This window comes from Bacillus sp. FSL K6-2865 (genome assembly GCF_040311405.1).
Classification (GTDB): Bacteria; Bacillota; Bacilli; order Bacillales; family Bacillaceae; genus Bacillus; species Bacillus velezensis.
The window spans coordinates 1,176,653-1,638,025 of record NZ_CP152036.1; the positions used below are offsets into that span (position 1 = coordinate 1,176,653).

Genomic DNA, 461,373 nt, shown 5'->3' on the forward strand with positions numbered 1-461,373 from the left:
TATCCGGATCAGTGGCCGCGCGCCGTCCGCAAAGTCATGAAAAGATATCAGGACATCAGCATTGTCGTTCCGGGGCATGGCAGTCCGGGGGATGACCGTCTGCTGCCGCATACGATAAGCCTTCTGAAAGAAACGTAATAAAGAAGACCGGCGCTCCCATTACGGAGTGCCGGCTTTTTTTATCTCTTCCTGATTTTCATAAAACTGAGGAAAGCAAGTGCAAGCGCCAAAACGGTATATCCCGCTATCGGCCAAATATGCTGATGAAAGGAAGAATAATCTCCGGATATGACTTCCTGGGCCAGCTCGATCGAGTGAATAAACGGTAAGGCATAAGCGATATGTTTGAATGTGTCACCGAGCAGGCTCACCTCCATCCAAGCCCCGCCCAGAAATTGCACGAGTGTAATATAAATCGTTCCGATACCTGAAATTTGTTTGTCCGTAAACACAGCCCCTAAACATAAACCGAAGAAAACGGACATCATCGCAATCGGCAGCAAGACAGCGATACCTGCGAGAAGATTCATCCACTCGGCGGATAAACCGACAGCAGCAGCTGCGATAAAACAAATGACGATTTGTAAAATGGCTAACGGCAGCATCGGCATTGCATAACCGATAACATAATCGGCTGTTTTTAAAGGGGAAGCAAACAAACGGGTCAAAAGGGCGGTCTGTTTGTCTTTTGCGATCAGCAATGCAGAGAACATCGTAAGGAAAGCGAAACCGAAAACAATGAGTCCGGGTGCTAAATGCTGAATTTTAAAGGTATCAAGCGGCGCATTTTTTTCAATCGCCGTAAACAGAAACAATAGAATAACAGGCAGTGCGATTCCAAGGATAATAGACAGGGGGTCACGAAAAATTTCTTTGCGGTTGCGAATGGCGAAATCAAGCATAAAGACCCGCCTCCCCGTCACAAATCGCTAAAAAGGCATCTTCAAATGTAGCTGAATGAGTTTGCTTTTTCAGAGCCTCCGCCGTACCCAGTGCTTTTAAAGTCCCATTTTCTAAAATGCAAATACGATCTGCCAGGGCTTCAGCCTCTTCTAAATAGTGTGTCGTTAAAATAATCGTCATGTCACCCTTTAATGCCTCAAGATTTTTCCACAACTCGCGGCGTGAACGGACGTCAAGCCCTAATGTCGGCTCATCTAAGAAATAAATATCCGGCTTGGTGATCATTCCCATTGCGATGCTGAGGCGGCGCTGCATTCCTCCTGATAATGTTTTGGTTTTTGCTCTTTCTTTCTCTTTTAATTGAAACAATTCGAGCATCTCATCTGTTCTTTTTTTTGCTTCTTTTTTCGGAATTCCGTAGACTCCGGCTATAAACTCTAAGTTTTCCCGTACGGTTAGATGAGGAGCGATGGCTGTTTCCTGCGGGGACATATTCAATTTCGGTTTTATTTTATCCAAATCAGTCAAAATACTGTGTCCAAGCACTGATGCATCACCGTCATCCGGAGAAAGGAGTCCGCAAAGCATACTGATTAATGTCGTTTTTCCGGCTCCGTTCTCACCGAGTAAAGCGAAAAATTCCCCTTTCTCAACTGAGAACTCAAGACGGTCAACGGCGGCGGTTTCTTTATAATGTTTCGTTAATTGCTTCAGCTCAATCGCGTGCATTTACTCATCCTCGCTATCTTCATCGATTTGCTTAGCGTTTAAAATATCTTTTGCAAACTCGAAAAAGAGTTCTTGTTTAACAAGTGCGATACCTTGCTGGTCATCCCCGAGCATAAGCAGTGAATCCCCCGGATTTATATCGAAAACATCTCTTGCTTCTTTAGGAATGACAATCTGTCCTTTTGTGCCCACTTTAACAGTCCCGAATATGTGTTTTCCTTTTGGTGCCGTCATGTTTATCCCTCCGAAATATGAATTGTATTTTTTGTATGAATTGTAATACTTCGTACACTAAACATACATTAACTTTCCATAAAATGCAATAAAATTCATGTAATAGTATTATTTTCATAAAAAAAGCACTCCTGCCATATAACAGGAGTGCTTTTGATTTTATCGTTTGTGTTCCTTTATCATTTCCAGATGGGGGATGCCCGCATCGAGAAATTCTTCGCCGGATGTGACGCGGTATCCTTGTTTTTCGTAAAACGGAACGGCCTGCGTCTGCGCATGTAAGATAAAGCTGTCGGCGCCCTTGGCTGCCGCCGCTTTTTCAAGCGCCTGCATAATGATGGCTCCGACGCCTAAAGAACGATGGCTTTTCATCACGCAGATGCGCTCTAATTTTCCATGCCCGTTTTTCAAGCGCCATCTGCCGGCTCCGACCGGCTGGCCGCCGTCATATATGACTATATGCTCTGACGTGTCTTCGAATTGATCAATCTCTTCTTCTTCCGGAACGTGCTGTTCTTTAACAAAGACCACTTTTCTGACGAAAAAAGCGTCGTTTAGCTGTTTTTCAGTTTTTGCGATGATGGATTCCAAGCAGTTATTCTCCTCCGCCTAATAAAAATGTTTCGTACACAGTCCATGAGCCGTTATCCAGCTGATAGAGCAAGTGAAAACGGTCGATGACTTCTTCGTGGGAAATGTCCAGCATTTTCAGCTGTCCGAGTACGTCGGAATGTTCATCTGACGACAGCTTCTGGCCGACCGTGACATGCGGAACGAAGCTGTATTCCGGCTCGCCGGATAATGCTCCTGAGTAGCATTTCTCACTCAGAGATTTTAATTCCTCCGTCGGCTCTGCTTTCATATATATCACATTATTCACAGGAGAAAACGAGCTGTATTTTGTGATTTTCAGAACGAGCGGATGCGACTCTTTCGCCGTCTGTCTCAGCTGTGATACGACCTGCTCGATTTCCTGTTCTGTCGCTTCAAACGGATCTCTTAGCGTCAGGTGCGGAGGAATGAGCGCGTAGCTCGGGTCGTAGCGTTTCCGGTACGAATTTGCGAGATCCTGTAATTTTTTTGATGGAAATAAAACAATACCGTATTTCATGAAAGTTCCCTCCTTAAATGAATGGTTACAGCATTTTTTTCAGCGCCGGCGTGATGAGCGGCTGCCAGTAGGTCCATTTATGATCCCCGTCGAAGGTTTCATACGTGTATTCAGACTGTTTGCTTTCCAGCAGCTGTTTGAGCTCTTCGTTCGGCGCGGTGAAATCAAGAACCTGGCCGTCTGTCGTGTGAACGCCGGTTTCTTTTTCTCCGATTTGATGATAAACGGAAATCTGTTTGAGATCCTCCGACTGCCGGACGGCATCCAGCACGTGCCCGTCAACATACGGAGACTGCATGATGACGTTTCCAAACATGTTCGGATAGTCAATCGCCGTCATAAGCGAAACGGTTCCGCCGAGGGAATCCCCGATCATGGTGCGGCCGTATCCGACTTGATAAGTCGGGTATTCTTTGTCGATAAAAGGAACGAGCTCATTTGCGATGAACCGCTTATATGAGGCGAATTTAGAGCCTTCTGGATGGTATGTGTTTCTTCGCTCCCGCACATTTTTATAAGGGACACCGATAATGATGCAGCGGTCAATTTCCCCTTTTGACATAAGCTCTTCCGCCTGCCGCCCGATTCTCCCTAATCTGAAATAATCATGGCCGTCCTGAGCGATGACCGTATGATATTTATACAGAGGGGAGAAGGTGGCGGGCAGGTAGACCAAAACGGTCATTTCCTCTTCAAGCTCATGGGAGAAAAGTTTTTTCTCATGAATGATTCCGTTTTTTGATGCCACTTCGCATTCCTCCAGGCCGCTTCTTGTCTTGATGGTTTTTTCCTATTGTACCATGAATTATTAGAAATTTCTTTCTTCAGATGCACTTCTTGCGAGAGTTCAGATAAATAAAAAGTTATTGAAATTCATTTTATAGTGCGTTAATATAGAACAATCAGAAAATACAAAACAATATTCTTATCACGAGAGGTGGAGGGACTGGCCCTTTGAAACCTCAGCAACCGGTTTGCTTTGCCGCGGGAAGGCAAAGTGCCAAGGTGCTAAATCCAGCAAGCGATTCACATGCTTGGAAGATAAGAGGAAGAGAAAAGCTCCTTCTTCTTATGAAGAGGGGGCTTTTTTATTTTTGAAAAAGGATGGTGCTTACTGATGACGCAGCATGTTGATACAAAATTAGCCCAAATCGGAAATAGAAGCGAAGAAGCAACGGGAACGGTCAGTCCGCCGATTTATCTGTCCACCGCTTACCGACATAGAGGAATTGGAGAATCTACAGGCTTTGATTATGTGCGTACGAAAAACCCGACACGCCAGCTCGTTGAAGACGCTATCGCCGTGTTGGAAAACGGTGCGAGAGGCTTTGCTTTCAGCTCGGGAATGGCAGCCATTCAAACGATTATGGCTTTATTTAAAAGCGGAGATGAATTGATTGTATCCTCCGATTTATACGGAGGCACGTACCGTTTGTTTGAAAACGAATGGAGAAAATACGGCTTAAGCTTTATTTACGATGATTTCAGCGATGAAGACTGTTTACGCTCCAAAATAACGGAAAAAACGAAAGCGGTATTTGTTGAAACGCCGACAAACCCGTTAATGCAGGAGGCGGACATTGAAAAAATCGCCCGGATTACGAAAGAAGCCGGCCTGCTTTTGATTGTGGATAATACGTTTTATACCCCGGTGCTCCAGCGTCCGCTTGAACTGGGAGCTGATATCGTCATTCACAGCGCCACAAAATATTTAGGCGGGCACAATGATCTCCTTGCTGGTCTGGCTGTCGTAAAGGATGAAGAGCTCGGCGAGATCATGTTTAATCACCAAAATGCGATCGGCGCGGTTCTTTCGCCGTTTGATTCGTGGCTTTTAATGAGAGGGATGAAAACACTCGGACTCAGAATGCGCCGTCATGAAGAAAACGCCCGTGAACTTGCAGAATTTTTAGAACAGGAAGAAGAAATCGCCGATGTGTTATATCCCGGAAAAGGCGGGATGCTGTCTTTCCGGCTGCAAAAAGAGGAATGGGTCAATCCGTTTTTAAAGGCGCTGAAAACGATCTGTTTCGCAGAAAGTCTCGGCGGGGTGGAAAGCTTTATTACGTACCCCGCGACACAGACGCACATGGATATTCCAGAAGACATCCGTATCGCAAACGGCGTCTGCAACCGTCTGCTGAGATTTTCAGTGGGCATTGAACATGCAGAAGATTTGAAGCGGGATGTAAAGCAGGCATTACAGCAAGTAAAAGAGGGGGGGCGTGTCATATGAGTAATCACAATTGGACGCTGGAAACCCAGCTCGTGCACAATCCATTTAAAACAGACGGAGCCACCGGAGCCGTCAGCGTCCCGATCCAGCATGCTTCCACATTCCATCAGTCTTCATTTGAAGAATTCGGGACATATGACTACAGCCGCTCAGGCACACCGACAAGAACAGCGCTTGAAGAAACGATCGCAGGTCTTGAAGGCGGAACGAGAGGCTTTGCTTTCAGCTCGGGAATGGCGGCGATTTCGACGGCGTTTCTGCTCTTATCCCAAGGCGACCATGTCCTCGTCACGGAGGATGTGTACGGCGGAACATTCCGCATGGTGACTGAGGTTCTGTCCCGTTTCGGAATCGAACATACCTTTGTCGATATGACGGACACAGAAGCTGTCGCCCGCGCCACCCGGCCGAACACGAAAGCCATTTATATGGAAACACCGTCAAACCCGACGCTCGGCATCACGGATATTAAGGGCGTCGTCAAACTGGCAAAGGATCACGGCTGTCTGACATACCTTGACAATACTTTTATGACGCCTGCTCTGCAGCGTCCGCTTGATCTCGGTGTAGATATCGTGCTCCACAGTGCGACGAAATTTTTAAGCGGACACAGTGACGTGCTGTCAGGCCTTGCCGCCGTAAAAGATGAAGAGCTCGGCAATCAGCTGTATAAGCTGCAAAATTCATTTGGAGCGGTGCTCGGCGTTCAGGACTGCTGGCTCGTATTGAGAGGCTTAAAAACATTGCAGGTCAGACTAGAAAAAGCGAGCCGGACAGCTGAGCGGCTGGCTGCCTATTTTGACGGACATCCCGCCATCAAAAACGTTTACTATCCCGGCCTTGCCGGACACCCGGGAGCCGATACCCATAAACGGCAAGCGAGCGGAGCGGGCGCCGTCCTGTCCTTTGAATTGGAAAGCAAAGAAGCCGTCAAAAAGCTGGTCGAAAACGTATCGCTTCCGGTATTTGCCGTCAGCCTCGGCGCCGTCGAATCCATTCTCTCATACCCTGCAGCCATGTCGCATGCCGCCATGCCGAAAGCAGAGAGGGAGAAACGCGGCATCACAGACGGCCTTCTGCGCCTGAGCGTCGGAGTCGAAAACGCCGAAGATTTAGAGCGGGACTTCGAACAGGCATTGAAAAAAATAACCCCTGCCCAAGTGAGATCATAAACGAAAAGGGCGCCGTCAATTTTGTGACGCGCCCTTTTTTTATTTTAGATAAAAAAAGTGTTGACGAATGAGAAATCAGGATATATAATTGTAAATGTCAGAGAGACAACAACATACCCAGCAACACATACATATCATGATTCCGTAGCTCAGCTGGGAGAGCGCTACCTTGACAGGGTAGAGGTCGCTGGTTCGAGCCCAGTCGGAATCATCAAGGGTTTCAGCGTGTTGGACACTTACTCGTGTCACACTGGAGTCAAAAAAAGAGGAGTCACAATTTAATGTGATTCCTCTTTTTGTTTGCCTTGTAAGATACCACTGATAAATGTGGAAGCATCCTTTTGCATGTTTGGCATTAAATGCGAATAGGTGTTAAGCGTAACCTGGATGTCCTTATGCCCTAACCTTTCTTGGACGACTTTAGGATGAAACTTTGTTAACAGTAAGGATGCATGAGAGTGTCTAAGGTTATGGAATGGGATATCAGGTAAATCAAGCTGCTTTAAATAAGCTTTGAACTGTCTTAAAAGGTTTCTTGGATTGATTGCATTCCCTGTATCTGTACATACAACTAAATCTCGGTCTGTATAGAGTCCTCCGCATAAACTCTTCTCTTTCAGTACACGACTTCTTTGTTTCTTCAGTATATGGATATCATGTTCTGATAAGTCGATGGTGCGTGTGCTTGTCGATGATTTTCCACCGTATTTTGTTTGGCCACCAGAGTGTTCTAGTGTTTGAACAATTCTCAAAACGCCATTATTGAAGTCTATATCCTTGAAACGCAAGCCTAAAATTTCACCTTGTCTAAGCCCGAAAGAAATCGCTAACCAAAATGCGATATAGTAACGACTGTTTTTAGTGTGATCCAGGAATAAAGACATCTGTTCCGCTGACCAAACTTCAACTTCTTTACGCTTAACTGATGGCTTCCTAACTTTTTCAACTGGGTTCTTTTTAATAAACTCATCTTGGACAGCTGTTTTCATTACATTGTTGAGTACGTGATATATCTTCTTTATTGTGGCAGCCGATAAGCCAGCATTAACTAACCTTGTTATAAATGCTTGTACCTTTTGAGTTGTTATATCGCTTAGTTTCATGCTTCCAAAGGCGGGGAGTATATGATTTTTCAAATTATAATGATAAACCTTTAGAGTTTGGTTGCTTACATCTGGAGTTTTGATGTTAAGCCAATACTCAACCAATTCCTTGAAGGTTGAATCATTATCTTTAAGAAGATCCCCAGAGTGATATAACTGGAGATCTTCTCTTAATGCTTCTTCTGCATCTTTCTTTAACTTGAACCCACTTCGTTTACGCTGCTTCCGTCTGCCGTTCTCATCTTTCCCTATATCAAACACATAGTACCAATTGCCGTTTCTCTTATCTTTTTTTACTGATGCCATTAATCGTTCTCCTTTTTATTTTTACCAGCTAGGGCGCTCTCCCCATCCGGTATTGCTTTTTTCGTAACCTTCTTTTAATGCACTGATAACATGTTCCTTAGCATCTTTATTGAACTAATTTCACCTGTTACTTGAACAGCAAAAACAAGTCGAAGAAAAGAAAACAATGCTTAAAAATGAACAGTACACACTGGAACTAGAAAAACAAAAGATATTAGACCATATTGAAGTAGCTAAAAAAGCAGGGGATGACACTAAAGAATTAAAAGCCCAATTACAAATGAAAATTCAGGAACTTGATGCCAAGATTAATCAGATCGCTATCTTAGATAAAGATAAGGAAACAATCCAAAATTCCATTTCTGAGCTTAAAGAAACGCTTAAATTTGAAAAATATATTACAGACGATCTTAAAGAAGAACTTTCAGTTTTTATTCTGGAAGGAGAATGGTCGAATGATAGCCTATTTGATGAAACTGAACTTTATGAAAAGAGCATAGAGGAGATGGAAAAGAGAAATGCGCCACCAATTAACATTACCTTAGATGTAGTTAACTTTTTCAATTGTCTTTCTGAATCTCATAACTGGGATAGGTGTTCACTTGGCGATACTGTTAGAATCAGATCAGAAGAACTGAAGACTGATGTGAAAGCTCGACTTGTTACATTTAATTTTGATTTTGCTCAAAAGACAATGGATGTAACAATATCAAATGGAAAGAAGATTAAAAGCGATTTTGAAACCATCAGTAATATGATGTATACATCTATAAAAACAAACACGGATTATAACAAAAGAAAAATTGACTGGGAGAATGCAACTGAAAATTTCAATATTAGGAATGACAGAATAGCTGTAAAACCTAACCCTCCAATTATTAAAAGAGACGGCACAGCTATATCTCATACAAACAATGATGATGGATCAGTAGATATCACAATAGAATGGGATTATCCAACTTCTAATGAAGACAAGTATAATATTGATGGATTTGAATTGTATCTATATTCTAGCAACGATAAGGATGAATATGTTTTCGGTTCAAAGATGGCCAGTGAAGACCTGAAGAATGTAAAGTATGACAAACGAGCTGCAGCGTTCACAGGGTTGCCCTCTAATAAATACTACACCATTGGTATTCAAGCCTATCGAAGAGTTGATGCAGATATAGAGATAACTCAATTCATTGGATCTGACATCGTAAAATCCCTTCACCCAAACGAAAACCCCTACCTCCCTTCTTCTACTGTAGAGGTGAGTGGAAACCTTAATGGAAAAGTAAACAATTTGTATACTATATCATCAGTAGCGAAGCCTGAAACTCCAGAAGCGGCAACGATTTGGATCGATCCAAAGACTAATAAACAAGAGCTTTTCAATGGTGAAGAGTGGATTGTGTCTTCTGCGGGCTCGGCTGATTCATTAAATGGTTACACGGCTTCAACACTGTCCACGCCTAATTCAATACCTGTACGTAATGACCAAGGAATCATTACAGGTTCTATAGATGGGAACGCTGAGTTTCTTGGTGGTAAACCATACTCAGAATACGCGCTATCCTCGGATGTTCCTCAGTTGGCTAGAGGGACATATGTTGGTGATGGAACAATTAGTAAGCAAATATCACTGCCTTTTACTCCAACACATGTGAAAGTGTGGCCAGTGTCTTCTAATGATTCCATGTTATTAATTGATGAGACAGGAGGTTATACGTATCAGGTAAATGAAATGGGAATATACCTGATTGGAGGAAACTCTACATATGGAATTATAAACGAACTTGGGTTTATAACAGGCTCAGACGGCAATCAAAGAGGGAATAAATTAAATACAAAGTACATCTGGGAAGCATATAGGCATGTACAAAAAACAGGCGTATCCTTATTGGATACGTCTGTTTTTTGTTGGAATAGTGAGTGAAATAACCGATAATAAGTAAAGATGGGAAGGGGAGGTTAATTTGTCAAAAAAGAAAATCATACTTCTAATATCAACACTTAGTGTTGTGGCAGTTGGTATTATTCTAGCTATAACAATTCCGATGTACATAAACAGATTAGACACCAGTAATTTAGACTCAATTGCCGAGAAAGTGGGAAATGATAAGGGAGTCAAGAAAAACTTTAATCAAGTGTGGATGTCTAAAACCGATAAATCCAATGATAAAGTATACGACTTATCTTTAGCAGCTAAACCATCTTTTACATCGCTATCAGATAAAGAAAAGTTGCTTACAGTGGGTGAAGCAATGGAAGTAGCTCAAAAAAACTCTAATTTTAATAAAATAAACTGTGGAAAAGATAAGGTTTGCTCAATCAGTCGTATCTATATTTTGCCGGATAAAAATGATAAAGCAGTCAGTTATGAAGTTGCTTATGATCCATTAAATACCCCTGAAGAAAACACTTTACTAATAAAAGATCGTGTAGATGATAATCCTGAATCAACTGGTTTCCAAAGAAGAGAAGTTACATACAGCGAAAATGATGAACAACAGTCTGAAGATGAAGAATATCAAGAAAAGAAAATTGCTATTGGCATGACCAAGCAGGAAGTTATCCAACTTAAAGATTGGGGCAGACCTATGTCTATTAATAAGACAACGACAGCATCAGGAATAAACGAACAATGGGTTTACGGCAGCAGATACCTATATTTCGATAATGGAGTATTAACAACAATACAAGAATAAAACAGCTCTATCCTTAACCGGATAGGGCTTTTTCTTTCGGACATTTGAGTCTAATCTGAAAATAGACCACACAATAAATAGACCCCTCACAAATAACTGTGAGGGGGTCTTTTTTGATTTACAAACTATTTTAAAGGAAGTATATATTAGTGTAATAATTTAAAGGTTAATAAAAAAGAGCAGGATTAATTAATCTGCTCTTTTTGTGTGATTAAATTATTTTTTATAGGGACGTCGATTTAAAATAAAATTCAAAACTGATGCTATAATAAGTACAATTGCACTGACAAAGATCAACATTATCCCCTTATCTTTATCAAGTGCTATTCTCCCTACTAGAATAGCAATTATAAATATCAGAACGAAAAATATATTTAAACCCTTATACAGATTCATACGAATCGCCCCTTTAAAGTTAATTAATTTTCATCTCTAACTCTGACAGTTTGCTTCCCTTTATAGTTCGTTCGTTCATAATAAACTGTTTTAATTCTGAATTTCTTGTTGGATTTCGGGCTTCTTTTGATGTATGTTTTGAACGACAGATTTCCATGATACATCTCCCTATAACTATATGCAGCTCCACCTAAAAAAGATGCTACAGCTCCTGGTGTCCCACCAAAGAAACCTACCCCAGCAATTACAATACCTCCTGCATAAGAACCAGCTCGTCTGTCCGGATTTTTATAATACAGTTTGTAGTTTTTGGGAAGAGTAGATTTCGACATACATTTATAAGCTGGATAACAAGCTTCAGCCTTTTTTGTTTCGGTAAATGTCCCAGAAACCAATAGAGTTAGCACAAAACCTAAAGCAATGATTACCTTGACAACTTTTTTCATTTTTACCATTCCCCCTTTATTTTTACAATTGAATACTAACATTAAAAAAGAGGGGATTAAAGTCCTACAACCTTAAAATAACATTAAATTAAGCACATAATAAATAGGAATATATATTATCAGATGAGAATTATTAACTGTTCCTCTCTTCTTATTCTCATCCATTACAATTTCGATGACTAATCTAAAGTGTGACCTATTTTAAATCAGTTTTTTAATCGACTTTCAACATCAAATAATCGCTTATTCAATAGCTCTGTCTTATTATCTACGTTCTGTATATGTTTAAGGTGAGCCGCAATATCTTTTGGCTGATTCTCTTCCAGGCGGTCTAACTTAACGTTAATCTGATTAAATTCCTTCTTTGTTTCTTCTCTAAAATCATTTAGCTCAGACTTAATGCTTTTCACTTCTCTTGAAAGTTCGTATATTGCTTGTAAAATTTTATCTTCCATCCCGTTCACCTCTCCGTACAGTATAACAGCAATTGCAATACTTTTGATTGTCCGAAATTTGTTACCAACGAATATTTCAATGGTTTTGTTTAACGAATTTTAAAAAAATAAAAGCAATACTTTTGCTTAAGACTCTTTAGGGTCATCCTCTACAAACTCTACAACTTCCTGAATTGGACAATCAAGGTACTCGCAGATCTTGTGAATTACAGAAAGCGCTACATACTCATCTTTGTTTAATTTGGCCATTGTTCCAGGAGCTAGACTCAAGTCCTGTTTTAAATCCAAATTCGTTTTGTCCTTCAATATCAATGTCACCTTTAATGGTTTATAACTTAATTTTAATGGTTTCATATTTCAAGATCACCTGTTTATAATTCAATTTCTTGAAGTAATTATAACACATATTGAACGTGAAGAATAAAAAGTCTTAATAAAATTGCAAGAAAGTGTTGACTTAAAATCGCATAAGTTGTAATCTTAATTCAAGAAGTTGAAGTGATGATAAAGCAAATTGGACGGAAGGAGCAACAATTTGAAATCAACAGCTGAAAAAGAAACTAAGCCCTCAGGGCAAGTTGTAATCAAAAAGAGAACCTTTTTAGGTGAATTCAAGCTTGAAGATTACATTGACCAACAATTCAAAATTGCACTGAGACAATGAGGAGGCCTTGAATTGAAGCGAATAACCTAACGTACAATCAATGTAAATAAACCGGCAAGTATTATAATTGCTCCACAAACTGTAATAAATGTTCCATTTTTTCGTTGTTCTGATTTAGCTGTTATTATCCCTCTGATTAGATAATAAAGGCCGACTAATATTAGAGTCCAATAAAAGAAAGCGCCATTTAAGGTAAACCCTAATATGAGAAATAAAAGAACCAATGCTAGCGATGTGTAATGGAAAAGTCTGAATGTAAGATTAGTCATTATAAACCTCCTAGTTTAAATTATCCTTAAAATACAAATAATGGGTTGTTGTTCAAGCTGCATCACATATTCCACCTGAGCGGGTTCAAGGTTTTCATAGCCGATCTTCTTCGCGATTTCCAAATACTCATCCGGATCGGTGACACCATCGGCCAGCTTTTTCTTTAGATCCTTGATTTCCCGCTCTTTCGCTTCTTCCTTTTTAATCGTCAAATAAGCATCCGAATGTCTTGCGATATCGCCTTTTTTATTATGGATGTCGCTTTCACGGTACGCTTTGGCGTTGTAGTGAAGCGGCGTGGCGCTTTTTCCTTTGCCTGTTGCGTTTTGAAGCTGCTGAAAGTCGGCTTGGATGAACTGTTCGTTCGCTTCGGTTTCTGCGTATTCTTTCGTTAGATCGTGATCAAGCTTGCCGAGCTTATGTATCGTTTCGCTTCTTTTTTTGTCAGCTGAAGAAAGCTTCTGATCTGTGCTTTCCGTTGAAAATAGATCAAGCGAGATGATGTCATCGATCTCACCGAGGATGGAGCGCATGTCCTTTTTCTGCTCTTCCATAATTGCCTTTGATTTACTGAGGGCGTGGGTGAGCTCGTGCTCCAGAAATGATTCTTCTACATGAGATCCGGAAAGACCTGCGTCTTCGATTTTGCCGGGAAGGCTTGTGAGAAATGCGATTTTCATGTCGATCAGATCAAGCCAGCTGTCTGTGACGCCGGCGTGGTCTTGGAAAAAGGCTTTGATATTGTCAGCGCCCCGGCCTGAAAAGTCGCTGTCACCGAGGTCAGCCATACCTTGAAACGATTTTTTTAGATTGACCATCTGACCGCGCAGTTTTTTATATTCACCCGCGCGCTGTTTGTCAGCGGCCAGCAGGGTGGTTGCTTCAAAAACTTTCATGACCATATCCTTTCATACGAAATACTTTAACAAGATATTACCATGTAGGAATGAAGAAACAGAACAATGTGTGATCAAGGAGAAGAAAATGAATAATTTGACCTGAGTCTTTGTCCTAAATCTTGTGTGGTTAAGAATTTGAGAAGAGAGGCTATGGGTGAGAAACCGGAGTGCAGGGAATTACTTGGCAGTGTTCGAATTAATTGAATTGGAAAGATTAAGCGGGTTAAAAAGGTTGGAACGTATTATTAGATAATGAATTATGGTGTGTGATAGATGAAGATGCAAGATGATGGTGAGGTATTAACCGGAATTGATAGATTAACGGAAAATAATGTATAATGTACCAGGCAGCTTTGAACTCATTGAAGGTGATGAACATGAAGAAATGGAAAGTTTTTATAAGGTGAAATAATTCTGAATTAAATGAAGAGATTAAATTTGTATAAGTCTTTTTGTTCTGTCTTTATTACTGACGCCCCTTTTACTTTGCTATAATGCAACTCTAAGGTTGCAGATCGCAAATGATCGAGTGCGGTGTATGAACGGGGGCAATGATTATGGTAAACAAAATATTACGCAAAATAAATGGAGCAACAATCTTCTTTGTATTGGTTTTAGCATTTGATTTAACTGTTTTCTTAATGTCTCATGATGGTTATTACTTAAGCTTTGTAGTGGAAACAAATTATATTTTCCCTGTACTGCTTACTTTAGTCGGTTTTTTTGTGTTAGCTCGTAGATATAAAATACGGCAATTATATGTAATTTGCTTAACAATTCCAGTAGTACTTATAGTTGCATTGTTGGCGGCAACTGGTGATTCATATGGGACCATTTCTTCGCCAGCTAAAAATGTAACAGTAACCATAGAATATAGAAACGCCACCTTAGGGGAAACGAATCACTTTTACGATTTTTATGTGCATGTTCCTAGTTTATACCCTGGTTTAATGAGAAAAGTGAATAAGGACACCGTATATATTATGACCCGAAATACCGAGGGTGAAGACGACCTTGATGTGTTAGGAGTAGGTAATGCCGAATGGAAAGATAACAAAATAATTTTCCATTCAGCATATGAAAAGGCGATTGAGGTTGATTTATAGTTTTAGTCTAAATTGACGCATTTCAATGAAACAGATCGGGGGATCGCAATGAAAATTTTAAAATTTAAATTTGACGATTGGTTCTTTGAGTTACATGCAGCATTTAAAGTTAATTTGGATATCCAAACAGATTATGATATCCAGAAGGATATGCTCATGATGAGTAAAGCGATACTCAAAACAACCGGCTATACAAAGTTCTTAACCCAAGATACATATATTAGATATGAAGAAAGCAACTCAGTTTATTGTCATTATTATTTTGAAGAAACTAAGTAAATATGCATCATAAGGAACTCTCGTCTTTTTTAGGAGGAAGGTATGTCAATTTTAACAATAATTGAAATCGTGTTAGTGGCAACTGTATTAGGTTTATTTGCATGGACTTTTAAAAAAGAGAAAAATACTGATGAAGATGTATTAAATTATGCTAGATATATGATTTATTTGCTTGTAGCTGAAGTTGCATTGTATGTCGTATTTCAAATTGTTTAAGTTTATTCTAGGCAAAGAGAGATGTGAATCATGATAGATGTCTTAACTCATATCTTAAAAAATGACAGACTGGATGAATACCCATTATTTAAAAAGTTTTGCTCTCTCAAAGATAAAGGGTTACGTAAGGAATCCTTTAAAGCACTATCTTCCTTTATTGATGTAGCCAAGACGTGGGATAATCATGCACAACAGAATTTTGCTTGTTGGCTATTTGCTTTATTAGAAACATCTGATGATATTCACCATATACTTGTTCACCCTTTAGAAACGGATCTTTTAAAGCCTCTGCTTGAAGCATGGATGAAGAGTAACCCCGAAGATCCAAGACCATACAGGTGGTATGGTGTGTTTTTAAATACTGAAAACCGTATCGATTACTTAAATAATGCACTTAGACTGGGCGGCAGTAATGAACAATTATCTTTATTAACGTTAATCGATATTCATTTGAACGCCTTGTGGTATTCATTTCATCACATATCCGAAGATTTATATCTAGGCGATATTAAAGAAGATCAAGCACTTCTTACCAAGTCCCGGCAGTTGAACAACAAGATAGAATGTCAACAAACAAGAAAAAGCAATAACGAACAGCTTAACTATTATCAAGATTTGTTGAATGACTGGTTGTTGTTTAAAGAAGAACAATCAAAGGGATTTGTTGAATGGTGTGAAAATAAGGGCAGAAGCTATCCTTGGGTCAAATCTTATTATTACGAAAAATAGCAATTGCAAGCATTTTTGTTTTTTAATCGTAAGGGGGGAGATAGATTTGATGGTAGTAAGATACCTAGCTGTCCTTATTTTGTCGGCCATATGTTCTACACTGGTATATGTGATCACCCTGCATCAAGCTGAATATGTTCCTTATCTTATAATTAGCGGGATCATGTTGACATGTTATTCAATTTTTTTATTGCCATTGCAGTTTATCTTAAACCGAAAACCTAGAATGTTCAATTTTAAATATCTCTTACTATACACAGTGTTTTCATTTATTGCATGGCTAATCATGTCGGTTCTCTTTGAACTTTATAACCCATTAGGGTCTATACTAGCGAGTTATGAGATATATTTATTCAGCGTATTATTTTCTCTGATCTTTTGGCTTTGGGACTCTATTCTTGTACAAAAAGTTGTGGTTAAGTAGCTGAGCTCTAAGTAAAAACACTTTCGGAAGGGTGAGTAACTTTGAAGTGAACGGATTTAGGATGGAGAGAAAAAAGCATTGTTGCGGAAGGCTGAGGTAAATGGGCATCAATCCTGGAAGACCTTCATCAGCAGCGATTTAAGTATGTTGAATGGAAGCGGCTTGTTTAAATTCTAAACATTTATATGTTAGTACATAAATTGTAAGATTTACTTATATCAACACGGCATGATAAAGAAAAGGGTTGTTTATGTTGAACTGGAAAAGAAATGAAAAATTTATGTTTGCAGGAACTTTAATTGCAATTTTCTTGATTTTAATATTTAGCGTTATATTTATTAAAGGAGCGAGCCATACTCCCGGTAAGGATGATGTTGCTGTTTTTGGGAAATTTGCAATCAGCAGACCGCCAGTCAACTATGATCTATATAATAAAGACAATTCCAAGACGGTTTTAGAAAACGTTACGGGTTACTATGAATCATCTGACTTCCAAGTTTATGTGCAAAATAATACTGATTTTGTTGTGATTAATAAAGGAACATTATATGAGAAAAGATCGCTGAAGAAAGCTTCGAAAAACGATAGGAGAATGTTAAGCAGAATAAATAAATTTGAGGAAGAATAAAGAATTTATTAATCAGAAAAAAACACAAAATGTGATGTATTGAAATTATTTCTCAGAGGAGAAGTTTATGGATTTACTTAATTGGACTTACATTATATCTACAATTATAGGAGCTGCTGGGTTCATAAGTTTATTGTGGTTCTCTTATCTTAATAACAAAAGTGAAAAATAAAGCAGAGCATTGGGTTAATTTGTATATTGATTATGATGATCAAAGCTAAAGAGTAAGGGGATTAATGATGACAGAAGACTTTTATTGCGATGAAGTATTAAGCGGAAAAACAAAAGTAAATAAAGTTTTAGAAACCGAGAATGTATTGGCGTATCATCATACAAGACCTTTTTGGCCGGTGCATATTGTTGCTATTCCTAAAAAACATATCTCTTCTTTAATCACTTTGGAAGAAGACGACAATGAACTTTTACTCGAGTTGCTGGGTGTGATTAAAAAGGTTGCGGCGAAGGTGACAAAAGAAAGTGGTTCTTGCAGGGTGCTTACAAACTTAGGAGATTATCAGGATTCAAAGCATCTGCATTGGCATATAGCTTCAGGAGATCCATTGAGATAAAAGAATCCTTTTAAAGTGAAAATTATAAAATTGACCTACAGGATTTATGAAATTCCAAAGAAACTCCAAGTAGCAGTTGATTCTAAATGGCCAAAAATTGGGGATATAAAGATGAAATTGTATAATGAATTTATAAATATAGCTAAAACTCTTAATAAAGAGTTAGACATTATTCCATTATTATATGGATCTTTAGGTCTTGAGAAGGTAACTGGGTTGAACTTTTCACCAGAAGACATTGATATCCTTATTCCTGTAATATTTTTAGAGGAAAAGTGGGAAAAGCTAAAAAAAAGTATGGAACTGCAAGGATATAAATTGGTTGATTTACATGAGCATGAATTGAGGAAAACGAATACTAAAATAGGCATTGCTTGCATTGAGGATTTAAAACCATTTGCAGACGTAGACTATAATAACCTAGGGGTTTTTGAAGATGACGGAGCCAAATATCATTTGCTGACTATTGATGATTACCTCAAGGTTTATAATAAGTCTTTATTAGATGGATATAGAAGAACAAAGAAGAGTAATAAAGATCAAAGTAAAATTAACATATTGAATAAACTAATACAGTATTAATTAAATATTTGTACATTATCATGGCGGCAAAATCATAAAACACTTTACTGCTCAACACCTCATCACTCCATTTTTGCATAATCTTCGTTTATTTCAGTTGTTATCCTTATACATGCTTAAAATATTCCAATCTAGAGAAAGTATATCTGTAGACGGTATTGGAATGCAGACATTTGGATTCAAAAAAGAAATATCGGCCGTATACTCAATAACCCCCTTACCATTAACTGTGAGGGGGTCTATTTTTATTTATCTTATTAATTTGGAAAATGCGTTGACTTACAATCCATATTCAAAAAGATCAATTGCTTTTAGATTCACCGTTCTTTTTGCTCCTGACAATCTTTTTGTCGACTAAATCACTTTGTTTAAGTTGAATTGGTTGTTAGAACATCATGTGATGCACCTCCTTTAAAAAGCATACACACATATGAGAGGGCTGAAAATTACCCGTATGAATTGGGATACGGCGGTCCACATGGCTTTTCGCATGGAGCCAACATGCGGCAACTGGTCAACAGCTTTAGAAACTTCATCCTAACAGGGAAATGCGGCGAGCATTGGGAATATAAAGAAATATAGGCTTTACAGCTATGCAGGATGTATGAATATCCGTCAGCCGGCGAAGGAAAGACAATCTCCATGTGTCGTGACAGTTCGGATGCGGGTGAATGGAACTTCCCATTCATCCGCTGTTATGTCAGGGGACGAAAAGACTTTTTTTGAGGAGGAAGCGGAATGATTAAATTTACACGGCCATCGCCTATGAAGAAAACATGCACGATGCACCCGGAAAAGGAATCTGTCAGATCGGTTTCGTTTACTGATTTTAACGGCAATTCTGTAACAGTAACCCTTTGTCAAATGTGTCTGGCTGAATTAAAAATGAAAGCCGCGACTGAATACAGGAGCATGACCGAGGAGCGGGCCAAACTGAATCGTTTCAAGATTGGTGATCATGTGTATTTAGAGCATTTGGGAGTCGTCAGCGAGATAAAAAACATGGAAGGCGTTCAAGTGGCAAACAGGACAGACGCAGACGGAGTGCGAAAGGCTACCCCTAAGGAAATCGCAGAATACAAAAAGCAGGAGAAGCAATAACAAGGAAATTCTATCAGCGGTATTACTTACGGGAGCGGCGGCCGTTGCGCTGTCTGCCGAAGAGATAGCGCAGTTATTAGGGGTTAAAAAAGGAATTATGTAGAAGAATATTGAGCGTTCCCGCATGAAAATGAAAATAGAGCAGATCACAGCCTATTCTGTTTAGCGTGAATAGGTTGTTTATTTATTGAAACATAAGAAAGGTTTTCAAAAAAATCTTTAAAGAATACTATTGTTATAGGTATAATGGTGTTGTTTATTGTAACAATTTAGGGGATTTAAAGAGGGTGATGTTAATGTACAATCTTAAAGAACGTGATGCAATTAAACGGTTCTTAAATGAGGAAACCGTTAATACAAGCGAAGCAATTAAAATATTGGGCTTCACTCGTCAATACCTAAACCAGTTAGTTAAAGTGGGGAATTAGAGCCGATGAAAGAAATGCCTCGGGACAGGCTTTTTCTGAAAGAGGATATTTTGGATTTTTAAAAATATAGAAGGAAATGAGCAAATATGAAAAAATTAATCGATGGTTCAACGATCTTATTCTTTATTCTGTTTGTGATATTGTTCACTAATTTTAATTATGGTTTTCTTAGCGCTATCGACATCATTACTATGATTTTGGCTTTGATCTGGTTGATATTGACGATAATTAATATAACCCTAAAATGGAGAAACCTTCGAAAAGGCTAAGTTTATTTTTGAGAGTATAGACGAGCTGAGAGATTTTATGGATAAAGAATCATAACGACATCTGAAGCCATTGAAATAATCGGATGCAGCCGGCAGAACCTCAAGCAGCTGGTGGATTATAAAACATTGGTTCCGATTAAAACTACGAACAGAGATCGCCTATTCTTGAGAAAAGATATTGAAGGCTATAAAAAGAAACGTTGATTGCACCCTGTCAAAAGGGTGTTTTTTCGTCTTATGGTTGCTACTTATTTATGAAGGGTGCTTTCGTTCGACAAATTTTGCGAATGGTTCCTTTCTCCTACTCCTTAACCGATAATAAGATGAGAGGGGGCAGAAGAGTTGAAAAAAATATTTATAATCATTCCTATACTGATTTTTGTTCTATCAGGTTGTGGCGTGGATACAAAAGAGGCTGAAAAGTTTTTAAAAGAGCTGTCTAAAAATAAAACGGTATCACAATATCTTAGTGAAGCGCCAACTTTAGATTACACTAATCCTATAAAGAAGTATTATGATTTTAAAATCAACCTGTCCATGAATAAGAAATTCACGCAACTTTCTAACAAGGAAAAATATAAAATTCTTTACAAAGTTTATGAGTTAATTGAGGATAAAGGTTTTTCTAAGGTAATCAGCTGTGGAGATAAGTATACTTGTTCAGTAGATGAAGTACATGCAAAGTATAAAAACGATGATTATACAATCGATTTTAAACACGGGGATTCTTTGTACCAGTTAGAAAAAAATGATGAAGTAATTTTTGATTTAGAGGATGAAAAAGAGAAAAGAAATGAAAATTCATCAGAAGAAGAGGCACAATCAGCTGATGACCAAACCATATATAATTACATGGAAAACGAATTTAATAGAATTACAAATTACGGGGAAAATTACACCCCAGAGATCCATGATTCAATGGTTACTGAGCTAGCAAGCGAAAAGTTTGGTATAACTGTTGATGAAGCAAATGAAATATACGTGAGCATGTCTATGAATAAATATAAATAAATATAACAGGCGTAAATCCTAGAATAAGATTCATAATTCTAAAGCACCTCATTCCGAAAGGTGCTTTTTTATATTCTCTGTAAACTGATTCTGGTAAATCTCAGGAAAACTATTGGTGGTTAACGGTCTGAGTGCGGCGTCGGTTTAGAGGGAATATCTTTTCAAAAATAAACACGAATCAGAAGGGGGCGGGGGTGAATGAAGATGGCCGAAAAGCATATTCAGGCGTATAAGGATTACGTCAAAGGCATGAAATACAAAGGCCTTGCCGAGAAATACGGGGTGACAGTGAACACCATTAAATCGTAAAAACAGCGGCGGGGCGGCTCCGGCAAGAAATCAAACGCTGTATCACACGGGTTCTTCTCGAAATATCTGCCGGAAGAAACACTATCCATTGAAGAGATTCAGGGGTGTTTTCAATTAAATTTTCAGCTGATTTCCTAACTGTCACGGAAAACATCTCACAGGAAATATATTGACTTTCATCTTGTTTGTAATGTTAATTAGAAGATGTATACAAAATCATTATAATGAGGAGGTCTGGATGTGAAAAATAAAGCGAGAATACAAGTTGGAATATGCATTGGACTTTTATGTTTAAGCTTTACTGGTTTCAATCCTTTATTTGGCTCAGCGCATGCTGAAGCGAAATCTATAGAGGACGCAAAAATGACAAGCTGTATAACGAATCAGAAATTTGTTCAGCTTGAGAAAAAATTTGATGCCAGGCTCGGCGTTTATGCGATTGATACAGGTTCAAACAAGACAATTGCCTATCGGCCGAATGAACGGTTTGCTTACGCATCAACCTATAAAGTTCTGGCTGCAGCTGCTGTTCTGAAGAAAAGCTCAAATGAAAAACTTAATGCCATCATCCGCTACAGCAAAGACGATTTAGTTACATATTCTCCAATCACAGAAAAACACCTGGATACAGGCATGAGCCTGAAAGAAATCTCAGAAGCCGCTGTCCGTTACAGCGATAATACCGCCGGGAACCTATTGCTGCAGCAGCTTGGCGGTCCCAAAGGTTTTGAAAAATCATTGAAACAGATCGGGGATCATGTAACGAAAGCTGATCGATTCGAGACGGATCTAAACTCTGCGATTCCCGGGGATCGTCGTGACACAAGCACCGCAAAAGCACTGGCAACTGACCTTAAGACTTTCGCTTTGGGTAACACTCTCACGGCTGACAAGCGCACGATTTTAACAGATTGGATGCGGGGCAACGCTACCGGCGACGAACTGATTCGGGCAGGCGCTCCTGCAGGATGGGAAGTCGGCGATAAATCCGGAGCCGGAAGCTACGGCACACGAAACGACATTGCGATCGTTTGGCCGCCTGACAGAGCCCCAATTGTTTTGGCAATCCTGTCAAACCGGTTTACGGAAGATGCCAATTATAATAATGCTCTTATCGCTGAGGCTGCAAAAGTCGCTCTAAATGCTCTTAAATAAACATTGCCGTTCATTTTTATGGACGGTTTTTTATATGTTGAGAATGCGGTATGCCGGTTTCGATGTTATAATGTAAAGCCATAAAATGATGGGAAGAGGGGGAATTTCGATGCATTACATAACGGCATGCTTAAAAATCATCAGTGATAAAGACCTTAATGAAATAATGAAAGAGTTCAAAAAACTTGAGGAAGAAACGAACAAAGAAGAAGGCTGTATTCAGTTCCATGCTTATCCGCTCGAACCATCAGAACGCAAAATCATGCTTTGGGAGATTTGGGAAAACGAAGAAGCTGTTAAAGTCCATTTTACGAAAAAACATACAAAAGACGTTCAAAAACAAGAATTAACGGAAGTAGAATGGTTAATGAAAAGCAATGTGAATGAGTAAAAGGCTTTGTCTGTTGTTGGCTGACTTTGCCGGCAACCATCATCAGTTTTATTCACTAAAACCCTTGCTGTGCAAGGGTTTTTTACTTTAAAAAGTTCTTTATATGGCAGTCTTTTTATGGGTAAGGAACAGACTTGGAATGAAGATGGCCGCAAGGATGATGACGGATACTAAGAATCCGGCATGGTAGCCTTTTAAACTGTTCGAAATCGTCGGCTGCAATCCTTGTATGACAGTTGCGGTAACGGTTGCGATCACAGCTGAGCCAAAGCTGGAACCGAGGTTTTCAATCATATGAATACCGACACCCGCTTCCGGAAGCTGTTTGCTGTCAAGACCTGTATAAGCGTCACTCATCAATGGGAGCATAATTCCTCCAAAACTGGTGCCGCGGATAAATAATACGACGGAAATCCAAACCATACTTGTGTTATCGGTGATAAAAATAAGCGGGATAGATCCGATCAGCGAAAGAACAAGACTGACCGTAACCACGTATTTCGCACCGATCTTATCAATCATTTTTCCGATCAGCGGACGAGTCACGAGCATTCCGACTCCTTGAGGGATTAAAGCGAGTGCTGCTCCGGCTGCCGTGAACTGACGAATGTTTTGAAAAAACAGCGGAAGTATTAACATCGGCCCCATGATGGCAACATTCGCTAAGAACAACCCGATCGAAGATGATAAGAAGCTTTTGTTTGCAAACAAATTCATAGGCAGCACGGTTTGGTTTTTCTTGATCTGATTATATACAAGATAAATGGCTGCTGAAACAAGACCGATGCCCGCCCATAAAATGGTGTCGCTATTGTTAAATGATGCATGATCCGCCGCTTTTGTAATACCGTACATCAATGCCGCGCTCATTAATGACAAATTGATAATCCCGAAAATATCGAGTTTACGATCTTTGTTGAATGGTTCAAAGTCTGGAATGGTTTTCATCATAAGCGGTGCAGCAATCAAAACGATGAACACGTTGATGTAAAAAATCCAATGCCATGAAGCGCCTTGGACGATGAAGCCTCCGATGACAGGTCCTAAGATCGGGCCGAAGATCATAGGGGTGCTGACGATTGCCATCACTTTTCCCAGGTTTTCCGGACCTGCCGTTTTAACCAAGAGTGTTGACATAAGCGGAGTCATAATGCCGGCGCTGAATCCTTGAAGCAAACGGAAGAAGATGAAGCTGGAAACGTCACGGCTCATCCCCGCAAAAACAGAAATGACACCAAAGGCGATGACTGAGCCGATGAAGATTTTCTTACCGTTATATTTATTCATAAGCCAGCCGGATACGGGTACTGCAATCGCAAGTGCTAACATATAGCCTGTAACGGACCACTGAATGGTATCCAATGTCGTGTTGAAGTCTTTGGTCAGTTTGCCGATGGCGATGTTTACCATCGTAGAGTCAAGCATTGGAGCGATTGCTCCCAGTGCAATAGCCCAGGCGGCTGTGAGAACTTCTTTTGGCATCCGAAGTTCCTTTCTTTTATGTGTTGACATATTACTCTCCTCTCAAAATTGCTGTCTTTGTTTCCTTGTCAACAAAATAATAGAGTGATTTTGTTTCTTTGTCAACAATAAGAGGGATATAAAAAGGCAGCCCGTTTTCATGGAGCAGGGCTGCCTATGGTTTTATTCATATTTATTCCGATTTCATGTCTGCACCAAGTTTCTTTATTTCTGAATCCAAATGCCTGCTGTATGTTTCCACGAAGTTCAGCATCGTGTCAAATTGTTCATCAGTTACTTGTTCAAACACGATTTTGTCCCGTTCTTGAAACTCTTTGTGCAATTCCTCGTGAATTTTATAAATGACTTTTCCTTGCTCGGTAAGCCTGAAATAGATTTCTTTCTTGTTAAGCGGCTTCTGATAGCTTTCGATAAGGCCTTTATTGATAAGCTTCTTCGTTAATTTACTTATGGCGCCTCTTGTCATATAAAGGGACTCCGCAAGTTTTGTCACATTGGCGTCTTCAATTTTTTCGATGAATTCGATGCAATGCACTTCAGAAGGTTTATGCCCCTTAAGGCTTTCTTCCATCTTCAGCCTATTCAGCCACACCATCTTGTTAAAAAAGTCCCTGAAATCCGTGAGGAGCTGTTCTTTTTTGTCCATGTCCCGTCCTCCTGCTCGGTGGTGCTTACACAATATTATAAAATGTTTGTTTCTTTTTCAACAATCGTAAAGTTATGATTTAGGAACTGAGAGATAGTGCGCAGAAATAAGAAGGAGGGAGAACAGAAGAAGTATTCTATTTAAAAAGCGGTTTTTTAACCGAAACGCGGGTTTTCGGGTATTTTTCTTTCCGTATTCGTTACTTGCTCTGTTTCATAACAGGCCAACACTACAGCCTTATAAAAAAGCAGGCTGCACAATGAGCCTGCTTGAGATTCGCATCAATCATTTTCCTGTTGCGGCATCATGAAAAGCGTCGATTGCGGTTGTGTATTTCAAGACGTTTTTAGACACTTTGGCGGTTGCGCCTAATGGATACGCGTCTGACAGAACGCTGGAGTGAGCTTCGGGTTCCCAGTAAAATACGCCGATTCCTTTGCCGTTCGGAACGGCTTTCACCAGTTTTATGGTGTCTTTTATGGTCCAGTAGGAATCTTTCGGATTATTTTCATCTCCGCCCAGTTCAACCACCATAACTTCCTTGTTGTAGCGTGAGGCGATGTCATTCAAATTAGATGATAAATGGCTGGTGAGCTCCCAGTACGGCTTGCCTTCCCAATAGGGATAGAACGAAACGCCGATGATGTCGGTTTTTCCTCCGTTTTTAAAGAATTGATCAAACCACCATCTGAATAGGCTGTTGTCCGTGCCGTGTGCCAAATGGCTGATGACCTTGGTGGCCGGGCTGACGAATTTCACGGCGTCATAGCCTTTGTTCAGTAAGGCGGTCAATTTGCTGAAATCGTTCGTGCTGCCGTCGGGCAGTAAAATTCCTGAATTCATTTCATTCCCTACTTGCACCCAATCAGGGGAGATGCCGTGATTTTTAAGTTCTTTCATGACATCGTACGTATGGTTATACACGGCTGCCTGCAGCTGGCTGTTTGAATAACCGTTCCATTGGTTCGGCTTGATCTGGTGTCCTGGATCAGCGAACACATCACTGTAATGGAAGTCAACCATTACCTTCATTCCTAACGCTTTTGCCCTTTTGGCCGCCGCAAGTACGCCCGCTTTGTCACTATAGCCGAGCATGGTCCATGTTGTACCGTCTTTCAGCCAATAATAGCTGCTTGGCGGATTCACAAACACTCTCAGTCTCACGGCATTTATTCCGTGATCTTTAAGAATCTGCAAGGCATCTTTCTGTTTTCCGCCGTCATCCAGCCAGCGCACACCTTCGTCCTCCATTTGTTTCAGCCAACCTATATCAGCGCCATAGGCAAACGGGGCTTCCGCTTTTGCTTTAGGAGACTTCTCAATGAATGTAAAAGCAGTGAAAATGAGAGAAAGACAGATTGCGTTTACAAATACACGTTTCAATCGGTTTTTGAACATCACAATACCTCCTGATAAAAAAGATTGTTGATTGATTTCACTCTGAATGTTTCAGCTGCCATTCTCCAATAACGTCGTGAAACGCTGAAACGCCTGAATTCCTTCGGGTGTCATTTTAAAAACGCCTGCATCGGTCAGCGCGCGTAAAAATACATTCGCGGTTTCTTTTTGTAAAACAGCGCCTGCATTCTCCGGTGTCACGTCTTTATCCGCTTTGATGTTTTCAGCCCACGGAAGATGAATATCTTTGATGTCATGAGGTTCATTCAGTAAATACTTTTTCACTTCTGCCAGCTCATCTTTCAGGCGGGGAGGTAAAACGGCGAGTCCCATCACTTCAATCAGACCGATATTTTCTTTTTTGATGTGATGGACATCTTGATGCGGGTGAAAAATGCCATCCGGATAATCTTCGGAGGTGCGGTTGTTTCTGAGAGCGAGATCGATTTCAAAATCCGTTCCCCTGCGTCTGGCAATTGGAGTGACGGTATTATGGGGTTCATTCGTTTTTGCGATGATGCTGACGGTTTCGTCTGAATATTCCCGCCACTTTTCAAAAACATACGCAGCGGCATCTGTCAGCAAATCCGGATCTTTTGCGCGAAGGCGGATCACTGATACCGGCCACTTCACGGCTTCGGCCTGAACGTCTGGAAAATGACGCATATGAAAAGGATAGAGGGAACCCGCTTTTGCCATCGGAAACTCATGGGCGCCGCCTTGATAATGATCGTGAGAAAGAATGGAGCCTCCTACGATCGGCAAGTCTGCGTTTGATCCCGCGAAATAATGCGGGAAAATTTCCGTAATGGCCAGAAGCCTTCTGAAGCTGTCACGGCTGATGTTCATCGGCTTGTGCACGCTTGATAGAAAGATGGCATGCTCGCTGTAATACGCATAAGGAGAGTATTGAAAACCCCATTGTTCTCCCGCTAAGTCAAGCCTGATGATGCGGTGGTTTGAACGGGCGGAGTGGTGCGGTGTACCGGCATACCCCTCGTTTTCCATACAGAGCAGACATGTCGGATACCGGTTTTCCGGACTGTTTTTTACCGCGGCGATGTCTTTAGGGTCTTTTTCCGGTTTTGATAAATTAATGGTGATGTCCAATTCTCCAAAAGGTGTTGATGAGCGGTACACGATATTTTTTCGAATGGCCCGCGTCTTAATATAGTCGTTGTTTTGGCTCAGTCGGTAAAAGTAATCTGTTGCTTTTCTCGGGCAATCTGATAACAATTCGCTGAACGCGGCATTGATGAGAGAAGGGGCCGGTGTGATCACGTCCATGATTCTGCTTCCCAGCATGTCTCTTTCAGCCGGTGTATCGTTTATGATTGACCGTTTTACCGCGTCTTTCACCATTTCGTCCAAATAGTGGAGCCTGTTTTGTTTCTTGATATGTTTCGGTTCTGCATAATCCGTCAGTCCGAGCAGATCGAGAAGTCTGTTTCTTGTATAAATCACATCTGTTTCATTTATGTCGCCTAAGACAGTGCTTTCTTTCAGAAACCCTGTCACTGATTCAAAAACTTCAATGACCGCCGCCTCCATTTCATTTGTCCTTGTATCCGTTTGGATGTTGCCGATGCCAATTCCATGCTGACGCAATGATTTCCGATATGTCCGTTTGTTTCGGATTCCAGCCCAGAATGTTCCGCGCTTTATCGCTGGAAGCGATGAGGGTGCTTGGATCACCGGGTCTTCTTGCGGCCGCTCTTACTTTTATGTCTCTTTCGGTCACTTGCCGGGCCGCTTCCGCCATTTCTGATACGGAAAACCCGCTGCTTGATCCTAAATTGAAAATGCCGCTGTCTCCGCCGTTTTGCAAATATTCCAGAGCGAGAATATGGGCATCGATTAAATCGGAAACATGGACATAATCGCGGATGCACGTGCCGTCTTTTGTATCATAGTCAGTGCCGAATATCAAAACCTCCTCGCGCTGACCGAGCGCGGTTTGTAAAAGGATAGGGATTAGGTGGGTTTCCGGATGATGATCTTCTCCGATGGAACCGTCCGTTTTCGCGCCGGCAACGTTAAAATACCGAAGCGAGACATATTTTATGCCGCAGGCGGTTTCACACCACTTCAGCAATTTTTCTGCCATGAGTTTTGATTCGCCATATGCGCTTTCCGGCTTTTCCGGCATGTCTTCCGTGATGGGCACTTTTTCAGGTTCGCCGTATACAGCGGTGGATGAAGAAAACACAATGTGTTTCACCCCGAATTCCTGCATGACCTCCAGTGTAATTTGCGTACCGTACACATTATTATTGAAATATGAAAGAGGGTCTTTCATTGATTCGCCGACAAGGGATTGAGCGGCAAAATGGAGAACGCCTGTTACGTTCTCCTTCGCAAACACAGAGTGAAGAAACGGTTTGTCACGGATATCTCCATGGTAAAAAACTGCTTTTTCATGAACAGCTTTCCGGTGGCCTGTCTGCAGATGATCCACAGCTATCGTTTTAAATCCTTTGTTTAATAATTGATCAACCGCATGAGAACCGATATAGCCGGCTCCGCCGAGAACGAGAATCGCCATGATTTATTTTTCCCTCCATTCAGCCGCGCCATCGCTTATATCCGCGATGTAGAAAGAAGCTTCAAGACCTGTCCTGCTGCGGTAGTGAGATGAAACGGCTCGGATAAAGCCGGTGGTTTCTTCATTTTCCACAATGGCTATGGCGCAGCCGCCGAACCCCGCGCCCGTCATCCGCGCTCCGAGTGCTCCTTCTTTCCTGGCTGCTTCAGCGAGCGCGTCTAATTCGTCACCGGTCACTTCATAATCATCGCGTAACGAACGGTGGGACGCATTCATCAGCTCGCCGAACGTTTTCAAATCATTTGATTTGAGAGCTTCCGCGGCTGAGAGGGTCCGCTCGTTTTCGTTGACCGCGTGCCGGGCTCTTTTACGCAAAGTTTCACAGGAGAGAAGGGATTCGAGTTCGTTGAATTCTTCTGCCGTCAATTCCGCAAGTGATGCGATATTCCGATATTGCCGCAGTTCTGAAAGAGCCTCGTCACATTCGCTGCGGCGTTCATTATATTTTGAAGCCGCCAGCTCCCGGCGCTTGTTCGTATTCATAATGACGATTTTATATCCGTTAAAAGCAGCCGGAATCATTTCGTGCTCAAGCTTATCGCAGTTTAACAGAATGGCCATGTTCTTTTTGCCTTTTTGCACTGCGAATTGATCCATAATGCCTGAATTCACGCCGATAAATTCATTTTCGACTCTTTTTCCGATAAGCGCCAGTTCAGTATCGGAAACATCCAGGCTGAATAACTTTCTTAAAATGGAACCGGTTAACATTTCAATGGAAGCGGAGGAGCTTAAACCGGCTCCGTTTGGAATCGTACCGTGAAAAAGAATATCCATTCCGCTGTCTATTTGGCCGCCGGCTTTAAGAAGGTAATGGATCATCCCCTTCGGATAATTGGCCCAGCCGTCTTCTTTTTTGTATGCTGTGGCGGAAAGATCAAGGCAGACAATGCCGCTGTCAGGAAAGTTTTCTGAGTATAACCGGATCTGGTGATCTCCGCGTTTTGCGCATACGGCATAAGTTCCGATCGTGATCGCGCATGGAAGAACGTGGCCGCCTATATAATCCGTATGTTCCCCGATCAGGTTGATTCGGCCGGGTGCGAAAAACAGTTCTCCGTTACTTCTCTTGAAAATGTCTTCGAATCTTGATTTTAAAAGTTTGGCATCCATGATAAACCCCCGATTCTATTTTGAGGTATGCTCCAGTATGAACTGAATGGCTTTTTGTGAATTTCTGGTGAGGCTGATATATTCTGCTCCTTTCGTTGCGATGAGTTTCACTTGCAGGCGGTCCGCATCTTCTTTAATGTCATCATAATAAGAGCCGACTTGCGGAGCTAAAATGATCATATCGAAGTCTTTCATGATGTCGTAATGGGATCCGTAGGCGCCTGCTGAGGCGGTAATCGGCACGTTATATACTTCGGCTCCTTCTGTCAGTGCGTTCGCAAGCATGGCGCTCGTTCCCGCTCCGGCGCACAGCACTAACACATTGGTGCCGTGTTCCAAGGCGGATGAGGATTCCTGAAGATTTGTGCTGATGACGGAGGACGCGTCTTCGGAGGCGCCGGCCATGGCGGGCTGTAATGTTTGCGGCGCGGTTTCAGGCTCGGTGTGTTGGGCTTCTTTCGCCGCTAATACTTTGTCATAAGCTTTGCAGAATGGCAGGTATATCAGGAAATCGACAATGATTAATACAGCCGTCAGCACAAAAGCCGAGAGCCCCATGCCGGTTCCGAGAATCAAGCCGGCGGGCGCCGGGGTGGCCCACGGAAGAACATACATAAAACTGTTCATTCCGATGACATCCACGAAAAATTTAAACAAACAGACATTCACCATCGGCGTTACAACAAACGGAATGAAAAAATAAGGATTTAAAATGATCGGCGCAGCAAAGAGCAGAGGTTCGTTTACTGCGAAAGACACCGGAACCGCGGATGCTTTTCCGACTGCTTTCAATTGCTTGGATTTCGCGAAAAGAAGAAAGATAAACGGAACCACAAGGGTTGCGCCGGTTCCTCCCATTGTGCCGACAAAGTTCCCGAGTCCGACGGTCAGCACGTTGGACGCCTGCTCACCGGCATTATGAAGCTGCAGGTTCGCCTCCACATTTGCGTAAATAATAGCTGCGATGGCCGGTTCCACAATAGAAGGCCCGTGAACGCCGACAAACCAGAACAGCGCCATCATTCCCCAAATGACACAAATCCCCAGATAACCGTCTGCGGCGGTAAAAAACGGCGATAAGAGAGAGGAGAGAGCCTCTGCAAACGATACGTTCAGCGTGTTCCTGATCAATAAATCAACGATCACCATGGCCAAAACGGAAAAAGCGAACGGAAAAACATCTTTAAATGTTTGTGAAATGGTACCCGGTACTTCTTTAGGCATTTTAATCGTAATATTTTTCAGCACGCAGAATCTGTAAACGTTCACTGTTATGAAAGCGGATACAAAAGCAGCTAAAAGACCTTTTGTGCCGAGGTATTCCGTGGAGAATCCGCCATCAATTTGAGTGACGCTTAAAATGAGAAACCCGACGACTGAAGCAAGCATCGCTGAAACGGGGTTGATCCCTTTGTTTTTCGGCATTTTTCGGTTCATTGATTCACTCAGGCATTTCGCACTTGTTGCCGCAACGATCAGACCGAGGGCGCCCATTGAATAGTTATAAACTTTCCAAAGCCATTCAGAAACACTTTTAGGCCAAGTGAAACCCAACACTTCCGGCACAGCGGCGGTGAGGATGAAAATGCTGGCGAATAAAATAACAGGCATGGCCGTTAAGAAGCCGTCGCGGATCGCGCCTAAATAAATGTTTCTTGAGATTTTTTCGAAAAACGGTTTTCCCTTTTCGATTTGCTTGATGATACCATTCATTTTTCCACTCCTTATCGGCGGCTTCGGTAGAGTTCTATAAAATCCTGAATAAGATCACGGAGCAAAAGGGTTGTCATCAAGTGGTCCTGACCGTGAACGAAAATAAATCCTAATTCCATGTCCTTGCCTTCAGCTTCTTCAGCTAACATTTTCGTTTGCGCATTGTGGGCGAGGGTTAAATTTTCATCGGCGCTTTTCAATGCTGCTTCCGTGTTTTCGAAGTTTCCGGCACGGACTTCTTTCAGGACTTTCAATAAAGTGCTTCTGGCGTCGCCGGCATAGGCGACGATTTCAAAACCGAGCATCTGCAATTCTTCCTTTGTCATGAAAAAAACCTCCTAAAGACGGCACACATGATGAAAAGAGACTCTTTTCACCATGTATGATCGTTAAATGATTGTTTTTGTTTCACTTACAAGTTTGTACCAGTAGGCCGATTCTTTCGGATACCGTTTTTGGGTGTCAAAGTCGACGTAAAAAAGACCGTAACGTTTGTTGTAGCCGTTGGTCCATGAAAATAAATCCATTAAGGACCATAAGAAGTACCCCTTTACATTGACTCCGTCGGTAATCGCTTTACTGACGGCTTCTAAATAGACTTTTAAATAGTCGATTCTTGCCTTATCCATAATGATGCCGTCTTCAAACTCATCTTTATAGCCCATGCCGTTTTCGGTAATGTACATTTTGTTATATTGCGGATAGTCCCGTTTGATGCGCATCAGCATGTCATACATGCCTTCAGGATAAATGAGCCAGTCCCAATCAGTCCGCTTCAGGCCTTCTTTGTAAATTCTTTCGCCGATTCCTTTTACTTTATAGACCGAAGTGCCCTTATCGCCCGTTCCGTTATGATGAATAACGGTTTCTCCGTCGTACGCTTTGACGAAATGGCATTGATAATGATTGATGCCGAGATAATCATTGCGCGTTGAAGCTTTTTTCATCACGTCAAAGTCACTGTCTGAAAACTCGTATGAAGCGCCGTTTGCCTCACAGATTTCATCCAGAGCCCGCATGGTTTCCTCAGAATAATAGCCGAGGTAGGTGGCGTCGAGGAGGAGTCTCACTGATAACGCGTCATCCAGAAAACAGGCGTGACGGTCTTCTTCTGAGTCGCTGGCGGGATATTTTGTTTCCAATGAGTGGACGACACCGATTTCTCCCGGATAGCCGCCGTCTTTAAAAAGATTGACGGTCATCGCATGCGCTACCATCATGTGATGGAGGCATTGAATGACTTTTGTGATATCACTTTTAACAGATGGCGGGAAAACCCCGAGTAAATACTGGTTGGTGGCTGTGGGATAAATTTCGTTAAACGTGCTCCAATATCTGATTTCGCTGAATTCTTTAAAGCAAAACTCCGCATAGCTGACGAACGCTTCTATTGCAGCGCGGTTGAGGAAATCTCCCTGATCAAATAATCTTTTCGGTGTATCGAAATGATGCAGCGTGACAAAAGGGGTGACGTTGCGTTTATGGCATTCTGAGAAAATACGATGATAGTAATCAACACCTTCCTGATTGATTTTGCCCGTGCCGTCAGGGAAAATTCTCGTCCAGGCTATAGAAAGGCGGATGCCGTTTATTCCGAATTTTTCACATAGTTTAATATCTTCCGGAAACTGGCGGTAAAAATCACTTGCCGGATCAGGGCTGAATCTTCCCTGTTTTTCAAGAAATTCATCCCAGGCCACAGGCCCTTTGCCGCCTTCTTTTGTGGCGCCTTCCGCTTGATATGCCGCAGTCGCCCCGCCGAAAATAAAGTCATAAGGTAATTTGAGCATTACTGAATCCTCCTTCGCCAATGTGTGAATTGAAGTTTGTTAATGTTTGTAATTGTTATCTTTTGTTTAATAGTAAACGCATACATTTTTGTTGTCAATAGCTTCATAAAGAAATAACATCTGTGTTCATAGGGATTATATAAGTTTTTCGTTGTTTTATATGTTGATTATGTTGTTTGTTAGTGTTTGTTTTTGTTGACCGGAGTGCCGCGGTGTGTTAGATTGTGTGTAAAGTTGAGGGGATGATTGAACATGTTAAAAAAAGAGCGTCTTTTAAAAATCATCGATATCGTAAACTCGCGGGGATTTATTACGGTGAGTGATATTATCGATGAACTGGATGTTTCTGATATGACAGTGAGAAGAGATCTGGACGAGCTGGATAAGGCCGGAAAAATCGTACGTATTCACGGAGGCGCACAGAGCATATCTTATTCCATTGATCACGAATTATCGCATAATGAAAAACTGGGTGTTCAAATGGAGGAGAAGGGGAAGATCGCGGAACTCGCAGCTTCATATGTAAATGACGGCGATACCGTTTTTTTAGGGCCCGGCACGACGATTGAACTTTTAGCCAAACACCTGCTGCATAAGCGAATCAGGATTATCACAAACAACTATCCCGTATTTGATATTTTAAAGCATGGTGACACTGCCGATACCATCCTGATTGGCGGCGATTTCCGAAAAAATACCGGTGCCTTCGTCGGGCCCATCGTGAACGGCAATCTGCAGAAATTCAATTTTACGAAAGCCTTCATCAGCGCCAACGGCATACATAATGATGAGATTTCTTCTTACAGCATTGAAGAAGGGGAAGCTCATCAAATCGCGCTGAATAATTCGCGGACGAAATTTTTGCTGGCGGATAATAAAAAATTCAACCGGGAAGATTTTTACGTATTCTATAACTTGCACGATATGGACTATCTGATTACGGATGATAAAGTGATGAAAGATGTTCAAATTCATTACGAGCAATATGTAGATGTCAAAATCGCAAAAAAATAAAAAAGGCGGGCGGTTCGATGAAAGGGGTTATTTTTGATTTCAACGGCACGATGTTTCAAGATTCGCATCTGCACGAAAAAGCATGGTTTTTCATGGTGAAAAAATACGCGCCGAAAACCATTTCTGATGAAGACATTTTCGTTAACATTCACGGGAGAACAAACAGTGAAATCCTGACGTATTTTATTTCCGGCGATTTAACAAATGAAGAAATCAAGAAGCTGTCTTTTGAAAAAGAAGCCTACTACAGAGAATTATGCCTTGAAAACAAAGATGAGTTAAAGCTGACGAAGGGACTGACCGGCGTATTGAACCATCTGAAAAAATCAGAAACGCCGATGACCATTGCCACGGCTACGGTAAAGGAAAATGTCGAGTTTTACTTTGACGTCTTTCAGTTGGATCGGTGGTTTAATTTTGACAAAGTCACGTTTGATGACGGGAGCTTCCCCGGAAAACCGGCGCCGGATATTTTTCTCATCGCATCGGAAAAGTTAGGCCTCAGACCTGAAGATTGCTTAGTCATTGAAGATGCCTTTTCGGGGCTCACAGCGGCGAAAAAAGCAGGTGCAGGCAAGATTATGGCCATTGATCCGCTCGGAAAAAACCGCGCGTTATTTGAAGAAAAACAGCTGGCGGGTGACGGGATACTGACAGACTTCACCTCGTTTTTTGAGGTTGCCGGACATTCTGTTTGAGAGATGCAGTTGGGAGGAACCACCAAATAAACAGCCCGCCAGTAATCGGGCAATTCTTCTTGTTACAATGACCACAGGTCTTGAGAAAGAATTTGATCTTTCAATGGAAGAGATTAAAGATTTTATCAGATGGTATGATCAAAAAAGTTCTGGAATAGGCTTATCTAGATATGTTATCGAGAAGCACTATAATAATATAGGGCCTTTTCAAAATAGAAGGGACCATATTGTTTTTGGGAACATTCTTACTTTTAATGTGAATGAATACACTTTAGATAAATAAATAATTACCTGTTTCCTTCTGCAGCCCTCTTTTTAAAAAGAGGGCTTTTTTTATGAGGTGCTTATTCTTTTTCAGTTGCGCTTTTGTTTTTGTATAATGATTTTCTCATTGAAGGCGGCATTTTTTGGATCAGAAAGGTGTTCGCCTTAATTGAGATATTGGCTGAATTTATAGATTCGCAGAGATAAAGGAAGTCGTAAAAGATATGCCGTTTGCGGATTTCAGCCTGTCTTTTGAGAAGGATCATTCTTCAATGACGCTTATTTCCCCCGTACCGAAAAAAAGTGAAACACGTTCTCCTCGCTTTTCATAGGTTTTGATAAGTCCTTCCTGCCCTATAAGTTTCCAGCCTTTTTCGGCTATTTCCAATTGGTATAAACCGCTCGGACCTTCTTCTTCTTTTGCGAAACGGTATGTATAGTTTGAAACGTATTTTCCTTTTTCATATTCCTTTGTTTTGCTGTGCACAGCAAATAATGGAACCGGGAAATCCGGGTGAGAAACAGATGCTTTATATCCTCCCAAAATAAATAAGCTAAATAACAATAATATAAAAAACCACAGAATATATTTCATAAAACCTCCTTATGTCAATTAGTCGGTGCATTTTAAAAAAAGATACACCGCATGATTGGGGTGTAAAAGCGGGTAAGAAGATAAGGAAAGGAGAGAGACGGATGGAACTTGATTTTGTGATTCGTCTGGCAGTTGCGGGTCTGCTCGGGGCTCTTATTGGATTGGAGAGAGAATTCAGGGCGAAGGAAGCCGGTTTGAGGACGCATTTTTTAGTGGCCGTCGGCAGCGCCTTGATGATGATCGTTTCCAAATACGGCTTTTTTGATTTGTTATCCAACAGCCATACGTCCTTTGATCCGAGCCGGGTGGCGGCGCAGGTCGTCAGCGGCGTCGGGTTTTTAGGAGCCGGCACGATTATTTTGCAGCGGCATGTCGTGCGGGGGCTTACGACGGCCGCGGGGATTTGGGCTACGTCAGGGATCGGGCTGACAATCGGGGCAGGTATGTATGTCATCGGCATCAGCGGCACGATTTTGGCGTTAATCGGGCTTGAACTGTTAAATTTTCTGTTTAAACCGGCGGCGCATTCTTTGTCTGTCAGTTTCAGGATTGAGGAGAAAGCCGTCATGCATGATATTTTAACTTCTCTTGAGGAAAAAGGAATTCTTATTACGTCCTATGAATTGAATAAGGCGGTGCTTGAAGTGAAGGGAAGGGTGAAAAGCAAAAGCGGGAAAGCGGCGGTAATGGAAAAAGTTCAAGCCCTCCCGTATATCCTGTCGGTCAAAGTTGAATAGCAGACAGGGGAAGCCTCCTGTCTGCAGTCATTTCTTTTCAAACATTAATACCAAGGATAGAACGGGATATACGGCCGCGGATAGTATGGATATGGTCTAGGATAATAATAAGGCGGCCGCGGATAGTAGGGATATGGTCTGGGGAAATAATAAGGCGGCCGCGGATAATGATATGGCACCCGTTCGTGGCTCTCGGCTGTGTATTCATGATAGAAAGGATCGTACAAGAGGAAAACCTCCTTTTCAAATGTTTGGTTCCGTTTACCTTATTCCTGTATGCCCGGTATGGTGTACGTACAACGGGCAAAAAAAAGACGCCGGTTATCATCCGGCATCTTTTTTTACACTTTCACATCAATTGAATGTCCGGCAGTCGGGTGCTGGGACGGCAGCATTTTCACTGTTTCTTCCGCCGCAGCCTGTGCTTGCTGCATGACCGTTTTTGTTAAAGCGATATTTACATTCTGCGCCAGAGATGCCTGATGCATTGCGATTGATAACGCAGGGATATCCATAGCTTCCACCTCCTTATCCCTTCATATCGGCGGCATGCTCTGATTATGAAGGAGACTGGCGGTTTCTTTTTACGGCCCATTCTAAAAATGCGGCAGCGCATACCCCGAGGGTATAGGCGAAAATGTCACTCCAGACAAATTGCCAGCCGAGGATCAGCCCGCCGAGCGTGCTGCTTCTGATTGCGTCAATCCAAGGCGCGTGATACAGCTGGCTGCATTCAATCAGACAGCAAAACGAGAGGCTCAAAAATGCGGCTGTTTCCGTCCGTATGTGCCGAAACAAAAGCCCGAATCCTGTAAAAATCATTGCCGCCCACAAGGCATCTCCTAAATAAGCGTTTATGATGCCGGGCAATAGGGCGGTGATGTATGCGGTTCTGGACAGCAAACCGAGGGCGATGATAAAAACGGTACATATTCCGTATGTCAATGGATGTCTATTCACTTCACACTGTTCCCCTTTTTTTGTACTCCCATGTATTGTAAGGAACGACGGAGAAGCTGTCTATGAAAAAAACGGCCCGGGAGGCCGCTTTTTTTGCGTTATCTGGCTTTTAGGTTGACATGGTCTGCTTTTTGGTCACTGCCGATGACGAAGCGGAGCTCATACTGCCCCGTATGGTAGACGTAATCTGTTTCGCCCGTTTTTGGCACTGTCAGGATTTTGTCAGCGCTGCCGATTTGTTTGCTTAAGACGTCAGGTGTGACGCTCCCGAGGTTTAAGCGCCGCTCGACCCCTGTTCCGAAATAGCGTATTTCCGAGATTTTTCCGTTTTTATGATAGGAAAATCCATAACCGGGGTTTCCCATGTTCCAGCTGTATAAATCAAATGGATTGCGGCTGTCTGCTTTTTGTTCCGGCTCGCCGATTTTATCGTAAACGTCCTGTCTTGTGCTTTGGTTGATTTTCAGGCCTTTCACATTTTGCGGCATTTCCCCTTTAAACGCCGATTGGTAAAGGCTGTTCACCAGTTCTTGTGCACGTTGGTTTTCCGTTTTTGAAGCGGCTGCAGCGTGGACGGGCTGTGTAACCGAAAATGCTTCTGCGCCGAATGCGCATCCCGTGAGCATCACTGCCGATAATCCCGTGGCGAGTGTTTTTTTCTTCAACATATGTGAACGCCTCCTTTTTACCGCTCATACCCGTATGTTTCCTGAGATAAACGAGATGTTTTAGTGAAAGGCCGGCTGGGAATCATAGAGGATGTATAGAGGGGTACAGAAAGGGGAAAAGAAAATGGCTGGGACAAAGAAAGTTACAATCAATGGGGTTGAAATGGAAGCGCCGGACGGCCAAACCGTTTTGCAGCTTTTGAACAATAGTTCAATTGACGTGCCGCACGTGTGTTATCACCCGAGTCTCGGGCCGATTGAAACGTGCGATACCTGTATCGTCAATGTTAACGGGGAACTGGTGCGTTCGTGTTCCGCGCAAATAAAGGACGGAGATGTCATCGATACGCTTTCGTCCGATGTAAAAAAAGCGCAGATTATCGGCATGGACAACATTTTGCACAACCATGAATTGTACTGCACGGTCTGTGATTACAACAATGGGAGCTGCGAAGTACATAATACCGTAAAGGAAATGAAAATCAATCATCAAAGCATTCCGTTCGATCAAAAACCGTATCCTAAAGATGAATCAAATCCGTTTTACCGATATGATCCCGACCAGTGCATTTTGTGCGGACGCTGCGTCGAAGCCTGTCAGGACGTACAGGTAACCGAAACCTTAAGCATTGATTGGGAGCGGAAACGCCCGCGGGTCATTTGGGATCAGGATGTGCCGATCAATGAATCATCATGTGTTTCCTGCGGACATTGTTCGACGGTATGTCCGTGTAATGCCATGATGGAAAAAGGCATGGAAGGCGAAGCGGGGTATTTAACAGGCATTAACCAAGAGACGCTTCGTCCGATGATTGACATCACAAAAGGCGTCGAAACCGGATACGGATCGATTTTGGCCATATCGGACATGGAATCGGCCATGCGGGATGAAAGAATCAAAAAAACGAAAACCGTATGCACATACTGCGGTGTCGGCTGCAGTTTTGATATATGGACGAAAGGAAGAGACATTTTAAAGGTCGAGCCTCAGGCCGAGGCCCCAGCAAATGGCATTTCGACGTGTGTGAAAGGGAAATTCGGCTGGGATTTCGTCAATAGTGAAAAGCGCCTTACCAAACCGCTTATCCGGGAAGGAGACTCGTTTCGGGAGGCGGAATGGGATGAAGCGCTGCAGCTGATCGCTGATAAATTTACCGATATAAAAGAACATTTCGGCCCTGACGCACTTGCCTTTATCACATCTTCCAAATGCACGAATGAAGAATCATACGTGATGCAGAAGCTTGCAAGAGCCGTCATCGGCACAAATAATGTCGACAACTGCTCACGCTACTGCCAGTCTCCCGCCACGGCCGGATTGTTCAGAACGGTCGGATACGGCGGTGATTCAGGGTCGATTACAGATATAGAAAAAGCTGAGCTCGTGCTGATAATCGGTTCAAATACGTCTGAGTCTCACCCCGTTCTGTCCACACGCATTAAACGTTCTCATAAACTGCACGGACAGAAGCTCGTCGTCGCTGACTTGCGAAAACATGAAATGGCCGAGCGCTCCGATGTGTTTTTCCAGCCGCGTGCCGGATCAGATATTGTCTGGCTGAATGCCGTATCGAAATATCTGCTTGATCACGATTTGGCGGATACTGCATTTCTGAAGGAGAGAGTGAACGGATTAGATGAATTCGTGAAAAGCCTTGAACCTTATACAATGGAATATGCGGAAAAACATACCGGTGTGGACAAGGATACCTTAATCAAAGTGGCCCGGATGATTCATGAAGCCGGCAGCGTGTGCGCACTGTGGGCGATGGGTGTCACCCAGCATATCGGAGGAAGTGATACGAGCACGGCCATTTCCAATATGCTTCTTGTGACCGGAAATTACGGAAAGCCCGGCGCAGGCTCATATCCGCTTCGGGGCCATAATAACGTGCAGGGAGCCAGTGATTTCGGCAGTATGCCTGACAGCTTCCCCGGCTATGAAAAAGTAACGGATGAAAAAGCCCGTAAAAAGTATGAACAGGGCTGGGGAACAGACCTGCCGAAAGAAATCGGAATGACAAATCATGAAATGATCGAAGGCATCCACTCAGGAAAACTGAAGTCCATGTACTTAAAAGGAGAAGAAATGGGGCTTGTCGACTCCAATATTAACCATGTTCATGCCGCATTCGAAAAACTTGATTTCTTCGTTGTGCAGGATATCTTTCTTTCGCGTACGGCCGAGTTCGCCGATGTCGTGCTTCCGGCAAGCCCGAGCCTTGAAAAAGAAGGGACGTTTACAAATACGGAACGGAGGGTGCAGCGCCTTTACGAAGTGTTTGAACCGCTGGGCGATTCAAAGCCTGATTGGCAGATCATTACGGACATCGCCAACCGTCTGGGCGCTGATTGGCACTATGAACATCCGGCAGACATTATGGAAGAAGCGACGATGCTTTCGCCGCTCTACGCAGGCGTCACTTACGAACGTCTCGAAGGCTACAATTCACTGCAATGGCCGGTTGCAGCGGACGGAACCGATTCACCGCTTTTATTTACGGACAAGTTCCCGTTTTCAGACGGCAAAGCGATTCTATATCCCGTTCAGTGGACCGAGCCGAAAGAATTTGATGAAGAATATGATATCCATGTGAATAACGGGCGGCTGCTCGAGCATTTTCACGAAGGGAATCTGACTTACCGATCAAAAGGAATATCCGAAAAAACACCGAGTGTGTTCCTTGAGGTCTCGCCCGAACTCGCCGAAGAAAGAGGGCTGGAAGACGGAACGCTTGTCCGTCTGACATCACCGTACGGAAATGTGAAAGTCAAATGCGTCATCACAGACAGGGTAAAAGGCAAACAAGTCTATCTCCCGATGAACGATTCAAAAGACGCTGCCATTAACCTTTTGACAAGCAGCTATGCCGATAAGGATACCGATACACCGGCTTATAAAGAAACATCAGCGAAGATGGAGATTTTGAAAAAAGAAGGCGTTAATCCGCTTCCGAAAATCAATTTCCGTTACGGAAACCCGCAGCCGCAGATCGGTGTCCGGGTTGATCGGAAATGGGCGCGTAAAGATTATGTATTTCCGGGAGACGCCGTAAAAAGGGGGAAACAGCAAAATGGCTAAAGCAATCAGCGGCATCCGAAAACAGACCGTCACAGAAGACGACAAACGAAAAAAGGACTTAGAAGAGATCGAGACGGCTCTTTTACGAAATAAAGACGCGATTTTGGAATCTCTGCACATTCTTCAGCACATGAACGAGCGCGGCGTTTTGGCGCTTCTGCGCGGGCTCTTCGGCCAGGGAGACAAAGTGATGGATATCCTCGTGAAGAAGGCGAATACTCCGGAAACGGCCAATATGCTGAAAAATCTCCTGCTGTTAAGCGGCGTTCTCGGCATGCTCGATGTAAAACAGCTTGAGCCATTTATCGTTAAAATCAATGCGGGGGTCACAAAGGCCGTCGAGGAAAAAGACAGCGGCAGGAAGACCGGGTATTTTGATATCGTCCGCGCTTTAAAAGACCCGGAAATCAACAAGGCCGTCACTCTGCTGTTTTCTTTCCTGAAAGGCATGGGCGCTGATACGGACGATATGGAAAGAAATACGCAGCCTCCTGAAAACCAAAAGCAGCACCAGAAACCGCAGCCGAATGAGTGAACATATCTCCCGAGCCTGGCCGAAGGCTCGGGTTTTTTGTGCGCTTCTCCTGTTTTCTTGGGAGAAATTTCACCTCCGGATTCATGACTTTTGTTGTGTTATGTTAATAGTTAAGGTTATGAATAGAAAAAAATTGAAAATATGTGCTAGGATAAAATTCAAGGTACGTCAACTATTCAAATATGAAACAATCAGGAGTGATGAAACATGAGTAAGCTGAGGAGCACGAGACAAGCCATCCAAAGAACCCTGATGAAAGGAAAAAACGGCCTGGACGTATACAACCCTTTTCCTTGGTACGAAAAAATGAGACGGGAAAGCCCTATACACTTTGATGAAGAAACGAAGGTTTGGAGTGTGTTTTTATACGATGATGTCAAAAAAGTCATCAGTGATAAAGAGACGTTCTCAAGCCTCATGACTGATGTGAAAAGCTCGATTGCAAAGTCCATGCTGAATATGGACCCGCCGAAGCATACCCAAATCAGATCCGCCGTCAATCGCGCTTTCACTCCCCGCGTCTTGAAGGAATGGGAGCCGAGAATTAAAGACATTACCGATCATCTCCTAAAACAGGCAAAGAACAAAGGGCGGATTGATATCGTTAAAGATCTCTCTTACCCTTTGCCGGTCATGGTGATTTCAGAATTATTAGGCGTTCCGTCCGAACGTATGGATCAGTTTAAAAAATGGTCGGACATTCTCGTCAGCATGCCGAAAGATGCGAGTCCTGAAGCGGCGGAGAAAAATCAGCAGGAACGTGACCAATGTGAGGCGGAGCTGGCGGCGTTTTTTGCGGAAATAATAGAAAGCAAACGAAAACAGCCCGGCCAAGACATTATTTCTATTTTGATAAAAGAGGAAGAAGAGGGAGAGAAGCTCACGGCAGAAGATCTGATTCCGTTTTGCAACCTGCTTTTAGTGGCGGGAAATGAAACAACGACTAATCTCATTTCAAATGCGGTTTACAGCATATTAGAGACGCCCGGCCTTTATGACGAACTGAGACAGGACCCTTCTCTCATCGCGCAAACGGTGGAAGAAACGCTGCGTTTTCGCGCTCCCGCTCCGTTTGTCAGAAGGACGGTCCGGCACGACATTGAACTGCGCGGACGCCGCTTGAAAAGCGGGGAGATCGTTCTCTGCTACGTTGCATCTGCCAACCGTGATGAAAACAAATTTGAGAAGGCGGGCGTATTTGATATTCATCGCCAATCGAATCCGCACCTTTCCTTCGGATTCGGCGTACACTTCTGCTTAGGCGCTCCGCTTGCCAGACTTGAAGCGGAAGTCGCGCTGAAAGGAATTGTAAAAGCCTTTTCACACCTTGAGCCCGTTCGGATTGAGCCGATCCGAAACAGTGTCATGTACGGGCTGGAGTCTTTAGAAGCGGAGATAAACGAAAATGAGGGAGAAGAAAAATGATGAGAAAAACACACATCGCCATTATTAATGTGGCCGCTCACGGTCATGTCAATCCCACGCTGCCCGTAGCCGAGGAACTTGTCAATCGCGGGTATAAAGTGACATTCGCTACGACTGAGGAATTCGAAGCTTCCGTTGCCAAAACGGGCGCCATTCCCGTTTTATACCGCACAAGCATAAAGGCGGACCCGGAGACGATAAAAGAACGGGTAAATAAAAATGATGCGTTTGTGATGTTTCTGGAAGAAGCGGTTGAAGTGCTTCCGCAGCTGGAAGAGCTGTACAAAGACGACCTTCCTGACATCGTCCTGTTTGATTTTTTAGCTCTTGCCGGAAAATTGTTTGCGGATAATGGCGGCATCCCGGCCGTAAAGTTCTGCCCGAGCTATGCAATGAATGAGTATTTTCAATTAGGAAGAGACGAAGAAACACTGGAAGCGGCCAAACAGGCGATAGAAGAATACCAGGAGCAGATTGAAAATGAACAATTGAAACGGATGACAATGGAAGAATTTTTTATGCCTGAAAAACTGAATATTGTCTTTATGCCAAGGGCCTTTCAGCCGAAACAGGAAACCTTTGATGAACGTTTCTGTTTTGTGGGTCCGTCTCTTGGAGAACGCACAAATACGGGAAGTCTGGAAATTGATGCAGCCGATGACCGTCCGCTTATGCTCATCTCACTGGGAACGGCGTTTAACGCCTGGCCTGAATTTTACCAGATGTGTATTGACGCGTTTCGGGACTCGGACTGGCGGGTTATTATGTCAGTCGGCACAACAATTGATCCGGAAAGTTTTTCGGATGTCCCCGATCACTTTATCATCCGCCAGCACGTTCCTCAGCTTGATGTGCTGGAGAAAGCAAAGCTGTTCGTATCTCACGGCGGGATGAACAGTACAATGGAAGCGATGAATGCGGGTGTCCCGCTCGTTGTCGTTCCGCAAATGCACGAACAAGAGGTTACCGCAAAGCGTGTGGATGAATTGGGGCTTGGCGTGCATCTGCCGCCGAAAGAAGTCACTGTGGCCCGTTTGCAAAAAGACGTTCAGAACGTATACGGCGATAAAAACATCCTCAGCCGCGTGAAAAGCATGCAGCAGAAAATAGAAGAAACCGGCGGTCCAAAACAGGCTGTTTGCGCCATTGAAGAATTTTTGAAAACGGCGGCCGTCGAAAATTGATTGAGAAACAGGCAGCGCACCGGAAGACGGCTGCCTGTTTTGTTATATGTTTTTCTTCATGCCGCATCTCCGGCATTCCCTCAAAAATTTTCCGCCCTTCACTGAGCTTTTAAACAGCGTGTAGTCGCAATTGTCACATCGACCGCTGTGAACATCAGGATATTCATTGAACTCATAAATGACCGAAGTATCGTATCCTTTTGTCTCGAACTCTTTTTTTGTTTCCATAATTGAAAGTCCCTCCGCGAATCAAATCATTCTGCCCGGTTAATGATACAGCAACTGCACGGGGGATTCAACGGGAGCATAGCTTGATTTTCCCGGCTGATTGCGTAACAATAATAGAAATAAATGACGGCCTGCCATAGGGCGCCCGGCATCTGAAGGGAAGAAGAAAACAGCGATGGGAAAAGGATTGAACGGGAAACGGATTGCCATCGGCGGTTCGCGGAAAACAGAAGAGATCACAAGATTAATAGAAAAGCAGGGCGGAACGGCGGTCGTCCGTTCCCTCCAAGGAACCGTATACCTGGCGGAGGATCAAATTGAACCCGACGTAAGAACATTTGCCGGGCAAAAAGCCGACTGGGTGATATTCACCACAGGCATCGGTACGGAAACGTTATTGTCGGTATCGGAAAAAATCGGTCTGAAAGAAGAATTTTTAGCGGCCGTTCATGAAGCGAAAATCGGCTGCAGAGGCTATAAAACATATGCGGCCTTAAAAAAGCTCGGCATCACGCCGCATGCCTCAGATGAAGACGGTACAACAAGAGGGCTGATCCGCTCCTTGGAACGATTTGACTTTAAAGATAAAAAAGTCATGATACAGCTTCATGGCGAAAAAGCGCCGGTCTTAACGGAGTTCCTTGAGAAAAACGGAGCGGAGGTATTCCCTGTTCTGCCGTATCAGCATATTCCGCCTGAAAGAAAGACGGTCGATAAACTGCTGGGAGAGCTGTTAAACGGAGAGGTCGATGCCGTATGTTTTACGACAGCCATTCAAGTGCGTTCTCTCTTTGATTATGCAAAAGAAAAAGGGTTCACAAAAGAATTGCAGCAGGCATTCGAAAAACAAGTGCTTGCCGCCGCAGTCGGCAAAGTGACGGCTGAAGCGATCCGGGATGAAGGGGTAAAGAGGGTCCTTGCTCCGGACATTGAGCGGATGGGAGCGATGATTATTGAATTATCCCGTTACTATGAATCTCTGACCTTGTCATAAACCATCATTCAGCAGGGAAAAAAGCCTACGCTTCCCTGCTGAATTTTTTTAATTGCCAATGTTCCGTGAAAAGGGAAGGATATGTCAAGGCGCTGAGTATGATACATGTAAGAAGAGCGGAGGCCATCGTTGTAAAAACGATCAGCAGCTGAAAGCGCACCGCCTGTATCGGATCAGCCCCCGCTAAAATCTGCCCCGTCATCATGCCGGGAAGCTGAACGAGACCCAATGTTTTCTGGCTTTCAAGCGTCGGGATCATACTGAGCTTCATGCTGGACGTCAATATCTGCCGGACGGCCTGCTTAGGCGTTCCTCCGAGAGAGAGAATCAGTTGGATCTCTTCTTTCCGCAGATCCGCTTCCGAACTGAGCTTGTTTAAAAACAGGCTTGAGAGCACCATGGAGTTTCCGATGACCATGCCGCTTATCGGAATGACATATCTTGAAGTGAACGGAATGATGTGAAGGGTCAGTAAAAGTCCCTGCGTCACAACTTCCACGATCGCCAGTGTCAGAAAAACGCGCCAAAATGAGCCGATCCGCATTTTTTTCCGTTTGGCGACATTGTGCGAAGCGGCCGTGAGCATGAGAAGCACCATTAATATGATAAATATCGGGTGATCACCGCGAAAAATCAGCGACAGCACATAGCCGATGATGAGAAGCTGAATGACGGCCCTGACGGTTGCGACGATCATATCCTTTTCGACGCCGGCTTTAAAAGATTTAGACAGGAATAAAGCAATAATGACAAATATACTTGTCAATAATAGAGAAAGATCATTCATATCAGCACCCGCTCCCTTGTAAAAGCGCCCGGGCCTTTTCGTGTTTCGGTTCCTTAAAGAACGTTTTCGTTTCCGCGGTCTCTAAAAGCCGACCCTCAGCCATAAACCATACCGTATCGGATAATCGTTCCGCTTGTTCAAGGTTATGGGTGATCCACAGGACCGTCAGCTGTTTTTGCCGATGGAGTTTCGTAATCAGTTTCTCAATGATGAGAACAGATGACGGGTCCAGCGCCGAGGTGATTTCATCCAGCAGCAGGATGGACGGCAGTCCGGCGAGAGTTCGCGCTAATGAGAGCTTCTGCCGCTGCCCTCCGGATAATTCTTTTGCATTTCGATCCAGAAGCCCGCGCGGAAGGTCTGTAAAATCTGCGAGCTCTTCAGGCGTATAGTGCTGTGCTCCGTGGAGTTTTTCTGCGAGCAGAAGGTTGTCCCGCACCGTTCCCTCGAGGGCGGGAGCTGATTGAAATGCAAGGCCCGCGGTTTTTCTGAGCTCCCTGATATCCCAGCGCCTTATTTCTTTTCCGAATACAAGCACTTCCCCTTCATCAGGTGTATTCATCAGATTGCACAGTGACAGCAATGTGCTTTTTCCCGCGCCGGAAGGGCCTATCAACGCCGTGATAGAACCTTTTTGAATATGTCCGGTTACACGGCTTAGGACATCAAAGGACGTATTGTTTTGTTCAAAGCGTTTGCCGGCTGACAGAAAAGATATTGCCGGAATTTCTTCTTTCATACAGGAGGACACCTTTCGTAAAAAAATCAGGAACCGGTGAGATTGGCTGACGTTTGCTCAGCCGTTTTCTGGTCTGTCTGCCGGGAAGCGAATGTATGCATGACCATTCCCGCAATAATAATGAACAGTCCGGCAAATGAAAGAAGTGACGGAAACGCCGCGGATAAAAAGACGATTTCGCCGATCAGTGCAAAAAGAACCTCTCCGGACTGCGTCGCTTCAACAGCAGCGAGCTTCTGCGGCTCATTCCTCACCATATCGGTGGCGCGGAAAAATAATACTGTTGCGATAACGCCAGAGCTGAGTGCGACGATAAAGGATTGGAATGTCTGTCCCATTGACGGAAGCCCGTCTCTATGCCAGCCGAAAGCGGCGATCAAAAGCCAAAACGGAAGGCTTGCGAGAGTCATGCCGAGCACCCGCTGAAACGTATCGAGTTTTCCGCCGTATTGTTCCAGCATTTTGCGGTTGCCTAGCGGATAGGCAAATGCGGCGATGACGACCGGCACCACGCTGAATAGTATCGTGCGGCCGGACAGAGAACCCGCATGCTGAAGCTGAATCAGACCGGCTCCGATCAGGATGATGACGGAAGTAACCAGCGAAATGAGCGGGATCTTTTGTCTGGCGGAAACCGGGCCCGCCGGTGAATTTTTTGTTTCGTAAAAAAACGGCGACAGAAGCACACCCGCGACAATTGTAATCTGCCACGTGCCGGCGATCAGCCAGCCCGGCCCATATGCCGCCGCAAACGTAATCGGGGCATAAAAAAGCACGAACCCGGTAAAACTCCACTTCAGCCAAAAAAACGGTTTTTTTCGGATTTCATGCCAGAGCGGCGCCCATTTTCCTTTCACATAAACGATCAAAAATAAAAACGGAACCATAAAAAGAAAACGCAGGGAAGAGCTCCACATCCAGCTTCCGCCGGAAAGCTCCATCGCCCTGTTTAAAATAAATGTGACTGCAAAAAACAGAGATGCCAATATTCCGATCACGATGGCTTTCATTAAATCCCTCATTTTGACACATATTTTTTTATACTATACTATTCACCGGCAGGCTTCGCAATGGAATATGAGAAAATAGCGTTTTAACAAATGATGAATGGGAAACAGACATATACGGAGGTGAAAACAATGCAGAAAGAGGATATTCAAGTGCTTTATTTTGAAGATGACGGCCGCATTCCGAATAACCCGAATCTTCCGCTTGTTATTTATAAAGCGGTATTTAATGAAGAAACGGTGCAGAAAGCAGAGTCCGTCCTCCGCCGGCACGATTGGTCGAACAGCTGGACGGGCGGAGTATTTCCGTATCACCATTTTCACAGCACCACGCACGAAGTTCTTGTCGCGGTAAAAGGAACTGCGGTTTTGAGGTTCGGCGGGGAACAAGGAGCGGACGCCGTTCTTCAAACGGGAGACGCAGCGGTCATTCCGGCCGGCACCGGACATAAAAAACTGTCGGGCAGTTCTGATTTTACCGTGATCGGGGCTTATCCGGGCGGCCGGCAGTACGATACAAAAACGGAGAAAAATGATAGAACTCCAGAAGTAATCAGCCGTGTCCCGCTCCCGGAATGCGACCCCTTTACGGGAAAAACGGGCCCGCTATTAAAATTGTGGGAAAAATGACAGGGGAAAAGCGGATGGTCTGTAAAAAAATAGCCTAAAAGAAACGTTATTACACCCCCGCCATATAAATAATTTCATAAACGAAACAATTCACGTTCAAATTTTGTTCAAAAAGTGTTATTATATAAGAGTAAATCAAATTGGGGTTTTTTATGTTTGCTATTTTCAGAGAGGAAAAAGAAATTTTGACTTATTCAATTGTTTTTGTTGATATAAAAATAATACTGGATATGGCAAAGTGAAAAACTGGGTAGTAAACATTTATTTTTGTAAATGATTGTGCATGAATTCACAATCTTGCTTTTTCATGCTTTTCTGCATGAAGGGGGAAAGGCTACCCTTTCCAAAAAAATCAGCATACTGCTTATAGTAAAGGAGAATCGGATATGCCAGAAACAATCGATCAAACAAATGCATCTGTCAGCCAAGGCCAACGCGATCTTATTGATCAGCTGCTAAAACCTGAAGTTCAAGAATCACTGACTGTTTTAGTGGATCAGCTTCCAAAACTGACTGAGTTAGTAAATATTTTAACGAAGTCTTATGATTTTGCACAGTCTGTAGCGACAGACGAAGTATTGAAGAGCGATACAGTGGGTGCGCTTACAGAAATTCTTGAGCCGGTGAAAGAAACAGCGAAAGAAGTTGCGGCTACTGCGATCGAAGCAAAAGACCGCGCGGATGCAAGCAATGAAACGATCGGACTTTTCGGCCTGCTGCGCATGCTGAAAGATCCTCAAGCTCAAAAGCTGTTCCGTTTTGCTAACAGCTATCTTGAAATCATGAACGAAAAACAAAAATAATCTCAGATTCAAATTGATATAAAGGACGGAGGATATACGATGTCAAAACATATTGTCATTTTAGGCGCTGGTTACGGCGGAGTTCTTTCTGCTTTAACCGTTCGCAAACATTACAGTAAAGATGAAGCACGCGTAACCGTTGTGAACAAATACCCGACTCACCAAATCATTACGGAACTGCACCGCCTTGCAGCGGGCAACGTGTCTGAACAGGCTGTTGCTATGCCGCTTGAAAAACTTCTGAAAGGAAAAGACGTCGACATTAAAATCGCAGAAGTCAATTCTTTCTCAGTTGATAAGAAAGAAGTTGCCCTTTCTGACGGTTCTAAGCTGACTTATGACGCGCTTGTTGTCGGACTTGGTTCTGTTACGGCTTATTTCGGCATTCCTGGACTCGAAGAAAACAGCATGGTGCTGAAATCTGCTGCTGATGCCAACAAAGTATACAAACACGTGGAAGACCGTGTGCGTGAATACGCTAAAACGAAAAACGAAGCTGATGCAACGATCCTTATCGGCGGCGGCGGCTTAACAGGCGTCGAGCTTGTCGGTGAGCTTGCTGACATCATGCCGAACCTTACGAAAAAATACGGCGTAGATCCGAAAGCAATCAAACTGAAATTAGTAGAAGCAGGTCCGAAAATTCTTCCTGTTCTTCCTGATGACCTTATCGAACGCGCGACAAAAAGTCTTGAAAAACGCGGCGTTGAGTTCTTAACAGGTCTTCCTGTTACAAATGTTGAAGGAAACGTTATTGATCTGAAAGACGGTTCAAAAGTCGTTGCCAACACATTTGTATGGACAGGCGGCGTACAAGGCAACCCGTTAGTCGGCGAATCCGGCCTTGAAGTGAACCGCGGACGTGCGACGGTTAACGATTTCTTACAATCTACTTCTCACGAAGATGTATTCGTTGTCGGTGACAGCGCTGTATACTTTGCGCCGGACGGCCGTCCGTACCCGCCGACAGCGCAAATCGCTTGGCAGATGGGTGAACTTGTGGGTTACAACCTGTTCGCTTACTTAGAAGGAAAAACGCTTGAAACATTCAAGCCTGTAAACTCTGGTACGCTTGCAAGCCTCGGACGTAAAGACGCGGTTGCCATCATCGGAGCGAACTCTACTCCGCTGAAAGGTCTTCCGGCATCTTTAATGAAAGAAGCAAGTAACGTACGTTATTTAACACATATCAAAGGATTATTCAGCCTCGCTTACTAATCCTTAAGATCACACAGAAGACATTGCCGGACTTTCTCGGCAGTGTCTTTTTTTTTGTATGAAAATGTTAACGGATACAATTTTCTGAAAAATAAAATAAAAATGATTGATATGTGAGAAAGAGGAAGCTAAAATAAAAAAGAATCATTTTGTTAACGTTAACATTTTTAAGAGGGAGGATGAAAATGTGAAAGCTTTTATGGGTGATGATTTTTTACTGGATAGTAAAACGGCCGTAAAGCTGTACAGGGAATACGCCGAAAACATGCCGATCATTGATTATCACTGTCACTTAAGCCCAAAGGAAATCTATGAAAATAAAACCTTCGCAACGATTACGGAGGCATGGCTTTACGGTGACCACTACAAGTGGCGGATCATGAGGGCCAACGGCATTGAAGAGCGCTGCATTACCGGAAACGCTTCAGATGAAGAGAAGTTTTTCGCCTGGGCAAAAACGGTGCCGATGGCGATAGGCAATCCGCTGTACAGCTGGACGCATTTAGAGCTGCAGCGCTGGTTCGGCATTTATGACGTATTGAATGAAAAAACGGCCGCGGCAATTTGGAAAAAAACGAATGAGCTCCTGCAGGGAGACGGGTTTGGCGCAAGGGATCTCATTCTGAAATCAAAAGTCAAAGTCATTTGCACAACCGACGATCCTGCCGATGCGCTGACATACCACGAACTGTTGAAAGAAAGTGATTTTCCGGTTCAAGTGCTGCCCGGATTTCGGCCTGACAAAGGACTGGACATCAGCAGCCCGGGTTTTGCCGATTGGGTCCGTTCGCTGGAGAGCGCTTCCGGAATGGCTGTCACCACCTACCAATCGTATTTAGATGCGTTAGAATCCCGCGTCCGCTTTTTTCACAATGCCGGAGGAAGAGTGTCGGATCATGCGTTAGATCAAATGGTTTATGCCGAGACGACCGAAGAGGAAGCGGCCCGGATTTTTGCAGCCGGATTAAGCGGAGAGCATGTGTCTTTTGAAGATGAAAAGAAATTCAGAACACGGACGCTGCAATATCTTTGCGGTCTTTACGCCGAACTGGACTGGGCGATGCAGTTCCATATTAACGCGTTAAGAAATACCAATACAAATAAGTTCAGCAGCCTCGGTCCTGATACGGGATATGACTCAATTAATGATGAACGTATCGCAAAACCGCTTGCCCGGCTGTTAGATTCCGCCGAAAAAAAGCGGCAATTGCCTAAAACGATTTTGTATTCTTTGAATCCGAATGACAACTATATTATCGCCAGCATGATCAACAGCTTTCAGGATGGGAAAACACCGGGGAAAATTCAATTCGGCACAGCCTGGTGGTTCAATGACACGAAAGATGGAATGCTCCAGCAAATGAAAGCGTTATCAAACATGGGCCTGTTCAGCCGTTTTATCGGGATGCTGACGGATTCAAGAAGTTTCCTGTCCTATCCCCGCCATGAATACTTCAGGCGGCTTGTCTGCACGCTGATCGGCGGCTGGGCGGAACAAGGCGAAGCGCCTTACGATATGGAGCTTTTAGGAAAGATTGTCGAGGGGATTTGTTACCGGAATGCTGAGGAATATTTCCGCTTTTAAAAAATGGAATGAAAGAGGTGGCCTATGAGTAATGTGCCTGTCGTGACAGCACCTGCCGCAAAAGTGAAGGAGCATAAGCTGAGTCTGAAAGAAAAAGTATCCTATGGTTTTGGAGATTTTGGGAACGGATTTATGTTTGATCTCGGGCAGATCTATTTGCTGAAGTTTTTCACAGATGTCGCAGGCATTCCGGCAGCGTTCGCCGGCAGTATTTTTTTGGTCAGCAAGCTGTTTGCGGCTTTGACTGATCCGATTGTCGGCTCGGCCATTGACTACAGAAAAAAGATCGGACCCCGGGGGAAATTCAGGCCGTACTTATTATTCGGAAGTATTATTCTTGCGGTCATGACCGTATTGATTTTTGTGTCACCGGACGTGAGCGTCACCTGGAAGCTTGTGTACGCCTATGCTTCTTACATGCTGTGGGGGATCGCTTATTCTTTCGTCAATATTCCGTACGGCTCCCTCGGCGCGGCCATTACACAGGATGCGGAGGACAGAACGGCGCTTTCCGCATTCCGCCAGATAGGCTCCCTCGGCGCGCTGCTCATTACAAGTGTCATCGTCATCCCGATTCTTGTTCATTTTGATAACGTTCACATCGGCTACCCGGCAGTCATGGGAATGATGGCCGTAATCGGAATCGCGGGATTTATGATCTGCTACCGAAACTGCAAAGAAAGAATTATCGTCCGTGAAGCGCCGAAAGAAAAGCTGTCCGTCATGTCGGTTTTCAAATGCTTTATCGGCAACAAACCGCTTCTGACCGTCGTTTTCATGACGATTTTCTCAATATCGGCATATAACATTAAATCCGCTATGCTTGTTTACTTCGCCCAGTATAATCTCAACAATGCGGAGCTGATGTCCTACATGAGTTTTATCATCATCGGTTCTTCATTTTTAGGTGTTTTGTTTATGCCGAAACTCGTCAAACGCTTCGGAAAAAAGCAAACGGTGATGATCGGTTTTGCCGTTAGCGCCGCGGCTGATGCGCTGAATTTCTGTCTCCCGTCAAATGTATATATCTTTACGGCGTTAGCGAGCATTGCTTTTATCGGGATCAGCATACCAAACGGCATTACGTGGGCGCTTGTGTCGGACATTATTGATTACGGAGAATGGAAGACGGGTGAACGGAAGGAGGCGACGACATATTCGCTTTTCAACTTTTCCAGAAAACTCGCCCAATCTTTATCAGGTTTTCTTTCAGGCATCGGGCTGAGCGTTATCGGCTATATCCCGAATGCATCTCAGACAAAAGGCACGTTAATCGGGATTAAAGGGCTTCTGCTGCTGTACCCGGCTTTCGCTTTAGCGTTCGCCATGCTGATTATCGGTTTAATGTATAAACTGACGGACCGGCAGCATGCCGAGCTCGTTCAGGACTTACATCATGCAAAACCTTAACTTTAGTGATTTTATGGACTGTCCGTTAAGGTACAATAGAAATAAATGACAGCATACAGAAAGAAAGGAAAAACGATGGTAACCATAAAAGATATCGCAAAACTCGCCAACGTATCCCACACAACCGTATCCCGGGCACTTAACGGCAGCCCCTACATTAAAGAGCATACAAAACAGAAAATATTAGAGCTCGCTTCACAGCTGAATTACACACCGAATGTAAATGCAAAAAGCCTTGCCATGCAAAAGTCCCATACGATCGGGCTGTTTTTTACAAGCATCACAAACGGAACCTCACACAGCTTTTTTTCCGATACCATCAAAGGTGTAAACCGCACAATCAGTGAGGAATACAATTTGTTCGTCCGCGCGATTGACGACCTGAAAAGCTTTGAAACCATTACGCCCATGAGATATGACGGAATCATTTTAATGAGCCAAAGCGACAGTGATAATTCATTTATTTATCATATCCGCGAGAAAAACATCCCGCTTGTCGTGCTGAACCGGGACATTGATGACCGGAGCATCACGAATATCCTGTCAAACGATAAAGAAGGCTCCAGACAGGCGGTCGACTGCCTGATCGCAAACGGACACAGAGATATCGCGATCATTGAGGGAAAGGAAGGATTCAGGTCAACTTCTCAGCGGAAAGAAGGCTATTTGACATCTTTAATTGATCATTCTATCCCGATTAAGCATGAATACAGTGTAAAAGGCCGCTATGATATGGAAAGCGGCAGTCAGGCGATGGAAAAACTCTTGGCGCTTCAATCACCGCCTACGGCTGTTTTTTGTTCAAACGATGATATGGCGATCGGGGCGATGAATGCCATTTTCGCCAAAGGCCTGAACGTTCCGGAAGATATATCCGTTATCGGGTTTGATGACATCGGCATTTCCCAATACATGACGCCGAGGCTTTCGACAGTAAAACGCCCGGTTGAAAACATCAGCATACTCGGCGCAGAGAAGATTTTGGCGCTAATCGCCGACCCGGATACGGCGGCGGAAAAAATATATGAAAACACCGAGGTGATGATAAGAGATTCCATTAAAAAACTCACATAACGGCCCGTCTGAATATCCGGGTTTTCACACGGAGAAATGTTAACGTGTGCATAAATACAGAAGGAGGCGGACAGCTTGCAGCAGCTGAATAAAAAGATGTGCGGCGAATACATTCAATATCCTGAAAAAGTCCTTCAGTTCGGTGAAGGCAACTTTTTGCGGGCTTTCGCTGACTGGCAGATCGATCAATTGAATCAATTGACGGATTTTAACGGAAGCGTTGTCGCCGTACAGCCGAGAGGCTCTGAGAAAATAAAACGTTTAAACGAGCAGGACGGTTTATTTACGCTTTTTTTGCAGGGGATAAAGGACGGAAAACCGGCTGAAGAACACATGATCGTCAAATCCATCAGCCGCGGCATTGATCTTTTTTCTGACTATGATTCCTTTAAACGGCTGGCAGCACAAGAGGAGCTTCGTTTTATCATTTCCAATACGACAGAAGCGGGAATTACGTTTGAGAAAGGCGACCGGCTTGAGGATAGACCTCAAAAAACATTCCCCGGGAAATTAGCGGCGTTCCTTTATTTCCGCTATAAGGCATTTGCGGGTGACGCCGAGAAAGGGTGTATTGTGCTTCCATGTGAACTGGTCGAAGAAAACGGACGGAAACTGAAGGCGGCCGTGCTTCAATATGCCGGGCTGTGGGAGCTGGAACCTGGTTTTACTCAATGGATTCATGACGCGAACATCTTCTGCAATACCCTCGTGGATCGGATTGTTCCCGGATTTCCTGTTGATACCGCGGAAGAACTTACCGATTTTCTCGGATACGAAGACCGTCTGCTTGTGGTTGGTGAGCATTATTATTTGTGGGTGATAGAAGGGCCGGAACAGCTTCAGAATGAGCTTCCTTTTGCTGAGGCCGGGCTGAACGCACTGATCACGTCTGACCTTACGTCTTACAGGACAAAAAAGGTGAGAATCTTAAACGGCGCTCACACGGCATTGGCGCCAGTGGCTTTACTATACGGACTGCAAACCGTCCGGGAAGCGGCTGAGCACGAGGTGACGGGCAGATTCATTGAAGAGCTGATCAATGAAGAAATCCTCCCTGTGCTGCAAATAGAGGGTGTCACCCAATACGCGGCAGATGTGTTACAGCGGTTTAAAAACCCTTATATCCACCATTATCTGCAAAGCATTACCCTTAACGCCGCCGCGAAATTCAAAACAAGAAACCTGCCGACGCTGAAGGCTTATATCGAACAGGAGGGCCGGCTACCTGAGAAGCTGGTATTTTCGTTCAGCGCCATGATCTATTCATACTGGAACGGACCGAACAAACCGGCTGACTGCGAGGAGGTTCTTAACCGTTTTCAAATGGCGCGGTCCCGTTGCAAAGATGATATGTTTCAAGCGGCATCTGCCATATTAGGAGAAGAGCGATTGTGGGGGAAGAATCTGAATCATCTTCCGGGGCTGACTGAACGAACGGCTTTTTTTCTGTCTGTCATTCATGAGCTGGGTATGAAGCAGGCGATACATGAATGCTGCGGCAAAAAGGGGGAAGTGAAATGAAAGAGGTCATAAAAATCCATAAAAACGATAACGTGCTTCTCGCCATGCGCCATTTTAACAAAGGGGAGCGGCTGCATACAGACGGACTGACGATTGAAGTGAAGGACCCTGTAAAGCGGGGGCATAAAATCGCGCTGCAAACCATTGAAGAAAACGGCAGCATCATTAAATACGGTTTTTCAATCGGGCGTGCGACAAGGCGGATTTCGGCCGGCGAGCATATTCATACCCATAATCTGCAAACGAATTTATCCGATGTGCAAGAATACACGTATTCACCGCGCTTCGAGGACAATCCTTTTACAAATGAGAACCGGACATTTAAAGGCTACAGAAGAGAAAACGGTACATCCGGCGTCCGGAATGAACTGTGGATCGTGCCTACAGTCGGCTGCGTTAACGGCGTCGCTGAGAAAATCCTGCAGCGCTTCGTAAAAGAGGCGAAAGACATTGCGCCCTTTGACAATGTGCTGGTTTTAAAGCACCAATACGGCTGCTCCCAGCTTGGCGATGATCATGAGAATACGAAACAAATGCTGATGAACGCCATCCGTCATCCAAATGCGGGCGGTGTGCTGGTTTTAGGGCTCGGCTGTGAAAATAATGAGCTGGCGGCGATTAGGGAAACGCTTTCTGAAGTGAATGGAGATCGGGTGAAATTTCTCGAATCACAAGCTGTCACAGATGAAATTGAAGCGGGTACTGCGCTTCTTAAAGAGATACACCTTGCGGCAAAGGGAGATAAACGTGAGGAGATTCCGCTGTCAGAATTGAGCATCGGATTGAAATGCGGCGGGTCGGACGGTTTTTCCGGCATCACCGCAAACCCTTTATTAGGGAGATTTTCAGATTACTTGATTGCACAGGGAGGGAGCACGGTCTTAACGGAGGTGCCTGAGATGTTCGGCGCTGAGACGATTCTCATGCAGCGTGCGGCGAGTGAAGAAGTGTTTCATAAAACAGTCCGATTGATCAATGATTTCAAGCAATATTTTATGAAGCACGAGCAGCCGATTTATGAAAACCCGTCACCAGGGAATAAGGAAGGCGGCATTTCAACGCTCGAAGACAAGTCGCTCGGCTGCACCCAAAAAGCCGGTCTTGCACCGGTTTCTGATGTGCTGACATACGGTGAAACACTGAAAACAAAGGGATTGACACTGCTCAGTGCGCCCGGCAATGATTTAATCGCTTCTTCAGCGCTCGCCGCGGCGGGCTGTCACATCGTTTTGTTTACAACCGGAAGAGGCACGCCGTTCGGCACATTTGTCCCGACTGTGAAAGTATCAACAAATACCGATTTATTTCAATCAAAGCCTCATTGGATTGATTACAACGCGGGCAGATTGGCGGAAGACCAAACAACAGAAGATCACATTGTAAGAGATTTTATTCAATACATTATTAAAGTTGCAAGCGGAGAATTCGTCAATAACGAAAAAAACGATTTTCGGGAGCTTGCAATCTTTAAGTCCGGTGTGACGTTATAAGGGAAAAGGCGATCTGACAACAGACCGCCTTTTTTATATTAGTTTTATTCCGCTGATTAAAATAATCGCCGCCATCACAAACTGCAGGGGGCGCGGTGAGAATTTCGGCGAAAAGAAGCTGCCGAGAAGCACACCCGGCACAGAGCCGATCAACAGATTCAATACAAGCAGGTAATCGACGCTTCCGAAGCTTGCGTTTAACAGACCGGCAGCAGTTACGAGCAGAAAGGCATGTGCGATATCCGTTCCCACCACTTCTGCCGTTTTCATTCTGAACAGGTATAACATGGCGATTGCAAATAATGAGCCGGATCCAATAGATGTCAGGCCGACGATGAAGCCGAAAATGACGCCGATCAGTATCATGAGTGTCCGCTTTTCTTCAAGCGTTTTTTGCTGCCAGCGGTTCGGCCGCAGTCTTTTATCGAAAAAAAGGCGGGCGATAATGGAAATGGCGACAAGGGTCAGTACGTAGCCGAGCGCCTGTTTGATAATCTGCTCCTGATGCTGGTGAAAAGCGGGAAACAAGTGAAGAACACCGATGGCGGCTGTTGCGCTGGGAATGCTTCCGAGCGCCAAGTAGCCGACAAGTTTAAATTGAACGGTGCGCTGCTTCCAATGAGAAACGACACCGAACAGTTTGGTGATGGAGTTATATAAAAGGTCAGTGCCGACGGCGATTGAGGGGTTGATCCCCAAAACGATCAGTAAAGGAGTCAAAAGCGCTGCTCCTCCCACACCCGTCAATCCGACAAGCGTTCCGACAAAGAAACCCATAAACACAATGCTTACAGTCATCTGTGTGCCTCCTGAATAATCCTACTATTTTTATCAGATTATATATGATTAAGAGGCGGTAATCAATTAAATTTTCGGAAAATTTTATACAGAACAAAAAATCCGCCAGCCTGCTGTTATGTCGCAGACCGGCGGATGGCCGGATTATGATTTTTGCTGATAAAACGGAAGTTCCGTGTGGCCCATTTCTCTGACATACACGAAAAGATTGCCTTTATGATGAATTTCATGCTCCATGGCAAGCTGAAGGAGAGCCGCGCCGGTCACTTTTCTGCCGAAAGAGGCGGTCAGGTCAATTTCGCGGTTCAGCTGATCTTCTGTCAGCTGTGACAGGATGTCTGTCGTTTTTTCAGTACACGTTTCAGCCAGTTTGACGAGGTCTGTTTCTGCTTCTTCTTTCGGTTTGTTCTGGATGGCTGATCCGTTTCCGTCGTTAATGACGTTTGCAAACATAAGAAAAGAATAAACCATGTGTTTTACAAGTTCCTGAGCGGACATTGATGTCTCTGCCGGCTTGTAATCGTAATGTTCGCGGCTGATTTTTTCCGCCAGCTCAATCGTCACGTTTCGATGTGACAGAAAGTGGCTGACCAATTGATTTTGTGCTGTCATGTGAAAACCCCCATTTAATACAGAATAAAAAGCCGCAAGGATATGCTATATCAACGGCACGGAAGAAACAAGCAATAAGCTTGTGACGGAGATAAATCGTTGCGGATATCCGAAATTCGACAATTGCGGTCTTTTTGCGTTCTTCTTTTTCTAGCAAATATGATAAAATATGACATATCTCGGTCATTCCAAAAGGGGGGATTTATTGAGGATGAAGCAGACTATTCCGTCCTCTTTTGTCGGGCTCAAAATTAATGAATGGTATACCCATATCCGGCAGTTTCACGTTCTTGAGGCGGAGCGCGTCAAACGTGAAGTAGAGAGAGAGATCGAGGATATGGAAGAAGATCAGGATCTGCTGCTGTATTATTCATTAATGGAATTCAGACACCGTGTCATGCTGGATTACATCAAGCCCTTAAAAGAGGACCCTTCTCAGCCTGAGTTTTCAGAATTATTGGAAGACATTGAAGGCAACCAGTATAAACTGACAGGACTGCTTGATTACTACTTTAATTTTTTTCGAGGAATGTACGAATTTAAACAGAAAATGTTCCTAAACGCCATGATGTATTACAAACGGGCTGAAAAAAACCTTGCACTCGTTTCTGATGACATCGAGAAAGCTGAGTTTGCTTTTAAAATGGCCGAGATATTTTACAACCTGAAACAAACCTACGTCTCCATGAGTTATGCCGTTCAAGCCCTTGAAACGTACCAATCGTATGAGACGTACAACGTCCGCAGAATCCAATGTGAATTCGTTATTGCAGGGAATTATGATGACATGCAGTATCCAGAAAGAGCATTGCCCCACTTAGAACTTGCTTTAGATCTTGCAAAACAAGAAGGCAATCCCCGTCTTATCAGTTCAGCCTTATATAATCTCGGAAACTGTTACGAAAAAATGGGAGACCTCTCTAAAGCAGCCGAATATTTTGAGACATCCGTTTCCATTTGCAGGTCAGAAAAGTTCGATAATCTTCCGCATTCTATTTACTCATTAACACAGGTTCTTTATAAACAGAACACTACAGCCGAAGCAGAGAAGCAATACCGTCTCGGGCTCAGTATCGCCCGCGAATACAATGATGAATTGTTTGTGAATCTGTTCCAATTTTTACATGCGTTATACGGCAAGGAAATGGATAACGCATCCGTCAGGCACACGTTTGATTTTCTGGAAGAACACATGCTGTATCCGTATGTGGAAGAATTGGCGCATGACGCTGCCAAATTTTACATGAAACACGGACAGCCTGAAAAAGCGCTCACGTTTTATGAAAAAATGGTGCACGCCCAAAAACAAATCCAGAGAGGAGATTGTCTATATGAAATCTAAACTGTTGTCAGGATTGCTGCTTGTTGCTGTCGGGTTCAGCTTTACACAGGTGATCGGCCATGAAAGCCATTTGGAAAACCAAGCGGACGGCACATTCCATATTGCCGCGCGCAACCAAACATAACATAAAGACCCTTCTTTGGAAGGGTCTTATTTTTTGCATGCGTATCCATTCCATTTTTATCCGAATGCAGGGTCTATATGCTCAAGTTATCTGTCCTACGAATGCCACCTATTGATGAAAAAGGCATAAGGAGAGATGAAGAGTGGGGATTGAAGTGAAAAAACGGCTCGTATCGGCTGATAAATATGCGTTAAAATGTCCGAATCCGATGACGCCGGAGTATATTACCATTCATAACACGGCAAACGACGCATCCGCCGCTAATGAAATCAGCTATATGACGGGAAACAGCGAATCAACGAGCTATCATTTTGCGGTTGATGACAAAGAAGTGATCCAGGGAATTCCGTTGGACCGGAATGCCTGGCATTCGGGAGACGGCACGAACGGTACCGGAAACCGAAAGTCGATTGCTATAGAAATCTGTTACAGCAAGTCAGGCGGCGAACGGTACAGAGCCGCAGAAGAACTGGCGATTGCGTTTGCGGCGCAGCTTTTGAAAGAACGGGGCTGGGGGATTGACAGAATCAGAAAGCATCAGGACTGGAACGGAAAGTACTGCCCGCACCGCATATTGTCTGAAGGCCGCTGGGATGAAGTGAAGGCGAAGATTGAAAAGAAATTAAGCGGAAGTATGCCGGCGAAAAAAGCCTCTATTTCTTCTTCCGCGTCTGAATACCATGTGAAAAAAGGCGACACCTTATCGGAAATCGCCGCATCGCACGGTGTCAGCGTAAAATCGCTGCAAAGCATCAACCATATCACAGATCCGAATCACATTACAGTCGGACAAGTGATCAAGCTCGCTCAGACGGGTTCTTCTTCAAAAAGTCAGGCTGTGTCTTCCTATCCGCTTCCATCAGGTGTGATCAAAGTGACGAAACCGCTGACGAAAGGGACAAACGTAAAACAAGTGCAAAACGCTTTATCCGCTCTTTATTTTTATCCCGATAAAGGAGCAAAAAATCATGGGGCGGACGGCGTTTACGGTCCGAAAACGGCAAATGCCGTAAAACGTTTTCAATCCGTCAGCGGATTAACGGCAGACGGAATTTACGGCCCGAAAACGAAGGCGAAAATTGAAGAAAAACTGTAATCCATAAAACGGAAGCTCCCCGGGCTTCCGTTTCTTCTTACATACAAACTGCTGCAAGGGCCTTTTGAATATCATAAATGCTTTCATCTTTTTTAAACTGCTTTGAGACAGCGGGAAGTTCCGCGCCTGAAATCCAAATTTTCAGCTCTGAATCAAGGTCAAAGCGGCCGGCGGTTTCTACGCTGAATCTGGAAATGCTCTTGTACGGAATGGATTGAATCTCCGTTTTCTTCCCCGTGAGTCCCTGTTTATCAACAAGAATAAGACGCTTATCCGTAAAGACAATGATATCTCGGACAAGCTTAAATGCGGCGTTGACATTCTCACCTTCCAGCAGAATACGAGCCAGTTCTGCTTTTGCTTCAGCCGTCGATATTGTCGACGCATTGCCCAGCAATCCATTGATGAACCCCATGATATATCCCCCCTGATACGTATTCTATCAAATCATACTATAAAAAGGTTTCCAATTCCCAGATGAGTAGAGTAAACTGGTGCTGACTGGAAAAGGAGAGCATGTTACACATGAAAGATAGATATGATAATTTCGCAGCCCTTTCTGCTGCTGAATCGGAATACAGAATTATTTATGAAGAAAAAGAGGGAAGTAAATGTATCGTCCTCGCTCCCCACGGCGGCAGGATTGAGCCGGGTGTCAGTGAGCTGGTGCGGGCATTTTCTGACCAAAGCTCAATTTATTTATTTGAAGGAACGAAGCGGTGCGATAACCGTTCTCTCCATTTGACAAGCACACGCTTTGACGAACCCCTGGCTTTAGAAAAAGTGACCGCCCATCATTACGGATTGGCTTTTCATGGGTATCATGATCTGAAAAAGGCAAATACACTCGTCGGGGGCGCGGATCTGGAAAAAGCAAGACTGATTTGTGATCTGCTGTGTGAAGCGGGATTTGATGCCGAGCTGACAGAGAAGAATGATCGGCTGGCAGGTGTAAATCCCGGCAACATTGTCAATCGGACAAAAAGGAAAATGGGGCTGCAATTGGAAGTGAGCACGGCGCAGAGACACGCGCTGTTCAGCAATTTTGGCTGCCGGGGAGAAAAATATACGCCAACCGATCTGTTTTTTCGGTATGTAGAAGCCGTGAAGGCCGGTTTTTATGATAAATGAACAGGGGGCCCGTTCTTACATTTACTGGAGCTGCTATGCGGCGCAAGAAGTGCTTGGCGGGCAGCACGGTGAGAACAGCGTCATGATGCAAAAACCTTTCCTCCGATGTGAAAATGATGACATTCTGCCAGCGGAGTATCGCTAATTTTCAATAAAATACGGCGTTTTTTCTTCAGCGGCATGTAAGTGTGTCTGTCCGCTTTCATAATACACATTCGGCCGCTTGTCGGATAACAGACAAGCGAGCCGCTTCTGAAATTGAATACCTGCTTTACGCCGTTCAAACAGCTCCAGCCTTTTTTCCGCAAATGATGCCGTCACCCGGAAAGCGGCTGCGATTAAAATAACGGCGTGGCTCCTTCGCTGGGGAAGCTCCATGTTTAACAGCATAAAGGTCGGCACACAGAAGTGGTACATAAAATGGTTGGCCTGAAATTCCTGCAGTTCTCTGAACAGCTTGTTCATATGAAAATGGTTGCCGGTATGCTTCAGCACATGGCACAGTTCGTGCGCAAAATCCTGCCATTGCTCTTCGGGTGACTTTTTTTGATTCAGGACGATGCTGTACATGCCGTCCCGCTTCAGCATCATACTGTGCGTATCTTCAAAATGAATCCAAATGTCAAGCTCCTTGGCAATCATCTGCATATCAATATGGAGAGGGGCGGTCATTCCCATGCGGCAATATAAGTTTTTGACGTATTCCTCAAGATGTGTTAAAAAATCGCCCAATTGAATACACCCTTTCGAACATAAGTTCTTTTTTAAGCGAGAAAGAAAAGCCCTGATCGGACTTTGAATCAATTCCCTTTTCTTTTAAAAATAAACATTCAGCTTTTATATCGGCTGAACGTTAAGCAGTTTAAAGGAAAAGAGCGGATTATTTATGTTTCGGCCTGCGGTTTTTCTCTTTTTCTTTTAAATAATTAATGAATTCAATGGCCTGCTGCTTGCTTTCCGGAGAAAAGTCCTGCATGTCCCGATATGCGATCTGCAGGTCGGGATCGGCAAACATGTCTTCATCTGAAGGTTCTTTTCCGGTTAACAAATAATCAGTCGACACTTTGAAATAATCCGCAAGCTTTTGCAGCGTGTCGTAATCGGGTTCAGATCGGCCGTTTTCATAATGAGAATATCTGGCGCGCGAGACACCGATATGATTTGCGACTTCTTCCTGCGTTTTCTTTCCTCTGAGACTCTTTAATCTTCCGCCTATCATCCGAATGACCTCTCTTTTTTCAACACCCTAAGTTACTTATGATTATAGATACAAAATGTATCAAAATAAAGAGATGATAAAAAAAGTATCAAAAAGGTCTTGATGATACGAAAAGTATCGTATATAATCAACATCATAGAGATACGAAATGTATCAAAATACGATAAGAAATTGATCAGGAGGGTGAGAGATGAAGCCGATAATCATCCGTTTCAGCAGCAATCCGGCTGACCAGAGATGTTTAGGAAAAGCAGGCGGTTCGATATCTTTTACCGCTTGCGGACTTCCGGTATTCCGATTTGATAACCGATTGCAGTATGAACGCTATATAGGTCTGAAGAAAAACGGAGACGTCCCTTATGAATCGTAAAAGCTACCCGTTTTTCATCTATTCCGGATTACTGAATTCAGAACATTATGACAAAATAGGATCCGCCATTTGGCTGTTTTTATGGTTCATCAGCTCAACGACAAAGGAACACGTAAAAGACGGTGTAAAGTGGGGGATCGTCCTTGGTCATAAGCCCATAAAAGCAAGAGAGATGGCCGATGTATTTGCCGTCAGCGAAAAAACCGTCAGACGGTGGCTTGAGGTTTTGGAACAGCATGAATATATCAAAACCGTCCGCGCCCCTTACGGACTCATCGTCTCCGTAAAGCACTCGAAAAGATTCACGCCGAAAAAGACATTGACCCGCCCGGAAGCAACTGACCGGACAATATCGGCGGATCACCGGGACAAAAATGTCCGGAGAGAAATAGATATAACAAAAAATCATACTGCTGAAGAAGCGATTAACGACATTGCCGCCCATTTTATCAGATTAAGGTCTGTACAGGAGGGGCGGAGCGTATACCCGTCGCCCCGGGATTATCAGGCCATCGCCCGTATTGTTTCCCTCGGTGCGTCAGCACAAGAAGCAATCAAATGGCTCGGCGAATGCTTTACCGCTTTTGAACAGCGGCGCACCTCTTCAGCTGAAACGATCAAGGCTTTCAGCTATTGCGCCAAGTATATGGAAGACCGCTTGAATGCACGAATTGCGGGAAGGACAATCACAACAAAAAAAGAGAGGAATACGATACATGACAAAACGAACGATCGAGCAGATACTGGCCGACCTGAAAAACGGAAAACGTCCATTACTGGCGGACAGACCGGAAGAATCAGACGAAAGCCGCTTTGACTGTCCGCTCTGTAAAGATCAGGGCGGTTATCTCAAAAACCAGCTGGGAATGGATGTGTGGGTGAAGTGCCGCTGCGCCGCCGAACGAAAAGCAGAGCGCATCCTCAGCGCAAGTGAGATTACAGGCGCCTTTCGAAAGCTGGATTTCAAAGGATTTATCACGCGGGGCAAGCCTCAGGCAGTCGTCGACGCATATGAGTGCGCCCTTGAATATGTTGAAAACTTCGACAAGATTAAAAACTGCCGGAAAAACAGCATTGCCCTTTTAGGGCGTCCGGGGTCGGGAAAAACCCATCTTTTGACCGCTCTCAGCAATTATGTCATGAGACAGATGCAGACACCCGTGCTGTATTTTCCTTTTGTGGAGGGCTTTACGGATTTAAAAAATGATTTTGATCTGCTTGATGCAAAGCTTGGCCGTATGAAACAGGCGGATGTGCTTTTTATTGACGATCTGTTCAAACCGCTGAACGGAAAACCCCGGGCGACCGATTGGCAGATTGAACAAATGTACGCCGTCGTGAATTACCGCTATTTAAATCATAAGCCGGTTCTTATCTCGAGCGAGCTGGCCTGTGACGGGCTGGTGCAGGTTGATGAAGCCTTGGGCACAAGAATTTATGAGATGTGCAGCGATTATTTAGTCATCATTAATGGCAATTCATTTGACGTAAACCACAGATTAGAGGGGGCGAGATAATGTGTAAGCTGTGCGGGCCGAAGAAGGTCATTGTGACGGAAACGGGTTTCGGCGCTGTCTTTCACCCTTGCCCGAACTGCAAAACAGGCACTGATTTAACGCCGGTCATTAAACGTCTTGAGCGAATGGTTCAAGACGCAAAAGCGAGGCTTGATCTACGTGTATAAATATATTAAATGGCTTTTTTGCCTGCTGTTCAGGGCGAAACGGATAGAAAAGCAAATTGAAGCATGGCATGAGGCTGATGGAAAGTGAGGATAACCATTGCAAGAAAAACACAGCCCCGCTCCATGGCGGGCCGTACACAGCGGAAAAGAAAAACCCATTTACATTTATTCCGCTTACAGCGAAGCGGATAAAGAGAAGTTCCCTTATTCAAACGGAAGGCTCATCGCGGCCGTTTTCAACTTAAGTTCATACTCTCAGCAGATCAACGCGGCATTGATGGCAAAAGCCCCGGAACTTTTGGAGGCGGCCGAAACGGCTCTCCGCCTGCTCCGGGGAGAAAGTTCTGAAGAAAAAGAAGCGTTCATAAATGAGCTCGGAAGCCTCATACATGAAGTAAACATCCTGAAAAAGACGGAGGACGTAAAACATGAATCCTAAAAAACTGACCGACATTGAACATACAACATTACAAAGCCAGCTGGAAGAAGGCAAGGTGCGGGTCATCATTGTAGACGGACTGAAGAAGGAAGCATGGCTCGCCGAAGCGCCGGAGCACGGCAAAACGCTTGTCGAAACGCGAAAAGGGGATCTGGCCCGGGTCGAATATGAAATCGGCTTTAAATTGAATTAATCGAAAAAAACAGAATACGTCCAAGACGGAAAGCCTGCGGACACTGATCAATCGCGTATATGCTGCGCATTGGTTGGTGTCCTTTTTTTGTTCCGAAAAAGAGGAGGATCTGCATGGAAGACTTACTATTTGAATATAAACGCACGCTGAAAGAGACGAAAAAGTGGTACAAGCAGCTGGAGGAAGCCGATGAAACGGTGCTTACTTCAGAAGAACTGAAAGATAAAAAAATCATCAGAACGATCATTACAGATGTGGAATATGTCATCGAATGGCTTGAAAAAGGCCGGCAGCCCGGCATAAGAAGAGCGATAGACCGAAGAGACGCTTATCAGAGAATGCTGATTAAAGATCCGAGAATCATAGAAACCTATTCGCAGGCGCTGATGTTTGAACCGTCCGCAAATGTGACTGAAGAAGACAGAATCAGACTGCGGGACGCATTAGCCGTTTTAACGGATAGAGAAAAAGAAATGCTGCTGCTCCACAAAGCGGAATGCTTTTCATATGAACGGATCGCCGCCTTGCTGAACGTAAAGAAATCAACCGTACAGACGACGGTCAAACGGGCGCTTCTGAAAATTCAAAAACAGCAGGAACAAAGAAATCAATCGCCTGCTTCATAAGTTGTCATACGTTTGCCACCTAGAAGTGAACAGACGATCACAAAAAGCGGCCCGATTAGAAGCCGCTTTTTATTATAGACAATCATGTCGGAGGTGGCGGTGATGCCGTAGCATGAAAAACGCAAAAAGAAAACAGGCATTTACAATCTATCAGTCTCATAAAGGCCGCATCACAAATCGCGCCCTTGCCGGCAAATCAGGCGTATCCGCAAGAACGATCGGCAGATGGAAAAAAGAAGGGCGCTGGGACGAGGCGCTTCATAAGAATGCGGAAAGCGGCGGAAAAAACAACCCGGGCGAAGGTGATGAGTTAAACGAACGCCAGCGGCTGTTTTGTCTTTATTATGTGAAAAGCTTTAACGCCACCCAATCTGCGATAAAAGCCGGGTATTCACCGGAAAGCGCGCATGTGACGGGAAGCAGGCTGTTAAAAAACGAAAAAGTCGCCAAAGAAATCAGCCGCATGAAAAAGGAAATGGTCAATAAAGTGTTTGTCGAAGCGATGGACGTTCTTCAAGTCTATGTGAAAATCGCTTTCGCCGACATTACCGATTATGTAACCTTCGGAAAAAAAGAGGTTCAGGCCTTCGGAAAATCAGGGCCGCTCTTTGACGAAAATGATAAGCCGATTATGCAGGAAATCAGCTACGTTGACGTTAAAGATTCGCACCTTCTGGACGGAACCATCGTCACAGAAGCAAAACTCGGAAAAGAGGGCATTGCAATCAAGCTTGCCGACAAGATGAAAGCTCTTGAAAAGCTGTCCTTGTACTTTGACCTTTTCCCCGATCAATTTAAACAAAAAATCGAAAATGAAAAATTAAAGCTGGCACAGCAGAAGATGGAAAAAACAGAAGACAGCCAAAAGCCGATTGACATTGTCATTACGCGGAAAGAGGAACGGTCATGATTGAAAAAGCGGTCAACCCGCGCTTTGAAGATTATTTGTTCAATTGGAATGAAACGTACCAATTTCTCGTCGGAGGCTACGGCTCGTCAAAAAGCTATCATACCGCGCTGAAAATCATCCTCAAGCTGCTTCGTGAAAAGCGGACGGCACTTGTCGTGCGGGAGGTTTTCGATACGCACAGAGATTCTACTTTCGCCTTGTTTGAAGACATTATCGGGGAGCTTGAGCTGGGACATGCCGTAAAGGCCGTATCTTCGCCGATGCAGCTGAGATTTTCAAACGGAAGCCGGATTATGTTTAAAGGGATGGACAACCCGGCCAAATTGAAATCCATTCATCATATTTCACTGATATGGATTGAAGAATGCTCTGAAGTGAAGTATGAAGGCTTTAAGGAGCTGATCGGGCGTCTGCGCCATCCTGAGCTTTCGCTTCATATGATATGCACCACAAATCCAGTGGGCACCTCCAATTGGACGTATCGGCATTTTTTTCGTGATGACCAAAAAAAACGGTTTGTATTGGATGATCAGACGCTGTATGAAAAAGGCACCGTCGTTAAGGGAGATACGTATTACCACCATTCCACAGCGTGCGATAATCTGTTTTTGCCGAAAAGCTATATTAAGCAGCTGGACAGCTTACGGCATTACGATCCTGATTTGTACCGGATCGCCCGCAAAGGACAGTTCGGCGTCAATGGCATCCGCGTGTTTCCGCAGTTTCAGGTCATGGAGCACAACGAAGTAACGGAGCGGATTGCTTCCATCAGGCGCCCCCTGTTTCGGACCGGCATGGATTTCGGTTTTGAAGAGTCATACAATGCGGTCATCCGGCTTGCCGTCGATCCGGATCAAAAAGAGCTTTATATTTTCTGGGAGTATTACAAAAACAAAATGACCGATGATCAGACAGCTGAGGAGCTTCAGGAATTGGCGGATCAAAAAGAGCTGATCAAAGCGGATTCGGCTGAGCCGAAAAGCATCCAATATTTTCGCAGGCAGGGCTTTTGCATGGTTGCGGCCAAAAAGTTTCCGGGCTCAAGACTTCAGTATACAAAAAAACTGAAACGGTTCAAACACATCTATTGCTCAGACAGCTGTCAACATACGATCCGCGAATTGCAGAACTTAACGTACGCAAAAAACAAAAACGGCGTTCTGTCGGAAGATGAGTTTTCAATTGATCCCCACACACTTTCAGCCATTTGGTATGCGCTGGATGACTATGACGCGGCGGATTTGAAAGATGCATCACAAAAACGGAGACGTCCGAATCGGGAAAGGAGGAGGTAGGCGTTGCCGAACTATCAAAACGTTAGAGCCACCGTCTTTAAATCAAAAATGGCCGCGCCGCAGGCAAGGCAGATGAACGAAGATCAATTTGCCGATCTGTACGGCGAAGACATCATTTCACCGCCCTATAATCTCATTGAACTGAAAACAATCGCCGAATACTCGACGATTCTTCAGCAGTGCATTGACGCGTATCGGGTCAATATTACGGGTTTTGGGTTTGATGTGGAATATACCTTTGATGTAAATAGCCCGGATTGCTCCCCGTCAAAAAAGGCCCGGGCCGAAAAAAACTGGATGAAGCTGGAGAGCTTTTACAAATGTCTTCATTTTGATGAATCGGCCGAGACGATCCTCGGATATGCGATAGAAGACCGTGAAAAAACGGGCAACGGTTTTCTCGAAGTGCTTCGGGACGGGGCGGGAAAACCGGCGGGGGTTGAATATCTGGATGTGAAACATATGCGCGTCTGCGGTGTGACTGATCCCGTTGAAGTTACATTTTCTTATGAAGAAAACGGCGCATCCAAAACGATTAAAAGGCAAAAACGGTTCCGTAAATATGTTCAGATGCTGAACGGTCGGAAAGTGTTTTTTAAGGAATACGGCGACCCCCGCATGATGGACATGAGAACCGGCGAATACGTAAAGACCCTGTCTGAGGAATACCGGGCAAATGAAGCCATTCATTTAAAAATCGGCAGCGGCACTTACGGAATTCCGCGCTGGGTCGGCAATATCGTCAATCTGTACGGCGCCCGGAAAGCGGAAGAACTGAATTTTATGTATTTCAAGCAGGGCCGTCACGTGCCGGCCGCCATTACGGTTGAAAACGGCATGCTGTCAGAAACCTCGTACAAAGAGCTTCAGGATTATATGAATGACCTGGAAGGGGTGGAAAACGCCCACAAATTTCTGCTGATTGAGGCGGAAGGCATTGCGAAGGAAAAAGACCTTCACGGAGGCGAAGACATTACGCCCGTGTCTGTGGAAATTAAATCACTTGCGGAAATTCTGCAGGATGATGCGCTGTTTCTTGAATATGACGACAAAAGCAGAAATAAACTCCGTTCCGCTTTCCGTCTCCCGCCGCTTTATACGGGCGAGGCGCAGGAATACAACAAAGCCACCGCCGATACGGCACGGAAAATAACGGAGGAGCAGGTGTTTCAGCCGGAGCGGAAAACGCTGATTAATAAGCTCAACACGTTATTTTTGCCTGAACTGGGTCTCCACGATGTACAGCTCACATTAAAAGGGCCTGATTTTCGCGATCCGCTTGAAATTGCGAAGGTGCTTACGCCATTTATTTCCGCCGGTGCGGTCTCTCCTAATGACCTCCGTGATCTGGCCGGAAGAGTGCTCGGCAAGACGCTTGAGGAATGGCCTGAAGAGTACTACAGCCGGCCGGTGCTGAAAGGGAAAAAGGAGCAATCCTGAAAGGGGGTGAAAACATCTCGTGCCGAGAGAATTGAGAAATGCCGTCATCAGTTTTGTGAGCTATGTCGATAAGGCGGCGAACCAAACGGAATTCTTTTTTACAAAATCAGCCGGAGGCCTTCCGTCATTTGAAAAAAAGGTGCAGGTGTTTACAAAAAGCGAGTCGGATGAGCAGAAGCTTGTTTACGGCATCGTTTACGAGCCGGATGTCCCGGATGCCCATGGCGATTATATGACGGCTGAAGAGATTGAAAAGGCCGCTCACGGTTTTTTGGCGGACGCCCGCAACATCGATACAAATCATAATTTTGAAGGCGGGACCGGCGAGGTGGTGGAGTCGTACGTCGCCCCGGATGACTTTGAAATCGGGAATGCTGTGATCCGGAAAGGATCTTGGGTGCTTGTCACCAAAGCTTCCGATGAAGTATGGGATCAGATTAAAGCCGGTATCATTACGGGCTACAGCATGGCGGGAACCGCTGACGTTTACGAAGAGCCGGCAGAAAAGCAAGCCGGCTTATTCGGCGCGGTCAAGCAATTTCTCGACCGTGACCGCAAATCAAGAAACCGCAAGGGAGAGGACTTGAACAAGATGAGAAAAGAAGACGTTAGAGAATCGATTGAGCACGCGTTGCACCCGCTTTTAAAGCGGCTTGACAGCTTGGACCAAAACACGGAAGACAAAGACGGGGCGGCTGCGCCGTCTGATGAAGAAAAGCTGAAAACGCTTGTTGAGGACATGCTCGCGCCGATTATTAAACGCATTGAAGCGCTTGAAAAAGTAAGAGGCGCATCAAAGCAGCCGGAAGAAGAGACGGGCGGCCAAGAGCCTGTTAAAAAATCCATTTGGAGCGGACTGCTTTAAGCCCAGTCAGAAGGAGGAACTGTAGAGTGAGAAATCAAGATATCATCAGAAAGGCGGAAATGTCACTTTCCGCTTTAAAAAGCGGCGGTTTAATGAACCCCGCACAAGCTTCAGCATTTATCCGCATGGTGCAGAACACGCCGACCATTTTCAGCGAATCGCGTGTGATTCAAATGGAAAATGACTCGCAGAAATTTGAAAAAATCGGTTTCGGCCAGCGGATTCTGCGTGCCGCTGAGGAAGGAAAAGCCTTAACTGACGATCAGCTGACCGTCCCGGCAACAAGTACGGTGCAGCTGAATACGAAAGAAGTCATTGCGGAAATTAATATCACCTATGACACGCTTGAAAATAATATTGAAAAAGACGGCCTGCAGCAGACGATCATGCAGATTTTGGCGGAGCGGGCGGCAGTCGATATTGAGGAGCTTGTCGTAAACGGCGATACATCTTCTTCTGATCCGTACTTGGCACAGCTTGACGGAATCCGTAAGCAGACTGTATCTCACGTCATTGACGGAAACGGGGAAGAGCTGTCCAGAGCCACATTTAAAAAAGGCTTAAAAGCCATTCCGGCAAAATATTTGCGCCTGCCTCAGGAATTCAGATTTTACACATCTCAAGGCATGGAGATTGAATGGAAAGACCGTGTGGCTGACCGTCAGACCAATCTGGGGGATCTTGCGGTGCAGGGCGGTTTGTCTTCAGCATTCGGCGTTCCGGTCAAAGGAGTGTCCAATCTGCAGCCGTACTCGGTCGGAGAAGGTGACTCCCAGTACGATGCGTCTGACATCATTTTGACTCACCCGAAAAATATCATTCTCGGTTTTTCACGGAATATCCGAATCGAAGTAGATAAAGATATTCGCAGCCGCAAATTTATTATCGTACTGACGGCTAAACTTGACAGCAAATTTGAAGAAGAAGATGCAAGCGCCAAAATCGTAAACGTTAAAGAATAAGACGGGGGTGGCAGTTATGTTAATTCAGCCGTCTGACGTTGTTTCATATTCAGTTTATGATCAAGTCAAAAACAGGCCGGAGCCGCTTCTTATACAGGACATTCTGGAGGCGGAGGCGGAAGCGGCCAGAATGGCGGGGCATTCGTTCACTGACCCTATTTACTCACCGCTTCCCGAAAAGATTAAGCTTGCGTTATTAAAGCTTTCTCAATATTTTGCGCTGATCAACCAGAATGAAGCAGCCGCTTCCGCCTATCAATCTGAAAAGATAGGTGACTATTCCTATACGGTGGCAGATGAAGGCGGAATCAGAAAACCGGCGGTGCACCATCTGCTCTGTGAATATATCGCGCCGGGTTATTCCCCGGTTTCTGCAAACGCAAAGGTGAGACCTTTATGAGCTACGAACGGCTGCTCACTGACAGATGCGATATTTATCATGAGACGGTGTCAGTTCCGAAGGCCGGACGCTTCGGGATTCCCGCCGAAAAGCTCCAGCCTGCCTTTTCTTATCCGGAAGTGCCCGATGCTGAAGACGTGCCGTGTCTGTTTGTTGAAAAACAGCAGCAGCTTATTCAGCTTGCGCCTGATCATAAGGTATATCAGCGGTTTCTCGTTCATTTTCCGAAAGAGGCCGTTGTGCGTGTCAATGACAAAATCATTTGGGAAGGACAGGCGTATATTCTGGAAATGCCGAAGAAAGCAAGACAGCACCATTGGGAGGTTATCGCTGTGAGAGATGACAGACTATGAACATAAAAAACCTTGAACAATGGAATCGGTCGCTGCAAAAGGCATCATCCGGAGAATTTGCCCGTCAGGCAGGCGAATGGCTGGAACAGTCAGGAGAGGATTTTCTCGACATGGTACGGGAGGAGCTTATTCATTCGGGAGGAATTGATACAGAAAACCTGCTGTCTTCTTTCCGAAAAGGAGCGCAGGATCATGTATGGATCATTGAAAACGGGGGACTGACCCTTGAAATCGGCACCAATATAGAGTATGCCTCATTCATAAATGACGGACATTGGACCGTCTCAGATGAAAATGTCAGATGGGTGCCCGGGTATTTTCAAGGCTCCCGGTTCATCTATGATCCGTCAGCTTCAACGGGAATGGCGCTCAAAAAACAGTGGATCAGCGGGAATGGGTTTTGGGACAAAGCCCTTCTTTTGTATGAAACACTCTTCGCCGAATCGCTGGACAAGCGTTTCAATCAGTGGCTTAACACGTTGGGGGGAGATATCGGATGAATCGCGAAACCGGTTCAATCGCCGCTTTTTTGTATCAGCAGTGCGGCGTGCCCGTATATGAAAATGAACTGCCTGAACAATTTCAGGTGCCGTCACTATACATTCCGCCCCCATTTGTTTTTGACGAAAATGATACAGTCTCCACTTATAAGAAAACGTACAGTCTGAATGTGAAGCTGTTCCATGCCGACTCGGTGCAGGCGCTCTATACAGCCGACCGGATCGCCGATGCGGTGAGAGAATCAAGACAGCTGATTCCGCTGCTTACGGAATCAGGGGAGGATACCGGTGATTTCGTCCGCATCAGCCGTATCGAAACAAGAGTCGGAGACAAAGGCGAGGCAGTGATCACAATCCGCTGGACGAGCCGCTACTACTATCAGAAACAAACATCTCCCGCACTGCGGGATGTGGACATTAACAGCGGGGTGAAAGAAAAGTGAAACAACATAAAAAGAAAAACGCCGCAACGGCGGAACGAGCGGTTCTTTATGACACGGCGGATTTAACAAAGCACGCGAAGGAGCTTTTCGGCGTAAAACCTGAGATTCTCCAGGGGGCTTTATTCGGCGTGAAGCAAAAACAAATGACAAAAGCGCAAGCCAAGTCTTACATTGAAGCATTTTTAACCAAGGAGGTCATGCAATAATGAACGGCGGAACATTTACGCAAGGAAAAGAAAAAGAACGTGCCGGAATCTATTTTAACTTTAAAACAACCGCCCAGGAGCGGGTATCGATCGGTGAACGCGGGATTGTCGCCCTTCCCGTCGCATCCGGCTGGGGGGAAGCGAAAACATTCGTTTCCATTTCAAGCATTGAAGATTTGAATAAAAAAGTGGGGCTCAATATTGAAGATCCGTCACTGATTCTGCTTCGTGAGGCGAAAAAGAAAGCAAAAACCGTTTTGATGTACCGTCTGACAGAGGGAATCAGAGCGAGTGCCGATCTTTCGCAAGGTGTTAAAGCAACCGCTTTGTACGGCGGTTCAAAAGGAAATGACATCATCATCCGCATCAGTGAAAACGTCCTTGATCAGACCGCTTTCGATGTGACCACTTACATGGATGAAGCGGAAGTTGACAAACAAACGGTGAAAAAAGCCGAAGAATTAAAAGCAAACGGCTATGTCACATTTACGGGAACGGGCGAACTGTCGGCTTCCATCCCGCTGACAGGCACTGAGGAAGAGTCCGGGGAAACGTTAAACCCGCAGGCAGGCATCCGTCTCGCGGGCGGAACTGATAAAGCACCGGTCAACTCAGACTACACGGATTTTTTAGCTGCTGCTGAAACGGAGAATTTCGATGTCATCGCTCTTCCTGTCGCGGAAAACGATCAGCTGAAAGCGACATTTGCCGCATTCATTAAACGCCTTCGCGATGCGCAGGGACAGAAAGTGCAAGGGGTGACCGCCCATTACAGCGGCGATTATGAAGGCATTATCAATGTTACTGAAGGTGTGCTGCTGGAAGACGGAACCGAGATTAAAGCTGAAGATGCGACCGCCTGGGTGGCAGGCGCAAGTGCCAGCGCCGCATTTAATCAATCCTTAACATTCGTTGAATACGAAGGCGCCGTCGATGTGCTGCACCGCCTGACTCATGATGAAGTGATCGAACGTCTTTCCAAAGGTGAATTCCTTTTCTCTTATGATGCCCGTGATAAGTCAGTCAGCGTTGAAAAAGATATCAACTCATTGGTGACATTTACGGCAGAGAAAAACAAAAAGTTCGCGAAAAACAAAATCGTCCGTGTGCTTGATGCGGTGAATAACGATTTGACACGTGAACTGAAAGCCTTAATTAAATCGAAAAAAGGCACGGGCAGCGATCTTCCTGCGACAAATGACGGCCTTCAATTCGTTAAAACGATGATCATTCAATATTTGACTACGCTTCAGGATGCGGGCGGCATCGCCAACTTTGATTCAGACAAAGACATTACAATCGGGCTGAATGAAGACCGCGACGGCTTTTTAATCGATCTCGCCGTACAGCCTGTGGATGCGGCAGAAAAATTCTACTTTAACGTGGAGGTAAACTAAGATGGCATTAAAAGCGCAAAACACGATTTCAGGAAAAGAAGGCCGTTTATTTCTCGACGGAGAAGAGATGGCGCATATTAAAACGTTTGAAGCAAACGTGGAAAAAAACAAATCAGAAGTAAACATCATGGGCCGCCGCATGACGGGACATAAAACAACAGGCGCCAACGGAACGGGCACGGCAACATTCTATAAGGTCACATCCAAATTCGCCGTTCTTATGATGGATTACGTCAAAAAAGGAAGCGACCCGTATTTTACACTGCAAGCCGTTCTTGATGACAAATCATCGGGCCGCGGAACAGAACGCGTCACTCTGTATGACGTCAACTTTGATTCTGCAAAAATCGCCGGACTGGACGTAGACTCAGAAGCACTCGAAGAAGAAGTGCCGTTTACTTTTGAAGATTTCGATGTGCCGGAAAAGCTTTCTGAAACGTTTTAATTAAGATCGGTATGAGTGAAACAGGCCTTTTACAGGCCTGTTTTTTATAAAAAAAAGAGTAAGGGAGTTTTCATCATGAGCGAAAAAAACGAACAAGTATATGATCTGTCATTCTTTATGCCGGGTAAAACAGTCGAGGCTGAGGAGATTCGGGTTCCGCTTTCAAAGCGTTTTGTCGATAAAAAAGGAAACATCGTGCCTTTTATTTTTAAAGCCATTACGACTGAGCGCATTGATGAACTGGAGAAGGAAAGCACGACATATAAAAATGTGAAGGGCAGAGGCCGAGTAAAAGACTTAGACAGCCAGCGCTTCTATGCGCGGATCGCGGTTGAATCTACGATTTACCCTGATTTCCGGTCTAAGGAGCTCCGCGACGCTTACAAAACGGCAGATCCGGTCGAGGTGGCAAAACGCGTGCTTTCAGTCGGCGGTGAGTATGCAAATTGGCTGAATAAAGCGATTGAGATCAACGGTTTTGAAGATGAATTAGAAGATCTGGAGCAAGAAGCAAAAAACTGATAAAAGATGGGAATAAGGAAGCCGTGTATCTCTATTACGCGATGCATGAGCTTCATTATTCTCCATCAGAACTGAAAGAGTTATATGAAGCACCGAGACATTTTAAGGCGCTGTTGTACGGTTTAATCGGTTACAAGCTGGACATTCTTGAAAAACAAGCGAAGAAAGGGGGAGCGACATCATGGCAAAGCTGACCGCCCGTTTTGAATTGGAAGATCGGGTTTCAAAGAAAATAAGGAAAATCCAAAATGGCTTCAGAGCGCTTGAGAAATACAGGAAAATGACAAAACGCCAAAGTGAAATTGATATACGCAAAGAGAGTAAATCTGTTTTAAGAACAATTGACCGCATCCAGCGCTCTATGAAAAGAAAGCTGGGCGCACAAATGATCTCTATTTCAGCTGAAGACGGAGCCAGTGCCGTCATTCAAAAGGTGCAAGCCCAATTAGCGGGTCTGCCTGCGTCTTTAACCATTAAAATAGGAGCAAAAGGCAGCGCGACAGCGGCATTTGAGAGATTGCGGGATCTGGCTGCCGGTTTTAAAGGATTTACCGTTTCACTGTATGCGTCAGACGAAGTGACCCCTGCCATGGAACGTATCAAACGCTATATGCAATCTGCGTTAAAGAACGGGTACTCTGTCACTATACGCGTCATAGATCACGTCATGAAAACAGTCGGCCGAATTTCAGCGGGCATTGATTCGCTGACGGGAAAAAACAATGTTATTCAATTATCGTTAAACGAAAAGGTGACAGCACAGCTGGCTGCAATGCAAAAGAATATGCCGGACGTCGGAAAAGCTTCTGCATCTGCTGCTCCTGCTTCGCCGAAATACGATTTTTCAATGCTTGACTCCATTGCAGACACCTTCATGAAAAAAGTCAATGACATCGCATCCAAATTTTATCCGGAAACAATCATAGCGGAACTGGATAAATTTGCTGCAAGCTTTATGAAGAAAGCGGACGAAATTGCAAGCAAATTCAGCCCGGAGACGATTTTAGCAGAGCTGGACAAGTTCACAACGTCATTCATGGGAAAAGCGGACGAAATCGCAAGCAAATTCAGCCCGGCAACGATTTTGGCAGAACTGGATAAATTCACGACCTCATTCATGGGGAAAGTGAACGAAATCGCAAGCAAATTCAGCCCGGAGACGATTTTAGCAGAGCTGGATAGATTCGCTGATTCATTTATGAAAAAGGTAGACGGGGTTGTGAGTAAATTCAGTCCGGAGACCATATTGAAAGAACTGGATAAATTCACTGATTCATTTATGAAAAAGATAGATGACGTTGTCAGCAAATTCAGTCCGGAGACCATATTGAAAGAGCTGGATCATTTTACTGATTCGTTTATGAAGAAAGTCGACGACGTTGTCGGTAAATTCAGTCCTGATAAGCTAATCGACCGCGCCGAACAATTTGTAAATGACACGATTGACCGAATTTCTGAGAAATTCGATTTTCTCAATCCGGATAAGATTTTGGAAAAAGTGGAGCAGTTTACATCCTCACTGTTCGGAGGCATTGATAAAAAGTTCGGCAAATTCAGTCCTGATGCGATCATCGAAAAAGCTGAGGCATTTGTTGATAAAATTGTCAGCAAGATTGCCAAGAAATTTGAGAAATTCAGCCCGGACAAAATCATCGAAAAAGCCGGGGAATTAATAGAAAAAATATTTTCAGGAATCGCTGAAAAATTAGGCAAACTCAATATCGGCGGATTATTAGGAGGCGGCACGAAAAAAGAAAAGAGTAAGGGCGGCCTTACTGCCGGCGGCTCCAACGGCCCGAAGCGTCCTGATCTGGCAAAGGGTTCACAGCGCACGGTAACAGCGCCAAAATCTTCAGGAAAGTCAGCCAAAAAAACCGGCGGTGCTTTGGGGGGCTGCTGCTGCTGTATCGGAGTGACGAGGGGCAAAAGCAGTAAAGTCGAAGGGCGGAATAAATCTTCAAAACGAGGTTCATCCGCAAAGGGAAGCAAACAGGCATCCGTAAACACGCCGAAAACAAAAGGGGCAGGTAAAGGCATCGGCGCGCTTTTGAAAGGCTTGGGAGATTCAAAGGCGCTAAAAGGCGGTATGAAAGGGTTAAAAGGTGCCGCTAAAGGAATTCCCGGCATAGGTGAATTGTTATCACTTACTGATTTAGCCGGCATCAATAAAGATAATGCAGGAGAGAAGGTCGGCTCAGCAGGCGGCGGTCTTGCCGGAGCCGCGGCCGGAGCGGCAATCGGCAGCGTTGTTCCCGGAGTGGGCACATTAATCGGCGGCGCGGTAGGCGGCATCGCCGGCAGTTTAGGCGGTTCCAGCTTGGGAGAGGCCTTTGATTCAGGAGCTTTGAAAGACACGTGGAATGATATTTCCAAAGCGGCGCAAAGTGCTTGGACAACAATACAAGATACTTGGGGAAGCGTTTCATCCTGGTTCATGGAAAATGTATGGACGCCGGTTTCATCGGCTGTCGTCGGAGTGGCGACAAGCATCTGGTCAAATATCGTGAATGCGTGGACGACGATTCAAGGGATTTTTAGCACGGTGTCATCCTGGTTCATGGAAAATGTATGGACGCCGGTTTCATCGGCTGTCGTCGGAGTGGCAACCAGCATCTGGTCAAATATCGTGAATGCGTGGACGACGATTCAAAGTGTCTTCAGCACAGTATCCGGCTGGTTTATGAGCACGGTGTGGGGGCCCGTAAAATCGGCTGTCGTCGGAGTGGCGACGTCCATTTGGAGTAAAATCACAGGAGCTTGGGATAAAATTAAATCCGTTTTCAGTACGGTTTCCGGCTGGTTCATGGATACTGTCTGGAATCCGGTGAAAGACATGGTGAAAAATGTCGGTAAAGGAATATCAGATGCTTTCCAGACTGCTTTAGATACGGTAAAGAATATATGGAAAGGGTTAAGCGGCTGGTTTGAGAAACATATAAAAGAACCTCTTGTAAAAGTGGGAACGGCCATATCAGATGCTTTTTCTGCAGCATTCGACTGGGTGAAAAAGATTTGGGATAAAACCGGCGGCAAAATGATTTCAGGCATAATGAACTTTGTCACAGGAGGCGGCGGAGATAAAAAGAAAAAAACGGACAAAAACGCCACGGGCGGCTACATTACAAAGCCGACCATTTCCTGGATCGGTGAAGCCGGTAAAGAATTTGTCATTCCCGTTGACAACAATCGCGGACGCGGAAAGATGCTGCTTTCACAAGCTGCGTCTAAGCTCGGCATGCGTGTTGTCGATGATATGGGCGCGGCTTCGGCTCAGTCTTCTGCTGTTCCGGCGGGAGCGGGCGGTGTTTCTTCTTCTGCATCTGTATCGGCAGCAGCATCTGTAGAGGCATCCGGACTTGGCGGGACGGCTTCATCACTCGGCAAACAGTTTACTGAAGGCTTTGACAGCGGAATCAGCAAAAAAGCGGTGGATATGGACGGCTGGAAGGAAAAAAACATCGGAACGCCGTTCAATGCCCTCATTTCGTCTTCATCCGGTTACGGAAAGCAAGTCGTTGCGGGCTATGCGAAAGGTCAGAATACTTCGCCGACGGGCACCGATTCATTTTTAAAAACAAAGGTGAAAACACCTTATCAATCGGCGGTTAATCAATCGTCATCATGGGGCGCCGCAACGGTGAAAGGATATTCGGCCGGACAGAATGCAAAAGATACGGGAACGTCGCAATACGTAAGCACACATATCAATAAACCGTTTGTGCAATCAAGAGATTCCGCGAACGGCTGGGGGTCAGGCCTGATCGGACACTTCGTATCAGGGATGACTGCAAAAGGAAGTGAAGTCAAACAGGCGGCCAAAGATATGGCGAAAAAAGTCGAGGACGCATTCAGAGAAGAGCTTGATATTCATTCTCCTTCCCGTGTCATGATGAGCCTCGGGCGCTTTGCTTCAGTCGGCGTCGTCAAAGGTCTCGGCTCAGTTGACGTAAAAAAATACGCCGAAAAACAGGCAGGCTCGCTTGCAGCAGCCTTTTCCGGCATGGGTGCAGCGGGAGGAAGCGTCAAAGAGTGGCTTTTGGCCGCAATGAAAGCAACCAATACGCCGATCAGCTGGCTTCCGGGATTAATGACGATCGCACAGCATGAGTCAGGCGGCAACCCTAATTCCATTAATCTATGGGACAGCAACGCCAAAGCCGGACACCCGTCACAGGGGCTTATGCAGACGATTCCGAGCACCTTTGAAGATCACAAAGCGCCGGGCATGAATGATATCAGAAACCCAATTCACAACGCCGCTGCCGCTATCGGCTATATTAAAAGCCGATACGGCTCGATCAGCAATGTCCCCGGGATTAAAAGTATGGCTCATGGAGGCCCTTACGTCGGTTATGCCAATGGGGGGCTGATTACCAAGGAGCAGATCGCCCGTGTCGGCGAAGGGAACAAACGGGAGTGGATTATTCCTGAAGAGCGGGGCATCCGGGGCCGCTATCTGCTGCAAAAAGCCGCTCAAGCGCTCGGCATGGAAGTGTCCGATCCGTCCCAGACGGAACCGGCGGCACTTTCAGCCGGCACGGTTTCCGCAGCTGTTAAAGGCGGCGGACAAACCGTTCAAAAAACGGGAACAAAAGAAATTAAAATCGAATTCAGCGGCGATCAGCATTTCCATAACGGACAGGACGCCGACAGCCTCGCCGCCAAAATCAAACAGGCGCTGATTGATGAACTGCAAAAAGACATTTATACCGGAGCAAAGGGGGCCGTTGCTTTTGACTAAATCTGTTTACGAATTTTGGCTGTCTCAGGGGAAGGACAAGCTCCGGCTTCCCGTTCTCCCTGAAGCGATTGATATCGCAAACAGCGTGCAGAATGATTCCGTGAAAGTCACCGGACTTGGAGAGGTGACGTTTATCGAAGAACCGGGAGCGAAAGAAATTTCGTTCTCTTCTTTTTTTCCGAAACGGTACAGCCCGATTGCCGAATATCAAAGCATCCCTTCGCCGGAAAAAGCCATTTCAGCCATTGAAGCATGGATGAAAGCGAAAAAACCCGTTCAGTTTTTGATTACAGGGACAAAAATCAATGTCACATGCAGCATTGAAAGCTTTAATTACAGCGAAGGTGACAATGAAATCGGCGACCGGAATTTTGATATCGTACTAAAAGAATATAAAACCGCTTCGCCAAGAAAAATCAAACAAAAGAAAAAAACGAAAGCGAAGCGCCCGTCCAAAGCCTCACCCAAAACATATACCGTCAAAAAAGGGGATACGCTTTGGGACATCGCCGGCAAGTTTTACGGAAAACACACGGAGTGGCGGAAAATCTGGAACGCGAATAAAACCTCCATGATTAAGCGCAGCAAACGGAATATCCGGCAGCCGGGGCATTGGATCTTCCCGGGGCAGAAGCTGAAGATACCGCAATGAAACGGGTGAAAAGATGATTGAACTATTTGTCATAAAAGAAACGGAGTGGCTCGAGCTTGTCACAGAAAGCGTAACGCTGGAAGGACACAGATATCAGGCGCCCCGCTCCATCGAAGCGACGATTGTCGTAAAGCAGGGCAGCCAGACGTATTACGGCGTATCAGAAGGGGATACGGTTTTGTTCAAATGGAACGGAAAAGAGCTGTTCCGCGGCGTTGTTTTTGCAAGAACGCCCGATGAGCATACCGTCGCCTTCACCGCATACGATATGCTTCAATACCTTGTGAAAAACCAGGACGTTTACGTGTTTTCCAACAAGCGCGCCGATCAAATATTGAAAAGGATCGCCAGCGATTTTCAAATTCCCGTCACATCCATTGCCAACACAGGCCATACCATTAAATCACTCGTTTTTAAAAATGATACAAGCCTTTACGATATGATGCTAAAAGCGTTAAAGCAGACAAAAAGCCAGACGGGGCGCAATTATCAGCTCTATTCAGAAAAAGGCAGGCTCGGCTTGCGTGAATGGCCGGAGCCGTCTGACATGTGGGTGCTGGAAACAGGAGTTAATATCACAGGGTATCAATACAGCACCTCAATTGATGACACCGCAACCCGTGTCGTCATGCGGCTGCAAAAAGACAATAAAACCGTGAAGGCTTCCGCCGCAGACAGCGCGGGCATGAAAACATTCGGCGTTTTACAGTATACCGAAACGGTTTCTGACGACATTAACGAAGCCCAGCTGAAACAGCGCGCAAAAGTGAAGCAGGCTGAGAAAAAAGGCGTTAAGAAAGAGCTGAAAAATATACAGGCGATCGGTATTCCTGGGTTGGAAAGCGGATTGCCTGTCTATATCTCAATTCCGGAAATCGGGCTGAAGAAAACCTATTATGTAGATACGGACCGCCATGAATTCCAAGGAACAAAACATACCATGACGATTGACGTCACGGAGAAAAATTCACTTCCGGAGGGGACATCCTGATGAGATTAAGTGATGCCATTAAACATTTAGCCGTCGGAGCGGTTGACGCCGAAGCGCCGGTGGAGCTGATGCCGGCCGAAGTGACCTCCGTTTCGCCGCTTGAGCTGAAACTGAAAGATCACGACAAACTTTTGATTCCGTCTGATGCACTCATTGTGCCGAAGCGGCTGAGATCCGGAGAAGATGATCAGCTCCAGGCGGGAGATCGGGTGATGACCGCCGCTTTAACAGGAGGGCAGTCTTTCTTTGTACTGGACAAAATTTAACCGGCGTTCGGACGGAAATGTAAGAGAATATCAGCCTATTAAAGCCGCTTCATCATCCGAAGAGGGCTTTTTTACATGATCAAATCTAAAAGGAGCGGGTGCAATGGCCCTGACACCGGAAATCGAATTTGAAGATTTGGAGGATGCGAGTGAGGCCATTGAAACTTCACAAACCTACCGAATTGATTTTGAAAACAACCGGATTACCAATGAACTGATAAACGGACTGGACGCAATCAGACAATTCGTCTATATCGCTCTTCACACAGAACGGTATTCATATTCGGTTTTCAGCCATGATATCGGAAACGAACTTCAGGAAGTGCTTTCAGATCAGAACACGACGGATGCTTATAAAAAAATGGAGATTCCAAGACTGATAGAAGAAGCCTTGCTGTATGATGACCGTATTTTGGCCGTTACCAATTTTGAGATTGAGAAAAAAGATGATGCCTTCACCGTCTCTTTTACCGTTGAAACTGATGAGGGCATGCTTGAGATAGAGGAGGTGCTGGGTGAGGATGTTTGAAGCTCAGACGTTTGACGACATTATGGACAGAATGCTGGCGCGCATTACGGCAGATATTGATACGAGAGAAGGCAGCGTCATTTACAATGCGCTCGCGCCTGCGGCCGCTGAGCTCGCAAAGTCTTATATTTGGCTTGATACCGTGCTGGAGCTCGTGTTTTCCGATACGGCTCAGGGAGAATTTCTGGACAGGCGGGCTGCTGAAGCGGGAATTGAACGAACACCTGCCACAAAAGCGGTCAGAGCCGGAGAATTCACAGGGGGCATCACCATTCCGCCAGGCTCCCGTTTCTTCGTTGATAACCTGTATTTTCAATATACGGGGGATGGAACGCTTGAATGTGAAACAGCCGGTGAAGCGGGCAATGCCGGCATTTCAGGGCAGAACCTGCTGCCGCTTGATACGATACCCGGGCTTGAGAAAGCAGTCGTGCGCGATATATTAATTCCCGGCCGTGAGGAAGAAGATGACAACAGCTTAAGGGCGCGCTATTTTACCCGTGTCCGCCGGGAAGCAGTCAGCGCAAATAAACAGCACTATAAACAATGGGCCGAAGAGGTTGACGGCGTCGGCAGGGCGAAAATCTTCCCGCTTTGGAACGGAGCCGGAACGGTGAAGGTTGTCATCACAAATGCGAATTTGGAACCGGCATCAGATATTCTGATCAAGAAAGTAAAGGATTATATTGATCCGGACGAAGGGCAGGGAGAAGGACAGGCGCCGATCGGAGCGGCAGTAACGGTGGAAAGCGCCGTATGGAAGGAAATCGAAATCTCCGCTTCCGTGCTGCCTGAGCTGAACAGCTCGATCGATGACGTGAAAGCGGAGATTGAAAAAGGCGTCCTGAATTTATTTAAGAAAATGGCCTTCGAAGAAAACACCGTCCGTTTATCACAAATTAACAACATCGTTTATAACTCGGCATCCGTCAGTGACTATGCCGATATCAAAATGAACGGTGCGGCGGAAAACCTCGTGCTCAGTGACGTGGAAATTCCTAAACTCAAAGAGGTGACAATCCTTGAGCAGACTCGATGAGATGACGGCGTACCTCCCGCCGTTTTTAACCCGATTAAAGGAGATGGCACAACTGCTTGAGGCGGAAGCTCCCGAATTTGAGCGGCAGAATAACGATATTTTCGATTTGACAGATCAGCTCTTTATCACGACGGCGACGTGGGGGCTTGAACGCTGGGAAAAAATATTAAAAATACCGCGGGAATCAGGTGACACGGAGGATATGAGACGGCTCAGGCTGATTTCAAAGATGTCGAATATTCCGCCCATCACACATCAAGCGATCGAGCAGGCGCTAAACCGTTTTTTAAAACATCCGTCAGCTTACGTTCGGATGTTTCCGGGGCAGTATCGTTTTTATGCCGATATCGGGCTTGATGACCTGCAGCACATGAACGAGCTGATTGAAACGCTTGAAAAAATCAAACCTGCTCATTTGGCGTATACACTGAGAGCCGCATTAAACGAAACACTGGAAATCAAAGACCGGGTCATTCTCAACAATCGGAGATACCGAAAAGTCAGTGAACTGAAGGTCGGTTATTCCGTCACACTCAACAATAACGAGGTGGTCTTACCATGATATCAGCCGCTTACAGACAGCGTGCCGCAGCCGATCTGAAAAACAGGATCACAAAAGTGCTGTTAAACGGAAAAGAAACTCCGATTGCGGACATTTCCGTAAAAGAAGCCGCAGTCACCGTTCTCACACGCAGGGAAGAAGACGTCAAACACATTGAAACCGTGCAGATGCTTGACGAAACAGGAAACGTCATCACAGAACGAAAAACAAATTTAGATCTCAGCAATAACAGAACGCTTGATTTAAGATTTACCTTTGAGGTGGTGTAACGATGGCTTACGAAGAAAAAACAGACTGGCTTCCGGACGATCCGATTAACGAAGATGACGTCAACCGCTGGGAAAAAGGCATAAATGACGCACACACGGATCTGGCGGCCCATAAAAACGACATGAACAACCCGCACAAAACGACAAAGGCGCAAATCGGCCTCGGAAACGTAGACAATGTCCAGCAGGCAGCAAAGAAAGATTTTGATCAGCACAATCAAGATCTGGACCGGCATGTGACGAAGGAAGAGCGCCAGAAGTGGAATAACGGGCAGTTAACAAAGCTGACGGATGATTCAGGGAAATATTTAATAAGTATACAAGATGGCTTGGATTTTCATCAAATTGTAGACCAGCTTAATCAATCTTTTTTCTTTTACACAAATAACACGGGAGTTCATACTCCTCCGCTTTCCACCAGAGGCTTATATATCGGATTCAAGTCTTATGGTGAGGCTCTGGCAATGGATTATGAAGGAGGCACATGGAGAAAAACCCTTAAAGCTTCCGGCTGGACTGATTGGGTTGAGTTAGAAACTTCGGAAGGCGCCCAAAAAAAAGTCGATGCCCACACAAATCAGACTGATAGCCATGTAACGAAAGCTGAGAAGGATACATGGAATGCAGGGCAGCTGTTTAAAATCACCGCTGATAACGGCACGCAAAAAATCAATTTAACTTCCGGCTCGTTTTATGACTCGTTAAAAGATGTTGGTTCTGTAACTTTTTACGGAACCAATGCAGTAACAGACAACCCGTCAAATACGAGTCTCCGAGGTATGCAGTTAGTGGGGCAGCCGGGAATAGGTAATGGTTATGCTGTAGACGTGAAGGGTAATGCATGGTGGTTTTATTATAACACTAATCAAACAGCAATCAATTGGTATCCAATTGAATCCATAGCTGGAGCGCAGTCAAAGGTCGATGCACATGCGATAGATTCATCAATTCATATAAGTCCTATCGAAAGAGACAAATGGAACGGCGGCCAGTTGGCGAAATTGACAAAGGATGATGGGAAACGGACACGCTTAGAAAGCGGATCAGACATACTGGCACTGAGCTCGGGGTTTTATTATGGAATGGGTGCTCAGCTGAAAAACAATCCGGTTGAAAATGATAATTCCTTGTTTAACTATGATGTGATTGAGAGTGAGTCAGGTAGAAAGTCGATTTTGGCTTGGAGAAGTTACGATAACAATGTATGGATTGCAACTGTTCATACAGACGGTGTTTTTAAGGGGTGGAAACGTCTATTTACTGAAGAAGAATTTAATAAAATGACCTGGTATGATTTAACACTAATTAATGGGCATAAGGCTGGCGCAAGAAATCCTCAGTATGCAGTGTGGGGCAACCAAGTATTCACACGTGGTGAAGTGGTTCCCCCAGATTTCGACAGCGTTTTTGCTGTACTTCCTTCTGAAGCTCATCCTTCAACACAGAAATCAATGGCTGCCCCACTCTTTGGAACAACCGGGATAACAAAATATTATGCCGAACCAACGGGAGAACTGAGAATTAACGGGAAATATGCCAAAATAGAGGGGAATATTACAGGGATTTCAATAGATAATAATTTCACTTTGTAATGGGGGATGAATATGCAAGTCTTTTTGTATGATGAGAATTTTTATTTTCAAAGGCCTGAAATCTTAGACAGTACATCAAGTATAATGCCGCAAAACTCAACAACCATAAAACCTCCGGACGGCTTATGGAGGCCGCAGTTTGATGAAGTAAATAAAATTTGGAACGAATCTGCTGATCAAGAATATAAGGAAAATCAAAAAAACAAGTATCAGGATGTGGGGGAGCCGGATCCCATTGTGGAACAGTTGAAAGAAATCGGACAGCAACTGGCAGATGAAAAACTAGCGAGAAAACAAGCAGAACAAGCTCAAAATGCTTTAGGTGTACAATTGTCTGCCGAAGTGGTAGCAAGGGAGAAAACAGAGATGTTGAATAAAACTTTAGGTGAACAAATAGCGTCTTTAAAACTGGAACTCTTAAACGTAAAAGGAGAATGAAAAAATGAAGAGACTTAACTTTTGGGTTTACGCTTTGTTTTATAAGTGGGCCACAATAGAAATGGTAAAACAGGCTATGGGCTATGATGACTGCTCTGCCGAAGATCTGGCTGAAGGTGTGGCCGCGAAGTATATCACGCCTGAGGAATTTCAAGAAATAACGGGTGAAACATACGAAAATTATAAAAATGCTGTGTCATAAGCCAAACGGCTTTTTTTATTTGTCGTTTTTAATAAATGAGAAAAGGAGGACGGCCAATGAAAAAGCATTCATTTGAATTTCCCGCCGATCAACTTGGCAGGCCCGGCGCCGTAAAAGCTTATCGCGGTAACAAAAACGATTATGTCACACCTGTTGCTGATTTGTCCGGAATGGCAGAGCTTCTTACCAATACGCCGCTAGAAGCGATTGAAGTTTACAGCCAATTCGGACAAGACCGTTTAGGAGCCGTCTTAATAAACAGAGCACAGGGGTGGGCTTATTCGGACCGCAGCGGAACTCTTTTTATCGAAGAGAGCGAGGATAACAATTCGTGGACAGCTTCACATTCTGTCGCAGTAAAAGGCGGAGTGCTGACCGCTTCGGGGTGGGTCTTCCTGACAAAACGATATTACCGGTTCCGTTTTGAAAACGGAAATCAAAAGCAGTCCGAATTTGTTTTATACCAATCTGTCGGTACGGGCGGTGATATGGCGTTTTCATATACAGACGTGATTTTTCATGAAAATGCAGCAGAGGCGGGCGAGGGAAGCATCTTCTCGGCGGGCGCTTGGAAAAAACTTCTCGTCGAAATCACCGGCACGGCTGAGTCGGGCCATGTCGCGTTTTGGGGGAGATCCATCTCGGGAAAAAACGTGCCGATCAGAGGAATCAGGTCTGATGACGGGACATCAGCCGCCGGTACGTCAGGCACAGAAGAAGTGTGGTCATTTGAAATTGCCGGCTTTAAGGAAATCGTCATGGAAATCAAAAGTATTTCCGGCGGGAGCCTTTCTGTCAAAGGCACGGCATTTTCGTAAGAATGAAGCTTCCGAAGGGAGGTGAGAACAATGTAAGAGGGGGGAGCGGAAGTGCTTCTGGATGAACAAGCGGTGCAAAAAGAATTCGCAGGCATCAAAGGTGAACAAAAGGTGCTTGAACAGCGGGTGGCCGCATTAGAGCGGGTATCCGACCGGCAGGATCAGCAAATCATGACGCTGAACGAAAAACTGAACAAAATTGACGAAAACACAACATGGATTAAGCGGACCATTACAGGAGCGATCGTGACAGCAATCTGCACGGGCGTCATTGGCGGAGCCATCGCCATCATGTACAATCTGCTGCAAAAGTAAGGGGGAAACCAATATGAAATTCGCGGACAAAGGCACGGTCGTCAGGACGGTGCTTCTTTTGCTTGCTTTATTGAATCAAACTTTGCTGATGTTCGGCAAATCGCCGCTGATTATTCAGGAGGACCAGGTCAGCCAGCTTGCAGATACGCTGTATGCCGCCGGGTCGGCCGTTTTTACAATCATAACGACTGCCGCCGCCTGGTTTAAAAACAATTACGTTACAGCAAAAGGGAAAAAACAGCAGGCTTTATTAAAAATAAACAATTTATCGAAATAGGAGAGATGAGAATATGGTAAAAATCACACAGGATTTTATCCCGGCAGGAAACAATAACCGCCCAGGCTATGCAATGACACCGATTTACATTACGGTGCACAATACCGCCAATACCGCAGTCGGAGCTAACGCCAAAAGTCACGCAAGCTATGTGAAAAATCCCGATACACCGACAAGCTGGCATTTCACAGTCGATGATACGGAAATTTATCAGCATCTTCCGCTGAACGAAAACGGCTGGCATGCCGGTGACGGAAACGGGGACGGCAACCGTAAATCCATCGGTATTGAAATTTGTGAAAACGCAGACGGCAACTTTTCACAGGCCGTGGCAAACGCCCAATGGCTCATCCGCACATTAATGACCTCGCACGGCATTCCGCTTGCAAACGTCGTTGCGCACAAGCATTGGTCAGGAAAGCTTTGTCCGAGAAGACTGTTGGATACATGGGATGAGTTTAAAGCGGGAATCGGTTCTGGGGAAAGACAGACGTATACCGTCCAAAAAGGAGATACGCTGTCAGCGATCGCGCGGAAATTCGGCGTCAGCGTGGCCGATCTGCAGAAATGGAATAACATCGCTGACCCGAACCTGATTAAAGTCGGACAAGTACTGATCGTCAGCCCGCCGGTTGAAGCACTGTATTCTCTTCCGGACGAGGTGATTCAGCTGACAGAGCCGTACACGTCCGGCGAAAAGGTATACCAGGTGCAAAACGCGCTCGCCGCGCTTTATTTCTATCCTGAAAAAGGAGCTGTCAATAACGGAATTGACGGTATCTACGGTCCGAAAACCGCAGATGCCGTGGCCCGCTTCCAATCTGTAAACGGACTGACGTCTGACGGCGTCTACGGTCCCGCTGTAAAAGCGAAAATTCTGATGCAGCTTTAACAAAAAAGCTGAGTCCCGTTCACATTGCGGGATTCAGCCTTTTTTCTTTTTTAACCGGTTCAATAGCCTGAGATTCCTCGCCCGCATCCTCAGCGAATAAGCGGAAAGCCCGAAGCGTCCGTAATCCACAAACTTTACGCGCCTGACAATTTTCTTCACATCATCACCTGTCGCATCTCTTTGTTGGTTTTATTATATGAAAGATAAGGAAAAAAGGAATAAGGACAAGAGCCGTGTCTCCTGTCCTTAGTGTAATCAAGCTTTTTTTTGTTTATACTTGTCAATCAGCCGCTCGTTTTCTTTGAAAATTCTGGCGGTATGAGGGCTGACCTGGTAACTTGCGATACTTGTCATTGAACGTTTTTTAAACATTTTGAACGGTTTCGCTCTTTGTTCCGGCTGCCCGTTTTGAAATGCCTGCTCCATTTAACCGTCACCTTCCTCTTCTATTGGCAGCATTAAATCATAAATGCTCGTTAGCGATGTGAAAAGCAAATAATCGAATTCCGTCAACAGGTTTTCCGACGTGAGTTTGATCACGTAATGGCGGTTCTGGACTGTAAACGGAATAAGCACAAGCCTGCCTTTTTGATCATAGTAGACGTCTTTACGGTTAAGACGGGACTGAACGTCCGCCGCATCAGGCATATGCTCCGTCAAGCGGTCCTTATCCGCTTGTGCGGAATAGTCGCACAAGGAAGCTGTGACATTCATTTTTTCGGCATAAGCGGCCAGCAGTCTGCTGATGCCTTCCGCATAAGCTTCTGTACTTCCATAATATACATGGATCGGTTCATTTTTCAACAGATATTGATAGGTTTTCAGTTTTTCAAGATAGGAGTGAAGCATTTCGTTATTTTCTTCTAAAATTTCCCGCGTATCCGTCTCTAATTCATTGCCGGCGAGCTTTTTGATATACGCGCTCAAAAAGATAAAAGCATCAATAAGGGCGAAGCAGACGGCAACAATCAAATATTGTCTCCATGCGGCAAAGAGCGATTCGGGATCATATGTCCAATAGACCATGGAGCCCAGTACAAATAGTAAATACCACGTTTTACGGATGGCAAACATTTTTTCTTTTACCTTTGCCTCATACCGCCAGGATGCATACACATATAAAATGAGTGCGGCCGCCATCGTCCACACCATGATCTGAAAAAACAAAAGCATGAGCATCCCTCACAATTCGAAAAATGGTCTGCTATGTTCATTCTATGTCATGACATCATTTTCCTGTCACAAAAAAAACCGCTTCTGTAAAGAAGCGGATGTCATCAGAAAAACAGATCTAAGATGAAAAAGGCGATGGCGCCGAGTGTACCTGCAATCGGCAGGGTGATGACCCATGTAATGAGCATCCGTTTAGCCGTTCCCCAGTTTACGCCTTTTACGCGGTGGGAAGCGCCCACACCGAGAATGGAAGACGAAATGACGTGCGTCGTGCTGACAGGGAGATGAATAAACGTGGCCCCGAAAATAATGGCTGCGCCGGTTAAGTCGGCAGATACGCCGTTTACCGGACGGATTTTCATAATTTTTCCGCCGACGGTTTTAATGATTTTCCAGCCGCCGATGGATGTGCCGAGACCCATTGCCAGGGCACAAGAGAGCTGCACCCAAAAAGGAATGGCATCACTTTTATGTAAATTGGCCGTCATAAGCGCCATCGTAATGATACCCATCGCTTTTTGCGCGTCGTTCGTTCCGTGTGTATAGGACTGAATGGCAGCCGTCAAAATCTGCACTCTGCGGAAACGTTTATTTGTTTTCGCCAAATTGCTGTCTTTAAAAATCAGCTTCACGATCGAATATACGATAAAGCCGAGAACAAAGGCGATGATCGGTGATAAAATAAGTGCTTCGAGAATCTTAATGAACCCTTTATAATTAAGCGTTGCAAAACCTGACGCTGCAATGGCCGCTCCGGCGATCGCTCCGATAATCGCATGTGAAGAGCTGCTCGGAATGCCGAAATACCATGTGATCAAGTTCCAGGCGATTGCGGCGAGTAGAGCCGCAAGAATGACAACTGACCCATTGTCTAATGTATAAGGATTCACAATGTCCTTTGTAATGGTTTTCGCCACACCGGTAAATGTCATTGCTCCGAGAAAATTCATGATGGCGGCCATGACGATTGCGTGCCGCGGCTTCAGCGCTTTTGTCGAAACTGAGGTGGCGATTGCGTTTGCGGTATCGTGAAATCCGTTAATGAAGTCAAATACCAAAGCGCATATGACAATTAATATCGTTAAAAGTAATAGAGTATCCATTATAACCCCTCGTTACGCGTTTTTCATAATAATGGTTTCAAGGTTATTGGCAACGCTTTGACAAGAGTCGGCAATTTCCTCAAGCGTTTCGTAAATCTCGCGGTACTGAATCACTTTAATCGGATCGGTTTCTGTGCCGAACAGATTTTTTAATGATTTACGGTGCAGGTTATCACAGCTGTGCTCGTATTCCTTAATTTTAATGGCGTGAGGGTGAATGTCCTTCAATCGGTTTTCTGCAAGCAGCTCAATCGTGATTAAAATTTCCTTCGCGCACTCTCTGATGTATCCGCTGAACTTATCGATATGCTCATCGGAAGAAGTGATCGAGAAAATCTCCATCATTGCTGAAAAATGTTCGATTCCGTCAAGCACGTCATCGAGGCTGTTTGTCAGCTCAAGGATGTCTTCACGTTCAATGGGAGTGATAAAAGCTTTGTTCAGCTCTTTAATCATGACATGAACATGATTATCTCCTTTTGTTTCAAACTCTTTTAACGTATCGGCAAATTCCTTTAAAGTCGTCTGGTTCGTCACTTTAAAGTTGACAAAATATTCTGCGGTTTCGTCTATGTTTTTTGCGATTTCTGTTAAAAGGAGTGAGAACTTATCTTTTTTTCTTTTTATCATTAAAAACCCTCCATTGTTTGAATGAGACAATGCACACATCAAATTATTATATAGCCTTTTGTCGAAAAAAAACAGATAAAGTCGAAAAAAACGCCTCTTGATTTTTTCGTAAAAACGTGTCTCATCCTGTTTTTCTTATGTTACCCACTTCGCCAAAAAAACGTAACATACTTCGAATTCAGACATCTTGCTTAAAAAGTATAACAAAAGATGTGAATTTGCTGTCAACTTTTGCACGTGATTTTGCCAGAAAAAAAACGGCTCCCGTAAAAGGAACCGTTTTTGTCAGTTTTTTCTGCCGTTTTTCAGCCAAAAATAAAGCGGCAGCCCGGCGAGGCCGATCAAGAGGGACAGCACGCAGCTCAGTGTATCTGTAATGATCGTGCTGATCAGCACAAACAGTGAACCCGCGATGGCCAAAACAGGAATGATCGGATACAAAGGCACGCTGTAGGCGCGCGGTTTTCCGCCGCTTTTTTTTCTGAGGATAAACACGGCGAAAAAGGCCATGACGTAAAAAATATAAATCATGAAAATAGAGATTTCAGACAGCTTATCGGGATTGCTGGCGATCATAAAAATAATGGCCAGCGCGATCTGAAATGACACGGCAATCCACGGGGTGCGGAACGTCGGATGCACCCGCGAAATCTGCCCGGCAAACGGCAGCTGTTTCCGTTCCGCCATCGCAAACGAGACACGCGGAAAAGCGAGAATCTTTCCGTTTAAACAGCCGAAGATGCTGACGATGATTCCGACGCTGATCAATTTTCCTCCGATGTCGCCAAACAGCATTCCGGCAGCGGTGCCGGTCGCATTTTCACCGAGTTTGACGATGTCGGTCGCAGGAAGAATGTGCAGCAGCGCAAAGTTAATGAAAAGATAAATGGCGGTGACGACCAGCAGTCCGCCCGTCATCGCTCTCGGGAGCAGCTTTTCCGGATTTTTCATTTCGCCGCCGAGTGCCGCAAGCAGAATCCATCCGTCATAAGCAAACAAGGTGGCCAGTATGGCAGCGCCGAAATTCATGTCCGACATGCTGCTTGTGACGGCTGTGAAAATATGCTGATCGCCTTTCCAAAGGCCGAACACGATCATGCAGATAATCGGAATCAATTTGCCGACAGTCGTAATTCCCTGGACGATGCCGCCATATTTCGTTCCGATAATGTTAATGATGCTTAAAAACAAAACGGCTGAAATCCCGATCAATTTAGACCAGCCGGAATCCCAATTGAACAAGTGCGCCATCAAAGAGCCGAAATACAAGCCGATTGCTCCGATAATGGCGGGGCCGTAAATGATAATTTGAACCCATCCGCACAAAAAGCCCCAAAATTCGCCGTACACTTCTTCGAGATATGTATAAAGTCCGCCCGTTTTCGGAATTTGAGTGCCGATTTCCGCAACGGTCAAGCCGCCGGCAAGCGTCAAAATGCCTCCTAACAGCCACGCGATAAGCGCGGATTTCGCATCACCGGAGTAGGCAAGCACGGCGCCTGGTTTCATAAATACGCCGGAACCGATGATGGTGCCGATAACAAGTGAGAGGGCGATGGTAAGGCCGATCTCTTTTTTAAGTCCGTTCTCTTCAATCTGCATATCCTATCCCTCCAGATGTAAAATCGTCATGCTGAAAAAACTATTTTCCATATTGTAAACCCTAATTGCTGAAACACGAATAAAATAAATTTTCTGATTTTGTTGTTTTCCCTAAAAGATAAAGGTTTCTGCTTTTGAGAAGGAAAAAATACCGTTTCAAAAACGAACATTAATGGTTTTTTAATATAGAAGGTTCGTTATTTGGGGAGCGGCAGTCTGCAGACCGTCTGTGAAGCAGATGGGTTGACTTTGCGATCCGGATAACATAAATTGTATATATAAAATATCTCGAAATCGAGATAATTGACTGGAGGATAACATAATGAAAGTTAATGGAATACACCATGTATCAGCATTGACGGCTGATGCGCAGAAAAATTTAGATTTTTATCGGAACATCCTGGGACTGAAGCTTGTGAAAAAGTCCGTAAACCAGGATGAACCGACGATGTATCACTTATTTTACGGTGATGAAGCAGCCAATCCGGGATCGGAATTGACGTTTTTCGAAATTCCGCGGATTGCGCCGTTTCATGCGGGAACAAACAGTATTTCTTCAATCGGCCTGCGTGTCCCGGATGCACAAGCGCTGCAATATTGGAAAAAACGATTCGAAGAGCATCAGGTCGCTCATGGCGGCATCATGACAATAGCGGGCAGAGAGACACTCGCTTTTTGGGATCATGAAGGACAGCGGCTTGTGCTGACAGCTGACGAAAAAGGAAAAGACATCGGTGAAGCGGTGAAGCAAAGCGGCATACCGGAAGAATATTCTTTCCGCGGTCTTGGTCCCGTTGAATTGACCGTCCCGTATGCCGAACCGACGCTGCGTGTGTTAACCGATGTGCTGGGCTTCACTGAAATCGGGAAAGAAACGCATGAAGACCGGGGCACGGTTACGGTGCTCGAATCCGGAAACGGAGGCGCGCGTACAGAAGTCCATCTCATTGAAAGAAACGATCTTCCGCGCGAGCGTCCGGGAAAAGGCAGCGTGCACCATGTGGCCTTCCGCGTCCAGAATGAAGAGGAGCTTGCTTTATGGCACCGCATCATTACGAAAGAAGGTTTCAGCAACTCAGGCATTGTAGAGCGTTATTATTTCAAAGCGCTGTACTTCCGGGAGCCGAACGGAATTCTGTTTGAATTGTCAACGGACGGTCCGGGATTTATGGTTGATGAAAAACCTGAAGAGCTAGGCAAAACGGTTGCGCTCCCGCCTTATCTCGAACACCGTCGTTCTGAAATAGAAGCACGGCTGAAACCGATACAGTAAATCAGAAATCATGACAGATGCCTCCCGGCTTGACGGGGGCATCTTTTTTTGCTTTTTTACCCGTTTTGTCATTCTTTTTACCTATTTGTAAACGGCAAAATAATTGTCTTTGTTTATTAATAAATTTTTCACATTTGGTTGTTACACTTGTTCAAAGTTAAACAAAAGGAGTGAAAACACAGGTGAAAATGAAAAAACGCGAGATAGACGCAGTCTTCATTCTCATTTTACTCGCTTCCGCATTCTTGAATATGTACAACATCTGGAATGATGATACGGTGAATCCTTATTACACCGCAGCGGTAACGAGTATGCTTCAAAGCTTTCATAATTTCTTTTACGCTTCATTTGACGCAGCCGGGTTTATCACGGTAGATAAACCGCCTGTTACATACCAGATACAAACGATCAGCGCGCTGATATTCGGTATGCACGGGTGGAGCGTCATCCTGCCTCAGGCATTGGCGGGTGTAGGTTCAGTTCTATTCATGTACTTATTAATAAAGCCGACGTTCGGAAAAACGGCGGCGCGCATCGCCTCATTTGTCATGGCGTGTACACCGATCGCAGTAGCGGTCGCGCGGACGAACAATGTCGATGCTTTACTGGTCTTTTTCCTCTTGTTCGCCACATGGCTTCTCTTTAAAGCGATCAGAAAAGGCAGACTGATCTGGCTTTTGGCGGCATTTTTTGTCGTCGGAGCAGGCTTTAACACAAAAATGCTTCAGGCTTATATGATTTTGCCGGCCTTCTTGCTGTTCTATATGATTGCGGCAAACACCACGATTAAGAAAAAAATCATTTCATTGGTAAGCGCGTTAGCCGTTTTAGCAGCCGTTTCATTGTCATGGCCGCTCATTGTTGATAATATTCCTGCCGGCAAAAGGCCATATGTCGGAAGCAGCCAGACAAACTCCGTATTGGAATTGGCTTTCGGATATAACGGGATTCAGCGGCTGACAGGGCAAAGTTCCGGCGGCGGCCAGGGCGGACCGGACGGAAACGCATCGAAAGAGAGGTCTTCTTCCGGCGGTTCTTCACAAATGCAAAAACCGCCTGGCCAGTCTTCAAGCAGCAGTTCAGCAAGCGGAAACAAACCACAAAACGGCAGTATGACGGCACCTCCATCTAACGGGAAAATGCCAAGCGGCGGTCAAGGAGGTCCTCCAAGCGGCGGAGATGGTCCCGGTGGCGGAGGAAAAAGCGGTGCAGGCACCGGCTCGAAAATGCAATCAGGTTCAGGAATGTTCGGAACGGGAACTCCTGGTCCGCTGCGCCTTTTCCAAACGGAATTATCTGATCAGATCAGCTGGCTCCTGCCGTTTGCGATTTTTGGAATGGCCGGTTTATTGATCGCCGGGGCGAGAGAAAGAAGACGATTATCAGCAGAACAGAAGGAAACGATCTTTTGGGCAGCGTGGCTTGTGCCGATTGCCGGATTCTTCAGTGTGGCGGAATTTTTCCACCATTATTATCTCATTATGCTGGCGCCTCCGATCGCGGTACTTGTCGGTGCGGGATGGGTCGCCCTCGTTCATCTGTACCGCAAGCAGGCGGGATGGAAAACTTGGCTATTGCCGGCCGCTATTCTTGTGACAACCGGATTTGAGCTGTTTATCCTCAGAAACTACAATGATCAAATCGGCGCAGGCTGGAGCATCGGAGCAGGCGTTCTCGGCGCAGTGGCAGCAATCGCCCTGTTCGTATTCAAACAGCGCCAAAAACCGCTAAGTTATTATGTTTCACTTGCAGCCCTTCTCGTCTTGATGGTCATGCCGATTTATTGGGCGAGCACACCGCTTCTGTACGGAGGCAACAGCTCATTGCCTGAAACAGGCCCTCAGCTCGCTTCAACAAGCGGAAAAGGCATGGGAATGGATAACGCATCTGTCAATACAAAACTGATCAACTATTTAGAGAAACACAACGCCGGAGCGGACTATCTATTTGCTACAACCGATTCCAATACAGCGGCGCCTTACATTATTAAAACGAAAAAAGCGGTCATGGCGATCGGCGGATTCAGCGGGTCTGACCCGGCCATTACGCTGACTCAATTTAAAAAGCTCGTAAAAGAAGGGAAAGTAAAATACTTCTTAACATCCGGAATGGGCAAAGGCGGAAATAACGATATTGTGCAGTGGGTTGAGAAAAACGGAAAGAAAGTATCTTCAGATAAATGGCAATCAAGCACAGACCAGAAAACGAAAAATAGTGATCCGGCTGATACAAAAAGCAGCAAAGCCGCGGGTAAAAACAGCCGAATGAGCGGCGGGCCGGGCGGAATGAATCAGTCAGCTTCACTATACGAACTTCAATCTGATGAATAGGAGGAAAAAACATGAGCAGACATATTCAATATTCAATAGTCGTCCCGGTTTATAACGAGGAACTCGTCATTCAGACAACCTATCAGCGCCTGAAAGAAGTCATGGATCAAACAAAAGAGCATTATGAATTGATCTTTGTCAATGATGGAAGCAAAGACCGCAGTATTGAGATTTTAAGAGAGCAAAGTCTGATTGATCCGAGATTGAAAATTATTGACTTTTCCAGAAACTTCGGACATCAGATCGCGATCACAGCGGGTATGGATTATGCAGAGGGGAATGCAATCGCCGTCATTGACGCCGATTTGCAGGACCCTCCTGAATTAATCCTTGATATGATTGAGCAGTGGAAAGAAGGCTACGATGTGGTGTACGCCGTCAGAACGAAACGAAAGGGAGAAACCTTTTTCAAGAAACAGACGGCCTCTATGTTTTACCGGCTGCTGCGGAGCGTGACTGATATTGATATTCCGCTCGACACCGGAGATTTCCGCCTGCTGGACAGAAAAGTCTGTGATGAGATGAAAAGATTAAAAGAAAAAAATCCTTTTGTCAGAGGACTCGTCAGCTGGGTCGGCTTTAAGCAGACTGCTGTAGAATATGAACGTGATGAGCGGCTTGCGGGGGAAACGAAATACCCGCTTAAAAAAATGCTGAAGCTTTCCATGGACGGGATCACAACGTTCTCTCATAAACCGCTCAAGGCGGCAAGCTATGCGGGAATGATCTTGTCCGGAGCGGGTTTTCTCTATATGTTTATCGTTTTATACATGAAGCTGTTTACGAACAGCACCATTACGGGCTGGTCCTCTCTGATTGTGATACAGCTGTTATTCAGCGGCATCGTTCTATTAATGCTCGGAATGATCGGCGAATATATCGGAAGGATTTATGACGAAGCAAAAGACCGTCCGCTCTATATCGTGCAAAAAGCGTACGGCATGAAAAACGAAAAGATTTATCGGGACCAGCATATGTCTTAACCGAAACACCCTGTCCGGCCAGCGGACAGGGTGCTTTTATGTGAAATAAAAGCCGCGGGATGACAGAATGTCCCGCGGCTTTTTTCATTCATCTGCGGCCGGTCTGCGTGTGCAGAGAGCGCATGATCAGTCCGGTTCCCGAAAGGTTCAGTAAAATGCTTGCACCCAGCGTCATTCCCCAAGCAGCGTTTTGCTGAGGAAACTGAATGCTCAGCTGCAGCAAGATCAGGCCTGTAACGACCAGCAAAAGTCCTGTTTGTTTCATGTGTATGTATCCTCCTTTGTACACTAAGTCATACGGCTGATCCAGGCCTGAAGTTTCAGCTGTATATAAAAAATCCAAGGCGGCTGCCTTGGATTTTTGTTAAGAAGATGTTTCTTCTTTTTGAGTCAGTTTCATTTTTTTCGTCATTTCCTTGCCGTTTCTGATAATCTTCACGTCAACGGTGCTGCCGACTTTCGTATTCTTGTAGAGAATATTGCGGAGTTCGCTGCCCGTGCCGGTTTCTTTCCCTTTTAAGCTGATAATGATGTCTTCTGCTTTTAATCCGGCTTTGGCAGCAGGTGAGCCCTGCGCCACTTCTCGAATATAAACGCCTTTATTCAGCTGTTTGCCGAAAAGCCCGAGTGTGCCTTCCTGATAGTTTTGCGGCACTTGTTCCAAGTCGATCATGCTCACGCCGATATAAGGGCGCTCCACCTGTCCTTTCGTGAGAAGCTCTTCGGCGATCGGTTTTACATCGTTGCTCGGGATGGCAAAGCCGATGCCTTCTACATCACTTTCGCTGATTTTCATGCTGTTGATGCCGATGATTTTGCCGTCTGTATTTAAGAGCGGTCCGCCGCTGTTTCCGGGATTGATGGCGGCATCGGTTTGGATGACGTTGATGCTCGACTCGCCGGCTGACGTAGAGATCGAGACGGTTCTGTTTAAGCCGCTCACGATGCCTTGTGTGACGGTGCGGGAAAGGTCTTTTCCGAGCGGATCACCGATGGCGATGACGGATTCACCCGTTCTCAGAGCGGATGAGCTGCCGAAGCTTGCCGTTTTTGTCACGTGTTTATCACTGATTTCTAAAACGGCCAAGTCTGTCAGAGAGTCGCTGCCGACGAGTTTAGCTGTTACATCGGTGCCGTCATATAATGACACTTTAAGGGAAGAGGCGCCTTCGACCACGTGGTTATTCGTAATGATATACGCTTTGCCGTTTGCTTTCTTAAAAATAACGCCTGAACCCGATCCGGTTTCCGCATCATCACCCGATGAATTTGAGTTTGAATCTGAGCTTGATCCGAATCCGAATAAATCGGAACTGCTTTGCTGCTTCTGCAGATTGGTGATCCCGACGATCGCCGGTGAAATGTCTTCCACCATATTCGAAATGCTGCTTGAATTTGCCGATGAGCTGTTTGCCGATTTGCCGCTGTCTGATTCAGAAGATGTCTGCTTGGCGGTTACCGATGACGTTTCCTGAGCGGGAGCCGGATTGGAAGTATCTTGAGTCTGATGGTCTCCAAGCGGCGTAAATGTATAGATGCCGAGGGCGAGCCCTCCGCCGATCACTCCGCCGAGAAGCGGTCTGAACCAGCCGAAGCTTCGTTTTTTCTTGTCCTCGTCCGGCGCGGAATATCTGGCCGTCTGCGGGTTTTCTTTTACTAAAAGGACTTCCTGTTCTTTTTGGTCTGTCCGATTTTCATCACGATAGTTATCCATCATGTTCACTCCGTTTCTCTATTTCATCATAGCATGATTTGCCTATTATTACTGACTCCATCTTAAACAAAAAGTGTGGGATAATAATGAAAAGATTGTGGGAAATTGTGAAAAAGACGAAATCGGACGGCGGCGCTTTATATTGACAATTTCCATCGGATTTGAAATAATAAATGAGATATTATGTTCAATCCTTCACATGAAAAGATATGAAAATTCTGTCAAGCTAATGGGGGAGATCTGTTAGCTTTTTCACTTTGTCAAATAGTAAGAAAGGAGCTGTCACATGAAAGAAAAACATCACTGGATCATTTCTCTGCTTGCTGTGCTGGCTGTCGGGCCGGGGCTGATGTCGAATACCGCTCTTTCGGCTGTCCAAAGCCTTGTCCGGCAGACGGTCGGCGGGGAAAACTTTGACTCTTTTCATCCGATTATTATCGGTAATATGGCATTTGCCTTATTCGTGCCGGCGGGGCCGTATTTAAGAAAAAGATTCGGCTCCCGGCCTGTCTATATGATTTCGATGGCCGCGGGTGTCATCGGAGCGCTCCTTGCTGCTGTGACAAATGATATTTATCCGCTCGCCGCGGGCCGTTTTTTACAGGGAGCTGCGGCGGGCACTATGCTGATGATTATGATTCCGATGCTGGTGCTTTCGTTTCCGATTGAGCGCCGGAATTACGCATTATTTGTGTTAATCGGCGGATTTTACGGGTCCGTCATTATGGGGACCGTTTTAGGCACGGCGGCGGCAAGCGCCGGCTATTGGCACTGGCTGTTCGGCATTTTTGGCCTGCTGTCTTTTTTCGGCCTCATTTTCAGTTATATGTGGCTGCGGGATGACGCTCATAAAAATGCTGAAAAATCTCCATTTGACGGCATGGGTTTTCTGTTAGCGGGTGTATCAGCCGTGCTGGCCGCCTATACATTTATTCATCTGCCGAAATGGGGCTTTTCATCATGGCAGATATTGGCGGGATTTGGAGGAAGCATTGTCATTCTTCTGATCTTGCTGACCATGCAGTACAGAAACGAACATGCGCTGATTTCGATTAAACTTATGCTCATTCCAAAGCCGATTCTGGGTGTTTTCATGATCGCTGCGGGCAGTATTTCCATAGCGGTCAGTCTTTCTGCATTTCACGGGGAGCTTCAGACCGCATATCATATGTCACAAACTCAACTGATATTCCTTTATGCGAGCCTTTTGGGAGGCGTGGCCATCGCCGCTGTCATCAGTGCATTAGCATATGATAAAGTCGGTCCGGGCATGCTCGGCATAACAGGCTCTGTTATACTGGTGTTCGTGAATTTCCAATGGATGACGGCGGATCATCATATACCGCTTATTCTATTTGCGGGGCTTTTCGTGATGCTGGCGGCCGGGACAGGGCTTATTGTGGCAGCCGGACTGATGGGAGCCGCGTTGGGCGGACCGCTTCCGGAACTGGTGAAACGCATGACGGCAGTTCAGTTTTTGAGGCTTTTCATTTATATGGGCGCACCTGTTTTAATAGGGTATTTTACGAAAAGAGATGCTTCCGGCACGCTTCGGGGCGCGCGCGGCACACAATCACCGCATGAGCTGCTGATGGGGACATACAGCGATTTGTTTCTTATTGCTTTCATCTTAAGCTTGCTTTTAGTGTGTTTATCATTTGTCATGAATGCGACCGGCATGGGACATAAGCTGGCGCATAAACCGCATGCCGTCCGTAAGCAGGCTGCTGAACAGCCTTCGCCGCAGGCTCCTGAACCGATCAGGCATCAGGTCATTCCCGATCATGAATACAGAAGTGCGGTCAGACAGTTTCAGCGTCATCATATAAGCAAAAACAGTATGTAACTATTTCTATCAGCAAACCCTTTTCCCGGTGAAAAGGGTTTGTTTTTTCCCATAATGGCAGAATGGTATATTGCATGTTTCATCCTTTTTTAATATAATTTGTTAGAATATTCATAATTTAATATCGAAATTTTAAGTAAAAAAGGAGGCATTACATGAAACTGTATCTATCTGTGGATATGGAAGGGATTTCCGGACTGCCTGATGAAACATTTGTCAATTCCCGCATGCACAATTATGAGCGCGGCAGGGTTCTGATGACCGAAGAAGCAAACTGGTGCATCGCAGAAGCGTTTAATAACGGATGCACGGAAGTGACCGTGAATGACAGCCACTCAAAGATGAATAATCTGCTCGCGGAAAAACTTCACCCTGAGGCAGAGCTGATTACGGGGGATGTCAAGCCGTTTTCCATGATGCAGGGGCTTGATGAATCGTATTCGGGCGTAATGTTTATCGGCTATCATGCGAGAGCGTCGATGCCGGGCGTTATGTCGCACAGCATGATATTCGGCGTCCGCCACTTTTACATAAATGATAAGCCGGTCGGTGAACTGGGGTTAAATGCCTATCTCGCCGGATTTTACGATGTCCCGGTCATCATGGCTGCCGGAGATGATTGCGCCGCAAAAGAAGCGGAGGAGCTGATCCCGAATGTGACGACTGCCGCCGTCAAACAAACCATTTCAAGAACCGCGGTCAAATGCCTGTCCCCTCAAAAAGCCGGACGGCTCCTGACGGAAAAAACAGCCTATGCGCTCAAAAATAAAGATAAGGTCAAACCGCTGACTCCGCCTGAAAGACCTGTATTAGGCATTGAATTTGCCAACTACGGACAGGCTGAATGGGCCCATTTAATGCCGGGCACAGAAATCATCCCGGGAACGACAATCGTTCAATTTCAGGCAAAAGACATGCCGGAAGCCTATCAGGCCATGCTCGTCATGACAGAACTCGCCATGAGAACAACATTCTGTTAAAGGGGTGAACGGCATTGCTGCGGTATTTTATCAAACGTTTTATCGCCATGATTATGACCGTCCTCGTCATCACCACTCTGACATTTGTCATGATGAAAGTGATACCCGGCTCGCCTTTTAACGAAGAGCGGGGCACAAACGAAGCGGTCCAGCGAAATCTCGAATCCTACTACCATCTGAACGAACCTCTTATCACTCAATACGCCATCTATCTAAAATCCATTCTTACCTTTGATTTCGGTCCTTCAATTAAAAAACCGTCAGACAGTGTAAACGCTATGCTTGAACGCGGGTTTCCGGTCTCATTTGAGCTTGGGATAACGGCGATCATCATCGCTGTTATTTCCGGACTCGCGCTCGGCATAATGGCCGCTCTCAGGCGCGGCGGCTTTCTCGACTATGCGGCCATGAGCCTTGCGGTGCTCGGGATTTCCATTCCGAATTTTATTATGGCTACGCTGCTGATTCAGCAATTTGCGGTTCATCTGAAATGGTTTCCGGCAGCTACCTGGACGAGTCCCGTCCACATGGTCCTGCCGACTGTTGCGCTTGCCGTTGGTCCCATGGCCATTATCGCGAGGCTGACAAGATCAAGCATGGCCGAAGTGCTGACTCAGGATTACATCCGCACGGCAAAAGCAAAGGGGCTTTCTCCCGTCAAAATTGTGATCAAACACGCATTGAAAAATGCTCTTATGCCTGTTGTGACAGTACTCGGGACGCTTGCCGCAAGTATTTTAACGGGCAGTTTCGTCATCGAGAAAATTTTTGCCATACCGGGAATGGGCAAATATTTCGTAGAAAGCATCAATCAGCGAGATTACCCGGTCATCATGGGAACGACCGTATTTTACAGTGTGATTCTGATCGTCCTGCTGTTTCTGGTTGATTTGGCATACGGCCTGTTAGACCCGCGCATAAAACTTCATAAGAAAGGGTGATCCTGATGAATCTCCCGCAAGAAACGGTAAAACACACAGAAGTGCCTGATGACTGGTTTCAGCCGGGCGCGGAAAGAAAGGGTGAAACCGAGTCGGTCAAGCGTCCGAGCCTGTCTTACAGTCAGGATGCGTGGCGGCGGCTTAAAAAGAACAAATTGGCGATGGCCGGCCTTGTGATATTATGCTGCCTGTTTCTATCGGCTGTGTTCGGTCCGCTGATATCACCGCACAGCGTGACAAGGCAGACGCTCGCCGAGCAGAATCTTCCGCCGTCTTTTTCACACTGGTTCGGAACCGATGAACTTGGCCGGGACGTGTTTACAAGAACGTGGTACGGAGCGAGGATCTCTTTATTTGTCGGTGTGATGGCGGCGCTGATCGACTTTTTGATCGGCGTCATCTACGGAGGCGTCGCCGGATACAAAGGGGGCCGGACAGACAGCGCCATGATGAGAATCATCGAGGTTCTCTACGGGTTGCCGTATCTGCTCGTTGTCATTTTGTTAATGGTGCTGATGGGGCCGGGGCTCAGTTCCATTATCGTCGCTCTGACCGTGACGGGATGGGTCGGCATGGCGCGGATTGTCAGAGGGCAGGTGCTGAGGATGAAGCATGATGAACACGTATTGGCTTCGAAAACGTTTGGAGCGAAAACATTTCGGATCATTAAGAAAAATCTGCTGCCGAATACGATGGGAGCCATTATTGTCCAAATGACGCTTACGGTGCCGGCGGCGATTTTTGCGGAATCATTTTTAAGTTTTCTCGGACTCGGCATTCAGGCGCCGTTTGCAAGCTGGGGAGTCATGGCAAACGACGGGCTGCCGGCGATTTTATCAGGCCATTGGTGGCGGCTGTTTTTCCCCGCTTTTTTCATTTCCTTGACGATGTACGCGTTTAACGTACTTGGAGACGGCTTGCAGGACGCGTTAGACCCGAAACTGAGGAGGTAGGAAAAATGGCGCAGCAAGTTCTTTCTGTTCAAAATCTGCATGTTACTTTTTCAACATACGGAGGCACTGTAAAAGCCGTCAGAGGCGTCAGCTTCGATTTATATAAAGGTGAAACGTTTGCGATCGTCGGTGAATCGGGCTGCGGAAAAAGCGTGACGTCACAAGCCGTGATGGGTCTTCTTCCGAAACATTCGGCAAAGATTGAATCCGGAAGCATACAATTTAAACAGAAAGACCTTTGCCAAATGTCGGATCGGGAAATGCGGGCAATCCGGGGGCGCGATATTTCTATGATCTTTCAGGACCCGATGACGGCGCTCAATCCGACTTTGACCATAGGGAATCAGCTCTCAGAAGCGCTGTTGGAACACCGCGCCATGACAAGAAAACAAGCTGATTCCGAAGTTCTCGCCATGCTGGATCTGGTCGGTATCCCGGACTCGAAATCCCGCCTGAAGCAGTACCCCCACCAATTAAGCGGGGGCATGCGGCAGCGGATCGTGATTGCGATGGCTCTGATCTGCGAGCCGGAAATTATGATCGCCGATGAACCGACAACGGCTCTTGATGTGACGATTCAAGCACAAATCCTTGAATTATTTAAGAAGATTCAAAGAAAAACAGGCGTGTCTATTATTCTGATCACACACGATCTCGGCGTCGTCGCTCAGACCGCCGACAGAGTCGCCGTCATGTATGCGGGGAAAATCGCCGAAATCGGCACGAGGCATGATCTTTTTTACCGTCCGGCTCATCCATACACAAAGGGGCTGCTTCGTTCAGTGCCGCGGCTGGATATGGAGGATAGTGAGCTGTCGCCGATTGACGGGACGCCGCCTGATTTATTCGATCCGCCGCCGGGCTGCCCGTTTGCCGCCCGCTGCCCGGACAGGATGATCGTCTGTGAAAAGGTATACCCGGCAACAACCGTGAAATCCAAAAGCCATATCGTCAACTGCTGGCTTCAGGATCACCGTGCAGAGCGGCTGAAGCAGCAGCTGACGGCAGCAGAGGAAAAAGGGGGATTGAAATGAAAAAGAGATGGGCGATCGGTGTGATTGCTGTTGTTTCGTTTGCTCTGATGGGCTGTACAGCCAATGAACAGGCGGGGACAGAACCCGGCAAAGCAAAAGAACAGGGGGGTGAAACGGTGCTGCGGCTCAATAACGAAAATGAGCCGACCTCACTTGATCCGCCGATCGGATTTAATAATGTTTCCTGGCAGCCGCTGAATAACATCATGGAAGGATTGACGAGGCTCGGAAAAGATAATAAGCCCGAACCGGCCATGGCGGAAAGCTGGAAGGTGTCCGCTGATAAGCTGACATATACCTTCAATATCCGGGATAACGCCGAATGGACAAATGGCGATCCCGTTACGGCGGAAGACTTCGTGTACGCCTGGAAACGGATGCTCGATCCGAAAACGGGCGCATCTTCCGCTTTTCTCGGCTACATGATCAAAGGCGGGGAAGAATTTAACAGCGGAAAAGGCAAACAAGAAGACGTGAAAGTCACGGCAAAAGATAAAAAAACGCTTGTCGTCACATTGGCGGCACCGCAGGATTATTTTCTGAGCGTCGTGTCCAATCCGGCGTATTTCCCGATTAATGAGAAGGTCGCCAAGGCTGATCCGAAATGGTTCACTGAAGCAAAAACCTTTGTCGGCAACGGGCCGTTCAAACTGACGGAATGGAAGCATGACGACAGCATGACGATGGTCAAAAACGAGACGTATTGGGATAAAAAGACAGTGAAACTGGATAAAGTCACATGGGCGATGGTCAGTGACCGGAATACCGACTATCAGATGTTCCAGTCGGGGGATTTGGATACCGCCTTTGTGCCGGCAGAGCTGAGCGAGCAGCTGATGGGAGGAAAAAATGTCCGCACGTGGGATCAGGCCGGACTCTATTTCTATCGTTTTAACGTAAAAATGGAGCCGTTTCAAAATGAAAAGATCAGAAAAGCGTTCGCGGCAGCGATTGATCAGAAAGAAATCACGGATTATGTGACCAAAAACAGTGAAAAGCCGGCACATGCCTTTGTATCCCCGGGATTTACTCAGCCTGACGGGAAAGATTTCCGCGAAGCGGGCGGCAGTTTATTAAATCCGGATGAATCAGAAGCCAAAAAACTGCTGGAAAAAGGCATGGCAGAAGAGCATTATGACAAGCTGCCCGCCGTTACATTGACATACAGCACAAAACCGGAGCATAAGAAAATAGCGGAAGCGATTCAGCAGAAGCTCAAAAGTGTACTCGGTATAGACGTTAAGCTCGCCAATATGGAATGGAACGTCTTTTTAGAAGAGCAGAAAGGACTGAAGTTCCAGTTCTCTCAAAGCTCATTTTTACCGGATTACGCAGATCCGATCAGTTTTCTAGAGGCTTTCCAGACGGATAATTCCATGAACCGCACTGGCTGGGGCAGCGCGGCATACGACGGCTGCATCAAGCAGGCAAAACAGGAAGCCGATGCCAAAAAACGTTTTGCGCTCATGCATAAAGCGGAAAAACTGCTCATGAACGAGGCTCCGATCATTCCGATTTACTTTTACAATCAGGTGCATCTGCAGAACAGCGGCGTGAAGGGCATTGTCCGGCACCCCGTCGGTTACATTGATCTGAAGTGGGCGGAAAAGTCCTGATCTTACAGCGGAAACATACGCCGTTCTTTTGCCGTTAAAGGAGCGGCGTGTTTCACTTTTCAATCCGGAAAGGAGATTGAAAAAGTCATGAACCATAAACCGAAAGCACTGCAAAAAGGCGACACGGTCGGTGTGATTGCGCCCGCAAGCCCGCCTGAGAGCGGGACGCTGCAAACCGCGCTGCTATTTTTAGTGAATGAGCTTGGCCTTCAAGTGAAACTCGGCCGGGCGCTGAAGACCCGTCACGGCTATTTGGCGGGAGAGGACCGGGCGCGCCTCGATGATCTCCATGACATGTTTAGTGATCAGAATGTCAAAGCGGTGATATGCGCGTGCGGAGGATTCGGCACGGGCCGCATTGCCTCCGACATCGATTTCGGCTTAATCCGCCGCAATCCGAAAATTTTCTGGGGATACAGTGATATCACGTTTTTACATACCGCCATTCATCAAAATACGGGGCTCGTCACATTTCACGGTCCGATGCTGAGCACAGATGTCGGGCTTGAAAATGCTGATCCCCTGACAAAAGCGTCGTATCATCAGCTTTTTACAGAAACGGAATTTACCTATACGGAGGACATTTCTCCCTTAGAGGTGCTGACAGGCGGAAGGGCCGAGGGAGAGCTTGCGGGCGGCAACTTGTCGCTCATTACGTCCACACTCGGCACGCCGTTTGAAATTGATACAAAAGACAAATTGCTATTTATCGAGGATATTGATGAGGAGCCGTATCAAATCGACAGAATGCTGAATCAATTAAAGATGGCCGGAAAACTGTCAGACGCAGCCGGAATCCTGGTCTGTGATTTTCACCAATGCGAACCGAAACATAAAGAAAAGTCGCTTACTTTAGAGCAAGTGCTGAACGATTACATTGTCAAATCAGGGAAGCCCGCGCTCAAAGGCTTTAAAATCGGCCATTGTTCACCGAGCTTCGCCGTTCCGATCGGAGCCCGCGCGGTTATGGATACGGCGGCCAAAGCGGTAACGATTGAATCGGGGGTTTCCGGAAGGGAGTGATCAGGCGTGAGGATTACAGATATTCAAACGGGACGGATGTCCGTGCCGCTGAAAAAGCCGTTTAAGACCGCTTTGCGCACGGTTTACAATGCTGAATCGGTCATTGTGAAGCTTACTTTTGACAACGGTCTGACCGGCTGGGGCGAGGCGCCGCCGACGGTTGTCATTACAGGCGACAGCGCGGCCGGTATTGAAAGCGCCGTCCACGATGTGCTGAAGCCGGCTCTCTTGGGACGGAGCCTTTCCGGCACGGAAGCTGTTTTGTATGATACCAGCCGGCTGTTGGAAAGAAATCAAAGCGCAAAAGCCGCGGTGGATATGGCTGTATATGACGGATGGGCGCAAATGCACGGACAGCCGCTTTACCGGCTTCTCGGCGGCTATCGGAATACACTGGAAACAGATTTTACCGTCAGCGTCAATTCTCCTGAGGAGATGGCGGGGGATGCAGACCGTTATGTGAACAAAGGATTTCATATTTTAAAAATAAAAGTCGGCATAGGTGACATATCAGACGATGTTGCGCGGATTCGGGCGATCAGATCACGTGTCGGCGGAAACGTCAAACTGAGACTGGACGCGAATCAAGGCTGGACGCCGAAAGAAGCCGTGACCGCGATCCGAAAGATGGAAGACGCCGGCCTCGGCATTGAGCTGGTCGAGCAGCCTGTTCACAAAGACGATATCGCCGGGCTGAAGCAGGTTACCGATGCCGTAGACACGCCGATTATGGCGGATGAGAGCGTCTTTACCCCCCGTCAGGCCTTTCACGTGCTGCAGACGAGAAGCGCCGATTTAATTAATATTAAGCTGATGAAAGCGGGCGGCATAAAGCAGGCGGAAACAATCAATGCGATGGCGGAAACGTGCGGCGTGGAGTGTATGGTCGGCAGCATGATTGAGACCAAACTCGGCATCACCGCCGCGGCCCATTTTGCCGCGGGCAAACGGAATGTGACAAGGTTTGATTTTGATGCGCCGCTTATGCTGAAAGATGATTTGATTCAAGGCGGCATCACATACAGCGGCAGTCAGATTGCGATTCCCGACGAACCGGGTCTCGGCATTACCGGTGTGTCGATACAAGAGGGGGCGAAAAGATGAGAGCAGCCGTTACAGCGGCAGCAGCCAACGTATGGACGCTGCCGTCATCTCCCCGTTCGTATGATGCGCCGATGCTCGAAAACCCGCCGCAGATCAGAAAATGGTTAGCGTCTATGGGATATGAAGAGCGGCTGCAATTATGCACAGACAACCTTGTCCAAACGCAAGCGCTTTTCGGGGAAGAAGTGATCATTCTCAAAGAGGAAGGGGAATGGGCTTTTGTCGCCGTTCCCGGCCAGCCTTCAAACAAGGATGTGCGCGGATATCCGGGGTGGATGAAAAAAAGCCAGCTTTCAAAAGACGGCTTTCATGCATCTTCCCCCGCCGTATGGATTACCAAACCGACAGCTTTTTTATATCACACAAACGGCGAACCAGACTTGGAAGTAAGTTTCTTAACGCGTCTTCCGGCATCAGGACGTGAGAAAGGCTTTTTCCGGGTGGTGACGCCGCTCGGAGAACGGTTCGTAAATGAAGCTGACGCAGACGAGTGCCGGCATACGGAAGGACGGGCGGCCGATGTCATCGAAACGGGCATGATGTTTCTCGGGCTTCCGTATTTATGGGGAGGACTGAGCGGTTTCGGGTTTGACTGTTCCGGGTTTATGTATTCGATATTTAAAGCAAACGGCTATACCCTTCCCCGTGATGCAACGGACCAAGCAAAAGCCGGATGCGGCGCGGCGGTAAACGATATCCTGCCGGCTGACCTTTTGTTTTTCGCCTATGAAGAAGGAAAAGGCGCGATCCACCATGTCGGTTTGGCGCTGGGAGACGGCCGAATGCTGCACTCCCCGAAAACGGGAAAAACAATCGAAGTGCTGTCTTTGGAAGGAACCGTCTATGAAAAAGAATTATGCACCGTACGCCGCTGTATAAGCGAAAAGGGGGAATAGAAAATGACGGCATCTCCGCTCCTTGAAGTCAGCGGGCTGAAAATGCATTTTGACGCAGGAAGAAAGAAAGCCGTAAAAGCAGTCGACGGTGTCAGCTTTCACATTAACAGAGGGGAAACATTCGGACTTGTCGGAGAATCGGGATGCGGTAAATCGACGCTCGGAAGGGTTATTCTCCGTCTGTATGACCCGACGTCCGGTTCGGTATCATATGAAGGGACGGATATACACCGTGCCGCGGGAGAACAGCGGTCGGTCTTCTTCCGCAAGCTGCAGATGATTTTCCAAGACCCTTACGCCTCGTTAAATCCGCGCCTGACCGTAAGGGAAATTATTATGGAGCCGATGGAAATACACAATCTTTACAATACAAGAAAAGCCCGTCTGATGATGGCGGATGAACTGCTTGAAGCTGTCGGGCTCCATCCGGATTTCGGCAGCCGGTATCCCCACGAATTCAGCGGCGGACAGAGGCAGAGAATCGGGATTGCCAGAGCGCTCTCTCTGCATCCCGAATTTATCGTGGCGGATGAGCCGATTTCCGCGCTGGATGTGTCGGTACAGGCTCAGGTCGTCAACCTTTTAAAAAGGCTACAGAAAGAGAAAGGGCTGACATTTTTATTTATCGCCCACGATTTATCAATGGTCAAGCATATCAGCGACCGGATCGGCGTGATGTATTTGGGCCGCATGATGGAAATTACAGAAAGCGCTGCGCTTTACCGGGAACCGCTTCACCCTTATACGAAGGCGCTTTTATCCTCAATCCCGATTCCTGATCCGCTTCTTGAGGACAAGCGTGAACGCATTATTCTGAAAGGGGAGCTGCCGAGCCCCCTTAACCCGCCGAGCGGCTGTGTATTCAGGACGCGGTGTCCTGAAGCGATGGAGCTCTGCGGTAAGATAACGCCTGAGCTTGAAGAAGTGAAGGCGGGGCGTTTTGTCGCCTGCCATTTATACAAAAAAGAAAGCTGACAATATAAAGTCAGCTTTCTTTTTTAATTAAACCTGATGCAGAAATGACACGCAGACCGGATACGGAACCGGAATGTCAGATTGAAGCAGAGTCAATTTGCCTGTTTCCGGGTCGCGTTCAAACAAAACCAGATTTCCCGTTTCTTCGTTTGACGCGACAAGGAATGTCTCGGAAGGGTCAAACGCGAAATCACGCGGCCAGTTTCCTTCTGTCGGCACCCATTCAATAAGAGACAATTCACCGGAATATTGGTTGATCTTATAGATGGCGATGCTGTCATGTCCGCGGTTGGCGGCATAAAGAAATCTGCCGTCTTTAGATATGCGGATCGCGCTGCCTTGCGATTTGTCCGTAAAGCCTTCAGGCAAAGCGGAAATGACCTGCAGCTCTCTGAATTCACCTAAGGTCGGGTTGTATTCAAGCGCGATGACTTCATTGCTGATTTCCGTCATGACATAGGCGTATTTTTCCGCCGGATGAAAAACGATATGGCGCGGCCCTGAACCCGGTGCGAAGGAATGAGTTTTCACCTCTGTGAGCGAACCGTTTTTCATTTGGTAAGTATACAGCGTATCCGTCCCTAAATCGACGGCTGCAATGTAGTTATGCTCAGGTGTATAGCCTGCGAAATGGGTATGCGGCTTCTCTTGTCTTTCATGAGGACCTGTTCCCGTATGAGCGGCTTCGGCAGTCGGCTCCTGCAGACTGCCGTCCTCATTGACGGGAAAGGCGTGCACTTTTCCGCTGTGGTAATTAGCGGTTAACACATATTCATGTTTATCATCAATGCTGACGTGGCATGGAGACGGGCCTTCAATCAGCTGATGGTTCACAAAAGTTAATTCCCCGCTGTTCTGATGAATCTGATAGGCTGCGACGCCGCCTTTTCCGTCTGCCTTTTCAATGGAATACAGCATGCTGTTATCAGAATTCGGAGTGACGTATGTCGGGTTGCCGAGCTTTGCTGCCAGCTTCGGACGGCTGAGCCGTTTCGCTTCTGTATCAAGTTCAAAACAATAAATGCCTTCGCTTCCGCCTTTTGTATATGTTCCCGCGTATCCTATGTACTTAGCCATTCGGTTTCCCCCTTTAGAGTCTTGTCTTCTCTATATTAACGTATCTTGAAGGAAACTGCCTTGTAAATGTTTAAGATGTTCTGACAAGCGGCAAGGTGCAGCAGCGGAAGGAACCGCCTGATTTAATAATTTCGGAAAACTCGGTTTCAATGACCGTATAACCTCTTTTTCTGAGCTCGCGGTTCGTATGACGGTGCTGCGGCAGGCTGATAATTGTCTGATTGCCGATTGACAGGATATTCGGGCCGAGCGTGAATTGCTCTTCTTCAGGCACTTCTATCATCTCAAAACGTTCGGCGAGAAGATCAATTTCTTTCTGCCGCAAGCCATTTTCGCAGTATAGCGCTTCCGTTTCCGAGATCATATTAAATACACAGTCTAAATGTAAGAAATCCTCCTTGAGAGGGATCGGCACAACTGTCATCTCCGGCAGCGCCTCCTGCAGCTCCCGGACAGCCGCTTTATCCGTGCGCTTGCTCAGCCCGGCGTAAACGGTGCCGTCTGCGATCAAGATGTCGCCGCCTTCAATATTCGCTTTTTTCAGTCGCGTATAAGGGATTTTCTTATTGTCAAGCAGGTTTTGAAACACTTTTTCTTCTCCCTGCCGGACTGAAGCCGCCATGTTTGAAATAAACGCCGTCTCGCCTAATACAAATCCGATATCCCGGGTGAATACCTGCTCAGGCAATGCGGGATCGGCAGGCAGCAGGACGACTTCAATCTGATGAGATCTTAAAATGTCAATAAAATCACTATGCTGTTTGAGGGCAACGGGTATGTTAACATTTTCTTGTTTGAAATGTTTCTGCGTTCCGTTAATAATATCCTTGATGGCCATGTGTTCCGGCCGGCATAAGATGACTGTCTGCAAAGCATCAAACTCATTGCGGCAAGCCGGTTTCCGCGTGGATTTGGAAATGGATACGTCCATGTGATATCCTCCTATCGGTATTCAATGTGCGTTTATTATTCCCGGATGTGATGAATAATAAAACATTTATGAGAGAATATCTAACCAACTTAATATTTAAAATTTTAGACAAAACGGTCAAAGTATTGTTTAATAGGGTACAGATGAATGAGTCAAAACGACCAGACACCAAAGGGGAGTTTAAATGATATGAAGTTGCCAGAATCAAGATTTTGCAAAGAAACAAGGGTTGTTAAAACAAGCAGGGTTTTTCCGCTTGATACGAATAATCACAATACGCTGTTTGGCGGAAAGCTGATGAGCTACATTGATGATATCGCTTCAATTTCCGCGGCACGCCACTGCCGGTGTGAAACAGTCACGGCCTCAATGGATTCTGTAGATTTTTTGCGCCCCATCGGCCAACAGGATTCCGTATGCCTTGAATCTTACGTCACATGGGTCGGCACATCGTCTATGGAGGTGTTTGTCAAAGTCATTAAAGAACATCTGATGACGGGCGAACGCGAGCTTGCGGCAACGTCGTTTCTGACCTTTGTCGCGCTTGATTCAAACGGGAAATCGGTACCCGTTCCGCGGATCGTGCCGGAAACCGAGGAAGAAATCATGCTTCACAATACGGCCGTTCAGCGCGCCGGAGAACGAAAAAACCGCTTAAAACACAGCAAGGCCCTGGCCGAGGCGCTCGGAACAAATAAACCTTGGTAATCGTCAAACCGCTTTTTTAAAAAGCGGTTTTTTTATGCTGAGAAAGGACTTTTCCTGCCGGATCCATAATCTATTACAGGGAAAGGAGACGTGGCGTGCATGATGAAACATAAGTCTTCCGGCACCATCCTGACAACCGGGCGTATCCGTCTGCGGACTATGCGGGATTACGATGAAGAAAATTTGTACGGGATGTTTACCGACAGAGAGGTCATGAAATATTATCCTTCTCTTAAAAGCAGACGGGAAACGAAGGAATGGATTGCTTGGAACAAACGATTGGCCGCAGGATACGGCGTCAGTCTTTGGATCGCAGAGGATAAAGAGACGGGCGCATTTCTCGGTCAATGCGGAATCGTTCCGCAGACGGTAAACGGAAACACTTTGATGGAAATCGGCTATATGTTTGCCCGCCGCCGCTGGGGATGCGGCTATGCGACAGAGGCGGCGAACGCCTGTCTGGACTACGGTTTTCATACGCAGCAATACGGACGCATAGCGGCGCTGATTGATCCGGAAAACGCTGCCTCCGTCCGTGTCGCGGAAAAAATCGGTATGGTGCCCGGTGAGACCGTTACCAAATGGGAGAGGCAGCTGACGGTTTTTGACATCACATCTGACGTTGAACGTTTCGGCGAAATGTAGTATGATACGAACAGACATGTTTTCTAGGGTTCCGCATGTTTATACATGGCCTGGTCCGAGAGAAAACACATATGCGGACATATCCCGCATATGCACACGGAGGGAAAAAAGCCCGGGAGAGTCAATCTCATGTGAGACGACTATCCGGGCTTTTTTGTATTGTCCGGATACAGAAAGGGTGAAGAACATGAAATGGGGTTTAGTGGTCATAGCGGCCGTATTTGAAGTGGTATGGGTCACCGGACTGAAACATGCTGATTCGGCACTGGCGTGGAGCGGCACGATTGTGGGAATCATCATCAGTTTTTATCTATTAATCAAGGCGACAGACAGCCTGCCCGTAGGAACGGTATATGCGGTCTTTACCGGACTCGGGACAGCGGGCACCGTGCTCAGTGAAATCCTGCTTTTCAAAGAGCAGGCCGATCCGGTGAAAATCGTGCTGATCGGCGTTTTGCTGATCGGTGTCATCGGATTAAAGCTGGTCACACAGGATAAGCCTGAGACGAAGGAGGAGAAGGCGTAATGCATTGGATCAGCCTGATAGCCGCGGGTCTTTGTGAAATGCTCGGGGTCATTTTAATGAATCAATTTCAAAAAGAAAAGAAAGTCAAATGGATTCTTTTCATTATCGCCGGATTTGCGGCTTCTTTTTCCCTGCTTTCTTATGCGATGGAGACGATCGCGATGGGCACGGCCTATGCGATCTGGACCGGTATCGGCACGGCGGGCGGCGCATTAGCCGGCATTCTTTTCTACGGCGAGCAGAAGGATGCGAAGCGCATCTTTTTCATTGCGCTTATTTTATGCGCTGCCGTAGGGCTGAAAATTCTTTCGTAAATTGATTTTTATCAAATCTTCAGTATAATTTATTAGTAAGTTACGAATTATGAAGATACGAGGGATTAAAACAGATGAATTCATATATGACACAGCGGCTGAAAGAATACCGCCGCGGGAATGAGGAAAAAGGGCGCCTGCTTGTCAGCTGCCCCGACCAGCCGGGAATTGTATCGGCTGTGTCCGCGTTTTTGTTTGAACATGGCGCAAACATTATTGAATCAAATCAATACACGACTGACCCTGAAGGCGGACGGTTTTTTCTTAGGATCGAATTCGACTGCAAGGGCATTCGTGAGAAAAAAGAGGACTTACAGCAGGCGTTCGCCTCAATCGCCCAGACATTCGGCATGACATGGAGTCTGTCTCTGGCAAGTGAGCTGAAGCGGGTGGCGATCTTTGTATCGAAAGAGCTGCACTGCCTTCATGAACTGATTTGGGAATGGCAAAGCGGCAATATGATGGCCGAAATTGCGGTCGTCATCAGCAACCACGAAGAGGCCAAAGAAGTGGTCGAACCGCTGAATATTCCATTCCATTACATGAAAGCTAACAAAGACATCCGCGCCGAAGTGGAGCGGCGCCAGCTTGAGCTGCTGGAGCGGTATAAGATTGATGTGATCGTTCTTGCCCGCTACATGCAGATTTTGACGTCAGATTTTGTATCTGCCCATCCGAATCGGATTATTAACATCCACCATTCATTTCTGCCGGCCTTTATCGGCGCTAATCCGTATAAACGGGCTTATGAGCGCGGAGTGAAATTAATCGGCGCGACCTCTCACTATGTGACGGACGATCTTGACGAAGGGCCTATTATTGAACAGGATATTGAACGCGTCGATCACAGAGATCACGCAGAGGATCTGAAGAATATCGGCAGAACGATTGAGCGGAGCGTGTTGGCAAGAGCCGTTAAATGGCATTTGGAAGACCGCGTCATCGTTCACGGAAACAAAACGATCGTATTTAATTAATGACGGTCCGCCGGGGAGGCGGACTGTTTTTTATGCATGAAAATGTCTTGACAAGAACCTGTTTTCTTTGCATAATATAAAAAAATCATTGAGCGTTGAAGAGGATCAGTACGCAGAACTTTCTGTGACAGAGAGCAAAATGGCCCGCTGAAACATTTTGCCGCATGAAACCTGCCGAACCTGCCTTGGAGTCCTGAGGGGAAAACTCAGGCGCGATAACCTGGCGTTACAGGAAAGCGGGACGCGTGAAAAACGCGTTCAAACAAGGTGGTACCACGGAAAGCCCATTTCGTCCTTATTTTTCAGGACGGAATGGGCTTTTTTTATTGACGAGAGCCGGTTTGGATTGATTGCCACGGAGGAGAAACGATGAAAAAACAAAGAATTGTTGTGAAAATCGGGAGCAGCTCGCTCACCAACAGTAACGGAAGTATTGATGAAGCAAAAATCAAGGAACATACCGAAGCCATTTCTTTATTAAAAGAAAACGGGCATGAAGTGATCCTCATTACCTCAGGCGCGGTGGCAGCGGGTTTTTCCGCTCTCGGCTATCCGTCGCGACCCGTTACGATAAAAGGAAAGCAGGCAGCTGCCGCAGTCGGCCAGACGCTTTTAATGCAGCAATATATGGACCATTTAAAAAGATACGGTCTGACGCCGGCACAAATTTTATTAACAAGAAATGATTTCTCAAAAAGAGAGCGGTACAGAAATGCCTATGCCACTGTAATGGAACTGTTGGAGCGGGGCGTCGTGCCGATTATTAATGAAAATGATTCCACATCAGTCGAAGAGCTGACGTTCGGTGATAATGACATGCTGTCGGCGCTTGTAAGCGGTTTGATTCATGCAGACCAATTAATGATTCTCACAGACATTAACGGGCTGTACGATGCCAATCCGAATGAAAACCCGGACGCAAAGCGGTTCGACTATCTGAATGACATCACACCAGAATTGCTCGGATATGCCGGATCAGCAGGCTCAAAGGTCGGCACCGGAGGTATGAAGTCAAAACTTCTCGCCGCCCAGACCGCATTGTCGCTCGGGGTGAAGGTATTTATCGGAACCGGCTCCGGACGGGAAAAACTGATGGTGATTTTAGACGGAAAAGGCGACGGCACTTATATCGGCGATAAAGACCTGTCCTCAGTGAATAATACACGGCAATGGATCATGTTTCATTCTCCGATATCAGGGGAAATCATCATTGATGGGGGAGCGGAGCAGGCGATGATCCATAACGGGTCAAGTCTCCTCCCGGCCGGCGTCGCCGATGTCTGCGGCAGTTTTCCGAAAGGGGCCGTAGTGGAAGTCAAAGGGCCCGGCGGCATGATCGGCAAAGGGCAGACGCAGTACTCATCCGATGAAATTTTAGAAGTCAAAGGGAAGCGGAGCGACCAGCTTTCAGGAACGAAGCAGGTGGAAGTGATTCACAGAGATGATTGGGTGAATTTATTTGACGAGGGGGAACACAAATGAGTGAAGTATTGCAAAAAGCAGCCTTGGCAAAAGAAGCGGCTGCCGAAATGGTCATGAAAACGACGGCTGAAAAAAACGAAGCGCTCCAATGTATTGCAGACGGACTCAGAAATGAACGCCGGCTGATTTTAACAGAGAATCAGAAAGATATTGAAGCGGGACGGAACAGAGGACTGACACCTGACATTATTGACAGGCTGACTCTTGATGAAAAACGCCTGCTCGATATCGCGGACGCCGTGGAACTGCTGATCGGTCTTGAAGATCCCGTCGGTGAATCGCTGGAGACCATTCAAAAAGAGAATGGATTATCCATTGAAAAAATCCGCGTGCCCCTTGGAGTAGTGGGCATGATCTATGAGGCCAGACCGAACGTTACCGTAGACGCGGCCACACTCTGCCTGAAAACCGGAAACGCGGTTGTGCTCAGAGGAAGTTCTTCCGCCATCCACAGCAACATAGCGCTTGTCAGTGTGATGAAACGCGCTCTGGGGCTGTCAAAGCTTCCGATTGATGCCGTTCAGCTCATAGAAGATACAAGCAAAGAAACCGCCAAACAGCTATTTACATTAAATGACGGGCTGGATGTATTGATCCCGCGCGGCGGTAAAAATTTAATTGATCTTGTGGTCAGGGAATCAACCGTACCCGTTTTAGAAACCGGAGCGGGCAATTGCCACGTGTACATAGATGAGTCAGCAGATCCTCAAATGGCAAGCGAGGTCGTCATCAATGCCAAAACACAGCGTCCTTCGGTCTGCAACGCGATTGAATCTCTTTTGATTCATGAAAAATGGGCCGAAGAACACGGGCGAAAGCTGCTGAATCAGCTGACAGAAAAAGGGGTGGAGCTCCGAGGAGATCAGGTGATTTGCGGACTGGAGCCTCAAGCGAAACAAGCAGAAGAAGCCGATTGGGGAGCGGAGTACCTGGCGCCGATTCTCAGTGTGAAAACGGTGCAGGACGTACAGGAGGCGGTCCGCCACATTCAGCAGTACGGCACAAACCATTCAGAAGCCATTCTGACGGAGAACGCCGAGCATGCGGCTTACTTCCAGACCGCCGTTGACGCCGCCGCCGTGTATCATAATGCTTCAACCCGGTTTACGGACGGCTTTGAATTCGGATACGGAGCCGAAATCGGCATCAGCACGCAAAAGCTTCACGCGAGAGGGCCGATGGGGCTTCCGGCGTTAACATCTACAAAAATCATCATCAAAGGAAACGGACAAATCCGCGTATAATCTTTTAAGCTTATCCTTCAAAAAGGGTAGGCTTTTTTTATGCGGAAAGATTGACGGTCTCTATTATATTGTGTAAAATTAAATTGTACACAATATAATAGAGGTGAATTCACATGACAAAACCATTATTTACTGCAACCGTATCAGCCGCCGGCGGACGTGAAGGGAAAGTCACGTCTTCTGACGGGGTGCTGAATCTTGATGTTGCCATGCCGGGAACGCCAAGAGCAAAAAAGCTCGAACATGCTACAAACCCTGAACAGCTGTTTGCCGCAGGATATTCAGCCTGCTTTGACAGCGCTCTTCAGCTCGTAGCGAGAAAAGAGCGTCTGAGTATTGAAACAGAGGTCACTGCGCATGTCAGTCTGCTGAAAGATGAAGCAGACCAAGGATATAAACTAGGCGTTACGCTTGAGGTCAAAGCATCCGGCATTGATAAACAGGAGCTTGAAGCCCTTATCCAAAAAGCGCACGGTGTCTGTCCGTATTCAAAAGCGACAGCGGGAAATATTGAAGTGAAGCTTCTGGCAGCAGAATAAAAATAAGGATGCCCATTCGGGGCATCCTTATTTTTTGCCGTGCAGCGTATTCAAAACCTCATAAAGCGCCTGCTTTAACTGCTTTAATTCCTCTTTTGACCGTCCCGTCTGTTCCAGCATGGCAATGGGAATATCCGCCGCTGTTTTCTGCAAGGCCCGTCCTTCATCTGTGAGCCTGATCGTCACGGATCGCTCGTCTTCAGCCGACCGCTTTCTCATGATGATTCCGTGCTGCTCCATCCGTTTCAGCATCGGTGTCAGCGTTCCGGAATCCAGGTACAAAAGCTCACCCATCCGTTTCACATTCAGTTCTTCGTGCTCCCATAATAAAAGCAGCGCCAAATATTGGGGATAAGTTACGTTGAGCTTATCAAGCAGCGGTTTGTACCGTTTCGTCATTTCCCTTGAGCTTGCGTACAGCAAAAAACAAAGCTGATTCTCCAGTTTCATATGTTCAAAATCTTTTTCTGCCATTACTTCTTTCACCAACTCTTTGTTTGTTAACGTTACCCCTATTGTAGCCGAAAAACGGCCCATTTCCTATTCCAATCATGTTTAAAAATATGAGCAGGGGCAATATATACAGTAAGTACAATGAGGAGGCTGATAATAATGGCATTATTTACTGCAAAAGCGACCGCAGTCGGCGGACGAGCAGGACATATTAAATCCGAAGACGGGGTGCTGGATTTTGACATCATCATGCCGAATGCAAAAAAAGACGGAGAAACCGGCACAAACCCTGAACAGCTCTTTGCGGCAGGATATGCTGCCTGCTTCGGGGGAGCGCTTGAGCTCGCCGCCCAAAAACAAAAAATCGACATGACCTCTGAAATTGAAGGACAGGTCAGCCTTTTAAAAGATGAGAGTGACGGAGGTTACAAAATCGGCGTAACGCTCGTCATTGATACAAAAGATCTTGACAAAGAAACGGCGGAGAAGCTAGTGCACGCCGCTCACGAGTTCTGTCCGTATTCAAAAGCAACAAGAGGAAATGTAGACGTCAAACTTGAATTAAAATAATTCAACGAACGAATATCCCGGATTTTATATCCGGGATATTTTATTAACGAAAACATCAGTAATGATCTCTTCTCTCCCGGAATATGAATACGATATAGCACTTTTGCATAATGACACCAAGAGAAAAGAGGGAGAAATCGATGTCTCTTCCAAACATACCGAACATCACCCCCGACATTACACTCTCCAGATGTGAGACCCTGAACCTCCTTCTTTCATCCGTGGCTATGGAAGAAATCGGACTATCCCATATTCTGCAGGCGGAAGCGGAAAGGATTCAAATGTTTCTCGGCGCTTCCGGCGATCCCTCCTTGGAGGAATTGTCATCAATCAATAGAAGCACTGAACGGCTCCTGCGCACCGTCATGAAATCACAACTCCTTTTGCAGACGAAGCTTGAGGACATTATCTTCTTACAGGATTCTGAAGTCTGTATGGATCCGGACGACCCGAGCAATCCGAGTGATCCGGGCGATCCTGATGACCCGTGGAATCCGGACGACCCGAGCAATCCGAGTGATCCGGGCGATCCTGATGACCCGTGGAATCCGGACGACCCAAGTAATCCGAGTGATCCGGGCGATCCTGATGACCCGTGGAATCCAGACGATCCCAGTGATCCGGAAGATCCGTGTGACGGCCTGTTTTACGGCCGCATTAGCTGCTGTGAGTGCGGGGATTGTGAGGACTGCGGTTGGAAGAAAAAAGGCGGGGAGCGTTCATAAAAAAAGAGACGGGTGAAGCATATGCCGTATTCAAGCATCTCAAAAGCGAAACAGGCATCTTTTGAAGCTATGCATTGTCTCACGATTGCGCTGTTACATATATTATCTGTGACCGTGGATAAAAGAAGGGGTTCAAATTACAAAGAAGAAATCAGGCTGTTCTCCGCATTGTGCCGCTGGCAGATGGAAACAGGCGGCCGTCTGTTTTTAATGATCAGCCTGGAAGAAGAGCAGAAGCAGATGTATGAGCGGCACTTTCATGAGATGAAGACAGTGACGGAACGAACGAAAAAATTCATTTTTGAAAGCCCGCGCGAATTCCGGGCGCATCCCATTACGAAGCGGGCTGTCAGGCAGCTTCAGGAATGGAATACGGAAACTGCCGAACCTGCCGTCAGATGGGTGCGGCCTGTCATCATCTCGATGAACGGCACTCCTGAACGGCCTTGGTTCAATCAACAACTCCAAAATCGGGAAAGGTGAGAAAATGAGCGGAAATGCTGAATGTAAACTGACTCTTTGCATGATTGTGAAAAACGAGGAGAGATACATCTCCCGTTGTTTATCAAGTGTACAAGACATCGTTGATGAGATCGTCATCGCAGACACCGGATCACAAGATAATACAAAAGATATATGCAAAAGCTTTCAGGCAAGAGTGTTTGATTTCGAATGGGAGAATGATTTCGCAAAGGCCAGAAATTACGCCCTGCAGCATGCCGAAGGAGATTGGATTTTAGTGCTTGACGCGGATGAAGAGCTCGATCAGGAGACGGGCCGCTTTTTAACTTCGCTGCTTCATGACGGATTACCGAGCCGGGGCCTTTTGAAAATCATCAATTATACGGGGAAGCAGCTCGATGAAAACGAAGCGTTTGAAAGTATGCAGCCGAGACTGTTCCGCAATCATAAAGGCCTTCTGTATCAAGGCAGAATTCACGAGAATATCTCGGCTTCCAATGAGGAAGAAAACAATGATTTTTTCACGCTCCCATGTGTGATTCATCACTACGGCTACTTGGAGCAGGAAGAAAAGATCAAGCAAAAACATAAACGGAATATCAGCATTTTAAATGAAGAGCTTTCAGAGGAAAATCCTGATCCGTGGCTTGTCTATCATTTGGCAAGTGAATGCTACAGAATCAAAGACTATGAAAAAGCATTACATCTTGTCAACGGCTCAATTTTTCAATTTTTAAGCGAAAAACGAATGCCTCCGTCTCTCCTGTATTATTTGAAATATACAATATTGCTTGAGCTCAAACGGTATGAAGAAGCCGAACAAGGGATTGAAAAAGTGCTCAAGCTATATCCTGATTACAGCAATCTTCATTATTATAAAGGCCTTGTATTATATCATTTGGAAAAGTACAGAGCGGCAATCAAAGCATTTGATAACGGAACGCAGGTTGAAGGAGAAAACGCTGATCACTTCATTTTAAAAGGTGCCGCCGATTTCAGAGCATTTTATTATATGGCGAAATGCCATGCTGCATTAAACCATGATATGACGGCCATCGCTTACGCCAAAAAATCCGTGAAGTTCAATCCTCAATTTAAACCCGCGAAAGAACTTCTGTCTCAATTAAAAAAGGATCAGCGGACAAACGCCTGATCCTTTTTTGCATGTTCCATTAAGATAATCGAATAATGTTTAAAGCTGCACCGACGCTTCCTCCAAGCAATGTGGCCGCACCCAATAATCCGAACAGCTGAAGCTGGATGGTGCTGCCTGCTGGCAAAGTCACAATAAAGGAGTTATTAAAGTTTGCCAAAGACGCGACCGGGGCGATAATCGAACTTGCAGGAGGAGTGCCGTTGATTAAAATACGCGAACTTACAAGCAAGCCGGCCGTTAAATTAATATGGTAGGAAATATAGTACCGTCCCGCCGGAGCAACGGTAAATATGGTATTTGCGGCATTAGCCGTAATATCTGCCGAAAGGTTTTGTTCATTCGGTAAGGAAATGGTCGTGCCGCCGACAATAACTGCGACAACACCGCCGCCCGTATTGCTCGCATAGCCGGAAGTTGCTGTCAGACTTGTTCCGGTGCTTCCGGTCGGCCCGGTACCGCCAGTAGCGCCGGTGATTCCCGCCGCAGCTAAAAGTGTATAGTCAGCTGAGGCTCCAGGGGTTCCCGCCGGGCTGTTTACGTTGGCGACGTAAGAGCTTCCGTTATACAAGACAACCTGTCCGGTTGTGTAAGTGGGGGCAATCAGCGGATTAAAAGCAACAATCCCTTGAAGACCCGCACCGGTGACCCCCGTCGGTCCGATTGCTCCCGTCGGTCCCGTCGGCCCCGTAGCACCAGTCGGTCCCGCCAGTGTAGGGATATTTGAGATACTGTCCAATTTTGAACCGAGAAGAAGCTCCTGTTTCATTAAGCTGTCAAGCGTATCCCGGACGCTCTCATTCAGGTTAAGAATATCCGCAAGACTTGACGGGGGCCCTGTTAATCCGGGAATCGCTCCGAGCGCGTATTGGATTTTTTCACCTTCCGCATTCAGAATATGTGCCATTCCCAGCTCTTCCATAGCAATTGACGAAAGAAGAAGGTTAATGGTATCGTCTCTGGAAAGTGTAACGACAGGGGTGATATTGGGCAAATTAGGCTGTGACACAATGTCCCTCCTTATGAGTTGGTTGAAAATCATTTTATTACGAACAAAGTTCCCCGAAATGAGCGTAAGCAGTACTGTATCAGTATATTCACGGATTCTGTCCAAGTTTCTGAATGGATTCCCTTTATAAACCAATTGAGCGGGTTATACCGCTGTTTTTGATTTCATCATATATGAAGGAAATACTTTAAATATAGAGAAAATACATCGCACAGCATTCGCAAATCGGTCAAAATGACAGCGGGACATGTGATCGTCTATAAAGCGATGGCTATATATCTTGTGCGTTTCCTGCAAAAACTCTCTTTTTCATTTCAAGTTTTCTGTATAAAAGGGCGAGAAGCATGGATGGGATCGTACAAACAATCATTCCGATAAAGGCATACCGGGGTTCAATTTCATATAAAAAACCTCCGAAAATAGTAAATACCGCAGTGCTCCAGCTGAGAGCAAGCGCTGAATATATGCCTTGGGCTTTCGGGATTTGCGCGGGTGAAATATTTTTAATTAAGTATTTCATAAATGCATAGTGTCCCATCGCGAATGAACAGGCATGCAGCGTCTGCGCAATACAGAAAATGATGACATGCGGAAATGCAAATACGAGTATCCAGCGTACGGTAGCACCAAGCGCCGCCAAGGCGAGCAAAGAGCCTGCCGTAAATTGATGAAAGTATCGGTCAGCGATTGCAAAGAAGATAATCTCCGCGATAACGGCGATGTTGATAATGATTCCGATGGCATAAGCGGGGGCATCGATTTCCTGCAAAAAGAGATAACCGTAATTGTAATAAGACGCGTGTGCCGCCTGCAGTAAGATAACGATTGCGAGCACCAGACCGAAATATTTGATGCGGAATAAAGCAAACATGCCCTCTTTTCTTGCGCGGTCTGTTTCCGGCCGTTTTGAAAGAACAGCTGGCGCATGCATAAAGCTGAGGCATGCGAATATCAGGGTGCCCAAAAGCAGTGCCCATAAAATCGCTTGATCTCCGAATATACCTGTAAAGACGGACAGGATGACGCCGGCTGAAACAAAACCCGCGGACCCCCACTGTCGGCTTGTCCCATAGGCCTTTAATTCGTTATGCTGTACAAGGACGCCGCAAGCGCTGTCTAAAGCAGGCATTAAAGCAGGGTAAAACACATGCAGCACTAATGTGACAAGAAGCAGGCTTTGAAAAGAATCAGCGGGAATATAACATAAAAGTGCGAGAAGCGTCCCGGTTCTGGCGCCGTTTAATAAGGCTTTGCTGCTGAATTTTCCTGATAAATAAGGGAAGAAAAATAATGTGGAAATCCCTCTTGCCGCCAAGCCCAGGCTCATAATGAAACTGGCTTCGGATACGGAAACCCCTTTTATATGCACCATCCATCCCGTCCAATAGGGCAGAAAAACACCCCATGTCATAAAAAAACTAAAAAAATGCAGACTCATCCAGCGATATGCTTTCATTCCCGTTCCTCCTTTAATTGGCATGTTATCATGTAAAGACATAAAGACAATATGAGATATCTCATATTTTTGGGGTGGACGATGGAAATTTATAAAGGCGAGAAAAAGCGGCATCAGTTAAAAAAACACTCAATCGCGCATTTATTCTCTTTCCCCGCTGAAGAGTTTATGGAAGTGCGCGAATATGAGCGGGACGAATGGATTATTCAAGAGGGCAGGAGGCCTGACTTCCTGTTTTACGTGCTTGAAGGAAAAGCGAAAATATATGTAACCCACCAAAACGGGAAAGTTTCTTTAATTAATTTTATCAACAAAGATGATTACATCGGAGAGATGGAACTATTACATGAAGTGTATTACACAAAAGGAATTCAAGCCTCAACGAAGACTGTTTGTTTTGCTCTGCCTATTTACCGCTGCCGCGCGCAATTGCTGCAGGATGCGAAATTCCTGCGTGAATTGGCTAAGTTTTTAAGTGCTAAGGCAACGCTTATGGCTTCGAAATATTCACAAAGTCTGGCGTTCCCGCTTGAAAACCGGCTGGCCGATTTTATTTTGCAGACGGCTTATAAAGGGGGTTATAAAGAGAAGCACGTAACGGTCTGTGATTATTTGGGTGTATCTTACCGTCATCTCTTGCATGTGCTGACGCAATTCTGCCAAAAAGGGTATTTGCAAAAAGAAGGGCGGGGCTATCAAATTAAGCAGCATGATTCACTAAGTGAACTTGCGAAGGCGCTGAAGAATAAGTAGCACGCCCAGAAAAAACAGCCACCCGTAAGTTACGGATGGCTGTTTTCATTATACAAGCTGAGCTTGTTTTTTTCGTGCCTGTTTCGCGGCGTCGACCATATTTTTTAATGCAGCAACGGTTTCTTCCTGCTGTCTTGTTTTCAGTCCGCAGTCCGGGTTTACCCAGAAGCGGTCAGTCGGACACACTTCAAGCGCGTCATCAATAATTTGATAGATTTCTTCAGTTGCCGGCACACGCGGGCTGTGAATGTCGTATACACCGAGTCCGAGGCCTTTCACGTAAGGATGTTCTTTCAAGTATTCTAAAAATCCTCCGTGGCTTCTGCTGTGTTCGATTGTAATGACATCCGCGTCAAGATCATTAATCGTATCTACGATATCTTCAAAGTTGCTGTAACACATATGCGTATGAATTTGCGTCTCATTTTGCACAGAAGACGTCGTTAACCGGAATGCTTCTGCGGCCCAAGTTAGATATTCATCCCAATCCTGCGTTTTTAACGGCAGTCCTTCGCGGAGCGCGGGTTCATCCACTTGGATAATCTGAATACCGGCATCTTCGAGCGCTTTTACTTCTTTTCTAAGGGCAAGCCCGATCTGGAAGGCGATTTCTTTTCTTGAAATATCCACACGCGGGAATGACCAGTTTAAGATGGTGACAGGTCCCGTCAGCATGCCTTTCATGTGTTTTTCCGTCAGCGATTGGGCGTAGACCGTATCTTTTACCGTCATCGGTTCGATAAATTCGACATCTCCGAAAATGACAGGCGGACGTACGCAGCGTGAACCGTAAGACTGCACCCATGCATATTTCGTAAAGGCGAATCCGGCCAGTTTTTCACCGAAGTATTCGACCATGTCCGTCCGCTCGAATTCTCCGTGAACGAGCACGTCTAAGCCGATTTCTTCCTGAATGTCAACCCAGCGCTTCGTTTCCGCATTAATAAAGGCTTGGTACTGTTCATCCGTCCAATCTTTTTTCCGCCATTTTTGCCGTGCGCTCCGCACCTCTGCAGATTGAGGGAAGCTTCCGATTGTCGTCGTCGGCAGAAGGGGAAGACCGAGTGATTCATTCTGCAGCGCCAATCGTTCTTCAAAGCTTGCCGGACGGGAGAAATCTTTTTCCGTCAGCTGATTCAGCTCTTCTTTTTGAGCTGAGTTCGCTCCTGTTGCGAATGCTTTTAAAGCCTTAAGTGCCGCTTTTGATTCTTCGATCTGCTCACTGACGGCCGCTTTGCCGGACAGAAGCCCTTCTTTTAAGACGCCGAGTTCCGCCAGTTTTTCTTTAGCGTATGACAGGCCGTTCAGCAAATCCTTTTCAAGATGCTCGTCAGGGTGTTTCGCCACCGGCACGTGCAGAAGGCTGCTTGAAGGCTGAATCCATAACTCCTCAACATCAGCGTGGCTGAGGATATCCAGAGCCGCGTCCAGGCGTTCTTCAACATCGATTTTCCAAATGTTGCGTCCGTCGACCACACCGGCTGCCAGCACTTTATCTTTCGGGAAGCCGTGCTTTTTCAGCTGCTCAAGGTTTCTGCCTTTATCATGCACGAAGTCAAGCCCGATTCCCTGTACGGGATAAGAAACGAGTTCTTCATATGCATCAACCGAATCAAAGTATGTCTGCAGGAGGACATTCAGTCCTGAAAGCTCTTTTGTGATCGCTTCATAGAGTTCTTTTGCGGCACGGACGTCTTCAGAAGAAGCTGTCACAAGGGCCGGCTCATCGATCTGAACCCATTTTACGCCTTCAGCTTCAAGTTCTTTCAGCAGCTGCACATAAAGAGGAACAAGGCGTTTTTGAATCGCTTTCGCTTCTGATTCTTCGTATCCTTTCGCAAGTGTGACGAATGTGTACGGACCGACGATGACAGGTTTTGTTTCCGCTCCGAATTCTTCTTTGATCCGGCGGTAGTCGTCAAGCTGTTTGTTTCTCGTCAGACGGAATTCAATGCTTTCGTCATATTCAGGAACGATGTAATGGTAGTTGGTATTAAACCATTTCGTCATTTCACTGGAAACGGCGTCTTTTACACCGCGGGCAATCGCAAAGTATGTATCAACGGGATCCGTGATGCTGCGGAATCTTTCCGGAATCCAGTTAAAGCTGACGGCTGTATCAAGCACATGGTCATAATGGGTGAAATCAGAGACCGGCACGATATCGATATGTTGGTCAAGCTGTGTTTTGACAGCTGATAAGAATAAACCGTCAAGCTCTTTAAGAAACGTTTCTTTATCAGTTTTACCTTTCCAATAAGCCTCAAGCGCTTTTTTCCATTCTCTGTTCAAGCCGATTCTCGGAAAACCGAGGTTCGAAGTTTTGATTGTTGTCATTAAGTTTCCTCCTTTAAGTGAGATGTAACAAAAAAGCCTCTTTCTCATGAGAGAAAGAGGCTTTAACTTCAAAATGCAAGCCTCTCTTATCTCTCAGATCACGTCTGATGGAATTAGCACCGTGCCTTATGAGACAGTCGTCTCGGCGCAAAAATCACGCGCCCCATTTCACAATGGAATTACGGTCGGTTGCTGTTGGGGTCAAAAGGCCAATCCCTCGCCCAACTCTCGATAAGAGAAAATATTTCAATTTTTTTGAAAAGTTACATCATTTGTTGGTTATCTTATCAGTTTATTCAGATCACTGTCAATAGAAAATCTCACATTTTAAAAATTGGTGATGTGACAAGCTGATCAATCATTATATGAGAAAAATATCAGAAAGACAGCAGCTGTGCCTGTTCGGCTCTTTCCATCAGCACTTCAGGCGCGTCTAAATACAGGAATCCGTTCCCGGCCAATGTTTTGGCGATGTCCAAAGGAAGGGTCCGCCGCACGAGCTGGGCGTAGACTTCAGCCTCAGAAAGCGTCCGCTGAAACGCGTCCTGTTCAAGCCCTTTTATTAAGGCAAGCGCTCCGCTCACATGCGGGGCGGCCATTGAAGTGCCCGTCAGTTTCCCGTATTTATGGTTGGGAAGGGTGGAGAGAATATTTTCTCCCGGAGCCACCAGGTCAATCTCTTTATTGGCGTTTGAAAATTCAGACGATTTACGGGCGATTGAGACTGATCCGACTGCGATCACCTCGTTGTAAGCGGCTGGATACGACAGTTCCTCTGTACGTTCGTCTCCGTCGCCTTCGTTTCCTGCCGCGCAAACGACCAGAACACCGCTTTTTACCGCATTTGTGACGGCTTCTTTCAATTCAGGCACATCGCTTGGCCCGCCGAGTGACATGGAAATAATATCGGCCTTTTGTTCAACGGCGTAGTTGATGCCGTTAATGATCCATTCGTATTTGCCGCTGCCGTTTTGACCGCCGAGAACTTTAACGATTAAAAGGCTTGCTTCCGGCGCGACACCCGAAATTCCGCCGTTTGAATCATTGGCGGCAATCGTTCCGGAAACGTGTGTCCCGTGTCCGTTATAATCGGAAATCGCGTCTTCTTTGCCTCCGTCATCATCGGTGAAGTTTTTCCCGCCGACAATCCGGTCTTTCAAATCAGGATGATTGATGTCGCAGCCTGTGTCAAGCACCGCGATTTTAATATCCTTGCCTTTAAACCCTTTTGCCCACAACTCTGGCGCCTTAATCACTTTAATCCCCTCTGGAAGCTCGTTCACCTCCATGATCTGTTCATCCGTGACATAAGGAATCAAATGCATTTCACCATTCATAAAAAAGCCCTCCTTTTTTATGCTTGCGAGTGGATACAAGGGTGTTGCTACTATTTTATGGCAGAGCATGCCGGCCGGAAAGAGTCATTTGAAGCATTTTCATAAAAAAGGCGTAATCTATCGCACTAAAAAATTTCAAATAAATGGATAGTTTAACAGCTTTTATTTTCATTCATGATCCGCTGACGGTATAATTGGAAATGGGAAAGGAGAAGAGATATGAAGATAAGTGAAGCATTATACAACTATTTTTCAGAACAAGTGGATCAAATTGCGAAAGAGTGGATCGAAACGATGGAAGATTCGGATCCGAATTCGATTTATTCTTTGACAAATCCCGTCATCACAGAAGAACTGACGGAGCAGGATAAAGAATTTTACCGGCATATTAATAAAATGTATATCATGCCGGAAAAAGAATTTTTAGAAGAGTTCGAGCGGTGGGTGATTGAGCTTGCGAAAGACCAGAAGCATCTGGATACTCCCGTACAGTATGTGGTCCGTGAATTCATGAGAAACCGGAGACTATACATCAGTTATTATGATGCGTTTGCCGATAAACATGAATCTTCGTTTGCACAGGGAGAAAGGAAGAAATGGGAGAATTTAATTGTACAAGTATTTGATTTTACGATTTACACGTTTGTCGATCATGCCGAGCATAACTCAAAAATGCAGCTGAATGCGCAAAGAGAAATGATTTTGGAGTTAAGCTCGCCGGTTATCACGCTGAGCAAACGGACGGCGCTGCTGCCGCTTGTCGGCGATATTGACACGGAGCGCGCCAAATTCATTCTTGAAAATACGCTGAGCACATGTGCAAAACGGCTGATTGAACATCTGTTAATTGACCTGTCGGGTGTAGTGGTTGTCGATACGATGGTGGCGCATCAGATTTTTAAATTAGTTGAGGCGCTGAAATTGATCGGCGTCACGTCCACTTTATCCGGAATCAGGCCGGAAATCGCTCAAACCGCCGTACAGCTCGGCATTAATTTCTCAGATATTACGATCAAGTCCAATCTCGCTCAGGCTCTCAATTATCATCAATAACATACATAACAAAACAGGCTGCCGAATCACTCCGGCGGCCTGTTTTTATACAAACAACAATGAAATGAGCCAGCTTGCGCCGAATAACAGAAGCACGAGCAGGAAAAAGCACCAGTCGGCGCGGCGCACGGTAACAGTTCTGTAAAACGTGCGGTTTCGGCTCCCCGTAAAGCCTTTAGATTCCATCGCGATCGCCGTGCGTTCCGCCTTTCTGATTGCGCCTGCCAATAGCGGAATGGTGAAGCGCCTGAAGGCGGAGAGCTTTCCTTTCAGCCCGGAATCAGACCCCGCGCCCCTGATTCTGTGCGCCTGCCGGATGATCAGGATTTCATCTTTCAGAAGAGGGAGAAACCGGAACCCCGCGATAACGCCGTATGCAAGCTTGGGCGGCAGCTTACACTGCTGAATCAGACTGAGCATGAACAGAATCGGATCGGTTGTGAAAAGAAACATCATCGACAAAGCGGAAAAACATAAAATACGAAACGCGATAGAAATCCCGAGCGCCGCGTTATCACTGTTGACGGCAATCGGCCCGAGCTTAAACAGCAGGTTGCTTCCGGTTGTCGGGACGTTTCCGAATACGGCGGCTGTCCATAAAGAACCGAAGGCCAGAATGACAAACGGAATCGTGAACAGCAGCCATTTTTTCAGCGGCACACGCCCCGCCGAGAGGACGCCTCCCGCAATGATGATATAAAACAAAGCAGGGGTGTACGGATTATAAATAAACGACAGCATAATGACGCATAACAATACAGCCGCCGCCTTTATTGACGGGTTAACAGCCTCCAGCCGCAAGTTCATTTCTCCGCCTCCTGTCGTGTTTCATCCATTCATACCGCAGCGGTAAAGCCAAATGCGCCTGCTCGGCGATCCCGGTGTTATCAGAAAATAAAGCGTCGGGAGTTCCCCGGAATACCAGTTTCGTGCCGCAGAGCACAAGGATCGTGTCGGCATAATCTGAGACGAGTTCCATATCGTGTGTCACCATCAAAACAGCCGTTCCTTCCTTTTGAATCTCACGGAGCATTTGCATACACTCCCGCGCCGTTTTGGCATCCTGTCCGAAAGTCGGTTCATCAAGCATCAAAACGTTCACATTGTGCATAAGCATCGTTGCGACGCTGAGCCGGCGTTTTTGTCCTTGGCTTAAAGAAAACGGATGCTGTGAGGCATGGCGTCTCAGGCCGAATCGGGTTAACAGCTGAAGAGCTTTCTCCTTTGCGGCTCTGCTGCTTTCAAAACCGAACATCAGCTCTTGAATGACGGAATCTGTGACAAATTGGTGTTCAGGATTTTGGAAAACATATCCGATCAGCCGCCGCAGCTCTTTTTCAGAATAGGAATCAATCGGTCTGCCGTCTATTTTGATGTCTCCGCCCAGCGGACGGATGAGCTTGGCCGCGGCAGAAAGGAGCGTTGTTTTTCCTGTTCCGTTAGGGCCGGCAATCGCGGTGATTGAACCTTTTTTTACGGAAAAGCTCACATCCTGAAAAATGACGTCTGCCCCTCTTGAGAATGACAGCTCGTGAACGCTCAGCGCGTCTTCTGCCGAAAGCGCGGCGGGCCGGGGTTCGGGCAGAGACGGTACAGATTCTTGAAACAGCTTTTCTTTACACAATGTAAAAGGAATGCTGACGTGCTCCTGCAATGAGATCACACGCGGAATCGGAATGCCGAGCTGCATCAGCTCTTCAATCTTTGTTTCAAAGATAACGTCCGTCTCTCCGTCCATCACCTTCTGACCCGTTTCGTCAAGGACAATCGTCCTGTCCATCCACGGAGCCCAATGATCAAGCTGATGTTCGATAACGAGAAGGCCGAAGCCTTTTTTTGCTTGAAGATCTTTGATCAGCCGCACCAATTCACGTGCGGAATATGGATCAAGCTGTGCCGTCGGTTCGTCCAAAATAATGAGTTCAGGTTCCATCGCAATGATACAGGCGAGCGCCACTTTTTGTTTTGAACCGCCTGACAGCGAAGCGATCGTTCGCGTTTTCAGATGAGTGATCTCTAATTTTTCTAAAACGTCATCGATGATTGCGTCCATATCTTCTTTTGTATATTGCAAATTTTCCAGGCCGAAGGCGATTTCATCTTCAACCGTCAGCATGCAAAACTGCTGGTCCGGATCTTGAAACACGACGCCGATGGATCTGGCGGCGGGCTCTGTCAGATGTAAAAGAGGTGTTCCGTATAAAGAAACGGTTCCCGATTGAACCCCATCGCATGCTTCCGGGTACAGACCGTTTAAACAGAGAGCGAGCGAGCTTTTGCCGCATCCGCTCGGCCCGAGCAATAAAGCCCGCTCTCCTTTCCGGAGCTGAAAGGACACGTTTTGAAGAATCGGCTTTTCATCCTGATCATAAGAAAAGGTAAGACGGCCGGCCGATAGAAGGGGCTCAGATGCCTGCATCTTGGTTCACCTGTTTCTTTTTCTTCTTGAATTGTTTTCCGAGCGCCATGCCGTTCAGCACCCCTGTGTAAGCCAGCGCATCACTGATTGCTTTGCCGAGAAGGCCGGCAAGAAGCGCACCTGAGATCAGACGGATGAGAAGCATGACGGCTAATAAACCCGGATTCAAAACAGAGTATCCGGAAACGAACAAGTCATAAATGAAGCTCGTCACAGAAGACCCCATACCGGATAAAAGAAGCACGGGCAGGGTATACACCCGCCAGCGTGTCGCAAAAAAGACCGCTTCCGCACCGATTCCCTGTGCGATCCCGATCAGAATCACCATCGGTCCTGACGGATTTCCGAGTAAGCACTCCACAAAAGCGGCGATGATTTCAGAAACGAGAGCCGCTCCCGGTTTTTGAATAATGTACGCGGCAATTACCGAGACGATAAACCAGATACCGTAAATCGGTTCATAGCTCATCCGGCCGAAAAACCCTGCCGCTATATTGCTTGCATGAGTTGATACTAAATAAATGACAGCAAATACAACACTGATGACGGACATGACGACAATTTCTCTCATTTTCCAATTTTTCATTGTGATCTCCTGCTTTCTTATCGGATAGTCGTATGTATGAAAGAGATGATTTTACAGGCGGTTCATATTCAGTTTCATATTGCGGTGTCCTCCCCCGTTTTTTAATGAAAAATAAAAAACTGCATATCCGAGGGAATATGCAGCAGCAGAACGAAAACGCATGGGGAAAAACCCTGCGCTCCGGTCAATCTGCACTTCCCCACGCTGGTATTATCCAGATCGGGTTATAAGGGATCAAAACATGCCTGCCGCATGTTTTATCTCAGCCGATAACAGCACCCCTAGTGCGTTTCCTATACAGTTTTTTATGATGACATCATCATAGTTGATCATGTCTGATTTGTAAACAGCCTTTCTTCAAACAGAGTTTGGAATCGGACCGGATGATCATTCATAAAGATAAGTAGAGCCCTTTTGATCAAAAGGAAACGGAGGACATCTATGTTTGTTCATACAGTGCAGTCTGGTGACTCGTTATTTTCCATCAGCAGAAAGTACGGATACCCTGTTGACAGCATCAGAAGCGTCAATGGGCTTGAGGAAACGAATATCGTTCCGGGGCAGGCGCTTTTAATCCCTTTTAATGAATATACGGTTCAGCCGAATGATACGTATGCCGTTATCGCAGGTAAGGCTTATGTGCCGCAGATGCAGCTGATGCAGGCAAACCCGGATATTCCGCCGAACCGGCTGCGGGCGGGTATGAAAGTGAAGATCCCTGATATCTCTAACTATCTTGCGGGAACCCTGCAATTTTATGTCATTCGGACGCCTGAAGCGGATAGAGAGCTAATTAATGATTTTGCGCCGTATTCTTCGGCGATTTCTTTGTTTGAATATCATTTTGGCCCGAACGGAGATATCATTAACGATTTAAACGACAGAACCGCAATAGAAACCACATGGCAGAACAGAGTGCGCCCGCTTGCCGTCATTACGAATCTGACAGAAGGGGGATTCAGTCCGGAATTAGCCCATCAAGTGCTGCAAAATCCGACGGCAAGAACGAATCTCGTCAACAATATCGTCTCCTTAACCGTAAGAAAGGGATACGGCGGTGTAAATATTGATTTTGAACGGGTCAGAGAAGCTGACAGGGACCTCTTCACAGGATTTCTCCGGCAGTTAAAAACCCGGCTTTCAGAGCATCAGCTCGCGTTAACGATATCGGTTCCGGCGAAAACAAGTGATGCAGTGCCGTGGCTGAGGGGATATGATTACGGCGGAATCGGAGCCGTCGTCGATTATATGTTCATTATGGCGTACGACTGGCACCACGCCGGCAGTGAGCCGGGACCCGTGGCGCCTTTGACAGAGGTCAGGCAAACGATCAATTTTGCCATCAGCAGGGTGCCGAGAAGAAAAGTGATTCTCGGTGTTCCGCTATACGGGTATGATTGGGTGATTCCGTACCGTCCGGGAACGATCGGATCCGCCATCTCCAATCAGCGCGCCATGGAAACGGCCATGAAGCACCAATCAGTGATCCGTTATTCCCAGCAGGAGCGTTCCCCTTACTTCCGGTATACTGATGAAAATGGAAGAACGCATGAAGTGTGGTTTGAGGATGTGCGGAGCATGAGTGAAAAAATGGTTCTCGTTCGGGAGTTCGGACTGCAGGCGATCGGCGCGTGGCAATTAACGCTCGGTTTCAAACCGGGCCCGTGGCTGCTTAGGAACTTTTTCACGATCCGAAAAATATAGCTGCATGTCCCGCTCCGCAAGTGATTTTTTTTCCTATGATAACGGATCTTCTTTTGGACAATCTAAAATTGAACAGGAGGTCTGTCATATGAAGAAAAGGGAAGAGCAGTATATCAACGAGGCTGAGTATGTACCGCATCCGACAAAAGAAGGGGAGTATGCGCTCATGCTGCATGAATCCTATCATTTCCTTTCAGAAGAGGATGAAAGCGATTTGCCGGAATAAGGGCTTTATGCCTTTATTCCGTTTATTTTATAGGCATGTGCTGAAATCACAAATTTAAGGTTGACACATTCCTTTTTTTTCTGTAATCTCAGTGTGTCAATTCAAATAAGAACTTCGTTAGGTGAGGCTCCTGTATGGAGATACGCTGCTGCCCAAAAATGTCCAAAGACGCCAATGGGTCAACAGGAATCATCGACATAAGGTGATTCTTAACGCAGCTGGATGGCTGTCCTATGCCATACAGTGCTAAAGCTCTACGATTGGAGGCCCCGCACGTTTATTTGCCGTGCTTGTTTTCGCCTTCATATCAGAAGGTTTTTTTTATGCCTCAAAACGTACACGACTGAGCATGATAAGGAGGTGCGGAGTATGGATTCTCCCCATTCGAGTATGTCAGAAGAAGTACCCATATACAGCCAGATAACCAGTGACGACATGATGAGGAGACAAACCGCCGCACTTCCCTTGACGGACGGCGCGTCTCCGTAAAGGAGGTACGAGTCCCGATGGTCCAAAACATGACCTATGACGAACTCATATTACGCATTATCATTTTATTGCGGGACGGAAAAATAAAAGAATTCCGAAACATGATAGATGAGCTTCAGCCCTATGACATGGCATTTTTGTTTAAAGAAATGCCGGAAAAGCACCGGGCCCGCTATCTGTCATATATGACGGTTGATGACATCACCGACATGATCGGAGAGCTGGAGCGGGAATTTCAGCTTGCCGTTTTGCATAAAGTCGGTAAAACGAAAGCCACTCTCGCAATGAATAAAATGGATAACGACGATCTCGCCGCATTGCTGGAAGAGATGGATGAAGAACTGAAAGAACAGCTTTTATCCAGCATGGAGGCTGAGGAATCAAAGGCCGTGCAGCTTTTGATGAACTATCCGCAAGAATCGGCGGGACGGATGATGACGAACCGCTTCGTCTGGATTCCGCAGCATTATACAGTAAAAGATGCGGTTGTGAAGCTGAAAAGCTTTGCAGAAATCGCAGAATCAATAAATTATTTGTACGTAATTAATGACAGCAAGCAGCTTGTCGGAGTGCTCTCTTACAGAGATTTAATTCTCGGCGAGCCTGAGGATAAAGTGCAGGATCTCATGTTTACGCGTGTCATCTCGGCCGGGGTGCTCCAAGACCAGGAAGAAGTCGCCCGGCTGATCCAGCGGTATGACTTTTTAGCCATTCCCATCGTGGAAGAAAATCATGTGCTTGTCGGTATTGTCACTGTCGATGATATTATTGACGTCGTGATTAAAGAAGCCGATGAAGATTACGAAAAATTCGCAGCCTCCGGTAAGGCGATTACATTTGATACGAAAGCGTACGTTGCGGCGTACCGCCGTTTGCCGTGGCTCATTCTGCTTTTGTTTATCGGATTGATTTCCGGAAGCATTCTGAATTATTTTGAAGATACATTGCAAAAAGTCGTCGCCCTCGCGTTTTTCATGCCGATGATCGCGGGAACGACGGGTAATACAGGCACACAGTCACTCGCTGTCGTCATCAGAGGACTGGCTAAAGAAGAAATGAATAAAAAAACCATCTTTAAACTGATTTTCCGTGAATTAAGGACCGGTATCTACATCGGCATCGTCTGTGCGATCGCGATTACGATTGTCGCAACCGTCTGGCAGAAAGACTTAACGCTCGGTTTTGTCGTCGGTTCATCGCTGCTTGCAACGTTGATTATCGGTACGATGGCCGGAACGATCGTCCCTATTATTCTTCATAAACTGAACATTGACCCGGCGATTGCATCAGGACCGCTGATTACGACGCTGAACGATATTTTGTCCTTATTAATTTATTTCGGCATTGCAACTGCATTTCTTCATGCTTTATAAAAAAAGTCCGTCTCACAGGAGGCGGACTTTTTTGATCAGCGGTTTTTATACTTAAAATGAGCATTAAGCTGTCCTTCCAGCATTTTTTTGCGGAGCTGCGGGTCGTTTTTGAGAGCCTGTTCTTTTTTTCGCATGTCTTTTAAAATTTCAGCCGTCTGCACGCCGTCTTCCCGCTTGTTGGCAATATCCATCAGCCGCTCAACGTCCGCGAAGGAATACTTTCTCGTTCCCCGTGATGAACGCTGCGGGTAGATTAATTTCCGTTCTTCATAGTATCTGATCTGTCTGACTGACAATCCGGTTAATTCGCTTACAATGCCGATCGAGATTACTTTTTTATCTTTGTAAGATTGTTCGTCTGTCGTCATTTTTCCACCCCTGGATGTCTTTTACTCATATTATATAAGAAAAAAAGAGAAAAAACCTGACGCTTGTCAGGTTTTCTGACGCGGAATAGAAAATTTTAGAAAAAAAGCGGCAGAAAAATTGACAAGGTTAATGCATGGTCCTGTGCCCCCGTTTTATGCTTACTATACAGACACAATGAGGAGGAAGGATAGGAATGGAGAAAGAAAAAGCGGTTTCGCTGGCAAAAGAAATCATTGAATTAGATATGAAACGCGATGAAATGCTGGAGGCGTTCATGCAGCTTGCCGGGGAACACGCTTTTCCGCTGCTCAGAGCCGTCCAGAACGGACTTTACCGAAAAACATCATAATCTACAGAAGTTTTACAATGGCTTTATACGTCTTTGATATAAAAGCGTTATTCTGATCATAGAATAACGGAAAAACAAAGGAGGCCGCCATGAGTCGTTTGCTTCAAAATGCATTGGACAAAGAGAGAAACCATTATTCCAAAAAGCTTCTGCAGATCGGAGTCTATACGAAAGAAATACTCAATTCCATGACAATTACGGAGCTGAGAAAGGAATACGCGTATTTTTTTCGGAACATTCCCTATAAAGAACGGAACCCTTATACAAATTAAATGATGTATAAGGGTATTTTTTTATATAAAAAAGAAGGAATTCTGAAAAACGGCACGAATAGAATATAAAACAAAGATCGACTCTTATGAATTGTAAGGGTTTACATTATTTTTTTATAAAAATCTTAAATACGGGGTAGATATGATGAGATTATCATTTAACGAAGAAGAAGTGATGCGTTCGATGAATTTGTACAAAGTTTTTGCAAGGGCTTTCAAGAGTGTGTCTGAACACAGCATCCGCGACAGTAAAGAACACGGTTTTAATCCGACTGAATTTGCCGTTTTGGAGCTGCTCTATACGAGAGGACCGCAAAAGCTTCAGCAAATCGGGTCGCGTCTTTTGCTTGTCAGCGGGAATGTCACCTATGTCATCGACAAGCTTGAAAGAAACGGGTTTTTGGTCAGAGAACAAGACCCGAAGGACAAACGGTCTGTTTACGCCCATTTAACTGATAAAGGAAACGAGTATTTGGATAAAATTTATCCGATTCATTCATTGAGAATTGCGAGAGCGTTTTCAGGACTTATGCCTGAGGAACAGGAACAGCTGATAGCCTTACTGAAAAAAGCGGGAATTCACAGCCAGCATTTGCTTTTCCGTTAAAAGAAAGCGGATACAGACACTCTTCTTCACGAAGAGTGTTTTTTTTCTGTTCCGGACAGTAGAGCCTGAAGCGGTTTTTGCATAAGCTGATACAGGTCGGCATCATTATTTACCAATCATAATGTGACACGCCCCATGCCAAAATATGAGGGTGCTTTGATTATAAAGAAGGTGAACATGTGAGAAGCTGTCTGCTGTCTATATGGTACTTACTTGATCCGCTTTATTTCTTCTTTACCCGGCTGACGCTGATTGATAAACGGCAATCGAATGTATTCCGCGTCCGTTTGACTAGATATAAAGGAAAAGATGTCATCCTGAGCGACGGAACCAGAATTAAAAAAAACGACGTGTTAGTTAAGATTCATCTTCATAATGTCAAACTCCTGAAAGAGCTGCAGCCTATTGAAAGCGCGGTCAGAAGGGGGATTATGCTATATCAGAAGGTATATCAATCCATGCCTCATTTAGCGGATTATATTAACCAGCATAAACGGAAAGACGAGATTAAGGGAGTCGTCGGCATTACAATGCTTCATAAAGGAGCTGCGAGACTCGGTTTTGATGTGATAAAACCGTCCAGCGGCTGCTACAGGCTGTTTAAGAAAGCGGCCCATATTCCGATTTTATACTTTACTGCAAAACAGCTCACCCTCAAAAACATTCCTTACTCCTGCTATTTATTTATTTCCAAAGAAAAATTGATGTGCACGTATCAGACTGAAAAGAGCTGACAAAAAGCGTCAGCTCTTTCTCTTGATTTGCTCAAGCACGATTGAAAGCGGGCCGTCCTGCGGGTTCCGGTAAAAATCATAAAACGGATCTCCCTCTGTCCTGACGCGGTTCACTACTGTATCGATCGTATAATCATCAGGTGTTAAAGAGGAGTTGACTTCGCTCCAATAAAGGGGAGCCGCAACCGTTCCCAATTCGTTGCCCCGGGTCGAATAGGGGGCGATAATGGTTTTCCCTTCGGCATGCTGCAAATAATCTAGGTAGAGTCTGCCGTTTCGGTTTTTGATAAACCGCTCTGTCGTAAAAAGATCCGGCCGCGTCCTGACGCAATAATCGGCGATGAGCATTGTGAACGCACGGGTTTCTTCATAGGTGAATGCTTCCGGTGAAAGCGGGATGTAGAGCTGAATGCCTTTATTTCCGGAGAGCTTCGGGAATGACGTAATGCTGAATGAGTCAAACAGCTGTTTCAGCACATGCGCAGCCTCCACTGCCATAGGAAAATCATTCCTTGACGGAGGATCAAGATCAATGACAATCTCTGCGGGCCTTTCAGAATGCACTGTCTGAAACGGAACGTGAAATTCAAGCGCCAGCTGATTAGCCAGCCATAAAAGTGACGGTATGCTGCTGCATACGATGTGCTCGTGGCTCCCGTCAAACACGCTTGAGACAAAGTCCGGCGTGTAGTCCGGTTTGTTTTTTTGAAAAAAAGATTCGCCAAACGCGCCGTGCGGATAACGGATCACCGTGACGGCCCGATCTTTAAGAAAGGGCATAAGAAAATCGCTCATTTTCACCATATAACTAAGGAAATCTGCTTTCGTTTTTTCACGTTTTTTAAAAACAATCTTATCCAGGCTTGTGAACTGCAGCTTCGGCGGCAGCGTTTTAGAGTGAAGGATAAGCTGCTGATACGTGCATTCCGTCCAATCCATTTCAAACTGAAAAGACACAAAAGATACTTCACGCAGCGTGTCCTGCAATATGGTTAAATACTGAACGGTCATGCAGATAGAAGGCTCAAGTGTATACTCGCCGCTGTTTTGTTTTTTTCCGTGGGTCTCCATAATGGTTCTGACGGCGTTTTTTTCTTCCGCCTGCATGCCGTGGGAAACGGAAGCGATCGGGACGGCGGTGCCGTCTTTTAAAACAGAGGCCGTTACATACCCGTTCTTCGGATTAAACCCGGTTAATAGCACATGTGCCGTTTTCATATGTTTATACTTTTGCCAGTCGGGAGAGCGTTTATTTTCCGCCCAGCCGCTGGAAGCCCTTTTTGCTACGATACCTTCTCCGTCATGGCGGACGACCTTGTCCCAAAGCGCATCAAAGTCAGTGTGTTCCGGAATGTATTGAATCGCTTCTTCCGCTAAGTGATGAGGGCAGGCGGGAAGATTTGCTTCTTTAAGCAGTTTGGAAAGGGCGCGTTTCCGTTTCACATACGGTAATGAGACGGTGCCGGCGCCTTCCAGAACGAGGAGATCAAATGCCAGAAAGCGGCACGGCCGTCTATCAGCGGTGCTTTCAATTGCTTCCGTCCGTTTTAAACGTCCGCGGATTTGAAGATGCTCAAAGTCCGCTCTGTACGGATTGATTAAATAGACAAGCTCTCCGTCAAGCGTAATGGGGAACCTGTCTTTCATGTGCTGAAAACACCGGGCCGCAAAAGCCGTGATTTCCGGAAATTGATTCGTCAGCGTCTGTCCGTTTCTGCTGGTTAATGTAACGCCGCTTTCGTCTATGCGGAGAAGACAGCGGAATCCGTCATACTTTACCTCATAGCGCCACTCACTGCCTTCAGGCGGTACAGAGGTCAAAATCGGCTGCATCGTCAGCACCATGATTAAGACGTTCCGGCTTTTTGTCTGGTCGTTTTCTGCTTTTTGCCTCCGCCGCCTGCTGACGCGGCGTCTTTTGTCCGCGCCGGTGCAGCCTGTTCGCGATCCGGCCGCTTCGTCCGGTCAATGCTTGCCTGAAGCGCGCTGACAAGATCAATGACATCTTCGCGCGGGCCGGCAGCAGCCGGTGTCACGCCGGCTTCTTCATGTTCGAGCTTATCGTTAATTTTAGCGAGAAGGGCTTTCCGGTATGTGTCTTCGTATTGTTCCGGGTCAAACTCGGTTGTCAGCTCATTAATTAACGTAATCGCCGTCTGCAGCTCTTTTTCATTAACGGCTGTCTGCTCGGGAACGCCCGGCACATGTCCGGCATTTCTGACTTCATCCGGATAATGAATGGATTCCATCACGATGCAGTTGTCATACACGCGAAGAATCGCAAGCTGCTGTTTAGAGCGGATCGTAATGGAGGCAATCCCGATTTTACCCGTCGTCCTCAGCGCTTCCCGCAGAAGTGTATAGGCTTTTGTGCCGTTATCTCCCGGCCCAACATAATATGACCGGTTAAAATAAATCGGATCAATTTCCTGCAGCTGGACAAAGTCAACAATCTCAACCGCTTTTTCTTCATGTTCCTGTTTTACGTCTTTCAAGTCTTCGTCTGTCATAATGACGTATTTCCCTTTTACATACTCATAGCCTTTCACGATTTCATCAGGTTCCAGACTTTTTTCACATCCGGTGCAGATTTTTTCGTATTTAATCGGCGCATGGTCTTCTTTATGAAGACTGCGGAATTTTATATCTTTATCTTCAGTGGCCGCAAAGAGCTTGACCGGGATATTGACGAGGCCGAAACTGATCGAACCCTTCCACATCGTGTGCATGAATAAAAACTCCTTTTTGTCTTTATTGTGGATAAACGGGTCCGTTCCATGTGTAGCAACTTATGGGTGTTGCGGCGCTTCATTGAGCGGCTGTTCCATTTCCTCAGGCGGAAATGGTCGGCTGAAAAGGAAATGAATTCTTTATTTACAATCAGTGAATCGATAAGTTCTTTAAAGCGCTGAAGTCCCTGAAAATCATCAGTGGTAATTAAAAAGATTATACAAAATCATTCCCCGGGAAATGCCTACGCATTCCCATGAAGTGACTGAGAAAATTTCCCGCTCCCATATGAACTGAATTCGCGGTCAGCCGCCGCTTCCTTTTCCGGAGATCTTAAGTGATGTAAACGCCGCCAGACAAGCAATCAGGAGACAGGCGGGACGGTGTATTGCGCATGTCATTCCCTCCCGCTATACTGATCTGAAACGACTCACATTTATAAAGGGCATGTCTAAAAGATATTTCAGCCTCAAGGTTTCGTGTTAAAATCATTCTTAAGTTTTGGAATATAGACGTAAGCCGGGAGTGATAGATCATCGAAGATTTCATCATATCAATAATAGAGGCGTTTAAAAGCTTATCTTACGCCGGGATTTTTTTGGCGCTCAGTATAGAATTCATCCCGGCGGAAATTGTTCTTCCGCTTGCGGGCTATTGGGTCTCAAAAGGGGATATGACGCTTGCCGGGACCGTGTTTGCCGGTTCGCTCGGCGGTGTTTCAGGTCCGCTTGTCTTATATGGAATCGGCAGGCTGGGCGGTCGGCCGTTTTTGCTGAAATATGGAAAGTATATATGGATAAAACCCGAATCCCTGCAGAAATCAGATGATTTCTTTCAGAAGCACGGAGGTTTGGTCGCGTTCAGCGGCCGTTTTATACCGGGGGTCAGGACGCTGATTTCTTTGCCGTGCGGCATTGCGAAGATGAATGTCTGGGTCTTCTCTCTATATACATATGCAGCGATGCTGCCGATTACATTTGCTTACGTATACCTCGGAATGAAACTCGGGGAAAATTGGAAAAGCGTCGGTTCCATTCTCGATCAATATATGCTGCCGCTCGGTATATTCATTGTGTTGCTTCTCATTCTTTGGATGTTTTTAAAGAGAAGAAAACAGCGGGCTAAAACAGAAAAAATTTCTCAATTTGTTAAAAAAGTTAAGCGTTGACAAATGATGAAACAGGCTTTATCATGAGCGTATAAACAAATATTTCTTGAAATCCCAAAGGGGAGTAGCGTCCGGATATTCCGGAAACAAAGTCGTCAATTCATGGATCATATCCATCGGCTTTGTTGGCATGCCAATCATTCATGTCTAGCAAGACCTTTGCCTTATATCGGCAAAGGTCTTTTTTGCGTAAAAAACCGCCGGTATAAGCTCGGATGATAGAAAAAAGAAACGGAGGGAATGGATTGGACTTTGCATTATTATTGGAGTATGGATGGGTTCTTCTCGTTTTAATCGGGCTGGAAGGGATTTTAGCGGCGGATAACGCGCTGGTGATGGCTGTGATGGTGAAGCATCTTCCTGAAAAACAAAGGAAGAAGGCTTTATTTTACGGATTGGCGGGCGCATTTATTTTGCGTTTCGGGTCGCTGTTCGCCATTTCTTTTCTGGTGAATGTTTGGCAGGTCCAGGCCGTCGGCGCTTTATATCTGTTTTACATTGCGGTCAGCCATTTGCTGAAGCGGTATGTATTTAAAGATAACGCCGGTCAGAAAATGCAGAAAGAAAGTGGGTTTTGGCAGACTGTCTTGAAAGTGGAGCTCGCGGACATCGCTTTTGCCGTTGATTCCATTTTAGCGGCGGTCGCGCTTGCCGTAACGCTCCCGGGAACTCAGCTTCCTGCCATCGGCGGCTTGGACGGCGGTCAGTTTCTCGTTATTTTAGCCGGCGGCGTAATCGGTTTAATCATTATGCGTTTTGCGGCATCAATGTTCGTATCCTTACTGAAAACCAGGCCGGGCCTTGAAACGGCGGCATTTGTGATTGTCGGATGGGTAGGCGTGAAGCTCGCTCTTTATACATTGGCCCATGAGGAACTCGGTATAATTCCGGCAGATATCATCCATTCGGCGGCCTGGAAAATCATTTTCTGGGCGGTTCTGGCTGCCATTGCGGTTTGCGGATGGTTTATGTCAGGAGCAAAACAAATAGAGTCTGGCGCGGAATCGGAAAAAAGAGAACACGCGTAAAATGATCAAAAAGGGAGTCTGGCTTTTTAAAAAGCAGGTTCCCTTTTTTGTTTGAAACGCTTACATTTAAGACATATGATAACAATTTTATAACAGCATTGTTACAAAAAACACAGAGAAAACCCCCTTAATTCTGCATGGGGGCACGAAATCATGTATAGTACGTCTTATTGGCTTGTCATAATTGAGACAAATGAAATCGATTTCTCTTTTTCTTCCTTTGCGAATCCCTACTAAATTAGCTATGATTATGAGTAGTTATAGGGAGGAACTGAGGTGAAACCAGTGCTTAGCCTTTTGTTTAAATTGGGAAAAAAGAAGCAAACGCTTGAAACATCTGTTGAAAAAATACAAAAAGGCGACAAAGATCTGCAGAACGATTTAATACAGCAATATAAGCCTTTTATCGCGAAGACGGTTTCATCCGTTTGTAAACGATATATAGATGAAAAAGACGACGAATTCAGCATCGGGCTGATCGCGTTTAACGAAGCCATTGAAAAATATTCGGCTGAAAAAGGTAATTCGCTGCTTGCATTTGCAGAGCTGATTATAAAAAGAAAAGTGATAGACTATATCAGAAAAGAAGCAAGAACCGCTCAGCATATCAATATGGATGTGCAGGAAGGCGACGACCAGGAATCTTCGCAGAGCCTTATCGAAGCGGAGCTTTCCATTGATGAATACCGCAAACAGATAGAACAGGAACAGCGCCGGGAAGAAATTCTTTTTTTTCAGAAGCAGCTGAAAGAATACGGCCTGTCTTTTAAAGAGCTGCTGGAACAATCGCCGAAGCATACAGATGCGAGGCAGAATGCGATTAAGGTAGCCTACACGCTTGTTGAAAATGAAGAGCTGGCGTCCATTTTGCACCAGAAAAAACAGCTTCCTGTCAAGCAGCTGGAGCAGCTCGTGTCGGTCAGCAGAAAAACGATCGAACGGAACCGAAAATATATCATCGCCATGAGTATTATTATTACCGGTGATTATATTTATTTAAAAGATTATCTTAAAGGGGTGTTGCACTCATGAGAAGAGGGATCATAGTAGAGAAAAATAAAAAATTCGTCACGTTGCTAACCCCTGACGGACAATTTTTAAAAACAAAAAATGATCACCGCACTTGTGAAATCGGAGAGGAAATTACGTTCGAAGGCGAAACGCGTATGGGAAGAAGGGCCAGCTTTTTTGATTTTCTGAAACTGCGCCCTTTTAAATTGGGAGTGTTTACGATGACTGCTATTATTTTGTTTATTTTAATTTTGCTCCCGGTTTTTTCTGATAACAAAGCTTACGCGTATATGACGCTTGACATTAATCCCAGCATTGAAATGGCTTTAAACAGCAAATATGAAGTCATTGAACTGACACCGCTGAACCATGACGCCAAACAGGTCATCAGTGACATCGGAGATTGGAAAAGCAGCGATTTTAAGGAAGTCATCAGTAATATTATTACCGATTGCAGCAAGCATGGATATGTAAAGGAATCAAAAGAGATTTTAATTTCCACGGTTTATGAAAATACAGATGACAATACATATAAAAAAGGCGTTAAAAAACAGCTGGCCGACATGACTGAAAAATATAAGGGCACCTACCAGGTCCAATCGCTTGAATCTGATATGGAAACAAGAGAAAAAGCAAAACAGGAAGGGATGTCAACAGGCAGCTACATAAGAAGAAACGAAAAGAAAACAGAAGAAAAACAGCCTGAAAAGCAAACCGACGGCAATGAAACAGATCAAAAAGATACCGAAACAGACGCTGATCAAAGCGAGCAGCCGGACACAGACAAGCCGGCGGCTGATGAAAAGACAGCTCCTGATGAAGAAAAGGCAGCAGAGAAGCCGGGAAACAATGAAACAACGCCCGGTACGGAAGAAGCGAAGCCGGACAGTCAGGACGGCAATCAGCAAACCGAAAAAAATGCAGCTTCCGGATCAGAGGAAAACACACAGAAGGAACAAGATGGGGAAACAGAGCAGCCCCCAACACAAAATCCTCAGGAAAACGGAAATGACAAAGAGCCTAAGCAAAAGTATTACAATCATTACTGGAATCATGATCGCAATGAACATTGGGAATCCTATCGGCATCATGAAGATTCATCAGACCGAAGGAATCCGAACGGCTACCGGCACGGAAAGGAGAATGCCGATAAATATCAAAATTCGCCGAGAAGTCCCGGCGAATAAGCTGCACTATTGATTTTTCCCGTTTAATTGTGATTGAGCCTGCTGTACAAGACGTTTTGTCATTTCCCCGCCTACAGAGCCGTTTGCGCGTGCTGCTGTATCAGAGCTAAGGTTCACGCCGAATTCTTGAGCCACTTCGTATTTAAATTGGTCAAGTGCCTGCTCAGCCCCTGGAACTAAGAGTTTATTTCTGCTCGCCATCTTTTTCATCTCCTTTTCTCTGGCAAGATGTGTTTTCGCGTTTTAGTTTCAAACGGAACGGTATTGATTATGCTGGCAATTGTTGTACAGCAAAAAAACCCCGGCGCAGACACCGGGGCGAAGAAGCGTTATGAATTATAATAAATGGCTGGTCATTTTATAGGCTGAAGCTTGAATATGGAAAGTCAAAACGGAGAGCACCGTGACGGCGATTATGGATCTGATATTGTTCCATTGTCCGCTTCCGAGTTCTTTAAAGCAGCTTTTGAGCTTGTCCGTCTGCTCTTCGACGAGCTCCTGCAGGCTCGTTTCCTTCATCGGCGGGTTTGCCTTATGATGAAGATAATCAATCACTTGGGCGCAGCTTTCATAGTAGCTGATCGGGCTGATGACGTCGTCTGATCTGTCTGTGATCGTGTTAAAAGCGATTTTTAATATGCCGCGTATATGTTCGAAGTCATAAATTGATTTTAAATCACGTACAATGAGAAGGATGACAGCTTGTTCAATTGTATATTTTTTGCCGAGTAAGGGGTGGCCGATTAAATCTTTAATATCGCGCTTCACCCAGTTTTGGACGGCGGTTGATTTTAAAGACGTCAGCTCGCACAGATTTCCCAGCTCGACAATCTCGTTAGTTGAAAGCCCGTATTCCTTTTTCTCTTTTTTTCGTTCGAATCTCGTCAGAAATTCAGGGATATGCAGACGGCTTTCCGCTTCATCCAAGGTCATATCCGCTGATTGCAATAAGATTTGGAGAGGGGTTGCGTCTCCTTGGCCTTTTAGCGCGTAAAGAAGCCGGACCATATCAGTTCGGGTCAGTTTAAACGTGTTCATGGTTCACCTCTGATTGATTACGTGTTACTTTCTAATATCAATGGGAATTACATTAACATCATACGTCGAAATTGTTGCATTTTCAAACAGATCATTTATAATTTAAGTAAATAAGTTCTTTTGATCTTAAAAAAGACGGAGGTAATTATGGCGAAAAGAATATTTCTGTTTATTTTAACGAACCTTTTGGTCATTACGACAATCGGAATTGTGCTTACGATTATTACAAGCGTTACCGGTGTCGGCTCGTATATACAAAATGGCCGCATTGATCTGATGGCATTGCTCGTGTTCAGTCTTGTCGTCGGTTTTGTCGGTTCTTTTATTTCTCTCGGAATGTCCAGATGGATGGCCAAAACGATGATGGGCGTCCGGGTGTTAAATCCGAAGAAACAGTCGCTCAGCTATGAAGAACAGCAATTGGTTGACCGTGTGCACAGATTGTCCCGTGCCGCAGGGATGACGAAAATGCCTGAAGTCGGCATTTATCATTCCCCGGAGGTCAATGCTTTTGCGACCGGACCTTCTAAGCGCCGTTCGCTTGTCGCGGTTTCTTCAGGTTTATTGCAGCAGATGGATGATGCTGCGGTGGAAGGGGTCCTTGCCCATGAAGTCGCACACATCACAAACGGTGATATGGTCACGATGACGCTGCTGCAGGGAATCGTCAATACGTTCGTCGTATTCCTTTCCCGAATCGCGGCATGGGTTGCAAGCCGCTTTGTCAAAGAAGACCTCGCGCCGGTCGTTCATTTTATCGCGATGATCGTGTTTCAGATTATCTTTTCCATTCTCGGCAGTCTTGTCGTCTTCGCCTACTCGCGTCACAGAGAGTTTCACGCTGACCGCGGCGGTGCAGACCTTGCCGGCAAGGATAAAATGATTCACGCCCTGCGTACGCTGAAGTCTTATACAGGACATGTGAATGAAGAGGACCAGACGGCGGTGCAGACGTTAAAAATTAACGGTAAAAAGCATTCGTCACTGTTCTCCACACACCCTGATCTCGATGAGCGCATCCGCAGGCTGGAAGCAAAATAATCAACAAAACCTCTGACAATCGTTTCAGAGGTTTTTTGTTTAAAGATCGGCAAATTACATAAGGTAATGAAAAATCTTTCTAAAAAGCCCTTTAAAAATACTCCCAATATCATTAGAATAATTACGTACTACATTTGAGAGGCAGAAGGAACTATCTTATGAAATTAACACTGAAGAAATTCATACAGATCTTGTCGCCTGCACAGCTGATTGCATTATATTATTTTCTTGCTGTGACGGTGGCATTTATTTTGCTAAGTCTGCCGGCCGCCCACAAACAAGGGGCCAGCTGGTCGTTTATAGACGCGCTGTTTACGGCTGTCAGCTCAGTCAGTGTCACCGGTTTAACGGTCGTCAACACGGCTGATACATTCAGCACGGCCGGGATTGTCATTTTGGCTTTCGTGCTTCAATTCGGCGGAATCGGCATCATGACGCTCGGAACATTCGTCTGGCTCATTATGGGCAAACGGATCGGTCTGCGGGAACGGAAGCTCATCATGGTGGATCAGAATCAATCGCAGTTTTCCGGTATCGTCAACCTGATGAAGCAAGTGCTGTTTTTGATTTTATTAATCGAGTTTTTAGGCGGCATCATCTTAGGAACATATTTTTTAACGTATTATGATTCGTTTGAACAGGCGTACTTGCACGGATTCTTTGCGAGCGTCAGCGCCACGACAAACGGCGGTTTTGATATTACGGGAAATTCACTCGTCCCGTTCAGACATGACTATTTCGTGCAGTTTATTACGATGCTTCTGATTATTTTCGGTGCGATCGGTTTTCCGGTGCTCGTAGAAGTAAAGGACTTTTTGTTTTCAAAACAGCGCAGATACTCATTCACGCTGTTTACGAAAATTACGACCGTTACGTTCGGAATGCTCGTTTTGTTCGGAGCCGTGGGCATTTACGCGCTTGAAGCAAGCCATGCAATGAAGGGGAAAAGCTGGCATGATGTTTTATTTTTATGTCTCTTTCAATCAACCGCTACGCGAAGCGGCGGGCTTGCGACAATTGATATCAGCCAGCTGTCGGCGCCGACATTATTTTTCATCTGCGCCCTCATGTTCATCGGCGCATCACCGAGCTCGGTCGGCGGCGGAATCCGTACGACGACGTTTGCGCTTAACCTTCTTGCCCTGTTTCATTTTGCCCGGGGAAATAAAGCGGTCAAGGTCTTTAAACGCGAGCTTCACCAGGCTGATGTCATGAAGTCGCTGGTCGTTACGATGATGGCGATTCTGCTCGTGTTCGGATCGACGCTGATTCTGGCCGTGACGGAGACAAATCAGACGCTCCTCGGACTGCTTTTTGAAGTGTGTTCCGCATTCGGAACGACCGGCCTGTCGCTTGGGATTACTCCGCATTTAAGCGACATCGGAAAATGCGTCATCATGATTGTCATGTTTATCGGCCGGATCGGCATTTTGACCTTCCTTTATCTGATCGGCCGAAAAGAAATCGAAGCAAATTATCACTATCCGAAGGAAAGAATGATTATCGGCTGACACCGCTTTTCAGAAAGCGGTGTTTTTTATTGCCGTAAAATGGATGAGTGGAAACAGTTTCTTTGGAGAATCTACTTGTAAAGAGGTGACGCCATTGTTTACCGTATTTTGGAAGTCGGTAGTTATGATAGCGGTCGGTACCTTTTTATTGCGGATTGCCGGACGGAAATCAATCAGCCAGCTGTCGGTGACCCAGACAGTCATCATGATTTCGATCGGCTCGATTATTATTCAGCCGTTTATTGAACATAATTTATGGGAAACTATTTTCGCGGCGGCGATTTTTATTGCGGTATTAATCCTGATGGAATATTTAGAAATCAAATCAAGCTTTTTTGAGTTTTTATTTTCAGGAAAAACCGTCGCCGTTGTCAGAAACGGAAAAATCATCCCGGAAAACTTAAAAAAAATGCGTTTTACCGAAGCTCAGCTGTCAATGAGGATCAGGCAGGAAGGCCTCGGAGACATTCAAGATTTTAAATATGTGCTGCTTGAGCCGAACGGACAGATCGGCTATGAACTCATTGATGAGGCCAAAAACGTGACAGTGCGCGACTTGAAAAAAATGCTTGATGAATTCAAAACAGATTTGCTGACAGAAGGAGGAAATCAAATGAAACGCAAAGCAGCAAAGAATGAAGCTTTGACCAACAACAACACACCGACTGAGAGCATGGACAAAGATGCATACAAAACACAATATGACGGTGATCCCGGACTGAGAGGCGCAAACCGCAAATCAAAACACGGCAAACAAGGAGGCGAGTAACATGACGAAAAAAAACCGCCACAGCAAAGACATGCAAAACCATAAAAAGCCGATGGACCCTAAATTGCTTGAAGAAGAGTTTGCAAGCGAGCTCGGTGATTATAACGCCGGAAAATGGATTGAAACGCTTGAACAGACGAAGCCAAAGAAAAAAGAAGACGGCAAACAATAAAAAATACCTCTTAGGCGATAACGCTTAAGAGGTATTTTGCATTATTTCGAATAAGCACCGTTTCTTGTTCCTTTCACCGCTTCAAGCCAGCCGGTGATCCGCAGCTCAATAAACGGCTGTGCGGCCGTTTTCACCGCATTGCTGGAGAGAATGGACGTAAGAGCGGCCGTTAACATTAAGAGCATGACTAAATTCTGATAATCAGACAAGTGATCTTCAAGCCCGATCTGCCGCAGCGTTTTTATAATGAATCCATGCAGCAGATACACGTAAAATGTTCTCGTGCCCCATTTCGTAAAGAAATAACGCTTTTGCGGAACGAGCGCCAAAAAGCTGAAAGTGGCGGCAAAGGCCAAAACATACCAGCCGATGCGCGACAGACCGCTCAACAGCGACACTGTGCCGAATGTAGAATAAGGCTCCGATCCGAACAGCCACGAGTAATCAAAATCAATACACCAGCATAAGAGGAAAACAATCCCCAGTACGCCCGCGGCAATCTGCCTGCCTCTTTTAGCCCGAAGCAAATCAAAGTGCCGTTTCTTTAAATAAAACCCGACGAGAAACATCGGAAGAAAAACAAACGTCCGTGAAAGACTCAGCGTGCTGCTGATAAAATCAAGATACCCGATCATGACGGCAAGCCCGCAGCTCGCCCCAAGCGCCCACATTTTCGGCAGCTTCGTAAAGGGGTAAAGCAGCAGATTCCAAAAGAATAAGCTGACTAAAAACCAGAGAGACCACTGCGGATCAATCGGATTGACGCTTGCCATGCTTTCATCCTGAATCAAATAGTAAAAAACTGAGTAAATGCCCTGAAAAATCAAGTACGGAATAATCAGCTTCACAGCCAGCTTCTTCACATAACCTTTCCGCTTAAAGTTTTTTGCGAAATAGCCGGAAACCAGGATAAAGGCCGGCATATGAAAAGTATAAATGAATTTGTAGAGATGGAGCATAAACTCATTTCCGTTAATAAATGACCGGAGGATATGGCCGAACACCACCAGAAAAATCAAGATAAACTTGGCGTTGTCAAAGTAACTGTCTCGCGATTTTGTCATAGCATCACCTTCTCTTCAAAAATCATCCACTGCATGATTATTTCCTGTTGGTGTTCATTTTAAAATAAAAAACAAAAAATTGAAGGAGGACAAAAGGGATTGTTAGGATGATGTAATGGGGAGGTAAGGATCGTAGAAAAAGACTTTAACTTGTCATATCATTGAAATTTTCTGAAATGTATAGGGCGAATGAAGGAAGATGAGGTATTTTGTAGAAATATTGAAGGATAGGTTTTTGAAGAAGGAGTGTACTGAATGGCTGAAACTCTGGATTTGCAAACAAACGAGTCGCTGAAAGAGCAGCTGAAGCGGATGAAAGAGGAAAATGACCGCCTGAAGAGTGATTTGAACCGGTATCACGTGATTATGAATAACACGCTTGATGCCATTTTTATATGCCGTAAGGAAATGAAAATCGTCCAGGCGAACGAGGCTGCGGCCCGGATGATGCAGATTGAGGCAGAGAGCCTCATTAACCGCTCCGTCCTGGATTTTTTATATTCCGTGCCTCAGGAAGAACTGAATAAGGCCGTGAAAAAGTTTTTAAAAAAAGGCCATCTGTGGAAAGAGGTGCCGATTAAGCTTGACAGCGGCGCGACGAAATACATTGAATTCCTCGCCAGAGACGGAATTGGGAAGGATTATTTTTTTGTGGTGATGAGGGATATCTCCTCTAAAAAAATATTAGAGCGCGAATTCTCCATGAACGAGCAGCTGTTTAAAGATTTGTTTGACAGGGCTGTCGACGGCATCGTGCTGTTTGATAAGGACGGCGGGTTTATTGATGCGAACCTCTCTTTTTGCAAAAGTTTTGAGATCGGCCAGAATGAATTGTCCCATCTGTCGCTCCGCCATTTTACCGACGGAGAAAACAAAAAGCATCTGAAAGAAATCTGGGAAACCCTCCGCAGAAAAGGAAACGCCAAAGGAGAACTGCCCGTCAAGCTTCGGTCGGGCGAAGAGAAGCTGTTTGAATTTACGATTACGTCCAACTTAATCAGCGGGTTCTACATGTCCATTATGAGGGACATAACAGAGAAACGGTTGATGGAATTGAAACTTTTCAAAAGCGAAGAGCGATTCCGCGAAATTTTTGAAAACGCCATGGACGCGATTGTCATTTGGTCTGATGACGGAAAGATTGCCAAAGCAAACGAATCGGCGTGCCGCATTTTCGAACTGCCGATGGATAAGCTGGTGGAGACGAATTTATGTACGTTTATCGTTGATCCGCAGAAAAAATATAAGCAGATTAAGAAAAAATATGAAAAATACGGGGAAATCCGTGAAGAAATGCTGTTTCAGATGGCAAACGGCCAATTTAAAGAGCTGGAATTCACATCAAAACGAACCATACTTGAAGGTCAGCATTTAACCATTTTAAGAAATGTCAGCGATCGTAAGCGGATGGAAAAAGAATTGCGGGAAAGCGAGCTGAAATTCAGAAAAGTATTCAACGGCTCAATGGACGGCAAGGTCTTATTTGACAACCAATTCCGCATTATTGACGCGAATCCTCTCGCAAGCCGTATACTCGGTATGCCGGATGAGGAGCTGAGAGCGTACACCGTTCCGGATATTCTTTCTTTATTTGATATTGAAAACGCGGGTGTTCCCGCCAGAAAGATTGATTTAGAAGGAATGGATAATGAAATCCCCTTCCTGTTAAGCAGCAGCGACAGCCGCAAACTGGAATTCTCCTTCAAAAGAAATATCATTCAAAATATGAATCTGGCCATCTTTAAAGATGTCACAGAGGCCAAAGAGCTTGAAGAGAGGCTGCGGAAATCCGACACTCTTCATGTTGTAGGGGAGCTGGCGGCGGGCATCGCCCACGAAATCAGAAACCCGATGACGGCGCTGAAAGGGTTCATTCAGCTTCTTCAAGGAAGCATTGAAGGCGAATATTCTCTGTACTTTAACGTCATTACCTCAGAATTAAAACGCATCGAGTCTATCATCACTGAATTTTTAATTTTAGCGAAACCCCAGGCGATATTATATGAAGAAAAAGACGTGACGCAGATTATGAAAGACACGGCTGATCTTCTGAATGCCCAGGCCAATCTTGTCAATGTGCAGATCCATCTGAACCTGACCGGAAACATCCCGCCGATTTACTGTGAACCGAATCAATTAAAACAGGTGTTTATCAATATTTTAAAAAACGCCATTGAAGTCATGCCGGGCGGCGGCAATATCTACGTGACCATTCAGTCTTCTGATCAAGACCACATTTTGATTTCTATTCAAGATGAAGGAACAGGCATTTCCGAAGACAAATTAAAACGTCTGGGTGAACCATTTTACACGACAAAAGACAGGGGAACGGGTCTCGGTCTCATGGTCAGCTATAAAATCATCGAAGAGCATCAGGGACGCATTCATGTGGAAAGTGAAGAAGGGAAGGGCACCGTTTTTCATTTGACGCTTCCGATCCGGCAGAATACCGAAGAAAGAAGGAGCGGGGAATGATCTGTTTTACAAGTGTGAGAGCGCCGTTTGGAACCGTCATCATAACAGAGGAAGAGAGCTTTATTACCGGCCTGTTTCTCACCGGGGAAGATTTTGAGGAATGGCGGAAAGACGCGCCCGGCGTAAAGCCGTGCGAAACCGCTTTGCTGTCGGAGGCGAAACAGCAGCTGGCATCATATTTTTCAGGAGAAAGAAAGCAATTCTCTCTGCCTCTGAGACAAAAAGGCACACCCTTTCAGGAAAGGGTATGGAACGCGCTGACGATGATTCCTTACGGGGAATCCCGAAGCTACGGCGATATAGCTGAAGCGATCGGAAAACCGAAAGCGGTGCGCGCCATCGGACAAGCCAATAAACGAAACCGGCTGCCCATTTTGATCCCGTGCCATCGGGTAATCGGCAAAAACAGCGCCTTAACGGGATACGCGGGCACGAAGACGGATGTAAAAGCGGTGCTGCTGAACATCGAACAAATATCCTATAAAGAAAAATAAAGCGTATGGCACGTTCCGTTTTTTCACGTCCGACATATCATTTTATTAAGTGAAAAAAGTTGGTCTGATGAAAAAGGAGGACGAAGCCTGATGAAAATGAGCCGTCCGCAAAAGATAGCCGGTTATGCAGAGCTGTTTTTTAAAATGCATCTCATTACAGCCGTCCAAAAAGATGAAGTGATTACATTGTGCAGACAAAAAAACCGCTGACATTGCCTGAGGCAATATCATCAGCGGTTTTTCAGCTCAGCTGGCAGTCAGCCGAATAATTGTTCAATTTCTTCCGTGTAAGAGCCGGTCACAATTCCTTTCTCGGTTATAATGCCGGAAATCAGGCTGCCCGGTGTGATGTCAAAGGCCGGATTGAAGACCGGCACATCCTCGGGAGCGGTGCGTATGCCGGAGATCTGTCTGACTTCATCCGGATCTCTTTCTTCAATCGGAATCTGATCGCCGTTTTCAATCTGCAAGTCAAATGTCGAAAGCGGTGCGGCAACAAAAAACGGAATTTGAAAGGCGTTTGCCAAAATAGCGAGGCCGTACGTTCCGATTTTGTTGGCCGTATCACCGTTTTTTGCAATTCTGTCAGCGCCGACAATGACTGCAGAAATATGTTTTTCCTTCATTGTATGGGCGGCCATGCTGTCCGTAATGAGCGTGACATCAATTCCGCCCTGCATCAGCTCCCACGCCGTCAGCCGTGATCCTTGGAGAACGGGTCTTGTTTCACATGCGTAGATATGAAGGCCGAGGTCTTTTTGTTTCGCTAAGTAAAAGGGAGCAAGCGCCGTACCGTATCGGCTTGTGGCAATCGAGCCCGCATTGCAGATGGTCATGATCTGGTCGCCTTTTTTAAAAAGGTGCAGCGCATTTTGGCCGATCATTCGGCATGTTTCTTCATCCTCAATCTGAATTTGAATGGCTTCATGAACGAGCGTTGTCTTCGCTTCATTGATTGAGATCGCATCCCTGATGGAATCCGTCAGTCTGTCAAGCGCCCACGCGAGGTTGACGGCAGTGGGCCTCGAACTGTTTAAATACGCTTTGACATCCGCGAACTGACGTCGGAAATCTGAAAGGTCGCGGGCTTCAAACGACTTGGCGGAGAGCGCGAGTCCGAACGCCGCGGTTATACCGATGGCCGGGGCGCCCCTTACTTTCAGCGTGACAATCGCGTCGAATACATCTTCCTTTGTTTCAAGTTCCGCATATTCAGTGACGTCGGGAAGCTTTTGCTGATTTAAAATGCGGATGTAGGTTTCTTTCCATTCTACAGAACGGGGGATGGCAAATTCATTGGTCATGCTGCATCATTCCTTTACACGGAGCTTAAATTGGTCCAGAACCTCGGTGATATGCTTCAGTTTTTTTCTGTTTTCGATATAATAGGCGCCGATGTCAAGCGCCAGCTTCTTCCGTTCGATTCGTTTGTCAAACGGAGTGATTTCATCTAAGTCAGCCACATGGGCGAGTCCGATCGTGCGCCGGATCAGTTCGCATCCCGCAAAACCGACCGCTTCCTCAAACGCGTTTTTCAGTGTGTCTTCCAGCAGGTGTCTGCGGGAAGGCAAGCAGTCTTTCTCCCATGCTTCACTGAATGTTTTCACAAATGTATCCCATACGGCGGCAGTATGATCATATAACGGCTGTCTGTCGTCACCGTCGCGGCTGAGGGCGTTTAACAGCAGATTGGCGATAAATTGGCCGATGTCAAACCCGATCGGTCCGAAAAAAGCAAACTCGGGGTCAATCACCTTTGTTTCATGTTCATCTGCGAAGATGCTTCCCGTGTGCAGATCGCCGTGAACCAATGTTTCCGCGGAATTCAGAAAGATGGCTTTCAATTCGTCAGCGCCTTCTTTCAGCCGGGAATTGTTCCAAACTTTTTCTGCGTATGGGCGCAGCTCCTCTTCAAAATCGTTTGTCTCATGGTCGAGAAACGGTTCTGTAAACACAAGCCTTTCCGTAATATTGCAAAGCTCAGGATTTGTAAACTGCTTTGCGAGCTGCTGCTTTACTTTCGCATCAAGCGCATAATCGGATGAGTAAAAAAGCGTTTTCCCTAAAAATTCACCGATATGAACCGATAAGTTCGGATAATGCTGCCCTTCCAGCAGCCCTTTTCTTGAAATCCGCAAATGCGAGAGGTCTTCCATTACCGTGACGGCCATTTCAGTATCGGAATAGTAAACGGCCGGAACGAGGTGCGGCACGTGTTCGCCCTGGCGGATGAGAGCGCTGCTTTCGATTCTCGCCCGATCAATGGTAAGCGGCCAGCTTTCACCGACGACTTTCGCGTAAGGGATTGCCTGTTTAATAATCAGTCCTTTTTTGTTTTCTTTATCGTAAACATGAAAGACATAATTTAAATTGCCGTCGCCGATTTCACGGCATGTCAGAGTGCTTTTGTTTTGGAATAAGCCGAGCTTGACGGCTAACGCGGCGGCGGAGCTTTCTGTTAATTGTTCATAAAGACTTGTTTTAGTTGCTGACATGGATTTACCCTCCAATTATGTAGTGGCAGTAAGAGATCGTGACGGAGAATACGCCCGAAAAAAAGCCTCCTTCTCTGAAAGAGAAGGAGGCTGAAACAGTGCAGTCCGCCTCTTATCTCTCAGATAACATCTGATGGAATTAGCACCGTGCCTTATGAGACAATCGTCTCGGCGCAAAATGTACGCGCCCCATTTCACAATGGAATTACGGTCGGTTGCTGTTGGGGTCAAAAGGCCAATCCCTCGCCCAACTCTCGATAAGAGAAAAATATATTGATTTGTATCACAATTCGGATTAATCAGTTGATGAAAATATTAGCAGGTACCGGATATTCTTGTCAACATTTTTTTGAAAATTAATATAAATCACGCCGCAAGTCTTGGAAAACCGGAATGGTTCCCCGCACGGCCGCGCTTTCTGACACATCGATTTCCGCCCGGACTGCGCCTTCCGTCCGGTCTCCTTCGGCTAAAATCCGGCCCCACGGGTCAATAATCAGGCTGTGGCCGGCAAATTCATTATCGGGATTGGACCCCGTGCAGTTAGAGGCTGCGACAAAACATTGGTTTTCAATTGCTCTGGCGATAAGCAGGCTTCGCCAATGATCAAGGCGGGGCAGAGGCCATTCCGCAGAGATAAACAGGACATTCGCGCCCTGGGACGTATGCTTTCTGATCCATTCGGGGAAACGGATATCATAGCAGATCAGCCCGGCGCACTTGACACCGTCAAGCTCAAAGGAACCGTCGCTGTTTCCTGCTGACAAGTAAAGGTGTTCATCCATCAGCTGAAACAGATGGGCTTTCTGATACCGCTTCACGATCTGTCCGCTGTTATCGGCGATGTACATAGTGTTATAGACATTTTCGCCTTCTTTGACCGCAAAAGATCCGGCAACGAGGTGTACGTTGTATGTTTTTGCCGTTTCTTTAAGCCATTGTTCCGAAACTTTGCCGTTTTCATCCGCCAGCTGGTCTAGCCGTGTGAGATCATAGCCGGTCGTCCACAACTCAGGAAGCACGATTACATCAGCATGGCGGCTTTCTTGCTCAATCAAAGATTCTGCTTTTTTAAAGTTTTCTGAAGGATTTCCGTATGAAATATCAAATTGCAAACAGGAAACGGTCCATTTCATTTTTTAACACCTCAAGTTTCTCTTTACTTTTTTTATTTAACCATATATGATGATGGACTATCATTTCAAGACATTTTTAGAAGGTGAAAATATGAACTTTGAAATCTCAGATGTACTCAAACAGCTGCCGGAACAATTTTTCGCATCATTGGTGCAAAAAGTGAATCAAAAGCTGAAAGAAGGCAGAGACGTCATCAACTTAGGGCAGGGAAACCCTGATCAGCCGACGCCTCAGCATATCGTTGAAGAAATGAAGCGCGCCGTCGAAAGGCCGGAAAATCATAAATACTCATCATTCCGGGGCGCTTACAGCTTCAAAAAAGCAGCCGCTGCATTTTATGAAAGGGAGTACGGGGTCACGCTTGATCCGGAAACGGAAGTCGCCGTGCTGTTCGGAGGCAAGGCGGGACTTGTTGAGCTTCCGCAATGTCTTTTAAACCCGGGAGATACCATTCTGGTGCCTGATCCCGGATATCCTGATTACTGGTCAGGCGTCGCCCTTGCAAAAGCGAGAATGGAAATGATGCCGCTGACGGAAGAAAGAGGGTTTCTCCCTGATTACAGCGTAATTCCTGAAAAGGTGCGGAGCGAGGCGAAGCTGCTGTATCTCAATTATCCGAATAATCCGACCGGCGCTGTGGCGACAGAGGCGTTTTTCGAGGAGACGGTCGGTTTTGCGGAGCAAAACGGCATTTGTGTCGTTCATGATTTCGCGTACGGAGCCGTCGGCTTTGACGGGCATAAACCGCTGAGCTTTTTGCAGACCGAAGGCGCAAAAGAGACGGGAATCGAAATCTATACCTTGTCCAAAACGTATAATATGGCGGGCTGGCGGGTCGGATTTGCCGTCGGAAACGCTTCTGTCATCGAAGCGATCAACCTTTATCAGGATCATATGTTTGTCAGCCTGTTTCCCGCGGCGCAGCAGGCGGCGGCAGCCGCACTTTTAGCGGATCAGGCATGCGTCGCGGCGCAAAATGACAGATATGAATCGAGACGCAATGCATGGATTAAAGCCTGCCGCGATATCGGCTGGGATGTGACGGCTCCGGCGGGCTCCTTTTTTGCATGGCTCCCTGTGCCTGACGGTTATACGTCACAGTCGTTTTCAGACCTGCTGCTCGAGAAAGCGGATGTCGCGGTCGCTGCCGGAAACGGGTTCGGAAAATGGGGGGAAGGCTATATAAGAGTCGGTCTTCTGACAAGTGAAGAAAGACTTAAAGAAGCTGCGGAACGGATCGGGAAACTGAATCTTTTCACCCGAAAAAGCATTGACATATCAGAATAACAATGCGATAATTCAAAATACTTTATAAAATCATTATTCTTATCAAGAGCAGGCAGAGGGACGAGCCCGATGAAGCCCGGCAACCGACTGATAAAGCACGGTGCTAATTCTTGCAGCAGGAGCTGAGAGATAAGATTCGGACATAACACGAAGCCTCTTTCTGCTCATACGGAAGAGGTTTTTTTATGTTTTGCGAAAGAAAGAGAGGCGTTCACGCATGAGTGAAGTATTGGCAACATATCTTCTGACAGACACAACGGACAGTGAAAAGCGGGCGGAACAGATTGCGGCGGGGCTGACGGTAGGCTCCTGGACTGACCTGCCCCTGGTGAAGCAGGAACAGCTCAGAAAACATAAAGGGCGGGTCGTAAAAGTTGAGGAGAAAGAAGGAACCTCAGAAAACGAAACACAATCCGTCATCACCATCGCCTATCCCGAGGCGAACTTTTCAAGAGATATTCCGGCCGTCCTGACGACGGTATTCGGAAAGCTGTCACTGGACGGAAAAATAAAATTGACTGATCTTGAATTTTCCGAAGGGTTTAAACGCTCCCTTCCCGGGCCGAAATTCGGTATATACGGCATCCGCAAACTGCTGGGCGAATTTGAAAGACCGCTTCTGATGAGCATATTTAAAGGCGTGATCGGACGGGATCTCGCCGACATTAAAGAACAGCTCAGACAGCAGGCGCTCGGCGGCGTGGATCTTATTAAAGATGACGAAATTTTCTTTGAAAATGAACTGGCTCCGTTTGAAACCCGCATTATCGAAGGAAAACAAGTCCTGAAGGAAACCCGGGAGGAAACGGGGCATAAAACGCTGTATGCCGTAAACCTTACGGGAAGGACCGCTGAATTGCGGGATAAAGCGAGGCGCGCGGCAGAACTCGGGGCGGACGCGCTTTTATTGAATGTGTTTGCTTACGGTTTAGATGTGATGCAGAGCCTTGCTGAGGACAGGGAAATCCCGCTTCCGATCATGGCGCATCCGGCAGTCAGCGGCGCGTTCACATCATCTCCCGTTTACGGCTTGTCGCATGCGCTTTTGCTCGGCAAGCTGAACCGCTATTGCGGCGCTGATTTCAGTTTATTTCCGTCACCTTACGGATCCGTTGCTCTTCCGAAGGAGTCCGCGCTTGCAATCCATGATGAATGTGTAAAAGACGATGTCTTTCATCCGTCGTTTGCCGTCCCGTCAGCAGGCATTCACCCCGGTATGGTGCCATTGTTGATGCGCGATTTCGGCATCGATCACATCATCAATGCCGGTGGAGGCATTCACGGCCATCCGAAAGGAGCCGAGGGCGGGGGAAAAGCGTTCCGCGCCATCATTGATGCGGTGCTTGAAGCGCAGCCGATTGAAGAAAAAGCCGCGTCGTGCAAAGATCTTCAGCTCGCATTAGACAAATGGGGAAGGGTGGAAGCCGTATGACCCGCACACCGCTGATTATTTGTGATTTCGACGGAACGGTCACCATGAACGACAACATTGTCAGCATGATGAAAGAATTCGCGCCTCCTGAGTGGCTTGAATTAAAAGACGGTGTTCTGTCTAAAAGCATATCAATCCAAGAAGGAGTCGGCCGGATGTTCGGACTGCTGCCGAGCAGCTTAAAAGAAGAACTGACCGGCTTTATCCTGAAGGATGCGAAAATACGGGACGGCTTTTTGGATTTTGTCTCGTTTGTCCGGTCAAACGGCCTCCCGTTTTATATCGTAAGCGGGGGAATGGACTTTTTTGTGCATCCGCTTTTGGAAGGGATCGTAGAAAAGGAGCGGATTTTCTGCAATCATGCATCCTTTGACAATGAATATATTCATATAGACTGGCCGCATGCCTGTGACGGAGATTGCACCAATCAATGCGGCTGCTGCAAACCGTCAGTCATCCGAAAGCTATCCGATCAGCAGAAATTTCTCATTATGATCGGTGATTCGGTCACGGATGTTGAGGCTGCAAAGTTATCCGATATGTGCTTTGCGAGAGATTATCTAATGACTGAATGCAAAGAACTCGGCCTCCGGCATCTGCCTTTTCAAGATTTTCATGAGGTGAAAACAGGCATTGAAAACATCGGGGAGGTGCAGGCATGGCTGCAAAAGAAGAACGCTGGCGCGAACTTGCCGAGGTAAAGCGCGAGCTGGCTGAAAGAGACTGGTTCCCGGCAACGAGCGGGAATCTTTCCATCAAAGTATCCGACGCGCCGCTGACTTTCCTCGTTACGGCGAGCGGAAAAGACAAACGAAAAGAAACAGATGAAGATTTTCTCTTAATCGATGAGAACGGGAAGCCCGCTGAGACCGGCCATTCTTTAAAACCCTCAGCAGAAACGCTTCTCCATACTTACTTATACCAAAAGACAGACGCCGGCTGCTGTCTGCATGTCCATACCGTCAATAATAATGTCATCTCAGAGCTTTACGGGGATGAAAAACAAATCACTTTTCAGGGGCAGGAGATGATTAAGGCGCTCGGATTATGGGAGGAAAACGCGTCCGTGACCGTTCCGATCATTGACAATCCGGCGCACATCCCGGCATTGGCCGAAAACTTCGCGCACCATGCGGCCGCCGGCTCAGGCGCGGTGTTAATCCGCAATCACGGCATTACGGCATGGGGGCGGACCGCATTTGAAGCGAAAAGGGTGCTGGAAGCCTATGAATTTTTATTCAGCTGTCACCTCAAGCTTCTGTCACTTCGGCCGCAGCTGGTAAAATAAAAGGAGGAATAGAAAATGGCGACCATCAGAATTCATGACGAAAAAAATACGCTCATTGAACATCAGGAAGAAGTAGCGCGCTTCTTAGACGAACAAGAGGTGATCTATGAGCAGTGGAACATTGAAAAACTTCCGTCTGAGCTTTCGGAAAAATACGATCTAACCGAAGATGAAAAAGAACGGATTCTCGCGGCGTTTGACACGGAGATTCAGGACATTTCAGCCCGGCGCGGATATCAGTCTCAGGATGTCATTTCTTTATCAGACACCACGCCGAATCTTGATGAATTATTAAAAAATTTCCAAAGAGAACATCACCACACGGATGATGAAGTCCGCTTTATCGTCAGCGGACACGGCATCTTCGTCATTCAAGGCAAAGACGGCACATTTTTCGACGTCCGTTTAAATCCGGGAGATTTGATTTCAGTTCCGGAGAACATCCGCCACTACTTTACGCTTCAGGAAGACCGCCGGGTCGTCGCAATCCGAATCTTCGTGACGACTGAGGGCTGGGTGCCGATTTACGAAAATGAAAGTGTGCAAAACTGATAGACGCCCGAACCTCTCATGCACCCACCGGCATGAGAGGTTTTTTATTGTAATATAAAGTCAGCTTTGGCTGTTTTTTAATTCTTGAATATGCCGCATTCTGTTTATATCATTACCCGAATGGGTATTATTCTCTTATTCATGCTAAAGATTCCAATATGAAATGAAAAAATAAGTTATTTAGTAAAAAAATGTTTACAAATAAAGTATAATCTGTAATAATGCTCAATAACCCAATCAAACTTGTTTCCTATTCTTTTAGCGGTGAGGGGTGAAGTGAATGGGCAGTTATTCTGAACAAGAAAAATTGCTTCTATCTATTGATAAAAAAAGAAAAATGATGATAGATGCGGCTAACAGGCAAGGGTTTACAGGATATGACACGATCAGGCACAGCCAGGAACTGGACTGTCTGATGAACGCGTATCAGCAGCTGGTAAACCGTGATCGTACACATCACCAAGGAATACAGGGCCTTGTGAAGAAAATAGGCTTGTTCTCCCGCGGTGACGTCATGCCTGCATATGAAGCAAACAAATGATGGATGATAAAACAGATAACGAAGACTGAATGCGCTTCCTGATCAAGCGCCGCATCCGAAAGATGACCGCGTACAGTCAGCACATTTTTCCGCTGGCACGGCTCACGAAGCGCCTCGTACTATCTGCCGGCTATGATGCCGTTCCTCTGGTATATCCTCTTACACATACTCTTCTTTAAATAAAAAACACCCCGATCAGGGTGTTTTTTTCATCGAGAAGCGGCAGGGAGGGTAATGGTGACCTCTGTGCCCTTATCGACTTCGCTTTGAATGTCAATCGAACCGCCGTACATCAGCATGATTCGTTTACATACGACAAGGCCGAGGCCGGTGCCTTTTTCCTTTGACGTTACAAACGGTAGAAAAATGTGCTCAAGCATATCTTCAGAAATGCCCATTCCGTTGTCAGCCACCTTAATGACTGCTTTATGATCGCGGGCTTCTAAATAGATGGACAGCCGGCCGCCTTCCTGCATGGATTCCAGCGCGTTTTTCGCGACATTTAAAATCACCTGTTTAATATGGTCTTTCGTGCAGTTGACCTTGAGCGGCCGATTGACGAGAATCTCCACATTCACTTCCACATTGTATAGATTCCCTTCAGAATAAATAATCGGCATAATCTCATCAAGAATATCCTGCAGCGAGTTCACTTCCAACCGTTCAGCAGTGGGTTTTCCAAGCACTAAAAACTCACTGACAATCTGATTGATCCGTTTAATCTCCTGCTCAATAATTGAGAAATACAGCTGATCTTCCTCCGATTTGTATTTTTTCTGCAAAAGCTGAATGAAGCCGCTGATCCCTGTAAGCGGGTTGCGGATTTCATGGGCGGTGCTGGCGGCAAGCGTTCCGATCAGCTCCAATTTCTGCGCTTCATTTTGAGCGCGCTCCAGCTGGGTCTTGCGCTTAAGCAAATAATATTGAACGAGGATGAACAGAATATTCAGCAGCACGGCAATACTGGACATCGGCAGCAGCACGCTTTTGGTCAGCTCATTCAGCTCAACCGGTTTCGGATAAACATTGATATTCCAATTAATATCATCCAGATAGCCGCTGACCGGTTTCACACCTTCTGATTGATCAGCCCGTCCGCTGGCAAATATCACTTTATTCTGATTGGTTGCCTTGACATAAACGTCAGGGCTCAGCATATTGATCATATTTCTCAAATAATCGACTTGTATGGCGGCTACTAAATAATCCGTGACTTCCCGTTCTGCGTCTAACACCGGCACGCAGATCGTGAAGATGCGCTGGCCTGTAATTCTGCTGGAGTAGTCATTTGTGATGACCGTTTTTTTCGTCTTTTTCGCCTTCGTAAAATACGGTCTGTCGGCCAAATTCACCTTTGATTTCAGATCAGTCGTGCTTGCGATGACATCACCTTTGGAATTCAGCATATACAGTCCGCTGAATCTGGGTTCATCCTCAAAAGCCTGATCGAGAATGTCAATGATCTTTTCTTCATTGACAGGCTTATCGACAGCGATCGCAAGTGTTGTCATCCGGGCTTTTGTTTCACCGATTAAATAATTGAGCTTATTGCGGTGAAGGTTGAGCATCATACTGGCTTCCTGTATGTGTTTATCGGCTATTTTCTGCTTTTCTTTTTCATAAATGAAAAAGCTGATAATAAGTGCCGGGATGATCACCAATATGAGATAAAGCTTGATCTTTCCCCGGGCACCTTTAAATGTATTCACTCTGCATCGCTCCAACATTACACTTGAATAGAGGTATTATATCATTTTTATACTTCTTTAATAAGAAAAAATAACCAAAATGATAGAAAAACAAATTATTTTATTAAGGTCTGACAAAAAGAAGAGAAATTTTGGAAACATTTTTGTTGACATTTTTCATTTTGTTTATTAATGTTTCTCTGTAACGGTTTCTTTTGTAAAAGGATGATTGAATGTATGACGGATAAAACAGAAAACTCATTGAAATTATTTATTGTACTGTCACGTGCGTACCGATCTATTAACGACCATATGAATAAACATATTCATAAGCACGGCCTGAACCCGACGGAATTTGCGGTGCTTGAGCTGCTGTACCACAAAGGCAACCAGCCGCTTCAGCAGATCGGCGACAAAATTTTATTAGCGAGCGGAAGTATTACATACGTTGTTGACAAATTAGAGAAAAAAGAACTTCTCATCAGAAAAGCCTCGCCGACTGACAGAAGAGTGACTTTCGCACAGATTTCCGAAAAGGGAATCCGTCTTTTGGACGATATTTTCCCTGATCATGCTGACGAAATTAAAGAAATGATCAGTGTGTTGAGTGATGAAGAGATAGAAATGTGTACGGAAATGCTGAAGAGAGTGGGGTTAAACGCTAAACATTTTCATCAGAAATAAAAAAGGAAGCCATTTGAAAGGCTTCCTTTTTTATATTACTGATTTTGGTCAGTCGCGGCGTTTCTAGGCTGTATCAATACCTCGACGCGCCTGTTTTTGCTGCGCCCTTCGGCGGTTTTGTTCGACACGGCCGGTTTATACTCTCCGAAACCTTTGGCGCTGAATACTTTTGCGTCAAGTTTCGGGTTTTCCGTGAGAATAGCCATGAAGTTGACGGCCCGCATGACGCTTAAATGCCAGTTAGATTGATATTGTGAGTTTTTAATCGGTACATTGTCCGTATGTCCGCTGATAATAATGTTCCTTGGCGGATTCAGCACAAGGAGATTCGAGATTTCCTTGGCAAGCGGAATATCTTCCTGACGGATATCCGCCCGTCCGGAATCAAAAAAGATACTGTCTTTAATGGTAATTAAGAGTCCTTCTTTAGTCAGCTTTGTTTCCAGCTGAGTTTCAAGCTTTTTATTTTTTATAAATTGATTGACTTGCTTTTGCACGCCTTCAAGTTCTTCGCGGTCGGCTGCTTCTCTTTCTTTCTTTTTCTGTTCTTTATCTTTTTCCTTGTCTTTTTTTAACTGATCAACGCCGTCTTTTTCGTTTTCAGGAGGGGTGACGCTTGAATATTCAAGAACACCCGTGCCTCCGGTAAACACGGCGTTAAATGATTTAGACAGCATTTGGAATTTCGCCGCATCGACCGAGCTCATGGCGAACAATACAATGAACAGAGCCAAAAGAAGGGTGAGCAAATCCGCGTACGGGATCAGCCAAGACTCATCCACATGCTCGTCATCATGCTTCTTCTTCTTTTTTCTCGCCATTGTTTGCCTCTCCTTCTTGTTCAGCGACTTTTGCGCGTTCATTCGCAGGAAGATACATGAGAAGTTTTTGTTCGATCACTTTCGGGGCCTGTCCTTCAAGCACTGACAGAACGCCTTCGATCATGATTTCACGCAGTTTGACTTCCTGCTTTGATTTGCGTTTCAGTTTGTTGGCGAAGGGATGCCATAGTACATATCCTGTGAAAATCCCGAGAAGGGTGGCGACAAAAGCCGCACTGATGGCATGTCCGAGCGCCTCGGTATTGTTCATGTTGGAAAGAGCCGCGATAAGGCCGATGACCGCACCCAAAACGCCGAGTGTCGGCGCATATGTGCCGGCTTGTGTAAAGATGGCTGCGCCGGCCTGGTGTCTGTCTTCCATCGCTTCAACTTCCTCAGTCATAATATCTCTGATAAATTCTGCGCTTTGTCCGTCAACCGCCATACTCAGGCCGTTTTTCAAAAATGCGTCATCCACGTCTTCAATGCTTGCTTCCAATGCGAGCAGACCTTCACGTCTGGCGATTTGCGCCCATTGAGAGAACATAGGAATTAATTGCGCAATTGTCAGCTGTTTGTTTTCTTTAAACAGCACTTTAAAAAGGGCAGGCACTTTTTTGATTTCTTTTCCGGGGAATGCGATGATCACCGCAGAAATCGTACCGAACAAAATAATCAGAATAGCTGCCGGGTTAGCGAGTGCGCTTAAGCTGACCCCTTTCAGCACCATGCCCACGCTTAAAGCAATCAAGGCGAGGATGATACCGATAATCGATGTTTTATCCATAGTTTTCACCAAATCCTTTATACTAGCTTTCTATGGTTAATATCGGTGGCAGTGCATGGAACTTTAGGGTGATTGAGAAATTGTTCCCGAATTCTTCACAGTTTCTCCCTTCTGACATGGATAAAGAAACAAAAAAGCGGCTCCCCGCGAGGAGGGAACCGCTTTTTTCTTATTGTGCCCGGACTTTGATGCCGTCCTCTTCCATTACGACATGGAAGGCTTTTATATCGTTGTTATCCAATAAGAGATCTGTCATTTCGTCCTCGATCAATTCTTGGATGGTTCTTCTGAGCGGGCGTGCTCCGAAAGCTGGGTGGTAGCCGATTTCAGCGATTTTTTCTTTCGCTTCGTCCGTTACGCTCAGGCTGATGCCGCGCTCTTTTAATGTGTCTCCAAGCTCTGTGAGAAGCAGGCTGACGATTTTCACGAGATGTTCTTTTTTCAGGGATTGGAATTCAATGATGCTGTCAAACCGGTTTAAAAACTCCGGTTTGAAGAACGCGCTCAGTGAATCAATCAGCGTTTGTTCTTCCAGGACGCTCTCTTCAGATTGGAATCCGACTTTCACCTGTTTTTCGCCGGTTCCAGCGTTGCTTGTCATAATCAAAACGGTATCTTTGAAGCTGACCGTTCTGCCCTGGCTGTCTGTCAGACGGCCGTCCTCCATAATCTGCAGAAACATATGCTGGACATCAGGGTGGGCTTTTTCAATCTCATCGAGCAGCACGATGCTGTACGGATTGCGGCGCACTTTTTCCGTTAATTGACCGGCTTCATCGTGTCCGACATATCCCGGCGGTGAACCGATAATTTTTGATACGGCGTGTTTTTCCATGTATTCACTCATATCGAGACGGATAATGGAATCTTTTGTACCGAACAGTTCATCTGCGAGAGTCTTTGATAACTCGGTTTTTCCGACTCCGGTCGGTCCGACAAAGAGGAAGGAGCCGACAGGTCTGTTTTTGGATTTTAAGCCGGCGCGGCTTCGTCTGACCGCTTTCGCCACTTTTTTCACGGCTTTTTCCTGACCGATGACGCGCTGATGAAGATGCTCTTCAAGTTCCTTCATTTTAACTTGTTCATCAGCCTGGAGTTTTCCGACCGGAATGCCTGTTTTCTGTTCAATAATGGCTTGAATATGCTCCGCCCCGATTTCAGGTGAAGAGGCCGGTGTTTCATGCGCCAGCTGCTTTTCCAACGCCGCTTCTTCATCACGCAGTTTCGCGGCAAGCTCATAATTTTCTTCATGAAGCGCTTTTGTTTTCTCCGCGTCAATTGCTTTGAGTCTCTCAGCCGCATCTTCTTCATTTACGGTATCAAGCTCCAGGTTCGCCTTAGAGCCGGCTTCATCTAATAAGTCGATCGCTTTATCCGGCAGGTGGCGGTCCTGAATGTAACGGGATGAAAGCGTAACACAGGCGTTTATCGCTTCATTGCTGAATGTGACGCCGTGGTATTTCTCATATTTATCTTTAATGCCTTCCAGAATGCTGATGGCTTGTTCTATTGTAGGCTCGTGAACCATGACAGGCTGGAAGCGTCTTTCAAGCGCCGCATCTTTTTCAATCTGGCGGTACTCTTTCAGTGTTGTCGCCCCGATGACCTGCAGCTCGCCTCTGGCAAGCGCCGGTTTCAGGATGTTCCCGGCATCCATTGATCCCTCGGCAGAGCCGGCGCCTACAAGAAGGTGAATCTCGTCAATGAACAAGATGACGTTTTTCCGTTCTTTTAATTCGTTCATTAATTGTTTCATTCTTTCTTCAAACTGGCCTCTGATCCCTGTATTGGCGACGAGAGAAGCGACGTCAAGCAGGTAAAGCTCTTTGTTTTTCAATTTGTTCGGCACATCGCCTTCAGCGATTTTAAGCGCGAGGCCTTCTGCAATAGCCGTTTTACCGACGCCCGGCTCACCGATCAGCACCGGATTGTTTTTATTCCGGCGGTTCAAAATTTCAATTACGCGCGCCACTTCATGATCGCGGCCGATCACAGGGTCAATCAGACCTGCTTTTGCGCCGTTTGTGACGTTTTGAGCGAGCTCGTCGAGCAGGCCTTTTTCAGAGCCGGCCTGCTGTTTATTTTGATTGGGAGCGAAACCTTGCTCAAACGGGAATCCGAATGATTGTGGCCCCATGCTCATAGACGGTTTTCGGGTTAATTCTGTATAACATGTTTCACATAAAACGAATTGTTTTTGAATGGAATTGACTTGCATGTTCAGGCGAATCGTCGCCTCGTTTTTCTGACAATGTTGACAACGCATTTGCCAAAACCTCCTCGAAAAATGTTTGATCATCTTTGACCAAATGGATTAGAAAATAAGGTCTTAACTTTGACCTTCTTTGATTAATAGTATACTCTGACCTTCTTTGACTTTCAAGTGTTTTGTTTCAAACCCTGAAAAATAAATGTTTACAGCATGATAAGTGATATTTGTGAGGTTTGATTATTTTTGATCAATATAGTCAGAAAGGAAATGAAATGTTTTGACCTTTCTTGATGAAGAGTATACGCCGGCCCTTTTTTTCTTTCAATATTTTTGCTTAGAGGAGAGAGCTGAATCTGTTTTCTCCGGGGAAGGACGATTTGTTCGTCTTTTCGGGCGACTTGTCTCATAAGCATATATAAAGGCCTGGACAAATCTGCGCTTAGCCGGAGGGTGAAATGGGACAAACAAAAGGTTCTGCAAGTCAGCTTGCATTTGTATACGTAGGCACGGTTGTAGGAGCCGGTTTTGCCACGGGACGGGAAATCGTTGAGTTTTTTCTGAAGTTTGGCTGGATCGGTCTGTTCGGTATCGTGGTAAGCGGTCTGATGTTTACATATTTAGGCGCCAAAATCATGATCATTTCCAAACGGATTCATGCAGCATCTTATCAGGAATTGAACATATATTTATTCGGCCAGTCCATCGGCCGCGCCGTGAACATGTTTATGATGTTTATATTGCTGGGAGTGACCTCTGTCATGCTGTCCGGAGCGGGAGCGCTGTTTCATGAACAGCTTGGCTGGTCCGCACAAGCGGGGATCCTTCTGACGATCGTACTGAGCTTTGCCGTCATGACAAGCGGCGTTAAAGGTGTGTTCGGCGTCAATATATTGGTTGTGCCGCTTTTAATTTCCTTCTCTTTTATCGTGACAGCAGATTCATTTGTATTTACAAGCACGAGAAACGCGGACGAATGGGTATGGCCTGACAAGTGGAATTGGCTTTTGTCCGCCGTCTCTTACGGCGCGTTAAATTTATCGCTCGCCCAAGCCGTGCTTGTGCCGCTTGCGAATGAAATGTCTTCAGAGAAGGTGATCAGAAGGGGGGCTTATTTTGGCGGCGTTCTGTTGACACTGGTGCTTGCCGCGAGCTTTTTATCATTATCGGTGCTGCCGGATGTGCTGGAGTTTGACATTCCGATGGCTCAAGTCGTCTATTCGTATTCGCGTTCGCTTCATATCATTTATTTGTTTATTATTTTCGGGGAAGTGTTTACGTCGGTCATCGGTAATTTATACGGATTGGAAAAACAATTAAACAGTTTTCTTCATATAAAAAGTACATATATTTACGGCGGCATTTTGGCGTTTGCTTTCATTATCAGCCAAATCGGCTACGGACAGCTGATTTCCACCGTTTATCCGGTGTTTGGGTATGTGAGCCTCGCTTTCATCGGCGCATTGATTTGCAAAAAAATCCCGAAAGAAGAATAAGGATATAAGGAAAATGTCTGTATTTTTTGGGAATTCCCCTTCTTTTTTCCTGACATTTCTGTATAATGAATTGGGAAATGATGGGGAGGAGTAAGAGATGAAAGCTCGACGTGTATTATTGGGATTTATTTTTATTTGTATCGGCATTGCGTTTTTTTTACAGAGGGCGGGAGTTATTCATATATCCGCAGGTTCGGCGTGGCCGTTTCTTTTCATTATAATGTCCGCAGGGTTTCACGCCGGATTTATTTTTGCGAAAAAAACGCCTGACCAGGCGGGACTGCTCGTTCCGGGCGGTATGTTTTTTGTGCTGGGCTGCCTGTTTTGTTTTGAAACGGCAACGGGATGGACGTATTCAGGCGTGACGTGGCCTGTTTATATATGGGCGCCTGCTCTCGGTCTGTTTGAGCTGTGGTATTTCGGCGGGAGGAAGTTAGGTGTATTGATTCCTGCTTTCATCCTGACAGCCGTGGGAGCACTATGCTTTGCCGGTATGCTGATGACGGGGCTGTGGCCGCTTTTGATCATCGCAGCCGCGCTTTTGTTTCACGCCGCTGCCTTTATGCAGCCGAAAAAAAGATCGGGCCTTCTTATTCCGGGCGGCATTTTGCTTGTGACGGGTTGCTTGTTATGGTTTGAAACGCTGACGGATTGGACTTACGCAAATGTGACATCGCCTGTCTACCTCTTTGCCGTTGCGTTCGGTCTGTTTGAAGCCTGGCTGTTCGGCAGAAAGCAGAGAGGGCTTTTGACTGCTGCGGCGGTTCTGTGCGCCGCGGGCATTTTCGGCATATTCACCAATGCAAATGAAGTCATCAGCGAACGCGGCTGGCCCGCTCTCATTCTTTTGCTGGGCGCCGCTTTTCACATTCCGATTTTCGGCCCGAAACCTGTCAAAAACGCGGGACTTCTCGTACCGGGCGGCATCTTATTGATTACGGGGATCTTGTTTGTCTTTGAAACGGCAACCAATTGGTCCTACTCCGGTGTGACATGGCCTGTTTACCTGCTTGCAACGGCATTCGGTTTATTTGAGCTGTGGCTGTTCGGCGGGAAACAGAAGGCGCTGCTCATCCCGGTTGCGGTGCTGACCTTGACAGCACTTTGCTTTATGATGACGAATCAGCCGATCATTCCGGTTTCTGTTTTCTGGCCTGCTTTATTTGTTCTGATCGGGATTGCGCTGATGGTATTTCCGGGGAAAAAACGCGGGGCTTAAACCCGATTTTGCAGCCTGACACAGGGTTCAGGCTGTTTTTTTATTGTCACGGGAAACAACATTATGGTATGATAGCAAAAGGGAAAAAAGAAGAAAATCCGTATTGATGCGGGAGAGGTTCTAGCTACACCCTCTATAAAAAACTAAGGACGAGCTGTATCCTTGGATACGGTTTTTTTATGTTTTTTAGGGCGCCTTCTCCGAAAAAGGCGCTTTTTTTATGGAATGATAGATAAGGGAGAGAAAGACATGAAAAAAGAAAAAGCAGTTGTGGTGTTCAGCGGAGGCCAAGACAGCACGACTTGTTTATTATGGGCTTTGCAAAACTTTGAAGAAGTGGAAACCGTTACATTCCATTATAATCAGCGTCACCAAGAAGAAATCGATGTGGCAAAATCGATTGCCGAAAAGCTCGGTGTCAAAAATCACTTGCTTGATATGTCTCTTTTAAATCAGCTTGCGCCGAATGCGCTGACAAGAGATGATATCGAAATTGAAGCGAAGGACGGGGAACTGCCGACAACCTTCGTACCGGGACGCAACCTTGTATTTTTATCCTTTGCATCGATTCTTGCATATCAAATCGGCGCGCGCCACATTATCACCGGTGTTTGCGAGACTGATTTCAGCGGCTACCCGGACTGCCGTGACGAGTTTGTCAAATCCTGCAATGTCACCGTCAACTTGGCGATGGAAAAGCCGTTCGTCATTCATACGCCGCTTATGTGGCTGAACAAAGCGGAAACGTGGAAACTTGCGGATGAGCTCGGCGCGCTTGATTTTGTAAAGAATAACACACTGACTTGCTATAACGGCATCATTGCGGACGGATGCGGCGAATGCCCGGCATGCCTGCTCCGCAATAAAGGATATGATGAATATATGAAAATGAAAGGAGAGCGGAACTAATTGCTTTCTCAAATATACCCGCAGGTTCAGCATCCTTATTCGTTTGAGTTGAATAAGGACATGCACATCTCAGCCGCGCACTTTATTCCCCGCGAAAGCGCCGGAGCGTGCAGCAGAGTCCACGGGCACACGTATACAGTAAATATTACAGTTGCGGGGGATGAACTGGACGATTCAGGCTTTCTCGTGAATTTCAGCGTGCTGAAGAAATTGGTGCACGGCGCTTATGACCATACATTGCTGAATGACCATGACGAATTTTCTGAAGATGACAGATATTCACTGCCGACGACCGAGGTCGTGGCCAAAACGATTTACGATAAGGTGCAGTCCTACCTCGAAACACTGGAGAATCAGCCGGTCTGCGTGCAGATTTTTGTCAGGGAAACCCCGACAAGCTATTGCGTATACCGCCCGAAAAAAGGTGATAGGAATGGCTAAAGGAATTCCGGTATTAGAAATTTTCGGACCGACGATACAAGGGGAGGGCATGGTTATCGGCCAGAAAACCATGTTCGTCCGCACGGCGGGCTGCGACTACTCCTGCAGCTGGTGCGACTCCGCTTTTACATGGGACGGCTCTGCCAAAAAAGATATCCGCTGGATGACGGCGGAAGACATTTACCGCGAGCTGAGAGAAATCGGCGGAGACGCCTTTTCCCATGTCACCATCTCAGGAGGAAACCCGGCGCTGTTAAAGCAGCTTGACGCGCTGATTCTGCTGCTGAAAGAGAACGGGGTGCGCGCCGCTTTAGAAACGCAGGGAACGGTCTATCAGGATTGGTTCACAATGATTAACGACCTGACAATTTCACCGAAGCCGCCAAGTTCGGGGATGACAACCGATTTTGCAAAGCTCGATCACATTGTGTCTTCGCTTGATGCGGCAGAAAGGCTTAACGCGGTCAGCTTAAAGGTCGTCATTTTTAATGATGAAGATCTGCAATTCGCGAAAACCGTGCACAAGCGGTATCCGAATATCCCGTTTTATCTTCAGGTCGGAAACGATAACGTCCATACGACGGACGACCGGGCATTGATCGCACATCTGCTCGGAAAATACGAAACACTCGTTGATAAGGTTTCAGCCGATTCGGATCTGAATCTCGTCAGAGTCCTGCCTCAGCTGCATACATTGCTTTGGGGCAATAAACGGGGAGTTTAATAGAAAGGGAGATTTATATGACAAGAAAAGAATCAGAATTAGAAGGAGTTACGCTCCTGGGGAATCAAGGGACAAACTATTTATTTGAATATGCGCCGGAGGTTTTGGAATCATTTCCGAATAAACACGTGAACCGTGATTATTTCGTTAAATTCAACTGCCCGGAATTTACGTCGCTTTGCCCCAAAACGGGACAGCCGGATTTTGCAACCATCTACATCAGCTATATTCCGGACGAAAAAATGGTGGAAAGCAAATCGCTGAAGCTGTATCTTTTCAGCTTCCGTAACCACGGAGATTTCCACGAGGACTGCATGAACATCATCATGAATGATTTGATCGAATTAATGGACCCCCGCTACATTGAAGTATGGGGCAAATTCACGCCTAGAGGCGGAATCTCGATTGACCCGTATACAAACTACGGCAGACCGGGAACAAAATATGAAAAAATGGCCGAACATCGGATGATGAATCATGATATGTACCCGGAGACGATTGATAATCGGTAATTATTCCGTTGTGTGATACGGAGTGTGAAACGAAGTGGAGTCACAGTAAAATCCGAACATTCAGTGCTGATTTTCAGCGGAATTGTGACCGAGTCACAGCGAAGTGTGACCCGGTCACACTAAAAGTGGGAAAAGTCACACCTGAAAATGGCTCTACTCATGGGAATTGTATTAAAAAGTGTGACCTGAGGTGCAACCTGAACTGTGACTGTTATGCAGTGAAAAATTGATAGTACAGAAGCAGATTAAGGCGTACAATTTGTACGTCTCTTCTTTTTTATCCGAAAGAAAAAATGCCTATCTAGAGATCATAGGCATTAAATATTATTATCAATATCTTCATTGTTTGGCTAAGTTTCTGAACCTTCTCTTTAACATTTGAAACAGCTCTTTTTTGAATTTCATCAAAGTTTTCCTGAATATAGTCCGTGACACTTCTTATTAGAACTTCACTTTCAAAATTGAATATCTCATTTATTTCTGACTGTTCTTCATCTGTTAGGTGAGGGTATTGAAGTTGTTTAGCATTTACTTCAGCAGCTACATCAATCCTCACTTTAGTTGTTCTGGTTGTACAATTTCATATTCACCTTCTGCATACTCTTGCTCCGCATAATGGCTTCCCCATTGACAGAGCTCCTGCAAGATAGGTTTAAGAGATTCTCCAAGTTCAGTGGATGAATATTCAACCTTCGGCGGTACTTGATTATACATCTTTCTGCTCACAAGTCCACTGGCTTCAAGCTCTCTAAGTGTTTGAATCAGCATTTTCTGAGTTATATTTGGGATCATGCGCTTTAATTCACTCGTTCTCTTTGGTCCATTCATTAAAAAGTATAATACAAGGCCTTTCCATTTTCTGCCAATCACTTCCTTTGTCACTTCAAACCCACAGCTAAATTTTTTCATGTCTAAAGCTCTCCATTCCGCATTTATTACTTTTTAGTTACTATATCACAAAAAAGTGGGTACTTCCGATAATGTGCTTACTGAAGGATACTATATCTTGTAAGTTGTTCTTCAAGTACTTAAAGGTACTAGACATAAAATAAAATCAATTCTAAAGGAGTGTTAAGTATGGGTAAATTTGAAGGTAAAATAGCGCTTGTAACGGGTGGAACAAGTGGGATTGGTCTTGCTGCAGCACAAAAATTTGTAAACGAAGGTGCATATGTTTATATCACGGGACGCAGACAAAACGAACTTGATAAAGCTGTTAACCAAATTGGCAAGAACGTAACCGGTGTTCAAGGTGATATTTCTAAGCTTGAAGACTTAGACAAACTATATGACATGATAAAGCAGGAAAAAGGTAAGTTGGACATTCTTTTTGCTAATGCAGGCATCGGCAACTTCCTTCCATTAGGTGAAATTACTGAAGAGCAGGTTGATAGAACGTTCGACATTAACGTTAAAGGAACCATCTTTACTGTTCAAAAAGCGTTATCACTATTCCCGGACAAAGTAGGTTCTATTATTGTAACGGGCTCTACTGCTGGATCAATTGGCAACCCAGCGTTTAGTGTATATGGAGCATCTAAAGCAGCATTAAGAGCACTGGTTCGCAACTGGATTCTTGACCTAAAAGGTACTGAAATCCGTGTAAATGTGGTGAGTCCAGGAGCTATTCTTACACCTGCATACGATGAGCTTTTTGGTGATGCACTTGAAGGAGCAATGGAAAATGCCAGAAATACTGTTCCAACTGGAAAAGTTGGGACACCTGAAGAAGTAGCAAACGCTGTATCTTTCCTTGCTTCAGATGAAAGCAGTTACTTGACGGGTGTTGAATTGTTCGTAGATGGCGGGCTAGCACAGGTATAATTTCACTGCGCAGAGATTACAAATAGTCCCCAAAAAAGGTTAAAATCAATCGTTTGGTAAGGTGTGAAATTGGTGTGACTTCATGATTAATGTCTAGAGCAAGTACTTATGGGACAAGACTTTGACCTGCCTTTTTTCTTCCACGAGGACTGCATGAACATCATCATGAATGACTTGATCGAATTAATGGACCCCGCTACATTGAAGTATGGGGCATTCACGCCTAGAGGCGGAATCTCCATTGACCCGTACACAAACTACGGCAGACCGGGAACAAAATATGAAAAAATGGCCGAGTACCGCATGATGAATCATGATTTGTATCCGGAGACGATTGATAATCGTTAATCACTATAAAAGCGTGCCTATTATGACTTTTATGCAAATAAATTGCTATTGCAGAGGTAATGTAAGACGTACAAATGTGTACGTCTTTTTCTTTTAAGCACAAAAACAATTTATTAACGAAAGTATTTTGGCAGAAAGGCTAACAAAATCAAAGGAAAATATGTTGTAGATTGCTTTCTTTTTTTGTGGGGCATCCATATCCAATCACGTTATCTTGCACTTGAACATTTTTTATAGACTGGTACCGCGACAAATTATTTCTCTTCTACATACCAATAAAGTAGACATTAAAAAGTGAAAGAGAGGGCGAAAATGTGTGAAAATTCTTTTCCTCGAGAGTCATCCCATGTGGCTCTATGGTTTACCAAATGGGTTTAGGGAAGCAGGACATACCGTAATGATTTCCGGTCCTGTAAGTCGGGAAAATATCACTGAAATGATAGACGAATTTAAACCAGATCTAATAGTATCTATGGGATGGACACCAGAGCATTCAAGGGAAAAGCAGGCCTGGATTCGCAACGCTACTAAAAAGGTGAATATCCCTCTCGTTTATTGGGCGACTGAAGACCCGCTGCACACTCAAAACTTTACTATCCCGTTAATTAAAAAGGTGAAACCAGATTTTGTTTTCACGGTTACGCCTTCTCTGTGTAAAACTTATGAAAGCATGGGGATTAAAGCAGCTCACTTAGACTTTGCATTTCACGAAAGTATACATCACCAGATTAAACCATTAGCAAAATACAGTTGTGATATAGCAGTGGTGGCTAATGCTTACCCTAATTTTCTTGAAGAACATCCGGAAGTGTTCCGTTCGTCCTCTTTAAAAACGCTTATTCGTCCTCTTATACGGAAGGGTATTCGCATTGATTTTTGGGGGAGAAACTGGGAAAAAATGAGTAAATATATAGGAAGAGAAATTCCCCGCAATTGGATCCATGGATACCTTGATTATACTGAAGCATATAAAGTCTACAGTTCAGCAAAAGTCGTTATCGGTTTGCAAAACTGTGAAAGCCAACTTACGCAACGCACCTATGAGATTCTTGGTTCCGGGGGGGTTTTATTGACATCGGATACACCAGCAGTTCGAGGTAAATTCAAACCTGGCCGCGATCTCATCGTTTCTTCCTCCCCAAAAGAAACATTGGAAAAGGTTAAATACTATTTGAATCATGATAGCGAGAGAAAAAAGATTCAGATAAACGGTAAAAAGGCTGTAAAGAATGATTCCTATCTGCATAGAGCCGAGAGAATGCTTGAGGTGCTAAAAAGCAGAGGAATTATAAGAAACTTAGGGGAAACCATTCATTATGTAGATGTTCTCAAAGAAAAATACGTGATCCATCATGTTACTCCCGGTGAAACATTATCAATAATTGCCAGGAAGTATAATGTTTCCCTGCAGCAACTCATGGAGCTTAATCATTTCAAATCAGATCAAATATATGCTGGACAAATCATTAAGATTAGAGAGAAACTGTTTAGAAATATTGATAACAAATTTTTCTAAAGGAGAGTAATATGAATGAAGGGGAAAATACCTAAAATAAGAAATCAAGCGAATAAAGTAAAAAGAACGCCTCGTTATATGGAATTTCCCGTGACATACGAAGTATATCATGTGGAATCCGGCGATACATTATGGACGATTTCTAAATCCTTCAATATCCCGGTACAACAACTTATGAATCTTAATAAGCTTTCTTCAGATAGAATTTATCCTGGACAAATTATAAAGATAAGAGAAAGATAATCTTTGAGGTTTCGGAAACGAATCAAATTGAAATGACAATCCTCATTTTTTTATTTGTGGGGAACTTGATATTTTTGGGGATGAAGGGGTTATGAGATGTTTCAAATGAGCTATTTCTATTCTGGATTAGGATGGGATTTTATTCAACACGTTGATCAAACGAACGGAGTATTAAATGTTGTGTCTCCTGATTTTTTCTATATCAGAAAAGATGGATCATTACTTCTCCGTTCAGCTAATCCCGATGTGATTAAAGCTCTTCATAGAAGAAAATTAAAAGTAGTTCCTTTTCTAAGCAATCATTGGGATCAGGATTTGGGACGATTTTCATTAATGAACCGAGTTCTTTTAGCTAAACAAATTTCTCATGCAATAGAAGAACTGGATTTGGACGGAGTTAATATCGATATAGAAAACCTTACAGAAAAAGATCGGAATTTATTTACAGATTTTGTTAGATTGGTAAGAGAAAGTATTCCTAGACATAAAGAAGTATCAGTTGCAGTGGCGGCAAATCCTTTTGGCTGGACAAAGGGCTGGCACGGATCATATGATTACGAGTATTTAGCTAAATATGCAGATTACCTTATGATTATGGCCTACGATGAAAGCCACCTTGCTGGACCTACTGCAAGTGTAGGATGGGTGGAAAAGTCCATTCAATATGCTCTGACCCAAAAAATCTCTCCTAAAAAACTAGTTTTAGGATTGCCATTCTATGGCCGCTGTTGGATGAAAGGCCAATCTGCCTCTCAAGCCATTCCCCTTTACCTTATTGACTCACTAGTAAAAAGGCATAACGGGACAATTATTTTTGACACAAAGAGTCAATCTCCAAAAGCTATTTTTACTGTCAATCACGATAACAAGGGGCTGTTGCCTTCGGGAACATATACATTATGGTTTGAAAATGAACAGTCACTCAGAGCAAAAATAAAACTCGCTCAAAAATATAATCTGAAAGGTCTTGGCAGCTGGAGTCTTGGACAAGAGGATGCGTCAGTCTGGAATACAGTGTTTAAAAATATATAATGATTTATAGTTCAAAGCAAAATTCGAAGATAATTGCAATGAATCTCTATCCTGAATGGATGCTGGTTTATCTAAAAAACATGATGAGAATTGATTGACCACTCTCATTAAAGGATGGGGAAATTCAAGGCGCCAAGGTACGTGGAGAACCATGACTTGTTGATAATCGACCATATAGTTTCTCCTCAGAAATGAGGGGGTTTTACATAAAAAAGACGAGCGAATCCGGGGGGAATTCCACTCGCCGCTTTCTAATGAAAAGACGGGATGCTGGATGGCAGCTCGTCTGTTTCATTATAAAATAGGGAACATATGTTTGTAAAGGCCTGCGCTGTTTTTTCTCATTCGGAGCGGATCAATTGTAAAGGAATGGTCAGCATGATAGCATGTCCTGTAAAAAGAAGGAGTGTTCGTTATGGAGCCGTTAGAGTTAAACGGTGTAAGACTGAAAATGTATGATTGTAAAGAAAGTGCGGGTGAAAACGGCCGCATGATTTCATTTATATTGAAGGTGACCTCTGAAACGTATCATGATATTGCCGTCCTTTTGTATGAAAAAACATTTGACATCAAGGCGCCCGAGCGCGGGCTTGAATTCCGCGGTAAAATAACCAACTACTATACATCCGTCACTAATCTTTACAATAAAGATGAGACAGGTGATTTTTTTGTAGAAATGACCGAGATCTGAATTCATTTGAAAAAGCTGCCGGGCGGCAGCTTTTGTGCGGGATATGTAAATGGTTCGGATTGTTCGGGGGGTTTAATAGGAGTCTCTGATGATTTTATAATTCTTATGGTTGACGACAGTGAGGGAATCTAATTCAAGGTCACGATAATTATCCATGATGGTTACATCAACGATGACGGAGTTTTCATTTACTTTTTCAACAATACCGGTTAATCCGTTTTTAAATTCAATGACGTTTCCAACCTTAGCAATTTTCACGAGCTTCCTCTCCTTTATCATAAATCCTGTTTGAAAATATTTTGCAGTATTTTCTTTAAGAAGTAAAGCGATATGGGTATCAGCCCGCTCAATCATTGTCCCGGCGGGGGAAAGATGGTATATTGATTTTCGGGAAAAAGCCGAGAAAAGGAGGCTGTGTTCGTTGCTGCCTGAGGAAATTTCAGAATGTATCAACCAAATGCGCACCGGTGAAATCAAAGAATTCAGGGTGCAGAAAGAACATTTTCTTGCATTTCGAGCAGTTTTATCGAAGCAGGAAGATTTTAAGCATTTCCGCGGTATTGCACAGCAGGGCGGAGATGTTGTATTTCAGTATTTAGAACAGCCAAGAAGCTGACGGCTCCTCGCACTTGAGGAGTCTTTTTTTTGTTTTTTGGTTTCTTATTTCATCTTGCTGTAACAGATGTAAACAAAATGTAAAATCCCTCTGATGGATACTTTTACTGCTATTTGGTTAATGTTGTGAAAATGACGGCTGTTTTCCTGCCAATAACAAGGCTGTTAACGAACTTCTTCCATCATAAAAGCTGATTGGGAGCACTGGAAAATCTTTAACCGTGAATTTGCGCACAGCTCTTGTTAAGGTAGTGAAGTATTTAAGGAGGAAATCGTATGACGACAAAATTTGCTGCCTTGGCTGTCTTTTTTCTATGTTTTATGCCTGCATCAAAAATTGAACATACAGAAGCTCTGTTTACTTTTGCGAAGAAGCCAAAGCAAGAACCCAGCACACTGGTTGCTGATTTAAATAAAAAAAGCTCGGTTCCGAAGCTTTCAAAAACGGATCATAAGCATTCTATCCAACCGATAAAGCTGTCATCTCACCAAGAGAAGAAGGCAAAACCGGAAGAGACGGCTTATCAGCCGCCGAAAAAAACGTATTCCCGCGCTGACAGACAACTTCTGTCACGTCTCGTTCACGCAGAAGCGAAAGGTGAATCTTATAAAGGGAAGGTTGCGGTAGCCAGCGTAGTGCTGAACCGTACTGAAAAAAACGGCTTCCCGGATACCATTCGGGGTGTGATCTATCAAAGGAATGCATTTGAACCGGTAGCAAACGGAAGCATTAATCAAAAGCCGGATAAGGATTCCATCGCCGCCGCAAATGAGGCGCTTGACCATCCGGGCAGAGAAACGAACGCGTTGTTTTTCTACAATCCAAAAACGGCATCTGACCACTGGATCCGTTCCCGAAAAATTATCGAACGGATCGGCAGACACGTATTTGCGATGTAAGCATAGCGGGATCAAAAATATCCCGGCTATGCTTTTTTCAATTTTGAGAAATCGAAAATATTTTCAGAACTTGTCTCATATGATGATGGAAGAACGAGAGACAAGGAGAGACACCATGAATCGATTTGTGAAAGGGATCATTCTTTTATCCATCGCCGCCTTTTTCGCGGAATGTCTGGAATTTGTCGTGAATATGATACTGGCGCGGGAGCTTGGCGAGCATGGGATGGGACTTTACATGAGCATTCTGCCCACCATTTTTTTGATTATCGTCATCGCCAGTCTGGAGCTTCCGATCTCTATTTCAAAATTCATCGCGGAATCCAATCAGAAGCTGCATGAAAGCATGCTCCGTCATGCCTTCAGAATGACCGCCGTTTTTACCGCGTTTTCAACCGCGGCCGCCAGCATCGCGCTGCCGTTCATTCCTGTATTCGATACGTATCACCCGTTTATTAAAGGGATTGTCATCGGGCTGATTCCAGTCGTCGCTTTTACATCCATCGCCAGAGGTTATTTTATGGGTGTGCAGCAAATGGGAAAAATCGCGGTTGCGAATGTCATGAAAAAAATCATTCAAGTGCTTTGTCTGTTTATCTTTTTTCAATGGTACTCTTTTGAAATTGATATGGCCGTGCTCATTTCATTATTTGTGCTGGTCGCAAGCGATGTCGTGGTGTTCGTTTACTTGTATACGCAGTTTATTTTGGCGAGGAGGGCGCTTTCCGGCCATCAGCACATTCATCTTCGCGGGAAAGACGTGCGGAAACGCCTCCTGGCCGTATCGATCCCGACAACGGGACTTCGTATATTTCATGCGGTGACGAACGCCATTGAACCCTTTTTAGTGAAAGGAGCGCTGCTGGCGTCCGGGGCAGCCGGGACAGCCGCGATTGATCAATACGGCATGCTTGCCGGTGTTGCGATGACAATCGGTTCGTTTCCCGCATTTATCGCCCATTCGCTGATGGTCGTCATGATTCCCAGCATTTCAGAAGCGTATGCGCTGTCCCAATATGATATTGTGCTGAAACGGCTGAGACAAGCGATTTTTATTACATTCGGCTACGGCATTCCGGCAGTCTGGGTCATGTTTCAGTTCGCGGGCCCGCTGACCCATTTGTTTTTTCAGTCTCCGGAAGCGCAGTATTATTTGCAGCTTTTGTGGCCGTTTTTTCTTTTTCATCTGTTTGTGATGCCGCTTCAGGCCTGTCTGATCGGTATCGGCCACGTGAAAACGGCGTTTTATCATAACGTATGGAGCAGCATTGTAGGGCTTTCGATGATGTATGTGCTCGGTTCTATGCCGGAATTGCAAATGCTCGGCATTATACTCGGCATGAATACCGGCATGATTCTTCTGACAAGTTTACATTACGCGACGATCTGCAAAGACCTCGGTGTCTCCGTGTTTTTAACGGGCGGCGGAAGAACAGCGCCCCGGATCGAAAGCTGAAAAGGCTGATACATTTCAATAAGGAAGGGCAAGCTATCCGAAACGCGTGAAAGGAAGATCATATGCATAAAAACCGCCTAATTGTATGTGCAGTCCTTTTGATAGCTGCCGCCGTCTGGATGCCTGAAGCAAAAGCCTCATCAGAAAAACAGGCAGTTCCCGCCGTGTTTCTGATGAAGACGATTGAAGGAGACGAGATATCGATTCCGAATAAAGGGGAGAAAACGATTTTGCATTTTTGGACATCGTGGTGTCCGCCGTGCAAAAAAGAACTGCCTCAGTTCCAAACGTATTATGAACAGCATCAGTCCGATGATGTAAGCCTTGTAACGGTAAATTTGATGAATGCCGAGCGAAACAAAAATACCGTTCAAAACTTTGTCAGTCAGCACCATCTCACTTTCCCGATTGTTCTTGACACGAAAGGCGAGCTTATGAAGGAATACGATGTCATGACGATTCCCACGTCATTTCTGCTGAATGAAAAAGGAGAAATCGAAAAAAAGATCGTCGGTCCGATGACCGCCTCACAATTAAAAGAATGGTCAGAGAAATAAAAAGGTGCTGGAGGAATTCCTCCAGCACCTTTTTTGCATATAATGAACAGCTGAAGAAACGCTAATGATAATTATTATCAAAAAGAAATTAAAACAATTATAATTGAAATCTTCCGCCGGCATGCTATAATAAAGGAAACACTGCGATAACACTGTGAAAATGCTGCCTGTCAGGCGGCTGTTTTGCTTTTATCGGGGAATTGAAGATGATTTGCGTTCTCAATTAGAGAGGAGAATTCATAATGAACGAACAAGTGATGACACAAACCCATTCACAACAGCACATACAAGAAGAGCGGGCCGGAAAAAAGTGGCTCCAGCATGCAGAACTCATTGCGGCGCTCGTATCCGGCGTCCTTATTCTTGCGGCCTGGTTTTTTACCGAAACAAAAGGCCTGTCCGTCACTTTGTATATCCTTGCCTTCCTGATCGGGGGATTTGCAAAAGCGAAAGAGGGAATTGAGGATACCATTGAGACGAAGGCGTTAAATGTGGAACTGCTGATGATTTTTGCGGCTGTCGGCTCCGCCCTGATCGGTTATTGGGCTGAAGGCGCTGTTCTTATCTTTATTTTTTCGTTAAGCGGCGCGCTCGAAACATATACGATGAATAAAAGCAGCCGTGATTTAACATCTTTAATGAAACTGGAACCGGAGGAAGCGACACTGCTTGCGGACGGACGGGAAAAGCGGGTGCCGGCTGCTGAACTTAAGATCGGTGACATGATCGTCATTAAGCCGGGCGAACGCGTAGCAGCAGACGGGATCATTGAGTCTGGCGTGACGAGCCTCGATGAATCGGCGCTTACGGGTGAAGCGATGCCGGCGGAAAAAACAGCCGGAGATTCTGTGTTTACAGGAACGGTAAACGGAAACGGCTCCTTAACGGTCCGTGTGACGAAAACAAATGAACAGTCTTTATTCAGAAAAATCATCCGGCTGGTGGAATCAGCCCAAAACAGCGTGTCACCGGCTCAGGCATTTATTGAGCGGTTCGAAAGTGTCTATGTCAAAGGCGTGCTGTTAGCCGTGGCTTTGCTTTTATTCATTCCTCATTTCGCTTTAGGCTGGAGCTGGAGTGAAACCTTTTACCGGGCGATGGTGTTTATGGTGGTCGCCTCCCCGTGCGCGCTTGTCGCTTCTATTATGCCCGCTGCGCTTTCCCTTATCTCAAATGGGGCCCGCAACGGATTATTGGTTAAAGGAAGTGTGTTTTTAGAGCAGCTGGGAAGCGTACGGATGATCGCATTTGACAAAACCGGCACGGTCACTAAGGGACAGCCGGCAGTCGCGGCATTTCAAGCTGCGGAACATGTGAGTGAAGATGAGATCATGCAGGCGGTGTATGCGATGGAAAAGCAATCAAGCCACCCGCTTGCAAAAGCGATAGCTGAATTTGCCGAAAGCCGGGGCGCCGCGCCCGCAGGACATCTATCGATTGACGAGACGTCCGGATTCGGTGTTCAGGCTGAAATAGAAGGCGTCAAATGGATGGTCGGAAAAGCGGGGTTTGCAGGTGAAGATGCGGCAGATGCTTTTTTGCAAACATCGGGAAAAGAATTAAAGGATAAAGGTTTTACACTGGTCTTTGTTAAAAAAGATGACCGGATTGCGGGCTGCTTTGCCTTAAAGGATCAAATCCGACCTGAAGCCAAAGCCGTGATGGCTGAGCTTGAATCACTGGGTATTAAAACAGCCATGCTCACCGGCGATCAGTCTGAAACTGCGGCTGCCATTGCAAAAGAGGCGGGCATGACGACGGTTGTTGCCGATTGTCTGCCGGACCAAAAGGCAAAAGAAGTGAAGAAGCTGAAAGAAACGTACGGCACAATCGCCATGGTGGGGGACGGCATTAATGACGCGCCCGCTCTGAAAACCGCTGACGTCGGTATTGCGATGGGCGGGGGGACGGACGTGGCCCTTGAAACGGCTGACTTAGTCCTTATGAAAAATGATCTTCACAAGCTTGTGAAAATGTGCAGACTCTCAAGGAAAATGAACCGGATTATTAAGCAGAATATTGTTTTCTCGCTCTCGGTCATCTGCCTTTTGATCTGCGCTAACTTTCTGCAGGTGATGGAACTGCCGTTTGGCGTGATCGGGCATGAGGGGAGCACGATTCTGGTCATTCTGAACGGACTGAGATTATTAAAATAAACATGACAGCCGCACATCGGGCGGCTGTTTTTTAAATGTTCGTTCACAGCATAAACGCCAGAAAACTGATAGAATGAATAAAGAGTCACTTTGGTAAGGAGGAAAAGCAAAAAATGAACAGATTAGAACGTGTTTCATCTTGGCTGAAAAAAGAAGGACATGATGCGGCGTTTATACATACAAAGGAAAACGTATTTTATTTAACTGATTTTTACACGGATCCGCATGAGCGGTTAATGGGATTGTTCCTGTTTCAGGAACAGGAGCCGTTTTTCGTTTGTCCGGGAATGGAAGCCGGACAAGCCCGCAACGCCGGGTGGGAGCATGATATTATCGGCTACGGCGATCACGAAGATCCGTGGGAGCTGATCAAAGCCGAGCTCACAAAACGAAATGTGCGGCTTGATTCCATCGCGGTTGAAAAGGATTCGATCTCTCTTTCCCGCTCAGAACAGCTCAAACAAGCTTCAGGGGGCGCGGCATTTGTTTCGGCAGAAGAAACGCTCAACCAATTCCGTCTCGTGAAAGATGAGAAGGAAATCAGCATTCTCAGGGAAGCGGCAAAGCTCGCGGATTACGGAGTTGAAGTCGGTGTTGCGGCGCTCAAAGAGGGTGTGAGTGAAACCGAAGTACTCGCGCAGATTGAGTTTGAGCTGAAGAAAAAAGGTGTGCAGGGCATGTCATTTTCAACGATGGTGCTGTTCGGGGAAAAATCAGGTCAGCCCCATGGGAATCCGGGTGCAGACCGGTTGAAAAAAGGCGATTTTGTTCTGTTTGATCTGGGCGTTATTCTTGACGGCTACTGTTCAGACATTACGAGAACATTCGCATACCAATCAATCAGCCCGAAACAGGAAGAGATTTACGAAACGGTGCTTAAAGCTGAACAGGCGGCGCTTCAATTAAGCAAACCAGGCGTCAGAATCGGCGATCTCGATTTAAAAGCCCGCGGCATTATTGAAAAAGCCGGATACGGAGACTATTTCCCGCACCGCCTCGGCCACGGACTCGGGATTTCGGTTCACGAATATCCATCAATGAGCAGCGCGAACGACACACTCCTCAAAGAAGGCATGGTATACACGATAGAACCGGGGATTTACGTGCCGGATGTCGGCGGCGTGCGCATTGAAGACGATGTGTTCGTCACAAAAGACGGCGCCGAAGCATTAACGCAGTATCCGAAAGAATTAACGATTCTGAAATAAAAAGCTTTGTGATAAAAAAGGACGGTTCTGGAACGCAGCGTCCTTTTTTATCACCTTTTAAATGAAAAAATCATCAAAATGCTGAAATGGTTCGATGTCATGCTTTTCATTCAGGGGCCGCATGGCAAGATAACTGCCGCCGACTATGGCGAGACACAAACCGATTAAGCAAAGAATCCCCATCGCTGTTCTTCTCCTTTCAAACGAATAGGCTGTTTCTGTTTCTAGCTTACTGTATGAAACGCATTCCAGATCAAGGGAAAAAAGAAAGGGGGACGCCATGGCTACGATCAGAGACATTGCCGGCGCTGCCGGGGTTTCCGTTACAACGGTTTCAAGAGTATTAAACGATCATCCTTATGTAAGTAAGGACAAAAGAGAAAGAGTGAAAAAAGCGATGCAATCGCTCGGATATACGCGCAACATTCATGCTGTACATTTATCCAAAGGTTTTTCCGATATGATCGGCGTTGTGCTTCCGTCGGTGAATCTGCCGTATTTTGCAAACCTTGTTGCAGGTATTGCCGAGGCTGCCGAAGCGTCAGGCGTGCATCTTTCTTTATACCAGACAGATTATCAGCAGCAAAAAGAACGTTTTGCCTTATCACAGTTACAGGAGCGCCAAGTGGACGGCCTGATTATCTGCTCCAAAGCAATTCCTGATGAACATCTGCTTACCGTGAAAGAACCGCTCATCCTCTGCCAGTACACTGATGCGGCAGGGCTTTCCTCCATCAGTAATCCGCATCGGGAAGCATTTCGGCACGGTCTGGATTATCTGATAGAAAAGGGACACCGGAAAATAGCGATCAGCCTGGCCAGAAAAAAGGGAAAAAACAGTCAAGTACGCATTGCCGCATACAAAGAGGCGCTGAAGAAGATCGGGCAGCCTTACAGGGAAGAGCTGGTTGTGGAAAAGGCGCTGACGCTGCTTGACGGGAAAGCCCTTTTTCATAGATGGAAGAGCTGGGATGACAAACCGACTGCGCTGTTTGCGGCGAATGATCAAGTATCCGCAGGTCTTTACCTTGAAGCCAAGGCAAACGGGACGCGCATCCCGGAAGAGCTTGCGATTTTGAGCATCGACAATCATGATATCAGCAAGATGTTAGGTATTTCCACAATAGATATACAAACAAAAGAAATGGGAAAGCAGGCTTTTCACATGCTTGAGAACCGGATCAGCGGCGGGCCTCCGGCAAGGAAAGTTCTTGATTACCGCCTTATTGAACGATCAACCGTCTAAAAAAAGAATTGACGCGCTTTCCGTTCGTTTTGTACGATATGAGGTATTGAATGACAAAGGAGCTGAGGATCATGAAGGGGTCCTTTACAGTTGAAAAGGTATTAAATAACAATGTGCTCATCGCAACACATGATAGATACAGTGAGGTCGTCTTAATCGGAAAAGGGATCGGCTTTGGAAAAAAACAAGCGGATGTCATTGAAGATAAAGGGTATGACAAGATGTTCATCTTAAAGGATGAAAAAGAACAAAAACAATTTAAAAAGCTCCTCGGTTATGTGGACGAGACACTTGTCGACATCTCCAATGACGTCATTTATCATATCAAGAAGCGGACAAGCCAACCGTTAAATGAGCATATCCATATTGCGCTGACTGACCATATCGCCTTTGCGGTAAAGCGGCTGCAGCAGGGTTTTGACATTAAAAACCCGTTTCTCATGGAAACCGAAACGCTTTATCCGGAAGAATTCCAAATTGCCCGTGAAGTCGTCGGCATGATTAATGAAAAGACGGGAATCTGCCTTCCGGAAGGGGAGATCGGCTTTATCGCTCTGCATATCCACTCCGCCCTGACGAATCGGCCCCTTTCAGAGGTCAATCAGCATTCACAGCTGATGTCCCGGCTCGTTCAGGTGATTGAGGAATCTTTCCAGATGAAAGTGAATAAAGAAAGCGTCCACTATTTGCGGCTGATCCGGCATATCAGATTTACCATAGACAGGATTAATCGGGAAGAGCAGACAAAAGAACCAGAAAAGTTAATGTTATTATTGAAAAATGAATACCCGCTATGCTACAATACTGCTTGGAAACTGATAAAAATCTTGCAGCAAATACTGAAAAAACCAGTTCATGAGGCGGAAGCGGTTTATCTCACGCTTCATTTGTACCGATTAACCAATAAAATTTCATAATTTCAGTTGAAACCTTAAAAACGTGTCACTGATTCGATCAGGCATGAGTGATTGAGGGTAAAAAACGGGAAGAACGGTCCCGTTATTTTGCACACCCTTTTTACTCATGCCTTTTTTGTTGTGTAAAAGGGCAAATGTAAACGGTTAAACTGAAGACTTGCGCCAGTGAATTCGTTGTCATGAATTTTCGCTGTAAGGTCACACTAGCTAACAGAGGAGGTACATCTTTTATGTTTAAAGCATTATTCGGCGTTCTCCAGAAAATCGGCCGTGCTCTTATGCTTCCGGTTGCGATTTTACCGGCTGCAGGGATCTTGCTTGCGTTAGGGAATGCCATGCAGAACAAAGATATGATTCAAGTCATGCACTTCTTAAGCAATGATAACGTTCAGCTTGTGGCGAATGTCATGGAAAGCGCCGGCCAAATCGTATTTGACAACCTGCCGCTTCTTTTTGCAGTAGGGGTTGCGATCGGTCTTGCCAACGGAGACGGTGTTGCCGGAATCGCGGCTATTATCGGATACTTGGTCATGAACGTATCCATGAGCGCCGTGCTTATGGCAAACGGCAGTATTCCGTCTGACAAAATTGAACGGGCAAAGTTTTTTGCGGAAAACCATCCGGCCTATATTAACATGCTGGGGATACCCACTTTGGCGACGGGCGTGTTCGGCGGTATTATCGTCGGGGTTCTGGCCGCGTTATTGTTTAACAAGTTTTATAAAATTGAACTTCCGCAGTACCTCGGATTCTTTGCGGGTAAGCGGTTCGTCCCGATTATCACATCAATTTCCGCATTAATTCTCGGTCTTATTATGTTAGTGATCTGGCCTCCGATCCAGCACGGTCTGAATTCCTTCTCCACGGGTCTTGTGGAAGCGAATCCAACCTTGGCGGCCTTTATTTTCGGGATGATTGAGCGGTCATTGATTCCGTTCGGTCTTCATCACATTTTCTACTCGCCGTTCTGGTATGAATTTTTCAGCTATAAAGATGCGGCTGGAGACATCATCCGCGGAGATCAGCGGATTTTCATGGCTCAGATCAAAGACGGCGTACAGCTGACGGCGGGAACATTTATGACGGGGAAATATCCGTTTATGATGTTCGGTCTTCCGGCGGCAGCGCTTGCAATCTATCATGAAGCGAAGCCTGAAAAGAAAAAACTTGTAGCCGGAATCATGGGTTCTGCCGCTCTGACAAGTTTCTTAACGGGAATTACCGAGCCGCTTGAATTCTCATTCTTGTTTGTGGCTCCAATCCTGTTTGCGATTCACTGCGTATTCGCGGGGCTTTCCTTTATGGTTATGCAGCTGCTGCATGTAAAAATCGGTATGACCTTCTCAGGCGGTCTGATTGACTACTTCCTGTTCGGAATTCTGCCTAACCGGACGGCTTGGTGGCTTGTCATTCCGGTCGGCTTAGGATTAGCCGTCATTTACTACTTCGGTTTCCGGTTTGCGATCAGAAAGTTCAATCTGAAAACGCCGGGCCGTGAAGAAGAGGCTGCGGATGAAGGTGCGGGCGCCTCAGGCGAAGCCGGCGACCTTCCTTATGAAATCCTGCAGGCAATGGGTGATCAGGAAAACATTAAGCACCTTGACGCTTGTATCACGAGACTTCGCGTTACGGTCAACGACCAGAAGAAAGTGGATAAGGCCCGTCTGAAACAGCTTGGCGCCTCAGGCGTTCTTGAAGTCGGAAACAACATTCAGGCCATTTTCGGCCCGCGTTCTGACGGTTTAAAAACACAGATGCAGGATATTATCGCCGGACGCACGCCGCGCCCTGAACCGAAAGTATCCGCGCAAGAAGAAGTCAGCCAGCAGGTTGAAGAGGTTATCGCAGATCCGCTCCGAAACGAGCAGGGTGAAGAAGTGTTCGCTTCTCCGATCACCGGCGAAATCCATCCGATTACCGATGTGCCTGACCAGGTGTTCTCAGGAAAAATGATGGGTGACGGTTTTGCGATTCTTCCTGAAGAAGGAATCGTCGTATCGCCTGTCCGCGGAAAAGTGCTGAATGTTTTCCCGACAAAACATGCGATCGGCCTTCAGTCTGACGGCGGAAGAGAGATCCTGATTCATTTCGGAATCGACACAGTCAGTCTGAAAGGCGAAGGATTCACTTCTTTTGTTTCTGAGGGTGACCGGGTTGAACCGGGGCAAAAGCTGCTTGAAGTTGATCTTGAAGCGGTTAAACCTCATGTTCCTTCATTAATGACACCGATTGTCTTTACAAATCTTGCCGAGGGTGAAGCGATTTCCCTTTCGGCCGAAGGTACCGTAAAACGGGAACAAAAAGATATTGTGAAAATCGGAAAATAAGCATATAAATACGCCGTGCTTGTCAGATGACAAGTACGGCTGTATGATATAATATTGTGTAGTAAAATAGCTTTAATTTAAAGGAGAATGATAATCATGGCACAAAAAACATTTAAAGTAACAGCAGATTCCGGAATCCACGCTCGTCCTGCGACAGTTCTTGTACAGACTGCAAGCAAATACGATGCTGACGTAAACTTAGAATATAACGGCAAAACAGTAAACCTTAAGTCAATCATGGGCGTTATGTCTCTAGGTATCGCTAAAGGCGCTGAAATCACAATTTCCGCTTCAGGCGCTGACGAAAACGATGCTCTTAACGCTTTAGAAGAAACAATGAAAAGCGAAGGACTCGGCGAGTAATGCAAGAATTAAAAGGAATAGGCGCTTCAGCCGGAATTGCGATTGCGAAAGCATACCGGCTTGAAGAGCCGGACTTAACGGTTGAAAAGAAAAACATTGCTGATGCTGCGGCTGAAGTAAGCCGTTTTGATGAAGCGATTGTACGTTCTAAAGAAGAGCTTGAAAAAATTAAAGAGCATGCTTTAAAAGAACTGGGACAAGACAAAGCTGACATTTTCTCCGCGCACCTTTTAGTTCTGAGTGATCCTGAGCTGTTGAACCCGGTAAAGGAGAAAATCAGCATAGATTCAGTCAATGCTGAATTCGCTTTGAAAGAAACAGCTTCCATGTTCGTTACTATGTTTGAATCAATGGATAACGAATACATGAAAGAGCGTGCGGCGGATATCCGTGACGTAACAAAACGTGTGACGGGGCACCTGCTGGGCGTGGAAATTCCGAACCCGAGCATGATCTCAGAAGAGGTTGTTATCGTGGCTGAAGATTTGACACCGTCTGATACGGCGCAATTAAACCGCCAGTTTGTAAAAGGTTTTACAACTGATATCGGCGGACGCACTTCACACTCCGCGATCATGGCCCGTTCGCTTGAAATTCCGGCTGTTGTCGGCACAAAAGCGGCTACAGGGACAATTGAAAACGGTGTTACGGTAATCGTAGACGGCATCGATGGTGATGTGATCATCGATCCTTCCAGTGAAACGTTAAAGAAATATGAAGAAAAGCACAGTGCTTACCTGGCGCAAAAAGCTGAGTGGGCGAAGCTCGTCAATGAACCGACTGTTTCTAAAGACGGCCATCATGTAGAGCTTGCCGCAAATATCGGCACACCTGACGATGTAAAAGGCGTTCTTGAAAACGGAGGAGAAGCTGTAGGGCTTTACCGTACGGAATTCCTTTACATGGGACGCGACCAGCTTCCGACGGAAGACGAGCAGTTTGACGCTTATAAAACGGTTCTTGAGCGTATGGAAGGAAAATCAGTTGTCGTGCGGACATTGGATATCGGCGGCGACAAAGAGCTTCCTTACCTGCAGCTACCTAAAGAAATGAACCCGTTCTTAGGCTACAGAGCCATCCGCCTTTGCCTTGAAGAGCAAGAAATCTTCAGAACTCAGCTTCGTGCGCTGCTTCGTGCAAGTACATACGGAAACTTAAAAATCATGTTCCCGATGATTGCGACAGTAAACGAGTTTAAACAGGCGAAAGCGATTCTTCTCGAAGAAAAAGAAAAACTCGTCGAAGCCGGCGTAGCGGTTTCTGACGATATTGAAGTCGGTATGATGGTAGAGATTCCGTCTACAGCCGTGATCGCAGATCAGTTTGCCGCAGAAGTTGACTTCTTCAGTATCGGAACAAATGACTTGATCCAATACACGATGGCTGCTGACCGCATGAACGAGCGCGTAGCTTATCTGTATCAGCCATACAATCCGGCGATTCTCCGTCTGATCACCCTTGTTATTGAAGCCGCTCACAAAGAGGGCAAATGGGTCGGCATGTGCGGAGAAATGGCGGGAGACGAAATTGCGATTCCGATTCTTCTCGGCTTAGGCTTAGATGAGTTCTCGATGAGCGCTACATCCATCCTTCCGGCAAGAACGCAGATCAGCAAGCTTTCTAAAAAAGAAGCTGAATCATTCAAAGAAACAATCTTGTCTATGAGCACGACAGAAGAGGTTGTCGCATTCGTTAAAGAAACATTCAATAAGTAATACAAAAGCCAGACGGTGTAAGCCGTCTGGTTTTTTTCATATTCGGAAAAAAGGGGGGAACAATAACTTTCAACAGGAGGGATTATTATGACAAAATCATTTGCAGCGGGGGATACGGTCTATGTGATTTACCGCAATCCGCATGCGGCCAATGTTGCCCATATTAAAGAGGCGGAGATCGTCCATCATCCGTATCATGAGGGAGAACTGTCTCTGTTTTTATACGAAACCTATCATCCGCTGGCCGAAGATGACGCGGTCTTTTCGACATATGAGGAAGCGGAAGCGCTTTACAGCGAGCTTTTTGAAGAAGACCGGTATCATTGATCAAAGGAAATGTTTACAACGCATATTCACTCTCTTTTAAACGGAAAGTAACAACATGAGGATATGTAAAGGGAGTGTCTGTCTATGTTGAAGCCGTTTGTGCCCCAGCTTGTTTATATTGAACCGAGAGCGCTCGAATACCCGTTAGGACAAGAGCTGAAGAATAAGTTTGAAAACATGGGGCTTGAGATCAGAGAAACGACATCGCATAATCAAGTCCGGAATATTCCGGGAAAAAATCACTTGCAGCAATACCGGAACGCGAAATCAACATTGGTAATCGGCGTCCGGAAAACACTGAAATTCGATTCTTCAAAGCCGTCCGCCGAATATGCCATTCCATTTGCGACGGGCTGTATGGGGCATTGCCACTATTGCTACCTGCAGACGACGATGGGGTCAAAGCCCTACATTCGGACATATGTCAATGTGGAAGAGATTCTGGATCAGGCTGATGAGTATATGAAAGAACGGGCGCCGGAATTTACAAGATTTGAAGCCTCTTGTACGTCTGATATCGTAGGAATCGATCATCTGACACATACATTAAAAAGAGCCATTGAACATTTCGGACAAAGCGAATTGGGACAGCTCAGATTCGTGACTAAATTTCACCACGTCGATCATTTGCTTGATGCAAAACATAACGGAAAGACTAGGTTCAGATTCAGCATCAATGCGGATTATGTCATTAAAAACTTTGAACCGGGAACTTCTCCGCTCGACAAACGGATAGAAGCCGCCGTCAAAGTCGCTAAAGCGGGCTATCCGCTCGGTTTCATCGTGGCGCCGATTTATATTCACGATGGCTGGGAGGAAGGCTATAAGGAACTGTTTGAGAAACTTGATGCGGCGCTTGATGAAGACGTTCGGCATGACATCACATTTGAACTGATCCAGCACCGTTTTACAAAACCGGCCAAACGGGTGATTGAGAAGAACTATCCGAAAACAAAGCTTGAGCTTGATGAAGAAAAGCGCAGATACAAATGGGGACGCTACGGAATCGGCAAGTATATATACCAAAAAGACGAAGAGCATGCTTTAAGGGAAACACTGGAATCTTATATCGAAACCTATTTCCCGAAAGCGAAAATCGAATATTTTACGTAAGGCGGAGCTGTCGGTACGACAGCTCTTTTTTTGCAGCGCCAAATGGCGGAAATTTTTGATATTTATTTCAAGGTTTATTCATTTTCTTGGCCGAAAGACCGATATAACTCTCAGGAGGGGATGGTTATGTTTAAAAAAATGCACATCAAAATTGCTGTGTTTGTATCGGCAATGCTTATCGTAACGGTTGTTTTTTTAACGGTTTCTTCATATTTGACATTAAAGCCGATGATGACGGAGGAAGCAAAACGTACGACAGAGAATGTCACCAATTCACTCGGTCAGAACATTGAGCTTCAGCTGAAAAATGATGAGACCGTATTATTGAGATTGGCAGGCGGTGAATTGTCCCGGTCTTTTCTATCAGATGGGAAGAAAGAAACCGCGCGGCTTTTTAATGATGAGTTAAAACAGATCGGACAGAATGACAAATATGTCGCGCTTGCGTATGTCGGAACCGCAAACAAACAAATGTTTACATATCCAAAGGCCGACTTTGCCAAAGACTATGATCCGACAAATCGAACGTGGTATAAGATGGCGGCCGAAAAACCCGATAAGGTTGTCTGGACTGACCCTTACAAAGATGCAGTGACGGGAGACATGATCGTGACGGCGTCAAAAGCCATTCAAAACAGCGGAACCGTCGTCGGAGTGGCGAGCTTAGATCTGAAGCTGTCCTCCATTCAGAGCATGGTCAACGAGCAAAAGGTACCGTATAAAGGATTTGCGTTTTTGGCGGATGAAAACGGCTCTCTTCTGGCGCATCCGGAAAAACAGGGAAAAAATATTTCGGAAGATCAGACGTTAAAAGACCTCACTGCGGATAAAGAAGGCATCAAAGAGCTGCAGGGGAACATGGTCGTCTACCAAACGGTAAAAGAAACAGGGTGGAAAGTCGGAACGCAGTTTGAAAAAGATCAGCTGATGGGAGTAGCCGATAAAATGAACACGGTGAGCATTTTTATGTCACTGATTGCTCTTGTGATTACGATCGGCCTCAGTTATTTCCTCGCAAAAACGATAACCGGGCCGATTCAGCAGCTGATTGCCAAAACAAATTCAGTCTCAGCGGGAGATTTAACCGTCCGCGCTCAGACGAAATCAAAAGATGAAGTAGGCGAGTTAACAAAAGACTTTAACCAAATGGTTGAAAATATGAAAGAGATGGTCGAACAGGTCAAGGCCTCCTCAGAAAATGTGTCTGATACATCTGAGCAGCTAACCGTCATTTCACAAGAAACAAATGAAACGAGCGGACAAATCGCAAAAGCGATAGAGGAAGTCGCCGCCGGAGCGACAGAGCAAGCGTCAGAGGTTGAGACGATCAATGAAAAATCAGAAAATCTCTCGGTCAAAATAAAAGGAATCGCAGATCGCGCAGGCAGCATAAAACAACTCTCAAAATCTTCAGAGGATGCCAGCTACAAAGGATTGGACGCGCTCGGGCAGCTGCTGATGAAGTCAAACGAAGCCAATTCAGAAACGAAAAAAGTAGAGGCAATGCTGACTGACCTGGAAGAACAAACGAAAAACATAGAAGAAGTCGTGACGGCAATATCCGCTATTTCAGACCAGACGAATCTCTTGGCGCTGAATGCGAGCATAGAAGCCGCAAGAGCGGGAGAAAGCGGACGGGGCTTTGCCGTCGTCGCGGAAGAAGTCCGCAAGCTTGCTGAACAATCAGCTCTTTCTTCCGGCCATATCAGTGAGACGGTCCGTCTGATTCAATCAGAGACAAAAGAAGCGTCACACGCGATGATTGAGGCAAGCAGAATGAATGATGAACAAAACAGCGCCATTCATGAAACGGGTGAGGTCCTCAATCTGATTACGACGGAAATGCAGTCTCTCGTTCAAGGTATAGATCATATTTACAATGACATTCAAAAAATGAGTGAAGAACAAGCCGCGATTCAAGAAGCGATTCAAAGCATCTCTGCCATTTCTCAGGAATCTGCGGCAGCGGCGGAAGAAGTGAATGCTTCTACTGATGAACAGCTCGTTACGCTTGAAAAAGTAAAGCAATCGACTGATATGTTAAAGAGCGCGAGCGAAGATCTGATCAGCGCCATTTCTAAATTCACCTTGTAACGCGGACTCTATCAGCCTATTATATGGTAATATAGACATGAAAGAGTGATATATGAATCGCATCAGGGGAGGAAAGCGCAGTGAACAAAACGGTCGGATTTATCGGTTTGGGCGTCATGGGAAACAGTATGGCATCGCACATTTTAGAAGCGGGCTATCCTGTTTTAGTCTACACGCGTACGAAACAAAAAGCTGAAGAAATTCTGAATAAGGGAGCGGTCTGGCAGGAGACGGTCAAAGACCTTTCAGAGAAAGCTGACATTATTATTACTATGGTCGGCTATCCGAGTGATGTCGAGGACATCTATCTCGGCGAAAACGGCATTCTCCGGCACGCAAAAGAAGGGGCGTTTGTCATTGATATGACGACATCAAAACCGTCTCTGGCGAAAAAGATTGCGGAGCAGGCCAAAGAAAAATCCATTCACGCTCTGGATGCACCCGTTTCCGGCGGAGACATCGGCGCGCGGAACGGAACGCTTGCCATTATGGCCGGAGGAGAAAAAGAAGCGTTTGAAGCATGCCTGCCGCTTTTCTCCGTTATGGGGGAAAACATTCAGTATCAAGGTCCGGCCGGCAGCGGCCAGCATACGAAAATGTGCAATCAGATCGCGATTGCAGCGGGAATGGTCGGAGTGGCTGAAGCGATGGCTTACGCTGAAAAATCCGGTCTGAACCCGGAACAAGTGCTGAAAAGCATTACAACCGGAGCTGCCGGAAGCTGGTCATTGTCCAACCTAGCTCCCCGTATGCTGAAAGGCGATTTTGCACCAGGATTCTACGTGAAACACTTTATTAAAGACATGGGAATCGCCCTTGAAGAAGCGGAGCTGATGGGAGAAGAAATGCCCGGATTAGCGCTTGCCAAATCATTATACGACAAGCTTTCCGCGCAAGGTGAAGAAAACAGCGGAACTCAAAGCATTTATAAGCTTTGGGTGAAATAAAAAAGATTGCCCGAACGCGATATTTTATGGATACGAGGAAGCGAAGGCTTACGGTATTGTTGATGGTGTTTTGTAAACAATGATCTGCAAACCTTGATTCTTAGAGCCTTTAATGAAGACAGGAACTTGGCAGGGTAATGTATTAACATGTATCCGTTTATAGTATTCTACTGTTTGGAATCCCCCTCGTTTGTTTGATGCAGACTGTCTATTATAAATCTAAAGGGGGATTTCCGAATAATGATTAGGATTAATACAACTTTCCAAAAGTAGGATGTATCATGACTGATTCAACTATGAATTCGAGTAACCCAAATGTACATAGCAATAAATCGAGTTGATTCCCGCAATTAAAACCTAATAATTCGGCATCCGAAACTCTACAGATTAGCTTTCTAGCAAAACTGAAAAATAAAAGAGGATGTATCGTAAAAAATCCAAGAGATTTACGAAAACATCCTCGATCCAGAGATTTTATCATTACATGTTGTTTTTTGAGAATTCCAGATAAAATCAACGTTAAATCCATTTGTTAGCAATATAAATTTTAATGTTGTACAGTAATATAGTGTTTCAGTTCTCCTATATGGGTTTGAGTTCCCCAGGTCAATGCTACTTGCACATCATACTTGCCTGCTGGAATATTTTTCGTCAAAAAGCTTACTTTAAAATTGCGAACATTATGTCTATCAACAACTATATATTTGACTATATCTCCTTTTTTATTTTCAAGAAAAACTGTAACACCCCAGTTTACCTCATATTTTGAAGGCACAGTACCTGTTACGACAATAGAAGTAGCGTGTTTGGAGTAAGTATTAGCATCTGTTTGGAATTTAATTGCTCCTTTTGAAGTCATGGCTAACGCTTCTGAACTGTTTGAGAAAATCCCGAATGTCAAAAGAGCAACTGTGAATAGTGTCATTACAATTTTTTTCAATTGAAACTTCCTTTCTCCATTTATTTAGAAAACCATTCAATATATTACTAAATTTTGAAAAAATATTCAACAGAAAAATAGGTAAATTCTACTTTTTATTAAATAAAGTATTACTAAAGAAGCAAAGGCTAACAAAACCAATTTAATCATCACGTTTAAGATTTTACAAAAAAGCTCCCAGCACTTATGTGCCGGGAGCTTCAAAAATTTGTAAATTTATAAAGTGTTAGGCCCTTCTTCGCCCGTACGGATGTTGATTGTGTTGTGAATTTCAAAAATAAAGATTTTGCCGTCTCCGAGATTACGGGGTTTGAGCACTTTTTGCACCGTCTCAGCCACTTTTTCGACAGGCAAAAGATTGCCCGCAGGGGCAATCTTTTTTATTATTTATTTTCCGATAAATTGCTGTGTCCAGATGTTTCCTGATTCTACGTAACCGACACCGATTTGAGTGAACTCAGGATTCATGATGTTCTTTCTGTGGCCTTCACTGTTCATCCAAGCTTTAACGACAGCTTCAGGAGTCGGCTGCCCTTTGGCGATGTTTTCACCGGCAGTTTTATAAGTGATTCCAAAAGACTTCATCATATCGAAAGGTGAGCCGTAAGTCGGGCTTTGGTGATCGAAATAGTTTTTGTCTTTCATATCTTGTGATTTTGCGTGAGCTGATTTGCTTAGTTTATCATCAATCTGCAGAGGTTTTAAGCCTTGCTTTTGTCTCTCTGCGTTTGTCAATTCAACGACTTTCTTTTCGTACGCACTGACAGAAGAAGGAGTTTTCTCGCTGCTGTTGTTTGTGTTATCTGTCTGCTTTGCATTGTCAGCAGCCTGGTTTTGCTGGTTTTGATCGGCTTTCGGTTTTTCAGCAGCTGCCGGAGCCGTTTTTGCCGGTGTTTCTTTTTGAACGTCTTTAACTGTCATATCAGAATGCTTTGCGTGTTTTTGCAGCTGCTGTTTCAGTTCTTTCTCATTTTTAACGTTCAGCTTTTTCACGCTCGTTTTCATATGTAGTTTTTCAACAGCCTCTTGAAGAGTCAGATGCTGTACAGTGTTTCCTTTTTTCACGGTAACGACGTGCTGGCATGACAGCTCTTTGGCAGATGCCTGCTGAATGCCTCCGAATGTAATTAAACTGACTGCCGCGGCGGCAGATAAGAGAAATGCTTTTTTCATAGTTAATAGCCTCCCAGAGAAGTTTTTTTCTACATGAAAAATCTTATCACAGCTTTTTTGTCATAATGCAGGCAGCCATTTCCTTTGACAACAAACGTTTGTCATAATTGTAATTGAGCACTGAAAAATGGCTTTATATCAGGAAAAACGATCTGTATTTATTTTTTAAAATCCGTTACATCTCTTCAAATTATTTGAAGTGTTAGATATATTTTAAGATAATTTGATCTTGACAGTTTTTTTTACCCGTTTTCGCTGTAACAACTTTTACAAAAATGTTACAATTAAAATCTGTTTATGTAAATATATTCAATGATTTGAGAGGTGTAACAGAAAGTGGCTGAAGTTGCGCGTGAACCAAAGAAAAAAACGAAACGTTACAGAGCGCTGAGAATGAATCTCTATTTTTTAGTTGTTTTCCTTCTCTTTACGGCACTGATTTTTAAACTCGGCATCGTCCAGATTGTCGAAGGGGATAAACACCGCCAGGATGCGGAGAAGGCAAATGCAAAAACCGCCTATTATCCGACACCTCGGGGAAAGATGTATGACAAGCGGAACAGAGTGGCGGTTGATAACCAGGCTGTGCCTGAAATTGTATACGTTTCTACCTCAAAAACCTCGGCAAAGGACAAATTGAAAACGGCAAAAAATCTCGCCGCACTGATTCATATTGATACTGAATTTATGAAGGATCGAAATATCATTGATTACTGGCTTGCCGCACATCCGAAGAAGGCGGAAAAGCTTATGAAGGATTCAGAAAACAGCCTGAAATCCCAAGAAGTATACAAACGCCAGATTGAACGCGTTCCGAAGCAGGAGATTGACGCGATCAAACAAAATAAAAAAGAGCTGGAAATCGCGGCGATTTATACGCGTTTTTCAAGCGGCAACGCCTATCAGCCGCAAGTCGTCAAATCAATGGACCCGAATAAGCTGAACGGAAACGGAAACAGCGGTTCACTGCTTGACGAGCATGACAACAATAAGCAAAAACCGAAAAGCGACCTGACATATGAAGAAGTTTCCGTCGTATCCGAGCACCTGAAAGAGCTCCCCGGCATTGACGTGATCAATGACTGGACGCGGAAATATCCATACGACAAAACGCTGTACTCTCTGTTCGGCGGTGTGACGACACCGGAACAGGGATTGTTGGGCGAACGGAAAGATTATTATGTCACAAGAGGCTACTCACTGAATGACCGGGTGGGTAAAAGCTACATTGAATATCAGTATGAAGACTATTTAAACGCACATAAAGAAAAAGTAGAGTATGTGGAAAACAGCAAAGGTGAGGTCGTCAGCCAAAAGCCCGTCGATGAAGGCAGCAGAGGCTACGATCTGCAGCTCTCGCTCGATATGGAATTACAGTCGAAAGTTGAAAAAGTTATTGAAAAAGAGCTGAGAAGAAGCCGCGCCGCAGGCAACTATATGGTTGACAGAGGATTTGCCGTCATGATGGACCCGAACAACGGGGATATTCTCTCAATGGCGGGGAAACGCATCGATCTCGAAACAAATAAAACACAGGATTTTGCGATCGGAGCATTTACGACCCAATATGAGATGGGCTCTGCTGTTAAAGGAGCGACTGTTCTCGCGGGTTACCAAAGCGGCCTCCCGCATTATAAAACGTTTGTCGATGCACCGCTTAAGTTTAAAGACGGCACGGAAAAGCAATCGTGGACACAAATGGGGACCATTACTGAGCTTACCGCGCTGCAAAGAAGTTCAAACATATATATGTTTCATGTGGCCATGCATATCGCCGGCATTACCTACGTTCCGCACGGCACGCTGCCGGCCGGATTAGACGATATTAAGAAAATGCGCAACTATTACGCCCAATTTGGCTTGGGTGTGAAGACCGGGATTGATCTTCCGCAGGAATCAGCGGGCATGCAGTCAAATCCGCAAATGGTCGGGGGATTGCTGCTGGACTTTGCGATCGGACAGTTTGATACGTATACGCCGCTTCAAATGGCTCAATATATTTCAGCCATCGCAAACGGCGGGTATCGCGTCCAGCCGCGGATCGTCACAAGCATTCATGAACCGGACAGCAAAAACAAGATTGGAAAAGCGATTGAACAGCGAGATATTAAAATTTTGAACAAAGTAAATAACAGCCCGAGCGATTTTGACCAAGTTCATAAAGGAATGAAGTTGGTCACAAGCTCACCTCAAGGAACGGCTTATTCAACATTCCAAGGTTCAGGCGCCGATGTTTCCGGTAAAACGGGAACCGCGGAGACGCACTATTACGGCACGAACAAAAACTGGTGGGGGAAATACACGTACAACCTGACCTTTGTCGGCTATTATCCGTCAGAACATCCACGAGTGGCATTCAGCGTTGTCGTTCCGTCTGTTCAGGATGATCACGATCATGTCAGCAAAAACATTGCCAAGGGAGCAGTTGACGCTTACAAAGAGCTTGAAAAGAAATACAATAAAAAATAACAAATGAAAGGGCGGCCGAACATCTCGTGCGCCCTTTCTTTCATTCAGGAAAATTGACGTTCACAATAAGAATAGAAGGAGAATGCTCATTTTTTAGCGAATCAATCTAGTGGAATTTCTTTTTATATCAGTCCGTGTCCAGCCTGCAGTGCGAGTATAATGCAAAGGAGGGATTCTGTGGAACAGGATACTCAGCATGTCAAACAGTTTCAATCGAAAACCGATCTTCATGCCGTTTTGACGTCTAACGGGCGTATTATGTATATTTCTGCAAACTGCAAATCGTACTTCAGTTATTCTCAGGAAGAGATGATCGGCTCATTTCTCAAAACGTTCCTGCATGAAGAAGATCAATTTTTGGTTGAAAGTTACTTCTATAATGAGCATCATTTGATGCCTTGCACCTTTCGTCTTATTAAAAAAGATCATACCATCGTATGGCTTGAAGCGGGTGTGGAAATTGTCACACCGCAAATGGAGGGGACGGATCGGGAAATCATCCTCAAAATCAAGGTGCTTGAGGAGAAGACGCCCCGCCGGCCTTATATGTATGAACAAAAGAAGCAAAAGGCAGAACAACAGTCGGAAGATGCGGCTGGAAACGGCGAATTCGAGCGTCTTGTCGAAATGCTGCCGAATCCTTTATATGTCAGCATCAACGGCACAATCGCCTACGCCAACAACGCGATGCTTGCCATGCTGGGAGCCGAAAGCAAAGACGAGGTAATCGGCAGGCGCTCTTATGAGTTTATTGAAGAAGAGTATCACGACATTGTGAAAAACCGAATTGTGCGGATGCAAAAAGGAATGGAAGTCGGAATGATCGAACAGACGTGGAGAAGGCTCGACGGCACGCCCGTTCATTTAGAAGTGAAGGCGGCACCGACGACATATAAAAATCAGCGGGCGGAATTGCTGCTTCTGATTGATATTTCTTCACGGAAAAAATTCCAAACGATTCTGCAAAAAAGCAGAGAGCGTTATCAGCTCCTCATTCAGAATTCAATTGACACGATCGCCGTGATTCACAATGATAAATGGGTATTCATGAATGAGTCGGGCATTTCGCTGTTTGAGGCTGAAACCTATGAAGATTTAATCGGGAAAAACGTCTATGATCAGCTTCATCCCTGCGATCATGACGGCGTAAAACAGCGGATCCAAAATATTATCGACCGAAAGACCGAGTCAGAAATCATTAAGCAGTCGTGGTTTACCTTTAAAAACCGGCTGATCTACACGGAAATGGTCTGCATTCCGACGACGTTTTTCGGAGAAACGGCCGTGCAGGTCATTCTGCGTGATATTTCTGAGCGGAAGCAGACGGAGGAATTAATGCTGAAGTCGGAGAAGCTGTCTATCGCAGGGCAGCTGGCGGCGGGAATCGCTCACGAAATCCGCAATCCGCTGACGGCGATCAAAGGATTTTTACAGCTCATGAAGCCGACGATGGAGGAAAACGAACATTACTTTGAAATTGTGTTTTCTGAACTGAGTAGAATCGAATTAATTTTAAGTGAGCTTTTAATGCTTGCCAAACCTCAGCAAAACGCCGTGAAAGAGCGTGTAAACTTAAAGAAAATTATAAGTGAAGTGACCGCTCTTTTAGAGACGCAGGCAAATCTTAAAGGGATTTTTATCAAAACGGATTATGAACATGACAGCATGTATATTAACGGTGATCAAAATCAGCTGAAACAGGTGTTTATCAATCTGATTAAAAATGCCGTTGAGTCGATGCCGGATGGGGGAACGGTTCACATTCTTATGACAGAAGATGAGTATTCCGTTAATGTGACGGTGAAAGACGAGGGTGACGGGATACCGGAAAACGTGCTGAAACGAATAGGCGAACCGTTTTTGACAACGAAAGAAAAAGGAACCGGCCTGGGGCTGATGGTCACATTCAACCTTATTAAAAACCACCAGGGAGCTATCCAAGTAGACAGCAAACCGGATAGAGGCACGGCCTTTCATATTACATTCCCGAAACAATAAAAAACAACGGCGTTATGCCGTTGTTTAAATAGTCTGCATGGATTCTCTCGTTTTTAAAATAAATGCTTCCAGCCGGTCCAAGCCTTCTCTCAATGTATCCAGTGAATATGCGAATGACAGCCTCACATACCCTTCACCCAACTTTGAAAACGAGCTGCCGGGCACAAGAGCCACACCTGCATCCTCTAAAAGAGCCATACTAAAATCAAACGATGACATTCCGAATGACTTAATGGAAGGGAAGATATAAAATGCGCCTGACGGCTTTACGACGTCAAGCCCCATTGAAACAAGACGGTCATATACATAGTCAAGCCGCTTTTTATACTGTTCTCTCATAATAAGCGCATCATCAACACCGTTTGTCACCGCTTCAAGAGCCGCTTTCTGAGAGATTGAAGACGCGCATGTCACACTGTATTGGTGAACTTTTAAGATGTGCTTGGCAATTTCTTTCGGTGCGAAAATGAAACCGATTCTCCAGCCCGTCATGCTGTGTGATTTTGACAGGCCGTTGATGACGATCGTCTGGTCTCTCAAATAAGACGCGATCGAATAATGCGGTCTGTCATAGGTTAATTCGCTGTAAATCTCATCAGACAGGACAAAAACATTTCTGCCCTTCAGGACGGCTGCGATGTTTTGCAGCTCTTCCTCAGACAATGTCACTCCGGTCGGGTTTGACGGATAAGGAAGAATGACGCATTTTGTTTTTGGTGTCAGCGATTCTTCAATGAGCCGCGCCGTCAGCTTAAATCCGTGTGTCGTCGTATCCACATGGACCGGAACGGCGCCCGACATGCGGATGATCGGTTCGTAGCCCGGATATATCGGTCCGGGGAGAATAACTTCATCGCCCGGAGATAAAATCGTCCGCAAAGACGCGTCAATCGCTTGGCTTGCCCCGGTTGTGACGATGATTTCAGTTTCAGCTTCATAATTCAAATCAGCTTTTTTCTTCATATAAAGCTGTACGGCCTGTCTCAGCTCAAGGCCGCCCGCATTCGGAGTATATGCCGTTGCGTTATCGTCGATTGCCTTTTTGGCAGCCGCTTTGACATGGTGCGGCGTGAAGAAATCCGGCTGACCGATCGTAAGCGAAATGACATTGTCGTGCTGAGCTACAAGATTTGAGAATTTGCGAATTCCTGAAATTTCAATTTCTTTTACATTCGGATTAAGCAAATGTTCCATAATTCATCACCTTATACTATATATTGAGTTTCTCCTATTTTACCACTAGCTGAGCATTTGTCATCTTTTTATTGAACTATCCCGAGTATATGTCCGATATGTGAAAACATACCTTCTTTCAGAAAAAAATAAGACAACCAGCTGAAATGATTGTCTTCATTGTATCATGATCTATCTATTGTGATATGTGGCGAATGTCATTAATACCCGTATTCAAAGCTGACGTCTTCCCGCCATAAGATGTATGGAGCGGGCTTGTCGGGACGCTCTTTCGCCTCTTTTTTCATTTGCAGGTAAGCCGTTTTGCTGATATCTTCTAACACCGTCATTTGATCTTGGTCGAATATGACTACTGTACCCATTTATTACACCCTTCTTCCTGAAAAATCCTTGACTATTTTACCACTCGATGTCAAAAAGTCAATGGGATATCAGAAAAAAGCATTTTTTTATAAAGAGTTCATGGCCAGTTGGACCGAATACATTCACTTTTTCCGTTTCCAGCCGATATATACAGTACAATACTGAATGCGGATAGCGAGGGATTGAATTGTCTTTACAACAATACGATATTTTATTGGATTCAGGCACAAACGAATTAGAAATCGTCAAATTTGAAGTAGGTGTCAATACATTTGGCATAAATGTGATGAAAGTCCGGGAAATCATTCAGCCGGTAGATGTCACATCTGTGCCTCAGTCTCATAAAGACGTAGAAGGGATGATTAAGCTGAGAGGCGAAATTCTTCCCGTCATCAGTCTGTATACCTTTTTCGGCGTTGATGCCGAAGGAGCAAAAGACGATAAATATATCGTAACGGAATTCAACAAGCGGAAAATCGTCTTTCACGTCGGTTCCGTTTCACAAATCCACAGGGTGTCCTGGGAGGCGATTGAAAAGCCGACTTCCTTGAACCAGGGCATGGAGCGGCATTTAACGGGAATCATCAAACTGGAAGACACGATGATCTTTCTGCCTGATTATGAAAAGATCATTTATGATATTGAATCGGCATCCGGAGTTGAGACTTATCATGTCCATCAGGAAGGATTTGATGAAAGACGGGCGGGTAAAAAACTGATCATCGTTGAAGATTCTCCGCTTCTGATGCGTCTTTTGACGGATGAGCTGACTGAGGCGGGGTACAGTGAAATCGTTACGTTTGAAAACGGAAAAGAAGCGTATGATTACGTCGTGGAACTGACGGATAACGGAGCAAACCTGTCAGACCATATTGACATGATTATCAGTGACATTGAGATGCCGAAAATGGACGGGCATCGTTTGACGAAGCTCCTTAAGGATAACCCGCAAAGCTCTGATGTGCCGATTATGATTTTCTCGTCCCTGATTACGGACGACCTGCGCCACCGGGGCGAAGTCGTCGGAGCGGATGAACAGATCAGCAAGCCTGAAATCAGCGAGCTCATTAAAAAAGTGGATACGTACGTGATTGAATAGAAAAAAGCCGATGCATAACGGGACTGACCCCATAAGATGAGACAAATAAAAACACCTTCAAGTTTGAATACGGATGATTGTTATCCGAAATTAGACTTGGAGGTGTTTTTTCTATGGGGACAAGAGTGAGTTATCCGGTTGAAGTGAAACAGAAGGCTGTAGAAATGAGATTGGCAGGCGTACCTATGAAAGAGATCCTGCAGGAGTTGAATATTAAGAATAAGACACAGGTTCAGACATGGGTTAGATGGTATAAGGCTGGTGATACACATCGATTCGAACAGCCTGTTGGAAAGCAATACACTTACGGAAAAGGTCCGGAGTATTCTTCCGATTTAGAGAAACTGCAGGCAGAGATTCGTTACCTGAGACAACAGAATGAAGTTTTAAAAAAGTACAACGAATTGGAAAGGAAGTTGATAGCGAAACGTCAGTCGAACTTGTAGAAATATTGCACAGCACAATGACCGTACAGGATATCTGTATTCATTTAGGTATCTCTCGAGCGTCTTATTATCGTTGGAAGAAGAATCTGATGAAGGATCATCCCAAGCGCCATTTGGAAAAACAAATCGGCACGTTGTGCCGAGAGCACAAGTATCGATATGGATATCGAAAAATCACAGCCATACTAAAAAAGAGAATGTGTATTAACCATAAAACGGTTCAACGTATTATGCAGAAAAATCAATGGCAGTGTCGGGTTAAGGTGAAAAAGCGCAAGAAGAATGGGCAGCCATATGCCGTGGCCGAGAATATATTAGATCGAAACTTTCAGTATGATCGTCCTCTGGAAAAGCTAGTAACGGATATCACATATTTGCCTTATGGGCAGAAACAATTGTACCTTTCCAGTATATTGGATTTATACAATGGAGAAGTGATTGCTTTGACGATTGGCGATAGACAGGACACAGACTTTGTCTTACACACACTTGATCAGCTGCCCGCACTGCCAGAGAACTGCCTGTTACATAGTGACCAAGGTTCTGTTTATACATCTTATGAGTATCAAAAAGCTGTTAAAACAAAAGGCATTACCATGAGCATGTCCCGCAAAGGGACGCCCGCTGATAATGCCTCCATCGAATCGTTTCATTCCTCACTAAAGTCTGAAACGTTCTATCTTAACATTGATCGAACTACGACGGCCATCGTAGAACGCACTGCCATAGAATACATTCATTATTATAACAATATTCGTATTCAAACGAAACTAAACAGCCAATCGCCGATACAATATCGGCAATTGGCTGTTTAAAAGGTGTTTTGACCCCTGTCTCAAAAACGGGGGTCAGTCCCTAACGCATCGGCTTTTTTGCGGCGGAATTAAAAATAACTCTCACCAAGTTTTTTAAATACGGGTTTATGATAAGCGGGCTGCTGCCTGTTGGCGGCAAGCGGTTTTTCCTTTAAGCCCACATATTTTTGCAATACGTTTTTCGCTTTTGTCAAAGACATTTGTGCTTTAGGATTGCGGTACGATTGATTTAACGTACCTAAATGCGGAAGATGCTGGAAGTCTTCTTTTGTTGGAGGCATGTGAAAATAGTAGTCTCCGATAGAGATAAGTACGTCTGACTGCTGTTGGCTAAACCTGGGATTATTTGAAAAGTGAAGCCCTATTTTTTTCCCTTTGCCTTCTTTCACAAGCTTTTGTAATGCCCGTTTTTTCAGCAGATAAAGGTATTTAGGGTTGGGGGCGGTTTTTGCATGGCGGTTCACAGTATAAACAGCTTTTGAAAGATTCTCGATGGTTGGCTGCAGCTCTTTCGAATAAGCGTGGTCGTCCATTATTTCTCTCCTTTGCATTGATCAAGTTCATATATAGATTATACTTTTTTAGCGTTGAAATGCAAATATTGATTATAAAAAATACGCCTTTTTCTGATGAAAAGGGCGCATCTTTTTCCTTTATTAGACAGGTTTCGCATGTTTTTCAGAATCAGCCTTTAATGATTGCTGCACATCGATCTCTGCTGCCTCGGCGCTGTATTTCGGAAGAGCGATAAAATAGAACACAAATACCGCTAAAATCACGATTCCCATGCCGTAATAAAGGTAATCAATATTGGTAACGAATTTCGGAAATAACAGGGCAACCAGTCCGAGTGTAATCGATTGGGCAAACATCATAAAAGGGTCCTGCCAGCCGCTGACCCGGCCCATTATTTTCGGATGAACGATTTTCGGCATCCAGCCGCCGATGGCGATATTGACAGGGCCGATGCACATGCCGAGGACGAAAGCCGCCATATAATAAATCCACAGCTTATCCGTATAGCCGAGGACAAAAATGAGCAGTCCGGCTGCCAAAATAGGAATCGACATCAAATGATGCGGTTTGACTTTTTTTGCGATCATCGTTCCGATCACACTTCCTGCAAGCAGGCCGAAGCCGAGTGCGACGGTGAAGATGGAAGTATGTGATTCGTAATGATCAGGCGCAAGTCCGTATTTCATCGTAAACATCGGCAGTACGGCAAAGCCGCCGTTGACAAAACCAAAGATAAAAAAGCCGAAAATAAGGGAAGCAAGCAATTTGTTTTTAACAATATATACGATCCCTTCCTTAAAATCAGCGACCGAGTCTTTCAGAAACGAATCTCCCCATTTAAAAGGGCCGTTCGGCTGACGGGCTTCTTTCGGAATGCGGCACGCGCGGATCAGAAAGCCTGATACAATAAAGCTGACAAAATCAAGGATAATGGCTCCGTGAATACCGATCGTTTTATACATAAACGCGCCTATACCGACGCCGAATACCATGAAGATGCTGAACAGGATCTGGTTAAGTCCCGCCGCTTTCGCGTAATGCTCCTTAGGCAGAATAGCTTGTACAAGGCTGGCTTCCGCCGGGAAAAAGAACTTGGTCACGGCGCTTCTGATGAACAAAATACAGAACACGAGAGGGATGCTCCCGGTGTATAATGCGGCAAACAATACGATCGTCAGTCCGGCTCGGATCCAGTCACAATTCTCTGCGACCTTTTTCCTGTCAAGCCGGTCAGCTGCGACACCGACAATCAGAAATACGAAAACTGTCGGCAGTGAATACATCAGCTCAGCCAAAGTCGTGTATGCCGGCTGGTTTGAAAAATGGTCCAGCAAGTAAAAAGCGAAAGCCATATTACCTACAGTCGTTCCCATTTGAGAAGCGAGTGCTGCGAAAAAGAGACGGACAAAATTGCGATTTTTAAATATATCCATAAACACGCTCCTTACCCTAAAGGTCCCACTGTAATATATTATCATCAGCTCGTTCCATTAACAAATAAGATCTTTCTATCTTATAATAGTCACCCTTGTTCCATTAGGAACGGCAGCGGCAAGTTCAGTGACGTCCTGATTATACATCCGGATGCATCCTTTTGATACCGCTTTGCCGATGGAGGAAGGATTATTTGTTCCGTGAATGCCGTAATGAATTTTAGAGAGGCTGAGCCAATAAGCGCCGAACGGGCCGCCGGGCTTAGGCTGGCGGTTCACGATGTAAAATTCTCCGGTCGGCGTGGTCGTCAATATTTTTCCGACTGCGATGGGATACGTACGGATGAGCCTGCCAAGGCGGTATAACTCCAGTTTTTTCGCTCCGATATACACGATGATGGAGTAGGGAATGGTGGATGGGTCGGGAAGATTCGGTATGATAATATGCTGTCCCGCGTATATGACCGATTGGATTGAGGGATTTGCCTGAAGGAGAGCAGCAGTGCTTATTCTGAAGTCTTGCGCAATGCTTGAGATGGTTTCTCCTTGTTTCACTTGATATGTCAGCAGTTTCATCACCCTCCTTTTTGCTCTTTTCCATATACATATTACGGAGGGGGTGTCTGTGCATCAGGATAAAAGTCTTATTTTTGCTCGGTTTTCAATGTGAACAGCGTGATTTCCGGTCTGGCTAAAAATCGATACGGCAGTCTTGTCGTACCGAGCCCGCGATTGACGTAAACGGCTGTGTCATGCAGTGTATACATGCCGTCGGTATACGTTTTTCCGTAAGGAGGCGTAATGAGAGGGCCGAAAAACGGGAGCTGGACCTGGCCGCCATGAGTGTGTCCCGACAGCTGGAGGTTTACGGGATATCCGCCTATTTTGAGAGCGGCATCAGGCTCGTGGACGATTAAAATGGAAAACGCATCTTCGGAAAGGCGTGACAGGGTGCCTTCATAATCGGGTTTTCCGAGCATTACATCATCCAAAAACGCGAGTTCAATCCGGCTTCCGTCTGTCAGCTGCACCTGACGGTAGCCGTTTCGAAGCACTTGAAAATCAGCCGCTTCCATCAGAGCCTTGTACGTGTTCGTACCGTAGCCTCCGTGGTCATGGTTTCCGTAAACACAAAGTTTGCCGAAGGGAGCTTCAAGATTTTGCAGCACGGCGAGTGCATGCTGGTGATCATTAAATAAATGCGGCTTATCAATTAAATCTCCCGTAAAGATGAGCAGATCGGGTTTCAGCTGATTGATCTTTTCCGCTGCTTTATTCAAGTCACCGGATGTAAACACATCACTGAGATGCGTATCGCTGAATTGAACGATTTTAAAATTGTCAAAACCGCGGGGGATCAGGCGGCTGGTGATTGTATGCCGGGTGATCTCAATCATGCGCGGTTCAATATACCGGGCATAGCCGTAACCTCCGCAAGCCATTGCGAGAGCTGTACCCAAAATGCCGAATCCTCTTTTTAAAAATGTTCTTCTGGTCATTTTCTCCATATGTAAAACCAACCTTTGTCAGAGTTGTTCTATTATATCATCAGCTTGGCTGAAAAATCCCTTCTCAGCATGTAATGACGCGGAAAGACATCTATGATAAAATTATGAATGATTATTCATTCAATAAAAAGGGGTGGGTTTGTTATGGATAAGAAAGCGGTAATCATTACAGGCGGATCAAGCGGCATGGGAAAAGCAATGGCGAAAAAACAGGCTGAATTAGGATGGCACGTCATGGTGACAGGGAGGAACCATGAAGCACTTGAGGAAACAAAAAAAGAAATTGAGACCTTTGAGGGGCAGGTCGCCTGTTTTCAAATGGATGTCCGTTCTGATTCCGCCGCTTCAGACATGATGACAGAAGCGAAAAAAGTCTTTGGCCGGCTCGATGCGCTGATTAACAATGCGGCCGGCAACTTTATTTGCCCGGCAGAGAAGCTGACACCCAATGGATGGAAAGCTGTTATTGAGATTGTTTTAAACGGCACATTTTTCTGCAGCCAAGCAGCGGCAAGGCATTGGATCGAGCAGGAGCAGAAGGGCGTCATCTTAAATATGGCCGCTACATACGCATGGGGAGCGGGAGCGGGTGTCGTTCATTCCGCTGCAGCCAAAGCGGGGGTATTGTCACTGACAAGAACGCTGGCCGTTGAATGGGGGAGCAAATACGGCATCCGCACAAACGCGATAGCCCCAGGCCCGATTGAACGGACAGGCGGTGCGGAGAAGCTGTTTGAATCGGAAAAAGCGGTGTCCCGCACTATGAACAGTGTGCCGCTCGGCCGGCTGGGCACACCGGAAGAAATCGCCGCGTTGGCAGCGTTTTTGCTATCTGATGAAGCGTCCTACATAAACGGGGATTGTATCACAATGGACGGGGGGCAATGGCTGAATCCTTATCCGTTTTAATTTTTCATATATTGATTATTTTGCAAAACAAGCGAACGTTAAAGCCGCCGTTCGCTTGTTTTATTTTCTATTCAAAATTATGATATAATTTTGAAAGATTAAGGGGCGATTAATTGAAGAAATTATTAAAATGGTTCGTTGTACTATTTGTAAGCAGTTTCGTTATCATCTTTAATATTTGGTACTTTATTATTTGTGCTTTTACTCCGGAGTATTATCAAAATACCAATCTTACATCTGATGAAATAATCAGATTTGAAAAGCTATATCACATCGATTTTCCTGATGAAACGAAATTTATTAAAGCCAGGGAGTATTTGAGTGGGCTCGGAGGCGATACATCGGCTGTATTATATGTGTCTCTGCCAGCCAAGCTGGCGGAAACAATTTTATCTGATTACACGTATATGCCAATAAATCATACTGATACTGCCGGTTCAATGTATGGAGTTGACGTTTCCGAGAGTGTTGGCGGGTTAACAACTCTTACATTTGGCACTTTAGATAAAAAAGGAACTTTCTTTCAGTTGAAACATGATGATGATTGGATATTTAACAGCACTGATTGGAGCCATTATTTTTGGACAGCTGCCGGTTATAATGCTCTTATATTTATCCTTTTATTTGTGATTGTGAAACAAATGAATAACGTCCTTAATTAACCGGTCTGAAGAGTGATCTTAAAAATGTCCCCCTTTTATTTTAAGCTGCGGCCATACTGCCTCCTTTTCCCCTAATCTAAACATTTGTGGTGCTGATATAATTGTGTATAATCAGACAAAGATAGAGAAGCAGGTGATAACATGTTGGACCCACTTGATATACTGACGAATATTGATGATGTCATTCCGTATTACCAAGCGATTTTTAACGCTGAGGAACAAAGAGTCGTAGGCTACGAAGTGCTTGGGCGGATTTTGGCAGATGCGGAGATTGAGAGCCTCGGGCCGTTTTTCTTAGATTCCGGCATTCCGGAAGAATATAAGCTTGAGGTCGATGACAGAGTCATCAGGCAGGCGCTGGAGCGGTTTAAAGAAGCTGACCGTGATCTGTTGATTTTTATCAATCAGGATGCGAATGTATTGATGCTTGACCACGGCGAAAGCTTTCTTGAGCTTTTGAAAGAATACGAAGAGCAGGGCATTGAATTGAACCGTATTGTGCTTGAGATCACCGAGCACAATTTCGAAGGCGACATTGAACAGCTGTACCATATGCTTGCCTACTATCGTACATACGGCATTAAAATCGCGGTGGACAATATAGGTAAGGAGAGCAGCAACCTGGACAGAATCGCGCTCCTTTCACCGGACCTTCTGAAAATAGATTTGCAGGCGCTGAAGGTATCTCAGCCGTCACCATCATATGAGCATGTGCTGTACAGCATTTCATTGCTGGCGAGAAAAATCGGCGCCGCGCTGCTGTATGAAGATATAGAAGCTGATTTCCAGCTCCAGTACGCATGGAGAAACGGAGGCCGATTTTTTCAAGGCTATTATCTGCAGGCGCCAAGCGGGGATTTTATAGACCGGAGCCTGTTAAAAGCACGCTTGAAAACGGAGTTTCAGCAATTTATCACGAGAGAAAAAAAGAAGCTGGAAACGGTATATGAACACTCTGAGAATTTTTATAAGCGGGTCAATCAGGCAGTTTCCGAACTGAAGAAAACCCATCAGGCGGACGATGAGTTTATTAAAAAACTGGCGGAAAACCTGACGGACTGCTGTTTCAGAATTTATATGTGTGATGAAGAAGGCTATCAGCTGACGGGAAATGTGTTCAAGCAGTCCGGCGAATGGCTTTATCAGCCTGAATACATGGAGAAAAACTGGAGCTGGCGTCCGTACTTTTTAGAAAACATCATGAAGATGCGGAATTCAAGAAAAGGTTTTTTCAGTGACCTGTACAGTGATATTGAGACAGGTGAGATGATCAGAACCTTTTCATACCCGATGGATGACAATATGTATTTATTTATCGATCTGCCTTACTCTTATTTATATGAACAGGACGGGTTACTTTAAAGCGGCTGCTGTATGCCGCTTTTTTTTGTTCATTTGAAAAAAGTTTTAAAAAACGATTGACAATGATACTGATAATCATTATCATTTAGTTATGGAGAGAAGTTACTCTCTGTTCCCCAACCCCTCTATCAGATCAAGATCCGAAAAAACTTGGCGCTACCCCCGCCAAGTTTTTTTTTATGCTGTCTCCTCATAAAAGGGCTTCTCCTCACATACATCTGACAATGGCGGCTCAAAAAGCGAAAAATTATTTTTGAAAGGTGTATGACATTCCGAAAAAAGCTTCAAACTATTCGAAAACACGGTTTTCCCGTTTATTTCTTTTTGAAAATCCAGCGGGAAAATGCCATCCCGGTCTACTTTATGGTATGATGCTCTGTAGAACTTGTATTATAATAAATACTTGTTGATTTGAAGTTGTTTTTTGAAAGGAGTCTTTTTTTAGAATGTCACAATTAATGGGTATCATCACGCGGCTGCAAAGTCTGCAAGAAACAGCGGAAGCGGCTAACGAGCCGATGCAGCGTTATTTTGAAGTTAACGGCGAAAAAATTTGCAGTGTTAAATATTTCGAAAAAAATCAAACGTTTGAACTGACGGTTTTCCAAAAAGGTGAAAAACCTAACACATATCCGTTTGATAACATTGACATGATTTCTATTGAAATTTTTGAGCTCCTTCAGTAATTTGATTTGATTTTTCAGGCTGACCAAGCTTCCGGTCTTCCGCAAGCGGAGCTTTATTAAATTATGCAAAGGAACGTGCTTGTTCGTTTGGTTGTAGACTCTGGAAAGAGGAGTGTCCGTACATGGCTGATTCTTTTCTGTTTTATAATCTTTCTGAGGCACAGATGACCTTTCAAGACGTGACGGAGCGGCTGAAACGCTTTGTCAATAAAGACCCCCGTTCAGCATACGTGCTGTCTGTAGGGACTGATTCACAAGTTTACCGCGACTTCACAAAGTTTATTACGGCTATACACTTGCACCGTACAGGCAAGGGAGCTTGGGGCTGTTTGAAAAATCATGATCTTGCAAGACCGATACATAGCCTTCGTGAAAAAATTTCGCTGGAAACCGCGTTCAGCCAGGAGATGGCTGCGCATATCCTCGACGGCCGTCTTATGGAACTGACAGATTTGCTCTTGCCTTTTGCGGATGAAGGGGCGGATCTTTCATTTGAAGTGCATCTGGATATCGGTCAAAAAGGGCTGACAAAAGAATTGATACAAGAAATGACCGGCCGCATTACCTCGATGGGCATTGAAGCGAAAATCAAGCCCGATTCCTGCACAGCATTCAGTTATGCCAATCGTTACACAAAATAATATTTCATACAGAATCCGCAAAATGTCGAATTATGCGGTTGACGATTTTTTTCTGTTTACTTATTCTAGCGGTAGAGCTGAAAGCAAATTTCACATTGCTTTCGGAGGTATTCAGTTAAAAATAGGGGGCCTGATTACGTATGAGTCTTATCGGTGAACGATTTACGGAAGAAGAACAGAAACTTCTGCTGAATATCCTGATCAATCAAGAATATGCCATTGAGCTTTTGACCAGCGAAATCAACGATATAGAAGCAGGGTCAAAAAGCGTCGATGGAACCACTTATAAAAAACTCGTAACGCTCTATGACCGTTTTCGGAATGAAAATTAATCAGCGGCCTATAAATTGATACTCGATTGCAAAGAGTATCTTTTTTATTGACGGAAACTTTTCGACAAAAAATGATAATGTTTATATTATTGCAATATAGGGAATACATGCTTTGATGAAAAATGTAAAGGGGTCGAAGTGACATGATTAGCTTACAATCAGATCAGCTTCTTGATGCAACAGTCGGACAATTTATGATCGAGGCGGATAAAGTGGCGCACGTTCAAGTCGGAAACAACCTTGAGCATGCTCTATTAGTGCTGACGAAAACCGGCTATACCGCCATTCCCGTCCTTGACGCTTCGTACCGTCTGCACGGTTTGATCGGGACAAATATGATTATGAACAGCATTTTCGGACTTGAACGGATCGAGTTTGAGAAGCTGGATCAAATTACGGTTGAGGAAGTCATGCTGAAAGACATTCCCCGTCTCCACATCAATGATCCGATTATCAAAGGGTTCAGCATGGTCATTAACAACGGCTTTGTCTGCGTTGAAAATGATGAAGGCGTCTTTGAAGGCATTTTCACGAGAAGAGTCGTATTAAAGCAGTTGAGCAGCCATATCAGATCATTGAATAAGTAGGCTCGCACGATCAGCCTATTTGTTCTTTTGCATGCCAGAAAAAGAAAACGCATACATATGAGTGGCGCTTGCCTCGGCAGCCTTTATTTTATTAGAATGGTAGATAAGAAATACGAAAAGGCATTGAAAAGGAGGACGACATGCAGCTTCAAGAGCTTCATATGCTCGTAGTTTTAGCTGAGGAATTAAACATGAGGAAGGCTGCCGAACGGTTATTCGTGTCACAGCCGGCTCTGTCCCAGCGATTGCAGACCATTGAAAAAGCCTGGGGAACAAAGATCTTTCTTAGGTCTCAAAAAGGACTTACGGTAACGCCGGCAGGAGAAAAAATCATACAATTTGCAAATGACGTCACGGATCGGCAAGAAAGAATCAGAGAAAACATTGATGAACTTGAGGGTGAGATTCACGGCACATTAAAGCTTGCCGTCGCCTCCATTATCGGGCAGCACTGGCTTCCGAAAGTGTTAAAAACATATGTGGAACGATATCCGAATGCAAAGGTCTCTCTCATTACAGGGTGGAGCAGCGAAATGCTGAAAAGTCTGTATGAAGATCAGGTACATATCGGCATTATCCGGGGAAATCCGGAATGGAAAGGCCGGAAAGATTATTTAATGACCGATCATTTATATTTGGTTGATACGGAAATTTCCTGTATTGATGATATTGCCCATACCGATCGGCCGTTCATCCAATTCAAAAGTGACAGTACATATTTTCAGGAAATTCAGCATTGGTGGCATCAAAAATTCAAAACCTCGCCGAAACAGACCATCCTCGTCGATCAGATTGAAACGTGCAAGCAGATGGCGCTGCACGGGATCGGATATGCTATTCTGCCGTCAGTCACCTTAGAAGAGGAAGACAAAGTAAATAAAATGCCCCTGCTTGATACAAAAGATCATCCGATCGGCCGTGACACATGGCTGCTCGGATATGAGCCGGCATTTGAATTAAAACAGGTGCAGGCTTTTGTTTCTGTCATTAAAGATATGCTGAAGCAGGAACGCCCATTTTAGAAAGACAGCAATCATGCTGTCTTTTTTTATTTTTTATTGACAATGAAAATCATTATCATTTAAAGTGTTATATATGTTAATGAAAATCATTATCAATTACGAGGTGATCATATGCAGAAAGCATTAATGATATACGCAAGCATGTCGGGGAATACAGAGGATATTGCCGGCATTATAAAAGAAACACTGAGCGGGCATCAGATAGCAGTTGACTGTCTCGACATGGACGAGGCAGATGCGGATTCTCTCGAAGCATATGATTATGTTTTTGTCGGCACGTACACATGGGGGGACGGTGATCTTCCTTACGAAGCGGAAGATTTTTACGAAGATATTCTGCATAGCCAGCTCAACGGACTGAAAACGGCCTGTTTCGGTTCAGGCGATCACGCCTACCCGAAGTTTTGCGAAGCGGTCACGCTGTTTTGCGATGCGTTTGAACAGGCCGGAGCCAATTTATATCCGGAAACGCTGAAAATTGAGCTGGCGCCCGAGACGGCTGAAGATCAAGAATGCTGCAAAGAATTTGTCCGCGGTTTTCTTGCATGGGCCGCTCACCACGGAGACCGATGCCATGTTTCATAAAGGCGCGACGGCTGTCATGGCATCAGTATCTTCGGGATTTTTTGTCGCAGTGAAAGGCGAAGGTATTTTTCATTTTTCCGCGGATGAAGGCTGGAAAAGACTGTTCCGAGTGAAAAGCAGAATTCATGTGCTGACTTACATAGGGCCTTACATATTCGCCGCTGGAGAAAAAGGCGCCGTCCTCAGATCGGCCGATCAGGGAAAGACTTGGACGGCCTCCCGGTTTCCGACCAGCGCCTCCGTATGGGCCGTTGCCGGGCGGAATGACGGGTTTGTCTGTGCGCACGGCACATACTGCCTCTACTTATCTGATGATTTCGGCGTCACTTGGCATGTGGCTAAGCCCTTTTCACAATTAAAGGAGCCGCCTGTCATCCGTTCGCTTTGTTTACACGGTCAGACGATTTATATCGGCACCCGAATTCATATGAATCATGGCGGCATTTGGGCGTATGATCTGACGGAAGAACGCATCCGGCGTATAATCCGCGAAAGGCAGCGCATGACGGCTTCAATGATGATGTATCAGAATGACTGGCTCATTGCAGCAAAGGGCGCGGCAAAGGGAGAACGGGGGGAGGTTGCCGTCCGAAACGTGCGGACGCAAGAGGAGTTTGCCATTACAGCCGGACCCGCCGTACGGGAAAAATCATTTCTCGACGTTTCTGAGGATAACGGGATTATTTATGTCACATCGTCACAGGACGAAAACGGATTTTCGCGTATTTATCAAGCTGATCTCGCCGCCGGTGAATTAAAGTGGTTTGATACGATCCGCGGTCACGGATGGCGGGTGGCCAACCGGGAAGAAAACTTTTTTTGCGCGGGCCTTTACGAAAGTAAGTTTGTCAGACCGTATGAGGCGGTTCGGCTCGCACATTAGTTTTTATGCATAAAGGAGAGACGAAGATGGGGAATGTATTGCTTGTTTACGCCACAATGTCAGGAAACACCGAGGCGATGGCGGATTTAATTGAAAAAGGGCTGATCGAAGCACAAGCATCCGTAGACAGATATGAAGCGATGGATATTCATGCCGAACTTTTTAATGATTACAAGTATATTTTATTAGGCACATATACGTGGGGAGACGGGGATCTTCCTGATGAAATGCTCGATATTGCTGAAGATATGGAAAACCTGGAGTTTACGGGAAAAACATTTGCTTTGTTCGGTTCCGGAGATACGTCCTATGAGTTTTTTTGCGGGGCGGTTGACGAATTGGAAAAAGTAATTACAGCCCGCGGCGGACGGGTGGTGCTGCCGTCGGTCAAAATTGAAAACAACCCTGAGGGCAGTGAGGAAGAAGAGCTCCGGGAATTCGGAAGACAGTTTGCCGCGCTGTGCAGCCAGCCGGCAGAATAAAGGCTTGTTCCTTTTTTTCTTGTCTTTGTATCCTTCCTTTGTTACAGTAATGAGGTAGAAAATCAGAGGAGGACAATACATATGAAAATGATGGATGCAAATGAAATTATTTCATTTATTCAAAATAGTACAAAATCAACGCCTGTAAAAGTGTATGTAAAAGGCGATCTTGAAGGAATCAGCTTTGGAGATTCCGCTAAAACATTCCTGAACGGCCAATCCGGCGTCGTTTTTGGCGAGTGGGCTGAAATTAAAAGCGCAATCGAAGAAAACAAAGACAAAATTGAGGATTACGTCATTGAAAATGACCGCCGCAACTCTGCGATCCCGATGCTTGATTTAAAAGATGTTAAAGCGAGAATCGAGCCCGGCGCTATTATCCGCGACCAAGTCGAAATCGGCGACAATGCCGTTATCATGATGGGTGCGTCTATTAATATCGGTTCAGTCATCGGCGAAGGTACGATGATTGATATGAACGTTGTTCTCGGTGGACGCGCGACTGTCGGCAAAAACTGCCACATCGGAGCGGGTTCTGTATTAGCGGGCGTTATTGAGCCGCCTAGCGCTAAGCCTGTTGTCGTGGAAGACGACGTTGTGATCGGCGCAAATGCGGTTGTGCTTGAAGGCGTAACAATCGGTAAAGGCGCGGTTGTCGCTGCCGGAGCCATCGTTGTAAATGACGTCGAGCCATATACCGTTGTAGCGGGAACACCTGCGAAAAAAATCAAAGATATCGATGAAAAAACAAAAGGCAAAACAGAAATCAAACAGGAATTACGCCAGCTGTAAGGAATGGTTTGATAGAATGGGCGTGGATGATAAAATCCACGCCTTATTCTTATCTCAAGGAGGAATACATATGGAAAAAGAGCGGCTCATTGCCATCCGAAGAGATCTGCACCGCATTCCGGAGATCGGCTTTCAGGAATATAAAACCCAACAGTACCTGCTGAATCTATTGAACCAATATCCGGAGGAAAGAATTGAAATCGAAACTTGGAGAACCGGCATCTTTGTCAAAGTCAACGGCACGGCTCCGGAAAAAATGCTCGCCTACAGAGCGGATATAGACGCTCTGTCGATTGAAGAGCAGACGGGGCTTCCGTTTGCATCTGAACACCCCGGTTTTATGCACGCATGCGGCCACGATATGCACATGACCATCGCGCTCGGCATTATTGATCATTTTGTCCATCATCCCGTCAAACATGATCTGCTCTTTTTATTCCAGCCGGCTGAAGAAGGACCGGGCGGAGCGGAACCGATGCTTGAAAGCGATGTGCTGAAAAAATGGACGCCGGATTTGATTACCGCTCTCCATATAGCACCTGAGCTTCCTGTAGGCACAATTTCCACCAAAAGCGGATTGCTGTTTGCCAATACGAGCGAACTCGTCATCGATCTTGAGGGGAAAGGCGGGCATGCGGCATATCCGCATACAGCAGACGACATGGTCGTCGCCGCGAGCACGCTTGTCACGCAGCTGCAAACGGTCATATCCAGAAATACGGATCCGCTTGACAGCGCTGTGATAACTGTCGGAACGATTACCGGGGGCACGGCGCAAAATATCATCGCAGAGCATGCTCATCTGGAGGGAACTATCCGGACGCTTTCCGAGGAATCAATGCGTATGGTGAAAAAGCGGATTGAAGAGCTTGTCAAAGGAATTGAAATCGGCTTCCGATGCAAAGGAAAAGTCACGTATCCGTCCGTTTATCATCAAGTTTATAATACAAGCGGCCTGACCGAAGAATTTATGCAATTTGTCAGCGATCATCAGCTTGCTGACGTGAGAACGGCGAAAGAAGCGATGACCGGAGAAGATTTCGGCTATATGCTGAAAAAATATCCCGGCTTTATGTTCTGGCTGGGGGCCGATTCATCCCACGGGCTTCATCACGCCAAGCTGAACCCGGATGAAGATGCGATGGAAACCGCGGTCAATGTCATGGTCGGATATTTTTCGAAGTATGCCAATTAAATCCGAAAAGAAGAATAATCTAACAAAAATTGAGCATTCTACATAACGGAGGTGTTCAATATGACGAAAAAAATTGGAATTGAACAATCTTTATCGGATGTAGAACAGGCGTTAAAACAAAAAGGATATGACGTAGTGATGATGAAGACTCCTGAGGATGCGAAGAATTGTGACTGCTGTGTTGTAACCGGACTTGACAGCAATGTCCAAGGAATTGCCGATACGTCAACTCAGGCTCCCGTCATTACGGCTTCCGGAATGACCGCCGACGAAATCTGCAGCGAAGTGGAAAAAAAATTTCATTAAAAAGAAAAAACCGAAGCTTAGGCTTCGGTTTTTCTATTCGGCGGAAGCGGCGTTTTTAAAACGGTCGAGCGCGATTTTCATTTCTCTCCGCAGTACGCGTTCAACCCGCCATTGCTCCATATTTTCTGTTTTGGCAATGATTCTGATCACCATTTCTGACGTGCTTAAATCCTGAACCCCGATGACGTCCGGCCCTTCCTTAATCTGCGGGAGCTCAGCGGCTGCTTTGTCACACGCGGTTTGCAGGATTTGAATGGTTTCATCAAGATTTTTTTCAAGCGGCACTTTAATATCGACAAGCGCCTGCATCGTTCCGCGGGAATGGTTGCTCACATTCGTAATGCCCCGGTTGGGAAGATAGTGAAGCGTGCCGTCAAAGCTCCGGATTTGCGTCGTACGGAGACCGACCTGCTCGACAATGCCGCTGTAGCCGGCAACCGTAATATAATCGCCGACGTCGATCTGTTTTTCCAAAAGGATAAAAAATCCGGTGACGATGTCACTGACAAGCCCCTGAGCCCCGAAGCCGACTGCGAGACCGACCACGCCGGCGCCGGCAATGAGAGCGCTCGGATTGTAGTGAAATAAATCCAAAATCATTACGATAAAAACGAAAATCAGGATGTATCCATATACATTAAGCGCGAGGCTTCGCAAAGTATAAGCGCGGCCTGTGGAGAGGTTGTTTTGTTGCTCGAATTTCTGAAACAGATGCTTGATCAGCTTTTTTCCTGCCGCCCGGAAAATAAAGTACGCTAAAATAATGAGAGCCAGCTTTATGATGAAAATCCCGGCAGATGTGAGAAGCCCGGCCCAGTCAAAGTGTTTTAAATCAATCATAGTGATGTCTTCCTTTCAAGTCTATTGCAGAAAAAGCTAAAAGTGATATACCCGTTTTTAAAATAAGATAAACCTTTTAATAGAAACCAGTTATTTCATTTATGATTTGTTCATATTGCCCGGTTTCAATATCATCATTTTTGTGAAGATATGAACTAAGGAATCGCCACACTCATTTTAACATGGTGATTCAGCCAAATCATATCCTTTGGAGGAAAACAGGAGAACGTTGCCTGGCGGAACTGAAAGCCCCGGCAAAAAACCTTTTTCATAAGGAGGGAAATAAGATGAAATTACATCAGCAAATGCCTGAATTGACAGGCGCTAAAGCATGGATTAACAGAGAAGTCACGAAGGAACAGCTGGTCGGCGGAAAGCCGGCACTGATTCACTTCTGGTCCGCCAGCTGCCGCATGTGTAAAGAAGCGATGCCTGAGATGAACGAATTTCGTGATAAATATAAAGATCAGCTGAATGTGATGGCCGTTCACATGCCCCGTTCCGAAGACGATCTTGACCTTGAGAAAATCAAGGAAACAGCGGCTGAACACGATATCTCTCAGCCGATTTACGTCGACAGCGATCATACGCTGACTGAAGCATTTGAAAATGAATATGTGCCGGCTTATTACCTTTTCGATAAAACCGGACAGCTCCGCCATTTTCAAGCGGGATGAAGCGGGATGAAAATGCTTGAAAAACGCGTCAGCCGAGTACTTTCAGAAACGGAGCGGGCTTCTGAGTAATCGGGACAATCTCCGTCGGACTATTGTCTCGGTTCTGCAAACCCTTTGCCGTTTAGGTAACAGGGTTTTTTTGTGCCTATTGGATAAAAAATTCCAATATGACATGTGCGGCTTTAAAAATAAGAGAAACAGCCGTAAACACGCTGTACCGCTTGTTTTATCGATATCATTATCTTTTACATATTATAGTCGAAAATTGTAGATATCACGCTAATTTTCATTAAACAAGTAATTTCAAGTTATATTTTGAAATGGTTGAATAAATTGGAACTTTGTCCAGAATCCCCTATATGATAAGGGATTTTTGTATATAAAGTACCATTTTCAGAAAATAAGCAATTTTTCATAGAGTAAATAAAATAGTAAAATGCTAAAATAATAGTTGATAAAATTACTTTTGTAATCTAATATCTTAATAAAAGCGTTTAAATTTTTGACAGGGGGTTTTACACATGTTTAATGAAAGAGAAGCGCTGCGCTTACGTTTAGAACAATTGAACGAAGCAGAGGTAAAAGTCATTCGTGAATATCAAATAGAACGTGATAAAATATATGCAAAACTGAGAGAATTAGACAATACAGGCAGCCTGTCCGATACAAAAAAAGAGTTTCGTCCGGAGAAAAAAAGTGACTCTCTCCCGGTGCTTGCAGAGCTTGCAGCACAGGAAATGAGAAGCTATCAAAAGCCGCAGGCACAGCCTCAATCCTCCCAGCCGCAGATGCAGTCTATTACGTCTCTTCCCGCCGGCATTCCAGACGGTTCTACAAGAAGAAGAAGAGGGACGGCGAGACCGGGATCAAAAGCGGCAAAACTGCGCGAAGCAGCGATTAAAACATTGAAACGCCACAATGCAGCGATTAAAAGTTCCGAACTGCAAAAGGAAATTGAAAAGGAAAGCGGCCTTGAAATTCCTAATATGACAACATTTATGCAAAGCTTAATTAAAATGTATCCGGAAGTGAAAAAACCATACCGCGGCCAATATATTCTTGAGGGAGAAATTTCTCAGGAAACAGCAGAAACGGCAAATGATACGGCTGCTGAATAAAACAGTAAAAACTGCTTGCGTTACTCAAGCAGTTTTTTTGCGCTTTCCCGCTTATTCTGCGGAAGTGACGCCTCTTTTCCAGGCTTTTTTTCAAGCTTGACGACATATTTTTGGAAAGGCTTTTCGCCGTCAGCGCGTTCTTTCAACGCATCCAATTTTTCATCAAACGACTGATCGCGGGACTCTGATTGTACAAATTGTTTTTGCAGGGAGATGACTTGTTCGGTAACGGCTTTAAGCAAGTCTTCTGCCTGAACAGTCTCTTTGGAAACAGAAGGGATTTCCAGAGCTTGTTCCGCCGGTTCCGCCGTGCGGCTGTCAATATCAGCAAAATGGCCGGCAATCCAAGCATCACTTTCGTCCAGCTGCCGTTTATACGAAAGAATGGTTTCTTGAAATAACTTTTCTTTCGTTTTTTCTATTTCTACAAGCCGTTCTTTTGTTTCTAGTATTCGATCTCTCATATGATTAATTTCTATTTTAATATGTTTGAGCTGGTATTCTTTTTCTATCATTTGTGTTTGAAGCCGGGTATTTTCGTCTGCAGCGGCATGATAACGCTGTTTCATATCTTCGTGAGAAGTCCGTTCAGTTTGAATGGCGGTCTCAAGTGAGCGGATGCGGGTATGTAAGTTTTTATTTTCTTCTTCAAATTTTACATTTGTAAGATGCAGACGGTGCTTTTCTTCCATCTCATTTTTCCGCCGAAACGTTTCCTGCTGAAGCAGTTCTTGCAGAATGACGATTTTATCGAGCAGCCCGGCTCTGATTTCATGCAAAGAACGTTCCGTGTCACTTGTCTGTTTGTGTTTTTGAGCCATGGCTTCCAATTCGTCAGAAAGCTTGTGAAGCCGCTCTTTAATATTGGCGTTTTCCTCCTGAAGCTTATTATTTTTTTGATGGAAGTAGCTTGCTTCAAATTCTGAAATTAATTTTCTGCATCTGGAAAGTTCGGATTTCAAGTAAAGGTTCTCTTGAGAAGTGTCGTGGAAAAACGGACCGGATATTTTCATAAGAACCATCTCCCTCATGATGTTAACACTACAATATGGCAAAGGAACAACGGCTATTCCTCTTAATTAAACAGACAAGCACCGTAATATTGTATTTCGGCTGAGGCGTTTGCTATGCTTTTATATAGAATGGGAGAGAGATGACATGAAACGGGTGAATGTAATATTAGCGGGGGGAGCTTCCCGAAGATTCGGAGAACCGAAAGCTTTTGCAAAGTGGAAGGGCGGCATGTTTTATGAACAGGCGAAAAAAGCCTTCGGCGGCGGAGAAACGGTAATTATCAGCCGCCCTGAGCATATAAAAAAGTTCTTATCAAACAGAGAGCGGCATGTTTTGGCCGATGAGCCGCGGTTTCGGGGAATGGGCCCGCTGGCCGGCATATATACGGCAATGAAACAAACGGAAGGCGAAACATTTACGGTCATATCCTGTGACACGCCGCTCGTGACAAGAAAAACGATGGCTGCGCTTGAAATGAAGCTGACGGGAAATCTGGACGCTGTCATACCGGTTTGTAAAAACAGAGAGCAGCCCCTCTTGGCGGTTTACCATAAACGGGTGCAGGATGTGCTTTTTGATCAGCTGACACAAAACAAACTGAAAATGACAGACACGCTGAAGCGGCTGTCTGTCTGTTATGTGCAGGCTGAAGACATCGGCGCCGGGCCGGAGGAGTTCGCTAATATCAACACACAGGACGATTACACCAGACTTTTGGCGCATGTCGAGTCTTCAAATCAAGACTGATCGGGAAGAAACATGGTATGATGGAAATAAAAATGCAAGGGGACAACACAGATGGAAGAGCGCTATTCGCGGCAGACAAGATTTAAGCCGATAGGGGAAAAAGGGCAGCAGGCGCTGGCTGACAGCAGTGTCCTGATTGTCGGAGCCGGAGCCCTCGGAACAGCCGCGGCAGAGGGCCTGGCAAGAGCCGGAGCGGGCCGTATGGCGATTATTGACCGGGATTATGTGGAATGGAGCAATTTACAAAGACAGCAGCTGTATACAGAAGAAGACGCGAGACAGCGCTTGCCGAAAGCAATGGCGGCCAAGGCGCGTCTTTTGGCGGTAAACAGTGATATACATATCGATGCTTACGCGGCGGAAGGTACGGCGGAAACGCTCGAACCGCTGATCGAACAAGCGGATTGCATCGTGGATGCGACAGATAATTTTGAAACGAGAATGGTCATCAATGATCTGGCGCTGAAAACGAAAACACCTTGGATTTACGGTGCCTGTGTCAGCAGTCAGGGAATGTGCATGACGATTATTCCGGGGGTTACGCCGTGTTTATCCTGCCTGTTTGAGCAAATGCCCGTGGGCGGAGCGACATGTGATACAGCAGGTATCATACCTCCGGCGGTTCATATCGTTTCCGCTTATCAGCAGGCTGAGGCGCTGAAATTGCTGACAGGAAATCATGCAGCGGTAAATCGGCGCTTTTTCACGTTTGACGTGTGGAATAACACCAATATGAGCATAAATGTGGATCAGATCAAACGGGATCATTGCCCTTCCTGCGGCGCGGAGCCCGTATATCCGTATCTGCAGCCTGAAAACAGGCCGAAAGCAAGCGTGCTGTGCGGAAGAGACACCGTTCAAATCAGATCGGAAGCCTTAAAGAGGCTGGATAAAGAAGAACTTGTCAAACGTCTGAAGCAGATCGGTAAAGTGGAAGCAAATGAATTTCTGCTGCACATGGCGTATGAGCGCTTCAGGATCGTTATTTTTCAGGACGGACGGGCTTTGATTCACGGTACAAACGATATAAAAGAAGCAAATTCAGTTCTGGCCAGGGTGATCGGCCTGTAGGAAGGGGAGATATTGCTATGCTTGAAAAAAGAACGCCGATTCAGGTGGACGAAGCAGTCCGCCGGGTGAGCCGGTATAAAAAACAGGGGGATACCGAATGGGTGGCGCTTGAGGACAGTCTCCACCGCTATTTGGCGGAGGATGTTAAGGCGGATCATGATGTGCCGGCCTTTAACCGTTCCCCGTATGACGGGTTTGCCATCAGGGCGAGCGATTCAAAAACGGCTTCCCGTGACAATGCCGTCACCTTTGAAGTCATTGACCATATCGGAGCAGGCGCCGTGTCGGAAAAAGAACTCGGGCCTTATGAAGCGGTCCGCATTATGACGGGGGCGCAGATTCCAAAAGGCGCGGATGCCGTAGTGATGCTTGAGCTGACAAGAACGTTTTCTGAAAACGGGACGAATTACATGTCAGTGAAACGCCCTTTCCATGCGGGCGATAATATTTCATATCAAGGAGAAGATGCGAAAAAGGGCAGCTCGCTATTAAAAAAAGGGACGAAAATCACGCCGGGCGTAACCGCTCTTTTAGCAACCTTCGGCTATGCTTCCGTTCCCGTGGTCAGAAAGCCGGTTGTCGGCATTATCGCAACGGGGACCGAGCTTCTTCATGTCAGCGATCCGCTTGAGCCGGGGAAAATCCGCAACAGCAACGCTGCGATGGTGTATGCCCAGGTCATTGAAGCGGGCGCGGTGCCGCTGAACTTAGGGAAAATTTCCGATGATTTTGATGACAGCTATGATGCGGTGAAGGAAGCTATGAAAAAAGTTGATTTTCTGATCACGACCGGCGGCGTGTCAGTCGGCGATTTTGATTTTCTTCCAGACATTTATAATAAGCTCGGAGCGGAAGTTCTTTTTAACAAAGTGGCAATGCGCCCGGGGAGCGTGACAACTGTCGCCCGGGCCGATGACATGCTGCTGTTCGGCCTTTCAGGCAATCCGTCCGCATGTTATGTCGGATTCACCCTGTTTGTCAAACCGATGATTCAGACGTGGCTTCTGAATGAAAAACCTCATTCCGGATGGGCGGAAGCCGTGTTAACAAACGACTTCCCGAAACCGAATCCGTTTACGAGATTTGTGAGGGCGTTTGTTTATCATAAGGACGGAAAGATGATGGCGTCACCGGTCGGCCTCGACAAATCAAGCTCAGTCACATCTCTAGCCGAAGCAAACGCGTTTATCCTTCTGCCGGGAGGAACGAGGGGATATGAAGCGGGCCGGACGGTTCACGCGCTCCTCATCCGTGATGAGAATGGAAGTGAATGGCCGTGGTCAATTCTTTCCCGATCGTCCAGATCGTAGGTTTTCAAAACAGCGGTAAAACAACGTTTATTGAACGTGTGCTGAAAGCGGCGCCGAAAGAGTGCGATATTGGATGTTTAAAACATCACGGACATGGCGGAGAACCGGAACCTTTTTCTGACGGAAAAGACTCGGAGCGTTTTTCAAAAGCCGGAGCCGCGGTTACGGCAGTAGAAGGGGACGGCGTCCTGCAGCTTACGGCGCGAAAAAAATGGGATCTGGCGGGTTTGATCAGTCTGTATGAATGTCTGGGAATTGACGGTCTTCTCATAGAGGGATTTAAACATGCGCCGCATCCGAAAATCATTATGATCAAAGACAGCGAAGATTGGCAAAAGCTGAAGCATTTGGAGCGCGTGATCGCGGTTGTCAGCAGAAATACGGAGCATATGCCGGCAGATGCCGGCATGCCCGTATTCCATGCGGACGATCCGGCTGCCATGATGTTTGTGCTTTCGCAGCTGAAAGGGGAATCTGCATAAATGGAACGTTTTCAAATTACAAGGGAACCTATCATTGCCGAAAATATCGTAAAAAAAGTTGAAAAGCGTGAAGCCGGCGCCATCACAACGTTTATCGGCACGGTCAGAGAGTGGACTGCAGGACGGCGGACGGTGCGTCTCGAATATGAAGCGTATGAACCGATGGCTGTTCAAATGCTTTCTCAAATCGGCGATGAAATCAGCGCGAAATGGGAAGGAGCCGAAGCTGCAATCACTCACCGTGTCGGCGTCCTTGATATCGGAGAAGCAGCGGTCGTAATCGCCGTGTCTTCTCCGCACAGAAAGGCGGCATATGAGGCGAATGAATATGCAATTGAACGGATAAAACAGATTGTGCCGATATGGAAAAAAGAAATCTGGGAAGACGGAGAAGAATGGATAGGCGATCAACTGGAAACAACGCCCTATCCGAACGGAAAACCGGATTTGCATAAAGGGGAATCGCGATGATTAAAGTATTATTGTTTGCCGGGCTTGCGGAGCAGGCGGGAACACCGGTCATTGAACTTGACGAAAAAGAGACGGCGGCGTCTGCTGTAAAAACGCTGCTAAAGGAACGGTACGGCCTTCAGACGATTGACAATGCCATGATCGCAATCAATGAAACATATGTAAAAGACAACAGCATCGTAACAGAAGGTGATACCATTGCCTTTATCCCTCCTGTAAGCGGAGGGTGAAAAAAGAGCCGGATGTGCATCATTGCCCTCCGGCTTTTTGTATATAGAAGCTGAATTCCAGAGAACATCTAAATGGGATTTAAAGGGATTTGCGATTGGGCTGGTTTTGACTGCATGAATAGGCTGAAGACAGTGCCTTCACAAGGCTTTGAGCCTCCCGTCGCACGGATCTGACAATGCTTTTTTTTACATAATTATGGAACGTAAAGCTGAGAATTTGTGTTACAATTTAGCATAAATACGCAAACGGCAAAAAAATTGAAACTTCTCTCAGCCTAAAGCGTACGTATAAACAGAATAATACATAGGAGGCATCAGCAATATGGAACCAAACCTGGAAAAAGGCAATACGGCAGTAACGGAAAAGCCGTCAATTTTCGGCGTCATTACAAGTCCTGTTGTGCAGTTTAAAAGATTAAAAGAAAAGCCGGTCATCGGCATTCCTCTCCTGATTGTCATCATTCTCATCGCGGCCGGCAGTATTTTGCGCGGACTGGGGATGAATTATGAAGAAGTGCTGAACAGCCCATCTCTTGACGGTTTGACGGATGATCAGATTGAAATGACCAAAACCTTCGCTAAATTCGGCACGATGTTCGGAGGAATCTTCGGGGGCATTATCGCTCTGTTTATCGTTCCGCTCATTTACTGGCTGTGCGTCAAAATTTCAGGCGGCGTGACAACTTACAAAAAAATGCTCTCACTCAGCCTGTTTACGGCATTTATTACCAATATCGGCTTAGTTATTAACGGTCTTGTTACTTATTTTACCGGTGCGGGCTCATTGTATGCCGTAACATCTTTGGCGAGTGTCATACCGGCCGGAGACGGCGTCGCGGTCTTTTTAAGCGCGTTCGACATTTTCAGCATCTGGAGCTATATTCTGCTCGCTTTGGGACTTCGCTATACAGGCGGCATTTCGAAAAAAGCGGCCTGGACTTCCGCGATTGTCCTGTTTGTTATTATGCTTTTAGTTTCAGCAGTCGGAGGACTGTTAAGTTCAGTGACAGCAGGTGTATAACATGAAAAAAATTTGGATCGGAATCGGCATCGCCGTAATTGTTGCAGTATTCATCGGTATCAATATTTATAAGTCTGCCGCTCCCGCGGGCGGCAGCGCCGGGAAAAAAATCGAAACCGGAACCATGGAAAATAGAGAAATCTCCTCTACGGTTATGGTTCCGGGAACACTTAAATTCTCTAAAGAACAGTATGTTTTTTATGAAGCGGATAAAGGAACTCTTGATAAAGTGAAAGTAAAAGAAGGCGACAAAGTAAAAAAAGGGTCGTCGTTAGTCACGTATACAAATGAGCAGCTCAATCTTGATAAAGAACAAAACGAGTTGACAGAACAATCAAAACGGATGCAAATCGAACAAGTTGAAGAAAAACTCAGAGCATTAAACAGCAAGGAACAAGATCTGGCAAAACAAGTGGGAGAAGCGGAAGCCAAAAAACAAATTGAATCCGAACGGACTGATCTGCAGCTTCAGCAAAAAACGGCGGAAATCGAATTAAAGCAATCTGATTTGCAAAAGCAGTCTCTTGAAAATCAGGTGGCGAATCTCAATGTTAAGAGTGAGATGGACGGGACGGTAATCTCGGTAAATCAAGAAGCGGCTTCTAAAAAATCGGATATTCAAGAACCGGTTATACATATAGGAGACCCGGAACACCTGATCGTTGCCGGCAATTTGTCCGAATACGACACGCTGAAAGTAAAAAAGGGACAAAGCGTTACGATTACCTCAGACGCCATCCCCGGTAAAACGTGGAAAGGGAGAGTGGCGGCTGTCGGCCTCGTTCCTGATCAAAAGTCAAGCGCTGCTTCAGGGGAAAGCACGGAACAGGCTGTGCAGTATCCGTTTCAGGTTAAGCTGATCGGAAACCTTCCGGAGGGCAAGCCGGGGTTTAAATTAATTATGAACATTGAAACCGACAAACGGAAAGCCGATACGCTGCCGTCCTCCGCGGTCAAAAAAGACGGAGATGAGCACTGGGTCTTTACGGTAAAAGACGGGAAGGCCAAACGCGTGAAAGTTAAAGTCGGCGATACCGCAAATCAGCTTACGGAGATAAAAGAGGGGCTTTCAAAGGATGATAAAGTCATTCTGAATCCGGCTGACGGTTTGACTGACGGAACGGATGTGAAAGCATAGATGATTCAGCTTTCAAAGGTGAAAAAAAGCTATCAGATCGGCAAGGAGACGTTTGATGTTCTCCGTTCAATCGACTTGACGATTGAAGAAGGAGAATATGTGTCAATTATGGGACCGTCGGGATCGGGAAAATCTACGATCATGAATATCATCGGCTGTCTGGACAGACCGACGTCCGGCAGTTACAGGCTTGCGGGCGAAGATGTTTCTTCATGCACCGAAAAAGAGCTTGCGGCGGTCCGGAACAAATCAATCGGATTTGTCTTTCAGCAATTTCAGCTGCTGCCGCGATTGAATGCAAGAAAAAATGTCGAACTCCCCATGATCTACGCCGGTATCGGCAAAAAAGAGCGTGAGGAACGGGCTGAGCATGCGCTGGAAAAAGTCGGTTTGGCGGATCGGATGCGTCATATGCCGAATGAGCTGTCCGGCGGCCAGAAGCAGCGTGTCGCGATTGCAAGAGCCATTGTGAACGAACCGAAGCTCATTTTAGCTGATGAACCGACCGGCGCACTGGATACGAAAACAAGCATTTCCATTATGGAGCAGTTCACAGAGCTTAATGCAGAGGGCGTGACCGTGGTGCTTGTGACTCATGAGCCTGAAGTGGCGGACTGTACAAACAGAGTGATTTTCGTCCGTGACGGCATGATCGTTTCCCGCGATGCTGAGCAGAGGAGAGTGGGGGAATGAGCCTGTCAGAAAATCTCCGGATGGCCCTCAGTTCCGTAAGAGCTCACAAGCTGAGATCGATTCTGACAATGCTCGGAATCATTATCGGCGTCGGTTCAGTAATCGTTGTTGTGGCTGTCGGCCAGGGCGGAGAGCAAATGCTGAAGCAATCCATCAGCGGGCCGGGCAATACGATTGAATTGTTTTACATGCCCAGTGATGAAGAATTAACAGCCAATCCGAACGCCTTACAGGAAGCGAGTTTTACAGAAGAAGATATTAATGGATTAAAAGGAGTGGACGGCGTAAAGCAGGTTGTCGCTTCCGCGGTAAAATCCATGACGGCCCGTTACCATGAAGAAGACACGGATATTACGCTGAACGGCATTAACAGCGGCTACATGGACGTAAAAAAGCTGGACGTTCAAGATGGACGGACATTTACGGACAATGATTTTCTTTCCGGGAAAAGAGCAGGAATCATCTCGAAAAAAATGGCTGAAAAGCTGTTCGGGAAAACGTCTCCGCTCGGAAAAATCGTCTGGGCCGGCGGACAGCCCGTAGAAGTAATCGGCGTACTGAAAGAAGAGAGCGGTTTTTTATCGTTAGGACTCAGTGAAATGTATGTGCCGTTCAACATGCTGAAAACGTCTTTCGGTACTAACGACTACAGCAACGTTTCCGTTCAGACGGAGTCCGCTGATCAAATCAAATCAACAGGAAAAGAAGCGGCCCGTCTCTTAAATGACAATCACGGTACAAAAGAGGCCTATCAAGTCATGAATATGGAAGAAATCGCGGCGGGAATCGGCCAGGTCACGACCGTTATGACGACGATCATCGGTTCGATCGCCGGTATTTCTCTCGTTGTCGGCGGGATCGGGGTCATGAATATTATGCTCGTATCAGTGACAGAACGGACAAGAGAAATCGGCATCCGCAAATCGCTCGGTGCCACGAGAGGACAGATTCTGACACAATTCTTAATTGAATCTGTTGTGCTTACATTAATCGGCGGCTTAATCGGAATCTGTCTCGGCTACGGGGGAGCATCACTCGTTTCCCTTATCGCAGGCTGGCCGTCGCTCGTTTCTTGGCAGGTGGTTTGTATCGGCGTACTGTTCAGTATGCTGATCGGTGTCATTTTCGGCATGCTGCCCGCCAACAAAGCATCACGCTTAGATCCGATTGAAGCGTTACGGTATGAATAACCCGTACCCCATGCAGTCTGCATGGGGTTTTTTTGTGTTTTAATGATTGAATGAATATAATAGACTTTTTTCATTTATGATAAAAAGAAAATGTCATACAATTGTCCCCCTTTTTGTCGAATTTACAGTTTACAAACCCTATGTACATACGTTAATATGAACAAATGTGAAAGATTTTGATAGTTATTGAATGAATTTGATTGATTTTAGTTGCTAGAAGTAAAAAAAGCGTTTACAATTATCTTGCAGCCGAAATGAATACGTTTCCAAAGGAGGCGGAATATGCTCACTCCTGAAAGGTATCAGCTGATTATTGATCAGATTGAAAAGCGTGATGTGGTGAAGATTCAAGAGCTGATAAGCATGACAAATGCTTCTGAATCAACGATCAGAAGAGATTTATCAACACTTGAAGAGCGCGGATTTTTAAAGCGCGTTCACGGCGGGGCGTCTAAACTTTCCAACAGCAGGCAAGAACCCGATATGCTTGAAAAATCCTCCAAAAACCTTCAGGATAAACTGAAGATCGCAGAAGAAGCGGCATCTTTATTAGAAGAAGGTGACTGTATTTATCTTGATGCGGGAACAACTACATTGCACATGATTGATTTTATAGATCCATCTAAGGACATTGTGGTTGTCACAAACGGAGTTATGCATATCGACGCTTTAATAAGGAAAGGGATCCCCTTTTATCTTCTCGGAGGATATGTGAAGCATAGAACAGGTGCGATGATCGGCGGCGCCTCATTAACGGCGATCAGCCAGTACCGTTTTGACAAAAGCTTCCTCGGGGTGAACGGCGTGCACATTGAAGCCGGCTTTACAACACCCGATCCGGATGAGGCTCTTCTGAAGACAAAGGCTGTGAGACAGGCGAAAAATGCGTATGTTTTAGCCGATCCTTCTAAATTCGGCGAGATTTCTTTCGCAGCGTTCGCCGCCTTGGGCGATGCCGCTATCATTACCACTGAAGCTGAAGAACTTGCATTCGATAATTACCAAGAAAAAACTGTCGTAAAGGTAGTGAAACCATGATTTACACTGTAACCCTCAATCCGTCTGTTGACTATATCGTTCACGTTGAAGATTTTGCCGTAGGCGGTTTAAACCGTTCCAGCTATGACACGAAGTATCCCGGCGGAAAAGGCATCAACGTTTCGAGATTACTGAAAAGACACCATGTGCCGTCAAAAGCATTGGGGTTTGTCGGCGGATTTACCGGAAATTATATCACGTCATTTTTGCAGCAGGAAGGTCTGGAAACGGCTTTTTCTGAGGTGGATGAAGACACACGTATAAATGTAAAACTGAAAACGGGCGATGAAACGGAAATTAACGGACAGGGCCCGACGATTTCAGACGAAGTGTTCAATGCCTTTTTAGAACAGTTCTCCGCTCTGGAAGAGGGAGACATCGTCGTTTTAGCGGGAAGCATTCCTTCTTCCCTGCCGCATAACACGTATGAAAAAATTGCTGAGGCATGCAGAAAGCAGAATGCCCGGGTAGTGGTAGACATCTCCGGTGAAGCGCTGATGAAAGCGACAGAAATGAAACCGTTTTTGATGAAGCCGAATCATCATGAGCTTGGGGAAATGTTCAATACGGTCATTGATTCAGCCGAAGCTGCCGTTCCTTACGGTAAAAAATTGATTGAACAAGGCGCTGAACATGCGATTGTTTCGATGGCTGGCGACGGTGCGCTTTTATTTACGAAAGAGGCGGTTTTCCTCGCCAATGTTCCTAAAGGAAAGCTTGTCAATTCGGTAGGCGCGGGTGATTCCGTCGTCGCGGGATTCCTTGCGGGAATTTCAAAACAGCTGCCTTTGGAAGATGCGTTCCGTTTAGGAGTTGCTTCCGGAAGCGCGACGGCATTTTCTGAAGAACTCGGAACTGAAGAGTTTGTACAGCAGCTTCTTCCTGAAGTTAAAGTCACACGTCTATAGAGGAGGAAAGAAAAGTGAAGATAACTGAGCTGTTAACAAGAGATACAATTCATCTCAATATAGAAAGCAAAGAGAAAGAAAACGTTATCGATGAAATGGTGACAGTGCTTGACAAAGCCGGCAGATTAAATGACAGAGAGGCTTACAAAGCAGCCATTTTAAATCGTGAAAGCCAAAGCTCGACGGGAATCGGCGAAGGCATTGCCATTCCTCATGCGAAGACGGCGAGCGTCATTAACCCGGCCATCGCATTCGGCCGTTCAAAAGATGGTGTGGATTATGAATCATTAGACGGTCAGCCGGCACACCTGGTCTTTATGATTGCGGCAACCGAAGGAGCGAATAATACGCACCTTGAGGCATTATCAAGACTTTCAACGCTTCTCATGCGTGAGGAAATCCGCAAACAGCTTCTTGAAGCTGAATCAGAAGATGCGATCATTGACATCATCAATCAGCATGACAAAGATGACGATGAGGAAGAAGAAGAGCAGGAAGAACAGGCAGCGCCGTCAGGAAAAGGCAAAATCCTTGCCGTTACGGCATGTCCGACAGGTATCGCCCATACGTTCATGGCAGCTGACGCACTGAAGGAAAAAGCGAAAGAGCTCGGCGTTGACATTAAAGTCGAGACAAACGGTTCAAGCGGTATCAAACATAAGCTGACGGCTCAAGAAATTGAAGATGCGCCTGCGATCATCGTGGCGGCTGATAAACAGGTTGAAATGGAACGCTTTAAAGGCAAACATGTTCTTCAAGTGCCTGTAACGGCCGGTATCAGACGTCCTCAGGAACTGATTGAAAAAGCCGTTAACCAAGATGCGCCGATTTACGAGGGCAGCGGCGGAGGATCTTCCGCTTCAAATGAAGACGGCCCGAAACAGAAATCAGGCACAAGTATCGGAAGTACTTTCTATAAACACTTAATGAGCGGTGTCAGCAACATGCTGCCATTTGTCGTCGGCGGCGGAATTCTCGTTGCGATTTCATTCTTCTGGGGAATTCATTCAGCTGATCCGAAAGACCCGACATACAACACGTTTGCCGCAGCGCTGAACTTTATCGGCGGCGATAATGCGTTAAAGCTGATTGTTGCAGTTCTTGCCGGATTCATCGCAATGAGTATTGCGGACCGTCCGGGATTTGCGCCGGGTATGGTCGGCGGATTTATGGCTACGCAGGCGAATGCCGGATTCTTGGGCGGACTGATTGCCGGATTCTTAGCCGGTTATGTCGTAGTCCTTTTGAAAAAGCTGTTTGTCTTTATTCCTCAGACTCTTGACGGATTAAAACCTGTATTGATTTATCCGCTGCTCGGTATTTTTATCACAGGAGTTCTGATGCAATTTGTCATAAACACACCTGTCGCAGCGTTCATGAATTTCTTAACAAATTGGCTTGAAAGCCTTGGAACTGGAAACCTTGTTTTAATGGGTATTATTTTAGGCGGTATGATGGCTATCGACATGGGCGGCCCGCTTAATAAAGCGGCGTTCACTTTTGGAATTGCGATGATCGATGCCGGAAACTATGCACCGCATGCGGCCATCATGGCGGGCGGAATGGCTCCGCCGCTTGGAATCGCACTGGCGACTACATTCTTTAAACACAAATTCTCTAAACGTGACCGTGAAGCCGGTATTACGTGCTACTTCATGGGAGCAGCTTTCGTTACAGAAGGCGCCATCCCGTTTGCAGCGGCTGATCCGCTTCGCGTCATCCCTGCAGCCGTTGTCGGTTCTGCGGTAGCGGGCGGGTTGACAGAGTTTTTCCGGGTAACGCTTCCTGCACCGCACGGAGGAATATTCGTTGCATTCATTACGAACCATCCGCTGCTTTACTTAATGAGCATCGTGATCGGAGCGATTGTAACGGCGGTTATCTTGGGAATCGTCAAAAAACCGGTTGCAGAGAAATAAACAAAAAGCGTCCTTTACGGGCGCTTTTTTCAATCATGTACGCATAGAAGCGTTATGTATTTTATGATGAGTTATGATAAAGTAAAGATGGTACATGAACTGAAACAGTGATCGTCTAGGAGGAACCACGTTGACTGAAGAACAAAAACCTACTTCTGAAAAATCGGTAAAAAGAAAATCCAACACATATTGGGAATGGGGAAAGGCCATCATTATAGCGGTTGCACTTGCGCTGTTAATCCGCCATTTCCTGTTTGAACCGTACTTAGTGGAAGGATCATCAATGTACCCGACATTACATGACGGTGAAAGGCTGTTTGTCAACAAAAGCGTCAATTATATCGGAGAAATCGAGCGGGGAGACATCGTCATTATTAACGGCGACACATCGAAAGTCCATTATGTAAAGCGGCTCATCGGAAAACCTGGAGAAACGGTGGAAATGAAAAATGACACGCTTTATATAAACGGCAAAAAAATCGCAGAACCGTACCTCGCGAGCAATAAAAAAGAAGCGAAAAAACTGGGAGTCAACCTGACGGGAGATTTCGGCCCCGTAAAGGTTCCGAAAGGCAAATACTTCGTCATGGGCGACAATCGGCTGAACTCAATGGACAGCCGGAACGGACTCGGTTTAATTGCCGAAAACCGGATCGTCGGCACCTCGAAGTTTGTGTTCTTCCCGTTTCATGATATGCGTCAGACAAAATAAAAACGCCGCGCTGCCCGATTTGGACAGCAGGCGTTTTTTATTTGGCAAACGAGGCGGCGATGGCGATGAACATTACCGTGGCCAGCACTGATCCGACAATGGCCAGAACGCTGAAAAAAAGATTCACCTGCTGCTTCTCTTTGCCGCGTTTTTCAAGCATCCGTTTTGAAAAGAGATGCGAAAACGTATAAATGAGGGCGATTCCGACGTACAAGCCGATGTCACGTGCGGTAAAGCCTGTGACGGCCAGAAAAACCCCGGTAAAGAAAATCATAAGACAATATTCTGTGAGTGTTAAAAGCTTCAACTTGTTCCTCCGTGATGAATATGTATATATATCTATTGTATCACAGGGCTCCGGGTTTGACGCCTGCATCTTTTCAAACCCGTATATTCGCAGGGAAACATTTCTCTTCCCCTTTATTCATGGTATACTTTTAATGATGATAGACACGATGGAGGATTCTAAATGATTGCTGTAAATAATGTGAGCTTGCGTTTTGCGGATCGCAAGTTATTTGAAGATGTCAATATTAAATTTACGCCGGGCAACTGCTACGGATTAATAGGCGCAAACGGTGCCGGAAAATCAACATTTTTGAAAATTTTATCCGGTGAGCTGGAGCCGCAGACCGGCGATGTCCATATGAGCCCGGGCGAACGTCTTGCCATTCTGAAGCAGAACCACTTTGAATATGAAGACTTCGAAGTGCTGAAAGTCGTCATTATGGGACATAAACGTTTATACGAAGTCATGCAGGAAAAAGACGCGATTTATATGAAGCCTGATTTTTCAGATGAAGACGGCATCCGCGCCGCTGAGCTTGAAGGAGAGTTTGCGGAATTAAACGGATGGGAAGCTGAAAGTGAAGCCGCTATTTTGTTAAAGGGCCTGGGCATCTCTGAAGACCTGCATACGAAGAAAATGGCGGACTTAGGCGGTTCAGAAAAGGTGAAAGTGCTTTTGGCACAGGCGCTGTTCGGCAAGCCGGACGTTCTGCTGCTTGATGAACCGACCAACCACTTGGATCTGAAAGCGATTCAGTGGCTGGAAGAGTTTTTAATCAACTTTGAGAACACAGTCATCGTCGTATCCCATGACCGTCACTTTTTAAATAAAGTGTGCACGCACATCGCCGATCTTGATTTTAATAAAATTCAAGTGTACGTCGGCAACTATGATTTCTGGTATGAATCCAGCCAGCTTGCTTTAAAGCTTTCTCAGGAAGCCAACAAGAAAAAAGAAGAGCAGATTAAACAGCTTCAGGAGTTCGTGGCCAGATTCAGCGCCAACGCCTCTAAATCAAAGCAGGCGACATCAAGAAAGAAACTCCTTGATAAAATCACGCTTGATGATATCAAACCGTCATCACGCCGTTATCCTTATGTCAATTTCACGCCGGAACGTGAGATCGGAAATGACGTGCTGCGGGTTGAAGGCTTAACAAAAACGATTGACGGGGTTAAGGTGCTTGATAACGTCAGCTTTATTATGAACAGAGAAGATAAAATCGCTTTTACGGGCCGCAACGAACTTGCCGTTACGACATTGTTTAAAATCATTTCCGGGGAAATGGAAGCAGACAGCGGCACATTTAAATGGGGCGTGACCACTTCTCAGGCGTACTTCCCTAAAGACAACAGCGAATATTTTGACGGCAGCGACGCGAACCTTGTTGACTGGCTCCGCCAGTACTCGCCGCATGACCAAAGCGAAAGCTTTCTGCGCGGTTTCTTAGGACGCATGCTGTTCTCAGGAGAAGAAGTCAACAAAAAATCAAACGTTCTTTCCGGAGGAGAAAAAGTGCGCTGCATGCTTTCAAAAGCGATGCTTTCCGGCGCGAATATTTTAATTCTGGATGAACCGACAAACCACTTAGATTTGGAATCCATTACGGCGCTTAACAACGGCTTAATCAGCTTTAAAGGCGCTATGCTGTTTTCATCTCATGACCATCAGTTTGTACAGACAATTGCCAACCGCATCATTGAATTAACGCCTAAAGGCATTGTTGACAAACAAATGTCTTATGACGAATTTCTTGAAAACGCAGATGTGCAGAAAAAGCTTGAAGAGCTATACGCGTAATAAAGAAGCAGAGGAGACTCTGCTTTTTTATTTATGAAAAAAGTTTTCAATCTTCTGACTTCCCGTTACAATAAATGAATACATAACTTGAAAAGAGACGGAGGAATGCATCATGAAGTTTTTAGTTGTCGGAGCTGGGGGAGTGGGCGGATATATCGGCGCGCGTCTTGCAGAAAAGGGAAATGACGTGACGTTTCTCGTCCGCAAGAAACGGGCGGAACAATTACAAGAGACGGGATTGACCGTCAAAAGTGAAAAAGGTGATGTTTCAATCAAGCCGAAATTAATCATGGCGGGCGAAGAAGGAGCATTTGACGCGGTTATCATCGCTTCAAAAGCGTATTCTTTGCAGGACGTCATTCGGGATGTCAAACCGTTTGTCAAACCTTCGTCGGTCATTATTCCTTTTTTAAACGGATACAGGCACTATCACCAGCTGTTTGAAGCTTTTTCAAAACGGCAGGTGCTGGGCGGCCTCTGCTTTATTGAGAGCGCCCTTAACGACAAAGGGGAAATTCTTCATACGAGCGCTGCCCACCGCTTTGTTTTCGGTGAATGGAACGGGGAACGCACAGAACGTATGAACGAGCTGGAAAACGCATTTGCAGGTGTGAAAGCGGATGTCATCATCAGCCGGGATATTGAAAAGGACATTTGGAAAAAATATATGTTTATTGCCGCGCAGGCGGGAGTGACCACTCTGTTTCAACAGCCGGTCGGACCGATTTTAGATACAGAAGGCGGCCGCAACACGGCAAAGCGCCTCTTTGCTGAAATCGGAGCCATTTTCAAGGCTGCCGGCATCCCGAAAGATCCTGGTCTGGAAGAAGAGAGTTATCGCACATTGACAAGCATGTCTTACCATATGAAATCGTCGATGCTGAGAGATATGGAAAAGGGCAGGGTGACGGAAGGTGATCATTTACACGGATTTTTGCTTGAGAAAGCGAAAGGCTTGGCAGTTGATACACCTGTTTTGGAAACCGTCTGCGCCAACTTGCAAATGTATGAAGCGAAATAAAAAAAGGAGGCCTGATCGCCTCCTTTTTTTATTAAAATGCCCAGTTTCCGTTTCTGAAGATCGGTTCTCTTTTGCCGTCCGCCGTAATGCCGTCGATATTCATATCTTTGGAACCGACCATAAAATCTACGTGTGTAATGCTTTCATTTAAGCCCTCTTTGACAAGCTCTTCCCGTGTCATTTGTTTGCCGCCCTCAATATTAAAGGCATACGCACTGCCGATCGCCAAGTGGTTAGAGGCGTTTTCATCGTACAGTGTGTTGTAAAATAAAATATTTGATTGTGAAATCGGTGAATCGTACGGCACTAAGGCCACTTCTCCGAGATAGTGTGAGCCTTCATCGGTTTCGACGATGCCTTTTAAAATCTCCTCGCCTTTTTCAGCTTTCACATCAACGATGCGGCCGTTTTCAAAGGTAAGAGTGAAGTTATCAATAATGTTGCCGCCGTAGCTCAGCGGTTTCGTGCTGGAAACCGTGCCGTTCACCCCGTCACGCTGCGGAAGGGTAAAAACCTCTTCTGTCGGCATGTTGGCCATGAATTCGTGCCCGCTTTCATTCACGCTTCCTGCGCCTGCCCATACATGTTTTTTCGGCAGTTCAATGGTTAAGTCTGTTCCTTCAGCCTGATAATGCAGGGCGCTGTAATGTTTTTTGTTCAGGTGTTCCACTTTTTCATGAAGATTTTGATCATGTTTTTTCCATGCTTCCACAGGGTTTTCTTCATTTACGCGGGTCGTTTTGAAAATTTCTTCCCATAAAAGCTGAACGGCTGTTTCTTCCGGCTGATCCGGGAACACTTTTTTCGCCCAGCCTGTTGAAGCGGCTCCGATCACCGTCCAGCTGACCTTATCTGATTGAATATATTGTCTGTATGTATGCAATGCTTTTCCGGCGGCTTTTTGGAACGCTGCAATCCGTTTGCCGTCAGTGCCTTTTAACAGGTCGGGGTCGGATGAGACGACAGAAATAAACGCAGCCCCTTTTTTCGCGAGCTCTTCTTTTCCTTTTGCTTCCCATTCAGGATACTCTTCAAACGCTTCAAAAGGTGCCATCTCGTATTTTAATCTGGACAGTTCATCGTCCTGCCAATTTACGGTGACGTTTTTAGCGCCTTTTTCATAAGAATGTTTGGCAAGCAGTCTGACAAGTTCCCGGACATCAGTTGAGGCATTGATTACGACATGCTGTCCTTTTTGGACATTGACGCCGACTTCTACCGCCAGCTGAGCATATGTATGTAACTTTTCAGTAAACGAACTCATCGTTCATTCCTCCTCATCGGTTTTTCTCATCATATCAAATATCGCCTCATAAAGGAAAGAAAGGAGCACAAACGAAAAAGACACAGCTTTTGCTGCGTCTTTACGGGTGATTCAGTTTTACGGCGCCGCCGGCCGGAGAATGGGGCATATTGGCCAGTGATATGCTCATACCCCCCAAAATAATTCCGCTTAAAATGACGGCTACTGCTACGCGTCTTCCCACATCTCTAAGCATATGCTTCCTCCTTAATGTTTCTCCAGTTCTCACAATATGAGCCGGCCGGAGAAAAAAGAAGCACAATCTTATTATTTAATCGCTTTTTGCAGTTTGTCGATGACGTCTAATGAACGCCCCGTGCCGATAGCCACTGATTCAAGCGGATTCGCCGCCAAATGAACGGGAACGACGATTTCATCTGTCAGCCATTCTTTCATTCCGTTTAAAAGGGAGCCTCCGCCGGTTAACACGACGCCGCGGTCAACGATATCACCGCTGAGCTCCGGCGGACAATCTTCAAGTGTCGCTCTGATCGCTTCAAGAATATGCAGGAGCGACTCACGCATCGCGTGCTGAATTTCATTAGACTGCAGTCTGATTGTCTTCGGCAGACCGGTTACAAGGTCACGCCCGCGGATTTCCATCGTTTCCGGCACATGTTCGATCAATGCAAATCCGATTTCCATTTTCACTTGTTCTGCCGTACGTTCCCCGATCAGCAGGTTGTATTTTTTTCTGACGAACGAGGCGATATCTTCATCAAGCTGGTCGCCGCCGATTCTGATTGAATGGCAGGATACGACGCCCCCGAATGAGATGATGGCGACTTCAGTCGTACCGCCGCCGATATCTACGACGACGTTTGCGACCGGCTCGTCAACAGGGAGGTCGGCCCCGATTGCAGCGGCTACGGGTTCTTCAATCAAGTGAACGTTTTTCGCTCCGCAGTTTTTGACAGCGTCACTGATGGCGCGTCGTTCAACGGCTGTTGAGCCTGAAGGCGTGCAGACGACGACATTCGGTTTGCGGAAAGTCATGCCGATTTTTTTTCCGGCTTTTTTCATAATGTGTTTTAATAAGTCAGTTGTCATATCATAATCAGCAATGACACCGTCTTTCATCGGCCGAACGGCGACGATTTTCCCCGGCGTCTTTCCGATCATGCTTTTGGCATCCGTTCCGATGGCAAGCACCGCTTTCGTTGTTGTATCTACAGCGACAACGGAAGGCTCGTTTAAAATAATTCCTTTATTTTTACTGTAAACAAGTATATTAGCGGTTCCTAAGTCGATTCCGATCTCAGTTGATTGAAACATGTTTTCACCCAATCCCTATCCTGATTTAATTGATTCTACATTTAAAGTTTCTGAGAAAAACCACGATTTTTGGGGGTTTCCGCCGGGAATGAAATGTTTTTGTAAAAAAGGAGGGAAAGTCTGTATCCCATATTTCAAAAGGATTTTCTTTTGTAAAAAAACATTCAGTTCCGGATGCTGAGAAACTTTTGCTCCGTTCCTTTCGTCTACGTTTATGAAGGATTTTCCTTGGACATAAAGAAGAGACATTAAAGGAAGTAGGGGATTTCTATGAAATCAATTGGTGTAGTAAGAAAAGTAGACGAACTCGGGCGTATTGTCATGCCGATTGAATTGAGAAGAGCATTGGATATCGCTATTAAAGATAGTATTGAATTTTTCGTTGACGGAGACAAAATTGTCTTGAAAAAATACAAGCCGCACGGCATTTGCTTAATGACGGGAGAAATTACTCCCGAAAATCAGGAGTACGGCAACGGCAAAATTATTTTAAGTCCTGAAGGAGCGAAAATGCTGCTTGAGGAAATCGAGGAAGCGTTAAAAGATAGATCATAATCAGCAAAAAGGGCGGAGCATCATTCCGTCCTTTTATTATGAACTTGTGCAAAAACTCACGGGAAAAGTAAGCGAACCTGCTCAATTAATTGGGAATAGTTATCATTTTTTAGTCAATAATGCAGTCAACAATGTTACAATATATGTAGAAATGCTAGCGGCAGGTGGGACTATGGGAAAATATCAAGCGCGTATCATTTCCTTAATCTTGGCAATGATTTTTATTATGTTTTGGGATTATTTATTTTATATGATTGAACGGAATCCGATTAACTGGCCCGTTGACATCACCTTTACCGCCGTCACATTAATCAGCGTCTGGCTGCTGGCTTATTATGTGGATAATAAAAAGCAGCTGCTGGCGGAGCTGAAGGACAGCGAGCAGAAAGCAAAGGCGCTTTCAGATGAGAAAAACCGGATCATGGACAATCTGCAGGAAATCGTTTTTCAGACGGATGCACAAGGGAATATTACATATTTGAATCAGGCCTGGACGGCGATTACGGGCCACTCCATCAGCGAATGTATGGGCACGATGTATAATGATTATTTTATAAAAGAAAAACATATTATTGATTATATAATCTCCCAAATCAAGCAGCAGTCCCCGTCAGGAATGTTTACGGCCAAATATATTAAAAGAGACGGCTCGATCTTTTGGGGAGAAGTCCATTATAAGCTGTATTATGACCGCAGACAGAAATTTGTCGGAAGCCTGGGGACGATGTCTGATATCAGTGAACGGAAAAAAGCGGTCGACGAGCTTCTGGAAACGAACGAACGCCTTGCCATGCAATCTCAAAAGCTGGCCATTGCCGGGGAGCTTGCGGCAGGAATCGCCCATGAAGTAAGAAATCCTTTAACGTCAGTCAGCGGCTTTCTCCAGCTGATGAAAGCCCAGTATCCGGAAAGAACGGATTATTTTGATATTATTTTTTCGGAGATTAAAAGGATTGACCTTGTGCTGGGGGAGCTCCTTCTGCTCGCCAAGCCGCAGACCGTGACGTTTACCGCTCATCATCTCAACCATATTTTACGGCAGGTGGCGACGCTTCTTGACACGAACGCGGTGCTGTCGAACACTGTGATTGAGAAGGATTTCAGGCAGACTGAGTCCTGTATGGTCAACGGTGACGAAAACCAGCTGAAACAGGTATTTATCAATATTATTAAAAATGCGATTGAAGCGATGCCTGACGGCGGGAATATTCATATTTATACAAAACGGGATGAAGAATACGCGGTGATCAGCATACAGGATGAAGGAAACGGCATGTCGAAAGAAAAGCTTGAAAACATCGGGAAACCGTTTTTCTCAACAAAAGATCAGGGAACGGGTCTCGGGCTTCCGATTTGTTTACGAATTCTGAAGGAGCATAATGGTAAACTTAACATTAAGAGCAAAAATGGAGAAGGCAGTACGTTTCAGGTGATTCTGCCGTTAGAAGCGGCTGCTGTCCAAAAGGAGGAAAAATAACTTGCTTCTTTTTGTATACGGTTTGTTACGGAAGCGTGAAGAAAACCATGAACTGCTGAAAGGCGCTCCGTGTGTGTGCGAGCAGGCTGCGATAAACGGCGTGCTGTACGAAACGGATAAAGGTCAGCCTGCGGCGTCTTTAGCAGAAACAGCTTTTGTGTACGGGGAATTGTATGAAACAGATCATCAGATGATCCGTAAGCTGGATGCGTATTATGCTGATTTTGATCGAAAAGAGGTTGCCGTGACGACGGATGCCGGGAATAAAACCGCCTTCGCATATGTCGTAAAGCCCGACCAGTGTGCCTCATTCAGCCGTATCAAAAGCGGAGACTGGAAAGAATACCGTTTTATGAAACGGGAGGATGACAGTCCGGTTTATTATTTCGCATACGGCTCCTGTATGGACAATGCCCGGTTTAAACAGGCGGGGGTCGACCACTTTTTTGCCGAGCCGGTCGGAGGGGCGGTTGTTGAAGGGTATTCGACGAGATTCACGTTAAGGCGTCCTGACGGTTCCAGAGCCGATCTTGTTGAAGACGGGGGACGAACTGAAGGCGTGCTGTACAAGCTCCCGTTAGAAGCGGCAACCTATCTGTACAAAAGAGAAGGTGTTGATAACCACACATACCGTCCCGCGTTCATAGAAGTGTGTGCCGGCGGCCGTGTATACAGAGGCGTCCTGACGTTTCTCGTTCTTGATAAAGCTGAGGAAATTGCGCCTCCGGGTCACTATCAGGAAGAAATCGAACGCGGATTGGATCTGTATTTATCGCCCGCCTTTTCAGAAAAGCTTAAACGCTATATGAACTCATTGCCGAAAATGTGATACTATTCCTATTAGAGATATTGTTTAAAGGAGTACTGTTATGAGAAAAGAGTTTGCCGTTATCGGTCTCGGACGCTTCGGCGGAAGTATTTGCAAAGCATTAAGTGAAGAAGGCCTTGAGGTCATGGCGATGGATATTGATGAAGATAAAGTAAATGAATACGCCAAAATCGCATCACACGCGGTCATTGGCGATTCAACCGATGAATCGGTGCTGAAAAACTTAGGGCTGCGCAACTTTGACCACGTCATTGTGGCAATCGGCGAAAATATACAGGCGAGCATTTTAACGACGCTGATCTTAAAGGAACTCGGCGTGAACACGATCACGGTTAAAGCGCAGAACGATTATCATGAGAAAGTGCTTGCGAAAATCGGGGCCGATCACATCGTCCACCCTGAACGTGACATGGCAAAACGCATCGCCCACAACATCGTATCAAATAATGTGCTTGATTATTTGGAGCTGTCCGACGAACACAGCATTGTGGAGATCGTGGCCAACAGCAGGCTTGCGGGCAACACACTGCTTGATCTGGACATCCGGGCGAAGTACGGCATTAATATCGTGGCCATCAAGAGAGAAAAAGAAGTGATCGTATCTCCGCTGGCGACTGAAATGATCCAAAAAGAAGATATTCTCATCGTTATCGGCTCTCTTACGGACATTTCCCGATTTGAAAAAAGAGTGCTTCATACAAAGTGAAAAGCCGTCCGTAAAAGGACGGTCTTTTATTATGTCAGAATAGAAAGACATTTATCATGTAAGCGGTATATTCTGCAATTTTTATTGACTATGATCAGGCGATCCGATAGCATATTGTACCATATAAAGAAAAAGAGGAGGCCTCATTTTGAACAAAGAAACACTGGCTGAACGGCTGAATGCATCAGCCGGCAGACAAAAAGCCGATACCGTCATTAAAAACGGAAAAATCATGGATGTATTTAACCAGGAATGGATTTCTGCAGATATCGCCATTACGGGCGGAGTGATCGTCGGGCTGGGCGAATATGAAGGGGAAGAAGTCATTGATGCAGAAGGTCAAATGATCGTTCCGGGCTTTATTGACGGACATGTTCATATCGAGTCCTCTATGGTTACTCCGATTGAATTTGCTAAAGCCGTCCTCCCTCACGGAGTGACTACTGTCATTACTGATCCTCACGAAATTGCGAACGTTTCCGGAGCAAAAGGCATTTCATTTATGATAGAGCAGGCGAAAAAGGCGCCGCTGAACATCCGTTTCATGCTTCCTTCCTGTGTTCCTGCCGCTAGCTTTGAACGCTCGGGAGCCGTATTAAAAGCCGAGGATTTAAAGCCTTTTTATAAGGAGAAAGAGGTGCTCGGGCTTGCGGAAGTAATGGATTATGTGTCTGTTGCGGAAGGTGAAGAGGATATGCTCCAGAAACTGCTTGATGCCAAGCGTCACGGAAAACGGATCGACGGGCATTTAGCCGGACTGTCTTCAGATATCATCAATATATACAGAACCGCAATGGTGTCAAATGATCATGAAGTGACGACAAAAGAAGAAGCGCTGGACAGAATCAGACGGGGAATGTATGTCATGCTGCGCGAAGGATCGGTGGCAAAAAATACGCTCAATGTGCTGCCGGCGGTGAATGAAAAAAACGCGCGCCGCTTTTTCTTTTGTACGGATGATAAGCATGTAGATGATCTGCTTTCAGAAGGAAGTGTGAACCACCAAGTCAAAATGGCGATAAAGGCGGGACTTGATCCATTCCTTGCGTATCAGCTCGCCAGCTTAAATGCGGCTGAGTGCTACGGCCTTGAAACAAAAGGGGCGGTAGCGCCGGGTTTTGACGCAGATCTGCTGTTCATTTCAGATGTACGGGAGGCTGCCGTCACGAAGACCATGGTCGCCGGCCGGACCGTTGCCGAGAACGGACGAACGGTTTATGAACAGTCTGCCGGTTCCTATTCGCCGGATCAGGCGCTGTTGGATACAGTGCGGCTGAGATCGCCGCTGACTGAATCGGATTTTCATATACCGATTCAAGAGGGCAAGAAAATGAATGTAATCGAAATGATACCGAATCATTTGGAGACGAGAAAAAAAGAAGTGCCTGCACCGTCTGCTGACGCGTTTTGTCCTGATACAGAAAATGATTTATTAAAAATCGCCGTCACAGAGCGGCACAGCGGCGAAAAAATGATAGGACTCGGGATTGTACAAGGGTTCGGGTTAAAAGAAGGCGCCATCGCCACAACCATTTCTCACGATTCCCATAATATCATCGCCGTCGGTACAAACGATGCCGATTTGGCAAAAGCAATCAACAGGCTCCGTGACACCGGAGGAGGATTAACAGCCGTGAAAAACGGAGAATTGCTTCACTCCGTTCCGCTTCCGATCGCCGGGCTTTTGTCTGATAAGTCGGCGGAATGGGTCAATGACAGCTTGGGCGTGCTTCATGAAAAGCTTCCTCTGCTCGGATTCACCGGTGATTTCAATCCGTTTCTCACATTATCGTTTTTAGCGCTTCCGGTGATTCCGGATATTAAAATGACAGCAGCCGGTCTGTTTGATGTCAAAGCCTTTCAGCATATTCCGCTGCAATAAAAAAACTGCACTCATTACGAGTGCAGTTTTTTTTAGACCTCCATAATGATCGGAAGGATCATCGGGCGGCGTTTTGTTTTTTCGTATAGGAACGGAGCAAGTGTATCGGTAATTTCGTTTTTAATTTCGGACCACTGCGTTGTTTTCCGATCCATTACTTTCTCCAGATGGTTCGAAATCAGCTGCTGCGCGTCATTGATCAAATCACCGGATTCTCTCATGTATACAAAACCTCTTGAGATTAAATCAGGCCCCGCCGAAACCTTAAAGTCGTCCATATTGATGCTGACAACAACGATAACAAGGCCTTCTTCTGAAAGAATGCGGCGGTCGCGGAGCACGATATTGCCGATATCACCGATTCCGCTTCCGTCAATGTAAACGGAGCCGGACGGAATTTTGCCTGCCACAGCGGCTTCTTCGCCTTTGAGGGCCAGCACTTCGCCATTATCCATGATAAAGCAGTTTTCTTCAGGTATGCCGCAATCAGTCGCGAGTTTGACGTGCATTTTCTGCATTCTGTACTCACCGTGAATCGGCATAAAGAACTTCGGTTTGATCAGGCGGAGCATTAATTTCTGCTCTTCCTGTCCGCCGTGTCCGGATGTATGAATGTCATTCAATGAACCGTGAATGACTTCTGCGCCCGCACGGTACAGCTGGTTGATGGTGCGGCTTACGCTGATTGTGTTTCCGGGAATCGGAGAGGAAGAAAAGACGACCGTATCTCCGGGATTAATGGAAATCTGCCGGTGCGTCCCGTTAGCGATACGCGATAACGCCGCCATCGGTTCACCTTGGCTTCCCGTACATAAAATCGTTACCTTATTGGCAGGCATACGATTGATTTCGTTATGCTCAATAAACGTATTTTTAGGACAGGTAATGTAACCGAGATTTTGTCCGATTTCAATAGCCGATTCCATACTGCGTCCGAATACAGCAACTTTTCTGCCGTTTAAAACGGCTGCTTCAATCACCTGCTGAAGACGGTGTATATTCGAAGCGAATGTCGCAAATATAATTCTGCCGTCCACTTTTCGGAAAATATCGTGAATGCTTTCGCCTACGCGGCGTTCTGACATGGTGAAATCAGGAACCTCACTGTTTGTACTGTCAGAAAGCAGGCACAAAACGCCTTCTTTCCCGATTTCAGCCATCTTTGTCAAGTTTGCCGGTTCGCCTACCGGTGTGAAATCGAACTTAAAGTCCCCGGTATGTACGATATTGCCCGGCGGTGTTTTGACGACGATTCCGTATGAATCCGGAATGCTGTGTGTCGTTCTGAAGAAGGATACTGACGTCTTGCGGAACTTCACGATGTCGTCTTCACCGATGATGTTTAATTTAGTCTGTCTTAACAGCCCGTGCTCTTCAAGTTTATTCCGAAGTAAGCCGATCGCGAGTTTACCGCCGTAAACGGGAATATTTACTTGTCTGAGCAGGTACGGAATACCGCCGATATGGTCTTCGTGACCGTGGGTGATAAACAGACCTTTAATTTTATCTTCATTTTTTACTAAATACGTGTAATCGGGGATTACGTAATCGATGCCGAGAAGTTCATCTTCCGGGAACTTGATTCCCGCATCAATCAGTACAATTTCATCCTGAAACTGCACCCCGTACGTATTTTTCCCGATCTCGCCCAATCCGCCGAGGGCGAAAACGGCAGTCTGGTCATTTTTTACAAATTTCATTCCGCTCATAACTCCAATACTTTAAAATTTTCGCTCTGCTTCTCATATTCTAAAAAAGCACCGTCCACAGGCTGAACAAATTCAATGTTGTATTTCTGATCTTTCAGTTTCGTTCTGACGTCCCGTTCTGAAACGCCCTCAATGTAAAGTGAATCTGTTTTTTCCCGAACAGGTACTTCGTCAGCCTTCTCTTGATAAAATACCTTATAAATCATCCAAATCTCTCCTTAAATGCCGTATGTTAGACTCGCTTATTCTATTATATTCGAAAACGGATTATAAGGAAAGTCTCGAGCAAAAAAGGGACTTTCAAAAACCGAAAGATCCCTTCTACGCGATGACTTTTTTCCGGAGCATTCCGCCCCACTGTCTTCTGAGTTTCTTCCGTAATCGGCGCAGCATCGTATACCTCCTTTAAAGCCTTTTATAGCAGTAGTATGCGGAAAAAATGAATTTGTTTTCGTGGGTAAAACTGGAATTTCATCAAGGCGGTTTTCCGGAAGAAAAACTTTCTGTATGATGATATTGAAAAAGACACGACTGATAAACGGGAAAAAGGAGAAATTGACATGAATCCAAAACTGATCTTTTTTGATATTGACGGCACGATCTATGACCATGATAAACATATTCCCGATAGCGCAAGAAACGCCGTGACGGCGCTTAAAGAGGCTGGCCATCACGTTTTTATCGCCAGCGGAAGGTCCCCGTTTATGGTAAAACCGATTCTGGAAGAGCTTGAGATTGAATCATTTATTTCATACAACGGCCAGTATGTCGTATTTGAAGGTGAGGTCATTTATAAAAATCCGCTTCCTGAAGATGCGGTTGCGCGTTTATTAAAGCAGGCGGCAGAGGGGGAGCACCCCGTCGTATTTATGGCGGAAGACACGATGAAAACGACCGCCCCCAGACATCCGCACGTCTCGGAAGGAATCGGCAGTCTGAAAGCGCCTTATCCCGAAGTTGATGAAACTTTTTATAAAGGAAAAGAAATTTATCAGCTGCTTTTATTCTGCCGCGGACATGAAGAAAAAGCATATGCCGCTTTTCCGGAGTTTGATTACGTCCGCTGGCACGAATTGTCAACGGATGTGCTTCCGAAAGGCGGTTCAAAAGCGGAAGGCATTAAAAGAGTGCTTGAGCGGCTTCCGTACGGCGTAAGTGACACTTATGCATTCGGCGACGGATTAAATGACCTTGAGATGATCCGTTTTGTCGGCACCGGGGTGGCGATGGGAAATGCGGTTCCGGAATTAAAAGCTGCCGCCGATTTCGTCACAAAGCCGGTGGATGAAGAGGGAATCAGCTGGGCCGTCAAAGAACTGGGCCTTTTGAAATAAAGAAAACCGGCACTTTGGGAAGTGCCGGTTATTTTTAACGGTCAATGGCAATGGCGTTTTCAGGTTCTTTGAACGGATTTTCTTTATCGATATGGTCGTAAAACATCACGCCGTTCAGATGATCGATTTCGTGCTGAAACACGATGGCCGGAAAACCTTTGAGGCGGATGTCAATCTGTTCTCCTTCAAGCGTCACCGCCTTTACGCGGATGCGGGCGTAGCGCGGCACATAGCCGGGAATGGGTTCGTCTACCGACAGGCAGCCTTCTCCGCTCGTCAAGTAGCTTTTTTCCACTGAGTGGCTGACGATCTTAGGGTTAAAAAGAGCATAGCTGTATAAAGTGCCTTTCGCATCTTCTGCATGGACGGCGATCATCCGTTTTTTTACGTCTGTTTGGGGAGCGGCAAGACCGACGCCCGGACGAAGCTTGTATTTCTCGGCTAATTCAGGATTTTGGCTGTTTTTCACAAACTCAATCATATCAGCAAGATGCTGTTTTTCTTCGTCAGAAGCGGGAAGCTGAACCTCTTCAGCGATCTCTCTGAGCGCGGGATGTCCGTCTCGTACAATATTTTCCATAGTAATCAAGAAACTTCACTCCTAAAGCTTAATATGTAAATTATAGCGAATTTCTTTATCGCGGCGCAATGAAACAATTGGCCGGCCATAGCAGGCCGGCCGATGTCATGGTGTATAATGTCAGCAGCCGCAGCCTAAATAAGCGGCACCGACGATGATTAATAAGATAAACAATACGACGATTAATGCGAATGTGCGGCCGTATCCGCCGCCGCAGCCGTAACCGTAACCGCCGCCATAACCATATCCGCCGCCGCAACAACCGCCGCCAAATCCGCCGCCAAATCCATATCCGTACATAAAAAAACCTCCTCTTTTAATTACGCTGTCCCTCTGTCAGCAGGGCCGGCGTCTACTATAAACTATGTAAAAGCCAAAAAGATGTATGGTCATCCGCCCTGTTTTCTCAATTTTTTACGCAAGTATTCTTTGAAAGCACCGTAAGCGTCTTTACACGGTCATGCCAATTACAGCTCAGCTATTGTCAAAAAGCGTTCGGGCTTCTATAGTGGAAATTGTCAAGATTGGGGGATTTTAAGTGAATATGATTCAAAAAAAGGTATTAGCAGGAATCGGAGCGCTCGGCGCCGCAAGTATGCTTCTTGCCGGCTGCGGGGGAAAAGATCCGGTTGAATCGCTTCATGACTCGATGGAAAAAGCCGTTCAAGCGGAAAAACCGTTTCAAAAAGAGCAGAAAACATTAGAAAAATTGGAGAAAAAAGAGCATAAGCTATACGACAGCGCGGTTAAACTGAATATGGATGATTACCAGAAAATTGTCACACTGTCTGATCAGGCTCTGAGCAATGCAAATCAGCGAAAAAAACATCTGAAAGCAGAAAAAGACAGTATTGATGATTCAAAAAAAGCGTTTGAATCCGCAAAAAAAACTTCTCAAGAAATAAAGGATAAGAAAGTAAAAGAAAAAGCCGGGCATGCTGTCGCTTTAATGGAGAAAAGGTATGCATCTTATGATCTTTTGTACAAAAAGTACGAAAAAGCCATTTCACTTGATAAGGACCTTTATAAACTGATTAAAGATAAAAAGCTCACATTAGCGCAGCTGGAAGAGCAAATCAGCAAAGTAAACTCAGTTTACGAAAAGGTGCATAAACAAGCAGATGAGTTCAATCAATTTACTAAAGACTACAACAAAGAGAAAGAACTATTATTCCGCAAATAGTATAGTGAAGGCATATCGGCATGGGCTGATGAACTGATAACAACCGAGTTCAGCCGCCTGTAAAAAGGCGGCTGAAGAATTGGTATATACGTGTGTTTCCCATTGACAACAAGTAAATCATGGTATAGTATTTATTTAGGGAAATATTCACATAAAACCAATCGTTGTTTCGGCACGTTGGAATGTTTTTATTATATTGATATATATAAAACAGAATGAAAATGCGATTTTAATTATCGGAAAATTCTATCTATTTATATTTACGGCGATATGATATTTGTACATGCTTTTGCTTTTAAACCTTTATCCGGCATAAAGGTTTTTTTATTTTGCTTCGTAATGCTTATTAAGTAAGGATGCTGAGAGTAAACGACAATTTTAAAATTGAAGTGAAAAACGTTAATCAAAATCGGAACGAAAAGAAACGGCAGAAATACGGAACAGGAGGAAAACAAATGCTTGCTTACGTCTTTCCCGGACAGGGAGCGCAGTTTAAAGGAATGGGCAGAGACTTATTCGATGAATTCAGTGAGCTCATTAAAAAGGCAGATCATATTTTAGGATACTCCATAAAGGATTTATGCCTTTCAGATGAAAAAGAAAGGCTGACTGATACGAAGTATACACAGCCTGCAATTTATACAGTGAGCGCACTGCAATATTTAAAGGGTTTAAAAGAAGGTCATACACGCCCTGATGCTGTTGCAGGACATAGTCTGGGTGAATATACTGCGCTTTTTGCGGCCGGCGTTTTTAATTTTGAAACAGGTCTCCGGCTGGTTGCTAAAAGAGGCGAGTTAATGAGTGAGGCTTCCGAGGGCGGAATGGCTGCCGTGATCGGACTGGATGAGCATCACATAAAAAAAATACTTCAAAAGTATGAACTCGGCCAAATAGATATCGCCAATTACAATACATCTTCACAAATTGTGATAGCAGGGGCTGCAGAAGAGATAAAGCGGGCAGCCTCTTTTTTTGAAAAAGAAGGGGCGAAAGCTTATATCGTATTGCAAGTCGGCGGAGCTTTTCATTCTCGTTTCATGGAAAGTGCACAGCGTGAATTTGCGGAATTTATCGAGGAGTTTCATTTTTCTGAATTGAATTTCCCGGTCATTTCTAACTATACGGCAAGACCTTATAAACAAGAAGATATCAAACGGAATTTAATTGAACAAATAACAAACTCAGTAAAATGGACTGAAAGCATCAGGTATCTAATGGGACAAGGCGTCACTCTGTTTGAAGAGATCGGTCCTGGAAACATTCTGACTAAATTAATTCAAACCATACAAAGAGATGAGGAACCGCTTACTATCAGTGCGCCGGAAGACAGTCTCTTTTTTTCTGAAGGGAACAAGGACAATTCGGAAAGCGGGAAAGAGCATAGCCTCTTGGCCGAAAATATAGAGAGCGGTGCAGCTTCACCGGTGTCCCGATTGGGTGATCAATCTTTCAAAGAAGATTACGGTTTGACATACGCGTATTTGGCAGGTGCGATGCATAGAGGGATCTCTTCCGCTGAAATGCTGATCCGCCTCGGGAAGAAAGGAATGCTGGGGTTCTTTGGCACAGCGGGTTTACCTATAAGGGAAATTGAACAGGCCCTTATTTCTATTAAGAAGACACTCAAAAATGGCCAGCCCTACGGAATGAATCTGCGATTTGAGCCGGATCATCAAGATAGAGAAAAGGAATTGATAGATTTATATATCAAGCATGACGTACGAGTAATAGAAGCGTCTTCGTATTTTTCCGTCAGCGCACCATTAATTTATTACAAAGCGCATCAGTTGAAGATAGACAAAAGCGGCAGGGTCATACCTCATAATCGGATCATTGCCAAAGTTTCACGGCCGGAAGTTGCGGCCGCATTTCTGAGTCCGCCTCCTCCAAGTATCGTAAAGAGAATGTGTCAGCACGGTATGCTGACGGAAGAGCAGGCGGAGTGGCTCAGCCGTATTCCGGCAGCAGACGATATCATTATTGAAGCAGATTGCGGAAGTAATACTGAACAGGGCTCATTGACAGCGATGCTGCCGTTTTTTGTTAACCTGCGGGATGAAATGATGGAAACACACAAATACGCAAGGAAGATAAGGGTCGGGGCTGCGGGAGGAATCGGAACTCCCGAGTCTGCCGCGTCTGCTTTTTTAATGGGCGCTGATTTTATTATGACGGGATCCATTAATCAATGTACAGTTGAAGCCGAAACAAGCGGTTTTGTTAAAGAAATGCTGAGTGAGACAGGAATATGCGATACTGCTTATGCGCCTTCGGAGACTCTGTTTGAGTTCGGAACAAAGGTGCAGGTGCTGAAAAAGGGCACGCTGTTTCCGGTCAGGGCAAATAAATTATTTCAAATCTACCTACAATATGAGTCTTTGAGTGAGATAGATGAAAAGACAAAGATTCAGCTCGAAAACGATTATTTTAACAAGACTGTTGATGAAATCTACGAAAGCTTAATAGAAAAACAGCCGAACCTGGCCCAAAAAGCTGAGCGCAATCAAAAATATAAGATGCTGTTACTATTTAAGTGGTATTTGCAGAGAGGATGTCTGCTTGCTTTGGAAGGGCAGGAAGAACAAAAGGTGAATTTCCAAGTTCATTGCGGCCCGTCTTTAGGCGCTTTTAATCATTGGGTAAAGGGCACGGATTTGGAATCATGGAGAAACAGACATGTCGATGACATTGGTGAAAAATTGATGAATGAGACCGAAAGTCTGCTAAGGCGCAGATTGAATACGTTATTTCTACACTAAAGAAGGAGCGGGTGGAGGCCAATGGTTCATTTGAATAAACAGAGTGCGGATATCGCGATAATCGGGGTTGCTTGCAGATTCCCCGATGCAGATCATTATCATGAATTCTGGGAAAACATAAATAGCGGCAAAGATTCCATCCGGGAAGTGCCGATTGAACGGTGGGATCCCGAACTTTATTATTCAGCTGATATCAGTATACCGAACAAAACAATCAGCAAGTGGGGAGGTTTTATTCATAAAGCTGACCATTTCGACCATAAGTTTTTTAATATCTCTCCCCGGGAAGCGAAAAACATGGATCCTGAGCAAAGAATCCTTTTAGAAGAAACTTGGCGGTGCATCGAAGATTCCGGGGTTTCTTTGCAGGATCTCCAGCGTAAAACCACTTCTGTTTTTGCGGGTATTATGAATTCTGACTACCGGCAGACAGGTCATGCTGAATCGGAAATCGACAGTTATGCCTGTTTAGGAAGTTTCGAAGCTATGCTTTCCAACCGGCTTTCATACACATTCGGTTTGACCGGAAAAAGCATGTCTGTAAATGCCGCTTGTGCATCATCGCTTGTTGCTTTACATGAAGCGGTTAAGTCATTGCGGACAAAAGAAAGCGATTATGCAATCGCATCGGGAGTAAACTTGAATTTCCAACCCGGAAAATATATTTCTTTTTCCAAAGCCAGAATGCTGAGTCCTGACGGCAAATGTAAAACCTTTGACGCAGCAGCGAACGGGTACGTTCCCGGAGAAGGGGCAGGCGTTGTATTGCTGCAGCGCCTTGGTGATGCAGTAAAAGCCGGTCACCATATATACGGGATCATAAAAGGGACAGCTGTTAATCATGGCGGTAAAACCCGTTCCATAACCGCTCCCAGAGCAGAAGCGCAGTGCCGGGTCATCTCAGAAGCTTTACACAACGCTGCTGTCGATGCTGCGACGGTTTCTTACGTAGAAGCACATGGCACAGGAACATCTCTGGGCGATCCGATAGAAATAGAAGCATTGACAAAAGCGTATCGGCAATATACTGAGGATACTCAATATTGCAGGATCGGAAGTGTGAAAACAAATATCGGTCATACAGAAGCAGCAGCGGGAATGGCCGGATTGATAAAAGTTCTAATGATGATGAAACACCGGAGGGTGCCGAAAAGCCTGAATGTACATACGGTAAACCCAATTATACAGTTTGAAAAAACACCGTTTAGGCCGGCGCTTGATTCAAGTGATTGGAAGGCGGCAGACGGGGCTCCGCTCAGGGCGGGAATCAGCTCCTTCGGTTTTGGGGGTGTTAACTCTCACGTCATCATCGAAGAATTTATACATACAAAAGACGAATCTGATAGAAAAGGAAGGGTACCCTTCCTTTTTTCCGCTAAAAGTGAAGAAAGCATGAAACAAATGATACATCATTGGAGAACCTTTGCTGACGATTCAGAGGAATTTTGCAAAATATCAAATGAAGTGATCAGCAGCACCCTTTTAACAAGGACATCGTTTGATTACAGGGCTGGTTTATTGGCAGGCAGCAAGGAGGAATTTAAAAATCAGCTTAAAGAGGGATTGAGTTTTCGGAGGAAACAAGATTCTGAATGGGCGCTTGCCATCGGTGACTTCAAATGGGAAAGTTATAAACAATTTGCCGTTTTGAAACGGGTGTTCCCTGATTTAGAAAAGAACGTAAGGCCGGTGCTGAAGGGTATACCAACATTGCACAGTTCATTTAAAAGAAAATGGACACCTGAGAAAATCCGCTTGTATTCTTTAGTTATCAATACGGAAATCATAAAAAGTATCCTGGCATCCGGTTTTAAGCCAAGCCTCATTACAGGCGCCGGAGACGGATATTACGTCGCTCTTGCAGCAGCGGATATCATCAAAATTGAAAAGGCCATTTCTGTCATCACAGGCGCTGAAAAACCTTCGCATTTATCCTGTGAGCCGCCGTCCATTCCATTTGTCAATCCGTACACTTCAAAAACGTACCCGCCGGTTCGATTAAATGAAGAATATGTAAGGGTGCTGCTGAACGGTCTGAGCTTCCCGGCTGATTTTGCAGACCGCCTGTACGGGAAAACACGGCTGCTTCTTGAGCACCAATATACGTTTAAAGGGTTTTTAGAAGAGTGGGATAAAGCGGGGAAGACTCAGGAAATCGAGATTTTATCTTATATTGTGAAGCGCACGGCGGATAAAAGAAACGCATTGCCGGCTGATGAGGAAGCGGCGATCATGGCTATCCTTGCCTCTATGAGAAGACTGTATAAGAGATGGGATTTAACAGATTATGATGGATTCTTTAATAATGATTATGTTCTGGAAATATTAAATTTACTGGATGAAGGAATCTTGTCTAAAGAACTTTTTCTGAGCATGTTATTGAAAAAGCAAGACGGAATTAAACAGGCTGTTGCTTGTATTAATGAGCAGCCGGCAGGTTTTTATGATAAAACTCGTTTTCCGTTGATGACAGAATACAATCAAATGGATGCCGTGTCTCAGGAGATAGCTGACCATATGCCGCTTCACACGGAAGAAAAGGGAACGGAGCCGGATGTGAATATTTCTGATTTTTCAGTTTTTCAATTCGGATCGCTCCCTCCATCAGCAAAACTAAACAAAGCGGCTGCTTTTGAAGCGGACAAACCAGCCGATGAGGCTCTATATCATTCATTTATGCAAATGTGGCTTTCAGGAGAAGAGATTGAATGGGCGAAACTAGGTGATGATCATAAAAGAAAAGCCCCGCTTCCGCCTTATCCGTTTGAGCGCTCTCAATTTTCTTTAAACCCTCAGCCGGTAAAATCAGACACGGCTTTTTCAGAAAAGAAGAATCAGGCACTTTATACGCCGGTATGGAAAGAAACCGCAATTGAGAATGAAGCGGGCAGCCGACAAGCCTGTACTATTTTGTTGTTCTCCGGGAATAAAGACTATTTTGAAGAGCTGAAAAAAAGAGAGAATACGTCCGCATATCTTATTATGCCCGGTGAGCGTTTAGAGCAGATAAGCGACAGTGTTTTCACGATCAACAGGCAGCGTCCCGAAGATTATCAAGGTGTCATTCGTCTGTTAAAGGAAAAAGGCGCAGCGCCCGATGCAATTTTGCATACGTGGTCTGAAAAACAGCCTGAACTGGAAGAAACACTCGAATCAGGAATTTATTCCGTGTTTTATCTGACTAAGGCTTTAATCAGCGAGAACCTTATAAATAAAGTAACGTTCATTTATACATTCAGCGCGAATCAAAAAGAAAAATTGCCGTATTTTGAAGGTATGAACGGTTTTTTAAATTCGGTAAAACAAGAATACCCGCAGCTTCATTGTAAGACGGTTTGCTTTGAACATGATTCTGCATCCGTTTCATTTTCAGAGAAGGCTGACATTCTTTATAAAGAAATAAACACAGCGCCTGATCGGCATCTTTATATCAAGTACAGAGGCTGCGTAAGATATGCACGGATGTTAGAGAAGCAGAGAGAAACAAACAGAAAGACCGTTCAATACCCTGAAAAAGATAAAGTGTATTTAATTACAGGGGGATTCGGGGGGATTGGCAGTAAAGTCGCTGAATATTGCGCGAAAACTGAAAGGTCCACCATTATCCTATCGGGGCGATCTGTTTTAAACGGAGATAAGCAGAAACATTTAGAATACCTGAACAGCTTTAAAGCCAAGGTTTATTATATACAGGCGAATATATCCGATAAAGAAGCGGTAAAAAAAATGATTGACGGTATTACCGATCAGCATGCCGGTCTTCATGGCGTCATTCATTGTGCAGGAGTTATCAGAGACTCGCTGCTTTTTCGAAAAACAAAGCAGGAACTTTCAGAGGTGATTGCTCCGAAAGTTCATGGTGCATTGAATCTTGATCATGCAACGAAGTCGCTGGAATTGGATTTTTTCGCCGTTTTTTCTTCAGTCGTCTCTATTGCAGGGAACGAAGGCCAATGTGATTATGCATATGCAAACGGCTTTTTAGATCATTTTGCCGAATATCGGGAACAGAAACGGCAAAATTCTCTGCGCAGCGGCCGCACGCTGACAATCAATTGGCCTTTATGGCAAGACATCGGAATGGGGGCGAACCTGTCAGGTCAAGGGCGGACGTCTCTTTTTCATGGTTCCGGGCTCGAAGAACTTCCTGCTGAAGACGGAACGCAATGGTTTTCGCGGATTGTAACTTCGGGTCAGCTGCATAATATTGCAGTCTGCGGTGATCATGAGCGCTTTGAACAATTTATGCGGCAGAGATTTTTGACGGATGAAACAGAGACAGGCAGTGCCATTCCTTTGGCTCAAGGCGATATTTTGGATCAGACAGTTTTGTTTTTAACCAATATCATCTCCTCTGAGATCGGTGCAGAACGGGAAGAGATCGATCAAGATGTGCATCTGGCTGAATATGGAATGGATTCGGTTATGATTCATCAATGCAACACAAAGCTGGAGCAGTCACTGGGAGCAATTTCGAAAACGCTTTTATTTGAATTTCATACAATCAGAGATTTAGCAGATCATCTTGTAAAGGAATATCCGGATCGGCTGGGGCGTTTATTTTCACGGGAGGAAAAAGGAAAACAGATTCAGAGCATTACCCCCGCCAGGCCGGAACAAAACATCACTGCACCTGCGGCGGAGGAAAAAGAACATCTTGACGGGATAGCGGTAATCGGTATCAGCGGCCGTTATCCCGGGGCTGAAAATATCGAAGAATTGTGGGAGCTTCTATCAAAAGAGAGAACCGCAATCACAGAAATTCCGAAAGAACGATGGAATTATGAGACCTACTATGATCCAGACCCCGCTAAAGCGCATGAGGGGAAAATTTATTGCAAATGGGGCGGATTTTTAAAGAATGCTGAATCATTTGATTCTTTGTTTTTCCAAATATCGCCGAGAGAAGCAGAAGCGATGGATCCTCAGGAACGAATATTTCTCGAAACCGTATGGAAAGCATTTGAAGATTCGGGATATACCATTGAAGGGTTGAGAAAGCAGACCGAAAAACATGTCGGTGTATTTGCGGGAGTGACGACCAATTCTTACAAGCTGCTCGGCGAAAGAATACCGACGGACAAAAACGATGTACTTCCAAATTCGTTCCCATGGTCTCTCGCGAACAGAGTGTCTTACACATTTGACTTTACAGGTCCCAGTGTCCCTGTAGATACGGCTTGTTCTTCATCCTTAACGGCAATTCACATGGCTTGCCAAAGTTTAACAAAGGGTGAGTGCTCGGTTGCGGTTGCGGGAGGAGTAAATTTGTATCTTCATCCTTCTGACTATTTATACCGATGTCAGATGGGGATGCTTTCAAAATCGGGAAAATGCAGAAGTTTTGGAGAAGGCGGCGACGGTTTCGTGCCCGGGGAAGGTGTCGGGGCCGTTATTCTTAAACCGCTTAAAGATGCCATACGTGATAATGATACTGTGTACGCCGTCATTAAAGGAACGGCAATTAATCATGGCGGAAAGACAAATGGCTATACGGTGCCTAATCCTGCCGCACAGGCGGATTTAATTCAAGGAGCTCTTAAAGCGGCCGGTTGGAGCGCCAGAAGTGTCAGCTTTATTGAAGCCCACGGCACGGGAACGCCGCTGGGTGACCCGATTGAAGTCCGAGGCCTGACCAAGGCGTTTAGAGCTTATACCGAAGATGTTTCATATTGCTCTCTCGGATCGATTAAATCTAACATCGGCCACCTGGAAGCGGCCGCGGGTATTGCCGGCCTGACAAAGATTATCTTACAAATGAAGTATAAAAAAATAGCCGCAACACTGCATGCTGAACGGGTGCATCCGGATCTTTATCTGGAAGAGACACCTTTTTGTCTTCAACAGGAAACCGCCGACTGGATAAAACCCGCGAATGAAAAACATTCTGACAGCAAATATCCGCGGCGTGCGGGATTAAGTTCTTTCGGAGCGGGCGGGGCAAATGCTCATATCCTTGTGGAAGAGTATGAGTCTGCTGCTGACTGTCATACGAGGCGTGAGGAAAGTGAGGAACTTATCGTACTCTCAGCCAAGCATTCACTGAGTTTACGGGAATCAGCAAAACAGCTGGAGGAATATCTTCAAAAGGCCCGTCATAAGCAGGGCGAGTTTTTACAGCAAGCGGGAACAAACAAGCCGCTTCACCTTTCTGATATTGCGTATACCCTTCTTGAAGGGCGTGAAGCCATGCCGGAAAGGCTTGCTGTCATTTCAAATAATATCGATGATCTGATGTTGAAATTAAATCACTTTTATAATGGAATTGACGATTACGAAATATTTAGAGGGAAAAAACTGAATCATAAACGCGGACAGCGGCAATCGGATCTTCCGCTCAAATCCGGCAGCACCACATTAGCCGAAATGGCTGAATTCTGGGTATCAGGAGGCAATTTAAGCTGGGATGACTTCCGCACCGGCAGAAAACCGGCAAAAATTGCCCTGCCGACTTACCCTTTCTTAAAAAACAGACTGTGGGTGTCAAATAAGGCGCAAACAACATCAGCAGCTGATAAAGCTCCTTTATTTGATTTTTCAGCTGGTGAGTGCCGATTTTATAAAACGCTTTCAGATTCTGAATATTATGTAAAAGACCATGTTGTGCATGGGAATATGGTTCTGCCCGGAGCGGCAATCATCGAAGCGGCCAGAGAAGCGGGAGAGAGGCTGTACGGAAAATCAGTCATAAAACTGAGTCAGGTTGTATGGGCGGTTCCGATAACCGTTGAAAAAGAAAAGACGATAATGATAGATCTGCTGCCGAATCAAAAAGACGGAAGATTTGTGGTGAAAACCGATATGCAACCTGAAGCGGCAGTTCACTGCCAAGGAAACATTATCACATGCGGAGATCAAGATGCCTCTCATACAGAGCATTTTCAATTGGACAGCTGGTTAACCGGACAGAAAAGATTAATCAGCGGCGCTGAGTGTTATAGGACCTTCCGGCAGAGCGGTTTGGACTATGGAACCAGTTTTCAGGTAATAAAACAGCTGTTTATTCATGAAAATGCTGTTCTTGCACGAATATCACTTCCTGAGAGCATTCATAAAAAATCCGGCACGCTGCTGGAACCGTGTTTATTGGATGGCATTTTTCAATCCACAACAGGGTTTACGTCCGGTCAGGAAGACGATCACACCGCATATTTGCCTTTTGAATTAGGTGAGCTGGAGATTCTTCACGCACCTTCGGCAAACGGCTATGCTTACATTACAGCTGCCGATGAAAGACAACATGATGATGTCAAAAGGTTTCATATACTATTTATGGATGAAAACGGATCTGTAAGTCTTAAAATAAAAAACTTAGCGTTGAAGGCATTAAGGGCTGCACCGCAGACTCAGGATGAGCGGCATTCAGTTAAGTATTACACAGATATGTGGAAGCGGGCCCCTCTGCTTCATCAGCCTGAAGCCAGCGGTTTAAACAGCTGCCTTGTGATTTCACTCCGTCGGGATATATCAGAACCGCTGATCCGCCAGGCATATAAAGATATCGGCCTGAACATGATCTTTGTCCGCCATGGCGGCAGTTTTCAAGAAAAAGAAGCTGATTCCTTTGAATTGAACAGCGTCAAACTTGACGGCTATAAGAAATTGCTGGCGATTCTTAAAGAAAGACAAGTGACAATTGACCGCGTCATTTTAATCGGGATGAGCCCTGAAACGGGAATTGAGCAGAACATTCGTGAAAAGCTGGAAGAGGCTGTTTTGCCGGTTTTCAATGTAACGAAAGCTCTGTTAGCAACAATCCCAAGACATAAAATCCTGATATCACATGTATTTTTCACAAGGGAAAATCAAATCTTACCTTATCAAATGGCAATCAGCGGCTTTTTTAGGTCGCTTCATTTAGAACATCCTATGTTGTCCGGTAAAAATATTGAAATACACAGCGACGAAATTCAGTTACAGCTGAACACCGGTCTGCCTGAATTAAAAAACCTTGTGAAAGAAACAATCATCAGCGATGATACTTCAGAAATCAGATACAGAGATGGAATCAGGCAGGTAAAGCACTCTGCAGAAATTGAAAGTGCCGAGCCCCCCGAAAAGATGGAAGTAAAAGAAGGGGGAGTTTACCTCATTACAGGAGGAACAGGCGGTCTGGGACTGATTTTCGCCAGACATCTTGTGCGAAAAGGGAGAATAAAACTTGTCCTTATCGGCAGGTCAGAGCTTTCTGAGGAAGCCGTAAGCAATGTAAAAGAGCTCGAAAAAAACGGATCAGAGGTTTTTTATGTAAGAACCGATATTTCTGATAAGGAAAATGTCAATAACCTGATAAAACTCGTCAAAAACAAATTAGGTCCTGTTAAAGGAATTATTCACAGCGCCGGTGTGATAAAAGATTCATTACTCATCAATAAGCGTGAAGAGGATCTCGATTCAGTTTTGGCCAGCAAGGTTTACGGAACAATATGGCTTGACCGGTATACAGACAGAGAACCTCTGGACTTTTTTGTTATGTTTTCATCTATCAGCGCAATAATCGGGAATGCCGGACAAACTGATTATGCTTATGCAAACCGGTTTATGGATTATTTTGCGGAAATGAGAGCGGCGGAAAATAAACCTGGAAAAACAGTCTCGATTAATTGGCCTTTATGGAAAGAAGGCGGTATGCAAATTGATATTCATTCAGAGAAGTTCCTTTATGACCGTTTCGGAATGCTGCCTCTGGGAAAACGGGAAGGCCTTGCAGCATTTGATCAAGCAATGACAGGGTGTGAACATCAAATAATGGTATTTAGCGGTAATGAATTAAAGCTGGAACGAATGATAACGATTGACAGCGGAAAAAGTGATCCGGCAATCGCCGACGAAAATCACGAACCGAAAGAGCTGTCAATAACTGAATCTTTAAAAAGCACTTTGACGCGCATCATCACCGGCGTATTAAAAATTGAAGAACGGGAATTTGATTTTGAACTGCCGATAAGTGAATACGGATTTGATTCAATTATGTTTACAATGCTGGGCAACGAATTAAACGAAACATTAGGAATATCAATGATGCCGTCAGATTTTTTCGGTCTTACTGATTTTAATGAACTTCTTGAGTTTTTAAAGAGTGAGTATTCCGAGGAGCTTCATCTCTGCGGTTCTTTTTCTTCAGATGAATCTGCGGCGAAAGACCGGAGAGAAAATCTGATTGAGGGCATCGCAAAGATGATGTCAAGTATTTTGAAGATTGACAGAAAGGAAATAGAAGAAGAGATTTCATTCGGCGAGTACGGATTTGATTCTATTACGTTTACCAGACTCGGAAATGAAATCAATCAACAATATGGTACGGAATTGTTGCCGTCCATTTTCTTTGAATGCAATTCACTGGCTGAAATGACTGATTATGTAATCGAGCAATACGGAGAAATCCTTTTTGCTGAGACAGAATCTTTTTCTGCAGCTGACGAAAAAACATTGTACAGCACGCCTCCGCCGGAATCCTATGAACATTCCCCTGAGCCTGAAAACAAAACCAGGCAAGAGGAAAGACATATGAATGAGCCGGTTGCAATAGTGGGAATAAGCGGCCGTTTCCCCCAAACAGATACGCTGGAAGACTTTTGGAAAGGAATTGAAAAAGGGCGGGATATGATTACAGACATTCCTGAAGACCGTTGGAACTGGAAAGAGTTTGACGGCGATCCGATCAGGGACGTCAATAGAACAAAAATAAAAAAAGGCGGATTTATCAAAGGCGCGGACAGTTTTGATCCGTTGTTTTTCGGGATTTCTCCCGCCGAAGCAGAATTAATGGATCCCCAGCAAAGAATTTTTATGGAGACTGTATGGAAAACAATAGAAGATGCGGGATATAAGCCGTCTGATTTGGCAGGGACGAAAACCGCGGTGTTTGCAGGGGTCGCCACAACGGATTATGCTGAACGTCTGAATGAAAATGGTGTCTCTGTTCAGGCGCAGACCGCAACCGGTTTAAATCATTGTATATTGGCAAATCGTATTTCTTACCAGCTGAACCTGACGGGTCCGAGCGAACCGATTGACACTGCCTGTTCAAGTTCGTTAGTTGCACTCCATCGTGCGGCTGAGGGGATTCAAAGAGGCGATTTTGAAATGGCGATTGCAGGCGGAGTGCATATTATGACAAGCCCTACTCTGTTTATAGCTTTTGATAAAGCAGGTATGCTTTCCAAAGACGGAAAGTGCAAAACGTTCGATAAAAGCGCTGACGGCTATGTAAGGAGTGAAGGGGCGGCTGCAGTATTGCTTAAGCCGCTCAGCAAAGCACAGGCAGACGGTGATCATATATATGGTTTGATTAAAGGGTCAGCTGTAAATCACGGCGGCCGCGCCAATTCTTTGACAGCTCCGAATCCGAACGCTCAGGCGGACTTATTAACCGAAGCTTGGCGGAAGGCGGGGGTCAGCCCTGCCACTGCGGGATATATAGAAGCGCATGGCACAGGGACAAGTCTTGGCGATCCGATTGAAGTGAACAGCATCATAAAGGCATTTAAAACGTTATATCAAGAATGGGACATTCCTTTTGCGAAACAGAAATGCTGCGGAATCGGGTCTGTGAAAACAAACATCGGCCATCTCGAAACCGCTGCCGGAATAGCCGGAGTGCTGAAAGTGTTACTGGCTTTTAAATATCGCAAACTTCCGGGACTCGCCCATTTTTCAGAACTCAATCCATACATCAAACTGGAAAATACGCCATTTTATATCACAGAAACCGCTCAAAAGTGGAATCCGATAAAAGATGAAGAGAACAACGATCTGCCGAGGAGAGCGGGTGTCAGCTCATTCGGATTCGGCGGTGTGAACGCGCATATTGTTTTAGAGGAATATAGGGAACCTCAAAAAGAAGTGCCGGAAAACAACGGTAACACACATATTTTTGTTTTATCTGCGAAAACCAAAGATCAATTACTTGAGTATATCCGGCTTATGCTTCAGTACTTGGATCGCGTGATTGCCGGTGACATGACCGTTAATGCCAGTGACATGGAATTTACATTGCAAAACGGCCGGGAAGCAATGAACGAAAGAATTGCCGTATGTGCAGCGAGTCTGACTGAGCTGAGAGATAAATACGTCAGCTTTCTTGATGACAGCAAGGTGCAAAAAGGCGTATTTATAAGCGAAAACACTAAAGAGCGCACAGCTGTTTCTGAATATATGATTGAGGAGGCTCTTCAAAGCGGAAAAGAGGAGCTGCTCGCACAATGGTGGGCCAATGGAGCCGAGTTTGAATGGAAGACAATCGGCAAAAAGAAATTGAATAGAGTGCCGCTGCCAACTTATCCGTTTGCAAAAGAGAGTTATTGGTTCACCCCGAAAAAGAACAAAAGCGAGGTTAATAGCAAAAGTCTTCACCCATTAATCAGCGAGAATGTCTCAACATTAAAGAAACAAGCATTTAAAACTGTTATTTCCGGAACTGAATTTTTCGTCACTGATCATCTTGTTTCAGGAGACTATGTGCTGCCAGGAGCCGCTTCGCTTGAAATGGCTCTTGTTTGTGCGGAAATAAGCGGAGAAAGTAAAGTATCTAAAATAAAAGACGTGATGTGGAACAGACCTATATTATATAAAGGAAAAACGCTGCACATTTATACCGACTTGGAAATGAAACAAGATAAGTTGAACGTAACGATATGTAAAGAGGGGCCGGATGGCGTGCAGCAAATCTGCACACAAAGTGAAACAGTATTCGGAGACATAAACAGCAATGCTGAGTATGTCGATATTGATAAGTTCAAACGCAGCAGTAAGGCGGTCATAAACCGGGAAGAGTGTTATCACCGCTTCAGTCGTATGGGCCTGACATATCATAGCGGTTTTCAAACGTTGAAAGCCGTATATCGCGGTGATATGGAGTTAATGGCAGAATTGGAGCTTCCGGATCATTTAGCGAACGGGTTTTCACATTTTACACTTCATCCTTCATTAATTGACGGCGGTTTTCAAGCGGCGGCATTTTTGTTAAGAGATAATGAGAAAGACGGCTTATTTGTTCCTTATTCACTTAGAGAGCTTCACATTAAGAGGGCGCTTACTGCCCGATGCCATGTTTCGGTGAAAGAAACCGGTTTTTATACGTATAACATTGATTTTATTAACGAGAGCGGCGAAATAGCCGTGAGCATGAAAGACTTTACTGTCAGAAAAGTGACCGGGGGAGAATTAACCGCAGGTCATAAAAATGAAGATCAGGAAATTCTCTTCTTATTGGAACAATTGAAAAACGGTGAACTTTCTGCTGACCAAGTTTATCAGCTGCTGGAGGGAAAATAGTGCAGATCAAACAAATACTTTCCTTAATTGAAGAACAGCAAATGTCTCCTGATGCAGGACTGGAGCTAATTCGCACTTACAGAAAAGAACAAATGGAAAAAAAGGCGGAGCCGGAATCACAAGCTCCGTCCCCAACCATTTTTTTTAAGAACGATTGGGTAAGGACAAATAACATTGATATGCCGAATCAGCAGGCACCGGGGAATATGCTGATTTTTGATCAGGATAACCGTCTTTTTCAGCATGCTGAGATGATGAATGGAGATCATAACCGTGTCATTCTCGTAACGCCCGATTCTGATTATAGAATTGAACGGAATAGATGCACAATCAATCCTTCTGATGAAAATCATGTCGAAATGCTGCTGTCTGATTTGGCTGAAAACGGATTTACACCTGATGTCGTGCTTTATTTATGGAACGGAGAAATCAGAGAATTCACTGAAGAATCCGTTAACGAAACTCTTCGCAGAGGAATAAACTCGCTCTTTTTATTATCAAAAGCTTTAATGCGGAGAAACGAACCTGTTACGTTATTGCATATTTATTGGACAAGCGGTCTGAATCAGCCGTTTCATGAAGCTGTCGGAGGGTTCATGAAAACGGTAAACATGGAAAGCTCCAAGCTTAAAGCGAAAACCATACAGATACGCCATGAGGATTCTGACAAAAATTCTCCGGTTTCCGAGATGTGGGATGCTGCAATCAGTGAAATACAGCGCTTTCGAACGGATGAATGTGAGATTTTAATAGACTCACATACCCGTTATGTGAAAGGGCTGCAGCATATTGATATTCCTGAACACGATAACGGATCTGTAACGTATCAAAAAGGCGGCATATATATCATTACCGGAGGAGCGGGAAAACTGGGGCTGCTGTTTGCGGAACACATCGCTAAAGAAAACCAAGCCGTGATTATACTTACAGGCCGTTCTTTTTTAACCGCTGATCAAAAAGAACGGATCAGTAAGCTTAATGAGAGCGGCTCTATTGTTGAATATCAGCGGACGGACATAACAGATCGAACAGAGGCAGAGCGATTCATTTTCGGCGTTAAACAGCGGTACGGCAGCATAAACGGGATCATTCATGCTGCCGGCATCCTTCGTGACTCATTTCTTGTAAATAAAAGTCTCAGTGATTTTACGGACGTACTGAAACCGAAAGTTTACGGGACAATCTGGCTGGATGAGCTGACAAAAGACGAAGATCTTGATTTTTTTGTTCTCTTTTCTTCTTTTTCCGCTTACGGAAATGCCGGCCAAAGTGACTATGCGTACGCAAATCATTTTATGGACAGTTTTGCAGTGCTTCGATCTCAGCTCTCCCGAAACGGAAAAACCCTTTCAATCAATTGGCCGTTATTGAAAGATGGCGGGATGAGTCTCGACAGCAGTGGAATCAACCAAATAAAAGAAAAATACGGAATGACTCCGATGCGAACTTCCTCTGTTTTGGAAGCGTTTCTGAAAATGCTGCGGTCTTCATTTACCAGCTTAATGCCTGCAGAAGGAAAGCGGGATAAAATGATAAAAGCGCTTTCGATTCAAAGAAATACAGCTGCAGCAGATCAAGATACACTCACGGCGGAACACGATGAAGAAGAGGAATATGCTGCGAAAGAAAAAGTCAATGACTATTTAATCAAGATCATCAGCGGTGTCTTGAAAATCCAAGCTCATAAAATAAATGCGAAAGACTCTTTTGAGAAATTCGGAATCAATTCACTTATGATCATGTCACTTATTTCAAAGCTTGAAGATACTTTCGGGGATCTTCCAAAAACAATCTTTTTTGAATATCAGAACATTGAAGAGCTTTCAAACTTCTTCCTAACATCTTTTAAAGAAAAAGTGCTTAAGGCCGCAGGGGCAGCTCCGGTAACAAGAGTGCCGAAGAAAAGAGAAAATCTGAGTAAAAAACAGCACCGGCAGCAGAGGGTTGCATCTGCACCGAGCATGGTTCAGCCGGGTGAGGATATTGCCATTATCGGTGTGAGCGGAAGATATCCGAATTCCGATACTCTTGAGGAGTTCTGGGAAAACATTGCCGGAGGGAAAAACTGTATTATTGAAATTCCCGAGGAACGTTGGGATTTCAGATCGAATTACAGTCCCGACAGAATGGAGAAGGGGAAAATCAACAGTAAGTGGGGCGGTTTTATCAGCGGTGTTGATCAATTCGATCCGCTGTTTTTCCACATTTCTCATAAAGAAGCTGAGCTGATGGACCCTCAGGAGCGAATTTTTCTCGAAACCTCCTGGCATACGTTTGAAGATTCAGGATATACAAAAGAGAAGCTTGACGGTATGAAAGCCGGTGTGTTTGTCGGAGCCATGTACGGACAATATCAATTATTCGGCGCAGAAGAAACTGCGCGGGGCAATCCGATTGCGCTCAGTTCCTTCTTTTCATCTATTGCGAACAGGGTTTCATACTTTTTTAATCTCTCCGGCCCGAGCATTGCACTGGATACGATGTGTTCATCATCGCTGACGGCCATTCACTTGGCATGTGAGAGCATTAAAAGAGGGGAAAGTGAAATTGCGCTTGCGGGCGGCGTTAATGTGTCCATACATCCCAGCAAATACCTTTGGCTGAGTCAAGGTAATTTTGTTTCCACCGAAGGATTGTGCAGAAGTTTCGGAGAGGGCGGAGACGGCTATGTCCCGGGAGAAGGTTCGGGCGCCGTCCTTTTGAAACCTTTGGAAAAAGCAATTGCTGATCAGGATCATATATACGGAGTAATTAAAGGAACATCTGTAAATCATGGCGGAAAAACCAATGGATTTACGGTTCCGAATCCGAATGCACAAGCTGAGCTGATTGCTGAAAATTTCAAGAAATCGGGCATCAGTCCGCGTTCCGTCAGCTACTTGGAAGCACACGGAACGGGTACCTCGCTCGGAGATCCGATTGAGATCGCAGGATTGACAAAAGCGTTTGAGAAATTTACGGACGATAAACAATTTTGTGCCATAGGTTCAGTGAAGTCTAATATCGGACATCTGGAGTCTGCCGCAGGTATAGCAGCCCTTACAAAAGTTCTTTTACAATTTAAGCATCAGAAATTGGCGCCATCCATTCACTCGGAACAGCTGAACCAAAATATCCGATTTGAAAAGACGCCTTTTTACGTTCAGCAGAAAGAAGAAGAGTGGCGGAAAGAATCAGGCGCCTCCAACAGGAGAGCAGCAATCAGTTCGTTCGGAGCGGGCGGAGCAAATGCCCATGTCATTGTGGAAGAATATCAAAACCATGCGGACACACAAACAATAAGCGGTCCGTTTGCCGCAGTTCTCTCTGCCAAAAATGAAGACAGACTGAAAGAATACGCCCGGCGCCTTCTGCAATTCACAGAGCGGGAGACAAAGGTCTCGGCAGCTGATATCGCTTTTACATTGCAGACATGCAGGGAACCGATGGAAGACAGACTTGCTGTTGTAGCTTCCGATTTGCCGGAACTTAAGGAGAAGCTGAGAACTTTCTGTACTGAAGGAACAATTGGAGAGGGCGTATACAAAGGGAATGTTACGAAAGATTTTGATAAAGTCTTTATCTTTCATGATCAAAAGAGGAAAGATAAATTCCTCGAGGTGATGATGGAGACAAAGGACTTGAATCTTCTTGCAAAATTATGGTCTTTCGGGGCTGATATTCATTGGAGAGAGTTATATGAAGAATATACCCCGCAAAAGGTCAAGCTTCCTTTATATCCATTTGCTGAGGAGTCTTACTGGGTGCCTCGAAACCAAAGTGCAACATTTCCGGAAATATTGCCGCGGCAGTCTTCACTGCACCCGCTTCTGGATTCGAATGAATCTACTCTGGAACAGCAGTTTTTTAAAACGACATTAAGAGAAAAAGAGATTTGGTTAAAAGACCACATCGTAAAAAACAAGAGCATTCTCCCGGCAGCTGCTTTTCTTGAAATGGCATGCGCAGCGGGAACGCGGTCATATCGAAAGAAAAAGGTCACTCGTTTAAAAAACGTGATATTTGCCAGACCGGCCATGCTTTTGCAAGAGAGCCTGACCATTTACACTCACATTTCCGTAAAAGACGGCAGCATATTATTTAACATGTCACCTGACGAGGATGCTGCTGTAAGGACTGGATTTGTGACGGGGGAATTAGATTATGATCATCATTACAGTGATGATGATATAGAGAACATTGACAGACAAGAGATGATAAACAGAAGTGCTTTTGTCCGTGAACAAGATGAATGTTACGAGTATTTTCGGGAGAACGGGTTCCTGTATGGGCGCGCTTTTCAGCCGATTCAACGTTTATGGGGCGGGAAAACAGAAGCGGTTGCACACTTATTGCTGCCAAAAGAAGCCGCATATGCTCTTGAACATTATACATTGCATCCGTCTTTAATTGATGGGGCTCTGCAATCTTTGTTCGGAATTACGGACGGAAGAGAAGAGGCATCTGTTTATGTTCCTTTTTCAATAGGAGAGATTACGGTTCGGAAAAAGGTTTCAGCAGAATGCTGGGCTTATGCGCGTAAAACAGGCCAAAAAGGTCAATCCGAGCTTATTTACGATATTCAGCTGCTTAATGAACAAGGAGAAAGACTTGCAGGTTTGAAGGATGTAACCATTCGTAAAAAAGAAACGTTTTCCGCGGAGGCACAGACTCGTGCAACAGCGGATTCCAATGGAAAGAACGAGAGAGTAAAAGAGCTCCTCAGACAATTAAAAGCGGGCGAACTGACTGCGGAGGAAGCAGATTATGCGCTGGAGCGTATGCAGGATTAGTTTATCATTTTGCGGCAGTGCCATTTGTAAAGGGGATGAAGATTTTTATGAAAGAAGCCCGTCATATTAGAAAAAAAGTACTTTCTGACATAGAAAGCGGCATCATTTCTTTGGAAGAAGGAGTAAAGCGGATACAGCAGCTTGGTTCTCATTCCGCAGGGGGTAACGGACAGGCGATATATTATCAGACGGTCTGGCAGCGGACAGATCTCAGCATTCATGTAAAAGGCGGCCGACGTGAGGGCAGCCTTTTATTATTTGATAAAAATGAAGATGTGAGTAAAGAACTTGCTGCATTGCATGATACAAGGGTTATCTTGGTTAAGCCGGGGAAAGAGTTTCGAAAAACCGGGGACGGTGTATTTGAAATCGACCCCCGCTCTGAAAGAGATTACATAAACCTGTTAGGATGGCTTATAGAAGAAGAGAAGTCAGATATACGGGAAGCGGTGCATTTGTGGTCAGACATGCCGTTTGAAAAGACAGAGAGAGCGATTCGTGAACAATGCGACAGCGGAGTCTATTCTTTGTTTTTATTACAACAGGCGCTCTTCAAAAATAACTGCCGCAAACCGATCAAACTGTTATATGGATATTTTTCACATCTTTCTGGAGAACAGCCTCTTTACGCGGCGGCAAGCGGATTTTTGCGGACATTGCAGCTGGAAAATCCGTTAATCTCAGCAAAAAGCATTGAGATGGAGCAGTCAATAGCAGCTGTTCACGCAGCTGATATCATACGCAATGAGCTGAGTGATTTCCAGCCTTCAGATGTAGAGATTCGTTATAAAGACATGCAGCGTTATGTCAAACAGCTCAAAACGTATGAACCCGAAAAAAATTCCCGAAGCGGAGATGTGCCGCTGAGAGAAAATGGAGTATATATTATCGCAGGAGGCGCGGGCGGATTAGGATTTACCTTTGCAGAATATTTGGCTTTTCAAACAAAATGCTGCCTTGTTTTAACGGGGAGATCTCCGCTTTCAGATCATATAAGAAAACAGCTGAGACGATTAGAGGATGCCGGTTCTTCAGCTGTTTATGTTCAGGCTGATATTACCAATAAGGAAGAAGCCGAATATGTAGTCAAAAAAGCCAAAACTTCTTATGGAAAAGTAAACGGGGTCATTCAGGGCGCGGGAATCATCCGTGACTCTTTCCTTCTTAACAAGTCACGAGAGGAATTCGATCAGGTAATCAGACCGAAAGTATTGGGTACGATGTGGCTGAATGATGCTGTTGAGAAAGAAAATCCTGACTTTTTCATTTGCTTCTCCTCTACTTCCGCAGTGTTGGGAAATGTCGGGCAATCTGATTACGCGTTCGGAAACAGTTATATGGATCATTTCATGAATATGCGTTCTGCCCAGGATTCTGATACGATTTCTCTCTCTCTGAACTGGCCGCTGTGGAAAGAAGTCGGCATGCAAGTGGATGAGCGCACGGTAGAGACAATGAAAAAGGCGGGTTTTTATCCTTTAGAAAAAGAGGAAGGTAAAGAAGCGTTTGCAGTTGCATTGTCCTCCGGTTTTTCGCAATTTACTGTATTTTACGGAGATGAGCAAATTGACAATCATGTTCAGCAATTATATGAACGAAAAGACAATATTCAGGCAGATGAAGGAACAGGGAGAAATATCGAATCATTTGATTCAGAGAAACTGAAAGCTGAAACATCTGATTTCATCATAAAAGTGATTGCTGCAGAATTCAGGATGCCTGCGGACAAAATAGATGCAGAAGAGGCATTGGAAAAATACGGACTTGATTCCGTTATGATTATCAATATGACGAATGAGCTTGAAAAACATTTCGGCGCGCTCTCAAAAACGCTGTTATTCGAATATCAGACTGCGGCAGAATTGTCACAGTATTTCGTTGAGGAGCACAGGGATACTCTTCTTCATAAACTCCGGTTAGGAGAAAACAGGAGCAGCACCCCATCTCAGAAGAAAAAAGATCATGAACAGACAGCCGAAGTTAACGGGAAACAGAAAATCCAGATGAAAAATCAGGTGCAGCAGGAGAAGTATCATGACAATGATATCGCGATTATCGGTATCAGCGGACGTTACCCGATGGCAAATGATCTTGATACTCTGTGGGAAAACTTATTGAACGGTAAAGACTGTATAACTGAGATACCTGAGGATCGGTGGGATTCGGGGCTGCACTATCAGCCCGCGGCGGGCGACGAAGTAAAAAACCAAAGCAAATGGGGGGGATTTATTGACGATGTGTATCATTTTGATCCGTTGTTCTTTAATATTTCTCCTGCCGAAGCTGAATTAATTGATCCGCAGGAGAGACTGTTTTTAGAGACGGTTTGGCACACCATAGAAGATGCCGGGTACGCAAAGAAAACGCTTGAACGAAAAAACGTCGGTGTTTTTGCAGGGGTTATGTACGGCCAATATCAGCTGTACAGCGTTGGTCACGAAGCGGCCGTTTCCTCCTCATATGCATCAATCGCCAACCGGGTATCCTACTTCTTTAATTTCAGCGGGCCAAGTATTGCTTTGGACACGATGTGTTCCTCATCATTAACGGCTGTTCATTTTGCTTGTGAAAGTTTAATCAGGAATGAATGTGAAATTGCAATTGCAGGAGGCGTCAATTTATCCATTCATCCTCATAAATATGAACTCCTGACTCAAGGCGGATTTTTATCCAGTGATGGCCGGTGCAGAAGCTTCGGTTCAGGAGGAGACGGCTATGTGCCGGGAGAAGGGACAGGTGCCGTGCTGCTGAAACCTGTAAAAAAGGCTATTGCGGACGGTGATCAGATTTATTCAGTTATTAAGGCAACAGCCATCAACCACGGTGCTAAGACGAATGGATATACCGTGCCGAATCCCAAAGCTCAAAGTGAGGTCATTACGAGAGCCTTAAAAAAAGGATTTATTGATCCAAAAAGCATCAGCTATATAGAAGCTCACGGAACAGGCACCGCGTTAGGAGATCCGATTGAAATCACCGGTCTGACCAGAGCATTTTCAGGTGCCGAACGCGATAAGAAAACATGCGCGATCGGGTCGATTAAATCAAATATCGGACATCTTGAGGCTGCTGCAGGCATAGCGGGCATTACGAAAGTTATTCTTCAAATGAAACATAAAACGATTGTTCCGTCACTGACTCATTCTGCTGAATTGAATGAAAATATACCGTTTCAAAAAACACCTTTTTATGTACCGGACAGTGCCGAAAAATGGGAGTCATCCGTTCCCAGGCGTGCCGGAATCAGTTCTTTCGGGGCAGGAGGAGCTAATGCCCATGTTATTTTAGAAGAATTTGCGGATGAAGCTATCTCTCCTCTCGCGGCTGAAGAACCTGAACAGCTTTTATTTGTTTTTTCTGCAAAAAATGCCGACAGGCTGGAAGAATATGCAAAACGCGCAAAAGAACATATAGCAGCCAGAGATTATCCATTAGAAACACTTAGAAATACAGCATTTACTTTACAAACCGGCAGAGAAGAAATGCCGCACAGATTGGCTGTTATCGCCTCCACAAGAGATGAATTGCTTAAAAGACTGACAGACTATATTCTCGGAAACGCGACGGATCATATTTTTACAAGCGGCAAAGACACAACAGAAGCTCAAAGGATGAATAAAGCTGAAATTGAAGAAGCAGCCGCAAACAGAGATCTTTTGAAGATTGCTGAATACTGGGTTGGCGGTAACGGGGTAGATTGGCCGTCACTTTATAAAGATGCCACTCTGAGACGGGTATCAGCACCCGGATATCCATTTGCCAAAGAGCTGTGCAGAATAGATGCGCAAAATATGGGAAGCCGCCGGATGAACGTTAATAACGATCTGCATCCTTACATTTCATGCAATATATCTGATTTTAAAGCACAGAAGTTTCTTATCAATGTAAGCGATACCGGTTTGTATATAAAAACAAAGTATCAAGACAAGGAAATGTTTCCGTTTCTCAGCCAGATTGAAATGGCGAGAGCTGCCGGAGCGATGGCTTCAGGGAATCCGATTATTAAATTAACAGAGCTCTCCTTTAGAGAACCGATGTTACAAAGCGGAAGCAATGAGCAGATCCGGATTGTATTAACCCCGGATAATCAGGGTGCATCGTATTCTATAGAAAAACAGAGCGACTCATCCATTTATTCCTCAGGGCGGCTCGAATTAGAAGGCGGGGCGTACGAGAACGGAAATATTCATCTTGAGCCGTTTCTGTCTCAGCGCGCAGACCGCATACCGTACGAAGCGTTTTATCAGCGGCTTGCCGAATTCGGATACAGCTGCAGTGACAGTCTGAAAGCGGCAGAGTACTGCGTCAGCAGGAACGGACAGGTGCTTTTAAAGATAAAAGCAAAGGCCGGGCCGAAAGGGTGCATAATCAAACCGGAAGTTATTGAGAGCGTATATCAAGCCGTCATATACCTTACGGTGGAAAATGCCGGAGAGCTCCCGGAAAACATTAAAGAATGTACGATTTTTGATCATGAGACTGAACCCGTTTATGTATATGCAGAACAAACTGGAGAAAGCGATTCGGCTTATGATGTGTATGTATTAGACAATGCCGGCGGGATTTTGATGGAATTGAGCGGGCTGGTTTTTGGCGAAAAGCCTTATCAGAATGTACGTTTTTATGAGCATAAGTGGGATCAAAAAAACCCTCTGATTGAGATCAAAGATAGGGAGCCAAAAACAATTCTGGTCTTTGCAAAAGATGAAGCACTGGCTGGAGCTCTGAAAAATCAATCAGACAGCCGTGTCATTCTCGTCACGCCGGATCAGCGGCAGACCGATCAAAATCTGCTGACATTCTATGTAAACCCGGAAGTGACGTCAGATTACATTCGTTTATTCGAAGAATTAGAGAAAAAGGGGTTTTCTCCTGATGTCATCTTGCACACGGGAGAAACATTTTACGCGGGTGACCACCTTCTCAGCGGCCTGGAATCAATTTTTTATTTATTAAAAGCCCTGAGCGCCCGCAGTGACGCCTCTCTTTATCTTCATTCTCTGCTTCTTGTTCACTCTTTTAAAGAAGGCGTGAATGATCCGTATACGGGCGCTCTTGCAGGCTGTTTAAAAACGGCAAATATGTTGGTGCCATCCGCAGAGAATGTGAAGTCAATCGGTTTTTCAGAACGTATATCAATTGAAAAAATGGCTGAATTTTGTCTTAACGAAATGGTTTCAGGCGTGGAACGGCAGGCTGAAGAAGTTAAATATATTAATGACAAGAGGTATGTTAAGACATTAAAGGACTATGTATTCAATCATACAGAGCACTCTCATCAGCTGAAACAGGAAGGGATTTACCTCATAACGGGCGGTTTGGGCGGTCTGGGCCTGATTTTCGCAAAATATTTGGCCTCTCAATATCAAGCAAAATTAGTATTGACGGGAAGGTCACCGTTAACAGCTGATAAACGCCATAACATTGACCGGCTGCAGGCGCTTGGAGGAGATGCGGTATATTATCAAGCTGATGCCGCAGATCAAAAGACGATGGGACGGGTCATAGAAGAAACGAAACGGACTTGGGGCTCTATTCAAGGCGTTATCCATTCAGCTGGTCATGCCGATGATCGGTTATTTACAGAGATGAATCTGACTGATTTTTCAGATGGCATGACTGCTAAAATTGAAGGCACGGTATGTTTAGATGAATTAACGAAAGATGAGCCGCTTGATTTCTTTATCGTATTTTCTTCTATTTCTTCGGTCTTCGGAGATTTTGGACAGGTTAACTATGCGTTGGGCAATTATTTTCAAGATCAATATATAAATTGGAGATCCGAACAGAGCCGCCGGCAAGAGAGACAAGGCAAGAGCATTTCGATTAACTGGCCGTTGTGGCGTAAAGGCGGAATGCATTTAAACAAAGAAGCGGAAGAAGCATATCTTTCCGCATCCGGGTTTGATTATTTGGAAACGGAAGAAGGGATAGCGGCTTTTGAGACGATTTTGGCAAGTGACTGTCCGCAAATTTCGGTTGTTACCGGGGATGCCGGAACAACACCAGCAAGAAAAGATCTGCCGCATCAAAAAGTAAATACGCTTCAGGTTCGTCAAGAGGAAATTTCTTATACAGCACCGGCTTATACAGACAATGTCCTGGGAGAACTGAAGCAAATGGTATCGGAATTATTGAAAATTAACATTGAACAGCTGGATACGGCAGAGAATTTCGGCAATCTCGGCTTTGATTCTATCAGTTTGAAAACATTAGCTGTCCGACTGAATAAAAAATACAAGCTTAAGCTGACACCTGCCGTTTTCTTTACTTACAGCCATATTAAGTCTCTTTCAGAATTTCTGAACAGTGAACTGCGTACTGTTGCAAAAGGGAATACAGATGCAGAAAAAAACATTTCTGAAAAAAGGAAAGTAGTGCACGCTGGGAAAACCACCGGGAAAACCGTGAAGCCGCCGCGAAGTTTTCCGTTTGAAAAAAAGACAACAAGACAGGCTGACCATCATCCAGAGAAGCAGCCAGTTGCCATTATCGGGATGAGTTGTGTTTTTCCGGGATCAAAAAATGCAGATGAGTTTTGGATCAATTTAATCAATGAAAAAGATTTGATTCAGGAAATTCCCCCGGATCGCTGGGATTGGAAAAAATACGCCGAAGGCAAAGGAAGCAGCGAAGTACATTCAAAATGGGGCGGCTTTATCACAGATGCCGATAAATTCGATGAGGCGTTTTTCAATATTAATCCGCGGGAAGCAGAACTCATGGATCCTCAGCACAGAATTTATTTGCAGGAAACCTGGAAAGCGATAGAAGATGCGGGTTACAAAGCTTCAAAGCTGTCTGGCAAAAATATCGGGGTGTTTACGGGCATTCAATTTAATGATTACCGCCAGCTGCTGATGAGGCATTCGGACGGGGCGCATGCGTTTGCGGGAACTGGAAACAGCCAGGCGCTCATCAGCAATCGTGTATCCCACTATTTTAATTTCAGAGGTCCGAGTGAGTCCATTGATACAGCCTGCTCAAGCAGTCTTGTAGCAATCCACAGAGCTGTGCGCTCGATTCAAAATGGCGAAAGTGAGCTGGCGGTAGCAGGCGGGGTTTCGCTGCTTTTAGATCCAGTCACGCATATGTATACCGATAAACTCGGTATTTTGTCTAGGGACGGCCGGTGTAAGACGTTTGATAAACTTGCCGACGGTTATGTCCGCGGTGAAGGTGCAGCTGTTCTGTTATTGAAACCATTGCAAGCGGCAATGAATGACAGAGACAATATTTACGGGGTCCTGAGAGGAACCGGAGAAAATCACGGAGGAAGATCTGCTTCATTGACCGCTCCGAACCCGGAAGCTCAGGCAGAACTGTTAACGGCTGTTTACAAAAATGCCGATATTCCTGTTGATACGATATCTTACATTGAAGCACACGGAACCGGGACAGAACTGGGAGATCCGATTGAGATTGAAGGCTTGAAAAAAGCGTTTGGATCTTTTGAGCCGCATCCAGGAAAGAATCATGATCAATATTGCGGCATCGGTTCAGTAAAAACGAATATCGGTCATTTAGAGCCCGCCTCTGGAATGCCGGGGCTGATTAAAGTATTACTATCCATGAAGTATAAAACACTGCCTGCCACACTTCATGTCAAGGAACTGAACCCTTACATTCAATTAAGCGGAACACCGTTTCATATTGTCAATAAAACTATGAAGTGGGCCAGATTAAAAGATCGAAAAGGAAATGAAATTCCGCGCCGTGCCGGAGTCAGTTCCTTTGGATTCGGCGGGGCAAATGCTCATGTCATCGTGGAAGAATTTGAATACGGACAAGATAAAGCAGTAACTGCCGAGCGGGAACAAATCATTGTTCTATCGGCCAAAACAAAGGAAAGGCTGATGGTTAAAGCCAAAGAGTTAACAACGTTTTTACATGAAGAACTATCAGTTCAATTCAGTCAGCAAGAGGTGCAGGAACGTGATTTGCAAGAGGCGGTTCGGGAAGCGGCAGCGGGTATCCTGCGTTTAGATACCGCAGATATAGATGCAAAGACACCTCTTTCGGAATACGGATTTGATCCGTTGGCTTATTCCGAATTAATCTCTTATATAAACCAAATGTACGGCACAGAAATATCACTAGACATATTTCAGGAATTAAAGACACTGAGCGAGCTGTGCCGCTATATCAGCAGCATCCGGAATCGATCAGCTGATAAACCGCATAACGGCAATTTTAGAGAAAAGTCCGGATTCGGTCTTGAAGAAATAGCATATACGCTGCAAACCGGAAGGGAACCATTTGAATGCCGCCTTGCGATCACTTGCTCGAATACAGGAGATCTTCTTGAAAAATTAAACGGTTACATCCAGGGGAGCAGGCTGCAAGGTGTTTATGAAGGAAATGTAACGGATTTTGATAGTCTGTACGCTCCTTTATTCGGCGGCCCCGAAGGTCATGCATATGTTCAATCACTAATTCAGCAAAACAAGCCGGCCAAACTGGCTCAGTTGTGGACGATCGGTTGTGAAATCAGCTGGGAAGACTTGTATGAGGAGGAACTCAAACCGGTTAAACTGTCTCTTCCTCTTTATCCTTTCAGCAAGAACAGACATTGGATTCATTTAAATAAAGATGAAGCGCAGAAGGCTGAGGCTTTCTCGAACACTGAGCTTCACAACTCAAATAAAGATACAGCAGATGGAGAAATCATGTCGCTTCTTGAAAAAGCACAAACAGGTGAGATGAATACGAAAGAGACGTCAGAGCTGATAGAGGAGTTGCTTTTCCATGAATGAAAAAACGATGCAAATTGAGCAAATCGTGAAAAAGGTGAAAGAATGCAGCCTGACGCCTGAAGAAGGGCTGGAATTAATTAAGAGCTTGGGGAAAACCCATCTATATGAAATGGTATGGGATAGATATGAATTTAAAGGCAGTAAAAAATTCCCGCATACGAAAGAGCCAATTTTATTTTTTTGCGAAGACGACAGCATGTATACCGTAATGAAGAGACAGCTTGAAGGTTATGAGGCGCCTTTCATTTACGTGACTTCCGGCGAGCGTTTCGAAGATTGCCGGAACGGTCGTTTTACAATGAACTTTGCAAAAGATGAGGATTATGATGCGTTATGCGGGGTTCTGCGTTCTCAAAATATAAGACCCCGCCATATTATTCATTTTTTAGCTGCCGGGCTCTTCAAAAATACGGAAGATGCAATGAGAAAGCAGCTCAATAAAAGTCTGTATTCCTTGTTTCAAATGTTTCAGGCCTTCATGGCGAACAAACTTTGTCCGAAAGCAGAAATTTTGTATCTGTATGAAAATGCCGAGGGTGAGGTTCAGCCGATTTATAACGCGGTTGAAAGTTTTCTTAAGACCGTACAGGCCGAAAATCCGAATTTCACATGTAAGGCTGCAGAGCTGAAATCAATGTTTGACGAGCCGTTTACAAAGCAGCATATTGCAGATGTCATCTCTTTTGAATGGAACAATCAATGTAAGACGGACCACTTTACCTGCTATGAGCCGAGGCATTATTATAAAAGGCAGCTTCAAAAAGTAAAAAAAGAAGATGGGGAGAAACATAGTTTCAGTGTAAAAAAGAACGGTGTGTATTTAATTACGGGAGGAGCCGGCGGTCTCGGGTATCTGTTTGCTGAATATCTGGCGAAACAGGCAGAAGTCAAGCTGATATTAACCGGGCGTTCCCCGGCCTCCCGTGAAACGGCGCAAAAATTAAGCGCTCTTGAAAATCTCGGCGCTGAAGCCTTATATGTCCCGGCAGATATTTCAAAGGAAAAAGAGACGGACGCTTTGATTAAGCACATTAAGCAGACATTCGGAGAATTAAACGGAATTTTGCACAGTGCCGGACTTGTTAAGGATGCATTTATCATAAAAAAAACGAAAGAAAGCATAGAAGAAGTTATAGCGCCTAAAGTATTCGGAACCGTTTGGCTGGATAAAGCAGCTGAAGAAGAGCCTCTAGATTTCTTCGTTATGTTTTCATCCCTTTCGGCCGTTCTGCCTAATGCGGGTCAAAGCGACTACGCCTTCGCTAACGGATGTATGGACGGATTCACCCAGTATCGAAGCATTAAGGGACGTCCCGGGAAAACACTTTCTATTAATTGGCCGTTATGGGATGCGGGCAATATGACAGTCGGGCCGGGAGAGCTGCAGGCTTTAAGACATGCAGGGCTGGAACTTTTATCCGCCCAAGCAGGGCTTGCCGCTTTTCAGGACAGTATGAGCCGCTCTGCTTCTCAGCTGGCTGTTATCAGCGGAGACAAAGATAGAATAAGTGAATTACTCTCAACTGACCATAAAAAGATAGAGACTGTGCCTGAAAACAACAGTAATCTGCCGCAATTACATGAAAAAGATCTGAAAAAGCAAACGGTCCGTCTTTTGACAGAGATCGTCGGAGCGGAAACGGGAAGACCGGCGGACAGTATTTTACCCGAGGATACGTTTGACCGTTACGGAATTGATTCTCTAACGATTTTAGGTCTTAACTCCCGTCTGGAAAAATATTTTGGAAGAGTGTCTAAGACTCTTTTCTTTGAATACAGCAGTGTTGAAGAGCTGTCAGAGTATTTTCTTGAACACTATCAGCATGAGTTGCAGAAGGCATTTTTACCGGCAGCCGAACAGCGAATTGATCATTCGGCGCCGGCGAAACGGGAGAAGCTTTCCGTTTCCCGCACACCATCCGCACCTTCCGAGGAAGATATTGCGATTATCGGTATAGCCGGCCGCTACCCGATGGCGAAGGATGTGGAAGAGTTTTGGGAAAATATTTCTTCCGGAAAAGATTGTATAACGGAAATACCGAAAGAGCGCTGGGATTTTCGGAAATATTATCACACAGGTGACAATGCCCGTCATGACAGCAAATGGGGAGGTTTTATAAAAGACGCTGATAAATTCGATCCGCTGTTCTTCTCAATTTCGCCCCGTGATGCCGAGTTAATTGATCCTCAGGAACGGTTATTTTTAGAGACAGCATGGCACACGTTTGAAGATGCGGGTTACACAAAGAAAAAGTTGAAACGGCATAAGACAGGTGTATTTGTCGGTGTCACCTACAGCCACTATCAGTTATTTGCAGCCGGTGCTTCAGATGATGAGGAACGTCAGGCGCTCCTGTCTTCTTATTCGTCTATCGCAAACCGGGTATCATATTTCTTTGACCTGCACGGGCCCAGCCTTGCAATTGATACAATGTGTTCTTCTTCACTTTCTGCTGTTCATTTTGCATGTGAAAGTATAAAAAGGGGAGAATCCACCCTCGCCATAGCCGGAGGCGTGAATTTATCTTTACACCCGGATAAATATACTTTACTTTCCCAAAATCATTTTGTTTCAAGCGATGGGCGCTGCAGAAGCTTTGGAGCGGGAGGAGACGGATATGTGCCGGGAGAAGGAGTCGGGGCCGTTCTTTTGAAATCGCTTTCTGCCGCGAAGGCTGACGGGGACAGGATTTACGGTGTGATTAAGGGAACATCTGTAAATCACGGAGGAAAAACAAACGGATACACTGTGCCAAATCCGGGCGAGCAGGCAAACGTCATCAGTGAAACTCTTGATAAGGCGGGGATTGATGCAGACAGCATAAGTTATATTGAAGCGCATGGCACCGGGACATCTTTGGGAGACCCGATTGAAATTTCAGGTTTAACCAAAGCTTTGCACAGCTCGAAAAGCGATTATCGTTGTGCAATTGGTTCGGTTAAGTCAAATATCGGACACCTAGAAGCTGCGGCGGGAATTGCTTCTATTACAAAAGTGCTGATGCAAATGAAGTATAAACAGCTTGCTCCTTCCCTTCATTCCGATAACTTAAATCCTAATATTGATTTTGAGGAAACACCGTTTTACGTGCAGTCTGAATTGACCGATTGGGAGACGCCGCAAAATCAAGCCAGAACGTCAGGCATCAGTTCGTTCGGCGCTGGAGGATCTAATGCCCACATTATCATCGAAGAGTATAAGAATGAAGAAAAGATGGAAACGGTACAGAGCAACAAGACGCAAATTATTCTGCTTTCTGCCAAAAATGAAGAACGGCTCAGACTCTTGATTGATGCATATATAAAAGGACTGGAGCCAAAAACGTCACTAGCCGATGCCGCGTACACCTCGCAGACCGGGAGAAACGCTATGGAAGAGCGGCTCGCTGTTGAGGCTAGCAGCATTGACGACCTTCGCAATAAGCTGACGATGTATTTGCGGTCAGATCATAAGTTAAACGGTTTATATAGGGGAAAGGCCCGCCGAGACGCTGGTCAAAAGGATGCCCTGTCAGCCGCCCGCTTTAAAAGTGCAAGAGAAATGGCCATTCACTGGGTGAACGGAGGAGACGTTCAATGGGAAGAGATGTACACTGCGGAATTACCGAAGCTTATCTCTCTTCCCGCATATCCTTTTGAACGGAACAGATATTGGGTGCCTGCCGCAAAAGCAGCACAGAAACAGAAAAAAACAGGTGTACCGCAAAGTCTGCCACACGCACCGACTGACTTATCATTTGATGTATTAAAAAAAGCGTGGAAAAAACAAAAGGCTGCGCCTTCCGCTTTTACGAAAGGACAGGTGATGATCCTGGCTAATAGTGAAAGTGAGCGGCTTGCATTCGAATTGTTTGATTCAGATCCTCTGATTGAATCCGCTGTCATTTGCGCAGATAACTGGGATCATTCGGATGGAGAAGCCAAAAAAACGGCCCTAGCAGTCATAGAAGAAAATCCGGAAATCATCGGCATGATTGACCTGTCAGATTTGCGGAGTGATCAAAACGGGGCACGCACCGGCACAATCGGGAAGCTGACACTGCTGCAGGAAATCATAAAGACACGTAAACAGCTTTTCGTTTTACATGTGACCAGAGGGCTGCAGACATTTCTGAATGACAAGCCGTCGTTAGCCGGAGCCGAAACAGCCGGACTATATAAAATGCTGAGTGCGGAGTATCAAAAGATAAAATCAAAAACAATAGATGTAGACGGTCATGTCGGGACTGCGGCGGAATTGAGACAGGTAATCACAGATGAAGCTTACGCTGACGGGCTGTATAGTGAAATCTGCTACCGGAACGGTGAACGTTATATTCCATACGTCGAGAAATTACATGCAGCGGAAATAAACCGGAAACTATCCGGTCTGCCAGTATGCCGTACGGATCAAACCCTGGTTATTACAGGGGGAACAAGAGGGATCGGAGCAGAACTTGCCAGACATTATGCCGGCAAGGGAGTCAAAAAACTTGTGTTGATGGGAGTAACCGACCTTCCGGAATCTGATAAAATAGCCGGCTTGTTAAAAGACACCGATGAAAAGTCACCTCTTTATTCGAAATTACAACTGCTGCATGAGTTGGATCAAAAGGGAGTTCAGGTGGAAGTGTATTCCGGGCCGCTCACGGAAAAAGAAACATTACATCGCTTCTTTTCAGAGGTGAGGATGAAGTTCGGCAAAATCGGCGGGGTGATTCATTGCGCTGGTGCAGCCAATCATTCGAATCCGGCTTTTATTCATAAATCTGATCAAGAAATAAGAGAAGTATTTGAGCCAAAGGTGCAGGGGATGCAGGTACTCCATGACATTTTTATTGATGACGAACTTGATTTCTTCATTTTGTTTTCATCTGTTGCGAGCGCCTTTCCTTTATTAGGCGCCGGAACAAGTGACTATGCCGCGGCGAACGCTTTTATGGATTACTTTGCGGCGTATCAGCATGCAGCCGGCAGAACATATTATCAATCAATTAACTGGCCGAGCTGGAAGGACATTGGGATGGGCGAGGTGACAAGTCCATCATATCAGGCACTTGGTTTACTTTCACACTCAACAGAAACAGGTATTGCCATGCTGGATGAAATGATGACGATAAACGGATACCCATGCCTTATACCGGCAAAGACACATCCGGAGAAATTCATGCTGCAGCAGCTGCTCCAGACAAGAATTCAAGATGCTAAAAATAACCCGGATGCTGAGGAAAAAGTGATTTCTGGTCAGGGAGACAATGAAGCTATAATCAGGAAGTTAATGGAGATTTTTTCCGCGGAGCTGAAAATACCTTACGGGAATTTAGATCAGGATACGTCTTTTGCGGATTACGGAGTTGATTCAATCTTACTGGTTCAGCTTGTCAAAAAAGCGGAAGATGCATTTCAAATAAAAATTGAACCATCAGCTTTTCTGGAGTATCCGAGTTTTTCACAACTAGGCGTCTATTTAAACGAATTATTTGCAAGTGAGGGGATCAGTCCTCAAATTGATTCAGAAAACATTGAGGTTCGGAAAAAAGAGCAACATATAAATCAAAATGCTTCCGAAGTACGGGACAGCGGATCTCAAATACAACAAACCAGTCTGAACCAAATCGCTATTATCGGAATGGGCTGTGAGTTTCCGGATGCTCCGGACACAGAAACGTTCTGGAGAAATTTGAAGAAAGGACAAAATAGTGTCCGCGAAGTCCCGGCGTCGCGATGGGATATTTCTTCATACTACTCTGACACCTATGAAAAGGGAAAAAGTATCAGTAAGTGGGGCGGATTTCTTCAAGATATTGAGTCTTTCGATCCCGCGTTTTTTAATATGAACAAAAGTGAGGCATCAGAGCTTGATCCGTTAATCAAAAAATGCCTTGAGGTCAGCGTCCAGACATTGAGAGACGGCGGCTATACAAAAGAAGAAGTATCAAACAAAGAAGTCGGCGTCTTCATCGGTTCGCGGACCGGGACGTTTATGTCCAAAATAGGTTCCCCTTCAAAAAATACGATCGTGGGTATAGGACAAAATTTCATAGGCGCGCATATCTCACACTTTTTTAATCTGAAAGGACCGAATCTGGTTGTAGACACGGCTTGTTCTTCTTCATTGGTCAGCGTCCATCTCGCTTGTCAAAGCCTGATGTCAAAAGAGTCAGATATGGCGATTGCGGGCGGAGTTGACATTTTGCTGGATCAAAAGCCTTACGTCATGCTGAGTGAGGCTCGGGCGCTTTCACCTGAAGGAAAATGTCATACATTTGATGAGAAGGCAGATGGATTTGTACCGGGAGAGGGATGCGGCACAGTCCTTTTGAAAAGACTTGATGACGCCCTTGCCGAAGGTGACAGAATTTACGCGGTAATTGACTCATCCGCGGTTAATAATGACGGACAGACAATGGGAATGACAACACCTAATCCGAAAGCGCAAAGCGCAGTGATAAAAAAAGCCCTGAAAAAAGGCGGAATTGATGCAGATACTCTCAGTTATGTCGAGACGCATGGCACCGGTACGATGATAGGAGATCCGATTGAATTAAAAGCGCTGACAGAAGTGTTCCGGGAGGTTACGGAAGAAACGCAATTTTGCGGAGTAGGCAGCGTAAAAACGAATTTCGGACATTTAATGAGCGCAGCGGGGATAGCGAGTATTATAAAGGTTGCCTTATCCATAAAAAATCAGATGCTCCCGCCGACATTACATTGTAAAACGCCAAATCCGCGTTTTAAATTTGATCAATCGCCATTCTTTCCGAACACGTCTTTAAAAGAATGGCGTCCCAGAAAAGGGGTTTTGAGAGCCGGAATCAGTTCTTTTGGATTCGGGGGCACGAACGCACATATGATATTGAGCGACAGCCATCTCACATTAGGATATGGAGAGACAAAAAGACACCCGCTTTCTCCGGTTATATTCAATAAGGAGCAATGCTGGATTGACAATGGAGAAACTCCAGAAAAGGAAGAGTCAGAATTACTGATTCCTTTACTTGATTTCAAAGAATTATAAAGAAAAGAAAAGGAATGAGACAGGTGGCCAGTAATCAAAACTATCAGTTCACATTAACAATTAAACATACGGACTATATTGTCAGGGATCACCGGGTGCATGGCACCCGGATTATACCCGGTGTCACATTTTTAGATATGATATACCGTATGGCGCTGAGCAAAGGTTTGCCTATTGAAGAACTCGAATGTCAGAATATTTTGTATTTGGAACCTGTAGCAACATCGGATACCTTTGACAGAGAAATCCGCATCCGTTTTCAGGGATTGGAACAGGGATGGGAAATTCAGGCGAAGAGCAGAAAGGTAAAAGATGACCGCATCCTGGATGAAAGCTGGGATGAGAATATGACCTGCAGGCTCATGCAGAAATTCCCGGAAAGCATGAGTTCAATTCATATCGATGAAATCAAACATGCCTCCGTCCGTGAAGCCGATATGGAGATATGTTATGACTATTTAAAAAAGGTTGATATAGAGCATTTTGAATTTATGAAGAGTCTGGGGAAGGTTTATGCGTCTGATCATTCTGTACTTGCAGAGTTGTCGCTCAGCCAAATTGCCAATCAATATACCGGCTATTTTCAATTGCATCCCACTTTTCTTGATGCGTCTACCATCATATCGATCCTTTATCAGGCATGTCCCGAATATTTTACACAAGGATCTCCGGCAAGCCGGATGAAAACGTATATTCCCATTCATATTGAATCTTTCCGTATGACGAAGCGCCTGGAAGACAGGTGTTATGTGTACATAGAGAAGCAAGACCAAAATCATGATTCAGGGGATGTCATCCAAGTAAGCTACGGTTTGTACGATGCATACGGGGAGATGATCGCTTATTTTACGCGGCTGTCTGTGAAACATATTCGCTCAAAAGATTTAATTGAAAACCTGAAGCAGACTCGTTTGGAAACTGAAGCGGCTTCTCAGCCAAAAGACAGCCTGATCAGAAAAGATTCAATCATAAATCGAAGCGAAAGCATCGAGACACACCTTAAAGAATTAATATCCGGGGTTTCAAATATAGATCTGCGTGACATAAGGACAGACATTGGTTTTTATGAACAGGGCCTGGATTCAGCTTCTTTGCTTGCCATTGTTAAAGAACTTGAAAACAAAACAGGGGAACAGCTGTATCCTACACTCCTGTTTGAGCAGAAAACGATCCGGGAACTCGCCGCGTATATTAAAGAAAATCAAAGAATGTCCAGTTATTTCTTAACGCGAAATCAACCGGCTGAAAAGCCTGACATGAAAGAAAGTATGAACGAAAATCTTTCCGCTCTTATAACAGAAGGAGACATTCAGCAGCTGATCGCAGATATCAAAGGGACTGCCCCTGAAACACTCTCTGTTGTAAAAGGTTTTTATGAACAAGGCCTCGATTCCGTAACACTTATGCAAGCCGTAAAGGCACTGGAAGAGAAAACAGGCAGGGAACTGTACCCTACTTTATTGTTTGAGTATCCGACGATTCAAAAACTTGCAAACTATTTTGCAGAGAGCGGCGAAAAAACTTCCGTTGAAAAAGACCTCCCTCTTCATCATGGAGAGAATCATACGGCTCTGACCTATTTAACGCCGCATTGGAGACAAAAGGCTGCCGCTTGGGACCCGAATTGCGGAAATAAAAAGAAAAGAACATGCCTGCTGTTTCAATATGACAGAGAGCTTTTTCATTTTATGCGGGAAAATGCTGAAAATGGATTCGAAAATACACAGATCATTCTCGTTTTATCAGGGAATCGTTTCTCCTATCACGGAGACGGTGTTTATGAGATAGATCACAGGGAGGAAGCTCACTTTGACAGGCTTGCAGCTGATCTGAAAAAAAGGGGGCAAATGCCCGACACCGTGGTTTACGGGTGGCCGGAAGGGTCATTTGCCGGCCCGGAAAAAATAAGTGAACAGCTTTCTAAGGGGGCTTACCCGCTATTCTTTTTCAGCCGGGCATTGATGCGCAGCAAGACGGAAAAAAAGGTTGTATCGCTTTTCCTTTATCCGGCGGATCATAAAAATGATCAGCCGCTTTACGCTTCAGTCCATGGCGCAGGGCAGTCTATTGTGCTTGAGAACCCGAAACTGGCCCTTAAGACAATCGGGATATCAGTTTCAGACAAGTCATCGTTGCCGGAACTTACAGCTGAAATCATCAGAGTCGAATCTACGGAAGCGCATCCGGGAGAAACCGATCTTTATTATGAAGGAAATGTGCGCTGGGTCCGTGCCTTACGGGAAGCAGAACCGGCTCCAAACTCAGATTTCTCCTTTAAAGAAAACGGAGTATACATGATTACAGGAGGGGCCGGCGGCTTAGGCCTTATATTTGCAGAACATATCGCAGCCCAAACGAAAGCCAATATTATTTTAGCGGGCCGTTCTGAACTTACGGAAGACAAAAAGAACAAAATCAGCCGAATGAAAGCAGGCGGTTCTTCGGTTCAATATATAAGAGGTGATTTTTCAGATAGCCGTGATGCAGAGCGAATCATAAAAACCATTAAAAGGCAATTCGGAGAAATCAACGGTGTGATACACAGTGCCGGTGTGACGCACGACGCTTTATTGATTCAAAAATCAAAAGATGAAATTCAGGAAGTGATCGCTCCGAAAATAAATGGGACGGTCTTATTGGACAGCTTGCTGCAAACCGAACCTTTGGACTTCTTTGTGATGTTTTCATCAAGCACCTCGATGTACGGGAATATCGGACAGACGGATTACGCATTGGCCAACCGCTTCATCGATCTTTTCGCTGAGTGGCGTGAAGGAATGAGGCGGAAAAAAGAACGCTCCGGCGTCTCAGTAGCCATCGGCTGGCCGCTATGGGAAGACGGCGGCATGAAAGTGGATAAACAAACTGAAAAATGGATGAAACAAAAAATCGGTATGGTTCCTCTTAGTAAAACCAATGGGATCAAAGCTTTTCAAGATTCACTCTCTCTGAACGCACCACAGCTGATCGTGTTTGAAGGTGACAAAGAAAAATTGGAATCTGCACTTCAAGATACCTTCATAGAGGATGAAAGCCGTGAGATCCAAATAAATGAAACAGCTGATACAAGGCATGAGGACATTGCCATTATCGGATTAAGCGGAAAGTATCCGATGGCTGAAGACTTACCTGAATTTTGGGAGAATTTAAAGAGCGGAAAAGATTGTATTACAGAAATCCCGCCTGACCGCTGGAATATGGATGATTTCTTCAGCGAAGACAGAGATATGAAAGGGAAGTCTTACAGCAAGTGGGGAGGTTTTATCAGCGGAGCCGATCAATTTGATCCGCTTTACTTTCATATTTCCCCAAGGGAAGCAGAACTTATGGATCCCCAGGAAAGGCTCTTTTTAGAAACGGCCAAACATTGTTTTGAAGACTCAGGGTACCCGAGAAACATGCTGGAAAAGATGAAAGTCGGTGTATTTGTCGGTGCAATGTGGGGCCAATATCAACTATTTGAAGGAGAAGAAAATGGAGTGGCTTTCTCGCCGGCGTCCGTCTATTCTTCAATTGCCAATCGGGTGTCTTATTATTTTCATTTAAAAGGTCCGAGTTTGGCTCTGGATACAATGTGCTCTTCATCACTGACCTCTATTCATTACGCATGCCAAAGCATACATTGCGGAGAGAGCGATATGGCATTAGCCGGCGGAGTGAATTTGTCAATACATCCGAATAAATATAAGTTCCTCAGCATGGGACAGTTTCTATCAAGTGACGGCAGATGCCGGAGTTTTGGAAAAGATGGAAGCGGTTATGTTCCCGGAGAGGGAGTCGGGGCCGTATTGTTAAAACCATTAAAAAAAGCAATAGAAGATCAAGATCAAATATACGGTGTGATTAAGGGAAGCGCCGTTAACCATGGAGGAAAGACGAGCGGGTATTCCATACCGAATCCGGATGCGCAGGCGGAGGTCATTTCAGAAGCGCTTCGTAAAGCTGACATTGATCCGAATACCGTCAATTATATTGAAGCGCATGGAACGGGTACGTCATTAGGCGATCCGATTGAAATTCAAGGACTGAAAGATTCCTATCAATTGAACCATCCTTGCGCCATCGGTTCGGTTAAATCAAATATCGGACATTTAGAATCTGCGGCAGGAATCGCTGCGGTAACGAAAGTGCTTCTCCAAATGAAGAATAAGCAGCTTGTTCCTTCTCTGCATTCCGATATTGTTAATCCGTTTATAGATTTTGATCAGGTTCCTTTTCAAGTGCAGCGGAAAGCGGCTGAATGGAATATTCCGCAAAACAGCAATACTGTTCATCCTTTGAGAGCCGGGGTAAGCGCTTTTGGGGCAGGAGGGACAAACGCGCATCTTATATTGGAAGCGTATGAGCCGCCAAAAGCTTTTAATCATCAAAGCGGCCGAGTGATCTTTGTTTTATCGGCTCAAGACAAGCAACGGCTGATAAAATATGCGAAGGTTATGGCTGATTTTCTATCAGAAAATGAATCGAAGGATAACAATCATAAACTGCGTCTTCAGGATATTGCCTATACACTTCAGACGGGACGCGATCATATGGAAGAACGGCTGGCGATAGTGGCAGATTCCGGGCGGGTCATTGCTGAAGAGCTTTCAGCTTATACCAGGGGTGAAAAAAGCAGCTTAAGCTATACCGGTAATACATTCGAATCAGAAGTTCACAATGAAATGTCTCACGTTTGTTCAGATTACGCCGAAGCAGCATCCAAATGGGTAAATGGAAGAAAGATAGATTGGGAGACTTTTGAGGTGAATCGGAATGCTCGCAGGATTTCTATTCCGGGACAACCGCTGATCAAACAGCGGTATTGGATAGCGGAAAAAGGGGAAGCACTTGTTTCAGCGGATATGAGTAAGCCGGGTCACCCTTTCTTGGGGAGTAACACGTCCGATTTTAATCAGTTCAGTTTCACGAAAAAAATCACCCGTAATCATCCGTTCGTACTAAGTCTGTCTGAAGGAAACGTGTCCTTTTTCCCTTATGCATCTTTGGCTGAAATGGCTATCGTCAATGCAGCGGCGGCATTTGGACAACCAGTTCAAACATTGACTGATTTATTGTGGACCGAAAGCATGAACGGAATAACTGATATACGGGAACTGATGATTACGCTGACGCCTGAGCGCGACTTTGCGCGGTTTGACATATATGCAAACACAAAAAATGAGAATAAAGTACGTCTTGCCAGGGGAAATGCGCATATTGTTAAGCCTGAAAGCGGTATGCTTCCTGAAGCGCTTGATATTGCTGAAGTCAAATCAGAAATGACTGAACATCCTGCTGAAGCGCCTTTTGTCATTGAATCAGCGAAAAACAGTGACGGAATGCTGTCGCTTCATTCATTGCCGGATGAGTTTTATGCAAAAAGAGAGAATTTTACGATCTCTCCTGAAGCGCTTGAGTCCGCGATTCAAGCCAGTGCGTTTTTTGTCAGCGGAGAAACCTTCCCGGAATTGATCGGAATGGGAGCGGCGGATGTCTATCAGCCTCTCGCTCAAAGTTTTTATGTCTATACTCAAAAAGAGAACCGGCAGAACAGCCGTGATGTAACGTGTCATATGACATTTACAGATGGAAACGGAAGCATTCTGGCGGAGTGCAGAGATGTGAGATTCAGATATGGTCATGAAAAAGACACTGTTCAGACGGACGATGAACTCATTCGTCTCCTGCGTCAATTGGAAACCAATGATATTGATCAGAAGGCTGTATTGAAACAATTAATGGGGGAAGAATGATGAACGGAAAACGTGAACAAATCAGCGATATTCTTGATCTGATTCAAACAGGACAAATGTCGGCTGACGAAGGTTATGCCCGTGTGACATCCATTCAGAATCAAAAATCACGGGCATCGAACCATCCGCTTTTTTATTACAAGCCGGAATGGACAGAATCGTTCATTCCGAATAAGAAGAGCGTACCCTTGACGGGATTGCTCCTGATTTTTGCAGAAAATGAACGGCAAATACAAGAATTGAGCGGTTTGTTTAAGGGCTGTACTCTCTTGTTTGTCATCCGCGGAAAAGAATTTGCTGTTTTACATGATGATACGATTTGTATGAACCACGTGAAAAAACACGATTATCTAAAGCTGTTCCGATACATTCATGATCATTATCAGCTGCCCGAAAAGATTCTTCACTTGTGGTCTGATTCTCAGGCTGACATGAGTAAGGGAGGTATACAGAAACAATTGGAAAACGGATTGTTTTCTCTTCTGTATATTACACAGGCGCTGATTGAACTAAAATGGAAAAAGATAATAAAGCTGACGCATATTTTTCAAACAGAGAATAAAGAACAACTGCCGCTGCATCATGCTCTCGGCGGATTGGTGAAAACCGTTCACCAGGAACACCCCAATTTTCACTATCAGATTATCAATATTACGCAATCAGAGGGTGCGGGAGCCGCTCTTCCAGCAATAGCGGATATATATCAGAGAGAGTGTGACGAAAAACGGGATATCCATTTTGAAGTGCGCTATGAAAACGGCAGACGTTTTACGAAAAGCTATAATAAAGCCGGCTCATTCGATTTAACCCAGCCGCTGAAACATCATGGGAATTATCTGATTACAGGAGGCCTGGGCGGTCTCGGTTATATTCTGGCAAAACATCTGTCGGAAAAATGGAAAGCGAATCTCATATTGACGGGGCGCTCTGATTTAACTGAAGAGCAGGAGAAAAAGATCGAATATTTAAGAAGTTCAGGTTCAACAGTTGAATATATCCGATCTGATGTTTCAAAACAAAGTGATGCTGAACGGATGTTTGCTTTTGCAAAAGAGCAGTTCGGCACCTTACATGGAGTATTTCACAGTGCCGGCGTACTCCGTGACTCTTTTATCTTAAGAAAGACAAAAGAAGAAATTGATCAAGTCACAGGTTCGAAAGTTTATGGCACGCTGTGGCTGGCGGAAGAAATCAAAAAAATGAAAGTTGAATTACTTGTCTTGTTTTCATCCACATCGGCAGTCTTCGGCTCAGCCGGCCAATGTGACTATGCTTTCGCCAATGCCTGTTTGGATCAGTATGCAGCAGTTATGACCGCAAAAGAGTCTGCCGAAAGGATAGTGTCAGTCAATTGGCCGCTATGGACTTCCGGCGGGATGAATATTGACGATGAAGGAATATCCTATATGAAACAGGAACTCGGTCTTGACCCGTTAGATGACGGTGACGGAATACAGGCTCTGGAGAACAGCTTGTGTCAATCATCTGAACAGCTGATTGCCCTGAAAGGCCGAAAAGAAAAGATTGAGGATGTGCTGAAGCGTGCCGGCACAATCAGCTTACATTCAGACCAGCAGGAAGATGCCGATTTGCAAAACGATGAATTAAGACAAAATATCATCAGTTATCTGAAAAATATAATGTCAGAGGAATTGAAATTACCGGTCTCACTCATAGATGAAAAACAATACCTGGAGAAATACGGCATTGATTCAGTAATGATCATGCGTCTGACCAAAAAGCTGGAGCAAAGTATCGGCAGATTGTCGAAAACATTATTTTTTGAATATCATTCAATATCTCAGTTAGCTGAATATTTCCTGAGTCATCACAGCGAACGAATGATGAAACTGCTGAAACCGGCCGGCACATCTGAACTTGTCTCATATCAAAAAAAGCCAAAAAGAAAACCAGTGGAAACAAAAGCGCTGGTACGCTCTGAAGGAGAAGGTTCAAAAGAGCACATTGCGGCCGATCCCCTTTCTGCTGATATAGCCATTATCGGTGTCAGCGGCAGATACCCGGGTGCGGAAAACATCAGGGAGTTCCAGAATGTGCTGATGAATGGACGGGATTGCGTAAGCGAAATTCCTGATGATCGGAAAGAAATGCTGGAGGGAAGCTGCTATAAGTGGGGAGGTTTTCTGAAAAATCCAGACCGGTTTGATCCTTTATTTTTCCGGATATCACCGAAAGAAGCGGCTTTTCTTGATCCTCAGGAACGTCTCTTTTTAGAGACAGTGTACAATACCATAGAGGATGCGGGTTATAAACCTTCAGATCTGACCCGCAAAAAGGTCGGAGTATTTGCAGGCGTCACATATGGAAGCTATCAATTTTTCGGCGTTGAAGAATCACTTAAAGGAAATGAACTGGCCGTCGGGTCTCCATTTTCTGCAATAGCAAACAGAATATCATATTTCTTTAACTTTAAGGGGCCGAGTATGGCGGTTGATACAATGTGTTCATCCTCTCTTAACGCCATTCACTTAGCCTGTGAAAGTATACGAAGAGGAGAAAGCACACTTGCTGTTGCGGGCGGGGTCAATCTTACGCTTCATCCCAATAAATATACATTATTAAATCAAAGCCGCTTCTTTGCAAGTGATGGCCGATGCCGGACATTCGGCGAGGGCGGTGACGGTTATGTACCGGGAGAAGGAGTGGGATCCGTACTTTTAAAGCCGGCGGCGGAAGCGGTAAGGGACGGAGATCATATTTATGCGCTGATTAAAGCGACAGCGGTCAATCACGGAGGGAGAACAAACGGTTTTACGGTTCCTAATCCAAATGGTCAGTCTGAACTGATACAGGAAGCGCTTCAGAAAGCTTGTATTGACCCTCGTACAATTAGTTATATTGAAGCTCACGGAACGGGAACTTCTCTTGGAGACCCGATTGAGATCACCGGGTTAACAAAAGCGTTTCGGGAATTTACGGAGCACACTCAATATTGTTCCATCGGTTCTGTCAAATCAAATATCGGCCATCTTGAGGCCGCAGCGGGAATTGCCGGTTTGACAAAGGTTCTTTTGCAAATGAAACTGAAAAAACTGTTTCCTTCCATACATGCGGAGACGTTGAATCCAAATATCGATTTTAAAGCATCTCCCTTTTATGTACAGCGGTCATTGCAAGATTGGAAGAAACCGAAACTGCAGGAAAACGGACAAACAGTAACTGTTCCGAGAAGAGCGGGGATCAGCTCATTCGGAGCGGGAGGAACGAACGTTCATATCATTATAGAAGAATATGAAGAAACAAACGTCTCAACAGAACATGTTGAGAACGAACCGCATATTGTCCTGTTATCTGCCAAAGACAATGAACGTCTTCTTGAGTATGCCGAAAACATGAGAGATTTTATCCAACGTTCACTAAGTCCTGAAGTAAAGGATAAGCAGCCTGATATGAGAGAAAAGGTGTATGAAGTACTCAAACCGTTTGTTTCGGAATTGCTTCATATCCATCCGGAAGAAATTAATATTGCTGATCACCTGAGTGAATTTGGCGTAGGGCCTTTGGAATTAAGTCGGATGGCGGATTTTATTAACGAAATGTTTCATATTGAACTCACGATGTATGAATTAACTGATTGCCCCTCCATTCAAGCGGTTACTGAATACTTATTGAAGGAATATGCCGGAGCGATAAGAAACCTGTTCCCGAATGAAGTGATGGAAGGCAGCCAATCGGAAAGCGTCGTTTTACGGGATCTGGCATACACTACACAATCGGGCAGAGAAGCGATGGAGGCCAGAGCGGCGATTACCGGTACGTCTCTTAAAGAAATGAAAGATAAATTATTTGAGTTTTGCCGCGGTGACAAGCAAGTTCCAGGCGTATATGTTCATCAGCAATCAGATGCATACGCTGAAAAAATGAAGGCGTTAACGGAAGGCACAGCAGGTGAATTGTTTGTAAAGACCATTATTGAGAACGGTGAAGCGGAAAAGCTGGCTCAATTATGGGTTTGGGGGGCGGATATCGACTGGAAATCCGTTCATCAACATTTACAGCAGCCGGGTAAACGGATCTCAATTCCGACTTATCCGTTTGCAAAAGAACGTTATTGGGTTCCGTCCAGGACTGAGAAGACAGAGATCCCTCAGCATTCTTTTCAACATCATTTGCAAAAAAAATGGAGGGAGAATCCGTTTGTAAATCCATCCGAAACAAAAGAGTACGGACTGACAGTAGCATTTGTAAATCAAGACACAGAATCAATTGCCCGCACCATTTGTTCGGATATAGATCAGGAGAATCTGATTGTCATCAAACATCACTCTTCATTTATAAAACACTCTGATCAAATGTTTGAGTGTTCTTTATTAGATGAAAACCACGCATACGCCGTTATCCGTGAGATCTTCTCGGGCGGTGAGCGGCAGGTCGAAAATATATTTGATTTCTCAGATATCGGAAACCAGAGTGAAAATCAGAACGGCATCCCATATGGTAAATTCTTATTTATACAAGAAATAATTAAGCGGAGTAAAAAGGAAACACCATTATCCATTTTACAAATCACCAATGGCTTGCAGGTATTTAAAGCGGAAAAACCAAAGCTGACGGGGGCAGAATCAGCGGCTTTTCTGAAAGCCCTTTCTGCGGAATACGGCTTTGTTCATGTGAAAACAATAGATATAGACAGCATGAAAGAAACGCATGAGCTGAAACAAATCTTTAAGAATGAAAGGCAATGTACCGGAGAGAATGAAGTATGCTACCGCAGCGGCGTCAGATATGTTCCGTATTTTGAAGAAGAAAGAATCCATACCGGCGAGCCTGTTTCATTTCCTGCGGATAAAGCCATCGTGATTACCGGCGGGACAGGGGGCATTGGCAGAGCAATAGCTGAAGATTTGGTGAAACGGGGAGTGAAAAAACTCGTGCTGACGGGTACGCGTCCATTACCTTTGCGAAGTGAATGGGATCATTTGCTGAAAGAGGGCAGACAGGACGAAAAGACAGTCAGCAATATAAAACTGTTTCAAAGTTTTGAAGAGAAAGGTGTCAACTATATGTATTACAGCGGTTCTCTCACAAATGAAGAGAAGCTGCGTTCATTCTTTCACCAAGTAAGCCTTGAATTTAAAGATATAAGCGGTGTCATACACTGTGCCGGACTGCACAGCGGCGGAAATCCGGCATTTATTCATAAAAGAATGAGTGAATTTAAGACGGTGTACGGGCCGAAAGTCACTGGACTTCAGAATTTGGAGCGGATTTTTAATAATAGGCCGCTGGATTTCTTTATTCTATTTTCATCAATTGCAGCACAGTCACCCAAACTGTCGAAAGGAATGACTGATTACGCGTCTGCAAACGCATATATGGACTATTTCGCGGCTTATCATTTTCAAAAGGGGAGAACGTATTTCACGTCCATCAATTGGCCGAGCTGGAAAGAAGTCGGAATGGGTACTGTGACGAGTCCTTTATATGATGAATTGGGACTGGACTCTCTATCCACACGGGAAGGACTGGCGATTTTGTATCATGCACTGGAGAGAAAATCGGCCAATATCATTCCTATCGTGAAAAAAGGAACAGTGTTTCATGCAGACAGTCTCCTGAACATCAATAAAACCGGCGGAGTTTCGGTTCCAGTCCGAAGACAGGAGACTCCCGTCACTTTTGATCATTCAGAAGGGCTTGTCAGTGAACTTTCTGCCGTATTTGCCGAGGAATTGAGCATTCCCCTTGAAAAGCTTAACCCAAATACGGATTTTCAGGAATACGGTGTGGATTCTATACTTCTTGTCAGCATTATACATCGAATAGAAGCAATGATTCAGAAAAAAATTGACCCTACTGTGCTTCTTGAACACAACACGATTCATGGTCTTGCGGAATATATAGGTAAGACGGCGCCGCCGTTGAAGAAACAAATCGAACAGACTGATTCTCAAAGCAGCAATCAGCAAGATATGCAGTCTGTGACGAGCCGAAATACAGAACCGCAGACGGCTTCCTCTGCAAAGATAGCTGTTATCGGAATCGGATGTAAGTTCCCGGGAGCGGCTGATAAAGAGGAATTTTGGGACAATCTGAGAAAAGGGAAGAATCATATTAAAGAAGTACCTGATTCCCGGTGGAATATAGAAGAAAATTACTCTCCGGTCAAACAAAAGGGAAAAAGCATCAGCAAATGGGGAGGATTTATCAATGGAATCGGCAGCTTCGATCCGGAGTATTTCCGCATGGAAGAGGAGAAAGCCATCCAAACGGACCCGCTGATAAGGCATTTCTTAGAAACGAGTGTACAGACTGTACGGGATGCCGGTTATGAAGAAACGGAATTATCGGGAAAAAAAGTCGGCGTATTTGTCGGTTCCAGAATGGGCGGTTACGGTCACAAACTGCCGAAAGAAAGCAGCAGCCACATCGTCGGGCTTAGTCAAAACTTTATTGCTTCACATGTGTCGCATTTCTTTAATTTTCACGGTCCAAGTATGGTTTCTGATACCGCTTGTTCTTCTTCATTAGTCAGCATTCATTTAGCCTGCCAAAGCATAAAAAACGGTGATTCAGAGATGGCGCTGGCAGGAGGGGCGGATCTGCTTTTGGATGAAATTCCTTACCTGATGTTAACAGAAGGAGGAGCTCTTTCGCCGGACGGTCAGTGTTTTACTTTTGATGAAAGGGCAAACGGTTTTGTACCCGGAGAGGGTTTTGGCGCTGTTCTGTTAAAACCGCTGGAGAAAGCGAAAGCTGACGGAGATCGGATATACGGTATCATTGAAGCATCAGCTATTAATAACGACGGTGCGACAATGGGAATTACGACCCCGAATCCTAAGCTTCAAGAGCAGGTTATTCAAGATGCATTTGAAAAAGCCGATATCACTCCCGGATCAGTCAGCTACGTCGAAACTCACGGCACAGGCACGATGATTGGAGATCCGATTGAGCTTCAGGCTCTGACAAAAGTATTCCGAAGAGACACAAACAAAACGCAATTTTGCGGAGTAGGAAGTGTAAAAACCAATATCGGACACTTATTAAGCGCTGCCGGAGCGGCAAGTTTCATTAAAGTGATTTTATCAATATGGCATAAGGAAATTCCGCCTACATTGAATTGTGAAACGCCAAATCCCCGCTTTGAATTTGAAAAGTCGCCTTTTTATCCGAATACAGAGCTGAGAAGCTGGAAGGATGGAAAACGGAGGGCGGGCATCAGCGCTTTCGGTTTTGGCGGAACAAACGCCCACCTTTTGGTAAGCGGCCTGGATGATTCATATCATTCCGTCAGAACTCCGCTGCCGCCTGCTGAGTTTGTCAGAAAAGAGTACTGGCCGGATTCAATTCGGAAAAAACAAATCAAACAGAATAAAAAACGGCTTCTTGAAATTATTGATGAAACAGAGTAGCACCTGCTCTGTTTCTTTACTTTGTAAAAGAAGAAAGGTTGTCGAGTTGCATGAGGTTCAGCGTATTAGTCAAACATGACGATTATATTGTTTCAGACCATGTCCTTCATCAAGTGCGTACGATACCCGGCGTAACGTATCTGGATTTAATAACACGATTTTTAGCTGAGAAAGGGATATCCCCCCGAAGTTTTGAAATCAAACATGTTTTATTCCGTGAACCTGTTGCGACGTCAGTCCATTTTGATAAAAAAGTCACCTTCCAGTTTACGGAACAAGAAAACGGCTGGCTTGTTGAAACAACAAGCAGGAAATGGGTCGCTGAAAAGGCGGAAGGTGAAGCGTCAGTCAACTTGCAGGCGGAAATCATAAGAAAAAATGCGATAAACGAAAAGACAATTTCAATCGAAGAATTAAAGAAAGGGGCCGTCCGGATTTCGGATGCTGAAGCCGCCTATCGTAATTTGCGCAGGGGCGGCCTGATTCATAAAGATTTTATGAAATTGGAAGGTACGGTATATGAAGGTGAAAATTATATTCTGGGAGAGGTCAGTTTAAGCGGACTTTCAAAAGAATATACAGATGACTTTTACATGCATCCTGCATTTTTGGATGGGTCTCTCAGCTTGTTGGGAATCCTTACATCAGACTTGCCGGATGAAGGAACAAATGCGTTTATCCCTATATATATTGAGACATTCCGGGCACTGCATAAAACAACTGGGTCTTGTTTTGTGTATATTAATAAAACCAGTATAACGCAGCCGCCTTCTAAAGACATTTTATATGCGGATATAGAAGTATACAGGCCTGATGGAGAGCTTGCTTTTTATTATGAGCGATTCGGTGTGAAAAGAGTCAGAAATGAAAAATCAATACAAAGGCTGGAGCATTCCCAAAAAGCTAAAGAGGTCGGCAGCGCAACGAAAAATAAAGAAATAATCAGAAATAATTTGATCCAAGAGATAGCCGGCATGATTGAAAAACCTGCTGAAACAGTGAAGAATGATATTTCCTTTTATGAGATGGGCTTGGATTCTAAACAATTATTAGACTTATCCAAAAAGTTAGAACTGATGTTAGGTTCAAAGCTGTACCCGACTTTATTATTTGATTACTCCACAATCGGTGAATTGACGGAATATCTGCAGGAGAAATACGGAGCCGACATGACAGACTCTATCTCTGATACAGTTCAGCACCAAGACAGTCATAAAACATTAACAGATGAGCTGTCATCCATTATTGGAGAGGTTACAAACACACCGCCAAATAATGCGGACAAACACCAATCTTTTTACGAACTGGGTCTTGACTCAAAACAGCTGCTGCATATATCGAAAATGCTCGAGGAAAGATTGGATACACAATTGTATCCGACATTGCTTTTTGATTATAACAATATTCATGATTTAGCGGCTTATTTAGAAGAAAAATATGCTGTGCGTAATACGCCGGCCGCAGCTTTTAAAGAAAAAACGCAAACGAAAGAGCCGTCTGAAAAGCCGATGCTTGAATCTTTATATTTACAAAAAGAATGGATAGAATCGCCATTAAAGTCCGGAGAAATACCTAAGGAAAATACATTGATTTTCGATTTCGACAGTTCAGTGAGTGATGAAATCCGAAAGTACATCGGCAGTGAAAATGTTATTTATGCGGAAGCCGCCGCTGAATATGAAATGGTAAATGAAAAGCATTATAAATTTAATCCGGAGCAGTCTGCTCATTACTCCAGACTGTTGGAAGATATGAAAAAGTCCGGAGCGTTTCCGGCGTCAATCATTCATTACTTGTCAAAAAAAGCTTATACTGAAGCAGCGTTAGATTTGACTCACGGCTTTTATTCAATTCTTTATTTGAGTAAAGCTTTGATCCGTCAAAAAGTAAAAGAAAACATCAACATTTTGTACGTACATGACAAGGGTCAATATACAAATCCGGTTTACGCCGCGATTGGAGGCTTTTTTAAAACGCTGAATGCGGAGCAGCCAAATATAAAGTGTAAAACGGTTGAGATTTCTTCAAGACAAACCATTGAAAAAGCACCTTTGCTTCTCAATGAATTAAGTGCCGGACATCATGAGACTGTGAAATATGACGGCGATCAAAAAAGGCGGGTGACAGCATACAAAGATGCTTCGCTGCAACCAGGGCAAAAGGCCGCAAAGTTTGTAAAAAACGGAGTGTATCTCATCATCGGAGGGTTAAGCGGCATCGGCTGGATTATTTCAGCGTTTCTTTATGCAAATCACGGTGCCAGCGTTATCATTGCCGGACGATCGAAAATGACAGCAGACATGGAAGAAAAATTAGACAGCATCCGATATGACGGGGCAAGCATTTCTTATATCCAGGCTGACATGTCAGATAAACAGCAGGTCATCAAGTTAGCGGAAAAAATTCATGCTGATTATACCGAAATCAATGGGGTCATTTACAGTGCAGGCGTGTTAAAAGACTCTCTCATTATGAATAAAACAGACGCGGAAGCTCAAGCGGTGCTGCAATCAAAGGTCAATGGTGTGATTCATTTGGATGAAGCGCTCAGAGATATGCCTTTAGATTTTTTTGTTTTGTTTTCTTCCATCTCCTCAGAAATCGGAAGTCTGGGTCAAGCCGATTACGCCTACGCCAATCGTTTTCTGGAGCATTTTGCCGAGTGGAGGGAATGTATGAGAAAGGCGGGGGGAAGATCAGGAAAAACCATCGCTGTAAATTGGCCTTTCTGGAAAGACGGAGGCATGTCAGTTGATCCCGGCATTCAAGATATTATGAAAATGGAGTACGGACTTCACCCATTAGAAAATACTGCCGGAATCAAAGCTTTTGAACACTCGCTTCTCGGCCAAGGCCACCAGCTGATCGTGTTATACGGAGAAAAAGAAAAAATACAAAACGATTTCAAGCCGTTATCCGCCCGTTCAGCACCGCCTCTGGTAAGAGATTCAGCGATTGCAGCCGATTTTGATGCTTCGTCAGTCGTTACGGGAGAAGCTGAAAGTCCTTTCCGGATACTCGGCACAGCTTCCAATCGTCATCTCGACGATTATTTGCATTATTGGAGCAGACTGAAGAAAGGAGCCCTTCAGCACGATCAAAGCGATGCCGCAAAAAAACTCATCGCTTTTTACCAGACAGAAGAAACGGAAACCGTTCATTTTCTGGCAAACACAGAAAATGCCCGGCATATGGAAATATTGATGAGCGGTAAGGGTGAAACAATTTTACTGATTTGCGGTTTTGCTACCACTGCTTACATGTGGAAAGAACAAATGAAGGAGTGGGCAGATCAATTTAATGTAATTGTCATACACACACCGGGTTACGGGCTGAGTGAGGGGAGCGCCGATTTTACACTGAGCGGGCTGGCTCAGACTTTTATCGAAGTGCTGAACGAGATAGGGGTTGCTTGGCCGATCCACATTGCGGCAGCTTCTTGGGGAGGCATGATAGGGCAGAGGATTGCCTATGAATACCCTGAAAAAGTAAAAACGCTCATTCTTTCCGGAAGTTACACCGAATACGAAGAAGACCCTGAAAGCAGTGTCGAGGAAAAACTGAAAAATGATTTTATAGCTATAGGAAAATCACATGAATATGAAAGTTTATACAGTAATCAATTCCTAAATGCTTCTATTGAACGTTTTATGAAGATACATCAACAAGAAGGCTATTCTACGATCGGCTTTTTAAAAGACATTCATACAAGAACGCTTATCCTTACGGGTGAGAAGGAAAGCGTAGTTGATCAGAAAGAAACAAAAAGGCTGCAGAAACTGCTGAGCAATGCAGAATTAAAGAAAATTAAGGGAGCGGGGCATCTTCCGAACATTACACATCCTGAAGAATTCAATAAAACGGTGTCAGAATTCATCAAGAAATCAGTAAGTAAGGGATGAAAAAGATACATACAGTACAGGGGGAGAAAACAATGAAACAAACAATAAGCAATCCGGCATTTGATATGAAACAAATTAACGCTCTTAACGGCCATTATCAGACGATGATAGACAATGGAGATCTGCAATGTGCGAGTTATATGATGTCAAGAGGAGGTGAGGTTTTTGCAGCTGAGTCGTTAGGGGAATTTACCGGCGGACAAAAAGAAAAGCAAACATTTCAGCTTGATACAATCAGAGAAATCGGTTCTTTGACAAAAGTGTTTACCGCTGTAGCCGTCATGCAGCTCGTCGAAAAAGGTTTGCTCGATCTGAAAATGCCGGTCAAGCTCATTTTGCCAGCGTTTGATAAACCGGGTTTCGGAGAAATTAAAATTTTGCACCTTTTGACTCATACGGCGGGATTAAGTTTTGAGCTGGATATTCAAAAGGCTGAAGGCATTGACTTAACGAATGAGGAAGAATGGATAAACTATCTGGTCAGTACGCCTTTGGAGTACGGAGTGGATGAAGCATGGAACTATTCCAGAACCGGCTTTGTTATACTTGGCATCATTATTTCAAAAGTAACAGGCGTATCCTACGAACAGTATGTAACAAAGCATATTATTGAAGCGCTCGGATTAGAAAGAACGTATTTTTATGTGCCTGATACTTTAAAAGAAGAAGTTTGTGTGATCAATGAGCACGAGTGCGTACAGCTGGAAAAAAGTCATCACCCGTATTTTCCGAATAAAGCGACAAGCGGTCTGTACTCTTCGTTGCGAGATATTTGGAAGTTAGCTGAAATGTTTAGAAATAAAGGCAGATTGAAAGATAAGAAGCTGCTTGGAAGAAAAACAGTCGAAGCGATGCTGAGAAATCAAATAAAGCCCGGTCTTCCTTTTTACTTCTTCGGAGCGCCCAGAGAGGAAGGCGGCTTTGGTTTAGGCATTAATTTGTGGCCGGCCGGTGACCATTATTTCATGACAGAAGGCACCTTCTCACATCTTGGAATGGGGTGGTGCGGCATGTTTTCTGATCCAGCCGAAGATTTTACGTATGTATTTTTCACTCCGATTTCCGAGTTTCATCCTCATGCCGTGCTGACGCCGCTGAATATCGTGTGGGCGGGTATTGAATAATTGTCAAAAGCGTCGTCCCGTCTGTTCGGCAGGCGGGACGATTGCTAACTGCCCGTTTTTATCCCGCGGCATCTTTTCAAAGCCTGACCCGAAGTTAAATAACTTAATTTACTCTTTGTAATTTTTTTTAATTATAGTACAGTAGAGCATTTTTATAATACAGTTTAAAGTCTTTTATAGTACAGTTTGGCGCAATATGATCTTATGTTTTATAAGCGGTTTCAAAATGAGGTTATAAATAATTGACGGCTTTGTTTAATTACTGTAAACTATGGTTGTTGATCATATTGTACTAATAAAAAATCTTTTTTTATTAGTACAGTTTAAACGTCATTATCTTTGCTTAAGCGCTATGTGAATTTCTGAATGATTAATTTTAGAATTGCAGAGCATGATAAGACTGTTTTTAATACGGATGGCTAAACGGTATCCTAACCCTGTTAAATCAAAAGAAGAGGTGGTTTAAAAAATGGCTGCAAAGACAAAAACTTCAATTGTTGATAGCAAAAAACAATTTGATGCTATTAATAAGCAGTTTGAAACGTTCCAAATTTTAAATGCTGAAGGAGAAGTCGTAAATAAAGACGCAATGCCTGATCTTTCAGATGATCAGTTAAAGGAATTAATGAGAAGAATGGTGTATATCCGCATTTTAGACCAGCGTTCAATTTCTCTTTCCCGTCAAGGACGTTTAGGTTTCTATGCACCGACAGCGGGCCAGGAAGCTTCTCAAATTGCATCACACTTCGCGCTTGAACAGGACGACTTTATCCTTCCGGGTTATCGTGACGTTCCTCAGCTGATTTGGCACGGTCTTCCTTTACACCAGGCATTCCTGTTCTCAAGAGGCCATTTTAAAGGTAATCAGATGCCTGAGGGAGTAAATGCTTTATCACCTCAAATTATTATTGGTGCTCAAATTATCCAAACCGCAGGTGTAGCTTTAGGTCTTAAAAAGCGCGGTAAAAAAGCGGTAGCTATTACTTACACTGGTGACGGCGGAGCTTCTCAAGGTGACTTCTATGAAGGAATGAACTTTGCCGGAGCATTTAAAGCGCCAGCGATCTTCGTTGTTCAGAATAACCGCTATGCGATTTCAACTCCTGTAGAAAAGCAATCATCCGCACAGACAATTGCCCAAAAAGCAGTTGCCGTCGGTATTACAGGTGTTCAAGTAGACGGAATGGATGCACTTGCCGTTTACGCTGCAACCGCAGAAGCACGCCAGCGCGCAATTAACGGTGAAGGTCCGACTCTGATTGAAACTCTTACATTCCGTTACGGACCTCATACAATGTCCGGTGACGATCCGACTAAATATCGTACGAAAGAAATAGAAAATGAATGGGAGCAAAAAGACCCGCTCGTACGTTTCCGCAAGTTCTTGGAAAACAAAGGACTATGGTCTGAAGAAGAAGAGAACAAAGTGATTGAACAGGCCAAAGAAGAAATCAAACAAGCTATCAAAAAGGCTGACGGCGAATCAAAACCGAAAGTAACAGAGCTGATTGAGAATATGTTTGAAGAGCCGACGTTCAACTTGAAAGAACAACTTGAAATTTACAAAGCGAAGGAGTCGAAGTAAGCCATGGCGCAAATGACAATGATTCAAGCGATCACTGATGCGTTACGCACAGAACTGAAAAACAATGAAAACGTTCTGCTTTTCGGGGAAGATGTAGGCGTTGCCGGAGGCGTATTCCGTGCAACTGAAGGCCTTCAAAAAGAATTCGGTGAGGACCGCGTATTTGACACGCCGCTTGCTGAATCCGGTATCGGCGGTCTCGCTCTCGGTTTAGGCCTGCAAGATTACCGTCCTGTTATGGAAATCCAATTCTTCGGATTCGTATATGAAGTAATGGATTCAATCTCAGGACAAATGGCTCGTCTCCGCTACCGTTCCGGCGGACGCTGGACTTCTCCGGTGACAATCCGCTCTCCATTCGGCGGAGGGGTTCATACACCTGAACTTCACGCTGACAGTTTGGAAGGCCTTATCGCTCAGCAGCCGGGTATTAAAGTTGTTATCCCATCCACTCCTTACGATGCAAAAGGACTGTTGATTGCCTCTATCAGAGACAATGATCCGGTTGTTTTCTTAGAGCATATGAAACTTTACCGTTCTTTCCGTCAGGAAGTTCCTGAGGAGGAATACACAATTGAGCTTGGCAAAGCTGATGTGAAACGCGAAGGTACTGACCTTTCTATCATCACATACGGCGCGATGGTTCATGAGTCGCTTAAGGCTGCTGAAGAGCTTGAAAAAGAAGGCGTTTCTGCTGAAGTTATCGACCTTCGCACTGTAAGTCCGCTTGATATTGATACGATTATTGCTTCTGTTGAAAAAACAGGCCGCGCAATTGTCGTGCAAGAAGCTCAAAAACAAGCCGGCATCGCTGCCAACGTTGTAGCTGAAATCAATGACCGCGCGATTCTGAGCCTGGAAGCTCCGGTTCTGCGTGTTGCGGCGCCTGATACAGTATTTCCTTTCTCGCTTGCTGAGAGCGTATGGCTTCCAAACCATAAAGACGTTCTTGAAACTGCGAAAAAAGTTCTTGAATTTTAATCAGGCATCATAAAAGACGGTAAAGAGAGTCCTTTTCTCTTATATGAAGGAGTCTGTTTACTAGGTTCAATGCTTGCGAATGCATAACTAAAATTTGCTTAATCAACTAGGAGGTCGAAAACTGTGGCATTTGAATTTAAACTTCCGGATATCGGGGAAGGTATCCACGAAGGCGAAATCGTAAAATGGTTTGTTAAGCCGAACGACGAGGTAGAAGAAGACGATGTTCTGGCTGAAGTGCAAAATGATAAAGCAGTGGTAGAAATTCCTTCACCTGTTAAAGGAAAAGTATTAGAATTAAAAGTTGAAGAGGGAACAGTTGCAACTGTTGGACAAACGATTATTACGTTTGACGCACCTGGTTACGAAGATCTTCAATTTAAAGGAAGCCATGATTCAGGAGATGCGAAAACTGAAGCTCAAGTTCAGTCGTCTGCTGAAGCAGGGCAGGATATCTCTAAAGAAGAGACTCCTAAAGAGCCTGCAAAAGAAACCGGCGCAGGACAGCAGGACCAAGTGGAAGCTGATCCGAACAAACGCGTGATCGCGATGCCTTCCGTACGCAAATATGCCCGTGAAAAAGGCGTGGATATCCGTAAAGTAACAGGTTCAGGCAATAACGGACGTGTTGTAAAAGAAGATATCGACAGCTTTGCAAATGGAGGAGCGGCTCAAGAAGCGGCACCGCAAGAAACAGCTGCACCTCAGGAAACAGCTAAACCTGCAGCGGCTCAGGCTCCTGAAGGCGAATTCCCTGAAACACGCGAAAAAATGAGCGGTATCCGTAAAGCGATCGCGAAAGCAATGGTGAACTCTAAGCATACTGCACCGCACGTAACTCTTATGGATGAAGTTGACGTAACAAATCTTGTTGCTCACCGCAAACAGTTCAAACAAGTTGCTGCTGATCAAGGCATCAAGCTGACTTATCTGCCTTACGTCGTCAAAGCATTAACATCCGCTTTGAAAAAATTCCCTGTTTTAAACACATCTATTGATGATAAAACAGATGAAGTGATCCAAAAACATTACTTCAACATCGGAATTGCAGCGGATACCGAAAAAGGCCTGCTTGTGCCGGTAGTGAAAAATGCCGACCGTAAAGCCGTTTTCGAAATCTCTGATGAAATCAACAGCCTTGCTACAAAAGCGCGTGAAGGCAAGCTTGCACCTGCGGAAATGAAAGGCGCTTCTTGCACGATCACAAATATCGGTTCTGCCGGAGGCCAATGGTTCACACCGGTTATCAACCATCCAGAGGTTGCGATTCTCGGTATCGGCCGTATTGCTGAAAAAGCAATCGTCCGTGACGGTGAAATTGTAGCTGCTCCTGTCTTAGCTCTTTCTCTCAGCTTTGACCACCGTATGATTGACGGAGCAACTGCACAAAATGCGTTAAACCACATCAAGCGTTTACTGAACGATCCACAACTTATTTTAATGGAGGCGTAATGTTATGGTAGTAGGAGATTTCCCTATTGAAACAGATACTCTTGTGATTGGTGCGGGACCCGGCGGCTATGTAGCTGCCATCCGCGCTGCTCAGCTTGGACAAAAAGTAACAGTCGTTGAAAAAGCAACTCTTGGAGGCGTTTGTCTGAACGTCGGCTGTATTCCTTCAAAAGCGCTCATCAATGCAGGCCATCGTTACGAGAATGCAAAACATTCAGATGACATGGGGATCACTGCTGAGAACGTAACGGTTGACTTTACAAAAGTCCAAGAATGGAAAGCTTCTGTTGTAAATAAGCTTACCGGCGGTGTTGCAGGTCTTTTAAAAGGAAATAAAGTGGATGTTATAAAAGGGGAAGCTTATTTCGTAGACAGCAACTCTGTCCGTGTAATGGATGAGAACTCTGCGCAAACATACACATTTAAAAACGCAATCATTGCTACCGGTTCTCGCCCTATCGAATTGCCAAACTTCAAATATAGCGAACGCGTTCTGAACTCTACAGGCGCACTTGCGCTTAAAGAAATTCCGAAAAAGCTCGTTGTTATCGGCGGCGGATATATCGGTACTGAGCTTGGAACAGCGTATGCGAACTTCGGAACTGAATTGGTTATTTTAGAAGGCGGAGATGAAATTCTTCCTGGCTTCGAAAAACAAATGAGTTCTCTCGTTACCCGCAGACTGAAGAAAAAAGGCAACGTTGAAATCCATACAAGCGCCATGGCTAAAGGCGTTGAGGAAAGACCTGACGGCGTAACAGTTACATTCGAAGTAAAAGGCGAAGAAAAAACGGTTGATGCTGATTACGTATTAATCACTGTCGGACGCCGTCCGAACACTGATGAGCTCGGCCTTGAGCAAGTCGGTATCGAAATGACTGACCGCGGTGTCATTAAAACAGACAAGCAGTGCCGCACAAACGTACCGAACATTTACGCAATCGGTGACATCATTGACGGACCTCCGTTGGCTCACAAAGCGTCTTACGAAGGTAAAATCGCTGCGGAAGCTATTTCAGGAGAGCCGGCTGAAATCGATTACCTCGGTATTCCGGCGGTTGTATTCTCTGAGCCTGAACTGGCTTCTGTCGGTTACACTGAAGCACAGGCGAAAGAAGAAGGCATTGAAGTCGTTGCAGCTAAGTTCCCGTTTGCAGCAAACGGACGTGCGCTGTCTCTTAACGAAACTGACGGCTTCATGAAGCTGATCACTCGTAAAGAAGACGGTCTTGTAATCGGTGCGCAAATTGCCGGCGCAAGCGCTTCTGACATGATTTCTGAATTGAGCCTGGCGATCGAAGGCGGAATGACTGCTGAAGATATCGCAATGACAATTCACGCTCACCCGACATTGGGCGAAATCACTATGGAAGCTGCCGAAGTAGCAATCGGAAGCCCGATCCATATCGTGAAATAATAATGTAACAAAGAAACAGCCCCCGTTTGTAAAAGCGGGGGCTGTTTTTATTGTGCAAGCACATGCTGCATAGGTTTGATGATATCCTCTTTTTTCTTTACGGATCCCTCAATCTTCATGACCACATGCCGATGATTGATCACCATCAGCGCAGGGAACGTGTTGATTTCCTCTTCCCATCCCTTTCTGTTGTCATAAACCTTCATTTGATCGACATGATGGGGATATTTCTTTTCTAAATCAAGAATCGCATCGTAATAAGGCACTTCTTTATCTATATGATTTTCATCGGAAAAAAACAAGATTTGAGTGTGATGAATGCTGTCGATCCGGTTTTTTGTGAATGGACTGACAGTAGAAACCGAACAGCTTGACAGAACGAACAGCATCAAAAAAAAGGGAATCACCGTACGGTAGCGCATCTATCTTACTCCTCTGTTTTATATAATATATTGGTTCATCCATTTATAAGGACTATATCAAGTGTATCACGAGAGGTGAAAAACCTAAGGCTTGTTACTGAATTGTTATATAATTGAAACCGTTTTTAATGAAGAAATAATACGTGTGACAACTTGCGCAGCCGATGTGTAAAAAAGGCACATTGTTTTTCGTGAGAGCGCTGTTTTTTCGTTATACTGGGAGCAAAACCATATCAGGAGGGATTGTCATGTATAAAGCCGCTGCAGCCGTCATATGTATGTGCTTACTCGCCGGCTGCCAATCAAATGAAAAGATGCAAACAAACAAACCCCATTCTCAAGCCGCGGCCAATCATGCCAAACGGGAAAACCACCATACAAAAGAGGAAAAACAGAAAAAACAGAAGGCGGAGCCCCGTTACTATATCAATCCGAAAAGCTTTTCTGTGGAAAAAATGGATGAACAGAAAGAGAAAAAACCGATCGCATTGGTAACGATCGATGACGCGCCTGATCAGCATGCCGCTGAGATTGCGGACAAACTGCACGATCTCAATGCGTCAGCGATCTTTTTTGTAAACGGACATTTTTTGAAAAAAGATGAAAATAAGAAAGCGCTTAAGCATATTCATGAGTTAGGTTTTATGATCGGAAATCATACAATGACTCATCAAAACTTAAAAGATCTTTCCGAACAAAAACAACGGGAAGAAATCATTGGCGTCAATAAAGCGGTTGAAAAGGTAATAGGAGAGAAACCCGCATTTTTCAGGGCGCCTTTCGGAAGCAATACGGACTACAGTGACAGACTTATAAAAAAAGAAGGTATGGTGAAAATGAACTGGACCTTCGGGTATGATTGGGATCAGAAATATCAATCCAAAAAAGCGCTTACCGATATCACACTGAACAGTCCTTATCTGCGGGACGGGGCCAACATATTGATGCATGACCGGAAATGGACGGCGGAAGCCATGCCGGACATTGTAAAAGGATTGCGTCATAAAGGATATACTGTGATTGACCCTCGAGCTATAAAAAGACCGTAAAAAATAAATGTGTTATACAATTTATCAGTTGACATATTAAATGTGACATAATAATATAATAACAACAAGTGAAAATTAAGCGTTTTCAAATTCTGAGAAATGGGGAATGACAGATGGGTACAATTGTTTGCCAAGACTGTAACGAAGCGATTCATTACTTTGAGGATGAGAAGGTCACGACGTTATACGGAACATGCTGCGGACAATGCCAGTGTCATCTTGAAGAAGAGTAAAAAGCGTAAAAAGGCCCGAAACGATTTCGTTTCGGGCTTCTTTATGTTTATTGGATGGCTTTTTGCTCTTTGATGACTCTGATCATTTCAAGCGTTGCATCTTCGGGACCCTGCACAGGAAGGCCGGCGTCCAAGTTTTTAAAAATGTAGCTGATATTTTCTTCAGTAATGATCTCACCCGGAATAAAGATCGGAATTCCCGGCGGGTACACCATGACAAACTCTGCGATGATCCGTCCTGCGGATTCTTTTAACGGAATGACTTCCGTATTTGCGTAAAACGCGTCTCTTGGCGTCATCGCTAGCAGAGGAATTTCAGGAAGCAGAACTTCGGTTTGCTGATGAGCATAGTCATTGTCGGAAGCCTGCTTTGAAATGTCTGTAAGCGCGCTTACAAGACGGTCGGCATCTCCCGCTCTGTCGCCGGGGGTGAAAATACATAAAATATTATACAAATCGGACAGCTCGACTTCGATATTATATGATTCGCGGAGCCATTTTTCAACGTCATGACCCGTCAGTCCGAGGTTTTTGACCGAAATGATTAATTTAGTCGGATCATAACTGAATGCAGCTTTAGACCCTGTGATTTCTTCGCCGACACAGCGGATGCCTTCAATTTGATTGAGGCGTTTCCGTGTCTGATCCGCCAGCAGAATCGTATCTTCAAGAAGGTCGCGGCCTTCTGTAGCGAGGCGTTTTCTTGCGACATCAAGTGAAGCGAGAAGCAGATAGGATGTTGACGTTGTCGTCAGCATGCTTAAAATCGACTGTACTCTTTCTTTGGAAACAAGACCTTCTCTCACATTTAAAATGGAGCTCTGCGTCAGGGAGCCTCCCAATTTGTGCACGCTAGTAGCTGCCATATCAGCGCCCGCCTGCATGGCGGACAGAGGAAGCTTATCATGAAAATGAATATGCACGCCGTGCGCTTCATCGACAAGCACAGGCACATCGAAAGAATGCGCGAGCTTTACAATGCTGCTCAAGTCAGCTGCCACACCGAAGTACGTCGGATTTATGACAAGCAGGCCTTTTGCGTCAGGGTGCTCCGTCAAAGCCCGCTCGGCGGACTCAAGCGTAATGCCGTGAGAAATTCCGAGCTCATCGTCAATTTCCGGGTGAATAAAAATCGGCACCGCTCCGGAAAATACAATGGCCGACATAATGGATTTATGAACGTTTCTAGGGATGATGATTTTATCTCCGGGTCCGCATACGGCCATGACCATCGTCATAATGGCGCCGCTCGTCCCTTGTACGGAAAAGAAGGTATGGTCTGCGCCGAATGCTCGAGCGGCCAGATCCTGGGCTTCTTTAATGATGCCCTTTGGCGCATGTAAATCATCCAGGGGTTCGATATTAATTAAATCTATGCTTAACGCGTTTTCTCCGATAAATTGTCTGAATTCCGGATCCATTCCCGCGCCTTTTTTATGGCCCGGAATGTGGAATTGGACAGGCTGTCTGTCCGCGTGCTTTTTCAGTCCGCTGTACAGGGGTGTTTCATGTTGCGGCAATTGTTTTCCCACCTTTATCATAATACCTACGGATTAGTTTGTATTACATTCAGTTTTATTACCCGTTTTTTAAACGTAAAACAAATGAATTATATTATGAACTTGAAAGAAAGTAAAGAACAATTTATGATCTATGGAAGATGCTTATTTTGAGCATGATTATAAAGGAGTGAAGACATTTGGAATATCAATATCCGATGAATGAGGACTGGACGACAGAGGAGGCCGTGGATGTCATTGCTTTTTTTCAGCAGGTGGAAAACGCCTATGAAAAAGGAGCTGACCGAGACAGACTTCTGAATGCGTACCGCCGCTTTAAAGAAATCGTTCCCGGGAAAGCGGAGGAAAAGAAAATCTGCAGCCAATTTGAAGCTGACAGCACCTATTCCCCGTATCGGACTGTGAAACAGGCGAAACAATCAGATCAAGCGATTATCAAAATGTAGACAAAGCGAGCCGGCAATCGGCCCGCTTTTTATGTTATGAGACTTTCTGAGTCAGTGTGTATAAAAAGGAAAGCTTCCTAAAAGCATCTTCAATGGTTTGCAGGAATTCATTGTTGTTCATGTTGATCACGTCTTCTTTTTGCAGCTGAATGCCGCACAAAAGCTCTGCTTTTTTCACTGTCTGCAGGCGTTCAAATAATGTTTTCAGCTGCTCCTGATCCATGTCGGACTGCTTGTACGCCCCTGGCTTCGTATGATCCGGCGACCATACAAAATGACCGGGAATCTGTTTTGTGATGTCCTCCTGCTTCGCTTCCAGCAATCTGCCGTATTCCTCTTTTATCGGAGATTCATAAATGATGGCAAACCATACAAACATATGAGTGTCCCATAAACCGATCTGAAAGTGAGGGAGTTTCTTATACCCGCGTTTGCTGTTGGCAAAGGCAACCCAGCTGTCAGCCGGCGGGTTGACAGATCTTCTCGCGTGCTTGGCGACATGCGGGAACATTTCATCGCCTGTCAATGCTGACAATGTCGGTGCGAAATGCTCTCCTAACAAGGTCAGCTTCGGACGGACTTGTTCTTTTAACACCTCCATGCGCGGATCTAAACCTTCTATTGTAAATGTATCGAAGTCTTCTTTTGTAAAACGCATCTGAGTCATCTTTTTCCTCCTTATCGTAAGTATTCATATTTTACCACAGCCGCCGCCGGCCGCAAAAACATTGAGAACGTTTGAACCGAGAGGATTGGTGGTAAAAAACGAATAGGTAAACACACAATTTTAAGAATGTTGTTACAGCCGAATATAAGTTTCCATACGATATAAGAAGTATCATTAATAAATTGGAAAAATGGGATGCTTTTTTAACAAATGATCTCTGGAAGGGGCGAAAGACAATGAGGCAAGTGGTGAAGGAAGGATTCAGGGAGGAAAAAAATAACCGTGTAGCTGTCTGGAGACTAGAGGTTGATTATGAATTGGCAACCCTGTATGAGGCCATGCAAAAAGAGAATGAAGATCAAATCGATCTCAGCAAAAGAAAACTGGAACGTCTCAGAAAAGAATGGATTCGGCTTAACGGATAAAGAATAGTAAAAACGAACCGCAGGAAATGGTTCGTTTTTACGTGAGAAGGCATTTTTTTCATTTTCCTTGCTTTTTCATCGCCTTTATCAGTATGCTATAGAATAAGCTATACATAGAAAAGAGGTACACGGTATGACAAATTGGACGGAAATTGATGATATCGCAAAACAATGGGTAAAAGAAGCCGGAACGAGAATCAGACAATCCATGCAGGAAAGCTTGACGATTGAAACAAAATCAAATCCGAATGATTTAGTCACAAATATTGATAAAGAGACGGAGCGCTTTTTCATTGACCGTATACAGGGAACTTTTCCCGGACACCGGATTCTCGGAGAAGAAGGGCAGGGGGATAAACTCCGCTCCCTTGACGGAATCGTCTGGATCATTGATCCGATTGACGGAACGATGAATTTTGTCCATCAAAAGCGGCATTTCGCGATCTCCATCGGCATCTTTGAAGACGGAAAAGGCAAAATCGGCTTAATTTATGATGTGATGCAGGACGAGCTGTATCACGCCTTCAGTGGAAAAGGGGCTTATCTGAACGACACGCCGCTTGCTCCTTTAAAAGAAGCTTCCATTGAAGAAGCCATTATTGCAATCAATGCCACATGGGTGACGGAAAACAGAAGGATTGACCCGAGTATTTTGGCGCCGCTCGTAAAACGGGTCAGAGGAACGCGTTCCTACGGCTCGGCGGCACTTGAGCTCGCCAGTGTTGCGGCCGGCCGCATTGACGCATACATTACGATGAGGCTCGCGCCGTGGGATTACGCTGCCGGCTGCGTGCTGCTGAACGAAGTCGGGGGCATTTACACGACCACAGACGGCGAACCGTTTACGTTTTTAGACAACCACAGCGTGCTTGCGGGCAATCCGGCAATACATAAAATTATCTTTGACGACTATTTACATGCTGACAGGTAGAGATTTTGAAGAAGAAGATCTCGGGTTTCTGGAGCAGCTGGCGGCTGCACACCCGGTGTGGAAAAACGAAGAGTTCGGAACAAAAAATGCGGCGGAGTTTATGCTTGCATACTCCATGTACAATGGAACGTGGCTCGTATGGGAGATTGACGGCGCTCCTGCCGCCGTCAGTTTTCATTTGGAATGGGCGCCTTCAAACGGAAAACCGTGGCTCGGAACCGTGGCCGTCGCTCCGGAGGCAAAAGAGAAAGGAATCGGACGCGCGGTCATTGAAGAGATTGCGGGCCGGCTGAGAGGGGAGCATAAAGCGATGTTTTCAGCCGTTCCCCTGGACAGGCATGAATGGGTTTTGTTTTTAAGCCAATGCGGCTTTGAACAGCTTAAGCTTGAAAAAGACGATCGGGAAAAGACATATATGATCATGGTGAAGCCATTGTGAAATGTTTCGGATATAAAAAAGAGACCGGATTTCTCCGGTCTCTTTTCTTGTTTACAAGCCGACCGCATTCCAGGCCGCTTCTACGCTTGCAGCGTCTTGAGAGCCGTAAAGGTCCCGCGCTGATTGAATCAAAGCTGCTTTTGCATCTTTAAAGTTTGATGACGGAGTGAGATATACCGTTAGTGCGCGATAGTAAATCTGCTCCGCTTTTTTCACGCCGATTTTTGTAATCGTGTTGTAAGCGGCTTTGTTCGGAATTCCGCTGTTTGTATGCACGCCGCCGTAGTCGCCGGCATCAGTGTTCGGAAGGTTTTGGTAATTTTTGTAATGGTCGGGCTGTCCGTATTTTGTCGGAGTGGATAAACTGCGGAGAGCCGGCTGGCTGACCGTAATATCTTCACCGATATCCCAGTCCTCAGTATCATTGAAGTATCCGAATACATCAGAGAAGGATTCGTTTAAAGCGCCCGGCTGATTTTCATAGTTCAGGTTGGCTGTTTCCTGTGTAACACCGTGTGTCATTTCATGGGCCGTTACGTCCATTGAACCGGAAAGAGGCGAGAAGAATGAGCCGTCACCGTCACCGTAAATCATTTGGTCGCCGATCCAGGCCGCGTTATTGTATTTGCTGCCGTAATGAACGGAAGATACGATTTTGCCGCCTTTATTGTCGTAACTGTTGCGTTTAAACGTCTGATAGAAATAATCGTACACTTTGCCGAGATTGTAATGCGCATCAACGGCAGCGCGCTGAGAAGAAGTTGTGAACTGGTTGGTAGTGCTTGATACGAGCGTGCCCGGCAGGTTATACTGTCGGTTTTGCAGATCGTACGTAATAATTTGCGTTCCGGTAGGTTTAGAAAGATCGCGCATTACATATTTGCCGCTTTCAGAAGAAATATTTAATGAGACCGTTTTTCCTTTAAGAGTCGTACCTGTTCCGGTTGCAGCGGCATGCTCCACTTTGTTTTGCTTTTTCAGGACTTTCCCTGTCTCCGCATCAACGGTTACTTCCCAGTTAGCTGGTTCCGGTTCGATGTAGCGGATGGTTACATCATAGGCGAGGCGGTATTTACCGTCTTTTGTGGCCGCTGCTTTCAGCTCGGCTTTGTTTTTGTTTGCAACGTTGCCGTTAGAGACGGCTTCAGGTGATTTGCCGATTGCTTTAAAAGCATGATCCAGCGCCTGATTTGCAGATAATTTTTTGCTGTTTGCCGTTTTGGCAGAAGCATCGTTGTTTAATTCACCGTTAATCGCATAGACATTGTTGGATTTATCGACGTGAATAATGACTTGCGAGTCTTTCACAGGCACACCGTTAACGACAGGCACATAACGGAAGTGCTTGTAGCCGAGATCATCAGTCGTGTGGTCAATCAGCTTCAGTCTCTCGGAAGGGTTGCCTTTGAAGACTTTGCCGTTTTGTTTCAAGTATTGCTTGATTGCTTTGTCACTGACTGAAGGCAATTCAGATTGCACCAAAGAATGCTTCGGCACAAAGTTCGTCAGGTTTTCTTTAAGCTGAGGATTCTCAGCGGCCTGAACACCCGGAAGACTGATAGTTAAACTCATAAAGGAAGCGGCGACAGCAACAGACAATTTCTTACCTAAACCCACAATAAATCCCCCTTTTTGAAAATAATGAAAACTTATATTGTTATAATAAACCAGCATTCTCTCATTCTGCAATATAAAACTAGACTCCGCTGATGAATTGATAGAATCGTCCCGGAAAGGCTTCCGGCGGCCGGCATCGGGGGATAAGCCGAGAGGCACGTGTTGAATCAGACATGAGTCGAATGATGCGATTTATTCTGAAAAAAATGACAAATGAAGTCGGGAAAAATGATAGGGGAAAAATGTTCCGATCTGTAAAACTTTTTTTATAGCCGTTTGTCTAAACGGGTGAGGCCTTAATAAACGAAAAGGATTGTTTCAGATGTCAGAGATTTTCAGTCATTTTATTCAGCATTTCGACAGGTATTTCAAGAGCTGTCTTACGAAGAGATTGCTGATGTTTTGGACTGGAGTCTTTCGAAGGTGAAGAGCACCCTGTACAGGGCGAGAATGCAGCTGAAACAGCACTTGGCGGAAAAAAGGAAGGACGGACAGATATGACTTGCTGTTTAGTGAGAGATTTACTCCCTTTATATATTGAAGGCGATTGTGAAACAGAAACGGAGCGATTTATTTCCCGTCATCTTGAATCATGCGGTAAGTGCGGGAGTTTATATCATATGATGAAGGAGCCGCTTGACCTCGGCAGCCCTGAGATGAAGGCGCCAGCCTGTTATGCAGAAGAAGAAAGGCGGTTTAAGGAACGGTATTACGGGAAGCTGCTGATAAAAGCAGCCTGTTTGTTCGGTGCTGTTTTCTTTATCATGTTGATCCTTAAACTGCTGATTTAAAAAAACGCCCGGCTGAATGACCGGGCGTTTTAATCCGTTTACTCAGCCGGATGAAAGGCTGTATAAATGCCTTCAAGCAATTCCTGGGGCAGTGAATTAAAGAATCCGGCACACAGCTTTGCTTCTTTTTTTCCTGCTCCTGCTTTTTCAGCAAGTTCCTGATCAAATGTATACACACCGTCTTCTTCAATCAGCGCAGATTGAAGGATATGAAGACTTTGGGAAAAAGCGGTGAACAGCTGATCAACGATAAGGGCCTCTTTTTCCGTAAAGCCAAGCTCCACCGCTTTTTCTTTATTAAATGTATATTCGCCGTCCGTTTTCTCAATACATTGGGAAAGTACGGTTAAAAATTCGGTTGAACTGTCCCACAGCTTTTGAATGATCTGGGCTTGTTCTTGATCTAATCCCAATTCAACCGCTTTTTTACCGTCAAAATAATAGACACCGTCTTTTTCGTAAATCGATTGGCTGATGATGTCTAAAAGCTTTGCCGCGTCTTCCGGTGTTTTCTCTGCGGAAGCCTCCAGGGCATGCGGTTCATTTGCCTGAATCGTTTTTGCGCCGGCAGAATCAAGCGGACTGAATGCAAGCAAGGCGGCTGAGGCGGTTGCGGCGGCAGTTACAGCGGTTTTCTTCAAAAAAGATGTTTTCATTTCGTTCTCTCCTTGTCATGTGTATTTGCTTACAGCCACAAGTATAAAAAGACAATGATGGAATTGAAATAGGAGGTATGGTATTTTCTGCATAACGATGCCGGACTATTTCAGACTGCATATTCTGAGGGAATCTGCTGATGTAACTAGAATGGGAGCTGTCATTTCCGGCTTCCTGACTAGGCGGCGGGGGAGATAAGCCTTACATCTGGAGCCTGTTTTGAGGATATAAAAAAGCCTGAATCTTTGATTCAGGCTTCATAAGATATTGTCTTTCCATGTTTACGGAATTTTGCAAAGGGTCATGCTTTTAATCAAGCAGTCCCTGTTCGCGCATTTTTTTCTTTACGGTGAAACCGCTTCCCATCATGGCGATAACGAGAACAATGCTTCCGATGATGCCCCATGCGCTTTTCTCAGCGATTGATACGCCGATCAGCATCATGCTGAAGACTGCTGCGAATGCAAATAATAATAAGAGCCAATTCAATTTTTTCATATTTCCATCCCCTTTAACGTCATACTTTCAGTTTACAGAAAAACGTAACGCTTTTAAAGAGGATGTGTGGTATAATATGAAAGTTATCTAATTTTTTTAGGAGATGAAAATGTGAAACTTCGAAACGATCTTCGCAACATCGCGATTATTGCCCACGTTGACCATGGGAAAACGACTTTGGTAGACCAATTGCTTCACCAAGCCGGAACATTCCGTGCCAACGAAAATATTGCCGAACGCGCAATGGATTCAAACGATCTTGAACGTGAACGCGGTATTACAATTCTTGCGAAAAATACTGCGATTAACTATAAAGATACACGCATTAATATTTTGGACACTCCGGGACACGCCGACTTCGGCGGAGAGGTAGAACGGATTATGAAAATGGTTGACGGCGTTCTGTTAGTCGTTGACGCATATGAAGGCTGCATGCCGCAAACCCGTTTCGTACTGAAAAAAGCCCTTGAGCAGAACTTAAATCCGGTTGTCGTCGTAAACAAAATCGACCGTGATTTCGCCCGCCCGGAAGAAGTCATTGATGAAGTGCTTGATTTGTTCATCGAGCTTGACGCAAACGAACAACAGCTTGAGTTCCCTGTCGTCTACGCTTCTGCGATTAACGGAACGGCAAGTCTGGATCCGAAAAAGCAGGACGAAAATATGGAATCACTGTATGAAACGATTCTTGAACATGTCCCTGCCCCGGTAGATAACGCCGAAGAGCCTCTTCAATTCCAAGTGGCGCTGCTTGATTACAATGATTATGTCGGCCGTATCGGTATCGGACGCGTTTTCCGCGGCACGATGAAAGTGGGTCAGCAGGTTTCATTGATGAAACTTGACGGAACGGTAAAATCATTCCGCGTAACGAAAATCTTCGGTTTCCAAGGATTGAAACGCGTGGAAATTGAAGAAGCGAGAGCGGGAGACCTCGTTGCCGTTTCGGGCATGGAAGACATCAACGTCGGTGAAACGGTTTGTCCGGCTGACCACCATGAGCCGCTGCCGGTTCTGCGCATTGATGAGCCTACGCTCCAAATGACATTTGTCGTAAACAACAGCCCGTTTGCAGGCCGTGAAGGCAAATATGTCACAGCCCGCAAAATTGAAGAGCGTCTGAACGCGCAGCTTCAAACAGACGTCAGTCTTCGTGTCGAACCGACTGCATCACCTGACGCATGGGTTGTTTCAGGACGCGGTGAGCTTCACCTGTCCATTTTAATTGAAAACATGCGCCGTGAAGGCTATGAGCTTCAAGTGTCTAAACCTGAAGTTATCATTAAGGAAATCGACGGCGTAAGCTGCGAGCCTGTTGAGCGCGTACAGATTGACGTGCCTGAAGAGCATACCGGTTCTGTTATGGAATCAATGGGTGCGAGAAAAGGCGAAATGCTTGATATGATTAATAACGGAAACGGCCAGGTCCGCCTGATCTTTACCGTACCTTCACGCGGACTCATCGGCTATTCTACTGAGTTTCTGTCACTGACACGCGGGTTCGGTATCCTGAACCACACGTTTGACAGCTATCAGCCGATGCAAAAAGGCCAAGTCGGAGGCCGACGTCAGGGTGTGCTCGTTTCCATGGAAAACGGAAAAGCGACATCTTACGGAATTCAAGGTATTGAAGACCGCGGCGTCATCTTCGTTGAGCCTGGAACAGAAGTATATGAAGGCATGATTGTCGGCGAACATAACCGTGACAATGACCTTGTCGTCAATGTCAGCAAAATGAAACAGCAGACAAACGTCCGTTCCGCTACGAAGGATCAAACGACTACGATTAAAAAAGCGCGCATTATGTCGCTTGAAGAATCACTCGAGTACTTAAACGAAGATGAATACTGTGAAGTAACGCCGGAATCCATCCGTTTAAGAAAGAAAATCCTGAATAAAAACGAACGTGAAAAAGCGGCGAAAAAGAAAAAAACAGCAGGAATGTCTTAATCACTTGCAGAATTTGAAGAGGTAGAACCCGAACGGAAAAGGGGAGGGGGATCCTTTTGAATGAAGTAAGTGAACGGCTGTCGTTCTTTGCGGCTCTTTACCAAGTGGATGAGCATCCGCTGACGGGAATGTGGCTGTTATACGGAACGATCGTCGTGCTTTCAGTGATTGTATTTAAACTCGGCTTTGCCAAACGGCTGCCGGTGTTGAAGGCTGCGGCAGTTTATCTCTTTCTCGTGCTCGGCTGCACCGTACTGACTTTTTTCGGTGTGTTTCTGCCGGTCGGAGAAGGGCTTGTTGTCGCCGCTTTGATTTTGATCGTTTACAAAATCCGTCTGCACCAGTCCAAAAAAAGCCAGTCAGCTAAACCGCAATAAAAAAATGACCATGCCTTCCGGCGGGTCATTTTTTTATTCGGTTTATTTTTTCAGTTTATCTTTTTTCGCTTTTTGTCCGGGATGAAAGGAAAAATGTCCGGTATTCAGCCGTGCCTCCGTTTTGACTTTGATTCGGTCATGGCATTCCCGGCACATATATGTATGAATCGGACGATTGCGGAGGCGTTTGGCTGTCAGTGTTTCATCATCAATTTGTTCGATTTTGTCGCAAATGGAACATTTTACTCTCATTGATTTTTCACCTCTTTCACTATGACAAGCATTATATCATGGATGCCCCTCCTGCCAAAGGGAAAGAAAGCAGCGCCCTTCCTTTGGAGCGGGCGCTGCTTTTTACCGGCGGTTTTTCATATGATGATCCGATTGATCGTTCTGTTCGTTCTGCAGCTTGTTCTGGTCTCTTTGGTTCAGCTGATCATCATTCGATTGAGTCGGTGATTCTTTTTCATTGTCGGTCACATCATTCGGGACTTCCGGCATGACACGACCGACGATGGCGGCAAGTTCGTCCAAAATGCCTGAAACGGGGCGGCCGGCCTTAATGTCGCTGCCCATGCCTCTCAGACGGGAAACCGTATCAGGATCAGCCACGACAACGGCATTGGCGCCGTAAGGATCGTTTTTTAACGCCTGGGCAACCGTGTATTTAATGCTCTCCACTTTGCTTCTTTCTAAATTGTCATCCACATCGATACCGACAACGGAGTACCTTCCGAGTACAACCGCGGTGGCATCTGAAATGCCGGGGATTTTTTCGGTTACCTCGACGAGATGCTTAGCGATGTCTGTCCGGCCGGGATTTTCAGCTGTCTCAGGAGCCGTATTTTTCACATGGATCGGTTTTGCATCGCGCTGATCGGCTGATTCGTTCTGAATATTGCGGCCGCGGCCGTCCTGTACAGCAGTGCAGCCGGTCAGGATAAACAAGGCTTGTATGATAATGAAAAGAATTCGCACGTCAGATTTCCTCCTTGAATGCTTTCATTTATTTTATTGTTGAATTAACCTTCTATCTTTATGCACCAAATCATATATTTTAGCAGGCATCCCCGTTATTCGCGGAAAGAGAAGCACACGATGGGCTTTGATCCTTATTTCAGGAGGCTGAGACTTGAGTAAAATTTATGTGTTAGATACGAATGTACTTTTGCAGGATCCTAACGCCATTTTTTCCTTTGAAGAAAACGAAGTTGTCATCCCCGCCGTCGTGCTGGAAGAGGTCGATTCAAAAAAGCGGTATATGGACGAGGTCGGGAGAAATGCGAGGCACGTATCTAAGCTGATAGACGGGCTCAGGGAGAAAGGAAGGCTGCACGAGAAAGTTCCGCTTGAAAGCGGAGGAACGCTCAGAATTGAACTGAACCACCGGTCATTTCACCAGCTCCAAGAAATTTTTATCGAAAAAACGAATGATAACCGCATTTTGGCGGTGGCAAAAAATTTAAGCCTTGAGGAGGAAACGAAAGAAAACGGCCGCCTCGTCATCCTGGTCAGCAAAGATGTGCTTGTCAGGGTAAAGGCGGATGCCATCGGGCTTTTGGCGGAGGACTTTTTAAACGACAGAGTCGTTGACCATGATGAAATATATAGCGGGTACAAAGATATATTTATGAATAAAGAGCGGTTTGCTTCGTTTTATAAAAACAAACAAATTTCAGTCAAGGAGCTTCAGCAGCATCAGGTTTATCCGAATCAATTTGTGCTGATGAAAGATGAATTAGGAGGATCTTCGTCTGCGGTCGGCATGACAGATAAGAAAGGCGAGACTGTAAAAAGACTCGTTTTCGATGATGAGCACGTATGGGGCATCAGGCCGAAGAACGTCCAGCAGACAATGGCGCTTGAACTCCTGCTGAGGGAAGATATCCCGCTTGTCACCCTGATCGGAAAAGCGGGAACGGGAAAAACCTTGCTTGCTCTCGCGGCAGGGCTTCTGCAGACGGAGGATCTCGGTATTTATAAAAAGCTGATCGTCGCGCGTCCCATCGTCCCGGTGGGAAAGGATATCGGATATTTGCCGGGCGAAAAAGAGGAAAAGCTCAAGCCGTGGATGCAGCCGATCTTTGATAATCTTGAATTTTTATTCAATGCGAAAAAGCCGGGTGAACTTGAAGCGATTTTGGCAGGAATCGGATCGATTCAGGTGGAGGCGCTGACATACATTCGGGGAAGAAGCATTCCGGATCAGTTTATTATTATTGATGAGGCTCAGAATTTGACGAGGCACGAGGTCAAAACGCTTTTGACTCGGGTGGGAGAGGGCAGCAAAATTGTCCTGATGGGCGATCCGGAGCAAATAGATCACCCATACTTAGACAGTTTAAACAACGGACTTGCTTATGTTGTAGAACGGTTTAAAGAACAAACCGTCTCCGGCAGCGTGAAGCTTGTGAAAGGTGAGAGATCCGGCCTTGCACAGCTTGCCGCCGATTTGTTATAAAACTTCGATTTCTGTGACGCCCGTTATCGGTTTTTCAAAGTCTCCGTCCACGTAAAAATGGACCGGGCCGCCGTCTTGAAGGGGTTTCCCCGCATCGCTGAAATGCGCGATTGCGTCCATCGCCTTTTCGAGCTGCACTTCGGTTCTTTCTGATTTTGAAATAAATGCGCACAGGACAGCGCTTTCTTTCGGCTCGGCATTTGCTAAAACAGCGCCGAGCTTCATGGCGAAGCTGCCGTTCATCAGTCTTTCTTTTTCATAACGTTTTTCGCTTTTTAAAGTCGGCGGCGAAATGCGCCCTTCTCTGATCACCCGTTCCGGATCAAGCGTATGCTCCTGGGTTTCTGCAGAGCCGTCCGGATGAACGGGCTGATTTTTTTCAAACGGAAACTTGCGGTCATCGAAAATCCAGACACTCGGATCAATTGTAATCGGGTATGTAACATTGCCTTTTACTTGAATAACGCTCATGGTGAAGCCCCCCTTTATTTAAAGTATAAAAGTTTTCGCATGAATTGTCACTTTGCGTCGCAAATTAGATGTATACAACGGCAGCGAAGTGAGGATGATCGACATGGTATGCCGGCATTACCAAGAGCTGGACGCATTAGTTCAGGAAGCGAAAAAAAGAACCGAAGAAGGCAAAGTGGCAGACTATATTCCGGCTCTGGCTGAATCTGAACAAGACAGCCTTTCGGTCACGATTTATCATGCGGAAAATACATGTCTGACGGCAGGAGACGCCGATCGGACATTTACGCTGCAGAGCATTTCGAAAGTGCTTTCTCTGGCGCTCGTACTGATGGATTACGGAAAGGAAAAGGTGTTCAGCTGCGTGGGTCAGGAGCCGACCGGCGACCCGTTTAATTCCATGATTAAGCTTGAAACAGTGAATCCGGGCAAGCCTTTAAATCCGATGATTAATGCGGGAGCTCTCATCGTTACGGGTTTAATTAAAGGGCATTCGCCGAAAGACCGCCTGGATTACCTGCTCAGATTCATCAGAAGACTTGCGAACAATCAGGAAATTACATATTGCAGCCATGTCGCGGAATCGGAATTCAAATCTTCCATGATTAATCGGGCCATGTGTTATTACATGAAGCAGTATGACATTTTTAAAGGCGATGTAGAAGAGGTCATGGATTTGTATACAAAACAGTGCGCGATTAAGATGAGCAGTCTGGATTTAGCCAAAATCGGCTGTGTATTCGCCCTTGACGGCAAGCATCCGGAAACCGGGGAGCAGGTCATTAAAAAAGATGTGGCGAGAATCTGCAAGACGTTTATGGTGACATGCGGCATGTACAATGCGAGCGGGGAATTCGCAATCAAGGTCGGCATTCCCGCTAAAAGCGGCGTTTCGGGAGGAATCATGGGCATTTCGCCGTACAACTTCGGAATCGGTATATTCGGCCCGGCGCTTGATGAAAAAGGCAACAGCATCGCGGGTGTGAAGCTTTTGGAAATCATGTCTGAGAAATACAGGCTGAGTATTTTTTGAAACATTTTTTATCATAACATCTGCTTAAATCCTCTTGCAATTTCACCTGATACCCTTTATGATAAATAGAAGAATTAGGTACTCGCCTGGGGAACGGAGGGATACTTTTGGCTTCAGAGATTATAGTTGACCATCAGCAGAAAGCATTCGAGCTGTTGAAGTTAGATGCTGAGAAGATTTTGAAGCTGATCCGAGTACAAATGGATAACTTAACGATGCCTCAATGTCCTCTGTATGAAGAGGTCTTGGATACTCAGATGTTCGGACTGTCGAGGGAAATCGATTTTGCTGTCCGCCTGGGATTAGTTGACGAAAACGACGGCAAAGAGCTGCTGGACAGACTTGAAAGAGAACTGTCTGCTTTGCATGACGCGTTTACAGGAAAATAAATGATCAAACTCAAACTATTCAACGGTTTGGGTTTTTTTATAACCGTAAACCGTTTTTTTGCATCTTCTTTTCGTAAGACGGTCTCTTAATCTGCATTTCATCCGAAAAACTATAAAGAAACTGCGTAAATTGTTTATGAATTATAGTAAAATATAATACGCTATAGGTATTAAACGTAAGCTTTAAGCAGGAAAGAGGATGTTATGTTTAAAAGAATGTTAAAATCTTACGATTATTCATTGATATGCGCTATCATTCTGCTGTGCTGTTTCGGATTGGTAATGGTATACAGCTCAAGCATGATTACCGCCGTTATGCGTTACGGCGTGAGCAGCGACTATTTCTTTAAACGGCAGCTGTTCGCCGTCATCGCGGGGTTTGTGCTGTTTATCATCGCGGCCGTTTTTCCGTACAAAGTGTTCGCCCATCAAAAGATTCAGAAATTCATACTGCTTGCGTCAGTGGCTGCGCTTTGCGCGCTGTTTGTTTTCGGACATGTTGCCGGAAACGCGCAAAGCTGGTTTAAAATCGGCGGAATGGCCATTCAGCCGGGGGAATTTGTCAAGCTGACCCTGATACTGTACCTTGCCGCGGTATACGCAAAGAAACAAAGCTACATCGATCAGCTTTTGACGGGGGTTGCTCCGCCGGTGATCGTCACCGTAGTTATTTGTGCGCTTATCGCCATTCAGCCCGACTTCGGAACGGCGATGATTATCGGTCTGATCGCGTTTTGCGTCATTATGTGTTCGGGATTCAGCGGAAGGACCCTGCTCAGGCTGGTTCTCATGGCGGGAATCGTATTGCTCCTTGTCAGCCCGATCATCTATCTGAAATGGGACGATATTTTGACACCCGGGCGTATGAGCCGGTTTGAAAGCCTTGAAAATCCATTTAAATACGCCAGCACATCAGGCCTGCAGATTATAAATTCGTATTATGCGATCGGCTCCGGCGGTTTTTTCGGTCTCGGTCTTGGAGAAGGCATTCAAAAATACGGTTATCTGCCTGAATCGCATACAGACTTTATTATGGCGGTTATTTCAGAGGAGCTCGGCATTTTCGGCGTCCTGTTTGTCATTGTACTGCTGGCTTTTGTCGTGTTAAAAGGTTTTTATATTGCGAGAAAATGTGAAGATCCGTTCGGGAGCCTTTTAGCAATCGGGATATCCAGCATGATTGCGATTCAGACCTTTATCAATCTCGGCGGTGTCAGCGGTTTAATTCCGATTACAGGTGTTCCGCTGCCGTTTATCAGCTACGGGGGCTCATCAATGTTGTTGTTATTAATGAGCGCCGGTATATTGGTGAATGTCAGCATGCATGTCAAATACTCAGAAAAGAAGAAAAAGAGGGAGCCCGTTCCGTCTAAGGGGGTAAAAAGACGGCAGACGGAAAAATCTGTGTATCTCTAAAAAACAAGTGTATACACAGGACGGATATTCCTTTATTATAAACTACATATTTATTAGGCCAAGGGGGAGAAAAGTTTGTCACAACAATCCATCCAAAAAGTGTTAGTAGCAAACAGGGGAGAAATTGCGATCCGGATTTTCCGGGCGTGCACAGAATTGAACATCAGAACGGTAGCCGTTTATTCAAAAGAAGATTCGGGCTCCTATCATCGCTATAAAGCGGATGAAGCTTATCTTGTGGGGGAAGGCAAAAAACCGATTGACGCGTATCTTGATATTGAAGGGATTATTGAGATCGCAAAAAGAAACGGCGTTGATGCCATTCATCCGGGCTACGGATTTCTCTCTGAAAATATCCAATTTGCGAGACGCTGTGAAGAAGAGGGCATCGTATTTATCGGACCGACGTCAGCGCATTTGGATATGTTCGGAGATAAGGTAAAGGCGAGGGAGCAGGCAGAAAAAGCCGGTATCCCCGTTATTCCGGGGAGTGACGGACCGGCTGAAACATTAAAAGATGTCGAACAATTCGCAAAAGTCCACGGATTTCCGTTTATTATTAAAGCATCGCTCGGAGGCGGAGGCCGCGGAATGAGAATCGTCCGAAGCGAAAGCGAATTGAAAGAATCGTTTGAGCGGGCCAAATCAGAAGCGAAAGCCGCATTCGGAAACGATGAAGTGTATGTTGAAAAACTGATCGAAAATCCTAAGCATATTGAAGTTCAGGTGATCGGAGATAAAGAAGGCAATGTCGTCCATCTGTATGAGCGGGACTGTTCCGTTCAGAGACGCCATCAAAAGGTCATTGAGGTGGCGCCGAGTGTATCTTTGCAGCCTGAATTAAGGGACGAAATCTGTGAAGCGGCTGTGGCGCTTGCGAAAAATGTCGGCTATATCAACGCGGGGACCGTGGAATTTCTCGTAGCGGGCGGTGAATTTTACTTTATTGAAGTAAACCCACGCGTGCAAGTGGAGCATACGATTACGGAAATGATAACGGGGGTTGATATCGTTCAGACGCAAATCCTCGTCGCGCAGGGCCACGGACTGCACAGCCGTGCCGTCAATATCCCTGAGCAGAAAGACATTTTTACAAACGGGTATGCGATACAATCACGTGTGACCACTGAAGATCCGCTGAATGACTTTATGCCTGACACGGGTAAAATTATGGCTTACCGCTCAGGCGGCGGCTTCGGCGTCCGCCTTGATACGGGAAACAGCTTCCAGGGCGCCGTCATCACGCCTTACTATGATTCACTGCTCGTCAAGCTGTCGACATGGGCGCTGACGTTTGAACAGGCATCAGCAAAAATGGTCCGCAACCTGCAGGAATTCAGGATCAGAGGCATTAAGACCAATATTCCGTTTCTTGAAAACGTGGCAAAGCATGAAAAATTCCTGACGGGCCAATATGACACATCGTTTATCGACACAACGCCTGAGCTGTTTGTTTTCCCAAAACAGAAGGACCGCGGAACAAAAATGCTTTCCTATATCGGCAATGTCACGGTGAACGGTTTTCCGGGAATCGGGAAAAAAGAAAAACCTGCATTTGATAAGCCTCAGACCGTTACGTTAGGTATCGAAGAAAAGCCGGCAAGCGGTACGAAACAGATCCTTGACGAAAGAGGCGCTAAGGGGCTTGCTGACTGGGTGAAAGAGCAAAAATCCGTGCTCCTGACCGATACAACGTTCAGGGATGCCCATCAGTCTCTGCTTGCAACCCGGATCAGATCCAATGATTTGAAAAAAATCGCCAATCCTACGGCTGCCCTGTGGCCTGAACTGTTCAGCCTTGAAATGTGGGGAGGCGCGACATTTGATGTAGCGTACCGTTTCTTAAAAGAAGACCCTTGGAAACGCCTTGAAGATCTTCGCAAGGAAGTGCCGAACACATTGTTCCAGATGCTGCTTCGTTCATCAAATGCCGTCGGTTATACAAACTATCCGGACAATGTCATCCAAAAATTTGTCCGGCAGTCAGCGGAGTCAGGTATTGACGTATTCCGGATCTTTGACAGCCTGAACTGGGTAAAAGGGATGACGCTGGCCATCGATGCCGTCCGTGAAACCGGAAAAGTGGCGGAGGCCGCGATTTGTTATACGGGAGATATTCTTGATAAGACCCGGACGAAATATGATTTGAAATATTATCTTTCTATGGCGAAAGAGCTTGAGGCGTCTGGTGCGCACATTCTCGGTATTAAAGACATGGCCGGTCTTTTGAAACCTCAAGCCGCATATGAACTTGTCTCAGCGCTGAAGGAAACGATTGATATTCCCGTTCATCTTCACACGCATGATACGAGCGGCAATGGCGTCTTTCTCTATGCCAAAGCTGTTGAAGCGGGTGTGGACATCGTGGATGTCGCCGTCAGCTCAATGGCGGGTCTGACTTCACTTCCGAGCGCAAGCGGATTTTATCATGCCCTTGAAGGAAACAGCCGCCGTCCTGAAATGGATGTCCGGCAGGTGGAAAGACTGTCGCAATACTGGGAATCCGTCCGTCAGTATTACAGTGAATTTGAAAGCGGGATGAAGTCTCCGCATACTGAGATTTATAATCATGAAATGCCGGGCGGCCAGTACAGTAATCTGCAGCAGCAGGCAAAAGGAGTCGGCCTCGGTGATCGCTGGAATGAGGTGAAAGACATGTACAGCGTCGTCAACCGCATGTTCGGCGACGTCGTGAAAGTAACACCTTCTTCCAAAGTCGTCGGAGATATGGCGCTTTACATGGTGCAAAACAATTTAACAGAACAAGATGTTTATGATAAAGGCGAAACGCTTGATTTTCCGGATTCAGTCGTTGAGCTCTTTAAAGGGCAGATCGGCCAGCCGCACGGCGGATTTCCGGAAAAACTGCAAAAGCTCGTTCTGAAAGGACAGACGCCGATCACGGTAAGACCGGGTGAGCTGCTTGAACCGGTATCTTTTGAAGGCATTAAAGAAGAATGGAAAGAAACACATCAGATGGAATTGAGTGATCAGGACGCAATCGCGTATGCTCTTTATCCGAAGGTGTTTACTGAATATGTTAAAACGGCTGAACGCTTCGGTGATATTTCCGTATTAGACACACCGACTTTCTTCTATGGCATGACACTCGGTGAAGAAATCGAAGTGGAAATCGAGCGCGGAAAAACGCTGATCGTGAAGCTTGTATCTATCGGTGAACCGCAGCCGGATGCGACACGTGTCGTTTATTTCGAATTGAACGGCCAGCCGCGTGAGGTGGTCATTAAAGATGAAAGCATTAAATCGTCCGTACAGGAAAAATTAAAAGCAGATCGGACAAACCCAAGCCACATTGCGGCATCCATGCCGGGAACCGTCATTAAATTGTTAACGGAAACCGGGGCAAAGGTGAATAAAGGCGATCATCTGATGATTAATGAAGCGATGAAAATGGAGACGACGGTACAGGCGCCGTTCTCCGGGACGATACAGCAGATTCATGTGAAAAACGGTGAACCGATTCAGACAGGCGATTTACTGATCGAAATTGAAAAAGCGTAAAAAATGAACATAAAAAACCTGATCCGCCCCCGTGTGCGATCAGGTTTTTTATATGTAAAAAGGCCGAAGCTCTAATGCTTCGGCCTTTTCATGTGCCTCAGATGTTCCGCTGTTTTGATTCATAGCGGAAGCGGGCGATTAATAATAAGAAATAGCATAAGACGCCGAACAGGCCGGCAATAAAGAGCGAATGGGCAAGTGCAAAGCCGGTGGCCATTTCTGAATAAACAACCATGATTCCGGAGAGCGCCTGTAATACAACAAAGGCAAGAGCCGCTATCCAGCCCCCAAGAATCTGTTTTTGGTCTTTGTAGGAGCGCACCGCATGTGCAAAAGCGACAAGAATCCATACGAACAGAAGCAGCGCTGCCGTTCTGTGGCCCATCTGCACCCATTCCTGAAAATGAGACGGAAGCCCGTGGTTCAGCCTGCTGCAAAGCGGAACGTCAGGGCAGGCAAGGCTTGATTTCGTATGGCGCACATAAGCTCCCGTATAAACGACGATATACGTGTAAATCGAAAGGCCGATCATATGAAACTGCATTTTCCTGCCGATTCTGAGCGGCTTGACGAGCTTTTTGTCTGATTTATCAGCTTCAAATATGAGCAGCGTCAAAATCAGAACAGAAGCGAAAGAAATCAGCGATATGCCGAAATGAAGCGCCATAACGAGCGCATTTGATCCGAAAACAACCGCTAATGCGCCGAGAAGCGCCTGTAAAAACAAAAAGATAATGGACATAATGGCGAGAAAGGTTGTTTCACGGAAAACAGGCGTGACTTTTCTCCATGCCCAAAAAGCGAGACTCAGCACGAGAACGATTGAGACACCGCTTGCGAGTCTGTGGCTCCATTCAATGATAGAAGCGGCGTTAAGCTCCGGGAAAAACCGGCCGTGGCAAAGCGGCCACTGCCTTCCGCATCCGAGACCCGATCCTGTCTTTGTGACAAGAGCGCCGCCGATCAGCACGACGAGCATAACGAATGTCGTAAGTACGCCGAGCGCTTTCAAAGCTTTATTCATTTTACATTCACCTTCTTAACAAACTGGACAAAATGATATACGTACCAAGTGTAAGCGAATATGTGTTTCGTGGCAATTCTCAATTCTGTTTGTTCACAAAAATATAATAGAATCAGGACTTCTTAGATAATGGGGTTGATTATTCCAGATGGGTCTGATAGAAATAAAGTAACCGCTTTATTATGAAACCGGCGGATTTGGTAAAATTCATAAAAAGTTCACAAATAAATTCCTGTTTCTCGTTTAATATTTAAGAGGATGTTTTTTTACAGGTCATTATCTTGTATGATAGAGTTGCAGGTCTTAAAAAACCTGCTTTAGGTTTGTAAGGGAGGTTTACGTTATGGCTAATTCCAGAATTTTAAACGATACAGCTATAGACGGACAGATTGAAGAGACGACGGCATGGAAGGATTTCCTTTCGCTTATTAAAATAGGAATCGTCAATTCGAATTTAATTACGACTTTTACCGGCATGTGGCTTGCGTTACATATATCCGGTCTGAGTTTTTTAGGCAATTTAAACACCGTGCTTCTTACATTAATAGGATCTTCTTTGATCATCGCCGGTTCTTGTGCGGTTAACAACTATTACGACCGTGATATTGATCATTTAATGGAACGCACGAAAGTAAGACCGACGGTAACCGGAAAGATTCAGCCGAATCAAGCGCTGTGGTCAGGAATTTTACTCATTGCTTTAGGACTTATCATGCTTTTGATGACCACCGTGATGGCAGCAGTCATCGGTTTTATCGGCGTGTTTACGTACGTTGTTCTTTATACAATGTGGACGAAACGCCGTTATACGATTAATACGGTTGTCGGAAGTGTATCAGGCGCCGTGCCGCCGTTAATCGGCTGGACAGCGGTTGAAGGGCACATCGGTGTTGTCGCGTGGGTTTTATTCATGATTTTATTCATCTGGCAGATTCCGCACTTTTTAGCGCTTGCGATTAAAAAGACGGAAGATTACAGAGCAGCGAATATTCCGATGCTTCCGGTAGTGCACGGCTTTGAAGTGACGAAAAGACAGATTATCGTCTGGGTCGCATGCCTGCTGCCGCTTCCGTTTTTCCTCGGCAGTCTCGGTCTTCCGATCGTCATTCTCGGCACTTTGCTGAATGTCGGATGGCTTGTTCTCGGACTGATGGGATTCCGCATGAAAAACATCATGAAGTGGGCAACTCTTATGTTTGTCTATTCGCTTAATTACATGACCATTTATTTTGTAGCGATGGTGGTCTTCACGCTGTTTTAATTGAATAATGAGCTTGTTTGATCGCCAAAACAAACAATGACAACTAGTAAACGCCGCCTTGACCTTTTGTTTAATCAGGCGGCTTTGCTTTTATACATAGATGGAATTTTAAGTAAAAAATCTCATATTTTAAGAAATGAGGAAATGAAGTATTTCGGCTGGAAGCAGTTTTACTGCTTGTGCATCTCGTACTGATTCAAAAAAGGGGTTGGGTGAAATGTTAAAGCGTTGGCGTCTTTTATCATTATTAGCCTTAGTGCCGCTTTTATTGAGCGGCTGTGGAAAACCGTTTCTGTCCACACTCAAGCCTGCCGGCGAAGTGGCTGATAAACAATATGATCTGACGGTGCTCAGCACACTTATCATGGTTGTCGTCGTTGCGGTCGTAGCAGTTATTTTCTTTTACGTCATTGTGAGATTCAGACGGTCGCGTGTAGGGGAAGACACGATACCGAAACAGGTGGAGGGGAACCGTTTTTTAGAAATCACCTGGACCGTTATTCCGATCCTGCTTCTGATTATTCTTGTCATTCCGGTTGTCATCGACACATTGGCACTGGCGGATACGTCGCCGATGGATAAGAAAAACCGTAAAGCAGAGGATGCGCTCGTGATTAATGTAAGGGCGAATTTATACTGGTGGGAATTCGAGTATCCTGATTACGGGTTTGTGACAAGTCAGGAGCTGATCGTTCCCACAGATGAACGCGTCTATTTCAAGCTGAAGTCCTCAGATGTGAAACACTCTTTCTGGATTCCGTCAGCCGGGGGGAAAATCGATACGAATACGGATAATGACAATACTTTCTTTCTGACCTTCGATTCTAAACGCAGCAAAGAAGCGGGAGAATATTTCTTCGGGAAATGCGCAGAGCTGTGCGGACCTTCACATGCGCTGATGGATTTCAAAGTGAAACCGCTGCCGTCAAAAGAATTTAAACAATGGACGAAAGCGATGAAAAATTATAAGTATACAACAGATTCCGGTTTAGCCGCGCAAGGAGAAGAGCTGTTTAAGGAAAAAAACTGCCTGAGCTGTCATGCGGTTGAGCCCAATGATAAACGGGCTGAAGCGGCAAGAACGGCTCCGAACCTCGCTACCTTCGGTGAACGGGTCAAAGTGGCCGGCATTAAGGATGCGAATAAAGAGAATATAAAAGCCTGGCTGAAAAATCCGGACAGCATTAAACCGGGCAATAAAATGACAGGCACTTATCCGAAGCTCTCGGACGCTGAAACGGATGCGCTGTATGAATATTTAAAAGGGCTGAAAGCGGAGAACAAGTGAGGACAGGGAGATATCAGGGGGGAGGTCGCAAATGATGAATACGCTTACAGGGCAGCGAAGAAAAAGCTCTTTGCTTTGGGATTATTTGACGACGGTTGACCATAAGAAAATCGCGATTTTATATATGATCGCCGGGGGATTTTTCTTCGTCGTCGGCGGACTTGAGGCCATGCTTATCAGGATTCAGCTCTTGAGGCCGGGGAACGATTTTGTGGGTGCGCAGCAGTTTAATGAAATTATGACGATGCACGGCACGACAATGATCTTCCTGGCGGCGATGCCGCTGTTATTCGGGCTGATGAACGCGGTTGTGCCGCTTCAGATCGGGGCGCGTGACGTATCGTTCCCATTTTTGAATGCGCTCGGATTTTGGCTGTTTTTCTTCGGAGGCATCTTTTTGAATCTGAGCTGGTTTTTAGGGGGCGCTCCTGATGCAGGCTGGACGTCGTACGCGTCGCTTGCGCTGAATTCGAAAGGGCACGGCATAGACTTTTTCGTGCTCGGCCTGCAAATATCAGGCTTAGGTACGCTGATTGCGGGGATCAATTTTCTCGCCACGATTATTAATATGAGGGCGCCGGGTTTGACGTATATGAGACTGCCGCTGTTTACGTGGACGACATTTGTGGCGTCGGCACTCATTTTATTCGCATTTCCTCCGCTCACCGTCGGTTTGGCACTGATGATGCTGGATCGTTTGTTCGGAACGAATTTCTTTAATCCTGAATTGGGCGGCAATACGATAATCTGGGAGCATCTGTTTTGGATTTTCGGGCATCCGGAAGTATACATTTTAATTCTTCCCGCCTTTGGGATTTTTTCAGAAATTATTCCCGTATTTGCGAGGAAACGTCTGTTTGGTTATTCGTCTATGGTCTTTGCGATCGTGCTGATCGGCTTTCTCGGGTTCATGGTTTGGGTTCACCACATGTTTACGACGGGACTCGGACCGATCGCTAATGCGATATTTGCGGTTGCGACGATGGCGATCGCGGTGCCTACGGGCATTAAAATTTTCAACTGGCTTTTGACCATCTGGGGAGGAAATGTCAAATTCACGACGCCTATGCTGTATGCCGTCGCCTTTATTCCTTCTTTCGTACTCGGAGGAGTCACGGGTGTCATGCTGGCGGCCGCAGCGGCAGATTATCAGTTCCACGATACGTATTTTGTCGTAGCGCATTTCCACTATGTCATTATCGGCGGCGTTGTGTTCGGCATCCTGGCGGGGGTGCATTTCTGGTGGCCGAAAATGTTCGGGAAGGTGCTTCATGAAACGATGGGGAAAATTTCGTTCGTCTTATTTTTTATCGGGTTTCATCTTACCTTCTTCATTCAGCATTTCCTCGGTTTGATGGGAATGCCGCGGCGCGTTTACACATATCTGCCCGGCCAGGGGCTTGATACCGGCAACCTGATCAGTTCAATCGGCGCGTTTTTCATGGCGGGCGCGGCTGCTTTACTCGTCGTCAATATTATTTATACCTCAATAAAGGGGAAATACGTCGGGAACGACCCGTGGCTGGACGGTCGTACGCTTGAATGGGCGGTCTCTTCGCCGCCGCCGGAATATAATTTTAAACAGCTTCCGTTTGTCCGGGGACTTGACCCGCTGTGGATTGAAAAGCAGGCCGGAAATGAAGGGATGGCGCCTGCAGAGCCTGTAGAGGACATTCATATGCCGAACGGCTCCATCATGCCGTTTATCATATCTTTCGGGCTGTTTGTCGCAGCGTTCGGGTTTTTATACCACTCCGATTATTCATGGGGGCTTCCGGTTATCTTCATAGGGCTCGGCATCACATTCTTTACCATGCTGCTTCGCTCTGTGGTCGATGATTACGGCTATCATATTCACAAAGAAGATCTGCCGAATGATGATAAAGGGGTGAAGGCGTAATGCAGCTGCAGGAAAAAATGACGGCTGAAACCTTTCCGGCTTCTCCTGAAAAAGCAACGCTGGAGGGGAAAAATAAGTTTTTGGGATTTTGGCTGTTTCTCGGCGGGGAAACGGTTCTGTTCGCCTCGCTATTTGCGACATTCCTTGCTTTACGGGAATCTAAAGCCGGAGGGCCGTCAACGGCTGAGATGTTTGAGCTGCCGATCGTATTTATCGCGACGATGCTTCTTTTAACGAGCAGCTTAACGAGTGTGTATGCGATGTATCATATGAAAAATTTCTCCTTTAAAAAAATGCAGGTGTGGCTTTTGGTTACCGTTTTATTGGGAGCAGGATTTTTAGGGGTAGAAATCTATGAATTTATGCATTACACTCACGAATTCGGCTTTACCATTACAAGCTCTGCGCTCGGCTCAGCGTTTTACACGCTCGTCGGCACACACGGAGCACACGTGGCGTTTGGGCTGTTGTGGATCAGCGCGCTTATGATCCGGAATGCAAAAAGAGGGCTCAGCCTTTATAATGCGCCGAAATATTATGTGGCCAGCTTATATTGGCATTTTATCGATGTCGTGTGGGTCTTTATCTTTACCGTTGTATATTTGATGGGGATGGTGGGATAACGATGGACGATAACAAAAACAGAGGGACTGTCAGTACGGATCTCGAATATCGAAAAAAGAAAAATGCCGAGGAGATGAAATATCAGGTCATATCCTTCGGTTTGATGATCGGCCTTACGCTTGTCGCGTTTTTGACGGTGGCTGCTGACGGCATTGCCGGATGGTTTACGATGCCGTTTCTGATCCTGCTTGCGGTCATCCAGGTCATCTTTCAGCTGTTTTACTTTATGCATATGAGCCAGAAGGGGCATGAAGCGCCGTCATTATTTCTGTATTCGGGAATATTTGTCGCGTTTATCACCGTGCTTGCATTTGTCACGATTATTTGGTGGTAATCGGGACGGCGGGGAGTGAGAGATTTGATTAATTTGGAAATGTTCGGGTTTCGCGCAATGTGGAGCCCGTATCTGTTTTGTATAACTGCCGTGATAACAGGTGTTTACTTTTACTGGTGCAGCCGGCATAAAGGACGTGTGTCCGCTAAGGAGAAGGTGCTGTTTGTGCTTTCCGCGCTATTTTTTTACGCGGCTGCGGGAAGTCCGGTTGATTTATTGGGCCATGTGATGTTCAGCGCCCATATGGCGCAGATGGCGGTTCTGTTTTTAGTCGTACCGCCGCTGTTGATTTCCGGAATTCCCGGCTGGGCATGGAAGAAACTGATCTTCCGTCCTGTCGTAAAGCCGCTGTTTTTGTTCTTTTCAATGCCGCTTATCGCATTAGTGCTGTTTAACGGTATTTTTTCACTGTATCACATCCCGTTTATATTTGATTTCGTCAAAACGGATTCGCTGTATCACACGCTGATGAACGGACTCATCTTTGTAACGGCTTTTTTTATGTGGTGGCCGCTTGTGCATAAGGTGGACGGTCTGCCCCGTCTCAGCGGTTTAATGAAGCTGGGGTATATTATGGGAGACGGGATTTTGTTAACGCCGGCCTGCGCGCTCATTATGTTCAGCGGGGCGCCCATGTATGCCACGTATACAGATCCGGCGGCTTGGGCCGAAGCAATGAAGCTTTGCGTTCCTTTAGATTTGCTGGAGGAGATCCCTTTATCCGGGCCGGAGATGTTTAACACGCTGCCTCCTTTGGAAGATCAGCAGCTTGGGGCAGTGCTGATGAAAATCATTCAAGAGGTGGTCTACGGAACATATTTGGCTGTCATCTTTTTTCAGTGGGTCAGAACGGAACGGGAAAAAGATACGCTGTCAGAGCCGCCGTATATCGAGCATACCGTCTCATGAAAAAAAGTACAGCAGAATATGCTGTACTTTTTTATTACATTTGCACTGTTTTTAATGACTCTTCCAATTCAAGCAGTAAAGCTTTGCTTTCAGCGACGACTTGTTCCGGAAATTCTTCAGCGCTGCCGTATTCTACGCCGTGCGGATAATAATGCTTTCCTAAAAGAGGGGCCTTCAGCTGAATCACGGCCCGGCTGCCGCCGACATCGCCCTCTTTTGCCGTTCCTTGAATCCGCAGATAAAATGTCCCCTCAGGTACTGAAAACTTTTTGTCGTAAGTCACTCTTTCATAATCCCATTGTCCAGCCAGAATGAGCCCTTTACCTTCCATCAGATCATTCAAGCGGCTGAGCTCCGCTGTTACCCCTTCAAGACCGCTGTTTTCAAACTTCAAACCTTCCCCCTCCTTTTAAAAATGCCCTTTCCTGACAATCATAGTATGAAAGCGTTACACTTTCAATGATTCATACGGTGAAAGTATGCAAAAAGAAAAATTTGACGACAATAGTAGCAGAAAAAAGGAGGAATTCCGCAATGACAAAGATCAATAAGCTCATGACGTCAGACTTGCAATATTGTACAGTATTAGATAATGTATATGAAGCTGCGGTGAAGATGAAAGACGCAGATGTCGGCGCCATTCCGATAGTGGATGAAGACGGCGCCACACTTGTCGGGATCGTGACAGACAGAGATCTCGTATTACGGGGAATTGCTTCAAAAAAGCCGAACTCTCAAAAAATAACCGACGCAATGACAGAGCGGGTTATCAGTGCAGAAGAAGACGCCTCTGTGGAGGAGGTGCTACATTTGATGGCTGAACATCAGCTCAGAAGAATTCCCGTCACAAAGGATAAAAAACTGGTCGGCATTGTTACGCTCGGCGATCTTTCGTTGGCCGAGCAATCAAATGAGCAAGCAGGCCGAGTGCTGTCTGACATTTCTGAAGACGGCGGTCCGGAGGGGTTTATCCATTAAACATAAATCACGGACGATGCAAATAGGCTGTACTGTATAAGAGTAAACAAAAACAGAACGGTTTGAACATATGGGGGTGAGAGGTTGAAAAATATCGCAAGGGCTCTCGTTATCCTTTTGCTTATTTACGGAGCGTATGTTCTGTTTATACAATATGGATCGGCTCCTCAGAAAAAGACGGATCAGGAGGAGCCTCAGGTTTCCAATGAAGAAGAGAGCGGAAAACGGCTAAAAATGCCGTCATCCGGACTGCTTTCTCTCATGGGGAAATCTGCCGCCGATGTGAAAAAGAAACTTGGGGAACCGTCCCGGAAAGATCCTTCTGCCTACGATTACGAGTGGTGGGTGTACAACCAGGGGAAAGACCAATACGTACAAGTCGGTATTTTGAATGATAAAGCCGTGACTTTATACGCTTCGGGAAGCGGCATCAACGCAAAACCGTTTAAGATCGGCGAATCGACGGGCGAAGTTTTTAAAACGACGCAGGTTTCTCCTTTTGTCAATGTGACTGACAAGGGAAACACGTATCGGTTCGAGTTTTCTGAAGAAGATATCAATACCCGTCCCACCGTCAAGATAGGCGGAATGTATGTTCAGCTGTACATGGACAAATTTGACGGGAATCTGTCAAGCATCAGGGCATTTGATGCGGAAACACTTGTGAAACAAAGGCCGTATGAAGTCATGTACAGAGGAAAGCTGACAGAACCCGAGCCTGTTTCTGATAAAAAATGGAACGACATTGAACGAGCGAGTGAACAGCAGATTCTCGACATTACAAATGTCATCCGCGTGAAACACGGACTGGCAAGGCTGAAATGGGACGAAGGCGCCGCGAAAGTGGCATTCGGCCACAGCAAGGACATGAAGGATAACAAGTATTTCTCTCACGTCTCAAAGAAATACGGGACTCTGAAGGACCGCTTGGAAAAAGGCGATGTGAAATACCGGGAGGCCGGTGAAAATATTGCCTACAACTATGTGGACGGTCCTGCAGCCGTGGAGGGCTGGCTGAACAGCGAAGGCCACAGGAAGGCGCTGTTAAGCCCGGATTATACGCACCTCGGTGTCGGCGTGGACCGGAAGTATTATACGCAAAACTTCATTAAGCCTTGGCAGTAAAAAACCGCAGAGGGGCGCGTCCCCCGCGGTTTTTTTATGTTTTTTCGCGAGCGGCGCTCCTGCTGAAAAAAATATACCTGCTTTTTTTCGCAATTTAGGCGAACATTAAGGCGCATGAACCGATACATTATAGCAGGCAAAACTTTTCGGAGGGGGTGAGAATTGTGGCGAATCAGCAATCACGGCAATCAATCGATGATTTTAAACAATTCGTAAAAAAGCATCCCAAACTGATCCAAAATGTTCGCAAGGAACAAAGAAGCTGGCAGGAAGTCTATGAAAACTGGGTGCTCCTGGGCGAGGATGATTCGATGTGGGATCCTTTTAAAGACGAGGCCGTTCAGCCTTCTTCCGACGCGGAAACCAAACAGGAACCAGCTGAAAAGAACGATTTCGTTTCAAAAATGGTCACTGCCGTCAAAAAGATGGATATCAACCAAATGAATGAGCAGATCAATAAAATGAGCCAGTCCATTTCATCATTGCAAAGCCTTTTAAGCCAATTTTCGGGGAGCAGCACGAAGCAGCCCCGGCAAGGCTCCGGACAACATCCTTTTTCATTCAGAAAGGATTAAAGAAGGGGATCGTGTATGCGAAAAGAGGTTCAGGAATTCATATCCGCAGATGAGGAACGGAAACGGTTTATACGGCAGCGTCCCGTCTGGTACCGCAGACTTGCGAGAAAACCGGACGATCTCAATTCCTTTCAGCTTGACATGATGAATTTTTATGAAAAGACGATACCGCATCGGGTAAGTCAATTCTCAAACGGGATTCAAATGGCGCAGATGATGATGCAGATGGTACACGCCATGCGTTCGCAGGATTAAAAAGTGTTTAAACGCCGCATTTTCCAATTGGGTGGTTTCATGGTAAACTAGCAACTGGAGGTGCGTATTTATGTATGCAACAATTGAGTCCGTCAAGCTTCAAAGTGAAGCGGAGCAGCTTGCCGGCATGATTCTGCAGTCTGAGACGGCTGAAAATTACCGCGATTGTTACAAGCGTCTCCGTGAAGATGAAGAGGCAGGGCGGATCATTCGTTCTTTTATGAGCGTTAAAGAGCAGTATGAGGATGTGCAGCGCTTTGGCAAATACCATCCTGATTATAGAGAGATTTCCCGCAAAATGAGAGAAATGAAGCGGGAACTGGATTTAAACGATAAGGTGGCCGAATTTAAAAAAGCGGAGACTGAGCTTCAGTCGCTGCTTGACGAGATCAGCATTGAACTCGGAACGGCCGTCTCGGAGCATGTAAAAGTGCCGACGGGGAATCCTTATTTTGACGGCCTGTCATCCTGCGGCGGCGGGTGCGGTTCCGGCGGCGGCTGCGGATGCAAAGTTTCCTGACGAGACGGCCGTCTCGTCTTTTACATAAAATGAACAGAAAGTCAGGCGGGTGATCATGATGGAAAATAAGCGCCAAGGCATAATCGTATATCTGCATTCCTTAAAACACAGCAAAATGCTGAGAAAATTCGGCAACGTTCATTATGTTTCCAAGCGGCTGAAATACGTTGTGCTGTATTGCGATATGGACCTAATCGAAAAAACAATGGAAAAGATTTCTTCTTATTCTTATGTGAAGAAGGTAGAGCCTTCTTATAAACCTTTTTTAAAGCTGGAATTTGAATCAAAGCTTGATAAGGCGAAAGAGTACGATTATAAAGTCGGTATATAAAAAAATCCCCGCAGATACCTGCGGGGTCCTTCTATTCCTTAACAAGTTAAGGAGAAGGAAAAGGGAGAGGAGAAACCGGAGGAAGAACTTATGGGGAAACGTAAGTCTTCTCCGCGGTTGGCAACAACATCATTCATTGATGCTGTTACACGTAGTCTTGACAGGAATGTGAATATGTATACACGATTTCACGTTCATTGTTTGAAAGAATGCTTTATGATAAGATAGGGATTGTTTTGATACATAACGGCTCAGCCGATGAGTACATCAAAGTTTTCAGAAAAAGTGGTGTGAATAATGAGAGTAATTTCCGGTTCAAGAAAAGGACGAGCCTTAAAGGCTGTGCCGGGCACATCAACAAGGCCGACGACGGATAAAGTAAAAGAGTCTATTTTTAATATGATCGGCCCGTATTTTGACGGAGGAACGGGGCTGGATTTGTTTGCGGGGAGCGGCGGTCTCGGGATTGAAGCGCTGTCGCGCGGATTTGACCGCTGTATCTTTGTGGATCGTGATTTCAAAGCCATCCAAACGGTAAAAGCGAATATCAAAGCGCTTGATCTGCTGTCTTCAGCGGAAGTATACCGCAATGATGCAGAGCGGGCCCTCTATGCCGCGGCGAAACGGGAAAAAGGTTTTGACGGAATTTTCTTAGATCCTCCGTATAAGGAACAAAAGCTGAAAGCGCTTATCGAAATGATTGATGAGCAGAACATGCTGAATGAAGACGGTTTTGTCGTAGCCGAGCATGATAAAGCCGTTGCGCTTCCTGAAGCCGTCGGCGCGCTTTCTGTAACAAGAAGGGAAATTTACGGGCTTACAGGAGTGACGATATACCGAAATAGGGGGTAATGATGTGGCAAGTATAGCTGTATGTCCCGGAAGTTTTGATCCCGTTACCTACGGACATCTGGACATTATCAGACGGGGGGCAAACGTGTTTGAGCAGGTGTACGTATGCGTGCTCAATAATTCTTCTAAGCAGCCGCTGTTTACAGTTGAGGAACGATGTGAGCTGTTAAGAGAAGTGACAAAAGACATACCGAATGTTACGGTCGAGACGTCACAGGGACTGTTAATCGACTATGCGAAAAAAAAGCGGGCGAAGGCGATTATCAGGGGGCTCAGAGCCGTTTCTGACTTCGAATATGAGATGCAGGGGACTTCCGTCAACCGCGTGCTCGACGAATCAATAGAAACTTTTTTTATGATGACGAACAATCAGTACTCTTTTTTAAGTTCAAGCATCGTAAAAGAAGTCGCAAAATATAACGGGCCTGTTTCAGAGTTTGTTCCTCCGGAAGTTGAACAGGCGCTGATGCAGAAATTTAAAGGATGAGAAGCGCTGATTGGCGTCTCATCCTTTTTTTGTCCGTGCTGACAGCCTGTAACAATAAATCAATGCGTATACGGCGAGAGCTGTCAGCGTGATGGCGGGACCGGTTTCAACAAGTGTATTCCATCCGCTGACGGCAGCAGATACCGCTTCCTGATCGCGGAAAGGGAGGAATACGGACTGGTAAGGTTCGTCCAATGCAAGGTAAAGCGGCTTCCACAGTAAGAGAATAAAGAGTGCGGCATAAATGCCCTGAAGGATACGCGCCGCGAAAAACGGTTTAAAGCGGATATCTGTTTCCGATAAAATGCCGGCTACCTGGGCCTGTACGGAAAGGCCGCTGAACCCGAGAATAAAACTCACAATCATGGCTTTCGGCAGCAAGGCGGCATCAGCTTCACTGGCCAGCTTGCTCCCAAGTGTAATTTCAAACATTCCGCTGATAAGAGGGATGTCCAGATTTGCCGGAAGATGAAAAAGCGAAAGCAGCGCGTTTGTAAATACAGAAAGCACATCCATGACTTGTACGATTGATAATAACCGGCTGAAAACCGAAAACAATATAATAAAACCGCCCACCATCAGCAAGGTTTGTACAGAAGAGGTGACGGCGTCGCCCAAAATTTTTCCGAGCGGCCGCTTTTCCGAAAGCCGCGCCTTGTGGAGGGCCAGAAATGCTTCCTTCAGAGAAGGGAGAGCGATCGTCTTTTTACCGGTATACGCCGCTTCTTCTTTCCGTCCGTATGAACGCATCGTCAGGCCGACAGCGATGTTTCCGAGATAGTGAGCCGATGCCAGCAGAATGCCGAGAGACGCGTTATGAAAAAAGCCGACCGCCACAGCAGCGAATATAAATAACGGATTGGATGAATTGGTAAAAGAGACGAGGCGTTCAGCCTCTACTCTGGAAATTTGTTTATCCTGGCGCAGCCGTGCAGTCAGCTTCGCGCCGGCCGGATTGCCTGAAGCCATGCCCATAGCCAGTACAAATCCGCCGACCCCCGGCACTCTGAAAATGGGACGCATAAAGGGTTCGAGTAAAAGGCCGACAAACTTGACAATGCCGAATCCGATTAAAAGCTCAGATAGAATAAAAAACGGAAGCAATGAAGGAAAAACGACCTCCCACCACATGGAAAGACCGGTTTTGGAGGCTTCGAATGAGGCCTGAGGGTGTGAAATAACCGTCGCCGTCAAAAAAATGAAAAACAATGAAATCAAAAATGTATGAAACTTAGACAAATTCATTCTTACCTCCCCGATGCTAAAATTGCACACTGACATTTATATCATGATAAAATATAGAACAGACCTTAAAGGCGGCCGGGCAAGTACCTATTTGTCATCCTGTACTAATATACGAGCATAGGGGTTCAATTTAGACCATAGAATTCATGTATAGGATGTCTATTAGGGGGTTCGTCGCGTTGGCCAAACCTACAATCGGGTTAGCGTTAGGTTCGGGAGGGGCAAGAGGCATCGCTCATCTCGGAGTGTTATCCAGTTTACATAAGCATCAGATTCCAATTGATATGATTGCCGGCAGCAGCATGGGAGCGTTAGTCGGGAGCTTTTATGCGGCCGGGCATGACGTGGCCACGATGAAAAAAGTCGCTAAAGCATTTAAGCGGCGGCTGTACGCGGATTATACGATGCCGAAGCTCGGATTTTTAAAAGGAGACCGCATCAGGCAGCTCGTTCATGCCTATACGTACGGCAAGCCGATAGAAGAACTGCGGATCCCGCTCGGCATCGTGGCCTGCGACCTTCAGACCGGCGAAAAGCTTGTTTTTACGAAAGGTTCAGTATCCGAAGCCGTCCGCGCGAGCATCAGCATACCGGGCGTTTTCGTCCCGCAAAAAATGAACGGACGTATGTTAGTCGACGGCGCGGTGGTCGACAGAATACCGGTTTCCGCCGTAAAAGATATGGGTGCTGATATCGTCATCGCCTCTGACGTATCCCGGGTGAAAAAAACGGAAAAGGCGGCACATATTTTTGATGTAATCATGCAAAGTATGGATATACTGCAAAATGAATTGGTCCGTCACCAGACCATTGCCGCAGACGTCATGATCCGCCCTTCTCTTGAATCATTCAGCTCAAGTTCTTTTGCCAACATTGATCATATGATCACAGCGGGCGAAGAAGCCGCAGACCGGATGATCGGCCGGATTAAACAAGAAATAGAGAACTGGGAGGGCTAACTCATATGAAAGCAAAACATTTTCGCTGGGTGTTTATCATCCTGATCTTATTAATCGCTGTTACATTTATTAAGCTTCCGTATTACATCACACAGCCGGGAGAAGCATCAGAGCTGAGACCGCTGATTAAGGTGGACGGAGGCTATCCTGAAAAAGGAAGCCTTTCCTTGATGACTGTCAAAGTAGGCCCCGCCAATCCGTATACATATCTTTGGGCGAAAGTGCATCCTTACGAAGAAATCGTCCCTGATGAAAGCATAAAAGAAGAGGGCGAATCGGACTCGGATTATATGAAGCGCCAGCTGCAAATGATGAAAAGCTCCCAAGAAAACGCGGTCATTGCCGCTTATCAAAAAGCCGGGAAACAGGTGAAATACTCATTTAACGGCATTTATGCCAGCTCAGTCGTCTCTGACATGCCGGCAAAAGGAAAAATAGAGGTCGGTGATAAAATTATCAGCGCGGACGGGAAAACATACGAATCCGCTGAAAAGCTGATTGATTATATCAGCAGCAAAAAAGCGGGGGAAAAAGTAACGTTTCACATTGAACGGGACACGAAAGAAAAGACCGTTGACATTGTGCTGAAATCATTCCCGGACGACCCGAAAAGAGCGGGAATCGGTGTCGCATTATATACGGACCGGAACGTGAAAGTGAAGCCGGATCTTCATTTCAGCATTGAAAACATCGGCGGGCCTTCTGCGGGTCTCATGATGTCTTTAGAAATTTACAACCAGCTGACAAAACCTGACGAAACAAAAGGCTATAATATAGCCGGGACGGGGACAATCGACGTGGACGGCAAAGTCGGACCGATCGGCGGAATCGATCAGAAAGTCGTCGCCGCAGACAAAGCGGGAAAAGATATTTTCTTTGCGCCGAATCAAAACGGAGCTGAAAATTCTGATTACAAAAATGCGGTAAAAACGGCGAAAGCAATCAAGTCCGATATGAAGATCGTCCCTGTCGACACCATGCAGGACGCACTTGACTATTTGGATCAGCTGAAAGTAAAAAGCACCTGATACAGACAGGTGCTTTTTTTACGCATTCAAAAAACGCTTTTCGTCTTCATCATAGCGGATCGGCGCTTGTGAAAATTCCTGTTTCTCAAACAATGTGCGTTCAGGTTCGTTTATCGGCAGGCTGTAAACCCGTCCCGCCAGTATGTCCAGATCCAGAGCGGGATGAGAGAAAGAAGAGAGCTTGCTGACGAGAGGTGCGGTAAGCTCTTTTTTCTTTGCCGACAGGTACGCCTGTCCTTTTTTCGTCATTCCGAGAAGACGGATATAAGGAGCGCTTGAAGGCTGCAAGAGCCGATGCATGTCTTCTTTTTTCGTCCGTGTCAGAATGTGCGTGTTCATCCGCTGCAGCCTCGTCCACGTGTATCGTTTTGTTTTCAATCGTTCCATCATTTCGCGATAGGATCGGGCTTGTCTGATGGTGCGCAGAATTCTGTGCTCAAGGCCTTCTTCCACTTCATAGATTCGGCTCAATTCTTCAGCGGAAAGAGTGCTGAGGCTGTATTTTACATATGAAAAATAGTCTTCCGTGCTGTGCCATTTTCCGTATGAATTTCTGTATACCTCCAGCTCACGTGCAGACGCTTCCGGAAGAAAGCTCCTTGCGGCCGCCGTTCCTTTTTCTATCAGCGCTTTCCGGATGCTTGTTGCGCTGGCTATCCGGCTGTTATCTCCGGGAAGCTCGGCGTCATGATACTGGGAAGCGATTCTGGCTGTCGTATAAGGCTTCATGGCGGAACCGGAAGCGTGTATCGCTCTAACGTAGTGAAAACCGAGAATATTGTTCGGCTTGGACAAATCGAGCATGTCCCGTCCTTTGAATATGTGTGAAAAAGCTTTTGAAGCGGCGGCCGGATAGCTGAGACCCTTTTTCAGCTCCTCTTTCAGAATCAGGCTGCAGTCATCTTCCTTTCGGGTGAACGCTTCAGACGCTTCAATAAAGGGTTCGATCCGCCCGTTTTCGCTGCCGAAAAACAAGCTGCTGCATCCTAAATGATGAAGAAGCGAAACGCTGCCGCGCGCGAATAATTCCGCTTTTTGTACGGCATATATATAAGGGAGCTCAATGACGATATCCACGCCGTTTTCCAGCGCCATTTTTGTCCGGGCCCACTTTGAGACGGCGGCCGGTTCCCCGCGCTGCAAAAAAGGGCCGCTCATCACCGCCGCCGCGACGCTGCTGTCCGTTTTGATTTTTGCTTGTTCCGCATGATAGCGGTGTCCGTTATGAAAGGGATTATATTCAACAACCAGGCCGACTGCTTTCATATTTGTCCCGCCTTTCTTGCTATGTTATGCTTCGTGTGGTACATTTGCAAATGAAGTGCATATTTTAGTCCGTTTCGTTTAGTGTATGCATAGCCTATCCGGCTGTCAACGATTGCATGACGGCGGCATTATGCTGTAAAGAAAAAATATTGACAAAAACATTCTGAAAAGCTATAATCATGTTTGTTGCTTTCCTGAGGTGATACAAATGAAATGGACGATTTATCAGCTTCATCAAATGGCGAAAAAGAGCTTTGAATTTGATGAAACAGTTGAGTTAAATGAGCTGACAAAATTGAATTCTGACATCCGCCGCATTTCTCCCGTCCGGGTGAAGGGCCACGCGGAGATTGAATCCAAGCAGGTTTCGTTTGACTTTACGATTTCAGGCGAAATGGTTTTGCCGTGCTCAAGAACTTTAGTTGATGTGCCGTATCCATTTACAATCGCGACAAAAGAACTGTTTAGATTTCATAATTCGGATGATATAGAAGATGAGGACGTTCATATTGCTGAAGACGATATCGTCGACTTAACTCCGATCGTAAAAGAAGAGATTCTTTTAGAAATTCCTATGCAAGTCTTTTGTGAAACTGAACAAAAAGAAGGAGCCGCTCCCCAAGTGGGGAAGGATTGGCAAGTGATTTCTGAGGAAGACAAGAAAAATCAAATCGACCCCAGACTTGCGGATCTGAAAAAGCTCTTAACACAAGATGATGAATCTTAACTCTTTAAGGAGGTGGGAATAATGGCTGTACCTTTTAGAAGAACTTCTAAAATGAAAAAAAGATTGCGCCGTACACATTTCAAACTAAATGTACCTGGTATGACAGAATGCCCGTCATGCGGAGAGATGAAATTGTCTCACCGTGTATGTAAAGCATGCGGATCATACAACGGCAAAGACATAAATGTTAAAAGCAATTAATGTATGAAGAAAAGCGCGGGAATCTCGGTTCCTGCGCTTTTCTTTTTTTTGCCCCTCCGGCCTGCTTCCGCTGAAAAAATTGTGAGCCCCAGTAGTCTATCTAATCTATCAGCGGCATATGTATGAGGTAAATGAGCAAATATGGAGGGAGATACGATTGACGATAACGAGACAAGACGCGTGGACGCAAGATGAAGATTTGCTGCTGGCCGAAGTGGTGCTCAGGCATATTCGGGAAGGCGGGACCCAGCTTTCCGCTTTTGAAGAAGTCGGCAGAGCGCTGACGAGAACGGCTGCCGCCTGCGGGTTCAGATGGAATTCTTATGTCAGAAAACAATATCAGTCAGGGATAGAGCTGGCGAAAAAACAGCGGAAGGAATTAAGAAAGCAGATCGGGGTGCATTCCGCCAATCTGCCGGGAACCGTCAAACAGCCTCCGATCCGCAGGGCGGAAGGAGAAAAAGAGCTGTCCATTGATGATGTCATTTTGTTTCTGCAGCAATTTAAAGAGTCGCCAGCCGCAGCGGATGTGCGTCATGAAAAAGAAAAACTCACAGAACAGCTGACCGCGCTGCAAAAAGAAGTCGAGGATCTGCGTGAGGAAAATGAAAGCTTGAGAAACAAGCTGGAGATGACGGAAGAAGATTATAAAGCGTTAATTGACATTATGGACAGAGCGAGAAGGATGGTCAATTCAAAAGAAGACGACAGAAAATCGGCGCAGAGCCTGTAAAATGAACCGGCCTGGGGGCGGCGGCCCGGCCGGTTTTTTATTATGCCGTTTCTCCGGATGTCATTTCACCGTCCATATCGGGATGCCAGATATAAGGATTTTCTCCTTTATCACGCGCCATATCATATTTAACGGGCTCAAAATTCATCTTATCCCAGAAATCTGCTGATTTCATGCGTGAATTCGTCCTGATCGGCATTCTGAAGGATTTTGCAAAATCAACAAGCGCTTTTCCGTATCCGTTGTTTTGATAGCCCGGAAGAACCTCAAGCTTCCAAAGTTCCAAAAAGTCCTGACGCTGATCAAAATACGGATTCGTGCCTCCGTTTACCTGATATAAACTCATTCTCGCCACTAGTTTATCCCCGAAGTAAATCCCGTAAAAAGGCGAGGTGCTGTCATTTTCAATGATATTATCCTGAAGATCTTCAAGCATCGACAGCTCCTGCATCCCGTATTCCTTAAACCTTTTAAATTCTTCGAGTGTCTTAAAGTTGATGAGCAGTCGCTCTATTTTCAACACAAACTCCCCCTTTGTTGTGTTCTACCATTATTGTAAACGCTTTAATTGAAAATTCCAACTATAATATGCTTGCCAGTCTTTTTGCTCAAAACGAAATTGAAGTAATTTGCGGCGGCTTCTGCTATGATAATATGGAAAAATGCAGATATAGGGTGTGACAGTGTGAAAATCGGAATTATCGGCGGCGGAGCGGTAGGCCTTTTATGTGCTTACTACTTATCGTCCCGCCATCAGGTAACGGTCATTACGCGGCGGACGGAGCAGGCTGATGCGATTAACTCAGGCGGTATACGGCTTTTGAAAGACGGAATAGAATGTACGGCGGCATGCAGAGCGCAAACAGGCATCATTTCCGGATTCGACCTCTTAATCGCAGCCGTTAAACAGCACCAGCTAAGTGCTGTGTTGCGGGATCTTGAGACGATAAAAGGGACGAATGTGCTGTTTTTGCAAAACGGCATGGGACACATACACGACATTAAAGATTGGCATACGGATCATTCGCTTTATGTCGGCACTGTTGAGCACGGAGCAAAAAAGATATCAGATCATGCCGTTGAACATACGGGAGCGGGAGCCGTAAGATGGAGTGTATTCAGCGCATCCCGGCCGGAAACGCTCAAAAGCATCTTTTCCGGCATGCACCGGGATTTTCCCGTATATGATGAAAACGACTGGTATCGGCTTTTAACGGGAAAACTGATCATAAATGTATGCATCAACCCGTTAACTGCATTGCTGCGCGTGAAAAACGGAGAGCTGGTAACAAATGACGCTTACAAAAAATATATGAGAAACGTGTTTGAAGAAGCGGAGACAATACTTGGCCTCGCCGATAGAGAAAAAGCGTGGAACAAGGTTTGCGAAGTTTGCAGACTGACGGAAAAAAATCATTCTTCCATGCTCGTCGATATCATGGCAGGCAGGCGGACAGAGGCCGATGCGATTATCGGCTACCTTGTAAAAGAAGCGGAAAGCCGCGGATTGCCGGCCGTTCATCTTACGTTTTTACACCGCAGCATAAAAGCGTTAGAAAGAAACTGAAACAAAGTCTTTTGAGGTTTTCCGGTAACATGCTATACTCATTTCGGAAACCTAACTATTTATTGGAGAAAGGAAGTTCCAGACAGATGCAGCTAACTGAACTTTCCATCAAAAGTCAAAATAAGTTTGTTCAGCACTATATAGATGGAGAAAACATGTCTTCATTTTTTGATTATGATATTCATTCAGAGGACGTATGGCAAAAGCGGCTTCATGACCTGTCTTCGCGGCCGTTTGCCAGAGAAGAATTAGCGGACTATTTATCCTCCTATCACGAAAAATTTCACTCCGCCGCCATGCAGGCCTCCATCGAAAAACTGAGAGATCCAAAAAGCGCAGCGGTAGTAGGCGGCCAGCAGGCCGGTCTTTTAACGGGGCCTCTTTACACCATACATAAAATTATCTCCATTATCGTACTTGCCAGACAGCAGGAAGAGGCGTTGCAGATTCCTGTCGTTCCGATTTTCTGGGTGGCGGGTGAAGATCACGATCTGGAAGAAATCAATTTTGTGCACACGTCAACAGAGAATAAAGGTCCGGTGAAACAGAAACTGCCGCAGTCGTACTGGAAAAAAACATCGGCGGCTAAAACCGAGCTTGATCAGGAAAAATGCGCGGCTTGGATTGATGAAGTGTTCGCTGCTTTTGAGGAGACGGATCACACAAACGCACTCCTTCAAAACGTGAAGCGATGTTTACGCTCATCAGAGACATTCACGGACTTTTTTGAACTGTTGATCGCCGACTTGTTTCAAGAAGAAGGCCTTATTCTGATGAATTCGGGAGATCCGGGGATTAAAAAGCTGGAAACGGGTATGTTTCAGCAGATTTTAAAACACAATCATGAGCTTGCCAAAGCCGTGTCAGACCAGCAGCGTTTTATGCGGGAAGCCGGTTATCACCCGATTATTGAATCGGACAAAGATCAGGCCAATCTGTTTTACGAACATGAGGGAGAGCGTTTCTTAATTGAAAAAGAAAACGGCGTTTTTGTCATTAAGGAGCTTGACCTGAAGTGGACGAACGACGAGCTTCATACCCATATGGAAGAAAAACCGGAATGTTTCAGCAATAACGTTGTGACAAGGCCGCTTATGCAGGAGTTTCTCATCCCGACTCTGGCGTTTATCGCGGGACCGGGGGAGATCAATTATTGGGGTGAGCTGAAGCGGGCTTTCTCATTAATGGGCTTTCGCATGACGCCGGTAGTGCCGAGACTGAACATTACGCTTCTTGAGCGCCATATTGAAAAGAAGCTTTCAGAACGGAATATCCCGCTTCAGGAAGCGATCGAACACGGCACCGGACACCTGAAAGACACTTATTTTGAAGAGCAGATTCCGGAAGAGTTTTCTTCTGTAATGGAACAGGCGAAGTCGCAGATTGAAGCCGTCCATAAACACGCAAGGGACGAAGCGCTGAAGGTCGATTCAAGCCTTGAGCCGCTCTTACAGAAGAATGCCGCCTTCATTCAAGATCAGCTCTTGTTTTTAGAACGGACGGTAACGAAAAGAATTGAAGAAAAAGAAGGTTTTGTGCTGCGTGACTATGAAAGAATCCAAAACAGCATCAGACCGCTCGGCGCTCCGCAGGAACGGATTTGGAATGTGATGTATTATCTGAACCGCTACGGTCCAAAATTCTTCACAACCTTCAAACATCTGCCATTTTCTTTTCAAAACCAACATCAGATTGTCAAACTTTGAAATAAAGTTTTAAAGAACCCTGAATAGTTCAGGGTTTTTTTTTATGTGTAAACAGTGTAAAATGAGGTTGTGGAGAGAAGTGGCGGATAGTGGTGAGTTTAGGGGAGAAAGTGGGGGTCCTTATCATGTTTATGGGTGAATACCGGCATACTGTTGATGCAAAGGGCCGCATGATCGTACCCGCAAAATTCAGAGAAGGCCTCGGTGAGCAGTTTGTGCTGACCAGAGGACTGGACCAATGCCTTTTCGGCTATCCGATGAATGAATGGAAGCTGATTGAAGAAAAGCTGAAGGCTCTGCCGCTCACCAAAAAAGACGCCCGCGCATTTACCCGATTCTTTTTTTCCGGTGCGACCGAATGCGAACTGGACAAGCAGGGAAGGGTTAATATTGCGTCATCTCTTCTGAATTACGCAAAACTGGAAAAAGAATGTGTTGTCATCGGGGTTTCCAATCGAATTGAATTGTGGAGTAAGGTAATATGGGAACAATACACAGAAGAGCAAGAAGATTCATTCGCTGAAATTGCTGAAAACATGATTGGATTTGATATATAATGGATCTTCGTGCATCACAACAACAACTGACAATTCAATTCATTCCTGATAAAGGTGGGACCGACACAAATGTTTCAGCATAAGACAGTACTTCTTCGTGAAACCGTCGACGGTTTAAATATCAAACCGGACGGAACCTATGTGGACTGCACCCTTGGCGGCGCCGGGCACAGTACATATTTATTGCAGCAATTATCGGAAAAAGGACGCTTGATCGCCTTTGATCAAGATGACACGGCACTTGAAAACGCAAAGAAAACATTGTCCGAATACAAAGGACAGCTCATTCTGGTGAAAAGCAACTTTCGTTATTTAAAAGAGTGTTTACATGAACACGGCATTACGAGTGTCGACGGAATTTTATTTGATTTAGGAGTATCCTCTCCGCAGCTTGATACACCGGAACGGGGATTCAGCTATCATCATGACGCACCGCTGGACATGAGGATGGACCAGTCGGCCGCCCTTACGGCGAAAGAAGTCGTAAATGAATGGCGGTATGAGGACCTTGTGAGGATTTTCTTTAAATACGGAGAAGAAAAATTCAGCAAGCAGATCGCCCGAAAAATTGAAGAGGCAAGAGAAAAATCGCCTATTCAAACAACCGGCCAACTGGTCGATCTAATAAAGGACGCGATACCGGCTCCGGCAAGAAGAAGCGGAGGTCATCCGGCCAAACGTGTATTCCAAGCCATACGAATCGCCGTAAACGACGAGCTTCAAGTATTTGAAGAGGCCCTCTTGCAAGCGATAGAGGTGCTGAAGCCGGGCGGAAGGGTGTCTGTGATCACTTTTCACTCGCTGGAAGACAGAATGTGCAAGACGACATTCAAGGAAAAATCATCACTTCCCGAACTGCCTCCGGGTCTTCCTGTGATACCGGAAGAATTTGAACCGGAATTAAAGCTGATTACAAGAAAGCCCATTACGGCATCAAAAGAGGAGCTTGAAGAAAATAACCGCGCCCGGTCAGCGAAGCTCCGCATTGCGGAGAAACGAAAATAACGGGCAGCAAATGACAACATTAAAGGAGGTCATCAGCCTATGAGCAACTTAGCTTACCAGCAGGAAAAACAACAACGGCCAGTGATAAGTCCCGAAAAAAAGGTGATTGTCAAAAAGAGGGCTTCCATTACACTCGGGGAAAAGGTGCTGCTCGTCCTGTTTGCCATTGCCGTTCTCTCCACATCAATGTTTATCGTATCAAAGGCATACGCGGCGTACCAATCCAATATTGAGGTGCAAAAACTGGAGGAGAAAGTATCTGAGAAGAATAAGCAGATCGGTGATCTCGAAAAGACGGCTGCTGACTTAAGCCAGCCGCAGCGCCTGATGGATATCGCCAAAAAGCACGGTTTGAATCTGAAAGATAAAAAAGTGAAAAACATACAGGAATGATAACCCATGCCGAAAAAAAATAAGTTTATGAACAGAGGAGCAGCGATACTCAGTATTTGTTTCGCTCTCTTTTTCTTTGTCATTCTCGGGAGAATGGCGTACATTCAATTAACCGGTAAAGCAAACGGTGTAGAACTTGCAACAAAAGCGACCGAGCAGCACGAAAAAAAGCGGACGATAGAAGCGAGCCGCGGCTCTATTCTTGACCGGAACGGTAAAGTGCTTGCAGAGGACACGGCGACATATAAGCTCATTGCCGTGCTTGATAAAAAAATGACAAGTGATCCGAAGCATCCTCAGCATGTCAAAGACAAAGAGAAAACGGCGGAAAAACTGGCGACCGTTATCAATCTTGATAAAAGCAAGATTCTGGACATCTTAAACAGGGATGGCGCGAAGCAGGTGGAATTCGGTTCAGCCGGCCGCGATATCTCTTATGCGAAAAAACAAAAGATCGAAAAAATGAATCTTCCGGGTATTTCTTTCTTAAGAGATACGAAGCGCTACTATCCGAACGGCATATTTTTGTCAAATGTTCTCGGCTATGCCGATGTGAATGAAAAAACAAACGAGATACAAGGCTCTTTAGGGCTTGAAAAAATACTGAATAACTATCTGACGGAACGCGACGGATCCGTCACTTACGAAAGTGATAAATCCGGCTGGAAACTTCCGAACAGCAACGAAAAAATCACCGCACCTAAAAACGGTGACAATGTATATTTAACCATTGATCAGAAAATTCAAACCTTTTTAGAAGACAGCATGACGAAAGTAGCGGAAAAATATAAACCGAAAAAAATTATGGCGGCTGTCGTAGAACCGAAAACAGGCAAAGTGCTTGCGATGGGGCAGCGTCCGAGTTTTGACCCGAACATCAGAAACGTCACCAATTATTACAACGACTTAGTGTCGTACGCATATGAACCGGGATCGACGATGAAGATCTTTACGCTTGCGGCGGCGATTCAGGAAAATGTGTTTTCTGCAAACGAGAAATATAAATCAGGAACATATAAAGTGGGAGGCGGACCTGTTAAAGATTGGAACGATGGCGCCGGCTGGGGCATGACAAGCTTCCATGATGGCCTTATGAGGTCTTCAAATGTTGCTTTTGCCAAACTGGCCAACGAAAAACTGGGGTTTGACCGGTTTAATGAGTACCTGCACAAATTCGGGCTCTATCAAAAAACAGGGGTTGATCTGCCCGGTGAAGTATCAAGTAAAATTAACTACAAATATGATTTTGACAAAGCGTCTACGGCTTACGGCCAAGCATCGGCGATAACGCCGATCCAGCAGCTGCAGGCGGTCACGGCGATTGCCAATAACGGCAAAATGATGAAACCTTACGTCATTGATCATATTGTCGACCCCGATACGAAAAAAGTCGTCAAGCAGACAAAACCAGAGCAGGCAGGCACGCCGATTTCAGCCGATACGGCGAAAAAAGTCCGGAATCTGCTCGGAGAAGTCGTGACGTCAGACATCGGAACGGGAAAACCTTATAAAATTGAAGGATTTGACGTCGCGGGTAAAACGGGAACCGCACAAATCGCCGGGACGGGCGGATATTTAAAGGGAACGAGCAACTATGTGTTTTCATTCATGGGCATGGCGCCGAAAAATGATCCTAAGCTCGTCATCTATGTAGCCGTGCAGCAGCCGCAATTAAAAGCGGGGCAAAGCAGCTCTGATCCTGTCGCGGAAATCTTTAACCCGACGATGAAAAACAGCCTCCACTACATGAATATCGAACCGACGGAAAAAACAGATTCCGGTCAGGAAGAAACGAAAAGCCAAAAGATGCCTGACCTGACAGATAAGACGGTCAAGAGCGCTGAGAAGGAAGCGAAAAATGAACATCTCACACCGATTGTCATCGGCAGCGATGTTGCCGTAAAAGAGCAGTATCCGACAGCCGGAGAAGATCTGATCACCAATCAGAAAATCTTCTTAAAAACAGACGGAAAGATGACGATGCCGGATATGTCCGGATGGTCGAGACGGGAAGTGCTTCAATTCAGCAAAGTATCAGGCATTCACATCGATGTGAGCGGTGAAGGTTACGCTTCAAGCCAAAGTGTGAAAAAAGGCAAAGAACTGAAAGAAAATACCGTGATCAAGGTGAAATTTAAAAATCCTGATTAACGGGACAGAGAAGTCCGCGGATGCCCGCGGGCTTCTTTTTTATGCGCCGCCGTTCTATGTGTCCAAGCTGAGGCATAAATTGAAACAAGCCTAAATAAGGAGTGGACGGTCCCTTGCGCGTTTCAAATGTAACGGTTCGAAAACGTTTATTACTGGTTTTGCTTTTTGGCGTAATCATTTTTTTGATCATTGACAGCAGATTAGGCTATGTCCAATTCGTGATGGGAGAAAAGCTGACTTCACTGGCTAAGGATTCCTGGAGCCGAAATTTGCCGTTTGAGCCTGAGCGGGGAGAGATTCTTGACCGAAACGGCGTGAAGCTGGCTACTAATAAAAGCGCGCCGACCGTCTTTGTCGTACCGCGCCAGATCCAAAATCCCATCAAAACGGGCAAGCTTCTCGCGTCAGTTTTAAATATGTCGGAAGAGAAGGTCTACAAACACATTACTAAGAAAACCTCCATAGAAAAAATCTCACCCGAGGGGCGGAAAATTTCCAATAAAAAAGCGAAAGAAATCAAAGCGCTCGACTTAAAAGGGGTTTATGTGGCTGAAGACAGCATCCGCCATTATCCGTACGGAAGCTTTTTGTCCCATGTTCTCGGTTTTGCCGGTATTGATAACCAGGGCCTTCTCGGATTGGAGGCTTATTATGATGATGACTTAAAAGGTGTAAAGGGATCCGTGAAATTTTATACGGATGCCAAGGGGAAGAAAATGCCTGATGAAGCGGATGATTACACCCCTCCGAAAGACGGACTTGATATGAAACTGACGATTGACGCCAAGGTTCAGACGATTATAGAAAGAGAGCTCGACAATGCAGCGGCGAAATATAACCCGGACGGAATGATTGCGGTCGCAATGAATCCGAAAAACGGGGAAGTGCTCGGCATGTCAAGCCGTCCTGATTTTGATCCGGCTGACTATCAATCGGTGGATCCGTCTGTTTACAACCGGAACCTGCCGGTATGGAGCACATATGAACCGGGTTCGACCTTTAAGATTATTACGCTTGCGGCGGCTCTTCAAGAGCAAAAAGTAAACTTGCAAAGAGACCACTTTTATGACAAAGGATTTGCCGAGGTCGACGGCGCCCGCCTCCGATGCTGGAAAAAGGGCGGCCACGGTTCGCAATCTTATCTTGAAGTCGTTCAAAATTCCTGCAACCCCGGGTTTGTACAGCTGGGGGAACGGCTCGGAAAACAAAAGCTGTTTCAATATATTAAGGACTTCGGCTTTGGAAAGAAAACAGGCATTGATCTGCAAGGGGAAGGAACGGGGATCTTATTCCCGCTTGACAGAGTCGGCCCGGTCGAACAGGCGACAACCGCTTTCGGACAAGGGGTTTCCGTCACGCCGATTCAGCAGGTGGCAGCCGTTTCCGCAGCAATAAACGGCGGAACGCTTTATACTCCATTTATCGCCAAAGAGTGGGTTGATCCCGTTACGAAAAAAACCGTTAAGAAACAATCGCCGATTGCGAAAAGGCAAGTTATTTCCCAGGAAACGTCAAAGCAGATCAGATATGCTTTAGAAAGCGTCGTCGCTCAGGGAACGGGGCGGAATGCCTTTGTGGAAGGATATCGCGTCGGCGGAAAAACAGGTACCGCACAAAAGGTCAAAGACGGCAAATATCTCGAAAACAACCATATCGTCTCCTTTATCGGTTTTGCGCCGGCTGATGACCCGAGCCTTGTCGTGTATGTCGCGGTTGATAATCCGAAAGGCACGATTCAATTCGGGGGAACCGTCGCCGCGCCGATTGTCGGAAATATGATGAGAGACAGTCTGCCTGAGCTCGGCGTGAAACCGCGAAAAAATCAAATCGAGAAAAAATATCAATGGAACGACACAAAAACAATAGAGGTTCCGAATGTTGTAGGGATGTCTGTCTCTGATCTTGAGTCGCTGCTTGTCAATTTGAATATTGACTCCTCAGGAAAAGGAAGCAAAATTGTGAAACAATCACCTGCAGCCGGAACGAAAGTAAAAGAAGGCTCAAAGATCCGTGTTTACTTGAGTGAAGAATGAGTCTTTTTGAGGCAGCCGATTGTTTTCGGCTGCCTCTTATCATAAAGAGAAAAAAAGAAGATAACTTTTAAGATTAACTGGATGTATCCTTTTATTTACGCTAAAATATGAACTGTATGTTTAAAAGCCATTCTGACTTTTATAAACGGTTATCATGATAAAAGAATGAATAGAATTTCTGAGAGGTTTGATACAATGAAACTTACAAAGCTGCTTACATATTTAATGGCCGAACCTGTTCAAAATGACTTTCATGACCCTGACATAACTTCAATTGAGATGGACTCCAGGGAAGTGAGAAAAGGGAGTCTTTTTGTGTGTATAAAAGGGTATACGGTAGACGGACATGATTTTGCCCAAAAAGCCGCAGAAAACGGCGCAGCGGCCATCGTTGCCGAGAAAGAACTTGACGTCGATGTTCCTGTCATTATTGTCCGCCGGTCACAGCGGGCGCTCAGCGTTCTTTCTGACGCGTTTTACGGGCAGCCGACAAAGCAGCTTCAGCTTATCGGCATCACCGGCACAAACGGCAAAACATCAACGACGCACATGGTTGATGAGATTTTCAAAAAAGCGGGAAGACAGACCGGTTTAATCGGAACGATGTACATTAAAATCGGGGATGAGACATTCCCGGTCAAAAATACAACGCCCGAAAGCGTCACACTGCAAAAAACGTTCAAGAAAATGAATGATGAGCATGTTGACACAGCTATTATGGAAGTGTCTTCTCACGCTCTGTCACTCGGCAGGGTTCACGGCTGCGATTATGATATCGCCGTATTCACGAACCTGACGCAGGACCATTTAGATTATCACAAGACGATGGAAGACTACAGACAGGCTAAAAGCCTCCTGTTTTCCCAGCTGGGCGGCTCCTTTAATCACGAAAAGCCGAAGCGGGCCGTTTTAAACGCAGATGACAAAGCCAGTGCTTATTTTGAAAAAGTGACGGCGGCGCACATCCTTACATACGGAATCGAGAACGATGCCGATGTCATGGCGAAACAAATCGAGATCTCTGCGCAAGGCACAAGCTTTGAACTCGTTACGCCAAAAGGAACAAAGCAGATCACGGTTTCACTCGTCGGCCGCTTCAACGTATATAACGTACTGGCTGCAGCGGCGACAGCGATCGCAGCGGGACTGCCGTTTGATACGATCACAAGCGCTCTTGAAGAGCTGCAAGGTGTCAGAGGCCGGTTTGAACTGGTGAATCACAATCAGCCGTTTCCTGTGGTCGTCGATTACGCGCACACGCCTGACAGTCTGGAAAACGTTCTGAATACATGTAAAGACATGACAGAGGGAAAGCTTTTCGTCGTCGTCGGCTGCGGCGGAGACCGGGACAAAACGAAACGCCCGAAAATGGCGGAAATTGCGGTGCGGATTGCCGACGAACCGATTTTCACTTCAGATAACCCGAGAAGCGAGGACCCGCTGGCCATATTAAGAGATATGGAAAGAGGGGTAGAAGGCACCTACTATCACAGTATCGCAAACCGCGAGCAGGCTATCTTTTTTGCCATTGCCAACGCGAAAAAGGGAGATGTGGTTCTGATTGCCGGGAAAGGGCATGAAACCTATCAGCAGATCGGCAATGAAACATTCGACTTTGATGACGCCGAAGTAGCGGGAAGAGCTATTGTTGAGCTGAATAAAAAGTAAAACAGGAAAGAGTGTTAGAATGAGGGAAATGAAAAGAATTACGGGGACACAATGTGAATATGATAAATACGTATGTCGTTTGAACGAAACGGGAGGAGAAAAGAGCAATGCTTGAGCAAGTGATTTTATTTACAATAATAATGGGATTTTTAATCAGTGTTCTGATATCTCCGATTCTTATCCCGTTTTTAAGACGTTTAAAATTCGGCCAAAGTATCAGGGAAGAGGGGCCGAAATCACATATGAAAAAATCAGGGACGCCGACGATGGGCGGGGTCATGATTATTGTATCCATCGCCATTACGGCGATTGTCATGACGCAGAAATTTTCGCATCTGAGCGCGGAAATGTTTCTTCTGCTGTTTGTCACGATCGGATACGGCCTGCTCGGCTTTCTGGATGACTATATTAAAGTAGTAATGAAACGGAATCTCGGATTGACGTCGAAGCAGAAATTGATCGGCCAGATCATTATTGCCATTGTATTTTACGGAGTATATCATTATTGCCATTTTTCAACCGGCATCAGGGTGCCGGGCACACATCTGTCAATCGATCTCGGCTGGGGATACTTTATCCTCGTTCTCTTTATGCTTGTCGGAGGTTCAAATGCCGTCAACCTGACAGACGGTCTGGACGGTCTCTTGTCCGGTACCGCGGCTATCGCATTCGGCGCTTTCGCCATCCTTGCGTGGAACCAGTCACAATATGACGTTGCGATTTTCTCGGTTGCCGTTGTCGGCGCCGTTCTCGGTTTTCTTGTATTCAACGCCCATCCCGCCAAGGTATTTATGGGGGATACCGGTTCGCTTGCGCTCGGAGGAGCGATCGTGACCGTTGCCATTCTGACGAAGCTTGAAATTCTGCTCGTCATTATCGGCGGAGTATTTGTTATTGAGACCTTATCTGTTATCTTACAAGTCATCAGCTTTAAAACGACAGGAAAACGAATCTTTAAGATGAGTCCGCTTCACCACCATTACGAATTGGTCGGATGGTCTGAATGGAGAGTTGTCGTCACATTCTGGACTGCGGGACTGCTGCTTGCCGTTTTAGGAATTTACATCGAGGTGTGGTTATAAGTGGAAAACGAACTTTTTTTGCAAAAACAAAACTTTCTGGTCCTCGGACTGGCGAAAAGCGGATATGCGGCTGCGTCGATTCTTCATGAAAAAGGCATTAACGTCGTCGTGAATGATCAAAAAGCCTTTGAAGAGAACGAACCTGCCCAAAGGCTTGCAGAAAGAGGAATTGAAGTCATCTGCGGTGAGCATCCGACGTCACTTTTTGATCAGCATCACATTACCATTCTGATCAAAAATCCCGGAATCCCGTATGAAAATATCATGGTGGAGGAAGCGCAAAGAAGAGGCATCCCGGTCTGGACGGAAATCGAGCTTGCGTATTATATCACCAATGCAAAATTCATCGGCATTACAGGTTCAAACGGGAAAACAACAACGACGACCCTGATTTATGAAATGCTGAAAGCTGACTCGATAAAGGCGCTGATCGCAGGGAATATCGGCACTGTCGCCAGTGAAGTGGCTTATCATGCTGACGGTGATGAATGGATCGTCACAGAGCTTTCTTCGTTCCAGCTTATGGGGACTCATGCGTTCAGACCTGAAATCGGCCTGATTTTAAATGTGTTCGACGCTCATTTGGATTACCATCACAGCCGTGAAAACTATGAAAAAGCCAAGCAGAACGTGTATCTTCATCAGCTTGAGAGTGATACGGCCATCGTCAATCAAAGCGATGAAACAGTCGTGCGGCTTGCCGAAAGCGGAAAAGCCGGCACCGTTCCGTTTTCAGTTCACCAGGAACTGTCAAGCGGCGCATTCATTAAAGACGGAATGCTGATGTTCGGCGATGAAGCGATTCTGCCTGTTGATGACATCGTACTGCCGGGAGCGCACAATTTAGAAAATATTTTAGCCGCTGTAGCCGCGGCTAAAACGGCGGGCGCGTCTAATAAAGCGATTCAGAAGGTGCTGACAAGCTTTACCGGTGTCAAACACCGTCTGCAGTATGTAACTGCGATCCAGAATCGTAGATTTTATAATGACAGCAAAGCGACGAATATTCTGGCCACAAGCAAAGCGCTCTCCGCGTTCAAAGCACCGGTTATTCTGCTTGCAGGCGGACTGGACCGCGGCAACGGTTTTGACGACCTGAAACCGTATATGGACAATGTCAAAGCGGTCCTGACGTTCGGACAGACAGCGCCGAAGATAGAAAAACTGGGCAATGAGCTGGGAATACAACATGTCAAACGTGTCGATAATGTTGAACAAGCAGTATCTGCGGCGTTTGCGCTCTCAAATGAAGGAGACGTCATCCTCTTGTCACCCGCGTGTGCAAGCTGGGATCAGTTCAAAACATTTGAAGAACGCGGTGACATGTTTATAGATGCCGTGCATATGCTTAAGTAAGGGCTTGTCTCTGTTCATCGGCAGCCCTAAATGACTTATGCTTGGGGTGTCGATTGCTTTGACTACTAAAAAAACAGCGCCTGATTTGTTATTAGTTATCATTACGTTATTGCTTTTAACAATAGGATTAATTATGGTCTACAGTGCAAGTGCGGTATGGGCGGATTATAAATTTGACGACTCGTTTTTCTTCGCGAAACGGCAGTTGCTGTTTGCGGGAATCGGCGTCATTGCCATGTTTTTCATTATGAATGTGGATTATTGGACATGGCGCACATGGTCGAAGCTGCTTCTGATCATTTGTTTTTTTCTGCTTGTACTTGTGCTGATTCCGGGAGTCGGAATGGTGCGGAACGGTTCAAGAAGCTGGATCGGAGTGGGAGCGTTCAGCATTCAGCCTTCGGAGTTTATGAAACTCGCGATGATTGCGTTTCTGGCTAAATTTCTTTCTGAAAAACAGAAGAATATTACGTCATTCAGACGCGGATTCGTTCCCGCGCTCGGAATCGTGTTTTCTGCATTTATTATTATTATGTGCCAGCCAGACCTGGGAACGGGGACGGTAATGGTGGGCACGTGCATCGTGATGATTTTTGTTTCCGGTGCGCGAATCGCTCATTTTGCGTTCCTCGGACTCATCGGTTTAAGCGGATTTGCGGCACTAGTTCTGTCCGCTCCTTATCGGATTAAACGGATTACCTCTTACTTAAACCCGTGGGAGGATCCGCTTGGAAGCGGATTTCAGATCATTCAGTCGCTCTATGCCGTAGGTCCGGGCGGACTGTTCGGGATGGGGCTCGGCCAAAGCCGGCAAAAGTTTTTTTACCTGCCGGAGCCGCAAACCGATTTCATTTTTGCTATTTTATCTGAGGAACTCGGCTTTATCGGCGGTTCGCTCATATTGCTGCTGTTCAGTATTTTATTATGGCGGGGCGTCAGGATTGCCCTCGGCGCGCCGGATTTATACGGAAGCTTTGTCGCCATCGGTATTATTTCTATGATAGCTATTCAAGTCATGATTAATATCGGCGTTGTGACGGGGCTGATCCCGGTAACAGGAATTACGCTGCCGTTTTTAAGCTACGGAGGCTCATCACTGACGCTGATGCTCGCAGCGGTCGGCGTGCTTTTAAATGTCAGCCGGTACTCGAGGTATTGATCTGTATTTTGCCTCATCACTCATGATTTATTCGTTATCTATAAAAAAACAGACAACATCAATAACCCTGTCCTAAAAAACAGGGTTATCGCTATGTGATTAAGGGGGACATACGAATGCGTATTGCAGTAAGCGGAGGCGGAACCGGAGGACATATTTATCCGGCCCTGGCCTTTATTAAAGAAGTTCAGCGCCGGCATCCGGATGTGGAATTTTTGTATATCGGAACAGAGAACGGTCTTGAGAAAAAAATTGTTGAACGGGAAAATATCCCGTTTCGCGCCATTGAAATTACAGGTTTCAAACGAAAACTTTCTTTTGAAAATGTAAAAACCGTCATGCGTTTCTTAAAAGGCGTGAAGAAAAGCAAATCATATTTAAAAGAGTTTAAACCGGATGCCGTTATCGGTACAGGCGGCTATGTATGCGGTCCGGTCGTATACGCGGCGGCAAAAATGGGAATTCCGACGATCATTCATGAGCAAAACAGCCTGCCCGGCATCACAAATAAGTTTCTCTCGAAATATGTTAATAAGGTGGCAATTTGCTTTGAAGAGGCAAAATCGCATTTTCCTGCTGAAAAAGTTGTGTTTACGGGAAACCCGAGAGCCTCTGAAGTCGTCTCAATTAAGACAGGCCGCTCATTAACTGAGTTCGGGCTGAAAGACAATCAAAAAACGGTGCTCATTTTCGGCGGAAGCAGAGGCGCGGCTCCCATTAACCGTGCCGTTATAGATATGCAGGAAGAATTGAAAACGAGACCTTACCAAGTGCTTTATATTACCGGGGAAGTGCATTACGAGAAGGTAACGGCTGAGCTGAAAGGCGGAAAAGCCGCTGATAATATGGTGACAAAACCGTTTTTGCACCAAATGCCGGAGTACTTACAATCAATTGATGTCATTGTGGCCAGAGCCGGAGCGACGACGATTGCGGAAATCACCGCTCTCGGCATTCCGAGCGTGCTTATTCCGAGCCCGTATGTGACAGCCAATCACCAGGAAGTCAATGCGAAGGCGCTCAGCCAGCATGACGCTGCAATCGTACTGAAGGAAACCGAGCTCACCGGAGAAAAACTGATCGCTGCGCTGGACAAAATCGTCATGAATGAAGAAACCTTAAAAGACATGAGTGAGCGGACAAAATCACTCGGTGTTCCGGATGCGGCAGCCAGACTGTACAGTATCATGGAAGACATAAAAAAATAGAGCAAATGGAATGCGGAGGTTTATGATGGAGAACGTAATTCAGGAATTAAGAGACCGCGAAGTCGGCAAAGTGCTGGAACAAGAACCGCTCGCGAACCATACAACGATGAAAATCGGCGGTCCGGCGGACATTTTGATCATCCCCAACCGTGTGGAAGCGGTCAAAGATATTATGGATATTGTGAAGAAACATGATCTGCCATGGACGGTTATCGGCCGCGGTTCAAATCTGCTCGTGCTTGATGAAGGCATAAGAGGAGTTGTCATCAAGCTGGGAGCGGGTCTGGATCATTTGGAGATTGACGGTGATCAGGTGACAGTCGGAGGCGGCTATTCGGTCGTCCGGCTTGCGACTTCCATGAGTAAAAAAGGAATGTCCGGTCTCGAATTTGCAGCGGGCATTCCCGGATCAATCGGCGGAGCCGTCTATATGAATGCCGGGGCGCACGGATCTGATATGAGTGAGATTCTTGTGAAAGCCCGTATCTTATTTGAAGACGGCACAATCGAATGGCTGACGAACGAAGAGATGGATTTCAGCTACAGAACGTCTGTTTTGCAGAAAAAACGCCCCGGCGTCTGTCTCGAGGCAGTTCTTCAGCTTGAGCAAAAGGAACGGGAAGCCATTACGGCGCAAATGCAGCAGAACAAAGATTACAGAAAAAATACGCAGCCGTATTCGAGCCCATGCGCCGGAAGCATATTCAGAAATCCGCTGCCGAATCATGCCGGAAACCTCGTTGAAAAAGCGGGATTAAAAGGACATCAGATCGGCGGAGCGAAAGTGTCCGAAATGCACGGGAATTTTATCGTCAATGCCGGCGGAGCGACTGCCAAGGACGTTCTTGATCTGATTGAATATGTGAAAAAGACAATCCGTGAGCAGTATGATGTTGACATGCATACAGAAGTTGAAATCATCGGAGGGAATCGTTAAAAGGTTCTCTGATTACATGAGCTCATGTGATATACTTTTAACAAATGTCAAACGGCATCACAGCATGCCGTTTGTTTTTCAATCAGACGAATGTCAAGCTGTTTCATTCTTAGTGAGGTGGACAGGCAGTGAACCCAAATCATGAAAGAGAAAAAATCGTAAATATTGAAGAGCGGATTCCGAAAATCAAAGAGCAGCGGAAGCAAAAAGCAAACCGCCGGCTGATTTCATTCATTGTGCTCTTTTTTATGATGGTGCTGATCATCGTGTACTTGCAGATGCCGATCAGCAAAGTGTCTTCTGTCACCGTTTCCGGAAACGAAAACGTGTCTGTAAAAGAGATCAACGCGCTTTCTGATATACATAACGGACAAACCGAGTTCTGGAGTCTGAACAAGAAAAAAACAGAAGAAAAGATTGAGCAGAATAAGCTGGTGAAAAAGGCGGAACTTTCAAAAGTATTTCCTAACAAAGTCAGCATTCACATTGAAGAATACAAGACGATCGCGTATCTGCAGCGACATGATGTATATTATGAAGTGCTCGAAAACGGCACTGTGCTGCCGAACGAAGTCACGCCGGATGACGCGGGCCCGATTTTGGTTGACTGGACAAACGCGAAAAAGCGGGTCAAAATGGCGGAGCAGCTTGATAAGCTTTCCGGTTCGCTAAAGCAGTCGATTTCTGAAATCTATTATACACCGGTAAAAATGGATCAGGACCGGATCAGGCTGTATATGAACGACGGGTATGTAGTTACCGCTTCTATTAAAACGTTTGCCGGCCGGATGAAGACCTATCCTTCTATCGTTTCCCAGCTGGACGGCGGGAAAAAGGGGATTATCCACTTAGAAGTCGCTACGTATTTTGAAGAATTTAACAAAGGTAAATCCGGCAAGAAAAAAGAAAATGATTAATAGTTCTAAAGAACTAATTTCAAGGTGATTCAAAAGAATCTATTACAATCAGCGGGGCAGCCGATATAACCGATAGCGGAATCATTATGACTATGTTTGTTTTTGCCCGGGATATGGCTGCCGGACAAGCGGAAAATTCTCAATGCAATGGGCGTGTCTTCTGCAATGAGCATTGCATTTGGAATTTTCCTCCTGTTTCTTCTTTTTTCGGATGTTTCTGGCAATATCTATAGCTTTTCTGGAGGTTCATCTTAGTGTAGACTAATGGAAAGCGGATATATTTGCATCTGGGTTGCACAGTATGGCACCGTGACAGGAAATCTTACGGTAAGGTGGGCCGTCTCTAAAAAAAATAAAAAAAATACGATATAAAAGAGGATATACATAGAATATAACGAATAGTTTCATTAAACATAAATTGTGAGAAATCAGATAAGAATTTGTTGATGCTGTTGTTTTTGTTACACACTTGTAAAGCCACATTCATTGTATTGTTGTTCCGCAAATAATAGAATAGAATTTGATCGAAATGTGAGGAGGTGCCATAGAATGAACAACAATGAACTTTACGTCAGTCTTGACATCGGTACGTCCAATACAAAAGTGATCGTCGGAGAAATGACAGATGATTCCCTTAACATTATCGGAGTGGGAAATGTACCGTCTGAAGGGTTGAAAAAAGGCTCAATCGTTGATATAGATGAAACCGTTCATTCTATAAGAAAAGCGTTTGACCAAGCTGAAAGAATGGTAGGTTTTCCGCTGAAAAAAGCCATTGTCGGCGTTAATGGAAATTATATTCATATTCAAGATACGAACGGCGTTGTCGCTGTTTCCAGTGAAAACAAAGAAATTCACGTTGAAGACGTCCGCAGGGTAATGGAAGCGGCACAGGTCGTGTCAGTTCCGCATGAGCAGCTGATCGTAGACGTCGTTCCGAAACAGTTTATCGTTGACGGAAGAGACGAAATTACCGATCCGAAAAAAATGCTCGGCGTGCGCCTGGAAGTAGAAGGCACGCTGATTACCGGCTCCAAAACGATCTTACATAACTTACTTCGCTGTGTGGAGAGAGCGGGCGTTGAAATTACTGATATTTGCCTGCAGCCGCTTGCGGCCGGTTCGGCGGCTTTATCAAAAGACGAAAAAAACCTCGGAGTCGCCATGATTGATATCGGCGGCGGCTCGACGACGGTGGCGGTATTTGAACAGGGGCACCTGAAGGAGACAGCCGTCATTCCGCTCGGAGGCGAAAACATCACGAAAGATGTATCGATCGGATTGCGCACTTCCACCGAAGAGGCTGAAAGAGTAAAAAAACAATTCGGACATGCATTCTACGATGAGGCTTCAGAAGATGAAGTATTTGAAGTCACCGTCATAGGAACGAATCAAAAGCAATCTTTTACACAGCAGGAAATTGCCAATATTATTGAAGCAAGAGTGGAAGAGATTCTTGAGATTGCCGCAGCCGAAATTGAGCATATGGGAATTACAGATCTGCCCGGCGGCTTTGTGCTGACCGGCGGACAGGCCGCAATGCCCGGAGTGCTTTCATTGGCACAGGAAGTGCTGAGGCACAATGTAAGGGTCGCAAGCCCGAATTATATCGGTGTAAGAGACCCTCAGTATATGACGGGTGTCGGCTTGATACAATTTGCCTGCCGAAATGCCAGAATTCAGGGAAGAAAAATAGGCTTTCATATGCCGGAAGAAGCCGTGCAGGAAATCGCGGTCTCTCACGAAGAAGAACATCATCAGCGGCCAGAGGCGCAGCAGCGTCCAAAAGCAAAACAAAAAACACAAGCCGAACACAACAAACCGAGCAAAATGAAAAAACTATTAAGCATGTTTTGGGAATAGATTGATAGTCATTCGGCAGATTAGGAGGATTTAGCATGTTGGATTTCGAAACAAACATAGACGGCTTAGCATCAATTAAAGTAATCGGAGTAGGAGGCGGCGGTAATAACGCGGTCAACCGAATGATTGAAAATGAAGTGCAGGGTGTAGAGTACATTGCGGTAAACACGGACGCGCAAGCTCTTAACCTGTCAAAAGCGGAAGTGAAAATGCAGATCGGGGAAAAGCTGACCCGCGGTCTCGGAGCGGGAGCGAATCCGGAAGTCGGCAAAAAAGCCGCTGAAGAAAGTAAGGAACAAATCGAAGAAGCGCTAAAAGGTGCTGACATGGTGTTCGTTACAGCCGGAATGGGAGGCGGTACCGGAACGGGAGCCGCACCGGTTATCGCGCAAATCGCAAAGGACTTAGGCGCTTTGACTGTCGGTGTCGTAACAAGACCGTTTACATTTGAAGGAAGAAAACGTCAGCTGCAGGCTGCAGGCGGTATCACGGCAATGAAAGAAGCCGTTGACACACTGATCGTTATTCCGAATGACCGCATTCTTGAAATCGTCGATAAAAACACACCGATGCTTGAAGCATTCCGTGAAGCTGATAACGTGCTTCGCCAAGGGGTGCAAGGTATCTCTGACCTCATCGCGACGCCTGGTTTAATCAACTTGGACTTTGCCGATGTCAAAACCATCATGTCCAACAAAGGTTCAGCATTGATGGGGATCGGGATCGCTACGGGCGAAAGCCGTGCTGCTGAAGCCGCCAAAAAGGCGATCTCCAGTCCGTTACTGGAAGCGGCAATCGACGGAGCGCAAGGTGTTTTGATGAACATTACGGGAGGTACAAACCTGAGCCTCTACGAAGTGCAGGAAGCAGCCGACATCGTCGCTTCTGCATCCGACCCTGATGTCAACATGATTTTCGGTTCAGTTATCAATGAAAATCTGAAAGATGAAATCGTCGTCACCGTTATTGCGACCGGTTTTATCGAACAGGAAAAAGATGACTCAAAACCGCAGCGTCCGACTTTAAACCAAGGATTGAAGTCTCAAAGCCAAAACGCTGCGAAACGTGAGCCGAAACGAGAAGAAACACAGCATCAAAACACGGTGAACCGCCATACATCACAGCCGGCGGATGATGCCCTCGACATTCCTACATTTTTAAGAAACCGCAACAAACGCGGCTGATGTAAAAAAGGACAAGACCACATGGTTTTGTCCTTTTTCTTTTGTGCACAGTCTTCCTTCCTATCCCCATGATCTATACAGTGAAAAAAGAAACTTTATACCTATGACGAATTGATTGTTTTTTAATTTCATACGGCTTTCTACAGAATGTGACAATATCTGGATGGAAGATTGTCTACATTTAACGTACAGCATCGAAATAACAAACGATTCCAATTATGAAGGAGGGATACACATTTTATAGGGCGTTACCAAATAAGGGGGGATACGATTGAAGAAAAAAACAAGAAACAGATGGACAGGCTCCGTTTTAAGCGCGATTGTCGTCAGTTCCCTGTTGTTTCCGGGTGCAGCCGGAGCGAACAGCACACCGGGGGCAGTTTCTTTCACCAAAGATCTTTCTTCCTCTAAGAGCATTCAGCATAAGATTTCCGATTCAGTCAAGAAGCGTTTTGAAAAAAATGATAAAGTCACGTTTCTTATCAAATTTAAAGAGAAAGCCAATACGAAAAAAGCGGTCAAAGAAGCAGAAAAAAACGCCAAGTCTCAATCGCTTTCCGCAGCAAAAACCGAATATCAAAAGCGGTCAGCCGTCGTTTCTTCTTTAAAACTGGCGGCTCATGATGCGCAGCAGAATCTGAAAACATATTTGGAAAAACAAAAAAAGAAAGGCAAGGCTGATCACATCCATTCCTATTATATTGTTAACGGAATGGCAGTCACTGCTTCGAAAGAGGTAATGGAAAAAGCCGCCTCATTTCCTGAAGTAGAAAAAGTTCTTCCGAATGAAAAACGTCAGCTTACTCAACGACAATCAAAAGCTCCTTTTCAAATGAAGAAAAAACAAAAAGAGATCAAAGCAAAGGAAGGCATCGAATGGAATATCAGCCAAATTGATGCGCCGCAGGCCTGGGCTTCAGGATACGACGGAACCGGCACGGTTGTCGCCTCCATTGATACGGGAGTTCAGTGGGATCATCCGGCGCTTAAAGAAAAATACCGGGGTTACGATCCTGAAAATCCCGCAGCGCCGAATCATGAAATGAACTGGTATGATGCCGTGTCCCATAAAGACGCTCCCTACGATGATCTTGAACACGGCACTCATGTAACAGGGACCATGACGGGTTCAGAACCTGACGGCTCAAATCAAATCGGTGTGGCTCCGGGGGCGAAATGGATCGCAGTAAAAGCATTTTCAGATGACGGAGGAACCGATGCCGATATTTTGGATGCTGGTGAATGGGTGCTCGCGCCTAAAGATAAAAACGGCACGCCCCATCCCGAGATGGCGCCGGATGTTGTCAATAATTCCTGGGCAGGCGGTTCGGGAATGGACGAGTGGTACCGCGATATGGTGAATGCGTGGAGAGCGGCAGGGATTTTTCCGGAATTCTCTGCGGGAAATGAAGACTTATTTACACCGGGAGGACCGGGTTCAATCGCAAATCCGGCCAATTATCCTGAAGCATTTGCGACAGGTGCGACTGACATCGACAAGAAACTCGCTGATTTCTCACTTCAAGGCCCCTCACCGTATCATGAAACAAAACCGGATATTTCGGCTCCGGGAGTGAATATCCGTTCTTCGATTTCTGGAGGAACATACGAAGGCGGCTGGGACGGAACTTCAATGGCCGGGCCGCATGTGGCGGCGACGGCGGCTTTGTTAAGGCAGGCGAACGCCTCTATTACGGTCGATGAAATGGAAGACGTTTTGACGCGCACCGCCGAAAAGCTGACAGATTCCGTTTTTCCGGAATCACCGAATAACGGTTACGGCCACGGTCTCGTTAACGCTTTTGATGCCGTTTCTGCCGTAACGGACGGAATCGGAAGCGTAGAAGGCAAGGTCTCTTCTGCGGGCGAAGATCACAATCCGCCCAGCTTTCACCATGAACCGGTCTCAGCGGCTTACAAAGGGGCAAACCTTCCGTTAACGGTTACAGCAGAAGACGATGTAAGTGTAACTGAAGTCATCCTTTCCTATCAGTTTGATGAAGGAAAGTGGAAAACGACAGCCGCCGTTCAAAAAAGCGGTGATGAAAAAAAGGGAACATACCAGGCGGAGATTCCGGATGTAACGGGAAGCAAGGTAAGTTATAAATGGACCATAAAAGATTTCGGAGGTCATTCTGTAGAATCTGATACGTACCGGGCTGACGTGAAACCGAGCATTACGGCGGGATACAAAGAGGATTTTGAATCACAGCCGGCGGGCTGGTCCAGTTACGGGACACATGACCAATGGGAATGGGGTATCCCGGGTTCAGGGCCCGGCGCCGCATTTTCCGGAGATAAAGTGTATGCGACGAATCTGTCCGGCCCTTATGCCGATTCAGCCAACATGAATTTGGTGATGCCTCCGATTCAAGTTCCGGAAACAGGACGGCTGTTTTTGCAATTTAAAAGCTGGCACAAGCTCGAAGAATTTTTTGATTACGGGTATGTGTTCGTTCTTCCGGAAGGAAAATCAAATTGGGAGCAGGCGGCCGTTTACAATGGTGACTCCGCAGGATGGAACGATGAAGAGGCAGATTTATCTGCGTATAAAGGCCAAAACATAAAGCTCATGTTTAATATGCAGTCAGACGAAGTACTCAATGAAGACGGATGGTATATCGATGATGTCCGGCTTTCAAGCAGCCCTCTCGGCAAGGCGGCTAAAAAAAGTAAACACAATAGACAAACACCTCCCGGACACCTGAAGAAAAAAGCTGTCAGTCCGAAACAGGCCAAACCGGCAGTGAAATCACCCGGAAAAAGAGTAAAACGTGAAACAAACCTCCTGCCTCTCAGAGCGCAAATCAGTGTCGCCGAGACGGGGAAATCCGTATATTCCGACCCTGCAAGCGGAAGCTACAGCCTGTCGCATAAGGCGGGAAGCTATACGCTGAAAGCCGAGGCTTACGGATTTAAGTCCGCTTCGAAACAAGTTTCTATTCAATCAGACAAAACCGCACAGGCAGACTTTACACTGGAGCAAATGCCGTCCGGCACGCTAAAAGGAACCATCACCAATCAGTCAACAGGCGAACCGGTAAAAGGGGCTGCGCTTTATGTGGCTGAGGATGCCGCAATTGAACCGGCGGTGACAAACGATAAAGGGGAATATTCGCTTAAGGCGTACGAAGGCTCCTACACAATCAAAGTAGCGGCAAAAGGCTTTTACAATAGCGAATTTTCCGTTGACATCAAAGGAGATGCTGAAAAAAACGTCAAGCTTAAGCCGTATATCGGTTATGAAGGGGAAATTGCCTATGATAACGGAACGGAAGAAGCCGCGCTGTCATATTTTAAAGCCGGCAGCAAATCTGCCGTTAAGATGACGCTCAAAGACGGAAAAGAACACGGTATGCTGACGGGAGGCCTTTTTAAATTTTGGGGCGCCGACTGGCCTGATCCGGGCGGTACCGAATTTCAAGCAGAAGTATATGATGCATCCGGCCCTGATGGAGCTCCGGGCAGCAAAATTGCCGGCCCGTTCCAAGCTGAAGCGCTTCGAAACGGCGAATGGACCAAAGTGGATCTCAGCTCAAAAGGAATCGCGGTCGGAAAGGATTTTTATCTTGTGTTCCGCCAGACGAAACCCGATCCTTATACACCTGCCCTGTCATCTGATGACGGCAGTCCGTACTCGAACAGAAACTGGCAATACCTCGACGGCCGCTGGTCTAAAACCGATAAATCAGACGGAAACTTTATGATCAGGGCTTTGGTCGACTACGAAGCTTCTGTGCCTGACATAACGTCGCCTGAAGACCGGTCATTTACAAACAAGAAGTCAATCACGGTGAAAGGAACGGCTTCACCAAAAACCGCTGTCCGTCTTACCAATAACGGTAAAACCGCCGCAGAAACGAAAGCAGATGCAGACGGCAATTTCCAGGCCGGCGTCACACTCACTGAAGATGCCAATCGGCTGACGGTGGCATCTGTGACAGACAGCGGGTCAACCGATGAGTCACGCCCTGTCACGGTCATACTGGATGAGGATAAGCCGGATGTGACGATTGACAGTCCGGCAAACGGTGATAAAACAAATAAAGAAGCAGTGACCGTAAAAGGAAAAGTGCACGACGCCCATTTAAAATGGGTAAAGGTGAACGGAAAAAAAGCTGAAGTAAATAACGGTTCTTATCAAGCGAGAACCCTTCTGGAAAACGGCAGCAATGAGATCAAGGTCACGGCCTCAGATGAAGCGGGTAACAAAACAACGAAAAAGACGGTGATCGATGTCAATTACAATGCTCCCGTCATTTCCGGATTGGTTCCCGGAGCGGATAAGGAATTAAAAGCCGGAGAATCAGTGAAAATCGCTTTTTCAAGCGGAAAGAAATTAGACGCTTCCTTCGTTATCCGTCTGCCTCTGACAAACGCCCGGGCAGGGAGCCAAAACGCAACAGAGCTTCCGCTGAGAGAAATTTCTCCGGGACGATATGAGGGTTACTGGACGGCGACTTCTTCCATCAAAGCAAGCGGAGCAAAAATTGAGGTTATCGCTAGAGATGACTACGGAAATGAAACGAGACAGACGGCTAAAGGAAAACTTTATATCAATGAGTAAGACAGAGCGCTGCCAGATCACGGGCAGCGCTTTTTTAGTTGAAGCGGACAATAGGAAAGCAACCCTTTCGGCCCTCGACAAATAAAACGGTTATCCCTTAAAAATTGTACTTTACCCTCAACATTAATTGACAGACTTTCCCACAGAGCTTGCTTTATACTTATGAAACAAGAGAGAGAAACAGATAAGTAAGACAAAAGAGGAAAGGGGTCAGATGTGAAAATCTATCTGGATGTCATTTGGCTGTTGAACTTTTGTTTTGATTCTCTTTTGCTTTTATTGACCGCCTTTATTTTAAAACGCCAGGTGAAAAAAAGAAGAGTGGCCGCCGGCGGTTTCATCGGGTCAGCCATTGTGCTTCTGATGTTTACGCCTGTTTCTCCCTTTGTGGAGCATCCGGCGGGAAAAATGGCGTTTTCAGTAGTCATCGTGCTTGCGGCTTTTGGCTTTAAACGGTTCCGATACTTTTTTCAAAATTTGTTCGCCTTTTATTTCGCGACTTTTCTCGTCGGCGGGGGAATGATCGGTGTACATTCCCTGCTGCAGACAGAATCAATTGTGCAGCAAGGCGTAATGGTCACAAGCCAGACCGGATTCGGCGACCCGATCAGCTGGATGTTTGTAGTTATCGGATTTCCGGCCATATGGTTTTTTTCGAAAAAGAGAATTGAAGACATCGAGACGAAGTCCATTCAGTACGATGAACTTGTCATGGTGCAGGCGGAATTCAGCGGACAGACAATCCGCGCGAAAGGATTGGTGGATTCCGGGAATCAGCTGTATGATCCGCTGACGAAAACGCCGGTCATGATCCTTCACATTGACAAATTCGCTCCGATTCTGAGCGAAAAGGAAACGGACCTCATAAAATCCGCCAGTCCGCTTGAAGTGATAGAGCAGCTTGATGATTCGTTCCGCCATGCGGATAAGCTGAGGCTGATTCCATACAGGGGCGTCGGCCAGGACAATCAATTTTTACTCTGTTTAAAGCCGGATTACGTCACGATTTTAACAAAAGACGAAATGATCGCTTGTGAAAAATGCCTGATCGGCATCAGCACAAAACCATTATCCGCGGACGGTGAATTTGACGGAATCGTTCATCCGAAGATGCTGACAGGGAAGGCTGTAAAACATGTTTCCTGACGAAAAGTCTGTTATTCATCATACTCAAAACGCGTTGTATTTAGAAGGGGGAGGAAGATGAAAAAACTTAAGCTGCGTCTGACATATTTGTGGTATAAATGGCTGATGAAACTCGGACTGAAAAGCGATGAAGTGTATTACATAGGAGGAAGCGAGGCGCTGCCGCCGCCTTTGTCTAAAGAAGAGGAGCAGGTGCTCTTATTAAAGCTGCCGAGCGGGGATCAGGCGGCGCGGGCCATTCTGATTGAGAGAAACTTACGTCTTGTCGTTTACATTGCCCGCAAATTCGAAAATACCGGCATCAATATCGAGGACTTAATCAGCATCGGCACCATCGGTTTGATCAAAGCGGTAAACACTTTTAATCCGGAAAAGAAAATCAAACTCGCCACCTACGCGTCGCGATGTATCGAAAACGAAATTTTAATGTACTTGCGCCGAAACAATAAAATCCGTTCAGAGGTGTCCTTTGATGAACCGCTGAATATTGATTGGGACGGAAACGAGCTGCTGCTTTCGGATGTGCTCGGCACAGATGATGATATTATTACAAAAGACATTGAAGCCAATGTGGATAAAAAACTTTTGAAAAAAGCGCTTGAGCAATTAAACGAAAGAGAAAAGCAGATTATGGAACTGCGTTTCGGGCTTGTCGGAGAAGAAGAAAAAACACAAAAAGATGTAGCCGACATGATGGGGATTTCACAATCTTATATCTCCCGGCTCGAAAAGCGGATTATCAAAAGACTGAGAAAAGAGTTTAACAAAATGGTGTAAAATTTTTTCCATCTGACAGCCCTTACTGCTGCAAGGATTGCCGCAGCCGGATGTTTATTTCTGTAAAATGGCGGTGCATATTTTTCCCACCCGAGGAGATACTTAACGTTGTACAGCAGCTCCTAGTGGGAGGGAAAAACGTGTCAAGAAATAAAGTCGAAATTTGCGGGGTGGATACCTCCAAATTACCGGTGCTCAAGAATGAAGAGATGAGAAAGCTGTTTAGGCAATTACAGGATGAGGGCGATGATTCAGCGAGGGAAAAGCTTGTAAACGGCAATCTGCGCCTTGTCTTAAGCGTCATTCAGAGGTTTAACAACAGAGGAGAGTATGTTGATGACTTATTTCAGGTCGGCTGCATCGGACTAATGAAATCCATTGATAATTTTGACCTAAGCCATAATGTTAAGTTTTCAACATACGCTGTACCGATGATCATCGGAGAAATCCGCAGATATTTGCGGGATAACAATCCGATCCGCGTCTCGAGGTCGCTTCGTGATATCGCATATAAAGCGCTTCAAGTAAGAGAGCGGTTAATCAGTGAGACAAGCAGGGAGCCGACAGCAGAGGAAATCGCCAAAGTTCTTGAAGTGCCCCATGAAGAAATTGTGTTTGCCCTTGACGCCATCCAGGATCCGGTTTCACTGTTTGAGCCGATTTATAATGACGGCGGCGATCCGATTTACGTGATGGACCAGATCAGCGATGAGCGCAATAAGGATACACAATGGATTGAGGAGCTGGCTCTGAAAGAAGGCATGAGAAGACTGAACGAACGGGAAAAAATGATTTTGCGAAAGCGCTTTTTCCAAGGGAAAACCCAAATGGAAGTCGCTGAAGAAATCGGCATATCCCAAGCTCAGGTCTCAAGGCTTGAAAAGGCAGCCATTAAACAAATGAATAAGAATATCCATCAATAACGGAAAAAGCCTTTAAACCTTGTTTAAAGGCTTTTTTCATGCGATGGTTTACGTTTGCAAAAAAGTGATGTATTCTAATGTGTAAAAGTTTTTAGAAAATTTAAACAAAGTAAACGGGGGAAACTGCAATGATTTTACAGCTGGACAGTGTGTCATTAAAAAGAAACGGGAAATGGATTTTGAAAGATATTAACTGGCGCGTCGAGAAAAACGAAAATTGGGTGCTGTACGGATTAAACGGAGCCGGAAAAACGGCTTTGCTGAATATGTTATGCTCTTATTACTTCCCCACTTCAGGAGAGATGCAGGTGCTCGGCCATCAATTCGGCAAAACTGAGCTCGGTGACAGGCTCAGAAGGAAAATCGGCCTTGTTTCGGCAGGTCTTCAACACAAATTATATGCCGCGGACTCCGCTTTTGAAATCGCCCTCAGCGGCGCGTACGCCTCAATCGGGCTGTACGAAACTCCAAGTGAGCAGGTAAGGGAAAAAGCGATCGGTCTTCTGAAGGATTTGGGCGCCATCAGTTACGCCGACAGACGGTATGAAACATTATCACAAGGGGAAAGACAAAGAGCGCTGATTGCGCGGGCGCTTATGGCTGATCCGGAACTGCTGATTTTGGACGAACCCGTGACGGGTCTTGATTTTATGGCAAGGGAGCAGCTGCTGGACACGATTACGTCGATCGCCGAAAAAGAAAATGCGCCGTCCATCCTTTATGTCACCCATCACGCTGAAGAAATTCTGCCGGTATTTGATCAGGCGCTGCTTTTAAAACAGGGCGAGGTGTTCGCCTCCGGGAAAATCAGGGACATGCTTTCTGACGAGCGGCTTACAGCGTTTTTCGATATGCCTGTCAATGTCTTATGGAACAATGGCCGCCCGTTTTTAACACGTGCAAAAGAGGCATCATCCGTAAAATAACATAAATTCACCCTGGGGGTGCTGCCATGCGGCTGAGAGAGACGTTGTCTCAACCCTTAAAGGACCTGATCCGGATCATGCCGGCGGAGGGAAGCGGTGAAAAAAGCGGAGGAAGATCCGTTTTTTACCCGTTTCATTTCATGAATGAAACGGTTTTTTTGATACAGCCAAAGGGGAGATTTCTAATGCATCAGATTGATATGCTGTTACACCAGGCGGAAAAACGGCGGAATGACTTCATACATATTGCTGAAAGGTTGATAGCCTTTCCGACTCCGGCCCCGCCAGCAAGAAATACGGCAGAAGCCCAAAAGTGGGTGGCCGGCTTTTTAAAAGAAACGGGCTGCTCGGTCGATATGTGGGATGTGTATCCGGAAGATCCGAATGTAGTCGGTGTTTTAAAAGGGACAGATTCAAGCAGGCATCAAAGCCTGATTTTAAACGGACACATTGATGTGGCAGAAGCCGGGGGCGAAGACTGGCACTCTGACCCGTTTCAGCCGATCGTAAAAGACGGCATGCTGATCGGAAGGGGCGCCGCTGATATGAAAGGGGGTTTGGCGTGTGTTCTTTTCTCTCTGAAGCTGATCCATGATGCCGGCATTGAGCTTCCGGGCGACCTCATTGTACAGTCTGTAATCGGAGAAGAAGTCGGTGAGGCGGGGACGCTGGAATGCTGCAAACGCGGCTATCACGCGGATTTTGCCGTTGTCGCGGATACGAGCAGCCTGCATATTCAAGGGCAGGGCGGAGTCATCACCGGCTGGATAGAATTGAAAAGCAAACAAACATTTCATGACGGCATGAGGCGCAATATGATTCATGCGGGCGGAGGCACATTCGGAGCGAGCGCCATCGAAAAAATGGCGAAAATCATCACTGCCTTGGGAGAGCTGGAGCGCCACTGGGCGGTAACGAAAAGCTACCCCGGCTTTGCGCCCGGCACCAATACGATCAACCCTGCCGTCATTGAAGGCGGAAGACACGCAGCGTTTGTCGCCGATGAATGCCGGTTATGGATCACCGTCCACTTTTATCCGAACGAAACGCACGAACAAGCAGCCGCAGAAATCGAAGACTATATTAATCGTGTCGCTGACAGTGATCTGTGGCTCAAAGAAAACAGGCCGGTGTTCAAATGGGGCGGATCTTCGATGATTGAAGACAGAGGAGAGGTGTTCCCGGCGCTGGAAATCGACCCGGATCATCCGGCAGTTTCTGTCTTGGCTGCATCACACTCAGCCGTCAGAAAACAGGAGCCCGTCATTGATGTTTCCCAAACCGTAACTGACGGAGGGTGGCTTTATCATGCCGGGATTCCGAGCGTCATATACGGTCCCGGCGATTTAAAAAACGCCCACTCCGTAAACGAGGAAGTGTCCGTTGATGAGCTTATGGACTATACGAAAATTATGCTGAGATTTATCCTCGGCTGGTGCAGCCGCAAAAAAGATTGCCCGATGTGACAAGGTTCAGCCCGGCCGTTCATATAATAGGAAAAAGAACGGGCAAAGGGCGTGATACGGATGATCAGCATATCTGAATTTCAAATAAAAGATGTGGTAAACGTGTCGAACGGAAAAAAACTCGGGAGCATCGGTGATATTGATATTAACGTGACAACGGGAAAAATTCAGGCGATTATTTTAGGCGGCAGCGGAAAAGTTCTCGGTTTTTTCGGAAAAGAAGAGGAAATGATCATTCCTTGGCGAAATATAGTTAAAATTGGGGAAGATGTCATCTTAGTGCGTGTAAACGAACCAAAGGGGGGAGCGTAATCCTCCCTTTACTTGTAAAAAGCCGGAAATCTCAATGTTTCCGGCACATTTATTTATCTCATTTTTCAATCAGCCGCTAAACGTATGCTTAAAATTGTGTTAAAATGAGTGGGAAATTACGCTTTTTTAATGTTTGTCGAAAGGTTGGATCTCCATGAATACATATCACCCGTTTAGTCTTACCACCCCCTCGGCACTCATGATAGAAGACTGGAACTGTGTGAATCAGCTTAACACAAAGGTCATCGCCGGATTCACGACGAAAAACGGCGGGGTCAGCAATCCTCCGTATGAGTCATTAAATACCGGATTGCACGTCCGGGACGAAGCTCATGATGTTGTGACAAACCGTGAAGTCATAGCGTCCTTATGCGGTACTGATCTGGATTCCTGGGTGTTCGCCGACCAGACACATGAAAACCGCGTCCGGCGCGTGACAGCCGGGGATAAAGGAAAAGGGGCGAGAGACTATTCTTCCGCATTCCGCGGGACGGACGGGCTCTACACGAAAGATGCGAATCTTTTTTTGGCCCTTTGTTTTGCGGACTGTGTGCCCTTGTATTTTTATGACCCGGTGAAATCCATTATCGGCGCTGCCCATGCCGGATGGAAGGGGACGGTCAAACAAATCGGACGCATCATGACGGAACGCTGGGTAAACGAAGAAGGCTCCCGTTTAACAGATATTCAGGCTGTCATCGGTCCGTCCATCAGCGCGGGAAGCTATACAGTCGACGACCGCGTCATCAATGAAGTGCGGGCGCTGCCTTTTACGGCTGAATCCGCCATATGCGAAACGGAAAAAGGCCAGTATCAGCTTGATTTAAAAGAGGTCAACCGTCTTCTTCTGATACATTGCGGCATTCCGGAAGAAAACATTTCAGTCAGCGGTTTATGCACCGAACGAGAGCGTGAACTATTCTTTTCACACCGCCGCGACAAAGGGAAAACGGGACGCATGATGTCCTTTATCGGAATGAAGGAGGCGTAAGATCTTGCGTGTTGCTGATCAATTACGACATATAAACGAAAGAATAAACGAAGCATGTAACAGATCGGGCCGAAGCCCCGAAGATGTTACCGTCATCGCGGTTACAAAATACGTATCAGCCGAAAGGGCTCAAGAGGCCGTTGATGCCGGTATTACAAGTCTGGGAGAAAACCGGGATGCCGAGCTTATCCATAAGCAGGAAGTCATCAAAGGCAGCCCGGAGTGGCACTTTATCGGCAGTCTTCAGTCCAGAAAGGTGAAGGCCGTCGTTGACCGTGTATCTTATATTCATTCCTTAGACAGACTGTCATTGGCAAAAGAGATTGAAAAACGGGCGCAGCATACGGTTCGCTGTTTTGTGCAGGTGAATACTTCGCTTGAGCCGTCTAAGCACGGTTTGAAAACAGAGGAGGTCATCCCCTTTATCAGAGAGCTTTCTGAGTTTAGAAACATTTCTGTAGAGGGTCTGATGACGATGGCTCCCCTGACAGACGATACAGAAACGATCAGAGCCTGCTTCCGGCAATTGCGTGATCTGAGGGATCAGGTGCAAAAACTGAATCAGGCAAACGCACCGTGCCGGGAACTGTCAATGGGCATGTCAAATGATTATGAAATCGCTGTTGAAGAGGGCGCAACTTTTATCAGAATAGGCTCTTCATTAGTCGGAAATGAACCGGGGGGTGTAAACAAATGAGCATGAAAAATAAACTGAAAAACTTTTTCTCAATGGATGAGGAGGAGTACGAGTACGAATACATTGAAACAGAGCAGGATCATCAGGAAGAGCATGAACAGCAGAAAGATAAACAGCCTGCTTACGCTCAGAAGCCGCAGGGCAAGCAGAACGTAGTAAGCTTGCAAAGTGTTCAGAAATCCTCTAAAGTGGTGTTGAGTGAACCGCGTGTATATGCGGAAGCGCAGGAAATCGCCGATCATTTAAAGAACAGGCGGGCGGTTGTCGTCAATCTGCAGCGCATCCAGCATGATCAGGCGAAAAGAATCGTCGACTTTTTAAGCGGTACCGTCTACGCCATCGGCGGCGACATTCAGAGAATCGGTTCAGATATTTTTCTGTGCACGCCTGATAATGTCGACGTTTCCGGCACGATTTCGGAGCTTATAAATGAAGACGAACATCAGAGGTGGTAAAGCAGGATGATTCTTTATCAAATTTTTTCCGTTCTGAGTTATTTAATTTACATCTACTCGTTTGCCCTGATCATCTATATCTTTATGTCATGGGTGCCGAGTACGAGAGAAACGGCGGTCGGACGGTTTCTCGCAGCGATTTGCGAACCGTATTTAGAGCCGTTCAGAAGGATCATTCCGCCCATTGCCATGCTGGATATATCCCCGATTGTAGCGATTATCGTGCTTCGGTTTGCCACGACGGGACTTTGGGGCCTATACCGCATGATCGCAATGTATACTTGAATGCGACAGTTTGATACGGGCTTGGCACCAGCCAAGCCTCTTTACATAGAAAGGAAAGAACATGAGCGATATTTACCAGCACTTCAGACAAGACGAGCGGCCTTTTATTGATCAGGCGCTTGAATGGAAACAGATTGTCCTGGACCAGTATCGGATGAAGCTGACTGATTTCTTAGACCCCAGGGAACAGGTCATTGTAAAGGCCGTTATCGGCGACGCCTGCGGTCTTGCGTTTTTCGGAGGATATGACAGAGCTGAGCGCAAACGCGCGATTTTATACCCTGAATATATGGAACCTGAACAGGATGATTTTGAGCTTCGGGCTTTTGACGTTCAATACGCTGAAAAATTCGTCAGCATTGACCACCGCTCTCTTCTCGGATCATTAATGGGGATCGGCTTAAAGCGGCAGAAATACGGCGATCTGATTTTCTCAGAGGAAGCCGTGCAGCTGATCGTCTCCGGTGAAATCGCCGATTTTGTCAGCACTCAGCTGACCAAGGCGGGCAAAGCGCCGGTAAAGCTTGAGAAAATCGAGCTTTCCGCTCTTCACATTCCCGCTTCAGATGTCGAAATAAGAGATGACACGGTTTCTTCATTGCGTCTCGACGCCGTCTGCGCTTCAATGAGCAGGCAATCCCGGCAGAAAGCGCAGGCGCTTGTGAAAAACGGGCTCGTTAAGGTGAATTGGAAAGCCATTGAAGATCCGTCTTATCAGGTTGCTGAAGGGGACATGCTCTCGATTCGCGGCTTCGGACGATGCAGTTTGGCAAAAGTTGACGGAAAAACGAAAAAAGACAAATGGAAAGTTACATTTGAACGGCAAAAATGAGTCGTTTTTTCAGTTTTTTTCTCCATCTGTGCCGTATTTGTTTTATAATGTGAACTAGATAACCGTACTGAAATGTAAAAATGGAGGTGGCAATATGCCATTAACGCCGAATGATATCCATAACAAAACGTTTACAAAAGGTTTTCGCGGATATGATGAAGATGAAGTAAATGAATTTTTAATGCAGGTCAGAAAAGATTACGAAATCGCACTCCGTAAAAAAACGGAGCTTGAGGCGAAAGTGAACGAGCTGGACGAAAAAATCGGCCACTTTGCCAATATCGAAGAAACGCTGAATAAATCAATTCTCGTAGCCCAGGAAGCCGCAGAAGACGTAAAGCGCAACTCGCAGAAGGAAGCGAAGCTGATCGTCCGTGAAGCAGAAAAAAATGCCGATCGCATCATCAATGAGTCGCTTTCCAAATCAAGAAAAATCGCAATGGAAATTGAAGAGCTGAAAAAACAGTCTAAAGTCTTCAGAACACGTTTCCAAATGCTGATTGAGGCGCAGCTCGACCTGCTGAAGAACGATGATTGGGATCATCTGCTGGAATACGAAGTCGACGCGGTTTTTGAGGAAAAAGAATAATTTTCTGATTTTCTTGACATTCTCCGGCCCGTTCGAATATAATACGTTCATAAATTCAGATGAAAAGACGATTGAAAGGGACCGGCATGACTCAAAACAGGCTATAAAGCGACCCGGGGAAGGTGAAAGCCCGGGATGGCCGGAATCATGCAGATCAGCCCTTTAGTTTCCTTTCTGAACCGAGAGTAGGAAAGGACGTTCCATCACGTTACGATGTTCGAGAGGAAAAGACGGATGATCCGTTTTTTCTAAAAGGGTGGTACCGCGAGATAAGCTTTCTCGTCCCTTATGGGATGAGAGGGCTTTTTTTATTTTCTGAAAAATGTTGTGGAGGAATGAAAATGGATTACAAAGATACGCTGTTAATGCCGAAAACAGATTTTCCGATGCGCGGAAATCTGCCGAATCGTGAGCCGGACATGCAAAAAGACTGGGAGGAGCAGGACATTTACCGTCTTGTTCAAGAACGGACGAAAGACCGCCCGAAATTCGTATTGCATGACGGACCTCCTTATGCAAACGGAGACATCCACATGGGCCATGCCCTGAACAAAATCCTGAAAGACTTCATCGTCCGCTATAAGTCAATGAGCGGCTACAACGCGCCTTACGTGCCGGGCTGGGATACGCACGGACTGCCGATTGAAACGGCGCTGACGAAAAACAAAAAAGTAAACCGGAAAGAAATGTCCGTCGCTGATTTCCGCAAGCTTTGCGAAGATTATGCATGGCAGCAGATCGAAAGACAGCGCGAACAATTTAAGCGTCTCGGCGTCAGAGGCGATTGGGAAAACCCGTATGTTACGCTTCAGCCTGAATTTGAAGCGCAGCAGATCCGCGTTTTCGGCGAGATGGCGAAAAGAGGCTATATTTATAAAGGTCTGAAGCCGGTCAACTGGTCGCCTTCAAGTGAATCTGCCTTAGCGGAAGCGGAAATTGAATACCAGGACAAACGTTCCGCGTCTATTTATGTTGCGTTTAAGGTGAAAGACGGTAAAGGCGTTCTGGAAAACGGAGAAAGCTTCATCATCTGGACGACGACGCCGTGGACGATGCCTGCCAACCTCGGAATTTCCGTTCATCCTGATCTTGAGTACAATGTCATCAAGGTTGGAGACAAGCGTTATGTAGTGGCTGCTGAACTGATCGAAAACGTAGCGGAGGCATGCGGCTTTGAAAATCCTGAAGTTGTCGCATCATATAAAGGCAGAGAATTAGAATACATCACTGCAGAACATCCGCTGTACGGCAGAGATTCACTCGTCATGCTCGGTGACCACGTCACAACCGATGCCGGAACAGGCTGTGTTCATACTGCCCCGGGCCACGGGGAAGATGACTTTATCGTCGGCCAAAAGTACGGCTTAGAAGTACTGTGCCCTGTTGATGAAAAAGGAAACATGACCGACGAAGCGCCGGGCTTTGAAGGAATGTTTTACGATAAAGCCAATAAACCGATCACGGAGAAGCTTGAAGAAAACGGCGCGCTCTTGAAACTCGAGTTTATTACACACTCCTATCCGCATGACTGGAGAACGAAAAAACCGACCATCTTCAGAGCGACAGCGCAATGGTTTGCGTCAATTAAAGATTTCAGATCCGATCTGCTTGATGCCATCAAACAAACGAAGTGGGTGCCGGAGTGGGGCGAACAGCGCCTTTACAACATGGTGCGCGACCGCGGTGACTGGTGTATCTCAAGGCAGCGCGTCTGGGGCGTTCCGATCCCGGTATTTTATGCAGAAAACGGTGAGCCGATCATCACTGACGAAACGATTGAACACGTGTCTGAGCTGTTCAAACAGCACGGCTCAAACGTCTGGTTTGAAAGAGAGGCAAAAGACCTTCTGCCGGAAGGATTTACACATCCGGGAAGCCCGAACGGAATCTTCACGAAAGAGCAAGACATTATGGATGTGTGGTTTGATTCAGGTTCTTCCCATCAGGCTGTTCTTGAAGAACGTGATGATCTTGTCCGTCCGGCTGATTTATACCTTGAAGGCTCTGACCAATACCGCGGCTGGTTTAACTCATCTCTTTCCACCGCTGTTGCAGTCACCGGCAAAGCGCCGTATAAAGGCGTATTAAGCCACGGATTTACACTTGATGCAAACGGCCGTAAAATGAGTAAATCACTCGGCAATACGATTGACCCGACAAAAATCGCAAAACAGCTTGGAGCTGAAATTCTTCGTTTATGGGTATCTTCCGTAAACTATCAGGCCGATCACCCGGTTTCTGAAGATATTCTGAAGCAGGTCGCGGAAGTATACCGGAAAGTCCGCAACACGTTCCGCTTCCTTCACGGCAACCTGTTCGATTTCAATCCAAGCGTCAATGCCGTTGATGTAAAAGATCTCCGCGAGGTGGATCAATATATGCTGATCAAGCTGAATAAGCTGATCGATAAGGTGAAAAAAGCGTACGATGAATATGAATTTGCGGTTGTTTATCACAGCATTCACAATTTCTGTACGATCGAGCTCAGCTCCTTCTATCTTGATTTTGCAAAAGATGTTGTGTACATCGAGCATGCGGATCATCCGGACCGCCGCAGCATGCAGACCGTCTTCTATGAAACGCTGCTGGCGTTAGTGAAGCTGACGGCGCCGATTCTCCCGCATACGGCGGATGAAATGTGGTCTCACTTATCATTTGTTGAAGAAGCGAGCGTGCAGCTGACAGATATGCCGGAAACCATCGCTGTTCCGGACAGTCAAGCGACAGAAGAAAAGTTCGACCGCTTCATGGAGCTTCGAAACGACGTGCTGAAAGCTTTGGAAACAGCCCGTAACGAAAAAATTATCGGAAGATCATTGGAAGCGAGCCTGACTTTGTATCCGAACAAAGAAAACCGCGACCTCTTGTCATCCATTAAAGAAAATATCGCGCAGCTGTTTATCGTCTCAGAACTGACAGTAAGAGACGAAAGTGAAGCACCGGAAAACGCGCAAAGCTTCACAACAGGAAAAATGACCGTAGAAAAAGCGGAAGGCCAGATGTGTGAACGTTCCCGCGTAATTTCTAAAGATGTCGGAGCCAATCCGAAATATCCGACATTATCACTGCGCAATGCGGAAATCGTTGAAAAATATTATCAAAAATAATGAATGAGAAAGCGCCCGGTGACAGCCGGGCGCTTTTTTTACATGCCACTAATGTCATCGATTAGAACGACAGGAAAAATCTTATGGGCTTCAAATGGCGCCCTGGGGGCAACAATAAAGCCATAACATCAAGAGCAGGAGTTGTGATGAATGAATGATCAACTGACCGCAATCCACACGGAGCTTCTCATGATGAAAGAAGAACTTCAATCAAGATTATTCGAATATTCTTGCTTTCAAATGTCAGCATCTGTTGAACCTTCAATGAACGACCAAGAAGCAACTCTGATCTATCATATAAAAGAAGAACTTCAGGACGTTCTTCTTGCCCTGTCTAAGTTTGAAAACAATACGTACGGTTATTGTGAAAAAACAGGCGACCCCATTCCGATTGAAAAACTTGCGGTGCTGCCGACGGCCAGAACCGCTGATGATTTTTATTATCCCGCTCAATTTGAAAAGAAAACCCTTCCATATTGGGAACCCGGAGATTATGCATATGATCAGGCGCTGTATGAGTGACAGCGTCTGTTTGCATGCGCTTATGATCTGCCTTTACTCTGGCACCTTTTACTGATAAAATTCATAAAGGATAAAAGTAACTGTATACTGGAGGAACGTGTGTGCTTTATTATCTAATCGCTCTTTTTATTATTATTGCCGACCAATTGACCAAATGGCTTGTCGTCAGCCATATGGAATTGGGACAAAGCATACCTGTCATCGACCAGGTGCTTTATATCACATCTCATCGCAACACGGGAGCGGCGTGGGGGATTTTAGCCGGCCAAATGTGGTTTTTCTACGTCATTACCATCGCCGTGATTATCGGAATCGTTTATTACATACAGCGTTATGCAAAAGGGCAGATGTTACTCGGAATTTCTCTCGGCTTAATGCTGGGCGGTGCGGCCGGAAACTTTATTGACCGGGCGGCGCGCCGGGAAGTGGTGGATTTTATTCATGTCATCATCGTGGATTATCACTATCCGATTTTTAATATCGCGGATTCCTCACTGTGCGTCGGTGTAATACTTTTATTTATTCATATGCTGTTTGACAGCGGGAAAAAGAAGGAGCAATAACATGAATCAATTTGAGATAACCGTTCAGCCTGAACAAAAGAGCGAACGGATTGATAAATTTTTGGCTTCAACGGGAGAAAACTGGTCACGCACTCAAGTGCAGCAATGGGTAAAAGAGGGATTGGTATCCGTTAACGGCAAATCCGTAAAAGCGAACTACAAAATGCAGCCTGGCGATCAGGTAAACGCCACCATTCCTGAACCGGAAGAATTGGACGTGCTTGCAGAGCCGATGGATTTGGACATTTACTATGAGGATCAGGACGTCTTGGTTGTGAACAAACCGCGGGGCATGGTTGTACACCCGGCGCCCGGCCATGTGACAGGGACGCTTGTAAACGGACTGATGGCTCACTGCAACGACCTTTCCGGCATTAACGGCGTCATGCGCCCGGGAATCGTCCACCGTATTGATAAAGATACTTCCGGTCTGTTAATGGTCGCTAAAAACGATATGGCGCATGAATCACTCGTTAATCAGCTCGTCAATAAAACCGTGACCAGAAAGTACAAAGCGGTTGTCCACGGGGTGATTTCACATGATGACGGAACAATTGACGCTCCGATCGGTAGAGATAAAAAAGACCGTCAAAGCATGACCGTAACAAGAGAAAGCAGCAAAAACGCCGTCACGCACTTCCACGTGCTTGAGCGTTTTCAAGATTTCACGCTCGTAGAGTGCCGTCTTGAGACCGGAAGAACGCATCAGATCCGTGTTCATATGAAATATATCGGGTTTCCTTTGGCAGGCGACCCGAAGTACGGACCGAGAAAAACCATTGATTTCAATGGTCAGGCGCTTCATGCCGGAATATTAGGTTTTGATCATCCGCGGACGGGCGAATACATGGAGTTTGAAGCGCCCCTTCCTGAAGATATGAAAAAACTCATTGAAGATTTAAGAAATAGCCATTGACAGCGACTTTCTTTTCTGAAATAATAAAAACAAGCTGAATAGATTCTTTAACACAGTCCAGAGAGGCTGAGAAGGATAACGGATAGGACAGAAGAGATACGCATGTGTCTTCGTCCTGGAAAGGAACCCCTCTATGCTCTGGCAGGAGGGGTTTTTTCTTCTTATATACGAATGGAGAGGTGTACGAGTGAATCAAAAAGCTGTTATTCTCGACGAACAGGCGATCAGGCGGGCGCTGACAAGGATAGCCCATGAAATGATCGAACGGAATAAAGGAATGAATGACTGCATTCTTGTAGGGATTAAAACAAGAGGCATTTATTTAGCAAAGCGGCTGGCCGAGCGGATCGAACAGATTGAAGGAAATCCGGTCACCGTGGGGGAAATCGATATCACCCTTTACCGTGACGATCTGACGAAAAAAACGAGCAATGAAGAGCCGCTTGTAAAAGGCGCGGACATTCCGGCTGATATCACAGACCAAAAGGTCATTGTGGTTGATGATGTGCTTTATACCGGCCGGACGGTGAGAGCTGCGATGGATGCCCTCGTTGATGTCGGGCGGCCGTCATCGATACAGCTTGCCGTGCTTGTCGACAGAGGGCACCGGGAGCTGCCGATCAGAGCGGACTATATCGGGAAAAACATTCCGACCTCAAAAGCTGAAAAAGTGATGGTTCAGCTGAGCGAAGTTGATCAGACTGATATGGTCGCCATTTACGAAAATGAATAATCACCCTTTTTAAATGCATTCCAGAGAGTCTGCAAAGAGGATTTTAAAACACAAAGCCGGGCGGATCGACGCGGCCGGGTTTTGTATGCCTCTTTGCGCAAAAAGCAAAGAGGTTTTTTTATACCATTTGAAAGTCAACCGGGAGGAAAACGCCATGAGTAAGAAAAAAGTAAACTTGGGAGTCAGGGACGTCCCCAATCCATTGTCCTGGCTGTCATTCAGCCTGCAGCATTTATTCGCCATGTTCGGTTCAACCATACTCGTGCCGAAACTGGTCGGAATGAGCCCGGCAGTGGCGCTTGTCACGAGCGGAATCGGGACACTCGCCTATCTCTTGGTGACAAAAGGCCAGATCCCCGCTTATCTCGGCTCATCATTCGCCTTTATATCACCGATTATCTTGGTGAAGGCGACGGGAGGGCCGGGGGCTGCCATGGTCGGAGCTTTCTTGGCGGGAATTGTGTACGGCCTGATCGCACTGCTCATCAGGCAGCTTGGAACGGGGTGGCTGATGAAGCTGCTGCCCCCGGTGGTCGTCGGGCCGGTCATCATTGTCATCGGCCTCGGACTGGCAAGCACAGCCGTCAATATGGCAATGTATGCCGATCCGAATGCAAAGGAACTCGTCTACAGCTTGAAACATTTCAGTGTAGCCGGCGTCACTTTGGCCATCACCATTATCTGCGCCATCTTTTTACGGGGATTTTTAAGCCTGATTCCGGTATTGATCGGCATTATAGGCGGCTATCTGTTTGCGCTGACACAGGGCATCGTCAATTTCCAGCCGGTCATTGATGCAAAATGGTTCGCCGTTCCTGAATTTATCATCCCTTTCAAAGACTATACGCCGTCAGTGACATTGGGCATTGCGGCTGCGATGGTGCCGGTCGCTTTCGTGACGATGTCAGAACATATCGGCCACCAAATGGTGCTGAGTAAAGTCGTCGGACAGGATTTCATCAAAAAGCCGGGACTGCACCGCTCCATAATGGGGGACAGCGTAGCGACGATCATTGCTTCGTTAATCGGAGGCCCGCCGACGACGACATACGGCGAGAACATCGGTGTCCTGGCAATTACGAGAGTTTTCAGCGTCTTTGTCATCGGCGGCGCGGGTGTGATTGCGCTGTGCTTCGGATTTATCGGAAAAGTATCAGCGCTGATCAGCTCTGTTCCGTCCGCGGTTATGGGAGGCGTTTCCTTCCTGCTCTTCGGAATTATCGCCTCCAGCGGCTTAAGAATGCTGATTGACAACAACATTGATTATGAAAACAAGAGAAATTTGATTATCACATCCGTCATCCTCGTGATCGGCGTCGGAGGGGCTTTTATTCAAGTATCAAAAGGCGGGTTCCAAATATCCGGCATGGCGCTTGCGGCAATCGTCGGAGTCATCCTGAACCTTATCCTGCCGCATGCAAATGAAGAAGACGCGATTGCATCAGAAAAACAAAATCATATGTAAAACCTTTTAAAGAAAGTCCAGAGAGGCTTGGAAGGGTTATAACGGGAAGAAGCTGTACGCTGCTTCTCTCTTTAACCGCACCCCGAGTCTATAGACCGGGGTGTTTTTTTACGGCCTTCAAGCGGAAACGGAGGAGAAAAACATGAATCATTTAACGGCGATGTCTGAACTGAGCGCGGCTGAAATTACAGAACTGCTGCGTGAGGCAAAAGCGATAAAAGAGGGAACAGTCCGCCCCGATCTCGCGGGAAAATTTGTTGCGAATCTGTTTTTTGAACCGAGCACGAGAACGCGGTTCAGCTTTGAAGTGGCGGAAAAGAAACTCGGGATGAACGTGCTCAGCTTAGACGGCACGAGCACAAGCGTTCAAAAAGGCGAGTCCTTATACGATACGGTCAAAACACTGGAATCAATCGGAGCGGACGCCTGCGTCATCAGGCACAGCACGGATGAATATTACAAAGATCTGACCGGCAGAGTCAATATTCCGATCTTAAACGCCGGCGACGGCTGCGGCCAGCACCCGACTCAGTCATTACTCGATTTAATGACGATTCAAGAGGAATTTGAGGCCTTTCAGGGCCTGACGGTTTCCATTCATGGCGATATCAAACACAGCAGGGTGGCAAGGTCGAATGCCGAGGTGCTGACAAGGCTCGGCGCACGCGTGCTGTTTTCAGGGCCGCCGCAATGGCAGGATGAGAAAAACGCCTTCGGCACCTGTGTACAGACGGATGAAGCCATACAAGCTTCAGATGTCGTCATGCTGCTCCGCATCCAAAATGAAAGGCATCAGACAGAAGCCGACCAAAAAGGCTACCTGGAAGCATACGGGCTGACCGCAAAGCGGGCGGAGAGCATGAAGCGGAATGCCATCATCATGCATCCCGCACCGGTGAACAGAGGAGTCGAAATTGACACAACATTAGTGGAATGCGGAAAATCAAGAATCTTTAAACAAATGGAAAATGGCGTGTATATCAGAATGGCAGTCTTAAAAAGAGCACTGCAAACCAATGTAAAAAGGGGAGAAGCGGCTTATGTCTTATCTCATTAAAAACGGCTGGATGTTAAATGAACAGGGAGAAAAAGTGGCACAGGATATCCGGGTAACGGGTGAATTCATTTCGGAAACCGGGCTTCTGACAGCGAAAGACGGAGAAACGGTGATCGACGCTGACGGACTGTTCGTTTCACCGGGACTCGTAGACCTTCATGTCCACTTCAGAGAACCGGGCGGCGAGAAAAAAGAAACCATTGAGACGGGCTCTAAAGCCGCGGCGCGGGGCGGCTTTACCACAGTCGCAGCCATGCCGAATACAAGACCGGTGCCGGATACGAAAGAGCAGATGGAATGGCTGCAAAACCGGATCAAAGAAACCTCATCTGTCAGGGTTCTTCCTTACGCATCCATTACGATCAGACAAACCGGCGAAGAAATGACAGATTTTGAGGCGCTTCATGAAGCGGGCGCATTCGCCTTCACCGATGACGGCGTCGGCGTTCAGACGGCGGGAATGATGTATGAAGCCATGAAACGGGCGGCTTCAATGAATAAAGCGATTGTCGCTCATTGTGAGGATAACTCACTGATTTACGGAGGGAGCGTGCATGAAGGATCTTTTTCAAAAGCGAACGGCCTGAACGGCATACCTTCCATTTGTGAAGCGGTACATATCGCCCGTGACGTGCTGCTGGCGGAAGCGGCGGGCTGCCATTACCACGTGTGTCATATCAGCACGAAAGAATCCGTCAGAGCCGTAAGAGACGCAAAAAAAGCGGGAATCCGCGTGACGGCGGAAGTGTCGCCTCACCATCTGCTGCTTTGTGACGAAGATATCCCGGGACTTGATACCAATTTTAAAATGAATCCGCCGCTTCGAAGCAAAGAGGACAGAGAGGCGCTGATTGAAGGGCTTTTAGACGGTACGATTGATTTCATCGCCACTGACCATGCGCCGCATACAGAAGAAGAGAAAAACACGGATATGAAGCTTGCGCCTTTCGGTATCGTCGGTTTAGAAACAGCATTTCCGCTTCTGTACACACATTTTGTGAAAAACGGGGCGTGGACGCTGAAGCAACTGGTTGATTTCATGACGGTAAAACCTTGCGAGGCATTTGATCTTCCGTACGGAACGCTTGCACCGGGGGCGCCGGCTGACATCACCCTGATTGATCTGGAAAAAGAAGCAGCCATTGACAAAGATACATTTTTATCTAAAGGAAAAAATACGCCATTCAACAAGATGAAGTGCTTCGGCTGGCCTGTTGCAACGATGGCTGCCGGTAAGCTTGCATACGAAGAAGGGAGACTCGTCAAATGAAAAGAAGACTAGTGCTGGAAAATGGAGCGGTATTTGAGGGTGAAGCATTCGGGAGCCTGGAACATACAGCGGGTGAAGTCGTATTCAACACGGGAATGACCGGTTATCAGGAAATTTTATCAGACCCTTCTTACTGCGGGCAGATCGTGACGCTGACGTATCCTCTGATCGGCAACTACGGAATTAACAGAGATGACTTTGAATCCATCACTCCTTTTGTAAAAGGGCTGATCGTAAAAGAACTGTGCGAGCTGCCTTCCAACTGGCGTTCGGCTTACACGCTTGACGAGTATTTGAAAATGAAAAATATCCCCGGCTTACAAGGGATTGACACGAGAAAGCTCACAAGAATGATCCGCACGGCCGGCGCATTAAAAGGAACGTTTGCTTCAAGTGAGGAGAATGTCGGAGAGGTTCTTGCAAGGCTGAAAGAAACGGAACTGCCGAGAAATCAAGTCGCTCAAGTATCGGCGAAAACGGCATATCCGAGTCCGGGCCGCGGCAAACGCATCGTGCTCGTCGATTTCGGTATGAAGCACGGCATCTTAAGAGAGTTAAACAAGAGAAAATGCGATGTCATCGTTGTGCCGTACAATGTAACGGCGGAAGAAGTACTTCAGCTCAAGCCGGACGGCATCATGCTTTCTAACGGACCCGGAGATCCGAAAGATGTGCCGGAAGCCATTGAAATGATAAAAGGCATACTCGGGAAGGTGCCGTTATTCGGAATCTGCCTCGGCCACCAATTATTTGCGCTGGCATCCGGAGCGGAAACGGAAAAAATGAAATTCGGACACAGGGGTTCCAATCATCCGGTTAAAGAGCTTGCGACAGGGAAAGTCGCTTTAACCGCCCAAAACCACGGATATACAGTTTCTTCAATAGATGAGACAGAGCTTGAAGTGACGCACATTGCGATCAATGATCAAACGATCGAAGGACTCAAGCATAAAACATTGCCGGCATTTACGGTTCAGTACCACCCTGAAGCTTCACCGGGGCCGGAAGACGCCAATCATTTATTTGACAGATTTATTGACTTGATCGAAACAACTGAGAAAGAAGGGGAAGCGGTATGCCAAAACGCGTAGATATTAAAAAGATTTTAGTGATCGGATCAGGCCCGATTATTATCGGACAGGCGGCGGAATTTGATTATGCGGGCACACAGGCGTGTCTCGCTTTAAAGGAAGAAGGCTATGAAGTCATTCTCGTCAACTCGAATCCGGCAACGATTATGACGGATACGGAAATGGCTGATCGGGTATACATAGAACCGCTGACGCCGGAGTTTCTCACGCGTATTATCAGAAAAGAACGGCCGGACGCCATCCTGCCGACTCTGGGAGGACAGACCGGACTGAATCTTGCCGTCGAGCTGTCTGAACTCAGGGTTCTTGAGGAATGCGGGGTGGAAGTGCTCGGCACAAAGCTGTCCGCCATCCAGCAGGCGGAAGACCGCGACTTATTCCGTACGCTGATGAATGAGCTGAATGAACCGGTGCCGGAAAGTGAGATCATCCGCACTTTACAGGAAGCCGAGGAATTTGTCGGCCGGATCGGGTTTCCGGTTATCGTGCGCCCCGCTTACACATTAGGCGGAACGGGCGGCGGCATCTGCTCGAATGAAACAGAACTGAAAGAGATCGTCGAAAACGGATTAAAACTCAGCCCCGTCCATCAGTGCCTTCTTGAAAAAAGCATTGCCGGTTACAAAGAGATCGAATATGAAGTCATGAGAGACAGCAGAGATCACGCGATCGTCGTCTGCAACATGGAAAATATCGATCCGGTCGGCATCCATACGGGCGACAGCATCGTCGTTGCCCCGAGCCAGACTTTGAGCGACCGGGAATACCAGCTTTTGCGCAATGTTTCATTAAAGCTGATCCGCGCGCTCGGCATTGAAGGCGGCTGTAATGTTCAGCTCGCGCTCGATCCCGACAGCTTCCAATATTACATTATCGAAGTGAATCCGCGGGTGAGCCGCTCATCTGCCCTCGCCTCAAAAGCGACGGGTTACCCGATCGCAAAGCTTGCGGCGAAAATCGCAGTCGGGCTTTCTCTTGATGAAATGATGAATCCCGTAACGGGAAAAACATATGCGGCTTTTGAGCCCGCGCTTGACTATGTCGTTTCTAAAATCCCGCGCTGGCCGTTCGACAAATTTGAGTCGGCAAACCGCAGGCTCGGGACGCAAATGAAAGCCACCGGAGAGGTCATGGCCATCGGACGCACCCTTGAAGAATCGCTGTTAAAGGCGGTCCGCTCACTGGAAGCCGATGTCTATCACCTGGAACTGAAGGATGCGGAAGAGATTTCTGACGGGCTTTTGGAAAAACGGATCAGAAAGGCCGGAGATGAACGGCTGTTTTATCTTGCTGAAGCGTTCAGAAGAGGCTACACAGTCGAGCAGCTTCATGAGTTTTCCGCAATTGACGTATTCTTTTTGCACAAGCTCTGTAAGCTGGTCGCTTTTGAAACAGAGCTGAAAGCGGAAAAAGGCAGCCTTACCGTCCTGCAGACAGCGAAGGAACTCGGTTTCTCCGACAAATATATCAGCCGGGAATGGAACATGCCGGAACAAGAGCTGTATCAAATGCGAAAAGAAGCAGACATCAAGCCTGTATATAAAATGGTGGATACATGCGCGGCGGAATTTGAATCAGAAACCCCGTACTTTTACAGCACATATGAGGAAGAAAATGAGTCTGAGGTTACTTCAAGAAAAAGCGTCGTCGTCCTCGGTTCCGGGCCGATCCGTATCGGACAGGGCGTCGAATTTGACTATGCGACCGTTCATTCTGTCTGGGCGATCAAGCAGGCAGGCTATGAAGCGATTATTATCAACAACAATCCTGAGACGGTGTCCACTGATTTCAGCATTTCAGACAAACTGTATTTTGAACCGCTGACGGTAGAAGATGTCATGCACATCATCGATTTGGAACAGCCGGAAGGCGTTGTCGTCCAATTCGGCGGCCAGACGGCGATCAATCTTGCGGAAGAATTGAGCGCCCGCGGCGTCAAAATCCTCGGCACATCACTTGAAGATTTAGACCGTGCGGAAGACCGGGATAAGTTTGAGCAGGCGCTTGAGGCGCTGAATGTGCCGCAGCCGCTCGGAAAAACCGCTGTGTCGGTGAACGAAGCGGTCAAAATTGCCGCATCCATCGGCTATCCGGTACTTGTCCGCCCTTCGTATGTGCTCGGCGGCCGGGCGATGGAAATCGTCTATCACGAAGAAGAGCTGCTTCACTATATGAAAAATGCGGTCAAAATCAACCCGCAGCATCCGGTGTTAATCGACCGTTATCTGACGGGGAAAGAAATCGAAGTCGATGCCGTATCTGACGGCGAAACAGTCGTTATTCCGGGAATTATGGAGCATATCGAGCGGGCCGGCGTCCATTCAGGGGATTCAATCGCCGTCTATCCGCCTCAGTCTTTAAGCGAAGACATTAAGAAAAAAATCGAACAATACACTGTAGCCTTGGCAAAAGGCCTTAACATCATCGGGTTGCTGAACATCCAGTTCGTACTGTCGCAAGGTGAAGTGTATGTGCTTGAGGTAAATCCGCGGTCAAGCAGAACCGTGCCGTTCTTAAGCAAAATCACAAAGATTCCGATGGCGAATCTGGCGACAAAGGTCATTCTCGGCCAAAAGCTTGCTGATTTCGGCTATCAAGAGGGGCTGCAGCCTGAACAGCAGGGGGTGTTCGTGAAAGCGCCTGTCTTCTCATTCGCGAAGCTGAGAAGAGTGGATATTACGTTAGGCCCTGAAATGAAGTCGACGGGAGAGGTCATGGGCAAAGATTCAACCCTGGAAAAAGCGCTCTATAAAGCGCTGATTGCTTCTGGCATTCAAATCCCGAACTACGGCTCAGTGCTGTTGACTGTTGCCGATAAAGATAAAGAAGAAGGACTGCTGATCGCGAAGCGGTTCCACGCCATCGGCTATAAAATCTTGGCGACGGAAGGAACGGCGGCTTATTTAAAAGACGCTCAGATTCCGGCTCAAGTCGTCGGAAAAATCGGCGAAGAAGGGAAAAATCTGCTCGATGTGATCAGAAACGGCGAAGCGCAATTTGTCATCAATACGCTGACAAAGGGCAAACAGCCGGCCAGAGACGGCTTCAGAATCCGCCGCGAATCCGTTGAGAACGGAGTCGCCTGCCTGACATCTTTAGATACGGCCGAAGCCATTTTGCGGGTACTGGAAAGCATGACATTCCGGGCGGATCATATGCCTGCATCCGAAACCAATCAAAAGGCGGCAGTCACGATATGAAGAAAGCGCATTTGACTGTTCAATCCAACTTAGAAATTGCCGACCGGATTTATAAGATGGTGCTGAAAGGAGAGCTTGTCCGGCACCTTACCGAGCCGGGTCAATTTCTACATCTGAAGGTGAGTGACGCGGTCACGCCGCTATTAAGAAGACCGCTCAGCATTGCGGACGTCAATTTCGCCGCGGATGAAGTATCCGTTATCTACAGAGCTGACGGTGAGGGAACGCGTCTTTTGTCCGGGAAAAAAGAGGGCGGCAGGATAGACGTTCTCGGCCCTCTCGGCAACGGATTCCCCGTCCGGCGGATTGAACCTGGCAAAACCGCGCTGTTAGTCGGAGGCGGAGTGGGGGTTCCGCCTTTGCAGGAACTGTCAAAGCGCCTGACGGAAAAAGGCGTAAACGTCATTCATGTGCTTGGATTTCAATCAGCAAAGGATGTTTTTTACGAACAGGAATGTCGTGCGTACGGAGACACCTATGTGGCGACGGCTGACGGCACATATGGAGAGAAAGGGTTTGTCACCGATGTCATCCGTGAAAAGCAACTCGAATTCGATGTCCTGCTAAGCTGCGGACCGACACCGATGCTGAAAGCTCTGAAGCAGCAGTACGGCCATAAAGAGGTTTATCTTTCGATGGAAGAGCGGATGGGCTGCGGCATCGGAGCCTGCTTCGCCTGCGTGTGCCGCACGGGTGAAAGCGATACATCCTATGTAAAGGTCTGCCTTGACGGGCCGGTATTTAAAGCTGAGGAGGTGGCGCTGTAATGTTAGAGGTGAATCTGCCGGGTCTCCAATTGAAAAACCCGATCATCCCCGCTTCCGGATGTTTCGGTTTCGGGAAAGAATATGCCGGATTTTACGATTTATCATGCCTCGGAGGCATTATGATTAAAGCAACGACGAACGAAGCCCGCTTCGGAAATCCGACGCCGAGAGTGGCGGAGACAAGCGCGGGCATGCTGAATGCCATCGGTCTGCAAAATCCCGGCCTTGAGCATGTGCTCAATCATGAGCTGCCTTGGCTCGAACAATTTGACACGCCGATTATCGCAAATGTCGCCGGTTCTCAGGTGGACGACTATAAAGAAGTGGCCGAGCACATCAGCCAAGCGCCGAATGTGCATGCGCTTGAGCTTAACATTTCATGTCCGAATGTCAAAACGGGGGGGATTGCTTTTGGTACTGATCCCGTCATGGCGGCCGAACTGACAAAAGCGGTGAAAGAAGTTTCCGCAGTGCCTGTGTATGTGAAGCTTTCGCCTAATGTCGCAAACATAACCGAAATTGCTAAAGCGATTGAAGCGGCCGGTGCTGACGGTCTGACGATGATTAATACACTCATCGGGATGAGGCTCGATCTTAAGACGGGACGGCCGATCTTAGCAAATAAAACGGGCGGACTGTCAGGCCCGGCGATCAAACCGGTCGCCATCCGGATGGTATACGAAGTCAGCCAGGCCGTTCAAATCCCGATTATCGGGATGGGCGGCGTTCAGACCGCAGAGGATGCATTAGAATTTCTTCTTGCGGGAGCGAGTGCGGTTGCCGTCGGCACGGCAAACTTCGTCAATCCGTTCGTCTGCCCGGAAATCATAGAACAGCTCCCCCGTGTGCTGCGCCAGCACGGCTTTCAATCTGTAAGTGAATGCATCGGAAGGAGCTGGAAACATGAAAAACAACCTGCCCATCATCGCGCTTGATTTTGCATCAGGGGAAGAGACTTTAACGTTTTTAGACTTGTTTGAAAAGGAAAGGCTTTTTGTCAAAACGGGGATGGAACTTTTTTATCAGGAAGGCCCCGCCATCATTCACCAATTAAAAGAACGAAATTGTGATATATTTTTAGATTTAAAGCTTCATGATATCCCGACTACGGTCAATAAAGCGATGAAGCGGCTGGCCGGCCTCGGCGTTGATCTTGTCAATGTGCATGCAGCAGGGGGCGCACGCATGATGCGCGCGGCCCTTGAGGGGCTTGAAGAAGGCACGCCGGCAGGCAGAAAACGCCCGTCTTTAATCGCGGTGACTCAGCTGACCAGCACTTCAGAGCAGGTGGCGAAGGAAGAGCTTCTGCTACATAAGCCGCTGTTAGAAACGGTCGTGCATTACGGCAAAATGGCGGAAGAGTGCGGGCTGGACGGAGTGGTATGTTCGGTACATGAAACAAAAGCCATTTATGAAGCGGTCCGGCCTTCATTTCTGACAGTCACACCGGGCATCCGCACGGCCAGTGACACAGCTGACGATCAAGTCCGGACGGCGACTCCGTCATTTGCGAAAGAAAACGGTTCGTCAGCCATCGTCGTGGGCCGCTCAATTACAAAAGCGGAAAACCCCGTTGAAGCATATGAAGCAATTAAACTGGAATGGGAGGGCGTTCGCCGATGAAACAGGCTATCGCAAAACATCTATTACACATTGAAGCTGTCTTTTTACGCCCGAATGAGCCGTTTACGTGGGCGAGCGGCATTTTATCACCGATCTATTGTGACAACCGTCTGACATTGTCGTATCCAAAAGTGAGAAATGATGTGGCGGACGGGCTCGGCAAACTGCTGAAAGAGCATTTTCCCGAGGCTGAGATGATCGCGGGCACTGCAACGGCGGGCATTCCGCATGCTGCGCTTCTCGCAGACCGTACAGGCGCGCCGATGTGCTACGTCAGAAGCAAACCGAAAGCGCACGGCAAAGGAAATCAAATAGAAGGCGCCATTAAGAAAGGACAAAAAACAGTCGTGATTGAAGACTTGATTTCTACCGGAGGCAGCGTGCTTGAAGCTGCGGCGGCCCTTCAAAGAGAGGGCGCGGAAGTCCTCGGCGTCATTTCCATTTTTACATACGGACTGCCGAAAGCAAAAGAAGCCTTTAAAAAAGCGGGTCTTCCTTATTACTCGTTAACGGATTATGACACGCTGATTGAAGTCGCGCTTGAAAACGGAACGATTCATTCAGATGACATTGAGAAACTGAAATCATGGAAACAGAATCCCGAGTCAGAAGATTGGTTTAAAAAATAATGACAATAAAAACAGGCCTCAGGGCCTGTTTTATTATTCCTATCAAAAAACTCGGGTTGACTTCTGTTAGAATTGTGCTAAAATTTAGTACAAATCTAAAAAGCTTATCAAGAGCGGCTGAGGGACTGGACCGATGACGCCCGGCAACCTGCGTGTCATGCAAGGTGCCGCATCCAGAAAAATGCACAGCATTTTGAAGATAAGGGCTATACCGGGTCACTGTCTTTCATTCCGCTGGATTGAAAGTTTTTTATATGAAAAAAAGATTGAGGGATAAGACAACCGGCAGAAAACAACAGCTGTTTGATTGTCTCCGGGAGGAGGAAAGGAAAAATGCTAACGTATGACACATGGGAAGAGCCGGCGATTACATTTCCGGAAGACGATTCCTATAAAGGCGCGCTGTCCGTTTTAAAATGGGCATACGGCCACTACGGAGACCAGCTTGTTTACGCGTGCAGCTTCGGGATTGAGGGCATCGTCCTGATCGATTTAATTTCTAAAGTAAAGAAAGACGCGGAAATCGTGTTTCTCGACACGGGTCTTCACTTTAAAGAAACATATGAAACGATCGAAAAAGTGAAAGAGCGTTACCCGGGACTGAACATTATCCTGAAAAAGCCCAGCCTTACTCTTGAAGAACAGGCCGAGGCTCACGGAGATAAATTGTGGGAAAGAGAACCGAACCAGTGCTGCTACATCAGAAAAATTCTGCCGTTAAGAGAAGCGCTCGCAGGGCATCCGGCATGGCTGTCCGGCCTTCGCCGGGATCAAGGACCGAGCCGGGCGAATACGAATTTCCTGAATAAAGACGACAAGTTTCAATCGATTAAAGTATGCCCGCTGATCCATTGGACATGGAAAGACATCTGGAGATATACTTCCAAGCATGAGCTGGATTACAATATCCTCCATGATCAAGGGTATCCGAGCATCGGCTGTGAACCGTGCACTTCACCTGCGTTTACCGCGGAAGATTTGCGGAGCGGCAGATGGAACGGCATGGCGAAAACAGAATGCGGACTGCATGAATAAAGGAGCTGCCCGATGGAATTAGCCGCTATTTTATTCTGCCTGTTTTTTGCCATGAATATCGGAGCCAGCGGGGCCGCGGCTTCAATGGGAGTCGCTTACGGGTCCGGCGCCGTTAAAAAGAAAACGTATGCGCTGATCATCTGCGCGGCCGGAGTTCTGTCAGGGGCGGTTATCGGCGGCGGTGAAGTCGTTAAGACGATCAGCGGCGGAATCATTCCCGAACAAACCATTACGCTCACCATTGTCTGCATTATTATCGGATCGGCGGCGCTATCGTTATTCACGGCGAATGTGCTCGGCATTCCGCTGTCGACGAGTGAGGTCACTGTCGGGGCGATTGTCGGTGTCGGCGTCGCGTACAAAGTATTGTTTTTACAGCATCTTTTGGTCATCGTGATTTTTTGGGTGCTCGTGCCGTTTGTCGCGTTCTGTTTCACGTTTCTCGTCTCGAAGGTATTCAGTTCTCTGAATATTCGAGTCATTTCGAATCGGAAACAGAAGATTTTGGGGATTGTGCTGCTGATTGCGGGGTTTTGGGAAGCTTTTTCAGCCGGAATGAACAATGTCGCAAATGCGGTGGGCCCTTTGGTTGCTGCGGGCGTGCTCAGCGTGTCCAAAGGAACGCTGTACGGAGGCATCTTTGTCGCTCTCGGCGCTCTGCTTTTAGGACGTAAAGTGCTTGAAACCAACGGGAAAAAGATTACGAGATTTTCAGCCGGAGAAGGCATACTGCTTTCCGGAACCGGCGCGGGGCTTGTCATTATCAGTTCCGTCTTCGGTCTGCCGGTCCCATTGGCGCAAGTCACATCATCATCAATTATCGGCATCGGAATGGCCAAAAACGGGCCGAACGTTTTTCATAAAGAAGTCGTGAAAACGATGCTCAAAGTATGGGTCGTTTCTCCGTTTTTGTCACTGTCGATTTCGTATTTGCTTGTCTCCCTGCTGTTAAAAGGAGATTACTATTCCATCTTTATGATGGCCAGCGTGCTTTTGGCAGCTGGCGGAGCCGCCAGTCTGATGAAAGCCATCCGAAAAGAGAAACGCTCTGTCCATGAACAAGGCGGAGGCATTTAACTATTAATCTGAGTTTATTTATCTGTTAACTGGGAGGAATCATGTATTATGAGTTTAGCACCGCACGGAGGAACATTAATTAATCGGGTGAATGAGCAGTATGATCTTACATCCGTCCAAAAAGAAATTGAGCTTGATTTGATTTCGTTCGCTGATTTAGAGCTGATCGGGATCGGGGGGTACAGCCCGATTGAAGGATTTTTCACAGAAAAAGATTACGTGTCAGTCGTTGAGAATATGCGTCTGGCATCCGGGGTTGTCTGGTCCCTGCCGATCACGCTTCCGGTCGATTCAGAAAAAGCGGCTGAGCTTGCCGTCGGCGACACGGTGAAACTGACTTACGGCGGAGACACATACGGCGTAGTCGACATCGAAGATATTTATACGCCGGATAAACAAAAAGAAGCCGTTCACGTATATAAAACCGATGATGCCGCGCATCCGGGCGTGAAAAAATTATTTTCACGCGGCGATACGTATGTCGGCGGGCCGATCACATTAGTTAAAAAAGCGTCAAAGCAGTTTCCCGAGTTTACATTTGAACCTGCCGATACAAGACGAAGCTTCGAAGAAAAGGGCTGGAAAACCATTGTCGGTTTCCAAACGAGAAATCCGGTCCACCGCGCCCACGAATATATCCAAAAAACCGCGCTTGAGACGGTTGACGGCCTGTTTTTGAACCCGCTCGTCGGTGAAACAAAATCAGATGATATTCCGGCGGATGTCAGAATGGAAAGCTACCAGGTGCTGCTCGATCATTATTATCCGAAAGACCGCGTTTTCCTCGGCGTATTTTTGGCGGCTATGCGGTATGCGGGGCCGAGAGAAGCCATTTTCCACGCGCTTGTCCGCAAAAACTACGGCTGCACGCATTTTATCGTCGGCCGCGATCATGCCGGCGTCGGTGATTACTACGGCACATATGAAGCGCAAGAGCTGTTTGATCAATTTACAGCGGATGAACTCGGGATTACACCGATGAAATTCGAGCACAGCTTCTTCTGCCGGAAATGCGGCAACATGGGAACGGCCAAAACATGCCCGCATGACAGAGAAGACCACGTCATTCTGTCAGGAACAAAGGTCAGAGAAATGCTGCGAAGCGGTGTCATGCCGCCGGCGGAATTCAGCCGTCCTGAAGTTGTCGAGGTGTTGATTAAAGGGCTGAAAACGAAAGAAGAAGCAGGCGTTTCTTAAGGAGGAAAATAGAGTGACAAATCGTGATATCGTGTGGCATGAAGCCTCAATAACGAAAGAAGAATACCAGCAGAAAAACAAGCATAAAAGCTCTATCCTCTGGCTGACGGGCTTAAGCGGTTCAGGGAAATCCACGATTGCAAACGCCGCAGCGCGCGAGCTGTTTGAACAGGGCTATCAAGTCATCGTGCTTGATGGTGATAACATCCGCCACGGCTTAAACAATGACTTAGGTTTTTCCGATGATGACCGCACGGAAAATATACGCCGCATCGGGGAAGTGGCGAAGCTTTTCGTTCAGCAGGGAACCATCGTCATCACGGCTTTTATTTCTCCGTTCCGTGAGGACAGAGATCAGGTGAGAGAGCTTGTGGCAGAGGGCGAATTTAATGAAATCTACGTGAAATGCGACCTCGATATATGTGAAAAGCGCGATCCGAAAGGTTTATATAAAAAAGCAAGAAATGGTGAAATTCCGTTCTTTACGGGGATCGACTCACCGTATGAAGAGCCGAAAGCGCCTGAGCTCGTACTTGATTCAGGCAAATGTGAACGCGAAGAATGCACCGGAAGACTGGTTGACTTTGTGAAAAACAGCTTAGCATAATAGGTCCAAAAAGGCCGCGCAATCAGCCGGATATCCCCCGCAATGGCGGGATATGGTAAAATAGCTGAAGTGCGGCCTCGCGGCTGTTCTGGGAAGATTTCAAAACGGATCGGGGAGACATGCTATGGGGAAAGTATTTATCGTTGGAGCCGGTCCGGGAGATCCGGACTTATTAACGGTGAAGGCAATGAAAGCCATACAGAAAGCGGACGTTATATTATATGACAGATTGGTAAGCAAAGAGATTTTACAGTATGCCGGAGAAGAAGCGGATCTGATTTACTGCGGCAAGCTCCCGGATTTTCACATTATGAAACAGGATACGATCAACCGTTTCCTTGTGAAGTATGCGAAAAAGGGGAAAACCGTTGTAAGGCTCAAGGGAGGCGACCCGTTTGTTTTCGGCCGCGGAGGCGAAGAAGCGGAGGCTCTCGCGCAAAACGCCATTCCGTTTGAGATCGTTCCCGGCATTACATCAGGAATCGCGGCTGCTACTTATGCCGGCATTCCCGTGACACACAGAGAGGCGAGCTCCAATGTCGCATTCGTTACGGGGCATTATAAACAAGAAGACGACTTTGAAGAAAAATGGAAAGCGCTGGCGACGGGCATTGATACGCTGGTGATTTATATGGGAATTAAAAATATCCGGCAGATTGAAAGAATGCTGCTGGAAAACGGCAGAGACGCCGGCACCCCGGCAGCCTTTATTCATTGGGGAACGACGGACAGGCAAAAAACAGTCGTCTGCACCGTCGGCACGCTTTCAGACACAGTGATAAAAGAAGAAATCAAAAACCCGAGCTTAATTGTTATCGGTGATGTCGTCAATTATCACTGCAAACTGGACTGGTATGCATCTGAACAGAAAAATCTGGATTTGAGCGAGGCGTTGTAAATGAAGCAGGCGATTTTATACATCGGGCACGGAAGCAGGCTGAAAAAAGCGCAGACAGAGTCGGCGGCGTTTTTAAAAGGGTGCATGCCGCACGCTGACGCTCCCATTCAGGAAATCTGTTTTTTAGAACTGCAGGAACCGTCTATTGAAGCGGGATTTGAAGCATGTGTCAGACAAGGCGCCACTCATATTGCGGCCGTGCCTTTACTGCTGTTGACCGCTGCCCACGCAAAACATGACATTCCGGCTGAAATCGCTCGTGCGGCGGCCCTGCATCCCGATATAAAAGTGACATATGGTGTTCCGATCGGAGTGGACGATGAAGTCGTAAAAGCGGTGCATCATCGCATTGAAGATACCGGAGTGCCCATTGAGCAGGCGAAAGTGGTGCTGATCGGAAGAGGAAGCACAGATCCGGCAGTTAAAAACGCAGTCAGTGAGATTGCCGGAAAACTTGAGGCGATTACACCTGTTAAAGAAGTCATCCCTTGTTTTTTAACAGCATGTAACCCGCACTATAAAGAAGTGTTTGCCGGTCTTGAAGAGGATGACGGAGCACCCGTTTTTATCGTTCCATATCTTCTGTTTACCGGGCTTTTAATGACTGAGATTGAACGGGAAGTTCAAAAGCTTCAAACGATCAATCAAAATGTTCATATCGCTTCATACTTAGGTTTTCACCCGCATATTAAGCAGGCGTTCTTGAACCGTGTGTCAGAAGCTGTTCGAAACCCCGGCGGTCAGTTTGATTTTAAGGGGGGACAGTATGCTGCCTCTGCACATTAATTTAAGCGGAAAAAGAATTATCATCGCGGGCGGAGGCAATGTTGCCTTAAGAAGGCTCAAAACGGTGCTTCCGGAAGGCGCGGATATTACTGTAATCAGTCCCGATGCCCTGCCTGAAATTAAACAGCTTGCGGATGAAAGACGTATCCGCTGGGTTTCCCGTAAAATTAAAATGAAGGATCTTGCGCCCGCTTTTTTCATCATTGCCGCGACAAATGACCGGAGCGTGAATCAGGAGATAGCCGCGAGCGCTTCTGAAACGCAGCTGGTCAATTGTGCAAGCGATGCTGAACAGGGCAGCGTGTATATGCCGAAGATCATCCGCAAAGGGCGCATTCAAGTATCCGTATCAACAAGCGGCGCAAGCCCGGCACATACGAAAAGACTGGCTGAGGACATAGAGCCTCTCATTACTGTTGATTTGGCTGAAGAAGTGGATCGATTATTTGAGAAAAGAAGAAGACCATAAAAAACACCTTGTCTGTCATCAGGCAAGGTATTTTTTATACTGTCCTGACAGTCCCCGAATGTGAACAATTCAAAACGAAAGCGGGCAGTTTGAATGGTATATGCCAGCAAGCAGTCAGGATTGCGAAGTGATGCGGAATATCTATCTGATCCCAATGCCGCCTGGATTCCGCCCGCATACAAAGGAACGGTCAGAGACCCGGCATGATTATATTGACTGCCCGGATGTGTTCAGGTTTGGCGAGGGGAAGGTGACAGTATCCGCCGCCAAATCAGGTGTGACCGCTTTAATCAGAGACGGCCCCCGGCGGATCAGGCAGACATGACGGGAAACTGACCAGATACTGTAAAGATCGGTTCTGACGGCTGGGGAGAGTTTCGTCTCCGTTTATAAGTAATAAAAAACACCTCCAAGCTGAGTGCGGGTTTCAGCTTGGAGGTGCGTTTATTTTTTCAGCCGTATGACAAGGTCGGCATCAGGTGTGACAAATACGGTATGCTGGCTGTCATAGGTGACAAATCCGGGCTTTGCGCCGTTTGGCTTTTTCACGTGTCTGATTTTTGTATAATCAACCGGAACGGAGCCGGAATCTTTCGCTTTGGAAAAATAAGCGGCGATCGCAGCCGCCTCCAGTATGGATTGTTCATCCGGATCGCTGCTTTTAATCACAACGTGGGAACCCGGAATGTCTTTCGTGTGGAACCATAAATCATCCCTTGCGGCAGCTTTTGTCGTTAAGTACTCATTTTGTTTATTGTTTTTGCCGACAAGAATCGTCAATCCCCGTGAAGATTCATATTGCTCCAAAACAGGAACGTGCTGCTTCTGTTTTTTCTGTCCTCGCTGCTGTTTCGGTCGCAGATATTTGCCTTCCACAAGCTCCTCCCTTATTTCGTGAATATCCTTTGTGGAGGCGGAGGAGAGCTGCTGGATCAGCTGATCGAAATAAGCGATTTCCTCCTCGGCCAGACGGATCTGTTCTTTTACCACCTCGACGGAATTCTTCGCCTTTTGATACTTTGTAAAATACATCTGCGCGTTTTCTGACGGTGTTTTGTTCGGATTTAAAGGGATGGTCACCGTCTTACTTTCTTCATCATAATAATTGATGACTTCCGCTTCTTTGTCACCTTTTTTCAGCATATACAAATTTGCCGTCAGCAGTTCGCCGTATAGCTGGAATTCCTTCGCATTTTCTGAGTAGTCGAGCGTCTTTTCCAGCTTTTTTATCTTATTGGCGTTCTTTTTCCGTTCATTTGCGACAAACCGCTCGAGATCCTGAGCCTGCTGTTTGACGCGGTCGCGTTCCGCCTTGCCGAAATAAAACCGGTCCAACAGCTCACTCAGAGAGTGAAAGGTGCGCTCCTCTCCGTTTACATGTGTGAGAGACAGGAGATAAAAGTATTCCTTTCCGCCGGCTGTCGTAATGTTTGGTGTAAACCTGCAATCTTTCACGGCATGGAACATTTCAATCAGCGTCTTCGGCAGCGTTATTTTGTTAGCGAGGCCCGCTCTGTGCACGGCTTCTTTTGCAAACAGCGGAGAAACACCGGAGAAATGTCTGACGATCTGCTGGTCAAGCCGTCCTTCCTGAAAACTGAGATAACGCAAAACGTCCTCTTCATCCGCGGCAAGCGGCGAAATTTTTTCCTGAGCGGGAGGAAGCTTGTAATCATATCCCGGCAGAACGGTCCGGTAGCTGTTCATCGACGGAGATAAATGTTTCAGCCCGTCGATGATGGCTCCTTCTCCGTCAGTCAGAATAATATTGCTGTGCCGTCCCATAATTTCAACATACAGCGTTCTGACGGTTTCGTCGCCGATTTCATTTCTGCTTTTTATCCGGAATATCATAATCCGGTCTAATCCGGCCTGTTCTATTTTCTCAATAAATCCGCCTTCGATATGCTTTCTGAGCAGCATACAAAACATCGGCGGCTCGCTCGGATTTTCATAGGCCTGGTTTGTCATGTGCACCCGTGAATAGCTCGGATGCGCCGATAATAATAATTTATGGTTTTTTCCGTTAGCGCGGATATGAAATATCACATCGTGCTTAAAAGGCTGATGGACTCTCGTAATCCGGCCTTCGGCGATCCGGCTGTTTAATTCATGTGTCATTCCGTATGTAAACATGCCATCAAAAGACATATAAAACACCCTTTCCTTCTTCCTGCATTCGATAATTATAGCATGAAAAGGGACGAGTCAGAATAAGCTTGTTTACAGAGTGACATCTCTAAAGCGAGGCAGGGGAGTGGACGAGAAGAATGAAGTTTCATGAAATGGGACAAACCGATTTGCTGAAAGCAACAAATACGTCCATTAAACAGGGGTTGACCGAAAAAGAGGTGAAAAAACGCCTTGAAAAGCACGGACCGAACGAGCTTCAGGAGGGCAAGAGGACACCGGCGATCGCCGTGTTTTTCGCCCAATTTAAAGATTTTATGGTGCTCGTGCTGCTGGCGGCAACCTTAATATCCGGGTTTTTAGGCGAATATGTAGATGCCGTAGCGATTATGGCGATTGTATTTGTCAATGGGGTTCTCGGTTTTTTTCAAGAGCGGCGGGCGGAAAAGTCTTTACATGCATTAAAAGAGCTGTCAACGCCGTATGTGTCAGCGTTGCGGGACGGGAGCTGGAAGAAAATTCAGTCCAAGGAGCTCGTTCCCGGCGATATCATGAAATTTTCAAGCGGCGACCGGATTGGCGCGGATGTGCGGATCGTTGAAGCAAAAAGCCTTGAAATTGAGGAATCGGCGCTGACCGGGGAATCAATTCCGGTGGTTAAACAAGCTGATAAACTGAGAAAGCCGGATGTTTCGTTAGGCGACATCAGCAATATGGCGTTTATGGGTACGATTGTAACGCGCGGCAGCGGTGTCGGCGTCGTCGTCGGTACAGGAATGAATACGGCAATGGGGAAAATCGCCGATATGCTGGAATCCGCCGGCAGCCTTTCAACACCGCTGCAGCGAAGACTTGAAGAGCTCGGCAAAATTTTAATTATCGTCGCGCTCCTTTTAACGGTATTGGTCGTTGCAGTCGGCGTCTTACAGGGACATGATCTTTACAGCATGTTTTTGGCCGGGGTGTCATTGGCCGTCGCCGCGATTCCGGAAGGGCTTCCCGCCATTGTTACGGTGGCATTATCAATCGGCGTCCAGCGCATGATCAAACAAAAATCAATTGTCAGAAAGCTCCCGGCGGTTGAAACATTGGGCTGCGCCTCTGTCATTTGTTCTGATAAAACCGGCACGCTGACACAAAACAAAATGACCGTCACCCATATGTGGTCAGGCGGCAAAATTTATAAAGTGTCAGGCATCGGCTATGAGCCGGAGGGCGTTTTCACCCGAGATGAGCGGGAAATCAAGCCGAAAGATGAGAAGATTCTTGAACAGATGTTGGTTTTCGGCGCGTTGTGCAACACATCCGAAATCGCACTGAAAGACGGCCGTTATGTACTCGACGGCGATCCGACAGAAGGAGCGCTGCTGACGGCTGCAAGAAAGGGCGGTTATTCAAACGATTGGCTCAACGGGCACTACCGCGTGGTTGCCGAGTTTCCGTTTGACTCCGTCCGCAAAATGATGACCGTCATTGTAGAGGATCAGGAAAAAAAGCAGTTCGTCATCACTAAAGGAGCGCCCGATGTGCTGATTGACCGCTCGTCACATCTGATGCACGGCGCAAGAAGTACGCCTTTTTCAGAAGAAAAGAAAGCAGAAACGGAAGCGGTTCTGAAAGAGCTGGCGTCGCAAGCTTTGCGTACGATCGCGATTGCTTATAAACCGCTTAAGCCCGGAGAAAAGCCGACAATGGAGCAGGCGGAAAAAAATCTGACGATGCTCGGCTTGTCAGGCATAATTGATCCGCCCCGTCCGGAGGTCAGACAGGCGATTAAAGAATGCCGTGAAGCCGGCATTAAAACGGTTATGATCACAGGGGATCACGTCGAAACGGCAAAGGCCATTGCAAAAGATTTGCGTCTTCTTCCGAAAAAGGGGCGTGTGATGGACGGCAAGACGCTGAATGAGCTTACGGAGAAAGAACTTATCGAAACGGTCGATGATGTCTACGTCTTCGCACGCGTGTCGCCTGAACATAAATTGAAAATCGTCAAAGCGTTCCAGGAAAACGGACACGTCGTCGCCATGACGGGAGACGGGGTTAATGACGCGCCGGCCATAAAGCAGGCAGATATCGGTGTTGCCATGGGCGTGACGGGAACGGATGTGGCAAAGGAAGCCTCTTCTCTCATTCTGGTAGATGATAACTTTGCTACGATTAAATCAGCCATAAAAGAGGGACGGAATATCTATGAAAATATAAGAAAATTCGTCCGGTATTTGCTCGCCTCCAACGTAGGTGAAATTTTAGTGATGCTGTTTGCGATGCTTCTCGCTCTGCCGCTGCCGCTCGTTCCGATTCAGATATTGTGGGTGAACTTAGTCACTGACGGGCTGCCGGCGATGGCCCTCGGTATGGATCAGCCGGAAGGAGACCTGATGAGGCGGAAGCCGCGGCATCCGAAAGAAGGAGTGTTTGCGAGAAAACTGGGCTGGAAAGTCGTATCAAGAGGGTTTTTAATCGGAGCTGCAACCATTTTAGCGTTTATCATCGTCTATCACCGCAATCCTGAAAATCTGCCCTACGCACAGACCGTTGCATTCGCGACTCTTGTCCTGGCTCAGCTTATACACGTGTTTGACTGCCGGAGCGAAACGTCTGTTTTCTCCCGGAATCCGTTTGAAAATATCTATCTGCTCGGGGCCATCATTTCTTCTATCTTCCTGATGGTCATCGTCATCTATTATCCGCCGCTGCAGCCGATTTTCAAAACAGTGCCGATTACGCCGGGCGATTGGATGCTGATTATCGGTATGTCGGGCATACCTACTTTTTTGCTGGCGGGTTCACTTTTGACAAGAAAAAAATAATTCCATATGATATAATCTTAGGGGTAATAGCATGTCTATTGCCCTTTTATTTTGATAACGGGAAAGAATTGGGTGTTTCATATGATACGGAGTATGACAGGCTTCGGCAGCGCAAGCAGCACAAAAGGCGATCTCTCGGCAACCGTTGAATTGAAATCCGTCAATTACCGGTTCAAAGAAGTGAACGCCCGCCTGCCACGGCCTTTGCTATATGTAGAGGATAAGCTGAAACAAACGATATTGCAGCATATACAGCGCGGAAGAGTAGAGCTGTTTCTCACTGTAAACAGTGACGCGCTCATAAAAAGAAGCCTGAACATCGATTGGGAGCTCCTTGATGAATATGTGAGCGCCGCACGCGTCATGAAAGCGCGCTACAGCCTGGCCGCAGAACCCGATGCAATGGAGTTCTTTAAATTTGAACATATTGCGCAGATACACGAAGAACAGATGCGTGATGACAAGCTTGAAGAAGTCATCAGGGAAGCCGCTGAGCTGGCTGTAAAGGAACTTTGTGACATGAGGGAAAAAGAAGGACGGCTTTTGGCGGAAGACTGCTTTCTGCACATTGAGCGGCTTGAGACGCTGTCCGAACAGGTGAAAGAGCGCGCTTCGGCCGTTGTTATTCAATACCGCGAGCGTCTTTACGCCCGAATGAAGGAATGGACGGAGGATGCGCTCGACGAAAGCAGGCTGATCACGGAATGCGCCATTTTCGCCGATCGTTCTGATATAACGGAAGAAATTACCAGATTGAAGAGCCATTTTGTTCAATTCCGTGATATATTAAAAGAAGGCGGGGCAGTCGGCCGCAAACTTGATTTCCTTGTTCAGGAGCTTAACCGAGAAGCGAACACGATCGGCTCAAAAGCCAATGATCATCAAATCACAAAGCTTGTCGTTGAAATGAAAAGTTCTATTGAAAAATTGAAGGAACAAGTGCAAAATATAGAATAGGGACTGTGCGTATTGTTTACAGACGGCCTCTTCAGGTTACACTAGAGACGTCTATTTTACAGGGGGAACGTAGAAGATGACGATTAAACTGATTAATATCGGATTTGGCAATATCATCTCCGCCAATCGGATGATTTCGATTGTCAGCCCGGAGTCTGCGCCAATAAAGCGAATGATCCAGGATGCAAGAGACCGCGGAATGCTAATAGACGCTACATACGGACGAAGAACCCGTGCAGTTGTCGTCATGGATAGTGATCACATTATCTTATCTGCCGTCCAGCCTGAGACAGTTGCACACAGACTTTCTGTGAAAGAAGAAATTATGGATGAAGGGCAGGGGTAATTGCCGCATGAAAGAAAGAGGGTTATTAATCGTTCTCTCAGGTCCCTCCGGAGTTGGAAAAGGAACGGTTCGGCAAGCAATATTTTCACAACAGGACACGAAATTTGAATACTCAATTTCAGTCACGACGAGAAACCCGAGAGAGGGCGAGGTCGACGGCGTCGATTATTTCTTTAAATCCAGAGATGAATTCGAACGCATGATTGAAAACAACAAACTGCTTGAGTGGGCAGAATATGTCGGCAACTATTACGGAACGCCCGTTGATTATGTCGAACAGACGCTTCAAGAAGGAAAAGACGTCTTCTTAGAGATTGAAGTGCAGGGCGCGCTCCAAGTGCGGAATGCATTTCCGGAAGGCCTGTTTATCTTCTTAGCGCCGCCGAGTCTTTCTGAGCTGAAAAACAGAATCGTGACAAGAGGGACTGAAACCGACGATTTAATCGAAAACAGAATGAATGCCGCAAAAGCTGAAATCGAAATGATGGACGCGTATGATTATGTCGTTGAAAACGACGATATCCAAACGGCTTGTGATAAGATTAACGCAATCGTTCTCGCCGAGCACTTAAAACGTGAACGCGTCGCTCCGAGATATAAGAAAATGCTGGAGGTAGAATAACTTATGTTAGATCCGTCAATTGACTCTTTAATGAATAAATTAGATTCTAAATATACGCTGGTGACCGTGTCTGCAAGACGCGCGCGTGAAATGCAGATCAAAAAAGACCAGCAGATTGAACATACCATTTCTCACAAATATGTAGGCAAAGCTTTAGAAGAAATTGACGCGGGCCTGCTTTCGTTTGAAAGAGAAGACAGCGAATAACAAGCACACGTAGCAACCTATCTCTACATAGGTTGTTATTTTTTTCCGTTTGGGATTTGTCCAATGCTTTCATAAAGGGGAGAAGACTTCATGAAAAACCGAAACATTTTGCTATGCGTAAGCGGAGGAATTGCCGTTTATAAAGCTTCCGCACTCACGAGCAAGCTGGTTCAGGCCGGCGCAAACGTCAAAGTGATTATGACTGAGTCCGCGCGTGAGTTTGTTTCTCCGCTGACATTTCAGGCGCTGAGCCGGAATGAAGTGTATACAGATACATTTAATGAACAAAATCCGAAGGTGATTTCTCATATTGATGCCGCTGACTGGGCGGATTTAATTATTGTCGCGCCCGCTACGGCAAATATCATCGGCAAGCTTGCCAACGGAATTGCTGACGATATGCTCACAACGACGGTGCTGGCGGCTGAGGCCCCGGTCTGGGTGGCGCCTGCGATGAATGTCCATATGTATGATCATCCGGCGGTGAAACGGAACATCTCTGTGCTTTATCAGGACGGGGTCCGCTTTATCGAGCCGAGTGAAGGCTATTTGGCATGCGGATATGTCGGCAAAGGAAGGCTGGAGGAGCCGGAGCTTATTGTTGAGCGTGTCAGAGAGCATTTTAAGGAGCCTGAAGACGATGCGCCGCTGAAAGGAAAACATATTGTCATTACGGCCGGTCCGACGCGCGAAGCCGTGGACCCTGTCCGCTTCTTCACAAATAAATCCACCGGCAAAATGGGCTACGCCGCTGCTGAAGCCGCCGTCCGTCTCGGGGCGCGGGTGACGCTGATTTCAGGCCCGGTGTCAATAGAGCCGCCAGTCGGGATGTATCAGTTTCTTCCTGTGCAATCGGCAGCCGATATGAGAGAAGCCGTGCTTTCTGTGTTTGATTCATGCGACATGGTGATTAAGACGGCGGCCGTGGCCGATTTTACGCCGGCGGCTGTTTCTGATCACAAAATGAAGAAGAAAGACGGTTCGCTCGTGATCGAATTCAACCGTACGGCAGACATACTGAAAGAACTCGGCGAACGGAAAACACACCAGCTGCTGGTCGGATTTGCGGCTGAAACGCAAGACGTCGAACGCTATGCGCGCAGAAAACTCGAACAGAAAAACCTTGATATGATCGTTGCGAATGATGTGAAAGCAGAAGGGGCCGGATTTGGCACGGATACGAATGTCGTCACCTTCTATTTCCGGGACGGAAGAAAACGGGAGCTTGCGCTTATGTCTAAACTTGACGTTTCCTTTGAAATGCTGAAGGAAATGACCGCTTTGAAAGCCGAGGACCGAAAACCCGTATGAATGTAGCAGAAGTCATTGTCGATGTCAGCTCCAAAAACATTGACAGACCCTTTGATTACAAAATTCCCGATCATTTAAAAGGGATGATCGAAGTCGGCATGCGGGTGATTGTCCCGTTTGGCCCGCGCAAGCTTCAAGGATTTGTGACCGGTTTGAAAGATTCGTCTGAATTAAACGGCGGCTCAATGAAGGAAGTCGAGAAGCTTCTTGATTTGACGCCCGTTCTGACTGAGGAACTGATGCAGCTGTCTTCATGGCTTTCTGACAAAACGCTGTCGTTTAAAATCACGGCGCTTCAGGCAATGCTGCCCGCCGCACTGAAGGCGAAGTACGAGAAAGAGCTGAAAGTCGTTGACGAAGAAGCGCTGACACCGGACATCAAACAGCTTTTCAGGAATCAAAAAAGTCTTCTGTACTCGGATATTACCGATGAAAGCATTCTTTCGTCACTTCAAAAATTCGTGCGCAAAGGAAGCATTGATGTCACATATAAAGTCGCCCAAAAAACGAATAAAAAAATGATCCGCATGATCGAAGCGGGGGCGGACAAAGAAGAACTCGCCCGGCACGCAGATTCATTGACAAAGCAGGCTTCTAAACAGCTCGCCGTGCTTACTTATTTTATCGGCGGGGGAGCAAAGATTTCCGCGGCCGAGCTTTGCAAAAAGACCGATTCCAGTTCCGCGACGCTGAAAACACTTCTTAAAAAGGGGCTTCTTACGGAAAGCTTTGAGGAGGTTTACCGCGATCCTTATCAGGACAGAATGTTCAAAAAAACAGAGCCGCTCTCTCTTACAGAAGAGCAGCAGGCCGCTTTTGAGCCAATTAAACAAGCTGTAGCCGATCATGTCCATCACGTCTTTCTGCTTCACGGCGTCACGGGAAGCGGCAAAACGGAAATTTACCTGCAATCCATTGAAAAAGTGCTGGCAAAAGGACAAGAAGCCATCGTGCTCGTTCCGGAAATCTCGTTGACACCGCAAATGGTCAACCGTTTTAAAGGCCGCTTCGGCTCACAGGTTGCGGTCATGCACAGCGGATTATCCACAGGTGAAAAATACGATGAATGGCGGAAGATTCAGCGCAAGGAAGTCCGGCTTGTCGTCGGAGCCAGATCGGCCATCTTTGCCCCGTTTGAAAATCTCGGCATGATCATTATTGATGAAGAGCACGAATCTTCCTATAAGCAGGAGGAAATGCCGCGGTATCATGCAAAGGACGTAGCCATCCGCCGGGCCGAGCATCACAGCTGTCCGGTCGTCCTCGGGAGCGCCACGCCGACATTGGAGTCATTTGCGCGGGCGAAAAAAGGCGTTTATGAGCTGCTTCCATTAAAACATCGCGTAAATCGCCAGCTCATGCCTGACGTTTCTCTCGTTGATATGAGAGAAGAACTGAGAAACGGCAACAGATCAATGTTTTCAAGAGAACTGATGGAACAGCTGGAAGAGAAGCTTGCAAAAAAAGAGCAGGCCGTCCTTTTTCTGAATAAACGGGGTTATTCCTCGTTTGTGATGTGCCGGGACTGCGGTTATGTGCCGCAATGTCCGCATTGCGACATTTCGATGACTTATCACCGCTACGGACAAAGGCTGAAATGCCATTACTGCGGCCATGAGGAACCTGTCCCGGGAACATGCCCGGAATGCGGCAGCGAACATATCCGCTTTTTCGGCACGGGAACGCAGCGTGTGGAGGAGGAGCTTACGAAAGTGCTGCCTCAGGCGCGCGTGATCAGGATGGATGTGGACACCACTTCAAGAAAAGGCGCCCATGAAAAACTGTTGTCAGCGTTCGGTGAAGGAAAAGCGGATATCCTGCTCGGTACGCAGATGATCGCAAAAGGGCTTGATTTTCCGAACGTGACGCTCGTCGGAGTATTAAGCGCAGATACGACGCTTCACATCCCTGATTTCAGGGCCGCGGAGAAGACATTCCAGCTGCTGACGCAGGTAAGCGGCCGGGCCGGGCGGCATGAAAAGCCGGGAACGGTGGTCATTCAAACGTATACACCGTCTCATTACAGCATTCAGCTGACGAAAACGCATGACTATGAAACTTTTTTTCAGCAGGAAATGGCGCACAGACGGGCCCAGTCATACCCGCCTTATTATTACGTGGCGCTGGTGACCGTTTCTCATGAAGAAGCGGCAAAAGCCGCGGTCACCGCAGAAAAGATTACAAACTATTTAAGAGCGGGATGCGGGCCTGATACGAAAATTCTCGGGCCGGCGGCTTCCCCGATCGCCAGGATCAAAGATAGATATCGCTATCAATGCGTGATAAAATACAGACAGGAAAACGAGTTGCAGATTCAGTTGAAAAAGATACTGGAGCACTATAAACGCGACATTGCGCAAAAGCATGTCATGATTTCAATCGATATGAATCCGTACATGCTGATGTAACATTAGTTTTTGGAGGGCAAAATTTTGGCTGTGAAAAAAATCGTCACACATCCGGCGGAGGTTCTGGAAACACCAGCCGATGAAGTGACAGTGTTTGATAAAAAATTAAAAAAACTGCTTGACGATATGTACGATACGATGCTCGAAATGGATGGCGTCGGTCTCGCCGCGCCGCAAATCGGCATTTTAAAAAGAGCGGCCGTCGTGGACATCGGTGAAGAAAGCGGCCGGATCGACCTTGTAAATCCGGTTATTCTTGAAAAGAGCGGTGAACAGACCGGAGTCGAGGGCTGCTTAAGCTTTCCAGGGGTTTACGGCGATGTCACCCGCCCGGATTACGTAAAGGTAAAAGCCTATGACCGTAAAGGAAAACCGTTTATTTTAGAAGCGGAGGGTTTTTTGGCCAGAGCCGTTCAGCATGAAATGGATCATTTAGACGGCATTTTATTCACATCAAAAATTACGGCTTACTACACTGAAGAAGAACTGGCAGAAATGGAAGGATGATTGGATGACAAGGATCGTTTTTATGGGAACGCCCGATTTTTCAGTTCCCGTCCTGCGCATGCTTATTGAAGACGGGTATGAAGTGGTTGGTGTCGTTACGCAGCCTGACCGCCCGAAAGGCAGAAAAAAAATCATGACGCCCCCTCCTGTTAAGGCTGAAGCTGAACGTCACGGCATTCCCGTGCTTCAGCCCGAAAAAGTAAGGCTCGAAGAAGAAATAGAAAAAGTGCTCAGCCTGAAGCCGGACCTGATTGTTACGGCGGCATTCGGACAGATCCTGCCCAAGCAGCTGCTGGACGGCCCGAAATACGGCTGTATCAACGTACACGCGTCACTATTGCCTGAATTAAGAGGCGGAGCGCCGATACATTATTCGATTCTCCAAGGCAAGAAGAAAACGGGCGTGACAATCATGTATATGGTTGAAAAGCTTGATGCGGGCGATATGATTTCGAAAATCGAGGTGGAGATTGATGAAAAGGATAACGTCGGCACGCTTCACGACAAATTAAGCATAGCGGGGGCAAAGCTTTTGTCAGAGACCGTCCCGAACGTCATTTCCGCAAATATTAAACCGATCAAACAGGACGAATCAAAAGCGACTTACGCGCCTAACATTAAGCGTGAGCAGGAGCGGATTGATTGGGCAAAGCCCGGAGAAGAGATTTACAACCAGATCAGAGGTTTAAACCCTTGGCCTGTCGCCTATACAACTTTGAACGGTCAAAATATGAAAGTATGGGCTTCTGAAAAAGTTGCGGCAAAAACTGAAGCTGCGCCCGGAACAGTCATCCGCACGGAGCAAAACGGCATTGTCGTCGCATCAGGAAACAGCACCGCCCTTTTAATCACTGAACTGCAGCCGGCGGGAAAAAAACGGATGAAGGGCGAAGATTTTGTAAGAGGCAAAAATGTGCAGCCCGGTGACGTGTTAGGAGAAGCAAATGAAGAAAATTAATGTCCGGGAGCTCGCCCTTGAAGCGCTTGAGAAGCTTGAGCAAAATCAGGCATACAGCAACCTGCTTCTTACCTCGGTTATCAAAACGAACACGCTCAGCGATCAGGACAGAGGACTGCTGACAGAGCTTGTCTACGGAACGCTGCAAAATAAAATCGCCTTAGACTACATGCTGAAGCCTTTTATCCGCAAGCCGAATAAAGTGAAGCCATGGGTGATTCAGCTGCTTCGTCTGTCCGCGTATCAAATGGAGTATTTAGAAAAAATACCGGATCGCGCCGCCATTCATGAAGCGGTTGAGATCGCCAAAAAACGCGGGCATAAGGGCATTGCGTCCTTTGTCAACGGCATCCTCCGCTCCCTGCAGCGTGAAGGGGCGCCGTCATTCGCTGAAATTGAAGACCCGGTTCTCCGTCTTTCTACAGAGACAAGCCATCCCGAATGGCTCGTAAAAGAGTGGGTCGTGGCGTACGGCTTTGAGGCAGCTGAAAAGATCTGCCGGATTCATCTCATTCCGCCGAAGCAGACGCTCCGTGTCAATCACATAAAGAGCGACAGGGAAACGGTGCTGAATGAGATGGAGAATGCCGGTCTGGAAGCGGAAGCCGGAGACCTTTCTCCTGATGCGATTAAGCTTTTGAAAGGAAGCATCGCGAACACGGCATTTTTCCAAAACGGCCGGGTATCCATACAGGATGAAAGCTCAATGCTTGTCGCGCGGGCGCTGGACCCGAAGCCGGGCGAAACCGTTTTAGATGCATGCGCCGCACCGGGCGGAAAGTCGGCTCACATTGCGGAACTGATGGAGAACGAGGGGAGCCTCACATCACTTGATCTTCACCGCCATAAAGTAAAGCTGATTAAAGAGGGCGCAGAACGGCTCGGACTTACGATCATCGACGCGCAAACGATGGATGCGCGAAAAGCGGGAGAGGCCTTTGGCGCAGAACGGTTTGACCGTATTCTCGTTGATGCCCCTTGCTCAGGTTTCGGCGTCATCAGAAGAAAACCCGATATGAAATATACGAAGACGCCGGAGGACAGCAGACGGCTGTCAGAAATCCAGCTCGGCATTTTAAGGGAAATCGCCCCATTAGTAAAAAAAGGTGGCACACTCGTATACAGTACGTGTACAATGGACCGGACAGAAAATGAAGAAGTTATGCATGCGTTTATACAAGAACACCCTGAGTTTGAACCCGATTTGTCTCTTGAAAAGCGGCTGCCTGAAAAGGCGAGACCCTTTGTTCAGGATGGAAGCCTTCAAATTCTTCCGCATTATTTCGGAACAGACGGTTTCTTTATTAGCAGCATGAGAAAGAAGGGATAAAAAATGACACAATTAAAAAAGACAAGCGTACGGAAAGAGCTGCGGACTGAGCAGCCGTCCATTTACTCTTTTGAATTAGATGAAATCAAACAATGGCTGACCGACAATGGCGAAAAGCCGTTCCGCGCAGCACAGATTTTTGAATGGCTTTATGAGAAGCGGGTTTCTTCATTTGATGAAATGACAAACCTCTCAAAAAGCCTGCGTGAAAAACTCGAGAGCCATTTTGTGCTGACAACGCTGAAAACGGCTGTAAAACAGACATCTCAAGACGGCACGATGAAATTTTTATTTGAGCTTCATGACGGTTATACGATCGAAACGGTTTTAATGAGACACGAGTATGGTAATTCTGTATGTGTAACGACACAGGTCGGCTGCCGGATCGGCTGCACATTTTGCGCGTCAACGCTCGGCGGACTGAAACGGAATCTTGAAGCGGGAGAAATCGTCGCTCAAGTCGTGAAAGTGCAAAAGGCGCTTGATGAAACGGATGAACGCGTCAGCTCAGTCGTCATCATGGGAATCGGAGAGCCGTTTGATAATTTCAATGAAATGCTCGCTTTCTTAAAAATCATTAACCACGATAAAGGGCTGAACATCGGAGCGCGTCATATCACAGTTTCCACCAGCGGAATCATTCCGAAGATTTACGATTTCGCCGATCAAAAAATGCAGATCAATTTCGCGATTTCTCTGCATGCTCCGAATACGGAAATCAGAAGCCGTCTGATGCCGATTAACAAAGCCTATAAGCTTCCTGACCTTATGGAGGCCGTCAAATATTACATCGAGAAAACAGGCAGACGGATCAGCTTTGAATACGGGCTGTTCGGCGGCGTAAATGATCAGGTCGAACACGCAGAAGAGCTTGCAGAACTGTTAAAAGACGTGAAATGCCATGTCAATTTAATTCCGGTAAACTATGTGCCTGAACGGGATTACGTCCGCACACCGAGAGATCAGATTTTCGCATTCGAAAAAACGTTAAAATCCCGCGGTGTAAATGTCACGATCAGAAGAGAGCAAGGCCATGACATTGACGCGGCCTGCGGTCAGCTTCGCGCGAAGGAGCGTCAAGACGAGACGAGGTGAAGAGGTTGATTACAGCCTTGAAAACAGATACAGGTAAAGTCCGCCGGCATAATGAAGATGCGGCGGGCATTTTCACAAAAGAAGACGCGGTGCTTGCGGTTGTCGCCGACGGCATGGGCGGTCATCTTGCCGGAGATGTAGCGAGCAGGATGGCGGTTGCGGCGATGGAAGAGCAGTGGAACCGGACCGAAACGGTTCCTTCTCTGCCGTCTGCTTGCGAGGATTGGCTGAAAGACCGGATTCATGAGGCGAATGTCAAAGTACATGACCACGCTAAAGCGAATGAAGAATGCCGGGGAATGGGCACCACTGTTGTTTGCGCCTTATTCACCGGGAAGTTTGTCACTGTGGCTCATATCGGTGACAGCCGGTGCTACCTGCTTCAAGAGGGGGAATTCACTCAGCTGACTGAAGACCATTCGCTTGTGAATGAGCTGGTCAAGACGGGGGAAATTTCGAAAGAGGACGCCGAGCACCATCCGCGGAAAAATGTATTGACGAGAGCGCTGGGGACAGATGAAACCATCAGTTCCGACGCCCGTTCTTTTGAACTGTCTGACGGCGATCAGCTGCTTTTATGCTCTGACGGACTGTCAAATAAAATAGAAGATCACGAGATCAAACAAATGCTTCAAGCCGAATCTGATCCTCAGGAAAAAGTAGACCTTCTCATCAGCAAAGCGAATCAAAACGGCGGCGAAGATAACATCACGGCTGTGTTGATTGAGTTTTCCGCAGATGCAAAAGAGGGTGAAGACAAGTGCTAACCGGCAAGCGGATCAGCGGGCGTTATCATATCCTCCGGCCCATTGGCGGCGGCGGAATGGCAAACGTTTTTTTAGCTGAGGACATCATTCTCGAACGTGAAGTCGCAATTAAAATTCTGCGGTTTGACTTTGTGAATGACATTGATTTTATCAGGCGTTTCAGAAGAGAAGCACAGTCGGCATCAAGCCTCGATCATCCGAATATCGTCAGTATTTACGATATCGGGGAGGAAGGCGATATTTATTACATTGTCATGGAATATGTGGAAGGCATGACATTAAAGGAATACATAAACGCACACGGACCGCTTCATCCGAAAGAAGCGCTGTCCGTTATGGAGCAGATCGTCTCGGCCATCGCCCATGCCCATCAAAACCATATCGTGCACCGGGATATTAAACCGCACAATATATTGATAGATCATTTAGGGCATATCAAGGTGACGGATTTCGGCATCGCCACAGCGCTTACGTCTACGACAATCACACATACGAATTCTGTGCTGGGCTCGGTTCATTATTTGTCTCCGGAGCAGGCGAGAGGCGGTCTGGCAACGAAAAAATCAGATATTTACGCGCTCGGCATCGTGCTGTTTGAGCTTTTAACAGGTAAAATTCCTTTTGACGGAGAATCAGCCGTCAGTATAGCGCTAAAGCATCTGCAAACAGAAACGCCTTCCGCCAGAAAGTGGAACCCTTCCATTCCGCAGAGCGTCGAAAACATTATTTTAAAGGCAACCGCTAAAGACCCGTTTCACCGCTATGAAAGCGCCGAGGACATGGAAGCGGACATCAGAACGGCTTTTGACGCCGGCAGGCTGAATGAACAAAAATTTTCCGTGCAGGATGATGAGGAAATGACAAAAGCCATTCCCGTTATTACTGACGGCGCAAAAGCCGCGCCTCAGGCGGAAACGCCGGGGGAGACGGATGATAAGGAACAGCAGCCCGCCAAAAAGAAAAAACGGAAATGGCCGTGGGTTTTGCTGGCCGTCTGTTTCATTTTCATTATGGCAGCTGTTCTTGCGGTCACCGTGTTCCCGTCTTTGTTTATGCCTAAAGATGTAAGCGTCCCCGACGTACGGGGCATGAAGTACGAAAAAGCGGAAGCCCTGCTTGAAAAGAACGGGCTCCGGGCGGATCCTGATATAACGGATATTGAAGATGAAAAAATAGAAGAGGAATTAATGGTCAAAACGGACCCAAAAGCGGGGTCTACCGTTAAAGAAGGCTCTTCTGTAAAACTGTACAAAAGCATCGGAAAACCGAAAACCCAGCTGATCGACGTGAAAGGGCGGCAGATCGGCGACGCAAAAAAAGCGCTGAAGGAAAAAGGCTTCAAACATGTCAATGTCAAAGAAGAAAACGATGACAGCGAGGCCGGCACCGTAATTGATCAGAACCCCTCAGCCGGCACCGACATGGTCGCAAGCGACGATGAAGTCAATCTAACGGTCAGCCTCGGCCCGGCGGACGTTACGCTGAGGGACTTAAAGACTTACAGCAAAGAAGCGGCTTCAGGGTATCTTGAAGATAACGGCCTGCAGCTTGTTGAAAAACAAGCCCATTCAGATGACGTGCCGGAAGGACAAGTCATGAAGCAAGAGCCGGCAGCCGGCACTGCGGTTAAGCCGGGAAGTAATGTTGAAGTGACGTTCTCGCTCGGACCTGAAGAAAAACCGGCGAAAACGGTAAAAGAAAAAATCAGCATTCCTTACGAACCCGAACATGAAGGGGACGAGCTTGAAGTGCAAATCGCCATCGATGATAAGGACCACAGCATCTCTGATACGTATGACTCATTTAAAATAAAAGAGCCGACTGAAAAAATAATTGAACTGAAGATTGATCAGGGACAGAAGGGGTATTATCAAGTGATGGTCGATCATAAAGTCGTCAGCTACAAAACGATTGAATACCCGAAAGATAATGACTGACAAGGAGGGACCCTATGCCTGAGGGCAAAATTATAAAAGCGTTAAGCGGATTCTATTATGTCTTGGATGAATCACAGGACAAGATCATTCAATGCAGGGGCCGGGGCATTTTCAGAAAAAATAAAATAACGCCCCTGGTCGGCGATTATGCCGTTTATCAGGCTGAAAATGATAAAGAAGGCTACCTGCTGGAAATCAAAAAACGAACAAACGAGCTGATCAGGCCGCCGATTTCAAATGTCGATCAGGCCGTTCTTGTCTTTTCTGCCGTTCAGCCGGCGTTCAGCACGTCTTTATTGGACCGTTTTCTCGTCCTTGTGGAAGCCAATGGCATTCACCCGATCATCTGCATAACCAAAATGGACTTAGCTGCAGACGGGGAATCGAAAGAGGCGATACTTTCTTACGTGCAAGACTATCAGGCGATCGGTTATGACGTATATGTGACGTCATCAAAAGAAAACAGCGGCTTAACAGGCATTGTGAAACACTTCGAGAACAAAACAACGGTGTTTGCCGGTCAGTCCGGAGTCGGAAAATCTTCGCTTTTAAATGCGATCAGCCCGGAGCTTGAGCTGAAAACAAACGAGATTTCCGCGCATTTGGGACGCGGAAAACATACGACGCGCCATGTGGAGCTCATTCATACATCAGGCGGTCTGGTTGCGGATACTCCGGGGTTCAGTTCGCTTGAATTTACCGGCATTGAGGAAGAAGAGCTGAGCAGCACGTTCCCTGAGATCAGAGAAATAAGCGCCTCTTGCAAATTCAGAGGCTGTCTGCATCTTAAGGAGCCGAAATGCGCGGTAAAGCAAGCGGTGGAAGAAGGAGAAATTCAGCCGTACCGCTATGAGCATTACAAAGAATTTATGCAGGAAATAAAAGAGAGAAAGCCGAGGTATTAATATGATTAAGGTTGCGCCATCAATTCTTTCCGCCGATTTTGCTTCACTGGGCGAGGAAATTAAAGACGTGGAAAAAGGAGGGGCGGACTATATCCATATTGATGTCATGGATGGCCATTTCGTCCCTAACATTACAATCGGGCCGCTTATCGTTGAAGCCGTCCGTCCGGTGACTGATCTGCCGCTGGATGTCCATCTTATGATTGAAAACCCGGACCGCTACATCCCGGCATTCGCAAAAGCCGGTGCGGATATCCTTTCCGTTCATGCTGAAGCGTGTCCGCATCTTCACCGGACCATTCAATTGATAAAAGAGCAGGGGGTAAAAGCGGGAGTTGTGCTCAATCCGCATACGCCCATCCACATGATTGAACATGTGATCGGGGAGCTTGACCTTGTGCTGTTAATGACGGTTAACCCCGGTTTTGGCGGACAGCGCTTCATTCATTCGGTTCTGCCGAAAATCCGTCAGGTCAAACAGCTGGCTGAGGAGAAAGGCCTGTCTGAGCTTTTAATCGAGGTGGACGGAGGCGTTAATAAAGAAACAGCCCCTTTATGCGCTGAAGCGGGCGCCAATCTGCTTGTTGCCGGGTCTGCCGTATATAATCAGCCGGATCGGAAAAAAGCCATCGCTGACATCCGAAACGCATCATAAACATGCTGAAAAAGAGCCCGGTGAAAGCCGCCGGCTCTTTTCGCGTCTAAGAGAGAGGATAACATATGAAGACAATCAATATCGTTGCGGGCGGCCCGCGGGAGCTTATTCCCGATCTATCCGAATACACAGACGGAGATACGATGTGGGTCGGAGTCGATAAAGGGACGGTTGCTCTTTTGGAGGCCGGAATCATTCCGCAGGAAGCTTTCGGTGATTTTGACAGCATTACGGAAGAGGAGCTCATGCAGATTCAAAAAGCAGCGCCGGCCCTCCATGTGTATCAGGCGGAAAAAGATTATACCGATCTTGAACTCGCCCTTGACTGGGCTTTACAAAAAGAACCGGAAACCATTCGGATATTCGGTGTGACGGGCGGAAGAGCCGATCACTTTTTAGGGAACATCCAGCTGCTGTATAAAGCCTTACATAAGAATACCGATGTCGTGCTGATCGACCGGCAGAATGACATTCAGATGTTCGGGCCCGGCCGTTATACAATTGAAGAAAAAGCGCGCAGACGCTATATTTCTTTCATTCCGTTTACGGAAGCGGCAGACGGCCTGACACTCGACGGTTTTAAATATCCCCTTGATAATTGTCATATTCCTGTGGGTTCCACACTATGTATTAGTAACGAACTCATTCATTCACGAGGTACTTTTTCGTTTGCAAAAGGCATATTAATAATGGTAAGGAGCGCGGATTAGAAAAGCGGCTTCTGCCATATGCGGAAAAAACCATGAATCCTAAAGTGATGAACGCAGCGGATACGGGACTTATAGGAGGGGACAAAATGAAATTTTATACCATTAAATTGCCGAAGTTTTTAGGAGGAATTGTCCGGGCGATGCTGGGCTCATTTAGAAAAGAGTAAGCCCAAGAAGCTGAAATTGCCCTCTTTGAACGCATAAAAAACGCCTGCCGCATAAAAGGGCAGGCGTTCATTTTTGCTTATACACGCTCAACTTTACCGGATTTTAAAGCCCGGGCAGATACATATACTTTTTTAGGTTTGCCGTCAACGAGGATGCGGACCTTTTGAAGGTTGGCGCCCCAAGTACGCTTAGAAGCGTTCATTGCGTGAGAACGGTTGTTTCCGGCTTTTGTTTTTTTACCTGTAATAAAACATTTACGTGCCATTTGTTTCCCTCCTAACTGCGCGAAACATCTTTTCAAACATAGTGTCTCAGATGCTTTCGTTATACAATACTTTAAATAATTTACCACAGCTAAAAACCGTTTGCAACTATTGTTTCCCTTACTTTCAAGAAAAATCACTTGACATGTAAAACCAATCACATTTCCGCGCTGAAGGCCGCTGTCTGTATCTTTTCTTTTCATAATGGGATACATATAGTAGAATAATGATAACTCTATGCATCTGAAGGAGGAACCTGTGTGTCCATTGAAATGAAGACAAAATACGGACAGATTGATATATCCAACGAAGTCATCGCAATGGTTGCCGGAGGCGCTGCCATTGACTGTTACGGAATAGTGGGGATGGCCTCAAAAAACCAGATTAAAGACGGTTTGTCTGAAATCCTCCGGAGAGAGAACTTCGCAAAAGGCGTACATGTCCGTCAGGAAGCCGAACAAATACATATCGACATGTACATTATTGTCAGCTACGGCACTAAAATATCCGAAGTAGCCCACAATGTTCAGACGAAGGTAAAATACACAGTAAATCAAACAATCGGACTTGCAGTTGATTCTGTAAATATTTATGTCCAAGGCGTACGAGTAACGAACCCGTAGTGAGGAGGATGAGTATTGTCTAGACGAAACTTAGATGGGAGAGCTTTTGCGGCAATGATTCTGGCGGGGGCTGAGACATTGTCTCAAAACGCATCCGCGGTGGATGCGCTGAACGTGTTTCCCGTGCCTGACGGCGACACCGGAACAAATATGAATTTATCGATGTCATCCGGTGCAAGAGAGGTAGAGCACATTGACTCACCCGACATCGGCAAAGTCGGCATCGCCTTGTCAAAAGGCCTGCTTATGGGAGCGAGAGGAAACTCAGGGGTGATCTTGTCCCAATTGTTCAGAGGTTTCACAAAGAGCATTGAAAACAAAAACCAAATAGACGCCCAAGAATTTGCCGCAGCACTCCAAGCGGGAGTGGATATGGCATATAAGGCGGTCATGAAACCGGTTGAAGGAACGATTTTAACCGTGGCCAAGGATGCGGCTAAAAAAGCGGTCGCCTCGGCTAAAGAAGAAACCGATATCATTGCTCTCATGGAGGCCGTTATTGAAGAAGCGGAAGCGTCGCTGAACCGCACGCCGGATCTGCTTCCTGTTTTAAAGGACGTCGGTGTCGTTGACAGCGGCGGAAAAGGTCTGCTTTGTGTATATGAAGGCTTTTTGGCTGCTTTAAAAGGAGAGGCCGTACCGAAAAAAGCGGTTCTTCCGGCACTCGATGATATGGTGAATGCCGAGCATCATAAAAGCGCGCAGAGCATGCTGAGTACAGAAGACATTGAATTCGGATTTTGTACGGAAGTGATGGTGAGGCTGGATCAAGATAAACGGACGTTCAAGGAAGAGACGTTCAGAAACGAACTGAGCCGTTTCGGCGATTCATTGCTGGTCGTGGCTGATGATACGCTGGCGAAAGTTCATATTCATGCCGAAGAACCAGGGAACGTACTCAATCTCGCACAGCGTTACGGCGATTTGATTAAAATTAAAATTGAAAACATGAGGGAACAGCATACTTCAATCATCAGCCAAGAACATGATGAAAAAAAGCCGGCCGGCGTTATGAAAGAAGCCCGCAAGCCTTTTGGCATCGTGACTGTGGCAATGGGAGAGGGCATTTCTGAATTGTTTACGAGCATCGGCGCTTCACACGTAATCGAAGGCGGCCAGACAATGAATCCGAGCACGGAAGATATTGTTGAAGCCGTTCAGTCTGTCAATGCGGAGACGGTTTTCATTCTTCCGAACAATTCCAATATTGTGATGGCTGCCAATCAGGCGGCGAGCGTGGCTGAAGAAAATGTCATTGTCATTCCGGCAAAAACGGTCCCTCAAGGCATGACCGCCCTGCTTGCGTTTAACCCTGACCAGCCGGCTGGCGTAAATGAAGCCAATATGCTTGAGGCCATCCGGAATGTGAAAAGCGGACAGGTGACATATTCAGTCAGAGACACCCATATCGACGGCAAGGATATTAAAAAAGGTGATTTTATCGGCATTTTAAACAGTTCAATTATCGGCAGCGCCGAAGATCGGATAAGTGCGGCGAAATTGCTGCTGGATGAAATGATCGGGGATGAAGATGAAATCATCACCATCCTGTACGGAGAGGACGCGCCGGAAGAAGAAGCTGAGAAACTCGCTGAGTATATTGCAAGCGTCTATGAAGATATCGAGGTTGAAATCCATAACGGCAGACAGCCTCTGTATCCATATATATTTGCGGCAGAATAGAAGGGCTTATCAGGCCCTTCTATTCTTATGCCTTTATTTACCTGCGGCAGTGCGGCAGTGTGCCTGCTTGCCAATTGAGAAATGTTCAATTAGTCTAAAGAAAAGCGCTGAATGAAGTGATGTTAAGGAGGAGCAAACCAGCATGAAGTATAGAAGCGTTTTTGATATTATCGGCCCGGTAATGATCGGTCCGTCCAGTTCACATACCGCAGGCGCCGCCCGGATCGGCAGAGTGGCCAGAAGCTTATTCAGGCGGGAGCCCCGCCGGATCGTTGTGTCTTTTTACGGATCATTTGCGGAGACGTATAAGGGTCACGGCACTGATGTCGCGATTATCGGCGGCCTGCTTGATTTTGATACATTTGATGAACGGATTAAAACAGCGATTCAAATTGCGGAAGAGAAGGGCATATATGTAGAGTTCCGTACAGAGGATGCCGTGCCCGTTCATCCGAATACAGCGCGCATCGTCATTTCTGATGATGAGGGAGAGCTTGCCCTTACCGGTATTTCCATCGGCGGCGGGAAAATAGAAATCACGGAGCTCAACGGCTTTGAGCTGCGTTTGTCCGGAAACCATCCGGCTATTTTAGTCGTTCACAATGATAAATTCGGCACGATTGCAGGTGTTGCCAATGTGCTTGCGAAATTCTCCATCAACGTCGGACATATGGAAGTGGCGCGTAAGGACGTCGGCCAGCTTGCGCTGATGACGATTGAGGTCGATCAGAATATTGAAGAAGAAGTGCTTGACGAGCTTTCAACACTTCCTAATATTATACAGGTTACTAAGATAGCTGACTAAAAAGTCAGGAGGAAAATGACATGTTTCGTAATGTAAAAGAATTAATAGAAATCACTCAAGAAAAACAAATTCCGATTTCGGAAGTGATGATCACCCAAGAGATGGAAGTGACGCAAAAAACGCGGGAAGAAATCTTTCAAGGAATGGAGCGCAATCTCTCCGTCATGGAAGCAGCTGTTGAAAAAGGGCTGAAGGGCGTCACGAGTCAGACCGGTTTAACAGGCGGAGATGCCGTGAAACTTCAGGCATATATCCAATCGGGAAGAAGCCTGTCGGGCAATCTGATTTTAGACGCCGTTTCTAAAGCTGTGGCGACAAATGAAGTCAATGCGGCGATGGGAACGATCTGCGCTACACCGACCGCCGGCTCTGCCGGGGTCGTGCCGGGAACGTTATTCGCCGTAAAGCATAAGCTGCACCCTACGACAGAACAAATGATCCGTTTTCTGTTTACAGCCGGCGCGTTCGGTTTTGTCGTAGCAAATAATGCGAGTATTTCAGGAGCGGCAGGAGGCTGTCAGGCGGAAGTCGGGTCAGCATCAGGCATGGCAGCGGCTGCGATTGTGGAAATGGCGGGCGGAACGCCTCAGCAATCAGCGGAAGCAATGGCGATTACACTGAAAAATATGCTCGGTCTCGTATGTGACCCGGTCGCCGGATTGGTAGAAGTGCCGTGTGTCAAACGAAACGCAATGGGAGCATCCAACGCAATGATCGCGTCGGATATGGCGCTGGCCGGGATTACAAGCCGCATTCCTTGCGATGAGGTGATTGACGCGATGTACAAAATCGGCCAGACGATGCCGACAGCACTGCGTGAAACGGGACAAGGCGGTTTAGCCGCGACACCGACGGGAAGAGAATTAGAGAAAAAAATTTTCGGAGGAGCGCTGAAATCAAGTGACACACCATCAGCAAACTAGTATAGCGGAAATTAAGGGCATTGGGCCGGAAACAGAAAAAACATTGCACGAACTTGGTATCTATGACATTTCTGATCTTCTGAATTATTTCCCTTACCGTTATGACGACTATGAGCTGAGGGATTTAGAAGAAGTAAAACATGAAGAAAGAGTGACGGTAGAAGGGAAGGTTCATTCAGAACCTTCTCTTACCTATTACGGCAAAAAACGAAACAGGCTGACATTCAGGGTGCTTGTCGGCAATTATTTAATTACCGCGGTCTGCTTTAACCGTCCCTACTTAAAAAAGAAACTGACGTTAGGTTCTGTCGTCACGATATCCGGGAAATGGGATAAACACAGACAGACCGTTTCCGTGCAGGAATTAAAAAACGGTCCTCATCAAGAAGATAAAAGCATTGAGCCTGTTTATTCCGTTAAAGAAAACGTCACCGTAAAAATGATGAGACGGTTTATTAAGGAAGCGCTGCAGCATCATTTGGACAGTGCGGCTGATCCGCTTCCTGAAAAATTGAGAATCCGCTACAAGCTTCCTGACTACAAACATGCCCTGCAGACGATGCATCAGCCTGAAACGCGGGAATCGTTACAGCAGGCAAGACGCCGGTTTGTTTACGAGGAATTCTTATTATTTCAGCTGAAAATGCAGGCGTTCCGTAAAGCGGAAAGGGAACAGTCAAAAGGCATCAGCCATGTGTTTCCTGCTGAAAAGCTCGCCGCTTTCACAGACAGCCTGCCGTTTTCGCTCACAACCGCACAGACGCGCGTGCTTCGGGAAATTACCGCTGATATGACATCCCCTTACCGAATGAACCGTCTGCTGCAAGGTGATGTCGGTTCAGGGAAAACGGCCGTCGCCGCCATCGCTTTGTACGCTGCGATTTTGTCGGGGTATCAGGGGGCATTAATGGTGCCGACTGAAATTCTGGCCGAACAGCATGCAGATTCTCTCGTATCGTTGTTTGCAAATGAAGATGTAAATATCGCGCTTTTGACGAGTTCTGTCAAAGGAAAGCGGCGCAGGGAGCTTTTGGAGCGGCTTGCTCTCGGAGAGATTGATATTTTAGTAGGGACCCATGCTTTAATCCAGGATGAAGTGGAATTTAAAGCGCTGAGCTTTGTTATTACGGACGAGCAGCACCGGTTCGGGGTCGAACAGCGCAAAAAACTCAAGAATAAAGGTCAGGATCCGGATGTGCTGTTTATGACAGCCACCCCGATTCCGAGAACGCTGGCCATTACCGTCTTCGGAGAAATGGATGTTTCCGTAATAGATGAAATGCCCGCGGGGCGAAAACAAATCGAAACGTATTGGGTGAAACACGACATGCTGGAGCGGATTTTGGCTTTTATAGAAAAAGAGCTGAAGCAGGGAAGGCAAGCCTATATTATCTGCCCGCTCATTGAAGAGTCGGATAAACTGGATGTACAGAATGCGATTGACGTATATAACATGCTGTCTGACGTTTACCGCGGTAAATGGAATGTCGGCCTGATGCACGGGAAGCTCCATTCTGATGAAAAAGATCAGGTGATGAGAGAATTCAGCGCCAATCAATGTCAGGTACTTGTATCAACAACCGTCGTAGAAGTCGGCGTGAACGTGCCGAATGCGACGATTATGGTCATCTATGACGCCGACCGTTTCGGGTTATCTCAGCTCCATCAGCTCCGCGGCCGGGTCGGGCGGGGAGACCACCAATCTTTCTGCATCTTGATGGCAGATCCGAAATCCGAAACCGGGAAGGAACGGATGAGAATCATGTCAGAGACAAACGACGGCTTCGAGCTGTCTGAAAAGGACCTTGAACTGCGCGGCCCCGGTGATTTCTTCGGAAAAAAACAGAGCGGTATGCCCGAGTTCAAGGTGGCGGATATGGTTCATGACTACAGAGCTTTGGAGACGGCCCGCCAGGATGCGGCCAATCTGGTGTCTTCAGAGGCTTTTTGGAAAGATGACGAATACCGCATGCTGCGCGGTCAATTACTTTCAAGCGGCGTCCTGGAAGGGGAGAAATTAAGCTGATTCTGCAAAATTCGGCGGCTTTCAAAAAACAATCATTGCATTCCAATCTATGAGATTATATACTACTATTAGTACCTAGTCTTAATTGTCCGGATGGTGTTTACAGATGAGAAGAAGCAAGAAAGAACGCCAAAAATTATTGCAGCAGACGATCAAATCGACACCCTTCATCACAGATGAAGAATTAGCGGGGAAATTCGGCGTCAGCATTCAGACGATCCGTTTAGACCGCTTAGAGCTCTCAATACCGGAGCTGAGGGAAAGAATTAAAAACGTGGCAGAACAAACGCTTGATGATGAAGTGAAATCACTGTCTTTAGACGAAGTGATCGGTGAAATTATTGATCTGGAGCTTGACGGCCAGGCCATTTCCATATTAGAAGTAAGACGCGAGCATGTCTTCAGCCGCAATCAAATTGCGCGGGGGCATCATTTGTTTGCGCAGGCGAACTCACTCGCCGTAGCCGTCATTGATGATGAGCTGGCGCTGACCGCAAGCGCAAATATCCGCTTTACAAGACAGGTGAAAGAAGGCGAGCGCGTCGTTGCGAAAGCCAAAGTGACGGCAGTCGAAAAAGAAAAAGGCAGAACGGTAGTTGAAGTCAACAGCTATGTGGGAGAAGAAGTCGTGTTCTCCGGCAGCTTTGACATGTACCGTTCAAAACAATCATAAAGGTGGAGCATGCATGAGAATAGCTGTAGATGCAATGGGGGGCGACAACGCACCCAAAGCTGTTATTGACGGAGTAATGAAGAGTATTGAGGCATTTGACGATCTTCATATTACGCTGGTCGGTGACAAGACAACGATAGAATCACACTTGCCAACAACATCAGACCGCATCACTGTGTTGCACGCCGATGAAGTGATTGAACCGACGGATGAACCGGTCCGCGCCGTACGCAGAAAGAAAAACTCTTCTATGGTGCTGATGGCGCAGGAAGTGGCTGAAAACAGAGCGGACGCCTGCATCTCAGCGGGGAATACGGGCGCACTCATGACAGCGGGACTGTTTATCGTCGGCAGAATTAAAGGAATCGACCGGCCTGCGCTTGCGCCGACGCTTCCGACCGTTTCAGGCGACGGTTTCCTTCTTTTGGACGTGGGAGCCAATGTCGATGCCAAACCGGAGCATCTCGTCCAGTACGGAATTATGGGATCTGTATATGCCCGGCAGGTTCTCGGAATCAGCTCGCCCCGCGTCGGATTGTTAAATGTCGGCACGGAAGAAAAGAAAGGAAACGACCTGACAAAAAAGACGTTTGAATTATTAAAAGAAACAAACGTGAATTTTGTCGGAAACGTTGAGGCGAGAGACTTGCTCGAAGGCGCTGCTGACGTCATTGTCACAGACGGCTTTACGGGCAACGTCACGTTGAAAACATTGGAAGGTTCAGCGTTATCGATTTTCAAAATGCTGAAAGATACACTGACTTCAAGTTTTGTTTCTAAGCTCGCAGCGGGAGTGCTGAAGCCGAAGCTGATGGAAATGAAACTGAAAATGGACTATTCTGAGTACGGCGGGGCGAGTCTTTTCGGTTTGAAAGCGCCCGTCGTTAAAGCGCACGGCTCTTCTGACGCACGCGCTGTTTACCATGCGCTGCGCCAGGCGAGAGAAATGGTCAGCCAAAACGTGGCCGCATTTATAGAAGAAGAAGTAAAAGAAGAAAAAACAGATGAGTAGTCTGGAGGTTACCGCATCATGAGTAAGATTGCATTTTTATTTCCCGGACAGGGATCACAATATATCGGTATGGGAAAAGACCTGTACGAACGCGAAGAAGCGTCAAAAGGTATTTTTGATGAAGCGGATGAAACGCTTGAAACAAAGCTGAGCTCGCTCATTTTTGAAGGCGACGCCGAAGAATTAACCCTTACATACAATGCGCAGCCTGCGCTGTTGACAACGAGCATCGCCGTATTGGAAAAGTTTAAAGAATCCGGCATCACGCCTGATTTCACCGCCGGCCACAGCCTCGGAGAATATTCGGCGCTTGTTGCGGCGGGAGCGATGACATTTAAGGATGCCGTTTACACGGTAAGAAAACGGGGAGAATTCATGAATGAAGCCGTGCCGGCCGGAGAAGGCGCCATGGCCGCTATTCTCGGCATGGATGCGGAGTCCTTGAAAAAGGTAACGGATCAAGTGACGGAAAACGGTCATCTCGTACAGCTTGCAAACTTGAACTGCCCCGGCCAGATCGTCATTTCCGGAACGGCAAAAGGCGTGGAGCTGGCTTCAGAAGAAGCGAAAAACAACGGAGCAAAACGGGCAATCCCATTAGAAGTAAGCGGACCGTTCCATTCTGAATTAATGAAGCCGGCAGCGCAAAAACTCGAGGAGGTGCTCAGCGCCTGTGAGTTAAAAAATGCGGCTGTTCCCGTGATTTCAAACGTTTCGGCTGACGTTATGACAGAAAAAGACGATATCAAGAAAAAACTGATCGAACAGCTGTACTCACCTGTTCGCTTTGAAGAAACCATTAACAAACTGATTGACGAAGGCGTCACGACGTTTGTTGAAATCGGGCCGGGAAAAGTGCTTTCAGGCCTTGTGAAAAAGGTGAACCGCCGCCTTAAAACAATCGCGGTTTCTGACCATGAAACCATCGAACTGGCGATTCAAACGCTGAAGGAGGAGAATCAGGATGCTTAATGAAAAAACAGCAGTGGTAACGGGAGCGTCCCGCGGAATCGGGCGGGCGATCGCGCTTGATCTTGCGAAAAACGGCTGTAACGTAGTAGTCAACTACTCCGGGAATGAAGCGAAAGCGAACGAAGTCGTAGATGAAATCAAATCTTTGGGCCGAAACGCGATCGCGGTAAAAGCCGATGTATCAAATTCCGAAGAAGTACAAAACATGATGAAAGAGGCTGTCGCTGCATTTTCTTCAATCGACATTCTCGTGAACAATGCGGGGATCACAAAAGACAATCTTCTGATGAGAATGAAAGAAAATGAATGGGATGACGTCATTAACATTAACTTAAAAGGTGTATTCAACTGCACGAAAGCCGTGACAAGACAGATGATGAAACAGCGCTCCGGCCGGATTATCAACGTATCATCAATCGTCGGCGTCAGCGGAAACCCCGGCCAGGCAAACTATGTGGCGGCAAAAGCCGGTGTAATCGGCTTAACGAAGTCATCAGCCAAAGAGCTTGCGAGCCGAAATATTACGGTCAATGCCATTGCTCCGGGCTTTATTTCCACGGATATGACGGACAAGCTTTCTAAAGAAGTCCAAGATGAAATGCTGAAGCAGATTCCGCTCGCGCGTTTCGGTGATCCTTCCGATATCAGCAGCGTTGTTACGTTCCTTGCTTCTGAAGGATCGCGTTATATGACGGGCCAAACCCTTCATATTGACGGCGGAATGGTGATGTAAAGATTTGTTTTTAAAATTTCATCCTAGTTTCTCTAGTTTTTTAAAAACGAATCCTCTATAATACTTGAGGGGAGGTGAATTGCTATGGCAGATACATTAGAGCGTGTAACGAAAATCATCGTAGACCGCCTTGGCGTTGATGAAGCTGACGTCAAACTTGAAGCTTCTTTCAAGGAAGACTTAGGTGCTGATTCCCTAGATGTAGTTGAGCTTGTTATGGAACTTGAAGACGAGTTTGATATGGAGATTTCTGACGAAGATGCTGAAAAGATTGCAACAGTCGGCGACGCTGTGAACTACATACAAAACCAGCAATAAGCTGATGCTAAAAGTCCCGCCTGACAGCGGGGCTTTAGCCCTTTAATCGTTCGGTTACCGGCGTCTGACGCTGTACGCGCTGCCGATTCCGTTTACGGCGGGGAGCGCGGTGAACCTGATGTGCCTATGGAGGTTACTATGTCAAAACACTCACATTTTAAAGATAAAAAAAAGTTCTATAAAAAAATAGAGCAATTTAAAGAGTTCCAAGAACGGATTTCGGTTCATTTTCAAAACGAGAAACTTTTGTATCAAGCATTTACACATTCATCTTATGTGAATGAGCATCGGAAAAAGCCGTATGAAGACAATGAAAGGCTTGAATTTTTAGGTGACGCTGTTTTGGAACTGACGATCTCCCAATTCTTATTTGCCAAATATCCGGCCATGAGTGAAGGAGATTTGACGAAGCTGAGAGCCGCTATCGTATGCGAGCCGTCACTCGTCTCACTTGCCCATGAATTGTCATTCGGCGATCTTGTTCTCTTGGGAAAAGGAGAAGAAATGACGGGCGGCAGAAAGCGTCCTGCGCTTTTAGCGGATGTGTTTGAAGCGTTTATCGGCGCACTGTATCTGGATCAGGGCCTTGACCCGGTTCAGCAATTCCTGAAAGTGTACGTGTTCCCTAAAATAAACGATGGTGCTTTTTCTCATGTGATGGATTTCAAAAGCCAGCTTCAAGAATTTGTACAGCGGGACGGAAAAGGATCGCTTGAGTACAAAATTCTCAATGAAAAAGGGCCTGCCCACAACCGGGAATTCGAGGCGCTAGTCTCTCTTAAAGGTGAGGCGCTCGGTATCGGGAACGGACGTTCCAAAAAAGAAGCCGAGCAGCATGCGGCACAGGAAGCTCTTGCAAAATTGCAAAAACATCATACGAAACAATAAAATCCCCCTGTATCCCTAGGGGGATTTCAGTATGTCTGCGCCTGATATAAGCGGGTGATTATGATAATATTGAGATACTTATACGATAAGGAGGATCTGGGATGTTCCTCAAACGTTTAGACGTTATAGGATTTAAATCATTTGCAGAACGGATATCCGTTGACTTTGTAAAAGGCGTCACGGCCGTTGTCGGTCCGAACGGCAGCGGAAAGAGCAACATTACCGAAGCCATCCGCTGGGTGCTCGGCGAACAATCAGCCCGCTCGCTTCGGGGCGGAAAAATGGAAGATATCATTTTTGCGGGAAGTGATTCGCGCAAGCGGCTGAACCTTGCCGAAGTCACGTTAACGCTTGATAATGAAGATCATTTTCTCCCGATCGATTATCACGAAGTCAGCGTGACGAGACGGGTGTACCGTTCCGGAGAGAGTGAATTTCTCATCAACAATCAGCAGTGCCGTTTGAAAGACATCATTGACTTATTTATGGACTCCGGGCTCGGAAAAGAAGCATTCTCTATTATCAGCCAGGGGAAAGTCGAAGAGATTCTCAGCAGCAAAGCGGAAGACCGCCGCAGTATTTTTGAAGAAGCGGCCGGCGTGCTGAAATATAAAACAAGAAAGAAAAAAGCGGAAAACAAACTGTTTGAGACGCAGGATAACTTAAACAGGGTGGAAGATATTCTCCACGAGCTTGAAGATCAGGTCGAACCGCTGAAAATCCAGGCTTCAATCGCCAAGGACTACTTAGAAAAAAAGAAAGAGCTTGAGCATGTCGAAATTGCCCTTACAGCCTTTGATATCGAAGAACTGCATGGCAGATGGTCGGGTTTAAAAGACAAGGTGCAGGCTGCTAAAGAAGAAGAATTGGCGGAATCATCGGCTCTATCCGCAAAAGAAGCGATGATAGAAGAGACGAGAGATAAAATCCACGCGCTTGATGAATCCGTCAACGAGCTGCAGCAGGTTCTGCTCGTGACAAGTGAAGAGCTGGAAAAGCTGGAAGGCCGGAAAGAAGTGCTGAAAGAGCGCAAAAAAAACGCCGCGCAAAACCGGGAACAGCTTGAGGAATCCGTTACACATTACACGAACAAAGAAGCCGAACTGAAAGCGGACATTGAAAAACAGTCTGCCGTCTATGATAAGCTGCGTGCGGAAGTGAAGCGGTTAAACGCCCAAGTGAAAGAAAAGCAGCAGGCTCTCAGTCTGCATAATGAAAATGTAGAAGAGAAAATTGAACAATTAAAAAGCGATTACTTTGAATTGTTAAACAGCCAGGCGTCGATTCGCAACGAGCTGCAGCTTTTAGATGACCAGATGTCCCAATCTGCGGTCCAGCAGGCGAGACTGACCGCAAACAATGAAAAATATCTTGAAGAACGTAACGATATTACAGTCCGCAAAGCGGCGTGCGAAGAAGAATTGGCCGCCGTTGAAGAGGATATTCACAATCAGGTCGTCCGCTTTCGCGAAGTTCAGACAGCATATGAACAGAAAAAACGCCAGTATGAAAAGAAAGAATCAGCGCTGTATCAGGCATATCAATTTGTCCAGCAGGCCAGATCCAAAAAAGATATGCTTGAAACGATGCAAGGCGATTTTTCAGGATTTTACCAAGGCGTAAAAGAAGTGCTGAAGCAGAAAGAGCAGCTCGGCGGCATCCGCGGCGCCGTTCTCGAACTGATTGCCACCGAACAAAAATATGAAACGGCGATCGAGATTGCACTCGGCGCAGCGGCGCAGCACGTTGTCACAGACGATGAGCAGGCGGCGCGGAAAGCGATTCAATATTTAAAACAGAATTCCTTCGGCCGCGCGACGTTCCTGCCGCTTACGGTTATGAAACCGCGCCAGCTCCAAACCCGTGATGAACAGACGGCTCAGAAGCATCCGTCTTTCCTCGGCACAGCGAGCGGGCTTGTCACATATGATGCCGCGTATCGGAATGTCATTCAAAACCTTCTCGGCACCGTGCTGATCACTGAAGATTTAAAAGGCGCGAATGAACTGGCCAAGCTTCTCGGGCACCGCTACCGCATCGTGACGCTTGAGGGAGATGTCGTCAATCCAGGCGGATCAATGACAGGCGGCGCGGTCAAAAAGAAAAACAATTCTCTGCTCGGCAGAAGCCGTGAGCTTGAGACGGTGACTGCGCGGCTTGCCGAAATGGAAGAAAAAACAGCTCTGCTCGAAAAAGAGGTCAAAACGCTGAAGCAGGCCATTCAAGAGCTTGAACATACGCTGAGCGGTCTCCGTGAAGACGGTGAATCTTACAGAACAAAGCAGCAGGATGTAAAAGGCAGGCTGTATGAACTCGAAGTCGCTGAAAAGAACATCAATACCCATCTGGAGCTTTACGATCAGGAGAAAGCATCACTGACGGAAAGCAGCCGGGAAAAAGAGACGCGCAAATCAGCTCTGGAAGAACAGCTGAGTGAGGCATCCGGCCAGCTGAAAGAGCTTGAGGAAGAGATGGAAAGGCTGACAAAACAAAAGCAGACCCTATCCTCAACAAAAGAAACGCTCTCTCATGAACTGACGGAATGTAAAGTGGCTGCTGCGAAAAAAGAACAGGCTTGTTCGAGTGAAGAAGACAACCTCAAACGGCTGAAAAAAGAGCTTGAAGAAACGCAGCTCGCTCTGAAAGAAACACGGGAAGATTTAAGCCTCCTGACCTCAGAGATGACGTCCAGCACAAGCGGTGAGGAGCAGCTTGAAAAAGCAGCCCATCACAAGCTTCACGATAAAACGAGAACGATCGAATTGATCGCCAGCCGGCGCGACCAGCGTGTGAAGCTCCAGCGGGCTCTTGATACGAACGAGCTTGAACTGAAAGAGATGAAGCGTCTGTATAAGCAAAAAACAGACATTCTGAAAGATGAAGAGGTAAAACTCGGCCGGATGGAAGTTGAGCTTGATAATCTCTTGCAGTATTTACGCGAGGAATACAGCTTATCCTTTGAAGGAGCAAAAGAACAATATCAGCTCGAACTCGAGCCTGAAGAGGCGAGAAAACGGGTCAAACTGATCAAGCTTTCAATTGAAGAGCTCGGAACGGTCAATCTCGGCAGCATCGATGAATTTGAAAGAGTAAACGAACGGTATCAGTTTTTAACAGAGCAGAAAAATGACCTGACGGAAGCGAAAAATACACTGTTTCAAGTCATTGAAGAAATGGATTCTGAAATGACGAAGCGATTCCATGAAACGTTTATCCAGATCCGTTCTCAATTCAACGACGTGTTCCGTTCTTTATTCGGAGGAGGACGGGCTGAACTGAAGCTGACTGATCCGAATGATCTTCTTAATTCCGGGGTGGACATTATCGCGCAGCCTCCGGGTAAAAAACTGCAAAACTTAAATCTTTTGTCAGGGGGAGAACGGGCGCTGACTGCCATTGCCCTTTTATTCTCCATTCTGAAAGTAAGGCCCGTGCCGTTCTGCGTCCTTGATGAAGTGGAAGCTGCGCTTGATGAAGCCAATGTATTCAGGTTTGCGCAATATTTAAAAAAATACAGCGGCGACAGCCAGTTTATCGTCATCACCCACAGAAAAGGCACCATGGAAGAAGCGGATGTCCTCTACGGTGTTACGATGCAGGAATCCGGCGTTTCCCGAATGGTTTCGGTCAAACTGGAAGAAACAAAAGAATTCGTTCAGTAACGAGGAAAGAGGTTGAAAGATGAGCTTTTTTAAAAAATTAAAAGAGAAAATCACGAAACAGACAGACTCCGTCTCTGAAAAATTTAAAGATGGTCTTGAAAAAACAAGAAATTCCTTCTCAAATAAAGTGAACGAACTCGTCTCCCGCTACCGGAAAGTCGACGAGGATTTCTTCGAAGAGCTTGAGGAAGTGCTGATTGGCGCTGACGTAGGTTTTACAACCGTCATGGAGCTGATTGATGAGCTCAAAAAAGAAGTGAAGCTGAAAAACATCCAGGATCCTCAGGAAGTGCAGTCCGTCATTTCTGAAAAGCTTGTCGACATTTATAACAGCGGCGACGAACAGATTTCTGAATTAAATATTCAGGACGGGCGCCTGAACGTTATTCTGCTTGTCGGGGTAAACGGCGTCGGAAAAACGACAACGATCGGAAAACTTGCCCATAAGCTGAAGAATGAAGGCAAATCCGTTGTGCTCGCTGCCGGAGACACCTTCAGAGCCGGGGCGATTGAACAGCTTGAAGTGTGGGGGGAGCGTACAGGCGTGCCTGTCATTAAACAGGCTGCCGGAAGCGACCCTGCTGCGGTTATTTATGATGCCGTACACGCGGCTAAAGCAAGAGGAGCGGATGTGCTGATTTGTGATACGGCCGGCCGCCTTCAGAATAAAGTAAACTTAATGAAAGAGCTTGAAAAAGTCAAACGCGTCATCGAACGCGAAGTGCCTGAGGCTCCGCATGAGGTTCTCCTTGCGCTGGACGCGACGACAGGCCAAAATGCGATGGCGCAGGCGAAAGAATTCTCCAAAGCGACGAATGTGACGGGTATCGCGTTAACGAAGCTTGACGGCACCGCTAAAGGCGGTATCGTCCTGGCGATCCGCAATGAGCTTCACATCCCCGTGAAACTGGTCGGCCTCGGAGAAAAGGTTGACGATCTCCAGCGGTTTGATGCAGAATCTTACGTATACGGTCTCTTTTCTGATTTAGTTGAAAAAGCCGAGGATTAATGAATAAAAAACGAGTATAAAATGGACGGTTTTATACTCGTTTTTTTATACGCATTGATAGATCGGAATGGAGGGGGCAATTGTTGGACAAATGGCTGAAAGCTGAATTGGAAAGTAAGATCGGCGCGATAAACCATATGTCGCTGTTGGATGAACAGGGAGGCACTTCAACCGTTCGAAAAATAGTGGCCGGCCAAGACGCATTTCTGCTGAAAAGTTCTTTTCAACAGAAGTATCGGGAATGGTTAATGAGAGAAGCCTTCGTTTTACAAAAACTGACGGAAACTCGTCGTCTGCCTGTTCCTATTTATTATGGGATGATACAGGAACAGCATGCCAGCCATATCATCATGTCATTTGAGGATGGAATCACCCTGACTTCGGCTTTAAGAAAAGCAAAAGGGGATACCGAAGAGAAAAAGCTGATCAAAAGTTTCGGCCGGTTTCTGCAACGGCTGCATGAAACCGAAATGGTCTCTGGTTTACAGCCGGAATCAGACTGGCTCGATCTGCAAATCAAACGAGCCGGGGAATATGTCAAAAAAGGACAGGCTGAAGGAAGTGCAGAGCTTTTGAAGGAATTGGACAGGTACAGGCCTGTTCCTGTTCAGCAGACAATGATTCACGGTGACTGCACGACTGATAATGTGCTGGTGAAAGACGGAGAGGTCTATCTGTTTATCGATGCTGCGGGAATATCGGCGGGAGATCCGCGATATGATGAATCATTAGCGATCAGTCATTTTGTCACAAATGAAGCATGCCTCAATGCTTTTTACGAAGGCTATTGCCGCTATCGTGTATCAAAACAAGAATTCGAGTATTTTAACGACGGTCTATATGAATTTTTTTAAAAAAACTTATTATGTAAAAAGAGCATCCTGCTTTGACAAGATAAAAACTTGACACACGCTCTGAAACCATGTAAACTAAGTTTTTGTAAAGGGATTTGACTTAACAAAGGGGAGAGCTCAAATGTCGCTCGAAAAAACGACGAGAATGAACTATTTATTTGACTTCTATCAGTCGTTGCTGACGTCAAAACAAAAGAGCTATATGTCGCTTTATTATCTGGACGATTTCTCCCTTGGTGAAATAGCCGAAGAGTATGACGTTTCAAGGCAAGCCGTTTACGATAACATCAAACGGACTGAAGCGATGCTTGAACAATATGAAGAAAAACTGCTCCTTTTTAAAAAGTTTCAGGAGCGTAAAGAAATGTTTACAAAGCTGAAAGAGCTTGCTTCCGGTTTGCAGGAAGAGGAAAAAATGACGGCTCTGATTGAAGCGCTTGAGAAATTAGATTAGGAGGCGGCAAACAATGGCATTTGAAGGATTAGCCGACCGACTGCAAAAGACGATTTCAAAAATCCGCGGAAAAGGAAAAGTCAGCGAACAAGACGTAAAAGAGATGATGCGTGAAGTTCGTCTTGCGCTTCTTGAGGCTGACGTTAACTTTAAAGTCGTAAAGGATTTTGTGAAAAAAGTAAGTGAACGGGCTGTCGGACAGGACGTTATGCAGAGTCTGACACCCGGTCAGCAGGTTATTAAAGTCGTAAAAGAAGAGCTTACCGAGCTGATGGGCGGCGAAGAAAGCAAAATTGCCGTCGCCAAACGCCCGCCGACCGTTATTATGATGGTCGGGCTCCAAGGTGCCGGTAAAACGACAACCACGGGGAAGCTTGCCAACCTGCTGCGCAAAAAACATAACCGCAAACCGCTGCTCGTGGCTGCGGATATTTACCGACCCGCCGCGATTAAACAGCTGGAAACACTGGGGAAACAGCTTGATATGCCGGTCTTTTCGCTTGGCGATCAGGTCAGCCCGGTGGAAATCGCCAGACAGGCGATTGAAAAAGCGAAGGAAGAGCATCATGATTATGTGATTTTAGATACCGCCGGACGGCTGCACATCGATCATGAACTGATGGATGAGCTCTCCGGCGTAAAGGAAGTCGCAAATCCTGAGGAAATTTTCCTTGTCGTCGACTCAATGACCGGTCAGGATGCGGTAAACGTCGCCAAAAGCTTTAATGACCAGCTCGGTTTAACGGGCGTCATTTTAACAAAGCTTGACGGGGATACCCGCGGAGGTGCGGCGCTTTCTATCCGCGCGGTCACCGAAACGCCGATTAAATTCGCCGGAATGGGAGAAAAGCTCGATGCTCTTGAAGCGTTCCATCCTGAACGGATGGCATCCCGGATTCTCGGAATGGGTGACGTGCTGACCTTGATTGAAAAAGCTCAGGCGACCGTTGATGAAGACAAAGCCAAAGAGCTTGAGCAGAAAATGAGAACGATGAGCTTCACATTGGATGATTTTCTGGAGCAGCTCGGCCAGGTCCGAAACATGGGTCCTCTTGACGAACTGCTGCAAATGATGCCCGGCGCAGGCAAAATGAAAGGCTTAAAAAACATCCAAGTCGATGAAAAACAGCTGAATCATGTGGAAGCGATCATTAAATCAATGACTGTTCTTGAAAAAGAACAGCCGGATATTATTAACGCCAGCCGGCGGAAGCGGATTGCCAAAGGAAGCGGAACATCCGTTCAGGAAGTCAACCGTCTTTTAAAGCAGTTTGAGGAAATGAAAAAAATGATGAAGCAGATGACCAACATGTCAAAAGGGAAGAAAAAAGGCTTTAAATTACCTTTTATGTAATCGGTTATACATGATAAAACCGTTGTTAAGAAAAAACACTTTACAAACACTTTTATCATTGTTAATATACTATCTTGTTGAAATATTTTCGGAGGTGCTAGTAAAATGGCAGTAAAAATTCGTTTAAAACGTATGGGAGCAAAAAAATCTCCTTTCTATCGTATTGTTGTAGCAGATTCTCGTTCACCGCGTGACGGCCGTTTCATCGAAACAGTCGGCACATACAACCCGGTTGCAAAGCCGGCTGAAGTGAAAATCAACGAAGAGCTTGCTCTTAAATGGCTTCAAACAGGAGCTAAACCTTCTGATACAGTCCGCAACTTGTTCTCAAGCCAAGGAATTATGGAAAAATTCCACAACGCTAAACAAGGCAAGTAATGACTGATCAGAACTTGGAAGATTTGATTGTCAGCATTGTGGCTCCGCTTGTCGACCATCCGGAAGACATAACGGTCACAAAGGAAGAGACTGATCAAAAGATTGCGCTGCGCTTATCTGTCAATAAGTCAGATACCGGTAAGATTATCGGAAAGCAAGGCCGGACTGCAAGAGCGATTCGAACCGTCGTTTTTGCAGCTGGCGCACAGTCTTCTAAGAAAGTTCAATTTGAAATATTTGACTGAAAAAGGGAGAGGGCCGGCACCTCCCCTTTTTTTACACGTAAAAAAGGCAAATGAACAGAAATATGTTGGAAGAGTGGGGAGTCTGGTCCTATGCAGATTATTCACAGGGTAACCGTTATGCAGGTTCTGACCGAGCAAAGCAAGGAAAAGCTTTTGGCCTCTTTTGCAGAAAAAAAGCAAACGCTTGAACGAGAATGCAGCCAGCTCTATTTTCAGCTTAGAAAACATGAAAAAGATCAGCAGAATCCCGATGTAGCGGAATCTTTTAAAAAAGCCATTGAGAAAAGACAAGACAAAATCAAAATGATCGATTTCCAAATAAGCCAGACAGAGTCGCTCCCGCTTGGAAGCGAAGTGAAGGAAAAGGAGATCGATGCGCTGCTTTCAATCAATGTCGGTGATAACTGGCATGAAAAAACAGCGGCAAATACCATCGTCATAAAAGACGGGGTAGTAATTGAAATCCGCCCGAGGTGATAATATGACAAACAGATGGTTTAATGTAGGCAAAATTGTAAATACCCACGGCATTAAAGGCGAAGTGCGGGTCATTTCTAAAACGGACTTTGCCGAAGAACGGTACAAGCCCGGCAATACGCTCTATTTGTTTGCGGAAGGGGTTGCGGAGCCAATCAAAGTAACGGTCAGCGTCCACAGGCTTCACAAGCAGTTTCATCTGCTGCAATTCAAAGAAATGCCGAGTCTCAATGAAGTCGAACACCTAAGAAACATGGTGATCAAAGTCCCTGAAGAAGACTTGGGAGAGCTTGAAGAAGATGAATTTTATTTTCATGAAATCATTGGCTGCGAGGTTGTGTCAGAAGACGGGGAACTGATCGGCACAGTGAAGGAAATCTTGACGCCCGGGGCTAATGACGTATGGGTGGTTGCAAGAAAAGGCAAAAAAGATGCGCTCATTCCGTATATTGCTTCTGTGGTAAAGGATATTAATATAAATGAGAAGAAAATTAAGATTCATGTAATGGAAGGGTTAATAGACGAATGAAAATCGACTTTTTAACACTGTTTCCCGAAATGTTTCAAGGGGTGCTCGGCTCCTCCATTCTGCAAAAAGCACAGGAAAAAGAGGCTGTCCGTTTTGACGTCATCAATTTCCGGGCTTTTTCGGATAATAAACACCAAACGGTTGATGATTACCCGTACGGCGGGGGAGCCGGGATGGTGTTAAAGCCGCAGCCCGTATTTGATGCGGTTGAAAAGCTGACAGCCGGTACGGACGCCAAGCCGCGCATTATTCTCGTCTGCCCGCAAGGTGAGCGTTATACGCAGAAGAAAGCCGAGGAGCTGGCACAAGAGGAACATCTCATGTTTATTTGCGGACATTATGAAGGGTATGATGAACGGATCCGGGAACATCTTGTCACTGATGAAATCTCCATCGGGGATTTTGTGCTGACCGGGGGAGAGCTCCCTGCCATGATGATTGCCGACAGCGTTGTCAGGCTTTTGCCGGGCGTCCTCGGAAAAGAAGCATCCCACGTGGAGGATTCCTTCAGCACGGGGCTTTTAGAGCATCCGCACTATACGAGGCCTGCAGATTATAGAGGCTTAAAAGTGCCTGAGACCCTTTTGTCGGGCAACCATGCCAAAATACAAGAATGGCGAAATAAAGAATCAATCAGAAGAACCTTTTTAAGACGTCCCGATCTTCTTGAAAACTATCCTCTCACTGATGAGCAAAGAAAATGGATTTCCGAGTGGGAAAACGAATAGATTCTATTGCGCAGGCGATGAAGATATGATAAGATACTACTTGTGGCTTAAGGAGGCTTATCCTTCAGAAGCTTGAAAACGATGTTCCGCTGTGCCTTGCAGTTGTGGCCAAGAGCATCTGTTGGAAGGAGTTGAAAACGATGCAAAAACTAATTCAAGATATCACAAAAGAACAGCTTCGCACTGATCTTCCTGCGTTCCGTCCTGGTGACACTTTACGTGTACACGTAAAAGTTGTTGAGGGTAACCGTGAGCGTATCCAGATCTTCGAAGGTGTTGTGATCAAGCGTCGTGGTGGTGGAATCAGCGAAACGTTCACAGTTCGTAAGATTTCTTACGGTGTTGGCGTTGAACGTACATTCCCTGTACACACACCAAAAATCGCGAAAATCGAAGTTGTACGTTACGGTAAAGTACGTCGCGCTAAGCTTTACTACCTGCGTGAACTTCGCGGAAAAGCGGCTCGTATTAAAGAAATCAGACGATAATGATAACGAACGAAAAGAGCTTGTTACCCGTAACAGGCTCTTTTTTTATATGAAATTTGTAAAAGCGGAACAAGCAACGTAAAATACATAAGAGATCATCGGAACATCCGGTTCCGGTAAATAAGGCAGGTGTCGAAGTCACATGACCATTCAATGGTTCCCGGGCCATATGGCTAAAGCGAGACGGGAAGTAACAGAAAAACTGAAATTAATTGATATCGTATACGAATTGGTGGATGCGAGAATCCCGATGTCATCGAGAAATCCGATGATTGAGGAGATTTTAAAAAATAAGCCGCGCATTATGCTTTTAAATAAAGCCGATAAGGCGGATGCGGCTGTGACTGCTCAGTGGAAGGACCACTTTCAGGAACAGGGCATTCCCTCTCTTTCAATAAACTCCGTTAACGGGCAGGGACTGCATCAAATCGTGCCGTCATCGAAAGAGCTGCTGAAAGATAAGTTCGATAAAATGAAAGCAAAAGGTGTCAGGCCAAGAGCAATCCGCGCATTAATCATCGGCATTCCGAATGTCGGCAAGTCTACGCTCATTAACCGGCTGGCCAAAAAAAACATTGCCAAGACGGGAGACAGGCCCGGCATTACCACTTCACAGCAGTGGGTAAAGGTAGGCAAGGAATTAGAGCTGCTCGATACACCGGGAATTTTATGGCCTAAATTTGAAGATGAGCTTGTCGGCTTGCGCCTGGCGATCACCGGGGCGATTAAAGATACGATTATCAACCTGCAGGATGTGGCCGTCTTCGGGCTGCGCTTTCTGGAAGAGCATTATCCCGACCGCTTGAAGGAGCGCTACGGATTTCAGGAAATCCCTGAGGATATCGCCGCTCTTTTCGACGCGATCGGTGAAAAACGCGGCTGTTTGATGGGCGGCGGAATGGTTGACTATGATAAAACAACGGAAGTCATCATTCGGGACATCCGGACGGAAAAATTCGGCAGGCTTTCATTTGAAACACCATCAGAATAAAGACGCGCAGCGATGCGGGTCTTTATTTTTTCCGCAGAATACCGATATACATAATGTAAGGGAGAAGAGAACGTGAATACATTAACCGTAAAAAGCGTAAAAGAACGCCTGCAAGAGGTCAGGGACGAAAGCGACCCCTTCCTTGCCCAATGTGAGAAAGACCCGAGAAAAAGCGTACAGACGCTTTTAGAGCAATGGCTGAAAAAGCACGCGAAGGAAAAAGCTCTTAAAGAGCAATGGCTGAACATGACGGCATACGAAAGACTGTCATCCAAAAAGGGCTTCCGCTTGATTGCGGGTGTTGACGAAGCCGGAAGAGGGCCGCTTGCCGGACCGGTTGTCGCCGGCGCCGTCATTTTGCCGGCAGAATGCGAGATTCTCGGTCTCACGGACTCGAAGAAATTGTCGGAAAAGAAGCTCGAGGAGTATTACAGCCGGATCACGGAAGAAGCGGCGGCTGTAGGAGTCGGCATTGTCCATGCGGACGTCATTGACCGGATCAACATTTATGAGGCCGCGAGACTGGCGATGGTAAAAGCCGTCAATGCTTTAACGGAAACACCTGATTATCTGCTTGTTGATGCCATGACCCTTCCGCTTGACATTCCGCAGTCATCAGTTATAAAAGGGGATGCCAAAAGCGTGTCAATTGCCGCCGGAGCCTGCATAGCAAAAGTAACGCGGGACCGTCTCATGGCTGAGTACGCCAAAGCCTACCCCATGTACGGCTTTGAAAAAAATAAAGGCTACGGAACGAAAGAACATCTTGAAGCTCTTCAGGCATACGGACCGACAACTATTCACCGAAAAACGTTCGCTCCCGTTCAATCTTATTGTTAGAAAAGAGGCTTAAGACATGAACATAAGCGGCGAAATCCAAGCGGCTTTCAGACAGCTGACGGCGGAAATCCCTCCGGACCGGCAAGACGGCGGTAAAGACAGCGGCGCTCAAAGGCTGCTGTTAGGGAAGGTTCTCCGTTTGCTGGACGATCAAAGCGCTCTTATCCAAATCGGCGGCCGGACGATGCAGGGAAAACTTGAAACCGCCCTTCGTCCGCAGGCGTATTACTGGTTTTCTTATGACAAACAGCCGGCGGAAAAAACGGGCCGGCTTCATGTCATTGACCAATTCGAAGGAAGCCCGAAAACTGTTCAGGAAGCGGCGGGAAGACTGTTAAACGCTCTTTCCGTCAAACCAGGCCCTGTGTCTCTGCAGATTGCCGAAACGTTTATGCAGCAGAAGCTGCCGATGACGGAAAACAGCCTCAAAGCCTGCATCCGCTGGGCTGAATCGCTTCCGGCCGCCGAATTGAAAAAAGCGGCGGAAACAATCGTATTTGCGCTGAAACGGGAAATGCCCGCACATCCGGAAGTCTTGTCAGCCATTCATGCCGTTAAATATCCGGTTCCGACCCGGCGCCTCCTCTCAGGACTGCTTCAGGCAATCAATCAGGATCCGCAATCGGCAAAAGAGCTGTCTGTGCTCAAAGAAGCGGTTTCTGACGTGTTAAACGCGGAAACGGATCTTCATGCAGAACGTCTCTTGAAGAAGCTTGCCGAGGCTGCACGCATGCCGCTCTCAGAAACCGGGCTGATGCATGAAGGAGAACGGACGGAATTAAAACAATCACCATTTGTCCGAGAGACTCGTGAAAACGGAAAGGCAGTCTCAAGCCAATCTTCTCCTCCGAGTGCACGGACAGATACGGAACTGCCTGAAAAAACAGCAAAACAGATTATAGAGAAATTAATGACATCGGCAGAAAAAACTGAAAACCGTCCCGTAAAAGTAACGGCGGAGATCATTAAGGCTTTCATTTCTCAAGAAGAAAAAACATTTAAAGCAGCACCTGTTCTTCAAAACGTACATCTGACAGAACAGGAGACGGCTGTTTTCGAAAAAGCCGCTCAGCTCACCGAATTGAAATATGCGGAAAAACATGATGTATTAAGCCTTTTGCAGAAAATCAAAAAAGGACTGGGCACGCGTGATGAATTATCATTCATTACAGCGCTTGAAAAAGGCGTGTCTCCGCAGCCGGAGAAACAAGCGCTGAAAACGGCCCTCCAAGCCGTCCGGACGCTTCAAGAAGCGCCCCAATCCGTTAAACAAGAGGCGGAACCGCTTATTCATAAATTAAACGGCCAGCTGTTTATTGAGCAGCATAACCCTTCTTTTACGCAGATGGTGCTGTCATTTCCGCTGGGAGCGTCCGCGTATGAGAATGACATCACAGTTCTCTTTAAAGGACGGAAGAAGCCGGACGGAAAACTCGATCCGTCACATTGCAGGCTCCTGTTTTTGCTGCATCTTGAAACACTGCAAGAAACCGTTGTGGACTGCATGATTCAGCAAAATGTAATGACCATTACGGTTGAGACTGATTTTGAGCTTCAGGCGGCCATCGACCCTCTCGTACCGGCTTTAAAAGAAGCCATAAAAGAAACGGGCTTCAGCCTGTCAGGCGTCACGGCTAAAAAATGGCGCCCGAAAGACCAGAGCGCTCTTGTGGAAGAGTTTATAGAAAAAGACGGCGGAAGAAAAGTGGATGTGAAAATATGAAAGAGCAAACGCCGTTAAGAAGAGCTGTCGCCCTGCATTACGACCGGCAGAAAGACCAAGTCCCGAAGGTTGTCGCAACAGGCAGGGGGCACGTGGCGGAAAATATTATAAAAGAAGCTGAGAAGGCTGGGGTCCCCATTCAGGAAGACAGAACCCTTGTCGAATTAATGCGCCATTTGACGGTTGACGATCAGATACCGGAGGCGCTCTATGAAACCGTTGCCGAAATTTTTTCATTTGTTTACAGACTGGACGAAACCCTGAAAAACGAAAAATAAGGACCATTCATTTCCCGGACTCCGTTTAAATTTATATTTTCAATAAAATAAAAGTTAGAATGTTTGGAAGGATATAAAGATTTTGTTTTGAACCCTAGACAATTCTTCCAGTATTATATAGAATGAAAGCGCAGTCTATTTTTAGTTTTGCTACATAAGTTAGGAGGATGGGAAATGAATATCCATGAGTACCAGGGAAAAGAAGTCCTCAGAAAATACGGGGTGTCTGTTCCTGAAGGTAAAGTGGCTTTTACAGCAGAGGAAGCAGTTGAAAAAGCAGAGAGCCTGTCAAGCTCGGTTTATGTCGTAAAGGCGCAAATCCATGCTGGCGGCCGCGGCAAAGCTGGTGGGGTAAAGATTGCAAAAACAAAAGATGAAGTGAAAGAGTATGCCGAAGAACTGTTAGGCAAGACGCTCGTCACACATCAAACGGGTCCGGACGGACAAGTAATAAAACGCTTACTTATTGAAGAAGGCTGCGATATTAAAAAGGAATACTATGTCGGGCTTGTACTTGACCGTGCTACTTCAAGAATCGTTTTAATGGCGTCTGAAGAAGGCGGAACGGAGATTGAAGAAGTAGCGGAAAAAACACCTGAAAAAATTAAAAAAGCGGTAATTGATCCGGCTGTCGGCCTTCAGGGCTATCAGGCAAGGGAAATTGCATTCGCAATTAACATCCCGAAAGAGCTTGTCGGCAAAGCCGCTAAATTTATGCTCGGTTTATATAAAGCATTTGTTGAGAAGGACTGCTCCATCGCCGAGATCAACCCTCTCGTCGTTACGGGGGACGGAAACGTCATGGCGCTGGATGCTAAGCTGAACTTCGACAGCAATGCGTTATACAGACAAAAAGACATTATGGAATACAGAGATTTAGATGAAGAAGATCCGAAAGAAATCGAAGCGTCAAAATACGATTTAAGCTACATTTCCCTTGATGGAAATATCGGCTGTATGGTAAACGGCGCGGGTCTTGCAATGTCTACTATGGATATCATTAAACACTACGGCGGAGAACCTGCAAACTTCCTTGATGTCGGGGGCGGCGCAACCGCAGAAAAAGTGACGGAAGCTTTTAAAATCATTCTTTCCGATCAAAACGTAAAAGGAATTTTCGTCAATATTTTCGGAGGCAT

Annotated in this window: 437 protein-coding genes, 1 tRNA gene, 10 pseudogenes, 10 riboswitches and 1 other annotated feature (2 of these 459 only partly in view); of the genes and pseudogenes, 343 read left to right on the forward strand and 105 right to left on the reverse strand. The window is 45.8% G+C overall.

Annotation, left to right across the window (positions count from 1 at the left end):
* Positions 1 to 138, forward strand: the 3' portion of a protein-coding gene (bla, locus tag NYE42_RS05920) for a subclass B1 metallo-beta-lactamase (protein WP_094032352.1). Its footprint begins 612 nt before the window's first position; only the last 138 of its 750 coding nucleotides appear in the window; its start codon lies beyond the left edge, outside the window; it ends in the stop codon at positions 136 to 138.
* 41 nt (positions 139 to 179) lie between these two features.
* On the opposite strand, the gene NYE42_RS05925 is transcribed toward bla (NYE42_RS05920), so the two are convergent.
* The 6 genes from NYE42_RS05925 to NYE42_RS05950 form a co-directional block, all read right to left on the reverse strand.
* Positions 180 to 902: an ABC transporter permease gene (locus tag NYE42_RS05925; protein ID WP_144664088.1), complete on the reverse strand. Its 723-nt coding sequence runs from the start codon at positions 900 to 902 to the stop codon at positions 180 to 182.
* Entirely contained in the window at positions 895 to 1,632 is a 738-nt protein-coding gene (locus NYE42_RS05930; protein WP_007409079.1) for an ABC transporter ATP-binding protein, read from the reverse strand. Before NYE42_RS05930 ends, NYE42_RS05925 begins: the two co-directional genes overlap by 8 nt.
* Entirely contained in the window at positions 1,633 to 1,866 is a 234-nt protein-coding gene (locus NYE42_RS05935) for an AbrB/MazE/SpoVT family DNA-binding domain-containing protein (protein ID WP_007409078.1), read from the reverse strand. It abuts the gene before it with no gap.
* A gap of 159 nt (positions 1,867 to 2,025) precedes the next feature.
* Entirely contained in the window at positions 2,026 to 2,457 is a 432-nt protein-coding gene (locus NYE42_RS05940) for a GNAT family N-acetyltransferase (protein WP_144664089.1), read from the reverse strand.
* 4 nt (positions 2,458 to 2,461) lie between these two features.
* Entirely contained in the window at positions 2,462 to 2,977 is a 516-nt protein-coding gene (locus NYE42_RS05945) for a YjcG family protein (protein ID WP_007409076.1), read from the reverse strand.
* Positions 2,978 to 3,002: 25 nt separating this feature from the next.
* Entirely contained in the window at positions 3,003 to 3,725 is a 723-nt protein-coding gene (locus NYE42_RS05950) for an esterase family protein (protein WP_007409075.1), read from the reverse strand.
* Between the two features lie 174 nt (positions 3,726 to 3,899).
* Positions 3,900 to 4,025, forward strand: a riboswitch (SAM riboswitch).
* Between the two features lie 69 nt (positions 4,026 to 4,094).
* Between NYE42_RS05950 and NYE42_RS05955 the strand changes: the two genes are divergently transcribed.
* From NYE42_RS05955 to NYE42_RS05965, 3 genes are all read left to right on the forward strand, one after another.
* Positions 4,095 to 5,213 (forward strand): methionine biosynthesis PLP-dependent protein, encoded by a 1,119-nt coding sequence (locus NYE42_RS05955; protein ID WP_352426824.1) that lies wholly within the window; start codon positions 4,095 to 4,097, stop codon positions 5,211 to 5,213.
* Positions 5,210 to 6,385 carry a cystathionine beta-lyase gene (gene metC / locus NYE42_RS05960; protein ID WP_352426825.1) on the forward strand — a complete coding sequence of 392 codons (1,176 nt, stop codon included), beginning with the start codon at positions 5,210 to 5,212 and terminating at the stop codon, positions 6,383 to 6,385. The genes NYE42_RS05955 and metC overlap by 4 nt, the downstream gene beginning before the upstream one ends.
* A 138-nt stretch (positions 6,386 to 6,523) precedes the next feature.
* Positions 6,524 to 6,596 (forward strand) — tRNA-Val (locus NYE42_RS05965).
* Positions 6,597 to 6,663: 67 nt separating this feature from the next.
* Here NYE42_RS05965 and NYE42_RS05970 read toward each other — a convergent pair.
* Positions 6,664 to 7,794 carry a site-specific integrase gene (locus NYE42_RS05970; protein ID WP_163113785.1) on the reverse strand — a complete coding sequence of 377 codons (1,131 nt, stop codon included), beginning with the start codon at positions 7,792 to 7,794 and terminating at the stop codon, positions 6,664 to 6,666.
* A 166-nt stretch (positions 7,795 to 7,960) separates the two neighbouring features.
* Between NYE42_RS05970 and NYE42_RS05975 the strand changes: the two genes are divergently transcribed.
* Positions 7,961 to 9,715: a hypothetical protein gene (locus tag NYE42_RS05975; RefSeq protein ID WP_352426826.1), complete on the forward strand. Its 1,755-nt coding sequence runs from the start codon at positions 7,961 to 7,963 to the stop codon at positions 9,713 to 9,715.
* Positions 9,716 to 9,755: 40 nt separating this feature from the next.
* Positions 9,756 to 10,487: a hypothetical protein gene (locus NYE42_RS05980; RefSeq protein WP_144464039.1), complete on the forward strand. Its 732-nt coding sequence runs from the start codon at positions 9,756 to 9,758 to the stop codon at positions 10,485 to 10,487.
* A 419-nt stretch (positions 10,488 to 10,906) separates the two neighbouring features.
* Here NYE42_RS05980 and NYE42_RS05985 read toward each other — a convergent pair whose 3' ends face one another.
* The 3 genes from NYE42_RS05985 to NYE42_RS05995 all read right to left on the reverse strand — a co-directional run bounded on the left by NYE42_RS05985 (position 10,907) and on the right by NYE42_RS05995 (position 12,138).
* Positions 10,907 to 11,329, reverse strand: a complete 423-nt coding sequence (locus tag NYE42_RS05985; protein WP_352426827.1) for a hypothetical protein — start codon at positions 11,327 to 11,329, stop codon at positions 10,907 to 10,909.
* Positions 11,330 to 11,535: 206 nt separating this feature from the next.
* On the reverse strand, positions 11,536 to 11,784 hold the full coding sequence (locus NYE42_RS05990; protein ID WP_015417238.1) for a hypothetical protein: 249 nt from the start codon (positions 11,782 to 11,784) through the stop codon (positions 11,536 to 11,538).
* A gap of 126 nt (positions 11,785 to 11,910) precedes the next feature.
* Positions 11,911 to 12,138, reverse strand: a complete 228-nt coding sequence (locus NYE42_RS05995) for a helix-turn-helix domain-containing protein (protein WP_015417239.1) — start codon at positions 12,136 to 12,138, stop codon at positions 11,911 to 11,913.
* 181 nt (positions 12,139 to 12,319) lie between these two features.
* Between NYE42_RS05995 and NYE42_RS06000 the strand changes: the two genes are divergently transcribed.
* Entirely contained in the window at positions 12,320 to 12,448 is a 129-nt protein-coding gene (locus NYE42_RS06000) for a hypothetical protein (RefSeq protein ID WP_256683769.1), read from the forward strand.
* 26 nt (positions 12,449 to 12,474) lie between these two features.
* On the opposite strand, the gene NYE42_RS06005 is transcribed toward NYE42_RS06000, so the two are convergent.
* Both NYE42_RS06005 and NYE42_RS06010 read right to left on the reverse strand, forming a co-directional pair.
* Complete coding sequence (locus NYE42_RS06005; RefSeq protein ID WP_101293889.1) at positions 12,475 to 12,717, reverse strand: hypothetical protein; 243 nt, start codon at positions 12,715 to 12,717, stop codon at positions 12,475 to 12,477.
* Between the two features lie 48 nt (positions 12,718 to 12,765).
* A pseudogene (locus tag NYE42_RS06010) lies at positions 12,766 to 13,614 on the reverse strand (T7SS effector LXG polymorphic toxin); the annotation flags it as partial.
* 560 nt (positions 13,615 to 14,174) lie between these two features.
* Between NYE42_RS06010 and NYE42_RS06015 the strand changes: the two are divergent.
* The 15 genes and pseudogenes from NYE42_RS06015 to NYE42_RS06085 all read left to right on the forward strand — a co-directional run bounded on the left by NYE42_RS06015 (position 14,175) and on the right by NYE42_RS06085 (position 22,814).
* On the forward strand, positions 14,175 to 14,723 hold the full coding sequence (locus NYE42_RS06015; RefSeq protein ID WP_064116066.1) for a hypothetical protein: 549 nt from the start codon (positions 14,175 to 14,177) through the stop codon (positions 14,721 to 14,723).
* 48 nt (positions 14,724 to 14,771) lie between these two features.
* Complete coding sequence (locus NYE42_RS06020) at positions 14,772 to 15,002, forward strand: hypothetical protein (protein ID WP_039251891.1); 231 nt, start codon at positions 14,772 to 14,774, stop codon at positions 15,000 to 15,002.
* A 42-nt stretch (positions 15,003 to 15,044) separates the two neighbouring features.
* Positions 15,045 to 15,218 (forward strand): hypothetical protein, encoded by a 174-nt coding sequence (locus tag NYE42_RS06025; RefSeq protein WP_175406755.1) that lies wholly within the window; start codon positions 15,045 to 15,047, stop codon positions 15,216 to 15,218.
* A 30-nt stretch (positions 15,219 to 15,248) separates the two neighbouring features.
* Positions 15,249 to 15,947, forward strand: coding sequence for a hypothetical protein (locus tag NYE42_RS06030; RefSeq protein ID WP_199022476.1), 699 nt, complete (start codon positions 15,249 to 15,251; stop codon positions 15,945 to 15,947).
* 49 nt (positions 15,948 to 15,996) lie between these two features.
* Complete coding sequence (locus NYE42_RS06035; RefSeq protein ID WP_052250239.1) at positions 15,997 to 16,371, forward strand: UPF0715 family protein; 375 nt, start codon at positions 15,997 to 15,999, stop codon at positions 16,369 to 16,371.
* A gap of 71 nt (positions 16,372 to 16,442) precedes the next feature.
* Positions 16,443 to 16,541: pseudogene (locus NYE42_RS06040) on the forward strand (hypothetical protein); the annotation flags it as partial.
* Between the two features lie 80 nt (positions 16,542 to 16,621).
* Positions 16,622 to 16,999 carry a hypothetical protein gene (locus NYE42_RS06045; RefSeq protein ID WP_050515813.1) on the forward strand — a complete coding sequence of 126 codons (378 nt, stop codon included), beginning with the start codon at positions 16,622 to 16,624 and terminating at the stop codon, positions 16,997 to 16,999.
* A gap of 236 nt (positions 17,000 to 17,235) precedes the next feature.
* On the forward strand, positions 17,236 to 17,568 hold the full coding sequence (locus NYE42_RS06050) for an HIT domain-containing protein (RefSeq protein ID WP_014417482.1): 333 nt from the start codon (positions 17,236 to 17,238) through the stop codon (positions 17,566 to 17,568).
* 111 nt (positions 17,569 to 17,679) lie between these two features.
* Positions 17,680 to 18,150, forward strand: a complete 471-nt coding sequence (locus NYE42_RS06055) for a hypothetical protein (protein WP_352427006.1) — start codon at positions 17,680 to 17,682, stop codon at positions 18,148 to 18,150.
* Positions 18,151 to 18,888: 738 nt separating this feature from the next.
* A complete protein-coding gene (locus tag NYE42_RS06060) occupies positions 18,889 to 19,251 on the forward strand; it encodes a hypothetical protein (protein ID WP_144664096.1) in 363 nt (120 codons plus the stop codon).
* A gap of 296 nt (positions 19,252 to 19,547) precedes the next feature.
* A pseudogene (locus NYE42_RS06065) lies at positions 19,548 to 19,741 on the forward strand (DNA-binding protein).
* A 549-nt stretch (positions 19,742 to 20,290) separates the two neighbouring features.
* Positions 20,291 to 20,959: a hypothetical protein gene (locus NYE42_RS06070; RefSeq protein WP_064107886.1), complete on the forward strand. Its 669-nt coding sequence runs from the start codon at positions 20,291 to 20,293 to the stop codon at positions 20,957 to 20,959.
* Between the two features lie 204 nt (positions 20,960 to 21,163).
* A pseudogene (locus tag NYE42_RS06075) lies at positions 21,164 to 21,364 on the forward strand (hypothetical protein); the annotation flags it as partial.
* A 138-nt stretch (positions 21,365 to 21,502) separates the two neighbouring features.
* A complete protein-coding gene (gene bla, locus NYE42_RS06080) occupies positions 21,503 to 22,423 on the forward strand; it encodes a class A beta-lactamase (protein WP_144664098.1) in 921 nt (306 codons plus the stop codon).
* Positions 22,424 to 22,508: 85 nt separating this feature from the next.
* Complete coding sequence (locus NYE42_RS06085; RefSeq protein WP_225562150.1) at positions 22,509 to 22,814, forward strand: putative quinol monooxygenase; 306 nt, start codon at positions 22,509 to 22,511, stop codon at positions 22,812 to 22,814.
* A gap of 99 nt (positions 22,815 to 22,913) precedes the next feature.
* On the opposite strand, the gene NYE42_RS06090 is transcribed toward NYE42_RS06085, so the two are convergent.
* The 9 genes from NYE42_RS06090 to lacG form a co-directional block, all read right to left on the reverse strand.
* Positions 22,914 to 24,326, reverse strand: a complete 1,413-nt coding sequence (locus tag NYE42_RS06090; RefSeq protein ID WP_039251875.1) for an MDR family MFS transporter — start codon at positions 24,324 to 24,326, stop codon at positions 22,914 to 22,916.
* Between the two features lie 142 nt (positions 24,327 to 24,468).
* A complete protein-coding gene (locus NYE42_RS06095; RefSeq protein WP_007407329.1) occupies positions 24,469 to 24,942 on the reverse strand; it encodes a MarR family transcriptional regulator in 474 nt (157 codons plus the stop codon).
* 285 nt (positions 24,943 to 25,227) lie between these two features.
* Complete coding sequence (locus NYE42_RS06100) at positions 25,228 to 26,340, reverse strand: glycosyl hydrolase 53 family protein (protein ID WP_352426828.1); 1,113 nt, start codon at positions 26,338 to 26,340, stop codon at positions 25,228 to 25,230.
* Positions 26,341 to 26,391: 51 nt separating this feature from the next.
* Positions 26,392 to 27,891, reverse strand: coding sequence for a UDP-glucose--hexose-1-phosphate uridylyltransferase (gene galT, locus NYE42_RS06105; RefSeq protein WP_352426829.1), 1,500 nt, complete (start codon positions 27,889 to 27,891; stop codon positions 26,392 to 26,394).
* A gap of 1 nt (position 27,892) precedes the next feature.
* Positions 27,893 to 28,885: a UDP-glucose 4-epimerase GalE gene (gene galE / locus NYE42_RS06110; RefSeq protein ID WP_352426830.1), complete on the reverse strand. Its 993-nt coding sequence runs from the start codon at positions 28,883 to 28,885 to the stop codon at positions 27,893 to 27,895.
* A gap of 3 nt (positions 28,886 to 28,888) precedes the next feature.
* The gene (locus tag NYE42_RS06115) at positions 28,889 to 30,058 is read right to left on the reverse strand and encodes a galactokinase (RefSeq protein WP_144664103.1); all 1,170 of its coding nucleotides are present in this window, start codon (positions 30,056 to 30,058) and stop codon (positions 28,889 to 28,891) included.
* A 15-nt stretch (positions 30,059 to 30,073) separates the two neighbouring features.
* Positions 30,074 to 31,771, reverse strand: coding sequence for a PTS lactose transporter subunit IIBC (locus NYE42_RS06120; protein ID WP_144664104.1), 1,698 nt, complete (start codon positions 31,769 to 31,771; stop codon positions 30,074 to 30,076).
* Between the two features lie 11 nt (positions 31,772 to 31,782).
* The gene (locus tag NYE42_RS06125) at positions 31,783 to 32,097 is read right to left on the reverse strand and encodes a PTS lactose/cellobiose transporter subunit IIA (RefSeq protein WP_144464025.1); all 315 of its coding nucleotides are present in this window, start codon (positions 32,095 to 32,097) and stop codon (positions 31,783 to 31,785) included.
* A 63-nt stretch (positions 32,098 to 32,160) separates the two neighbouring features.
* Complete coding sequence (lacG, locus tag NYE42_RS06130) at positions 32,161 to 33,561, reverse strand: 6-phospho-beta-galactosidase (protein WP_144664105.1); 1,401 nt, start codon at positions 33,559 to 33,561, stop codon at positions 32,161 to 32,163.
* A 252-nt stretch (positions 33,562 to 33,813) separates the two neighbouring features.
* Between lacG and NYE42_RS06135 the strand changes: the two genes are divergently transcribed.
* Together NYE42_RS06135 and NYE42_RS06140 are read left to right on the forward strand one after the other, a co-directional pair.
* Positions 33,814 to 34,575, forward strand: coding sequence for a DeoR/GlpR family DNA-binding transcription regulator (locus tag NYE42_RS06135; protein ID WP_033574547.1), 762 nt, complete (start codon positions 33,814 to 33,816; stop codon positions 34,573 to 34,575).
* A 17-nt stretch (positions 34,576 to 34,592) separates the two neighbouring features.
* A complete protein-coding gene (locus NYE42_RS06140; protein WP_144664106.1) occupies positions 34,593 to 35,273 on the forward strand; it encodes an HAD family phosphatase in 681 nt (226 codons plus the stop codon).
* A gap of 526 nt (positions 35,274 to 35,799) precedes the next feature.
* Here the strand turns inward: NYE42_RS06140 and NYE42_RS06145 are convergent.
* On the reverse strand, positions 35,800 to 36,132 hold the full coding sequence (locus NYE42_RS06145; protein WP_061581951.1) for a hypothetical protein: 333 nt from the start codon (positions 36,130 to 36,132) through the stop codon (positions 35,800 to 35,802).
* A gap of 101 nt (positions 36,133 to 36,233) precedes the next feature.
* Here NYE42_RS06145 and NYE42_RS06150 point away from each other — a divergent pair, with 101 nt between their 5' ends.
* On the forward strand, positions 36,234 to 36,869 hold the full coding sequence (locus NYE42_RS06150; RefSeq protein WP_007407316.1) for an MgtC/SapB family protein: 636 nt from the start codon (positions 36,234 to 36,236) through the stop codon (positions 36,867 to 36,869).
* Between the two features lie 86 nt (positions 36,870 to 36,955).
* Here the strand turns inward: NYE42_RS06150 and NYE42_RS06155 are convergent.
* From NYE42_RS06155 to NYE42_RS06170, 4 genes and pseudogenes are all read right to left on the reverse strand, one after another.
* Positions 36,956 to 37,096: pseudogene (locus tag NYE42_RS06155) on the reverse strand (hypothetical protein); the annotation flags it as partial.
* 114 nt (positions 37,097 to 37,210) lie between these two features.
* The gene (locus NYE42_RS06160; protein WP_007407314.1) at positions 37,211 to 37,384 is read right to left on the reverse strand and encodes a YjfB family protein; all 174 of its coding nucleotides are present in this window, start codon (positions 37,382 to 37,384) and stop codon (positions 37,211 to 37,213) included.
* 43 nt (positions 37,385 to 37,427) lie between these two features.
* Positions 37,428 to 37,829 (reverse strand): DUF2809 domain-containing protein, encoded by a 402-nt coding sequence (locus NYE42_RS06165; RefSeq protein WP_007407313.1) that lies wholly within the window; start codon positions 37,827 to 37,829, stop codon positions 37,428 to 37,430.
* 98 nt (positions 37,830 to 37,927) lie between these two features.
* Positions 37,928 to 38,497, reverse strand: coding sequence for a YjgB family protein (locus tag NYE42_RS06170; protein ID WP_015417262.1), 570 nt, complete (start codon positions 38,495 to 38,497; stop codon positions 37,928 to 37,930).
* A 124-nt stretch (positions 38,498 to 38,621) separates the two neighbouring features.
* Here NYE42_RS06170 and fdhF point away from each other — a divergent pair, with 124 nt between their 5' ends.
* The 4 genes from fdhF to NYE42_RS06190 all read left to right on the forward strand — a co-directional run bounded on the left by fdhF (position 38,622) and on the right by NYE42_RS06190 (position 44,723).
* Positions 38,622 to 41,579 (forward strand): formate dehydrogenase subunit alpha, encoded by a 2,958-nt coding sequence (gene fdhF, locus NYE42_RS06175; protein ID WP_039251846.1) that lies wholly within the window; start codon positions 38,622 to 38,624, stop codon positions 41,577 to 41,579.
* Positions 41,572 to 42,114 (forward strand): DUF1641 domain-containing protein, encoded by a 543-nt coding sequence (locus NYE42_RS06180; protein ID WP_251257096.1) that lies wholly within the window; start codon positions 41,572 to 41,574, stop codon positions 42,112 to 42,114. The genes fdhF and NYE42_RS06180 overlap by 8 nt, the downstream gene beginning before the upstream one ends.
* A gap of 207 nt (positions 42,115 to 42,321) precedes the next feature.
* Positions 42,322 to 43,539, forward strand: coding sequence for a cytochrome P450 (locus tag NYE42_RS06185; RefSeq protein ID WP_144464023.1), 1,218 nt, complete (start codon positions 42,322 to 42,324; stop codon positions 43,537 to 43,539).
* Positions 43,539 to 44,723 carry a macrolide family glycosyltransferase gene (locus NYE42_RS06190; RefSeq protein WP_031378841.1) on the forward strand — a complete coding sequence of 395 codons (1,185 nt, stop codon included), beginning with the start codon at positions 43,539 to 43,541 and terminating at the stop codon, positions 44,721 to 44,723. Before NYE42_RS06185 ends, NYE42_RS06190 begins: the two co-directional genes overlap by 1 nt.
* Before the next feature lie 42 nt (positions 44,724 to 44,765).
* Here NYE42_RS06190 and NYE42_RS06195 read toward each other — a convergent pair whose 3' ends face one another.
* On the reverse strand, positions 44,766 to 44,951 hold the full coding sequence (locus NYE42_RS06195) for a hypothetical protein (protein WP_003154919.1): 186 nt from the start codon (positions 44,949 to 44,951) through the stop codon (positions 44,766 to 44,768).
* 175 nt (positions 44,952 to 45,126) lie between these two features.
* Here NYE42_RS06195 and NYE42_RS06200 point away from each other — a divergent pair, with 175 nt between their 5' ends.
* Positions 45,127 to 45,945 (forward strand): uroporphyrinogen-III synthase, encoded by an 819-nt coding sequence (locus NYE42_RS06200; protein WP_061862092.1) that lies wholly within the window; start codon positions 45,127 to 45,129, stop codon positions 45,943 to 45,945.
* 25 nt (positions 45,946 to 45,970) lie between these two features.
* Here the strand turns inward: NYE42_RS06200 and fetB are convergent, their stop codons facing one another.
* Genes fetB through NYE42_RS06215 form a run of 3 tightly spaced genes read right to left on the reverse strand, consistent with a single transcriptional unit; the run spans position 45,971 to position 48,481 of the window.
* Positions 45,971 to 46,732 (reverse strand): iron export ABC transporter permease subunit FetB, encoded by a 762-nt coding sequence (gene fetB, locus NYE42_RS06205; protein ID WP_061862093.1) that lies wholly within the window; start codon positions 46,730 to 46,732, stop codon positions 45,971 to 45,973.
* Between the two features lies 1 nt (position 46,733).
* Positions 46,734 to 47,471 carry an ATP-binding cassette domain-containing protein gene (locus NYE42_RS06210; protein WP_061862094.1) on the reverse strand — a complete coding sequence of 246 codons (738 nt, stop codon included), beginning with the start codon at positions 47,469 to 47,471 and terminating at the stop codon, positions 46,734 to 46,736.
* A gap of 26 nt (positions 47,472 to 47,497) precedes the next feature.
* Complete coding sequence (locus NYE42_RS06215; RefSeq protein ID WP_015417269.1) at positions 47,498 to 48,481, reverse strand: multidrug resistance efflux transporter family protein; 984 nt, start codon at positions 48,479 to 48,481, stop codon at positions 47,498 to 47,500.
* 129 nt (positions 48,482 to 48,610) lie between these two features.
* Here NYE42_RS06215 and NYE42_RS06220 point away from each other — a divergent pair, with 129 nt between their 5' ends.
* From NYE42_RS06220 to NYE42_RS06255, 8 genes are all read left to right on the forward strand, one after another.
* Complete coding sequence (locus NYE42_RS06220) at positions 48,611 to 49,108, forward strand: cupin domain-containing protein (protein WP_352426831.1); 498 nt, start codon at positions 48,611 to 48,613, stop codon at positions 49,106 to 49,108.
* Positions 49,109 to 49,494: 386 nt separating this feature from the next.
* Positions 49,495 to 49,911: a DUF1641 domain-containing protein gene (locus NYE42_RS06225; protein ID WP_003154908.1), complete on the forward strand. Its 417-nt coding sequence runs from the start codon at positions 49,495 to 49,497 to the stop codon at positions 49,909 to 49,911.
* A 39-nt stretch (positions 49,912 to 49,950) separates the two neighbouring features.
* On the forward strand, positions 49,951 to 51,129 hold the full coding sequence (locus NYE42_RS06230) for an NAD(P)/FAD-dependent oxidoreductase (protein ID WP_012117352.1): 1,179 nt from the start codon (positions 49,951 to 49,953) through the stop codon (positions 51,127 to 51,129).
* Between the two features lie 187 nt (positions 51,130 to 51,316).
* Complete coding sequence (gene uxaC / locus NYE42_RS06235; protein WP_095284737.1) at positions 51,317 to 52,714, forward strand: glucuronate isomerase; 1,398 nt, start codon at positions 51,317 to 51,319, stop codon at positions 52,712 to 52,714.
* 24 nt (positions 52,715 to 52,738) lie between these two features.
* On the forward strand, positions 52,739 to 54,124 hold the full coding sequence (locus NYE42_RS06240; protein WP_144664109.1) for an MFS transporter: 1,386 nt from the start codon (positions 52,739 to 52,741) through the stop codon (positions 54,122 to 54,124).
* Between the two features lie 75 nt (positions 54,125 to 54,199).
* Positions 54,200 to 55,198, forward strand: coding sequence for a LacI family DNA-binding transcriptional regulator (locus NYE42_RS06245; RefSeq protein ID WP_007407297.1), 999 nt, complete (start codon positions 54,200 to 54,202; stop codon positions 55,196 to 55,198).
* A 75-nt stretch (positions 55,199 to 55,273) separates the two neighbouring features.
* A complete protein-coding gene (locus NYE42_RS06250) occupies positions 55,274 to 56,719 on the forward strand; it encodes a tagaturonate reductase (RefSeq protein WP_144664110.1) in 1,446 nt (481 codons plus the stop codon).
* Positions 56,716 to 58,209: an altronate dehydratase family protein gene (locus NYE42_RS06255; protein ID WP_039062935.1), complete on the forward strand. Its 1,494-nt coding sequence runs from the start codon at positions 56,716 to 56,718 to the stop codon at positions 58,207 to 58,209. The genes NYE42_RS06250 and NYE42_RS06255 overlap by 4 nt, the downstream gene beginning before the upstream one ends.
* A gap of 33 nt (positions 58,210 to 58,242) precedes the next feature.
* Here the strand turns inward: NYE42_RS06255 and NYE42_RS06260 are convergent, their stop codons facing one another.
* Both NYE42_RS06260 and NYE42_RS06265 read right to left on the reverse strand, forming a co-directional pair.
* A complete protein-coding gene (locus tag NYE42_RS06260) occupies positions 58,243 to 59,007 on the reverse strand; it encodes a sulfite exporter TauE/SafE family protein (protein ID WP_020955677.1) in 765 nt (254 codons plus the stop codon).
* A 144-nt stretch (positions 59,008 to 59,151) separates the two neighbouring features.
* The gene (locus NYE42_RS06265) at positions 59,152 to 59,619 is read right to left on the reverse strand and encodes a DinB family protein (RefSeq protein WP_020955678.1); all 468 of its coding nucleotides are present in this window, start codon (positions 59,617 to 59,619) and stop codon (positions 59,152 to 59,154) included.
* Positions 59,620 to 59,824: 205 nt separating this feature from the next.
* Here NYE42_RS06265 and NYE42_RS06270 point away from each other — a divergent pair, with 205 nt between their 5' ends.
* From NYE42_RS06270 to NYE42_RS06280, 3 genes are all read left to right on the forward strand, one after another.
* Positions 59,825 to 60,961 (forward strand): Rap family tetratricopeptide repeat protein, encoded by a 1,137-nt coding sequence (locus tag NYE42_RS06270; protein WP_087920760.1) that lies wholly within the window; start codon positions 59,825 to 59,827, stop codon positions 60,959 to 60,961.
* The gene (locus NYE42_RS06275; RefSeq protein ID WP_003154881.1) at positions 60,951 to 61,085 is read left to right on the forward strand and encodes a PhrA family phosphatase inhibitor; all 135 of its coding nucleotides are present in this window, start codon (positions 60,951 to 60,953) and stop codon (positions 61,083 to 61,085) included. The genes NYE42_RS06270 and NYE42_RS06275 overlap by 11 nt, the downstream gene beginning before the upstream one ends.
* Before the next feature lie 142 nt (positions 61,086 to 61,227).
* Positions 61,228 to 62,181: an N-acetylmuramoyl-L-alanine amidase gene (locus NYE42_RS06280; RefSeq protein ID WP_003154880.1), complete on the forward strand. Its 954-nt coding sequence runs from the start codon at positions 61,228 to 61,230 to the stop codon at positions 62,179 to 62,181.
* A 37-nt stretch (positions 62,182 to 62,218) separates the two neighbouring features.
* On the opposite strand, the gene NYE42_RS06285 is transcribed toward NYE42_RS06280, so the two are convergent.
* Positions 62,219 to 62,596 carry a PH domain-containing protein gene (locus tag NYE42_RS06285; protein WP_007610770.1) on the reverse strand — a complete coding sequence of 126 codons (378 nt, stop codon included), beginning with the start codon at positions 62,594 to 62,596 and terminating at the stop codon, positions 62,219 to 62,221.
* Positions 62,597 to 62,706: 110 nt separating this feature from the next.
* Between NYE42_RS06285 and NYE42_RS06290 the strand changes: the two genes are divergently transcribed.
* Both NYE42_RS06290 and NYE42_RS06295 read left to right on the forward strand, forming a co-directional pair.
* Positions 62,707 to 63,312: a poly-gamma-glutamate hydrolase family protein gene (locus NYE42_RS06290; protein WP_144464016.1), complete on the forward strand. Its 606-nt coding sequence runs from the start codon at positions 62,707 to 62,709 to the stop codon at positions 63,310 to 63,312.
* Complete coding sequence (locus NYE42_RS06295) at positions 63,302 to 63,457, forward strand: hypothetical protein (protein ID WP_186302951.1); 156 nt, start codon at positions 63,302 to 63,304, stop codon at positions 63,455 to 63,457. Before NYE42_RS06290 ends, NYE42_RS06295 begins: the two co-directional genes overlap by 11 nt.
* Here NYE42_RS06295 and NYE42_RS06300 read toward each other — a convergent pair.
* Positions 63,454 to 64,044, reverse strand: a complete 591-nt coding sequence (locus NYE42_RS06300) for an ImmA/IrrE family metallo-endopeptidase (RefSeq protein WP_007610775.1) — start codon at positions 64,042 to 64,044, stop codon at positions 63,454 to 63,456. The genes NYE42_RS06295 and NYE42_RS06300 overlap by 4 nt on opposite strands.
* Positions 64,045 to 64,192: 148 nt before the next feature.
* A complete protein-coding gene (gene xre / locus NYE42_RS06305; RefSeq protein WP_003154871.1) occupies positions 64,193 to 64,531 on the reverse strand; it encodes an HTH-type transcriptional regulator Xre in 339 nt (112 codons plus the stop codon).
* A gap of 190 nt (positions 64,532 to 64,721) precedes the next feature.
* On the opposite strand from xre, the gene NYE42_RS06310 reads away from it, so the two are divergent.
* The 36 genes from NYE42_RS06310 (at position 64,722) to NYE42_RS06485 (ending at position 91,164) form a co-directional block, all read left to right on the forward strand.
* Positions 64,722 to 64,901, forward strand: coding sequence for a hypothetical protein (locus NYE42_RS06310; RefSeq protein WP_031378816.1), 180 nt, complete (start codon positions 64,722 to 64,724; stop codon positions 64,899 to 64,901).
* Positions 64,891 to 65,718, forward strand: coding sequence for a hypothetical protein (locus NYE42_RS06315; RefSeq protein ID WP_033574557.1), 828 nt, complete (start codon positions 64,891 to 64,893; stop codon positions 65,716 to 65,718). The genes NYE42_RS06310 and NYE42_RS06315 overlap by 11 nt, the downstream gene beginning before the upstream one ends.
* Complete coding sequence (locus NYE42_RS06320) at positions 65,618 to 66,418, forward strand: ATP-binding protein (protein ID WP_031378815.1); 801 nt, start codon at positions 65,618 to 65,620, stop codon at positions 66,416 to 66,418. Before NYE42_RS06315 ends, NYE42_RS06320 begins: the two co-directional genes overlap by 101 nt.
* The gene (locus tag NYE42_RS06325; RefSeq protein WP_095352209.1) at positions 66,418 to 66,585 is read left to right on the forward strand and encodes a hypothetical protein; all 168 of its coding nucleotides are present in this window, start codon (positions 66,418 to 66,420) and stop codon (positions 66,583 to 66,585) included. The genes NYE42_RS06320 and NYE42_RS06325 overlap by 1 nt, the downstream gene beginning before the upstream one ends.
* A 97-nt stretch (positions 66,586 to 66,682) precedes the next feature.
* Complete coding sequence (locus NYE42_RS06330) at positions 66,683 to 67,024, forward strand: phage portal protein (protein ID WP_251257100.1); 342 nt, start codon at positions 66,683 to 66,685, stop codon at positions 67,022 to 67,024.
* Positions 67,014 to 67,217, forward strand: coding sequence for an XtrA/YqaO family protein (locus NYE42_RS06335; protein WP_007407280.1), 204 nt, complete (start codon positions 67,014 to 67,016; stop codon positions 67,215 to 67,217). Before NYE42_RS06330 ends, NYE42_RS06335 begins: the two co-directional genes overlap by 11 nt.
* Before the next feature lie 113 nt (positions 67,218 to 67,330).
* Positions 67,331 to 67,843, forward strand: a complete 513-nt coding sequence (locus NYE42_RS06340) for a sigma-70 family RNA polymerase sigma factor (protein ID WP_012117362.1) — start codon at positions 67,331 to 67,333, stop codon at positions 67,841 to 67,843.
* A gap of 112 nt (positions 67,844 to 67,955) precedes the next feature.
* A complete protein-coding gene (locus NYE42_RS06345; protein WP_007407278.1) occupies positions 67,956 to 68,753 on the forward strand; it encodes a terminase small subunit in 798 nt (265 codons plus the stop codon).
* Positions 68,750 to 70,048: a PBSX family phage terminase large subunit gene (locus tag NYE42_RS06350; protein ID WP_022553490.1), complete on the forward strand. Its 1,299-nt coding sequence runs from the start codon at positions 68,750 to 68,752 to the stop codon at positions 70,046 to 70,048. The genes NYE42_RS06345 and NYE42_RS06350 overlap by 4 nt, the downstream gene beginning before the upstream one ends.
* Positions 70,049 to 70,096: 48 nt before the next feature.
* The gene (locus NYE42_RS06355) at positions 70,097 to 71,488 is read left to right on the forward strand and encodes a phage portal protein (protein ID WP_352427007.1); all 1,392 of its coding nucleotides are present in this window, start codon (positions 70,097 to 70,099) and stop codon (positions 71,486 to 71,488) included.
* Positions 71,489 to 71,507: 19 nt separating this feature from the next.
* Positions 71,508 to 72,353, forward strand: coding sequence for an XkdF-like putative serine protease domain-containing protein (locus NYE42_RS06360; protein WP_007407275.1), 846 nt, complete (start codon positions 71,508 to 71,510; stop codon positions 72,351 to 72,353).
* A 26-nt stretch (positions 72,354 to 72,379) separates the two neighbouring features.
* Positions 72,380 to 73,315, forward strand: a complete 936-nt coding sequence (locus tag NYE42_RS06365) for a phage major capsid protein (protein WP_007407274.1) — start codon at positions 72,380 to 72,382, stop codon at positions 73,313 to 73,315.
* A 16-nt stretch (positions 73,316 to 73,331) separates the two neighbouring features.
* Positions 73,332 to 73,715 carry a DUF3199 family protein gene (locus NYE42_RS06370; protein ID WP_063095517.1) on the forward strand — a complete coding sequence of 128 codons (384 nt, stop codon included), beginning with the start codon at positions 73,332 to 73,334 and terminating at the stop codon, positions 73,713 to 73,715.
* Complete coding sequence (locus NYE42_RS06375) at positions 73,712 to 74,068, forward strand: DUF3599 family protein (RefSeq protein ID WP_342497297.1); 357 nt, start codon at positions 73,712 to 73,714, stop codon at positions 74,066 to 74,068. Before NYE42_RS06370 ends, NYE42_RS06375 begins: the two co-directional genes overlap by 4 nt.
* Positions 74,065 to 74,568, forward strand: coding sequence for an HK97 gp10 family phage protein (locus tag NYE42_RS06380; RefSeq protein WP_144664120.1), 504 nt, complete (start codon positions 74,065 to 74,067; stop codon positions 74,566 to 74,568). Before NYE42_RS06375 ends, NYE42_RS06380 begins: the two co-directional genes overlap by 4 nt.
* Complete coding sequence (locus NYE42_RS06385) at positions 74,565 to 75,011, forward strand: hypothetical protein (RefSeq protein WP_032871277.1); 447 nt, start codon at positions 74,565 to 74,567, stop codon at positions 75,009 to 75,011. The genes NYE42_RS06380 and NYE42_RS06385 overlap by 4 nt, the downstream gene beginning before the upstream one ends.
* Positions 75,008 to 75,217: a hypothetical protein gene (locus NYE42_RS06390; protein WP_063095512.1), complete on the forward strand. Its 210-nt coding sequence runs from the start codon at positions 75,008 to 75,010 to the stop codon at positions 75,215 to 75,217. The genes NYE42_RS06385 and NYE42_RS06390 overlap by 4 nt, the downstream gene beginning before the upstream one ends.
* A complete protein-coding gene (locus NYE42_RS06395) occupies positions 75,217 to 76,614 on the forward strand; it encodes a phage tail sheath family protein (RefSeq protein WP_352426832.1) in 1,398 nt (465 codons plus the stop codon). The genes NYE42_RS06390 and NYE42_RS06395 overlap by 1 nt, the downstream gene beginning before the upstream one ends.
* Position 76,615: 1 nt before the next feature.
* Positions 76,616 to 77,059 carry a phage tail tube protein gene (locus NYE42_RS06400; RefSeq protein WP_003154837.1) on the forward strand — a complete coding sequence of 148 codons (444 nt, stop codon included), beginning with the start codon at positions 76,616 to 76,618 and terminating at the stop codon, positions 77,057 to 77,059.
* Between the two features lie 75 nt (positions 77,060 to 77,134).
* Positions 77,135 to 77,581 carry a phage portal protein gene (locus tag NYE42_RS06405; protein ID WP_003154836.1) on the forward strand — a complete coding sequence of 149 codons (447 nt, stop codon included), beginning with the start codon at positions 77,135 to 77,137 and terminating at the stop codon, positions 77,579 to 77,581.
* Positions 77,582 to 77,622: 41 nt separating this feature from the next.
* Entirely contained in the window at positions 77,623 to 77,775 is a 153-nt protein-coding gene (locus NYE42_RS06410; protein ID WP_015239684.1) for a hypothetical protein, read from the forward strand.
* Positions 77,763 to 82,322 carry a transglycosylase SLT domain-containing protein gene (locus NYE42_RS06415; protein ID WP_352426833.1) on the forward strand — a complete coding sequence of 1,520 codons (4,560 nt, stop codon included), beginning with the start codon at positions 77,763 to 77,765 and terminating at the stop codon, positions 82,320 to 82,322. The genes NYE42_RS06410 and NYE42_RS06415 overlap by 13 nt, the downstream gene beginning before the upstream one ends.
* Positions 82,315 to 82,974: a LysM peptidoglycan-binding domain-containing protein gene (locus NYE42_RS06420; RefSeq protein ID WP_040238238.1), complete on the forward strand. Its 660-nt coding sequence runs from the start codon at positions 82,315 to 82,317 to the stop codon at positions 82,972 to 82,974. Before NYE42_RS06415 ends, NYE42_RS06420 begins: the two co-directional genes overlap by 8 nt.
* 13 nt (positions 82,975 to 82,987) lie before the next feature.
* A complete protein-coding gene (locus NYE42_RS06425; protein ID WP_241458134.1) occupies positions 82,988 to 83,965 on the forward strand; it encodes a phage portal protein in 978 nt (325 codons plus the stop codon).
* Entirely contained in the window at positions 83,965 to 84,231 is a 267-nt protein-coding gene (locus NYE42_RS06430; protein WP_007610818.1) for a DUF2577 family protein, read from the forward strand. The genes NYE42_RS06425 and NYE42_RS06430 overlap by 1 nt, the downstream gene beginning before the upstream one ends.
* A 103-nt stretch (positions 84,232 to 84,334) precedes the next feature.
* Positions 84,335 to 84,760, forward strand: coding sequence for a DUF2634 domain-containing protein (locus NYE42_RS06435; protein ID WP_015417292.1), 426 nt, complete (start codon positions 84,335 to 84,337; stop codon positions 84,758 to 84,760).
* Entirely contained in the window at positions 84,753 to 85,799 is a 1,047-nt protein-coding gene (locus NYE42_RS06440) for a baseplate J/gp47 family protein (RefSeq protein WP_225045766.1), read from the forward strand. Before NYE42_RS06435 ends, NYE42_RS06440 begins: the two co-directional genes overlap by 8 nt.
* On the forward strand, positions 85,783 to 86,361 hold the full coding sequence (locus NYE42_RS06445) for a YmfQ family protein (RefSeq protein WP_015239689.1): 579 nt from the start codon (positions 85,783 to 85,785) through the stop codon (positions 86,359 to 86,361). Before NYE42_RS06440 ends, NYE42_RS06445 begins: the two co-directional genes overlap by 17 nt.
* Entirely contained in the window at positions 86,358 to 86,630 is a 273-nt protein-coding gene (locus tag NYE42_RS06450; protein WP_342497302.1) for a hypothetical protein, read from the forward strand. Before NYE42_RS06445 ends, NYE42_RS06450 begins: the two co-directional genes overlap by 4 nt.
* 2 nt (positions 86,631 to 86,632) lie before the next feature.
* A complete protein-coding gene (locus NYE42_RS06455; RefSeq protein WP_352426834.1) occupies positions 86,633 to 88,222 on the forward strand; it encodes a hypothetical protein in 1,590 nt (529 codons plus the stop codon).
* Between the two features lie 12 nt (positions 88,223 to 88,234).
* Entirely contained in the window at positions 88,235 to 88,660 is a 426-nt protein-coding gene (locus NYE42_RS06460) for a hypothetical protein (RefSeq protein ID WP_053573490.1), read from the forward strand.
* A gap of 4 nt (positions 88,661 to 88,664) precedes the next feature.
* The gene (locus NYE42_RS06465; RefSeq protein WP_012117366.1) at positions 88,665 to 88,862 is read left to right on the forward strand and encodes an XkdX family protein; all 198 of its coding nucleotides are present in this window, start codon (positions 88,665 to 88,667) and stop codon (positions 88,860 to 88,862) included.
* Between the two features lie 56 nt (positions 88,863 to 88,918).
* Positions 88,919 to 89,680, forward strand: coding sequence for a phage portal protein (locus NYE42_RS06470; protein ID WP_241458136.1), 762 nt, complete (start codon positions 88,919 to 88,921; stop codon positions 89,678 to 89,680).
* 51 nt (positions 89,681 to 89,731) lie between these two features.
* Positions 89,732 to 89,995: a hemolysin XhlA family protein gene (locus tag NYE42_RS06475; protein WP_003154815.1), complete on the forward strand. Its 264-nt coding sequence runs from the start codon at positions 89,732 to 89,734 to the stop codon at positions 89,993 to 89,995.
* Between the two features lie 13 nt (positions 89,996 to 90,008).
* Entirely contained in the window at positions 90,009 to 90,272 is a 264-nt protein-coding gene (locus NYE42_RS06480) for a phage holin (protein WP_241458138.1), read from the forward strand.
* A 13-nt stretch (positions 90,273 to 90,285) separates the two neighbouring features.
* Positions 90,286 to 91,164 carry an N-acetylmuramoyl-L-alanine amidase gene (locus tag NYE42_RS06485; RefSeq protein WP_007407257.1) on the forward strand — a complete coding sequence of 293 codons (879 nt, stop codon included), beginning with the start codon at positions 90,286 to 90,288 and terminating at the stop codon, positions 91,162 to 91,164.
* Positions 91,165 to 91,197: 33 nt separating this feature from the next.
* Here the strand turns inward: NYE42_RS06485 and NYE42_RS06490 are convergent, their stop codons facing one another.
* From NYE42_RS06490 to NYE42_RS06515, 6 genes are all read right to left on the reverse strand, one after another.
* Positions 91,198 to 91,323, reverse strand: coding sequence for a hypothetical protein (locus NYE42_RS06490; protein ID WP_023356844.1), 126 nt, complete (start codon positions 91,321 to 91,323; stop codon positions 91,198 to 91,200).
* Between the two features lie 96 nt (positions 91,324 to 91,419).
* On the reverse strand, positions 91,420 to 91,590 hold the full coding sequence (locus NYE42_RS06495) for a type II toxin-antitoxin system SpoIISB family antitoxin (protein WP_003154807.1): 171 nt from the start codon (positions 91,588 to 91,590) through the stop codon (positions 91,420 to 91,422).
* The gene (locus tag NYE42_RS06500; RefSeq protein WP_094032372.1) at positions 91,591 to 92,337 is read right to left on the reverse strand and encodes a type II toxin-antitoxin system SpoIISA family toxin; all 747 of its coding nucleotides are present in this window, start codon (positions 92,335 to 92,337) and stop codon (positions 91,591 to 91,593) included. It lies immediately after the preceding gene.
* Positions 92,338 to 92,441: 104 nt separating this feature from the next.
* Positions 92,442 to 93,440 carry an inorganic phosphate transporter gene (locus NYE42_RS06505; protein ID WP_020955696.1) on the reverse strand — a complete coding sequence of 333 codons (999 nt, stop codon included), beginning with the start codon at positions 93,438 to 93,440 and terminating at the stop codon, positions 92,442 to 92,444.
* 12 nt (positions 93,441 to 93,452) lie between these two features.
* Complete coding sequence (locus NYE42_RS06510) at positions 93,453 to 94,070, reverse strand: DUF47 domain-containing protein (RefSeq protein ID WP_003154804.1); 618 nt, start codon at positions 94,068 to 94,070, stop codon at positions 93,453 to 93,455.
* A 285-nt stretch (positions 94,071 to 94,355) separates the two neighbouring features.
* Positions 94,356 to 95,672 (reverse strand): amino acid permease, encoded by a 1,317-nt coding sequence (locus tag NYE42_RS06515; protein ID WP_094032373.1) that lies wholly within the window; start codon positions 95,670 to 95,672, stop codon positions 94,356 to 94,358.
* A 322-nt stretch (positions 95,673 to 95,994) separates the two neighbouring features.
* On the opposite strand from NYE42_RS06515, the gene NYE42_RS06520 reads away from it, so the two are divergent.
* The 3 genes from NYE42_RS06520 (at position 95,995) to NYE42_RS06530 (ending at position 100,258) form a co-directional block, all read left to right on the forward strand.
* A complete protein-coding gene (locus NYE42_RS06520) occupies positions 95,995 to 96,945 on the forward strand; it encodes a ring-cleaving dioxygenase (protein ID WP_031378808.1) in 951 nt (316 codons plus the stop codon).
* 182 nt (positions 96,946 to 97,127) lie between these two features.
* Entirely contained in the window at positions 97,128 to 99,275 is a 2,148-nt protein-coding gene (locus NYE42_RS06525) for a glycosyltransferase family 39 protein (RefSeq protein ID WP_352426835.1), read from the forward strand.
* Positions 99,276 to 99,286: 11 nt separating this feature from the next.
* Complete coding sequence (locus NYE42_RS06530) at positions 99,287 to 100,258, forward strand: glycosyltransferase family 2 protein (RefSeq protein WP_352426836.1); 972 nt, start codon at positions 99,287 to 99,289, stop codon at positions 100,256 to 100,258.
* A gap of 88 nt (positions 100,259 to 100,346) precedes the next feature.
* Here the strand turns inward: NYE42_RS06530 and NYE42_RS06535 are convergent, their stop codons facing one another.
* Together NYE42_RS06535 and NYE42_RS06540 are read right to left on the reverse strand one after the other, a co-directional pair.
* Positions 100,347 to 100,523 (reverse strand): hypothetical protein, encoded by a 177-nt coding sequence (locus tag NYE42_RS06535; RefSeq protein WP_164463354.1) that lies wholly within the window; start codon positions 100,521 to 100,523, stop codon positions 100,347 to 100,349.
* Positions 100,524 to 100,622: 99 nt separating this feature from the next.
* Positions 100,623 to 101,972 carry a trypsin-like peptidase domain-containing protein gene (locus NYE42_RS06540; RefSeq protein WP_152535309.1) on the reverse strand — a complete coding sequence of 450 codons (1,350 nt, stop codon included), beginning with the start codon at positions 101,970 to 101,972 and terminating at the stop codon, positions 100,623 to 100,625.
* A gap of 286 nt (positions 101,973 to 102,258) precedes the next feature.
* On the opposite strand from NYE42_RS06540, the gene NYE42_RS06545 reads away from it, so the two are divergent.
* From NYE42_RS06545 to NYE42_RS06590, 10 genes are all read left to right on the forward strand, one after another.
* Positions 102,259 to 103,818: an MFS transporter gene (locus NYE42_RS06545; RefSeq protein ID WP_144464003.1), complete on the forward strand. Its 1,560-nt coding sequence runs from the start codon at positions 102,259 to 102,261 to the stop codon at positions 103,816 to 103,818.
* Between the two features lie 155 nt (positions 103,819 to 103,973).
* Positions 103,974 to 104,798: a M55 family metallopeptidase gene (locus NYE42_RS06550; RefSeq protein WP_007407248.1), complete on the forward strand. Its 825-nt coding sequence runs from the start codon at positions 103,974 to 103,976 to the stop codon at positions 104,796 to 104,798.
* A 14-nt stretch (positions 104,799 to 104,812) separates the two neighbouring features.
* Complete coding sequence (locus NYE42_RS06555; protein WP_007610853.1) at positions 104,813 to 105,739, forward strand: ABC transporter permease; 927 nt, start codon at positions 104,813 to 104,815, stop codon at positions 105,737 to 105,739.
* 5 nt (positions 105,740 to 105,744) lie between these two features.
* Positions 105,745 to 106,692 carry an ABC transporter permease gene (locus NYE42_RS06560; protein WP_003154782.1) on the forward strand — a complete coding sequence of 316 codons (948 nt, stop codon included), beginning with the start codon at positions 105,745 to 105,747 and terminating at the stop codon, positions 106,690 to 106,692.
* A gap of 5 nt (positions 106,693 to 106,697) precedes the next feature.
* The gene (locus tag NYE42_RS06565) at positions 106,698 to 107,726 is read left to right on the forward strand and encodes an ABC transporter ATP-binding protein (RefSeq protein ID WP_237436652.1); all 1,029 of its coding nucleotides are present in this window, start codon (positions 106,698 to 106,700) and stop codon (positions 107,724 to 107,726) included.
* A complete protein-coding gene (locus tag NYE42_RS06570; protein ID WP_060675390.1) occupies positions 107,723 to 109,342 on the forward strand; it encodes a peptide ABC transporter substrate-binding protein in 1,620 nt (539 codons plus the stop codon). The genes NYE42_RS06565 and NYE42_RS06570 overlap by 4 nt, the downstream gene beginning before the upstream one ends.
* 75 nt (positions 109,343 to 109,417) lie before the next feature.
* Positions 109,418 to 110,365, forward strand: coding sequence for an LD-carboxypeptidase (locus NYE42_RS06575; protein WP_241458337.1), 948 nt, complete (start codon positions 109,418 to 109,420; stop codon positions 110,363 to 110,365).
* Between the two features lie 6 nt (positions 110,366 to 110,371).
* Positions 110,372 to 111,469, forward strand: coding sequence for a dipeptide epimerase (locus NYE42_RS06580; RefSeq protein ID WP_352426837.1), 1,098 nt, complete (start codon positions 110,372 to 110,374; stop codon positions 111,467 to 111,469).
* A complete protein-coding gene (locus NYE42_RS06585) occupies positions 111,466 to 112,365 on the forward strand; it encodes a C40 family peptidase (RefSeq protein WP_020955702.1) in 900 nt (299 codons plus the stop codon). Before NYE42_RS06580 ends, NYE42_RS06585 begins: the two co-directional genes overlap by 4 nt.
* Before the next feature lie 3 nt (positions 112,366 to 112,368).
* Positions 112,369 to 113,340, forward strand: a complete 972-nt coding sequence (locus tag NYE42_RS06590; RefSeq protein ID WP_032866103.1) for an oligopeptide/dipeptide ABC transporter ATP-binding protein — start codon at positions 112,369 to 112,371, stop codon at positions 113,338 to 113,340.
* 27 nt (positions 113,341 to 113,367) lie between these two features.
* Here the strand turns inward: NYE42_RS06590 and NYE42_RS06595 are convergent, their stop codons facing one another.
* Positions 113,368 to 114,417: a lactonase family protein gene (locus NYE42_RS06595; RefSeq protein ID WP_227578900.1), complete on the reverse strand. Its 1,050-nt coding sequence runs from the start codon at positions 114,415 to 114,417 to the stop codon at positions 113,368 to 113,370.
* A 70-nt stretch (positions 114,418 to 114,487) separates the two neighbouring features.
* On the reverse strand, positions 114,488 to 115,348 hold the full coding sequence (locus NYE42_RS06600) for a dimethylarginine dimethylaminohydrolase family protein (protein ID WP_352426838.1): 861 nt from the start codon (positions 115,346 to 115,348) through the stop codon (positions 114,488 to 114,490).
* A 189-nt stretch (positions 115,349 to 115,537) separates the two neighbouring features.
* On the opposite strand from NYE42_RS06600, the gene NYE42_RS06605 reads away from it, so the two are divergent.
* From NYE42_RS06605 to NYE42_RS06640, 8 genes are all read left to right on the forward strand, one after another.
* Complete coding sequence (locus NYE42_RS06605) at positions 115,538 to 116,056, forward strand: acyl-CoA thioesterase (protein WP_007407238.1); 519 nt, start codon at positions 115,538 to 115,540, stop codon at positions 116,054 to 116,056.
* A gap of 99 nt (positions 116,057 to 116,155) precedes the next feature.
* A complete protein-coding gene (locus NYE42_RS06610; RefSeq protein WP_352426839.1) occupies positions 116,156 to 116,701 on the forward strand; it encodes a GNAT family N-acetyltransferase in 546 nt (181 codons plus the stop codon).
* Between the two features lie 12 nt (positions 116,702 to 116,713).
* Positions 116,714 to 116,822, forward strand: a riboswitch (guanidine-I (ykkC/yxkD leader).
* A gap of 66 nt (positions 116,823 to 116,888) precedes the next feature.
* Positions 116,889 to 117,227 carry a multidrug efflux SMR transporter gene (locus NYE42_RS06615; RefSeq protein WP_015239709.1) on the forward strand — a complete coding sequence of 113 codons (339 nt, stop codon included), beginning with the start codon at positions 116,889 to 116,891 and terminating at the stop codon, positions 117,225 to 117,227.
* A complete protein-coding gene (locus NYE42_RS06620) occupies positions 117,227 to 117,541 on the forward strand; it encodes a multidrug efflux SMR transporter (protein WP_007407235.1) in 315 nt (104 codons plus the stop codon). Before NYE42_RS06615 ends, NYE42_RS06620 begins: the two co-directional genes overlap by 1 nt.
* 74 nt (positions 117,542 to 117,615) lie before the next feature.
* The gene (gene purU, locus NYE42_RS06625; protein WP_007407234.1) at positions 117,616 to 118,518 is read left to right on the forward strand and encodes a formyltetrahydrofolate deformylase; all 903 of its coding nucleotides are present in this window, start codon (positions 117,616 to 117,618) and stop codon (positions 118,516 to 118,518) included.
* A gap of 369 nt (positions 118,519 to 118,887) precedes the next feature.
* Positions 118,888 to 120,000, forward strand: coding sequence for a glutamate 5-kinase (proB, locus tag NYE42_RS06630; protein WP_060675386.1), 1,113 nt, complete (start codon positions 118,888 to 118,890; stop codon positions 119,998 to 120,000).
* Positions 119,997 to 121,244, forward strand: coding sequence for a glutamate-5-semialdehyde dehydrogenase (gene proA, locus NYE42_RS06635; RefSeq protein WP_015417313.1), 1,248 nt, complete (start codon positions 119,997 to 119,999; stop codon positions 121,242 to 121,244). The genes proB and proA overlap by 4 nt, the downstream gene beginning before the upstream one ends.
* A gap of 113 nt (positions 121,245 to 121,357) precedes the next feature.
* Positions 121,358 to 121,783, forward strand: coding sequence for an organic hydroperoxide resistance protein (locus NYE42_RS06640; RefSeq protein WP_007610880.1), 426 nt, complete (start codon positions 121,358 to 121,360; stop codon positions 121,781 to 121,783).
* A 27-nt stretch (positions 121,784 to 121,810) separates the two neighbouring features.
* Here the strand turns inward: NYE42_RS06640 and NYE42_RS06645 are convergent, their stop codons facing one another.
* Positions 121,811 to 122,320: a MarR family transcriptional regulator gene (locus tag NYE42_RS06645; protein ID WP_007610881.1), complete on the reverse strand. Its 510-nt coding sequence runs from the start codon at positions 122,318 to 122,320 to the stop codon at positions 121,811 to 121,813.
* Positions 122,321 to 122,395: 75 nt separating this feature from the next.
* Between NYE42_RS06645 and NYE42_RS06650 the strand changes: the two genes are divergently transcribed.
* From NYE42_RS06650 to NYE42_RS06665, 4 genes are all read left to right on the forward strand, one after another.
* A complete protein-coding gene (locus NYE42_RS06650; protein WP_015417315.1) occupies positions 122,396 to 122,806 on the forward strand; it encodes an organic hydroperoxide resistance protein in 411 nt (136 codons plus the stop codon).
* 140 nt (positions 122,807 to 122,946) lie between these two features.
* Positions 122,947 to 123,531 (forward strand): hypothetical protein, encoded by a 585-nt coding sequence (locus tag NYE42_RS06655; protein ID WP_225045758.1) that lies wholly within the window; start codon positions 122,947 to 122,949, stop codon positions 123,529 to 123,531.
* Positions 123,532 to 123,552: 21 nt separating this feature from the next.
* Entirely contained in the window at positions 123,553 to 124,014 is a 462-nt protein-coding gene (locus NYE42_RS06660; protein ID WP_352426840.1) for a hypothetical protein, read from the forward strand.
* A 4-nt stretch (positions 124,015 to 124,018) separates the two neighbouring features.
* Complete coding sequence (locus tag NYE42_RS06665) at positions 124,019 to 125,146, forward strand: glycosyltransferase (protein ID WP_352426841.1); 1,128 nt, start codon at positions 124,019 to 124,021, stop codon at positions 125,144 to 125,146.
* A gap of 19 nt (positions 125,147 to 125,165) precedes the next feature.
* Here the strand turns inward: NYE42_RS06665 and NYE42_RS06670 are convergent, their stop codons facing one another.
* Both NYE42_RS06670 and NYE42_RS06675 read right to left on the reverse strand, forming a co-directional pair.
* Positions 125,166 to 126,155 (reverse strand): collagen-like protein, encoded by a 990-nt coding sequence (locus NYE42_RS06670; RefSeq protein WP_352426842.1) that lies wholly within the window; start codon positions 126,153 to 126,155, stop codon positions 125,166 to 125,168.
* Positions 126,156 to 126,426: 271 nt separating this feature from the next.
* Positions 126,427 to 127,611 carry an MFS transporter gene (locus NYE42_RS06675; protein WP_106080315.1) on the reverse strand — a complete coding sequence of 395 codons (1,185 nt, stop codon included), beginning with the start codon at positions 127,609 to 127,611 and terminating at the stop codon, positions 126,427 to 126,429.
* Positions 127,612 to 127,692: 81 nt separating this feature from the next.
* Here NYE42_RS06675 and yeiL point away from each other — a divergent pair, with 81 nt between their 5' ends.
* Entirely contained in the window at positions 127,693 to 128,364 is a 672-nt protein-coding gene (gene yeiL, locus NYE42_RS06680; protein ID WP_042635136.1) for a transcriptional regulator YeiL, read from the forward strand.
* A 48-nt stretch (positions 128,365 to 128,412) separates the two neighbouring features.
* On the opposite strand, the gene metE is transcribed toward yeiL, so the two are convergent.
* Together metE and NYE42_RS06690 are read right to left on the reverse strand one after the other, a co-directional pair.
* A complete protein-coding gene (gene metE / locus NYE42_RS06685; RefSeq protein WP_352426843.1) occupies positions 128,413 to 130,701 on the reverse strand; it encodes a 5-methyltetrahydropteroyltriglutamate--homocysteine S-methyltransferase in 2,289 nt (762 codons plus the stop codon).
* Positions 130,702 to 130,784: 83 nt separating this feature from the next.
* A riboswitch (SAM riboswitch) is annotated at positions 130,785 to 130,939 on the reverse strand.
* 139 nt (positions 130,940 to 131,078) lie between these two features.
* Positions 131,079 to 132,038: a S8 family peptidase gene (locus tag NYE42_RS06690; RefSeq protein WP_007407222.1), complete on the reverse strand. Its 960-nt coding sequence runs from the start codon at positions 132,036 to 132,038 to the stop codon at positions 131,079 to 131,081.
* Between the two features lie 219 nt (positions 132,039 to 132,257).
* Between NYE42_RS06690 and NYE42_RS06695 the strand changes: the two genes are divergently transcribed.
* Positions 132,258 to 133,091 (forward strand): STAS domain-containing protein, encoded by an 834-nt coding sequence (locus NYE42_RS06695; protein WP_352426844.1) that lies wholly within the window; start codon positions 132,258 to 132,260, stop codon positions 133,089 to 133,091.
* Positions 133,092 to 133,136: 45 nt separating this feature from the next.
* Here NYE42_RS06695 and NYE42_RS06700 read toward each other — a convergent pair whose 3' ends face one another.
* From NYE42_RS06700 to NYE42_RS06710, 3 genes are read right to left on the reverse strand one after another with little or no spacing between them, the layout of a single operon-like run.
* Complete coding sequence (locus tag NYE42_RS06700) at positions 133,137 to 133,898, reverse strand: energy-coupling factor transporter transmembrane component T (protein ID WP_007407220.1); 762 nt, start codon at positions 133,896 to 133,898, stop codon at positions 133,137 to 133,139.
* Positions 133,873 to 135,510 (reverse strand): ABC transporter ATP-binding protein, encoded by a 1,638-nt coding sequence (locus NYE42_RS06705; protein WP_085341929.1) that lies wholly within the window; start codon positions 135,508 to 135,510, stop codon positions 133,873 to 133,875. Before NYE42_RS06705 ends, NYE42_RS06700 begins: the two co-directional genes overlap by 26 nt.
* Positions 135,497 to 136,096 (reverse strand): ECF transporter S component, encoded by a 600-nt coding sequence (locus NYE42_RS06710; RefSeq protein ID WP_007407218.1) that lies wholly within the window; start codon positions 136,094 to 136,096, stop codon positions 135,497 to 135,499. The genes NYE42_RS06705 and NYE42_RS06710 overlap by 14 nt, the downstream gene beginning before the upstream one ends.
* Positions 136,097 to 136,275: 179 nt before the next feature.
* Positions 136,276 to 136,389, reverse strand: a riboswitch (TPP riboswitch).
* A 148-nt stretch (positions 136,390 to 136,537) separates the two neighbouring features.
* Between NYE42_RS06710 and NYE42_RS06715 the strand changes: the two genes are divergently transcribed.
* From NYE42_RS06715 to mgtE, 3 genes are all read left to right on the forward strand, one after another.
* Positions 136,538 to 137,800, forward strand: coding sequence for a glycoside hydrolase family 18 protein (locus tag NYE42_RS06715; protein WP_352426845.1), 1,263 nt, complete (start codon positions 136,538 to 136,540; stop codon positions 137,798 to 137,800).
* Positions 137,801 to 137,888: 88 nt separating this feature from the next.
* The gene (locus tag NYE42_RS06720) at positions 137,889 to 138,026 is read left to right on the forward strand and encodes a transcriptional regulator SplA domain-containing protein (RefSeq protein ID WP_003154740.1); all 138 of its coding nucleotides are present in this window, start codon (positions 137,889 to 137,891) and stop codon (positions 138,024 to 138,026) included.
* 106 nt (positions 138,027 to 138,132) lie between these two features.
* A riboswitch (M-box (ykoK) riboswitch) is annotated at positions 138,133 to 138,298 on the forward strand.
* Positions 138,299 to 138,532: 234 nt separating this feature from the next.
* Entirely contained in the window at positions 138,533 to 139,888 is a 1,356-nt protein-coding gene (mgtE, locus tag NYE42_RS06725) for a magnesium transporter (RefSeq protein ID WP_012117400.1), read from the forward strand.
* Between the two features lie 35 nt (positions 139,889 to 139,923).
* On the opposite strand, the gene tnrA is transcribed toward mgtE, so the two are convergent.
* A complete protein-coding gene (tnrA, locus tag NYE42_RS06730; protein WP_003154734.1) occupies positions 139,924 to 140,256 on the reverse strand; it encodes a MerR family transcriptional regulator TnrA in 333 nt (110 codons plus the stop codon).
* Positions 140,257 to 140,450: 194 nt separating this feature from the next.
* On the opposite strand from tnrA, the gene NYE42_RS06735 reads away from it, so the two are divergent.
* The 4 genes from NYE42_RS06735 to NYE42_RS06750 all read left to right on the forward strand — a co-directional run bounded on the left by NYE42_RS06735 (position 140,451) and on the right by NYE42_RS06750 (position 142,219).
* Positions 140,451 to 140,606, forward strand: a complete 156-nt coding sequence (locus NYE42_RS06735; protein WP_003154733.1) for a hypothetical protein — start codon at positions 140,451 to 140,453, stop codon at positions 140,604 to 140,606.
* A gap of 89 nt (positions 140,607 to 140,695) precedes the next feature.
* Positions 140,696 to 140,878, forward strand: a complete 183-nt coding sequence (locus tag NYE42_RS06740) for a Fur-regulated basic protein FbpA (RefSeq protein WP_003154731.1) — start codon at positions 140,696 to 140,698, stop codon at positions 140,876 to 140,878.
* Positions 140,879 to 141,020: 142 nt separating this feature from the next.
* Entirely contained in the window at positions 141,021 to 141,485 is a 465-nt protein-coding gene (locus NYE42_RS06745) for a MarR family transcriptional regulator (RefSeq protein WP_007610911.1), read from the forward strand.
* Between the two features lie 179 nt (positions 141,486 to 141,664).
* Positions 141,665 to 142,219 carry a hypothetical protein gene (locus NYE42_RS06750; RefSeq protein WP_015417328.1) on the forward strand — a complete coding sequence of 185 codons (555 nt, stop codon included), beginning with the start codon at positions 141,665 to 141,667 and terminating at the stop codon, positions 142,217 to 142,219.
* Between the two features lie 9 nt (positions 142,220 to 142,228).
* On the opposite strand, the gene NYE42_RS06755 is transcribed toward NYE42_RS06750, so the two are convergent.
* Both NYE42_RS06755 and NYE42_RS06760 read right to left on the reverse strand, forming a co-directional pair.
* Positions 142,229 to 144,064 carry a DNA ligase D gene (locus NYE42_RS06755; RefSeq protein ID WP_342497313.1) on the reverse strand — a complete coding sequence of 612 codons (1,836 nt, stop codon included), beginning with the start codon at positions 144,062 to 144,064 and terminating at the stop codon, positions 142,229 to 142,231.
* Positions 144,065 to 144,066: 2 nt separating this feature from the next.
* Positions 144,067 to 144,948 (reverse strand): Ku protein, encoded by an 882-nt coding sequence (locus NYE42_RS06760; protein ID WP_007610913.1) that lies wholly within the window; start codon positions 144,946 to 144,948, stop codon positions 144,067 to 144,069.
* A 599-nt stretch (positions 144,949 to 145,547) separates the two neighbouring features.
* On the opposite strand from NYE42_RS06760, the gene NYE42_RS06765 reads away from it, so the two are divergent.
* From NYE42_RS06765 to NYE42_RS06780, 4 genes and pseudogenes are all read left to right on the forward strand, one after another.
* Positions 145,548 to 146,117: a DedA family protein gene (locus NYE42_RS06765; protein WP_007407212.1), complete on the forward strand. Its 570-nt coding sequence runs from the start codon at positions 145,548 to 145,550 to the stop codon at positions 146,115 to 146,117.
* Positions 146,118 to 146,247: 130 nt separating this feature from the next.
* Positions 146,248 to 147,145, forward strand: a pseudogene (locus NYE42_RS06770) (TerC family protein).
* Positions 147,146 to 147,421: 276 nt separating this feature from the next.
* The gene (sigI, locus tag NYE42_RS06775) at positions 147,422 to 148,177 is read left to right on the forward strand and encodes an RNA polymerase sigma factor SigI (protein ID WP_003154719.1); all 756 of its coding nucleotides are present in this window, start codon (positions 147,422 to 147,424) and stop codon (positions 148,175 to 148,177) included.
* Complete coding sequence (locus NYE42_RS06780; RefSeq protein ID WP_014417566.1) at positions 148,174 to 149,343, forward strand: anti-sigma factor domain-containing protein; 1,170 nt, start codon at positions 148,174 to 148,176, stop codon at positions 149,341 to 149,343. The genes sigI and NYE42_RS06780 overlap by 4 nt, the downstream gene beginning before the upstream one ends.
* A gap of 6 nt (positions 149,344 to 149,349) precedes the next feature.
* Here NYE42_RS06780 and NYE42_RS06785 read toward each other — a convergent pair whose 3' ends face one another.
* Together NYE42_RS06785 and NYE42_RS06790 are read right to left on the reverse strand one after the other, a co-directional pair.
* On the reverse strand, positions 149,350 to 149,544 hold the full coding sequence (locus NYE42_RS06785) for an alpha/beta-type small acid-soluble spore protein (protein ID WP_003154717.1): 195 nt from the start codon (positions 149,542 to 149,544) through the stop codon (positions 149,350 to 149,352).
* 135 nt (positions 149,545 to 149,679) lie between these two features.
* Positions 149,680 to 150,381: a DUF1836 domain-containing protein gene (locus NYE42_RS06790; RefSeq protein ID WP_080129853.1), complete on the reverse strand. Its 702-nt coding sequence runs from the start codon at positions 150,379 to 150,381 to the stop codon at positions 149,680 to 149,682.
* Positions 150,382 to 150,528: 147 nt separating this feature from the next.
* On the opposite strand from NYE42_RS06790, the gene htpX reads away from it, so the two are divergent.
* The 4 genes from htpX (at position 150,529) to NYE42_RS06810 (ending at position 153,874) form a co-directional block, all read left to right on the forward strand.
* Entirely contained in the window at positions 150,529 to 151,422 is an 894-nt protein-coding gene (gene htpX, locus NYE42_RS06795) for a protease HtpX (RefSeq protein ID WP_007407207.1), read from the forward strand.
* Between the two features lie 158 nt (positions 151,423 to 151,580).
* Complete coding sequence (locus NYE42_RS06800; RefSeq protein ID WP_241458164.1) at positions 151,581 to 152,933, forward strand: TrkH family potassium uptake protein; 1,353 nt, start codon at positions 151,581 to 151,583, stop codon at positions 152,931 to 152,933.
* A 94-nt stretch (positions 152,934 to 153,027) separates the two neighbouring features.
* Entirely contained in the window at positions 153,028 to 153,702 is a 675-nt protein-coding gene (locus NYE42_RS06805) for a YetF domain-containing protein (protein ID WP_042635144.1), read from the forward strand.
* Between the two features lies 1 nt (position 153,703).
* Entirely contained in the window at positions 153,704 to 153,874 is a 171-nt protein-coding gene (locus tag NYE42_RS06810) for a hypothetical protein (protein WP_007610936.1), read from the forward strand.
* A 41-nt stretch (positions 153,875 to 153,915) separates the two neighbouring features.
* On the opposite strand, the gene NYE42_RS06815 is transcribed toward NYE42_RS06810, so the two are convergent.
* Entirely contained in the window at positions 153,916 to 154,938 is a 1,023-nt protein-coding gene (locus NYE42_RS06815; protein ID WP_061861412.1) for an acyltransferase family protein, read from the reverse strand.
* 255 nt (positions 154,939 to 155,193) lie between these two features.
* Between NYE42_RS06815 and NYE42_RS06820 the strand changes: the two genes are divergently transcribed.
* The 3 genes from NYE42_RS06820 to NYE42_RS06830 all read left to right on the forward strand — a co-directional run bounded on the left by NYE42_RS06820 (position 155,194) and on the right by NYE42_RS06830 (position 158,117).
* Positions 155,194 to 157,413: a PAS domain-containing sensor histidine kinase gene (locus NYE42_RS06820; protein ID WP_241458166.1), complete on the forward strand. Its 2,220-nt coding sequence runs from the start codon at positions 155,194 to 155,196 to the stop codon at positions 157,411 to 157,413.
* The gene (locus tag NYE42_RS06825; protein WP_064116113.1) at positions 157,410 to 157,907 is read left to right on the forward strand and encodes a methylated-DNA--[protein]-cysteine S-methyltransferase; all 498 of its coding nucleotides are present in this window, start codon (positions 157,410 to 157,412) and stop codon (positions 157,905 to 157,907) included. The genes NYE42_RS06820 and NYE42_RS06825 overlap by 4 nt, the downstream gene beginning before the upstream one ends.
* Before the next feature lie 90 nt (positions 157,908 to 157,997).
* Entirely contained in the window at positions 157,998 to 158,117 is a 120-nt protein-coding gene (locus NYE42_RS06830; RefSeq protein ID WP_007408472.1) for a hypothetical protein, read from the forward strand.
* Positions 158,118 to 158,164: 47 nt separating this feature from the next.
* Here the strand turns inward: NYE42_RS06830 and mtnA are convergent, their stop codons facing one another.
* From mtnA to NYE42_RS06845, 3 genes are all read right to left on the reverse strand, one after another.
* Positions 158,165 to 159,211: an S-methyl-5-thioribose-1-phosphate isomerase gene (mtnA, locus tag NYE42_RS06835; protein ID WP_352426846.1), complete on the reverse strand. Its 1,047-nt coding sequence runs from the start codon at positions 159,209 to 159,211 to the stop codon at positions 158,165 to 158,167.
* Between the two features lie 6 nt (positions 159,212 to 159,217).
* Positions 159,218 to 160,402 carry an S-methyl-5-thioribose kinase gene (gene mtnK, locus NYE42_RS06840; RefSeq protein ID WP_077391931.1) on the reverse strand — a complete coding sequence of 395 codons (1,185 nt, stop codon included), beginning with the start codon at positions 160,400 to 160,402 and terminating at the stop codon, positions 159,218 to 159,220.
* A 109-nt stretch (positions 160,403 to 160,511) separates the two neighbouring features.
* A riboswitch (SAM riboswitch) is annotated at positions 160,512 to 160,666 on the reverse strand.
* A gap of 92 nt (positions 160,667 to 160,758) precedes the next feature.
* A complete protein-coding gene (locus tag NYE42_RS06845; protein ID WP_003154702.1) occupies positions 160,759 to 161,538 on the reverse strand; it encodes a carbon-nitrogen family hydrolase in 780 nt (259 codons plus the stop codon).
* A 91-nt stretch (positions 161,539 to 161,629) separates the two neighbouring features.
* Between NYE42_RS06845 and NYE42_RS06850 the strand changes: the two genes are divergently transcribed.
* From NYE42_RS06850 to NYE42_RS06875, 6 genes are all read left to right on the forward strand, one after another.
* A complete protein-coding gene (locus tag NYE42_RS06850; protein ID WP_160241922.1) occupies positions 161,630 to 162,826 on the forward strand; it encodes a pyridoxal phosphate-dependent aminotransferase in 1,197 nt (398 codons plus the stop codon).
* A gap of 36 nt (positions 162,827 to 162,862) precedes the next feature.
* A riboswitch (SAM riboswitch) is annotated at positions 162,863 to 162,962 on the forward strand.
* 81 nt (positions 162,963 to 163,043) lie between these two features.
* On the forward strand, positions 163,044 to 164,258 hold the full coding sequence (gene mtnW / locus NYE42_RS06855) for a 2,3-diketo-5-methylthiopentyl-1-phosphate enolase (protein WP_015239734.1): 1,215 nt from the start codon (positions 163,044 to 163,046) through the stop codon (positions 164,256 to 164,258).
* On the forward strand, positions 164,255 to 164,959 hold the full coding sequence (gene mtnX / locus NYE42_RS06860) for a 2-hydroxy-3-keto-5-methylthiopentenyl-1-phosphate phosphatase (RefSeq protein WP_325084015.1): 705 nt from the start codon (positions 164,255 to 164,257) through the stop codon (positions 164,957 to 164,959). The genes mtnW and mtnX overlap by 4 nt, the downstream gene beginning before the upstream one ends.
* Positions 164,917 to 165,546 (forward strand): methylthioribulose 1-phosphate dehydratase, encoded by a 630-nt coding sequence (locus NYE42_RS06865; RefSeq protein WP_007408466.1) that lies wholly within the window; start codon positions 164,917 to 164,919, stop codon positions 165,544 to 165,546. The genes mtnX and NYE42_RS06865 overlap by 43 nt, the downstream gene beginning before the upstream one ends.
* Before the next feature lie 15 nt (positions 165,547 to 165,561).
* On the forward strand, positions 165,562 to 166,098 hold the full coding sequence (locus NYE42_RS06870; RefSeq protein WP_007408465.1) for a cupin domain-containing protein: 537 nt from the start codon (positions 165,562 to 165,564) through the stop codon (positions 166,096 to 166,098).
* 280 nt (positions 166,099 to 166,378) lie between these two features.
* Complete coding sequence (locus NYE42_RS06875; protein ID WP_007408464.1) at positions 166,379 to 166,639, forward strand: aspartyl-phosphate phosphatase Spo0E family protein; 261 nt, start codon at positions 166,379 to 166,381, stop codon at positions 166,637 to 166,639.
* Between the two features lie 209 nt (positions 166,640 to 166,848).
* Here NYE42_RS06875 and NYE42_RS06880 read toward each other — a convergent pair whose 3' ends face one another.
* Positions 166,849 to 168,366, reverse strand: a complete 1,518-nt coding sequence (locus tag NYE42_RS06880; protein ID WP_061046826.1) for an ATP-binding protein — start codon at positions 168,364 to 168,366, stop codon at positions 166,849 to 166,851.
* Between the two features lie 198 nt (positions 168,367 to 168,564).
* Between NYE42_RS06880 and NYE42_RS06885 the strand changes: the two genes are divergently transcribed.
* Positions 168,565 to 169,011, forward strand: coding sequence for a MarR family transcriptional regulator (locus tag NYE42_RS06885; RefSeq protein ID WP_007408463.1), 447 nt, complete (start codon positions 168,565 to 168,567; stop codon positions 169,009 to 169,011).
* A 35-nt stretch (positions 169,012 to 169,046) separates the two neighbouring features.
* Here the strand turns inward: NYE42_RS06885 and motB are convergent, their stop codons facing one another.
* From motB to clpE, 3 genes are all read right to left on the reverse strand, one after another.
* Entirely contained in the window at positions 169,047 to 169,832 is a 786-nt protein-coding gene (motB, locus tag NYE42_RS06890) for a flagellar motor protein MotB (protein WP_003154685.1), read from the reverse strand.
* Entirely contained in the window at positions 169,804 to 170,619 is an 816-nt protein-coding gene (gene motA, locus NYE42_RS06895) for a flagellar motor stator protein MotA (protein ID WP_007408461.1), read from the reverse strand. Before motA ends, motB begins: the two co-directional genes overlap by 29 nt.
* 169 nt (positions 170,620 to 170,788) lie before the next feature.
* Complete coding sequence (clpE, locus tag NYE42_RS06900) at positions 170,789 to 172,885, reverse strand: ATP-dependent protease ATP-binding subunit ClpE (protein ID WP_241458170.1); 2,097 nt, start codon at positions 172,883 to 172,885, stop codon at positions 170,789 to 170,791.
* 401 nt (positions 172,886 to 173,286) lie between these two features.
* On the opposite strand from clpE, the gene NYE42_RS06905 reads away from it, so the two are divergent.
* The 6 genes from NYE42_RS06905 (at position 173,287) to queF (ending at position 178,129) form a co-directional block, all read left to right on the forward strand.
* Positions 173,287 to 174,324 carry a hypothetical protein gene (locus NYE42_RS06905; RefSeq protein ID WP_352426847.1) on the forward strand — a complete coding sequence of 346 codons (1,038 nt, stop codon included), beginning with the start codon at positions 173,287 to 173,289 and terminating at the stop codon, positions 174,322 to 174,324.
* 97 nt (positions 174,325 to 174,421) lie between these two features.
* Complete coding sequence (locus tag NYE42_RS06910) at positions 174,422 to 175,543, forward strand: hypothetical protein (RefSeq protein WP_042635147.1); 1,122 nt, start codon at positions 174,422 to 174,424, stop codon at positions 175,541 to 175,543.
* A 108-nt stretch (positions 175,544 to 175,651) separates the two neighbouring features.
* A riboswitch (PreQ1 riboswitch) is annotated at positions 175,652 to 175,696 on the forward strand.
* A 96-nt stretch (positions 175,697 to 175,792) separates the two neighbouring features.
* Positions 175,793 to 176,452 carry a 7-cyano-7-deazaguanine synthase QueC gene (gene queC / locus NYE42_RS06915; RefSeq protein WP_003154679.1) on the forward strand — a complete coding sequence of 220 codons (660 nt, stop codon included), beginning with the start codon at positions 175,793 to 175,795 and terminating at the stop codon, positions 176,450 to 176,452.
* Entirely contained in the window at positions 176,453 to 176,893 is a 441-nt protein-coding gene (gene queD / locus NYE42_RS06920; protein WP_007611020.1) for a 6-carboxytetrahydropterin synthase QueD, read from the forward strand.
* Entirely contained in the window at positions 176,886 to 177,617 is a 732-nt protein-coding gene (gene queE, locus NYE42_RS06925) for a 7-carboxy-7-deazaguanine synthase QueE (RefSeq protein ID WP_015239741.1), read from the forward strand. Before queD ends, queE begins: the two co-directional genes overlap by 8 nt.
* 17 nt (positions 177,618 to 177,634) lie before the next feature.
* Complete coding sequence (gene queF / locus NYE42_RS06930; RefSeq protein ID WP_003154673.1) at positions 177,635 to 178,129, forward strand: preQ(1) synthase; 495 nt, start codon at positions 177,635 to 177,637, stop codon at positions 178,127 to 178,129.
* Between the two features lie 301 nt (positions 178,130 to 178,430).
* Here queF and NYE42_RS06935 read toward each other — a convergent pair whose 3' ends face one another.
* Together NYE42_RS06935 and NYE42_RS06940 are read right to left on the reverse strand one after the other, a co-directional pair.
* Positions 178,431 to 178,685 carry a hypothetical protein gene (locus NYE42_RS06935; RefSeq protein ID WP_352426848.1) on the reverse strand — a complete coding sequence of 85 codons (255 nt, stop codon included), beginning with the start codon at positions 178,683 to 178,685 and terminating at the stop codon, positions 178,431 to 178,433.
* Entirely contained in the window at positions 178,682 to 179,038 is a 357-nt protein-coding gene (locus tag NYE42_RS06940; protein ID WP_352426849.1) for a winged helix-turn-helix transcriptional regulator, read from the reverse strand. The genes NYE42_RS06935 and NYE42_RS06940 overlap by 4 nt, the downstream gene beginning before the upstream one ends.
* A gap of 168 nt (positions 179,039 to 179,206) precedes the next feature.
* Here NYE42_RS06940 and NYE42_RS06945 point away from each other — a divergent pair, with 168 nt between their 5' ends.
* The 6 genes and pseudogenes from NYE42_RS06945 (at position 179,207) to NYE42_RS06970 (ending at position 183,783) form a co-directional block, all read left to right on the forward strand.
* Positions 179,207 to 179,953 (forward strand): glucose 1-dehydrogenase, encoded by a 747-nt coding sequence (locus NYE42_RS06945; RefSeq protein WP_352426850.1) that lies wholly within the window; start codon positions 179,207 to 179,209, stop codon positions 179,951 to 179,953.
* 138 nt (positions 179,954 to 180,091) lie between these two features.
* Positions 180,092 to 180,301, forward strand: a pseudogene (locus tag NYE42_RS06950) (NADPH-dependent 7-cyano-7-deazaguanine reductase QueF); the annotation flags it as partial.
* Between the two features lie 316 nt (positions 180,302 to 180,617).
* Complete coding sequence (gene ykvP, locus NYE42_RS06955; protein ID WP_032871328.1) at positions 180,618 to 181,817, forward strand: spore protein YkvP; 1,200 nt, start codon at positions 180,618 to 180,620, stop codon at positions 181,815 to 181,817.
* Positions 181,818 to 181,832: 15 nt separating this feature from the next.
* Positions 181,833 to 182,060: a LysM peptidoglycan-binding domain-containing protein gene (locus NYE42_RS06960; protein WP_039062980.1), complete on the forward strand. Its 228-nt coding sequence runs from the start codon at positions 181,833 to 181,835 to the stop codon at positions 182,058 to 182,060.
* Positions 182,061 to 182,156: 96 nt separating this feature from the next.
* Entirely contained in the window at positions 182,157 to 183,092 is a 936-nt protein-coding gene (locus NYE42_RS06965) for a glycosyl hydrolase family 18 protein (RefSeq protein WP_352426851.1), read from the forward strand.
* Positions 183,093 to 183,507: 415 nt separating this feature from the next.
* On the forward strand, positions 183,508 to 183,783 hold the full coding sequence (locus tag NYE42_RS06970; protein WP_007409590.1) for a DUF3219 family protein: 276 nt from the start codon (positions 183,508 to 183,510) through the stop codon (positions 183,781 to 183,783).
* 72 nt (positions 183,784 to 183,855) lie between these two features.
* On the opposite strand, the gene NYE42_RS06975 is transcribed toward NYE42_RS06970, so the two are convergent.
* Entirely contained in the window at positions 183,856 to 184,041 is a 186-nt protein-coding gene (locus NYE42_RS06975) for a YkvS family protein (RefSeq protein WP_003154669.1), read from the reverse strand.
* Positions 184,042 to 184,204: 163 nt separating this feature from the next.
* On the opposite strand from NYE42_RS06975, the gene NYE42_RS06980 reads away from it, so the two are divergent.
* The 6 genes from NYE42_RS06980 to NYE42_RS07005 all read left to right on the forward strand — a co-directional run bounded on the left by NYE42_RS06980 (position 184,205) and on the right by NYE42_RS07005 (position 190,675).
* The gene (locus NYE42_RS06980; protein ID WP_007409591.1) at positions 184,205 to 184,399 is read left to right on the forward strand and encodes a hypothetical protein; all 195 of its coding nucleotides are present in this window, start codon (positions 184,205 to 184,207) and stop codon (positions 184,397 to 184,399) included.
* A gap of 275 nt (positions 184,400 to 184,674) precedes the next feature.
* Complete coding sequence (locus NYE42_RS06985; RefSeq protein WP_007409592.1) at positions 184,675 to 185,298, forward strand: cell wall hydrolase; 624 nt, start codon at positions 184,675 to 184,677, stop codon at positions 185,296 to 185,298.
* A gap of 115 nt (positions 185,299 to 185,413) precedes the next feature.
* Positions 185,414 to 186,754: a polysaccharide biosynthesis protein gene (locus tag NYE42_RS06990; protein WP_007409593.1), complete on the forward strand. Its 1,341-nt coding sequence runs from the start codon at positions 185,414 to 185,416 to the stop codon at positions 186,752 to 186,754.
* Positions 186,755 to 186,816: 62 nt separating this feature from the next.
* Positions 186,817 to 187,311 carry an endospore biogenesis thiol-disulfide oxidoreductase StoA gene (stoA, locus tag NYE42_RS06995; protein WP_352426852.1) on the forward strand — a complete coding sequence of 165 codons (495 nt, stop codon included), beginning with the start codon at positions 186,817 to 186,819 and terminating at the stop codon, positions 187,309 to 187,311.
* Positions 187,312 to 187,553: 242 nt separating this feature from the next.
* Positions 187,554 to 189,467 carry a heavy metal translocating P-type ATPase gene (locus NYE42_RS07000; RefSeq protein ID WP_007409595.1) on the forward strand — a complete coding sequence of 638 codons (1,914 nt, stop codon included), beginning with the start codon at positions 187,554 to 187,556 and terminating at the stop codon, positions 189,465 to 189,467.
* A gap of 113 nt (positions 189,468 to 189,580) precedes the next feature.
* Positions 189,581 to 190,675 (forward strand): Xaa-Pro peptidase family protein, encoded by a 1,095-nt coding sequence (locus NYE42_RS07005; RefSeq protein ID WP_039251629.1) that lies wholly within the window; start codon positions 189,581 to 189,583, stop codon positions 190,673 to 190,675.
* A gap of 57 nt (positions 190,676 to 190,732) precedes the next feature.
* On the opposite strand, the gene NYE42_RS07010 is transcribed toward NYE42_RS07005, so the two are convergent.
* On the reverse strand, positions 190,733 to 190,858 hold the full coding sequence (locus NYE42_RS07010) for a hypothetical protein (protein ID WP_352426853.1): 126 nt from the start codon (positions 190,856 to 190,858) through the stop codon (positions 190,733 to 190,735).
* 97 nt (positions 190,859 to 190,955) lie between these two features.
* Here NYE42_RS07010 and NYE42_RS07015 point away from each other — a divergent pair, with 97 nt between their 5' ends.
* The 9 genes from NYE42_RS07015 (at position 190,956) to NYE42_RS07055 (ending at position 201,724) form a co-directional block, all read left to right on the forward strand.
* Positions 190,956 to 191,921 (forward strand): LacI family DNA-binding transcriptional regulator, encoded by a 966-nt coding sequence (locus NYE42_RS07015; protein WP_352426854.1) that lies wholly within the window; start codon positions 190,956 to 190,958, stop codon positions 191,919 to 191,921.
* Between the two features lie 50 nt (positions 191,922 to 191,971).
* Positions 191,972 to 192,838 carry a ptsGHI operon transcription antiterminator GlcT gene (glcT, locus tag NYE42_RS07020; RefSeq protein ID WP_012117426.1) on the forward strand — a complete coding sequence of 289 codons (867 nt, stop codon included), beginning with the start codon at positions 191,972 to 191,974 and terminating at the stop codon, positions 192,836 to 192,838.
* A gap of 230 nt (positions 192,839 to 193,068) precedes the next feature.
* Entirely contained in the window at positions 193,069 to 195,165 is a 2,097-nt protein-coding gene (gene ptsG, locus NYE42_RS07025) for a glucose-specific PTS transporter subunit IIBC (protein WP_007409599.1), read from the forward strand.
* A gap of 96 nt (positions 195,166 to 195,261) precedes the next feature.
* Positions 195,262 to 195,528 carry a phosphocarrier protein HPr gene (locus NYE42_RS07030; protein ID WP_003154654.1) on the forward strand — a complete coding sequence of 89 codons (267 nt, stop codon included), beginning with the start codon at positions 195,262 to 195,264 and terminating at the stop codon, positions 195,526 to 195,528.
* On the forward strand, positions 195,528 to 197,243 hold the full coding sequence (ptsP, locus tag NYE42_RS07035; protein ID WP_342497322.1) for a phosphoenolpyruvate--protein phosphotransferase: 1,716 nt from the start codon (positions 195,528 to 195,530) through the stop codon (positions 197,241 to 197,243). The genes NYE42_RS07030 and ptsP overlap by 1 nt, the downstream gene beginning before the upstream one ends.
* 87 nt (positions 197,244 to 197,330) lie before the next feature.
* Positions 197,331 to 197,570: a transcriptional regulator SplA domain-containing protein gene (locus tag NYE42_RS07040; RefSeq protein WP_003154646.1), complete on the forward strand. Its 240-nt coding sequence runs from the start codon at positions 197,331 to 197,333 to the stop codon at positions 197,568 to 197,570.
* Between the two features lie 84 nt (positions 197,571 to 197,654).
* A complete protein-coding gene (gene splB / locus NYE42_RS07045) occupies positions 197,655 to 198,683 on the forward strand; it encodes a spore photoproduct lyase (RefSeq protein ID WP_003154644.1) in 1,029 nt (342 codons plus the stop codon).
* A gap of 126 nt (positions 198,684 to 198,809) precedes the next feature.
* Complete coding sequence (locus NYE42_RS07050) at positions 198,810 to 200,777, forward strand: methyl-accepting chemotaxis protein (protein ID WP_144664183.1); 1,968 nt, start codon at positions 198,810 to 198,812, stop codon at positions 200,775 to 200,777.
* Positions 200,778 to 200,857: 80 nt separating this feature from the next.
* Positions 200,858 to 201,724, forward strand: coding sequence for an NAD(P)-dependent oxidoreductase (locus NYE42_RS07055; protein ID WP_025284653.1), 867 nt, complete (start codon positions 200,858 to 200,860; stop codon positions 201,722 to 201,724).
* A gap of 547 nt (positions 201,725 to 202,271) precedes the next feature.
* Here the strand turns inward: NYE42_RS07055 and NYE42_RS07060 are convergent.
* The 3 genes and pseudogenes from NYE42_RS07060 to NYE42_RS07070 all read right to left on the reverse strand — a co-directional run bounded on the left by NYE42_RS07060 (position 202,272) and on the right by NYE42_RS07070 (position 203,837).
* Positions 202,272 to 202,664 carry a hypothetical protein gene (locus tag NYE42_RS07060; RefSeq protein ID WP_337681105.1) on the reverse strand — a complete coding sequence of 131 codons (393 nt, stop codon included), beginning with the start codon at positions 202,662 to 202,664 and terminating at the stop codon, positions 202,272 to 202,274.
* A 216-nt stretch (positions 202,665 to 202,880) separates the two neighbouring features.
* Positions 202,881 to 203,024, reverse strand: a pseudogene (locus NYE42_RS07065) (P-II family nitrogen regulator); the annotation flags it as partial.
* A gap of 27 nt (positions 203,025 to 203,051) precedes the next feature.
* On the reverse strand, positions 203,052 to 203,837 hold the full coding sequence (locus NYE42_RS07070; RefSeq protein ID WP_039251620.1) for a CAP domain-containing protein: 786 nt from the start codon (positions 203,835 to 203,837) through the stop codon (positions 203,052 to 203,054).
* Positions 203,838 to 204,173: 336 nt separating this feature from the next.
* On the opposite strand from NYE42_RS07070, the gene NYE42_RS07075 reads away from it, so the two are divergent.
* Together NYE42_RS07075 and NYE42_RS07080 are read left to right on the forward strand one after the other, a co-directional pair.
* Complete coding sequence (locus NYE42_RS07075; protein ID WP_352426855.1) at positions 204,174 to 206,306, forward strand: penicillin-binding protein 2; 2,133 nt, start codon at positions 204,174 to 204,176, stop codon at positions 206,304 to 206,306.
* A 177-nt stretch (positions 206,307 to 206,483) separates the two neighbouring features.
* Complete coding sequence (locus NYE42_RS07080) at positions 206,484 to 208,304, forward strand: PAS domain-containing protein (protein ID WP_025284656.1); 1,821 nt, start codon at positions 206,484 to 206,486, stop codon at positions 208,302 to 208,304.
* 24 nt (positions 208,305 to 208,328) lie between these two features.
* Here the strand turns inward: NYE42_RS07080 and NYE42_RS07085 are convergent, their stop codons facing one another.
* Both NYE42_RS07085 and NYE42_RS07090 read right to left on the reverse strand, forming a co-directional pair.
* The gene (locus NYE42_RS07085; RefSeq protein WP_015417364.1) at positions 208,329 to 209,498 is read right to left on the reverse strand and encodes an aminotransferase A; all 1,170 of its coding nucleotides are present in this window, start codon (positions 209,496 to 209,498) and stop codon (positions 208,329 to 208,331) included.
* 200 nt (positions 209,499 to 209,698) lie between these two features.
* The gene (locus tag NYE42_RS07090) at positions 209,699 to 209,860 is read right to left on the reverse strand and encodes a hypothetical protein (protein ID WP_007409608.1); all 162 of its coding nucleotides are present in this window, start codon (positions 209,858 to 209,860) and stop codon (positions 209,699 to 209,701) included.
* Positions 209,861 to 210,048: 188 nt separating this feature from the next.
* Between NYE42_RS07090 and cheV the strand changes: the two genes are divergently transcribed.
* Together cheV and NYE42_RS07100 are read left to right on the forward strand one after the other, a co-directional pair.
* Positions 210,049 to 210,960: a chemotaxis protein CheV gene (gene cheV / locus NYE42_RS07095; protein ID WP_007409609.1), complete on the forward strand. Its 912-nt coding sequence runs from the start codon at positions 210,049 to 210,051 to the stop codon at positions 210,958 to 210,960.
* Positions 210,961 to 211,073: 113 nt separating this feature from the next.
* Positions 211,074 to 212,221 (forward strand): IS3 family transposase gene (locus NYE42_RS07100; protein ID WP_352426856.1). Its coding sequence is split into 2 segments (ribosomal slippage): positions 211,074 to 211,347 and positions 211,347 to 212,221, totalling 1,149 coding nucleotides; the frame shifts between segments, so codons are not numbered across the junction.
* Positions 212,222 to 212,289: 68 nt separating this feature from the next.
* Here NYE42_RS07100 and NYE42_RS07105 read toward each other — a convergent pair.
* The 4 genes from NYE42_RS07105 to NYE42_RS07120 all read right to left on the reverse strand — a co-directional run bounded on the left by NYE42_RS07105 (position 212,290) and on the right by NYE42_RS07120 (position 215,678).
* Positions 212,290 to 212,754 (reverse strand): YkyB family protein, encoded by a 465-nt coding sequence (locus tag NYE42_RS07105; protein WP_003154622.1) that lies wholly within the window; start codon positions 212,752 to 212,754, stop codon positions 212,290 to 212,292.
* A gap of 123 nt (positions 212,755 to 212,877) precedes the next feature.
* Positions 212,878 to 214,170 (reverse strand): MFS transporter, encoded by a 1,293-nt coding sequence (locus NYE42_RS07110; RefSeq protein WP_032868138.1) that lies wholly within the window; start codon positions 214,168 to 214,170, stop codon positions 212,878 to 212,880.
* Positions 214,171 to 214,245: 75 nt separating this feature from the next.
* Positions 214,246 to 214,740, reverse strand: coding sequence for a L,D-transpeptidase family protein (locus NYE42_RS07115; protein ID WP_095284082.1), 495 nt, complete (start codon positions 214,738 to 214,740; stop codon positions 214,246 to 214,248).
* A gap of 74 nt (positions 214,741 to 214,814) precedes the next feature.
* A complete protein-coding gene (locus NYE42_RS07120; protein WP_094032397.1) occupies positions 214,815 to 215,678 on the reverse strand; it encodes a metallophosphoesterase in 864 nt (287 codons plus the stop codon).
* A gap of 144 nt (positions 215,679 to 215,822) precedes the next feature.
* On the opposite strand from NYE42_RS07120, the gene fadH reads away from it, so the two are divergent.
* The 14 genes from fadH to NYE42_RS07190 all read left to right on the forward strand — a co-directional run bounded on the left by fadH (position 215,823) and on the right by NYE42_RS07190 (position 226,122).
* The gene (gene fadH, locus NYE42_RS07125) at positions 215,823 to 216,587 is read left to right on the forward strand and encodes a 2,4-dienoyl-CoA reductase (RefSeq protein WP_007409613.1); all 765 of its coding nucleotides are present in this window, start codon (positions 215,823 to 215,825) and stop codon (positions 216,585 to 216,587) included.
* Positions 216,588 to 216,700: 113 nt separating this feature from the next.
* The gene (locus NYE42_RS07130) at positions 216,701 to 217,249 is read left to right on the forward strand and encodes a hypothetical protein (RefSeq protein WP_007409614.1); all 549 of its coding nucleotides are present in this window, start codon (positions 216,701 to 216,703) and stop codon (positions 217,247 to 217,249) included.
* Positions 217,250 to 217,390: 141 nt separating this feature from the next.
* Complete coding sequence (locus NYE42_RS07135; RefSeq protein ID WP_007409615.1) at positions 217,391 to 218,611, forward strand: EAL-associated domain-containing protein; 1,221 nt, start codon at positions 217,391 to 217,393, stop codon at positions 218,609 to 218,611.
* 446 nt (positions 218,612 to 219,057) lie between these two features.
* Positions 219,058 to 219,297, forward strand: coding sequence for a DUF1797 family protein (locus NYE42_RS07140; RefSeq protein ID WP_003154613.1), 240 nt, complete (start codon positions 219,058 to 219,060; stop codon positions 219,295 to 219,297).
* A 122-nt stretch (positions 219,298 to 219,419) separates the two neighbouring features.
* Entirely contained in the window at positions 219,420 to 219,938 is a 519-nt protein-coding gene (locus NYE42_RS07145) for a ribonuclease H-like YkuK family protein (RefSeq protein WP_020955744.1), read from the forward strand.
* Positions 219,939 to 220,078: 140 nt separating this feature from the next.
* Entirely contained in the window at positions 220,079 to 220,270 is a 192-nt protein-coding gene (abbA, locus tag NYE42_RS07150) for an antirepressor AbbA (RefSeq protein ID WP_007409618.1), read from the forward strand.
* Between the two features lie 143 nt (positions 220,271 to 220,413).
* Positions 220,414 to 220,857 carry a cyclic-di-AMP-binding protein CbpB gene (gene cbpB, locus NYE42_RS07155; protein WP_003154608.1) on the forward strand — a complete coding sequence of 148 codons (444 nt, stop codon included), beginning with the start codon at positions 220,414 to 220,416 and terminating at the stop codon, positions 220,855 to 220,857.
* A 140-nt stretch (positions 220,858 to 220,997) separates the two neighbouring features.
* On the forward strand, positions 220,998 to 221,879 hold the full coding sequence (gene ccpC, locus NYE42_RS07160; RefSeq protein ID WP_007611101.1) for a transcriptional regulator CcpC: 882 nt from the start codon (positions 220,998 to 221,000) through the stop codon (positions 221,877 to 221,879).
* A 111-nt stretch (positions 221,880 to 221,990) separates the two neighbouring features.
* Positions 221,991 to 222,464: a flavodoxin gene (locus tag NYE42_RS07165; protein WP_012117440.1), complete on the forward strand. Its 474-nt coding sequence runs from the start codon at positions 221,991 to 221,993 to the stop codon at positions 222,462 to 222,464.
* On the forward strand, positions 222,454 to 223,347 hold the full coding sequence (locus NYE42_RS07170) for an exo-alpha-sialidase (protein WP_199022502.1): 894 nt from the start codon (positions 222,454 to 222,456) through the stop codon (positions 223,345 to 223,347). The genes NYE42_RS07165 and NYE42_RS07170 overlap by 11 nt, the downstream gene beginning before the upstream one ends.
* Before the next feature lie 26 nt (positions 223,348 to 223,373).
* Positions 223,374 to 223,829 (forward strand): flavodoxin, encoded by a 456-nt coding sequence (locus NYE42_RS07175; protein ID WP_251257131.1) that lies wholly within the window; start codon positions 223,374 to 223,376, stop codon positions 223,827 to 223,829.
* An 81-nt stretch (positions 223,830 to 223,910) separates the two neighbouring features.
* Positions 223,911 to 224,621: a 2,3,4,5-tetrahydropyridine-2,6-dicarboxylate N-acetyltransferase gene (dapD, locus tag NYE42_RS07180; RefSeq protein ID WP_007409623.1), complete on the forward strand. Its 711-nt coding sequence runs from the start codon at positions 223,911 to 223,913 to the stop codon at positions 224,619 to 224,621.
* 70 nt (positions 224,622 to 224,691) lie between these two features.
* Positions 224,692 to 225,816 carry an N-acetyldiaminopimelate deacetylase gene (locus NYE42_RS07185; RefSeq protein ID WP_012117444.1) on the forward strand — a complete coding sequence of 375 codons (1,125 nt, stop codon included), beginning with the start codon at positions 224,692 to 224,694 and terminating at the stop codon, positions 225,814 to 225,816.
* 60 nt (positions 225,817 to 225,876) lie between these two features.
* Entirely contained in the window at positions 225,877 to 226,122 is a 246-nt protein-coding gene (locus NYE42_RS07190) for a YkuS family protein (RefSeq protein WP_003154596.1), read from the forward strand.
* Between the two features lie 33 nt (positions 226,123 to 226,155).
* On the opposite strand, the gene NYE42_RS07195 is transcribed toward NYE42_RS07190, so the two are convergent.
* Positions 226,156 to 226,962, reverse strand: coding sequence for a mechanosensitive ion channel family protein (locus NYE42_RS07195; RefSeq protein WP_169509821.1), 807 nt, complete (start codon positions 226,960 to 226,962; stop codon positions 226,156 to 226,158).
* A 287-nt stretch (positions 226,963 to 227,249) separates the two neighbouring features.
* On the opposite strand from NYE42_RS07195, the pseudogene NYE42_RS07200 reads away from it, so the two are divergent.
* Positions 227,250 to 227,636: pseudogene (locus NYE42_RS07200) on the forward strand (TlpA disulfide reductase family protein); the annotation flags it as partial.
* 524 nt (positions 227,637 to 228,160) lie between these two features.
* Positions 228,161 to 228,757 carry a transcriptional regulator Rok gene (gene rok, locus NYE42_RS07205; protein WP_012117447.1) on the forward strand — a complete coding sequence of 199 codons (597 nt, stop codon included), beginning with the start codon at positions 228,161 to 228,163 and terminating at the stop codon, positions 228,755 to 228,757.
* 20 nt (positions 228,758 to 228,777) lie between these two features.
* Here rok and NYE42_RS07210 read toward each other — a convergent pair whose 3' ends face one another.
* Positions 228,778 to 229,770: a hypothetical protein gene (locus tag NYE42_RS07210; RefSeq protein WP_012117448.1), complete on the reverse strand. Its 993-nt coding sequence runs from the start codon at positions 229,768 to 229,770 to the stop codon at positions 228,778 to 228,780.
* A 145-nt stretch (positions 229,771 to 229,915) separates the two neighbouring features.
* Here NYE42_RS07210 and NYE42_RS07215 point away from each other — a divergent pair, with 145 nt between their 5' ends.
* The 14 genes from NYE42_RS07215 to sipT all read left to right on the forward strand — a co-directional run bounded on the left by NYE42_RS07215 (position 229,916) and on the right by sipT (position 242,701).
* Positions 229,916 to 230,518 (forward strand): NTP transferase domain-containing protein, encoded by a 603-nt coding sequence (locus NYE42_RS07215; RefSeq protein ID WP_340230372.1) that lies wholly within the window; start codon positions 229,916 to 229,918, stop codon positions 230,516 to 230,518.
* Positions 230,519 to 230,569: 51 nt separating this feature from the next.
* Positions 230,570 to 231,589, forward strand: coding sequence for a molybdopterin-synthase adenylyltransferase MoeB (locus tag NYE42_RS07220; protein WP_007611113.1), 1,020 nt, complete (start codon positions 230,570 to 230,572; stop codon positions 231,587 to 231,589).
* Positions 231,590 to 231,606: 17 nt separating this feature from the next.
* Positions 231,607 to 232,899, forward strand: a complete 1,293-nt coding sequence (glp, locus tag NYE42_RS07225; RefSeq protein ID WP_025284662.1) for a gephyrin-like molybdotransferase Glp — start codon at positions 231,607 to 231,609, stop codon at positions 232,897 to 232,899.
* Positions 232,860 to 233,381: a molybdopterin-guanine dinucleotide biosynthesis protein B gene (gene mobB / locus NYE42_RS07230; RefSeq protein WP_007409631.1), complete on the forward strand. Its 522-nt coding sequence runs from the start codon at positions 232,860 to 232,862 to the stop codon at positions 233,379 to 233,381. Before glp ends, mobB begins: the two co-directional genes overlap by 40 nt.
* Positions 233,382 to 233,852: a molybdenum cofactor biosynthesis protein MoaE gene (locus tag NYE42_RS07235; protein ID WP_007409632.1), complete on the forward strand. Its 471-nt coding sequence runs from the start codon at positions 233,382 to 233,384 to the stop codon at positions 233,850 to 233,852.
* Positions 233,849 to 234,082, forward strand: coding sequence for a molybdopterin converting factor subunit 1 (gene moaD, locus NYE42_RS07240; protein WP_007409633.1), 234 nt, complete (start codon positions 233,849 to 233,851; stop codon positions 234,080 to 234,082). The genes NYE42_RS07235 and moaD overlap by 4 nt, the downstream gene beginning before the upstream one ends.
* Positions 234,083 to 234,404: 322 nt before the next feature.
* Positions 234,405 to 235,103, forward strand: coding sequence for a Yip1 family protein (locus NYE42_RS07245; protein ID WP_043021215.1), 699 nt, complete (start codon positions 234,405 to 234,407; stop codon positions 235,101 to 235,103).
* A gap of 1 nt (position 235,104) precedes the next feature.
* Positions 235,105 to 236,241: an efflux RND transporter periplasmic adaptor subunit gene (locus NYE42_RS07250; RefSeq protein ID WP_012117453.1), complete on the forward strand. Its 1,137-nt coding sequence runs from the start codon at positions 235,105 to 235,107 to the stop codon at positions 236,239 to 236,241.
* Positions 236,242 to 236,934, forward strand: a complete 693-nt coding sequence (locus NYE42_RS07255) for an ABC transporter ATP-binding protein (protein ID WP_007409637.1) — start codon at positions 236,242 to 236,244, stop codon at positions 236,932 to 236,934.
* Positions 236,931 to 238,124 (forward strand): ABC transporter permease, encoded by a 1,194-nt coding sequence (locus NYE42_RS07260; RefSeq protein WP_007409638.1) that lies wholly within the window; start codon positions 236,931 to 236,933, stop codon positions 238,122 to 238,124. The genes NYE42_RS07255 and NYE42_RS07260 overlap by 4 nt, the downstream gene beginning before the upstream one ends.
* Before the next feature lie 282 nt (positions 238,125 to 238,406).
* Complete coding sequence (locus tag NYE42_RS07265; protein ID WP_352426857.1) at positions 238,407 to 239,162, forward strand: DeoR/GlpR family DNA-binding transcription regulator; 756 nt, start codon at positions 238,407 to 238,409, stop codon at positions 239,160 to 239,162.
* Positions 239,159 to 240,070 carry a 1-phosphofructokinase gene (gene pfkB / locus NYE42_RS07270; protein WP_003154572.1) on the forward strand — a complete coding sequence of 304 codons (912 nt, stop codon included), beginning with the start codon at positions 239,159 to 239,161 and terminating at the stop codon, positions 240,068 to 240,070. Before NYE42_RS07265 ends, pfkB begins: the two co-directional genes overlap by 4 nt.
* A 14-nt stretch (positions 240,071 to 240,084) precedes the next feature.
* On the forward strand, positions 240,085 to 241,989 hold the full coding sequence (locus tag NYE42_RS07275; protein WP_025284667.1) for a PTS fructose transporter subunit IIABC: 1,905 nt from the start codon (positions 240,085 to 240,087) through the stop codon (positions 241,987 to 241,989).
* 130 nt (positions 241,990 to 242,119) lie between these two features.
* The gene (gene sipT / locus NYE42_RS07280) at positions 242,120 to 242,701 is read left to right on the forward strand and encodes a signal peptidase I sipT (protein WP_003154568.1); all 582 of its coding nucleotides are present in this window, start codon (positions 242,120 to 242,122) and stop codon (positions 242,699 to 242,701) included.
* A 37-nt stretch (positions 242,702 to 242,738) separates the two neighbouring features.
* Here sipT and NYE42_RS07285 read toward each other — a convergent pair whose 3' ends face one another.
* Complete coding sequence (locus NYE42_RS07285) at positions 242,739 to 243,008, reverse strand: hypothetical protein (protein WP_015239771.1); 270 nt, start codon at positions 243,006 to 243,008, stop codon at positions 242,739 to 242,741.
* Positions 243,009 to 243,170: 162 nt separating this feature from the next.
* Between NYE42_RS07285 and NYE42_RS07290 the strand changes: the two genes are divergently transcribed.
* Together NYE42_RS07290 and NYE42_RS07295 are read left to right on the forward strand one after the other, a co-directional pair.
* A complete protein-coding gene (locus tag NYE42_RS07290; RefSeq protein ID WP_007409642.1) occupies positions 243,171 to 244,790 on the forward strand; it encodes an ATP-binding cassette domain-containing protein in 1,620 nt (539 codons plus the stop codon).
* Positions 244,791 to 244,902: 112 nt separating this feature from the next.
* Positions 244,903 to 245,811: a ketopantoate reductase family protein gene (locus NYE42_RS07295; RefSeq protein WP_039063006.1), complete on the forward strand. Its 909-nt coding sequence runs from the start codon at positions 244,903 to 244,905 to the stop codon at positions 245,809 to 245,811.
* 31 nt (positions 245,812 to 245,842) lie between these two features.
* Here NYE42_RS07295 and NYE42_RS07300 read toward each other — a convergent pair whose 3' ends face one another.
* The 3 genes from NYE42_RS07300 to mreBH form a co-directional block, all read right to left on the reverse strand.
* Positions 245,843 to 247,075 (reverse strand): aminopeptidase, encoded by a 1,233-nt coding sequence (locus NYE42_RS07300; RefSeq protein WP_007409644.1) that lies wholly within the window; start codon positions 247,073 to 247,075, stop codon positions 245,843 to 245,845.
* Positions 247,076 to 247,175: 100 nt separating this feature from the next.
* Positions 247,176 to 247,310 carry a protein YkpC gene (locus NYE42_RS07305; protein ID WP_003154559.1) on the reverse strand — a complete coding sequence of 45 codons (135 nt, stop codon included), beginning with the start codon at positions 247,308 to 247,310 and terminating at the stop codon, positions 247,176 to 247,178.
* A gap of 71 nt (positions 247,311 to 247,381) precedes the next feature.
* The gene (gene mreBH, locus NYE42_RS07310; protein WP_003154558.1) at positions 247,382 to 248,389 is read right to left on the reverse strand and encodes a cell shape-determining protein MreBH; all 1,008 of its coding nucleotides are present in this window, start codon (positions 248,387 to 248,389) and stop codon (positions 247,382 to 247,384) included.
* A 270-nt stretch (positions 248,390 to 248,659) separates the two neighbouring features.
* Here mreBH and NYE42_RS07315 point away from each other — a divergent pair, with 270 nt between their 5' ends.
* From NYE42_RS07315 to ade, 5 genes are all read left to right on the forward strand, one after another.
* Complete coding sequence (locus tag NYE42_RS07315; protein WP_003154557.1) at positions 248,660 to 248,944, forward strand: AbrB/MazE/SpoVT family DNA-binding domain-containing protein; 285 nt, start codon at positions 248,660 to 248,662, stop codon at positions 248,942 to 248,944.
* Positions 248,945 to 249,116: 172 nt separating this feature from the next.
* Entirely contained in the window at positions 249,117 to 250,421 is a 1,305-nt protein-coding gene (locus NYE42_RS07320) for an ATP-binding protein (RefSeq protein WP_007409646.1), read from the forward strand.
* A 1-nt stretch (position 250,422) separates the two neighbouring features.
* Positions 250,423 to 251,250: a gamma-glutamylcyclotransferase gene (locus NYE42_RS07325; protein ID WP_352426858.1), complete on the forward strand. Its 828-nt coding sequence runs from the start codon at positions 250,423 to 250,425 to the stop codon at positions 251,248 to 251,250.
* Between the two features lie 40 nt (positions 251,251 to 251,290).
* A complete protein-coding gene (gene ktrC / locus NYE42_RS07330) occupies positions 251,291 to 251,956 on the forward strand; it encodes a Ktr system potassium transporter KtrC (RefSeq protein WP_003154554.1) in 666 nt (221 codons plus the stop codon).
* Positions 251,957 to 252,104: 148 nt separating this feature from the next.
* Positions 252,105 to 253,838 (forward strand): adenine deaminase, encoded by a 1,734-nt coding sequence (ade, locus tag NYE42_RS07335; protein WP_352426859.1) that lies wholly within the window; start codon positions 252,105 to 252,107, stop codon positions 253,836 to 253,838.
* Between the two features lie 32 nt (positions 253,839 to 253,870).
* Here the strand turns inward: ade and rnjA are convergent, their stop codons facing one another.
* Together rnjA and NYE42_RS07345 are read right to left on the reverse strand one after the other, a co-directional pair.
* Complete coding sequence (rnjA, locus tag NYE42_RS07340; RefSeq protein ID WP_003154550.1) at positions 253,871 to 255,538, reverse strand: ribonuclease J1; 1,668 nt, start codon at positions 255,536 to 255,538, stop codon at positions 253,871 to 253,873.
* Positions 255,539 to 255,543: 5 nt separating this feature from the next.
* Positions 255,544 to 255,753 (reverse strand): DNA-dependent RNA polymerase subunit epsilon, encoded by a 210-nt coding sequence (locus tag NYE42_RS07345; RefSeq protein ID WP_003154548.1) that lies wholly within the window; start codon positions 255,751 to 255,753, stop codon positions 255,544 to 255,546.
* 354 nt (positions 255,754 to 256,107) lie between these two features.
* On the opposite strand from NYE42_RS07345, the gene NYE42_RS07350 reads away from it, so the two are divergent.
* A complete protein-coding gene (locus NYE42_RS07350) occupies positions 256,108 to 256,881 on the forward strand; it encodes a Cof-type HAD-IIB family hydrolase (RefSeq protein WP_352426860.1) in 774 nt (257 codons plus the stop codon).
* Positions 256,882 to 256,915: 34 nt separating this feature from the next.
* Here NYE42_RS07350 and def (NYE42_RS07355) read toward each other — a convergent pair whose 3' ends face one another.
* Entirely contained in the window at positions 256,916 to 257,470 is a 555-nt protein-coding gene (def, locus tag NYE42_RS07355) for a peptide deformylase (protein WP_003154544.1), read from the reverse strand.
* A gap of 111 nt (positions 257,471 to 257,581) precedes the next feature.
* Positions 257,582 to 257,761 (reverse strand): YjcZ family sporulation protein, encoded by a 180-nt coding sequence (locus tag NYE42_RS07360; protein WP_007409651.1) that lies wholly within the window; start codon positions 257,759 to 257,761, stop codon positions 257,582 to 257,584.
* 244 nt (positions 257,762 to 258,005) lie between these two features.
* On the opposite strand from NYE42_RS07360, the gene NYE42_RS07365 reads away from it, so the two are divergent.
* The 14 genes from NYE42_RS07365 (at position 258,006) to lpdA (ending at position 317,779) form a co-directional block, all read left to right on the forward strand.
* Entirely contained in the window at positions 258,006 to 258,644 is a 639-nt protein-coding gene (locus NYE42_RS07365) for a YkyA family protein (protein WP_032865273.1), read from the forward strand.
* A 455-nt stretch (positions 258,645 to 259,099) separates the two neighbouring features.
* Positions 259,100 to 261,406: an ACP S-malonyltransferase gene (gene fabD, locus NYE42_RS07370; protein WP_352426861.1), complete on the forward strand. Its 2,307-nt coding sequence runs from the start codon at positions 259,100 to 259,102 to the stop codon at positions 261,404 to 261,406.
* 21 nt (positions 261,407 to 261,427) lie between these two features.
* The gene (locus tag NYE42_RS07375; RefSeq protein ID WP_352426862.1) at positions 261,428 to 273,682 is read left to right on the forward strand and encodes an SDR family NAD(P)-dependent oxidoreductase; all 12,255 of its coding nucleotides are present in this window, start codon (positions 261,428 to 261,430) and stop codon (positions 273,680 to 273,682) included.
* Positions 273,682 to 278,454 carry a type I polyketide synthase gene (locus NYE42_RS07380; RefSeq protein ID WP_352426863.1) on the forward strand — a complete coding sequence of 1,591 codons (4,773 nt, stop codon included), beginning with the start codon at positions 273,682 to 273,684 and terminating at the stop codon, positions 278,452 to 278,454. The genes NYE42_RS07375 and NYE42_RS07380 overlap by 1 nt, the downstream gene beginning before the upstream one ends.
* Positions 278,455 to 278,501: 47 nt before the next feature.
* Complete coding sequence (locus tag NYE42_RS07385) at positions 278,502 to 287,210, forward strand: type I polyketide synthase (RefSeq protein WP_352426864.1); 8,709 nt, start codon at positions 278,502 to 278,504, stop codon at positions 287,208 to 287,210.
* Positions 287,203 to 294,207: an SDR family NAD(P)-dependent oxidoreductase gene (locus tag NYE42_RS07390; protein ID WP_352426865.1), complete on the forward strand. Its 7,005-nt coding sequence runs from the start codon at positions 287,203 to 287,205 to the stop codon at positions 294,205 to 294,207. The genes NYE42_RS07385 and NYE42_RS07390 overlap by 8 nt, the downstream gene beginning before the upstream one ends.
* A 23-nt stretch (positions 294,208 to 294,230) precedes the next feature.
* A complete protein-coding gene (locus NYE42_RS07395; RefSeq protein ID WP_352426866.1) occupies positions 294,231 to 299,942 on the forward strand; it encodes an SDR family NAD(P)-dependent oxidoreductase in 5,712 nt (1,903 codons plus the stop codon).
* The gene (locus tag NYE42_RS07400) at positions 299,942 to 307,318 is read left to right on the forward strand and encodes a type I polyketide synthase (RefSeq protein WP_352426867.1); all 7,377 of its coding nucleotides are present in this window, start codon (positions 299,942 to 299,944) and stop codon (positions 307,316 to 307,318) included. The genes NYE42_RS07395 and NYE42_RS07400 overlap by 1 nt, the downstream gene beginning before the upstream one ends.
* Positions 307,319 to 307,368: 50 nt before the next feature.
* Positions 307,369 to 311,220, forward strand: coding sequence for an alpha/beta fold hydrolase (locus tag NYE42_RS07405; protein WP_352426868.1), 3,852 nt, complete (start codon positions 307,369 to 307,371; stop codon positions 311,218 to 311,220).
* A 32-nt stretch (positions 311,221 to 311,252) separates the two neighbouring features.
* Positions 311,253 to 312,344: a serine hydrolase domain-containing protein gene (locus tag NYE42_RS07410; RefSeq protein ID WP_032868035.1), complete on the forward strand. Its 1,092-nt coding sequence runs from the start codon at positions 311,253 to 311,255 to the stop codon at positions 312,342 to 312,344.
* A gap of 469 nt (positions 312,345 to 312,813) precedes the next feature.
* The gene (gene pdhA, locus NYE42_RS07415) at positions 312,814 to 313,929 is read left to right on the forward strand and encodes a pyruvate dehydrogenase (acetyl-transferring) E1 component subunit alpha (protein ID WP_003154530.1); all 1,116 of its coding nucleotides are present in this window, start codon (positions 312,814 to 312,816) and stop codon (positions 313,927 to 313,929) included.
* Between the two features lie 3 nt (positions 313,930 to 313,932).
* Complete coding sequence (gene pdhB / locus NYE42_RS07420) at positions 313,933 to 314,910, forward strand: pyruvate dehydrogenase complex E1 component subunit beta (protein WP_003154528.1); 978 nt, start codon at positions 313,933 to 313,935, stop codon at positions 314,908 to 314,910.
* A gap of 123 nt (positions 314,911 to 315,033) precedes the next feature.
* A complete protein-coding gene (pdhC, locus tag NYE42_RS07425) occupies positions 315,034 to 316,362 on the forward strand; it encodes a pyruvate dehydrogenase complex dihydrolipoyllysine-residue acetyltransferase (RefSeq protein WP_012117474.1) in 1,329 nt (442 codons plus the stop codon).
* A gap of 4 nt (positions 316,363 to 316,366) precedes the next feature.
* On the forward strand, positions 316,367 to 317,779 hold the full coding sequence (gene lpdA, locus NYE42_RS07430) for a dihydrolipoyl dehydrogenase (protein WP_007409663.1): 1,413 nt from the start codon (positions 316,367 to 316,369) through the stop codon (positions 317,777 to 317,779).
* 47 nt (positions 317,780 to 317,826) lie between these two features.
* Here the strand turns inward: lpdA and NYE42_RS07435 are convergent, their stop codons facing one another.
* Positions 317,827 to 318,201 carry a hypothetical protein gene (locus NYE42_RS07435; protein WP_007409664.1) on the reverse strand — a complete coding sequence of 125 codons (375 nt, stop codon included), beginning with the start codon at positions 318,199 to 318,201 and terminating at the stop codon, positions 317,827 to 317,829.
* 248 nt (positions 318,202 to 318,449) lie between these two features.
* Between NYE42_RS07435 and NYE42_RS07440 the strand changes: the two genes are divergently transcribed.
* Together NYE42_RS07440 and NYE42_RS07445 are read left to right on the forward strand one after the other, a co-directional pair.
* On the forward strand, positions 318,450 to 319,250 hold the full coding sequence (locus tag NYE42_RS07440; protein WP_007409665.1) for a polysaccharide deacetylase family protein: 801 nt from the start codon (positions 318,450 to 318,452) through the stop codon (positions 319,248 to 319,250).
* Positions 319,251 to 319,363: 113 nt separating this feature from the next.
* Complete coding sequence (locus NYE42_RS07445) at positions 319,364 to 319,483, forward strand: GapA-binding peptide SR1P (protein WP_003154518.1); 120 nt, start codon at positions 319,364 to 319,366, stop codon at positions 319,481 to 319,483.
* Positions 319,484 to 319,530: 47 nt separating this feature from the next.
* On the opposite strand, the gene NYE42_RS07450 is transcribed toward NYE42_RS07445, so the two are convergent.
* The gene (locus tag NYE42_RS07450; RefSeq protein WP_007409666.1) at positions 319,531 to 321,003 is read right to left on the reverse strand and encodes an aminotransferase class I/II-fold pyridoxal phosphate-dependent enzyme; all 1,473 of its coding nucleotides are present in this window, start codon (positions 321,001 to 321,003) and stop codon (positions 319,531 to 319,533) included.
* 179 nt (positions 321,004 to 321,182) lie between these two features.
* On the opposite strand from NYE42_RS07450, the gene NYE42_RS07455 reads away from it, so the two are divergent.
* Positions 321,183 to 321,449 (forward strand): UPF0223 family protein, encoded by a 267-nt coding sequence (locus NYE42_RS07455; RefSeq protein ID WP_007409667.1) that lies wholly within the window; start codon positions 321,183 to 321,185, stop codon positions 321,447 to 321,449.
* Between the two features lie 34 nt (positions 321,450 to 321,483).
* Here the strand turns inward: NYE42_RS07455 and NYE42_RS07460 are convergent, their stop codons facing one another.
* Positions 321,484 to 322,116: a DUF1054 domain-containing protein gene (locus tag NYE42_RS07460; RefSeq protein ID WP_007409668.1), complete on the reverse strand. Its 633-nt coding sequence runs from the start codon at positions 322,114 to 322,116 to the stop codon at positions 321,484 to 321,486.
* Positions 322,117 to 322,352: 236 nt separating this feature from the next.
* On the opposite strand from NYE42_RS07460, the gene NYE42_RS07465 reads away from it, so the two are divergent.
* The 3 genes from NYE42_RS07465 (at position 322,353) to NYE42_RS07475 (ending at position 323,911) form a co-directional block, all read left to right on the forward strand.
* Positions 322,353 to 322,541 (forward strand): hypothetical protein, encoded by a 189-nt coding sequence (locus NYE42_RS07465; protein ID WP_003154513.1) that lies wholly within the window; start codon positions 322,353 to 322,355, stop codon positions 322,539 to 322,541.
* 133 nt (positions 322,542 to 322,674) lie between these two features.
* Positions 322,675 to 323,472: an inositol-1-monophosphatase gene (gene suhB / locus NYE42_RS07470; RefSeq protein ID WP_007409670.1), complete on the forward strand. Its 798-nt coding sequence runs from the start codon at positions 322,675 to 322,677 to the stop codon at positions 323,470 to 323,472.
* Positions 323,459 to 323,911: a GNAT family N-acetyltransferase gene (locus NYE42_RS07475; protein ID WP_095353016.1), complete on the forward strand. Its 453-nt coding sequence runs from the start codon at positions 323,459 to 323,461 to the stop codon at positions 323,909 to 323,911. Before suhB ends, NYE42_RS07475 begins: the two co-directional genes overlap by 14 nt.
* A 51-nt stretch (positions 323,912 to 323,962) precedes the next feature.
* Here the strand turns inward: NYE42_RS07475 and NYE42_RS07480 are convergent, their stop codons facing one another.
* Positions 323,963 to 325,528, reverse strand: a complete 1,566-nt coding sequence (locus tag NYE42_RS07480) for a M4 family metallopeptidase (RefSeq protein WP_007409672.1) — start codon at positions 325,526 to 325,528, stop codon at positions 323,963 to 323,965.
* A gap of 357 nt (positions 325,529 to 325,885) precedes the next feature.
* Here NYE42_RS07480 and NYE42_RS07485 point away from each other — a divergent pair.
* Both NYE42_RS07485 and NYE42_RS07490 read left to right on the forward strand, forming a co-directional pair.
* A pseudogene (locus NYE42_RS07485) lies at positions 325,886 to 326,029 on the forward strand (sigma factor-like helix-turn-helix DNA-binding protein); the annotation flags it as partial.
* Entirely contained in the window at positions 326,026 to 326,319 is a 294-nt protein-coding gene (locus NYE42_RS07490; protein WP_007409673.1) for a zf-HC2 domain-containing protein, read from the forward strand. The pseudogene NYE42_RS07485 and the gene NYE42_RS07490, both read left to right, overlap by 4 nt.
* 38 nt (positions 326,320 to 326,357) lie before the next feature.
* Here the strand turns inward: NYE42_RS07490 and NYE42_RS07495 are convergent, their stop codons facing one another.
* Positions 326,358 to 326,975, reverse strand: a complete 618-nt coding sequence (locus NYE42_RS07495; RefSeq protein ID WP_007409674.1) for a hypothetical protein — start codon at positions 326,973 to 326,975, stop codon at positions 326,358 to 326,360.
* 310 nt (positions 326,976 to 327,285) lie between these two features.
* Entirely contained in the window at positions 327,286 to 327,474 is a 189-nt protein-coding gene (locus NYE42_RS07500) for a YlaF family protein (protein ID WP_003154504.1), read from the reverse strand.
* Positions 327,475 to 327,585: 111 nt separating this feature from the next.
* On the opposite strand from NYE42_RS07500, the gene typA reads away from it, so the two are divergent.
* Both typA and NYE42_RS07510 read left to right on the forward strand, forming a co-directional pair.
* The gene (gene typA / locus NYE42_RS07505) at positions 327,586 to 329,424 is read left to right on the forward strand and encodes a translational GTPase TypA (protein WP_007409675.1); all 1,839 of its coding nucleotides are present in this window, start codon (positions 327,586 to 327,588) and stop codon (positions 329,422 to 329,424) included.
* A 56-nt stretch (positions 329,425 to 329,480) separates the two neighbouring features.
* The gene (locus NYE42_RS07510; RefSeq protein WP_007611192.1) at positions 329,481 to 329,801 is read left to right on the forward strand and encodes a YlaH-like family protein; all 321 of its coding nucleotides are present in this window, start codon (positions 329,481 to 329,483) and stop codon (positions 329,799 to 329,801) included.
* A gap of 42 nt (positions 329,802 to 329,843) precedes the next feature.
* Here the strand turns inward: NYE42_RS07510 and NYE42_RS07515 are convergent, their stop codons facing one another.
* A complete protein-coding gene (locus NYE42_RS07515) occupies positions 329,844 to 330,053 on the reverse strand; it encodes a YlaI family protein (protein ID WP_007409677.1) in 210 nt (69 codons plus the stop codon).
* Between the two features lie 102 nt (positions 330,054 to 330,155).
* Positions 330,156 to 330,779: a YhcN/YlaJ family sporulation lipoprotein gene (locus NYE42_RS07520; protein WP_012117484.1), complete on the reverse strand. Its 624-nt coding sequence runs from the start codon at positions 330,777 to 330,779 to the stop codon at positions 330,156 to 330,158.
* 154 nt (positions 330,780 to 330,933) lie between these two features.
* Between NYE42_RS07520 and NYE42_RS07525 the strand changes: the two genes are divergently transcribed.
* Positions 330,934 to 332,262: a PhoH family protein gene (locus NYE42_RS07525; RefSeq protein WP_007409679.1), complete on the forward strand. Its 1,329-nt coding sequence runs from the start codon at positions 330,934 to 330,936 to the stop codon at positions 332,260 to 332,262.
* Here NYE42_RS07525 and NYE42_RS07530 read toward each other — a convergent pair.
* Positions 332,257 to 332,733, reverse strand: coding sequence for a peptidyl-prolyl cis-trans isomerase (locus NYE42_RS07530; RefSeq protein WP_352426869.1), 477 nt, complete (start codon positions 332,731 to 332,733; stop codon positions 332,257 to 332,259). The two genes, NYE42_RS07525 and NYE42_RS07530, sit on opposite strands and share 6 nt — an antisense overlap.
* A 103-nt stretch (positions 332,734 to 332,836) precedes the next feature.
* On the opposite strand from NYE42_RS07530, the gene glsA reads away from it, so the two are divergent.
* The 4 genes from glsA to pyc all read left to right on the forward strand — a co-directional run bounded on the left by glsA (position 332,837) and on the right by pyc (position 339,093).
* Positions 332,837 to 333,766, forward strand: coding sequence for a glutaminase A (glsA, locus tag NYE42_RS07535; protein ID WP_352427008.1), 930 nt, complete (start codon positions 332,837 to 332,839; stop codon positions 333,764 to 333,766).
* A 107-nt stretch (positions 333,767 to 333,873) separates the two neighbouring features.
* Entirely contained in the window at positions 333,874 to 334,155 is a 282-nt protein-coding gene (locus tag NYE42_RS07540; protein ID WP_003154494.1) for a YlaN family protein, read from the forward strand.
* Positions 334,156 to 334,359: 204 nt separating this feature from the next.
* Positions 334,360 to 335,571, forward strand: coding sequence for an FtsW/RodA/SpoVE family cell cycle protein (locus NYE42_RS07545; protein WP_015239798.1), 1,212 nt, complete (start codon positions 334,360 to 334,362; stop codon positions 335,569 to 335,571).
* 75 nt (positions 335,572 to 335,646) lie between these two features.
* Positions 335,647 to 339,093: a pyruvate carboxylase gene (gene pyc / locus NYE42_RS07550; protein ID WP_352426870.1), complete on the forward strand. Its 3,447-nt coding sequence runs from the start codon at positions 335,647 to 335,649 to the stop codon at positions 339,091 to 339,093.
* A 97-nt stretch (positions 339,094 to 339,190) separates the two neighbouring features.
* Here the strand turns inward: pyc and ctaA are convergent, their stop codons facing one another.
* Positions 339,191 to 340,117, reverse strand: coding sequence for a heme A synthase CtaA (ctaA, locus tag NYE42_RS07555; protein WP_007611205.1), 927 nt, complete (start codon positions 340,115 to 340,117; stop codon positions 339,191 to 339,193).
* Between the two features lie 343 nt (positions 340,118 to 340,460).
* Between ctaA and cyoE the strand changes: the two genes are divergently transcribed.
* From cyoE to ctaG, 6 genes are all read left to right on the forward strand, one after another.
* Positions 340,461 to 341,378, forward strand: a complete 918-nt coding sequence (cyoE, locus tag NYE42_RS07560) for a heme o synthase (protein WP_003154486.1) — start codon at positions 340,461 to 340,463, stop codon at positions 341,376 to 341,378.
* Between the two features lie 217 nt (positions 341,379 to 341,595).
* A complete protein-coding gene (coxB, locus tag NYE42_RS07565; protein ID WP_352426871.1) occupies positions 341,596 to 342,666 on the forward strand; it encodes a cytochrome c oxidase subunit II in 1,071 nt (356 codons plus the stop codon).
* A gap of 31 nt (positions 342,667 to 342,697) precedes the next feature.
* The gene (gene ctaD / locus NYE42_RS07570; protein ID WP_352426872.1) at positions 342,698 to 344,566 is read left to right on the forward strand and encodes a cytochrome c oxidase subunit I; all 1,869 of its coding nucleotides are present in this window, start codon (positions 342,698 to 342,700) and stop codon (positions 344,564 to 344,566) included.
* Positions 344,566 to 345,189 carry a cytochrome c oxidase subunit III gene (gene ctaE / locus NYE42_RS07575; RefSeq protein WP_003154482.1) on the forward strand — a complete coding sequence of 208 codons (624 nt, stop codon included), beginning with the start codon at positions 344,566 to 344,568 and terminating at the stop codon, positions 345,187 to 345,189. Before ctaD ends, ctaE begins: the two co-directional genes overlap by 1 nt.
* A 2-nt stretch (positions 345,190 to 345,191) precedes the next feature.
* Entirely contained in the window at positions 345,192 to 345,524 is a 333-nt protein-coding gene (gene ctaF / locus NYE42_RS07580; protein ID WP_007409686.1) for a cytochrome c oxidase subunit IVB, read from the forward strand.
* Between the two features lie 24 nt (positions 345,525 to 345,548).
* Entirely contained in the window at positions 345,549 to 346,433 is an 885-nt protein-coding gene (gene ctaG / locus NYE42_RS07585) for a cytochrome c oxidase assembly factor CtaG (protein ID WP_352426873.1), read from the forward strand.
* A 34-nt stretch (positions 346,434 to 346,467) separates the two neighbouring features.
* Here ctaG and NYE42_RS07590 read toward each other — a convergent pair whose 3' ends face one another.
* Positions 346,468 to 346,827: a YugN family protein gene (locus NYE42_RS07590; RefSeq protein ID WP_060675442.1), complete on the reverse strand. Its 360-nt coding sequence runs from the start codon at positions 346,825 to 346,827 to the stop codon at positions 346,468 to 346,470.
* 140 nt (positions 346,828 to 346,967) lie between these two features.
* Here NYE42_RS07590 and NYE42_RS07595 point away from each other — a divergent pair, with 140 nt between their 5' ends.
* From NYE42_RS07595 to coaD, 8 genes are all read left to right on the forward strand, one after another.
* Complete coding sequence (locus tag NYE42_RS07595; RefSeq protein ID WP_017417724.1) at positions 346,968 to 347,411, forward strand: CBS domain-containing protein; 444 nt, start codon at positions 346,968 to 346,970, stop codon at positions 347,409 to 347,411.
* Positions 347,412 to 347,495: 84 nt separating this feature from the next.
* Positions 347,496 to 348,536: a CAP domain-containing protein gene (locus NYE42_RS07600; protein WP_015388277.1), complete on the forward strand. Its 1,041-nt coding sequence runs from the start codon at positions 347,496 to 347,498 to the stop codon at positions 348,534 to 348,536.
* 164 nt (positions 348,537 to 348,700) lie between these two features.
* Complete coding sequence (locus NYE42_RS07605; RefSeq protein ID WP_014304959.1) at positions 348,701 to 349,111, forward strand: YlbD family protein; 411 nt, start codon at positions 348,701 to 348,703, stop codon at positions 349,109 to 349,111.
* A gap of 15 nt (positions 349,112 to 349,126) precedes the next feature.
* Positions 349,127 to 349,366 carry a YlbE-like family protein gene (locus tag NYE42_RS07610; RefSeq protein ID WP_003154475.1) on the forward strand — a complete coding sequence of 80 codons (240 nt, stop codon included), beginning with the start codon at positions 349,127 to 349,129 and terminating at the stop codon, positions 349,364 to 349,366.
* 70 nt (positions 349,367 to 349,436) lie between these two features.
* Positions 349,437 to 349,886, forward strand: coding sequence for a YlbF family regulator (locus NYE42_RS07615; protein WP_003154472.1), 450 nt, complete (start codon positions 349,437 to 349,439; stop codon positions 349,884 to 349,886).
* Positions 349,887 to 349,944: 58 nt separating this feature from the next.
* Positions 349,945 to 350,217: a YlbG family protein gene (locus tag NYE42_RS07620; RefSeq protein WP_003154470.1), complete on the forward strand. Its 273-nt coding sequence runs from the start codon at positions 349,945 to 349,947 to the stop codon at positions 350,215 to 350,217.
* Between the two features lie 297 nt (positions 350,218 to 350,514).
* Positions 350,515 to 351,069, forward strand: a complete 555-nt coding sequence (gene rsmD / locus NYE42_RS07625) for a 16S rRNA (guanine(966)-N(2))-methyltransferase RsmD (RefSeq protein ID WP_007409693.1) — start codon at positions 350,515 to 350,517, stop codon at positions 351,067 to 351,069.
* A gap of 4 nt (positions 351,070 to 351,073) precedes the next feature.
* Positions 351,074 to 351,556, forward strand: coding sequence for a pantetheine-phosphate adenylyltransferase (coaD, locus tag NYE42_RS07630; protein ID WP_007409694.1), 483 nt, complete (start codon positions 351,074 to 351,076; stop codon positions 351,554 to 351,556).
* Between the two features lie 18 nt (positions 351,557 to 351,574).
* Here the strand turns inward: coaD and ylbJ are convergent, their stop codons facing one another.
* Positions 351,575 to 352,801, reverse strand: a complete 1,227-nt coding sequence (gene ylbJ, locus NYE42_RS07635) for a sporulation integral membrane protein YlbJ (protein ID WP_015417416.1) — start codon at positions 352,799 to 352,801, stop codon at positions 351,575 to 351,577.
* A gap of 179 nt (positions 352,802 to 352,980) precedes the next feature.
* On the opposite strand from ylbJ, the gene NYE42_RS07640 reads away from it, so the two are divergent.
* Complete coding sequence (locus NYE42_RS07640) at positions 352,981 to 353,760, forward strand: patatin family protein (protein WP_007409696.1); 780 nt, start codon at positions 352,981 to 352,983, stop codon at positions 353,758 to 353,760.
* 5 nt (positions 353,761 to 353,765) lie between these two features.
* Positions 353,766 to 354,788 (forward strand): SepM family pheromone-processing serine protease, encoded by a 1,023-nt coding sequence (locus tag NYE42_RS07645; RefSeq protein ID WP_007409697.1) that lies wholly within the window; start codon positions 353,766 to 353,768, stop codon positions 354,786 to 354,788.
* A gap of 18 nt (positions 354,789 to 354,806) precedes the next feature.
* Here the strand turns inward: NYE42_RS07645 and NYE42_RS07650 are convergent, their stop codons facing one another.
* Positions 354,807 to 356,054 (reverse strand): nucleotidyltransferase, encoded by a 1,248-nt coding sequence (locus NYE42_RS07650; RefSeq protein WP_352426874.1) that lies wholly within the window; start codon positions 356,052 to 356,054, stop codon positions 354,807 to 354,809.
* Positions 356,055 to 356,262: 208 nt separating this feature from the next.
* On the opposite strand from NYE42_RS07650, the gene NYE42_RS07655 reads away from it, so the two are divergent.
* The 3 genes from NYE42_RS07655 to gerR all read left to right on the forward strand — a co-directional run bounded on the left by NYE42_RS07655 (position 356,263) and on the right by gerR (position 357,715).
* On the forward strand, positions 356,263 to 356,781 hold the full coding sequence (locus NYE42_RS07655; protein ID WP_352426875.1) for a DUF177 domain-containing protein: 519 nt from the start codon (positions 356,263 to 356,265) through the stop codon (positions 356,779 to 356,781).
* 21 nt (positions 356,782 to 356,802) lie between these two features.
* Positions 356,803 to 356,982: a 50S ribosomal protein L32 gene (gene rpmF, locus NYE42_RS07660; protein WP_003154457.1), complete on the forward strand. Its 180-nt coding sequence runs from the start codon at positions 356,803 to 356,805 to the stop codon at positions 356,980 to 356,982.
* Between the two features lie 157 nt (positions 356,983 to 357,139).
* Positions 357,140 to 357,715, forward strand: a complete 576-nt coding sequence (gerR, locus tag NYE42_RS07665) for a sporulation-specific transcriptional regulator GerR (protein WP_003154450.1) — start codon at positions 357,140 to 357,142, stop codon at positions 357,713 to 357,715.
* A gap of 40 nt (positions 357,716 to 357,755) precedes the next feature.
* Here gerR and NYE42_RS07670 read toward each other — a convergent pair whose 3' ends face one another.
* Entirely contained in the window at positions 357,756 to 358,238 is a 483-nt protein-coding gene (locus NYE42_RS07670) for an N-acetyltransferase (protein ID WP_012117497.1), read from the reverse strand.
* A 162-nt stretch (positions 358,239 to 358,400) separates the two neighbouring features.
* Here NYE42_RS07670 and NYE42_RS07675 point away from each other — a divergent pair, with 162 nt between their 5' ends.
* The 51 genes from NYE42_RS07675 to NYE42_RS07925 all read left to right on the forward strand — a co-directional run bounded on the left by NYE42_RS07675 (position 358,401) and on the right by NYE42_RS07925 (position 415,804).
* Positions 358,401 to 359,282 carry a 2-dehydropantoate 2-reductase gene (locus tag NYE42_RS07675; RefSeq protein WP_284064851.1) on the forward strand — a complete coding sequence of 294 codons (882 nt, stop codon included), beginning with the start codon at positions 358,401 to 358,403 and terminating at the stop codon, positions 359,280 to 359,282.
* 86 nt (positions 359,283 to 359,368) lie between these two features.
* Positions 359,369 to 360,988 (forward strand): bacillithiol biosynthesis cysteine-adding enzyme BshC, encoded by a 1,620-nt coding sequence (bshC, locus tag NYE42_RS07680; RefSeq protein WP_144664724.1) that lies wholly within the window; start codon positions 359,369 to 359,371, stop codon positions 360,986 to 360,988.
* Between the two features lie 125 nt (positions 360,989 to 361,113).
* Positions 361,114 to 361,545 (forward strand): division/cell wall cluster transcriptional repressor MraZ, encoded by a 432-nt coding sequence (mraZ, locus tag NYE42_RS07685; protein ID WP_007409703.1) that lies wholly within the window; start codon positions 361,114 to 361,116, stop codon positions 361,543 to 361,545.
* A 69-nt stretch (positions 361,546 to 361,614) separates the two neighbouring features.
* Entirely contained in the window at positions 361,615 to 362,550 is a 936-nt protein-coding gene (gene rsmH / locus NYE42_RS07690; protein WP_007409704.1) for a 16S rRNA (cytosine(1402)-N(4))-methyltransferase RsmH, read from the forward strand.
* Between the two features lie 39 nt (positions 362,551 to 362,589).
* Complete coding sequence (gene ftsL / locus NYE42_RS07695; RefSeq protein WP_003154442.1) at positions 362,590 to 362,943, forward strand: cell division protein FtsL; 354 nt, start codon at positions 362,590 to 362,592, stop codon at positions 362,941 to 362,943.
* Between the two features lie 6 nt (positions 362,944 to 362,949).
* Complete coding sequence (pbpB, locus tag NYE42_RS07700; protein WP_352426876.1) at positions 362,950 to 365,094, forward strand: penicillin-binding protein 2B; 2,145 nt, start codon at positions 362,950 to 362,952, stop codon at positions 365,092 to 365,094.
* Positions 365,095 to 365,207: 113 nt separating this feature from the next.
* Complete coding sequence (locus NYE42_RS07705) at positions 365,208 to 367,127, forward strand: stage V sporulation protein D (RefSeq protein WP_003154438.1); 1,920 nt, start codon at positions 365,208 to 365,210, stop codon at positions 367,125 to 367,127.
* A gap of 195 nt (positions 367,128 to 367,322) precedes the next feature.
* Entirely contained in the window at positions 367,323 to 368,795 is a 1,473-nt protein-coding gene (locus tag NYE42_RS07710) for a UDP-N-acetylmuramoyl-L-alanyl-D-glutamate--2,6-diaminopimelate ligase (RefSeq protein ID WP_003154436.1), read from the forward strand.
* Between the two features lie 107 nt (positions 368,796 to 368,902).
* Positions 368,903 to 369,877 (forward strand): phospho-N-acetylmuramoyl-pentapeptide-transferase, encoded by a 975-nt coding sequence (gene mraY / locus NYE42_RS07715; protein ID WP_007409707.1) that lies wholly within the window; start codon positions 368,903 to 368,905, stop codon positions 369,875 to 369,877.
* The gene (gene murD, locus NYE42_RS07720) at positions 369,878 to 371,233 is read left to right on the forward strand and encodes a UDP-N-acetylmuramoyl-L-alanine--D-glutamate ligase (protein WP_015417422.1); all 1,356 of its coding nucleotides are present in this window, start codon (positions 369,878 to 369,880) and stop codon (positions 371,231 to 371,233) included.
* Between the two features lie 58 nt (positions 371,234 to 371,291).
* Positions 371,292 to 372,392, forward strand: a complete 1,101-nt coding sequence (gene spoVE / locus NYE42_RS07725; RefSeq protein WP_003154430.1) for a stage V sporulation protein E — start codon at positions 371,292 to 371,294, stop codon at positions 372,390 to 372,392.
* 116 nt (positions 372,393 to 372,508) lie between these two features.
* Positions 372,509 to 373,600: an undecaprenyldiphospho-muramoylpentapeptide beta-N-acetylglucosaminyltransferase gene (murG, locus tag NYE42_RS07730; RefSeq protein WP_015417423.1), complete on the forward strand. Its 1,092-nt coding sequence runs from the start codon at positions 372,509 to 372,511 to the stop codon at positions 373,598 to 373,600.
* Positions 373,601 to 373,625: 25 nt separating this feature from the next.
* On the forward strand, positions 373,626 to 374,537 hold the full coding sequence (murB, locus tag NYE42_RS07735) for a UDP-N-acetylmuramate dehydrogenase (protein WP_015388267.1): 912 nt from the start codon (positions 373,626 to 373,628) through the stop codon (positions 374,535 to 374,537).
* A 128-nt stretch (positions 374,538 to 374,665) separates the two neighbouring features.
* Complete coding sequence (locus NYE42_RS07740; protein ID WP_327942315.1) at positions 374,666 to 375,454, forward strand: cell division protein FtsQ/DivIB; 789 nt, start codon at positions 374,666 to 374,668, stop codon at positions 375,452 to 375,454.
* A 549-nt stretch (positions 375,455 to 376,003) separates the two neighbouring features.
* Positions 376,004 to 377,317: a cell division protein FtsA gene (gene ftsA / locus NYE42_RS07745; protein WP_003154425.1), complete on the forward strand. Its 1,314-nt coding sequence runs from the start codon at positions 376,004 to 376,006 to the stop codon at positions 377,315 to 377,317.
* A 35-nt stretch (positions 377,318 to 377,352) separates the two neighbouring features.
* Positions 377,353 to 378,501 (forward strand): cell division protein FtsZ, encoded by a 1,149-nt coding sequence (gene ftsZ / locus NYE42_RS07750; protein WP_003154424.1) that lies wholly within the window; start codon positions 377,353 to 377,355, stop codon positions 378,499 to 378,501.
* Positions 378,502 to 378,772: 271 nt separating this feature from the next.
* The gene (locus NYE42_RS07755; protein WP_352426877.1) at positions 378,773 to 383,068 is read left to right on the forward strand and encodes a S8 family serine peptidase; all 4,296 of its coding nucleotides are present in this window, start codon (positions 378,773 to 378,775) and stop codon (positions 383,066 to 383,068) included.
* Between the two features lie 216 nt (positions 383,069 to 383,284).
* Entirely contained in the window at positions 383,285 to 384,214 is a 930-nt protein-coding gene (gene spoIIGA, locus NYE42_RS07760) for a sigma-E processing peptidase SpoIIGA (protein WP_015417426.1), read from the forward strand.
* Positions 384,215 to 384,271: 57 nt separating this feature from the next.
* Entirely contained in the window at positions 384,272 to 384,991 is a 720-nt protein-coding gene (gene sigE, locus NYE42_RS07765; protein ID WP_007409714.1) for an RNA polymerase sporulation sigma factor SigE, read from the forward strand.
* Positions 384,992 to 385,131: 140 nt separating this feature from the next.
* Positions 385,132 to 385,914 carry an RNA polymerase sporulation sigma factor SigG gene (gene sigG / locus NYE42_RS07770; protein WP_003154420.1) on the forward strand — a complete coding sequence of 261 codons (783 nt, stop codon included), beginning with the start codon at positions 385,132 to 385,134 and terminating at the stop codon, positions 385,912 to 385,914.
* A gap of 128 nt (positions 385,915 to 386,042) precedes the next feature.
* Complete coding sequence (locus NYE42_RS07775) at positions 386,043 to 386,840, forward strand: ABC transporter ATP-binding protein (RefSeq protein WP_021493715.1); 798 nt, start codon at positions 386,043 to 386,045, stop codon at positions 386,838 to 386,840.
* Between the two features lie 4 nt (positions 386,841 to 386,844).
* Positions 386,845 to 386,949: riboswitch (TPP riboswitch) on the forward strand.
* 76 nt (positions 386,950 to 387,025) lie between these two features.
* Positions 387,026 to 388,306, forward strand: a complete 1,281-nt coding sequence (locus tag NYE42_RS07780) for an acetylornithine deacetylase (protein WP_144463963.1) — start codon at positions 387,026 to 387,028, stop codon at positions 388,304 to 388,306.
* Positions 388,307 to 388,366: 60 nt separating this feature from the next.
* Complete coding sequence (locus NYE42_RS07785; RefSeq protein ID WP_003154415.1) at positions 388,367 to 388,618, forward strand: YlmC/YmxH family sporulation protein; 252 nt, start codon at positions 388,367 to 388,369, stop codon at positions 388,616 to 388,618.
* A 154-nt stretch (positions 388,619 to 388,772) separates the two neighbouring features.
* Entirely contained in the window at positions 388,773 to 389,609 is an 837-nt protein-coding gene (pgeF, locus tag NYE42_RS07790) for a peptidoglycan editing factor PgeF (RefSeq protein WP_014304972.1), read from the forward strand.
* Between the two features lie 4 nt (positions 389,610 to 389,613).
* Positions 389,614 to 390,306, forward strand: a complete 693-nt coding sequence (locus NYE42_RS07795; protein ID WP_095352176.1) for a YggS family pyridoxal phosphate-dependent enzyme — start codon at positions 389,614 to 389,616, stop codon at positions 390,304 to 390,306.
* Positions 390,303 to 390,761, forward strand: a complete 459-nt coding sequence (sepF, locus tag NYE42_RS07800; protein ID WP_003154410.1) for a cell division protein SepF — start codon at positions 390,303 to 390,305, stop codon at positions 390,759 to 390,761. Before NYE42_RS07795 ends, sepF begins: the two co-directional genes overlap by 4 nt.
* A gap of 6 nt (positions 390,762 to 390,767) precedes the next feature.
* Positions 390,768 to 391,046, forward strand: a complete 279-nt coding sequence (locus NYE42_RS07805) for a YggT family protein (protein ID WP_003154408.1) — start codon at positions 390,768 to 390,770, stop codon at positions 391,044 to 391,046.
* Positions 391,047 to 391,107: 61 nt separating this feature from the next.
* The gene (locus NYE42_RS07810; protein WP_007409722.1) at positions 391,108 to 391,878 is read left to right on the forward strand and encodes an RNA-binding protein; all 771 of its coding nucleotides are present in this window, start codon (positions 391,108 to 391,110) and stop codon (positions 391,876 to 391,878) included.
* 94 nt (positions 391,879 to 391,972) lie between these two features.
* Positions 391,973 to 392,467, forward strand: coding sequence for a septum site-determining protein DivIVA (divIVA, locus tag NYE42_RS07815; protein ID WP_003154406.1), 495 nt, complete (start codon positions 391,973 to 391,975; stop codon positions 392,465 to 392,467).
* Positions 392,468 to 392,528: 61 nt separating this feature from the next.
* Positions 392,529 to 392,757, forward strand: a binding site (T-box leader).
* 51 nt (positions 392,758 to 392,808) lie between these two features.
* Positions 392,809 to 395,574: an isoleucine--tRNA ligase gene (gene ileS, locus NYE42_RS07820; RefSeq protein ID WP_007409724.1), complete on the forward strand. Its 2,766-nt coding sequence runs from the start codon at positions 392,809 to 392,811 to the stop codon at positions 395,572 to 395,574.
* A 150-nt stretch (positions 395,575 to 395,724) separates the two neighbouring features.
* The gene (locus NYE42_RS07825; RefSeq protein WP_007409725.1) at positions 395,725 to 396,096 is read left to right on the forward strand and encodes a TraR/DksA family transcriptional regulator; all 372 of its coding nucleotides are present in this window, start codon (positions 395,725 to 395,727) and stop codon (positions 396,094 to 396,096) included.
* A gap of 101 nt (positions 396,097 to 396,197) precedes the next feature.
* Positions 396,198 to 396,659 carry a signal peptidase II gene (lspA, locus tag NYE42_RS07830; RefSeq protein ID WP_101562997.1) on the forward strand — a complete coding sequence of 154 codons (462 nt, stop codon included), beginning with the start codon at positions 396,198 to 396,200 and terminating at the stop codon, positions 396,657 to 396,659.
* 1 nt (position 396,660) lies between these two features.
* Positions 396,661 to 397,575 carry an RluA family pseudouridine synthase gene (locus NYE42_RS07835; RefSeq protein ID WP_352426878.1) on the forward strand — a complete coding sequence of 305 codons (915 nt, stop codon included), beginning with the start codon at positions 396,661 to 396,663 and terminating at the stop codon, positions 397,573 to 397,575.
* Positions 397,576 to 397,762: 187 nt separating this feature from the next.
* The gene (gene pyrR / locus NYE42_RS07840) at positions 397,763 to 398,308 is read left to right on the forward strand and encodes a bifunctional pyrimidine operon transcriptional regulator/uracil phosphoribosyltransferase (protein ID WP_003154392.1); all 546 of its coding nucleotides are present in this window, start codon (positions 397,763 to 397,765) and stop codon (positions 398,306 to 398,308) included.
* Between the two features lie 154 nt (positions 398,309 to 398,462).
* Positions 398,463 to 399,773, forward strand: coding sequence for a uracil permease PyrP (pyrP, locus tag NYE42_RS07845; RefSeq protein ID WP_007409727.1), 1,311 nt, complete (start codon positions 398,463 to 398,465; stop codon positions 399,771 to 399,773).
* Between the two features lie 142 nt (positions 399,774 to 399,915).
* Positions 399,916 to 400,830 (forward strand): aspartate carbamoyltransferase catalytic subunit, encoded by a 915-nt coding sequence (locus NYE42_RS07850; protein ID WP_064107849.1) that lies wholly within the window; start codon positions 399,916 to 399,918, stop codon positions 400,828 to 400,830.
* On the forward strand, positions 400,814 to 402,100 hold the full coding sequence (locus NYE42_RS07855) for a dihydroorotase (protein ID WP_094031696.1): 1,287 nt from the start codon (positions 400,814 to 400,816) through the stop codon (positions 402,098 to 402,100). Before NYE42_RS07850 ends, NYE42_RS07855 begins: the two co-directional genes overlap by 17 nt.
* Entirely contained in the window at positions 402,097 to 403,191 is a 1,095-nt protein-coding gene (locus NYE42_RS07860; protein ID WP_007409730.1) for a carbamoyl phosphate synthase small subunit, read from the forward strand. The genes NYE42_RS07855 and NYE42_RS07860 overlap by 4 nt, the downstream gene beginning before the upstream one ends.
* Complete coding sequence (gene carB, locus NYE42_RS07865) at positions 403,176 to 406,391, forward strand: carbamoyl-phosphate synthase (glutamine-hydrolyzing) large subunit (RefSeq protein WP_352426879.1); 3,216 nt, start codon at positions 403,176 to 403,178, stop codon at positions 406,389 to 406,391. Before NYE42_RS07860 ends, carB begins: the two co-directional genes overlap by 16 nt.
* Positions 406,388 to 407,158 carry a dihydroorotate dehydrogenase electron transfer subunit gene (locus NYE42_RS07870; RefSeq protein ID WP_003154380.1) on the forward strand — a complete coding sequence of 257 codons (771 nt, stop codon included), beginning with the start codon at positions 406,388 to 406,390 and terminating at the stop codon, positions 407,156 to 407,158. Before carB ends, NYE42_RS07870 begins: the two co-directional genes overlap by 4 nt.
* Positions 407,158 to 408,093: a dihydroorotate dehydrogenase gene (locus tag NYE42_RS07875; protein ID WP_003154377.1), complete on the forward strand. Its 936-nt coding sequence runs from the start codon at positions 407,158 to 407,160 to the stop codon at positions 408,091 to 408,093. Before NYE42_RS07870 ends, NYE42_RS07875 begins: the two co-directional genes overlap by 1 nt.
* On the forward strand, positions 408,062 to 408,781 hold the full coding sequence (pyrF, locus tag NYE42_RS07880) for an orotidine-5'-phosphate decarboxylase (RefSeq protein ID WP_015417439.1): 720 nt from the start codon (positions 408,062 to 408,064) through the stop codon (positions 408,779 to 408,781). Before NYE42_RS07875 ends, pyrF begins: the two co-directional genes overlap by 32 nt.
* Positions 408,778 to 409,410: an orotate phosphoribosyltransferase gene (gene pyrE / locus NYE42_RS07885; RefSeq protein WP_061861443.1), complete on the forward strand. Its 633-nt coding sequence runs from the start codon at positions 408,778 to 408,780 to the stop codon at positions 409,408 to 409,410. The genes pyrF and pyrE overlap by 4 nt, the downstream gene beginning before the upstream one ends.
* A 101-nt stretch (positions 409,411 to 409,511) precedes the next feature.
* Positions 409,512 to 409,616, forward strand: a riboswitch (SAM riboswitch).
* Positions 409,617 to 409,743: 127 nt separating this feature from the next.
* Positions 409,744 to 410,445: a phosphoadenylyl-sulfate reductase gene (locus NYE42_RS07890; RefSeq protein WP_003154369.1), complete on the forward strand. Its 702-nt coding sequence runs from the start codon at positions 409,744 to 409,746 to the stop codon at positions 410,443 to 410,445.
* A 12-nt stretch (positions 410,446 to 410,457) separates the two neighbouring features.
* Positions 410,458 to 411,522, forward strand: coding sequence for an inorganic phosphate transporter (locus NYE42_RS07895; protein WP_144664713.1), 1,065 nt, complete (start codon positions 410,458 to 410,460; stop codon positions 411,520 to 411,522).
* A 48-nt stretch (positions 411,523 to 411,570) separates the two neighbouring features.
* Entirely contained in the window at positions 411,571 to 412,719 is a 1,149-nt protein-coding gene (sat, locus tag NYE42_RS07900; RefSeq protein WP_144664712.1) for a sulfate adenylyltransferase, read from the forward strand.
* Positions 412,720 to 412,732: 13 nt separating this feature from the next.
* The gene (cysC, locus tag NYE42_RS07905; protein WP_144664711.1) at positions 412,733 to 413,326 is read left to right on the forward strand and encodes an adenylyl-sulfate kinase; all 594 of its coding nucleotides are present in this window, start codon (positions 412,733 to 412,735) and stop codon (positions 413,324 to 413,326) included.
* A gap of 124 nt (positions 413,327 to 413,450) precedes the next feature.
* Positions 413,451 to 414,224 carry a uroporphyrinogen-III C-methyltransferase gene (cobA, locus tag NYE42_RS07910; RefSeq protein WP_144664710.1) on the forward strand — a complete coding sequence of 258 codons (774 nt, stop codon included), beginning with the start codon at positions 413,451 to 413,453 and terminating at the stop codon, positions 414,222 to 414,224.
* Positions 414,225 to 415,010: a sirohydrochlorin chelatase gene (locus NYE42_RS07915; protein ID WP_251257592.1), complete on the forward strand. Its 786-nt coding sequence runs from the start codon at positions 414,225 to 414,227 to the stop codon at positions 415,008 to 415,010. It abuts the gene before it with no gap.
* Positions 414,991 to 415,479: a bifunctional precorrin-2 dehydrogenase/sirohydrochlorin ferrochelatase gene (locus tag NYE42_RS07920; RefSeq protein WP_144664708.1), complete on the forward strand. Its 489-nt coding sequence runs from the start codon at positions 414,991 to 414,993 to the stop codon at positions 415,477 to 415,479. Before NYE42_RS07915 ends, NYE42_RS07920 begins: the two co-directional genes overlap by 20 nt.
* A gap of 130 nt (positions 415,480 to 415,609) precedes the next feature.
* A complete protein-coding gene (locus NYE42_RS07925) occupies positions 415,610 to 415,804 on the forward strand; it encodes a hypothetical protein (RefSeq protein ID WP_251257591.1) in 195 nt (64 codons plus the stop codon).
* A gap of 119 nt (positions 415,805 to 415,923) precedes the next feature.
* Here NYE42_RS07925 and NYE42_RS07930 read toward each other — a convergent pair whose 3' ends face one another.
* Positions 415,924 to 417,630 (reverse strand): NFACT RNA binding domain-containing protein, encoded by a 1,707-nt coding sequence (locus NYE42_RS07930; protein WP_352426880.1) that lies wholly within the window; start codon positions 417,628 to 417,630, stop codon positions 415,924 to 415,926.
* 119 nt (positions 417,631 to 417,749) lie between these two features.
* On the opposite strand from NYE42_RS07930, the gene NYE42_RS07935 reads away from it, so the two are divergent.
* The 17 genes from NYE42_RS07935 (at position 417,750) to spoVM (ending at position 435,304) form a co-directional block, all read left to right on the forward strand.
* Positions 417,750 to 420,422 (forward strand): calcium-translocating P-type ATPase, SERCA-type, encoded by a 2,673-nt coding sequence (locus NYE42_RS07935; RefSeq protein ID WP_144664706.1) that lies wholly within the window; start codon positions 417,750 to 417,752, stop codon positions 420,420 to 420,422.
* Between the two features lie 81 nt (positions 420,423 to 420,503).
* Entirely contained in the window at positions 420,504 to 421,379 is an 876-nt protein-coding gene (locus NYE42_RS07940; protein WP_095352182.1) for a YicC/YloC family endoribonuclease, read from the forward strand.
* A gap of 76 nt (positions 421,380 to 421,455) precedes the next feature.
* A complete protein-coding gene (gene remA, locus NYE42_RS07945; protein ID WP_003154355.1) occupies positions 421,456 to 421,725 on the forward strand; it encodes an extracellular matrix/biofilm regulator RemA in 270 nt (89 codons plus the stop codon).
* 7 nt (positions 421,726 to 421,732) lie between these two features.
* A complete protein-coding gene (gene gmk, locus NYE42_RS07950; RefSeq protein WP_003154347.1) occupies positions 421,733 to 422,347 on the forward strand; it encodes a guanylate kinase in 615 nt (204 codons plus the stop codon).
* 3 nt (positions 422,348 to 422,350) lie between these two features.
* The gene (gene rpoZ / locus NYE42_RS07955) at positions 422,351 to 422,554 is read left to right on the forward strand and encodes a DNA-directed RNA polymerase subunit omega (protein ID WP_003154346.1); all 204 of its coding nucleotides are present in this window, start codon (positions 422,351 to 422,353) and stop codon (positions 422,552 to 422,554) included.
* A 90-nt stretch (positions 422,555 to 422,644) separates the two neighbouring features.
* On the forward strand, positions 422,645 to 423,865 hold the full coding sequence (gene coaBC / locus NYE42_RS07960; protein ID WP_095352171.1) for a bifunctional phosphopantothenoylcysteine decarboxylase/phosphopantothenate--cysteine ligase CoaBC: 1,221 nt from the start codon (positions 422,645 to 422,647) through the stop codon (positions 423,863 to 423,865).
* Positions 423,862 to 426,273 carry a primosomal protein N' gene (gene priA, locus NYE42_RS07965; RefSeq protein WP_039063083.1) on the forward strand — a complete coding sequence of 804 codons (2,412 nt, stop codon included), beginning with the start codon at positions 423,862 to 423,864 and terminating at the stop codon, positions 426,271 to 426,273. Before coaBC ends, priA begins: the two co-directional genes overlap by 4 nt.
* A gap of 24 nt (positions 426,274 to 426,297) precedes the next feature.
* Positions 426,298 to 426,780 (forward strand): peptide deformylase, encoded by a 483-nt coding sequence (def, locus tag NYE42_RS07970; protein ID WP_012117530.1) that lies wholly within the window; start codon positions 426,298 to 426,300, stop codon positions 426,778 to 426,780.
* 4 nt (positions 426,781 to 426,784) lie between these two features.
* Positions 426,785 to 427,738 carry a methionyl-tRNA formyltransferase gene (gene fmt, locus NYE42_RS07975; RefSeq protein ID WP_095352169.1) on the forward strand — a complete coding sequence of 318 codons (954 nt, stop codon included), beginning with the start codon at positions 426,785 to 426,787 and terminating at the stop codon, positions 427,736 to 427,738.
* Positions 427,725 to 429,068: a 16S rRNA (cytosine(967)-C(5))-methyltransferase RsmB gene (gene rsmB, locus NYE42_RS07980; protein WP_095352168.1), complete on the forward strand. Its 1,344-nt coding sequence runs from the start codon at positions 427,725 to 427,727 to the stop codon at positions 429,066 to 429,068. Before fmt ends, rsmB begins: the two co-directional genes overlap by 14 nt.
* Positions 429,069 to 429,071: 3 nt before the next feature.
* A complete protein-coding gene (rlmN, locus tag NYE42_RS07985; RefSeq protein ID WP_053573429.1) occupies positions 429,072 to 430,163 on the forward strand; it encodes a 23S rRNA (adenine(2503)-C(2))-methyltransferase RlmN in 1,092 nt (363 codons plus the stop codon).
* Positions 430,164 to 430,168: 5 nt separating this feature from the next.
* Positions 430,169 to 430,930 (forward strand): Stp1/IreP family PP2C-type Ser/Thr phosphatase, encoded by a 762-nt coding sequence (locus NYE42_RS07990; RefSeq protein WP_115940794.1) that lies wholly within the window; start codon positions 430,169 to 430,171, stop codon positions 430,928 to 430,930.
* Positions 430,924 to 432,867: a Stk1 family PASTA domain-containing Ser/Thr kinase gene (gene pknB / locus NYE42_RS07995; RefSeq protein ID WP_095352166.1), complete on the forward strand. Its 1,944-nt coding sequence runs from the start codon at positions 430,924 to 430,926 to the stop codon at positions 432,865 to 432,867. The genes NYE42_RS07990 and pknB overlap by 7 nt, the downstream gene beginning before the upstream one ends.
* 14 nt (positions 432,868 to 432,881) lie before the next feature.
* A complete protein-coding gene (gene rsgA, locus NYE42_RS08000; protein WP_352426881.1) occupies positions 432,882 to 433,772 on the forward strand; it encodes a ribosome small subunit-dependent GTPase A in 891 nt (296 codons plus the stop codon).
* A 1-nt stretch (position 433,773) separates the two neighbouring features.
* Complete coding sequence (gene rpe, locus NYE42_RS08005) at positions 433,774 to 434,427, forward strand: ribulose-phosphate 3-epimerase (RefSeq protein ID WP_352426882.1); 654 nt, start codon at positions 433,774 to 433,776, stop codon at positions 434,425 to 434,427.
* 65 nt (positions 434,428 to 434,492) lie between these two features.
* Positions 434,493 to 435,137 (forward strand): thiamine diphosphokinase, encoded by a 645-nt coding sequence (locus tag NYE42_RS08010; protein WP_227051239.1) that lies wholly within the window; start codon positions 434,493 to 434,495, stop codon positions 435,135 to 435,137.
* Positions 435,138 to 435,223: 86 nt separating this feature from the next.
* The gene (gene spoVM, locus NYE42_RS08015; RefSeq protein ID WP_003154329.1) at positions 435,224 to 435,304 is read left to right on the forward strand and encodes a stage V sporulation protein SpoVM; all 81 of its coding nucleotides are present in this window, start codon (positions 435,224 to 435,226) and stop codon (positions 435,302 to 435,304) included.
* Positions 435,305 to 435,381: 77 nt separating this feature from the next.
* Here the strand turns inward: spoVM and rpmB are convergent, their stop codons facing one another.
* Complete coding sequence (gene rpmB, locus NYE42_RS08020; protein WP_003154328.1) at positions 435,382 to 435,570, reverse strand: 50S ribosomal protein L28; 189 nt, start codon at positions 435,568 to 435,570, stop codon at positions 435,382 to 435,384.
* 258 nt (positions 435,571 to 435,828) lie between these two features.
* Here rpmB and NYE42_RS08025 point away from each other — a divergent pair, with 258 nt between their 5' ends.
* The 27 genes from NYE42_RS08025 to sucC form a co-directional block, all read left to right on the forward strand.
* A complete protein-coding gene (locus NYE42_RS08025; protein ID WP_003154327.1) occupies positions 435,829 to 436,191 on the forward strand; it encodes an Asp23/Gls24 family envelope stress response protein in 363 nt (120 codons plus the stop codon).
* A 15-nt stretch (positions 436,192 to 436,206) separates the two neighbouring features.
* Positions 436,207 to 437,874 (forward strand): DAK2 domain-containing protein, encoded by a 1,668-nt coding sequence (locus NYE42_RS08030; RefSeq protein WP_352426883.1) that lies wholly within the window; start codon positions 436,207 to 436,209, stop codon positions 437,872 to 437,874.
* Between the two features lie 142 nt (positions 437,875 to 438,016).
* Positions 438,017 to 438,679 (forward strand): L-serine ammonia-lyase, iron-sulfur-dependent subunit beta, encoded by a 663-nt coding sequence (gene sdaAB / locus NYE42_RS08035; RefSeq protein WP_003154325.1) that lies wholly within the window; start codon positions 438,017 to 438,019, stop codon positions 438,677 to 438,679.
* A 20-nt stretch (positions 438,680 to 438,699) separates the two neighbouring features.
* Positions 438,700 to 439,602 carry an L-serine ammonia-lyase, iron-sulfur-dependent, subunit alpha gene (gene sdaAA, locus NYE42_RS08040; protein ID WP_352426884.1) on the forward strand — a complete coding sequence of 301 codons (903 nt, stop codon included), beginning with the start codon at positions 438,700 to 438,702 and terminating at the stop codon, positions 439,600 to 439,602.
* Positions 439,580 to 441,628 (forward strand): ATP-dependent DNA helicase RecG, encoded by a 2,049-nt coding sequence (recG, locus tag NYE42_RS08045; RefSeq protein WP_040238168.1) that lies wholly within the window; start codon positions 439,580 to 439,582, stop codon positions 441,626 to 441,628. The genes sdaAA and recG overlap by 23 nt, the downstream gene beginning before the upstream one ends.
* A 106-nt stretch (positions 441,629 to 441,734) precedes the next feature.
* Positions 441,735 to 442,301, forward strand: a complete 567-nt coding sequence (fapR, locus tag NYE42_RS08050; RefSeq protein WP_003154320.1) for a transcription factor FapR — start codon at positions 441,735 to 441,737, stop codon at positions 442,299 to 442,301.
* Positions 442,302 to 442,314: 13 nt separating this feature from the next.
* Positions 442,315 to 443,313: a phosphate acyltransferase PlsX gene (plsX, locus tag NYE42_RS08055; protein WP_007409758.1), complete on the forward strand. Its 999-nt coding sequence runs from the start codon at positions 442,315 to 442,317 to the stop codon at positions 443,311 to 443,313.
* An 18-nt stretch (positions 443,314 to 443,331) separates the two neighbouring features.
* A complete protein-coding gene (gene fabD, locus NYE42_RS08060; RefSeq protein ID WP_352426885.1) occupies positions 443,332 to 444,285 on the forward strand; it encodes an ACP S-malonyltransferase in 954 nt (317 codons plus the stop codon).
* Positions 444,278 to 445,018, forward strand: a complete 741-nt coding sequence (gene fabG / locus NYE42_RS08065) for a 3-oxoacyl-[acyl-carrier-protein] reductase (RefSeq protein WP_003154312.1) — start codon at positions 444,278 to 444,280, stop codon at positions 445,016 to 445,018. The genes fabD (NYE42_RS08060) and fabG overlap by 8 nt, the downstream gene beginning before the upstream one ends.
* 84 nt (positions 445,019 to 445,102) lie before the next feature.
* Complete coding sequence (acpP, locus tag NYE42_RS08070; protein WP_003154310.1) at positions 445,103 to 445,336, forward strand: acyl carrier protein; 234 nt, start codon at positions 445,103 to 445,105, stop codon at positions 445,334 to 445,336.
* Between the two features lie 138 nt (positions 445,337 to 445,474).
* Positions 445,475 to 446,224 (forward strand): ribonuclease III, encoded by a 750-nt coding sequence (gene rncS / locus NYE42_RS08075; protein WP_007409760.1) that lies wholly within the window; start codon positions 445,475 to 445,477, stop codon positions 446,222 to 446,224.
* 101 nt (positions 446,225 to 446,325) lie between these two features.
* Complete coding sequence (gene smc, locus NYE42_RS08080; protein WP_352426886.1) at positions 446,326 to 449,886, forward strand: chromosome segregation protein SMC; 3,561 nt, start codon at positions 446,326 to 446,328, stop codon at positions 449,884 to 449,886.
* Between the two features lie 19 nt (positions 449,887 to 449,905).
* Positions 449,906 to 450,895, forward strand: coding sequence for a signal recognition particle-docking protein FtsY (gene ftsY / locus NYE42_RS08085; RefSeq protein WP_003154301.1), 990 nt, complete (start codon positions 449,906 to 449,908; stop codon positions 450,893 to 450,895).
* A gap of 83 nt (positions 450,896 to 450,978) precedes the next feature.
* On the forward strand, positions 450,979 to 451,749 hold the full coding sequence (locus NYE42_RS08090) for a phosphotransferase (protein WP_352426887.1): 771 nt from the start codon (positions 450,979 to 450,981) through the stop codon (positions 451,747 to 451,749).
* 121 nt (positions 451,750 to 451,870) lie between these two features.
* A complete protein-coding gene (locus NYE42_RS08095) occupies positions 451,871 to 452,203 on the forward strand; it encodes a putative DNA-binding protein (protein WP_003154299.1) in 333 nt (110 codons plus the stop codon).
* Positions 452,204 to 452,216: 13 nt separating this feature from the next.
* Entirely contained in the window at positions 452,217 to 453,557 is a 1,341-nt protein-coding gene (gene ffh, locus NYE42_RS08100; protein ID WP_014417759.1) for a signal recognition particle protein, read from the forward strand.
* Between the two features lie 105 nt (positions 453,558 to 453,662).
* Entirely contained in the window at positions 453,663 to 453,935 is a 273-nt protein-coding gene (gene rpsP / locus NYE42_RS08105) for a 30S ribosomal protein S16 (protein WP_003154296.1), read from the forward strand.
* Positions 453,935 to 454,180, forward strand: coding sequence for a KH domain-containing protein (locus NYE42_RS08110; RefSeq protein ID WP_007611392.1), 246 nt, complete (start codon positions 453,935 to 453,937; stop codon positions 454,178 to 454,180). Before rpsP ends, NYE42_RS08110 begins: the two co-directional genes overlap by 1 nt.
* A 90-nt stretch (positions 454,181 to 454,270) precedes the next feature.
* Positions 454,271 to 454,657, forward strand: a complete 387-nt coding sequence (locus NYE42_RS08115) for a YlqD family protein (protein WP_003154291.1) — start codon at positions 454,271 to 454,273, stop codon at positions 454,655 to 454,657.
* Between the two features lie 4 nt (positions 454,658 to 454,661).
* A complete protein-coding gene (gene rimM / locus NYE42_RS08120; RefSeq protein ID WP_352426888.1) occupies positions 454,662 to 455,186 on the forward strand; it encodes a ribosome maturation factor RimM in 525 nt (174 codons plus the stop codon).
* Positions 455,183 to 455,914, forward strand: coding sequence for a tRNA (guanosine(37)-N1)-methyltransferase TrmD (gene trmD / locus NYE42_RS08125; protein ID WP_060675461.1), 732 nt, complete (start codon positions 455,183 to 455,185; stop codon positions 455,912 to 455,914). Before rimM ends, trmD begins: the two co-directional genes overlap by 4 nt.
* A gap of 140 nt (positions 455,915 to 456,054) precedes the next feature.
* Positions 456,055 to 456,402 carry a 50S ribosomal protein L19 gene (gene rplS, locus NYE42_RS08130; RefSeq protein WP_003154288.1) on the forward strand — a complete coding sequence of 116 codons (348 nt, stop codon included), beginning with the start codon at positions 456,055 to 456,057 and terminating at the stop codon, positions 456,400 to 456,402.
* Between the two features lie 142 nt (positions 456,403 to 456,544).
* Positions 456,545 to 457,393 (forward strand): ribosome biogenesis GTPase YlqF, encoded by an 849-nt coding sequence (ylqF, locus tag NYE42_RS08135; RefSeq protein ID WP_352426889.1) that lies wholly within the window; start codon positions 456,545 to 456,547, stop codon positions 457,391 to 457,393.
* A gap of 72 nt (positions 457,394 to 457,465) precedes the next feature.
* Positions 457,466 to 458,233 carry a ribonuclease HII gene (locus NYE42_RS08140; protein WP_144664701.1) on the forward strand — a complete coding sequence of 256 codons (768 nt, stop codon included), beginning with the start codon at positions 457,466 to 457,468 and terminating at the stop codon, positions 458,231 to 458,233.
* Positions 458,234 to 458,249: 16 nt separating this feature from the next.
* The gene (locus NYE42_RS08145) at positions 458,250 to 459,956 is read left to right on the forward strand and encodes a glycosyl transferase (protein ID WP_144664700.1); all 1,707 of its coding nucleotides are present in this window, start codon (positions 458,250 to 458,252) and stop codon (positions 459,954 to 459,956) included.
* Positions 459,953 to 460,234 (forward strand): FlhB-like flagellar biosynthesis protein, encoded by a 282-nt coding sequence (locus NYE42_RS08150; protein ID WP_014417762.1) that lies wholly within the window; start codon positions 459,953 to 459,955, stop codon positions 460,232 to 460,234. The genes NYE42_RS08145 and NYE42_RS08150 overlap by 4 nt, the downstream gene beginning before the upstream one ends.
* A 174-nt stretch (positions 460,235 to 460,408) precedes the next feature.
* Positions 460,409 to 461,373 carry the 5' portion of an ADP-forming succinate--CoA ligase subunit beta gene (gene sucC / locus NYE42_RS08155; protein ID WP_003154283.1) on the forward strand. It continues 193 nt past the right edge of the window, so only the first 965 of its 1,158 coding nucleotides appear in the window; the start codon lies at positions 460,409 to 460,411; the stop codon falls past the right edge of the window.

What these genes read in the sequence shown, in the direction of transcription:
- NYE42_RS06045 (WP_050515813.1), top strand. Translation starts at nt 16,622, where the DNA reads ATGTTGAACTGGAAAAGAAATGAAAAATTTATGTTTGCAGGAACTTTA.
- NYE42_RS06100 (WP_352426828.1), bottom strand. Translation starts at nt 26,340, where the DNA reads ATGTTCAAAAACCGATTGAAACGTGTATTTGTAAACGCAATCTGTCTT.
- glcT (WP_012117426.1), top strand. Translation starts at nt 191,972, where the DNA reads ATGACAAAGGAGCTGAGGATCATGAAGGGGTCCTTTACAGTTGAAAAG.
- NYE42_RS07105 (WP_003154622.1), bottom strand. Translation starts at nt 212,754, where the DNA reads ATGGACGACCACGCTTATTCGAAAGAGCTGCAGCCAACCATCGAGAAT.
- rnjA (WP_003154550.1), bottom strand. Translation starts at nt 255,538, where the DNA reads ATGAAATTTGTAAAAAATGACCAGACTGCCGTTTTCGCCCTCGGCGGA.
- ylbJ (WP_015417416.1), bottom strand. Translation starts at nt 352,801, where the DNA reads ATGAATTTGTCTAAGTTTCATACATTTTTGATTTCATTGTTTTTCATT.
- NYE42_RS06210 (WP_061862094.1), bottom strand. Translation starts at nt 47,471, where the DNA reads ATGAAAGAAGAAATTCCGGCAATATCTTTTCTGTCAGCCGGCAAACGC.
- NYE42_RS06090 (WP_039251875.1), bottom strand. Translation starts at nt 24,326, where the DNA reads ATGTCAACACATAAAAGAAAGGAACTTCGGATGCCAAAAGAAGTTCTC.
- dapD (WP_007409623.1), top strand. Translation starts at nt 223,911, where the DNA reads ATGAAAATGATGGATGCAAATGAAATTATTTCATTTATTCAAAATAGT.
- NYE42_RS07650 (WP_352426874.1), bottom strand. Translation starts at nt 356,054, where the DNA reads ATGAAAGCAGTCGGCCTGGTTGTTGAATATAATCCCTTTCATAACGGA.
- NYE42_RS06885 (WP_007408463.1), top strand. Translation starts at nt 168,565, where the DNA reads ATGACGGATAAAACAGAAAACTCATTGAAATTATTTATTGTACTGTCA.
- rimM (WP_352426888.1), top strand. Translation starts at nt 454,662, where the DNA reads ATGACAAACAGATGGTTTAATGTAGGCAAAATTGTAAATACCCACGGC.
- NYE42_RS06760 (WP_007610913.1), bottom strand. Translation starts at nt 144,948, where the DNA reads ATGCACACGATGTGGAAGGGTTCGATCAGTTTCGGCCTCGTCAATATC.
- NYE42_RS07110 (WP_032868138.1), bottom strand. Translation starts at nt 214,170, where the DNA reads ATGGATATATTTAAAAATCGCAATTTTGTCCGTCTCTTTTTCGCAGCA.
- NYE42_RS07410 (WP_032868035.1), top strand. Translation starts at nt 311,253, where the DNA reads ATGAAACAAACAATAAGCAATCCGGCATTTGATATGAAACAAATTAAC.
- trmD (WP_060675461.1), top strand. Translation starts at nt 455,183, where the DNA reads ATGAAAATCGACTTTTTAACACTGTTTCCCGAAATGTTTCAAGGGGTG.
- NYE42_RS07805 (WP_003154408.1), top strand. Translation starts at nt 390,768, where the DNA reads ATGATTCTTTATCAAATTTTTTCCGTTCTGAGTTATTTAATTTACATC.
- suhB (WP_007409670.1), top strand. Translation starts at nt 322,675, where the DNA reads ATGACAAATTGGACGGAAATTGATGATATCGCAAAACAATGGGTAAAA.
- NYE42_RS06255 (WP_039062935.1), top strand. Translation starts at nt 56,716, where the DNA reads ATGAAAGAGGTCATAAAAATCCATAAAAACGATAACGTGCTTCTCGCC.
- NYE42_RS06485 (WP_007407257.1), top strand. Translation starts at nt 90,286, where the DNA reads ATGGTAAAAATCACACAGGATTTTATCCCGGCAGGAAACAATAACCGC.
- NYE42_RS06275 (WP_003154881.1), top strand. Translation starts at nt 60,951, where the DNA reads ATGAAATCTAAACTGTTGTCAGGATTGCTGCTTGTTGCTGTCGGGTTC.
- NYE42_RS06570 (WP_060675390.1), top strand. Translation starts at nt 107,723, where the DNA reads ATGAAAAAGAGATGGGCGATCGGTGTGATTGCTGTTGTTTCGTTTGCT.
- coxB (WP_352426871.1), top strand. Translation starts at nt 341,596, where the DNA reads ATGTTAAAGCGTTGGCGTCTTTTATCATTATTAGCCTTAGTGCCGCTT.
- NYE42_RS06340 (WP_012117362.1), top strand. Translation starts at nt 67,331, where the DNA reads ATGGAAGACTTACTATTTGAATATAAACGCACGCTGAAAGAGACGAAA.
- splB (WP_003154644.1), top strand. Translation starts at nt 197,655, where the DNA reads ATGTTGAAGCCGTTTGTGCCCCAGCTTGTTTATATTGAACCGAGAGCG.
- NYE42_RS06285 (WP_007610770.1), bottom strand. Translation starts at nt 62,596, where the DNA reads ATGGGGTTCATCAATGGATTGCTGGGCAATGCGTCGACAATATCGACG.
- divIVA (WP_003154406.1), top strand. Translation starts at nt 391,973, where the DNA reads ATGCCATTAACGCCGAATGATATCCATAACAAAACGTTTACAAAAGGT.
- NYE42_RS06825 (WP_064116113.1), top strand. Translation starts at nt 157,410, where the DNA reads ATGATCTGTTTTACAAGTGTGAGAGCGCCGTTTGGAACCGTCATCATA.
- NYE42_RS07000 (WP_007409595.1), top strand. Translation starts at nt 187,554, where the DNA reads ATGAACGAACAAGTGATGACACAAACCCATTCACAACAGCACATACAA.
- yeiL (WP_042635136.1), top strand. Translation starts at nt 127,693, where the DNA reads ATGGAAATTTATAAAGGCGAGAAAAAGCGGCATCAGTTAAAAAAACAC.
- NYE42_RS06675 (WP_106080315.1), bottom strand. Translation starts at nt 127,611, where the DNA reads ATGAAAGCATATCGCTGGATGAGTCTGCATTTTTTTAGTTTTTTTATG.
- NYE42_RS07500 (WP_003154504.1), bottom strand. Translation starts at nt 327,474, where the DNA reads ATGAAAAAATTGAATTGGCTCTTATTATTATTTGCATTCGCAGCAGTC.
- NYE42_RS06170 (WP_015417262.1), bottom strand. Translation starts at nt 38,497, where the DNA reads ATGTTGAAGAAAAAAACACTCGCCACGGGATTATCGGCAGTGATGCTC.
- NYE42_RS06735 (WP_003154733.1), top strand. Translation starts at nt 140,451, where the DNA reads ATGGAGAAAGAAAAAGCGGTTTCGCTGGCAAAAGAAATCATTGAATTA.
- NYE42_RS07460 (WP_007409668.1), bottom strand. Translation starts at nt 322,116, where the DNA reads ATGACTCAGATGCGTTTTACAAAAGAAGACTTCGATACATTTACAATA.
- plsX (WP_007409758.1), top strand. Translation starts at nt 442,315, where the DNA reads ATGAGAATAGCTGTAGATGCAATGGGGGGCGACAACGCACCCAAAGCT.
- lpdA (WP_007409663.1), top strand. Translation starts at nt 316,367, where the DNA reads ATGGTAGTAGGAGATTTCCCTATTGAAACAGATACTCTTGTGATTGGT.
- NYE42_RS07190 (WP_003154596.1), top strand. Translation starts at nt 225,877, where the DNA reads ATGACGAAAAAAATTGGAATTGAACAATCTTTATCGGATGTAGAACAG.
- NYE42_RS06705 (WP_085341929.1), bottom strand. Translation starts at nt 135,510, where the DNA reads ATGCAGGCATCTGAGCCCCTTCTATCGGCCGGCCGTCTTACCTTTTCT.
- NYE42_RS06495 (WP_003154807.1), bottom strand. Translation starts at nt 91,590, where the DNA reads ATGGAGCAGGCATTTCAAAACGGGCAGCCGGAACAAAGAGCGAAACCG.
- NYE42_RS06550 (WP_007407248.1), top strand. Translation starts at nt 103,974, where the DNA reads ATGAAACTGTATCTATCTGTGGATATGGAAGGGATTTCCGGACTGCCT.
- ctaE (WP_003154482.1), top strand. Translation starts at nt 344,566, where the DNA reads ATGCAGCTGCAGGAAAAAATGACGGCTGAAACCTTTCCGGCTTCTCCT.
- NYE42_RS08110 (WP_007611392.1), top strand. Translation starts at nt 453,935, where the DNA reads ATGACTGATCAGAACTTGGAAGATTTGATTGTCAGCATTGTGGCTCCG.
- NYE42_RS07930 (WP_352426880.1), bottom strand. Translation starts at nt 417,630, where the DNA reads ATGTCTTTTGATGGCATGTTTACATACGGAATGACACATGAATTAAAC.
- NYE42_RS07140 (WP_003154613.1), top strand. Translation starts at nt 219,058, where the DNA reads ATGTCACAATTAATGGGTATCATCACGCGGCTGCAAAGTCTGCAAGAA.
- rsmB (WP_095352168.1), top strand. Translation starts at nt 427,725, where the DNA reads ATGAAGAAAATTAATGTCCGGGAGCTCGCCCTTGAAGCGCTTGAGAAG.
- NYE42_RS06260 (WP_020955677.1), bottom strand. Translation starts at nt 59,007, where the DNA reads ATGACTGTAAGCATTGTGTTTATGGGTTTCTTTGTCGGAACGCTTGTC.
- NYE42_RS07780 (WP_144463963.1), top strand. Translation starts at nt 387,026, where the DNA reads ATGCATCAGATTGATATGCTGTTACACCAGGCGGAAAAACGGCGGAAT.
- purU (WP_007407234.1), top strand. Translation starts at nt 117,616, where the DNA reads ATGAATTCATATATGACACAGCGGCTGAAAGAATACCGCCGCGGGAAT.
- NYE42_RS06355 (WP_352427007.1), top strand. Translation starts at nt 70,097, where the DNA reads ATGGCCGCGCCGCAGGCAAGGCAGATGAACGAAGATCAATTTGCCGAT.
- NYE42_RS07530 (WP_352426869.1), bottom strand. Translation starts at nt 332,733, where the DNA reads ATGAGCGTTATTCAAGTAAAAGGCAATGTTACATACCCGATTACAATT.
- gmk (WP_003154347.1), top strand. Translation starts at nt 421,733, where the DNA reads ATGAAAGAAAGAGGGTTATTAATCGTTCTCTCAGGTCCCTCCGGAGTT.
- NYE42_RS07385 (WP_352426864.1), top strand. Translation starts at nt 278,502, where the DNA reads ATGAAAGAAGCCCGTCATATTAGAAAAAAAGTACTTTCTGACATAGAA.
- NYE42_RS06115 (WP_144664103.1), bottom strand. Translation starts at nt 30,058, where the DNA reads ATGGATGCCAAACTTTTAAAATCAAGATTCGAAGACATTTTCAAGAGA.
- NYE42_RS07350 (WP_352426860.1), top strand. Translation starts at nt 256,108, where the DNA reads ATGAATCCAAAACTGATCTTTTTTGATATTGACGGCACGATCTATGAC.
- NYE42_RS06870 (WP_007408465.1), top strand. Translation starts at nt 165,562, where the DNA reads ATGGCGACCATCAGAATTCATGACGAAAAAAATACGCTCATTGAACAT.
- NYE42_RS07265 (WP_352426857.1), top strand. Translation starts at nt 238,407, where the DNA reads ATGCTCACTCCTGAAAGGTATCAGCTGATTATTGATCAGATTGAAAAG.
- NYE42_RS07015 (WP_352426854.1), top strand. Translation starts at nt 190,956, where the DNA reads ATGGCTACGATCAGAGACATTGCCGGCGCTGCCGGGGTTTCCGTTACA.
- NYE42_RS06740 (WP_003154731.1), top strand. Translation starts at nt 140,696, where the DNA reads ATGAGTCGTTTGCTTCAAAATGCATTGGACAAAGAGAGAAACCATTAT.
- fabG (WP_003154312.1), top strand. Translation starts at nt 444,278, where the DNA reads ATGCTTAATGAAAAAACAGCAGTGGTAACGGGAGCGTCCCGCGGAATC.
- NYE42_RS07920 (WP_144664708.1), top strand. Translation starts at nt 414,991, where the DNA reads ATGCTGCCTCTGCACATTAATTTAAGCGGAAAAAGAATTATCATCGCG.
- NYE42_RS07085 (WP_015417364.1), bottom strand. Translation starts at nt 209,498, where the DNA reads ATGGAACATTTGCTTAATCCGAATGTAAAAGAAATTGAAATTTCAGGA.
- NYE42_RS06230 (WP_012117352.1), top strand. Translation starts at nt 49,951, where the DNA reads ATGTCAAAACATATTGTCATTTTAGGCGCTGGTTACGGCGGAGTTCTT.
- murG (WP_015417423.1), top strand. Translation starts at nt 372,509, where the DNA reads ATGCGTATTGCAGTAAGCGGAGGCGGAACCGGAGGACATATTTATCCG.
- pdhA (WP_003154530.1), top strand. Translation starts at nt 312,814, where the DNA reads ATGGCTGCAAAGACAAAAACTTCAATTGTTGATAGCAAAAAACAATTT.
- pyrP (WP_007409727.1), top strand. Translation starts at nt 398,463, where the DNA reads ATGAGTAAGAAAAAAGTAAACTTGGGAGTCAGGGACGTCCCCAATCCA.
- rsmH (WP_007409704.1), top strand. Translation starts at nt 361,615, where the DNA reads ATGTTTCAGCATAAGACAGTACTTCTTCGTGAAACCGTCGACGGTTTA.
- NYE42_RS06755 (WP_342497313.1), bottom strand. Translation starts at nt 144,064, where the DNA reads ATGGTGCTGACGATGCAGCCGATTTTGACCTCTGTACCGCCTGAAGGC.
- ffh (WP_014417759.1), top strand. Translation starts at nt 452,217, where the DNA reads ATGGCATTTGAAGGATTAGCCGACCGACTGCAAAAGACGATTTCAAAA.
- fapR (WP_003154320.1), top strand. Translation starts at nt 441,735, where the DNA reads ATGAGAAGAAGCAAGAAAGAACGCCAAAAATTATTGCAGCAGACGATC.
- ptsP (WP_342497322.1), top strand. Translation starts at nt 195,528, where the DNA reads ATGCAAGAATTAAAAGGAATAGGCGCTTCAGCCGGAATTGCGATTGCG.
- NYE42_RS06745 (WP_007610911.1), top strand. Translation starts at nt 141,021, where the DNA reads ATGATGAGATTATCATTTAACGAAGAAGAAGTGATGCGTTCGATGAAT.
- NYE42_RS06350 (WP_022553490.1), top strand. Translation starts at nt 68,750, where the DNA reads ATGATTGAAAAAGCGGTCAACCCGCGCTTTGAAGATTATTTGTTCAAT.
- NYE42_RS07400 (WP_352426867.1), top strand. Translation starts at nt 299,942, where the DNA reads ATGAACGGAAAACGTGAACAAATCAGCGATATTCTTGATCTGATTCAA.
- NYE42_RS07475 (WP_095353016.1), top strand. Translation starts at nt 323,459, where the DNA reads ATGCTGACAGGTAGAGATTTTGAAGAAGAAGATCTCGGGTTTCTGGAG.
- NYE42_RS06640 (WP_007610880.1), top strand. Translation starts at nt 121,358, where the DNA reads ATGACAAAACCATTATTTACTGCAACCGTATCAGCCGCCGGCGGACGT.
- motB (WP_003154685.1), bottom strand. Translation starts at nt 169,832, where the DNA reads ATGGCGAGAAAAAAGAAGAAGAAGCATGATGACGAGCATGTGGATGAG.
- NYE42_RS06185 (WP_144464023.1), top strand. Translation starts at nt 42,322, where the DNA reads ATGAGTAAGCTGAGGAGCACGAGACAAGCCATCCAAAGAACCCTGATG.
- fabD (WP_352426861.1), top strand. Translation starts at nt 259,100, where the DNA reads ATGCTTGCTTACGTCTTTCCCGGACAGGGAGCGCAGTTTAAAGGAATG.
- NYE42_RS07435 (WP_007409664.1), bottom strand. Translation starts at nt 318,201, where the DNA reads ATGCGCTACCGTACGGTGATTCCCTTTTTTTTGATGCTGTTCGTTCTG.
- NYE42_RS07595 (WP_017417724.1), top strand. Translation starts at nt 346,968, where the DNA reads ATGACAAAGATCAATAAGCTCATGACGTCAGACTTGCAATATTGTACA.
- sepF (WP_003154410.1), top strand. Translation starts at nt 390,303, where the DNA reads ATGAGCATGAAAAATAAACTGAAAAACTTTTTCTCAATGGATGAGGAG.
- NYE42_RS08115 (WP_003154291.1), top strand. Translation starts at nt 454,271, where the DNA reads ATGCAGATTATTCACAGGGTAACCGTTATGCAGGTTCTGACCGAGCAA.
- NYE42_RS06440 (WP_225045766.1), top strand. Translation starts at nt 84,753, where the DNA reads ATGTTTGAAGCTCAGACGTTTGACGACATTATGGACAGAATGCTGGCG.
- NYE42_RS06310 (WP_031378816.1), top strand. Translation starts at nt 64,722, where the DNA reads ATGAAGCCGATAATCATCCGTTTCAGCAGCAATCCGGCTGACCAGAGA.
- NYE42_RS06375 (WP_342497297.1), top strand. Translation starts at nt 73,712, where the DNA reads ATGAGCTACGAACGGCTGCTCACTGACAGATGCGATATTTATCATGAG.
- NYE42_RS05945 (WP_007409076.1), bottom strand. Translation starts at nt 2,977, where the DNA reads ATGAAATACGGTATTGTTTTATTTCCATCAAAAAAATTACAGGATCTC.
- cbpB (WP_003154608.1), top strand. Translation starts at nt 220,414, where the DNA reads ATGATTAGCTTACAATCAGATCAGCTTCTTGATGCAACAGTCGGACAA.
- NYE42_RS07615 (WP_003154472.1), top strand. Translation starts at nt 349,437, where the DNA reads ATGTATGCAACAATTGAGTCCGTCAAGCTTCAAAGTGAAGCGGAGCAG.
- NYE42_RS07175 (WP_251257131.1), top strand. Translation starts at nt 223,374, where the DNA reads ATGGGGAATGTATTGCTTGTTTACGCCACAATGTCAGGAAACACCGAG.
- NYE42_RS06005 (WP_101293889.1), bottom strand. Translation starts at nt 12,717, where the DNA reads ATGACTAATCTTACATTCAGACTTTTCCATTACACATCGCTAGCATTG.
- NYE42_RS06875 (WP_007408464.1), top strand. Translation starts at nt 166,379, where the DNA reads ATGGGCAGTTATTCTGAACAAGAAAAATTGCTTCTATCTATTGATAAA.
- NYE42_RS06455 (WP_352426834.1), top strand. Translation starts at nt 86,633, where the DNA reads ATGGCTTACGAAGAAAAAACAGACTGGCTTCCGGACGATCCGATTAAC.
- proA (WP_015417313.1), top strand. Translation starts at nt 119,997, where the DNA reads ATGAGTGAAGTATTGCAAAAAGCAGCCTTGGCAAAAGAAGCGGCTGCC.
- NYE42_RS06160 (WP_007407314.1), bottom strand. Translation starts at nt 37,384, where the DNA reads ATGGATATCCCTGCGTTATCAATCGCAATGCATCAGGCATCTCTGGCG.
- NYE42_RS06320 (WP_031378815.1), top strand. Translation starts at nt 65,618, where the DNA reads ATGACAAAACGAACGATCGAGCAGATACTGGCCGACCTGAAAAACGGA.
- NYE42_RS06385 (WP_032871277.1), top strand. Translation starts at nt 74,565, where the DNA reads ATGAATCGCGAAACCGGTTCAATCGCCGCTTTTTTGTATCAGCAGTGC.
- NYE42_RS05955 (WP_352426824.1), top strand. Translation starts at nt 4,095, where the DNA reads ATGACGCAGCATGTTGATACAAAATTAGCCCAAATCGGAAATAGAAGC.
- NYE42_RS06655 (WP_225045758.1), top strand. Translation starts at nt 122,947, where the DNA reads ATGTCTCTTCCAAACATACCGAACATCACCCCCGACATTACACTCTCC.
- NYE42_RS06015 (WP_064116066.1), top strand. Translation starts at nt 14,175, where the DNA reads ATGGTAAACAAAATATTACGCAAAATAAATGGAGCAACAATCTTCTTT.
- NYE42_RS07895 (WP_144664713.1), top strand. Translation starts at nt 410,458, where the DNA reads ATGGAATTAGCCGCTATTTTATTCTGCCTGTTTTTTGCCATGAATATC.
- galT (WP_352426829.1), bottom strand. Translation starts at nt 27,891, where the DNA reads ATGGAGGCGGCGGTCATTGAAGTTTTTGAATCAGTGACAGGGTTTCTG.
- NYE42_RS06290 (WP_144464016.1), top strand. Translation starts at nt 62,707, where the DNA reads ATGAAAGATAGATATGATAATTTCGCAGCCCTTTCTGCTGCTGAATCG.
- NYE42_RS07610 (WP_003154475.1), top strand. Translation starts at nt 349,127, where the DNA reads ATGCGAAAAGAGGTTCAGGAATTCATATCCGCAGATGAGGAACGGAAA.
- NYE42_RS06845 (WP_003154702.1), bottom strand. Translation starts at nt 161,538, where the DNA reads ATGAAATGGACCGTTTCCTGTTTGCAATTTGATATTTCATACGGAAAT.
- abbA (WP_007409618.1), top strand. Translation starts at nt 220,079, where the DNA reads ATGAGTCTTATCGGTGAACGATTTACGGAAGAAGAACAGAAACTTCTG.
- mtnK (WP_077391931.1), bottom strand. Translation starts at nt 160,402, where the DNA reads ATGTCAGCAACTAAAACAAGTCTTTATGAACAATTAACAGAAAGCTCC.
- NYE42_RS06345 (WP_007407278.1), top strand. Translation starts at nt 67,956, where the DNA reads ATGAAAAACGCAAAAAGAAAACAGGCATTTACAATCTATCAGTCTCAT.
- NYE42_RS06435 (WP_015417292.1), top strand. Translation starts at nt 84,335, where the DNA reads ATGGCCCTGACACCGGAAATCGAATTTGAAGATTTGGAGGATGCGAGT.
- NYE42_RS07210 (WP_012117448.1), bottom strand. Translation starts at nt 229,770, where the DNA reads ATGAAAATATCCGGTCCGTTTTTCCACGACACTTCTCAAGAGAACCTT.
- NYE42_RS07445 (WP_003154518.1), top strand. Translation starts at nt 319,364, where the DNA reads ATGGGTACAATTGTTTGCCAAGACTGTAACGAAGCGATTCATTACTTT.
- rpmF (WP_003154457.1), top strand. Translation starts at nt 356,803, where the DNA reads ATGGCTGTACCTTTTAGAAGAACTTCTAAAATGAAAAAAAGATTGCGC.
- NYE42_RS06620 (WP_007407235.1), top strand. Translation starts at nt 117,227, where the DNA reads ATGCATTGGATCAGCCTGATAGCCGCGGGTCTTTGTGAAATGCTCGGG.
- NYE42_RS07405 (WP_352426868.1), top strand. Translation starts at nt 307,369, where the DNA reads ATGAGGTTCAGCGTATTAGTCAAACATGACGATTATATTGTTTCAGAC.
- rpmB (WP_003154328.1), bottom strand. Translation starts at nt 435,570, where the DNA reads ATGGCACGTAAATGTTTTATTACAGGTAAAAAAACAAAAGCCGGAAAC.
- fetB (WP_061862093.1), bottom strand. Translation starts at nt 46,732, where the DNA reads ATGAATGATCTTTCTCTATTATTGACAAGTATATTTGTCATTATTGCT.
- NYE42_RS06565 (WP_237436652.1), top strand. Translation starts at nt 106,698, where the DNA reads ATGGCGCAGCAAGTTCTTTCTGTTCAAAATCTGCATGTTACTTTTTCA.
- NYE42_RS06530 (WP_352426836.1), top strand. Translation starts at nt 99,287, where the DNA reads ATGAGCAGACATATTCAATATTCAATAGTCGTCCCGGTTTATAACGAG.
- NYE42_RS06665 (WP_352426841.1), top strand. Translation starts at nt 124,019, where the DNA reads ATGAGCGGAAATGCTGAATGTAAACTGACTCTTTGCATGATTGTGAAA.
- NYE42_RS07390 (WP_352426865.1), top strand. Translation starts at nt 287,203, where the DNA reads ATGAATGAAAAAACGATGCAAATTGAGCAAATCGTGAAAAAGGTGAAA.
- pgeF (WP_014304972.1), top strand. Translation starts at nt 388,773, where the DNA reads ATGAATACATATCACCCGTTTAGTCTTACCACCCCCTCGGCACTCATG.
- NYE42_RS06055 (WP_352427006.1), top strand. Translation starts at nt 17,680, where the DNA reads ATGAAATTGTATAATGAATTTATAAATATAGCTAAAACTCTTAATAAA.
- NYE42_RS05970 (WP_163113785.1), bottom strand. Translation starts at nt 7,794, where the DNA reads ATGGCATCAGTAAAAAAAGATAAGAGAAACGGCAATTGGTACTATGTG.
- NYE42_RS06965 (WP_352426851.1), top strand. Translation starts at nt 182,157, where the DNA reads ATGTTTCAAATGAGCTATTTCTATTCTGGATTAGGATGGGATTTTATT.
- NYE42_RS06240 (WP_144664109.1), top strand. Translation starts at nt 52,739, where the DNA reads ATGAGTAATGTGCCTGTCGTGACAGCACCTGCCGCAAAAGTGAAGGAG.
- ptsG (WP_007409599.1), top strand. Translation starts at nt 193,069, where the DNA reads ATGTTTAAAGCATTATTCGGCGTTCTCCAGAAAATCGGCCGTGCTCTT.
- NYE42_RS05975 (WP_352426826.1), top strand. Translation starts at nt 7,961, where the DNA reads ATGCTTAAAAATGAACAGTACACACTGGAACTAGAAAAACAAAAGATA.
- murB (WP_015388267.1), top strand. Translation starts at nt 373,626, where the DNA reads ATGGAGAACGTAATTCAGGAATTAAGAGACCGCGAAGTCGGCAAAGTG.
- NYE42_RS07710 (WP_003154436.1), top strand. Translation starts at nt 367,323, where the DNA reads ATGAAACTTACAAAGCTGCTTACATATTTAATGGCCGAACCTGTTCAA.
- mobB (WP_007409631.1), top strand. Translation starts at nt 232,860, where the DNA reads ATGGCCGTGGTCAATTCTTTCCCGATCGTCCAGATCGTAGGTTTTCAA.
- NYE42_RS06510 (WP_003154804.1), bottom strand. Translation starts at nt 94,070, where the DNA reads ATGATAAAAAGAAAAAAAGATAAGTTCTCACTCCTTTTAACAGAAATC.
- ccpC (WP_007611101.1), top strand. Translation starts at nt 220,998, where the DNA reads ATGCAGCTTCAAGAGCTTCATATGCTCGTAGTTTTAGCTGAGGAATTA.
- ileS (WP_007409724.1), top strand. Translation starts at nt 392,809, where the DNA reads ATGGATTACAAAGATACGCTGTTAATGCCGAAAACAGATTTTCCGATG.
- NYE42_RS07320 (WP_007409646.1), top strand. Translation starts at nt 249,117, where the DNA reads ATGGGAAAATATCAAGCGCGTATCATTTCCTTAATCTTGGCAATGATT.
- NYE42_RS05935 (WP_007409078.1), bottom strand. Translation starts at nt 1,866, where the DNA reads ATGACGGCACCAAAAGGAAAACACATATTCGGGACTGTTAAAGTGGGC.
- NYE42_RS07165 (WP_012117440.1), top strand. Translation starts at nt 221,991, where the DNA reads ATGCAGAAAGCATTAATGATATACGCAAGCATGTCGGGGAATACAGAG.
- ctaA (WP_007611205.1), bottom strand. Translation starts at nt 340,117, where the DNA reads ATGAATAAAGCTTTGAAAGCGCTCGGCGTACTTACGACATTCGTTATG.
- NYE42_RS07925 (WP_251257591.1), top strand. Translation starts at nt 415,610, where the DNA reads ATGCGGAATATCTATCTGATCCCAATGCCGCCTGGATTCCGCCCGCAT.
- NYE42_RS07145 (WP_020955744.1), top strand. Translation starts at nt 219,420, where the DNA reads ATGGCTGATTCTTTTCTGTTTTATAATCTTTCTGAGGCACAGATGACC.
- NYE42_RS06595 (WP_227578900.1), bottom strand. Translation starts at nt 114,417, where the DNA reads ATGGCTAAGTACATAGGATACGCGGGAACATATACAAAAGGCGGAAGC.
- NYE42_RS07305 (WP_003154559.1), bottom strand. Translation starts at nt 247,310, where the DNA reads ATGCTTAGAGATGTGGGAAGACGCGTAGCAGTAGCCGTCATTTTAAGC.
- NYE42_RS06720 (WP_003154740.1), top strand. Translation starts at nt 137,889, where the DNA reads ATGAAGAAAAGGGAAGAGCAGTATATCAACGAGGCTGAGTATGTACCG.
- NYE42_RS07440 (WP_007409665.1), top strand. Translation starts at nt 318,450, where the DNA reads ATGTATAAAGCCGCTGCAGCCGTCATATGTATGTGCTTACTCGCCGGC.
- NYE42_RS06545 (WP_144464003.1), top strand. Translation starts at nt 102,259, where the DNA reads ATGAAAGAAAAACATCACTGGATCATTTCTCTGCTTGCTGTGCTGGCT.
- NYE42_RS07855 (WP_094031696.1), top strand. Translation starts at nt 400,814, where the DNA reads ATGTCTTATCTCATTAAAAACGGCTGGATGTTAAATGAACAGGGAGAA.
- NYE42_RS07315 (WP_003154557.1), top strand. Translation starts at nt 248,660, where the DNA reads ATGAAATCAATTGGTGTAGTAAGAAAAGTAGACGAACTCGGGCGTATT.
- NYE42_RS07785 (WP_003154415.1), top strand. Translation starts at nt 388,367, where the DNA reads ATGATCAGCATATCTGAATTTCAAATAAAAGATGTGGTAAACGTGTCG.
- NYE42_RS07050 (WP_144664183.1), top strand. Translation starts at nt 198,810, where the DNA reads ATGTTTAAAAAAATGCACATCAAAATTGCTGTGTTTGTATCGGCAATG.
- NYE42_RS06035 (WP_052250239.1), top strand. Translation starts at nt 15,997, where the DNA reads ATGGTAGTAAGATACCTAGCTGTCCTTATTTTGTCGGCCATATGTTCT.
- htpX (WP_007407207.1), top strand. Translation starts at nt 150,529, where the DNA reads ATGGCGAAAAGAATATTTCTGTTTATTTTAACGAACCTTTTGGTCATT.
- NYE42_RS07825 (WP_007409725.1), top strand. Translation starts at nt 395,725, where the DNA reads ATGAATGATCAACTGACCGCAATCCACACGGAGCTTCTCATGATGAAA.
- mraZ (WP_007409703.1), top strand. Translation starts at nt 361,114, where the DNA reads ATGTTTATGGGTGAATACCGGCATACTGTTGATGCAAAGGGCCGCATG.
- NYE42_RS06700 (WP_007407220.1), bottom strand. Translation starts at nt 133,898, where the DNA reads ATGAACTTGCGGCTGGAGGCTGTTAACCCGTCAATAAAGGCGGCGGCT.
- NYE42_RS06030 (WP_199022476.1), top strand. Translation starts at nt 15,249, where the DNA reads ATGATAGATGTCTTAACTCATATCTTAAAAAATGACAGACTGGATGAA.
- NYE42_RS06590 (WP_032866103.1), top strand. Translation starts at nt 112,369, where the DNA reads ATGACGGCATCTCCGCTCCTTGAAGTCAGCGGGCTGAAAATGCATTTT.
- rsgA (WP_352426881.1), top strand. Translation starts at nt 432,882, where the DNA reads ATGCCTGAGGGCAAAATTATAAAAGCGTTAAGCGGATTCTATTATGTC.
- mtnA (WP_352426846.1), bottom strand. Translation starts at nt 159,211, where the DNA reads ATGACCAATGAATTTGCCATCCCCCGTTCTGTAGAATGGAAAGAAACC.
- NYE42_RS06610 (WP_352426839.1), top strand. Translation starts at nt 116,156, where the DNA reads ATGATGAAACATAAGTCTTCCGGCACCATCCTGACAACCGGGCGTATC.
- NYE42_RS07860 (WP_007409730.1), top strand. Translation starts at nt 402,097, where the DNA reads ATGAAAAGAAGACTAGTGCTGGAAAATGGAGCGGTATTTGAGGGTGAA.
- bshC (WP_144664724.1), top strand. Translation starts at nt 359,369, where the DNA reads ATGCAGCTAACTGAACTTTCCATCAAAAGTCAAAATAAGTTTGTTCAG.
- NYE42_RS07775 (WP_021493715.1), top strand. Translation starts at nt 386,043, where the DNA reads ATGATTTTACAGCTGGACAGTGTGTCATTAAAAAGAAACGGGAAATGG.
- NYE42_RS06660 (WP_352426840.1), top strand. Translation starts at nt 123,553, where the DNA reads ATGCCGTATTCAAGCATCTCAAAAGCGAAACAGGCATCTTTTGAAGCT.
- NYE42_RS06945 (WP_352426850.1), top strand. Translation starts at nt 179,207, where the DNA reads ATGGGTAAATTTGAAGGTAAAATAGCGCTTGTAACGGGTGGAACAAGT.
- NYE42_RS06500 (WP_094032372.1), bottom strand. Translation starts at nt 92,337, where the DNA reads ATGCTTTTGTTTTTTCAGATCATGGTGTGGACGATGGCGGCCGCACTC.
- ctaF (WP_007409686.1), top strand. Translation starts at nt 345,192, where the DNA reads ATGGACGATAACAAAAACAGAGGGACTGTCAGTACGGATCTCGAATAT.
- remA (WP_003154355.1), top strand. Translation starts at nt 421,456, where the DNA reads ATGACGATTAAACTGATTAATATCGGATTTGGCAATATCATCTCCGCC.
- NYE42_RS06830 (WP_007408472.1), top strand. Translation starts at nt 157,998, where the DNA reads ATGAAAATGAGCCGTCCGCAAAAGATAGCCGGTTATGCAGAGCTGTTT.
- ylqF (WP_352426889.1), top strand. Translation starts at nt 456,545, where the DNA reads ATGACCATTCAATGGTTCCCGGGCCATATGGCTAAAGCGAGACGGGAA.
- NYE42_RS07245 (WP_043021215.1), top strand. Translation starts at nt 234,405, where the DNA reads ATGGAACCAAACCTGGAAAAAGGCAATACGGCAGTAACGGAAAAGCCG.
- motA (WP_007408461.1), bottom strand. Translation starts at nt 170,619, where the DNA reads ATGGATAAAACATCGATTATCGGTATCATCCTCGCCTTGATTGCTTTA.
- NYE42_RS06315 (WP_033574557.1), top strand. Translation starts at nt 64,891, where the DNA reads ATGAATCGTAAAAGCTACCCGTTTTTCATCTATTCCGGATTACTGAAT.
- NYE42_RS06405 (WP_003154836.1), top strand. Translation starts at nt 77,135, where the DNA reads ATGAGCGAAAAAAACGAACAAGTATATGATCTGTCATTCTTTATGCCG.
- cobA (WP_144664710.1), top strand. Translation starts at nt 413,451, where the DNA reads ATGGGGAAAGTATTTATCGTTGGAGCCGGTCCGGGAGATCCGGACTTA.
- NYE42_RS07250 (WP_012117453.1), top strand. Translation starts at nt 235,105, where the DNA reads ATGAAAAAAATTTGGATCGGAATCGGCATCGCCGTAATTGTTGCAGTA.
- NYE42_RS06400 (WP_003154837.1), top strand. Translation starts at nt 76,616, where the DNA reads ATGGCATTAAAAGCGCAAAACACGATTTCAGGAAAAGAAGGCCGTTTA.
- NYE42_RS05930 (WP_007409079.1), bottom strand. Translation starts at nt 1,632, where the DNA reads ATGCACGCGATTGAGCTGAAGCAATTAACGAAACATTATAAAGAAACC.
- NYE42_RS06515 (WP_094032373.1), bottom strand. Translation starts at nt 95,672, where the DNA reads ATGCAGATTGAAGAGAACGGACTTAAAAAAGAGATCGGCCTTACCATC.
- pdhB (WP_003154528.1), top strand. Translation starts at nt 313,933, where the DNA reads ATGGCGCAAATGACAATGATTCAAGCGATCACTGATGCGTTACGCACA.
- NYE42_RS06985 (WP_007409592.1), top strand. Translation starts at nt 184,675, where the DNA reads ATGACGACAAAATTTGCTGCCTTGGCTGTCTTTTTTCTATGTTTTATG.
- NYE42_RS06180 (WP_251257096.1), top strand. Translation starts at nt 41,572, where the DNA reads ATGGCTAAAGCAATCAGCGGCATCCGAAAACAGACCGTCACAGAAGAC.
- carB (WP_352426879.1), top strand. Translation starts at nt 403,176, where the DNA reads ATGCCAAAACGCGTAGATATTAAAAAGATTTTAGTGATCGGATCAGGC.
- NYE42_RS06715 (WP_352426845.1), top strand. Translation starts at nt 136,538, where the DNA reads ATGTTTGTTCATACAGTGCAGTCTGGTGACTCGTTATTTTCCATCAGC.
- ftsY (WP_003154301.1), top strand. Translation starts at nt 449,906, where the DNA reads ATGAGCTTTTTTAAAAAATTAAAAGAGAAAATCACGAAACAGACAGAC.
- NYE42_RS06535 (WP_164463354.1), bottom strand. Translation starts at nt 100,523, where the DNA reads ATGAAACAAACAGGACTTTTGCTGGTCGTTACAGGCCTGATCTTGCTG.
- NYE42_RS06380 (WP_144664120.1), top strand. Translation starts at nt 74,065, where the DNA reads ATGAACATAAAAAACCTTGAACAATGGAATCGGTCGCTGCAAAAGGCA.
- priA (WP_039063083.1), top strand. Translation starts at nt 423,862, where the DNA reads ATGAATGTAGCAGAAGTCATTGTCGATGTCAGCTCCAAAAACATTGAC.
- NYE42_RS07010 (WP_352426853.1), bottom strand. Translation starts at nt 190,858, where the DNA reads ATGGGGATTCTTTGCTTAATCGGTTTGTGTCTCGCCATAGTCGGCGGC.
- NYE42_RS07620 (WP_003154470.1), top strand. Translation starts at nt 349,945, where the DNA reads ATGGAAAATAAGCGCCAAGGCATAATCGTATATCTGCATTCCTTAAAA.
- NYE42_RS05985 (WP_352426827.1), bottom strand. Translation starts at nt 11,329, where the DNA reads ATGAAAAAAGTTGTCAAGGTAATCATTGCTTTAGGTTTTGTGCTAACT.
- NYE42_RS07360 (WP_007409651.1), bottom strand. Translation starts at nt 257,761, where the DNA reads ATGTACGGATATGGATTTGGCGGCGGATTTGGCGGCGGTTGTTGCGGC.
- NYE42_RS07655 (WP_352426875.1), top strand. Translation starts at nt 356,263, where the DNA reads ATGAAATGGACGATTTATCAGCTTCATCAAATGGCGAAAAAGAGCTTT.
- NYE42_RS06325 (WP_095352209.1), top strand. Translation starts at nt 66,418, where the DNA reads ATGTGTAAGCTGTGCGGGCCGAAGAAGGTCATTGTGACGGAAACGGGT.
- NYE42_RS07040 (WP_003154646.1), top strand. Translation starts at nt 197,331, where the DNA reads ATGACAAAATCATTTGCAGCGGGGGATACGGTCTATGTGATTTACCGC.
- queE (WP_015239741.1), top strand. Translation starts at nt 176,886, where the DNA reads ATGGCTAAAGGAATTCCGGTATTAGAAATTTTCGGACCGACGATACAA.
- NYE42_RS06125 (WP_144464025.1), bottom strand. Translation starts at nt 32,097, where the DNA reads ATGACAAAGGAAGAATTGCAGATGCTCGGTTTTGAAATCGTCGCCTAT.
- NYE42_RS07365 (WP_032865273.1), top strand. Translation starts at nt 258,006, where the DNA reads ATGATTCAAAAAAAGGTATTAGCAGGAATCGGAGCGCTCGGCGCCGCA.
- NYE42_RS06190 (WP_031378841.1), top strand. Translation starts at nt 43,539, where the DNA reads ATGAGAAAAACACACATCGCCATTATTAATGTGGCCGCTCACGGTCAT.
- NYE42_RS05995 (WP_015417239.1), bottom strand. Translation starts at nt 12,138, where the DNA reads ATGAAACCATTAAAATTAAGTTATAAACCATTAAAGGTGACATTGATA.
- ctaD (WP_352426872.1), top strand. Translation starts at nt 342,698, where the DNA reads ATGATGAATACGCTTACAGGGCAGCGAAGAAAAAGCTCTTTGCTTTGG.
- cyoE (WP_003154486.1), top strand. Translation starts at nt 340,461, where the DNA reads ATGGCTAATTCCAGAATTTTAAACGATACAGCTATAGACGGACAGATT.
- NYE42_RS06225 (WP_003154908.1), top strand. Translation starts at nt 49,495, where the DNA reads ATGCCAGAAACAATCGATCAAACAAATGCATCTGTCAGCCAAGGCCAA.
- NYE42_RS06520 (WP_031378808.1), top strand. Translation starts at nt 95,995, where the DNA reads ATGAAAGTTAATGGAATACACCATGTATCAGCATTGACGGCTGATGCG.
- rplS (WP_003154288.1), top strand. Translation starts at nt 456,055, where the DNA reads ATGCAAAAACTAATTCAAGATATCACAAAAGAACAGCTTCGCACTGAT.
- NYE42_RS06990 (WP_007409593.1), top strand. Translation starts at nt 185,414, where the DNA reads ATGAATCGATTTGTGAAAGGGATCATTCTTTTATCCATCGCCGCCTTT.
- NYE42_RS07515 (WP_007409677.1), bottom strand. Translation starts at nt 330,053, where the DNA reads ATGAGAGTAAAATGTTCCATTTGCGACAAAATCGAACAAATTGATGAT.
- rpoZ (WP_003154346.1), top strand. Translation starts at nt 422,351, where the DNA reads ATGTTAGATCCGTCAATTGACTCTTTAATGAATAAATTAGATTCTAAA.
- NYE42_RS06970 (WP_007409590.1), top strand. Translation starts at nt 183,508, where the DNA reads ATGGAGCCGTTAGAGTTAAACGGTGTAAGACTGAAAATGTATGATTGT.
- NYE42_RS06540 (WP_152535309.1), bottom strand. Translation starts at nt 101,972, where the DNA reads ATGGATAACTATCGTGATGAAAATCGGACAGACCAAAAAGAACAGGAA.
- NYE42_RS06790 (WP_080129853.1), bottom strand. Translation starts at nt 150,381, where the DNA reads ATGAACACGTTTAAACTGACCCGAACTGATATGGTCCGGCTTCTTTAC.
- NYE42_RS06430 (WP_007610818.1), top strand. Translation starts at nt 83,965, where the DNA reads ATGAGATTAAGTGATGCCATTAAACATTTAGCCGTCGGAGCGGTTGAC.
- NYE42_RS05925 (WP_144664088.1), bottom strand. Translation starts at nt 902, where the DNA reads ATGCTTGATTTCGCCATTCGCAACCGCAAAGAAATTTTTCGTGACCCC.
- NYE42_RS06560 (WP_003154782.1), top strand. Translation starts at nt 105,745, where the DNA reads ATGAATCTCCCGCAAGAAACGGTAAAACACACAGAAGTGCCTGATGAC.
- proB (WP_060675386.1), top strand. Translation starts at nt 118,888, where the DNA reads ATGAAAAAACAAAGAATTGTTGTGAAAATCGGGAGCAGCTCGCTCACC.
- NYE42_RS07645 (WP_007409697.1), top strand. Translation starts at nt 353,766, where the DNA reads ATGAAAGCAAAACATTTTCGCTGGGTGTTTATCATCCTGATCTTATTA.
- NYE42_RS06600 (WP_352426838.1), bottom strand. Translation starts at nt 115,348, where the DNA reads ATGGACGTATCCATTTCCAAATCCACGCGGAAACCGGCTTGCCGCAAT.
- NYE42_RS06370 (WP_063095517.1), top strand. Translation starts at nt 73,332, where the DNA reads ATGTTAATTCAGCCGTCTGACGTTGTTTCATATTCAGTTTATGATCAA.
- NYE42_RS07935 (WP_144664706.1), top strand. Translation starts at nt 417,750, where the DNA reads ATGAAGTTTCATGAAATGGGACAAACCGATTTGCTGAAAGCAACAAAT.
- NYE42_RS07260 (WP_007409638.1), top strand. Translation starts at nt 236,931, where the DNA reads ATGAGCCTGTCAGAAAATCTCCGGATGGCCCTCAGTTCCGTAAGAGCT.
- NYE42_RS06050 (WP_014417482.1), top strand. Translation starts at nt 17,236, where the DNA reads ATGATGACAGAAGACTTTTATTGCGATGAAGTATTAAGCGGAAAAACA.
- NYE42_RS07170 (WP_199022502.1), top strand. Translation starts at nt 222,454, where the DNA reads ATGTTTCATAAAGGCGCGACGGCTGTCATGGCATCAGTATCTTCGGGA.
- NYE42_RS06960 (WP_039062980.1), top strand. Translation starts at nt 181,833, where the DNA reads ATGAAGGGGAAAATACCTAAAATAAGAAATCAAGCGAATAAAGTAAAA.
- NYE42_RS08150 (WP_014417762.1), top strand. Translation starts at nt 459,953, where the DNA reads ATGAAAGAGCAAACGCCGTTAAGAAGAGCTGTCGCCCTGCATTACGAC.
- NYE42_RS07235 (WP_007409632.1), top strand. Translation starts at nt 233,382, where the DNA reads ATGGAACGTTTTCAAATTACAAGGGAACCTATCATTGCCGAAAATATC.
- NYE42_RS07495 (WP_007409674.1), bottom strand. Translation starts at nt 326,975, where the DNA reads ATGAAAACATCTTTTTTGAAGAAAACCGCTGTAACTGCCGCCGCAACC.
- mraY (WP_007409707.1), top strand. Translation starts at nt 368,903, where the DNA reads ATGCTTGAGCAAGTGATTTTATTTACAATAATAATGGGATTTTTAATC.
- NYE42_RS06025 (WP_175406755.1), top strand. Translation starts at nt 15,045, where the DNA reads ATGTCAATTTTAACAATAATTGAAATCGTGTTAGTGGCAACTGTATTA.
- xre (WP_003154871.1), bottom strand. Translation starts at nt 64,531, where the DNA reads ATGATAGGCGGAAGATTAAAGAGTCTCAGAGGAAAGAAAACGCAGGAA.
- NYE42_RS07090 (WP_007409608.1), bottom strand. Translation starts at nt 209,860, where the DNA reads ATGGGTACAGTAGTCATATTCGACCAAGATCAAATGACGGTGTTAGAA.
- NYE42_RS06690 (WP_007407222.1), bottom strand. Translation starts at nt 132,038, where the DNA reads ATGAATGGTGAAATGCATTTGATTCCTTATGTCACGGATGAACAGATC.
- NYE42_RS07030 (WP_003154654.1), top strand. Translation starts at nt 195,262, where the DNA reads ATGGCACAAAAAACATTTAAAGTAACAGCAGATTCCGGAATCCACGCT.
- glp (WP_025284662.1), top strand. Translation starts at nt 231,607, where the DNA reads ATGCTTGAAAAAAGAACGCCGATTCAGGTGGACGAAGCAGTCCGCCGG.
- NYE42_RS07290 (WP_007409642.1), top strand. Translation starts at nt 243,171, where the DNA reads ATGATTGCTGTAAATAATGTGAGCTTGCGTTTTGCGGATCGCAAGTTA.
- fadH (WP_007409613.1), top strand. Translation starts at nt 215,823, where the DNA reads ATGGATAAGAAAGCGGTAATCATTACAGGCGGATCAAGCGGCATGGGA.
- NYE42_RS06695 (WP_352426844.1), top strand. Translation starts at nt 132,258, where the DNA reads ATGAAGATAAGTGAAGCATTATACAACTATTTTTCAGAACAAGTGGAT.
- ftsA (WP_003154425.1), top strand. Translation starts at nt 376,004, where the DNA reads ATGAACAACAATGAACTTTACGTCAGTCTTGACATCGGTACGTCCAAT.
- rsmD (WP_007409693.1), top strand. Translation starts at nt 350,515, where the DNA reads ATGAGAGTAATTTCCGGTTCAAGAAAAGGACGAGCCTTAAAGGCTGTG.
- smc (WP_352426886.1), top strand. Translation starts at nt 446,326, where the DNA reads ATGTTCCTCAAACGTTTAGACGTTATAGGATTTAAATCATTTGCAGAA.
- NYE42_RS07375 (WP_352426862.1), top strand. Translation starts at nt 261,428, where the DNA reads ATGGTTCATTTGAATAAACAGAGTGCGGATATCGCGATAATCGGGGTT.
- fabD (WP_352426885.1), top strand. Translation starts at nt 443,332, where the DNA reads ATGAGTAAGATTGCATTTTTATTTCCCGGACAGGGATCACAATATATC.
- NYE42_RS07465 (WP_003154513.1), top strand. Translation starts at nt 322,353, where the DNA reads ATGAGGCAAGTGGTGAAGGAAGGATTCAGGGAGGAAAAAAATAACCGT.
- mgtE (WP_012117400.1), top strand. Translation starts at nt 138,533, where the DNA reads ATGGTCCAAAACATGACCTATGACGAACTCATATTACGCATTATCATT.
- ftsZ (WP_003154424.1), top strand. Translation starts at nt 377,353, where the DNA reads ATGTTGGATTTCGAAACAAACATAGACGGCTTAGCATCAATTAAAGTA.
- NYE42_RS06215 (WP_015417269.1), bottom strand. Translation starts at nt 48,481, where the DNA reads ATGAAAGCCATCGTGATCGGAATATTGGCATCTCTGTTTTTTGCAGTC.
- NYE42_RS06085 (WP_225562150.1), top strand. Translation starts at nt 22,509, where the DNA reads ATGATGGGAAGAGGGGGAATTTCGATGCATTACATAACGGCATGCTTA.
- NYE42_RS07870 (WP_003154380.1), top strand. Translation starts at nt 406,388, where the DNA reads ATGAAGAAAGCGCATTTGACTGTTCAATCCAACTTAGAAATTGCCGAC.
- NYE42_RS06200 (WP_061862092.1), top strand. Translation starts at nt 45,127, where the DNA reads ATGGGAAAAGGATTGAACGGGAAACGGATTGCCATCGGCGGTTCGCGG.
- ktrC (WP_003154554.1), top strand. Translation starts at nt 251,291, where the DNA reads ATGAGAAAAGAGTTTGCCGTTATCGGTCTCGGACGCTTCGGCGGAAGT.
- acpP (WP_003154310.1), top strand. Translation starts at nt 445,103, where the DNA reads ATGGCAGATACATTAGAGCGTGTAACGAAAATCATCGTAGACCGCCTT.
- sdaAB (WP_003154325.1), top strand. Translation starts at nt 438,017, where the DNA reads ATGAAGTATAGAAGCGTTTTTGATATTATCGGCCCGGTAATGATCGGT.
- NYE42_RS06295 (WP_186302951.1), top strand. Translation starts at nt 63,302, where the DNA reads ATGATAAATGAACAGGGGGCCCGTTCTTACATTTACTGGAGCTGCTAT.
- NYE42_RS06220 (WP_352426831.1), top strand. Translation starts at nt 48,611, where the DNA reads ATGCAGAAAGAGGATATTCAAGTGCTTTATTTTGAAGATGACGGCCGC.
- pyrE (WP_061861443.1), top strand. Translation starts at nt 408,778, where the DNA reads ATGAAACAGGCTATCGCAAAACATCTATTACACATTGAAGCTGTCTTT.
- mtnX (WP_325084015.1), top strand. Translation starts at nt 164,255, where the DNA reads ATGACCCGCACACCGCTGATTATTTGTGATTTCGACGGAACGGTCACC.
- rpe (WP_352426882.1), top strand. Translation starts at nt 433,774, where the DNA reads ATGATTAAGGTTGCGCCATCAATTCTTTCCGCCGATTTTGCTTCACTG.
- NYE42_RS07875 (WP_003154377.1), top strand. Translation starts at nt 407,158, where the DNA reads ATGTTAGAGGTGAATCTGCCGGGTCTCCAATTGAAAAACCCGATCATC.
- NYE42_RS06245 (WP_007407297.1), top strand. Translation starts at nt 54,200, where the DNA reads ATGGTAACCATAAAAGATATCGCAAAACTCGCCAACGTATCCCACACA.
- NYE42_RS07255 (WP_007409637.1), top strand. Translation starts at nt 236,242, where the DNA reads ATGATTCAGCTTTCAAAGGTGAAAAAAAGCTATCAGATCGGCAAGGAG.
- NYE42_RS06140 (WP_144664106.1), top strand. Translation starts at nt 34,593, where the DNA reads ATGAAAGGGGTTATTTTTGATTTCAACGGCACGATGTTTCAAGATTCG.
- NYE42_RS08095 (WP_003154299.1), top strand. Translation starts at nt 451,871, where the DNA reads ATGTCGCTCGAAAAAACGACGAGAATGAACTATTTATTTGACTTCTAT.
- NYE42_RS07890 (WP_003154369.1), top strand. Translation starts at nt 409,744, where the DNA reads ATGCTAACGTATGACACATGGGAAGAGCCGGCGATTACATTTCCGGAA.
- NYE42_RS06465 (WP_012117366.1), top strand. Translation starts at nt 88,665, where the DNA reads ATGAAGAGACTTAACTTTTGGGTTTACGCTTTGTTTTATAAGTGGGCC.
- queF (WP_003154673.1), top strand. Translation starts at nt 177,635, where the DNA reads ATGACAAGAAAAGAATCAGAATTAGAAGGAGTTACGCTCCTGGGGAAT.
- NYE42_RS06410 (WP_015239684.1), top strand. Translation starts at nt 77,623, where the DNA reads ATGCATGAGCTTCATTATTCTCCATCAGAACTGAAAGAGTTATATGAA.
- NYE42_RS05990 (WP_015417238.1), bottom strand. Translation starts at nt 11,784, where the DNA reads ATGGAAGATAAAATTTTACAAGCAATATACGAACTTTCAAGAGAAGTG.
- NYE42_RS06060 (WP_144664096.1), top strand. Translation starts at nt 18,889, where the DNA reads ATGATTAAATTTACACGGCCATCGCCTATGAAGAAAACATGCACGATG.
- NYE42_RS06605 (WP_007407238.1), top strand. Translation starts at nt 115,538, where the DNA reads ATGAAGTTGCCAGAATCAAGATTTTGCAAAGAAACAAGGGTTGTTAAA.
- stoA (WP_352426852.1), top strand. Translation starts at nt 186,817, where the DNA reads ATGCATAAAAACCGCCTAATTGTATGTGCAGTCCTTTTGATAGCTGCC.
- NYE42_RS07835 (WP_352426878.1), top strand. Translation starts at nt 396,661, where the DNA reads ATGAATCAATTTGAGATAACCGTTCAGCCTGAACAAAAGAGCGAACGG.
- NYE42_RS06865 (WP_007408466.1), top strand. Translation starts at nt 164,917, where the DNA reads ATGGCTGCAAAAGAAGAACGCTGGCGCGAACTTGCCGAGGTAAAGCGC.
- NYE42_RS06415 (WP_352426833.1), top strand. Translation starts at nt 77,763, where the DNA reads ATGGCAAAGCTGACCGCCCGTTTTGAATTGGAAGATCGGGTTTCAAAG.
- tnrA (WP_003154734.1), bottom strand. Translation starts at nt 140,256, where the DNA reads ATGACGACAGACGAACAATCTTACAAAGATAAAAAAGTAATCTCGATC.
- NYE42_RS07545 (WP_015239798.1), top strand. Translation starts at nt 334,360, where the DNA reads ATGTTTAAAAGAATGTTAAAATCTTACGATTATTCATTGATATGCGCT.
- NYE42_RS06150 (WP_007407316.1), top strand. Translation starts at nt 36,234, where the DNA reads ATGGAACTTGATTTTGTGATTCGTCTGGCAGTTGCGGGTCTGCTCGGG.
- NYE42_RS06145 (WP_061581951.1), bottom strand. Translation starts at nt 36,132, where the DNA reads ATGAAATATATTCTGTGGTTTTTTATATTATTGTTATTTAGCTTATTT.
- NYE42_RS07005 (WP_039251629.1), top strand. Translation starts at nt 189,581, where the DNA reads ATGAACAGATTAGAACGTGTTTCATCTTGGCTGAAAAAAGAAGGACAT.
- NYE42_RS06470 (WP_241458136.1), top strand. Translation starts at nt 88,919, where the DNA reads ATGAAAAAGCATTCATTTGAATTTCCCGCCGATCAACTTGGCAGGCCC.
- mreBH (WP_003154558.1), bottom strand. Translation starts at nt 248,389, where the DNA reads ATGTTTCAATCAACTGAGATCGGAATCGACTTAGGAACCGCTAATATA.
- NYE42_RS06940 (WP_352426849.1), bottom strand. Translation starts at nt 179,038, where the DNA reads ATGAAAAAATTTAGCTGTGGGTTTGAAGTGACAAAGGAAGTGATTGGC.
- NYE42_RS07940 (WP_095352182.1), top strand. Translation starts at nt 420,504, where the DNA reads ATGATACGGAGTATGACAGGCTTCGGCAGCGCAAGCAGCACAAAAGGC.
- pbpB (WP_352426876.1), top strand. Translation starts at nt 362,950, where the DNA reads ATGCCGAAAAAAAATAAGTTTATGAACAGAGGAGCAGCGATACTCAGT.
- fdhF (WP_039251846.1), top strand. Translation starts at nt 38,622, where the DNA reads ATGGCTGGGACAAAGAAAGTTACAATCAATGGGGTTGAAATGGAAGCG.
- sdaAA (WP_352426884.1), top strand. Translation starts at nt 438,700, where the DNA reads ATGTTTCGTAATGTAAAAGAATTAATAGAAATCACTCAAGAAAAACAA.
- NYE42_RS07185 (WP_012117444.1), top strand. Translation starts at nt 224,692, where the DNA reads ATGGAAAAAGAGCGGCTCATTGCCATCCGAAGAGATCTGCACCGCATT.
- rncS (WP_007409760.1), top strand. Translation starts at nt 445,475, where the DNA reads ATGTCAAAACACTCACATTTTAAAGATAAAAAAAAGTTCTATAAAAAA.
- NYE42_RS06650 (WP_015417315.1), top strand. Translation starts at nt 122,396, where the DNA reads ATGGCATTATTTACTGCAAAAGCGACCGCAGTCGGCGGACGAGCAGGA.
- pyrF (WP_015417439.1), top strand. Translation starts at nt 408,062, where the DNA reads ATGAAAAACAACCTGCCCATCATCGCGCTTGATTTTGCATCAGGGGAA.
- NYE42_RS07915 (WP_251257592.1), top strand. Translation starts at nt 414,225, where the DNA reads ATGAAGCAGGCGATTTTATACATCGGGCACGGAAGCAGGCTGAAAAAA.
- NYE42_RS06710 (WP_007407218.1), bottom strand. Translation starts at nt 136,096, where the DNA reads ATGAAAAATTGGAAAATGAGAGAAATTGTCGTCATGTCCGTCATCAGT.
- NYE42_RS06780 (WP_014417566.1), top strand. Translation starts at nt 148,174, where the DNA reads ATGAGAAGAGGGATCATAGTAGAGAAAAATAAAAAATTCGTCACGTTG.
- NYE42_RS06615 (WP_015239709.1), top strand. Translation starts at nt 116,889, where the DNA reads ATGAAATGGGGTTTAGTGGTCATAGCGGCCGTATTTGAAGTGGTATGG.
- NYE42_RS07295 (WP_039063006.1), top strand. Translation starts at nt 244,903, where the DNA reads ATGAAGTTTTTAGTTGTCGGAGCTGGGGGAGTGGGCGGATATATCGGC.
- NYE42_RS06820 (WP_241458166.1), top strand. Translation starts at nt 155,194, where the DNA reads ATGGCTGAAACTCTGGATTTGCAAACAAACGAGTCGCTGAAAGAGCAG.
- NYE42_RS07300 (WP_007409644.1), bottom strand. Translation starts at nt 247,075, where the DNA reads ATGAGTTCGTTTACTGAAAAGTTACATACATATGCTCAGCTGGCGGTA.
- NYE42_RS07490 (WP_007409673.1), top strand. Translation starts at nt 326,026, where the DNA reads ATGACTTGCTGTTTAGTGAGAGATTTACTCCCTTTATATATTGAAGGC.
- mtnW (WP_015239734.1), top strand. Translation starts at nt 163,044, where the DNA reads ATGAGTGAAGTATTGGCAACATATCTTCTGACAGACACAACGGACAGT.
- NYE42_RS06480 (WP_241458138.1), top strand. Translation starts at nt 90,009, where the DNA reads ATGAAATTCGCGGACAAAGGCACGGTCGTCAGGACGGTGCTTCTTTTG.
- metC (WP_352426825.1), top strand. Translation starts at nt 5,210, where the DNA reads ATGAGTAATCACAATTGGACGCTGGAAACCCAGCTCGTGCACAATCCA.
- NYE42_RS06505 (WP_020955696.1), bottom strand. Translation starts at nt 93,440, where the DNA reads ATGGATACTCTATTACTTTTAACGATATTAATTGTCATATGCGCTTTG.
- NYE42_RS06910 (WP_042635147.1), top strand. Translation starts at nt 174,422, where the DNA reads ATGAAAGCTCGACGTGTATTATTGGGATTTATTTTTATTTGTATCGGC.
- NYE42_RS06810 (WP_007610936.1), top strand. Translation starts at nt 153,704, where the DNA reads ATGACGAAAAAAAACCGCCACAGCAAAGACATGCAAAACCATAAAAAG.
- fmt (WP_095352169.1), top strand. Translation starts at nt 426,785, where the DNA reads ATGACAAGGATCGTTTTTATGGGAACGCCCGATTTTTCAGTTCCCGTC.
- sat (WP_144664712.1), top strand. Translation starts at nt 411,571, where the DNA reads ATGAGTTTAGCACCGCACGGAGGAACATTAATTAATCGGGTGAATGAG.
- NYE42_RS06120 (WP_144664104.1), bottom strand. Translation starts at nt 31,771, where the DNA reads ATGAATGGTATCATCAAGCAAATCGAAAAGGGAAAACCGTTTTTCGAA.
- NYE42_RS07220 (WP_007611113.1), top strand. Translation starts at nt 230,570, where the DNA reads ATGGAAGAGCGCTATTCGCGGCAGACAAGATTTAAGCCGATAGGGGAA.
- NYE42_RS06785 (WP_003154717.1), bottom strand. Translation starts at nt 149,544, where the DNA reads ATGGCGAGCAGAAATAAACTCTTAGTTCCAGGGGCTGAGCAGGCACTT.
- NYE42_RS06425 (WP_241458134.1), top strand. Translation starts at nt 82,988, where the DNA reads ATGATTGAACTATTTGTCATAAAAGAAACGGAGTGGCTCGAGCTTGTC.
- NYE42_RS07070 (WP_039251620.1), bottom strand. Translation starts at nt 203,837, where the DNA reads ATGAAAAAAGCATTTCTCTTATCTGCCGCCGCGGCAGTCAGTTTAATT.
- glsA (WP_352427008.1), top strand. Translation starts at nt 332,837, where the DNA reads ATGGTATGCCGGCATTACCAAGAGCTGGACGCATTAGTTCAGGAAGCG.
- NYE42_RS07345 (WP_003154548.1), bottom strand. Translation starts at nt 255,753, where the DNA reads ATGATTTATAAGGTATTTTATCAAGAGAAGGCTGACGAAGTACCTGTT.
- NYE42_RS07135 (WP_007409615.1), top strand. Translation starts at nt 217,391, where the DNA reads ATGTTGGACCCACTTGATATACTGACGAATATTGATGATGTCATTCCG.
- metE (WP_352426843.1), bottom strand. Translation starts at nt 130,701, where the DNA reads ATGACAACAATCAAAACTTCGAACCTCGGTTTTCCGAGAATCGGCTTG.
- rok (WP_012117447.1), top strand. Translation starts at nt 228,161, where the DNA reads ATGTTTAATGAAAGAGAAGCGCTGCGCTTACGTTTAGAACAATTGAAC.
- rlmN (WP_053573429.1), top strand. Translation starts at nt 429,072, where the DNA reads ATGACACAATTAAAAAAGACAAGCGTACGGAAAGAGCTGCGGACTGAG.
- NYE42_RS06395 (WP_352426832.1), top strand. Translation starts at nt 75,217, where the DNA reads ATGAACGGCGGAACATTTACGCAAGGAAAAGAAAAAGAACGTGCCGGA.
- lacG (WP_144664105.1), bottom strand. Translation starts at nt 33,561, where the DNA reads ATGCTCAAATTACCTTATGACTTTATTTTCGGCGGGGCGACTGCGGCA.
- NYE42_RS07215 (WP_340230372.1), top strand. Translation starts at nt 229,916, where the DNA reads ATGAAACGGGTGAATGTAATATTAGCGGGGGGAGCTTCCCGAAGATTC.
- NYE42_RS06335 (WP_007407280.1), top strand. Translation starts at nt 67,014, where the DNA reads ATGAATCCTAAAAAACTGACCGACATTGAACATACAACATTACAAAGC.
- NYE42_RS06815 (WP_061861412.1), bottom strand. Translation starts at nt 154,938, where the DNA reads ATGACAAAATCGCGAGACAGTTACTTTGACAACGCCAAGTTTATCTTG.
- spoVM (WP_003154329.1), top strand. Translation starts at nt 435,224, where the DNA reads ATGAAATTTTATACCATTAAATTGCCGAAGTTTTTAGGAGGAATTGTC.
- galE (WP_352426830.1), bottom strand. Translation starts at nt 28,885, where the DNA reads ATGGCGATTCTCGTTCTCGGCGGAGCCGGCTATATCGGTTCTCATGCG.
- pfkB (WP_003154572.1), top strand. Translation starts at nt 239,159, where the DNA reads ATGATTTACACTGTAACCCTCAATCCGTCTGTTGACTATATCGTTCAC.
- NYE42_RS06585 (WP_020955702.1), top strand. Translation starts at nt 111,466, where the DNA reads ATGAGAGCAGCCGTTACAGCGGCAGCAGCCAACGTATGGACGCTGCCG.
- NYE42_RS06850 (WP_160241922.1), top strand. Translation starts at nt 161,630, where the DNA reads ATGAACTTTGAAATCTCAGATGTACTCAAACAGCTGCCGGAACAATTT.
- rpsP (WP_003154296.1), top strand. Translation starts at nt 453,663, where the DNA reads ATGGCAGTAAAAATTCGTTTAAAACGTATGGGAGCAAAAAAATCTCCT.
- moaD (WP_007409633.1), top strand. Translation starts at nt 233,849, where the DNA reads ATGATTAAAGTATTATTGTTTGCCGGGCTTGCGGAGCAGGCGGGAACA.
- NYE42_RS06800 (WP_241458164.1), top strand. Translation starts at nt 151,581, where the DNA reads ATGAAATTAACACTGAAGAAATTCATACAGATCTTGTCGCCTGCACAG.
- NYE42_RS06020 (WP_039251891.1), top strand. Translation starts at nt 14,772, where the DNA reads ATGAAAATTTTAAAATTTAAATTTGACGATTGGTTCTTTGAGTTACAT.
- NYE42_RS06460 (WP_053573490.1), top strand. Translation starts at nt 88,235, where the DNA reads ATGCAAGTCTTTTTGTATGATGAGAATTTTTATTTTCAAAGGCCTGAA.
- NYE42_RS07810 (WP_007409722.1), top strand. Translation starts at nt 391,108, where the DNA reads ATGAGCGATATTTACCAGCACTTCAGACAAGACGAGCGGCCTTTTATT.
- NYE42_RS06135 (WP_033574547.1), top strand. Translation starts at nt 33,814, where the DNA reads ATGTTAAAAAAAGAGCGTCTTTTAAAAATCATCGATATCGTAAACTCG.
- NYE42_RS08145 (WP_144664700.1), top strand. Translation starts at nt 458,250, where the DNA reads ATGAACATAAGCGGCGAAATCCAAGCGGCTTTCAGACAGCTGACGGCG.
- NYE42_RS06095 (WP_007407329.1), bottom strand. Translation starts at nt 24,942, where the DNA reads ATGGACAAAAAAGAACAGCTCCTCACGGATTTCAGGGACTTTTTTAAC.
- coaBC (WP_095352171.1), top strand. Translation starts at nt 422,645, where the DNA reads ATGAAAAACCGAAACATTTTGCTATGCGTAAGCGGAGGAATTGCCGTT.
- NYE42_RS06450 (WP_342497302.1), top strand. Translation starts at nt 86,358, where the DNA reads ATGATATCAGCCGCTTACAGACAGCGTGCCGCAGCCGATCTGAAAAAC.
- NYE42_RS06880 (WP_061046826.1), bottom strand. Translation starts at nt 168,366, where the DNA reads ATGTTGGAGCGATGCAGAGTGAATACATTTAAAGGTGCCCGGGGAAAG.
- NYE42_RS06265 (WP_020955678.1), bottom strand. Translation starts at nt 59,619, where the DNA reads ATGACAGCACAAAATCAATTGGTCAGCCACTTTCTGTCACATCGAAAC.
- NYE42_RS07850 (WP_064107849.1), top strand. Translation starts at nt 399,916, where the DNA reads ATGAATCATTTAACGGCGATGTCTGAACTGAGCGCGGCTGAAATTACA.
- NYE42_RS07120 (WP_094032397.1), bottom strand. Translation starts at nt 215,678, where the DNA reads ATGGAGAAAATGACCAGAAGAACATTTTTAAAAAGAGGATTCGGCATT.
- ftsL (WP_003154442.1), top strand. Translation starts at nt 362,590, where the DNA reads ATGAGCAACTTAGCTTACCAGCAGGAAAAACAACAACGGCCAGTGATA.
- queC (WP_003154679.1), top strand. Translation starts at nt 175,793, where the DNA reads ATGAAAAAAGAAAAAGCAGTTGTGGTGTTCAGCGGAGGCCAAGACAGC.
- NYE42_RS08010 (WP_227051239.1), top strand. Translation starts at nt 434,493, where the DNA reads ATGAAGACAATCAATATCGTTGCGGGCGGCCCGCGGGAGCTTATTCCC.
- NYE42_RS06195 (WP_003154919.1), bottom strand. Translation starts at nt 44,951, where the DNA reads ATGGAAACAAAAAAAGAGTTCGAGACAAAAGGATACGATACTTCGGTC.
- sigE (WP_007409714.1), top strand. Translation starts at nt 384,272, where the DNA reads ATGAAAAAACTTAAGCTGCGTCTGACATATTTGTGGTATAAATGGCTG.
- NYE42_RS06645 (WP_007610881.1), bottom strand. Translation starts at nt 122,320, where the DNA reads ATGGGCCGTTTTTCGGCTACAATAGGGGTAACGTTAACAAACAAAGAG.
- clpE (WP_241458170.1), bottom strand. Translation starts at nt 172,885, where the DNA reads ATGCGTTGTCAACATTGTCAGAAAAACGAGGCGACGATTCGCCTGAAC.
- NYE42_RS06905 (WP_352426847.1), top strand. Translation starts at nt 173,287, where the DNA reads ATGGGACAAACAAAAGGTTCTGCAAGTCAGCTTGCATTTGTATACGTA.
- NYE42_RS07195 (WP_169509821.1), bottom strand. Translation starts at nt 226,962, where the DNA reads ATGATTGATTTAAAACACTTTGACTGGGCCGGGCTTCTCACATCTGCC.